At 71.1% G+C, this 452,992-nt stretch carries 415 protein-coding genes and 28 pseudogenes (1 of these 443 cut by a window edge); 271 read left to right on the top strand and 172 right to left on the bottom strand.

Going from position 1 to position 452,992, the window contains the following annotated elements:
* Positions 1-320: 320 nt before the first annotated feature.
* Entirely contained in the window at positions 321-599 is a 279-nt protein-coding gene (locus tag BLV05_RS36265; protein ID WP_152691137.1) for a hypothetical protein, read from the top strand.
* 5 nt (positions 600-604) lie between these two features.
* The gene (locus BLV05_RS29880; protein WP_269149020.1) at positions 605-1,111 is read left to right on the top strand and encodes an NUDIX hydrolase; all 507 of its coding nucleotides are present in this window, start codon (positions 605-607) and stop codon (positions 1,109-1,111) included.
* 1,331 nt (positions 1,112-2,442) lie between these two features.
* On the opposite strand, the gene BLV05_RS37335 is transcribed toward BLV05_RS29880, so the two are convergent.
* On the bottom strand, positions 2,443-2,688 hold the full coding sequence (locus tag BLV05_RS37335) for a hypothetical protein (protein ID WP_197683406.1): 246 nt from the start codon (positions 2,686-2,688) through the stop codon (positions 2,443-2,445).
* 302 nt (positions 2,689-2,990) lie between these two features.
* Between BLV05_RS37335 and BLV05_RS29870 the strand changes: the two genes are divergently transcribed.
* Both BLV05_RS29870 and BLV05_RS29865 read left to right on the top strand, forming a co-directional pair.
* A complete protein-coding gene (locus BLV05_RS29870) occupies positions 2,991-4,901 on the top strand; it encodes a sialidase family protein (RefSeq protein ID WP_172860726.1) in 1,911 nt (636 codons plus the stop codon).
* Positions 4,898-6,724, top strand: coding sequence for a DUF2264 domain-containing protein (locus tag BLV05_RS29865; protein WP_160312764.1), 1,827 nt, complete (start codon positions 4,898-4,900; stop codon positions 6,722-6,724). Before BLV05_RS29870 ends, BLV05_RS29865 begins: the two co-directional genes overlap by 4 nt.
* A 228-nt stretch (positions 6,725-6,952) precedes the next feature.
* Here BLV05_RS29865 and BLV05_RS29860 read toward each other — a convergent pair whose 3' ends face one another.
* Positions 6,953-7,666: a FadR/GntR family transcriptional regulator gene (locus BLV05_RS29860; protein WP_197683405.1), complete on the bottom strand. Its 714-nt coding sequence runs from the start codon at positions 7,664-7,666 to the stop codon at positions 6,953-6,955.
* Positions 7,667-7,811: 145 nt separating this feature from the next.
* Here BLV05_RS29860 and BLV05_RS29855 point away from each other — a divergent pair, with 145 nt between their 5' ends.
* The 9 genes from BLV05_RS29855 (at position 7,812) to BLV05_RS29815 (ending at position 19,226) form a co-directional block, all read left to right on the top strand.
* Positions 7,812-8,381, top strand: a complete 570-nt coding sequence (locus BLV05_RS29855) for a sugar phosphate isomerase/epimerase family protein (protein ID WP_046773069.1) — start codon at positions 7,812-7,814, stop codon at positions 8,379-8,381.
* Positions 8,378-9,439: a Gfo/Idh/MocA family protein gene (locus BLV05_RS29850; protein ID WP_082155873.1), complete on the top strand. Its 1,062-nt coding sequence runs from the start codon at positions 8,378-8,380 to the stop codon at positions 9,437-9,439. The genes BLV05_RS29855 and BLV05_RS29850 overlap by 4 nt, the downstream gene beginning before the upstream one ends.
* Positions 9,440-9,519: 80 nt before the next feature.
* Complete coding sequence (locus BLV05_RS29845; RefSeq protein ID WP_082155872.1) at positions 9,520-11,295, top strand: sialidase family protein; 1,776 nt, start codon at positions 9,520-9,522, stop codon at positions 11,293-11,295.
* Between the two features lie 168 nt (positions 11,296-11,463).
* A complete protein-coding gene (locus BLV05_RS29840) occupies positions 11,464-12,969 on the top strand; it encodes an ABC transporter substrate-binding protein (protein WP_046773066.1) in 1,506 nt (501 codons plus the stop codon).
* Between the two features lie 13 nt (positions 12,970-12,982).
* Positions 12,983-13,999, top strand: coding sequence for a carbohydrate ABC transporter permease (locus tag BLV05_RS29835; protein WP_082155870.1), 1,017 nt, complete (start codon positions 12,983-12,985; stop codon positions 13,997-13,999).
* Positions 13,996-14,898: a carbohydrate ABC transporter permease gene (locus BLV05_RS29830; protein WP_197683404.1), complete on the top strand. Its 903-nt coding sequence runs from the start codon at positions 13,996-13,998 to the stop codon at positions 14,896-14,898. Before BLV05_RS29835 ends, BLV05_RS29830 begins: the two co-directional genes overlap by 4 nt.
* A 186-nt stretch (positions 14,899-15,084) precedes the next feature.
* A complete protein-coding gene (locus BLV05_RS29825; RefSeq protein WP_160312847.1) occupies positions 15,085-16,290 on the top strand; it encodes an alpha-galactosidase in 1,206 nt (401 codons plus the stop codon).
* Entirely contained in the window at positions 16,287-17,810 is a 1,524-nt protein-coding gene (locus BLV05_RS29820) for a sulfatase family protein (RefSeq protein WP_046773071.1), read from the top strand. Before BLV05_RS29825 ends, BLV05_RS29820 begins: the two co-directional genes overlap by 4 nt.
* 513 nt (positions 17,811-18,323) lie before the next feature.
* Positions 18,324-19,226, top strand: coding sequence for a dihydrodipicolinate synthase family protein (locus BLV05_RS29815; protein WP_046773070.1), 903 nt, complete (start codon positions 18,324-18,326; stop codon positions 19,224-19,226).
* A gap of 1 nt (position 19,227) precedes the next feature.
* On the opposite strand, the gene BLV05_RS29810 is transcribed toward BLV05_RS29815, so the two are convergent.
* Positions 19,228-21,054 carry a sialidase family protein gene (locus BLV05_RS29810; protein WP_172860724.1) on the bottom strand — a complete coding sequence of 609 codons (1,827 nt, stop codon included), beginning with the start codon at positions 21,052-21,054 and terminating at the stop codon, positions 19,228-19,230.
* Between the two features lie 711 nt (positions 21,055-21,765).
* Here BLV05_RS29810 and BLV05_RS29805 point away from each other — a divergent pair.
* The gene (locus tag BLV05_RS29805) at positions 21,766-22,533 is read left to right on the top strand and encodes a FadR/GntR family transcriptional regulator (protein ID WP_197683403.1); all 768 of its coding nucleotides are present in this window, start codon (positions 21,766-21,768) and stop codon (positions 22,531-22,533) included.
* 312 nt (positions 22,534-22,845) lie between these two features.
* On the opposite strand, the gene BLV05_RS29800 is transcribed toward BLV05_RS29805, so the two are convergent.
* On the bottom strand, positions 22,846-23,850 hold the full coding sequence (locus BLV05_RS29800; RefSeq protein WP_052763241.1) for an SGNH/GDSL hydrolase family protein: 1,005 nt from the start codon (positions 23,848-23,850) through the stop codon (positions 22,846-22,848).
* Positions 23,847-24,101 (bottom strand): hypothetical protein, encoded by a 255-nt coding sequence (locus BLV05_RS36255; protein ID WP_152691163.1) that lies wholly within the window; start codon positions 24,099-24,101, stop codon positions 23,847-23,849. The genes BLV05_RS29800 and BLV05_RS36255 overlap by 4 nt, the downstream gene beginning before the upstream one ends.
* 415 nt (positions 24,102-24,516) lie before the next feature.
* Between BLV05_RS36255 and BLV05_RS29795 the strand changes: the two genes are divergently transcribed.
* The 12 genes and pseudogenes from BLV05_RS29795 to BLV05_RS36245 all read left to right on the top strand — a co-directional run bounded on the left by BLV05_RS29795 (position 24,517) and on the right by BLV05_RS36245 (position 38,286).
* A complete protein-coding gene (locus BLV05_RS29795) occupies positions 24,517-26,421 on the top strand; it encodes a sialidase family protein (protein WP_172860721.1) in 1,905 nt (634 codons plus the stop codon).
* Positions 26,422-26,543: 122 nt separating this feature from the next.
* Complete coding sequence (locus tag BLV05_RS29790) at positions 26,544-27,530, top strand: ABC transporter permease (protein WP_082155340.1); 987 nt, start codon at positions 26,544-26,546, stop codon at positions 27,528-27,530.
* Complete coding sequence (locus tag BLV05_RS29785; protein ID WP_046769590.1) at positions 27,527-28,477, top strand: carbohydrate ABC transporter permease; 951 nt, start codon at positions 27,527-27,529, stop codon at positions 28,475-28,477. Before BLV05_RS29790 ends, BLV05_RS29785 begins: the two co-directional genes overlap by 4 nt.
* 78 nt (positions 28,478-28,555) lie before the next feature.
* Positions 28,556-30,211 carry an extracellular solute-binding protein gene (locus tag BLV05_RS29780; RefSeq protein WP_046769591.1) on the top strand — a complete coding sequence of 552 codons (1,656 nt, stop codon included), beginning with the start codon at positions 28,556-28,558 and terminating at the stop codon, positions 30,209-30,211.
* A 364-nt stretch (positions 30,212-30,575) separates the two neighbouring features.
* On the top strand, positions 30,576-31,508 hold the full coding sequence (locus tag BLV05_RS29775) for a dihydrodipicolinate synthase family protein (protein ID WP_052762594.1): 933 nt from the start codon (positions 30,576-30,578) through the stop codon (positions 31,506-31,508).
* A 2-nt stretch (positions 31,509-31,510) separates the two neighbouring features.
* The gene (locus tag BLV05_RS37960; RefSeq protein WP_201777992.1) at positions 31,511-31,684 is read left to right on the top strand and encodes a sulfatase-like hydrolase/transferase; all 174 of its coding nucleotides are present in this window, start codon (positions 31,511-31,513) and stop codon (positions 31,682-31,684) included.
* Positions 31,678-32,547 (top strand): annotated as a pseudogene (locus tag BLV05_RS37955) (sulfatase-like hydrolase/transferase). Before BLV05_RS37960 ends, BLV05_RS37955 begins: the two are co-directional and overlap by 7 nt.
* A 366-nt stretch (positions 32,548-32,913) precedes the next feature.
* Complete coding sequence (locus BLV05_RS29765; RefSeq protein ID WP_046769592.1) at positions 32,914-35,034, top strand: sialate O-acetylesterase; 2,121 nt, start codon at positions 32,914-32,916, stop codon at positions 35,032-35,034.
* Positions 35,035-35,448: 414 nt separating this feature from the next.
* Positions 35,449-35,760, top strand: a complete 312-nt coding sequence (locus BLV05_RS29760) for a transposase (protein ID WP_046769593.1) — start codon at positions 35,449-35,451, stop codon at positions 35,758-35,760.
* Between the two features lie 287 nt (positions 35,761-36,047).
* Positions 36,048-36,581, top strand: a pseudogene (locus tag BLV05_RS37950) (IS110 family transposase); the annotation flags it as partial.
* 154 nt (positions 36,582-36,735) lie between these two features.
* Positions 36,736-37,422 carry a GAF and ANTAR domain-containing protein gene (locus tag BLV05_RS29750; protein ID WP_046769595.1) on the top strand — a complete coding sequence of 229 codons (687 nt, stop codon included), beginning with the start codon at positions 36,736-36,738 and terminating at the stop codon, positions 37,420-37,422.
* Between the two features lie 303 nt (positions 37,423-37,725).
* On the top strand, positions 37,726-38,286 hold the full coding sequence (locus BLV05_RS36245; protein ID WP_152690814.1) for a hypothetical protein: 561 nt from the start codon (positions 37,726-37,728) through the stop codon (positions 38,284-38,286).
* Between the two features lie 253 nt (positions 38,287-38,539).
* On the opposite strand, the gene BLV05_RS29745 is transcribed toward BLV05_RS36245, so the two are convergent.
* Together BLV05_RS29745 and BLV05_RS36240 are read right to left on the bottom strand one after the other, a co-directional pair.
* Positions 38,540-39,265, bottom strand: a complete 726-nt coding sequence (locus tag BLV05_RS29745) for a hypothetical protein (RefSeq protein ID WP_152690815.1) — start codon at positions 39,263-39,265, stop codon at positions 38,540-38,542.
* 413 nt (positions 39,266-39,678) lie between these two features.
* Positions 39,679-39,942 carry a hypothetical protein gene (locus BLV05_RS36240; protein WP_152690816.1) on the bottom strand — a complete coding sequence of 88 codons (264 nt, stop codon included), beginning with the start codon at positions 39,940-39,942 and terminating at the stop codon, positions 39,679-39,681.
* A gap of 119 nt (positions 39,943-40,061) precedes the next feature.
* On the opposite strand from BLV05_RS36240, the gene BLV05_RS29740 reads away from it, so the two are divergent.
* Positions 40,062-41,279: an enolase C-terminal domain-like protein gene (locus tag BLV05_RS29740; RefSeq protein ID WP_046769597.1), complete on the top strand. Its 1,218-nt coding sequence runs from the start codon at positions 40,062-40,064 to the stop codon at positions 41,277-41,279.
* A 5-nt stretch (positions 41,280-41,284) separates the two neighbouring features.
* Here the strand turns inward: BLV05_RS29740 and BLV05_RS38910 are convergent.
* From BLV05_RS38910 to BLV05_RS29725, 3 genes and pseudogenes are all read right to left on the bottom strand, one after another.
* Positions 41,285-43,945 (bottom strand): annotated as a pseudogene (locus BLV05_RS38910) (glycosyl hydrolase family 28-related protein); the annotation flags it as partial.
* Positions 43,946-45,269: 1,324 nt separating this feature from the next.
* Positions 45,270-48,409: pseudogene (locus BLV05_RS38905) on the bottom strand (alpha-mannosidase).
* The gene (locus BLV05_RS29725) at positions 48,316-50,406 is read right to left on the bottom strand and encodes a DUF2264 domain-containing protein (protein ID WP_063932570.1); all 2,091 of its coding nucleotides are present in this window, start codon (positions 50,404-50,406) and stop codon (positions 48,316-48,318) included. The pseudogene BLV05_RS38905 and the gene BLV05_RS29725 overlap by 94 nt, the downstream one beginning before the upstream one ends.
* A gap of 123 nt (positions 50,407-50,529) precedes the next feature.
* Between BLV05_RS29725 and BLV05_RS29720 the strand changes: the two genes are divergently transcribed.
* From BLV05_RS29720 to BLV05_RS29700, 5 genes are read left to right on the top strand one after another with little or no spacing between them, the layout of a single operon-like run.
* Entirely contained in the window at positions 50,530-51,918 is a 1,389-nt protein-coding gene (locus tag BLV05_RS29720; protein WP_197683399.1) for an ABC transporter substrate-binding protein, read from the top strand.
* Positions 51,915-52,916, top strand: a complete 1,002-nt coding sequence (locus tag BLV05_RS29715) for a carbohydrate ABC transporter permease (protein ID WP_052762598.1) — start codon at positions 51,915-51,917, stop codon at positions 52,914-52,916. Before BLV05_RS29720 ends, BLV05_RS29715 begins: the two co-directional genes overlap by 4 nt.
* Positions 52,913-53,794: a carbohydrate ABC transporter permease gene (locus BLV05_RS29710; protein ID WP_197683398.1), complete on the top strand. Its 882-nt coding sequence runs from the start codon at positions 52,913-52,915 to the stop codon at positions 53,792-53,794. Before BLV05_RS29715 ends, BLV05_RS29710 begins: the two co-directional genes overlap by 4 nt.
* Positions 53,791-54,714: an NAD-dependent epimerase/dehydratase family protein gene (locus BLV05_RS29705; RefSeq protein WP_082155337.1), complete on the top strand. Its 924-nt coding sequence runs from the start codon at positions 53,791-53,793 to the stop codon at positions 54,712-54,714. Before BLV05_RS29710 ends, BLV05_RS29705 begins: the two co-directional genes overlap by 4 nt.
* On the top strand, positions 54,711-55,907 hold the full coding sequence (locus BLV05_RS29700; protein ID WP_046769598.1) for an ROK family transcriptional regulator: 1,197 nt from the start codon (positions 54,711-54,713) through the stop codon (positions 55,905-55,907). The genes BLV05_RS29705 and BLV05_RS29700 overlap by 4 nt, the downstream gene beginning before the upstream one ends.
* Before the next feature lie 58 nt (positions 55,908-55,965).
* Here BLV05_RS29700 and BLV05_RS29695 read toward each other — a convergent pair whose 3' ends face one another.
* Positions 55,966-56,682, bottom strand: a complete 717-nt coding sequence (locus tag BLV05_RS29695; protein ID WP_197683397.1) for an SMP-30/gluconolactonase/LRE family protein — start codon at positions 56,680-56,682, stop codon at positions 55,966-55,968.
* A gap of 589 nt (positions 56,683-57,271) precedes the next feature.
* Positions 57,272-57,703, bottom strand: a complete 432-nt coding sequence (locus BLV05_RS29690) for a VOC family protein (RefSeq protein ID WP_052762599.1) — start codon at positions 57,701-57,703, stop codon at positions 57,272-57,274.
* 286 nt (positions 57,704-57,989) lie between these two features.
* Here BLV05_RS29690 and BLV05_RS29685 point away from each other — a divergent pair, with 286 nt between their 5' ends.
* Genes BLV05_RS29685 through gvpK form a run of 3 tightly spaced genes read left to right on the top strand, consistent with a single transcriptional unit; the run spans position 57,990 to position 58,943 of the window.
* A complete protein-coding gene (locus tag BLV05_RS29685; RefSeq protein ID WP_046769599.1) occupies positions 57,990-58,646 on the top strand; it encodes a hypothetical protein in 657 nt (218 codons plus the stop codon).
* A gap of 52 nt (positions 58,647-58,698) precedes the next feature.
* A complete protein-coding gene (gene gvpJ / locus BLV05_RS38900) occupies positions 58,699-58,839 on the top strand; it encodes a gas vesicle protein GvpJ (protein WP_152690817.1) in 141 nt (46 codons plus the stop codon).
* Positions 58,836-58,943: a gas vesicle protein GvpK gene (gene gvpK / locus BLV05_RS36230; RefSeq protein WP_152690818.1), complete on the top strand. Its 108-nt coding sequence runs from the start codon at positions 58,836-58,838 to the stop codon at positions 58,941-58,943. Before gvpJ ends, gvpK begins: the two co-directional genes overlap by 4 nt.
* Before the next feature lie 70 nt (positions 58,944-59,013).
* On the opposite strand, the gene BLV05_RS29680 is transcribed toward gvpK, so the two are convergent.
* The gene (locus BLV05_RS29680; protein ID WP_046769600.1) at positions 59,014-59,391 is read right to left on the bottom strand and encodes a VOC family protein; all 378 of its coding nucleotides are present in this window, start codon (positions 59,389-59,391) and stop codon (positions 59,014-59,016) included.
* Between the two features lie 609 nt (positions 59,392-60,000).
* Between BLV05_RS29680 and BLV05_RS29670 the strand changes: the two are divergent.
* Positions 60,001-60,973: pseudogene (locus BLV05_RS29670) on the top strand (TIGR03557 family F420-dependent LLM class oxidoreductase).
* A gap of 57 nt (positions 60,974-61,030) precedes the next feature.
* Positions 61,031-62,820: pseudogene (locus BLV05_RS38895) on the top strand (thiamine pyrophosphate-requiring protein).
* On the opposite strand, the gene BLV05_RS29660 reads toward BLV05_RS38895, so the two are convergent.
* Both BLV05_RS29660 and BLV05_RS29655 read right to left on the bottom strand, forming a co-directional pair.
* The gene (locus BLV05_RS29660; protein ID WP_063932572.1) at positions 62,738-63,844 is read right to left on the bottom strand and encodes a DNA topoisomerase IB; all 1,107 of its coding nucleotides are present in this window, start codon (positions 63,842-63,844) and stop codon (positions 62,738-62,740) included. The pseudogene BLV05_RS38895 and the gene BLV05_RS29660 sit on opposite strands and share 83 nt — an antisense overlap.
* A 169-nt stretch (positions 63,845-64,013) precedes the next feature.
* Positions 64,014-64,616, bottom strand: a complete 603-nt coding sequence (locus BLV05_RS29655; protein WP_046769602.1) for a flavodoxin family protein — start codon at positions 64,614-64,616, stop codon at positions 64,014-64,016.
* A 127-nt stretch (positions 64,617-64,743) separates the two neighbouring features.
* On the opposite strand from BLV05_RS29655, the gene BLV05_RS36225 reads away from it, so the two are divergent.
* Positions 64,744-64,983, top strand: coding sequence for a hypothetical protein (locus BLV05_RS36225; protein ID WP_152690819.1), 240 nt, complete (start codon positions 64,744-64,746; stop codon positions 64,981-64,983).
* Between the two features lie 10 nt (positions 64,984-64,993).
* Here the strand turns inward: BLV05_RS36225 and BLV05_RS29650 are convergent, their stop codons facing one another.
* Positions 64,994-65,617, bottom strand: coding sequence for a TetR/AcrR family transcriptional regulator (locus BLV05_RS29650; protein WP_082155339.1), 624 nt, complete (start codon positions 65,615-65,617; stop codon positions 64,994-64,996).
* Between the two features lie 478 nt (positions 65,618-66,095).
* Between BLV05_RS29650 and BLV05_RS29640 the strand changes: the two genes are divergently transcribed.
* Positions 66,096-66,605, top strand: a complete 510-nt coding sequence (locus BLV05_RS29640) for a hypothetical protein (RefSeq protein ID WP_152690820.1) — start codon at positions 66,096-66,098, stop codon at positions 66,603-66,605.
* A gap of 53 nt (positions 66,606-66,658) precedes the next feature.
* Positions 66,659-66,889: a hypothetical protein gene (locus tag BLV05_RS29635; RefSeq protein WP_152690821.1), complete on the top strand. Its 231-nt coding sequence runs from the start codon at positions 66,659-66,661 to the stop codon at positions 66,887-66,889.
* Between the two features lie 734 nt (positions 66,890-67,623).
* Here BLV05_RS29635 and BLV05_RS29630 read toward each other — a convergent pair.
* Positions 67,624-68,025 carry a hypothetical protein gene (locus BLV05_RS29630; protein ID WP_046769606.1) on the bottom strand — a complete coding sequence of 134 codons (402 nt, stop codon included), beginning with the start codon at positions 68,023-68,025 and terminating at the stop codon, positions 67,624-67,626.
* Positions 68,026-68,151: 126 nt separating this feature from the next.
* Here BLV05_RS29630 and BLV05_RS29625 point away from each other — a divergent pair.
* Both BLV05_RS29625 and BLV05_RS29620 read left to right on the top strand, forming a co-directional pair.
* A pseudogene (locus BLV05_RS29625) lies at positions 68,152-68,817 on the top strand (response regulator transcription factor).
* Positions 68,814-69,974: a HAMP domain-containing sensor histidine kinase gene (locus BLV05_RS29620; RefSeq protein WP_046769607.1), complete on the top strand. Its 1,161-nt coding sequence runs from the start codon at positions 68,814-68,816 to the stop codon at positions 69,972-69,974. Before BLV05_RS29625 ends, BLV05_RS29620 begins: the two are co-directional and overlap by 4 nt.
* A gap of 160 nt (positions 69,975-70,134) precedes the next feature.
* Here BLV05_RS29620 and BLV05_RS29615 read toward each other — a convergent pair whose 3' ends face one another.
* The 6 genes from BLV05_RS29615 to sigK form a co-directional block, all read right to left on the bottom strand.
* Entirely contained in the window at positions 70,135-70,641 is a 507-nt protein-coding gene (locus BLV05_RS29615; protein WP_083421435.1) for a hypothetical protein, read from the bottom strand.
* A 119-nt stretch (positions 70,642-70,760) separates the two neighbouring features.
* Positions 70,761-71,081 carry a hypothetical protein gene (locus BLV05_RS29610; RefSeq protein ID WP_046769609.1) on the bottom strand — a complete coding sequence of 107 codons (321 nt, stop codon included), beginning with the start codon at positions 71,079-71,081 and terminating at the stop codon, positions 70,761-70,763.
* Entirely contained in the window at positions 71,078-72,445 is a 1,368-nt protein-coding gene (locus BLV05_RS29605; protein WP_046769610.1) for a DUF4331 domain-containing protein, read from the bottom strand. The genes BLV05_RS29610 and BLV05_RS29605 overlap by 4 nt, the downstream gene beginning before the upstream one ends.
* A 3-nt stretch (positions 72,446-72,448) precedes the next feature.
* On the bottom strand, positions 72,449-72,745 hold the full coding sequence (locus BLV05_RS29600; protein ID WP_046769611.1) for a twin-arginine translocation signal domain-containing protein: 297 nt from the start codon (positions 72,743-72,745) through the stop codon (positions 72,449-72,451).
* Positions 72,746-72,892: 147 nt separating this feature from the next.
* The gene (locus tag BLV05_RS38890) at positions 72,893-73,243 is read right to left on the bottom strand and encodes an RskA family anti-sigma factor (RefSeq protein ID WP_152690822.1); all 351 of its coding nucleotides are present in this window, start codon (positions 73,241-73,243) and stop codon (positions 72,893-72,895) included.
* Positions 73,240-73,830, bottom strand: a complete 591-nt coding sequence (gene sigK, locus BLV05_RS29595; RefSeq protein ID WP_046769612.1) for an ECF RNA polymerase sigma factor SigK — start codon at positions 73,828-73,830, stop codon at positions 73,240-73,242. The genes BLV05_RS38890 and sigK overlap by 4 nt, the downstream gene beginning before the upstream one ends.
* Before the next feature lie 210 nt (positions 73,831-74,040).
* Between sigK and BLV05_RS29590 the strand changes: the two genes are divergently transcribed.
* On the top strand, positions 74,041-74,727 hold the full coding sequence (locus tag BLV05_RS29590) for a fasciclin domain-containing protein (RefSeq protein WP_083421434.1): 687 nt from the start codon (positions 74,041-74,043) through the stop codon (positions 74,725-74,727).
* 34 nt (positions 74,728-74,761) lie between these two features.
* On the opposite strand, the gene BLV05_RS29585 is transcribed toward BLV05_RS29590, so the two are convergent.
* Genes BLV05_RS29585 through BLV05_RS29560 form a run of 6 tightly spaced genes read right to left on the bottom strand, consistent with a single transcriptional unit; the run spans position 74,762 to position 81,550 of the window.
* Positions 74,762-76,234 carry an SDR family oxidoreductase gene (locus tag BLV05_RS29585; RefSeq protein WP_083421433.1) on the bottom strand — a complete coding sequence of 491 codons (1,473 nt, stop codon included), beginning with the start codon at positions 76,232-76,234 and terminating at the stop codon, positions 74,762-74,764.
* A gap of 28 nt (positions 76,235-76,262) precedes the next feature.
* The gene (locus BLV05_RS29580) at positions 76,263-77,072 is read right to left on the bottom strand and encodes a DUF1295 domain-containing protein (protein ID WP_046769772.1); all 810 of its coding nucleotides are present in this window, start codon (positions 77,070-77,072) and stop codon (positions 76,263-76,265) included.
* Entirely contained in the window at positions 77,072-78,301 is a 1,230-nt protein-coding gene (locus tag BLV05_RS29575; RefSeq protein ID WP_046769773.1) for an SAM-dependent methyltransferase, read from the bottom strand. Before BLV05_RS29575 ends, BLV05_RS29580 begins: the two co-directional genes overlap by 1 nt.
* A complete protein-coding gene (locus tag BLV05_RS29570; protein ID WP_046769774.1) occupies positions 78,298-79,530 on the bottom strand; it encodes a class I SAM-dependent methyltransferase in 1,233 nt (410 codons plus the stop codon). The genes BLV05_RS29575 and BLV05_RS29570 overlap by 4 nt, the downstream gene beginning before the upstream one ends.
* Entirely contained in the window at positions 79,527-80,228 is a 702-nt protein-coding gene (locus BLV05_RS29565) for a DUF1365 domain-containing protein (RefSeq protein ID WP_197683394.1), read from the bottom strand. Before BLV05_RS29565 ends, BLV05_RS29570 begins: the two co-directional genes overlap by 4 nt.
* A 26-nt stretch (positions 80,229-80,254) precedes the next feature.
* Positions 80,255-81,550, bottom strand: coding sequence for an NAD(P)/FAD-dependent oxidoreductase (locus BLV05_RS29560; RefSeq protein ID WP_083421432.1), 1,296 nt, complete (start codon positions 81,548-81,550; stop codon positions 80,255-80,257).
* 185 nt (positions 81,551-81,735) lie between these two features.
* Here BLV05_RS29560 and BLV05_RS29555 point away from each other — a divergent pair, with 185 nt between their 5' ends.
* Together BLV05_RS29555 and BLV05_RS29550 are read left to right on the top strand one after the other, a co-directional pair.
* Positions 81,736-82,512, top strand: a complete 777-nt coding sequence (locus BLV05_RS29555; protein ID WP_063932670.1) for a hypothetical protein — start codon at positions 81,736-81,738, stop codon at positions 82,510-82,512.
* The gene (locus BLV05_RS29550) at positions 82,509-83,276 is read left to right on the top strand and encodes a class F sortase (protein WP_052763231.1); all 768 of its coding nucleotides are present in this window, start codon (positions 82,509-82,511) and stop codon (positions 83,274-83,276) included. The genes BLV05_RS29555 and BLV05_RS29550 overlap by 4 nt, the downstream gene beginning before the upstream one ends.
* Positions 83,277-83,290: 14 nt before the next feature.
* On the opposite strand, the gene BLV05_RS29545 is transcribed toward BLV05_RS29550, so the two are convergent.
* Entirely contained in the window at positions 83,291-83,749 is a 459-nt protein-coding gene (locus tag BLV05_RS29545) for an SRPBCC family protein (protein WP_046773083.1), read from the bottom strand.
* A gap of 389 nt (positions 83,750-84,138) precedes the next feature.
* Here BLV05_RS29545 and BLV05_RS38885 point away from each other — a divergent pair.
* Together BLV05_RS38885 and BLV05_RS37930 are read left to right on the top strand one after the other, a co-directional pair.
* Positions 84,139-84,621: pseudogene (locus BLV05_RS38885) on the top strand (PrsW family glutamic-type intramembrane protease); the annotation flags it as partial.
* 91 nt (positions 84,622-84,712) lie between these two features.
* Positions 84,713-85,096, top strand: a complete 384-nt coding sequence (locus BLV05_RS37930; RefSeq protein WP_052763233.1) for a hypothetical protein — start codon at positions 84,713-84,715, stop codon at positions 85,094-85,096.
* A 6-nt stretch (positions 85,097-85,102) separates the two neighbouring features.
* Here BLV05_RS37930 and BLV05_RS29535 read toward each other — a convergent pair whose 3' ends face one another.
* Together BLV05_RS29535 and BLV05_RS29530 are read right to left on the bottom strand one after the other, a co-directional pair.
* Positions 85,103-85,801 (bottom strand): hypothetical protein, encoded by a 699-nt coding sequence (locus BLV05_RS29535; RefSeq protein WP_052763234.1) that lies wholly within the window; start codon positions 85,799-85,801, stop codon positions 85,103-85,105.
* The gene (locus BLV05_RS29530; RefSeq protein ID WP_046773088.1) at positions 85,794-86,336 is read right to left on the bottom strand and encodes a sigma-70 family RNA polymerase sigma factor; all 543 of its coding nucleotides are present in this window, start codon (positions 86,334-86,336) and stop codon (positions 85,794-85,796) included. Before BLV05_RS29530 ends, BLV05_RS29535 begins: the two co-directional genes overlap by 8 nt.
* Before the next feature lie 427 nt (positions 86,337-86,763).
* Here BLV05_RS29530 and BLV05_RS29525 point away from each other — a divergent pair, with 427 nt between their 5' ends.
* The 6 genes from BLV05_RS29525 (at position 86,764) to BLV05_RS29500 (ending at position 93,424) form a co-directional block, all read left to right on the top strand.
* The gene (locus tag BLV05_RS29525; protein WP_152691159.1) at positions 86,764-87,231 is read left to right on the top strand and encodes a hypothetical protein; all 468 of its coding nucleotides are present in this window, start codon (positions 86,764-86,766) and stop codon (positions 87,229-87,231) included.
* A gap of 741 nt (positions 87,232-87,972) precedes the next feature.
* A complete protein-coding gene (locus BLV05_RS29520) occupies positions 87,973-88,497 on the top strand; it encodes a hypothetical protein (protein ID WP_046773084.1) in 525 nt (174 codons plus the stop codon).
* Positions 88,498-88,991: 494 nt separating this feature from the next.
* Positions 88,992-90,236 carry an MFS transporter gene (locus tag BLV05_RS29515; RefSeq protein WP_046773085.1) on the top strand — a complete coding sequence of 415 codons (1,245 nt, stop codon included), beginning with the start codon at positions 88,992-88,994 and terminating at the stop codon, positions 90,234-90,236.
* A gap of 359 nt (positions 90,237-90,595) precedes the next feature.
* Positions 90,596-91,999, top strand: a complete 1,404-nt coding sequence (locus BLV05_RS29510; protein ID WP_152691160.1) for a GGDEF domain-containing protein — start codon at positions 90,596-90,598, stop codon at positions 91,997-91,999.
* 254 nt (positions 92,000-92,253) lie between these two features.
* Entirely contained in the window at positions 92,254-92,544 is a 291-nt protein-coding gene (locus BLV05_RS29505; RefSeq protein ID WP_083421308.1) for a transposase, read from the top strand.
* A gap of 97 nt (positions 92,545-92,641) precedes the next feature.
* Positions 92,642-93,424, top strand: coding sequence for an IS3 family transposase (locus BLV05_RS29500; RefSeq protein WP_197683393.1), 783 nt, complete (start codon positions 92,642-92,644; stop codon positions 93,422-93,424).
* A gap of 574 nt (positions 93,425-93,998) precedes the next feature.
* On the opposite strand, the gene BLV05_RS29495 is transcribed toward BLV05_RS29500, so the two are convergent.
* Positions 93,999-94,214: a hypothetical protein gene (locus BLV05_RS29495; RefSeq protein WP_152691165.1), complete on the bottom strand. Its 216-nt coding sequence runs from the start codon at positions 94,212-94,214 to the stop codon at positions 93,999-94,001.
* Between the two features lie 713 nt (positions 94,215-94,927).
* On the bottom strand, positions 94,928-95,857 hold the full coding sequence (locus BLV05_RS29485) for a VOC family protein (protein WP_083421430.1): 930 nt from the start codon (positions 95,855-95,857) through the stop codon (positions 94,928-94,930).
* A gap of 134 nt (positions 95,858-95,991) precedes the next feature.
* Between BLV05_RS29485 and BLV05_RS38880 the strand changes: the two are divergent.
* Positions 95,992-96,429 (top strand): annotated as a pseudogene (locus BLV05_RS38880) (peptidoglycan bridge formation glycyltransferase FemA/FemB family protein); the annotation flags it as partial.
* A gap of 113 nt (positions 96,430-96,542) precedes the next feature.
* Here BLV05_RS38880 and BLV05_RS29475 read toward each other — a convergent pair.
* From BLV05_RS29475 to BLV05_RS29465, 3 genes are all read right to left on the bottom strand, one after another.
* Positions 96,543-97,793 carry an RNA polymerase sigma factor gene (locus BLV05_RS29475; RefSeq protein ID WP_046769708.1) on the bottom strand — a complete coding sequence of 417 codons (1,251 nt, stop codon included), beginning with the start codon at positions 97,791-97,793 and terminating at the stop codon, positions 96,543-96,545.
* A 24-nt stretch (positions 97,794-97,817) separates the two neighbouring features.
* Positions 97,818-98,195 carry a YciI family protein gene (locus BLV05_RS29470; protein WP_046769707.1) on the bottom strand — a complete coding sequence of 126 codons (378 nt, stop codon included), beginning with the start codon at positions 98,193-98,195 and terminating at the stop codon, positions 97,818-97,820.
* Positions 98,196-98,558: 363 nt separating this feature from the next.
* On the bottom strand, positions 98,559-99,146 hold the full coding sequence (locus BLV05_RS29465; RefSeq protein WP_046769706.1) for a dihydrofolate reductase family protein: 588 nt from the start codon (positions 99,144-99,146) through the stop codon (positions 98,559-98,561).
* Between the two features lie 615 nt (positions 99,147-99,761).
* Here BLV05_RS29465 and BLV05_RS29460 point away from each other — a divergent pair.
* Positions 99,762-100,451 (top strand): response regulator transcription factor, encoded by a 690-nt coding sequence (locus tag BLV05_RS29460; RefSeq protein WP_046769705.1) that lies wholly within the window; start codon positions 99,762-99,764, stop codon positions 100,449-100,451.
* Between the two features lie 432 nt (positions 100,452-100,883).
* Here BLV05_RS29460 and BLV05_RS29455 read toward each other — a convergent pair whose 3' ends face one another.
* Complete coding sequence (locus BLV05_RS29455) at positions 100,884-101,153, bottom strand: tyrosine-type recombinase/integrase (protein WP_267884885.1); 270 nt, start codon at positions 101,151-101,153, stop codon at positions 100,884-100,886.
* Positions 101,154-101,758: 605 nt separating this feature from the next.
* Between BLV05_RS29455 and BLV05_RS36745 the strand changes: the two genes are divergently transcribed.
* Complete coding sequence (locus BLV05_RS36745; protein WP_046769704.1) at positions 101,759-102,007, top strand: hypothetical protein; 249 nt, start codon at positions 101,759-101,761, stop codon at positions 102,005-102,007.
* 11 nt (positions 102,008-102,018) lie between these two features.
* Complete coding sequence (locus BLV05_RS37925; RefSeq protein WP_046769703.1) at positions 102,019-102,306, top strand: hypothetical protein; 288 nt, start codon at positions 102,019-102,021, stop codon at positions 102,304-102,306.
* 89 nt (positions 102,307-102,395) lie between these two features.
* On the opposite strand, the pseudogene BLV05_RS37920 reads toward BLV05_RS37925, so the two are convergent.
* Positions 102,396-102,602: pseudogene (locus BLV05_RS37920) on the bottom strand (transposase); the annotation flags it as partial.
* Positions 102,603-102,788: 186 nt separating this feature from the next.
* Between BLV05_RS37920 and BLV05_RS38875 the strand changes: the two are divergent.
* The 5 genes and pseudogenes from BLV05_RS38875 to BLV05_RS37305 all read left to right on the top strand — a co-directional run.
* Positions 102,789-102,943: pseudogene (locus BLV05_RS38875) on the top strand (LuxR C-terminal-related transcriptional regulator); the annotation flags it as partial.
* 15 nt (positions 102,944-102,958) lie between these two features.
* A pseudogene (locus BLV05_RS38310) lies at positions 102,959-103,045 on the top strand (dihydrofolate reductase family protein); the annotation flags it as partial.
* A gap of 38 nt (positions 103,046-103,083) precedes the next feature.
* Positions 103,084-103,326, top strand: a complete 243-nt coding sequence (locus tag BLV05_RS36215; RefSeq protein ID WP_052762619.1) for a hypothetical protein — start codon at positions 103,084-103,086, stop codon at positions 103,324-103,326.
* Entirely contained in the window at positions 103,316-103,612 is a 297-nt protein-coding gene (locus tag BLV05_RS38870; RefSeq protein WP_052762618.1) for a hypothetical protein, read from the top strand. Before BLV05_RS36215 ends, BLV05_RS38870 begins: the two co-directional genes overlap by 11 nt.
* Before the next feature lie 150 nt (positions 103,613-103,762).
* Positions 103,763-104,179, top strand: a pseudogene (locus BLV05_RS37305) (class I SAM-dependent methyltransferase); the annotation flags it as partial.
* Positions 104,180-104,396: 217 nt separating this feature from the next.
* On the opposite strand, the gene BLV05_RS29435 reads toward BLV05_RS37305, so the two are convergent.
* The gene (locus BLV05_RS29435) at positions 104,397-105,053 is read right to left on the bottom strand and encodes a class I SAM-dependent methyltransferase (protein ID WP_197683392.1); all 657 of its coding nucleotides are present in this window, start codon (positions 105,051-105,053) and stop codon (positions 104,397-104,399) included.
* Positions 105,054-105,518: 465 nt separating this feature from the next.
* On the opposite strand from BLV05_RS29435, the gene BLV05_RS29430 reads away from it, so the two are divergent.
* Both BLV05_RS29430 and BLV05_RS38865 read left to right on the top strand, forming a co-directional pair.
* Positions 105,519-106,388 carry a DUF4394 domain-containing protein gene (locus BLV05_RS29430; protein ID WP_046769702.1) on the top strand — a complete coding sequence of 290 codons (870 nt, stop codon included), beginning with the start codon at positions 105,519-105,521 and terminating at the stop codon, positions 106,386-106,388.
* Positions 106,389-106,813: 425 nt separating this feature from the next.
* Positions 106,814-107,690: pseudogene (locus tag BLV05_RS38865) on the top strand (MFS transporter); the annotation flags it as partial.
* On the opposite strand, the gene BLV05_RS29420 reads toward BLV05_RS38865, so the two are convergent.
* The 5 genes from BLV05_RS29420 to BLV05_RS29400 are packed head-to-tail and all read right to left on the bottom strand — an operon-like array spanning position 107,584 to position 113,195.
* A complete protein-coding gene (locus BLV05_RS29420) occupies positions 107,584-109,050 on the bottom strand; it encodes a sulfatase-like hydrolase/transferase (protein ID WP_046769701.1) in 1,467 nt (488 codons plus the stop codon). The pseudogene BLV05_RS38865 and the gene BLV05_RS29420 overlap by 107 nt on opposite strands.
* Positions 109,047-109,877, bottom strand: coding sequence for a carbohydrate ABC transporter permease (locus BLV05_RS29415; RefSeq protein ID WP_046769700.1), 831 nt, complete (start codon positions 109,875-109,877; stop codon positions 109,047-109,049). Before BLV05_RS29415 ends, BLV05_RS29420 begins: the two co-directional genes overlap by 4 nt.
* Positions 109,877-110,818: a carbohydrate ABC transporter permease gene (locus BLV05_RS29410; RefSeq protein WP_082155362.1), complete on the bottom strand. Its 942-nt coding sequence runs from the start codon at positions 110,816-110,818 to the stop codon at positions 109,877-109,879. The genes BLV05_RS29415 and BLV05_RS29410 overlap by 1 nt, the downstream gene beginning before the upstream one ends.
* Positions 110,818-112,128 (bottom strand): ABC transporter substrate-binding protein, encoded by a 1,311-nt coding sequence (locus BLV05_RS29405; protein WP_082155361.1) that lies wholly within the window; start codon positions 112,126-112,128, stop codon positions 110,818-110,820. Before BLV05_RS29405 ends, BLV05_RS29410 begins: the two co-directional genes overlap by 1 nt.
* 38 nt (positions 112,129-112,166) lie before the next feature.
* Positions 112,167-113,195, bottom strand: coding sequence for a LacI family DNA-binding transcriptional regulator (locus tag BLV05_RS29400; RefSeq protein ID WP_046769699.1), 1,029 nt, complete (start codon positions 113,193-113,195; stop codon positions 112,167-112,169).
* Positions 113,196-113,326: 131 nt separating this feature from the next.
* Here BLV05_RS29400 and BLV05_RS29395 point away from each other — a divergent pair, with 131 nt between their 5' ends.
* The 7 genes from BLV05_RS29395 (at position 113,327) to BLV05_RS29365 (ending at position 121,746) form a co-directional block, all read left to right on the top strand.
* Complete coding sequence (locus BLV05_RS29395; protein WP_046769698.1) at positions 113,327-114,346, top strand: LacI family DNA-binding transcriptional regulator; 1,020 nt, start codon at positions 113,327-113,329, stop codon at positions 114,344-114,346.
* Between the two features lie 19 nt (positions 114,347-114,365).
* Positions 114,366-116,234 carry a sialidase family protein gene (locus BLV05_RS29390; protein ID WP_152690829.1) on the top strand — a complete coding sequence of 623 codons (1,869 nt, stop codon included), beginning with the start codon at positions 114,366-114,368 and terminating at the stop codon, positions 116,232-116,234.
* Positions 116,235-116,431: 197 nt separating this feature from the next.
* Entirely contained in the window at positions 116,432-117,664 is a 1,233-nt protein-coding gene (locus BLV05_RS29385) for an extracellular solute-binding protein (protein ID WP_046769697.1), read from the top strand.
* 118 nt (positions 117,665-117,782) lie between these two features.
* On the top strand, positions 117,783-118,625 hold the full coding sequence (locus BLV05_RS29380; RefSeq protein WP_046769696.1) for a carbohydrate ABC transporter permease: 843 nt from the start codon (positions 117,783-117,785) through the stop codon (positions 118,623-118,625).
* Positions 118,622-119,491 (top strand): carbohydrate ABC transporter permease, encoded by an 870-nt coding sequence (locus tag BLV05_RS29375; RefSeq protein ID WP_046769695.1) that lies wholly within the window; start codon positions 118,622-118,624, stop codon positions 119,489-119,491. Before BLV05_RS29380 ends, BLV05_RS29375 begins: the two co-directional genes overlap by 4 nt.
* Before the next feature lie 28 nt (positions 119,492-119,519).
* Positions 119,520-120,683, top strand: a complete 1,164-nt coding sequence (locus BLV05_RS29370; RefSeq protein WP_046769694.1) for a Gfo/Idh/MocA family protein — start codon at positions 119,520-119,522, stop codon at positions 120,681-120,683.
* Positions 120,684-120,714: 31 nt separating this feature from the next.
* On the top strand, positions 120,715-121,746 hold the full coding sequence (locus BLV05_RS29365; protein ID WP_172860718.1) for a Gfo/Idh/MocA family protein: 1,032 nt from the start codon (positions 120,715-120,717) through the stop codon (positions 121,744-121,746).
* A 41-nt stretch (positions 121,747-121,787) separates the two neighbouring features.
* On the opposite strand, the gene BLV05_RS29360 is transcribed toward BLV05_RS29365, so the two are convergent.
* Both BLV05_RS29360 and BLV05_RS29355 read right to left on the bottom strand, forming a co-directional pair.
* Complete coding sequence (locus BLV05_RS29360) at positions 121,788-122,459, bottom strand: FadR/GntR family transcriptional regulator (RefSeq protein WP_082155357.1); 672 nt, start codon at positions 122,457-122,459, stop codon at positions 121,788-121,790.
* A gap of 59 nt (positions 122,460-122,518) precedes the next feature.
* Positions 122,519-123,625 (bottom strand): C45 family autoproteolytic acyltransferase/hydolase, encoded by a 1,107-nt coding sequence (locus BLV05_RS29355; RefSeq protein WP_046769692.1) that lies wholly within the window; start codon positions 123,623-123,625, stop codon positions 122,519-122,521.
* 157 nt (positions 123,626-123,782) lie between these two features.
* On the opposite strand from BLV05_RS29355, the gene BLV05_RS29350 reads away from it, so the two are divergent.
* The 13 genes from BLV05_RS29350 (at position 123,783) to BLV05_RS29290 (ending at position 137,063) form a co-directional block, all read left to right on the top strand.
* Positions 123,783-124,532, top strand: coding sequence for an SDR family NAD(P)-dependent oxidoreductase (locus tag BLV05_RS29350; RefSeq protein WP_046769691.1), 750 nt, complete (start codon positions 123,783-123,785; stop codon positions 124,530-124,532).
* Between the two features lie 99 nt (positions 124,533-124,631).
* On the top strand, positions 124,632-125,039 hold the full coding sequence (locus BLV05_RS29345) for a GlcG/HbpS family heme-binding protein (RefSeq protein ID WP_160312759.1): 408 nt from the start codon (positions 124,632-124,634) through the stop codon (positions 125,037-125,039).
* Between the two features lie 99 nt (positions 125,040-125,138).
* Positions 125,139-125,567: a DJ-1/PfpI family protein gene (locus tag BLV05_RS29340; RefSeq protein WP_172860716.1), complete on the top strand. Its 429-nt coding sequence runs from the start codon at positions 125,139-125,141 to the stop codon at positions 125,565-125,567.
* Between the two features lie 27 nt (positions 125,568-125,594).
* Positions 125,595-127,001: an IS1380 family transposase gene (locus BLV05_RS29335; protein WP_172860593.1), complete on the top strand. Its 1,407-nt coding sequence runs from the start codon at positions 125,595-125,597 to the stop codon at positions 126,999-127,001.
* 271 nt (positions 127,002-127,272) lie between these two features.
* The gene (locus BLV05_RS29330; RefSeq protein ID WP_172860593.1) at positions 127,273-128,679 is read left to right on the top strand and encodes an IS1380 family transposase; all 1,407 of its coding nucleotides are present in this window, start codon (positions 127,273-127,275) and stop codon (positions 128,677-128,679) included.
* A gap of 254 nt (positions 128,680-128,933) precedes the next feature.
* Positions 128,934-129,974 (top strand): phosphotriesterase family protein, encoded by a 1,041-nt coding sequence (locus BLV05_RS29325; RefSeq protein WP_046773108.1) that lies wholly within the window; start codon positions 128,934-128,936, stop codon positions 129,972-129,974.
* Between the two features lie 43 nt (positions 129,975-130,017).
* Entirely contained in the window at positions 130,018-130,671 is a 654-nt protein-coding gene (locus tag BLV05_RS29320) for a type 1 glutamine amidotransferase domain-containing protein (protein WP_046773107.1), read from the top strand.
* A 39-nt stretch (positions 130,672-130,710) separates the two neighbouring features.
* Entirely contained in the window at positions 130,711-131,670 is a 960-nt protein-coding gene (locus BLV05_RS29315) for an acetylxylan esterase (RefSeq protein ID WP_197683391.1), read from the top strand.
* Positions 131,667-132,644: an amidohydrolase family protein gene (locus tag BLV05_RS29310; protein ID WP_052763238.1), complete on the top strand. Its 978-nt coding sequence runs from the start codon at positions 131,667-131,669 to the stop codon at positions 132,642-132,644. The genes BLV05_RS29315 and BLV05_RS29310 overlap by 4 nt, the downstream gene beginning before the upstream one ends.
* A 21-nt stretch (positions 132,645-132,665) precedes the next feature.
* Positions 132,666-133,673, top strand: coding sequence for a zinc-dependent alcohol dehydrogenase (locus BLV05_RS29305; RefSeq protein WP_082155881.1), 1,008 nt, complete (start codon positions 132,666-132,668; stop codon positions 133,671-133,673).
* Positions 133,674-133,725: 52 nt separating this feature from the next.
* Entirely contained in the window at positions 133,726-134,568 is an 843-nt protein-coding gene (locus BLV05_RS29300; protein WP_082155880.1) for a class I fructose-bisphosphate aldolase, read from the top strand.
* Positions 134,569-134,580: 12 nt separating this feature from the next.
* A complete protein-coding gene (locus tag BLV05_RS29295) occupies positions 134,581-135,675 on the top strand; it encodes a zinc-dependent alcohol dehydrogenase (protein WP_046773103.1) in 1,095 nt (364 codons plus the stop codon).
* A complete protein-coding gene (locus tag BLV05_RS29290; RefSeq protein ID WP_046773102.1) occupies positions 135,672-137,063 on the top strand; it encodes a xylulokinase in 1,392 nt (463 codons plus the stop codon). Before BLV05_RS29295 ends, BLV05_RS29290 begins: the two co-directional genes overlap by 4 nt.
* 154 nt (positions 137,064-137,217) lie before the next feature.
* Here BLV05_RS29290 and BLV05_RS29285 read toward each other — a convergent pair whose 3' ends face one another.
* From BLV05_RS29285 to BLV05_RS29275, 3 genes are all read right to left on the bottom strand, one after another.
* Positions 137,218-137,592 (bottom strand): DUF190 domain-containing protein, encoded by a 375-nt coding sequence (locus BLV05_RS29285; RefSeq protein ID WP_063932671.1) that lies wholly within the window; start codon positions 137,590-137,592, stop codon positions 137,218-137,220.
* A 261-nt stretch (positions 137,593-137,853) separates the two neighbouring features.
* Positions 137,854-139,221, bottom strand: a complete 1,368-nt coding sequence (gene nhaA / locus BLV05_RS29280; RefSeq protein WP_083421428.1) for a Na+/H+ antiporter NhaA — start codon at positions 139,219-139,221, stop codon at positions 137,854-137,856.
* A 99-nt stretch (positions 139,222-139,320) separates the two neighbouring features.
* Positions 139,321-140,274 (bottom strand): alpha/beta fold hydrolase, encoded by a 954-nt coding sequence (locus BLV05_RS29275; RefSeq protein WP_083421427.1) that lies wholly within the window; start codon positions 140,272-140,274, stop codon positions 139,321-139,323.
* A gap of 65 nt (positions 140,275-140,339) precedes the next feature.
* Between BLV05_RS29275 and BLV05_RS29270 the strand changes: the two genes are divergently transcribed.
* A complete protein-coding gene (locus BLV05_RS29270) occupies positions 140,340-140,777 on the top strand; it encodes an NfeD family protein (RefSeq protein ID WP_083421362.1) in 438 nt (145 codons plus the stop codon).
* Positions 140,778-140,795: 18 nt separating this feature from the next.
* On the top strand, positions 140,796-141,965 hold the full coding sequence (locus BLV05_RS29265; RefSeq protein ID WP_083421426.1) for an SPFH domain-containing protein: 1,170 nt from the start codon (positions 140,796-140,798) through the stop codon (positions 141,963-141,965).
* 268 nt (positions 141,966-142,233) lie between these two features.
* Here the strand turns inward: BLV05_RS29265 and BLV05_RS36210 are convergent, their stop codons facing one another.
* The 5 genes from BLV05_RS36210 to BLV05_RS37915 all read right to left on the bottom strand — a co-directional run bounded on the left by BLV05_RS36210 (position 142,234) and on the right by BLV05_RS37915 (position 147,171).
* Positions 142,234-142,467 (bottom strand): hypothetical protein, encoded by a 234-nt coding sequence (locus BLV05_RS36210; RefSeq protein ID WP_152691171.1) that lies wholly within the window; start codon positions 142,465-142,467, stop codon positions 142,234-142,236.
* A gap of 89 nt (positions 142,468-142,556) precedes the next feature.
* Positions 142,557-144,212: an ABC transporter permease gene (locus BLV05_RS29260; RefSeq protein WP_083421425.1), complete on the bottom strand. Its 1,656-nt coding sequence runs from the start codon at positions 144,210-144,212 to the stop codon at positions 142,557-142,559.
* The gene (locus tag BLV05_RS29255) at positions 144,209-145,123 is read right to left on the bottom strand and encodes an ABC transporter ATP-binding protein (protein ID WP_083421424.1); all 915 of its coding nucleotides are present in this window, start codon (positions 145,121-145,123) and stop codon (positions 144,209-144,211) included. Before BLV05_RS29255 ends, BLV05_RS29260 begins: the two co-directional genes overlap by 4 nt.
* Before the next feature lie 92 nt (positions 145,124-145,215).
* Positions 145,216-145,911: a TetR/AcrR family transcriptional regulator gene (locus tag BLV05_RS29250; protein ID WP_046771986.1), complete on the bottom strand. Its 696-nt coding sequence runs from the start codon at positions 145,909-145,911 to the stop codon at positions 145,216-145,218.
* 948 nt (positions 145,912-146,859) lie between these two features.
* Positions 146,860-147,171: a hypothetical protein gene (locus tag BLV05_RS37915; RefSeq protein WP_231948633.1), complete on the bottom strand. Its 312-nt coding sequence runs from the start codon at positions 147,169-147,171 to the stop codon at positions 146,860-146,862.
* 18 nt (positions 147,172-147,189) lie between these two features.
* On the opposite strand from BLV05_RS37915, the gene BLV05_RS36735 reads away from it, so the two are divergent.
* The gene (locus tag BLV05_RS36735) at positions 147,190-147,900 is read left to right on the top strand and encodes a carcinine hydrolase/isopenicillin-N N-acyltransferase family protein (protein WP_052763023.1); all 711 of its coding nucleotides are present in this window, start codon (positions 147,190-147,192) and stop codon (positions 147,898-147,900) included.
* 149 nt (positions 147,901-148,049) lie between these two features.
* Here the strand turns inward: BLV05_RS36735 and BLV05_RS29230 are convergent, their stop codons facing one another.
* From BLV05_RS29230 to BLV05_RS29215, 4 genes are read right to left on the bottom strand one after another with little or no spacing between them, the layout of a single operon-like run.
* On the bottom strand, positions 148,050-148,802 hold the full coding sequence (locus BLV05_RS29230) for a D-lyxose/D-mannose family sugar isomerase (RefSeq protein WP_052763024.1): 753 nt from the start codon (positions 148,800-148,802) through the stop codon (positions 148,050-148,052).
* A gap of 24 nt (positions 148,803-148,826) precedes the next feature.
* Entirely contained in the window at positions 148,827-149,723 is an 897-nt protein-coding gene (locus BLV05_RS29225) for a carbohydrate ABC transporter permease (RefSeq protein ID WP_082155717.1), read from the bottom strand.
* Positions 149,723-150,688: a carbohydrate ABC transporter permease gene (locus BLV05_RS29220; RefSeq protein WP_197683390.1), complete on the bottom strand. Its 966-nt coding sequence runs from the start codon at positions 150,686-150,688 to the stop codon at positions 149,723-149,725. The genes BLV05_RS29225 and BLV05_RS29220 overlap by 1 nt, the downstream gene beginning before the upstream one ends.
* The gene (locus tag BLV05_RS29215; RefSeq protein ID WP_082155718.1) at positions 150,685-151,989 is read right to left on the bottom strand and encodes an ABC transporter substrate-binding protein; all 1,305 of its coding nucleotides are present in this window, start codon (positions 151,987-151,989) and stop codon (positions 150,685-150,687) included. The genes BLV05_RS29220 and BLV05_RS29215 overlap by 4 nt, the downstream gene beginning before the upstream one ends.
* 419 nt (positions 151,990-152,408) lie before the next feature.
* Here BLV05_RS29215 and BLV05_RS29210 point away from each other — a divergent pair, with 419 nt between their 5' ends.
* From BLV05_RS29210 to BLV05_RS29175, 8 genes are all read left to right on the top strand, one after another.
* Positions 152,409-153,656 (top strand): hypothetical protein, encoded by a 1,248-nt coding sequence (locus BLV05_RS29210; RefSeq protein WP_152691034.1) that lies wholly within the window; start codon positions 152,409-152,411, stop codon positions 153,654-153,656.
* Positions 153,657-153,759: 103 nt separating this feature from the next.
* Positions 153,760-154,701, top strand: coding sequence for a ribokinase (locus BLV05_RS29205; protein ID WP_197683389.1), 942 nt, complete (start codon positions 153,760-153,762; stop codon positions 154,699-154,701).
* 72 nt (positions 154,702-154,773) lie between these two features.
* Positions 154,774-155,838: a LacI family DNA-binding transcriptional regulator gene (locus BLV05_RS29200; protein WP_052763026.1), complete on the top strand. Its 1,065-nt coding sequence runs from the start codon at positions 154,774-154,776 to the stop codon at positions 155,836-155,838.
* 272 nt (positions 155,839-156,110) lie between these two features.
* Positions 156,111-157,472 carry an ADP-ribosylglycohydrolase family protein gene (locus tag BLV05_RS29195; protein WP_063932634.1) on the top strand — a complete coding sequence of 454 codons (1,362 nt, stop codon included), beginning with the start codon at positions 156,111-156,113 and terminating at the stop codon, positions 157,470-157,472.
* A 48-nt stretch (positions 157,473-157,520) separates the two neighbouring features.
* Positions 157,521-158,816, top strand: coding sequence for an ABC transporter substrate-binding protein (locus BLV05_RS29190; protein WP_046771991.1), 1,296 nt, complete (start codon positions 157,521-157,523; stop codon positions 158,814-158,816).
* A 49-nt stretch (positions 158,817-158,865) separates the two neighbouring features.
* Positions 158,866-160,305, top strand: a complete 1,440-nt coding sequence (locus tag BLV05_RS29185) for a DHA2 family efflux MFS transporter permease subunit (RefSeq protein ID WP_046771992.1) — start codon at positions 158,866-158,868, stop codon at positions 160,303-160,305.
* Complete coding sequence (locus BLV05_RS29180) at positions 160,302-161,336, top strand: NAD(P)-dependent oxidoreductase (RefSeq protein ID WP_046771993.1); 1,035 nt, start codon at positions 160,302-160,304, stop codon at positions 161,334-161,336. The genes BLV05_RS29185 and BLV05_RS29180 overlap by 4 nt, the downstream gene beginning before the upstream one ends.
* A complete protein-coding gene (locus tag BLV05_RS29175; RefSeq protein WP_046771994.1) occupies positions 161,333-162,430 on the top strand; it encodes a Gfo/Idh/MocA family protein in 1,098 nt (365 codons plus the stop codon). Before BLV05_RS29180 ends, BLV05_RS29175 begins: the two co-directional genes overlap by 4 nt.
* 49 nt (positions 162,431-162,479) lie before the next feature.
* Here the strand turns inward: BLV05_RS29175 and BLV05_RS29170 are convergent, their stop codons facing one another.
* A complete protein-coding gene (locus BLV05_RS29170) occupies positions 162,480-162,917 on the bottom strand; it encodes a GlcG/HbpS family heme-binding protein (RefSeq protein ID WP_046771995.1) in 438 nt (145 codons plus the stop codon).
* A gap of 108 nt (positions 162,918-163,025) precedes the next feature.
* On the opposite strand from BLV05_RS29170, the gene BLV05_RS29165 reads away from it, so the two are divergent.
* The 7 genes from BLV05_RS29165 (at position 163,026) to BLV05_RS29135 (ending at position 170,462) form a co-directional block, all read left to right on the top strand.
* Positions 163,026-163,784, top strand: coding sequence for a FadR/GntR family transcriptional regulator (locus tag BLV05_RS29165; RefSeq protein WP_052763027.1), 759 nt, complete (start codon positions 163,026-163,028; stop codon positions 163,782-163,784).
* 223 nt (positions 163,785-164,007) lie between these two features.
* The gene (locus tag BLV05_RS29160; protein ID WP_046771996.1) at positions 164,008-165,624 is read left to right on the top strand and encodes an ABC transporter substrate-binding protein; all 1,617 of its coding nucleotides are present in this window, start codon (positions 164,008-164,010) and stop codon (positions 165,622-165,624) included.
* Between the two features lie 24 nt (positions 165,625-165,648).
* Complete coding sequence (locus BLV05_RS29155) at positions 165,649-166,566, top strand: ABC transporter permease (RefSeq protein WP_160312821.1); 918 nt, start codon at positions 165,649-165,651, stop codon at positions 166,564-166,566.
* Positions 166,563-167,465, top strand: a complete 903-nt coding sequence (locus BLV05_RS29150) for an ABC transporter permease (protein ID WP_052763028.1) — start codon at positions 166,563-166,565, stop codon at positions 167,463-167,465. The genes BLV05_RS29155 and BLV05_RS29150 overlap by 4 nt, the downstream gene beginning before the upstream one ends.
* A complete protein-coding gene (locus tag BLV05_RS29145) occupies positions 167,462-168,439 on the top strand; it encodes an ABC transporter ATP-binding protein (protein ID WP_046771998.1) in 978 nt (325 codons plus the stop codon). Before BLV05_RS29150 ends, BLV05_RS29145 begins: the two co-directional genes overlap by 4 nt.
* Positions 168,440-168,447: 8 nt before the next feature.
* A complete protein-coding gene (locus tag BLV05_RS29140; RefSeq protein WP_197683388.1) occupies positions 168,448-169,461 on the top strand; it encodes an ABC transporter ATP-binding protein in 1,014 nt (337 codons plus the stop codon).
* On the top strand, positions 169,458-170,462 hold the full coding sequence (locus tag BLV05_RS29135) for an amidohydrolase family protein (protein ID WP_052763029.1): 1,005 nt from the start codon (positions 169,458-169,460) through the stop codon (positions 170,460-170,462). The genes BLV05_RS29140 and BLV05_RS29135 overlap by 4 nt, the downstream gene beginning before the upstream one ends.
* Here the strand turns inward: BLV05_RS29135 and BLV05_RS29130 are convergent.
* The 6 genes from BLV05_RS29130 to BLV05_RS29105 are packed head-to-tail and all read right to left on the bottom strand — an operon-like array spanning position 170,446 to position 176,100.
* Positions 170,446-171,246 carry an ABC transporter ATP-binding protein gene (locus tag BLV05_RS29130; protein WP_046771999.1) on the bottom strand — a complete coding sequence of 267 codons (801 nt, stop codon included), beginning with the start codon at positions 171,244-171,246 and terminating at the stop codon, positions 170,446-170,448. The genes BLV05_RS29135 and BLV05_RS29130 overlap by 17 nt on opposite strands.
* A 2-nt stretch (positions 171,247-171,248) precedes the next feature.
* Positions 171,249-172,025 (bottom strand): ABC transporter permease, encoded by a 777-nt coding sequence (locus BLV05_RS29125; protein WP_046772000.1) that lies wholly within the window; start codon positions 172,023-172,025, stop codon positions 171,249-171,251.
* Positions 172,022-172,825, bottom strand: a complete 804-nt coding sequence (locus BLV05_RS29120; protein ID WP_052763030.1) for an ABC transporter permease — start codon at positions 172,823-172,825, stop codon at positions 172,022-172,024. Before BLV05_RS29120 ends, BLV05_RS29125 begins: the two co-directional genes overlap by 4 nt.
* Positions 172,826-172,829: 4 nt before the next feature.
* Entirely contained in the window at positions 172,830-173,810 is a 981-nt protein-coding gene (locus tag BLV05_RS29115) for an ABC transporter substrate-binding protein (RefSeq protein WP_160312822.1), read from the bottom strand.
* Between the two features lie 44 nt (positions 173,811-173,854).
* On the bottom strand, positions 173,855-174,913 hold the full coding sequence (locus BLV05_RS29110) for an alpha/beta hydrolase family protein (RefSeq protein WP_052763031.1): 1,059 nt from the start codon (positions 174,911-174,913) through the stop codon (positions 173,855-173,857).
* Positions 174,914-174,936: 23 nt separating this feature from the next.
* Positions 174,937-176,100 carry a CaiB/BaiF CoA transferase family protein gene (locus tag BLV05_RS29105; RefSeq protein ID WP_052763032.1) on the bottom strand — a complete coding sequence of 388 codons (1,164 nt, stop codon included), beginning with the start codon at positions 176,098-176,100 and terminating at the stop codon, positions 174,937-174,939.
* Between the two features lie 151 nt (positions 176,101-176,251).
* Between BLV05_RS29105 and BLV05_RS29100 the strand changes: the two genes are divergently transcribed.
* On the top strand, positions 176,252-177,001 hold the full coding sequence (locus BLV05_RS29100; RefSeq protein ID WP_046772002.1) for a FadR/GntR family transcriptional regulator: 750 nt from the start codon (positions 176,252-176,254) through the stop codon (positions 176,999-177,001).
* 21 nt (positions 177,002-177,022) lie between these two features.
* Here BLV05_RS29100 and BLV05_RS29095 read toward each other — a convergent pair whose 3' ends face one another.
* The 3 genes from BLV05_RS29095 to BLV05_RS29085 are packed head-to-tail and all read right to left on the bottom strand — an operon-like array spanning position 177,023 to position 178,864.
* Positions 177,023-177,421: a VOC family protein gene (locus BLV05_RS29095; RefSeq protein ID WP_052763033.1), complete on the bottom strand. Its 399-nt coding sequence runs from the start codon at positions 177,419-177,421 to the stop codon at positions 177,023-177,025.
* A gap of 8 nt (positions 177,422-177,429) precedes the next feature.
* Complete coding sequence (locus BLV05_RS29090) at positions 177,430-177,957, bottom strand: cupin domain-containing protein (protein WP_152691035.1); 528 nt, start codon at positions 177,955-177,957, stop codon at positions 177,430-177,432.
* A complete protein-coding gene (locus BLV05_RS29085) occupies positions 177,944-178,864 on the bottom strand; it encodes an HpcH/HpaI aldolase/citrate lyase family protein (protein ID WP_046772004.1) in 921 nt (306 codons plus the stop codon). Before BLV05_RS29085 ends, BLV05_RS29090 begins: the two co-directional genes overlap by 14 nt.
* A 230-nt stretch (positions 178,865-179,094) precedes the next feature.
* On the opposite strand from BLV05_RS29085, the gene BLV05_RS29080 reads away from it, so the two are divergent.
* The 9 genes from BLV05_RS29080 (at position 179,095) to BLV05_RS29050 (ending at position 189,099) form a co-directional block, all read left to right on the top strand.
* Positions 179,095-180,174, top strand: a complete 1,080-nt coding sequence (locus BLV05_RS29080; RefSeq protein WP_046772005.1) for a LacI family DNA-binding transcriptional regulator — start codon at positions 179,095-179,097, stop codon at positions 180,172-180,174.
* On the top strand, positions 180,171-181,118 hold the full coding sequence (locus BLV05_RS29075) for a ribokinase (protein WP_046772006.1): 948 nt from the start codon (positions 180,171-180,173) through the stop codon (positions 181,116-181,118). Before BLV05_RS29080 ends, BLV05_RS29075 begins: the two co-directional genes overlap by 4 nt.
* Positions 181,119-181,153: 35 nt before the next feature.
* Positions 181,154-182,128: a sugar ABC transporter substrate-binding protein gene (locus BLV05_RS29070; RefSeq protein WP_046772007.1), complete on the top strand. Its 975-nt coding sequence runs from the start codon at positions 181,154-181,156 to the stop codon at positions 182,126-182,128.
* Positions 182,129-182,133: 5 nt separating this feature from the next.
* Complete coding sequence (locus tag BLV05_RS29065) at positions 182,134-183,678, top strand: sugar ABC transporter ATP-binding protein (protein WP_046772008.1); 1,545 nt, start codon at positions 182,134-182,136, stop codon at positions 183,676-183,678.
* Complete coding sequence (locus BLV05_RS29060) at positions 183,665-184,684, top strand: ABC transporter permease (protein ID WP_046772009.1); 1,020 nt, start codon at positions 183,665-183,667, stop codon at positions 184,682-184,684. Before BLV05_RS29065 ends, BLV05_RS29060 begins: the two co-directional genes overlap by 14 nt.
* Positions 184,685-184,706: 22 nt before the next feature.
* Complete coding sequence (locus BLV05_RS29055; RefSeq protein ID WP_052763035.1) at positions 184,707-186,662, top strand: ADP-ribosylglycohydrolase family protein; 1,956 nt, start codon at positions 184,707-184,709, stop codon at positions 186,660-186,662.
* 36 nt (positions 186,663-186,698) lie between these two features.
* The gene (locus tag BLV05_RS36205) at positions 186,699-186,923 is read left to right on the top strand and encodes a hypothetical protein (protein WP_152691037.1); all 225 of its coding nucleotides are present in this window, start codon (positions 186,699-186,701) and stop codon (positions 186,921-186,923) included.
* A 197-nt stretch (positions 186,924-187,120) separates the two neighbouring features.
* Positions 187,121-187,276: a hypothetical protein gene (locus BLV05_RS38860; RefSeq protein WP_157524342.1), complete on the top strand. Its 156-nt coding sequence runs from the start codon at positions 187,121-187,123 to the stop codon at positions 187,274-187,276.
* Between the two features lie 296 nt (positions 187,277-187,572).
* Entirely contained in the window at positions 187,573-189,099 is a 1,527-nt protein-coding gene (locus BLV05_RS29050; RefSeq protein WP_082155724.1) for an alpha-amylase family glycosyl hydrolase, read from the top strand.
* 48 nt (positions 189,100-189,147) lie between these two features.
* Here the strand turns inward: BLV05_RS29050 and BLV05_RS29045 are convergent, their stop codons facing one another.
* Together BLV05_RS29045 and BLV05_RS29040 are read right to left on the bottom strand one after the other, a co-directional pair.
* A complete protein-coding gene (locus BLV05_RS29045; RefSeq protein WP_046772011.1) occupies positions 189,148-190,176 on the bottom strand; it encodes an ADP-ribosylglycohydrolase family protein in 1,029 nt (342 codons plus the stop codon).
* A complete protein-coding gene (locus BLV05_RS29040) occupies positions 190,173-191,144 on the bottom strand; it encodes an ADP-ribosylglycohydrolase family protein (protein WP_197683387.1) in 972 nt (323 codons plus the stop codon). The genes BLV05_RS29045 and BLV05_RS29040 overlap by 4 nt, the downstream gene beginning before the upstream one ends.
* Before the next feature lie 209 nt (positions 191,145-191,353).
* On the opposite strand from BLV05_RS29040, the gene BLV05_RS29035 reads away from it, so the two are divergent.
* From BLV05_RS29035 to BLV05_RS37295, 9 genes and pseudogenes are all read left to right on the top strand, one after another.
* On the top strand, positions 191,354-192,325 hold the full coding sequence (locus tag BLV05_RS29035; RefSeq protein ID WP_160312824.1) for a LacI family DNA-binding transcriptional regulator: 972 nt from the start codon (positions 191,354-191,356) through the stop codon (positions 192,323-192,325).
* 252 nt (positions 192,326-192,577) lie between these two features.
* A complete protein-coding gene (locus BLV05_RS29030) occupies positions 192,578-193,666 on the top strand; it encodes an ADP-ribosylglycohydrolase family protein (protein ID WP_046772044.1) in 1,089 nt (362 codons plus the stop codon).
* 77 nt (positions 193,667-193,743) lie between these two features.
* Complete coding sequence (locus BLV05_RS29025) at positions 193,744-195,048, top strand: ABC transporter substrate-binding protein (protein WP_152691038.1); 1,305 nt, start codon at positions 193,744-193,746, stop codon at positions 195,046-195,048.
* Positions 195,049-195,052: 4 nt separating this feature from the next.
* Entirely contained in the window at positions 195,053-195,991 is a 939-nt protein-coding gene (locus BLV05_RS29020; protein ID WP_197683385.1) for a carbohydrate ABC transporter permease, read from the top strand.
* Positions 195,988-196,875 carry a carbohydrate ABC transporter permease gene (locus tag BLV05_RS29015; RefSeq protein WP_052763037.1) on the top strand — a complete coding sequence of 296 codons (888 nt, stop codon included), beginning with the start codon at positions 195,988-195,990 and terminating at the stop codon, positions 196,873-196,875. Before BLV05_RS29020 ends, BLV05_RS29015 begins: the two co-directional genes overlap by 4 nt.
* Positions 196,872-197,798: a ribokinase gene (locus tag BLV05_RS29010; RefSeq protein WP_046772014.1), complete on the top strand. Its 927-nt coding sequence runs from the start codon at positions 196,872-196,874 to the stop codon at positions 197,796-197,798. Before BLV05_RS29015 ends, BLV05_RS29010 begins: the two co-directional genes overlap by 4 nt.
* 285 nt (positions 197,799-198,083) lie before the next feature.
* Positions 198,084-198,290: a hypothetical protein gene (locus BLV05_RS29005; RefSeq protein WP_157524340.1), complete on the top strand. Its 207-nt coding sequence runs from the start codon at positions 198,084-198,086 to the stop codon at positions 198,288-198,290.
* Between the two features lie 172 nt (positions 198,291-198,462).
* Positions 198,463-199,020, top strand: a pseudogene (locus tag BLV05_RS38855) (LacI family DNA-binding transcriptional regulator); the annotation flags it as partial.
* 67 nt (positions 199,021-199,087) lie between these two features.
* On the top strand, positions 199,088-199,483 hold the full coding sequence (locus BLV05_RS37295) for a substrate-binding domain-containing protein (RefSeq protein ID WP_197683384.1): 396 nt from the start codon (positions 199,088-199,090) through the stop codon (positions 199,481-199,483).
* Here BLV05_RS37295 and BLV05_RS36195 read toward each other — a convergent pair.
* The gene (locus tag BLV05_RS36195) at positions 199,470-199,625 is read right to left on the bottom strand and encodes a hypothetical protein (RefSeq protein WP_157524338.1); all 156 of its coding nucleotides are present in this window, start codon (positions 199,623-199,625) and stop codon (positions 199,470-199,472) included. The genes BLV05_RS37295 and BLV05_RS36195 overlap by 14 nt on opposite strands.
* A gap of 285 nt (positions 199,626-199,910) precedes the next feature.
* Here BLV05_RS36195 and BLV05_RS28995 point away from each other — a divergent pair, with 285 nt between their 5' ends.
* Positions 199,911-200,123 (top strand): hypothetical protein, encoded by a 213-nt coding sequence (locus tag BLV05_RS28995; protein ID WP_046772016.1) that lies wholly within the window; start codon positions 199,911-199,913, stop codon positions 200,121-200,123.
* Positions 200,124-200,505: 382 nt separating this feature from the next.
* On the opposite strand, the gene BLV05_RS28990 is transcribed toward BLV05_RS28995, so the two are convergent.
* The 6 genes from BLV05_RS28990 to BLV05_RS28970 all read right to left on the bottom strand — a co-directional run bounded on the left by BLV05_RS28990 (position 200,506) and on the right by BLV05_RS28970 (position 202,828).
* The gene (locus BLV05_RS28990; RefSeq protein WP_046772017.1) at positions 200,506-200,820 is read right to left on the bottom strand and encodes a hypothetical protein; all 315 of its coding nucleotides are present in this window, start codon (positions 200,818-200,820) and stop codon (positions 200,506-200,508) included.
* A gap of 253 nt (positions 200,821-201,073) precedes the next feature.
* Positions 201,074-201,529 carry an HNH endonuclease gene (locus BLV05_RS28985; protein ID WP_046772018.1) on the bottom strand — a complete coding sequence of 152 codons (456 nt, stop codon included), beginning with the start codon at positions 201,527-201,529 and terminating at the stop codon, positions 201,074-201,076.
* Positions 201,526-201,918 (bottom strand): hypothetical protein, encoded by a 393-nt coding sequence (locus BLV05_RS28980; protein WP_046772019.1) that lies wholly within the window; start codon positions 201,916-201,918, stop codon positions 201,526-201,528. Before BLV05_RS28980 ends, BLV05_RS28985 begins: the two co-directional genes overlap by 4 nt.
* 141 nt (positions 201,919-202,059) lie before the next feature.
* The gene (locus BLV05_RS28975) at positions 202,060-202,269 is read right to left on the bottom strand and encodes a hypothetical protein (RefSeq protein ID WP_046772020.1); all 210 of its coding nucleotides are present in this window, start codon (positions 202,267-202,269) and stop codon (positions 202,060-202,062) included.
* Entirely contained in the window at positions 202,266-202,436 is a 171-nt protein-coding gene (locus tag BLV05_RS36190) for a hypothetical protein (RefSeq protein WP_157524336.1), read from the bottom strand. Before BLV05_RS36190 ends, BLV05_RS28975 begins: the two co-directional genes overlap by 4 nt.
* Positions 202,437-202,549: 113 nt before the next feature.
* A complete protein-coding gene (locus BLV05_RS28970; RefSeq protein ID WP_152691039.1) occupies positions 202,550-202,828 on the bottom strand; it encodes a hypothetical protein in 279 nt (92 codons plus the stop codon).
* 434 nt (positions 202,829-203,262) lie between these two features.
* On the opposite strand from BLV05_RS28970, the gene BLV05_RS36185 reads away from it, so the two are divergent.
* A complete protein-coding gene (locus tag BLV05_RS36185; RefSeq protein ID WP_157524334.1) occupies positions 203,263-203,409 on the top strand; it encodes a hypothetical protein in 147 nt (48 codons plus the stop codon).
* Between the two features lie 43 nt (positions 203,410-203,452).
* Here the strand turns inward: BLV05_RS36185 and BLV05_RS38850 are convergent.
* A pseudogene (locus BLV05_RS38850) lies at positions 203,453-205,247 on the bottom strand (glycoside hydrolase family 2 protein).
* Between BLV05_RS38850 and BLV05_RS28960 the strand changes: the two are divergent.
* Positions 205,246-206,364, top strand: a complete 1,119-nt coding sequence (locus BLV05_RS28960; protein WP_052763038.1) for an NEW3 domain-containing protein — start codon at positions 205,246-205,248, stop codon at positions 206,362-206,364. The pseudogene BLV05_RS38850 and the gene BLV05_RS28960 overlap by 2 nt on opposite strands.
* Before the next feature lie 62 nt (positions 206,365-206,426).
* Here BLV05_RS28960 and BLV05_RS28955 read toward each other — a convergent pair whose 3' ends face one another.
* Positions 206,427-206,690 carry a sulfatase/phosphatase domain-containing protein gene (locus tag BLV05_RS28955; protein WP_152691040.1) on the bottom strand — a complete coding sequence of 88 codons (264 nt, stop codon included), beginning with the start codon at positions 206,688-206,690 and terminating at the stop codon, positions 206,427-206,429.
* A 316-nt stretch (positions 206,691-207,006) separates the two neighbouring features.
* On the opposite strand from BLV05_RS28955, the gene BLV05_RS28950 reads away from it, so the two are divergent.
* Positions 207,007-207,324 (top strand): hypothetical protein, encoded by a 318-nt coding sequence (locus BLV05_RS28950; protein ID WP_052763040.1) that lies wholly within the window; start codon positions 207,007-207,009, stop codon positions 207,322-207,324.
* Between the two features lie 536 nt (positions 207,325-207,860).
* Here BLV05_RS28950 and BLV05_RS28945 read toward each other — a convergent pair.
* Both BLV05_RS28945 and BLV05_RS28940 read right to left on the bottom strand, forming a co-directional pair.
* Positions 207,861-208,085: a hypothetical protein gene (locus BLV05_RS28945; protein ID WP_046772024.1), complete on the bottom strand. Its 225-nt coding sequence runs from the start codon at positions 208,083-208,085 to the stop codon at positions 207,861-207,863.
* A gap of 89 nt (positions 208,086-208,174) precedes the next feature.
* The gene (locus BLV05_RS28940; protein WP_152691041.1) at positions 208,175-208,465 is read right to left on the bottom strand and encodes a hypothetical protein; all 291 of its coding nucleotides are present in this window, start codon (positions 208,463-208,465) and stop codon (positions 208,175-208,177) included.
* Between the two features lie 579 nt (positions 208,466-209,044).
* On the opposite strand from BLV05_RS28940, the gene BLV05_RS37275 reads away from it, so the two are divergent.
* On the top strand, positions 209,045-209,260 hold the full coding sequence (locus BLV05_RS37275) for a hypothetical protein (protein WP_046772025.1): 216 nt from the start codon (positions 209,045-209,047) through the stop codon (positions 209,258-209,260).
* 208 nt (positions 209,261-209,468) lie between these two features.
* Positions 209,469-209,620: pseudogene (locus BLV05_RS38845) on the top strand (amino acid dehydrogenase); the annotation flags it as partial.
* A gap of 514 nt (positions 209,621-210,134) precedes the next feature.
* Here BLV05_RS38845 and BLV05_RS28925 read toward each other — a convergent pair.
* The 6 genes and pseudogenes from BLV05_RS28925 to BLV05_RS28900 form a co-directional block, all read right to left on the bottom strand.
* Positions 210,135-210,341: a DUF4260 family protein gene (locus tag BLV05_RS28925; RefSeq protein WP_407717054.1), complete on the bottom strand. Its 207-nt coding sequence runs from the start codon at positions 210,339-210,341 to the stop codon at positions 210,135-210,137.
* Positions 210,338-210,601, bottom strand: a complete 264-nt coding sequence (locus BLV05_RS37895) for a hypothetical protein (protein WP_231948901.1) — start codon at positions 210,599-210,601, stop codon at positions 210,338-210,340. Before BLV05_RS37895 ends, BLV05_RS28925 begins: the two co-directional genes overlap by 4 nt.
* A pseudogene (locus tag BLV05_RS37270) lies at positions 210,598-210,969 on the bottom strand (alpha/beta fold hydrolase); the annotation flags it as partial. The pseudogene BLV05_RS37270 and the gene BLV05_RS37895, both read right to left, overlap by 4 nt.
* A gap of 266 nt (positions 210,970-211,235) precedes the next feature.
* Positions 211,236-214,121, bottom strand: coding sequence for an AfsR/SARP family transcriptional regulator (locus tag BLV05_RS28915; RefSeq protein ID WP_083421422.1), 2,886 nt, complete (start codon positions 214,119-214,121; stop codon positions 211,236-211,238).
* 363 nt (positions 214,122-214,484) lie between these two features.
* On the bottom strand, positions 214,485-214,682 hold the full coding sequence (locus BLV05_RS28905) for a transaldolase family protein (protein ID WP_046770715.1): 198 nt from the start codon (positions 214,680-214,682) through the stop codon (positions 214,485-214,487).
* A 92-nt stretch (positions 214,683-214,774) separates the two neighbouring features.
* Positions 214,775-215,443, bottom strand: coding sequence for a helix-turn-helix transcriptional regulator (locus BLV05_RS28900; RefSeq protein ID WP_152690906.1), 669 nt, complete (start codon positions 215,441-215,443; stop codon positions 214,775-214,777).
* Between the two features lie 394 nt (positions 215,444-215,837).
* On the opposite strand from BLV05_RS28900, the gene BLV05_RS28895 reads away from it, so the two are divergent.
* The 4 genes and pseudogenes from BLV05_RS28895 (at position 215,838) to BLV05_RS28880 (ending at position 218,282) form a co-directional block, all read left to right on the top strand.
* Positions 215,838-216,269 carry a hypothetical protein gene (locus tag BLV05_RS28895; protein ID WP_046770716.1) on the top strand — a complete coding sequence of 144 codons (432 nt, stop codon included), beginning with the start codon at positions 215,838-215,840 and terminating at the stop codon, positions 216,267-216,269.
* On the top strand, positions 216,266-216,895 hold the full coding sequence (gene folE / locus BLV05_RS28890) for a GTP cyclohydrolase I FolE (RefSeq protein ID WP_046770717.1): 630 nt from the start codon (positions 216,266-216,268) through the stop codon (positions 216,893-216,895). The genes BLV05_RS28895 and folE overlap by 4 nt, the downstream gene beginning before the upstream one ends.
* Positions 216,896-216,933: 38 nt before the next feature.
* Positions 216,934-217,843 (top strand): annotated as a pseudogene (locus BLV05_RS28885) (NAD(P)/FAD-dependent oxidoreductase).
* A gap of 13 nt (positions 217,844-217,856) precedes the next feature.
* Positions 217,857-218,282, top strand: coding sequence for a DUF1269 domain-containing protein (locus BLV05_RS28880; protein ID WP_052762776.1), 426 nt, complete (start codon positions 217,857-217,859; stop codon positions 218,280-218,282).
* 634 nt (positions 218,283-218,916) lie between these two features.
* Here BLV05_RS28880 and BLV05_RS28875 read toward each other — a convergent pair.
* Positions 218,917-219,573: a GAP family protein gene (locus tag BLV05_RS28875; protein WP_046770718.1), complete on the bottom strand. Its 657-nt coding sequence runs from the start codon at positions 219,571-219,573 to the stop codon at positions 218,917-218,919.
* A 33-nt stretch (positions 219,574-219,606) separates the two neighbouring features.
* Entirely contained in the window at positions 219,607-220,017 is a 411-nt protein-coding gene (locus BLV05_RS28870) for a DUF7144 family membrane protein (RefSeq protein ID WP_046770719.1), read from the bottom strand.
* 371 nt (positions 220,018-220,388) lie between these two features.
* Here BLV05_RS28870 and BLV05_RS28865 point away from each other — a divergent pair, with 371 nt between their 5' ends.
* From BLV05_RS28865 to BLV05_RS28840, 6 genes and pseudogenes are all read left to right on the top strand, one after another.
* Positions 220,389-221,345, top strand: a complete 957-nt coding sequence (locus BLV05_RS28865; RefSeq protein WP_046770720.1) for a formylglycine-generating enzyme family protein — start codon at positions 220,389-220,391, stop codon at positions 221,343-221,345.
* Positions 221,338-222,876 (top strand): arylsulfatase, encoded by a 1,539-nt coding sequence (locus BLV05_RS28860; RefSeq protein WP_046770721.1) that lies wholly within the window; start codon positions 221,338-221,340, stop codon positions 222,874-222,876. Before BLV05_RS28865 ends, BLV05_RS28860 begins: the two co-directional genes overlap by 8 nt.
* Positions 222,877-222,888: 12 nt before the next feature.
* A complete protein-coding gene (locus BLV05_RS28855) occupies positions 222,889-223,815 on the top strand; it encodes an HAD family hydrolase (protein WP_046770722.1) in 927 nt (308 codons plus the stop codon).
* Between the two features lie 18 nt (positions 223,816-223,833).
* Positions 223,834-225,105, top strand: coding sequence for a class I SAM-dependent methyltransferase (locus BLV05_RS28850; protein WP_046770723.1), 1,272 nt, complete (start codon positions 223,834-223,836; stop codon positions 225,103-225,105).
* Positions 225,106-225,140: 35 nt separating this feature from the next.
* Positions 225,141-226,976: a SulP family inorganic anion transporter gene (locus BLV05_RS28845; protein ID WP_197683378.1), complete on the top strand. Its 1,836-nt coding sequence runs from the start codon at positions 225,141-225,143 to the stop codon at positions 226,974-226,976.
* Between the two features lie 8 nt (positions 226,977-226,984).
* Positions 226,985-228,707: pseudogene (locus BLV05_RS28840) on the top strand (SulP family inorganic anion transporter).
* 39 nt (positions 228,708-228,746) lie between these two features.
* On the opposite strand, the gene BLV05_RS28835 reads toward BLV05_RS28840, so the two are convergent.
* Complete coding sequence (locus BLV05_RS28835; protein WP_046770724.1) at positions 228,747-229,871, bottom strand: AI-2E family transporter; 1,125 nt, start codon at positions 229,869-229,871, stop codon at positions 228,747-228,749.
* A 168-nt stretch (positions 229,872-230,039) separates the two neighbouring features.
* On the opposite strand from BLV05_RS28835, the gene BLV05_RS36720 reads away from it, so the two are divergent.
* Positions 230,040-230,204, top strand: coding sequence for a hypothetical protein (locus BLV05_RS36720; RefSeq protein WP_160312779.1), 165 nt, complete (start codon positions 230,040-230,042; stop codon positions 230,202-230,204).
* Positions 230,201-231,007 (top strand): mechanosensitive ion channel family protein, encoded by an 807-nt coding sequence (locus BLV05_RS28830; protein WP_046770725.1) that lies wholly within the window; start codon positions 230,201-230,203, stop codon positions 231,005-231,007. Before BLV05_RS36720 ends, BLV05_RS28830 begins: the two co-directional genes overlap by 4 nt.
* Positions 231,008-231,011: 4 nt before the next feature.
* Here the strand turns inward: BLV05_RS28830 and BLV05_RS28825 are convergent, their stop codons facing one another.
* The gene (locus BLV05_RS28825; RefSeq protein WP_152690907.1) at positions 231,012-233,606 is read right to left on the bottom strand and encodes a LuxR C-terminal-related transcriptional regulator; all 2,595 of its coding nucleotides are present in this window, start codon (positions 233,604-233,606) and stop codon (positions 231,012-231,014) included.
* Between the two features lie 187 nt (positions 233,607-233,793).
* Here BLV05_RS28825 and BLV05_RS28820 point away from each other — a divergent pair, with 187 nt between their 5' ends.
* Positions 233,794-233,994 (top strand): hypothetical protein, encoded by a 201-nt coding sequence (locus BLV05_RS28820; RefSeq protein ID WP_197683376.1) that lies wholly within the window; start codon positions 233,794-233,796, stop codon positions 233,992-233,994.
* 120 nt (positions 233,995-234,114) lie between these two features.
* Positions 234,115-234,606: a DUF1269 domain-containing protein gene (locus BLV05_RS28815; protein ID WP_046770728.1), complete on the top strand. Its 492-nt coding sequence runs from the start codon at positions 234,115-234,117 to the stop codon at positions 234,604-234,606.
* A gap of 76 nt (positions 234,607-234,682) precedes the next feature.
* On the opposite strand, the gene BLV05_RS28810 is transcribed toward BLV05_RS28815, so the two are convergent.
* The 5 genes from BLV05_RS28810 to BLV05_RS28790 form a co-directional block, all read right to left on the bottom strand.
* Complete coding sequence (locus BLV05_RS28810; RefSeq protein WP_197683375.1) at positions 234,683-235,123, bottom strand: DUF6069 family protein; 441 nt, start codon at positions 235,121-235,123, stop codon at positions 234,683-234,685.
* A gap of 165 nt (positions 235,124-235,288) precedes the next feature.
* Positions 235,289-235,936 (bottom strand): hypothetical protein, encoded by a 648-nt coding sequence (locus tag BLV05_RS28805; RefSeq protein WP_052762797.1) that lies wholly within the window; start codon positions 235,934-235,936, stop codon positions 235,289-235,291.
* A gap of 256 nt (positions 235,937-236,192) precedes the next feature.
* Positions 236,193-237,641, bottom strand: coding sequence for an aldehyde dehydrogenase family protein (locus BLV05_RS28800; RefSeq protein ID WP_046770731.1), 1,449 nt, complete (start codon positions 237,639-237,641; stop codon positions 236,193-236,195).
* A 43-nt stretch (positions 237,642-237,684) separates the two neighbouring features.
* Complete coding sequence (locus BLV05_RS28795) at positions 237,685-238,842, bottom strand: acyl-CoA dehydrogenase family protein (protein WP_046770732.1); 1,158 nt, start codon at positions 238,840-238,842, stop codon at positions 237,685-237,687.
* On the bottom strand, positions 238,839-240,161 hold the full coding sequence (locus BLV05_RS28790) for an aminotransferase class III-fold pyridoxal phosphate-dependent enzyme (RefSeq protein ID WP_046770733.1): 1,323 nt from the start codon (positions 240,159-240,161) through the stop codon (positions 238,839-238,841). Before BLV05_RS28790 ends, BLV05_RS28795 begins: the two co-directional genes overlap by 4 nt.
* Positions 240,162-240,247: 86 nt before the next feature.
* Between BLV05_RS28790 and BLV05_RS28785 the strand changes: the two genes are divergently transcribed.
* Complete coding sequence (locus BLV05_RS28785) at positions 240,248-241,465, top strand: PucR family transcriptional regulator (protein WP_052762777.1); 1,218 nt, start codon at positions 240,248-240,250, stop codon at positions 241,463-241,465.
* Between the two features lie 99 nt (positions 241,466-241,564).
* On the opposite strand, the gene BLV05_RS28780 is transcribed toward BLV05_RS28785, so the two are convergent.
* Positions 241,565-242,722: a CaiB/BaiF CoA transferase family protein gene (locus BLV05_RS28780; RefSeq protein WP_046770734.1), complete on the bottom strand. Its 1,158-nt coding sequence runs from the start codon at positions 242,720-242,722 to the stop codon at positions 241,565-241,567.
* Positions 242,719-243,735 (bottom strand): LacI family DNA-binding transcriptional regulator, encoded by a 1,017-nt coding sequence (locus BLV05_RS36180; RefSeq protein ID WP_046770735.1) that lies wholly within the window; start codon positions 243,733-243,735, stop codon positions 242,719-242,721. Before BLV05_RS36180 ends, BLV05_RS28780 begins: the two co-directional genes overlap by 4 nt.
* 170 nt (positions 243,736-243,905) lie before the next feature.
* Between BLV05_RS36180 and BLV05_RS28760 the strand changes: the two genes are divergently transcribed.
* The 10 genes from BLV05_RS28760 to BLV05_RS37255 are packed head-to-tail and all read left to right on the top strand — an operon-like array spanning position 243,906 to position 254,287.
* Positions 243,906-245,846, top strand: coding sequence for a primary-amine oxidase (locus tag BLV05_RS28760; RefSeq protein ID WP_046770811.1), 1,941 nt, complete (start codon positions 243,906-243,908; stop codon positions 245,844-245,846).
* Positions 245,843-247,450 (top strand): ABC transporter substrate-binding protein, encoded by a 1,608-nt coding sequence (locus BLV05_RS28755; protein WP_046770736.1) that lies wholly within the window; start codon positions 245,843-245,845, stop codon positions 247,448-247,450. The genes BLV05_RS28760 and BLV05_RS28755 overlap by 4 nt, the downstream gene beginning before the upstream one ends.
* A gap of 29 nt (positions 247,451-247,479) precedes the next feature.
* Entirely contained in the window at positions 247,480-248,445 is a 966-nt protein-coding gene (locus tag BLV05_RS28750; RefSeq protein ID WP_046770737.1) for an ABC transporter permease, read from the top strand.
* On the top strand, positions 248,442-249,317 hold the full coding sequence (locus BLV05_RS28745; protein ID WP_082155526.1) for an ABC transporter permease: 876 nt from the start codon (positions 248,442-248,444) through the stop codon (positions 249,315-249,317). The genes BLV05_RS28750 and BLV05_RS28745 overlap by 4 nt, the downstream gene beginning before the upstream one ends.
* Entirely contained in the window at positions 249,314-250,288 is a 975-nt protein-coding gene (locus tag BLV05_RS28740; RefSeq protein ID WP_046770738.1) for an ABC transporter ATP-binding protein, read from the top strand. Before BLV05_RS28745 ends, BLV05_RS28740 begins: the two co-directional genes overlap by 4 nt.
* Positions 250,285-251,043, top strand: coding sequence for an ATP-binding cassette domain-containing protein (locus tag BLV05_RS28735; RefSeq protein ID WP_046770739.1), 759 nt, complete (start codon positions 250,285-250,287; stop codon positions 251,041-251,043). Before BLV05_RS28740 ends, BLV05_RS28735 begins: the two co-directional genes overlap by 4 nt.
* Positions 251,040-252,053 (top strand): P1 family peptidase, encoded by a 1,014-nt coding sequence (locus tag BLV05_RS28730; protein ID WP_052762779.1) that lies wholly within the window; start codon positions 251,040-251,042, stop codon positions 252,051-252,053. Before BLV05_RS28735 ends, BLV05_RS28730 begins: the two co-directional genes overlap by 4 nt.
* Positions 252,054-252,063: 10 nt before the next feature.
* Complete coding sequence (locus BLV05_RS28725) at positions 252,064-252,702, top strand: FMN-binding negative transcriptional regulator (protein ID WP_046770740.1); 639 nt, start codon at positions 252,064-252,066, stop codon at positions 252,700-252,702.
* On the top strand, positions 252,699-253,787 hold the full coding sequence (locus BLV05_RS37260) for a C45 family autoproteolytic acyltransferase/hydolase (protein ID WP_083421421.1): 1,089 nt from the start codon (positions 252,699-252,701) through the stop codon (positions 253,785-253,787). The genes BLV05_RS28725 and BLV05_RS37260 overlap by 4 nt, the downstream gene beginning before the upstream one ends.
* A gap of 47 nt (positions 253,788-253,834) precedes the next feature.
* Positions 253,835-254,287, top strand: a complete 453-nt coding sequence (locus BLV05_RS37255; RefSeq protein WP_052762780.1) for an enolase C-terminal domain-like protein — start codon at positions 253,835-253,837, stop codon at positions 254,285-254,287.
* Positions 254,288-254,507: 220 nt separating this feature from the next.
* Here BLV05_RS37255 and BLV05_RS28710 read toward each other — a convergent pair whose 3' ends face one another.
* Complete coding sequence (locus BLV05_RS28710) at positions 254,508-255,461, bottom strand: quinone oxidoreductase family protein (protein ID WP_046770742.1); 954 nt, start codon at positions 255,459-255,461, stop codon at positions 254,508-254,510.
* An 89-nt stretch (positions 255,462-255,550) separates the two neighbouring features.
* On the opposite strand from BLV05_RS28710, the gene BLV05_RS28705 reads away from it, so the two are divergent.
* From BLV05_RS28705 to BLV05_RS28635, 15 genes and pseudogenes are all read left to right on the top strand, one after another.
* On the top strand, positions 255,551-256,384 hold the full coding sequence (locus BLV05_RS28705; protein WP_046770743.1) for a helix-turn-helix transcriptional regulator: 834 nt from the start codon (positions 255,551-255,553) through the stop codon (positions 256,382-256,384).
* A gap of 278 nt (positions 256,385-256,662) precedes the next feature.
* Positions 256,663-256,884: a hypothetical protein gene (locus tag BLV05_RS28695; protein ID WP_152690910.1), complete on the top strand. Its 222-nt coding sequence runs from the start codon at positions 256,663-256,665 to the stop codon at positions 256,882-256,884.
* A gap of 443 nt (positions 256,885-257,327) precedes the next feature.
* Positions 257,328-258,404, top strand: a complete 1,077-nt coding sequence (locus tag BLV05_RS28690; RefSeq protein ID WP_046770745.1) for a CobW family GTP-binding protein — start codon at positions 257,328-257,330, stop codon at positions 258,402-258,404.
* 20 nt (positions 258,405-258,424) lie between these two features.
* Positions 258,425-258,547, top strand: coding sequence for a type B 50S ribosomal protein L36 (gene ykgO / locus BLV05_RS28685; protein WP_046770746.1), 123 nt, complete (start codon positions 258,425-258,427; stop codon positions 258,545-258,547).
* A gap of 64 nt (positions 258,548-258,611) precedes the next feature.
* Positions 258,612-258,701, top strand: a pseudogene (locus BLV05_RS38840) (30S ribosomal protein S18); the annotation flags it as partial.
* A gap of 19 nt (positions 258,702-258,720) precedes the next feature.
* Entirely contained in the window at positions 258,721-258,957 is a 237-nt protein-coding gene (gene rpmB / locus BLV05_RS28675) for a 50S ribosomal protein L28 (RefSeq protein WP_046770747.1), read from the top strand.
* Between the two features lie 6 nt (positions 258,958-258,963).
* Positions 258,964-259,041 (top strand): annotated as a pseudogene (rpmG, locus tag BLV05_RS28670) (50S ribosomal protein L33); the annotation flags it as partial.
* Positions 259,042-259,044: 3 nt separating this feature from the next.
* The gene (gene rpsN, locus BLV05_RS28665; RefSeq protein ID WP_046770748.1) at positions 259,045-259,350 is read left to right on the top strand and encodes a 30S ribosomal protein S14; all 306 of its coding nucleotides are present in this window, start codon (positions 259,045-259,047) and stop codon (positions 259,348-259,350) included.
* A gap of 59 nt (positions 259,351-259,409) precedes the next feature.
* Positions 259,410-259,868, top strand: a pseudogene (locus BLV05_RS38835) (class I SAM-dependent methyltransferase); the annotation flags it as partial.
* Between the two features lie 285 nt (positions 259,869-260,153).
* Positions 260,154-260,399: a type B 50S ribosomal protein L31 gene (locus tag BLV05_RS38830; RefSeq protein ID WP_046770815.1), complete on the top strand. Its 246-nt coding sequence runs from the start codon at positions 260,154-260,156 to the stop codon at positions 260,397-260,399.
* 2 nt (positions 260,400-260,401) lie between these two features.
* A complete protein-coding gene (locus BLV05_RS28655) occupies positions 260,402-261,148 on the top strand; it encodes a class I SAM-dependent methyltransferase (RefSeq protein WP_046770749.1) in 747 nt (248 codons plus the stop codon).
* Positions 261,149-261,163: 15 nt separating this feature from the next.
* Positions 261,164-262,195 carry an ABC transporter substrate-binding protein gene (locus tag BLV05_RS28650; RefSeq protein ID WP_046770750.1) on the top strand — a complete coding sequence of 344 codons (1,032 nt, stop codon included), beginning with the start codon at positions 261,164-261,166 and terminating at the stop codon, positions 262,193-262,195.
* Positions 262,192-262,998 carry a class I SAM-dependent methyltransferase gene (locus BLV05_RS28645; RefSeq protein WP_052762781.1) on the top strand — a complete coding sequence of 269 codons (807 nt, stop codon included), beginning with the start codon at positions 262,192-262,194 and terminating at the stop codon, positions 262,996-262,998. The genes BLV05_RS28650 and BLV05_RS28645 overlap by 4 nt, the downstream gene beginning before the upstream one ends.
* Positions 262,998-264,053 carry a FecCD family ABC transporter permease gene (locus BLV05_RS28640; RefSeq protein WP_082155529.1) on the top strand — a complete coding sequence of 352 codons (1,056 nt, stop codon included), beginning with the start codon at positions 262,998-263,000 and terminating at the stop codon, positions 264,051-264,053. Before BLV05_RS28645 ends, BLV05_RS28640 begins: the two co-directional genes overlap by 1 nt.
* Positions 264,050-264,862: an ABC transporter ATP-binding protein gene (locus tag BLV05_RS28635; protein ID WP_046770751.1), complete on the top strand. Its 813-nt coding sequence runs from the start codon at positions 264,050-264,052 to the stop codon at positions 264,860-264,862. Before BLV05_RS28640 ends, BLV05_RS28635 begins: the two co-directional genes overlap by 4 nt.
* Positions 264,863-265,511: 649 nt before the next feature.
* Here the strand turns inward: BLV05_RS28635 and BLV05_RS28630 are convergent.
* Both BLV05_RS28630 and BLV05_RS28625 read right to left on the bottom strand, forming a co-directional pair.
* Positions 265,512-266,753, bottom strand: a complete 1,242-nt coding sequence (locus BLV05_RS28630; RefSeq protein ID WP_152690911.1) for an allantoate amidohydrolase — start codon at positions 266,751-266,753, stop codon at positions 265,512-265,514.
* Complete coding sequence (locus BLV05_RS28625) at positions 266,750-267,988, bottom strand: pyridoxal-phosphate-dependent aminotransferase family protein (RefSeq protein ID WP_046770752.1); 1,239 nt, start codon at positions 267,986-267,988, stop codon at positions 266,750-266,752. Before BLV05_RS28625 ends, BLV05_RS28630 begins: the two co-directional genes overlap by 4 nt.
* 164 nt (positions 267,989-268,152) lie before the next feature.
* On the opposite strand from BLV05_RS28625, the gene BLV05_RS28620 reads away from it, so the two are divergent.
* Positions 268,153-269,334, top strand: coding sequence for an amidase (locus BLV05_RS28620; protein ID WP_160312780.1), 1,182 nt, complete (start codon positions 268,153-268,155; stop codon positions 269,332-269,334).
* Here the strand turns inward: BLV05_RS28620 and BLV05_RS28615 are convergent.
* Entirely contained in the window at positions 269,285-270,598 is a 1,314-nt protein-coding gene (locus tag BLV05_RS28615) for a sensor histidine kinase (protein ID WP_046770753.1), read from the bottom strand. The genes BLV05_RS28620 and BLV05_RS28615 overlap by 50 nt on opposite strands.
* Complete coding sequence (locus tag BLV05_RS28610) at positions 270,595-271,233, bottom strand: response regulator transcription factor (protein ID WP_046770754.1); 639 nt, start codon at positions 271,231-271,233, stop codon at positions 270,595-270,597. The genes BLV05_RS28615 and BLV05_RS28610 overlap by 4 nt, the downstream gene beginning before the upstream one ends.
* Positions 271,234-271,324: 91 nt before the next feature.
* On the opposite strand from BLV05_RS28610, the gene BLV05_RS28605 reads away from it, so the two are divergent.
* The 6 genes from BLV05_RS28605 to BLV05_RS28580 all read left to right on the top strand — a co-directional run bounded on the left by BLV05_RS28605 (position 271,325) and on the right by BLV05_RS28580 (position 276,832).
* Entirely contained in the window at positions 271,325-272,386 is a 1,062-nt protein-coding gene (locus tag BLV05_RS28605; RefSeq protein WP_046770755.1) for an extracellular solute-binding protein, read from the top strand.
* Between the two features lie 44 nt (positions 272,387-272,430).
* Positions 272,431-273,909, top strand: coding sequence for an ABC transporter permease (locus tag BLV05_RS28600; protein WP_197683374.1), 1,479 nt, complete (start codon positions 272,431-272,433; stop codon positions 273,907-273,909).
* The gene (locus tag BLV05_RS28595) at positions 273,906-274,925 is read left to right on the top strand and encodes an ABC transporter ATP-binding protein (protein ID WP_046770757.1); all 1,020 of its coding nucleotides are present in this window, start codon (positions 273,906-273,908) and stop codon (positions 274,923-274,925) included. The genes BLV05_RS28600 and BLV05_RS28595 overlap by 4 nt, the downstream gene beginning before the upstream one ends.
* 103 nt (positions 274,926-275,028) lie before the next feature.
* A complete protein-coding gene (locus BLV05_RS28590) occupies positions 275,029-275,616 on the top strand; it encodes a GNAT family N-acetyltransferase (RefSeq protein ID WP_046770758.1) in 588 nt (195 codons plus the stop codon).
* A gap of 133 nt (positions 275,617-275,749) precedes the next feature.
* On the top strand, positions 275,750-276,172 hold the full coding sequence (locus tag BLV05_RS28585) for a hypothetical protein (RefSeq protein WP_052762798.1): 423 nt from the start codon (positions 275,750-275,752) through the stop codon (positions 276,170-276,172).
* Between the two features lie 81 nt (positions 276,173-276,253).
* Positions 276,254-276,832, top strand: coding sequence for a dienelactone hydrolase family protein (locus BLV05_RS28580; protein ID WP_046770760.1), 579 nt, complete (start codon positions 276,254-276,256; stop codon positions 276,830-276,832).
* A gap of 292 nt (positions 276,833-277,124) precedes the next feature.
* On the opposite strand, the gene BLV05_RS28575 is transcribed toward BLV05_RS28580, so the two are convergent.
* The 4 genes from BLV05_RS28575 to BLV05_RS28560 form a co-directional block, all read right to left on the bottom strand.
* Entirely contained in the window at positions 277,125-278,072 is a 948-nt protein-coding gene (locus BLV05_RS28575; protein ID WP_063932608.1) for a helix-turn-helix domain-containing protein, read from the bottom strand.
* A 50-nt stretch (positions 278,073-278,122) separates the two neighbouring features.
* Positions 278,123-282,424 carry a S8 family serine peptidase gene (locus tag BLV05_RS28570; protein ID WP_082155533.1) on the bottom strand — a complete coding sequence of 1,434 codons (4,302 nt, stop codon included), beginning with the start codon at positions 282,422-282,424 and terminating at the stop codon, positions 278,123-278,125.
* 52 nt (positions 282,425-282,476) lie between these two features.
* Positions 282,477-286,697, bottom strand: a complete 4,221-nt coding sequence (locus BLV05_RS28565; RefSeq protein ID WP_160312781.1) for a S8 family serine peptidase — start codon at positions 286,695-286,697, stop codon at positions 282,477-282,479.
* 605 nt (positions 286,698-287,302) lie between these two features.
* Complete coding sequence (locus BLV05_RS28560; protein ID WP_046770762.1) at positions 287,303-288,247, bottom strand: type 1 glutamine amidotransferase family protein; 945 nt, start codon at positions 288,245-288,247, stop codon at positions 287,303-287,305.
* Between the two features lie 11 nt (positions 288,248-288,258).
* Between BLV05_RS28560 and BLV05_RS28555 the strand changes: the two are divergent.
* The 4 genes and pseudogenes from BLV05_RS28555 to BLV05_RS28540 form a co-directional block, all read left to right on the top strand.
* Positions 288,259-288,927, top strand: a pseudogene (locus BLV05_RS28555) (carbohydrate ABC transporter permease); the annotation flags it as partial.
* Entirely contained in the window at positions 288,927-289,832 is a 906-nt protein-coding gene (locus BLV05_RS28550) for a carbohydrate ABC transporter permease (protein WP_082155536.1), read from the top strand. The pseudogene BLV05_RS28555 and the gene BLV05_RS28550, both read left to right, overlap by 1 nt.
* A 22-nt stretch (positions 289,833-289,854) precedes the next feature.
* Positions 289,855-292,128, top strand: a complete 2,274-nt coding sequence (gene yicI / locus BLV05_RS28545) for an alpha-xylosidase (protein WP_046770763.1) — start codon at positions 289,855-289,857, stop codon at positions 292,126-292,128.
* 363 nt (positions 292,129-292,491) lie between these two features.
* Positions 292,492-294,636: an alpha/beta hydrolase gene (locus tag BLV05_RS28540; protein WP_197683373.1), complete on the top strand. Its 2,145-nt coding sequence runs from the start codon at positions 292,492-292,494 to the stop codon at positions 294,634-294,636.
* Positions 294,637-294,687: 51 nt separating this feature from the next.
* Here the strand turns inward: BLV05_RS28540 and BLV05_RS28535 are convergent, their stop codons facing one another.
* Positions 294,688-295,722 carry a LacI family DNA-binding transcriptional regulator gene (locus BLV05_RS28535; protein ID WP_152690912.1) on the bottom strand — a complete coding sequence of 345 codons (1,035 nt, stop codon included), beginning with the start codon at positions 295,720-295,722 and terminating at the stop codon, positions 294,688-294,690.
* A gap of 285 nt (positions 295,723-296,007) precedes the next feature.
* Between BLV05_RS28535 and BLV05_RS28530 the strand changes: the two genes are divergently transcribed.
* The 9 genes and pseudogenes from BLV05_RS28530 to BLV05_RS28485 all read left to right on the top strand — a co-directional run bounded on the left by BLV05_RS28530 (position 296,008) and on the right by BLV05_RS28485 (position 305,242).
* Positions 296,008-297,387 (top strand): ABC transporter substrate-binding protein, encoded by a 1,380-nt coding sequence (locus tag BLV05_RS28530; protein WP_046770766.1) that lies wholly within the window; start codon positions 296,008-296,010, stop codon positions 297,385-297,387.
* 80 nt (positions 297,388-297,467) lie between these two features.
* Entirely contained in the window at positions 297,468-298,412 is a 945-nt protein-coding gene (locus tag BLV05_RS28525) for a carbohydrate ABC transporter permease (protein ID WP_052762785.1), read from the top strand.
* Positions 298,409-299,293, top strand: coding sequence for a carbohydrate ABC transporter permease (locus tag BLV05_RS28520; RefSeq protein ID WP_046770767.1), 885 nt, complete (start codon positions 298,409-298,411; stop codon positions 299,291-299,293). Before BLV05_RS28525 ends, BLV05_RS28520 begins: the two co-directional genes overlap by 4 nt.
* A 42-nt stretch (positions 299,294-299,335) precedes the next feature.
* Complete coding sequence (arfA, locus tag BLV05_RS28515) at positions 299,336-300,844, top strand: arabinosylfuranosidase ArfA (RefSeq protein ID WP_046770768.1); 1,509 nt, start codon at positions 299,336-299,338, stop codon at positions 300,842-300,844.
* An 11-nt stretch (positions 300,845-300,855) separates the two neighbouring features.
* Complete coding sequence (locus BLV05_RS28510; protein WP_046770769.1) at positions 300,856-302,232, top strand: glycoside hydrolase family 5 protein; 1,377 nt, start codon at positions 300,856-300,858, stop codon at positions 302,230-302,232.
* A pseudogene (locus BLV05_RS38825) lies at positions 302,226-302,488 on the top strand (dihydroxy-acid dehydratase domain-containing protein); the annotation flags it as partial. The gene BLV05_RS28510 and the pseudogene BLV05_RS38825, both read left to right, overlap by 7 nt.
* A gap of 205 nt (positions 302,489-302,693) precedes the next feature.
* Positions 302,694-304,367 carry an HNH endonuclease signature motif containing protein gene (locus BLV05_RS28495; protein WP_052762786.1) on the top strand — a complete coding sequence of 558 codons (1,674 nt, stop codon included), beginning with the start codon at positions 302,694-302,696 and terminating at the stop codon, positions 304,365-304,367.
* A 168-nt stretch (positions 304,368-304,535) separates the two neighbouring features.
* Complete coding sequence (locus BLV05_RS38820; RefSeq protein ID WP_407929300.1) at positions 304,536-304,817, top strand: type II toxin-antitoxin system Phd/YefM family antitoxin; 282 nt, start codon at positions 304,536-304,538, stop codon at positions 304,815-304,817.
* Complete coding sequence (locus BLV05_RS28485) at positions 304,814-305,242, top strand: type II toxin-antitoxin system VapC family toxin (RefSeq protein ID WP_046770771.1); 429 nt, start codon at positions 304,814-304,816, stop codon at positions 305,240-305,242. The genes BLV05_RS38820 and BLV05_RS28485 overlap by 4 nt, the downstream gene beginning before the upstream one ends.
* Positions 305,243-305,266: 24 nt before the next feature.
* On the opposite strand, the gene BLV05_RS28480 is transcribed toward BLV05_RS28485, so the two are convergent.
* On the bottom strand, positions 305,267-306,046 hold the full coding sequence (locus tag BLV05_RS28480) for a glycoside hydrolase family 68 protein (RefSeq protein ID WP_152690913.1): 780 nt from the start codon (positions 306,044-306,046) through the stop codon (positions 305,267-305,269).
* 19 nt (positions 306,047-306,065) lie between these two features.
* On the opposite strand from BLV05_RS28480, the gene BLV05_RS28475 reads away from it, so the two are divergent.
* Both BLV05_RS28475 and BLV05_RS28470 read left to right on the top strand, forming a co-directional pair.
* Complete coding sequence (locus BLV05_RS28475) at positions 306,066-306,266, top strand: hypothetical protein (protein ID WP_046770772.1); 201 nt, start codon at positions 306,066-306,068, stop codon at positions 306,264-306,266.
* Between the two features lie 46 nt (positions 306,267-306,312).
* Positions 306,313-307,320, top strand: a complete 1,008-nt coding sequence (locus BLV05_RS28470; protein WP_046770773.1) for a LacI family DNA-binding transcriptional regulator — start codon at positions 306,313-306,315, stop codon at positions 307,318-307,320.
* A gap of 10 nt (positions 307,321-307,330) precedes the next feature.
* Here BLV05_RS28470 and BLV05_RS28465 read toward each other — a convergent pair whose 3' ends face one another.
* Positions 307,331-308,224 (bottom strand): TIGR03620 family F420-dependent LLM class oxidoreductase, encoded by an 894-nt coding sequence (locus BLV05_RS28465; RefSeq protein WP_046770774.1) that lies wholly within the window; start codon positions 308,222-308,224, stop codon positions 307,331-307,333.
* Positions 308,225-308,310: 86 nt separating this feature from the next.
* Here BLV05_RS28465 and BLV05_RS28460 point away from each other — a divergent pair, with 86 nt between their 5' ends.
* Complete coding sequence (locus BLV05_RS28460; RefSeq protein WP_046770775.1) at positions 308,311-308,655, top strand: ArsR/SmtB family transcription factor; 345 nt, start codon at positions 308,311-308,313, stop codon at positions 308,653-308,655.
* 9 nt (positions 308,656-308,664) lie between these two features.
* On the opposite strand, the gene BLV05_RS28455 is transcribed toward BLV05_RS28460, so the two are convergent.
* The 5 genes from BLV05_RS28455 to BLV05_RS28435 are packed head-to-tail and all read right to left on the bottom strand — an operon-like array spanning position 308,665 to position 314,073.
* Entirely contained in the window at positions 308,665-309,843 is a 1,179-nt protein-coding gene (locus BLV05_RS28455) for a fumarylacetoacetate hydrolase family protein (RefSeq protein WP_046770776.1), read from the bottom strand.
* Entirely contained in the window at positions 309,840-311,021 is a 1,182-nt protein-coding gene (locus tag BLV05_RS28450) for a mandelate racemase/muconate lactonizing enzyme family protein (RefSeq protein WP_046770777.1), read from the bottom strand. Before BLV05_RS28450 ends, BLV05_RS28455 begins: the two co-directional genes overlap by 4 nt.
* Position 311,022: 1 nt before the next feature.
* Positions 311,023-311,853 (bottom strand): carbohydrate ABC transporter permease, encoded by an 831-nt coding sequence (locus BLV05_RS28445; protein ID WP_046770778.1) that lies wholly within the window; start codon positions 311,851-311,853, stop codon positions 311,023-311,025.
* Positions 311,850-312,791 (bottom strand): carbohydrate ABC transporter permease, encoded by a 942-nt coding sequence (locus tag BLV05_RS28440; RefSeq protein ID WP_046770779.1) that lies wholly within the window; start codon positions 312,789-312,791, stop codon positions 311,850-311,852. Before BLV05_RS28440 ends, BLV05_RS28445 begins: the two co-directional genes overlap by 4 nt.
* A gap of 28 nt (positions 312,792-312,819) precedes the next feature.
* On the bottom strand, positions 312,820-314,073 hold the full coding sequence (locus tag BLV05_RS28435) for an ABC transporter substrate-binding protein (RefSeq protein WP_046770780.1): 1,254 nt from the start codon (positions 314,071-314,073) through the stop codon (positions 312,820-312,822).
* A gap of 139 nt (positions 314,074-314,212) precedes the next feature.
* Between BLV05_RS28435 and BLV05_RS28430 the strand changes: the two genes are divergently transcribed.
* On the top strand, positions 314,213-315,001 hold the full coding sequence (locus tag BLV05_RS28430) for an IclR family transcriptional regulator (protein ID WP_046770827.1): 789 nt from the start codon (positions 314,213-314,215) through the stop codon (positions 314,999-315,001).
* A 75-nt stretch (positions 315,002-315,076) separates the two neighbouring features.
* Here BLV05_RS28430 and BLV05_RS28425 read toward each other — a convergent pair whose 3' ends face one another.
* Both BLV05_RS28425 and BLV05_RS28420 read right to left on the bottom strand, forming a co-directional pair.
* On the bottom strand, positions 315,077-316,474 hold the full coding sequence (locus tag BLV05_RS28425; protein ID WP_160312782.1) for an alpha/beta hydrolase-fold protein: 1,398 nt from the start codon (positions 316,472-316,474) through the stop codon (positions 315,077-315,079).
* A gap of 355 nt (positions 316,475-316,829) precedes the next feature.
* A complete protein-coding gene (locus BLV05_RS28420; RefSeq protein WP_052762790.1) occupies positions 316,830-318,011 on the bottom strand; it encodes a XylR family transcriptional regulator in 1,182 nt (393 codons plus the stop codon).
* An 85-nt stretch (positions 318,012-318,096) separates the two neighbouring features.
* Between BLV05_RS28420 and BLV05_RS28415 the strand changes: the two genes are divergently transcribed.
* The 9 genes from BLV05_RS28415 (at position 318,097) to BLV05_RS28375 (ending at position 330,270) form a co-directional block, all read left to right on the top strand.
* Entirely contained in the window at positions 318,097-319,200 is a 1,104-nt protein-coding gene (locus BLV05_RS28415; protein WP_046770783.1) for a Gfo/Idh/MocA family protein, read from the top strand.
* 117 nt (positions 319,201-319,317) lie between these two features.
* Positions 319,318-320,343, top strand: a complete 1,026-nt coding sequence (locus tag BLV05_RS28410) for a branched-chain amino acid ABC transporter permease (protein ID WP_052762791.1) — start codon at positions 319,318-319,320, stop codon at positions 320,341-320,343.
* On the top strand, positions 320,340-321,365 hold the full coding sequence (locus BLV05_RS28405) for a branched-chain amino acid ABC transporter permease (RefSeq protein ID WP_046770784.1): 1,026 nt from the start codon (positions 320,340-320,342) through the stop codon (positions 321,363-321,365). The genes BLV05_RS28410 and BLV05_RS28405 overlap by 4 nt, the downstream gene beginning before the upstream one ends.
* Positions 321,362-322,831: an ABC transporter substrate-binding protein gene (locus BLV05_RS28400; protein WP_046770785.1), complete on the top strand. Its 1,470-nt coding sequence runs from the start codon at positions 321,362-321,364 to the stop codon at positions 322,829-322,831. Before BLV05_RS28405 ends, BLV05_RS28400 begins: the two co-directional genes overlap by 4 nt.
* A gap of 10 nt (positions 322,832-322,841) precedes the next feature.
* Complete coding sequence (locus BLV05_RS28395) at positions 322,842-323,591, top strand: ABC transporter ATP-binding protein (RefSeq protein ID WP_046770786.1); 750 nt, start codon at positions 322,842-322,844, stop codon at positions 323,589-323,591.
* On the top strand, positions 323,588-324,322 hold the full coding sequence (locus BLV05_RS28390) for an ABC transporter ATP-binding protein (RefSeq protein WP_046770787.1): 735 nt from the start codon (positions 323,588-323,590) through the stop codon (positions 324,320-324,322). Before BLV05_RS28395 ends, BLV05_RS28390 begins: the two co-directional genes overlap by 4 nt.
* Positions 324,319-325,194 carry a sugar phosphate isomerase/epimerase family protein gene (locus BLV05_RS28385; protein ID WP_046770788.1) on the top strand — a complete coding sequence of 292 codons (876 nt, stop codon included), beginning with the start codon at positions 324,319-324,321 and terminating at the stop codon, positions 325,192-325,194. The genes BLV05_RS28390 and BLV05_RS28385 overlap by 4 nt, the downstream gene beginning before the upstream one ends.
* A gap of 116 nt (positions 325,195-325,310) precedes the next feature.
* Complete coding sequence (locus BLV05_RS28380; RefSeq protein WP_052762792.1) at positions 325,311-329,345, top strand: ThuA domain-containing protein; 4,035 nt, start codon at positions 325,311-325,313, stop codon at positions 329,343-329,345.
* A gap of 157 nt (positions 329,346-329,502) precedes the next feature.
* Positions 329,503-330,270, top strand: a complete 768-nt coding sequence (locus tag BLV05_RS28375; RefSeq protein ID WP_052762793.1) for a DedA family protein — start codon at positions 329,503-329,505, stop codon at positions 330,268-330,270.
* 75 nt (positions 330,271-330,345) lie between these two features.
* Here BLV05_RS28375 and BLV05_RS28370 read toward each other — a convergent pair whose 3' ends face one another.
* The 3 genes from BLV05_RS28370 to BLV05_RS28360 all read right to left on the bottom strand — a co-directional run bounded on the left by BLV05_RS28370 (position 330,346) and on the right by BLV05_RS28360 (position 333,376).
* Positions 330,346-331,215: an alpha/beta fold hydrolase gene (locus BLV05_RS28370; protein ID WP_046770789.1), complete on the bottom strand. Its 870-nt coding sequence runs from the start codon at positions 331,213-331,215 to the stop codon at positions 330,346-330,348.
* A 194-nt stretch (positions 331,216-331,409) separates the two neighbouring features.
* Positions 331,410-332,540, bottom strand: a complete 1,131-nt coding sequence (locus BLV05_RS28365) for an NAD(P)/FAD-dependent oxidoreductase (RefSeq protein ID WP_046770790.1) — start codon at positions 332,538-332,540, stop codon at positions 331,410-331,412.
* Positions 332,541-332,569: 29 nt separating this feature from the next.
* The gene (locus BLV05_RS28360) at positions 332,570-333,376 is read right to left on the bottom strand and encodes a UbiA family prenyltransferase (RefSeq protein WP_197683371.1); all 807 of its coding nucleotides are present in this window, start codon (positions 333,374-333,376) and stop codon (positions 332,570-332,572) included.
* Positions 333,377-333,418: 42 nt separating this feature from the next.
* On the opposite strand from BLV05_RS28360, the gene BLV05_RS28355 reads away from it, so the two are divergent.
* From BLV05_RS28355 to BLV05_RS36175, 4 genes are all read left to right on the top strand, one after another.
* Entirely contained in the window at positions 333,419-334,498 is a 1,080-nt protein-coding gene (locus BLV05_RS28355) for a type III polyketide synthase (RefSeq protein ID WP_046770792.1), read from the top strand.
* A 5-nt stretch (positions 334,499-334,503) separates the two neighbouring features.
* Positions 334,504-335,034: an isoprenylcysteine carboxyl methyltransferase family protein gene (locus BLV05_RS28350; protein ID WP_231948630.1), complete on the top strand. Its 531-nt coding sequence runs from the start codon at positions 334,504-334,506 to the stop codon at positions 335,032-335,034.
* Positions 335,031-336,053 carry an NAD(P)/FAD-dependent oxidoreductase gene (locus tag BLV05_RS28345; protein ID WP_046770793.1) on the top strand — a complete coding sequence of 341 codons (1,023 nt, stop codon included), beginning with the start codon at positions 335,031-335,033 and terminating at the stop codon, positions 336,051-336,053. The genes BLV05_RS28350 and BLV05_RS28345 overlap by 4 nt, the downstream gene beginning before the upstream one ends.
* Positions 336,054-336,302: 249 nt before the next feature.
* Positions 336,303-336,512 carry a hypothetical protein gene (locus tag BLV05_RS36175; RefSeq protein WP_152690914.1) on the top strand — a complete coding sequence of 70 codons (210 nt, stop codon included), beginning with the start codon at positions 336,303-336,305 and terminating at the stop codon, positions 336,510-336,512.
* A 64-nt stretch (positions 336,513-336,576) separates the two neighbouring features.
* Here BLV05_RS36175 and BLV05_RS28340 read toward each other — a convergent pair whose 3' ends face one another.
* On the bottom strand, positions 336,577-336,828 hold the full coding sequence (locus BLV05_RS28340) for a VOC family protein (RefSeq protein ID WP_082155543.1): 252 nt from the start codon (positions 336,826-336,828) through the stop codon (positions 336,577-336,579).
* Between the two features lie 162 nt (positions 336,829-336,990).
* On the opposite strand from BLV05_RS28340, the gene BLV05_RS28335 reads away from it, so the two are divergent.
* Complete coding sequence (locus BLV05_RS28335) at positions 336,991-337,677, top strand: GAF and ANTAR domain-containing protein (protein WP_046770794.1); 687 nt, start codon at positions 336,991-336,993, stop codon at positions 337,675-337,677.
* A 201-nt stretch (positions 337,678-337,878) separates the two neighbouring features.
* Here BLV05_RS28335 and BLV05_RS28330 read toward each other — a convergent pair whose 3' ends face one another.
* Entirely contained in the window at positions 337,879-338,103 is a 225-nt protein-coding gene (locus tag BLV05_RS28330; protein WP_046770795.1) for a DUF7218 family protein, read from the bottom strand.
* A 135-nt stretch (positions 338,104-338,238) separates the two neighbouring features.
* On the opposite strand from BLV05_RS28330, the gene BLV05_RS28325 reads away from it, so the two are divergent.
* The 3 genes from BLV05_RS28325 (at position 338,239) to BLV05_RS28315 (ending at position 340,937) form a co-directional block, all read left to right on the top strand.
* The gene (locus BLV05_RS28325) at positions 338,239-338,793 is read left to right on the top strand and encodes a hemerythrin domain-containing protein (RefSeq protein ID WP_046770796.1); all 555 of its coding nucleotides are present in this window, start codon (positions 338,239-338,241) and stop codon (positions 338,791-338,793) included.
* Positions 338,794-338,903: 110 nt separating this feature from the next.
* On the top strand, positions 338,904-339,362 hold the full coding sequence (locus tag BLV05_RS28320) for an SRPBCC family protein (protein WP_046770797.1): 459 nt from the start codon (positions 338,904-338,906) through the stop codon (positions 339,360-339,362).
* Positions 339,363-339,428: 66 nt separating this feature from the next.
* On the top strand, positions 339,429-340,937 hold the full coding sequence (locus tag BLV05_RS28315) for an FAD-dependent oxidoreductase (RefSeq protein WP_046770798.1): 1,509 nt from the start codon (positions 339,429-339,431) through the stop codon (positions 340,935-340,937).
* Here the strand turns inward: BLV05_RS28315 and BLV05_RS28310 are convergent.
* Both BLV05_RS28310 and BLV05_RS28305 read right to left on the bottom strand, forming a co-directional pair.
* Positions 340,934-341,293 (bottom strand): DUF488 domain-containing protein, encoded by a 360-nt coding sequence (locus BLV05_RS28310; protein WP_046770799.1) that lies wholly within the window; start codon positions 341,291-341,293, stop codon positions 340,934-340,936. The genes BLV05_RS28315 and BLV05_RS28310 overlap by 4 nt on opposite strands.
* Before the next feature lie 17 nt (positions 341,294-341,310).
* Positions 341,311-341,940, bottom strand: a complete 630-nt coding sequence (locus tag BLV05_RS28305) for a TetR/AcrR family transcriptional regulator (RefSeq protein WP_046770833.1) — start codon at positions 341,938-341,940, stop codon at positions 341,311-341,313.
* A 150-nt stretch (positions 341,941-342,090) separates the two neighbouring features.
* On the opposite strand from BLV05_RS28305, the pseudogene BLV05_RS38815 reads away from it, so the two are divergent.
* Together BLV05_RS38815 and msrA are read left to right on the top strand one after the other, a co-directional pair.
* Positions 342,091-343,006: pseudogene (locus BLV05_RS38815) on the top strand (NADP-dependent oxidoreductase).
* Positions 343,007-343,131: 125 nt separating this feature from the next.
* Positions 343,132-343,686, top strand: coding sequence for a peptide-methionine (S)-S-oxide reductase MsrA (gene msrA, locus BLV05_RS28295; protein ID WP_046770800.1), 555 nt, complete (start codon positions 343,132-343,134; stop codon positions 343,684-343,686).
* A 43-nt stretch (positions 343,687-343,729) separates the two neighbouring features.
* Here msrA and BLV05_RS28290 read toward each other — a convergent pair whose 3' ends face one another.
* Positions 343,730-344,380, bottom strand: a complete 651-nt coding sequence (locus BLV05_RS28290; protein ID WP_046770801.1) for a winged helix-turn-helix transcriptional regulator — start codon at positions 344,378-344,380, stop codon at positions 343,730-343,732.
* 74 nt (positions 344,381-344,454) lie between these two features.
* On the opposite strand from BLV05_RS28290, the gene BLV05_RS28285 reads away from it, so the two are divergent.
* The 5 genes from BLV05_RS28285 (at position 344,455) to BLV05_RS28265 (ending at position 348,945) form a co-directional block, all read left to right on the top strand.
* Positions 344,455-344,802 (top strand): TfoX/Sxy family protein, encoded by a 348-nt coding sequence (locus tag BLV05_RS28285; RefSeq protein WP_046770802.1) that lies wholly within the window; start codon positions 344,455-344,457, stop codon positions 344,800-344,802.
* A gap of 77 nt (positions 344,803-344,879) precedes the next feature.
* A complete protein-coding gene (locus tag BLV05_RS28280; RefSeq protein WP_152690915.1) occupies positions 344,880-345,416 on the top strand; it encodes a hypothetical protein in 537 nt (178 codons plus the stop codon).
* 128 nt (positions 345,417-345,544) lie between these two features.
* Positions 345,545-346,654, top strand: a complete 1,110-nt coding sequence (locus BLV05_RS28275) for a FecCD family ABC transporter permease (protein WP_046770803.1) — start codon at positions 345,545-345,547, stop codon at positions 346,652-346,654.
* A complete protein-coding gene (locus BLV05_RS28270; RefSeq protein ID WP_046770804.1) occupies positions 346,651-347,694 on the top strand; it encodes an ABC transporter ATP-binding protein in 1,044 nt (347 codons plus the stop codon). Before BLV05_RS28275 ends, BLV05_RS28270 begins: the two co-directional genes overlap by 4 nt.
* A gap of 12 nt (positions 347,695-347,706) precedes the next feature.
* Positions 347,707-348,945, top strand: coding sequence for an ABC transporter substrate-binding protein (locus BLV05_RS28265; protein WP_046770805.1), 1,239 nt, complete (start codon positions 347,707-347,709; stop codon positions 348,943-348,945).
* 6 nt (positions 348,946-348,951) lie between these two features.
* Here BLV05_RS28265 and BLV05_RS28260 read toward each other — a convergent pair whose 3' ends face one another.
* From BLV05_RS28260 to BLV05_RS28250, 3 genes are read right to left on the bottom strand one after another with little or no spacing between them, the layout of a single operon-like run.
* A complete protein-coding gene (locus BLV05_RS28260; protein WP_172860713.1) occupies positions 348,952-351,864 on the bottom strand; it encodes an AfsR/SARP family transcriptional regulator in 2,913 nt (970 codons plus the stop codon).
* A 32-nt stretch (positions 351,865-351,896) separates the two neighbouring features.
* Positions 351,897-352,928, bottom strand: a complete 1,032-nt coding sequence (locus tag BLV05_RS28255; RefSeq protein WP_046769679.1) for a nucleoside hydrolase — start codon at positions 352,926-352,928, stop codon at positions 351,897-351,899.
* 58 nt (positions 352,929-352,986) lie between these two features.
* Positions 352,987-353,892, bottom strand: a complete 906-nt coding sequence (locus BLV05_RS28250) for a LysR family transcriptional regulator (RefSeq protein WP_046769678.1) — start codon at positions 353,890-353,892, stop codon at positions 352,987-352,989.
* An 83-nt stretch (positions 353,893-353,975) separates the two neighbouring features.
* On the opposite strand from BLV05_RS28250, the gene BLV05_RS28245 reads away from it, so the two are divergent.
* Genes BLV05_RS28245 through BLV05_RS28235 form a run of 3 tightly spaced genes read left to right on the top strand, consistent with a single transcriptional unit; the run spans position 353,976 to position 356,343 of the window.
* The gene (locus BLV05_RS28245) at positions 353,976-355,238 is read left to right on the top strand and encodes an MFS transporter (RefSeq protein ID WP_082155352.1); all 1,263 of its coding nucleotides are present in this window, start codon (positions 353,976-353,978) and stop codon (positions 355,236-355,238) included.
* On the top strand, positions 355,235-355,924 hold the full coding sequence (locus BLV05_RS28240) for an alpha/beta fold hydrolase (RefSeq protein ID WP_046769677.1): 690 nt from the start codon (positions 355,235-355,237) through the stop codon (positions 355,922-355,924). The genes BLV05_RS28245 and BLV05_RS28240 overlap by 4 nt, the downstream gene beginning before the upstream one ends.
* A gap of 5 nt (positions 355,925-355,929) precedes the next feature.
* A complete protein-coding gene (locus BLV05_RS28235) occupies positions 355,930-356,343 on the top strand; it encodes a PPOX class F420-dependent oxidoreductase (RefSeq protein WP_046769688.1) in 414 nt (137 codons plus the stop codon).
* On the opposite strand, the gene BLV05_RS28230 is transcribed toward BLV05_RS28235, so the two are convergent.
* Entirely contained in the window at positions 356,318-357,088 is a 771-nt protein-coding gene (locus BLV05_RS28230) for a class I SAM-dependent methyltransferase (RefSeq protein ID WP_083421417.1), read from the bottom strand. The genes BLV05_RS28235 and BLV05_RS28230 overlap by 26 nt on opposite strands.
* Before the next feature lie 73 nt (positions 357,089-357,161).
* Between BLV05_RS28230 and BLV05_RS36170 the strand changes: the two genes are divergently transcribed.
* From BLV05_RS36170 to BLV05_RS28215, 4 genes are read left to right on the top strand one after another with little or no spacing between them, the layout of a single operon-like run.
* Positions 357,162-357,344: a hypothetical protein gene (locus tag BLV05_RS36170; RefSeq protein ID WP_152690826.1), complete on the top strand. Its 183-nt coding sequence runs from the start codon at positions 357,162-357,164 to the stop codon at positions 357,342-357,344.
* 23 nt (positions 357,345-357,367) lie between these two features.
* Positions 357,368-358,045, top strand: a complete 678-nt coding sequence (locus BLV05_RS28225; protein WP_197683368.1) for a response regulator transcription factor — start codon at positions 357,368-357,370, stop codon at positions 358,043-358,045.
* Between the two features lie 14 nt (positions 358,046-358,059).
* Entirely contained in the window at positions 358,060-359,418 is a 1,359-nt protein-coding gene (locus BLV05_RS28220) for a sensor histidine kinase (protein WP_197683367.1), read from the top strand.
* Positions 359,419-359,451: 33 nt separating this feature from the next.
* Entirely contained in the window at positions 359,452-360,852 is a 1,401-nt protein-coding gene (locus BLV05_RS28215; RefSeq protein WP_046769673.1) for a ferredoxin reductase family protein, read from the top strand.
* An 83-nt stretch (positions 360,853-360,935) separates the two neighbouring features.
* Here BLV05_RS28215 and BLV05_RS36715 read toward each other — a convergent pair whose 3' ends face one another.
* The 3 genes from BLV05_RS36715 to BLV05_RS28205 form a co-directional block, all read right to left on the bottom strand.
* Positions 360,936-361,106 carry a hypothetical protein gene (locus tag BLV05_RS36715; RefSeq protein WP_172860711.1) on the bottom strand — a complete coding sequence of 57 codons (171 nt, stop codon included), beginning with the start codon at positions 361,104-361,106 and terminating at the stop codon, positions 360,936-360,938.
* 87 nt (positions 361,107-361,193) lie between these two features.
* Positions 361,194-361,586, bottom strand: a complete 393-nt coding sequence (locus BLV05_RS28210) for a type II toxin-antitoxin system VapC family toxin (RefSeq protein ID WP_046769672.1) — start codon at positions 361,584-361,586, stop codon at positions 361,194-361,196.
* 1 nt (position 361,587) lies between these two features.
* Positions 361,588-361,848: a type II toxin-antitoxin system Phd/YefM family antitoxin gene (locus BLV05_RS28205; RefSeq protein ID WP_046769687.1), complete on the bottom strand. Its 261-nt coding sequence runs from the start codon at positions 361,846-361,848 to the stop codon at positions 361,588-361,590.
* A gap of 83 nt (positions 361,849-361,931) precedes the next feature.
* Here BLV05_RS28205 and BLV05_RS28200 point away from each other — a divergent pair, with 83 nt between their 5' ends.
* Positions 361,932-363,068 (top strand): mandelate racemase/muconate lactonizing enzyme family protein, encoded by a 1,137-nt coding sequence (locus BLV05_RS28200; protein ID WP_046769671.1) that lies wholly within the window; start codon positions 361,932-361,934, stop codon positions 363,066-363,068.
* On the opposite strand, the gene BLV05_RS28195 is transcribed toward BLV05_RS28200, so the two are convergent.
* Positions 363,057-363,953 carry an alpha/beta fold hydrolase gene (locus BLV05_RS28195; protein WP_046769670.1) on the bottom strand — a complete coding sequence of 299 codons (897 nt, stop codon included), beginning with the start codon at positions 363,951-363,953 and terminating at the stop codon, positions 363,057-363,059. The two genes, BLV05_RS28200 and BLV05_RS28195, sit on opposite strands and share 12 nt — an antisense overlap.
* A 157-nt stretch (positions 363,954-364,110) precedes the next feature.
* On the opposite strand from BLV05_RS28195, the gene BLV05_RS37890 reads away from it, so the two are divergent.
* Positions 364,111-365,739, top strand: coding sequence for a helix-turn-helix transcriptional regulator (locus tag BLV05_RS37890; RefSeq protein WP_046769669.1), 1,629 nt, complete (start codon positions 364,111-364,113; stop codon positions 365,737-365,739).
* A gap of 5 nt (positions 365,740-365,744) precedes the next feature.
* On the opposite strand, the gene BLV05_RS28185 is transcribed toward BLV05_RS37890, so the two are convergent.
* Together BLV05_RS28185 and BLV05_RS28180 are read right to left on the bottom strand one after the other, a co-directional pair.
* Positions 365,745-366,893 carry an acyl-CoA dehydrogenase family protein gene (locus BLV05_RS28185; protein WP_052762612.1) on the bottom strand — a complete coding sequence of 383 codons (1,149 nt, stop codon included), beginning with the start codon at positions 366,891-366,893 and terminating at the stop codon, positions 365,745-365,747.
* A 553-nt stretch (positions 366,894-367,446) separates the two neighbouring features.
* Positions 367,447-368,634, bottom strand: coding sequence for a serine hydrolase domain-containing protein (locus BLV05_RS28180; protein WP_046769668.1), 1,188 nt, complete (start codon positions 368,632-368,634; stop codon positions 367,447-367,449).
* Positions 368,635-368,808: 174 nt separating this feature from the next.
* Here BLV05_RS28180 and BLV05_RS28175 point away from each other — a divergent pair, with 174 nt between their 5' ends.
* From BLV05_RS28175 to tcuA, 15 genes are all read left to right on the top strand, one after another.
* On the top strand, positions 368,809-369,621 hold the full coding sequence (locus BLV05_RS28175) for an NAD(P)-dependent oxidoreductase (protein ID WP_046769685.1): 813 nt from the start codon (positions 368,809-368,811) through the stop codon (positions 369,619-369,621).
* A gap of 87 nt (positions 369,622-369,708) precedes the next feature.
* A complete protein-coding gene (locus tag BLV05_RS28170) occupies positions 369,709-370,695 on the top strand; it encodes an ABC transporter permease (RefSeq protein ID WP_046769684.1) in 987 nt (328 codons plus the stop codon).
* On the top strand, positions 370,692-371,591 hold the full coding sequence (locus tag BLV05_RS28165) for an ABC transporter permease (protein WP_082155350.1): 900 nt from the start codon (positions 370,692-370,694) through the stop codon (positions 371,589-371,591). Before BLV05_RS28170 ends, BLV05_RS28165 begins: the two co-directional genes overlap by 4 nt.
* A gap of 24 nt (positions 371,592-371,615) precedes the next feature.
* Complete coding sequence (locus BLV05_RS28160; RefSeq protein ID WP_046769667.1) at positions 371,616-372,593, top strand: ABC transporter ATP-binding protein; 978 nt, start codon at positions 371,616-371,618, stop codon at positions 372,591-372,593.
* Entirely contained in the window at positions 372,590-373,630 is a 1,041-nt protein-coding gene (locus BLV05_RS28155) for an ABC transporter ATP-binding protein (RefSeq protein ID WP_046769666.1), read from the top strand. Before BLV05_RS28160 ends, BLV05_RS28155 begins: the two co-directional genes overlap by 4 nt.
* Complete coding sequence (locus BLV05_RS28150; protein ID WP_046769665.1) at positions 373,627-375,234, top strand: ABC transporter substrate-binding protein; 1,608 nt, start codon at positions 373,627-373,629, stop codon at positions 375,232-375,234. Before BLV05_RS28155 ends, BLV05_RS28150 begins: the two co-directional genes overlap by 4 nt.
* Before the next feature lie 57 nt (positions 375,235-375,291).
* Positions 375,292-375,969: a GntR family transcriptional regulator gene (locus tag BLV05_RS28145; protein WP_083421416.1), complete on the top strand. Its 678-nt coding sequence runs from the start codon at positions 375,292-375,294 to the stop codon at positions 375,967-375,969.
* An 88-nt stretch (positions 375,970-376,057) separates the two neighbouring features.
* A complete protein-coding gene (locus BLV05_RS28140) occupies positions 376,058-377,041 on the top strand; it encodes an LLM class flavin-dependent oxidoreductase (protein ID WP_082155349.1) in 984 nt (327 codons plus the stop codon).
* Positions 377,042-377,080: 39 nt separating this feature from the next.
* Complete coding sequence (locus tag BLV05_RS28135; protein ID WP_046769663.1) at positions 377,081-377,509, top strand: DUF3830 family protein; 429 nt, start codon at positions 377,081-377,083, stop codon at positions 377,507-377,509.
* The gene (locus BLV05_RS28130) at positions 377,506-377,916 is read left to right on the top strand and encodes a DUF3830 family protein (RefSeq protein WP_046769662.1); all 411 of its coding nucleotides are present in this window, start codon (positions 377,506-377,508) and stop codon (positions 377,914-377,916) included. The genes BLV05_RS28135 and BLV05_RS28130 overlap by 4 nt, the downstream gene beginning before the upstream one ends.
* A gap of 2 nt (positions 377,917-377,918) precedes the next feature.
* Positions 377,919-378,341 carry a DUF3830 family protein gene (locus BLV05_RS28125; RefSeq protein WP_046769661.1) on the top strand — a complete coding sequence of 141 codons (423 nt, stop codon included), beginning with the start codon at positions 377,919-377,921 and terminating at the stop codon, positions 378,339-378,341.
* 11 nt (positions 378,342-378,352) lie between these two features.
* Entirely contained in the window at positions 378,353-379,342 is a 990-nt protein-coding gene (locus BLV05_RS28120; protein WP_046769660.1) for a TIGR03557 family F420-dependent LLM class oxidoreductase, read from the top strand.
* A 3-nt stretch (positions 379,343-379,345) separates the two neighbouring features.
* Positions 379,346-380,953, top strand: a complete 1,608-nt coding sequence (locus tag BLV05_RS28115; protein WP_046769659.1) for a thiamine pyrophosphate-binding protein — start codon at positions 379,346-379,348, stop codon at positions 380,951-380,953.
* Between the two features lie 14 nt (positions 380,954-380,967).
* Positions 380,968-382,386, top strand: a complete 1,419-nt coding sequence (locus BLV05_RS28110) for an aldehyde dehydrogenase family protein (RefSeq protein ID WP_046769658.1) — start codon at positions 380,968-380,970, stop codon at positions 382,384-382,386.
* 47 nt (positions 382,387-382,433) lie between these two features.
* Positions 382,434-383,918 carry an FAD-dependent tricarballylate dehydrogenase TcuA gene (gene tcuA, locus BLV05_RS28105; protein WP_197683366.1) on the top strand — a complete coding sequence of 495 codons (1,485 nt, stop codon included), beginning with the start codon at positions 382,434-382,436 and terminating at the stop codon, positions 383,916-383,918.
* Between the two features lie 82 nt (positions 383,919-384,000).
* Here the strand turns inward: tcuA and BLV05_RS28100 are convergent, their stop codons facing one another.
* From BLV05_RS28100 to BLV05_RS28075, 6 genes are all read right to left on the bottom strand, one after another.
* The gene (locus tag BLV05_RS28100; RefSeq protein ID WP_046769657.1) at positions 384,001-384,621 is read right to left on the bottom strand and encodes a TetR/AcrR family transcriptional regulator; all 621 of its coding nucleotides are present in this window, start codon (positions 384,619-384,621) and stop codon (positions 384,001-384,003) included.
* A gap of 75 nt (positions 384,622-384,696) precedes the next feature.
* Positions 384,697-385,089, bottom strand: coding sequence for an ester cyclase (locus BLV05_RS28095; protein ID WP_046769656.1), 393 nt, complete (start codon positions 385,087-385,089; stop codon positions 384,697-384,699).
* Between the two features lie 127 nt (positions 385,090-385,216).
* Positions 385,217-387,052, bottom strand: a complete 1,836-nt coding sequence (locus BLV05_RS28090) for a M91 family zinc metallopeptidase (RefSeq protein ID WP_052762610.1) — start codon at positions 387,050-387,052, stop codon at positions 385,217-385,219.
* Complete coding sequence (locus tag BLV05_RS28085) at positions 387,049-387,717, bottom strand: hypothetical protein (protein WP_046769655.1); 669 nt, start codon at positions 387,715-387,717, stop codon at positions 387,049-387,051. Before BLV05_RS28085 ends, BLV05_RS28090 begins: the two co-directional genes overlap by 4 nt.
* A 44-nt stretch (positions 387,718-387,761) precedes the next feature.
* The gene (locus tag BLV05_RS28080) at positions 387,762-388,055 is read right to left on the bottom strand and encodes a hypothetical protein (RefSeq protein ID WP_152690825.1); all 294 of its coding nucleotides are present in this window, start codon (positions 388,053-388,055) and stop codon (positions 387,762-387,764) included.
* An 82-nt stretch (positions 388,056-388,137) separates the two neighbouring features.
* Entirely contained in the window at positions 388,138-388,863 is a 726-nt protein-coding gene (locus tag BLV05_RS28075) for a FadR/GntR family transcriptional regulator (protein ID WP_197683365.1), read from the bottom strand.
* A gap of 111 nt (positions 388,864-388,974) precedes the next feature.
* On the opposite strand from BLV05_RS28075, the gene BLV05_RS28070 reads away from it, so the two are divergent.
* Genes BLV05_RS28070 through BLV05_RS28040 form a run of 7 tightly spaced genes read left to right on the top strand, consistent with a single transcriptional unit; the run spans position 388,975 to position 398,902 of the window.
* Positions 388,975-391,080: an ABC transporter ATP-binding protein gene (locus BLV05_RS28070; protein ID WP_046771526.1), complete on the top strand. Its 2,106-nt coding sequence runs from the start codon at positions 388,975-388,977 to the stop codon at positions 391,078-391,080.
* Positions 391,077-391,946 (top strand): ABC transporter permease, encoded by an 870-nt coding sequence (locus BLV05_RS28065; RefSeq protein ID WP_152690983.1) that lies wholly within the window; start codon positions 391,077-391,079, stop codon positions 391,944-391,946. Before BLV05_RS28070 ends, BLV05_RS28065 begins: the two co-directional genes overlap by 4 nt.
* Position 391,947: 1 nt before the next feature.
* Positions 391,948-392,895, top strand: coding sequence for an ABC transporter permease (locus tag BLV05_RS28060; protein ID WP_046771527.1), 948 nt, complete (start codon positions 391,948-391,950; stop codon positions 392,893-392,895).
* Between the two features lie 22 nt (positions 392,896-392,917).
* Complete coding sequence (locus BLV05_RS28055) at positions 392,918-394,474, top strand: ABC transporter substrate-binding protein (protein WP_046771528.1); 1,557 nt, start codon at positions 392,918-392,920, stop codon at positions 394,472-394,474.
* A gap of 36 nt (positions 394,475-394,510) precedes the next feature.
* Positions 394,511-395,449, top strand: coding sequence for a dihydrodipicolinate synthase family protein (locus tag BLV05_RS28050; RefSeq protein WP_152690984.1), 939 nt, complete (start codon positions 394,511-394,513; stop codon positions 395,447-395,449).
* Positions 395,446-396,945 carry a sulfatase-like hydrolase/transferase gene (locus BLV05_RS28045; protein ID WP_046771530.1) on the top strand — a complete coding sequence of 500 codons (1,500 nt, stop codon included), beginning with the start codon at positions 395,446-395,448 and terminating at the stop codon, positions 396,943-396,945. Before BLV05_RS28050 ends, BLV05_RS28045 begins: the two co-directional genes overlap by 4 nt.
* 37 nt (positions 396,946-396,982) lie before the next feature.
* Positions 396,983-398,902 (top strand): sialidase family protein, encoded by a 1,920-nt coding sequence (locus tag BLV05_RS28040; RefSeq protein WP_046771531.1) that lies wholly within the window; start codon positions 396,983-396,985, stop codon positions 398,900-398,902.
* A gap of 33 nt (positions 398,903-398,935) precedes the next feature.
* On the opposite strand, the gene BLV05_RS28035 is transcribed toward BLV05_RS28040, so the two are convergent.
* The 9 genes from BLV05_RS28035 to BLV05_RS27995 all read right to left on the bottom strand — a co-directional run bounded on the left by BLV05_RS28035 (position 398,936) and on the right by BLV05_RS27995 (position 408,232).
* Positions 398,936-399,958, bottom strand: coding sequence for a zinc-dependent alcohol dehydrogenase family protein (locus BLV05_RS28035; RefSeq protein ID WP_046771532.1), 1,023 nt, complete (start codon positions 399,956-399,958; stop codon positions 398,936-398,938).
* A 17-nt stretch (positions 399,959-399,975) separates the two neighbouring features.
* Positions 399,976-400,776, bottom strand: a complete 801-nt coding sequence (locus BLV05_RS28030) for a DeoR/GlpR family DNA-binding transcription regulator (RefSeq protein ID WP_046771533.1) — start codon at positions 400,774-400,776, stop codon at positions 399,976-399,978.
* Positions 400,754-402,379: an alpha-amylase family glycosyl hydrolase gene (locus tag BLV05_RS28025; protein ID WP_052762948.1), complete on the bottom strand. Its 1,626-nt coding sequence runs from the start codon at positions 402,377-402,379 to the stop codon at positions 400,754-400,756. Before BLV05_RS28025 ends, BLV05_RS28030 begins: the two co-directional genes overlap by 23 nt.
* On the bottom strand, positions 402,376-402,756 hold the full coding sequence (locus BLV05_RS28020) for an NUDIX hydrolase (protein WP_046771534.1): 381 nt from the start codon (positions 402,754-402,756) through the stop codon (positions 402,376-402,378). Before BLV05_RS28020 ends, BLV05_RS28025 begins: the two co-directional genes overlap by 4 nt.
* A 365-nt stretch (positions 402,757-403,121) precedes the next feature.
* Positions 403,122-403,823, bottom strand: coding sequence for a GTP pyrophosphokinase (locus BLV05_RS28015; protein ID WP_046771582.1), 702 nt, complete (start codon positions 403,821-403,823; stop codon positions 403,122-403,124).
* A gap of 167 nt (positions 403,824-403,990) precedes the next feature.
* Positions 403,991-405,028, bottom strand: a complete 1,038-nt coding sequence (locus BLV05_RS28010; protein WP_046771535.1) for an NAD-dependent epimerase/dehydratase family protein — start codon at positions 405,026-405,028, stop codon at positions 403,991-403,993.
* Positions 405,029-405,039: 11 nt separating this feature from the next.
* Positions 405,040-406,341 (bottom strand): hypothetical protein, encoded by a 1,302-nt coding sequence (locus BLV05_RS28005; protein WP_152690985.1) that lies wholly within the window; start codon positions 406,339-406,341, stop codon positions 405,040-405,042.
* Positions 406,338-407,534 (bottom strand): sensor histidine kinase, encoded by a 1,197-nt coding sequence (locus BLV05_RS28000; protein ID WP_082155649.1) that lies wholly within the window; start codon positions 407,532-407,534, stop codon positions 406,338-406,340. The genes BLV05_RS28005 and BLV05_RS28000 overlap by 4 nt, the downstream gene beginning before the upstream one ends.
* Positions 407,531-408,232 carry a response regulator transcription factor gene (locus BLV05_RS27995; RefSeq protein WP_046771536.1) on the bottom strand — a complete coding sequence of 234 codons (702 nt, stop codon included), beginning with the start codon at positions 408,230-408,232 and terminating at the stop codon, positions 407,531-407,533. The genes BLV05_RS28000 and BLV05_RS27995 overlap by 4 nt, the downstream gene beginning before the upstream one ends.
* A 113-nt stretch (positions 408,233-408,345) precedes the next feature.
* On the opposite strand from BLV05_RS27995, the gene BLV05_RS27990 reads away from it, so the two are divergent.
* Genes BLV05_RS27990 through BLV05_RS27955 form a run of 8 tightly spaced genes read left to right on the top strand, consistent with a single transcriptional unit; the run spans position 408,346 to position 414,022 of the window.
* Entirely contained in the window at positions 408,346-408,981 is a 636-nt protein-coding gene (locus BLV05_RS27990; RefSeq protein ID WP_046771537.1) for a TIGR04282 family arsenosugar biosynthesis glycosyltransferase, read from the top strand.
* Complete coding sequence (locus BLV05_RS27985; RefSeq protein WP_197683363.1) at positions 408,978-410,138, top strand: molybdopterin-dependent oxidoreductase; 1,161 nt, start codon at positions 408,978-408,980, stop codon at positions 410,136-410,138. Before BLV05_RS27990 ends, BLV05_RS27985 begins: the two co-directional genes overlap by 4 nt.
* Positions 410,135-410,575 carry a hypothetical protein gene (locus BLV05_RS27980; protein WP_152690986.1) on the top strand — a complete coding sequence of 147 codons (441 nt, stop codon included), beginning with the start codon at positions 410,135-410,137 and terminating at the stop codon, positions 410,573-410,575. Before BLV05_RS27985 ends, BLV05_RS27980 begins: the two co-directional genes overlap by 4 nt.
* Positions 410,572-411,162, top strand: coding sequence for a methyltransferase domain-containing protein (locus BLV05_RS27975; RefSeq protein ID WP_046771538.1), 591 nt, complete (start codon positions 410,572-410,574; stop codon positions 411,160-411,162). Before BLV05_RS27980 ends, BLV05_RS27975 begins: the two co-directional genes overlap by 4 nt.
* On the top strand, positions 411,162-411,827 hold the full coding sequence (locus BLV05_RS27970) for a glycosyltransferase family 2 protein (protein WP_046771587.1): 666 nt from the start codon (positions 411,162-411,164) through the stop codon (positions 411,825-411,827). The genes BLV05_RS27975 and BLV05_RS27970 overlap by 1 nt, the downstream gene beginning before the upstream one ends.
* Positions 411,824-412,576: an MTAP family purine nucleoside phosphorylase gene (locus tag BLV05_RS27965; protein ID WP_046771539.1), complete on the top strand. Its 753-nt coding sequence runs from the start codon at positions 411,824-411,826 to the stop codon at positions 412,574-412,576. The genes BLV05_RS27970 and BLV05_RS27965 overlap by 4 nt, the downstream gene beginning before the upstream one ends.
* A complete protein-coding gene (locus tag BLV05_RS27960; RefSeq protein WP_046771540.1) occupies positions 412,576-413,172 on the top strand; it encodes a redoxin domain-containing protein in 597 nt (198 codons plus the stop codon). Before BLV05_RS27965 ends, BLV05_RS27960 begins: the two co-directional genes overlap by 1 nt.
* 1 nt (position 413,173) lies before the next feature.
* Positions 413,174-414,022 (top strand): cytochrome c biogenesis CcdA family protein, encoded by an 849-nt coding sequence (locus BLV05_RS27955; protein ID WP_046771541.1) that lies wholly within the window; start codon positions 413,174-413,176, stop codon positions 414,020-414,022.
* Here the strand turns inward: BLV05_RS27955 and BLV05_RS27950 are convergent.
* The gene (locus BLV05_RS27950) at positions 413,964-414,890 is read right to left on the bottom strand and encodes an AraC family transcriptional regulator (protein WP_046771542.1); all 927 of its coding nucleotides are present in this window, start codon (positions 414,888-414,890) and stop codon (positions 413,964-413,966) included. The two genes, BLV05_RS27955 and BLV05_RS27950, sit on opposite strands and share 59 nt — an antisense overlap.
* Positions 414,891-415,014: 124 nt before the next feature.
* Between BLV05_RS27950 and BLV05_RS27945 the strand changes: the two genes are divergently transcribed.
* Both BLV05_RS27945 and BLV05_RS27940 read left to right on the top strand, forming a co-directional pair.
* Positions 415,015-415,773 carry an SDR family NAD(P)-dependent oxidoreductase gene (locus BLV05_RS27945; protein ID WP_046771543.1) on the top strand — a complete coding sequence of 253 codons (759 nt, stop codon included), beginning with the start codon at positions 415,015-415,017 and terminating at the stop codon, positions 415,771-415,773.
* A gap of 126 nt (positions 415,774-415,899) precedes the next feature.
* A complete protein-coding gene (locus BLV05_RS27940) occupies positions 415,900-416,985 on the top strand; it encodes a type IV toxin-antitoxin system AbiEi family antitoxin domain-containing protein (RefSeq protein ID WP_152690987.1) in 1,086 nt (361 codons plus the stop codon).
* 48 nt (positions 416,986-417,033) lie between these two features.
* Here BLV05_RS27940 and BLV05_RS27935 read toward each other — a convergent pair.
* The 7 genes and pseudogenes from BLV05_RS27935 to BLV05_RS27905 all read right to left on the bottom strand — a co-directional run bounded on the left by BLV05_RS27935 (position 417,034) and on the right by BLV05_RS27905 (position 423,981).
* A pseudogene (locus BLV05_RS27935) lies at positions 417,034-419,376 on the bottom strand (arylsulfatase).
* 48 nt (positions 419,377-419,424) lie between these two features.
* The gene (locus tag BLV05_RS37230) at positions 419,425-419,691 is read right to left on the bottom strand and encodes a hypothetical protein (RefSeq protein WP_046771545.1); all 267 of its coding nucleotides are present in this window, start codon (positions 419,689-419,691) and stop codon (positions 419,425-419,427) included.
* The gene (locus BLV05_RS27925) at positions 419,631-420,083 is read right to left on the bottom strand and encodes a GH116 family glycosyl-hydrolase (RefSeq protein WP_046771546.1); all 453 of its coding nucleotides are present in this window, start codon (positions 420,081-420,083) and stop codon (positions 419,631-419,633) included. The genes BLV05_RS37230 and BLV05_RS27925 overlap by 61 nt, the downstream gene beginning before the upstream one ends.
* Before the next feature lie 16 nt (positions 420,084-420,099).
* Complete coding sequence (locus BLV05_RS27920) at positions 420,100-420,804, bottom strand: hypothetical protein (RefSeq protein WP_152690988.1); 705 nt, start codon at positions 420,802-420,804, stop codon at positions 420,100-420,102.
* Positions 420,801-421,697, bottom strand: a complete 897-nt coding sequence (locus BLV05_RS27915) for a carbohydrate ABC transporter permease (RefSeq protein ID WP_046771548.1) — start codon at positions 421,695-421,697, stop codon at positions 420,801-420,803. Before BLV05_RS27915 ends, BLV05_RS27920 begins: the two co-directional genes overlap by 4 nt.
* On the bottom strand, positions 421,694-422,629 hold the full coding sequence (locus BLV05_RS27910; protein ID WP_063932626.1) for a carbohydrate ABC transporter permease: 936 nt from the start codon (positions 422,627-422,629) through the stop codon (positions 421,694-421,696). Before BLV05_RS27910 ends, BLV05_RS27915 begins: the two co-directional genes overlap by 4 nt.
* Positions 422,626-423,981 (bottom strand): ABC transporter substrate-binding protein, encoded by a 1,356-nt coding sequence (locus BLV05_RS27905; RefSeq protein ID WP_197683361.1) that lies wholly within the window; start codon positions 423,979-423,981, stop codon positions 422,626-422,628. The genes BLV05_RS27910 and BLV05_RS27905 overlap by 4 nt, the downstream gene beginning before the upstream one ends.
* Before the next feature lie 296 nt (positions 423,982-424,277).
* Between BLV05_RS27905 and BLV05_RS27900 the strand changes: the two genes are divergently transcribed.
* Together BLV05_RS27900 and BLV05_RS27895 are read left to right on the top strand one after the other, a co-directional pair.
* Positions 424,278-424,718: a pyridoxamine 5'-phosphate oxidase family protein gene (locus tag BLV05_RS27900; protein ID WP_197683360.1), complete on the top strand. Its 441-nt coding sequence runs from the start codon at positions 424,278-424,280 to the stop codon at positions 424,716-424,718.
* Entirely contained in the window at positions 424,715-425,557 is an 843-nt protein-coding gene (locus tag BLV05_RS27895) for an aminoglycoside phosphotransferase/kinase family protein (RefSeq protein WP_152690989.1), read from the top strand. Before BLV05_RS27900 ends, BLV05_RS27895 begins: the two co-directional genes overlap by 4 nt.
* A 73-nt stretch (positions 425,558-425,630) precedes the next feature.
* Here the strand turns inward: BLV05_RS27895 and BLV05_RS27890 are convergent, their stop codons facing one another.
* On the bottom strand, positions 425,631-426,629 hold the full coding sequence (locus BLV05_RS27890) for a YdcF family protein (RefSeq protein WP_046771550.1): 999 nt from the start codon (positions 426,627-426,629) through the stop codon (positions 425,631-425,633).
* 62 nt (positions 426,630-426,691) lie between these two features.
* Here BLV05_RS27890 and BLV05_RS27885 point away from each other — a divergent pair, with 62 nt between their 5' ends.
* On the top strand, positions 426,692-427,252 hold the full coding sequence (locus BLV05_RS27885; RefSeq protein ID WP_046771551.1) for a DinB family protein: 561 nt from the start codon (positions 426,692-426,694) through the stop codon (positions 427,250-427,252).
* A gap of 61 nt (positions 427,253-427,313) precedes the next feature.
* Here the strand turns inward: BLV05_RS27885 and BLV05_RS27880 are convergent, their stop codons facing one another.
* From BLV05_RS27880 to BLV05_RS27865, 4 genes are all read right to left on the bottom strand, one after another.
* Positions 427,314-428,042 carry a response regulator gene (locus BLV05_RS27880; RefSeq protein ID WP_197683359.1) on the bottom strand — a complete coding sequence of 243 codons (729 nt, stop codon included), beginning with the start codon at positions 428,040-428,042 and terminating at the stop codon, positions 427,314-427,316.
* Complete coding sequence (locus BLV05_RS27875) at positions 428,039-429,205, bottom strand: sensor histidine kinase (protein ID WP_197683358.1); 1,167 nt, start codon at positions 429,203-429,205, stop codon at positions 428,039-428,041. The genes BLV05_RS27880 and BLV05_RS27875 overlap by 4 nt, the downstream gene beginning before the upstream one ends.
* A gap of 74 nt (positions 429,206-429,279) precedes the next feature.
* Positions 429,280-431,400, bottom strand: a complete 2,121-nt coding sequence (locus tag BLV05_RS27870) for an MMPL family transporter (RefSeq protein ID WP_082155652.1) — start codon at positions 431,398-431,400, stop codon at positions 429,280-429,282.
* 153 nt (positions 431,401-431,553) lie between these two features.
* Positions 431,554-434,412: a discoidin domain-containing protein gene (locus BLV05_RS27865; RefSeq protein ID WP_046771552.1), complete on the bottom strand. Its 2,859-nt coding sequence runs from the start codon at positions 434,410-434,412 to the stop codon at positions 431,554-431,556.
* 92 nt (positions 434,413-434,504) lie between these two features.
* Between BLV05_RS27865 and BLV05_RS27860 the strand changes: the two genes are divergently transcribed.
* The 6 genes from BLV05_RS27860 (at position 434,505) to BLV05_RS27835 (ending at position 441,750) form a co-directional block, all read left to right on the top strand.
* Positions 434,505-435,917: a GH1 family beta-glucosidase gene (locus tag BLV05_RS27860; RefSeq protein WP_046771553.1), complete on the top strand. Its 1,413-nt coding sequence runs from the start codon at positions 434,505-434,507 to the stop codon at positions 435,915-435,917.
* Complete coding sequence (locus BLV05_RS27855) at positions 435,914-437,155, top strand: extracellular solute-binding protein (RefSeq protein ID WP_046771554.1); 1,242 nt, start codon at positions 435,914-435,916, stop codon at positions 437,153-437,155. The genes BLV05_RS27860 and BLV05_RS27855 overlap by 4 nt, the downstream gene beginning before the upstream one ends.
* Before the next feature lie 130 nt (positions 437,156-437,285).
* Complete coding sequence (locus BLV05_RS27850) at positions 437,286-438,122, top strand: carbohydrate ABC transporter permease (protein WP_046771594.1); 837 nt, start codon at positions 437,286-437,288, stop codon at positions 438,120-438,122.
* Positions 438,109-438,930, top strand: coding sequence for a carbohydrate ABC transporter permease (locus BLV05_RS27845; protein WP_046771555.1), 822 nt, complete (start codon positions 438,109-438,111; stop codon positions 438,928-438,930). The genes BLV05_RS27850 and BLV05_RS27845 overlap by 14 nt, the downstream gene beginning before the upstream one ends.
* 13 nt (positions 438,931-438,943) lie before the next feature.
* Positions 438,944-440,524, top strand: a complete 1,581-nt coding sequence (locus tag BLV05_RS27840) for a glycoside hydrolase family 5 protein (RefSeq protein ID WP_052762952.1) — start codon at positions 438,944-438,946, stop codon at positions 440,522-440,524.
* Positions 440,521-441,750, top strand: coding sequence for an ROK family protein (locus BLV05_RS27835; protein ID WP_046771556.1), 1,230 nt, complete (start codon positions 440,521-440,523; stop codon positions 441,748-441,750). Before BLV05_RS27840 ends, BLV05_RS27835 begins: the two co-directional genes overlap by 4 nt.
* Positions 441,751-442,097: 347 nt before the next feature.
* Here BLV05_RS27835 and BLV05_RS27830 read toward each other — a convergent pair whose 3' ends face one another.
* The 3 genes from BLV05_RS27830 to BLV05_RS27820 all read right to left on the bottom strand — a co-directional run bounded on the left by BLV05_RS27830 (position 442,098) and on the right by BLV05_RS27820 (position 444,394).
* The gene (locus tag BLV05_RS27830) at positions 442,098-442,586 is read right to left on the bottom strand and encodes a MerR family transcriptional regulator (protein WP_046771557.1); all 489 of its coding nucleotides are present in this window, start codon (positions 442,584-442,586) and stop codon (positions 442,098-442,100) included.
* Positions 442,586-443,476, bottom strand: coding sequence for an SDR family oxidoreductase (locus BLV05_RS27825; RefSeq protein WP_046771558.1), 891 nt, complete (start codon positions 443,474-443,476; stop codon positions 442,586-442,588). Before BLV05_RS27825 ends, BLV05_RS27830 begins: the two co-directional genes overlap by 1 nt.
* 72 nt (positions 443,477-443,548) lie before the next feature.
* Positions 443,549-444,394 (bottom strand): universal stress protein, encoded by an 846-nt coding sequence (locus BLV05_RS27820; RefSeq protein ID WP_160312804.1) that lies wholly within the window; start codon positions 444,392-444,394, stop codon positions 443,549-443,551.
* Between the two features lie 326 nt (positions 444,395-444,720).
* Here BLV05_RS27820 and BLV05_RS27815 point away from each other — a divergent pair, with 326 nt between their 5' ends.
* From BLV05_RS27815 to BLV05_RS27800, 4 genes and pseudogenes are all read left to right on the top strand, one after another.
* The gene (locus BLV05_RS27815) at positions 444,721-445,743 is read left to right on the top strand and encodes a 1-aminocyclopropane-1-carboxylate deaminase (RefSeq protein WP_046771596.1); all 1,023 of its coding nucleotides are present in this window, start codon (positions 444,721-444,723) and stop codon (positions 445,741-445,743) included.
* 58 nt (positions 445,744-445,801) lie between these two features.
* Positions 445,802-446,048: pseudogene (locus tag BLV05_RS38810) on the top strand (mycothiol transferase); the annotation flags it as partial.
* A gap of 37 nt (positions 446,049-446,085) precedes the next feature.
* The gene (locus BLV05_RS27805) at positions 446,086-447,786 is read left to right on the top strand and encodes a bifunctional 3'-5' exonuclease/DNA polymerase (protein WP_082155653.1); all 1,701 of its coding nucleotides are present in this window, start codon (positions 446,086-446,088) and stop codon (positions 447,784-447,786) included.
* Positions 447,787-447,860: 74 nt separating this feature from the next.
* Positions 447,861-448,346, top strand: coding sequence for a helix-turn-helix domain-containing protein (locus BLV05_RS27800; protein WP_046771598.1), 486 nt, complete (start codon positions 447,861-447,863; stop codon positions 448,344-448,346).
* A gap of 94 nt (positions 448,347-448,440) precedes the next feature.
* Here the strand turns inward: BLV05_RS27800 and BLV05_RS27795 are convergent, their stop codons facing one another.
* Positions 448,441-449,022, bottom strand: a complete 582-nt coding sequence (locus tag BLV05_RS27795; RefSeq protein ID WP_046771560.1) for a TIGR03086 family metal-binding protein — start codon at positions 449,020-449,022, stop codon at positions 448,441-448,443.
* Positions 449,023-449,073: 51 nt separating this feature from the next.
* Here BLV05_RS27795 and BLV05_RS27790 point away from each other — a divergent pair, with 51 nt between their 5' ends.
* A complete protein-coding gene (locus tag BLV05_RS27790; RefSeq protein WP_046771561.1) occupies positions 449,074-449,556 on the top strand; it encodes a MarR family winged helix-turn-helix transcriptional regulator in 483 nt (160 codons plus the stop codon).
* Here the strand turns inward: BLV05_RS27790 and BLV05_RS27785 are convergent.
* Positions 449,528-450,154 carry a LysE family translocator gene (locus BLV05_RS27785; RefSeq protein ID WP_046771562.1) on the bottom strand — a complete coding sequence of 209 codons (627 nt, stop codon included), beginning with the start codon at positions 450,152-450,154 and terminating at the stop codon, positions 449,528-449,530. The two genes, BLV05_RS27790 and BLV05_RS27785, sit on opposite strands and share 29 nt — an antisense overlap.
* A 74-nt stretch (positions 450,155-450,228) precedes the next feature.
* Between BLV05_RS27785 and BLV05_RS27780 the strand changes: the two genes are divergently transcribed.
* Complete coding sequence (locus BLV05_RS27780) at positions 450,229-451,116, top strand: LysR family transcriptional regulator (protein WP_046771563.1); 888 nt, start codon at positions 450,229-450,231, stop codon at positions 451,114-451,116.
* On the opposite strand, the gene BLV05_RS27775 is transcribed toward BLV05_RS27780, so the two are convergent.
* The 3 genes from BLV05_RS27775 to BLV05_RS27765 form a co-directional block, all read right to left on the bottom strand.
* Positions 451,091-451,882, bottom strand: coding sequence for an ABC transporter permease (locus tag BLV05_RS27775; protein WP_046771564.1), 792 nt, complete (start codon positions 451,880-451,882; stop codon positions 451,091-451,093). The two genes, BLV05_RS27780 and BLV05_RS27775, sit on opposite strands and share 26 nt — an antisense overlap.
* The gene (locus BLV05_RS27770; RefSeq protein ID WP_046771565.1) at positions 451,879-452,832 is read right to left on the bottom strand and encodes an ATP-binding cassette domain-containing protein; all 954 of its coding nucleotides are present in this window, start codon (positions 452,830-452,832) and stop codon (positions 451,879-451,881) included. Before BLV05_RS27770 ends, BLV05_RS27775 begins: the two co-directional genes overlap by 4 nt.
* A gap of 88 nt (positions 452,833-452,920) precedes the next feature.
* Positions 452,921-452,992, bottom strand: partial view of an AraC family transcriptional regulator gene (locus BLV05_RS27765; protein ID WP_052762953.1) — the final stretch only. Its footprint extends 921 nt past the window's final position; the window shows 72 of its 993 coding nt (coding positions 922-993); its start codon lies beyond the right edge, outside the window — the gene reads right to left on this strand; the stop codon is at positions 452,921-452,923.

Genomic DNA, 452,992 nt, shown 5'->3' with positions numbered 1-452,992 from the left:
CCTCGTCTGCCACGTCAGCGATGCGGCGGGGAGCTTCGCTGTGCGCTTCGTGCCGGCCGTCGACGGCGTGTTTGCAGCTAGAGGATCTTGTGGATCGACTGGGAGCGAACGTCGTCACATGTAGCTCGCCCGAGATGCCGGAATGGCATGATGTTCTCTCTGGTCGAGCCCTTGTTCATGCGCGCGATCAATTCGGCGGATCGGCTCCAGCGGCCATCACAAGTAGCGGAGATCGCTGGAGCGTTCGGCTGGAGCTACCGGATAGGGATCGAAGGGCTGAACTCAACATCCTTCTCTACGGACCCGCGGGACGGTTTGAGGTGGTCGAGCACGTCGACCGCCAGATTCTTGTGTACGACCGGGCCGCGGTGGAACGCCTGGACGGACGTGAGATCTCCGTGGTCACCGACCTTACCGCCAGCGTGTACGAGGTCCGCATCCCGCATGCGATGCTGAGCGGTCGGCCAGACCCGGTGCGGACGCCGATCCTGCTGGGGCTACGCGAATGGGAGCGCAACGGACAAGCGCCGCGCGAGCTTGGCTTGCCCCGATGTTCGTCCTACCGAGCGAAGCGTGACCACGCGCGTCGTGCAGAATAGGCGTCGTGATCGCAGACCCAAGAGCCGAGGTTAAGCCGCCCGGTCACGCGGTGGCCGCCCACGTGATGCTGACCAGGGCTGGGCAATTGGTCCTCCTTGCGCGCAGGGCCGGAACCGGCTACGCCGACGGCCTATGGGCCTTGCCCGCCGGCCACGTAGAGGCGGACGAAACACCGCTTGAGTGCGCAAGACGTGAAGCGTATGAGGAACTTGGTGTTCGGGCCGACCCCGACGACCTGGAGTTCGCGTGCTTGATGTTCAGACCGAGCAAGCTGGCGCGGGTCGAAGTGATCTTCCGCCTCGCACAGTGGAGGGGCTCGCCAGTCAACAACGAGCCAGAAAAGTGCAGCGAGATCGCTTGGCATCCGATGGGTCGGCTGCCGAGCGATACGTTGGGCTACACCGGAGTGATCGTGAATCGCGTGTTGAGAGGCATGACGTACGTCGAGTACGGCTGGAATGACGACGAACCGGAAGTGTGCCTGCTGCGCGATCTTAAGGCGAGGAATTAGTTGATCTAAACCAGTGTTCCGTTGACTTGCGGTGGTCCCTATCGCGAGAAGAATCGTTTGATACTTCCAGCGGTGACCACGAGACCGCCGGCGGCTAGTATTCCGGGCACGACGAATGCGCGCTGGAGCCGAGAAATACTGACGGTGCGATTTAACACGTTCACCCCCTTCCCGCATGGCCCTAAATGCATATTCGAGTGGGCGCGAGCAAATGGGAAGGTGATTGTTCTCAAGCAGATCCTGGCGCAGGGCGATACCTAGAAGCGCGCAATATAGCTCGCGACAGTTGAAGCTGGTGGCCATCGTAGGCGGAAATATTGGTTCACTTCCGATGGCGCGAAGTTGCTGTTTGAGATCATGGGATTCGCTCGAGACCGGTTCGGCGCCGACGGTGACCAGCTTGCGCGGGCGGCGATTTGATACTGCGCGACTCTTCCGCCCGACGCTGTGCTCCTGTGCGGCCTACGATCCCCGGCTCAAGTCGAAGTTGCGGCGAGGGCGCTCAGCTGGAGCCTGTCCGAGAAGGATCTTGAGTATCTCAGCTCGAATTTGGTCCGTATACGGCAGCTAGTGGGAGTTAGGACGCTGCCCGGATAGGTCCTCGATCGCTTCCGGCGCGCCAGTCAGTCGCAGTCACCGACGGTCGCCGGAGAGGCCGAGATCGACCACTCGACGATCGTGGGCGTCGGCCATTCGGGATGAGGTGCGGCTCGGCGGCCGCATGGCCGGGCACCTACGCGGAGTAGGCCATCAGCGGGCTATCACACCTCGATTCCCGACGGGGTCACCTTCGAGCGGGCGGCGGCCACCGTCGCCGGCGCCGGCGACGCGACGCGCGGTCTGGCGCTGCTGAACCTCGCGCCCGGCGAGTCGCGTGACGTCACTGGTGTGGCCCGTATCGGCGAAGCCCGAACATGCGACTGGACCTGGTCCAGGTAGCCCCACGAGCCCGGTCGGCGATCGCGCGGTTCGTCCAGCCGCGCGGCCAGGACCACGACCTCGTGCTCGCGCCAGCGGCGTGCCGGTGGACCCCACCCGGAGGCGCTGGCCGACTGATCTCCACCGAAGCCTGCCGCCCGTCGCGTGGCATATCAAGCTCGGGACAGGACGTTCCGTTCCGCAGCCCACGGGGACACTTCGGTGCATGGTTGCAACTCGGTGGCGGACGGCCCGCCGCCTGTGCAGGTGCGGGAGCGGAGGACGGCAGCCAAGTTGCTGACCCGAGGGCGCGGTGCCTCATTCGAGAAGCACCCCTGACACTGCGCCGGCCGGAACCCGCTCGGCGCAGGCGGAGGTCGGCATGCCCTGAGGCGGTCGTTGGGAGGGCGGGGTCACGCTCGGAGCGGTGCGTGGGCGAACTCGTCCACGCCGGCGGCGAAGGGGACCCGGGCCATGAAGCCGAGGACCTCCGCGGCGCAGGCGGGGGAGGCGACGACGTGGCGGACGTCGCCGAGGCGGTACTCGCCGGTGACGACGGGCGTCGGCGCGGTGTGGGCCGACCTTCGGGTGGCCCCGAACTGCCGAGCCAGCTCGGACTCCGGCTTCAGCGCATCGCCTGGGCGGAGCTTGTTGGTCATGGTGGGGCTCCGGATCTCGTTCTGCACGGTCAGGTGCAACGGGACCTGCTGTCCCAATCGTCGGACCGGATGGGTCAATCACGGGCGTTCAGTCACCCTCGCCTCGCCTCCTCTTGACAGCACGTCAGCGTCACTCTACGGTCGAAAACCTGTAGGACATCGGACTGAATCATAGCGTGATCCAGCCAAGGCGCCTCACTCCGATGTTCGATCGGCGCGCATCATCAACGCACCTCCCTGAGTTCGACTCTTGGTGCGGCCATTCCCCGGCCGTCCAGCAGAACCGAGCGGAAGGAACCAACATGTCGAAGACGACACCGCGAAGGCGGCCACTGGTCGCCGCCCTCACCGGCGCCGCCGCACTCGCAATGGTTGCCGCCTCAGCCGGTGGGCCGGCCTCGGCGACGGACGATGAGCATGTTGCCCAGGCGACCCGCACCACAGTGTTCACGCGTGGCGAGGGTGGCTACCACACCTTCCGGATCCCCGCCCTGGTCGAGGCAACCGACGGCACCCTCCTCGCCTTCGCCCAGGCCAAGGTCGACGGTCCCGGCGACTTGGGGGAAAGTGACGTGGTGGTCAAGCGGTCCACTGACGGCGGATCGACCTGGGGAGCGATGCAGGTGCTTGCCGGTGGAGGTTCCGACGACCAGTGGGCCAACGCGGTGCCGGTGGTCGACGCGACGACCGGTCGGATCGTGCTCAGTATGAACTACATCGACGCAGACGCGGACGGCGAGGACGTGGAATGCGGTCGGGCGGCGGCGACCACCTACATCCAACACAGTGATGATCATGGGGCGTCCTGGTCGGATCTGGTGGACATCACGGATATGTTGAACCCCGGAAACTGGCGGAGGGTATCGGCCGGGCCTGGCCACGGTATCCAGCTCACGCAGGGCGAACACGCGGGCCGGCTGGTGATCCCGGGCCGGCACACCTACGTTGAAGCGGGCCAGACCTGTACCGACTCGACGGGAGCCGGCGGTCACGTCCGGTACAGCGATGATGGTGGCTTGTCGTGGCAGATCGGTGCGGTCGATGAGCAAGGTAATCCTGACTTGCGGCCGAACGAGGTGTCGGCGGTCGAGCTGGCCGATGGCCGGTTGTACTTGAATGCCCGCGATCAAGGCGACACGGCCGGCCATCGGGTCGACACCACCAGCAGTGATGGTGGTGAGACGTTCGATGAGCCGTACGACGCGGTCAACGGTGTGGTGACCTCGACGATTCAAGGATCGGTGACGCGATTGCCGGCGACTGCTGCCAACCCCGACCGGGTGATCCTGTCCGTGACGAACCATCCGACGGCTCGGGAGAAGCTCACGTTGTGGTCGAGTTTCGACAGCGGTGAGACGTGGGAACCGAGTTACGAGGTCTACGACGGCCCGTCGGCCTACTCAGACCTAGCAGTACTCGACGAACGCCGCGGGAACCGAGAGGTCGGCGTGTTGTTCGAGGGCGGTGAGCGGTTTTATCCCGGTGACCAGGAGTTGACGTATCACCACGATATCTACTTCACGCGGGTGCCCGAACGATTGCTGGATGTGCCCACGCCCCCACCGGCGGTGACTCCGGACGTCGCAGGTGATCACGATGCCACGATCAGTGGCACACCGGGCATCGTGGCCGGGAGGTTCGGCCGTGGGTTGTCTCTCGCGGGCGATTACGCGGAGCTGCCCCTGACCGACGAGTTGTCGTTCGGCAGTGAACCGTTCACCGCGGCCACGTGGTTCCGTACCGACTACCTTGGCAACAACCAGGCCATCCTCTATGCCCACGACCGGTTCGGGCCGAGGTGGTGGATCCAGGTCGAGCCCAACAGCGGCAACGTCATCCGGGCCCAGATCTCGACCGACAAGGGATCCACCAGGACCCTCACCGCGCTGGGTGATTTCGTGGACAACGAGTGGCATCACGTCGCGCTGGTGCGTGATGTCGACGGCGTCGTCCTGTACGTCGACGGCCAGGTCGCGGCTACCGGCGCGTCCATCGGCACGGGCTCGGTCTCGGCCGGTGCGCGCACCGGGATCAGGGTCGGCGCCCGCGTCGACGGGATCAACGCCCAGTTCGTCGGCGCCATCGACGAGGTCTGGCTGTTCGACACCGCACTCACCGCCGAGCAGGTCGCCGACCTCGCCGCCACCAACTCCGTCCAAGGCGCCACCCCCGTCACGCACCTCCCGATGAAACAGATCACTCGGCAGCCGTGACGACTCGTCCAGAGGGGCTCCGGTCGCGCTCCGACCTTCAAACTGCCGTCCGTACGTGGTGTTCGGCGCTGCTGCCGAAGTTCAGCCCGGGGTCGGCACGGGTGCGCCTCGGTCACACCGGCGCCTCGTTCGACGACGCCGCCGCGGAACTCGAGGGCTTCGCGCGGCCGCTGTGGGCCTTGGCGCCGCTGGCCGCGGGCGGCGGCGCCTTCGACGGCTGGGACCGATATCGCGAAGGCCTGGTGAACGGCACGAACCCCACCCACCCGGAGTACTGGGGCCCGGTCACCGGCACCGACCAGCGCATGGTGGAGATGGCGGCGATCGGGTTCGGCCTGACGATGGTGCCGCACGAGCTGTGGAACCCGTTGTCGGGCGCGGAGCGCGACCGGGTCGCCGACTGGCTGCTCCGCATCAACGACCACCCCGTCGTCCACAACAACTGGCAGTTCTTCCGCGTTCTCGTCAACCTCGGCCTCGCCCGGGTCGGCGCCCGCCACGACACCGCGAAGATGCACGAGGCGCTCGACATCATCGAGACGTTCGCCGTCGACGCCGGGTGGTACCACGACGGCCCCAGCGGCCACGGCGACTGGTACATCCCGTGGGCGATGCACTTCTACGGGCTGATCTACGCCCGGATCGCCGGCGACGACGACCCGGCGCGCGCGGGCCGGTTCCGGGACCGGGCGGTGGCGTTCGCCGCGGACCATGCCCACTGGTTCGCCGCCGACGGCAGCGCGCTTCCCTACGGGCGGAGCCTGACCTATCGATTCGCTCAGAGCGGCTTCTGGGGGGCGCTGGCCTTCGCCGACGTCGAGGCGCTGCCGTGGGGCGTGGTGAAGGGACTGGCACTGCGCAACGTCCGCTGGTGGATGCGCCGGCCGATCTTCGCGCCGGACGGCACCCTGACCCTCGGCTACGGGTACCCGAACCTGCACATGACCGAGCGGTACAACTCGCCGGGCTCGCCGTACTGGGCGCTCAAGGCGGCCATTCCGCTCGCCGCGCCGGCCGGCCACCCGTTCTGGGCCGCCGAGGAGCAACCGCTCCCCGAGTTGGCCGAGGTCCACCCGCTCCCGCCCGCCGGGATGGTCGTCTACCGTTCCCCGGACTCGTCCCACGTCGTGGCGTTGGTGAACGGCCAGACGACCGGATCGCTGAAACACGCCGCGGAGAAGTACGCGAAGTTCGCCTACTCCACCCGGTTCGGTTTCAGTGTGCCGGCGGCCAACCACGAACTCGCTGCGACGGCCGCGGACAGCATGCTGGCCATTTCCGACGACGGCAAGCACTACCGCGTTCGCGAGGACGTCCATGACGCCTCGGTCGCCGGCTCCGTGCTCCGGTCGCGATGGACGCCGTACGAGGACGTCGAGATCGAGACCTGGTTGACCGCGGTCCCGCCCTGGCACCTCCGGGTCCATCACGTCCGGACCGGCCGGCGGTTGTCGACGGCGGAGGGTGGCTTCGCGACGTCTCGTCCGGACGGAACTCCGGCGGAGCTCGATGACGCGGGTCCGAGGCATGCCGTGGTGCGTGGCGCCGCCGGGCCCAGCGGCATCGTCGACCTCACCGGTACTCGTGCCGGTCAGGTGATCAGCGCCGAACCGAACACGAATCTGCTGCTGCCCCGGACCGCGATCCCCACCCTCGTCGCCGATCTCGATCCCGGCGAGCACTGGCTGTCGTGCGCGGTCCTGGCCGACCCGCTCCCCGACCCGTTCGAGATCGCCTGGGCAGCAGGTCCGCCGGAGCTCACGATGATCCCGGGCCTGCCGGACCAGTCGTCGCCGGGTCATCGAGCGACGTCGAAGAGTTGAGAAACAAGCCGACCCAAGCCCTTAAGACAGGGATTTGCACACGATGAGTCGACTCGAAATCTGGACGGCGACGCACGCGCCGTTCGATGCCTAGGGACGGCTCGACGTATCCGTGCTCGTGAAGTGGCCTAAAGGGCTGTCGCAGCTCACGGTGAGTCGGTCGCCATCGCCGAGGACCTGGACTGCTACGGCGACTCGGTCGATCGACGAGACGTGAAGCTGAACGACTCATGGCGGGCTGTCGCTCACTCGTTCCTCGATGCCGACGTAGTGCTGCCGGACGGCGTCGCGGGCTCGTTCGGCGTCGCCGCTGAGCACGGCCTTGACGATGGCGGCGTGCAGGGCGTGGATCCGCCGGGGATCGCGGCCGTGGACCGGGGGAGCGGCGCGGTGGTACGCCTGCCAGAACAGGTCGAACAGCTGCAGCAGCATCTCGTTGCCGAGGTCGGCGAAGAGCAGCCGGTGGAACTCGCGGTCCTGGTCGGCGAAGTTCTCGCCCCGGCCGGCCCGCTCGCCCATGTCGGCCAGGACGACGCGCAGCGCGGCGACCCGCTCCGGCGTGATCGCGTGCATGGCGTCGGCGATCATGCCGGCCTCGAGCGCCTTGCGCAGCGCGACCAGCTCGCTGAGCGCGCGGCGCCCCTGCATCAGGCCGTAGGGGAGGTTGTCGAGCAGCGGGGTGAAGGAGAAGTCCTTGATGTAGACGCCGCTGCCGCGCCGCGTCTCGAGGACGCCGGTGGACTCCAGTGCCTTGACCGCCTCACGCACGGAGTTGCGGCTCACGCCGAACAGCCGGGCCAGCTCGGCCTCGGGCTTGAGCGCGTCGCCGGGGCGCAGGTCCTGCTTGATGATGTAGTGCCGGATCTCCTCCTGCACGGTCTTGTGCAGTGGGGGAAGCGGCTCCAGGCGCCGGAACGCCGGCTCCTGCTCTGTGTCGCTCAAGGTGTGTCCGCCCTCTTGACAGTGTCGTGAGCGACATCCTAAGGTCACCAACCTGTAGGATGTCTAGCAGGCGACCGGCCGCCTCCCCAGGAGGAATGTGATCTGCATGCGCATTGGAATGTGCGAGAAGGATCTACGAGGGCCGTTGCCGGAGACGCTCGCGTGGATTGCCGCGAACGGCTTCGACGGCTTCCAGGTGTGGCAGCGCCGGATCGATGCCGCCGGCTTGAAAGCGTCAGACGTCGCGACCATGGCCCGCGACCTCGGGCTGGAGGTGACCGCCGTGGGCGGCGGGCCGAATCTGGTTGATCCGCGGTCCGCCCAGGAGGCGATCGACGCGTTCCGTGGCTTCCTGAATCTGTCCGTCGAGCTTGGCTGCCGGATCGTCACCGCCGAGTCGAAGGCCAAGCCCGACGACCTGTCCGACGCCGATGCGTGGGCGTCCACCGCCGAGACCGTTGCCGCGATCTGTGCCCATGCCAAGGACATCGTCTTCACCGATGCCGGCGGCAACGCGGGCCAGGCCGGTGTCCGTGATGTCGCGGCTGGCGAGGGCCGTGTGGGGTATCCGGCGTATCTGAGCGCGCTCGCCGCGACAGGCTACGACGGGTACCTGACCGTGGAGATGCACATGGGCGCGGAAACCAGGCGCCGGCAGGCCGTCGAGGCGGCCGACAACCTGCGGACGCTGCTTGCAGCGGCGTCGGTCCGATGACCGTGTACAGCGTCGGGATCATCGGGTGTGGCCAGATCGCCGGAGCTCATGTCGACGGGTTCGCCCTCACCGGCCGGGCCACAGTCCGCGCGGTGTACGACATCGACGCGGAGCGGGCCCGCGGCAAGTCCGAGCAGTGGTGCGCCCAGGTCGCAGAGTCCGCGGAGGCACTCGTGGGGTCGGTCGACATCGTGGTCATCGCAACGCCGGGCTTCGCGCGGCTGGAGTACGTCAAGCTCGCGGTGGACGCTGGCGTGCACATCCTGTGCGAGAAGCCCATGGCGCTGGACCTCGATGACGCCCACGCCATCGAGGCCATGGTGCGCGAGAGCCGAGGTGTCTTCATGATCGCGTTCAACCAGCGCTACGAGCCCGCGCCGGCCACGCTGCAGGAGATCGCGGCCTCGGGGAGACTGGGCGGCATCGTCTCGGCGTGGATCCGCTGGCATGCTCCCGCACCGTCGCAGCGCTGGCGCAACATCGAGGCCAGCGGCCGTTGGCGTTTATCGTTCGACCTGTCAGGCGGCCGGATCAACGAGTTCTCCTCGCATGCCGTCGACTGGTTGTTGTGGGTGCTCCGTGAGCCTGAGTCGGTGTACGGCCGAGCCCTCCACGTCACCGAGGGCTTCGCACTCGACGATGGGCACTACGCCACGTTCAACTGTGAGTCCGGTCCCGGCTTGCTCGATGTCGCCCGCAACGCCGCGGTCAAGCCCGCGCGCAGCTACGGGATCGTCGGGCACGCCGGCAGCGTGCAGCTCGGGGACGACGGAATCTGGCTGACGCTGATCGATGCGGAGCTGATCCAGGTTCCGGTGTCGGCGCCGCCGTCCAAGCACGACCACCTCCTCGATTGCATCGAGAGCGGTGATCGGCCGAAGACCCGACATCCGGGCCGGGCTCGACACGCTGCGAGCTCGTCTTGCGTTCAACCCCTCGGTCCGCAGCGGCGCCGTCGAACTCATTGGTTGACGTCGTGCCATCAATGCATAGGAAGTCCTGCTGAATTCGCTCAACATAGGAGGATGTTGTGCCATCGTTGTCACGACGAGAGCTGATCAGGAGCGCGAGTCTGGTCGGTGCCGCGAGTGCCGTGGGCGCGTCCCTCTCGGTCCCAGGTCGGGCCGAAGCGGTTGGTATGGGCGCCATCCGAAGGTCGGTGGTGTTCGAGCGGCTGCATGACGGCTATCACACGTTCCGGGTGCCGAACGTGATCCCGGCGCCGAACGGCGACGTGCTGTGCATCGTCAACGCCAAGATCGAGGACCCTGGCGACTTCGGCCCCGCGGACCTCGTGCTCAAGCGGTCGGTCGACGGAGGTCGTACCTGGGGACCGTTGCAGGTCATCGCCGCGGAGGACGGCACCAGGATGAGCGGCTCGCCGGTGGTCGACGAGGAGACCGGCCGGATCTTCGTCGTCGCGATGCGTGTCGCCGATCACGTCGAAGGCGAAGACATTCTGAACGGGACGGTGAGCCCGGAGGACGCCCCGCGGCCGTTCCTCACCTACAGCGACGACCATGGCCACACCTGGTCGGACTGGCGGGAGCGGGAGCTCACCGCCGACATCAAGCCCGCACCGATACGGCACTTCGTCATCGGTCCTGGCAGTGGCTTCCAGCTCAAGCACGGGCCGCACCGTGGTCGGCTCGTGATGCCCGGGAATCACTCGTACCTGCCCGCCGACGGCGACACTCCGGCAGTTGTCGGCGTGCACGTCGTCTACAGCGACGATCACGGTCAGACCTGGCAGATCGACGGCGAGATGGGCGCGTACTCCTCGTGGGACATCATCCCGAACGAGACCACCATGGTCGAGCGTTCCGATGGCACGATCTACATCAACACTCGAGACCAACACGGACGTGCACCAGGCAACCGCGCGGCGACCACGAGCAGCGATGGGGGCAACACGTTCGACGGGCCGTTCGAGATCGTCGACGACCTCCTCACGCCGGTCGTGCACTGTTCGCTCGTCGAGGCGACAGCGCGTGGCGACCGATCGGAGCGGCTCGTTTTCGCGGGGCCGCAGCATCCGTCGTCGCGGGAACGGCTCACGCTGCGATCCAGCTTCGACGGCGGGCGGACGTGGCGCCAGGGCACGTTGGTGTACGACGGGCCGGCGGGATACTCCGAGATGGTCAAGGTCGACGACGCCGTTCTCGGCGTCGCGTACGAGGGCGGACCGTGGCTCGGCGACTACACGGGGCAGAGCTATCACCAGCGTATCGATTTCGCCCGCGTGCCCCTGGCCCTGCTGGACCTGCCTCAGCCGCGTCCGGTCACCGCACCCGACCGCTCCGGCAACGGCCTGCACGGCATCGTGAACGGTCAGTTCGAGACGGTCCCCGGTCGATTCGGGCGCGGACTGGCGATCTCCGGCGGGTATGTCGAGCTGCCGGCGGATGAGAAGATCCTGTTCGGTGACGGACCGTTCACCGTCGCCACCTGGTTCCGGACGGCGCACCAGCAGCTGCAACGCATCGCCGATGCGTACGTGCCGGGTACGGCTCCGAAGTGGCAGCTCGAGGTCCTCGGCACCGCGGTACGCGCCAGCGTCTACACCGACACGGCGAACGTGACGGTGTCGGCACCCGGCAACTATCTCGATGACGCCTGGCATCACCTCGTCCTCACTCGCGATTCCGACAACACCGTGACCTTTCACGTGGACGGTGTCGCCCGAGGGTCGGAATCCGGAGTGGCCGGATCGGTTTCCGGCGGCGCCGTCGTCGGGGTCCGGTTCGGTGCCCGGCTCGACGGCGTCAACAACCCGACGGTCGGGTCGCTCGACGAGATCCTCCTGTACGACCGGGCGCTGAACGCGGCCGAGATCACCGACTTGCACGAGGGCAATCGAATCGCGGCCGGAACGCTGGTCCACCTGCCGCTCGACCAGCTGAGCCGCGCCTAGCGCGATACGGCCGGCGGTGAGTGGTCGATGCCCAGCGCCGGCCGTGTCGCACAGCATTGTTCCGCCAACACGCAGCCTCACGCCGCGGCCGGGGGTACCTCGGTTCGCGGCGAGGCACAGGAACGAAGGACGATCATGAGCGCAATGAGGCGTTACTCTCGCCGTACCGTGCTGAAGGGCGCCGGGGCCACTGGGCTGGCGGCACTGATCGGCAGCTGTGTCGACACCAGCAATGTACCCGAATCCGGCCCGCGTGAAATCCGGGAAGGCGAGTTCGACATCCCCGACTGGGCCGAGGCGCCGACCGGTGACGTGTCGCTGCGATGGGTCGACAGTGGCGACGCGAAGGCCCTCTACTGGAACGCGATGCTCGAGGCGTACTCGGAGAAGTTCCCGCGTATCTCCGTGGATTATCAGGGCACCAACTGGAACAGCATCCAGGAGGGAATCACCCTCGGTCTGCGCGGCGGCACTGCACCCGACGTCTTCCAGCTGCCCGGCAACATCACACCTGCGGCTGCTGTGGCACAGGGTTGGCTGCAACCGTTCGACGACGTGATGCCGGACTTCGCAGCGCTCAAGGAGCGTCTCCCGGCGGGCATCCTCGCCGACGGCGTCACCAACTTCGACGGCAAGACGTATTCGCTGCCTATCTACCAGCCGGCGTTCGCGCGGCTGTTGTTCATCAACAGGACCCTCGCCGCCGAATCCGACATCGACGTCGAGCAGGAGTGGACTCTGGACAGCCTCGGAGAGGCCGTCCGGGCGGTCACCACGACCGGTGCCGACGAGTACTACGGGATTCTGGACCACCTCGGGCAGCCCAATGGGATGAACGACGCGTGCGCTCTCCTCGCCCAGCTCTCCGGCATGCACGGTGGGGTGGGCAACGACATCTTCGCCTCATTCAACTGGACGACCGGTGAGTTCAACTACACCGATCCGACCTGGATCGACGTGATCGACTGGTATCTCGGCCTGGTGCGCGACGGGTGCTTCCTGCCCGGCTCGATCAGCTTCGACGCTCCGACCGCGCGGGAACGGTTCCCGCAGGGTCAGGCGGTGTTCTTCATGCAGGGGCCGTGGAACATCAACCTGTGGCGCGCGGACTATCCCGACCTCGACCTCGGCGTCGCCATGCTTCCGATGCTGGACACGGCGAGTCCGGGCGTGATCACGAAAGAGCCGGGCGGGGGAGTGAACTACGGCATTGCAGCAACCAGCGAGCACGCCGACGTGGCCGGGAACATCCTCAACTTCCTGTTCTCCGACGCCGGCCAGGCGCAATGGTACGCGTACTGCGGTTCGAGCGATCCGGCACATTTCCCACCCGAGGAAGCGGCCGACCTGGACCCGGTGCACGCCGAGGTCTACGAGTTCATGGAGCGGTACCACCGGATCGGTCCGTCGCCGGTCGTGCGCAACCAGGATGTGGTCAAGGCGGTCGAGGTCGTGGTTCAGCCGCAGCCCAACCTGCACGACGTCTGCGCCGCCCTGTTCACCGGCGAGGCGACCGACGTCAGGAGTGAGATGCAGGCCCTGCAGGACCGCGCGAACCGATCGCTGGACGAGGCGGTCGCGACCGCGCGCAGCGAAGGAGCGAACGTGAGTCGCGACGACTTCGTCTTCTCCGACTGGGTGCCCAGCGAACCGTACAGCTCGCTGTACGAGTGAGGAGGGCACGCGCATGACGGCCGCCATCGACTTGCCGACCCGATCGGGTCCCCGGAAGCAAGGCCTGGGACGAGCCATCTGGGACGCACGCCACAGCTACGCGCTGATGATCCCCGGGCTCATCCTCATCTCGATGTTCTCGATCTACCCGATGGTGATGTCCTGGTACTACGCGTTCTTCCGCTGGGACGGCTATTCCTCGGACCGGACGTTCATCGGGTTCGGCAACTTCGTCGAGGCGACGGGAGACCCGTTCTTCTGGGACGCCTTCTGGCGATCGTTGCTGTTCGCCGCGGTCGCGACGCCCATCGAACTCGTGCTCTCGCTCGCGCTGGCGCTGCTGCTGAACGATGCGTCGCTGCGGTTCCGGACCTTGTACCGGACGGCGATCTTCATACCGGTCGTGACCACGACGGCGGTGGTGGCCATCGTCATGAGCTTCGTCTTCTCCGCGTTCAACGGCCCGGCCAACCAAGTGCTCTCGACGCTGCGTCTCGTCGAGCAGTCGATCGACTTCCTCGGCGACCCCCAGATCGTCCTGTGGGCCGCCATCGGGATCTTCATCTGGAAGTGGGTCGGTCAGCCCATGATCTACTGGCTGGCCGCACTGCAGACGATCCCCGGCGAGCTCTACGAAGCGGCCAGGGTGGACGGGGCCGGGCTCTGGCAGCAGTTCCGCAACGTCACGGCGCCGCTGCTGACCCCGTTCGCGGTCATGATCGCGCTCATCGTGACCATCGGCAACCTGCAGGTGTTCGCGTTCATCCAGGCCCTGACCGGTGGCGGTCCCAACTACGCGTCGGAGCTGATGGAGGTCTACATCTACCGGATCGCGTTCGGCGGTGAAGGGGCCCAGCGACTGGGCTACGCATCCGCGGCCGGTGTGCTGTTCGGTCTGACCCTGATGATCTTCGGAGTGCTCCAGTTCCTCGCCGTTCGCCGCGCCCGCGGCGAGACCTCCACCGAACGGGATCAGATCGTCGCCGAGACGGACCCGACGCCACGACCGGCTGCGGAGGAACGCCCGTGACCAGCACAGCGACAAGCGCGGACGCGCCGACCGAGAACATCGCGCCGCCACCGCCGCGGCGGCGACGCCGGCGCCGCCCGGGGCGCGTGCGACGGATCGTCACCCACGTCATCATGACGCCGTTGTGCCTCATCTGGATCTACCCGTTCGTGTGGATGATCTCGGCCTCCATCAAGCCGAACAGCCTGATCTTCTCGTCGCTGGCGCTCTTGCCGTCGGAGCCGTTCTTCAGCAACTACGTCGACGCCTGGGTCAACGCCGACATCGGGCGCTACTTCCTCAACAGTGTGATCGTCACGGTGGGCGGGGTGATCATCGTCGTCCTCACGACGTCGACCATGGGGTACGTGCTGGGCCGCTACCCGTTCCCAGGCAAGAAGGTCGTGATCGCCGCGCTGGTAGCGTTGGCGATCCTGCCTCAGGGATACACGATCATCCCGATCTACGACCTCATCCAGCGGCTCAACCTGGACGGCACGCTGTTCGGCATCATCATCGCCGAGAGCGGGCAGGCCCACATCGTGCAGCTGCTGCTCTACGCCGGCTTCTTCCGGCAGTTGCCGAACGCCCTGGAGGAGTCGGCCAAGATCGACGGCGCGAGCTATTTCCGGATCTTCTTCACGATCTTCCTGCCGCTTGCCGCGCCCGCGACGGCAACGGTGATCATCATCCAGTTCATCGCCAGCTGGAATGACTTCCTGCTGCCGTTGGTGCTGACGCTGAGCCAGCCCGACCTGCAGACGCTGGCGGTCGCGGTCTACAGCTTCCAAGGCGAGAACGCGACCGACTACGCGCAGATGACCGCGGCGAGCACCATCAGCCTGCTGCCCGTGATCGTCGTGTTCCTCTTCCTCCAACGGCACTTCGTCGAAGGTCTGGCCGGCGCCGTGAAGCAGTGATCTCGACTGCCAACCTGCCTCCTACGGAAGGGAACACCCACAGACATGTCGAACCCAGTCCCCGAGGGCGAGACGTCCGGTCCATGGCGCAGTAGCTTCGATTGCCCTGGTCCAGTGCTCTTGCCGTGTCACAACCGGTGGGGTCAGGACGTCTACCTGCAGACCGGCGACTTCGACCTCGACCCGATGGCTGTGCCCGCCGACTCGACCGGCGGCTCGCCGGTGCTCCTGGCTGACGGCCTGTTCGTGGGACTGCTCGCGCCGACTGTCGGCAGCCGGTTCCGCCGCCGGGAGGGCAAGCTGACCGTCACCTCGACCTCGCCGGTGTTCGTTCGCGAAGGTGAGCCCTTCGAGTCCTGGTCGGAGTACACCGAGCTGGTGCTCGCCGGGTCGGCGCGGGCCGGACGGACCGCGCCATTCCATGATGCCGTCGAGTACTGCACCTGGGTCGAGCAGAAGGCCGCGGCGGTACAGAACGGCACCACCCCGCAGGCGCAGCTCACGGACGCGTTCATCATGGACTTCCTTGACCGCATCGACGCCATGGACCTGCCACGGGGCAAGGTCACGATCGACGACGGATGGTTCACCTCGGACGGGCCCGGCGGGTTGGGCGACTGGGACGTCGACACAGACCGGATCGCCGACCTCGCTACCGTCGCCCGACGCATTCGTGAACGCGGCCATGTTCCGGGGCTCTGGTTCGCGCCGGGTCGGGCGGCGGTCGCCAGCAGATTCCGCACGGGCCGCCCCGAGGAGTTCTTCCCGATCGTGTCGGCACGGGCCGAGACGATCGGGCGAGCGACGCGAGAACGGTATGCCTGGCCAGGAGCCGACCTGCTCGATCACCTGCGCCGGACGTTCGCCCGCTACAGCGACCAGGGCTTCGCCAAGTACAAGCTCGACCTGCACTATGGGCCCAAGCACATCATGATCGGCCAGTTGCAGCTAGCGTACGCGGCGATCAAGGCGTTGGATCCCACGTACGAGGTGGAGCACCACACGCCCGACATCTTCGCGAGCCGCTGGGCCGATGTGGTGCGCACCAACGACGTGTTGATCAACAACGAGCAGCAGTGGCGCGGCGTCGCGGCCGCGCACTGGTTCATCTCCCGGTGGTCATGCCCGGACACCTTGCTCAATCTCGATCACATCGGCGGGAACGACCCCACGGTCGGGGCGGCGGACTTCTCCGAGCATCTCGACCGCATGCGCTCCTTCGACGGTTACCCGGTGGTCAGCCTGTTGCCGGACCGATTCGGCGCGGAGGTGAGCTCCCAGGTAAGGACGGCGCTGGTCGGCTACGACACCACTCGCGGCCGGACCTGGACCGCGCCCGAGCCAATCAGCTGGCACGAATTCCTGGGCGACCGCGAAAGGACGTGGCGATGAGCGCACCAACGACAGAACCGGGGCAGCGACCGAACATCCTGCTGATCACCACCGACCAGCATCATTACCAGGCCATGGGGACCAGGACGCCGGTCCTGCAGACGCCGCATCTGGACGCCCTCGCGGCGGGGGGCGTGACCGTCGACCGTGCCTACTGCCCGAACCCGACCTGCTCACCCACGCGAGCGTCGATCCTCACCGGCCAGTACCCGTCCACACACGGCTGCTGGGCTCTCGGTACCAAGCTCGACGAAGAGCGGACAACGGTCGGGCAGTTGTTGAGTCGCACCGGATACTCGACGTCGCTGATCGGCAAGGCACACTTCCAACCGTTGGCGAGCCGGCCCGACCAGACTTCACTGGAATGCCCGCCGATACTGCGTGATCTCGACTTCTGGCGCACCTTCACTGGGCCGTTCTATGGATTCGACCACATCGAACTCGCCCGCAACCACGCCGACGAGCGCTGGGCCGGACAGCATTATGCGATCTGGCTGGAGGAGCAGGGCATCGCCGATTGGCCCGCATACTTCCAGAACGAGGACCGCAGCAACAGGCGCACTCACTGCTGGGACCTGCCGGAGGATCTGCACTACACGACGTGGACCGCTGAGCGTTCGATCGCGGCGATCGACCGTGCCGTCGACGCCGCGGAGCCCTTCTTCCTGTGGTCGAGCTTCCAAGACCCACATCCTCCGTACCTCGTCAGCGAGCCATGGGCATCGATGTACGACCCCGCTGACATCACTCCGCCGCCAGCCGCCGCCGGCGAGCTGTCCCGGATGCACCCCTGGTTCTTCGAGACGCAGCGTGACCAGCCCGACTTCTCTCCGTGGGCGGATTCGCCCTACCCCACTCACGGGTTCGGTCGTCAGGTCCGCGACGAGGCCGATCTGCGGCGCGACATCGCCGTCTACTACGGCATGATCTCGTTCGTCGACGCCGCGGTCGGGCGCATCCTCGAACATCTCGAGGCCCGGGGCCTGGCCCACAACACGCTGGTGGTGTTCACCACCGACCACGGGCATTTCCTGGGGCATCACGGGCTCACTGTCAAAGGTCCGTTCCATTACGAGGACCTGCTGAGGATCCCGTTCCTGGCCAGGCTCCCCGGGCACATCCCGGCCGGCACCAGCACGCAGTCCCTGACGTCGTTGATCGACCTGGCGCCGACCTTCCTTGCGCTCGCCGGCATCGATGCACCGGTCGCGATGCAGGGCGTGAATCAACTGGACGCGTGGGCCGGCGGCGGGCCGGCGCGAGACCACGTGCTGGTCGAGGACCGGTTTCAGCCCACAACGGTCCACGTCCGAAGTTACATCGGCGACCGGTACAAGCTGACCGTCTACCGCGGAACCGACCACGTCGAGCTGTTCGACCTCGCTGAAGACCCCAACGAACTGCACAATCTGGCCGGTGACCCGGAAGCCCAGCCTCTGCGTGCGGAGCTGATGCACCGGTTCGTCCAGGCCGACATCGCCCGCGAATCCAGCCAGTACGAACGCATCGCACCCGCGTGATCCTTTCCGTCGCCCGATACCCAGCTGAATGCAGAAGCTCGGGCACGGGCCAGATTGCGGGCACACAGACTCGAGGAGGGTCTATGGCACGGGCGCGAGCGCAGTCGCCGGTGGGCGTCGTCGCAGCAGCCGACGGGTCGGGATCACCGGTGTGCTCACTTTTGGCGACCTCACGGTCGACCTCGGGATGAGGGCCGGTGTGAGGCGCGCGGACCGAGTCAGCTTCGACGTCGGCGGTCGCCAGATCCTGTGGGCGGTGGGAGAGGTCCTGCTCGACGGTGTCGACCTGCTCTCCATGGACCCGAACCAACGAATGGCGACCGGCGGTGGCCGACGATCGGCATCGCGACCAGGCCGTCGCTGTCGGCGCTGAAGGACGGCGTCACCGGCCTCGCGGTCGACCCGCGCGACTTCCTGGTGCTCGACGACCTCCAGGCCTGAGACCACCCGAGAAGTTCCTTGAGAGAGGGCCCCGCCTTGACCACCTTGAACCACTCCGCCGGCAGTTCGGCGATGACCCTGCTGACGGCCGTGTTCACCCCGTTCCGCCCGGACGGCGGCCTGGACCTGGACGTCGTCGGCGACCAGGCCGACGCCCTCGCGGCCTGGGGTACGCGTGGCGTGTACGTGGGCGGCACGGCCGGCGAGGGTGCGTCGATGACGACGGCCGAGCGGATGGCCCTGCTGGAGCGCTGGTGCGAGGTGGCGGCCGGCCGGTTCGACGTCATCGCGCACATCGGGCACACCAGCCTGGCCGAGGCGCGTGACCTGGCCGCGCACGCCCGCGACGCCGGGGTTCAGGCGATCTCGGCCGTGCCGCCGTACTTCCACCGGCCGCCTGACGCGGCGGCGGTGGCGGACTTCTTCGCGCGGGTCACTCAGGCCGCCCCGGACGTCCCGTTCATCTATTACCACATCCCCGGAGTCACCGGTGTGACCGTGCCGGCCAGCGAGGTGCTGACGGCCGCACGGGACCGCATCCCCACCTTCGCCGGCATCAAGTTCGCCCACGACGACCTCGCCGACCTGCAGCGATGTCTGGAGCTGGCGGACGACCGCTACGAGCTGTACGTCGGCAGCGCCCGGCTGCTGCTGGCGACGATGGGCATCGGCGCGCGCGCCGCCATCGGCTCGGCCTACAACTTCGCCGCGCCCGTCTTCCTGCGCATGATCGAGCACGTCGAGCGCGGTGAGCTGCGCGAGGCGCGGGCCTGCCAGTTCCTCGCCCAGTCGGCCATCGATACGGCCGTCGCCTTCGGTGGCGAGCTGGCCGGGTTCAAGGCCGCCGCCAACCTCGTCGGGCCGGACTGCGGGCCGTGCCGGCCGCCGCTGAGGTCGCCGGGCCCGGCGCAGGTCGCCGAGCTGCGCGACCGGCTCGACGCGCTCGGGCTGCTCGCCGTCGCGCCGAGCCGATGAGTCACCGTGGAACGATCTGTTTCATCGGGAGGTGGGTCACGGGGGTGGCGCCTTGGACGGAGTTGGTGGCGGCGAGGTCGGCGACCTGCTCGGCGGTGAGTGCGGTGTCGAACAGCCAGACCTCGTCGATGGCGCCGACGAACTGGGCGTTGATCCCGTCGACGCGGGCGCCGACCCTGATCCCGGTGCGCGCACCGGCAGAGACCGAGCCCGTGCCGATGGACGCGCCGGTAGCCGCGACCTGGCCGTCGACGTAGAGGACGACGCCGTCGACATCACGCACCAGGGCGACGTGATGCCACTCGTTGTCCACGAAATCACCCAGCGCGGTCAGAGTCCTGGTGGATCCCTTGTCGGTCGAGATCTGGGCCCTGATGACGTTGCCGCTGTTGGGCTCGACCTGGATCCACCACCTCGGCCCGAACCGGTCGTGGGCATAGAGGATGGCCTGGTTGTTGCCAAGGTAGTCGGTACGGAACCACGTGGCCGCGGTGAACGGTTCACTGCCGAACGACAACTCGTCGGTCAGGGGCAGCTCCGCGTAATCGCCCGCGAGAGACAACCCACGGCCGAACCTCCCGGCCACGATGCCCGGTGTGCCACTGATCGTGGCATCGTGATCACCTGCGACGTCCGGAGTCACCGCCGGTGGGGGCGTGGGCACATCCAGCAATCGTTCGGGCACCCGCGTGAAGTAGATATCGTGGTGATACGTCAACTCCTGGTCACCGGGATAAAACCGCTCACCGCCCTCGAATGCGACGCCGATCACGCGATTGCCAGGCCGATCACCCAGGAGCACCATCTCGGAGTAGGCCGACGGTCCGTCGTAGACCTCGTAGCTCGGTTCCCACGTCTCACCGCTGTCGAAACTCGACCACAAGGTCAGCTTCTCCCGAGCCGTCGGGTGATTGGGAATGGACAGCACGACCCGATCCGGCCTGGCGTGCATGGCTGGTAACCGGACCAGCGAACCGTGCACCGTCGAGGTCACCACCCCGTTGACCGCGTCGTACGGCTCGTCGAATGTCTCACCACCGTCGCTGCTGGTGGTATCGACTCGGTGCCCGGGCGTAGATCCCTGGTCACGGGCGCTGAAGTACAGCCGTCCGTCCTCCAACTCCACGACCGAGACCTCGTTCGGCCGCAACTCCTCCATGCCTTGCTCATCGACCGCCCCGACCCGCCACGACTCACCACCATCGTCACTGATGAGGGCGTGCCCGCCGGTGTGCAGGTCGTCCTGACCGGGCTCAAAATAGGTGTGCCGACCCGGGAGCACCAGACGGCCCGCGTGTTCGCCCTGCGTGATCTGGATACCGTGCCCAGGGCCGCCGACGACGCTGCGCCAGTGGTCCAGGCGCACCTCGGACGTGATGTCCACCGGATCTGACCAGGACACGCCATGATCGTCGCTGTGCAGAATGACGTCGCGTTGCACGTCCTCTCCTCCGGAACGGGTGGTGTTCAGCACGATCCGACCGGTGGTCAGGTCGACGACCGGTACCGGATTGCCCCACTTCTCGGTCCCGCCGCCGCCGACGATAACCTGGATCGATCCCCACGTGACGCCGCCGTCGGTCGATCGCTTGAGCACCAGGTCGATGTCGCCGGTGTCACGCGGGCTGTTGACCCGGCCTTCGGCGAAGGCGAGCAGCGAGCCGTCCGTGGCCTCGACCAGCGCCGGGATGCGGAACGTGTGATAGCCGCCCTCACCCCGCGTGAACACCGTCGTCCTGTGCGAGGTCGTGGAGGTGCCGGGGTCAGCCGCCGATGGTGGCGCGACCTGCACGGTGGCGACCAAAGCTATCGAGGTGGCTGCGGTCATGGCTAACAGCACATGTCGTCGTCTCGTCGACATGATCCTCCGTCCACTGGATCGGTTGATCGGTCACCCGTGAGTCGCCGAGGCTGCTCCTGTCAGCATCAGCCGCAGCGGCATCCACCGAGCATTGGTCACCAGGATTCCGCCTCGGTGGTCAGCATCTGCCGACCGCGGGCGACCGGCGACGGGCTCTGCAGCTTGTTCGGCTGGTACGCGACGGTGCACTGCGGCTCGCGGCGAACAGCACGTCGATGTCCGCGGCCGCCTCCTGCGGGGCGATCTCCGGCTCAAACCCGACTACTTTAGGCGCGGGTTCGGTGTTGGGAGCAGACTCAGCGTGGCGAACACCGCCATGCTCTTGCCTGAACCGGCTCACTCACCGCACTTAGCCTTTCGCCGCCGAAGACGTCATAGCTCATCCCATCGACCCCGCGTGCCGCGCCTGTCAGCGTCGTGAACTCATGACGAGGTCACGCAGACTCAGCACCCATTACCCAGCGTCGCGATCGGCGGCAACAAGCGTGCTGTCGTTGAGGACGGTCCCATCGCAATCGAGGGTTCCACAGACACCCGCGACCTCCGTATCGCTGTCGTCGACCGACAGATTGCTACAAGATGTCCTACAGTTCGCTACTGTAGAGTCGGCGCTTGCTGGTGTAAAGGGGTCGCAAGATATCCTACAGATCGGCGCCGAAGGGGAGGTCCTGCCAAAAGGTGGCGACTCAGCAGGACGACGACGTAGAGCCGGACTTCCGGCGGCTGGACAGCAGAGTCCCGCTGCACCAGATCGTGCAGCACGAGATCAGGAACTACATCCTCAAGGAAGGGCTACGGCCCGGCGATCCGCTCAAGTCTGAGTCCGAACTCGCCCGGCTCTTCGGGGTCAGCCGCAACTCGGTCCGCGAGGCGGTCAAGGCGCTGGAGTCCACCGGTGTCCTCGAGACGCGGCGTGGCAGCGGCGTCTACATCCGCGACTTCTCCTTCGCACCGCTGCTCGACCACCTCCCGTACGGCCTCATGCAGGGTCACCGGGCCCTGCGCGAGCTGGCCGCGTTGCGCAAGACACTCGAGTCCGCCCTCATCACCGACGCCATGCGGGCCATGACGCCGGAGAGCGTCACGGCCATGCGCGAGACGCTCGAGACGATGCGCGAGCTCGCCGAACGCGGCGAGCACTTCGCCGAGCAGGACCGGCGGTTCCACCAGCTGCTGTTCCGCGATCTCGACAACACCATGCTGCTCCGGCTGTTCGACCTGTTCTGGCAGGCCTTCCACGCGGCGGCCCCGCCGGCACGCGGCCGCACCCCGATGGATGCCTACCAGGGCCACGCTGCGATCCTCGACGCGATCCTCAGCGGCGATCCGGACCAGGCGCGCGACGCGATACAGGATCATTACGTCGGCATCGAAGCCAAACTCACCGTAGACCCGCCGCCAGCGGCACCACGGCCCACCGAGACCACGGATGCCGGCGGAAGCTGATCGTCGCTTCCCAAGTACGCGAACTGCTGCCGCGCAGGCTCGGCGACGTCAAAGACGGTGGTACCCGAACTCAACCGGAGCCGTTGCCAAACCCACCCAGTAACAGCTCGCGCGACATGCACATCTTGCGAATATCCGTCGAATGCCACTTGTCCCTCGTCCTTCTTAGCCCACGTGTGGTGCCTGGCATGACGGTCAACCACTGTGCAATTGCCATGCTGCGACAGAGATCAGCGAAGGACTTCGCCCTGTTGTTTTTGGCCACACGATCGGTCGGTCGCGCGACCTCGGGCGGGCATCAGCGCGCTGAGGTCAGCCGGACGAGAGGTTCGCTTTCAGTACGGTACCGATCCGGGCGGCCATCGTCCGGTAGCCGAGCGGGCCGGGATGCAGCCCGTCGGCCAGCAGGTCCGCCTCCGCAAGCCTGAGGATGGACGTTCCATCGACGAGGTGCAGCTTGCTGTCATCGACGGACATGTCGGCGACGACCTCATGGACGCCCTCTCGCAGGTCGGTCAAGGTGACTCCGGCCGCGTTGGTCGATGCCTCGCGCGCGGGGCTGGCGATGGGCGACATGACGACGATCGGCGTCTCAGAGTGGGCTTCGCGGATGCGGGCGATGAAGTCGGCCACCCTTCCCCGCCAGGTGCGGGCGCTGTAGGTGACGGCTCCATAGACGTTGATTCCGAGGCACAAGGAGATCAGGTCCGCACGCTGGTCGCGGATGGTGTCGGCGACGACGGGATCGAGGTGGCACTGGCCTCCGAACCCGAGGCACAGCAGATCCCACTCCTCTGCCCGGGCGACGAGGGCTGGCCAGGTCTCGGACGGTCCCGATGCGTGGCGGCATTGGGTGATCGAGCTTCCGTAGCAGATCCAGCGGCGCGGCGCCTGCGGCGCCGGCTGTGTGGTGCCTGTCGTATCCCTCAGCTGTACGTCCGCCAGGCGGGTCTGCCCGTGCTGCGGGAGCCACAGCTCGATCGCTGCCCGCCGCCCGGGAAGTGCGAACGTGAGCTGGCTCTTCCCGGCCACCACTTGCGCTCGCTGCACGAGTTCGTCATCGACGAGCAGATCGAGCGGCGACGGATCCTCGGTTCCGATGTCGAGCTCGAGGGTGAGCTCGCGGGCGTCGCTGATCATCGCCGCACGGACGCCGGCCGGCGCCTTCGCCTTCTCGAACAGCTCAGGAGCGTAGGCGCGCCCCTGCAGGCGCGGTGGCAGTCGCCACGGCTGCCGCCAGCGGCCGGCGGGCTCCCAGCTCACCGCGCCGTGCCACAGGTCCGGGTGGTCCATGGGGTCGATATCGATGTCGGTCATGACGTCAGAACCGGGGCGTCGCCGGCCTCGCCGCGCAGCTGAGCGAGGCGGGTCGCGGGGGTTGCATGGGCGGCGTCGGCAGGATCGGGATACACGCGCGGAATTTCCCTGGTCCTCTTGCAGGTCGTAGAGCTCCCACCCCGGCGGGCAGGGTCGATGCAAATGAGCGGCAGGTCGCCTTGTTTGTCGTTCCAGATCGGGCTTGAAGCGTTCTTCGATATCGGCAGAGCAGCCATGGCGTCGCCGATCATGGGTGACTCCAGCGCTGTACGGCGTCGTGGGCCGACCTTCGGGTGGCCCCGAACTGCCGAGCCAGCTCGGACTCCGGCTTCAGCGCATCGCCTGGGCGGAGCTTGTTGGTCATGGTGGGGCTCCGGATCTCGTTCTGCACGGTCAGGTGCAACGGGACCTGCTGTCCCAATCGTCGGACCGGATGGGTCAATCACGGGCGTTCAGTCACCCTCGCCTCGCCTCCTCTTGACAGCACGTCAGCGTCGCTCTACGGTCGAAAACCTGTAGGACATCGGACTGAATCATAGCGTGATCCAGCCAAGGCGCCTCACTCCGATGTTCGATCGGCGCGCATCATCAACGCACCTCCCTGAGTTCGACTCTTGGTGCGGCCATTCCCCGGCCGTCCAGCAGAACCGAGCGGAAGGAACCAACATGTCGAAGACGACACCGCGAAGGCGGCCACTGGTCGCCGCCCTCACCGGCGCCGCCGCACTCGCAATGGTTGCCGCCTCAGCCGGTGGGCCGGCCTCGGCGACGGACGATGAGCATGTTGCCCAGGCGACCCGCACCACAGTGTTCACGCGTGGCGAGGGTGGCTACCACACGTTCCGCATCCCGGCGCTGGTCGAGGCCACGGACGGTTCCCTGCTCGCCTTTACTGAGGGCAAGGCGAATGGGCCTGGCGACTGGGGCGACATGGACGTCGTGCTCAAGCGATCGACCGACGGCGGCGCCACCTGGGGGCCGATCCAGGTGCTCGTGGACGACGGTCCGAACAAGTGGAGCAACACGGTGCCGGTCGTTGATCAGCGGACCGGCCGCATCGTGCTCAACACCCACCGCTTCGACGGTGACGTTGTGGGCGACGATATCGAGTGTGGTAGGTCGTCCGTGGGTTCCTACACGATGTATAGCGACGACAACGGCGCGACCTGGTCGGAACCGGTGGACATCACCGCGCAGGTGAACCCGGGCAATTGGCGGATGATCTCCGCCGGGCCTGGCCACGGTATCCAGATCACGCAGGGCGAACACGCGGGCCGGCTGGTGATCCCGGGCCGGCACAGTTATGTGGAGCCGGGCCAGGAGTGCACCGAGCTTACCGGTGCTGGTGGGCATGCGTTGATCAGTGACGATGGTGGTGAGTCGTGGCGGGTCGGGGCGGTCGATGAGCAAGGCATGGAGGAGTTGCGGCCGAACGAGGTCTCGGTCGTGGAGTTGGAGGACGGACGGCTGTACTTCAGCGCCCGTGACCAGGGATCTACGCCCGGGCACCGAGTCGATACCACCAGCAGCGACGGTGGTGAGACATTCGACGAGTCGTACGACGCGGTCAACGGGGTGGTGACCTCGACGGTGCACGGTTCGCTGGTCCGGTTACCAGCCATGCACGCCAGGCCGGATCGGGTCGTGCTGTCCATTCCCAATCACCCGACGGCTCGGGAGAAGCTGACCTTGTGGTCGAGTTTCGACAGCGGTGAGACGTGGGAACCGAGCTACGAGGTCTACGACGGACCGTCGGCCTACTCCGAGATGGTGCTCCTGGGTGATCGGCCTGGCAATCGCGTGATCGGCGTCGCATTCGAGGGCGGTGAGCGGTTTTATCCCGGTGACCAGGAGTTGACGTATCACCACGATATCTACTTCACGCGGGTGCCCGAACGATTGCTGGATGTGCCCACGCCCCCACCGGCGGTGACTCCGGACGTCGCAGGTGATCACGATGCCACGATCAGTGGCACACCGGGCATCGTGGCCGGGAGGTTCGGCCGTGGGTTGTCTCTCGCGGGCGATTACGCGGAGCTGCCCCTGACCGACGAGTTGTCGTTCGGCAGTGAACCGTTCACCGCGGCCACGTGGTTCCGTACCGACTACCTTGGCAACAACCAGGCCATCCTCTATGCCCACGACCGGTTCGGGCCGAGGTGGTGGATCCAGGTCGAGCCCAACAGCGGCAACGTCATCAGGGCCCAGATCTCGACCGACAAGGGATCCACCAGGACTCTGACCGCGCTGGGTGATTTCGTGGACAACGAGTGGCATCACGTCGCCCTGGTGCGTGATGTCGACGGCGTCGTCCTCTACGTCGACGGCCAGGTCGCGGCTACCGGCGCGTCCATCGGCACGGGCTCGGTCTCTGCCGGTGCGCGCACCGGGATCAGGGTCGGCGCCCGCGTCGACGGGATCAACGCCCAGTTCGTCGGCGCCATCGACGAGGTCTGGCTGTTCGACACCGCACTCACCGCCGAGCAGGTCGCCGACCTCGCCGCCACCAACTCCGTCCAAGGCGCCACCCCCGTGACCCACCTCCCGATGAAACAGATCGTTCGACGGTGACCGCGCCCGGTCGGCCCCGACCAGTGTCGAGGGCCGGCCGGCCACCAGCCAGTGCCGGCGCAGGTCGATCATCGGCACGCCAGGAAGGACCCCCATGCCGGCCCGTCATCTAGGTGGTGACCATGACGTCGCCAGTCGTTGAGCAACGCGCCACCAAGCCCGATCGCGGTCGTGGCGGCAACCGACCCATAGGGCGAAACCGATCGCGGCGACGCCGGGTCCGGCCCGACCTGCTTCTGGTCGGGATCGGGTTGCCGGGCGGGATCGCGTTGATCCTGTTCCAGTACTTCCCGCTGGCCTTCAACGTGATCGCGTTCCAGGACTATCAGCCGTATCTCGGCATCGGCGAGTCGCAGTGGGTCGGGTTCGGAAACTTCTCGTTCCTCTGGGACGGCAACCCGCAGTTCCTGAACGCGCTGAAGAACACCCTCATCCTCACCGTGATCCAGACGGTGTTGGTGTTCCCGATCCCGCTGGCGTTCGCGCTGATGCTGAACTCCCTGGCGGGAGAGCGGCTCAAGCGGCTGTTGCAGTCGATTCTCTATCTGCCGCATTTCATGTCGTGGGTGATCGTGGTCGCGCTGTTCCAGCAGGTTCTGGGCGACGCCGGGATGCTCAACACCTTCCTGATCCAGAACGACATCGACATCGTCCGGATCATCGGTGTGCCCGACCTGTTCACGACCCTGCTCACCAGCCAGATCATCTGGAAGGACGCCGGCTGGGGAACGATCATCTTCCTTGCCGCGCTGTCCCAGATCGACCAGGAGCAGTACGAGGCGGCCGCGGTCGACGGCGCCGGCCCGCTGCGCCGGATGTGGTCGATCACGCTGCCGGCGATCCGCGGGTTGTTCATCCTGCTGTTGATCCTGCGGCTCGGGAACAGCCTGTCGGTCGGCTTCGAGCAGATCATCCTGCAGCAGGGACCGGTCGGCCTCGAGGCCAGTGAGGTGCTCGACACCTGGGTCTACAACAACGGGATCATCGGCGGCAACTGGAGTATGGCGTCGGCCGTCGGCCTGTTCAAGATGCTTGTCGGCATCGTGCTGGTGATCGGCGCGAACAAACTGGCCCACCTCTTCGGCGAGCGGGGGGTCTACGAAAAATGACCGTCACCGATTCCGCCGCTCGTCGCGGTGATCGCGCCGCGGCCCGAGCGCGCACATCCGCAAAGCGGCCGGTGTGGATGGAGAAGCCCAGCAGGCTGGTCCAAGGCATCAAGTTCATCGCCCTGCTGATCTCGGTCGTGCTCGTGATCGTCCCGTTCTGGACGGTCATCGCCACCTCGTTCGCGGACCAGGAGACGATCAACGCCAACGCCGGCGGCATGGTGATGTGGCCGACCGGCTTCACCGTGAGTTCCTACGAAGCACTGCTCAACGGAGGAGTGGTCACCCGGGCATTGGCGATCTCGGTGCTGGTCACCGTTGTCGGCACCCTCTTGTCGCTGGCCGTCACCGCGTGCCTCGCGTTCTGGCTGTCCCGGCCAGGGGCCCTGGGCGCCAAACCGATGCTCCTTCTGGTCCTCGGCTCGGTGCTGTTCTCCCCCGGCCTGATCCCCAACTATCTGGTGGTCAAGGAACTCGGGCTCCTGGACAGCTATTGGTCCTTGATCCTGCCGGTCATGGTCAACGGGTTCAACGTGATCGTCATGCGCGCCTTCTTCCAGAACCTGCCACAGGAACTGTTCGAGTCCGCGGCGATCGACGGCGCGTCCTCGGCCACCGTCCTCGTCAAGATCGTGCTGCCGCTGTCCAAGGCGGTACTCGCGGTGATCGGGTTGTTCTACGCCGTGGCGTATTGGAACGCCTTCTTCAACGCATTGCTCTACATCCAGTCGGCGGACAAGTGGCCGATGGCATTGGTCCTTCGCACGTTCGTGGTGAACCAGACCACCATCGGCGGTGACCAGGTCGGTGCCACCGAGGCGCTACCGCCGCAGCTCTCCCTCCAGATGGCGATCCTCGTCCTCGCCACGGTGCCGATCCTGATCGTCTATCCCTTCCTTCAGAAGCACTTCGCCAAGGGCGTCATGATCGGCGCGGTGAAGGGCTGACTCGACCCCACGTCGACTTCCGTGACCACTGCAACGACGCATCCGGGCTCCGGCCCGGCTGAGAACGGAGACCACGTCATGTCCACACCTGCGTTCGATCGCCGTCGCTTCCTGTACGGCGCCGGCAGCCTGGCGCTGCTGACCGGCGCCGGCGGCCTGCTGTCCGCCTGCAACAACTCGGATGGGGCGCCGAGCGGCAATCAGGCCGATGCGAACCGGAGCCTGGACCTGCCGGCCTACCAGCGCTTCTCCGGCGCCCAGCCGGACCTCCCCGGCACGGACATCGGCGTCGACGACGCGTACCGGACCTACCCGGCGGACCGGCCCAGGTCGGTGGAGAACGTCCCCGGCGACGGCAGCACCGTCTCCGGGATGGCCAACATCTTCTACGCGATTCCGCCGGGCCCGGACCGCAACGCCTTCTGGGCCGGTCTCAACGAGAAGCTCGGGGTGGACCTCGACCTGCGGATGGTGCCGAACGCCGACTATCCGACGGTGTTCCAGACCATGATCGCCGGCAGCGACCTGCCGGACCTCGTCATGATGCGTCCCCCGGCCAACAGGATCCCGAACCTGCCGCAGTTGCTCGACGCCCAGTTCACCGACCTCTCCGCACACCTGTCCGGCGATGCCGCTCTGGACTACCCGAACCTGGCGAACCTTCCCACCGACGCCTGGCGATCGACGGTCTACAACGGCGGCATCTACGGCATCCCCATCCCTCGAGGCCGCACCCACAGCTACCACTTCGTCCGCCAGGACCTGTTCGAGAAGTACGACATCCCCGTCGACCTCAAGGGCTACGACGAGTTCGCCGAGGCGATGAAGGCGCTGACCGACCCCAGCGAGCGCCGATTCGCACTCAGCCGGATCGTTCCGACGATGAAACTCCTCGGCCGGATGAACGGCGAGCCGAACAACTGGCGCGACGAGGCCGGGAAGCTCACCCGCAGCTACGAGACCGAAGAGTTCAAGCAGACCGTCAGCGACATGATCGACCTGTGGGACTCAGGGGTCATCCACCCCGATGCGTTCTCCGACGCACAGCCGTTCAAGCAGCTGTTCAACGCCGGCACGTGTGCCGTGAACCCCTCCGACGGCTACGGCGGCTGGACCCAGTACATCCTCGACAACAAGGCGAACGCGGAGTTCGAGCTCGGCCTCCTGCCGGTCTACACCCGAGACGGTTCTGAACTGGCGCCATGGGCGTACGGCCCCGGGCTCTACTCCTTCGCCGCGATCGCACAGCAGGAGGACGAGGAGCGCCTGACGATGCTCCTCCGGATGCTCGACTGGCTGTCCGCGCCGTTCGGAACCGAGGAGTACACGTTCCGCTTCTACGGCGACGAGGGGCGCGATCACACGCTCGACGGCGACGGCAACCCCGTGCTGACGGCCGAGGGAACGGCGAACACGGTGCTCCCGATCCGCTACCTGGCCGACTCGCCGTCGCCGATCTTCGTGCCCGGTCGCCCGCAGGACGCCGACTACCAGCACGAGTTCCAGACGAGAGTGCTGCCGAACGGTATCGCCGACCCCACCGTGGGCCTGTTCTCGAACACCGACGCCACCCAGAACGCGACGATCGAGAAGACCTTCACCGACGGCGTCAACGAGATCATCCAAGGCCGCAAGCCGATCGGTGACCTGAACTCCCTGGTCAGTGCCTGGCGAAGCGGCGGCGGAGACCAGATCCGCGCTGAGTTCGAGGAGGAGCTGCAACAGGCTGGCTAAGCACAGGGTGGACCGTCGAGATGAGGGCCGGCGTCATCGGCTCTCCGAGCTCCCCGAGTTCGCTGACCGCCACGGTTGACTTGCGGGCCATCCCGGCGCAGGGCGGAACACCACGTTCGGCCCCAACGTGCCGCCTGCGTATGCCGAGGCGCTCGGGGCGGCCGGCTCGGCCATGACGCCCGCGGACCAGGAGGCCGCCTACGCCGCGCTGAACAGCACGCTCGTCAACAGGCGTGGGCCATCGGCATCTCCACCGTGCCGTCCCTGTTCGCGCTGGACAAGCGCATCACCGGGCTGGTCACCGACTCCCGCGACTTCGTGAACCTCACCGACACCAAGGGCTGACCTTGCCGAAAGGAACCACATGACCGGGTTGCGCTACTCCACCGACGGTCCCGACATGGCGCTGCTCACCGCCGTGTTCACCCCGTTCACCGAGACCGGCGAGGTCGCTCTCGACACCGTGCCGAAGCAGGCCGACGCCCTGCTCGGCTGGGGGTCGGCGGCGGCCTACATCGGGGGCACCGCAGGCGAAGGCGCGTCGCTCTCGACGGCGGAACGGATGGCCCTGGCCGAGCGGTGGTGCGAGGTCGCGGACGGACGGCTCGATGTCATCGTCCACGTGGGCCACGCCAGCCTCACCGAGGCCCGCCGGCTGGCGGCGCACGCCGAGTCCGTGGGCGCCCGGGCGATCTCGTCCGTCGCGCCCTACTTCCACCGCCCGGACACGGTGGCAGCGCTGGTCGACGCCTGCGCCGCCATCGCCGACGCCGCGCCGACGCTGCCGTTCACCTACTACCACATCCCCTCGATGACCGGCGTCGACCTGCGGGCCAGCGACGTGCTCGTGGTCGCTCGGGAGAAGATCCCGACGTTCGCCGGCGTCAAGTTCGCCCACAACGACATGGCCGACCTGCAGCGCTGCCTGCACCTCGCCGGCACCGAGCACGAGGTGTTCGTCGGCGTCGCCAAGCTGGTGCTCGCCGCGTGGCAGTGGGGCGCCCGCGCCGCCATCGGGTCGGTGTATAACTTCGCCGGCCCGCTGTTCCGGCGGCTGCTCGACCACGCCGCCCGCGGCGAGCTGGAGCAGGCGCGGGCCGCCCAGCAGCTGGCACATCAGGTCATCGACGCCGCGTCGCGCTACGGCGGGGAGCTGGCCGGCTTCAAGGCACTGGGCGCGCTGACCGGTGTCGACTGCGGCGGATGCCGCACGCCGCTGGTGTCGCCCGGCCCGGAGCAGCTGGCCGTGCTGCGCGCCGAGGTGACCGAGCTCGGCTTCCTCGGCGAGGGCCGCTGACGGTGACGAACGTCCTGATCATCCAAGCCGACCAGTTCCGGGTGGACTGTCTCGGCGTGGCCGGGAACCCGGACGTGCGGACCCCGCACCTGGATCGGCTGGCCGGCGACGGCGTGCACTACCGCGAGGCGTACTCCCCGTCCCCGTCTGCACACCGTCACAGTACTCGCTGCTGACCGGGCCGCATGTCCGTCAGCACGGCGGCTGGACGAACCGTTGCACCCTCGCGCCCGGCATCGACACCTTCCCGCGGGCGCTGCGGCGCTCCGGGTACCGCACGGCCGCCATCGGCAAGATGCACTTCACGCCGACCTACCTCGACGTCGGCTACGACCACCTGGAACTGGCCGAGCAGGACGGCACCGGCCGGTACGACGACGACTACCACCGCGACCGGGCGGCCGCCGGGCTGGCGCCGGTGACCGACCTGATCGACCAGGAGCACGAGTTCCGCGCGACCGCGCCGGCGTCGTACTGGGACACGTACGGCACCGGCCGGTCCAACCTGCCGGAGGAGTGGCACTCCACCAGCTGGATCGGCGAGCGGGCACGGCGGGTGCTCGCCGGCTGGACCGGGGCCGGCGATCAGCTGCTGCATGTGTCGGTCGTCAAACCGCACCACCCGTTCGACCCGCCCGCGGGCTGGGACGACGCCTACGACCCGGCGGCGCTGACCCCGCTGCCCGGCTGGACCGGCACGGTCCCGGCGGCCGACCAGCGGTACCGGCGGGAGTACCTCGACTAGGAGCCACTGGACCTGCCGCGCCTGCGGCAGGTGATGGCGCACTACTACGCCACCATCACGCACTTGGATCACGAGGTCGGGCGCCTGGTCGACCTGCTGCGGCGACGCGGGCTCTACGACGACACCCTCATCGTCTTCAGCGCGGTCAGGATGGTCGCTGAGTCCATGGTCGACAATGGTTTGGGACTTCGATGCGATCAAGTCGATAGCGGCCAAGTCGGGATCGGTCCGCGGAGACTCTGCGCTGGTGCGTCCGTCGGGCCGGTATCGACGTCGGGGAGCGGGCGGGGATGAGCACCGCGGAGTCGGAACAGATCACGACGTTGAAGAGGGAACGCTGAGGAGCGTCGGGCGAACGAGATCTTGTAGTCGGCGTCGGCTTTCTTTCGCGGCGGAGCTCGACCGCGCACGCCGGTGACCGACTACATCAGCGAGCACGTCACGACGGCACCGACCACCAACGGGTGCGCTGATAGCGCCACGAGCCACTACAGGCTGTCGGCTCGGCGTCTCGCGATCTTGACAGCGCTGGCCCCCGACTCTATAGTCCGGAACCACTTGTAGGACATCCTAGATGCTGTCGTGGACGGATGGGCCTGCGATCTGCAGGGGTCCGACGCATCGAGCGGTGTCCGAGGGACCCAACAGAGAGGTACCCGCATGACCAGACGTCGCTCGATCCGTCATCTGCTGGCCATCGGATGCGTGACTCTCGCGCTGAGCGCGGTCCCGCCGCTGACCGGCGACCTGGCCGCGGCCGATCTCGACACGACCACCTGGTCGACGGCGTGCGACGCCGAGGCGTCCGGCTATCAACCGATCCGCGGCCTCGACTTGCCGACAGCGGCGAACTGGCGGGAGACGACACCGCCGTATGCCTTCGACCGGTCGGCAACCGTGGAACACGGGTACGACCGCGTGGGGTACTGCCTGGAGTTGACCACCGACGACGGCACTACGTGGGTGTGGACGTCGATGGAGGCGCTGGGCGGTGCCGACCTCGCGCTTCCGACTCGTCCCGGTGAGGTCCGGCAGCAATACGTCGACGACCTCACGGTTGCCTCGAACGTGTCCGGGGTGACGTCCCTGGACGGAGGGTCCGGCTGGGTGGAGATGTGGCCCAACCAGTACAACCAGTCCGGCGCCAAGCAGGTGCCCGGCGCCTCCGACGACGAATTCGATGCCGACGACACGGTGCAGCCGACGATGGGCTACGGCTCGTTCCAGGTGCATGCGTTCGCCGACGCGCAGGACTCGCGCGGTCCCCGTACCGCCGATTCGGCCACCGCGACCCCGGTGCTGGCCGTCAATGCGTTCGCCGCCGGCGGTTCTCGGATGATGGACGTCGGCATCGGCGCAAGTACCGGCGAGAACCCGGACTGGACGTTCGCGGGCAACGCCGGCGACTACTCCGCCCGGCGACTCACGTTCTTCGCCCGGCCCGCGGTGGCATGGGTGGACTCGTTCCCGACATCACGGCAGGTGATCCCCCGTCCGGGTCAGACCGACGCGACTGTTCCCGTGACGATCAGCGGTGCGGCGCTCGCCCCGGACGTGACGGCTGTCGAACTGCGCACCACCCGGGACGGCCGGCAGTCCACAGAGCGAGCCGACGTGATCGACTCCCGGTTCTCCGTCACCACCACGTTGCCGGTCGCGCTGACCTCGACCGACCTCGACCTGTGGGCCATCGCGGCGGACGGTGCCAGCCGCAGGATCGCCCGCGCCGTCGACGTCGTCGCCGGTGACGTCTATATCGTGCATGGGCAGTCCAACGCGGTGGCGGCGTCGTACGGCGGCTCCGCGGAGGCGGACCGGTCCCGATGGGTGCGAACTTTCGGCACGCCCCACTTCAACCCCGACATATCGCTCGGCACCGACGGCTGGACTTACGGGGCAGGCGACCTGACGTACCGGCCCGGTGCCATCGGCCAGTGGGCGACCCGGATGGGGAACCTGATATCTGCCGACCGTGACGTCCCGCTGGCCATCGTCAACGGCGCACGCGGCGGCCGCCGCATCGACTACTTCGTCCGCAACGACGCCGAGCCCACCGACCCGTCCACGGACTACGGGCGACTTCTCCAGCGCCTGACCCGCGCCGGCCTGACCGGCCCGGACGTCATAGACGCGATGCTGTGGTATCAGGGTGAGACGGACGCGAACGACGCCGCCTCGCATGTCGCCGGGTTCACCGACCTCGTCGGCGACTGGCGCCAGGACCTCGACGCCGACCTGCGGGTGTACGCACACCAGGTGCGATACTCCCCGTGCGGCAGCGCGGAGGAGGTGGCACTGCGCGCCGCACAGCGGCGCCTGCCGGACACCGTTGACAACCTGCGGGTGCTGTCGACGACGGCACTCAACGCCACCAACCAGTGCCACTTCGCGTATGTCGACGGCTATCGCACTCTCGGCGATCACAACGCCGCCACCTTGCTGGTCGACCTCTACGGCCTGGACCTGCCCGGCGCATTCGCACCGGACCCGCGGGTGGCTCACCGCGTGGACGACAACCCGGACGAACTGGTGGTGACCCTGCGGAGGCCGGTCGATCCGCTGACCGTCGAAGATGGCGCCGCCGCCGATTTCCGGGTCACCGGGGCGGTGGTCGAGTCCGTTCGCTGGCAGAACGGCCGCGGCCTGGTGCTCGGCCTGGACCGGCCCGCACCACGTGAGGCCGTCGTCTCGTACCACTCGCACGTCGGCGCCGGTCCGCGCGTCATGACCAGCACCGGCGTCGGTCTGCTCGCCTTCCAGATCCCGGTGCGCCTCCGGTGATGGCGCACCCCTTGAGAGGTTTCTGTACTCCATCGAGGCGGCTCGCCGCTCACCTCGCCGGCTTCGGGCCGGGTCGGGCGTGCGGCCTAGCGGCCGGCCGAACTGGACCGTGCACGAGGCGAGGCGTTCCTCCAGCGGCGTGACCCGTCGGTTCCGTTCTTCGTGACCACGTCGGCACCTCCATCGGTGTCGAACACCTGGACACGGGGCTCCGACGCCGCCTTGTGTGCGGACAACGAATGGGGATTGCCGTGCAGAGCGGTAGCACGCCGAATATTGCTGTCGTGTTGACTGGCCACCAGGCGGCTCGGGTCATGAGTTGTGCGGGGAGTGTCGACGTGGACACGCCTGCCATGGATCGCATGTGAGCCTCCCCTCGTAGCGAGGAGACATCGCCTTTGAGGAGGTTGGGCGATGGGTAGGCAGTATCGGAAGTTCGATGAGGACTTCAGGCAGGGCGCGGTGCGGCTGGTGCTGGAGACCGGGCGGCCGATCGCGCAGGTGGCCAGGGAGCTGGGGGTCAACGAGGGCACGCTGGGCAATTGGTGCTCCAAGCAGCGCCGCGAGCGCGGCGGTGAGGATGTCGCGTTGAGCGAGTCCGAGCGGGCGGAGCTGGAGCGGCTGCGTCGGGAGAACACCGAGTTGCGGATGCAGCGTGATGTCCTAATAGGACGTGTCGAAGAACGGGTCCGGGCTCGCCGGGGACGACGTCTGGTGATGTATTAGCCCATCGAGGTTTTCGCTTGAGACCGGCGCATCTCGGCGTATCCGGCCCGTCTTCGATCATGTGGTGGCCAGGGTCGGTCGTGGTTCGAGCCCGCCCGCGGGGGACGTCGATTGATGTGCTGAGCCTGTGAGCTCTCTGCTGAGAACGCCGACGTCCCCGCTGGTTGCTGGGATCGCGAACGGCTCTATCGGAGGTCAGGCCCTCGAGCCTTGCAATTAGGTCGCCGCGCGGTGCCACCCGGTCCCTCGGACCGGAGCAACAGTCCACGACTGGGTGAGGGGGATACATGGCGGTGTACTGCGGCATCGACTGGGCCGAGGGACACCACGACATCGCGCTCGTCGACAGTGACGGCGCGCTGATCGCCAAGCGACGAATCGACGAGAGCCTCGACGGAATCGCGGAGCTGACCGCGATGCTGGCTGCCGCCGGCGACAGCGCCGAGGATCCGATCCCGGTGGCGATCGAGACACCACGCGGGCTGCTGGTCGCGGTGCTGCGCGCGGCCTGGCCGATCTACCCGACCAACCCGCTGGCGGTCGCCCGATATTGAGAACGCACGTCGCTGTCGGGCAAGAAGAGCGATCACGTCGACGCGATGGCGTTGGCGAACATCCTGCGCACCGACGCGCACCTGCACCGGAGGCTGCCCGACGACACGGCGTTGGCCCGCTCGATCACCGTGCTCGCGCGTGCCTACCAGGACGGCGTGTGGCGCCGCACCAAGCTGGTGCAGGAGCTGCGCGCCCGGCTGCGCGGGTACTACCCCGGCTTCCTGGCAGCGTTCGCCGCCGGGCTGACGTCGAGTACTCCACCGCCGGCTAGGTCGACTGGTACAAGAATCGCCGTGAGTGTGCTTCTATCGGTTGGGTCCTGTGATCCAGGGGCATACTAGCGCTTGGCCGCGGAGGTAGACCGATAGGCGTTTGTCGGCCCGGCCCGCAGAAGCAAAGGTCCTTGAGGTTGGTGGCGAAGTGAGCGGTGGACTCGACTCGGCGGACTTCGCTCGGATCGCTGCCGATCTGCACGAAGCGCCAGATCCTGAGCGCACGCTCGAACTCGTGATCGAGCACGCCTGTCATGCGATCACCTGCGACCGGGCCGGGCTGGTCCTGTCGCACAAGCCAGGGCAGCTGGAGAGCGCGGCGACGACCGACGCGTGGGTGAACAAGATCGACCAGCTGCAGGGCGAGCACGGCGAGGGGCCCGCGCTGTGGGCGATGCAGCATCAGGCCACGGTTCTGGTCGACGTCATCGGCGTCGACCCACGGTGGCCGCAATGGGCCCCAGCCGCGGCAGATCTCGGGCTTCGCTGCGTGGTTTCGGTTCGGCTCTTCAGCGGAGCCCGGACCCTGGGCGCGCTCAACCTCTATGCAACGCAGTCAGGTGCGTTCGACGAGGACGACGTGGCGGTGGCGGAGATATTCGCTCGGCATGCCTCGATAGCGATCGCGACGACCGGGGAAGAAGCCGGGCTGCGATACGCCATCGACGCCCGCCACCTCGTCGGGCTGGCACAAGGCATGCTCATGGAACGACACGGTCTGGATGCCGATCGAGCGTTCGCCGTGCTGCGTCGGCTCTCCCGAGACAACAACATCAAACTTCGCGCCGTCGCATCACAGGTCATCACGACCGGACTTCTGTCCAAAGGATCATGACAGCCAAGTCCATCGACTTCACGTAAGCACGATGCGGCTGCGGCGCTCCAGCTGGTCGGCAGCGTAGGCCCTCCGGGCTTCACCTGCGGGCATGGCGGGCCAGCCGCTGGGTAGGTGCAGGCTAGACGCCACCGCGAAGGAGGCCGTCCATCGTGAACGATGTCGTACACGACCAGCCGCTCGGCCCTTGGAGATGGTCCACCATGGCTCGGCCACCAGGTGCGCGCCGCCGAGCCTCCGATTCGATGGGTGCACGCACGAGCGGTCGCGTCATCGCGACCGCGCGAGGGGTAGGTGGCAGCGGTGGCAGAGCCCGATCCGATGCTGCTGGGCGCACCCGGCGCGCAACTCACCGTCCGGCAGGACGCGCTGGATGGCGGCGCCACACGGGTCGGCTGGAAGCTGGGCTTGGGCGATCGCGAGCCTATCGGCGGCGGTCCGGTCGTCGGGTATCTGACCTCGCAGACTGTGCTGTCATGCGGATCTCGGTGTTCCGTGACGGCTCACGCTGTGCCCCGTGCCGACGTCGAGGTGGCGGTCCGCTTCAGGCGGGCGGTCGACCCAGACGGTGGAGCGGACGAGGTGCGAGCGGCAGTCGGCGGCTTCACGGTCGCTCTGGAGCTGTGTGACCTCGGCGGCAGCGACGACCCAGCCGCCATCGTGGCCGCGAACCTATTCCACCGCGCCGTGTTGTTCGGGCCCTGGACCCCGGGGTTCCCCCGGCCTGCGGCGCGCGCCTGTGCGATCGTCGATGGCGCGGTACTCGCCAAGGCTGTGTTCGCCGGGACCTCGATGGTCTGTTGCTGCGCGCGGCACGGCTGCTGGCCACCCTCGGCGAAGGGTTCGGAACCGGAGACACCGTGATCACGGGATCGATCGTCCAGGTGGCGGTGCACAACGGCCAGCGGGTGAGCGCCCACGTCGACGGGTCCGGCTCGGTTCACGTCGACCTCGCCTGACTCTGTGGGTGATGTCGCGGCCTTGATGGTGCTGAGCGTTGCCGATGATGGTGGGTGACTCCTCCTTCGGCGGCTCAGGCCGCGCGGATCGCTCGACGCCACCTCGGCCACGACGGCCCTGCTCGGTTCCGCACGATCCTGATCGGCTCGCGCCGCCATCAAGGGGCCAACGCGCGCGTCCACGGAGCGGTGCGTTCGGGGTTGGCGGCGTTGGCTGCAAACGCCCAGGTGCACGCCAGGCCGGTCGAGGTGTAGCCATGTCGGCTTGTGCCGATACTCGCGGTCAACGCGACAGCAGCTTCGGCCACGTGAGGTGAGCTGCGGTTCGCCCGGTTGGTGTCGGGGTCGCGAGTCTGCCGCGCCGGTTGGTCGCGAAGGCGTTGACGACTGTGGCCACGCTGGTCCATCCGAAAGGAGGCACTGCTCTCGGCGGCCACATGCTCGATGCCGCTCGGCCGGTCGTTCTGCGCACGACGATGTGCAACAGCGGCGAACCCTGCGGCGACGGGAAGAACGAACGGCGTGTACCGGAAGCGGTCTGACTGCGCGGCGATGGACCAGGCAGCGTTCGCACCGTAGGCGCCGGTGAGCCACCAGCCGGTCCGGCGGTTGACCGGTGCGGTCGGGTTGAGGGCACGCTGGAGGGCGTTGGCGGCGGTGGAGACGAAGATCGGCGCCCAGATCGCGAAAGCGTAGTCCGGTGGGGTGATCTCGGTGTCGTGTTGGTCAGCACCTTCCTCGGTGTCGGCGACCAGCGGACCGAGCGTGGGGACAAGGACCATCGATGCCGCCGAAGCTGCGACGGCGACGACCCGGACATGGTCGCGCGGTGACGCGCGGGACGCGTCGTCCGCCGTGGCTGTGCGACGAGTGGGACGGATCACGCCAATGCTCCTTCCAGCCCGGTCCCGATCTCTCTACCCCCCGCACGTTCACGCACGCACCTCGTTCGGATCGAGGTGGTAGCGCGGTAGTGGCGCAGGTCCTGGAGTCCGACGACAGCCCTGCGCCGTTTCCTGCGCAGCCGGGGGTGTCTGCCCCGACCACGGCAACGCGCTCAACTCGAGCGGCGGCACGAGGTGGTGCCAGGAGCCGGGATGCGGGCGGTCGCGGGATGCGACCCGGCGGGGCCTGCCGTGCACCCGAGCCGGCCACCTTCGACGTAGGCGACGCCGTTGGTAGCAGGCCGATGTGCGGTGGCCACGCGGTGGACGTCCGGAAGCGTCTCGACGGCGCGAAGGTCACGCCGTTGCCATCGACGAGGGACATGGACTGGAGGTCACGCCATGAGCGCCGATCACGTCCCGAAGGCCACCATGAAGGTCGATGTGAGAAGACCGCACGGTCGCGGCAGGACGAGGCCGCCGCGCTGGCCTTCCTCGGCCGGCACCTGCTGGCGGCAACGACGCCGGCGCAAGGCGACGTCGCGCTCGTTGCTGCGCACTGGCGGCCGCAGGCCCGGAACCGCTACACGGCAAGGACGAGGGGCGACGGCCACGAGCGCCACCACGGCAAGGTCGAGCGCGGTCGCGAACCGGGCCGGCGCAGCGGTGGAAGGCACGGTCCAAGCCTGGTCCGCGGCGGTCGCCGGCACAGCGATGCCCGCTCCACTCTCGGGGTGGGGACAGCCCTACCCCCGGCTAGGCTGACGCCGTCCCGTCCGACGGAGGAAGTGGTGTCATGACGACCATCACGGCCGTGCGTTGCGTCCGGACCCGTGCGGACGGCTCGTGGACGGTCGTCAGGGTTGAGACCGACGAGCCGGGCCTCTACGGCGTGGGCTCGGCCAGCGACCTCTACAACCCGGGCGCGGTCGCCGCGGTCGTCGAGGAGCTGTACGCCCCGCAGCTGGCCGGGCGCGACCCGGCCGACATCACCGACATCTGGCACACGCTGCAGGCCAGCGGCTACTGGCGCAACGGCTCGATCACCGCCACGGCGCTCGGCGCCATCGACGTCGCGCTGTGGGACATCAAGGGCAAGGTCGCCGGCCTGCCGGTCTACCAGCTGCTCGGCGGCGCCGCCCGGTCGGCCGTGCCGTGCTACGCCCACGCGTCCGGCGACGACGTCGACGCGCTGATCGACGACGTAGCGCGGTACGTCGAGGACGGCTGGACGGTGATCCGCTGCCAGACCGGCGGGTACGGCGGCGGCGGGTTCGTCGACGGCGGCCGCGTGGCGCTTCCTCGCAACGCCTGGACCCAGCGGCCGTTCGATGAGGACGCCTACCTGCGGTCGACGCCGGCGATGTTCGAGCGGCTGCGCGACCGCTTCGGCCCGGAGCTCAAGTTCAACCACGACGTCCACGAGCACCTGTCGCCCAACGCTGCCGTCGAGCTATCCCGCCGGCTCGATCCGTACCGGCTGTACTACCTGGAGGACGCGCTGCCGCCCGAGCAGAGCGCCTGGTACCGGACGCTGCGCCAGCACAGCACGACGCCGCAGGCCATCGGCGAGCTGTTCACCCATCCCGACGACTGGCGGTACCTGATCACGGAGCGGCTGGTCGACTTCGTCCGTGCCCGGGTGTCGAAGGTGGGCGGCATCACTGGCGCGCTGCGCATCGCCGCGCTGGCCGAGGCGTTCGGCGTGCGGACGGCGTGGCAGGAGGGCGGCGACAATGATCCGCTGAACTTCGCCGCGGCCCTGCACCTGGACCGCGCGCTGCCGAACTTCGGCATCCAGGAGGAGAACACCTTCGCGCCGGCCGAGCTGGAGGCGTTCCCCGGCGCGCCGGTCGTGGAACACGGGTACGTGTACCTGTCCGACGCGCCGGGGCTGGGCGTCGACGTCGACGAAGCCCGCGCCGCCGCTCTGCTCGGCGGCGGTGGTACGGCCGGCTATCACCGGCCGTACCACATCGATCGCCTGGCCGACGGCACCGTCGTCCGGCCTTGACCGGCTCAGCCGGTGGGCGCGAACACCGCGACGACCTCGTGCGCCCCGCTGACCTCGAGCTCGAGCACCGGCTCGTCCCCGGCGGCCATGCCGTTCACGGTCCAGTGGTCGAGGACGTGCCCCGCTGCGGGCGTCGCCGTCGCCGTCACGACGGCGCCCCGCTCGTAGTGGCCGGGGATCGTCTGGTTGCCGGTCAGCGTGACGGTGCCTGCGGGTGACGCGGACGCCGTCACCGGGAACTCCTCGATGTTGATCACCATGATGTTGTGCGCGACCACCGGCGCCTGCACCGTCGTCACGCCGTTGTAGCGCAGCACGTTCGTCACCACGACGTCGCCCGGCTCGACGCCGTCGCCGGCCGCGACGCTGTAGCCGCCGGTGCCCAGGTTGTCGGTGCCGACGTTGAACGCGTTGACCTCGCCGGACGAGACGACCAGGCCGTCGTGCACGCCGTAGGCGAACGCGTTCAGGACGGTCAGGCCGGTCGCGCCGTCGACGGTGATGAGCTGCGTCTGCGGCCGCATCACGGCGTCGATCACGTCCGGGAAGATGTCCACCTGCCAGTCCGGCAGGAAGAACCCGACCCGCTCGGGCGCATTGCCGTTGACCAGCACGCCCTCGATGCGTCCGCCGTCGCTGGCGCCCACGCTGATGCCGTGGTGCAGCCACGCTCCGGTCACCTTCTGCACGTAGAAGCCGTCGTTGCGCTCGGTGGCGAGGTCGATTGCGTTCCAGGCGTTGGCCATGCCGACGTCGATGACGTACGTGCCGGTGCCGGCGCCGCGGATCGCGTAGGGGTACGGGACCAGCCCGCCCTCGGCGTTCGGGTTGTTCTCCGGGTGGAAGATCCGCAGCCCGCGCACGCCCGCGCCGTCGCCGTCGAGGGTGACGAAGGCCGGTGCGGTCTCCGGCTCGGCGGTGTCGCGGCCGGCGTAGGTCATCAGGATCGTGCCGCGGCTCAGCCCGCCCTGCTCGCGGTTGGGCACCGCGGACGCGCCGCGCAGCTCCACCCCGGCGGGCACCCGCAGCCGCCCGTCGACCCGGTACCACCCGGCCGGCACGTAGACGACGCCGCCGCCGTCGGCGCCGGCCTGGTCGAGGGCCCGCTGGATGGCGACGGTGGCGTCCTCGGCCGGCTGGTAGCCGTTGCCGCCGCGCGCTCCGAACGGCCCGGCGGTGACGTCGTACAGCACCGCGCGCTGCGGCTTGGGCGGCGTCGCCGGCTCGTACTCCGGGGTGTCGCCGGAGAGCCGGTGGACGATCCCTTCGGCCGGTCCGGACAGCTCGGTGTCGGTGACCTTGACGAAGCCCTGCGACCGATTGACGACGGCGGCCTCGGAGCCCTCCAGCGTGCTGCCGGCCAGCACCAGCCCCCAGCGCGAGTCGAACTCCTCGACCTGCAGCGCCACGTCGGTCCGGCGGATCTGCACGTCGAGGAAGCTGCCCGCGAAGGACACCCGCTGGCCGGGGACGACGTGGATGCCGGTGGCGTAGTCGGCCAGCTCGATGCCGGTGAACTCGTCCCACTCCAGGTCGCCGAGGATCAGCCCGGTGCCGTTGGCCCGGGTCCACGCGTCGAGAACCGTCCGCTCCGGCGGCTGGTACTGCGCCGGCGCCGACGCCCAGTAGCCGTTGTCGAACCGGATGTCCTCCCACGTGCCGACGTCGGCGCCGTTGTAGGCGCGCACGCCCTCGAACAGGACGGTGCCGCGTACGTCGCGCACCGTCGACGACTCGTGCACCTGCCCGTTCGCGGGCGCCTCGCCGCGGTCACTGGGCATCGTCGAGACGCCGATGCCACGGTAGGAGTTGAGCATCGTCACCTCGGCGATCGTGCTCATCATGTAGTTCTCCTCGCCGCGCCAGGCCCGGCCGGGGAGCTCGAACGTGTAGTTGTACGGCACCGGGTCGGCCGCGTCCTGGGCCGGGTAGTACGTGGTCAGCCCGCGCACGCCGGCGCTGCCACCGACGCGGAACAGCACCGGGCCGTCGTCGCCCGGCGGCAGCTCGGCGCTGATCACGGTGCCGTAGTCCGCGCCCGCCGTGTCGGGGTCGCGGCGGTCGCCGCGCAGCGTGCAGAACGCGGGCACCTCGACGGTGCCGGTGACGCGGTACGTCCCGGCGCCCAGCCAGACGGTGCCACCGCCGGCGTCGTAGCAGTCCCAGAGCGCCTCCTGGATCGCCGCCGTCGAGTCGGCCGCGCCGGACGGGTCGGCGCCGTAGGCCGCGGCGTCGAGGTCGGCGACCACGACGTCGTCGGTCGGGTACACCGTCTCGACGAGGTGCGGGTCGGTGCGGATCTCCGGCACGTCCCGCAGCTCCAGCTCGCGCACCGCCACGGTCGTCGCACCCGGCAGCGGCGTGTCGAAGCGGACCCGGACGGACCGCAGCAGCTGCTCCTCGAACCGCGTCCAGGTGACGGTCTCGCGGCCGCTCAGACCGGCGCCGCCGCGGCCCAGCTCATGGAAGTCGCGGCCGTTCACCGAGCCCTCGACGGTGTACGCGGCGGCTCGCAGCGCGCCGAACCGCAGCCCGATCTCGTCCAGGTGCCGCGGCCGGCGCAGATCCACCCGCAGCCACTCGTCCGGGCCGGCGGCCGCGCTGGTCCAGACCGTGCCGGTGTCGTCGTCGACGACTTCGGCGGGGGAGCCGGCGGACGTGCCGCTGGCGGTGGCGGTCGCGCCGACGGCGACGTTCGTGTCGACGGCCGCGGCGAGGAACGCCTGGTGTGCGGAGTGCAGGTCGATCAGCGCCGGCTTGACCTCGGCCTCGGTGACGTCCGGCCGGTCGGCGACGGCTCGCGCGGCGGCCACCGCGGCGGACAGCTCGGCCTTCGAGCCCGGCGGGTACTCGCCGTCGCGGTCGCCCTCGCGCGCGGCGCCCAGCGCCAACTCGACGTCGTCGATGAATGCAAGCAGCCCGGAGGCGGCGTCCAGGACGTCCGGCACGACGGTGACGCGGACCTCGGCGACCCGCAGCGGCACGGGCGACCCGCCGTCGTGGACGCGGAAGTCCGAGCCGTTGGACCGGTTGGTGAGGATCGCGTCGGTGAGCGCGTAGGTGTGCGTGCGCCAGGTGCCGGTGTCGCCGTACTGCACGTTCGCGGCCGACTTGAACCGGTGCGGGATGTCTGGGCCGGGCGAGTCGTAGTGCAGCCCGAGCGCGCCGTTGCCCTGGTCGAAGTAGTCGATGCCGACGAGGACGGTGTCCGTCGTGTCGTGGACGAGGCTGTCGTCGACGTTCATGTAGAAGTACAGGATCCCCGGCGCGGGCGCCGCCCGGTTCGTCGACCAGTACGACCGGCCGGCCACGGTGCCGGTCAGCAGGCCGGTACCGGCGTCGCCGGCCCGCGGGGCGATGCCTGCCGTGGCCGGGACGTCGCCGAGGCCGACCGAGGCCAGCGGCGTGGCGATCCGGACCGACGCGACGGTGACATCGCGGGCGGCGCCGCCGGTCTCGGCAGTGAGCCGAAGCTCGCCGGCCAGGTCCGCGGTGCTGACGTCGAACGCGGCCTGTGCCCAGCCGCCCGCGCCGGAGTACGGGCGCCGGACCGCCTCGCCGCCGTCCGGCGTCAGGACCAGGTCGCCGGACCCCGTGTCGTGGTAGGCGACCGAGACCGTGGCGATGCTGTCGCCGAGCGAGGCGACGTAGTCGTCGTCCAGGTCGAAGGCCAGGTAGCCGGTGCCCGCGGCGACGTCGGTGCCCCAGAAGCCACGGCCGTCCAGCTCACCGGTCCGAAGGCCGGCCGGGTCGTCGCCGGCCCGCGGCGCCAGGCCGAGTGTCGCCGGCTCCGGGCCCAGGTCGGCGCCGACGCCGAGCGGGTACATGAGGTCGCCGATCCCGTCGCCGGGCGCGGCGGATGCCACGATGGACGCTAACGGGGCGGGCAGGGCGGCGGCCGTGACGGCCAGCGCGGCGGCGGCGGTGAGCAGCCGTCTGCGTAAGTGAGCGGGTGCGGGCAAGGTCGACCTCCGTTGGTCGGCCGGCTCCTCAGGAGCCGGCGGGGTGGTGCGGTCCAGGCGCGGGCCGCAGTCGGATGGTGCGGATCTGGAACGGGCGCAGCCGCAGCTCGACCGCGCCGCCGGTGTGCTCGAGGCCGGCCGACGGGCGCTCGAGCAGGTCGCAGTCGTCGGCGGCGGCAGAGGGAAGGTGGTCGTGAGCGTCGCCGTGGCGGCGCCGCCCAGCGGCTCGTACAGGCGCACGACGACGTCGCCGCTGCGGTCGTCGGCCAGCTTCACCGCCTCGATCAGCGCCGGCGACGTGACGGCGACCAGCGGCTCGCCCGCGGGCCGGGCCGTCGTCGTGCGCAACGGCAGGTTCAGCGCGTAGCCGCCGGCGACGGCCCGCTCCAGGCCGGCGCCGGCCTCGAGCGCGTAGGTGAACTCCTGGCGGCCGCGGTCGGCGCCGGCGTCCGGACTGTGCGGTGCGCGCAGCAACGTGAGCCGGACCGTGGTGGTGGTCCCGCCGCCGGGCCGGGTCCGGCGACTGGTGTCGTAGCCGTAGGTCGAGTCGTTGAGCAGCGCCACGCCCCACCCGTGCTCGCCCACGTGCACCCACCGGTGCATCCACTTCTCGTAGCGGGCCGCGTCCCAGCTGGTGTTGACGTGCGTGGGCCGGCGCACGTGACCGAACTGGATCTCCGCGGCCTCGTCGTCGGCGTGCACGTCCAGCGGCCAGGCCGCCTTGAGCACGGCGTCGCGCTCCTGCCAGTCGACGGCCGTGCGGACGGTCAGCCGCCGCGAGCCGGCCGCGACCTCGAGATCCTGGACGAACCGCGACTCGCCGAAGGCGCGCTCGACCCTGACGACCGCCAGCAGCGGCCCGTCCTCGAGCAGCTCGACACGGCCGGCAGCGGTGAGGTCGGTGACGGTGGCGCGGTAGTGCCGGTCGAGGTTCCACGCGCTCCAGAGGGTGGGGTCATCGGGATGCAGCTGGAGCAGGTTGCCGGCCTCGCCCGCCGCGATCGCCTCGCGATGGGCGGCGTGGTCGTAGACCGAACGGACCAGCCCGTCGCCGTCGATCCGCACCTGCACCAGCCGGTTGTCCACCACGACGGTGTCACCGTCGCGCCATGCCCGCACCGGCGCCGGGATCCGTTCGGCCGGCCCGCCGGCGCCCAGCGCGGGCGCCACCACGACGCAGGCCACCTCGCCGGTCGACAGCCGCTGCACGCCGCGGCCGGTGGAGGGGACGTCCGCCGGCAGCCGCACCACCTCGGTGCGCGGGAACGGCGCGGCGTTCAGCACGCCGGGACCCGCCGTGCGCCGGGCGTCCGGGACGACGGGGAGGGCCGCGGCCGCCGTCGCGACGATGTCGTCGAGCTCGGCGAGGACAGCGCGGTGGTCGCGCTCGGCCTCGCGGTGGACCCACGCGATGGCCGAGCCGGGCAGGATGTCGTGGAACTGGAGCAGCAGGACGGTCTTCCAGATCCGGTCCAGCGCATCGTACGGGTAGGGCGCGTCGCCGCGCACCGCCGCCGTCGCCGCCCACAGCTCGGCCTCACGCAGCAGCGACTCGGCCCGGCGGTTGCCGCGCTTCGTCCGGGCCTGGCTGGTGTAGGTGCCGCGGTGGGTCTCCAGGTACAGCTCGCCGCGCCACACCGGCGGGTCGGGGTACTCCTCGGCGGCGGCCTGGAAGAACGCCGCCGGGCTCTCCACAGTCACCCGCGGCGACCCCTCGAGGTCGGCCAGCCGGCGGGCCCGCTCCAGCATGTCCCGGGTGGGCCCGCCGCCGCCGTCGCCGTAGCCGAACGGGACCAGCGAGCGGGTGGCGACGCCCTTCTCGGCGAAGTTCTCGGCGGCGTGCGCCAGTTCGGCGGCGGTCATCATGCCCGTGTAGGTGTCGACCGGCGGGAAGTGGGTCAGGATCGTCGTGCCGTCGATGCCCTCCCACGAGAACGTGTGGTGCGGCAGCCGGTTCGTCTCGTTCCAGGACAGCTTCTGGGTGAGGAACCAGCGCGCGCCGGCCAGCCGGGCCAGCTGGGGGAAGGCGGCGGTGTAGCCGAAGGAGTCCGGCAGCCAGACGCCGTCGGCCTCCACACCCAGCCGGTCCGCGAAGTACCGGCGCCCGTGCACCAGCTGGCGAGCCAGCGCCTCGCCGCCGGGCAGGTTGGCGTCCGACTCCACCCACATGCCGCCGACCGGCGCCCAGGTGCCGCGGTCCACCGCCGCCCGAATCCGCTCGAACACCTCCGGCCGGTCCCGCTCCACCCAGGCGTACTGCTGGGCCGACGAGCAGGCGAACACCAGCTCGGGGTACTCCTCGGCCAGCGCCAGCTGGTTCGTGAACGTCCGCACGCACTTGCGCACCGTCTCGCGGACCGGCCACAGCCAGGCGGAGTCGATGTGGGCGTGCCCGACCGCGCTGACGCGGTGCGCCGAGGCGTGCGCCGGGCGGGACAGGACGTCGGCCAGCTCGGCGCGGGCGGTCTTCGCGCTGCCCGCCACGTCGCGCGGGTCGACGGCGTCCACGGCGCGGCCGAGCGCGTGCAGGATCTCGTGCCGGCGCGACGAGCTCTCCGGCAGCTCGCGCATCAGCTGGTCGAGCGTCTCGGCGTCGTGCAGCAGCTGCCAGACGTCGTCCTCGCGCACGGCTAGCCGCGCCTCGGCGAGGCGGTAGAGCGGCTCGTCGCCGGCGGTCGCCGGGTCGCCGTAGTGGACGCCGATCCCGGCGCTGGCCACGATCGGCGGGTTCGCCGCCAGCTCGACGTACAGGTCGACGTCCTCGCCGCCGGCCGTGGCGGCGGCCAGCAGCACGGCGCGATGGTACGGGTGCAGGCCCTGGACCGCCCGGCCCGTGCGGTCGTGCACCAGTCCCTCGGCCTGCCCGCCGGGGCCGCGGGTGAGGTCGAAGCCGAGGTCGAACACCGCTTCCACCCGCCGGCCGGCCCAGTCCGGCGGGATCCGCTCGGTGACGTGCAGCCAGGACGTCAACCACGGCGTGCCCCACACCTGACCGGCCGCGAACGGCAGGTACTCGGCCCGCAGCGCGTCCTGCACCGGGACCGGCTCGCCCGGCACCGGCCAGATCGCCAGCGTCAGCGCGACGGAGTCGCCGTAGACGGCGGGCCGGAGATACCGGTCGAGGACGTGCGCGATCCGGCGTTCGGTGTGGCGGCGGTCGTCGTGCACGCTGGGTCCTCCCCGGGACTCGGTGGGTCGAGCTGGACGGTGTCCGTCGCCCCGCCGGGCCATCGGACGGTGACGGTGGCCGGCCCGGCGGGCGCCGGCCACGCGATGGCGGCCCCGGGGACGATGTCCGCGGTCAGCCCGGTGCTCGCGAGCCGGACGACCGCCGCGCAGAAGGCCGGGAGCGACCGCAGCGGCAGGCTCGTCAGAATCGGCACCGCTGACGATGTGCCGATGGGGTTGCTGCCGGTGCGGCGGAGCACCTCGGCGACCGGCAGGCCGCCGAGCTCACCGATGGACGACCACAGGCCGCCGGCGCCGCGCGCCTCGGCCCGGGGCAGCCGGCCTGGGACCGTGTACACCGTCGCCGGGTCGGGCAGCGCCCAGCCGCCGATCCGCACCCGCCACGGGCCCGCCGCCGCGACGTCCGGCGGAGTCGGCGCCGGGTCGACCCGCACCAGCCGGACCTCGACGTCGCCGCGCAGCACCGACGCGGTCGTCAGCACCGGGCCGAGCCGGTAGGTGGTGTCGGGACCGCGGAACGGGTCGGGCGACTCGTCCTCGGGCCAGTGCGCCCGGTGCCGCGACACGGCCACGTGTCCGGCGACCAGCAGCCGGGTGAGCGGGCGCCGGTGCGCGGCGCGACCGGCGGCGTCGAGCAGCGTCACGCACGAGTCGGCGGGGCCGCCGCTCGGGTCGTCCGGCATCTCCGGTGCTACGTGCGTCGAGTACGCGACGCGCGCGTAGGCCGGGTCGTCGGTCGCACACCGGGCCGGGTCGACGTGGTCGCTGCCGTGGTTGACCACGCGCACCACGCCGTCGGACCGCGTGCCGGCGACCAGCCAGCCGGGTCCGGCCAGGGTGCGGCCGAAGTCGGCGGTCTCGACCGGGAGCGGCTGCTCCGGCGCGGTCCAGACCAGGTCCGACGGGTCCAGCAGCAGACCGGCGAAGCCCTTGCTCGCCCAGTACGGCGACGCCGGCCCGGAGTAGACCTGCAGGAGGTTGGGAAAGCGGTGGTGCCAGCCGGGGGTCAGCAGGCCGTGCTCGTCGACGGCTCCGTGGTCGAGGAAGTGCCGCAGCATCGCATTCGCGACCCGGCGGGTCTGACCCGGCGGCAGCGGCGTGGCGGCGAACAGCGCGCCGGTCCAGAACGGCGCCAGCGCCGCGATCCGGTAGGTCAGCGAGCGGCCCTGCACCAGCGGCGAGCCGTTCGCGCCGACCAGGTGCCTGGCGTCGTCCAGGAACCGGGTCAGGCGGGTCCGGTAGCGATCCAGCAGCCCGTCCGGTGCGGCGGCGCCGAGCACGCGGCAGAACCACAGCGGGTAGAGGTGCATCGCCCAGGCGTTGTAGTGGTCGAAGTTGCGGTGCGCCCCGCCGCTGAGCCCGTCGGAGTACCAGCCGTCGCCGGCGTACCACTGCTCGGTCTGCTCGACCGTCCGGTCCAGGTCGGCCTGCTGCCACGGCCCGCCCACGGTGCGGTTGAACGCCTCGGTGACGGCCTGGAACCAGACCCAGTTGTTGCCCGGCATGGGCTGCCCGACCATGCCCGCCAGCCACCCGGACAGCCGGTGCTGGACGCTGGGCGCCAGCCGGTCCCAGAGCCACGGCCGGGTCTCGTGCAGCGCGATCGCGACGGACGCGGCCTCGACCTTGGCCTGGTTGCACTCAGCGAACTCCGGCCAGCGCTCCGGGCCGGACGGGTCGAGCCCGGCGGTCAGCCCCTCGGCGTACCAGGCGGCGAGGTCGTGCGGATCGTTGCCGCCGGCGCCGCGCAGCCGGAACGCGGCCAGCAGGAACGTGCGGGCGAACCCCTCCAGGCCGTCGCTCCATCGCCCGCTGATGCTGGGGGAGCCGGGGAGGTGCACCAGGCCGTGCCGGGCGCTGGCGAACGGGCGGACGGCTAGCAGCAGCTGGTCCGCCGTCCGCTCCCAGTCGGCGCGGGTCAGAGGCGGTCCGGAGGTGGGCGGACGGGGCGAGGGCGGCGCGGCTGGAGCAGTCATCCGGTACCTCCTCGTGCCGGGTGAGTCCTGCCCGAAATGTGTGATTGACACCGTACATCAATTTGATTTACATTCAACCGTCATCGGCACGCAATGTGGCGGGCCATGACGAAAGGCGTGAGCGTGAACCGACACCGACGTCGCCCGACACGTCCGTCCATTGCCCTGGCGACCGGGTTGTCCGTCGCCGCGCTGCTCGGCGCCTGCGGTGGTTCCGACGACACCGGCGGCGAGTCCGAGGGCGGCGACTCCCTCACCATGTGGACGTTCAAGCAATCCCATGTCGAAGCGCTGGAGAACGCCGCCACGGCGTTCGAGGAAGAGACCGGCGTCTCCGTCTCCATCCAGGCCATCACGCCTGACGACGTGTTCCAGCAGCGGGTGCAGGCCTCTGCCTCGACCGGCGACCTCCCCGACGTCATGGAGGTGCACGCGAAGGGCGAGGACTTCATCTTCGGCGCCGCCGGCATCGTCGACGACCTGACCGACGACATCACCGACGAATGGGCCGGCCAGTACAGCGAGTCGATCAGCGAGGACGGCACCGTCACCGCCGACTACTACGAGCTGTCGCAGCAGGAGGGCTCGAACTACGCCGGCGTCGAGGAGGGGCAGCGCTTCAGCGTCCCGTTCACCGTCGGCACGTTCGGCATCGTCTACGCGAACGCCGAGCGGCTGGCCGCCGCGGGCATCACCGAGGCGCCCGCCACCTGGGAGCAGTTCATCGCCGACCTCGAGACCGTCCAGGCGGCCGACCCGGAGTCCGGCACGATCGGGCTGGGCTTCAAGGAGCCGTCGACCGGTCTCAACTGGATCATGCAGCCGATGGCGTACCACCTGTTCGGGCGCGACGACTTCGAGGCGCTGTACTCCGACGACCGCAACGTCAACTGGGCCTCGGCGAACGGCCTGCGGGCACTGGAGGTCTACGACCAGCTGACGCCGTACTGGCAGCCCGGCGTCCAGACGCTGGGCATCGACGAGGCGGACATCGCCTTCGCGAACGGCGAGTCGACCTACCTCGTCGGCGGGACGTTCACCCTGGCCTTCCTCTCGCAGAACGGCTACGACACCGAGAACCTCATCACCTTCCCGGTGCCCCCGCCGGAGGGCTCGGTGCACCCGCAGGCGCAGCTGGCGCCGCTGACGCTCACCGGGCTGTCGATCTCGTCCAGCAGCGAGAACCCCGAGGCCGCGCGGGAGTGGGTGCAGTTCCTCAGCCAGCCTGACGTCGCGACGCAGTTCGCCCAGGACGCCCTGGACCTGCCGCCCGTCGACATGGGCGACGACCCGTCGAGCTCGGTCGGCCCGGTGCTCGGCGCCATGATCGAGTCGTTCGGCACCGGCGACGACGCGTTCAACCCGGGCGACACGACCTACCAGCCGGGCGGATTCCAGCTCTCCGACTTCGGCGCGGTCCTGGTCAACCTCTCGCCGCTGGGCGAGACCGACGCACCGACAACGGCCGACGAGATGGCCACACTCCTGGATGCCTACTGGTCCGGGTCATGACCACCGTCGTCAACGACCTCTCCGCGGCCGCCGCCGGCCGCGGAGAGGCCGGCGGCGGCGAGGCCGGCGGCCGGCGCCGGTCCTGGCCGCCCTGGCGCGGGCACGGCCTGAGCGAGTCGCTGCTCGGCTACGCGTTCATCGGGCCCGCGCTCGGGCTGTTCGCGGTCATGGGCGCCTACACGATCGCCCGTGGTTTCGCGCTGAGCTTCGCCGAGTGGAACGGCTTCACCCCGAACTGGGTGTGGGTCGGCATCGACAACTACCTCGACCTGCTGTGGCGCGACCCGGCCTACGCGCCGGCCGTCCAGGAGGCAGCGAGGAACACGCTGTGGGTGCTGATCGCGGTGCCGCTGCTCACCATCGCGGTCAGCTTCCCGCTCGCGGTGCTGCTCAACTCCGTGCGCCGGTTCCGGGCGGTGCTGCGCTCGGTCTACTTCCTGCCGCACGTGACGGCCGGCATCGCCATCTACTTCGCCTGGCAGTACATCCTGGAGCCGGACGGCGCGATCAACCTCGTCCTGGGCTCGGTCGGGCTGGGCAGCCTGGAGCAGCCGCAGGGCTTCCTCGGCAACCCCGACACCGCGCTGCCGACGCTGATCATCGTGACGGTGTGGACGACGGCGCCGGTGGCGATGCTGCTGTACCTGACGGGCCTGCAGGCGATCGACTCGTCGGTCACCGAGGCGGCGCAGATCGACGGCGCCGGCTGGTGGCGGACGAATCTCAGCGTGGTCTGGCCGCTGCTCAACGGCATGACGCTGGTCGTGCTGCTGCTGCAGGTCCGGCACGCGCTGCAGAGCTTCGAGGTCTTCCTCATCATGACCAACGGCGGCCCGGGGGAGGCGACGAACGTGCTCGGGCTGGAGACGTACCGGCTGGCGTTCCAGTCCGACATGCGCGCGACGCTGGGCATGTCCAGTGCGCTGGGCTGGATGCTGTTCGTCGTCGCGCTGATCGTCGCGCTGGTCAACCAGCGGCTGCTGCGGAGCCGGACGTGACCGCCGTCGCGGCTGTCGCCGCGACCCGTCCGCGGCGTGCCCGCCGCCCGTTCCGGCCGCGCGTCGTCGTGCCGCGCGTCGTCATGGGCGTGCTGCTCGCCGGCTACGCGTTGGTCAGCCTGTACCCGTTCCTCTGGATGGTGTCCGCCGCGTTCAAGACGCGCGAGGAGATGATCGCGGGCACCGGCCTGATCCCGGACAACCCGACGTTCGCGACGCTGGCCGACACGTGGAGCCAGATCAACTTCGTCGACTACTTCCTCAACAGCGTGCGGGTCACCGCCGTCACCACCGTGCTGGTGGTGATCATCTACTCGCTGGCCGCCTACGGGTTCGCTGTGCTGCGCTTCCCCGGCCGCGACCTGCTGTACAAGCTGTTCCTCGCGCTGCTGTTCGTGCCCAGCGTGGTGACGCTGCTGCCGATCGTGCTGCTGGAGAGGAACCTCGGCATCCTCGGCACCCACCTCGGGCTGATCCTGCCGTTCGTCAACGGGACGGCGCCGCTGGCGGTGCTACTGCTGACGAACGCGTTCAGCACCGTCCCGCAGGAGTTGCGCGACGCCGCGCGGGTGGACGGCGCCGGCGACCTGCGGATCTTCCGGACCGTCTATCTGCCGATCGCGCGGCCGGCGCTGATCACGATCGCGCTGCTGACCGCGATCCCGACCTGGAACGAGTACCTGTTGAGCCGAGTCTCGCTGAACGACCCAAGCCGCTACACGCTGCCGATCGGGCTGCAGGCGCTGCAGTCGGAGACGGTCGTCCAGTACAACGTCCTGATGGCGGGCGCGCTGATCGTCGTCATCCCGATCGTCCTGCTGTTCCTCAGCGCGCAGCGGTACTTCGTCAACGGGCTCGTCGGGGCGGTCAAGGGATGACGGTCGTACAGCCTGGGGCGACGGTCCTGGTGACCGGCGCCGCGGGCGGCATCGGCCGGGCCGTGGTGGAGACGTTGACGGCGGCCGGCCTGCGGGTGGTCGGGGCGGACCGGGTCCCGGCCGAGCCGGTGGACGGGCTCGAGGTCCGGGTCGGCGACGTGCTGGACCGGGACTTCGTGCTGGACTGCCTGCGGCCCGGTCCCGGGCCGGCCGTCGTCGACGCCGTCGTGCACCTCGCAGCGATCCCGTCGCCCGGCCAGTACCCCGACGACGTCACGTTCGGGCAGAACGTCACCTCGTCGTTCCTCGTGCTGGACGAGGCCGGGCGGGCCGGGGTGGGCCGCATCGTGGTGGCGTCGAGCGCCTCCGCCCTCGGGTTCGCCTGGGCCGACCGCGACCTGCGCCCGGACCACGTCCCGGTGACCGAGGACCACGAGGTGGTGGTGGTCGACGCCTACGGCCTGTCCAAGGTCGTCACCGAGGAGGTCGCCGCCTACGTCACCCGGCGATGGGGCGCGGCGACGATCTGCCTGCGGTTCCCTTTCGTCGGCGCCGGGCGGAGGCTGGCTGATCGCGTGCGCGAGCTGCGCGCCGACCTCGCCGGCGCCCGGCGCGACCTCTGGGGGTGGGTGCACACGCTCGACGCGGCCGACGCCGTGCTGGCCTCGCTGACCAGCCCGGTCAAGGGGCATCATGTGGTGAACATCGCCGCCGGCGAGACGCTGTCGGAGACCCCGACCGCCGAGCTGGTGGCGGCGTACCTGCCCGATACCGAGGTCCGTGCGCAGCTCGCCGGGCACGCGTCGTTGTTCGACACGAGCCGCGGGCGCCGCGTCCTCGGGTTCACGGCCCGGCGCGGATGGGGAGCGCCGGGACCGGGCAACGGGCGGCGGGCCGCAACAGAGGGGGACACGGGGTGAGCGTTCACAGTGCGCCGGCGAGGCGGGGGACCAACCTGCCGCGCGTCGGAGACTTCAACGAGTCGGTCGTCCTCGAGGCGATCCGGCGGTCCGCGAACGGCATGAGCCGGGTCGAGCTGGCCCGGGCGACCGGGCTGTCCGCGCAGACGGTGTCGAACATCTGCCGCCGGCTGCTCGACCGCGGCCTCGTCGAAGAGACGGGCAAGCAGAGCACCGGCGCCGGCAAACCGCGCACGATCCTGACCATCAACCCGGTGTCCAGGTTCGCCATCGGCGTGCACCTGGACCCGGCGGTCGTCACGTACGTCGTGCTCGACCTCGAGGGCCGCGTCGTCGAAGGGCTGCGGCGCCCGACGCCCGAGGTCGTCGACCCGGACCAGACCATGGCCGAGATCGGTGAGTCGGTCGGGACGCTGGTCGAGCGGGCCGGCGTCGAGCAGGACCGCATCCTCGGGCTCGGCATCGCCGCGCCCGGCCCGATCGACGCGGCCGCCGGGCTGGTCGTCGACCCGCCGCAGCTGGCCGGCTGGGTGCGGGTGCCGCTGCGCGACCACCTGGCCGACGCGACCGGGCTGCCGGTGATACTGGACAAGGACGTGACCGCCGCGGCCATCGCCGAGCGGTGGGCCGGCGCGGCCGCGAACACCGGGAACTTCCTCTTCTTCTACCTGGGCACCGGCTCGGGCATGGGGATCGTGGTGGAGAACTCGATCGTCCGGGGCGCGTCGGCGAACGCCGGTGAGGTCGGCGGCCTCGACGCGAACTGCACGACGCGCGCGCTGGTCGAGGAGGCCGTCGCGACCGGCGTCCTGGACGCGAGCCACACCACCACCAGTCCGCACGCGTCGGAGCAGAGCCTGCAGGTCCTCACCGGCCTGGCCGAGCAGGGGCACGTCGGCGCGACGGCGATCCTGGACGGCTGGGCGGGCCGGGTCGCCCGCGGTGTCGCCGCCGCGGCCACGCTGCTCGACTCCGATCTGGTGGTCTTCGGCGGGCCAATCTGGCCGCAGCTGTCGTCGTGGTTTCTGCCGATCGCGACCGACGTCATCAACCGGTCGCCGTTCGTGGAGAAGATGCATCCGACGACCGTCACCGAGACCGCGCTGGGCGCGGACGTCGGCGCGATCGGCGCCGCCTGCCTGGTGCTCGACCGGACGCTGTCACCCCAGCCCGAATCGCTGATGTTCAGCTGAGTGGGCGAAGGCGGCGACTCGTCCCACTCTCGGACTTGGCCGGTTCCGGGGCGGCGCTCTACTCGGGCACCTCGGTGACGTAAATGCGTGCGCTGCGGCGCGCGAGGACTGATTCGAGCTGGTCGATGCCGTCGAACTCGTTGCACAGGAGGAACAGGTGGCGGCCCTCCGGCCCGCCAAGCGCGCACGAGAAGCAGGGAAGTTCGGTCTCGACCCGATGGGTGATCTCACCGCCATCGAGCACCCGGACCGCTGCTCCCGCGGGACCGGTCCCGGTGTGCGCGTGGGTGTCAGCGGTCTGGCACCAGATGCCGCCGTCGGCGTCAACGCAGATGCCGTCCGGTCCCAGCCCCTCCGCCCACGTGCGACGGCCTGACAACGAGCCATCCGCCCCGATGTCGAAGGCCGACAACCGGCCGGCAAAGGACTCCGCGACGACCAGCGTCGAGCCATCGGGAGTGACCACCATCCCGTTGGGGAACTCGATATCGCCGGCGACGTCGCGAGCGGTGCCATCGGGTCCGACCAGGCGAATCCACCCAGGCTCGGGTGCGCCGCCGCCGAGGAAATCGAAGTCGGCGCCGTTGACATAGACGTGGCCGGCTGGGGTGACCACGAGCTCGTTACCGCCCTGCGGGCTGTGTCGCACAGCTGAGCCGTCCAGCTCCACCCGAGTCATTTCCTCGCCAGAGACCAGCAGCCGGCCGTCGGGCAGCCAGGCGATCGACCAGCCCATCCCGTCGCGGCCCGGCCCGGCCCGGCCCGACGACCTCATGCCGGCCCTCCAGATCGACCGCGATCACTTCGCCGCTGCCCCAGTGGGCGAACCACAGCCGGCCCTGGTGCCAACGGCCGGACTCGACCATGGTCAGCCCGTCGGTGAGCAGGCGCGGAGACGCGAGCAAACCGGGCATAGGTGCCTCCTGATCCAGTTGGACTGGACGGCCTAGTCTTCGGGTGCGCGTCAGCGTACATGCGGACCGCTCCAGCTGGCTGCGTAGATCGGAACGGCCGATGGCTCCTCGACCCGGACGTCGAGCGGGCCGGCCGAGGCGGGGCCGGATCTCGACGACCTGGCCGGAGATCACACGTCGAGGGCTGAGGCCGTTTCTGAACCCGAGGTGGCGGAGGGCGTCCCCATCGCCGACGGGGCGGCTCATGCGGAGCGCTGCACGGCCTCGGCAGCGGCCTGAGCCGGGGGAGCGTGCCCCGTGGATACCACGGCGGTTGCCTGCCGGAAAGCAGGGCGTGCAGCACCGCGGCGCGAGCGAGCGGACGCCGGGGTTGGCCGAACCCTTCGCGACGCGGGTGCGCCTGGCGCCATCCGGCCGCAGTTCGTACCGCCACCGGCGTCGGGTTCGGGACTATGCGGGGCGGGGCGCGAAGATGCGGAAGGTGTTGCCCTCCAGGTCTCGGAACTCCACCCAGCGAACGCCGTCCTGTTCGTTGTCGCTGATGCGCCGGCCGCCGAGAGCCTCGACCCGGTCGGCTTGCTCGCGCCAGTTCGGCTCACCGCCGAGGTCGAGCATAAGCCGGTTGTCCCCGGTCGGGAGGTCGCCGGCGGGTTGGTGGAACATCCAGGTCGGGCCGTCGTCCTCGAAGCCGATGGTCGCGAAGGCGGTGGTCGCGCCATCGTCGACCGATCGGCCGAGTAGCCGAGCCCAGAAGCCGGCCAAGGCGGCGGCATCGGCACAGTCGAAGGAATACATCCCGATCTTCAGCTGATCCTGGCTGGTCATCTCGTGCTCCATTCGTGTGGTGTCACCAAGGCTGACCTCGGTCAGGCCGAAACTCATCGAGCGCGCAGAAGCTCGATCCCGAGCACCCCGTCGTGTCGAATCTTCGCTGATCAGCCCCTCGGGTCGTCTGCATGGCGGACCGGCCAGAGGGGTAGGTGCTGGCTAGACGCCACCGCGAAGGAGGCCGACCAAGGTGAACGATGTCGTACACGACAAGCCGCTAGGCCCTCGGAGACGGCCCACCACGGCTCGGCCACCACATGCGCGCCGTGGAGCCCCCGATGCGAAGCTGGTCGCACGAGCGGTCGCGTCTCCTCGACCGGGCCAGGGGTAGGGGGCGGCGGTGGCCGAGTCCAATCCGAAGCTGCTTCGGGCGCTCGAAGCGCAACTCGCCGTGCGTCAGGCCGCGCTGGATAGCGGTGCTATGCGGATCGGCTGGAAGCTCGGCTTAGGCGATCGCGAGCGTATCGGCGGCGGCCCTGTCGTCGGGTATCTCACCTCCCTAACCGTGTTGCCGAGCGGATCACGATGTTCCGTGGCGGCCTATGCCGTGCCCCGCGCCGACGTCGAGATTGCGGTCCGCTTCAAGCGGGCGGTTGACCCAGACGGTGGGCTGGACGAGGTCCGAGCGGCAGCGGGCAGCTTCACGGTCGCGTTGGAGCTGTGTGACCTCGGCGGCAGCGACGACCCAGCCGCCATCCTGGCCGCGAACCTATTCCACCGCGCCGTGTTGTTCGGGCCCTGGACCCCGGGGTTCCCGCGGCGAGCGGCGCATGCCGGCGCGACCATCGATGGCGCGGTACTCGCCCAGGGCCGTGCTCGGCGGGACCTCGATCATCTGTTGCTGTGCGCGGCTCGGCTGCTTGCCGATCTCGGCGAAGGCTTCAGAACCGGTGACGTCGTGATCATGGGATCGATCGTCGAGGTGGCGGTGCACAACGGCCAACAGGTGAGTGCCCGCATCGACGGGTGCGGCTCGGTTCACGTCGACCTCGCCTGACTGCATGTGGTGTCCCGCAGCCTGACAGCGCTGTCCTGGTCGCCGTAGCCGGATGACCGCTGGCCGTCGTCGAGTCGCTCGACGACGTCCTGCCCTGTCCGGCGACATCACCATCTCGCTGGCCGGCGTCGACCTGGTCGAGCTCCGTCTGCACGCGTTGATCCGGTCGATCCGAGCGGAGGAGAGACGGTGAACGAGCCGGTGCATGTCCTGCCGAGCCGGATCGATGCCGACGCGGACTCCGTCGAGCGCGACCTGTTCAAGCTCGTCCTCACCGTCGTCGAGCTGATCAGGTAGCTGATGGAGCGCGACCTCGACATCGGCCTCGGGCCCCTGGGCACCCTCCTGGGCGACTGAGCGAGCCCGGTTAGGACGACCGGCGGCGGTGCAGGACGCAGAACTCGTTGCCCTCCGGGTCGGCCAGGACGGTGAACCCCTCACGTCCGGTCTGGCCGACGTCGGCGCGGGTGGCGCCGAGCCCGAGCAGCCGCTCGACCTCCGCGTCGGCTGTCCCTGTCGCCGCGACGAGGTCCGGGTGGTTGCGGTTCTTCCCGTGCTTGGGCCCGGCGCTGGGTTGCAGCCAGACGGTGAGCCTGCCCGCCGGTGCGTCCTCGGGAGGCCACAGGTGGACGCCGTCGCCGTTGTCGTCGGGCAGGATCCGATAGCCCAGCGCCGCGGCCCAGAATCGTGTCATCAGGCCCACGTCCCGGACGTCCAGCGTCCACTGCGAGAACGTGCTCGTCATCGAGCCTCCCAGTCGCCATTTCCAGATCGGTCGTACCCGGCATCGGAACGCTCCATGCCGGGTGCATGTGGCGACGTGGGCCGGGGTATGGGCCCGGCCAGTTCGCGAGAGTGCAACCGAAAGGGGTGGCAGCGATGACTGACAGCCGTGACGTGGTCGACCTGATCGAGAAGGACCACCGGGAGATCGAGCGGCTCTTCGAGCTGCTGCGCACCGACCCGGGGCGGCGGGACCTGGCGGTGACGGAGGTGACGGCGCTGCTGGTGGCGCACAGCCGGGCCGAGGAGGCCGAGGTGTACCCCGTCGCGCGGGACGAGGCCGGTGAGAGGCGTTCCTCGCCGCGCGGGCCGAACATCTCGGCGACCGGCCCGGCGACGCCACCCGCGACGAACTGGCCCAGCAGGCGCGCAACCCCGGCGTCCACGGCACCTCGTCGATGTCGAAGGCCGAGCTGCGCGACGAGGTCACGCGAGACTAGGCCGGACAACAACGGAAGATCGACACCATCAACGAGAAGGTGGGTGCCGGTCCGGCCGGACCCGCGCAGGGGACGACGCTGCGATCGACCCCGAACCACGGAGCTGACCTGCACACAGGAGAGGGGCTGTGATCATGACGTTCGGGTACTTCCTCGCTAGTGAGGACTGGGAGCCGCGGGAACTGATCCGGCAGGCCGCGCGGGCACAGAAGGCTGGATTCGAGGCGTTGTGGATTTCCGACCACTTCCACCCGTGGACCGATCAGCAGGGTCAGAGTTCGTTCGTCGGCGGTGATCGGTGCGCTGTCGCGCGAGACCGACCTGCCGATCACGACGGCCGTCACCTGCCCGACGGTCCGTATCCATCCGGCCGTCGTCGCGCAGGCGGCCGCGACGGTCTCGGTGCTGCACGACGGACGCTTCGTCCTCGGCGTTGGCAGCGGTGAGGCCCTCAACGAACAGGTCACGGGCTCGCCCTGGCCGCTGGCCGCGACCCGGCTGGCCATGCTGGAAGAGGCCGTCGAGGTCATGCGCGAGCTGTGGACCGGTGAGGTCGTCACCCGGGCCGGTGAGCATTACCGCGTCGAGCACGCGCGTCTCTACACCAGGCCGGAAACGCCGCCGCCGGTCTACGTGTCGGCCTTCGCGCCGGCGGCCGCGCCTTTGGCGGGACGGATCGGCGACGGACTGATCTCGACGATCCCCGACGCCGGCCTCATCGCGGCGTTCGAGCGGGCAGGAGGAGCCGGCAAGCCGACCCAGGGTGGAGTGAAGGTCTGCGACGGCACCGACGCCGCGGAGGCGGCACGTACGGCGCATCGATTCTGGCCCAACGAGGGGCTTCCCGGCGAACTCGCCCAGGTCCTGCGCACGCCTGAACACCTGATGCAGGCATCGAGCCTGGTGACCGCCGACCAGATCGCCGCCTCGCACGCGTGCGGGCCGGATCCCGACCGGCACGTTCAGGCGATCAGCGAGTACCTCGACGCCGGGTACCGCGACGTCTTCGTCAACCAGATCGGCCCCGATCAGGACGCCTTCTTCGACTTCTACGGCGCCGAGGTGCTCCCGCGGCTGAGAGCCGAGGGCGACTCCAGCTCGTGACCTCCAGCCGTTCGGGTATGGGCCTGGACGGAAGCCAACACCGAGTGAGGAGACATCATGGCCGAGACGGTGGCGGCCCGGTTGCTGGGACGGTTGCGCGAATGGGGGGTCGAGCAGGTCTTCGGCTACCCGGGCGACGGCATCAACGGGATCATCGCGGCGTTCGAGGCGGCGGACGACGAGCCGAGGTTCGTCCAGTCGCGGCACGAGGAGATGGCGGCGTTCGAAGCCGTCGGGTACGCGAAGTTCAGCGGCCGGCCTGGCGTGTGCGTCGCGACCTCCGGACCCGGAGCGATCCACCTGCTCAACGGCCTCTACGACGCCAAGCTCGACCACGTGCCGGTGGTCGCGATCGTCGGGCAGACGGGCCGTGCGGCGATGGGCGGGTACTACCAGCAGGAGGTCGACCTGCAGGCGTTGTTCAAAGATGTTGCCGGCGAGTATCTGATCGAGGTGAACGTCCCCGAGCAGCTGCCGAACGCCGTCGACCGCGCGTTCCGGACGGCGCTGACCCGCCGGGTGCCGACGGCGATCATCGTGCCGGCCGACGTGCAGGAGCTGAACTACCACCCGCCCGCTCATGCGTTCCGGCAGGTGCCGTCCGGCCCGCCGGACACGCCGTCGTCGGTCGTCGTCCCGTCCGAGGAGCAGCTCCAGGCCGCGGCCGAGGTCGTCAACGCGGGGAGAAGGTCGCGATCCTGATCGGGCAGGGCGCCCGCGGCGCGGCCGGCGAGGTGATGGAGGTCGCCGAGGCGACCGGCGCCGGTGTGGCGAAGGCGCTGCTGGGGAAGGACGTGCTCTCCGACGACCTGCCGTACGTCACCGGGTCGATCGGGCTGCTCGGTACCCGGGCCAGCTACGAGCTGATGCGCGACTGCGACACCCTGCTGATCGTCGGATCCAGCTTCCCGTACAGCCAGTTCCTGCCCGAGTTCGGACAGGCGCGGGCGGTCCAGATCGATCTCGACGGGCGCATGGCCGGCCTGCGCTACCCGACCGAGGTCAACCTCGTCGGCGACGCCGGCCCGACGCTGCGGGCGCTGATCCCGCTACTGCGGCCGCGGACCGACCGCTCCTGGCGGTCGCGGGTCGAGGCGAGCGTCGTGGACTGGTGGGAGACCGTCGAGCGGCAGGCGATGGTCGACGCGAAGCCCGTCAATCCCATGCGGATCGTGCACGAGCTGTCGCTGCGGATCCCCGACGACGCGATCGTCACCGCCGACTCCGGGTCGTCGACGAACTGGTACGCGCGTCTGCTGCGGATGCGTGGTCGTATGCGCGGGTCGTTGTCGGGCACGCTGGCGACGATGGGGGCCGGGGTGCCGTACGCGATCGGCGCGAAGTTCGCCCACCCGGACCGCCCGGTCGTCGCGCTCGTCGGCGACGGCGCGATGCAGATGAACGGGCTGGCCGAGCTGCTGACGATCACCCGCTACCAGGATCGCTGGGCCGACCGGCGGCTCGTCGTCTGCGTGTTCCACAACAACGACCTCAACCAGGTGACATGGGAGCTGCGGGCGCTGGGTGGCGCGCCGAAGTTCGAGGAGTCGCAGACGCTGCCCGACGTCGACTACGCGGCGGCGGCGCGCGGGTTCGGCCTCGAGGGGATCGAGGTCGACGCGCCGGATCAGCTCGGCGACGCGTGGGACCGGGCGCTGACGGCCGACGGACCCGTCCTCCTGGACGTCCGGTGCGACCCCGAGGTGCCGCCGATCCCGCCGCACGCGACCTTCGACCAGCTCAAGGAGACCACCGAAGCACTGCTCAAGGGTGACCCGAACGCGTGGCGGGTTCTGGTCCAGGGCGTGAAGGCCAAGGCGCAGGAGTTCGTCCCCGGCCGGGGTTAGCCGAGTCGTCGAGGAGGCCGAGGACGGCGCGCTCGACCCGGTCGCGGTCCTGTTCGCCGACCAGCACGTCGTCGGTGCCGAGCCGCTCCAGCGTCGGCCGGATGGTGACGCCCTGCTCGAAGGCCTCGATCACCGCGGGGTCGACGTAGGCGGACCGGGCGACCGCCGGGGTGTTGCCGAGGTACTCGGCGACCTCCTTGATCGCGCGCGTCTCGGCGCTGCGGCGGGCGGTCCGGCTGAGCGCCGCGGGGTCGTCCTCGGTCGCGGTCGCCAGTGCGACCGCGGCGAGCACGGTGCCGTGCCAGGTGCGGAAGTCCTTCGCGCTGTTGTCGTCGCCGCAGACCTCGTGCAGGTAGTCGTTGATCTCGGCCGAGCGGACCTCGTGCCAGGCTCGCCCTTCGTAGTACGCGAGCAGCGTCTGGTCCGGCTCGCGGCGGCGCATCAGTGCGCGCACAACGTCCACGACCTGGTCGTCGGCGACGGCCTGGACCCGCTCCTGGCCGGACTTCGCCGGGTACTCGAACACGACGCTGCCGCCGGCGATGCCGGCGTGTGAGCGCAGGACGGTGGCCAGGCCGTGCGAGCCGTTCTCCTGCGCGTAGGCCTCGCCGCCGATGCGGAAGAACCCGATGTCGAGCAGCCGGGCAGCCGCGGCGAGGACCCGGCGGCGGTTGAGGCCGCGGGTAGCGAGGTCGTCGGCGATGCGGGCGCGCGCCTTCGGCAGCGTCCGGCCGAAGTCCCGGACGCGTTCGAACTTCTGCCGGTCCCGCTGCTCGCGCCAGGCGTCGTGGTACAGGTACTGCCGCCGTCCGGCGACGTCGGTGCCGACGGCCTGGAGGTGGCCGTGCGGCCACGGGCAGATGCGGACGTCCGCCCAGGCCGGCGGGATGACCAGGCCCCTGATGCGGGCCAGGGCCTCCTCGTCGCGCAGCACCGCGCCGTCGACGCCGACGTAGCCGAAGCCGCGGCCCCGGCGGCGCCGCAGGATCGCCGGACCGGCCGGATCCCAGCGTCGCAGCCGCATCCACCCACCCCTTCCGTGCGGAGGAGTCCGTACCCGGTCCGCGCCGGCTTCACGCGTCGTAACCGGGCGCCGGGCCCCCGGGTTACGGGCCGAGAGACCGACGAACCGAGACCCGAAGCTCATCGCCGACGTCGAGGCGTTACGTCAGCGACGCCGAGACTCGCGGGCGTCAGGACGGCGCCGGCAGCGGTGACTCGGCCAGTGCCCGGGCGACGGCGACCAGGTTGGCCGCCATCGTCCGGCCGGTCGAGTGCGCCCACTCGTGGCCCTTGGTGTCGTCGAGGTAGTCCGGTCCGGGTCCGGGGCCGAGGTGCCAGTACGTCCACGCCTGTGCCGGGATGGTGAACCCGATGTCGACCATGCCGCCGGCCAGCTCGGCGATGACGTGGTGGGCGCCGTCCTCGTTGCCGGTGACGACGACGCCGGCGACCCGGCCGTACGCGACCGGCCGCCCGGTGTCGTCGGTCTCGGAGATCATCGCGTCCAGCCGCTCCAGCGCCCGCTGCGCCAGCGACGACGGCCGGCCCACCCACGTCGGGCTCGCGATGACGAGGATCTCGGCGGCCAAGATCGCGTCATGCACACGAGGCCAGTCATCGCCGTCGCCCATGTCGGTCTCGACGCCGGGCGGCAGGTTCAGGTCGGCGAGCCGGAACGTGGCGACGTCGACATCGTCGTCGCGCAGGTAGCTCGCGACGACGTCGGCCAGCGCGCCGGTGTTCGACGGCTGCGGCGACGGCTTGAGCGTGCAGTTCAGCACGACGGCCTTCACGAGGACCTCATGACTCCGGCAGTACCCGCGATCGCGGTTCCGCATTCACCACCGCTCGGCAGGCATCGCCGACTGCCCGCTGACCGCCGGCCCGGGTGGTGGCCGGGACAAACGGGCCGGGCTGACGGTGACGCTGATCGAGGCTGGCGACCGGCTGGCGGCCGGTGTCACTGGGCGCACGACGGCGAAGGTGAGCAGTCAGCGCGGCGCGATCTACGCGTCGCTGACCCGCAGGTTCGACCCGGACACCGCTGTGTCGCGACCTACCTTCTGCGATCGATTCCCGGCGTCCAGCGACAACGGCGTCCACAACCATCTACCCCGCTACTCGCCGGACTGCCCGGCTCCGTGGACACCGTTCAGGTGATCAAGATGCGTCACCGGAAGTTGTCGATGAGCGTTCGGGCCATGTCCTGGGCGCGCCTGGCGGCCTCGGGTTCGCCGTCGGCGGCGGCGAGAATGGCGCCCTTCATCAGGATGTGCCACGACCGAGCGAAGTCGTCCGGGTCACGCAGGCCGGCCTCGACCGCCCGGCTGCGGATCATGGCCCTGATGTTCTCCAGGTAGTGCAGGCTCGCCTGGCCAACGACGTTGTCCGCATCGACCTGGAGGAGGACCCGGATGAACGTGCATCCCTCGAAGTCATCGCGAGCGAACCATTCGCCGAAGACGTCGAAGATCGCCAGCAGGCGCTCCTCGGCGTTCGAGCCTCGCCGTTCGGACTCGGCTTCGACGTAGCCGGTCGTCCACTCCTGCTCGCGTCGTTCGAGTACGGCGAGGACGAGATCGGACTTGGAACGGAAGTGCCGGTAGAACGTCACTTTGGCCACAGGCGCCCGGGCGATGACCTCGTCGACGCCTACCCCACGGACCCCGTGCCGACTGAACAGGGCGTATGCCGTGTCCAACACTCGCTCACGGGCGTTGGACCTGGAAGCGGCGGCATGCGGAGCTCGGGCCAATGATCGTTTCCGGCTGGACGGCGGTGTCTGTTTCAGCATCGTAGCGGATGATCTGCCTGGTTGTTGGCGACCGGCAGCAGAACTCTGCTATGGGCAATGGAACGGAGTCGAGCCCCGGCGAGTACTCGCCGGGGCTCGACTGTTGACCGCCGGGGGTTGTGGCCGTTCTGGCGGTGACTGCGGACGTGCTCGCCGAGCTGGGCGCGGCACAAGAAACCTTGACAGTGACTCGAATAGTCCTCTACACCGGGAACGGGTAGAGGATCCTGGGGATGATGACGATGGGGACGGAACAGCCGGGCCGGGAGATCATCGACCACCAGATCAGCCAACATGGCTGGCGCTACAAGCGCGGCAGGTGCCACCCGCGGGTCTACCCGCCCAACCGATCCCAGCCGCCGATCGTGCCCGCGTCGACGCCCAGCGACACGCGGGCGCTCAAGAACTTCATCGCTCTCGTCTGCCTAGCCGGTGGCGAGTGGCCACCAGGGAGGCGAGCATGATGACCGGGTACTGCGTGACCGTCGACGTCCTGCTCGACGGTCACTCCCCGCTTGACCCCGCGATCATCGGCGAAACCACCGCCGATCGGCTGGGCGCCATGACCGCCGCGCTGGCGCGCCTGCACGCTGAGGTCAGCGGCGACGAACGTGGCTGGTCGGCGACCGTTACCTTTGACGCCTACACGCTGCACGGCGCCCGCGACCGGGCGGTCAGCGAGATTCTGGCGGCCGCCGACCGGTTCAGGCTGCCAACGGCGCCGGTCGTGCGGGTCGAGGCAGTGCGTAAGGATGTCCGCGACGCCGAGCTGGAGCGGCCGACCCTACCGGACCTGGTGTCCGGGCCCGAGGCCGCCGAGATCCTGGGCGTCAGCCGGCAGCGCGTGCACCAGCTGGCCCACGAGCACCCCGATTTCCCGGAGCCGGCCTATCAGCTCGGCGTCGGCTCCCTGTGGCTTCGCGCCGGCGTCGCGGCGTTCGGCGAGCGGTGGGAGCGCCGCGCCGGGCGGCCGGCGAAGACAGCTTGACCCTCTGCCCGGGCCGTAAGCTGGGCGTTCGGCAAATGCGGAGGATTGTCATGATGCATGTCACCGGTACCATTGCACGAATCAGCAGCGAGCTCCCGGACGGCGAGCCGGGCCATACCGTGACGCTGCGGTTCAAGCCGGCGTCGCACCTGCCGGAGATCGAGGAGACGTACTTGGTTGACGAGCCGTTTCCCGGCGAGGTCGGCCAGGTCGCCGTCGTCGAGATCCACCAGCGGCGCGTCGTGAGGGTGAAGGGCGTCGTCGAGATGCCGGCACAGGACTGACCTCCAGAGGTGCGCGGCTTACGGGTTCACCACGCGGTCCTCGCCGTGGCCGCCGGCGAACGTCCACGGCGCGAAGGATCGGTACGTGCCGGCCCTGCGCAGCAGCAGTGCCTCGTCCCACAGCGCCGGGGGTCTGGCGGAAGCCGCACCCGCAGTGCGTCGCGATCCACTCCCTGACACGGCCGGCCGTGTCAGGGAGTCTGAGTGTGGGTATCCGAAGCCGCCCCACCCAGCGCCCGGGTGGGGCGACCGCGGCGGGGTATTCGGGACTCTTCATTCCCCGCGTCGCCCGATCTTGCCGCACCTGCCGCCGGTTGTCGAGGTCTCGTACGGGCCACCACCGGACTCCACCTGGATCCGGCAGCAGCCACGCAAGTCGCCCCGGACTGGCGATCGCGTCGCTGGATTGATGCTCGGCTACATCGGCACCGCGACCCTGAAGTTCAGGCGCCTGATCCATCTGTCGGATTGGAGGTCGAGTGCCGCGCCCGAAGGCAGGCCACACTGGAGCAGACGCTACGCACCTGGCGGTGCCTCGGCGGGTTCACCCGGAACAGGTACCGAGACATGCTGCCGTCTGCCGTGTCCGGCAGCAGGTCACGGTCCGGCTCCCGCACTTGCGCCCACGGCTGGCGTGCCGTCTGGCTTGAGTCACGACGTGATCGTGCTTACCCCAAGGTCACTCGACGTCCCGTCAGATGAGCATGCCGACACCGTCCCGACGGGGCGTTCCGTCAAGGCGCTGCCAACTCCAGGGCCGGCGGTGCCACGGGCGCTTGCGGTGCCTCCGGAGGCGAGAACGACGAGAGCGATGGCAGCTCCGGCGCGGGCAGCTCGAACGTGCCGGGCAGAGTGATGCTCGCCGGCAGCAACCCCTTGCACTCCTCGAGGGCAGCTAGGTACTCGGGCGAGAACGGGTCCACCCAGGTGCCGTCCAGCAGAACCGTTCCGTATTCGGTCAAGTGCGCGTCGGGGAAGTTGTCCAGTCCTTGCTCGCGCATGCAGGCGCTGAACTGCTCCGCGGCGTCGGACCCGAAAGACTCGCCACAGGTCGATCCGAACGCCGTCGCCGTCACCACCCCGGCCGGTAGAATCGCGGCCACGGCGGCCGCCCCGATGATCGAGGTCCATCTCATGTCTCCTCCAAGCGGTCGTGTTGCGCTGACGACACCAGCCTCGCGAAAGGCCGGTTGCAGGAGCGGAACAGCCGATGTCACCTCCCTGTAACTCTCGTCCGGGCAGGCTGGACGCCGGAGCCGCTGATGCGTGTACTGATCGTTGAAGACCACCGAGAGCTCGCCGAGACCGTCGGGATCGGGCTGCGGCGCGAAGGTATGGCCGTAGATCTCGCCTTCGACGGCGACGACGCGCTGTACCACGCGTCCGTGCACGGCTACGACGTCGTGGTCCTCGACCGCGACCTGCCGGGCGTCTCCGGCGACGACGTGTGCCGGTCGCTGGTGGACCGCGGATAGCCCGGCCGGATCCTGATGCTGACCGCGGCCGGCTCGGTAGCCGACCGTGTGGCGGGGTTCGAGCACGGCGCCGACGATTACCTGCCCAAGCCGTTCGCATTCGACGAGCTGGTGGTGCGGATCCGGGCGCTGGCCCGGCGTCCGGCGACGGCGATCCCGCCCACGCTGGTGCACGGCGGGCTGCGCATCGATCCGGCCCGGCGCGCGGCGTCGCGGGACGGGCAGCGGCTGGACCTCACCCCGAAGGAGCTGGCGGTCCTGGAGATCCTGCTCGTCGCCGGCGGCGCCGTCGTCTCGGCAGAGCAGCTGCTGGAGCGGGCCTGGGACGAGGCCGCCAACCCGTTCACGCAGACGGTGAAGGTGACGGTCAGCCGGCTTCGGCGCAAACTCGGTGACCCGCCGCTGATCGAGACCGTGCCGCAGGCCGGCTACCGGATCGCGGCGCCGACATGACCGCCGTCGAAACCCGGCGGCGCCCGGCCTGGCGGCGGCCGACCGTCCGGCTGCGGCTGACCCTGCTCTACAGCGGCTTGTTCCTGGTGACCGGGGCGGTGCTGATTGGGCTGGTCTACGTTTTGGTCGCCCACGGCCCGCTGCTCGGTTCGCCGCCGGAGCCGGAGGCGCCCACCGGCGACCTCGCCGTCGGCCCGCCGGAGCTCGCCGGGGACCTACGCGAGCAGGCGGAGCGACAGCGCGCCGAGGACGTCCGCCGGCTGCTCACCGCGTCGCTGATCGCCCTGACGGTGCTGGCCGGGATCTCGTTCGGGCTGGGCTGGATAGTCGCCGGCCGGGTGCTGCGCCCACTGGGTGAGATGTCCGCTCGGGTGCGTCGCATTTCCGCCGACGCGCTGGACCAGCGGCTGGCCGCCACCGGTCCGGACGACGAGCTGACCGAGCTGGCCGGGACGTTCGACGACCTGCTCGCCCGACTGGAGTCGGCCTTCGCCGCCCAGCGCCGGTTCGTCGCCCACGCCTCGCACGAGCTGCGCACCCCACTCACGCTGCAGCGCGCCGTCGTCGACGTGACCCTGGGCGAAGCCGACGCCACGGCCGAGGCGCTGCGGGCCGCGCTAGCCCGGGTGCGTGCGGCCGGGCAACGGCAGGAGCGGATCATCGAGGCGCTGCTGACGCTCGCCCGCAGCCAGCCTGGGCTGCTGGACCGGCAGCCGGTCGACTTGGCCGAGTCGGTCGCCGTGGTCGTGGCCGAGCTGACGGCCGACGCGGCGGCCCGCGGGGTGGAGATCGACGTCACGCTGGACCCGGCTCCGGCCGCGGGCGACCCCGGACTGCTCGAACGGCTGATCCGCAACCTGCTGGACAACGCCGTTCGGCACAACCAGCCCGGCGGCCGGGTGTGCGTGTCGACAGCGGCCGGGCCGGACGGGGCGACGCTGAGGGTGGTCAACAGCGGACCGGTGATCCCGGCCGAAGCGGTCGTGTCGCTCTACGAGCCGTTCCAGCGGCTGGGCGGCCGTCGTGGCGCCGACGACGGCCTCGGGCTGGGTCTGTCGATCGCAGCTGCTGTGGTCGACGCGCACGGCGGCACGCTGACGACAGTGGCCCGTCCGGAGGGCGGCCTGGACCTCACCGTGCGGCTGCTGACTCTGTAGCCGCTCAGGGCGGTGTCTACGTCGCCTACCAGCGCACACATAGACCATCGACCCGTAGTGGCCGAGCGGCGCGAGATCGAAGTGAAATCAGGGGCGGGTCCCGGCGATCATGGAAACCGGGACCCGCCCCTTCGTCCGCCGGACGCGGACGGTCGGTGGGTCAGAGGTGCAGGTCCAGCAGGATGCTCAGTCCGCCGTCGATGTCGAGGTCGACATCGAGCGAGGAGTCCGAGCCATCGGTCTCGAGGTCCAGCTCGACGTCGACGTCGATGTCGGCACCGAGGCTGACGAACAGGAAGAGGTCGAGCAGGTCGTCCAGTTCCAGCTCGAGCACGACGATGAGGTAGGCCTCGATGTCGGCTTCCAGGTCGCCCTCGAGCTCGGCCTCCAGGTCGTCCTCGATGTCGACGTCGATGTCGCCGTCCAGTTCGATGTCGATGAGGATGTCGCCGTCGATCTCGACGTCGACCAGGGCTTCGAGGTCGACGCCGCCCTCGGCGAGGCGGTCCTCGACGACGGTGGTCAGTCCGGCTTCGAGTTCGGCCTCGATGTCCGCCCTGGAGTCGGTCGCCGGGGCGGCGCTGGCCATCGCGGGCGCGCCGAGGAGCAGCGCTCCCGCCGCGCCGGCTGCGACGACGCCGGTGCCGAGCTTGTGAAGGTTCCGCATGGACTTCTCCCATCGATATGGACTACCTATCGGTCCTGGCCAGATGAGGTTCGCTCCGGCCAAGTGCTGTGCGGGTCCCGTTGCGCTGGGTCCCCGCTCGTTCTTCTCGCGCGGCCGCGTCAGACCGCGATGTCGGACCACCGCGCCACGGTGACGCGGCCGCCGTCGATGTCCACAGCAGCGGTCGGTCGCCCGTCGGATTGCCAGAGGACGTAACTGCCGGCGCGCAGGGCCGGGTAGACCGCGGCGGTCACGTGGCGGTCGCCGATCGCGCGCTGGTGGACGGCGACGTGCGTGCCGTCGCGTTCGTGGCCGACCCGGGTGATCTCGATCTCGGCGCCGGTCAGGCCGGGTCCGGTGTAGAGGACGAGGGCCCCGACGTCGCCGCCGACGTCGAGCACGACGGGACCCTCGCCGGCGTGGTGGTGGTCGTGGCTCATGCGGCCGGGACGGCGAACCCGTCGTGCGGGGTGCGCAGGTAGGGGAACGAGTCCTCGTTGCCGGGCGGGGTGGTGCCGTCGGTGATGGCCGCGGCGGCGCCGTCGGGGGTGAACTCCGAGTCGATCAGCGGGTACGTCACCCCGGCGATCGCGCGCAGCTCGATCGTGACGACGTCGTCGAAGACCCGGCGTCCGTTCGGGAAGCCGGCGAGGTCGCCGCCCACCACGCCGAGCGGGTTCGGGTCCGCGGACGGCGTGATCGCGGTGTTCAGCCGGAGCATGTCCGAAGGGGTGGCGCCGGTGAAGTTCTGGAAGCCCGGCACGACACCCTCCGGCAGCCCGGTGAGCAGGATCGCCTCGAGATCGGCGCGGTCGGCGGACTCGTTGAGCTCGGCCAGCCGCGGGAACACGCCCGGGTAGAGGACGGGCAGCAGCTTGGCGACCTCGGGACGCCGGACATACGAGACGTAGTCCTCGTCGTCCTCGGGCTCAGCGGCGTTCCACTCGTCCTTGCGCGCCATTGGGACGATGACCTCGTTGAACAACGGGTTGCCCAGGCGGGAGACCTGCACGAAACTGCCCGCGCCGCGGTAGGAGCCCTCGTCCTTGTCGAAGATCCGGGCGCGCTGCCGGCTCGCCGTGGTCCACACGCCGATGACCGCGGCCGCGTCCTCGGCGTTGCGCGGACGCTTGCCGCCGCGGGTGAGGTCGGTGATCGGCACCTGGATCGCGATGGTGTGGACGTTCGAGTGGGTCAGGGTGTTGACGCCGTCGGCGTCGGCCATCGGGATGAGATGGGCCGACTGGAACGGCCGCAGCGTGGCGAGGTCGAAGATCGAGCCGAGGTCGACGAAGAACCCGTCGGCGCGCTGCCCGGCGAACACCTTGCCGCCGCCCGGAAGGTCGTGGACGGCGGCGTCGGCCAGGCTCGGGTAGTCCGGCGTCGAGCGGGGGCCGATGTTGCACGGCGGGCAGGGCAGATCCTCGGCCAGGACGTCGCCGCGCCGGTCGCCCTCGGATCGGGTCACGGTGTAGAACTGGCGCCGGTTGAACTCCGGCGCGTCCAGCGACGCGATCGGGCCGGTGTTGTAGAGGAAGGTCTCCTCGTTCGCGACTTCGGTGCGGAAGCGGAACGCGTAGGTGACGTCGGCCTCGGCGCGGCCGCCGTTGGAGATGTGGATCTCGTACCGGACGTCGTCACCGAACTCGTAGAAGTTCGGCCCGGCGGCCGGGGTCTGCGCCGGCAGGTAGTTGGCGATCAGCGTGACCGTGTCGGGCCGGTCCGGGCTGACGAACGCGTAGAGGTCGGTGGAGTCGGCCACCGGGTCTTTGGAGATCTCGGGTGCTTCGCGATGCGACGACACGGGTCACCCCACCTGCTCACGGGCGGCGCGCGCCAGGGCTCGAGCCAGGACGCGGTCCTGGATGACGCTCTCGCGGTCGTCGACCATGAGCGTGACCTCGTCGTGGGCGGGGTCGCTGACGTACGCGACGACCTTGGTGTCGGCCGGGGCCAGGTCGTCATCCCTCGTGGTGGGCGCCGCGGCCTTGGCCGGTTCGGAGTGGGCGGCGGCCGGACCGGCCGCGAGGATGGCACCGGCGCCGACGGCGACAGTGCTCGCGCCGGCTGCCACCAGGAAGCGCCGGCGAGACTGCTCGGACATCAACGTTCCTCTCTGACGAATTGATCGCTGTGCCGACTCAGTCGTCGGCACAGTCGAGAGTGACCTCTCGCATGACGATTCGGAGACCGGTGGGTCGCGGATTGGTCGAGGAGAGAGATCGGCGTGAATTGAGCACTCGGTCGACCGTCATTTGCGTCGATAGGGGACAAGCGATCGCCATCGACGTGTGGATTGGACGACCGGACCACTCTGGGCCACGGTCCATCGCGGGCGCCTGATCGACTCAGGCGCGGGCAGCGGCGGCAGCCGTCGGACCTCGGCTATCTCACGAAGCAGCCGGGACTTGAGCCTCCGTGGCGGTGCGATCGCCACCGTCGCGCCGAGCCGAACCGCGGCCTCACGCAACTCGATCACCTCGGACCGGCACGACGTGCAGACGCCCAGGTGATCTTCGAACGGCGCCACCTCGTCCGGCGGGACAGCGTGCAGCGCGTAGGCGGCGGCCAGGGTGTGGAGGTTGGGCGTGCGCCGCCTCATCGTCCCTCCATGCAGGCGCGTAACCGCAACAGCCCGTCGCGCAGCCGGGTCTTGACCGTTCCCAGCGGGGTGTCGAGCATGCGGGCCACGTCGCGGTAGGTGTAGCCGTGGTAGAAGGCCAGCCGCACACATTCGCGCTGAACAGGGGTCAGCCGGCCGAGGCAGAGCTGGAGCTGCTCCAGCTCATGATGTGCCTCGGTCGTCTCGACGACGTCGTCGTAGGCGCGCCGTGAGTCCAGCTCGGCGTCGCGCAGATCACGTCGGGTGGCCGACTGTTCCTGTCGGACCCGGTCCACGGCCCGCCGGTGCGCGATGGTCAGCACCCAGCTGAATGCGCTGCCTCGGTCCGTGCGGTACCGGTTCGATGATCTCCAGATCTCGAGCATGACGTCATGGGTGACCTCTTCGGCGTGCGCGTGATTGCGGAGGACCTTGTGCGCGACTCCGTAGATCGCCGGCGCGGTGCGTTCGTAGAGCTCTTCGAACGCCTCCTCGTCGCCCGCTGCCGATCTCCTCAACAGTCCGCCCAAGCCGTCGTCCGTCCGCCGTGGGGTGCCACGCGCCGGCGTCGAGCGGAACTCCGTCATGGATGTGGGCCACCTTCGGCTGTCGTCTTCGAGTGGTCGATCTCCTTGTCGACGGTCGTTCGGAGCGCGGCGTTCGGCGGATTGGTTTTTGCCTCTTTCGAAGAAATTCCCGCACACACCAATCCGCGGCGATGCCGGCTTCGAAAGGCGCATGAGAGAAACCCAGCAAAGAAACTGGGGAACCCCGGACGTCAGTGGAAAGGACGCACCATGAAGCTTCTGACCAGGAAGACCCCGGTGATCATGGCCGCGATGGCGGCATTGACGCTGACCCTCGCGGCCTGCGGTGACGACGACGGAGACGACTCGACGGCGAGCGGCAACGGCGACAGCACCTCCGCACCCGAGGAGGAGACCACCGAACCGGCCGACGAGCCGGCCGACGAGATGACGGAGGAGCCGATGGCCGGCCCGGTCGGTCCGGGCTGCGCCGACTACGCCTCCCAGGTCCCCGACGGCGAGGGCTCGGTCGAGGGCATGTCCGACGACCCGGTCGCCGTGGCCGCGTCGAACAACCCGATCCTCACGACGCTGGTCTCCGCGGTGTCCGGCCAGCTGAACCCGCAGGTCAACCTGGTCGACACGCTCAACGGCGCCGAGTTCACCGTCTTCGCGCCGGTGGACGACGCGTTCGCCGCGGTCGACCAGGGCACGCTGGACACCCTCGCCACCGACGCGGACCTGCTGACGACGGTGCTGACGTACCACGTGGTGCCCGGCCAGCTGTCGCCCGACCAGGTGGTCGGCGAGCAGGCCACGGTCCAGGGTGCACCGGTCACCGTCGCCGGCACGGCGGACGCGCTGACGGTCAACGGCGCCAACGTCATCTGCGGCGGCGTCACGACGGCCAACGCGACCGTCTATCTGATCGACGGCGTGCTCATGCCGCCGATGTGATCCATGCGGGGAAGCGTCGGGGCGTTCCGGTCGCTCACCGGAACGCCCCGGCTTCGCCCTGTCGCGATGCGGTGCGGACGATGTTGCGGGCCATGCCGCCGAAGATCAGCCCGTGGAACGGCCAGAGCGCCCACCAGTACAGCTGGCCGGCCAGTCCGCGTGGGACGAACACGGCGCGCTGGCGGTAGACGGCGCCGTTGCCGTCCGGCGTCAGCGACATCTCCAGCCAGGCCTGGCCCGGCACCTTCATCTCCGCGCGCAGGCGCAGCAGCCGGCCGCGCTCGATCGCCTCGACCCGCCACCAGTCCAGCGCCTCGCCGAGGTGCAGCCGGGCCGGGTCGCGGCGGCCGCGGCGCAGTCCCACCCCGCCGGCCAGCCGGTCGGCCCAGCCGCGCACGGCCCAGGCCAGCGGGAACGAGTACCAGCCGTTCTGGCCGCCGATGCCCTCGATGACCCGCCACAGCCGCTCCGGCGGGACGTCGCAGCGCACCGAGCGCTGGTCGGTGCGGACCGTGCCGCCGGACCACGACGGGTCGCTGGGCAGCGGGTCGGACGGCGCGCCCGGCGCCGTCGCCGTCGACCAGTGGCTCTCGACGTCGGCCTCGCGGATGCGGGCCAGCGCCAGCTCGACCGCTCGCGCGTACGGCGTCGGGTCGGCCGGTTCCGTCAACAGCGAGCGCAGGTCGTCCTCGCGGCAGACGGCCTCGTGCTCGAGCGACTCGATCAGCGGCATCGCGATGGACCGCGGCACCGGCGTCACCAGGTTCACCCACTGCCCGGACAGCCACGGCGTCAGCAGCGGCACCGGTACGATCACCCGCCGCGGCAGGCCGGCGGCCCTGGCGTAGCCGCGCATCATGTCCGCGTAGGTCAGCACCTGCGGCCCGCCGATGTCGAAGGTCCGGTTCGGCTCGCCCGGCAGCTCCGTCGCGGCGACCAGGTACGCGAGCACGTCGCGGATCGCGATCGGCTGCGTCCGCGTGTGCACCCAGCGCGGCGTCACGCTGACCGGCAGCCGTTCGGTCAGGTAGCGCAGCATCTCGAAGCTGGCCGAGCCGGACCCGATGATGACGCCGGCCTGCAGCACCACGGCCGGGACAGGCGCGTCGAGGAAGATGCGGCCGACCTCGGTGCGCGAGGCCAGGTGGTCCGACAGGCCGGCGGTCTCCGGCGGGTGCAGCCCGCCCAGGTAGACCAGCCGGCGCGCCCCGGCCTGCGCGGCGGCCGCCGCGAACCGCCCCGCCGCCCGTCGATCCGTCGACGCGAACCCGCGCGACGTCAGCGAGTGGACGAGATAGTGGGCGACGTCGACGTCCGCCAGGGCGGGATCGAGGCCGGCCCAGTCCAGCACGTCGCCGCGCACCACCTCGACGTCGCCGGCCCAGGGCTGGTCGCGGAGCTTGCCGGGATCGCGGGCGAGGCAGCGGACGGTGTGCCCGGCGGCGACCAGCCGCGGGACCAGGCGGCTGCCGACATAGCCGGTCGCGCCGGCGACGAGAACCTTCATGTCCGGGACTCGTACCCCATCCGCGCGCTCACCGGCCCCTGTGACGTGGCGGCAGGGGGACGAAGCCGCTGGTCCGCTCGACGTACTCGGCGTAGCCGGGCCGGTCGGCCATGCGCTGCTCCGTCATCGGCTTGCCGGTGCCGCGGGCCAGGAAGAACGTCATGAGCAGCGGCGACAGCACGGTGGCCGCGCCCGGCCGGGTGACGCACGCGCACAGGTAGAGGCCCCACCACACGCTGGCGTCGCCGAAGTAGTTCGGGTGCCGGGTGTAGCGCCACAGCCCGCGGTCCATGATCCGCCCGCGGTTGACCGGGTCGGCCTTGAACCGGGCCAGCTGCGCGTCGCCGACGGCCTCGAAGACCAGCCCGACCGCCCACACCAGCACTCCCAGCGCCACCAGCCACCACGCCGGCTCGATCGTCACGTACTGCGCGACCTGCACCGGCAGCGAGACGAACCAGAGGATGACGGCCTGCGGCAGGCAGACCCAGAGGGCGGCCACCCGGGTCCGTCCGCCGGCGTGCCGGGCGAACAGGTCCTCGTAGCGCGGGTCCTCGCCCTTCCCGTGGTTGCGCCGGTGCAGGTGGACGGCGAGGCGGACGCCCCACATGACGGTGAGGACGGTGACCAGCGCCCGCAGCACGCCGTCGCCGTCGCCGGCCGACGCCAGCCAGGTCACGACGGCGACCAGCGCGAACCCGGCACCCCAGACGGTGTCGATGACGACGACGGCGCCGCCGCGGGCCACCCACAGCACGACGCCGGCCATCAGCACGACGACGGCCACGGCGGTCAGCCCGAGGTTGACCCCGAGGCCGGCCCACGCGACGCCGCCCATCAGTGCCGCACCGCCAGCACCTGGTCGACACCCATGCGGCCCTCCTCGAACGCGGCCGCCCCACCGGCGAGGTAGAGCCGCCACACCCGCGCGGTCCGCTCGCCGGCCAGCGCCACGACCTCGGCCCAGTGCTCCTCCAACCGGCCGGCCCAGAACCGGACGGTGCGCACGTAGTGCTCGCGCAGCGCCTCGACGTGCCGTAGCTCGAACCCGGCGGCCGCGATCATGCGCAGCGTGTCGGGCAGCGGGCGCATGTGCATGTCCGGGGCGATGTAGGCCTCGATGAACGCGCCGCCGCCGGCCGCGTGCGGGCCTCGGGACATCTGCTGCAGCAGCAGCCGGCCGCCGGGCCGGACGGTCCGGTGCAGCACCGCGGCGTACTCCGGGTAGTTCCGCCGGCCGACGTGCTCACCCATCTCGATCGACGCGACGGCGTCGGCTGCGGTGTCGTCGATCTCGCGGTAGTCGCGCAGCCGGACCGTCGCCCGCTCACCCAACCCGGCCCGCTCGATGCGCTCCTGGACGTACGACGCCTGCTCGCGCGAGATGGTGTAGCCGGTGACCCGGACGCCGTACTCGCGGGCTGCGTGCACCACCAGCGAGCCCCAGCCGCAGCCGATGTCGACCAGGTGGTCGCCGGGGCGCAGCTCGAGCTTGCGGCAGACGAGGTCGAGCTTGGCCCGCGACGCCGCCGCGCCGTCGCCGTCGGGCACCTCCGGCGACCAGTAGCCGCACGAGTACGCCATGGTCTCGTCCAGCAGCAGTTCGTAGAAGTCGTTGCCGAGGTCGTAGTGGTGGCTGATCGCCGCGCGGTCGCGCCGCCGGGTGTGCCGGCGTCCGCGCAGCCGGGCCTCCTCGGGCGGGGGCGGCGGCGCGCCGGCCAGCCGCCACTCGCGAGCGGCACGCCAGGCCGCGCGGACGGCGCCCGGTCGCGGCCGGGCGCTCAGACCGGCGAACGCGGCCCGCGCGTGCGAGAACGCCGCGCCGAGGTCGCCCTCGACGTCGAGCTCGCCGGCGACGTAGGCGCGGGCCAGCCCCAGCTCACCGGGCCGCCACAGCATCCGGCGCAGCGCCATGGGCGACCGGATCACCACGACCGGTGCGTCGGCCGGGCCGGCCAGGCTGCCGTCCCAGGCCCGGACACGGACCTGCGGCTCGGCCCCCAGGACGGCGGCCAGCAGGCCGTTCAGCTGGTCGGCGGTGGTCGGCTGCTCCGCAGTGGTCGTCATCGGACTCCTCCCGCGCTGAGGGTGTACTGCTCGACGTCGAGGCGGCCGGTGTGGAAGCCGGCTTCGCAGTAGGCGAGGTAGAACTCCCACATCCGCTGGAACACCGGGTCGAAGCCGAGCGCGGCGACGGCGTCGGCGGCGGCCTGGAACCGTTCGCGCCACTGTCGCAGGGTCTCGGCGTAGTGGGCGCCGAAGGATCGCCGGTGCAGGACCGTCAGCCCGCCGTCGCGCAGCGCGTGCGCCCGGATCGCGACGTCGGACGGGATGAGCCCGCCGGGGAAGACGTACTTGTGCATCCAGGTCCAGGAGTGCCGGGTCGCGAGCAGGTGCTCGTGCGGCATGGTGATCGCCTGCAGCCCGACCCGCCCGCCGGGCAGCAGCGCTCGTCCCAGCGCGGCGAAGTAGTCCGGCCAGTGCCGTTCCCCGACCGCTTCGATCATCTCGACGCTGGCGACGGCGTCGTAGCGGCCCCGGACGTCGCGGTAGTCGCGTACCTGCACGTCCACCAGGTCCGCGACGCCGGCGGCGTGGGCGCGGGAGCGGGCCAGCCGGGCCTGCTCCTCCGACAGCGTGACGCTCGTGACGTGAGCCCCGCGTTCGGTGGCGGCGCGGACCGCCAGCGCGCCCCAGCCGGTGCCGATCTCCAGCACCCGCGCGCCGGGCCGGACGGCGGCCGCGTCGAGCACGGCGTCGATCTTGCGCAGCTGGGCCCGTTCGAGGTCGTCGCCGGGGGCGAACAGCGCCGACGAGTACGTCATGGTGGGGTCGAGGAACAGCGCGAACAGGTCGTTGGAGAGGTCGTAGTGGCGGCTGACGTTGCGCCGGGCACCGGCGCGGTCGGCGACCTCCGCCGCCGGTGCCGACGACTGGACCAGGCGGCGCAGCTTCTGCAACGGCGGCGGCACCAGGCTGGTCAGCCGGGAGGCGAACGCGGTCAGCACGGCGGTGAGGTCCGACGCGGTCCAGGCGCCGCTCATGTAGCCCTCGCCGAAGCCGATCAGCCCGTCGCGGCCGATGCGGGCGAAGAACTCGCGCGCCCGGCGGACCTCGAGCACGAGCGCGCCGGGTCCGGCGCCGAGCGGCCCGTCCGGCGTCATCACGCGGACCCCGGCCACCCGCGCGGCATACCCGACCGCCGTCCGGGCCGCCCGCAACCGGGCCGCACCGGCCGCGGGGGAGGTCGCGACGTCGGGCCAACGGCCGGCGTCGATGCCGGTGAGCACGCTCATGTCTGATGCCCCTTCGGCCGCGGGACCACCGGTACCCGGCACAGCCAGAGCCGGATGCCCTGCCAGCGAATCAGCGCGCTCACCCGCAGCGGCGCCCACGGGAAGCGCAGCAGCAGCCGGAGCAGCGCCGGGACGGTGGCGGCACGGCGGCGTCCGATCAGCGACGCGGCGAACGCCGGCTCGCTCGCACCGCCGGGGCCGGGGCGCGACAGCGTGACCGACAGCCGCAGCCGGCGGTCCGGGCGGGGGACGGTCATGGCATATCCGCCGTCGACGGGGAAGAACGGCGACACGTACAGCTCCTTCGCGGTCGTCGCCCGGTCGTGTTCGTCGGGCCGCAGGACGTAGGCGTGCCGGCCTCCGTAGGTGTTGTGCACCTCGGTGACGACGCAGCGCGGCGCGCCGTCCGCGTCCAGGCACCAGAACACCGTGATCGGGTTGAACACGTAGCCGAGCACGGCGGCGTTGGTGAGCATGAGCACGCGGCCGCCGTCCAGAGACGTACCCTTCTCGGCCAGCCACGACTCCAGCCCGGCCCGGATCGTCGGCGCAGAGCCGGCGAAGTGGTCGCGGGCGCGGAACGCCGCGAGCGCCCGCAGCGCACGCGGCAGCCGCGGCAGGTCGTCGAGGTCGACCAGCCACAGGAAGGTGCGGTACCGGAACGTGCGGCGCACCCGCTCGTAGCGCGTGTGCGTCACGGTCGCCGCATACAGCGCCGGCGCCGTCACCAGCGGGCCCCCAGGTGCGCCGCGGCGAGGGCGCCCGACGCGCAGCCGTCCTCGTGGAAGCCCCACCCCTGCCAGGCGCCGGCGTACACCGTCCGGCCGGTGGCCAGCTCCGGCAGCCGCTGCTGCGCCGCCACGGTCTCGACGGTGTGGATCGGGTGCTCGTAGACCATTCGGGCCACGACGGCGTCCGGGGCGACCTGCTGTGTGGCCCCCAGCGTGACGACGTACTCCCGCCCACCCGCCGCCACGCCCAGCCGGTGCAGCCGGTTCAGGTGGTACGAGATCGCGACCGGCGCCGGGACCGGCCGACCGCCGGCGCGGCACGCGGGCACTCGATGGTTCCACGACGCCCACGCCCGCCGCTCCTTCGGCAGCAGTGTCGCGTCGGTGTGCAGGACGGCCTCGTTGACCGAGAAGCCGAACGCCCCCAGCACGTCCCGCTCGGCCGGCGTCGGGTCCTCGAGCAGCCGCAGCGCCTGGTCCGCGTGGGTCGCCACCACCCCGTGGTCGAACCGGTGCACCGTGTCCGACTCCTCGCGCACCAGCACGCCGTCGCCGGTGCGTCGCAGGCCGCGCACCGGGGTCGACGTCCGCACCGAGGTGAGGTTCTTGGCGGCACGCTCCACGTACGTGCGCGACCCTCCGCTGACCGTCCGCCAGCGCGGCGATCCGCCGACCGCGAGCATGCCGTGGTTGTCGAGGAACCGGAACATGAAGCGGGCCGGGTAGGCCAGCGCGTCGGCCCGGCCGGCCGACCAGACCGCCGACACCAGCGGCACCATGAAGTGGTCGGTGAAGTACGCCGTGTGCCCGTGCCGGGCGAGGAACGCCCCGAGCGTCTCCTCTCCGTCCAGCCCGGATGAAGACGCCAGCAGCGCCCGGGCCTGCCGGTGGAACGCCGTGATCTCGCCGAGCATCCGGATGAACCGCGGCCGGGCCACGGACCGGCGCTGCGCGAACACGCCGTTCGGACCCAGCGCGCCGGCGTACTCCAGTCCGCAGGACGCGCAGCTCACGCTCATCGACATGTCGGTCTCGGTGGTCGCGATCCCGAGCTCGCCGAACAGCCGCAACAGCAGTGGATAAGTGCGCTCGTTGTGCACGAGGAACCCGCTGTCGACCGCGAGCGGCGCGCCGGCGCCGTCGACGTCGTGCGTGTGCGCGTGCCCGCCGAGCCGGTCGTCCGCCTCGAACAGGTGCACGTCGTAGCGGCGCTGCAGCAGGTAGGCGGCGGTGAGGCCGGCGACGCCGGACCCGATCACGGCCACGGACGGTCGCGAGGGCTGCTCCATGCGACGGGTTCGGAGCCGGTGCCGGACCGGATTGGTGCCTGTATCGACCCATCCGGAACCGGCGGGGCTCCGAATGGTTACTCAAGCCCCCTGTGGGGATTCCCATGAATCTGGAGGACGCAGCTATGCGACGCACTCGTGCGTTCCTTGCCGTTCCGGCTGTCGCTGCTTTGTCGCTCGGTGTCTTGGCGCCTGTCTCGGCGCATGAGGGGCACTCAGGCAGCACCGGCGATACCAGCGAGGGCGAGGCCGGTGACTACAGCATCACGCTGGGCTCGCTCAACGACAGCGGCGCCGGCGGCTCAGCGGTCATCACCCTGGCCGACAACGGTGACCTGACGGTGAACATCGAGGCCACCGGCCTGGTGCCGAACCAGCCACACGCCCAGCACATCCACGGTGCCACCGACCTTCAACAGGACTTCACCTGTCCCACGGGCGACGCGGACGCCGACGGCGACGGCATCGTCAGCACCGCCGAAGGCCTGCCGTCCTACGGCGACATCTTCATCTCCCTGACGACCGAGGGCGACTCGTCGCCTGACTCGGGGCTGGCCGTGGACCGGATGCCGGTCGCCGACGCGGACGGCAACGTGGCCTACAACCGGACGTTCAGCTCCGGCGAGCTGCCGGACGGCACCGCGGCCGCGGTGCGGAACCTGCACGTCGTCCAGCACGGCATCGACGTCAACGGCAACGGCGAGTACGACGCCGAGGCCGGCCCGAGCGAGCTGGACCCCGCGCTGCCGCAGGAGGCCACCGCGCCCGCGTCGTGCGGCATCATCGAGGGCTCCAACATCGGCGACATCCCCGACGGCGGTGTCGACACCGGCGCCGGCGCCATCGCGTCGCACTCGGACAACGGCACGGCTGTCCTGGCCGTCTCCGGCGCGGTGCTGCTGGGCCTGGCCGGCGTCGCCGGCGCCGGCCTGCTCCGACGCCGCCGGGCCGTCGCCCGGTGACGATCACGTCCGCGACCACGGCCCGCTCCGGCAGCACGCCCGCCGGAGCGGGCCGGTCGGCGCGTCCGGCACTGCTGTCCGCGGCCGCGTTGCTCGCCGTGGTCCTGGCCGGCTGCGCCGACGACGGTTCCGGCTCGGCCGCGGCGACGGCGCCGTCGCCGGTCCAGCCGCCGCCCAGCACGCCGTCGCCGGTCCAGCCGCCGCCCAGCACGGCGCCGCCGGCCAGCACGGCGCCGCCAGCCACGGCGCCGCCGGCCACAGAGTCGCCGGCACCGGCCGAGACACCGTCGGAACCGGCGGTTCCACCCGCACTCCCGGCGAGCCGGCCCGCCGTCGTCGAGATCGAGTCGCTCGGGGTGCGCCAGGAGGTGATCGATCTCGGTCTCACCGGCGACGGCAGCATGGAGGTTCCGCAGGGTCCGGACCCGATCGGCTGGTACGACGAGAGCCCGACGCCGGGGGAGTCCGGGCCGTCGGTCTTGGCCGGCCACCTGACTTGGAACGGCACCGACGGCGTGTTCCGTCACCTCGACGAGCTCGCCGAGGGCGACGAGGTCGTGGTGACCCGCGAGGACGGCACGGTAGCGCGGTTCGCTGTCACCGGCGTCGAGCAGTACGCCAAGGACGCGTTCCCGAGCGCGCGGGTCTACGCCAACACGCCCGGTCCCGAGCTGCGCCTCATCACCTGCGCCGGCGACCTGGAGCCTGAGTCCGGCGACTACAGCGACAACGTCGTCGTCTACGCGCGGCTCCTGCCCGGCTGAGGCGACGGGACGGCTCAGCCAGAACGGTGCTCGGCCTCGGCGGCGGCCTTGAGCCGGGGCAGCGTGGCCTGGATGCCCCGGCGGTTGCGTGCCGGGAAGCGCAGGACGTGCAGGATCGCGGTGGCCAGCGGGCCGACGCGGGAGTAGTCGAACGACTCGACGACGCGGGTGCGCCCGGCGCCCTCCGGCCGCAGCTCGTAGCGCCACCGGTGCCCGGCGAAGTGCCGCCACGCGATCAGCCGGTCCTCGTCGTACTCGACCACCCGGTTGGTGATCACATAGCGCACGCCGAATAGGCGCATGCCCACCGAGAACGACGTACCCAGGGTCAGCCGCGCCGGGGCGGAGACGATGGACTGGACCGACCCGGACCCGTCGATACGGTGATGCTGGCGCGGGTCGGCGAGGATCGCGAAGATCACCGCCGCCGGCGCTGCCACCACGATCGACTCGCTGACGGCTCGGGTCGTCAAAGGTGCTCGTCTCCTCGGTGCGGCTCCAGGACACCCATGGTTCGTACCCGAAGCGGGCGCGGATGGGTCGGGACACATCGGCATGTGCCGCCCTGCGGTCACCGTCGGGCTGTTCGCCTTGCCTCTCGAACGCGGTTGCTGACCGCAGCTCGCGAGCTTCCGGCCTCGGCCGTTCAGCGCACGACGGGCTAGGGCGCCGGGTTCCGGTTCTGGCAGCCGCACAACGCCTGCTGGTGGGTGTATGTGGCGCTGGTGGTCAGCGGCAGCTGGCACGTCTGGCACCTGACGGTGGGAACGACGTCGGCGTATGAGGACGCCTACGTCGCGGCGCTGCTCAGCTCGGCCGCCTTCGCCGCGGTGTTCCTGCTGTTCCTGCGCTGGGTCGACCGGTGGGAGCGCACGCCAGCGAGCCTCGCGGTCGCAGCGTTCGTCTTCGGCGGGTTCGCCGCCACGTTCGCCATCGCGCTGCCGGCCAACGCGGCGATGATGTCGCTCACGCGAAGCTCTTCGGGCAGGGCTGGGCGGCGGACTGGAAGGCCGGGCTCACCGCGCCGTTCGTCGAGGAGACCGCCAAGGGCATCGGTTTCCTGCTGCTCCTCGGACTCGCCCCCGTGGTCATCCGGACGGTGTCTGACGGCCTCATCGTGGGCGCCTACGTGGGCTTGGGCTTCCAGGTGCTGGAGGACGTGCTGTACGGCAGCAACGCCGCGGCCGAGCACTTCGGTGCCGACCAGGTCGACAGCGTCCTCGGCACCTTCGCCCTGCGGGCTGGCACCGGTGTGGTCTCCCATGCCCTGTTCACGGCGCTGTTCTCGGCCGGGCTGATCTACCTCATCGGGACCGTGGCCCAGCGGCGGCGGCCCGGCCACGGGATCGCGCTCGTGCTCGCCGCGGTGGTGCTGCACGGCGTGTGGGACTCCGCCCTGGCGATTGGCGGCAGGAAGCGCCGTTACCTTCCTGGTCATGGCCGTGACAGTGGTCGCGGGCATCGTGGCGATCATCGTCGCGGTCCGGTGGGCCGGAGGGCCGGAGCGCGCATTCATGACGGCGATCTTGCGTCCCGAGGTTATCGGTTGCACCCTCACCGAGGCCGAGCTCGACGCCGTCACCGGATACCGCCGGAACCGCCGCGCCACCGTGAAGGCCCGTCCGCCTGGCACCAGCCGCCGCCGCGAGAGGCACCTGATCCGCGCAGCCCGCGACCTCGGGCACGACCTCGCGGTGGCGGACGGCGAGACGTCGCCGGCGGTCGAGCACTCCCGCGCTGAGATCGCCTGCCTCCACGGCCGAGTCGCCGATCGGTACCATCCGGCTGACCCCTGCCAGCGGGCGCCGCCGCGTACCTGATCGGCGTCAGGCCGTGGCGGGCGGGAGCTCCGACGCCATGACAGTGTCGCCATCGGCGTCGCGGATCTCGATGGAGGCCGCGTCCTGGCGGAGGACCGCCGCGTTCATGGCACACGTCACGGGAACGGTCGAGCCGATGAACTCGCCCGACGGGAACTCGTCGCCGTTGACGGCGATGACCACGACGGTGTACGTCTCGCCGGCTGGCAGTCCGTCGACGTCGAGCAGCGTCTCGGTGCCCCAGGTGTGTGCGACCACCGACGCGTCGACGTCGATCCCGGACGGCTCGCCGTCGAAGGCGATCGTCTCGGTGGCTCCGAGCGTTCCGGGCGGGCCGGTCGGAGCGTCGTCGTCGAGCAGGGTACCGATGACGGCGTTGCCGGCTGCGCCGAGGGCGATCAGCGCGACGGCAGCCACGGCCAGGAGCGGGCGCGACCAGCGGCGTGGCGGACCGGCGGCCGGGAGCTCGGCCGTCGCGGCGATCCGCTCGCGCAGCGCCGGTGCCGGCGGCTCGTCCAGGATCGGCCCGGCTCCGGCGAGTGCAACTAGCTCGGGCGCGAAGTCGTCGTACTCGACGCCGGGGTGCTCGTGCAGCAGCCGGGTCAGCTCGTGCTGCTCGATGGTGGTGAGCTCGCGGTGCGCGCCGAGGTCGAGCAGTTCGCGGGCGCGCTCGCGTCCGCCGGCGGGGGACCGGTCGTCAGGCATGGCTCTCGCCCACCTCCTTCAGGGCCGTCCGCAGGGACCGCAGCCCGTAGTACATCCTCGTGCGCAGCGTCGCCACCGGCACCTGCGTGACCCGCGACAACTCCTCGTAGGACAGGCCGTTCAGCTGGACCTCGACGATCACCTGCCGATGCTCGTCGGACAGCCGGGTCAAGGACTCGGCGACGAGGAGCCGGTCGAGGCTGGCCCGGACGTCGTCAGCTGGATCGGCCCGGTCCTCGGTCCGGGTGGTGTCGACCGGGCGCGGCCAGCGTTGGCGGGCCCGCAGCGTGTCGATCACGAGGTTCCGCGCGATCGCGAACAGCCAGGTCCGGACAGAGGCGCGGTCCGGCCGATAGGTCGTTCGGGCCCGCCAGGCACGTACGAGGGTGTCCTGGACGCACTCCTCGGCCTGCGCGCGGTCGCCGAGCGCGTGGAGTGCGAACGCGTACAGCTCCCGGCCGTGCTCGTCGTAGGCGCTGACGACGTCGAACGGCCCCTCCTGCTGGCGGCGCAGGTCGATCACGCTCCTCGTCATGAGTGCCCGGGTCCGGCTCGCCTGGTCGGCGGCTGCGAATGTCACGTGAGGGTATACGCATACGAGCGTCCGGGTATTCATCCTCATCTGCTTCCCTGTCGAGTGGGACGGCGCCGACGGCCACGAGCGGATGACCGCTGTGGTCCAGGACGGCGTCGGTCAGGGCGGCGAGGCTGGGCGTGACGGAGCCGTCCTCGACGCGAGGCCGCACTGTCTGACGTCTGTGAGCGCCTCGCGCAGCTCCGACGACTGGCCCAACCGCGGCGGGCATGGTCCTCGCCGCAGGGATCGAGCTGCTCGCAATCCGGTGGCTCTTCTCGATGTGCACGGGTTGCGAGCACGGAGGTGGTCGGGCACCGTGGTGTACGTCGCCGGTCGATGTCTGATCCGAAGTTTGCCGGTTCCCGGCAGCGAGGGGAGGAGCGCGGTGCGTGTCGCCGTGACTGGTCATCGATCCCTTGACGAGGTGACTGCGAGCCTGATCAGCCACGCCATTCGCAAGCACCTCGCCACGATCGACAGACTCGTAGGGATATCCTGCCTGACCGAGGGTGCTGATCGGCTCTTCGCTCGCGCCGTCCTCGACGTCGGCGGTCGGCTAGTGATCGTTGTTCCATCGGCGCGGCACCGCGACCTTCTACCGGTGAGTAGTCTGTACGACTACGATGCGCTGCTCAACCGCGCCTTTGATGTGGTTCGCCTTCGATTCGACGAGTCCGATCCGGAGGCGCTTCTGGCGGCCAGCAGGCACATGCTCGAGCGTGCTGACGAATTGGTCGCCGTCTGGAATGGCCGACCTGCGTGCAGGCTCGGTGGGCCTGCCGATGTCGTACGCGAAGCTCTCCGGCTCAGGGTCACCGTGAAGGTGATTTGGCCGGCTAGCGCTCCATCGTGAGCACCCATGGCCTCCTGACTAGGAGGACGGGAGAGACGTCGCGTTCGCGTCGTCTCGCGAGCCGCACCAAGCGCCGCGTCGGGCGGCGACGTGACGCATGAGGGTTTCTCATGTCGGTGGACGCGGGGTGGGGCCGAGGCCCGATCGTCGGCGGCCATGGTGCGGGCTCGTGCGCCGAGGTTGCTGTGCCGATGGGCTTGCGGTCGGGCCGACGAACCGGTGGACGGGTGGGCCTGGATCTGCGCAGCCTCGAGGCGCAGGTCGAATGCACAGAGGCATCGCTTCGACACCACCGTGGCAGCCAGTGCGCCATTCCGTCTGGTGTCCACCACACGTGACGGTTCACGACTTGGTGTGGGCGAGCTCGTGTCCCGCGCCCGGTCCGCGCCCGGAACGGCCGCCAGGCCGCACGCCTGGCGCCAGGCCGAAGCGGGAGCGCGGGCCGCGAAGCGGCCCGCCTTGACGGAGTACAGAAAATTCTCACCACGCTTGTCGTCACACACCTGTCGTCACACACCTCAAAGCACACCCTCAAGGCACATGTCCTCCGTCGACAGATGCGCGCCACGACGTCCGCGAGGTGATCTGCGACAGGGCGACCGTGGATCGCGGCAGATCCGGTTGTCGCTCGGTTGGCCCCGCAGGGCCGACCCACACATAAGCGCCATCGTCTATTGCCTCGTTGGCGATTGAGCACTAGATTGACGACATCGCTTAACGCTTCTATGGGAGGGGAACCCGATGTCCCGAGTCACTGTGTACCGGTACCGCGACAACCAGTCGGCTGTGGCGGAGGGGTGGTTCTCCCCTGATCGCGCCGAGGCCATCGTCGAGGCCAACCCCATGACCGCCCAGCGCTACGCAGATCTGCAACGTCAGGGCGGATCCGCGCGAGGAGTCATTGAAACGCTTTACCGGACCGAGGGCGGCCAATGGGTGCACAAGGTGGCCTGGCAGACCGACGAGCGCGGACGATGGGTCGGTGAGCGCGACGCCTCGCCGCTCGCCCCCCCGCGGTATCGCTTCCTGATTGACGAGGAGGCGCTGGACTGGCTCAACAGCAACGGTCACAGCGATCGAGCCGAGCAGTTCTTCGGTGACCTGCCGGCCGAACAGGGACCTGGCCGTCCAGAGATCGGTGGTCGGGTACAGGTGCGGCTGGGCGACCTGTTACCCAGCGTCGACGTGTTCGCTGAGAAGCAGGGCTGCTCCCGGGCCGAAGCCGTGCGCCGCTTGGTCGCAACCGGACTCGGTCAGCACCAGTAATCCGTCGGAGGCAGACACGCCACCTGCTGGGCATGCTGGCGCTCGCCGAGAGGATGAGTGTCGGGGACGCTCGCCGAGCCCTCGCCTCATGTACGAGCCGTTCATGTGAAGGTGCCCACGGGCACGCTAGTTCCTATCTGTCACGAGATGAACCTAGCGCACTCTCATCTGTGGACCCGTGCGTTGCTCCTCACGTGGCCGGCAGGCTTCTGGCCTGGAGGTGTCGCTGGCAGGCCTGCTGCCCGATGCGGCGCCTCCGAGCGATGCACAGCCGGGTCAAGCTGATCTACTGGCCGGGCTGCGATCTGACAGAGCGAATGATCCGCAAGGCCTACGAGCGCGACCAACCCTGACCGAACTGCGGGCTGCCGGCTGGCGTCATCCAGCAGATGCTGGCGGCTCGTCGACGCGCGGGAGCACCGTAGGAGTGACCTGCCGCGACACCCACCCCCTCACTGCGCGCAATGTCTGTGGTCGGGCACACTCGTGCCACGATGTCCGACTCGCCGGCCTCTTTCGCCCAGGTGCTTGCCGTGCCGCAGTTTCGCCGGCTGTGGGTGGCACACGTGCTCTCAGTGGTCGGAGATCAGCTGGCCCGCGTGGCGTTAACGGTGCTGGTCTATGAGCGCACGAACTCTGCCGGACTCACCGCGTTGACGTACGCCCTGACCTATCTGCCCGACTTCGTCGGCGGCGCCGCGCTGGCCGGTCTGGCGGATCGGTTTCCGCGGCGTACCGTCATGGTGTCCACCGATCTGGCCCGGGCCGCGCTGGTGGCTGTCATGGCGGTCCCGGGAATGCCGCTGCTGGCGCAGGCGACGCTGCTGTTCGCGGTACAGGCCGCGGCGAGCCCGTTCGCCAGCGCCCGACAGTCGGTACTCGCGGACATGCTGCCCGGGGACCAGCTCACCGCAGGCCTCGCACTGGTGTCGATGACCTCGCAGGCGTCCTTCGCCATCGGGTTCGGCGCCGGCGCCGCTCTGGTGGCCGAGTTCGGCACGAGCGCGGCCCTGCTCGTCGATGTCGTCACGTTCGTGGTGTCGGCTGCGATCATCCGGCTGGGCATCCAGCTGTACAGGCCGGCGGCGGTGGCTGGGACGCGGGGTGCCGAGGCGGGGCCACCGGTTCCCGGGTACTGGGCGACGGTGCGTGCGGGGTGGGCTGTGGTCGCCGGCGACGCACGCCTGCGCACACTGTTGGCGGTCGCCTGCTGCAGCGGCTTCTACGCTGTTCCCGAGGGTTTGGCGGTGCCATTCGGTGACCAGCTCGGCGGCGGCACGGCCTCGGTGGGTTGGCTGCTGGCGGCCAACCCGGTCGGGACCGTGCTCGGCATGATCGCCCTGCGATTTCTCGGCCCGCAGCGGCGTCTCGCGCTGCTTGGGCCAATGGCCATCGGCAGCAGCCTGATCCTGCTGCCGACCGGATGGGCGCCAGGCCTCGCCGTGACGGTGGTGCTGTGGACGTTGAGCGGAGTGCTCTCAGCACACGACATCGTCGCCCAGTCCACCTACGTTCGCCTGGCGCCGGCGGAGAGCCGCGGGCAGGCGATCGGCGTCGCCGTCGCCGGGCTGCGGGCAGCACAAGGCCTGGCGATCGTCGCCGCAGGACTGCTGGCGCAATTCGCCAACGCAGCAGCAATCGTCGGCGCCGCCGCAGCGGCAGGCACCGTGGTGACCGCCGTGGCGGTCCACCGGTGGCGGCGTGCGGTCTCGGCCAGCCCGGAGCCACTCACGCCGTAGTTGCCGACTCAATCGGCAGGAACGCACCTCGGGTGCATCAGTCCCAGGAGTTGCCGCGCACCGTGCTCACCTCCCCCGGCATCGTCGTTGTGGACCAACATCGTCATTCACCCGTCAGTCCCAGCTGTTTCCGCGCACGCTGCTCACCTCCTCGGCATCGTCGTCCTGGATCACTATCGCGACTCATCCGTCAGTCCCAGCTGTTACCGCGCATGGCGAAGCCCTCCCCTCGACATCGAGACTGGGCAGGCGTCGGCTCGGTCCGTAGTGGACCTGGCGAGCAACTCGGTGTTCGCACCTTCGCCCCCAACCGTGGTAGCAAGCCGTAACCGGCCGACTGCGCCACCCTTGTCTATTTTGTGCCCTACGTGTTGGTTACACTGTGCCGCACGTCCTCACATTGGGTTGGCGGAGCCCCACCGGGCGGAGGAACCTTGCACCGATGGCGATCTTGGCTCCAGGGCTGGGCGCTGTGGCGCACGCCCCGGCCGAGCCGGATCCTCATTCTGGCCGTCAATGCAATGGCGGTCGCGGTCGGCTGCGTGACGGTAATCCTCGTCCCGGTCTCGATCGGGCAGGACGACCTGATCCGCTTCGGAGTGCTCGCCGGATGTGCCTGGGCGGCCACCGAGCTCACCCGGCACGTCGAGCAACGCCGCGCGGTCGCGCATGCGCCCGCTGTCGCCCACATCGATTCCGCCGCCGTGTGGGTCATGGCCACCACCATCGTGCTCCCGCCGGTACTGGCCCTGGCCATGGTGATTCTGACGAACGTGCTGCTCTGGGATCGCGTCAAGCGTCGACGGACTCCTCCGTACCGGGCCGTCTACACGACTGCGACCATCCTGCTCGGCACCAGCCTCGCCATCATGATCCTCTCCACCGGCCTGGGCACCTACCCTGGCCTGCCCGCCACGGCCGTGGAGTTCGGCGTCATCGCCCTGGCCGCCACCCTCGCCTGGGCCGTCAACTTCGGCCTCATCGTGGCCGCGATCGCCACCCACAACCCCACCACCTCTGCCCGTGACCTGTTCTCCGACCTCTCCGGCCAGATACTCGAAGCCGGCGCGGCCGCGCTCGGCGTGCTCGTCGCCATCACCATCATGACCACACCCGTGGCGATGCCGGCTGTCCTGGTCGTCATCGCGGCACTGCACCGCGCCAGCCTCGTCACCGGCCTGGAGAAGGCCGCTAGCATCGACGCGAAGACCGGCCTGGCCACCGCCGCCCGCTGGCACCACCACGCCGAGCAGCTGCTGGTCCGCGCACAAGACGCCGGTACCGGCATCGGCCTGCTCATGGTCGACCTCGACCACTTCAAGAAGATCAACGACACCCACGGCCACCTGTTCGGCGACCAGGTACTACGGGCCGTCGCCGACGAGCTGCGCGGCGAGGTGCGCGAACTCGACGCCTGCGGCCGGTGGGGCGGCGAAGAGTTCACTGTGGTCGTCGCCGACATCGACAGCGACCAGAGCCTGCAGCGCATCGCCGAACGGATCCGGCTCCGCATCCAGGCCATCATCCTGGACGCCCCATCCACCGAAACCGCGGACCCGGTGACCATCACGGCCTCCATCGGCGGCGTCCACCACATTCCGGACACCTCCACCACCGTCGATGACCTCGTCGCCGCCGCCGATGCGGCACTCTACGAGGCGAAGAGAGAACGAAACGTCAGCCGGGTGTACCCCACCACGCCGCCACCGCAGCAACAACCCACCGCTCAGGCGCGGGAACGAACCGACACACCACCGCAATGAAATGCAGGTTGCGGCCCGGCAGCCTTCCTCGACCCTCCCCATCCGACCAAGGTCCAACGTCTGGACGCACCTCGGTGCCAACGTGCACCGCCACCGCCACGCTCCACAACGACGACGGTGGCCACAATCCGAGGTCAGCTGGGACACCATCTCGATGGAGAACTGTCGCCAATCGAGGAGCCGCCCCGACCGGTCCGGTGGCGTGTGGTGAGGTTCCCCCCGAAGTGTGGAGGCATCGGCTATAAGGAGTGGCGATGCCTGAGACGAGACGAAAGTTCGATCCGGAGTTCCGTGAGGGAGCTGTTCGGATCGTTCGGGAGACGAACAAGCCGATCGCGCAGGTCGCTCGTGACCTGGGGATCGGGTCGGAGACGCTGCGTAACTGGGTGAAGAAGGACCGGGTCGAGCGCGGCGAGGCCGATGGCCTGACCAGCGACGATCGGGCCGAGCTGGCCCGGTTGCGCAGCGAGGTCGCGGAGTTGCGGATGGAGCGTGACGTGCTCAAGCGATCCGTGGTCCTGTGGGTGAAGGAGGCGACGCGGTGAGCCTGGCTGCGTTCATCGCCGACCAGAGGACCAGCCACCAGGTACCGCACGCGGTGACGTGCCGGGCGTTGGAGGTGTCGCAGTCGTGGTTCTACAAGTGGCACGACCGGCCACCCACACACCCAGGCAGCAGCGCCGCGACGAGCTCGACGCCGCCGTGAAGAAGGCGTTCACCGAGTCGCGTGAATTGCACGGATCGCCGCGTATTCACGCCGATCTGCGTGAGGCCGGCTGGACGGTGGGTGAGAAGACGGTCGCCGATTCGATGAAACGACAGAGCCTGGTCGCGCGGGCGAAGAAACGGCGGAAGAACACCACCCGCCCGGATAAGCGGGCGATCCCGTTCGCTGATCTGGTGAATCGTGACTTCACCGCCGAAGCACCGAACTGTCGGTGGGTCGGCGACATGACCGAGATACCCACCGACGAGGGCAAGTTGTATCTGTCCACGGCGATCGACCTGTTCTCCCGGCGGCTGCTCGGCTACGCCACCAGCCCGCACCCGGATGCCGTCCTGGCAGCTGACACCATCAAGATGGCCGTCGCTGCCCGTGGCGGGGTCGTGGCCGGGGTGGTCTTCCACACCGACCGCGGGTCCACCTACACCGCGCACGACTTCACCGAACTCTGCCGTGATCTGAAGATCACCCAGTCGATGGGAAGGGTCGGGTCGTGTTTCGACAACGCCGCCGCGGAATCGTTCTTCTCCACCCTGGAACACGAGGTATTGTCGCGGCACCACTTTACGACCCGCGACGAAGCGAAACGCGTCATTATCGACTGGGTCGTAGATTTCTATAATTGTCGTCGGCGTCACAGTTCGTGCGGCATGAAATCACCCATCGACTACGAGAACTCCGCTATGCTGGAAGCAGCGTAAAGGGAAACCCTCCACGATTTGGGGGAAGCTCATGGCTCATGAGCGATCCTGCGCGGCGCATGCACTCGATCCCAACGGCTCCCCGGGAGCCCCACATGATGGCCAGTACGGGTGCCCTTGACGGCCTGATCAGACACCTGGAACCATCGTTTGGCCCTCTCCGGAGTCCCACCTGGCGCCGATTGGGCATGTAGGCGGCCCCGTCCCAACCCCTGCGAGGCGAGGTCGTCCGTTGGCGTCGCGCAAGCTTGACGGCATCGGCCGCGCGGGCGCCACACCATCCCGACCTGAGCGATCACCTGCAGCTGACCGACCCGCGACGATCGTCAGAGCATCGGTCACCAGCGGCTCGTGGGTTGACTAGCGGGAACAGCCGTGGTGGGTGCGTCGGTGACCGGGGGCAGAGGTGGGACAACATGCGGGATCCGGAGCCTGTTGGCCAACGTCGCGCTGGACGTCCTCATCATCGCGCAGTCCGTGCTGGCGCTTAGCGGCAGGCCCGCGCACGCCGATCCGGCCAGGCGGATCAGGGTGATGGCGGACCCGCAGACGGACCACCCACCGAGACCGGAGGTTACGGCTCGGCGTCGGCGCGATTCTTCTCGTTGAGCCGTGCCTCCACTTGGTCGAGCTGATCCCAGCTCATCCCAGCAGCGTTGGCGAAGGTGCGACCGGTGATCACCTCGAACTCGACATCGTCCAGCCCGGCGAACCTCCAGCGCACGATGAGATCTTGTGCCCGCTTGTGTCCGATAGCCACAACCTCTCCTCGCTCTTGGTGATGATCCATCCTGCCTCCGCTGCGGAGCCGCCCGCCCACCGGGTCCGCCTCCGCCAGCCGGCCGCGATCCGAGCTCGCGGTTCGCATCCGGCGGGCCGACCGCGTCGCGGCCCGAACTGTCGATGACGGCACGACATCAGCTTGCCAGCCGCATGCGCCCGGCCGACCGGTGTAGCGTCAGCCCGGTCGGGGTGGCACTTCCCCGTTGCGCCGCCCCGGCGCTACCCGCGTCACCGCGCGCCGCGGCGCCCGAATGCAGGTGTAGACGGCGCACTGATCTCTGTGTTGTCCGGTGAGCGCTGTCTCGACCATCGCTTGAACGCGCTGCAACGCCCCGACGTCGACTCCAGGGACGCCTTCACCGGCCGTCACCCGAGGTGGCAGGCTGCTGCCATGGCCACTTCCGGTGACGGCGAGGCGCTGGACTTGCTCGTCGCCGGTCCGGGCCGACCGGGCTGGCGCTGGCCGCCACCTGGAGCGGTATGGCGCGCGGTTCCGGGTCGTCGACCGCGCACTCGACCAGGTGCACGAGTCGCGGGCTGGCCATTCAGCCGCGGACGCTGGAGGTCCTGGCGCCGCTCGGCGTGATCGATCAGTTCGTCGCGCAGGGGAACCGCCTACCTCTACGCGCACTGGCCGGCATCGACTTCGTCGGCGTCACCTCCCCGCAGACATTCTGGCCAGGCGATCCCGCGAGGTGACGGCCGGCCTGGACTGTTCGGTCAGGGGTAGGAGGATTCCTTGGTCTTCGGCAGGAACTTGCTGGCGCTGAATGTCGCGCCCTGCGGATCGCCGATGACGGTGACGCGGATGGTGTAGGTGTCGGTGGACCAGGGCGCGTCGAACGGCGGGACGATTACCCGTCCGCCGAGTTCGGCGGCCTTCGCGGCCGTGGCGTCGGCGTCGGCGGTCGCGAAGGTCACGCTCCAGTGTGGCGGCAGATCGGGCTGGTCGCCGGCGATCGGAATGATGCTCCCGACGACGTCTTCGAACCCCTCCGGGGCTCCTGCCTCCGCCATGTTCCGGCGCAACCCCGGATGGTGCTCGCGCTCGAGCCAGTCGCCGTATCCGGGCAGGGTCCACCCCTCGGCCCCGCCGCCGATACCGGCCGTCCGCCACCCGAAGACCGATCCGTAGAATGATCGCGCCCCTTCGACGTCACGGGTGTTGAGGTTGTTGAAGACCACTGCGCCTGGGTCGTTGACCAGCCGCGCGCCGTTGTGCTCCCGCGCCTCCCAGACGGAGAACGCCGCGCCCTCGGGATCGGTGAGGACGGCCGTCCGGCACGCGCTGCGCAGGTCGAAGGGCTCAGCCACGACGCCCCCGCCGGCACCGCGGACCTTGGCCGCGGCCTCGTCGGCGCTGTCGACCCAGAAGTAGGTGCTCCACATCGCCGTCGGCGGCGCTCCCTGGGGTATCGAACGGATGGCCGCGACGTCGCCGCTGCGCAGCTCGCCCGACGTGTCGAAGATCGACGAGCCTGGCGCCCTGCCCCGCGCGATGCAGTACCTGTCCTCCGACGTCGGCGGCAGCACGTCCTCGAAGTCCCATCCGAACAGCGCGCTGTAGAACTCGAGCGCCGCCTCAGGTTCGGGCTCACTCAGCTCCACCCAGCAGGGGACGCCGGGAATGTATCCGTCGCGCTGGGGCATCGGTGTACTCCCTTCGAGGCGTTGACCGCTCCGTGCACCCTATCCGCGCGGTCCGTCCTCGACAGCGGCGGCGAACTGAACGGAGCAGCGCGCGGGCGATGGCGGCGCACTGACGCTCGCCACCGGAGCGCTTCATGCCGCGGTGCCGCACGGCGGTCTGTACCGAGCATCTGGCGTTCGTACGCACCCAGCGGTCGGTCTGCTTCCTGCAGACTCCGGCCTGGAGCCGGGTCAAGACGGAGTGGCGCAGCGAGTCCCTCGGCTGGTACGACGGCCGGCAGCTGGTCGGCGCCGGGCTCGTCCTGCACCGCGCGGTGCCTCGGCTCGAGCGCTTCATGCTGGCCTGTCTGCCCCTGGGTCCGATCATCGACTGGGCCGGCCAGGTCGGCGCGTGGCTCGGCCCGCCGGTGCGGACGAACACCTGGAGCGCCGCCCAGGTCAAGGACCGCATCGCCGACGCCGGCAGCAAGCGGCTCGCCGACCTGCCCACCCGGCAGGCCGACCCGGTCGGCGCCGGCGTGACCAGCCGGCTCAGCGACGCCGGTTGGCTGCCGCAGAGCCCGGAGGACGGGCAGAACTGGTCACCGTCCGGCCCCAGCCGTCGACCCAGGCAGGAGCCCGAGACTCGCGGGCGTGCTCAAGCTTATTATCGACGGCGCTGCCCATCCACGAGGGGATGGATGGATCACATGGGGGTCTGGTCGATGGCCTGTCGCGTGGCAGGTCGGCCGGCTGTGATGTTCTCGTCGCGTCTACTGGCCAGGAACTCGAGCTCGGGTTCGGTTGGCGCCAGCTCCGCAGCGCGGGCGTACGCCTCGGCTGCCTCCGCGGTCCGTCCGAGGCGCTCCAGCATCGCCGCCCGAGACGCGTGCAGCAGGTGATAGCCGTCGAGGTCGTCCGCTACCCCGTCCAGCAAGACGAGCGCGGTCGCGGGCCCCTCGGTCTCGGCTACGGCAATGGCGCGGTTCAGCACCACGACCGGTGTCGGCATGATCGCCACCAACCGGTCGTAGAGCCGGACGATCGCTGGCCAGTCAGTGACGTCGAACGTGACGGCCGCACAGTGGACCCCGTGGATCGCGGCCTGGAGCTGGAACGGTCCCATCCGACCCCGTCGGATGCAGGCCAGCACCAGCCGGTGTCCGTCTGCGATGAGCGTTCGGTCCCACAGTGATCGGTCCTGGTCGTGCAGGAGAACGATGCCGCTGCCACTGCGCGCCGGGACCCGGGACTCGCACAGCAGCATCAGCGCGAGCAGACCGAGCGCCTCGGGCTCGTCCGGCATCAACGCCACGAGTACTCGCGTCAAACGGATCGCCTCGCGACGGAGGTCAGCGCGCGCTTCCCGGTCATCGGCCCCCGCGTTGTAGATCAGGTACAGGACCGACAGCACCGCGCGTAGCCTCGCGGGGAGTTCCGCATCACTGGGCACACGGTAAGGAATGTTCGCCGCCTTGATCTTGTACTTGGCACGCACCAGCCGTTTGGCCATGGTCGCCTCGCTCACCACGAACGCGCGAGCCACCTCACTAGGGGACAGCCCACCGATCAGACGCAGCGTGAGCGCCACCTGGTGCTCCACTCTGATCGCGGGGTGGCAACACGTGAAGATGAGCCGGAGCTGGTCATCACGTCTCAGACCGAGGTCCTCTCCTGGATGTGCAGCGAGCTCGCTCGCCGCTGCGGCGGCCAGCTGCCGGTACAGCTCCCGGCCGCGCTCGTTGCGTCGTACGACATCGGTCGCGCGGTTGCGGGCGATCGTCACGATCCATCCCGCCGGGTTGTCGGGGATGCCGTCCCTCGGCCACCTGTCCAAAGCGGCGACGAACGCGTCCTGGACCGCGTCTTCGGCAAGCGAGATGTCACCGAAGACGCGGACCAGTGTTGCCACCGCACGACCATGAGCCTCACGGAATGCGCGCTCGACCTCGTTCATCCATCAGGTCCGAACCGGGGGCTGCTACGCCGGTTGGACGCGACCGGTGGCCCGGAACGGTCGGACCTCGATTGCGTGGTTGGTCGCGTCCAGGACCTTGCCCGCCCACTCCAGGGCATGGTCCAGGCTGTCGGCGTTGATGATGTAGAAGCCGCCGATGTGCTCCTTGGCCTCAGTGAAGGGGCCGTCGGTCATGACCTTGTCCAGGCCGGTGCCGACGCTCACAACGGTAGCTGCGTCCGGCCCGTGCAGTGCGCCACCGAACACGAAGGCACCCGCAGCCTCCATCTCCTCCTCCAGCGCGACGACCCGAGCCATGAACGACCGCATCTCCTCCGGCGTCGCCGGGGCTCCTTCGACCCTGCCCTCCACCTCGTACACCGACAACAGGTACTGGTTCATCCGAACTCCCAACCACGTTGACGCAGGCGCGTCCCTCTCCGACCTACTGACGAACGGGGGTACGCCGATCAGGACACCCCAGACCGAAGATTGCCAGGAATCTCGCTCGCACGCGCCTCTGGCGGAGCGGCGCCAGGCCTCACTTCTGGCGGCACGCTGTCGCCGCATAGTCGATTCGGCGGCAGCCGCTCAAACCTGAGAGGTGTTCTCCTCGACCGGCGCGGACGCGGCATTCACCTCGATCACCGGCGGCGATGCGCGGCAGAAGGGGTCTGCGGGTGACGATCGCCGGGATACAGGTCGCACATGCCTGCAACGTCGGCTACACCCCGGTCATGTGGCCCGAACTCGTCGGCATTGGGCTCAGGCGGTGGCGGGGATGTTGTGGGCCGGGCGGTACTTCATGAGGACGACTCCCGAAGGGAAGGGCTTGGCCGAGAGCAGCTCCAGGCGGGCAGGAGACTGATCCTGGTCGAGCAGGGCCTTACCGTGGCCGAGGAGTACCGGATGCACAAGGAGCTGGAACTCGTCGATGAGTCGATGGCCGGCCAGGGCGCGGATCACCGCGAGGCTGCCGTAGATGACGATGTCACCGCCAGTTCCGCGTTTGAGCTCGGTGATCTCGTCGGGATCGATGCGCTCGAATCTGCGGGTGTTCTTCCAGGGCGCGGTATTCCCCGAGGCGGAGATCACAATCTTGTCCATGGCGTCGATGCGGCGGGCGTAGGCCCGCACCTCATCCGGTTCGGCGGGATCGTCGGCGGCCCGCGGCCAGTAGCCGGCGAAGTCGCCGTGGGTGATCCGGCCCAGCAGCAGGCTGTCGGAGCTCTCCACCAACTCCTGCTCGTACCTGAGCAGCTGGTCGTCGATCAGTAGCCAGTCCATCTCGTCCTGCGGACCGGCGACATAGCCGTCGAGGGTGGTCCACATGGATACGACGATCTTGCCCATGGTTCGTCCTCAGTCGTGGGTGCGTTTGCTCTTTGTGACCTGCCGGTCTGCGGCCCCAGTGGCACTCCAGGCGCCTTCGGGAACCAGGGGAGCGCCGGTGTCGGCTAGTGGTCGGTGCCCATGGCCGCGCGGACGGGTTGGGGGATCATGCTCGGGGACCGCTCATGGGGCGCGGTCTCGTTGGTGTGCCGGTGGCCTTGACCAGCTGATCCTCGGCGACCTGACGAACTTCCACCGGCGGATCAGCTTGCTGCGCGTTCTTCTCCCCGGCTTGGCGCCGAGCTTCGCCCGACTCACCTCTTTGCCCGTCAGGCCCTTCTCGCCCACGACGCCATCGTCACACCGACCGACCCAGAGCGGCGCACCGAGGGCCGACGCTGGCGACGGTGCCCGGCATGCCGCCCGAGTCGAGTGCTCGCGCGGGATTCGGGTTTGCCCTCGAGAGTTGTGGTGGCGGCCGGGCGTGGGTAAGAGCACTCTCATGATGTAGCAGGAATAGGTCGTGGCGGAAAGGGAAATTTCGCACCGGGCGTTGACCCGGCCGCGATTCGCCCATGTTCGCCAGCTTGAGAGCTCAAGCGGATTACTGAATCAGTAATAGTTGACGGGGAAGCGATGACCAGGATTCTGATCGTCGAGGATGAAGACCAGATCGCGGCGTTCATCGAGAAGGGGCTGCGGACGGCAGGCATCGCGTCGACCGTGGTCGCGGATGGCAGGACGGCGCTGGACTACGCCATGTCCGGTGAGTTCGATCTGATGATCCTTGACCTGGGGTTGCCCGTCATGGACGGCTTGGCCGTGCTGCGGGAGTTGCGGGCCACGCGGATCGATCTTCCGGTGATTGTGTTGACGGCCCGTGACGGCGTCGACGACACGGTCGCGAGCCTGGAGGGCGGCGCGGACGACTACATGCCCAAGCCGTTCCGTTTCGATGAGCTGCTCGCTCGGATCAGGCTCCGGCTTCCGGACACGCAAGAGTCCACGACCATGGTCCTCGCCGAGGGCGGCCTGGCGCTGGATCTGCACACCCGGCGGATGACGGTCGACGGGCGGACGATGCAGCTGCCAGGCCGCGAGTTCCTGCTGCTCGAGACGCTGCTGCGGCATCCCGGACAGGTGCTCAGCCGTGCGCAGATCCTCAGGCAGGTGTGGGGAATCGACTTCGACCCCGGATCCAACATCGTCGATGTCTACATCAGGTACCTGCGCCGCAAGCTGGGCGAGAAGCGCATCGAGTCGGTGCGTGGCGTGGGCTACCGGTTGGTCCTCCAGCCGGACGACGACCCGTCGGCGGGCCGTTAGGCACGTAAGGCCGGCGAGGCACCGACCGCCGCAGGCTGCGCAGTGGATCCGGCAGGATCAGATGACCCCGGGCGCTCAGGGGCCCGGCGACCACGGCTTCGAGGAATGCGGTTGGCGTGGCGAGCAGCCCCAGAACGGTGCCGTCGCCACCGGTGTCCGGAGTCTCCCCGGGTTGTCGATCCACGCGCCGTACGATCCTGAACGGGGTGCTCGTGGTGCGCTGTCCGAGCGGGTTGCCGGCCAGGATCGTGCGCAGCAGCTCCGCTGGTAACGCGTGCGGTGAGACCGCGCGAATGGTGCCGCCGAAGTCGTTCAGGTCGACCACAGCGACCCCGACGCCGAACTCCGCGGGTTCAGGGTTCGATCCCCTGGGGGCCCACCCCACAGCAGGTCAGCGGCTCGACCCAGCGCGACCAGCAGCAGAGGCCATGCTTACCCATGGTCTTCCACCACCGTCGTCTGTAGCGCGTCATCGAGCAGGCCCGCGGCTGTCGGGTTCAGAACGCGCCGCGCCATGTAGACATCTTGCGTCATCGACGGTCGCGAGTGCCCGAGCTGATCCGCCACCTGACGAGCGGACTGGCCAGCATCGTCGAGAACGGTCGCCGTCGTCTTGCGGAACGCGTGCGACGTGATCCACGCCAAAGCCCCGTCGCCGCGCACCTGACGGAGCACCTTCCGGACGTTCGACGGATCACGCAGTCCACCGCGAGTCCGCCTGTTTCGGAGCGAGCAAGCTGTCCGGACCCGATGGCATGCTGCACCACATGTCGATCCCGAGAACCGCCGCAGTCGTAGTCGACGCGGGCAAAGTACTCATCATCAAGCGCTACCTCCGGCACGATCACGCCGACGCCTGTGTGATGTGTGAGGCCAGCAACTCACCCGGCCCAGACTGCAGAGGTCACCACTACGCTGTCATCCCCGGCGGCCACGTCGAACCAGGCGAATCACCCGGCACAGGGGATCGAGGCCGACGAGCACTGGGAAGACCTCGGAATCGTGTGGCTCATAGACGAACCCGCCGGCCAGGTGGCAGTCCGGCGGTTCTGTTCGCGCTGCCAGCCGCAGGGTGCGGTCGCGGCTCTAGCGTGTCGCGTGTGCGGCGACGGCCCGATGCTGGCGGGCGCGTGGGCCGTAGCGGCCTTGGCCGGCCAGCTCCCGGACGCGCTCGACGATCTCCTGACCGCCAGAGGGTGGCGTCCAGCGCGCGACGGTGACGGCTGGGTGTGCTGTTGTTGAGGGGAATGCGGCGCGAAAGGACGGGATAATGCCTTGACCGAGCTGGCGAACGAAGGGACCAAGCGATGACTGCGAAGACCTACCGCGACCACGGTGCCGCCGGGCCGCAGGCTGATCAGGCGGTGTGGGACGACGCCACCGACCAAGCCCGGATCACCCAGACGTTGCACGCCCTCGACTGGCCGACCAAGGTCAAGGCCACACTGGCCGGATTCATCAAGGGGCCGGCGGACACCGTCCCCACCGCGACCGCGACCGCGACCGCGACCGAGGCCGACCCGTCCTCCCGCGTGCTCGCTCAGGCGATGGCATGAGCGGTGGTTCCATGAACGGCCCGGCCCCCGACCAGGCCTGGGCCGAGATGGCGAAACGCCTGGCCCGGGTCTGGGCGGTCGTCACCATCATCCTGTTCGTGACCGCGGCCGTCGTGACCTTCGCCTGGTGGGACGCGCAGGTCAACGACCTCGCCGGTGGCCCCCGTGGTTCCTTCAGCTCGGGTGCCATGTTTCCCTGGTACGTCGTTGTACCTACCGTGCTGGCCGGACTGTGGACCATGGGCAGAGCCGTCGCCTCGGGCCGGCTGTACGCGCGCTTCAAACGCCAGTCGGGCTGAGACCCTCGGCCGTCCCCGGCCCGTCGAGATGCGCTGAAGATCACGCCGTCAGCCTGTGGGCAACGCACGGCCCAGGCCGTGTCCTGTGAATCGCGGAGCCAGAGGACGATGGCTGCGAGGGTGACCTCGGCTCGGTAGTAGGCGGCTCGTTTGGCGTATCGGGTGGCCAGGGCACGGAACTGCTTGAGGCGGTTGAAGCTCCGCTCGACGACGTTACGGCACTTGTAGGCCTGCGGGTCGAACGCTGGCGGTCGTCCGCCGCGGCGGCCTTTGCGGAGCCGGTGGGCGGCGTGGTCCTTTCTCCGGTCGACGACGTCCATCGGGGCCGCTGGGACGAGGCCGGCGAACTCGCGGCGGAGGGCCTCGCGGTGATCGAGCAGCGAGCGGAACGGTTCTTCGGGTGGTACTTCCGCTATCACCAGGCCTTGCCGGCCGGCCTCGGCAGCGGTGACTTTCGAGATCGCCCGCGTCGCCGCCTCGGGCTTGGCCGCTTGACGAACAAGGAAGTCGCCGCTCGGCTGTTCCTGTCACCCCGTACGGTCAGCGGCCATCGCTACCGCATCTTCCCAAGCTCGGCATCACCACCCGCGCCGCACTCCGCGACGCGCTGGCCGCACTACCGGATCCACCGAACTGAAGGAACGACCGACGCATGGCGAAACTCATCTACTCGATGGTCACCTCGCTCGACGGCTACGCCGAGGCGGCCGTGGGCGACCTCGGCACCGGAGCCGACGACCCGGCGAGGAAGCTGCCCTCCGCGAGCTCGAAGAGGAGATGACACTCACCGCCGAGATCGATCGACTGCTCTGGACCAGCACGCACAACCGGCGCCCCGCCCACTACTTCCTCATGACCAATGTCGCCGGAACAGCCCAACTGTCCGGCGACGAGGCGGCAGCTCACAGCAAGAACAACAGCTTCGAACTGGTCTGGACAGCCCTTCCCGACCTTGACACCTTCGGCATCTACCCGGCCGACATCCAACCGAACCTGTCCCAACTCATCGGTGGCGAATAGCTCGGATTACCAGCTGTGCCTCGGCGCCCTGGTCACCGGGGGCATCGTCGACTACAGCACGGAGGGCCGCGGGTACGCGCTACCGGCTGAGCACGCGCTGTGCCTGACCGGCGGAGGATCGTCCGACCTGTCGCCGATGAGCCGCATGGTCACCCACCTCGGCACCCACGTGGACCAGTTGTCGGAGATCTTCCGGAACGAGGCGGGATCCCGTACGAGGAGTGCCGCCCGGACTTCACCTCGGTCATGGACGGCATGTCCCGCGGGCTGTTCGACGATCAGTTGATCACCGGCATCGTCGAGCCGGCCGGCCTGGCACCACGGCACCGGGCACAGCACAAACCCTGCTCGCCCGCGCCTACCCGCGGTCGACGTTCGTGCGCTACGACCTGGCCGCCGACGCCGTCAAGACGGGCCGCACCGAGCCGCGGACTGGTCGTTGCGCAACAGCTCCTTCGTCTGCCTCGATCTGGTCGAGCTCCCGGCCGAGCCGTTGCTCGATGCGGTGTTCGCGTTCGACGTGATCCACGACCAGGCCGATCCAGCGACGGTGTTGCGGCGGGCGCACGACTCGCTACGACCAGACGGCGTCTTCGTGATGATGGACGCCAAGGCGGCCAGCAACCTGGAGGACAACGTCGGCAACCCGTTCGCGCCCCTGCTGAACTCCATCAGCACGCTGCACTGCATGACGGTCTCGCTGGCCCAGGGCGGTGCCGGGCTGGGCACGGTCTGGGCGAGCAGACCGCGCGCCGCATGCTCGCAGACGCCGGATTCACCCGCCGTCGAGATCCGCGACGTTCCCGACGCCCCGCTCGACTCGGTCTACCCGGCCCATCGCGCAGCGGTCTGAGCCGCCGCAGACATCCTGACGTCGAAGGGGGTGGGCGTCGCGGTGACGCCGGAGGCGACGGTCCCGCCGGCGTTCCTCGTTCTCACGTTCGAGCTGTTCGAAGGCCACGGTGTGAGCCGAGGTCGGCTGATCGGAGCCCTTCGGCGGAGGACGTACTGGGCGAAGATGCCGTCGTCGGTGTAGGTGGCGTCCTCGATGGTGAAGCCGGCCCGCAGCATCATCGGCTCCAGCAGCCAGGTGAAGGTCGAGTGCTCATCGCGGACGTGTTCCTCCAGGTCCGCCCGGTTCCACCGGTCCGCGTCGCCGGTACCGGCATCGGCACTGGCGTCGGCACTGGCGCACCAGGCCTCCAGCCGCTCACCGGCGTCGGCGGGTCGAAGCTGTAGACGACGTCCCACAGGCGGAGCACACCGCCGGGACGCAGCATGGAGGCGAGCCGAGACAGCGCGATCGCCTTCCAGAAGTCCGGCAGGTGGTGCAGCGCGTACCGCGAATAGACGAGGTCCGCCGGCGGGCCGTCGTGCTCGTAGGTGAGGAACCCGGCCTGCACGACCAGGACGTTCGACAGCCGGGCGTGAGCGAGGTTGGACCGGAGCGCGGCCAGCATCGCCGGTGACACGTCCACGGCGATCACGCGGGTGCAGGCGGGAGCCACGGCGAGGGTGAACTGGCCGGTTCCCGGACCGAACTCGACGACGACGGAGTCGCGGGTCAGGCCGAGCCGCTGGCACAGCCGGACCTCGTCGGAAGCGCGGGCGTTCTCCTTGACGTCGTAGCGGGCGACGTGGTCGCGGTCGAGGTTCTCGCGACCCGCGTTCGCGACCTCGTCCAGCAGCCACCCGGGCCGCCGCCCGGCGTCACCGTCAGCCGTCATGACATCCATTCTGCATGCAAGCGCGGATGCCACCGGTCGGTAGCGAAGGTGTGGTGCGCCGGCGGGATCGCCGGGGTCCGATCCCGTCATCGTTGTCTGGCATCGTCGGGCTGCTCTGGCCGATGACCGTGTTTGCGAGCGAGGGCGAACGGCGAAGCCAAGCCCGCACGCGCGCGACCCGCAGGAACACGTCCTGCTCCAGATCACCGGCGGCGCCCTCGTCACCGAGCCGCCGCAGCGCGAACCGATCCGGTTCCACTCTGTGCGCGCCGTAGGAAGGACCATGCAGTCCTCGTCGCGCAGGTCGAAACCGCCTGTTCGTGCTCGGTTCAGATCGCTCACTTCTTGTCCTGCCGGGGGGCACGTAGCGGCCGCGTCCCGTGTTCATCGATCGCGCGATGAACGTAGGCGTGTTCCCGGACGTAACACCAGACGTCGCACCCGAGAGAGCGGAAGGAACTCGTGATGAGAAGAATCGGAATGGTGGTCGCCGCCGTGCTGGCTGCCGGTGTGCTGGCCGCGCCGACGGCCTCGGCGGCGCCGGCGTCCGCATCGACGCACCAGGACCGCAGTGACCTGCTGGTACTCGGCTCGGACGGTGTGCTGAGCCGGCACAACGGAAACGTGCCGCTGCTCGTCGAGCATCGGGTGCGGATCACCGGTCTCGCGCACAAGGACCGGTTGGTCGGCATGGACGTACGGCCGGCCAACGGCGCGGTGTACGTCATCGGCGCGTCCGGTCAGCTGTACACGGTGGACGCCAGGTCGGGGAGGGCCACGAAGGTCGGCGCGCCGATCGAGCTTGCCGGGAGGGCTGTCGGCCTGGACTTCAACCCGACGGTCGACCGGATCCGACTCGTCACGGACACCGGCCAGAACCTGAGGCTCCACCCTGACACGGGCGCGGTGGCGGCGGTGGACGGCACGCTGGCCTACGCCACGGGCGGAGGCAAGCCCGAGGTCGCCGCGTCCGGCTACACGAACAGCGTCGCAGGGGCCACCTCGACCGCGCTGTACGGCGTGGACTCCCGCACGGACAGGCTTGTGTTGCAGGGCAGCGTCCCCGGCGCGACGCCGGTCGTGTCGCCGAACACCGGACAGCTCTTCCCGGTCGGCCGCCTCGGCCTGAACGTGGTGGCGACCAACGGGTTCGACATCGACGGCGCCGCCCCGACCGGCGAGTACCAGCCGAACGACTACCGCGCCGTGGCCGCCGTGCGGACCGACGGACTTCTCGGTCTGTCGCTGCTGGTCGACGTCGACCTGCGCACCGGTCGCGCGAAGGTGCTGGCGCCGCTGCTCACCTCGCCAGTCGGCGTCGCCTTCATCGGCTGACCGGGCCCGGTGGGGTGATTCCGCACGGCGGCTCACCCCACCCGGTCAGCTCGCAAAGTCGCGGTGGGTTTCCAGTGCCTCATCGGCATGGACCCCGGCCTCAGCTTCCGCCCGTCCACCGGCTGGGCGCGGACGAAGAATGAACACGAAATTCGTCTACGCCCTCGCTCGTCGGCTCGATGGCAGCACCGAGCCCAACGGGTTCCTGAGTGGAATTCGATCCGGCCACCGGAAGACCAGCTGTCGCTGACGTGACGCCACCTATCGCGACGGCACGGCCGCGCTGGCTGTCAGGCAGTAGCGCGTCCTCGAAGCTCGCGCCGTTTGGTCGGGCTATCGCGATCCCCACCTGTGGGCTGATGAGTTGTCGTCAACGATCTCGTTGTCGAGTTGCCCAACACCGTCGATGTGAACCGGCCCGGGTGGCCCAGGTGGCCCGGGTCGCCGGCCGGGGCAGCCACGCCGCGACGCGCTGGTTCGCGCTCGGCGGCAACCTCGGTTTCGTCGCCGCTCGGTGGCCGGTCGCGGCCGTCGTCGGCGCCGCGGCCTGTGCGCTGGCGCTGCGGAGGATCGGACCCGTGACGACGGTGGTGGCGCGCCCCAGCCGGGCCGGCCGGCCCGGCCGGCCCGGCGCGCGGGACGACTGGCCGTCCTTCACCAGACTGGCCGGCGCCATCGTGTGCCGCTCGATCGTCTTCGCCGGCTTGAGCGCGTTCCTCCCGCTCTACGTGCGCGACCGGGTCGGCGGCGAGGCGGTCGCCGGCACCGTCGCTCTGTTCGTCCTGTACCTCGTCGGTGCCGCCGGCACGGTGGCCGGCGGATGGCTGGCTACGCGGTTCGGGCGGCTGCGCGTGGTGCGGTGGGCGTACGCGTCGACCGTCCTCGCGGTGGCCGGTGTCGTGCTCGTTCCGGGTCCGCTCGTCTACGTGTTCGTCGCGCTGAGGTCGCTCGGTCTGCACGTGCCCTTCTCGCTGCACGTCACACTGGGCCAGGACTACCTGCCGAGGCAGGTGGGCATGGCCCGGGGGCGTCACGCTGGGCCTGGCGGTCAGCGTCGGCGCCGCGGTCAGCCCGCTGATCGGGCTCGTGGCCGACGTGTCCTCGTTGCGGCTCGCGCAGGCGCCGCTGGTGGTGCTGCCGGCCGTCGCTCTGCTCCTGCTGCGCATCCTGGCCGAACCGGAGCCGCCCTACGACCTCACCGGGGCTGGTGGCCCAGCCGGGTCGGACGTATCGAATCGCCGCGGACGGCGGGGTCGACCCGTCGCTGCCCGGTGGCCGCGACGGGCGGGGCCGGCTCGATGACCGGTTTGGCCTCGCCGGCCTCGACCATGCGGCCGCTCAGTCGTTGCCGCAGTTCGTCCGCCACTTCGCGATGCGTCTCCACACCGGCCAGATTGACCAGCTCGTACGGGTCGTGCACCAGGTCGTAGAGAGCGGTCTCGACGTAGCGATCGGCGGAGGCGTCGTGCCACGGGTCGGCTTCCGGTGCGGCGACGTAGTACTTCCACCGCGAGGTGCGCAGGACGCGGCCCAGCTCTGACTCGCTCACCTGCACGAACACGTCGTCGGGCCAGGAGGCGCCGGGGGTGCGGAGCAGCGGCAGGATCGAGCGGCCCTGCATCCGTGCCGGGACGGGCAGGCCGGCGGCGTCGAGCAGCGTCGGGGCCAGGTCGACGCCGCTGACCGGCCGCGACACCCGGCCACCGCCGTCGAACCCGGGCCCGCGGATCGCCAGCGGGACCCGGATCGAGGCGTCGTGGCAGGACCGTTTGTACTCGCCGTTGCGGGTCTTGAAGTGGCACCCATGGTCGGAGGTGAACGCGACGATGGTGTCGTCGAGCACATCCAGGCTGCGCAGCGCCTCGAGCAGGCGGCCCAGGCCCTCGTCGACCCGGCGCACCTGCCCCCAGTAGCCGCCGATGTGCTGGTGTACGGCGCTGCCCGGCCCGGACAACGCCGCCAGGTCCGGCGGCAGCCAGCGGCCCTGGTAGCGCTCGGCGTAGCCCTCCGGCGCCGGGTAGGAGTCCACCTCGTTCTGGTGGTGCGGCTCGATCAGCGACACGAACAGGAAGAACGGCGCGGGGCCGGTACCCGCGTCGCGCCGTGCGAAGGTCGCGTCGCCGGCGAACCGGATCGCCGCGTCGATCAGCGCGTCGGAGCGGTAGCCGGGCAGCAGCACCGGCTCGCCGTCGTCGTCGTACACGACGGTCCGGTAGTCGTCGGAGCTGAACTCCAGCAGGTTCGCGCCGAGCCACTGGTCGTAGCCGCCGCGCTGTCCGGACGGGACGGGGTCGGCGTCGGCGAGGTGCCACTTGCCGATGTAGCCGGTGCGGTAACCGGCCGCGCCGAAGTGGTGCGCCAGCGTCGGCTCGCCGTCAGGCAGCGGCAGCGCGTTGCGGAACACCCCGGTGGCGGTGCCGTACCGGCCGGTATGGATGGCCGACCGGGCCGGCGCGCACACCGGGTTGGCGGTGAACGCCTGCTCGACGTGGGTGCCCTGGGCGGCCATCCGGTCGAACACCGGGGTCAGGTCCAGCGGGTTCCCGTGCACGCCGGTGGAGTCCCACCGCTGCTGGTCGGTCAGGACGACGATGACGTTCGGGCGCCCGGGACGGTGTCCGGCATGTGCTGGTGCTCTCCTTCGATCCGGCGACGTGGTCATTTCAGGCCGCTGAGCGTGATGCCGCGGACGAAGTAGCGCTGGCTGAACAGGAACAGCAGCACCGTCGGCACGAACAGGATGACCGACCCGGCCGCCGTCAGGTGCCAGAGCGTGAAGTACTCCTGGTTGAACAGCGTGAGCCCGACCGGGATGGTGCGCATCTCCTCGGTCGAGGTGGCGACCAGGGGCCAGAGGAACTCGTTCCACTGGAACACGAACGTGAACAGGCCCAGCACCGCCAGCGCCGGCTTGACCTGGGGCAGGATCACGCGGGCGTAGATGCGCAGCTCCGAGGCGCCGTCGATGCGGGCGGCGTGGATGAGGTCGTCAGGGATCGGCTGGATGAACTGGCGCATCAGGAAGATGCCGAACGCGTCCATGAGGAAGGGCACGATCAGCGCCTGGTAGCTGTTCAGCCAGCCCAGGTTCGACATCATCACGTACAGCGGGATCATCCGCACGAACAGCGGGATCATCAGTGTCGCCAGCAGCGCCACGAAGAGCGTGTTGCGCAGCGGAAACCGGAACTTGGCGAACACGTAGCCGATCAGCGGGTCGAAGACCAGGTGCGCGACGGTGATGCCGCCTGCCACGATGAGGCTGTTGAGGATGAAGTGGCCGAACGGCGCGCTCTCGAACAGCTCGACGTAGTTGCCGAACTGGAGCGATGCCGGCCACAGGACGGGGTCGGCGGCCAGCGTCTCGGCCTCCGTCTGCAGCGACAGCGACGCCATGTAGAGCATCGGCACGACCATCACCGCACCGACCACGCCGAGCACGGTGTAGGCGGCCCAGCGGGCCGGTCGCGAGGGAGCGGACGCCGCCATCAGTACTGCACCTCCCCACGCCGCCCGGCCCGCAGCTGGACCACGGTGAACAGCACGATGACGAGGAACAGCAGGAACGACAGCGCCGAGGCGTAGCCGAAGTCCCGCGAGGTGAACGCCACCTCGAAGACGTGGAAGATGTACAGGTCGGTCCGCCCCGCCGGGCCGCCGCCGGTGATGATGTACGCCTGCCCGAACGCCTGCAGGCCGCCGATCACCGACATCACCGACACGAACAGCGTCGTGGGCGCCAGCAGCGGCAGCGTGATGCGCCAGAACCGCTGCCACGACGACGCGCCGTCGACGGTGGCGGCCTCCTGGTACTCCTCCGGAATGCCCTGCAGTCCCGCCAGGAAGAGCACCATCGTGTACCCGACGTTCATCCACAGCGTGACGCCGACGATCGTGGCCAGCGGATGGGTGTTCAGCCAGGTCTGGGTGGGCAGCCCCAGGTCGGTGAGCACCCGGTTCAGCACCCCCAGCTGCGGGTCGAGGATGTTGCGCCACAGCAGGCCGACGATCGCCACCGACGTCAGGTACGGCACCAGCACGATCGCGCGGAACACCACCCGCCCGCGCAGCTGCTGGTTCAGCAGCAGCGCCAGCCCGAGCCCGATGACGATGGCCCCGATCGTGGTCGCGGCACCGAAGATCACCGTGACGGTGAACGCGTTGTGCACCGCCTGGTCGTCGAAGGCGCGGCGATAGTTGTCGAGGCCGGCGAAGACGTCGGCCCGCGGCCCGGTGTTGAACGAGTTCGCGATCACGTTGGCGATGGGCAGGTAGAACATCAGCCCGAAGAACGCGAAGGCCGGCAGCAGGAACAGGTACGCCGTGATCACGTACCGCCGGTTCAGCGAGCGCCGGAACGGCGACCGGCGCCGCCGCCCGCCCCCGGACGCGCCGGGCGGCGACGGCGCCGTCGTCGTCGCCGTGGCCATCAGGACTCCAGCACCTTCGCCGCCTCGGTGAGGAAGGCGTCGACCGCAGTCGCGGCCTCGCTGTCGTTCATCACGACGTCCTGGTAGAGCGTCTTGAACAGCTCGGTGACCTCGCCGCTCCGGCCGGTCAGCCGCAGCTCCTCGGAGGTGTCCACGGCGTACTCGAAGCCGCCGGCGAACGCCGCCAGCTGCTCGTCGCCCCGCACCATCGGGTCCTCGGCCCAGGACAGCCGCGGCATCAGCATCCGGGCCTCCTCGGTGGCCGCCTTCTCGACCTCGAGCGCGGTGATGCGCTTGACGAAGTCCCAGGCCAGGTCCGGGTTCTTCGCCTTCGCGGGGATGAAGACGCTGGTGCCGGCCTGCAGCGTCGCCTGCACGTCGTTCGACAGCGCCGGTGCGATGCCCAGATCCAGGTCGGGGCTGGTCTGCGCGATGGGCGCGAGGTCCCACGGCCCGGTCAGGATCATCGCGGCGCGGCCGGCCGACAGCAGCTTCTGCGGCCCGGAATAGTCGGTGCCGGGCGTCGGCACCGGTGCGACCTGGTGCCGGTGCACCAGGTCGGCCTGGAACTGCAGCGCCTCGACCGCCTTGTCGCGCGGGACGAGCAGGTCGCCGCTGTCCGGGTCGTAGTAGCGCACGCCGTTCTGCAGCAGCCACGGCCAGGAGTACGCCGGGTCCTGGTTGAGCGCCACCCCGTGCACGCCGTCGCCGGTCAGCAAGGTCGCGGCGTCGAGGAAGTCGTCCCAGGTAGCCGGCACGGGAACGCCGGCGGCGTCGAGCATGGCGCGGTTGTAGAGCAGCATGTTGCAAGTCAGGTGCAGCTGGATGCCGTAGACGTCGCCCTCGTGCGAGTTGCGCGGGATCGTCAGCGGCTGCCAGTCGTCGGGGAAGCCCATCTCCTCGCCGTCGGCGTCGACGAACTCCTGCAGCGACAGCGCGTCGCCGGAGATCGCGAACTCCTGCAACCAGCCGCCAGGCTCCTCGACGACGTCCGGCGGGTTGCCGGAGGCCAGGTCCGACAGCAGCCTGGTGCGCAGGTCGTCCCACTGGTACTTCTGCAGGCTGACGCTGACGCCGTGCTCCTCCTCGAACTCCGCGATGACCTGCTCGTAGGCGGCGTAGGTGTGCCCGGCGTTCCAGTAGACGGTGAGGTCTCCGCCCCCACCGCCGGATGCGCCTGACCCGCCGGTCGACGTGTCGTCCTCGGGCGCGCCGGCGCAGCCGCTGAGCCACGGCGCGGCCACACCGGCCAGGGCGCCGGCTCCGGTCCAGCGCAGCAGTTGACGTCGGGTGGGCTGGGGTGTCGCCATTGACGTTGCTCCTCTCGGGGCTGCGGTCCTTCGTGAACTCAGGTGGAACCGCGGGGATGGAAGGTCCACGGATCGCTGATCTCGCGTCCCTCGGCCGGGACGCCGGCAGCGATGCGCTCGAAGATCAGGCGGGCGACCTCGGTGAAGTCGTCGGCGGCGGACGGTCCCACGGTGCTCAGCGCCGGTCGCGTGATGAGGCTCTCCGGGAGGTTGCCGGCACCGACGACGGCGACTTCGCCCGGTACGTCGAGCTGGGCATCGCGCGCCGCCCAGATGGCGCTGATCGCGCCCCGGCCGGACGCGGCGAAGATCGCGTCCGGCCGGTCCGGCCGCGCGAGCAGGGCTTCGACGCTGCAGTAGGCCGCGACCCGGTCGTTCGCGCCGGGCACGATGATGCTGTCGTCCCGTTCGGCGCCGTGCCGCTCCAGCGCGTCGAGGTAGGCGGCGAATCGTTCGGACGGGCTGCCGGCGGCGGTCTCCAGCTCATGGCGGTGACCCAGGAACGCCACCCGCCGGCGGCCGGTGCCGAAGAGGTGGTCGAGCGCCGCGGCGCACGCCGCGGCCTCCGGCGCCCGGATCACGTCGAACCCGTTCGGTGCGGCGGTGTTGCTCATGACGACGAGCGGGAGCCCGCTGCGGGCCAGACCGGTCAGGTCCGGCTCGGTCAGGTCGGCGATGTCCGGCGCGATGACCGCGCCGTCGGCGATGCGCTGCTGTAGCAGCTCCATCGCCTTCTCCGCGCGTGCTCGCGAGTCGACGACGATGGTGATCACGCCGTAGCCGGCGTCGTCGGCGCGGGTGTGGATGTCGCGGGCGAGCTGGTCGTAGGCCGGCACGCCGATGGACCCGACGACGAGGCATACCTGCTCGGTGCGCCGGCGGCGCAGGCTGCGCGCCGACCGGTTCGGCGCATACGAGAGCCGCCGGGCCGCGGCGAGCACCTTGTCGCGCGTGTCGTCCGGGATCCGGCGGTCGGTGCGGCCGTTCATGACGTACGACACGGTGGCCACCGAGACACCGGCGAGTGCGGCGACGTCACGGGACGTCGGCTGCTTCCGTCGCGACATGGTTATACGTTTAAGCATCGAAGGCCGTTTGGTCAAGAGGGTGGGCCGGAGGAAGTTTCGCTGGTCTTGACGGTCCGCCGGCCGGGCTCTAGGGTCCAAGGCCATGCGGTCGGTTAATCGAGTAACCACGGATGGCTGAGACCCGTCGCCCGCCCACGGCCGCCGACGTCGCCCGCCTGGCGGGCGTCTCGAGGGCGACGGTGTCGTATGTGCTCAGCGGCCGCAGGTCCGGCGGCAGCCGGGTCCGCGACGAGACCCGCCAGCGCATCCTCGAGGCCGTCCGGGCGCTCGACTACGTGCCCGACCAGTCGGCACGGGCGCTGCGGCGGCGCAGCACCGAACGGGTCTGCCTGGTGCTGCCGCGGCTCGGTGTCCCGTACTTCGACGTGCTGGCCAAGGAGTTGCAGGAGGCCGTGGCGGGGCACGGGTACACGCTCGTCATCACCGTGAGCGACGTCGTCGACGCGCGGTCGGCCGTCGTGGCGCAACTGCGCCGCCGGCTGGCCGACGGCGTCGTCATCGTGGCCGGCGCCAGGGCGGCCAACGAGGCCCTGGCCGGGCTGGTCGACCTCGGCATCGCGGTCGTGCTGGTGGCGGACGAGGCCGCCCGCGACGGCATCGACGTCGTCCGCGGCGACGTCACCGAGGCCTGTCGCGGCGGGGTCGAGTACCTCGTGTCGCGGGGCCACCGGCGCATCGCGTTCGTCGGCGAGTTCCCGCCGCACGCGGCACGGCACAGCCGCTTCGACGGCTACCGGGCCGCGTTGGAGGCCGGCGGCCTGCCGCTGGACCGGCGGCTCGTGGTCGCGGGGGCGTCGTCGCGCGCCGAGGCCTACCGCAGTGCCACGCGGGTGCTCGAGTCGCCGGACCGGCCCTCGGCGGTGTTCGCGGCCACCGACATCGCCGCGGTCAGCGCCATCTGGGCCGCCCGTGACCTCGGGCTGCGGGTGCCCGACGACGTCGCCGTCATCGGCGTCGGCAACATCGACGAGGACCTCGTCATGAACCCCCCTCTGACCAGTGTCGGCCCGTCGTCCGTCGGGTCGGCCGAGATTGCCGAACTGCTCATCGGCCGGATGGCGGGCGAGGCGCCGGCCGCCGGCCGGACGCGCCTGCAGCCCTGGGAGCTGATCCGCCGCGGCTCGGCCTGAACCTCGTGAGGAGACCATCGTGGACGGGATACGACGATGTGATCTGCTGAAGGCCGCCGGGGTCGTGGGTGGGGCCTCGGTGCTCACCCTCGGCGGCCGGCCGGCGGCGGCGACAAGTCGCCGGGCCGAGGAGACCACCGTGTTCGAACGCGGTGAGACCGACGACTTCCACACCTTCCGCATCCCCGTGCTGGTGCGCGCCGCCGACGGGTCGATGCTGGCGTTCGCGCAGGGACGCGTCGACAACGCCGAGGACTTCGGGCACATCCAGCTCGTCCTCGAGCGGTCGGCCGACGGCGGGCGCACCTGGGGCGCCTTGCGCGTGGTGGCCGCCGACCCGCCGCACCGCATCGCCAACCAGTCCGTCGTGCTCGACCGGTCGACGGGGCGGCTGCACCTGTTCTTCGTCCGCACCGGCGGCGACGTCACCGACCAGGACATCGTCGACGGCACCGTCGGCCCCGAGGACGTGCCCCGTCCGTTCGTCATCCACAGCGACGACAACGGCGTCACCTGGTCGCCGTGGCGGGAGCTCACCGACGACGTGAAGCTGCCGCAGATGCGCCACTACGTGGGCGGGCCGACGCACGGCATCCAGCTGGCCCACGGAACGCACGCCGGCCGCCTGCTCGTGCCGGGCAACCACAACATCCTGCCCGCCACCGCGGACCGGCCGGCCGTCGTCGGCATCCACACTGTCTACAGCGACGACCACGGCGAGACCTGGCGGCTCGGCGGTGCGCTCGGCGCGTACGACGACGGCATCGTCGTCCCCAACGAGACCGCGGTGGTCGAGCTCGGCGACGGCACCGTCTACTTCAACACCCGCGACCACCAGGGCACCGCACCCGGCAACCGCGCGGCCGCGACCAGCAGCGATGGCGGTCAGACGCTGGACGGGCCGTTCGAGATCGTGCCGGATCTCGAGACCCCGATCGTCTCGGGATCGCTGGTCCGGCAGAACCGCCGCACCGACCGCGGCGAGCGGATCGTCTTCGCCGCGCCCTGGCACCCGTCGTCGCGTGACCGGCTCACCCTGTGGTCGAGCCTGGACGCCGGCGCCACCTGGGCGATCAGCCAGGTCGTCCACGACGGACCGGCGGGCTACTCCGACCTCGCCACGGTCGACGACGACACGCTCGGCGTCCTGTACGAGAATGGCCCGCGACTGTCCGACGAGACGCCGCTCACCTACCACCAGCGCATCAGTCTCGCCCGGGTGCCGATGGCCACCATCGACCGTCCCGTCCCGCGGCCGGGCCACCACGCCCGACGAGGCCGGCGCCGGGAACCACGCCGTCGTCAGCGGCAGCCCGCGCCGGGCACGCGGCGTCTTCGGCCAAGCGCTGGAGCTGGCCGGCGACTACGTCGAGCTGCCCTACGACCCGTCGATCGACGTGGCGGACCGGCCGTTCACCGCCGCCCTGTGGTTCCGCACCGCCGAGCCCCGTCAGCAGCGCATCCTGCCGGCCGGCTCGCCATCTTCGTCGGCACCCTGGCGGCCTTCGCGCGCGTCCAGCCGCTGCTCGCTCCACGCGGCACCCCACGCCACGTCGGCGGGCCCGGCGGGGCGCGGCCACCAAAGTGGTCGTCAACCTACTCTCGGCGTAGCCATCACGGCGCTCGGCGAGGCCGCTCCGGCTGTCTGTGGAGCTGGCGCGAGTACCTCCGTTGTGGCGCCGCCGACGCTCAGCCCGCGAGCACGATGACGAGAGCACATACGACCTACCTGGTCGACGAGGACGGCCTGCGGGTGCCCGGCTCGACGGTCAGGCCAGGTGAGGGTCGGTCTGACCCGAGGACCGGCAGTGCCCTGACCGGACCGATTGAATCCACCGGTTCGAAGTATTTACGTCGACACCCTTGCCAAGCCATTCCGCGCTTGTGAAGATGACAACCTGTCCGGCAGCCAGGTAACAGGTCTGGCAGGCGAGCGCCGGGTATCGGACGCGGTGCGTGCGAAGCCGCGTAGCAGTCGGCGCCTTGGGTGCTCAGGCGCAAGGACCTTGGGTCAGATCTGGCAACGGGAGGAAGACGATGGGTCGATCGAGGCAACGCGTTGCGTGCCTGGCCGTCGGTGCCACCGTGGCATTGGCCGGTTGCGGTGCGGACGACGACGCTGGAACACAGGAACGGGAGCTCAGCGTATGGTTCAACGATCCGGGCACCGAGTTGCAGGGTGAGATCAACGATGTGATGTCGAGCTTCGAGGATGCCAACCCGGGCATGAGCGTCAACCTGAGGTTCGTCGGCGGCGCTGACACTCACCAGCAGTATGTCACCGCGGTCGCCGGGGGTGAGCCCCCATGCGTGGCTCAGCTGGGCAACACCTGGACGCCGGAATTCGCTCAGATGGGTGCCCTGGCGGAGGTGGACCTCAGCGAAGACGAGGCGCGAGAGCAGTTCGTCGGCTCCATGGTGGACAGCGCGACGCTTGACGGCGCGGTCTACGGCTATCCGTACAACGTGGCCAACCGCGCGTTCGTCTACCGCACGGACCTGCTGGATGCCAGCGGCCTCGAGGTTCCGGAGACCTGGGAGGACGTGAAGGCGGCCGCGATCACGCTGTCCGAGGACAACGCGGATGAAGGCATCGCCGGGTTCGGCGTCATCGGCGGCGAGATCTGGTACTACCTCCCGCTGGTGTGGAACTGGGGCGGCGAGATCGCGGTCCAGGACGGCGATTCCTGGGAAGCGACGATGGACAGCCCGGAGGCCAAGGAGGCATTCGAGTTCTACGGGAGCCTGCTCCGGGACGACAACGTCGCGCCGGCCGAGTCGGCCAGTTGGGTGGGCGCGGACGCGGTCCAGAGCCTGAGCCTCGGCAAGATCGCCATGGGTGTCTTCGCCAGTTTCCAGGTCAAATCTGTCATCGCCCAGGCGCCTGAGCTCGAGGAGCACTTGGCCGTGGCTGAGCTTCCCATGGGACCTGGCGGCAACAACGACACGTTCGCCGGTGGAAGCAACCTGGTGATCTTCGAGGACTGCGAGTACAAGGAGGAGGCCACCGAGCTCCTGCACCACATGGTGGAGCCGGAGAACGTCGTGGGGTACACGTCGAGCATCGGCATGCTGCCGGCCTCTCTGGAGGGCATGGAGGCGGAACAGACGACGGGTTCCTTCTCGACCGAATTGCTCAGCCCGTTCGTCGATCAGGCCAGGCACACGCGTTACGTGCCGGCGGATCCGGCATGGGGCGAGATCGAGGGCAGCGGAGCCATCATCAACGCGATGCAGGCCATCATGGGCGGCCAGCTCGATGCGGACACCGCGATGGACGATCTCAACGCCGAGATGAACTCGATCTTCGACGAGTGACGGTGGACGGCCCGGCATCGTGGCGGCGAGTCAGCGGAGCGACATGACATTTCTGGCATCACGGACGTCTCGGCGTCGTTCCGGCCACCGGAATTTGAAGATCGTTCCATGGCTGCTCATGGCACCCGCAGCCATCGGCATCTTGGGAGTGATCGGGTACCCGCTGGTCCAGACCGTCTGGATATCGCTGCATGAGGGCAGAGGACTGCGAACGGGCGCCTGGGTCGGCTTCGACAACTACGTCGAGATGTTCACTGACCCAGGCGCGCAAGCGGCCTTCCTTCGTACGATCATGCTCACGGCCGTGACGGTCGTCGGGTCGATGGTGGGCGCCTTGATCATCGCGCTCGTCCTGAACTCGAACCTGCCCGGCATGAAGCTCTTGACGATCCTGGTGATCTTGCCTTGGGCGATGCCCAGGGTCTCAGCTGCCATCCTGTGGAAGTGGGCTTTCGACAGCCAGTACGGCGTGGTCAACTGGGTGCTCAGCAAGCTCGGACTCGACATGTTCGACGGGTTCGGCTGGTTCAGCTCCGGGCCGACCGCCCTGATCGTGGTGTCGATCGCCATTATCTGGGCGAAGATCCCGTTCCTCGCCATCGCGTTGCTGGCCGCTCTCAAGGCTGTGCCCGAGGACGTCAACGAGGCTGCGAAGCTCGACGGCGCGTCGCCGTTCCAGATCCTGACCCGAATCAAGATCCCGATCATGCGGCCGGTGATCATGGTCTTGTTCGTCTTGGCCACCATCCAGGCGTTCCAGGCGTTCGACCACATCTTCGTCATGACGGTTCCCCCGGGCGGGCCCAACCACTCGACTGAGATCTTGTCGCTGCTGACCTACCTCGAGGCATTCGCCTTCCTGGACGGCGGGATGGGCTCGGCGCTGGCCATGCTCTCGTTCTCGGTACTGGCCGTGGTCACTTTCCTCTATGTGCGAATGCAGCGAGAGGAGACCGTATGACCGCGACGTCGCCGTTGACCCACCTGCCCTACCGGGCGAGAGTCGCGCGCCGGGGTCGTCGGGTGCTGCTCGGTGCCTTCGCCATCCTCATCGGGCTGTTCAGTGTCTTCCCGTTCTATTGGATGATCCTGACCTCGCTCAAGCCGGAGACCGAGATCTTCACGGTCACCCCGCAATTCTGGACATCGAACCCGACTCTGGAGCGCTATGAGACGTTGTTGAGGGGCGCGATCGGTGAGCAGTTTCTGAACTCGTTCATCATCGCCATCGGTGCGACGTTCCTGGCCACCTTCTGCGGGATGTTGGCGGCCTATGCGCTGTCACGATTCCACGTTCCGGCCAAGACGACCATCACCGTCGCGCTCCTTGTGGTTCAGCTACTGCCGGCGATCGTGGTGGTGATCCCGCTGTACGCGGTGTATCGCGAGATCGGCCTGCTCAACACGTACTCGGGGGTGATCATCGCGCATACGGCGCTCGCCCTGGCGCTCGCCGTCTGGTTGATCCGGGGGTTTCTCGCCGGAATTCCCATCTCCCTGGACGAGGCGGCGATGGTGGACGGCGCCAATCGAGCGCAGATCCTTTACCACATCATCGTGCCCTTGGCGCTACCGGGGATCGCCGTCAGCGCGATCTACGCGTTCATCACCTCGTGGAACGAACTCCTGCTCGCCATGACCTTCCTGCAGGACGAGTCGATGAAGACCTTGCCGGGAGCCCTCCAGCAGTTCTCCAGCCAATACGGCACGGACTGGGGCGGGATCATGACCGCCAGTACGATTTTCGCGATCCCGGTGATGATCTTTTTCATCATCGTGCGCAGGTATATCGCTTCCGGCGCCACCGTCGGTGCGATCAAGGGATAGCAATTTCGCCGAAAGGAAGACACTGAGCATGGAGCCGATGAAGTTTGCTGTGCTGGGAGCCGGAAACATCGCGGTTCAGCCCAACGGCGTGCTGCCCAATCTCCATCACATCGCCGACAAGGCAGTGGTGACGGCCGTGGCGGATCCGGTCCAGCGGAAGGCCGAGGAAGCTGCGGAGCGCTTCGGCATTCCCAAGGTGTTCACGTCGCTCGACGACATGCTCGACGATGGCGAATTCGACGCCGTGGTGAATCTGACCCCCATTCCGGTCCACGGCGAGACGTCGTTGAAGATCTTGGAGGCGGGCAAGCACCTGACGACGGAGAAGCCGGTGGGCGTCACCATCGAGGAGGTCGACGCGCTCGAGGAGGCGGCCGCGGCGAGGAACCTCACGGTGGTCTGTGCGCCGCCGAACATGCTCTATCCGACCAGGCGGGAAGCTCGCCGGCTGCTGGCGGCCAACACCGTGGGCCAGCTGTGCTTCGTGCGGCACCGCAGCTCCGGGCCTGGCCCGGGCAGTATCGCCTGGCCGAGCGATCCGAGCTGGTTCTACGAGAAGGGCTCCGGCCCGATGTTCGACATCGGCGTGTACAGCATGCACGAGATGATCGGCATCCTGAACCGCCCGGTGCAGCGCGTGTTCGGTTTCTTCGGCATCACCGAGGCCACGCGTACCGTCCCGGCCGGGCCCTATCGCGGACTCACGTTTCCCGTGACGGCCAACGACAACAACCTGGTGCTCCTCGACTTCGGTGACTCGCTCTTCGGTGTCATCGACGGCACCTACAACGTGTGGGCCGCCAAGTCGCCTCGGATGGAGGTGTTCGGCCGCGAGGGGACCCTCAACATGTGGCACAACCTGAACGTGACCGGCGGCAAGCAGCTCGAGGTCTTCAGGGTCGATCACGCTCACGGCGTCCGTGGCTGGTGGGACGTGGAGATCGGTGACCTCGCCTTCGCGCAGCGCCACGTCGACAACCTGAAGCGTGCACTGATCGTCGAGCACCTGGTCGACGTGGTCCGAGGCGACCGGCCGAACGAGCTCACGCTGGACCAGGCCCGGCATGCACTGGAGATCATGCTCAAGGCCGAGGAGGCCGGCCGGACCGGTCAGGCGATCGAGCTCACCACCACGTTCGAACCGGCGAAGTTCGATCCCAGCATCAAGGAAGAAGCGCTCGTCCATGGCTGATCCCGCGGGCTCCGCGCCGATTCGGTTCGGTGTGGTGGGCCTGATCAGTGACCATGTGTGGCCGCTGATCGAGGCACTCCGCGACGTCGACGGGGTGCAGCTGGTGGCAGTCGCGGAGCCGCGCTCTCAGTTGCGAACGCGGCTGGCGGCCACCATCCCCGGTGTCGCCGAGTACGAGTCGCACTCCGACCTCTTCGACTCCGCCGACGTCGAGGCGATCTTGGTGTGTGTCGACAACGCCGCCAAGACCGAGGTGGTGCCCGCCGCGCTGGAGCGCGGGATCGCCGTCTATCAGGACAAGCCGCTCGCGGCGACCGGGACGCAGGCGGCCACCATCGCCGACGCGGTGCGGACGACCGGCGGAACAGTGATGTGCGCGTTCCACACCGCGTTCGATCCGCTGTACGACGAGGTCGGTGACCTGATCAGAGGCGGCCTGATCGGTCGCGTGCGGTTCGCCCGCGGCCTGGCGGGGCACGCGGGGTTCCAGGCCATGGGAGTGTCGGCCGAGTTCGCGGACTGGCTGACCGACGTGAAGCGTGGTGGTGGCGGGTCCTTCGTCGACCAGGCCGGTTACCTCCTGACGACGCTGACCGACTATCTCGGCCCGGCCGCCCGGGTCGTCGGTTTCGGCGCGAGGGACGACGACGACCTGCCCGAGGGGATCGAGGACGGCACCGCTGCCCTGGTGGAGTTCGAGAGCGGTGCGCTGGGCTCTGTCGACACCCGGTGGGGTCAGGTCGGGCCGCTTCCGCTGAAGTACTCCTTCCACGGCACCGCCGGCACGCTGACCTGTTACCACGACCGATACCAGGTGGTGACCAGTGAACGGACCGTACTGGCCGGCTGGTCGTCAGTCCCCGCGCCGGCCGGATTGTCCGGCTGGCGGCGCGATGTGGAGCCTCGGACGAGCTACGCCGCGGAAGCGGAACACTTTGTGGCACACCTCCGGTCGGGACGTGGCTTGAAGAGGGCCGTGTCGGCGGCATCCGCCCTTCACGTCCAGCAGATCATCGACGCCTACTATGCGTCGTTGAGCAGTGGGGCCGTGGCCGGGGTGTGAGTACCCCCGCAGGGCTGGACCTGCGAGCGGCACCGGAACGCTCAGCTCTCGCGATGGCCGAGGCCCTCCTCGACGGCGTCGAGGTGCGCCTCCATGGCGCGGGCGGCGGCCATCCCGTCTCCGGCGGCGATGGCCGCGTAGATGGCCATGTGCTCCTTGTGCGCCTGGCCGGGCCGGCCCTTGATGGTGGTGAGGCGCAAGGCCTGCTCCTGGAGCACGGCGCGTAGATCAGCGATCAGCCGTTGGAAGAGCGGGTTGTTGGTGGCCCCCGCGATGCTGATGTGGAAGTCGGCGTCGACCTGCACCCGCTTGGCGGCGTCGGTTGTCGCGCCGAATCGCTGCACCAGTTCTTCGAGTGTCTGAAGGTCGCCTTCCGTCCGCCGCTCTGCCGCGAGACGGGCCGACGGAACCTCCAGCGCCCTGCGCACCTCGCTGAGCTGGGACGGGAGATAGCGTCCGATCAGCAGCTTGGAGCTGAGCTGCCTCGACGCGACGAACGTGCCCTTGCCCGCATAGGACTTGGTCAGGCCGAGCGCATTCAGGCTGTGCAGCGCCTCGCGGATCACGGAGCGACTGACGGAAAACGACTGGGCCAGCTCCGCCTCGGAGGGGAGCCGGTCGTTCAGGGCGTACTCGCCACTCTCGATCAGATCGATGAGCTGGCTCCTCACAACCTCTGAGGCACGCCGTTGCTCCACAGGTCTGATCGTCACAATGGCAAGCTACCCGTCAGGTCGTCTGACAGCAAGTAGCCTCGGTCGACTGGCGCGGCTCACCGTGCGAGCCCGTAGCTCCTCCAGTCGGCCTCGCACGGATTCCCGGCCGCCACGTGCATCGTCCGTTCGGTCACGTCGAGAATCGCGCCGGCAACGGTGCAGGTCCGCTCGGGTTCCGGCAGGTCCATGTTGGGGTGCTGGCAGACGCTGTTCGGTTCGAAGCTGTGATCGGTCAGCGCGGACTTGACCGTGTCGAGTGAGTGCGATCCTGCCGTTCGCAGACTGCGGTCGATGGAGCGCAGTCGATCGAGGGTGTGACGCTTCCTCTCGACGTAGACATCGCGCGCGGTCAGCTCCGCCTTGAGGAAGTGATTGGCATGGGTGATGACGCCGGCAGAAGGACCGAGTCGCTCGACGCCTCCGGCTACGGGCGTGGTCTCGAGGTCTTGGCAGAACCCGGAGTCGTCGACGATCAGATAGTTGGCCGAGTTCGCCCGGGACGCCTCGATGATCCGCTTGGCCGCGTCATCCCCTGAGTCGCTGTCGAGCACCGAGCGCAGGAGGACGTGGTAGGGGACGGCAGGTCTCCCTTCCGCATGGCTGCTGATCAAGGTGTTGGTGCAGATGCCGACGCCGCTCTGATTGAGGCCGACCTTGGCGAGCAGACCCGCCTCGACAAGCGTGATGAAGTCGGGGCCGTCCTCACGGCGTACCTCCAGGACGACCGACGTCTGGCGAGCATGCAGGAGCCAGTCCCAGTTCTGTCCGGCGATCAGCCGCTTGCTCGCGGTGACCTCGGGAGTCAGGCAGAACGACGTGCACTCTGTGGGGATGTTCGCGGGATCCCCGCTCGTGAACATGATCTCGCTGCGGGTGTTCAGAGCGAGGATGTCCGCGACCTCGACCCCGGCGCCGTCGGCGATCCCGACGATCTCCTGTGCTGTCGCGGGGGAGAACTCCTCGATGATCGGCATGAAGACCGTCGCCCTGCTCTGGACCTGGTTCCAATCCCATCCTTGATAGTGCCGGAAGACCGCGGCGTATCCCTGGATCGAGCCGTGGATCTGGCGCTGGGCCAGGCGCCCATAAGAGCGCCCCCGCTCGAGCGGGGGCCCGGATGCCTGGAGCCTGGGGAAGGTCGAGGGCGCGGGGTTCATGGACATGCAGTGCTGACCCTTCGCGTGAGGTCTCAGGTGGCCAGGCTGCCCGACAAGTGTCGAGCATGGGTTGCGCTGGCGGGCCAATCTAAGCATGATGTCAGGCAGCGGGACAACTGGACAGCTTCGGTACGAAACACCGCCGTTCGACACGAGGAGGGGCATGCCAACGGCTCTCATCGCGGGAGGCGCCACCGGAATCGGGCGTGCCACCGCGCGACGCCTGCTCGAGCAGGGCTGGGACGTCCACATCGCCGATGTGGCGGTGGAGCTGGCGGAAGAGGGCATGGCGGAGGTCAGCGCCCCTGGAGCCCGATCGGTCGCCTATTGCGACCTCGCGACCGCGGACGGCCCGGGCCGGGCCGTGGCGGAAGCCCTGCTATTGACCGGCCGCCTGGACGCTGTGGTGGTCTGCGCCGGCATGCTGGTGGAGCGCGAGCTCGCCGACTTCACCATCCAGGATTGGGACGCGACCATGGCGCTGAACGCGCGCGCGCCGTTCCTGCTCACTCAGGCCGCGGCGCCGCACCTGGCCGAGTCCGGGGCGGGGCGGGTGGTGCTGACCGGCTCGACGGCGGCCTTTCGGGGTGGCGGCGGCTCGTTCGCCTACGCCGCGTCGAAGGGGGCACTCGTCGCCCTGGTCAGGTCGCTGGCCGTGGCGTTGGGGCCAGAGGGCGTGTGCGTCAACTGTGTATGCCCGGGGTGGATCGACACGCCATTCAACGATCCATACTGGTCGCGTGTCGGCGGTGAGCGCGCCTCCGCCGAGCGAGACCTGGTGGCGCGCATTCCCCTGGGCGTACTCGGGCAGCCTGGCGACGTGGCCGGGTTGATCTGCTTCCTCGCGTCCGCGGACGCGGGATACATCACCGGACAGTCATTCGTCGTGGACGGTGGCCTGCTTGCGTCATGAACCCACAGGACGGGCCAGGACGAGACGCCGGCGCGGCGGCTCTCCGGAGCGTTCACCCGTACGAGCATCCCGACAGAGGCGACGATGACCTTGCAGATCGTGAGTATCGACCTGGACCTGGCGCGCCGAGTGCTCGAGGGCGCTGAGCGCGAGGCCGCGCGGCGCTCAGTCGCTCTTGCGGTCACCGTCACCGATCCGGCCGGGGCGATCGTGGCGGCGGGCCGGATGGACGGCGCGAACGATGTCGCGTTCCAGTTGGCTCACGACAAGGCGTTCACGGCCGCGGCGTTCGGAGCGCCGTCACACGCCTGGGCGGAGGCAACGGCGCCAGGTGGCGCGGACTGGGGCATGGCCGGCAGCGCGAGAGGGCGGATCCTGGTTCTCCCCGGCGGGGTGCCGCTCCGGCTGGGCGGAGCACTCATCGGCGCGCTGGGCGTGAGTGGCGCCGCGCCCGTGGTCGATCTCGCATGTGCCGAGGCGGGTGCCCGTGTGCTCGAGGACAACTGAGTGCGGGGGCTTGCCTCGCTGATGGTGCCGAGTGATTATCAGGCAAGCGGACAGGATGCCAGGCGCGGGACAGCTGCGACTGCTACGAGGAGTCAGCCCATGTCGTTGGAAGGTCGGAAGATCGCGGTGCTCGCCGCGGGCGGATACCAGGAGCTCGAGCTCTGGTACCCGGTACTACGGGCGCGGGAGGACGGCGCGAGTGTCTACGTTCTCAGCTCGGACCCAGCCGGCGTCACGAGCAACCTCGGCTATCCGCTGATTCCAGACGCAGCGGGCGCGGACGCCGCCGATGTGGACGCCGTCGTTCTCGCCGGCACGGTCACCGGGGTACCTGCCTACTCCGACGAGCAGCGTGCTTTCGTCCGCGCGGCCCATCAGGGCACAGCGCGCATCTATTCGGTGGGCACGGCGACGACGGCGGTCGCCTCGATCTTAGCCTCGATCCGTGGACTGGCTGGCTGGTCGTTCGGTGTGGTGACGAAGAAAGTGCCTTCTGTGCAGGGAGGATCTGGATTGTCTAGGTCCTGATCGCCACTGCTGCGGAAGGCACTCTCGGTGCGACTATCTCACGTCTGGTCGAAGGCGATGCCGAGGTTCGATGACGAGAATCTCGTGTCGTGCGCGGGGCTGGTGCCGGTGATGGCCTTGGCCGAGCAGGCTGGCCTGTCCGAGCTGATCTCGTCCAAGGTCGCGGTCGGCTCGGTGAGGGTGAAGTCGGCCGGCGTGAACCCGGCGGGCAAGATCACCTCGATCGTGGCGGGGATGGCTGCCGGCGCGGACTGCATCGACGATCTGGACGTGGTCCGTTCCGGCGGGATGGGCCGGTTGTTCGGCGGCGTGTATGCGCCGGCCACGCTGGGGCAGTTCCTGCGGGAGTTCACCCATGGCCATGCCCTGCAGTTGGCCTCGGTCGCGCGGGCGCATCTGGTCGGCCTCGTCACGACGACGGGGCTGTTGCCCGGGATCGGGACTCGGGCGTTCGTCGACATCGATTCGCTGCTGCGCCCGGTCTACGGGCACGCCAAGCAGGGCGCCAGCTTCGGGCACACCAAGATCGCCGGGCGGCAGGTGCTCCGCAAGGGCCTGTCGCCGCTGGCCACCAGCATCAGTACCGAGCACGGTGCGCCGGTGGTGGCCGGGATCCGGCTACGGGCCGGGCGGGCCGGTTCCGGGAAGGGCGCGGCGACGATGGTCGCCGAGGCGATCCGGACCGCCCGCGCCGCCGGCGCGGCGGGTGAGATCCTGGTCCGCGGTGATTCGGCCTACGGCAACAGCGTCGTCGTCGGCGCCTGCGTGAGGGCGGGGGCCCGGTTCTCCGTGGCGCTGACCAAGAACCGTGCGGTGAGCAGGGCGATCGCGACCATCCCCGCCGACGCGTGGACACCGGTGCACTACCCCGGCGCGGTCGTCGACCCGGACACCGGGCAGTTGATCTCCGACGCCCACGTCGCCGAAGTACCGTTCACCGCGTTCGGCTCCAAGGCCAAGAAGCACCAGGTCACCGCCCGGCTGATCGTGCGCCGGGTCCGCGACCGCGCCAAGACCGATGAACTGTTCCCGGTCTGGCGGCACCACCCGTTCTTCACCGACAACACCGAACCGACCGCCGACGCGGACATCACCCACCGCGCGCACGCGATCATCGAGACCGTGTTCGCCGACCTCATCGACGGGCCGCTGGCCCACCTGCCGTCTGGCCGGTTCGCCGCGAACGCCGCCTGGGCGACCTGCGCCGCGATGACCCACAACCTGCTCCGCGCCGCCGGCACCCTGACCAGTCCGCGGCATGCCGTCGCGCGCGGCGCGACACTGCGCCGACAGATCGTCACCGTGCCCGCCCGGCTGGCCCGCCCGCAACGCCGCCGCGTGTTGCACCTGCCCACGCACTGGCCCTGGGCCCAGCAGTGGACCCGCCTCTGGAACCACGTGCTCGCCACCGGGCCACCCGCCGCGGCGGCCTGACCGTCGACCACCGCCCGCACCGGGCCCCGACCGGACACCGACACGTGGAAGAGCTGGGCAGACCAGCCGACCAGCCCTGCCCACGACCCCGATCAAGATCAACAGTCAGGAGCGAAGATCACCCGATAGCCCTTCCACGGATCGAGGCTTAGCCTCGATCCGTGGACTGGCTGGCTGGTCGTTCGGTGTGGTGACGAAGAAAGTGCCTTCTGTGCAGGGAGGATCTGGATTGTCTAGGTCCTGATCGCCACTGCTGCGGAAGGCACTCTCGGTGCGACTATCTCACGTCTGGTCGAAGGCGATGCCGAGGTTCGATGACGAGAATCTCGTGTCGTGCGCGGGGCTGGTGCCGGTGATGGCCTTGGCCGAGCAGGCTGGCCTGTCCGAGCTGATCTCGTCCAAGGTCGCGGTCGGCTCGGTGAGGGTGAAGTCGGCCGGCGTGAACCCGGCGGGCAAGATCACCTCGATCGTGGCGGGGATGGCTGCCGGCGCGGACTGCATCGACGATCTGGACGTGGTCCGTTCCGGCGGGATGGGCCGGTTGTTCGGCGGCGTGTATGCGCCGGCCACGCTGGGGCAGTTCCTGCGGGAGTTCACCCATGGCCATGCCCTGCAGTTGGCCTCGGTCGCGCGGGCGCATCTGGTCGGCCTCGTCACGACGACGGGGCTGTTGCCCGGGATCGGGACTCGGGCGTTCGTCGACATCGATTCGCTGCTGCGCCCGGTCTACGGGCACGCCAAGCAGGGCGCCAGCTTCGGGCACACCAAGATCGCCGGGCGGCAGGTGCTCCGCAAGGGCCTGTCGCCGCTGGCCACCAGCATCAGTACCGAGCACGGTGCGCCGGTGGTGGCCGGGATCCGGCTACGGGCCGGGCGGGCCGGTTCCGGGAAGGGCGCGGCGACGATGGTCGCCGAGGCGATCCGGACCGCCCGCGCCGCCGGCGCGGCGGGTGAGATCCTGGTCCGCGGTGATTCGGCCTACGGCAACAGCGTCGTCGTCGGCGCCTGCGTGAGGGCGGGGGCCCGGTTCTCCGTGGCGCTGACCAAGAACCGTGCGGTGAGCAGGGCGATCGCGACCATCCCCGCCGACGCGTGGACACCGGTGCACTACCCCGGCGCGGTCGTCGACCCGGACACCGGGCAGTTGATCTCCGACGCCCACGTCGCCGAAGTACCGTTCACCGCGTTCGGCTCCAAGGCCAAGAAGCACCAGGTCACCGCCCGGCTGATCGTGCGCCGGGTCCGCGACCGCGCCAAGACCGATGAACTGTTCCCGGTCTGGCGGCACCACCCGTTCTTCACCGACAACACCGAACCGACCGCCGACGCGGACATCACCCACCGCGCGCACGCGATCATCGAGACCGTGTTCGCCGACCTCATCGACGGGCCGCTGGCCCACCTGCCGTCTGGCCGGTTCGCCGCGAACGCCGCCTGGGCGACCTGCGCCGCGATGACCCACAACCTGCTCCGCGCCGCCGGCACCCTGACCAGTCCGCGGCATGCCGTCGCGCGCGGCGCGACACTGCGCCGACAGATCGTCACCGTGCCCGCCCGGCTGGCCCGCCCGCAACGCCGCCGCGTGTTGCACCTGCCCACGCACTGGCCCTGGGCCCAGCAGTGGACCCGCCTCTGGAACCACGTGCTCGCCACCGGGCCACCCGCCGCGGCGGCCTGACCGTCGACCACCGCCCGCACCGGGCCCCGACCGGACACCGACACGTGGAAGAGCTGGGCAGACCAGCCGACCAGCCCTGCCCACGACCCCGATCAAGATCAACAGTCAGGAGCGAAGATCACCCGATAGCCCTTCCACGGATCGAGGCTTAGGCCCGGACGCCGAGCCCGAGGCGTCCTTCGGCACTGCCGATGATCTGCCCGACCTGATGAGAAGACTGACCGAAGATCTAGTGCTCGACAAGGAGAGATGACGTGAGCGTTCTACGCACGGTCCTCGGCGACGTCCCGGCCGAGAACTCGGGACTCATGCTGTCGCATGAACACCTCCTGTACGGCTACCCGGGCGCCGAACTGGACCCGCGCGCGGCCCTGGACTACGACGCCGCGCTGGACTTCGTCTCCGGACAGGTCGCCAAGGGCAAGGAGAACTACGGGTACGGGACCATCGTCGACATGACGCCACCCGAGGTCGGCCGCTATCCGCAGTTCATGGCTGACGTGTCCAAGCGGACCGGGATGAACGTCATCGCCATTACGGGCTTCTTCCCCGAGCGGATGGGCATTCCCTACTACTGGCGTCGGCAGACCCGGGAGGAGCTGACCGAGTTCTTCGTCGGCGACCTCACCGACGGGATGGTCTTCGCCTGGCACAAAACCCCGTACCGGGCCGGTGCCATCAAGATCGCCACCGGCCAGGAGAGCGTCACGCCGATGCCGAGCCCCGTCGGGCCCAACGGCCGGCACATCCATGAGATCGAGGACCGGGTCATCCGGGCCGCGGCCCATGCGGCCACACAGGTCGGTTGCGCCATCAACACCCACATCGACCCGATGGACTTCGAGGTCACGAATCCGCTCCGCGAGCAGTTGGAGATCCTGCTGGAGGAGGGCATGGATCCGGGCAAGGTGATTCTCGGACACGCTTTCGTGCCGCCGCAGCTCGACGCGATGCGTGAGGTGCTCAAGATGGGCGCCAACGTCCAGCTCGACCACGTGGGCATCCCGTGGCGGGTCGGCAGCGCCGAGGAACTGGACGAAGCGATGGCCAACGCCCTGGTCGTCCTGCTCGAGGAGGGCTACGGCGACCGCATCGTCATGTCGTTCGACCGGTGGTTCATGAATCCCCGCGCGGGGGTCACTGAGGACGATCCGCAGCTTCTGAACGAGAAGGTGGACCTGAGCTACATGTTCACCAGCTGGGTGCCGCGGCTGAAAGGCAAGGGCGTCACCGACGAGCACCTGCAGAAGATCATGGTGGACAACCCGCGCCGCATCTTCTCGATCGACGTCTGATCTCACCTGACATCCACACGGCCCTGACGAGGGAGTTGCGCGAATGAAGGCGTCCGATGCACGGGTCGCGGTTCTGGTGGAGAACCAGTATCAGGAGCTCGAGCTCTGGTATCCGGTTCTCCGGCTTCGTGAGGCAGGTGCCACGCCGGTCATCGTGGGCCCGGCGACGAATGAGGTGTACGCGAGCAAACTCGGGTACCCGGCGGTGGCGAACGTGGCTATCGGTGATGTGACGCCGGAGCACTTCGACGCCGTCGTGATTCCGGGTGGGTTCTCGCCGGAGTATCTGCGCCGCAACCCGGCCATGGTCGAGTTCGTGAAGAAGAGCGTCGCCGATGAGAAGCCGGTGGCCGCGATCTGCCATGCCGGCTGGCTGCTGGCCACCGCCGAGGTCGTTGCCGGCAAGCGCGCGACGTCGGTCGCGACCATCCGCGACGATGTCCGGCACGCCGGCGCGACGTGGGTCGACGAACCGGTCGTGCTCGACGGGAAGCTGCTGACCGCGCAGCTGCCGAACGATCTACCGGCCTTCATGGCCGGCGTCCTGGAGTTTCTCGACCAGGCCGAGCCGGCCGATCGCCCGGATCTGCCGGCGACCCAGCCGAGTCCTGCTCACTACACGCGGCCCGCGGTCCTGCGGAGCAGGGCAGCGGGGCCTGGCTCGGCGAACTACCGGGCTTACGCCGAACTCGCGTGAGACGGCCGTCACGGCGAGCGCCGACCAGAGGGGATGCGCGTGCAGGTCGACCTACCCATCGAGGAGCTCGAGAAGTTCCACTACCAGGAGCCGGAGCCGGCCGACTTCGACGAGTTCTGGCAGTCGACCATCGCCGCGGAGACGGCCCGTCCACTGGACGTCGCCTTCACACCGGTGGTCACCGAGCTCCAGACCATCGATGTGTTCGACGTCGAGTTCACCGGCTACGGCGGTGCGCGGATCAAGGGCTGGCTGCTGCTGCCGGCGCGCCGCAGCGGCCGGGTTCCCGCCGTCGTCGAGTTCCTGGGTTACGGCGGCGGACGAGGACTGCCGGTCGAGTCGCTGGCGTACGCGTCGGCCGGGTTCGCCCATGCCATCCTCGACACGCGGGGCCAGGGGAGCACCTGGCGGGCCGGCCACACCCCGGATCCGGTGGGCAGCACCCCGGCCATTCCCGGCCACATGACGCGCGGGCTGTTGTCCAGGGACGACTACTACTACCGCCGGCTGTACGTCGACGCGTACCGGTTCGTCGACGTCGTGCGCTCATCGGCCGAGGTCGACACGGATCGGCTCGTCGCCAGCGGTCGCAGCCAGGGCGGCGCATTGTCTCTGGTGGTGGCGGGCTTGCGATCCGACGTGACGATGATCGTTCCGCACGTGCCGTTCCTGTGCGCGTTCCGGCGGGCGCTGCGGATGACGGCGGAGAGCCCGTACGGCGAGGTGTCCCGGTGGCTGGCGATCCACCGCGACCAGGCTCCGGCGGCGTTCGCGACGCTGGCCTACTTCGACGGGGTCTCGTTCGCGCGCCGCGCGACCTGCCCGGCGGCGTTCTCGGTGGGGTTGCGCGATGTCGTGTCGCCACCGTCCACCGTCTTCGCCGCCCACAACGCATACGGCGGCCCCAAGGAGATGGTCGTGTGGGAGTTCAACGGGCATGAGAGCGGCGGCCCGGAGGACGTGCTGCGCACCATCCGCGCCGTGCGGGGGCTGCCGTGACGCGTGGCGGGCTGGTCGACTTCCACCAGCACGTCGTGTCGCCGAGCTACGTGCGACGCCTCGAAGCCGTCGGCATCCAGGCACAGCCCGGGATCGGGTTCCCTGAGTGGAGCGCGGAGTCGTCGCTCGCGGCCATGGACGAGCTCGGCATCGAGGTGAGCGTGCTGTCCACCGCGTCGCCCGGCTTCTATTTCGGCGATCAGGAGTTCGCCACGGCACTCTGCCGGGACACCAACGACGAGCTTCACGACGTGGTTCAGTCGTCGCAGGGCCGGTTCCTGGCTCTGGCCGCCGTTCCGCTGCCGTCGGCCGACAGCGCCATCGCGGAGATCGAGCGCCTGCTGGACGTGGACGGCTTCGCGGGGGTCAGCCTGCTGTCGAACTACGGCGGCAGCTACCTGGGCGACCCGGACTTCGACGCCGTGCTGGCAGTGCTGAGCGGCATCGGCGCGTTGGTCCACGTGCATCCGACGCTTCCACCGTGGTGGGCGCGCGACGCCGTCGCCCTGCGGCCGTCGTTGCTGGAGTACGTGTTCGACACCAGCCGATCGCTGATGAACCTCATGCTCACTGGGGCGCATGACCGGTTTCCCGGCATCCGCTGGGTGTTCTCGCACTGCGGCGGTGTGCTGCCCTATGTCAGCCGGAGGCTGGAGATCGCCGAGCCGCTGCCGGAGCTCGAGCAGGTCCGGGCCGCGGGCGTGCAGGCAACCTTGAGCAGGTTCGGGTACGACTGCGCGCTGTCGGCCGGCCCGGCGGGTCTGGGCTCGCTCCTCACCGTGGTTCCGCCGTCGCACGTCGTCTTCGGATCCGACTTCCCGTTCGTCGATCGGCAGACGATCCGGGCGGAGATGGCCCGACTGGACGCCTTCGCCCAGGTGGGCGGCCTGGACGGGCTGAGCGCCAACGGCCGGCGGTGGCTCGGCCTCCACGAGGGAAGGGCCATGACAATTCGCGGATCCGCGAATACGTAGTCGCTCTAGGGAGTAACGGTTGTGAAAGCAGCATTCTTGTACGGCGCCGGCGATCTGCGTGTCCAGCAGGTGGCGGATCCGGTCCCCGGGCCGGGCGAGGCGACGATAGAGATCCATGCATCGGGCGTGTGCCCGAGCGACATCCGGGGATACACCGGCGCCAAGTCGTACGCGTCACCCTGGACGCCAGGGCACGAGATCGCCGGCACCGTCACGCAGCTCGGCCCGCAGGTGGAGGGCACGTGGCGGGTCGGCGACCGGGTGGTCGTCGACTGGCGCGGCGTGTGCGGCACCTGCCGGCAGTGCCGCCGTGGCGCGGCCAACTTCTGCGAGTCCGTGGTCAAGCATCCGATCGCCGGATTCGCCGAGTTCACCAAGATGCCGGTCGGTCAGCTGCGGCTGATCCCGGACCCGGTATCGTTCGAGGCCGCGAGCTTCTGCGAGCCGCTCGCCTGTGTGCTCAACGCTCACCGGTCGGTGCCGATGCCGCTCGCGGCCGACGTCCTCGTGATCGGAGCCGGGCCGATCGGGCTGCTGCACACACAGGTGGCGGCGCGCAGGGGCGCCCGGGTCATCGTGACGGACCGGATCGCCTCGCGGCTGGAGGTGGCGCGCTCGGTCGGCGCGCACGATGTGGTGCTCGCCGGCGACGACGGAGGCGCCGGCGAGGTGCGCGCGCTCACCGACGGGTACGGCCCGGACGCGGTGGTCGTGACCGTCGGCCACCCCGCGGCGATCAGGTCCGCGCTCGCGATGGCGGCCAAGAACGCCACGGTGAACCTGTTCGCCGGAACCCACCCCAAGGGCACGGTGGAGCTCGATCCCGACATCCCGCACTACGAGCAGGTGTCGATCAACGGCAGCCACGACTTCAGCCCGCACGACTTCAGCACCGCACTGCGGCTGCTCCAGTTCGGGATGGTCCAGACCGACCCGCTGGTCAGCCACCGCTTCGGTCTGGACGGCATCGCGGAGGCCTTCGAGACGACGAGGTCGCAGGCCGGCCTGAAGTCGCTCATCACGGCGTGATCGGACCGGGCGTGCCCAGTCCGGCGCGGACTACAGGAGGGACGTGAAAAGGATGACCACGACAGTAGATCCCACGGCATCCGAGTCGGACCGGGCCGATGGTCCGTACTGCTTTCCCGATCAGCTGCCGGCCTGGCCGTTGCGCCGGATGCATCACGTCTTCGGCAGCGACGGCAAGGCGGTCGTCGCGGCCATGGACGCTGGACTGAAGTACGGAGTGAGGCCCGGTCTCGGCGATGCTCGCGCCTCCGTCCGGCGCATCGTGGACGGCGGGGTCGACGCGATCCTGGCGGGCATCGGCTTCGCCCGCGCCGTGGTGGGCGACCTGGGCGGCCGTGGGCTGATCCTGGCGTTGGACAGCGAGATTCCGTCGGCTGGATACGGCGTGGAACAGGCGCTGCGGTTCGGTGCGGACGCACTGGAACTGAAGGTGTTCCCGGGCAATCCGGAGGTCACCAAGCTCGGTGAGCTGCGAGAGCTCGCCGCCGTGGCGGATCGGTGGGGGATGCCGCTCATGGCCGAGCCGATTCCGGTGGGCTTCGCGAACGTCGAGGCGCACACCGTGGAGAACGTCTCCAATGGGGCGCGGATATCGGCCGAGGCCGGCGCCGACTTCGTCAAAGCGCAGTTCGTCGGCGATGTCGAGCAGTTCCATTCGGTCGTCGCGTCCTGCCCGGTGCCGCTGCTCGCGCTCGGCGGCCCCATGAAGCCGACGCCGCGCGACGCCCTTCAGCTCGCCGCCGATGCGGTCGAGGCGGGAGCCCGCGGTGTCGTCTACGGACGTAACATCGTGGAGGCCGAACGGCCCGACCGGATGGTCGCCGCGCTGGTGGAGATCGTCCACGGCGGTGCTTCGGTCGACGTTGCGGCCAAGCTGCTGAACGCCCCGCTCTAGGCAGGAGTCTTCATGGATCTGCTGGTCGGGGAGGTCATGCGGGCCGCCGTGTTCCGGGGTGGCCGGAACATCCGGGTGGAGAACGTTCCGGTGCCGCGGCCGGGTACGGGTGACGTCCTGGTGAAGGTCGCGTACGCCGGCATCTGCGGCAGCGACCTGCTCTCCTACCGAGGTCTGGGTCCCTGGCAGCACAGCGCCGAGCGTCCCGATCGCGACGGCCACGAGCTCAGCGGCTGGGTGGCGGCGGCGGGGCCAGAGGTCGACGACATCGCGGTCGGGGATCGGGTGGCGGTCGAGCCGGTCCATCTCGTCAGCTGCGGTGGCTGCACCTTCTGCGCGTCCGGCCGCACCTATCTGTGCGCCGAGCGCGGGCTGCAGGGCGGAGTGCACCAGCACAGCCGTGGTTTCGCCGAGTATGACCTGGTACCCCGCGACCACGCCTACCCGCTGCCGGACCAGGTCAGTCTCGAGGACGCGTCGATCCTGGACTGCTACGCATGCGGAGTGCACGCGCTGCACGTCAGCGACCTGCCGGCCAAGAGCCCGGTGCTGATCCTCGGCGCCGGTGCCATCGGCCTGACGCTCGGACAGGTGGCCAGGGCGGCCGGGCACCGGGTCACGGTCTTCGGCCGATCGAATGCCTCGCTGCACCGTGCGTTACGCGCGGGTGCAGCGGACACGGTGTACGACACGGCCGATCCGGTGGAATGGCAGCGGGCGCTGGCCGAGCATGCTGGTGGGTTCGGCGTCGTGTTCGATGCGGCCGGCAACGCCGACGGTTCGCTGCGGGACGCGATGGCGTTCGCGGCGCCGGGCGGCCGCGTGGTGGTGGTCGGCGTCTACGCGCAAGCACCGGCGTTCGACCCGCACGTGGCCTACCAACGCGAGCTCACGGTGCAGTGGTCGAACAGCTACGGCTCGTGTGTCGACGGCGTCCCGGACTACCGGCGTGCGCTGGACCTGCTGGCCGCCGGCCTGGTCCGGGCCACCGAGCTGATCACCCATCGGCTGCCGCTCGAGCGCATCGGCGATGGCTTCAGCATCATGCTCGATCGCTCGGTGGAGTCGATCAAGGTGCTGGTCGAGCCGGGCGACGAGACCGCATGAGCAACGACGTCGGCCCACTGGCCCTGGTCGTCGATCAGGGAACGACGTCGATCAAGGTCACCCTCGTCGACCGCCTCGGTCAGGTGGTGTCGCAGGCTTCGGCGACGACCGAGATCGAACGCGGACACGGGACGGTGACGGCCCGACCGCACCGCTGGTGGCTGACGCTCACCGAGCTCGTCCGGCGGCTGGGTGGGGACGTCGACCTCACGGCGGTATCGTCCGTGGCGGTCGGTGGCTTCATGCACACCCTGGTGCCCGTGGCGGACCGCGGGCAGGAGGACGTTCTCGTGCTCCTGCCCGGTGACGTTCGCAGCGTGGAGCGTGAGGGTGGGCTCGCCGGCGTCCCGTCGGCAGGCGGGCGAGCCGCGTTGGCGCGACTCGCGGCGTGGGGCGAGGGAGGCGGCCGGGTCCGTGGTGTGCTCACGGTGAAGGACTACCTTCGGTACCAGCTCACGGGGGTGCTCGCCACCGACGCCTACGATGCCGGCGGGTGCGGACTGGTGGACGTCGCCACCGGGCGTGTCGTGCCGGCGGCGGCCGCCCTCGTGTCCGAACTCGGCGGGGAGATTCCGGCGATCCTCGACCCGGCGGCGCGGGCGGGCAGCGTGACACCGCAGGCGGCCGCGGCAACCGGCCTGGGCGTCGGCACGCCCGTCGTGACGGGCAGCGGCGACTGGCTGGTCACGTGTCTCGGTGCGCAGGCGGCGATGCCGGAGCGCATGTGTCTCTACCTGGGATCGTCGGCCGCGTACGGCGGATTCGACGGGCCGGTAGCACTCGCCGACGCCGAGCCGCCGCGCTGTTTGTCGGTGGCGGTCGGAAGCGGCAGCATGCTCGCTTGGGCCGGGAGGAGCTTCGCCGACGCTTGGCTCGACGACGGTGACGCCTTCCGGTCACTGCTCGACTCGGCGGCGATGAGCGAGCCCGGCGCCGCCGGCGTGCGCTTCGTGCCGCACGGGTCGGCGAGCTCGGGTTCGCGCGAGGTGGGCCTGGGTCGCGGTGAGCTACGTGGCCTGAGTCTCGACGTCGGGATCCACGACATCGCCCGGGCCGTCCTCGAGGGCGTCGCGCTGTGGATTCGGCGTGGCGTCGAGCCCGTGCTTCGCACCCATCCTTCGCAGGAGATCGTGGCGTGCGGAGGCGGCGCCCGAGACCGCCGATGGCCCGAGCTGCTCGCAGACGTGCTAGGCCACCGGGTCACCGTCGCCGCCGAGTTCGACACAGCGGCCCTGGGGCTGGCCCGGCTGGCGTTCCAGGGCACCGGCCAGGACGTGGCCTGGCCGACACCCAGGGTGCAGGCATCGGTTGTGCCGAAGCCCGCAGACGCGGCGATCTACCAGCGGATATTCGACGCCGAACGTGCGGGCGCGACCAACTCACCGTGATTCGAGTTCGGCGCGCTCCTTGTAGGCCGTACGGGCGGTGAGGATGTCCTGTACTGGCTTCAGCGCGTGACCTTGCTCTTGTGTTCCCTTCAGATGACCGGTGCGGCACACCAGCAGATCAACGCCGTCGTACCCGACACGCCTGGCTGGTCGGCTACGCCCAGGTGAGGCGTTCGTGCATGATCGCTTGCTCGGCTGGGTTGCGGGTGAGTCGCAGGGCGCGTTCGTCGGCCGCCCGGGCCTCAGCGGGCCGGCCGAGGTCGCGCAGCAGTTCGGCCCGGGTCGCGTGGAAGAGGTGGTAGCCGTCGAGGCGGTCGCCGAGCCCATCCAGCTCACGCAGCGCCGCCGCGGGCCTGGCCGTGTAGCGCAGTGCAATGGCCCGGTGCAGCCGGGTGACCGGCGAGGGCGCGAGGTGCAGGAGCATCGCGTGGGCGCGATGCACGATCTCGGTGTAGAGCGGCTTGTGGTGCCACTGGTCGCTTTCACCAACGATGATCGACAGTCGCAGTGAGCGTCCCTGCTCCTTCACGGATCCTCCCGAACACGGTTCCGGCGCCGTACACAGCGTAGGAGCCATCAGTCTCACGAGGAGGCGGCTCGAGCCGACAGGGCTCCGGCGGGATCCATCACCGATCTTCAGTACAGCGCGGTCGGGCGTGCGGGGTCAAGGGCCGCGGCTGGCGGCCGTCGCGCCGCCCTCGACCGGGCCTTTGGACAAGCCCGGGCGCCACGGCACACGCCACGTTGTAGTCGTCGATCTCCCGCCGGGCATGTCAGCAGGGGTGGGCCGTCAGCTGCCGGCGTTCTCGTCGGACGCTGGGCTCCCGCGAGGGTCAGCGTCGTCGCGGGTCTCGTCGTGTTCGTAGACATCGGGGACGCCGTCGCGGTCAGTGTCGGTCGTCTCGGCGAGCTGGATGAGCCGGTGCGCCCGGTTGCGGATCCGCAGCACAACGGTGGCAAGGAGGGCGGCGGTCACGGAACCGGTCAGGACGGCCAGTTTCACATGACCGTCGCGTTCGCTGCCGAGGCCGAAGGCGAGTTCTCCGATGAGCAGCGACACGGTGAAGCCGATGCCGGCCAGCATTGCCAGCCCGAACACGTCGGTCCAGGTGAGGCTGGGATCGAGCCGGGCCTGTGTGAACCTGCTGACCAGCCAGGTCGCGGTCATGATGCCGACCGGTTTGCCGAGGACGAGCCCGGCCATGATGCCCAGAGCCACCGGGTCGGTGAGGGATGTCGCAAGCCCGCCGCCCTGGTCGTTGATGGCGACACCGGCGGACATGAAAGCGAAGATCGGCACGGCGACGCCGGCGGAGAGTGGCCGGAACCGGTGCTCGAAGTGTTCGGCCAAGCCCGGGCCGGCTTCGGGGCCGCCGGCCCGCTGGCTGCGCAGCACCGGCACGGCGAAGCCGAGCATGACACCCGCGACGGTGGCGTGGACACCGGAGGCGTGCACCAGTGTCCAGGTGGCGGCGGCGAGCGGCAGCAGCAGCCACCAGGAGCGCACCCGCTTCTGGACCAGCAAAGCGAAGACCGCCAGCGGCAGGAGCGCGCCGAGCAGGGGCGCGATGGATAGGCTGCTGGTGTAGAAGACGGCGATGATGATGATCGCGACGAGGTCGTCGACCACGGCGAGGGTGAGCAGGAACGTCCGCAGCGCCGTGGGCAGGCTGCGTCCCACGACGGCGAGGACGGCCAGGGCGAAGGCGATGTCCGTGGCGGTCGGGATCGCCCATCCCTCGAGTGCGCCGCCGTCCTGCAGGTTGATGAGCGTGAAGATGATGGCGGGGATCGCGACGCCGCCGAGGGCCGCGGCGATCGGCACCGCGGCGCGCTGAGGGGATCGTAGGTCGCCGGCGACGAACTCTCGCTTGAGTTCCAGTCCGGCGACGAAGAAGAAGATCGCGAGCATGCCGTCCGACGCCCAGGCGGCCATGGTCAGGTCCAGATGCAGTGCTTCCGGCCCGAACCGGTAATCGCGGATCGACTCGTACAGATCGGATGGGGGCGAGTTCGCCCATACCAGGGCGAGGACGGCACCGGCCAGGAGCAGCGCGCCGCCGATGGTCTCCTTGCGCAGGATGTCCGCGATGCGGTGTGCCTCGACCCACGAGCCCCGCCCGAAGAGGAGGGGTGTGCGGCGAGGCTGTTGAGTCATAGGGGTGCTCCTCAGGGATCGGGGCATCGACTGCCGACCAGACTTCCCGGCGCACCATGTCCATCCTACGGATCCGGGCTGTTCGGTCTGCGCACGTGGTCAGCCCAGCGGCTGGTCGGCGACCTCGGCTACCAGCGACACCACGTCGTCGAGGTGGCTCGGGGTCGTCAGGTGGCCCATGCCGGGGAGGACCCGCAGGTCGAGATTCATGGTCCGCGCCAGTGCCGGTCCCAGCCGCTGGGGCGGGAGAAACCGGTCGTGCTCGCCGACGGCGACAATGCAGGGCCGGTTGGTGCGGCGGGTGAGCAATTCGGGCGGAAGGGGAGGCGGGGCCAGGGTGGTGTGGCAATGGGTGGCCACGAGGGTCATCCATGCCACTTCGGTCTCGGGCGGCTCCTCGCCGGGGGCGACGAACGATCGGAGCACGCGGCGAGCGTGGTCGGCTGTGGGACGCACCAGCCAGCGCGCCGAGGCCAGTGCCAGCGTCGGGTCCACGGTGAGACGAGTCACACCGGCCGGGGAGATCAGTGCGCGAACCGCGATCCGGGGTGAGTCGGCCGCCAGGGCGACCGCTGCGCCCAGGGAGTTGCCCACGAGCACGACACGGTTCAGATCGGCGGCCGTCAGGACCTCGTCGAGGACTCGGCCGTACCAGGCCATGCGGCCGGACCGCGGCCGGTGCGGGTCGCTGAGTCCGGGTTGGCCGGGCAGATCGACCACGGTGGTCGCCCACCGATCCGACAACGCCCGCAGCCACGGCAGGGTCACCGCGGCGTTGAAGTTCGTGCCGGGCACTACGACGACCTGAGGGGTCCGGTGCCCGGCCGACACGAGCGACACGCGACCGACGCTGGTGCCCACGCTCGCGGTAGTGAGCGGGAAGTCTGCGCGCGCCAGGGTGTCCGAGCACCACTGCTGCACCGCGAACTGGCCGCGCGGGCTCTTGTACACGGTGGGCACAGGGCCAGTGTGCCCGACGGCGCAGGCCCCGGTCAGCCTCCCGACCGGCCAGAGTGTCCAGGGCACGTCCATCACGATCCGGCCGCCGTCCACCTGGGACTGGGGTCCGGCGAGTTAGGTTGGTGGTAACCGTCCTGGATGTCCGGGAGGTCGGTTCCATGTCGTGGATCGTGTGGCTGCTGGTGGCTGCGATGCTGGGCGCGGCGGAGTTCTTCACGCTGACGTTCGCTCTCGGCATGCTCGCCGGCGCGGCGCTGGTCGCGGCCGTCGTCGCGGGGCTTGGCGGTGCGTGGCTGCTGCAGATCGCGGCGTTCGCGCTCGCCGGCGCCGCCGGGTTGCTGGTCGTCCGGCCGATCGCTCGCCAGCACATGAGTCACCCACCGCTGACCAGCGAGGGCAGCGATGCGCTGGTCGGGAAGCGGGCCGTGGTGATCGAGGACGTCACGACCGACCGCGGGCTGATCAAACTCGCCGGTGAGACCTGGTCGGCCCGCGTCCTGGACGGTGACCAGGTGATCCCGGCCGGTTCGGTGGTCGACGTGATGGAGATCGAGGGCGCGACGGCCATCGTCTATCCGCGGGAACTGCTGCCCTGACACGACGACGGAGGACACATGGAACTGCTGGTGCTCATCATCGTCCTCGCTGCCGTGGTGGCGTTCGGGGTCGCCTCGACGGTGCGGGTGGTGCCTCAGGCGCGCCGCTACAACGTCGAGCGATTCGGCCGCTACCGCACGACCCTGCAACCCGGGCTGAACTTCATCATCCCGATGGTCGACCGCATCAACACCAAGCTCGACGTGCGCGAGCACGTGTTCACGTCGCAGCCGCAGCCGGTGATCACTCAGGACAACCTGGTGGTGAACATCGACACGGTGCTCTACTACCAGATCACCGACCCCCGCGCGGCGGCCTACGAGGTGGCCAACTACCTGCAGGCCATCGACCAGCTGACCGTCACCACGCTGCGCAACGTCATCGGCAGCATGGACCTGGAGAGCACGCTCACCTCCCGTGAGGTGATCAACGCCCAGCTGCGGACGGTGCTCGACGACGCGACGGGGAAGTGGGGCATCCGGGTGAACCGGGTCGAGATCAAGGCGATCGATCCGCCGTCCACCATCAAGGAGGCCATGGAGAAGCAGATGCGGGCCGAGCGCGACAAGCGCGCCGTCATCCTGCACGCCGAGGGGGAGCGGCAGTCGAAGATCCTCACCGCCGAGGGCACCCGGCAGCAGGAGATCCTGGAGGCGCAGGGCAACCAGCAGGCGATGATCCTGCGTGCCGACGGCGAGGCGCGCGCCATCGAGCGGGTCTTCCAGGCGGTGCACCAGAACGACGCCGACCCGAAGGTGCTGGCCTACAAGTACCTCGAGACGCTGCCGCACCTCGCCGGCGGCGAGAACAACACGTTCTGGGTCATCCCCGGCGAGTTCACCGAGGCGATCCGCACGGTCACCAGCGCCTTCGGCGACCACTCCGGCTCGGGCGCCGCTCAGGCGTCCGGCAGCGAGGACGGCGACGGCCGGGCGCAGGCCGAGCTCGACCACGACGAGCACCGGGAGCTGACGGCAGGGGGCGTGCCCTCCGGTGATGCCGCCGCCGCGGCGCATCAGGTCGCCCAGCAGGCCGCGGCCGCCGTCGAGGACGCCAAGGCCGAGGCCGCGGCGGCCGAGAGCGGTGTCGGTGCAGGCCGTATCGGCGTTCGCGCAGCTAGGGTGGCCGGCCGCCCACATGGGGATGAGCCGGCCGTCTCCGCCCCGGATGAACGCTCAGATGGCTGAGGCGAGGTTCGAGGTCGGGATGCTCGTCAGACCGGTGGGGTGCTGGCAACAGAGATGGTTGATGAGGACCCTACCCGCCCTGATCCTCGTGCCGTTGTCGGTCAGGTCCTCATAGCCCTGGACCGCAACGGTGACGTTCATGTGCAATTTCCGCGGACGGGCGTTGGAGTATTCCGGCCTGACGAGCTTGAGATCGTCGACGACCCGTCGCGGGATGAGGCACAGACTGCGACGTGCTGGGATCCACCGCGTGGCGCGTGTGCTCTGGTCAGAGGGTGCGCGGGGCAGGGTTCGAGCCGGTGGCATCTCCGCTGGTCGCCGGACGATGCTGACTTTCCATGATCGTTGTGCCGCCATTGTCGTGGGCGGCCTCGTTCCGCACGGTGAGTAGCGTCACCATGCTCGCCATCAGGATGAGCAGCAGGATGGCGATCACCTTCGGTGGTGAACCGGGCTGGATCAGCCACCGACGCAGCGGAGCCAACACGTGGCGTTCAGGCATTGGTGCCCCCTGGCCGTCTGTTCGGCCACACCGTAGGTATCCGGTGTGGCCGAACACAACCACTTGTCATGACCGCCATCCGGCGGCCGTCAGTTGACCGGGATGTCGCGGCGGCGCAGGCCGGCCAGCCCGGCCCAGGTGAACGCTGCGGCGACGGCCAGCAGCACGAGTACCGGAACCGGTTCGAAGTCGCCGGCGGGGAGCTCGGGGACATGCCCGAACGGTGACAGGTCCCTGGTCCAGTCGGGGAACTGCAGGATCTGCCCCATGTAGACGACCGCGATTCCGTGGGCGGGGACGAGCCAGGCCAGCGGGCTCAGTCGTGGTGCCAGGCCGACGACCGCCATGGCGAGGCCGGCGGCGACCCAGATCGCTGGGAGCTGCACGAGGCCGGCGGCGAGCATGTCGCCGAGCCAGGCGGTGTCGTCGGTGGCGATTGCGGTGGAGACGCCGAAGCCGAGCCCGACCAGGACCATGATGGCGGTACTGCCGCCGAAGGCCATGGTGAGGTGGCTGGCGGCCCAGCGGTGGCGGGACACCGCGGTGGCGAGCAGTGGTTCGGCGCGCCCGGCGGTCTCCTCCGATCGCAGGCGGAGCACGGCGAGGACGGCCTGGATGGAGGCGAGCATGCCGGTGAGGCTCAGCACGGTGACGAGCCAGGACTCGATGAGGGTCGCGCCGGCGATGTCGCGGATCATGTCGTCGAGTGACGAGATCTGGTCGAACATGTCCTGGATGCTGTCGACCAACGATCCGTAGGTGACGGCGAGGACGAGCAGCCCGATGGACCACGCGATGAGGCTGGCGCGTTGCAGCCTGAACGCGAGCCCGAGCGGGCCGCTCAACGCTGGTGAGGCGGTGGGGGAGCCGAGCCGGGCCGGACGCAGACCGGCGCCGACGTCGCGGTGCACGCTCAATGTGTAGGCGACGGTGGCCAGCAGGACGGTCAGGGCGACCATGAGCAGCAGCGGCCACCACCGCTGGTCGGCGGCGAAGGACCGGGTGGCCTGGCCCCAGAACAGCGGCGACACCCACGACAGGCCGCTCGCGGCGACGTCGCCGACCGCCCGGATCGCGTAGGTCACGCCGAGCACCGCCAGCGCCATCCCGGACGCGCCGCGGGCGTACTCGGTGATCTGGCTGGTGACCGCGGCGACCGCGGTGAACACCAGACCGGCGGCGACCAGGCCGACACCGAACAACAGGGAACCCTCACCGGAGACGCCGTCGGCGCCGGAGCCGCTCAGCCCGGCGGCGATGAGCAGTCCGGTCACGGCGTTCGCGCCGCCGACGACGATGAACGCCGCGGTCAGCTGGGCGTGTCGGCCCAGGACGTTCGAGCGGACCAGTTCGGCGCGGCCGGTCTCTTCCTCGGCCCGGGTGTGCCGGACGAACAGCAGGATGCTCATCAGTCCCAGCAGGATCGCCATGAACACATACATCTGGTGACCGGTCATCACGCCGTAGGTGTAGTCGTCGCGGCTGTAGATGCGGCCCACCATGGCGGTGACCGCCGGCAGGCTGGACAGGTCCGCCGCCGTCGCGCGGTCCGCGGCGGTCGGGTAGGTCTGCTCGAAGCTGCCCACCGTGCCGACCCCGAAGAGTGTCAGCGCGGCGATCCATACTGGCAGGCGGACGCGGTCGCGGCGCAGCATGAACCGGGTCAGCGTCCAGGTGCCGGCCAGTGTGCTCCGCGATCTCGACGATGACCTGGCCTGCGTGGGCAGCGTGGTGGCGGTGCTCATCGCGCACCCCCGGCCCCGTTGCCGGCGAGCTCGTCGCCGTAGTGGCGCAGCATGAGCTCCTCGAGCGTGGGCGGGCGGCTGGTGATGCTGCGCACGCCCAGGTCACCGAGCCGGCGGATCACCGTATCGAGGTGCTCGCTGTCGACGTCGAAGCGTGCCCGGCCGTTCTCGTCGTGGAAGTCGTGCACCCCGGGCAGCTCCGCCAGCGTGTCCGCCGGTCGCAGCGTGTCGGCCTCGATGGTGGTTCGGGTCAGGTGCCGCATCTGCGCGAGGGTGCCGGTCTGGACGACCTCGCCGCGGCGGATGATGCTGATGGTGTCGCACAGCTTCTCGACCTGGGCGAGGATGTGGCTGGACAGCAGCACGGTGCGCCCGTCGTTCTTGGCCTGGGCGATGAGCTGCTGGAACACCGTCTCCATGAGCGGGTCCAGGCCCGCGGTGGGTTCGTCGAGGATGAGAAGGTCCATGTCGGAGGCGAGCGCGGCGATGATGGCGACCTTCTGCCGGTTGCCCTTGGAGTAGGTGCGGGCCTTCTTGGAGGGGTCCAGGTCGAAGCGTTCGATCAGGTCGCGGCGGCGGTCGGGGTCCAGGCCGCCGCGCAGCCGGGCCATCAGGTCGATGGCCTCGCCGCCGGTGAGGTTGGGCCACAGCTCGACGTCACCGGGGACGTAGGCGAGCCGGTGGTGCAGGTCGACGGCGTCGTTCCATGGGTCGCCGCCGAGGACGACGGCGCGGCCGGCGTCGGCGCGCAGCAGCCCGAGCAGGATCCGGATGGTGGTGGACTTGCCGGCGCCGTTCGGGCCGAGGAAACCGTGGACCTCGCCGGTCTCGACACTCAGGTCGAGTCCGTCGAGGGCCGTGACCGGTCCGAAGGTCTTGCGCAGTTGCTGGATCTGGATGGCAGGAGTCATCGTGTACCTCGATGCGTGGAGCCCAGGCCGATGACCTGGGAAAGATGTCATGACGGATGGAGGGCCCCGAAGCTCGGGGCGTGCGTCGGTCGCTAGCTCGCGGCCGCGGCCGCGGCCGCGTCGCCCGCCGACGGCGGATCCGGCACGTACATGAGGTAGTCGTCCAGCATGGAACGGTCGACGAACAAGCCCTGGCTGAACAACTCCAACGCCGGCGGCGTGATCTCCTCGGAGTAGCGGCGGAACGCCGCCCGGAAGTCGTCCGGATGATCGTCGAGATGCATCGAGGACCACAGCAGCAGACCACCGATGTTCTGATAGGCGAGGAAGCGGGTCCGCGCCTCCGGATCGCGGCTGGGGAGTATCACCCCCGCCGCGACGCCCGCGGCCAGATACTCCTGGGCGTCGGCCAGCATCTGCTCGACCAGCTCCGACGCCAGCGCACCGCCGGCCTGCAGGCTGCGCAGGAGGTAGCGGGCCAGCGGCGCGAACTGCTCCACCTCGGCCAGCTGCGCGAACAGCATCGCGGCCGTGCCCGTGGTCACCGCCTTGGTCTTCTCGGCGCGGATGACCGCCAGGGCGTGCTCGTCACACGAACGCCGCAAAGCGTCCTTCGAGCCAAAATGGTGCACGACCAGTCCCGCTGTCACGCCGGCGTCCGCGGCTATGGCCCGCAACCCCACCCCGAACCCGTCGCGGCCGAACCGCGCGATCGCGGCAGCACGAATCCGCTCGGCCGTCTCCACACCGGCCGGCCGGGCCTCGCGCTTCACGCTCGCGTCGCGCATGATCCTGATTAAACAGGTGTTCAATCACAGGTACAAGCCTTCCTGCATCGCCCAGATGCGTGGGGACGTTCTGGCGGCGAGGTGGCGCAACCGGGATGCAAGGCGGCCGCGAGGGCGCGAACGCCGGTCAGCACCCCGGCCCTCTCGGTCACTGACCCGACACCGGCGGTGCCGGCACGTAGCGGTGAGGAGGGTCAGCGAGGTGCCGAGGCCGTCCCAACGCCGGCTGCGCAGGAACTGGGCCCTTGCTGACGCGTCGACGCTGAGCTCGAGCCGCTCCAACTCGCCGGCCAGCGCCGTCCGCACCTGGTCCTGATCATCAGCGGGTCATGTCCACGCCGTCGTGCCAGTACGGAGCTCGCGGCCGTACATCTGCGCTTTAGGAGTCCGAAGGCGTCGCGCGGTCGCGGTATACGGCCGCGATTCGCTCGTACCCGCGGTCCAGCTCGTCCCAGGCCATCCCTGAGGCCGAATCAAAGGTGTGACCGGTGGTCTGTTCGAACTCGCTTTCGTCCAGCCCCGCGTACCGCCACCGCACAATCAGCTCACGTGCCCGCTTGCGTCCGACGAACGCCACCAGCTCGACCCTCCTCGCCCGGCGAGCATACCCACTAGGTAGCCCGGCCGCACAGAACCGGTGCCCCGGCCACGGGGGACGAACGCGCGGAATCAGCCGAATCAAGGAATCACGCAGCCGGGAGGGATCCGGCCAGCCATAACTGAATGCCCACCCTGATGGCCCGCACCGCCCTTTGCCAGCGGACCAGGTCGCATATCAGCCACAGTGCAGGCAGCGCCGCGACCGCGAAGCATCAGCCACGGCTACAACCGCTTCCAGTGGGACGTGATGATCGTCTGCGTGGTCCTCATCGTGCTGCTGGTCCCGATTGCTCCAGATCGTGCGCGACCTGGCCTCCCGCGCGCTGGACCACCGCTGAACCCGTTCCGTCACCCACAGAGAAGGATCACCATGCGGAAGACCCTCAGCGCCGCCGCCCTTGCTGTCGTCGCCACGCTGGCCCTGACCGCGTGCGGGCCCGACGACGGCGGCGACCCCACCGACACGGCCGACGGCGGAGTCACCACTCTCAGCATCGGCGCGAGCATCACCCCGCATGCGGAGATCCTGCAGTTCGTCACGACGAGGACCACATCCTGCCGAACGAGAACCTCGCCGACGGCTCGCTGGACGTCAACTACTTCCAGCACCAGCCGTCCTTCGACGGCCAGGTCGCCGCCCGCGGCTACGAGTTCAGCCACTTCAACATCCTCCACCACGTGAGCGACGGCTCGCGTTCCGGCGTTCCCGTCCACGTCGTGGCCCGGCGGATCCTCGACGAGGCGACGACCCTGGACGAGGCCGTCGCCGTCGCGCGCATGGCTCCCGTCGCCGCCTCGTCGGTGCTCACGGTCGTCGCCGCGCAGGCCGGGTCGCCGCGGGCGGCGAGCATCGAGCTCACCCCCGCGGGCGACGCCGTCGTCGAGGCGACGCCTGGCCGGGTGCTCGCGCACACCAACCATTTCCTCGATCCCGGCCTCGCCGCGGGCCAGGTGCTCCCGCCGGCCAGCACCACCGCCGAGCGGCTGGCCTGCCTGACCGAGCACGCGCCGCTCGTGGCGCTGCCCGATCCGCTGGAACGCGCCCTGGCGCTGGGCGCGCTGCCCGACGCGCCGATCACCATGCGGCCGCGGGCGGACGCACCACCGCACCAGCGGTGGTCCTCGAAGGCGACGCTCGCCCTCGACGTCGTGGACCCGCGATCGAGTTCCACTCTGGTGGCCCTGCCGACGTCACTGGAGCCGGCTGGCGTCGGGTGTCCGTCGCCGGCCGCACAGGGTAGGCGCGCAGACACAGTGCCGATGTACGTCTCCTCGACGACCGTATGGGCTCTGCTGCTGAGCCGATCCAGGACGACGAGGGCCGGCTCGATCGCGACACGCGCTTCGCCGGCAAGGCTGGCAGGTATTCGTCGACCAGGTTGGTTGTAGCAGAACCCGCAGGGGCGTCGATACAACAGATCCCCGTGCCGGCGTTCGCCGCTGGAGTCCTGGCGGCGCCTCGACTCAGCTCCGGCTCACTGGTCGGTCTCGAAGCGGCGCGTCCGTGATCACCCACATACGCGCCCAATTGTCGGCGCTCATCGAGTGCTCGGCCGGCCTCGTCGGCGCATGGAGGCGTTGCGTGGCGACGTGGCCCCAGGTGAGGTGATCGGAGCGCCCGCGAGGAGCTCCGCGTACTCGCTGACCAGCAGGTATCGCGCCGGTGCGTCCTCGTCGACGGACGGGTAGCGCGGCGACGGGTCGAGGAAGAGGTTGTCGTCGACGTCGTCGTTCACCGCCGACACCTCGCCGGCGAGCACGGCGCCGCCGTCGGCCCAGAACCGGTGGTAGACGCCGGCCGGCACCTGCACGCTCTGCCCGGGCTCGACGCGCAGCGACTCGCCGGCCCGGACCGCCCGTTCGAGCCCGTCGACCAGCGTGATGATGTCGCCGTCGCCGGTCTCCGGGCGCAGCTCGACGACCAGGGCCGCGCCGCCGCGGTTGATGATGTCCTCGGCCTTGCGCCGGTGCAGGTGCATCGGGGTTTCCTGGCCGTTCTGCGCGACCAGGAGTTTCTCCGCGTAGGTCTGCCCGGAGCCGGAGTCGCGCTCGGCCAGTGTCCCGTTGCGCAGTGTGCACAGGATCAGTCCGACGCGGTCGAAGTCGCCGCGGCCGAAGTCGGTGACGTCCCAGCCCAGGCCGCGTTCCAGCGCCGGCCGGGCGGCCGGCGTCGGCGCGGCGGCCAGCCAGTCGGCCCGGGACCAGGCGGCGAAACCGGGCAACGGCATCGCGGCCGCAGCGGCCAGTTCACGGGCACCGTCGATGACAGCGTCGATGCGGGATCGTTTCACGTCATTCCCTCCACGACCGAAAGATCAGGTCTTCGATCCCGACAGAGCGATCCCCTCGACGATCTGGCGCTGGGCGATCATGAACACCAGCAGCATGGGCACCGCGGCTATGGTGACGCCTGCCATCAGGGCGCCCCAGTCCGACGTCAATGCACCCTTGAACTGGTTGACCACCAGCGGGAGGGTGAAGTTCTCCGACGAGTTGAGGAAGATCAGCGGGTAGAAGAACGAGTTCCACTGCGCGAGGAAAATGAAGATCCCGAGGGCGACCATGGGCGTTCGCAGCAGTGGCAGCACGATGGTCGCGAAGACGCGGATGCGGCCGGCCCCGTCGATCGCGGCGGCCTCTTCCAGCTCGACCGGGATGCTCTTGACGTACTGCCGCAGCAGGAAGACGCCGAAGGCGTTGAACAGGCCAGCGGGCAGGATGAGCGACCACAGCGTGTCCAGCAGTCCGAGTTCACCCATGATGACGTACAACGGGATGATGGTGAGCTGCTGCGGCACCATCATCGTGCCGAGGAACGCCGTGAACAGAACACCGCGGCCGCGGAATCGGATCCGGGCGAACGCGTACGCGGCCATCGCGCACGTGAGCAGCGACAGGACGGTCACTGCCACCGCGACGACGACGCTGTTGGTGAAGGCGCGGACGAAGTCGACCTGCGCGAACGCCGTGTCGTAGTTGCGGGTGGTCCAGTTCTGCGGGAGCAGCGACGGCGGGACCTGGAAGATCTCCTCAAGTGGCTTGAACGAGGCGAGCAGCATCCAGACGAACGGCACCGCCATCAGGGCCGAGAGGACGATGAGGACCGCGTGCAGCGGCACGTTGGACCAGCGGAAGGCGTGCCGGCCCTTGACGAGCGGTTCCGGCCCGCGGGATCGGGTGTCGCGGACGACTGCGTGAGGCGTTGTGGTCATCATTCGGCGTAGTACACCCATCGACGTTGAGCCAGCAGCTGCAGGCCAGTGAGCAGGAGAAGGCAGACGAACAGGTTGACGGCCAAGGCGGAGGCGCGGCCGAACGAGTTCTGCTGGAAGGCGATCTGCACGATCTCGTACACGATGGTGCGCGCCGGCGAGGCGGCATTGGTGTCGAACATGACGTAGACGATGTCGAACACCTGGAAGGAGGCGATGATCGACGTGATCGACAGGAACAGGATCGTGGGCGACAACATCGGGATGGTCACCCGCCAGAATTTCTGCCATTCGTTGGCGCCGTCGATCGACGCCGCCTCGATCAGCGACCGGGGCACGTTGGACAATCCGGCCACGAAGATGACGACCTGATAGCCGAGGCCCTGCCAGACGCCGACGATCACCAGCGCGGGAATGACGGTGCGCGGGTCCTGCAGCCAGTTGGGCGCCGTGATGCCGATGGAGCTCAGGAAGCTGTTGACCGGCGAGATCTGCGGATTGAACAGGTAGAGCCAGATCGCCGCCACCGCCACCGACGACGTCACCTGGGGTGCGAAGAAGAGCAGCCGGTAGAAACCGGTGACCCGGCCGGCCCGCTGCAGGAGGTAGGCCACGGCCAGCCCGGAGAGGAGCAGGCCGGGGACCTGCAGCACCGTCAGCCACAGAGTGTTGCGCGCCGACGCGCGCAGCTGCGGGTCGGTGAACACGAACCGATAGTTGTCCAGCCCGGCGATCGAGAGCTCGTTGAACCCGTCCCAGTTGGTGAAGGACAGGTAGAACGCGAACACCATCGGCCCGAGGACGAAGACGGCCAGACCGACCAGTTGCGGCGCCAGGAAGCCGAAGGCCCACCAGGTGTCTCTGCGCCGAGTCCGCCTGGCGACAGCACTGTGGGTCGGCGCCGGCGAGGCGGGAACGCCGCCAGGTGGCGCCGCCACGTCCAGCGCTCCGCGTGGCTCGTTCACGCGTCACCGTTGATCACGGCGGCGGTCTGCTCCGCGAACGTCTTGTAGTCCGTCTTGTCGCGGATCAGCTTGTCGATGGTGTCCGGGAGTGCGGCGCTTCCCTCCGGGTTCCGTGACAGGTAGAGCGGGTGGTAGGCATTGGCGGCGATGTCGGTGTACCAGTGCCCGTGGGCCGGCACCTCGGCCTCGGCGACAGCGGCGACCAGGGACTCGTCGTCGATCGTGGGCACGACGACGCCCTGTTCCACTCGGTACTTCTGGCCGCGGACACCGCAGAAATCTGCGACGAGCTCACTCGCCGCTTCGATGTTCGGGGACTCCGCGTTGACGCAGATCGCACCGACCAGGATGCCGACCGGAGCGAAGTCCCCTCCGGACTTCGACGGGAAGGGCGCGATGTCGTAGCTGAAGCTCTGCACCTGTTGGAGGTTGGAGGCGATCCACCGGCCGTACTGGCACGTCGCGAGCTGTCCGCTGTAGAACAACGCGTCGACGGCCTGACCCTCGGGAAGGGTCCCCGCATAGATGAGGTTCCCGTTGGCCAGCTGGTCGAAGAGCCAGCTGAGCGCGGCGAGAGCGTCGGGATCGGTGTCCCAGACGCAGCGGCCGCTCTCGTCGAACGCCTGCCCGCCCAGAGCGGTGACCCAGCTCGTCCAGTACCACCACTGGGTCTCGATGGCCATCGGCGTCTTCTGCGTGCTCTTCAGCTTCGTGAGGATCTCGGTGGCCGACTCCATGGTCCAGTCGCCCGACTCCTGCAGCTGAGCCGGATTGGTGTCGACCCCGGCCTGATCGAGCAGGTCCTGGTTGAACCAGAACGAGACCGGGTTCGAGTCCTGCGGGACGCCGTAGAAGTCGCCGCTGCCGTCCTGGCAGAACGCCGACAGCGCCGGATAGAACCGGTCGAGCGGGATCGTGGACGTGTTGTCCCGCCACCAGGAACTGAAGTTGGTCGCGAGACCGGACTCGATCGCCTGGCCCATGATCGAGTCGTCGGCCAGGAAGACGTCCGGCGCCCGGCCGCCGATCAGCTGGGTGCGCATCTTCGTGACGTAGTCGCCTGTGACGTCCGTCAGGTCGACGTCGATGCCGGTGCTGTCGGTAAACTGTTCGAGGAACGTGTTGTACGCCGCGGTGTTCGCCGCGCCGACGAACGTGCCGAAGCTCACGCTCTGCGATCCGGTCGACTGTCCGCCGCCCCGGCCGCAGCCGGTCAGGCCGGCCAGAGACAACCCGGCCATACCCAGTGCGCCAGTGACGATGAACCCGCGGCGGGAGATCCCCGCTCCATGGTCCGGCATGTCACACCTACCTCGTTGTGGTGGTTGCTTGGCTGTCGATGTACTGCCCGACCATCAGGGCCGTCCCGCGGTTCGGTGGCCGTGCGTCAGGTTCGGGAGGACCAGCGCCCGCGGTGCCACCGCGCGGTGCTCGTCCCCGGACCCGGCCTGCGGACCGAGCCATGCACGACATTGCTGGGAATCCCGCGCCAGGAGCGCTCGGCGCCCTTCCCGGACGATGGCGAGGAGGTGCGCATCGTGTGCCCCCTCCTTCGTCATCGAGCTGCGGATGTCCTCACGCGCCGGTCGATCGATGGCGCCCGAGAGTTGCCATTCGCGTCGCTTCACGAGATGCTGGCGACAGTTCAACACGGGTTGCGCAAGCTGTCAACACATATTGCACGGCCGGTCCTAGCCACCTAGCGGAATGACGAGGAGCCATGACGAGATCTGCGCGGTCCGATCCGATCAGGGGCGTGGCGGTCGGCGAACCGTTCGTGTACAGCGACAACTCCGGCGACAACTGGATCGCGGCGCTCGGCGACGACGGCACCCTCTACCTGCCGTCGAACGACTCAGGCGGCTTCAGGCTCTGGCAGCGGGTCGCCGAGGCGCTGGGTCTGCCGGGGGAGGAGGGGGAGCGGCTGAAGCAGGCCGACGACGCCGTCTACGACCCCGACGAGACGCTCAAGGGCTACCTGCGCGAAGCCGAGGCGCTCGGTGTCGCCGGCTCGACAGTGGTCTTCAACACGCTCACCGGCGACGACCCATACACGCTGGCCGGCACGACGATCACGACCATGCCGGAGTTCTACGCACTCGACCAGCAGACCATTCGCGATGCGCAGTACTTCAAGGCCAACGGGCGGCTGCCGGCGCAGCAGCTCAACGATCGGCTCACCTGGAAGTCGAGCGGCTGCACCTACGCCGACGGCCGGCTGTACTGGGCACTCACCCGCAACGGTTATGGCGAGATGGCGGGCGACCCGCACCACCGCGAGACGCAACAGAACACCAGCATCATCGTCTCAGCCGACGGAGGTCACACCTGGTCGCCGAACGCCGAACAGGCGCTTGCGCACCCGATGTTCCCGGGCACGTCCTTCGCCTCGCCCTACTTCATCGACTACGGCGAGGGCACCGAGCGACCGCACGGAGCCGACCGATACGTCTACGCCGTCTCGAACAACGGGTTCTGGGACAACGGCGACTACCTGGTTTTGGGCCGCGTCGCCCGGGACAGGCTGGCCCGGCTCGACGGCTCCGACTGGGAGTTCCTGGAAGGTGACGACGGCAGTGTCGACACGAGCTGGGGTCACGACCCCGCTCGTGCACGGCACATCCTCGAACGCCGCGGCCGGCTCGGCCGGTCGGGCGTCAGTTACCTTCCCCACCGCGGTCGCTACGTGACTATCCGCTGGCACTACCCGGCCGGGAGCGGCAAGGTGGACTGGCCCGAGTCGACGGGTGTGACCGACGAGACGGTCTGGGACTTCTGGGAGGCGCCGACGCCATGGGGTCCCTGGGTGCAGGTGGGTGCGCACGCGTTCTTCCCGGCCGGCTACTACGTCCCGGCGATCCTGCCGCGCTGGCAGTCCGCAGGCCGGGTGTACGTGCTCACGGCGGGCGACTTCAGGAAGCCGGCCGAGCACTACAAGCTGACCGTCGTGCCGGTCGACCTCCGATAGGACCCTGCTCGCTTCCTCCGATGTCAACCCGTATTGCACAGGTGTCAACTCGCGTTGAGAGTATGATCTCTCCGCGAACGAGTTCAGAACCAAGGGAGTCCCTGTGGCGAGCAGTGTGATCGTCGTCGGTTCGGCGAACCAGGACTACGTCATGTCCATCGACGCCCTTCCAGCGCCCGGCGAGACCCGTCTCGCCGAGTCGTTCCAGAAGTTCCCGGGCGGGAAGGGCGCCAACCAGGCCGTGGCATGCGCCCGCCTCGGCGTGCCGGTCAGCCTCGTCGGCGCCGTCGGCGACGACGCCGACGGCGCCCTCATCATCCGTGACCTGCGCTCGGAGGGAATAGACACCAGCGAGATCGAGATCACGACGAGCGAGCGGACCGGCATGGCGATCGTCTCGGTGCTGCCCGGGGGTGAGAACACGGTCACGGTCGTGCCGGGTGCGAACTTCACGCTGGCGCCGGCGCGCATCACGCGGGCGGTCCAGCGCCTGGCCGCCGACGAGAGCATCGTCGTCGTGCAGGCCGAGATCCCGGTCGAGTGCATCGAGGCGACCGTGCTTGCCGCGTCGGCCGTGGGCGCGCGGCCCGTTCTCAACCTCGCACCGTTCGTCGAGCTCGACGCCGAGACCATCGGCCGTGCCGACCCGCTCGTCGTCAACGAGGTCGAGGCGGCGTTCCTGACCGGCTACGTCATCGACGGGCCGGCGCTGGCCCAGCGGGCGGCCGAGGACATCGCGCGGCGCGCGCGGTCGGCGGTCATCACGTTGGGCGCAGCGGGCGCCAGTTGGGCGTCCGCCGAAGCCAGCGGTGTGGTCCCGGCGCTCCCGGTGGCGAACGTCGTCGACACGACCGGGGCCGGCGACGCCTTCATCGGCGCTGTCGCGGCGATGTTCACCGAGGGCAGCAGCCTCGAGAACGCAGTCCGCGTCGGCGTCGAGGTCGGAGCGCTGGCCGTCACCCGGGTCGGCGCACAGGCCTCGTACCCGCTGCGCGAGGAGGTCCGTCAACTTGCGGCGACCACTCCTCGAGCGTCTGCGGGCTAATCTGCGGGGAGCGTGGTGGAGTTGTCGCGGCCCCGGTCGCCAGGGAGGGACCCGCAGCATGACGGGCGGAGCATGAAGATCACCCGGTTGGACGTCGCCCGCATGGCCGGCGTGTCGCCATCGGTCGTCAGCTATGTCACCAACGGAGGCCCGCGGCCCGTCTCGGCCTCCGCGCGGGCCCGGGTCGAAGCCGCCATCGATGCGCTCGGGTATCGTCCCAACGCCCTGGCCAACGCCTTCCGCGACGGCCGCAGCTCGTCCGTCGGGCTGCTCATTCCCGGCCCGCTGAACCCGTTCTACGCCGAGATGGCGCAGGTCATCGAGACCGAGCTGGTCCGGCACGGCTATCTGCTCTCGATGGCCATCAGCACGTTCAACGCCGGGCGCGACGAAGTGCAGCTGCGCTCGTTCGACGATCGCCGCATGGCGGGTGTCATCGTCGCGTCGGGTGCCGTCCCGTCATCGCTCGACCTGCAGGAATGGAGCATCCCGCGGGTCGTGCTCGACGACGTGCCGGGTCTGGACACCCCGTCGGTCTTCACCGACGACTTTTACGACGCCGGCCGCGCCGTCGACCATCTTCAGATGCACGGCCACGAGGTGATCGGCTGCATCGCCGGCCCCGCGGTCTGGCGCGACTGCGCCCTCCGCGTCGACGCGTGGCGGGCGCGGCAGGAGATGGCCGGGCTGCCGGCGGACCGCGAGCTGGTCGCCTACTCCGACGTGAGCGAGCAGGGCGGATCGATGGCGCTGCGGATCCTCCTGTCCGACGAGTCCTACCGCAGCTCACGCCGGCGGCAGAAGCCCACGGCGGTCTTCGTCAACAGCGACGTCCAGGCTCTCGGGGCGTTGCGTGCCTGCCACGAGCTCGGCATCCGGATACCGGATGACCTCGCGATCGTCTCCTTCGACGGAGTGCGGTACGGACTCTTCAGCAACCCCCGCCTGACGACCATGCGCCGGCCGCTCCAGGAGATCGTCCGGACCGCGGTGAGTCTCCTTCTCGGCGACGCCCGTGACGACTCGGACGGGCAGCCGGCCGCCCCGATCCGCGTGGCGCTGCGCGGCAACATGTTGATCGGGGAGAGCTGCGGGTGCGTGCCGGCCATCTCCTGGCACGGCGGGATGATGAGCTGACGTCCCACCCGGAAGCCCGCTCGGGCTTCTGACGCGGCGATCATGCGGCCGGGTGCCTGGGACCTCTCCCGGCGGCTGGCGGTTGCGCCGGCATCTGCCGTCCCGCCGGCACGGTACAAAGCGCGCCGTCGCCTTTCCGTCGGAGGCCGCGATCGGCGTGCAACGCGTGTTGACTTTCCAACAACGCGTGTTGATACTTCCTTCCAAGGGTTCGCTGCGCGGTCCGCGCGCCCCTCATACGGCTCCGTTCTCGAGAGAAGGCAGGCGACCTGATGCACGGTGCGCTCAACCCCCGTCATCTGCTCCGTGCGGAGCTCGCGCAGCGCGAGGAGAGCGGCTACGACGTCGGCGACATCGCGCAGCGGGTGGCCCGCGGCGGCGGGGTCGACGCGTTCGGCCGAGACGAGGCCGAGGCGCTGCTCGACGAGCTCGAGCGGGCAGGCCGCCGCGCCGGCTGGGCCTACGACGAGCCCGAGGAGCTCGCGGAGATCATCGAGGCGGCGCGCTGGCCGGTCGCCGGGACGGCCGTCGAGCTGGGGGACGAGTGGCGCGCCACTCTGACGCGTGCATGGACCGGGCGCATCGCCGGCAACATGCTGGGCAAGCCGGTCGAGGGCTGGCCGCGCGACGACATCCGGCGGCTGCTCGACGCGTACGCGGCCTGGCCGCTGCTCGACTACTTCCCGGCCCCGCTGCCCGAGCACGACGACCAGCGCGAGTACAACGCGTGCTGGGTCGAGACGACCCGGGGACAGATCGACGGATCGGCCCGCGACGACGACGTCGACTACACCATCCTCAACCTGCATGTCCTGAGCACCCTGGGTGCGGGCTTCGGCACCGAGGACGTCGCGGCCGCCTGGCTGTCGATGATGCCGTTCCTGCAGACCTATACGGCCGAGCGGGCGGCGCTGCGCAACCTTGTGCGGGGTCACGAGCCGCGCCGGGCGGCGCTGTGGCGCAACCCCTACCGCGAGTTCGTCGGCGCCGCCATCCGTGCCGACGTGTTCGGCTACGTGAATCCGGGCGACCCGGGTCGAGCGGCCGAGTTGGCGTATCGCGACGCGGTGCTGTCGCACACGGCGAACGGCGTGTATGGAGAGATGTGGTGCGCCGCGCTCGTCGCCGCAGCGTTCGCGGCGGGGTCGGCCGAGGAGACCCTGGACCGGGCGCTGCAGGTGGTGCCGGAGCGATCGCGGCTGTACGAGACGGTCGGCCGGGTCCGCGACTGGTGGGCGGCGGGCCTCGGCTGGGACGAGACCCTCGACCGGATCCGAGCCGAGACCGGCGATCTGAGCTGGGTGCACATGCTGCCGAACGCCGCCGTGCTCACCGCCGGCCTGCTGTACGGCGACGGTGACTTCGACCGGACTATCGGGCTGACGGTGTCCGCCGGCCTGGACACCGACTCCAACGGTGCCACGGCCGGCTCGATCGCGGGCATTCTCGCGGCGTCGATCGACGAGCGCTGGAGCGCTCCCCTCGATGACCGAGTCAGCAGCGCCGTCTTCGGCTATGCCGAGTCGTCCATCGGGACGCTCGCCGAGCTGACCGCCGACGTGGCCGAGGCCGTCCGCCGTGGCTCGCTCGAGGCGGTCCGGCCCGGCACCGCCGGCCCGCGGGACCTGTGGTGAACGGGTGCGGCACCGATGAGACCAGGATCGATCTTCGAGGAGGAAGACATGTCTGAGCTGATGGCCCGACCGAGCCTGGTCTCACGCCGGACCGTGCTGGCCGGTGCGCTCGGCGCGGCTGGAGTGTTGCTCGCGGGGTGCGGCGCCGGCGGTACCCGGTCCGGGTCGGCGGGGACCATCTCGTGGGCCAGCTGGGGCAACCCGGGCGAGGTGGAGCGGCTGGAGCAGTTCAACGAGCACTACTCTGACGAGACCGGCGTGCAGCTGGACTACCAGTTGGTCACCGGCGACTACGTGCAGAAGGTCCGCACCCAGCTGGTCGGCGGGCAGGCGCCGGACGCGTTCTGGGCCGACGACTCCATCATGGGCCAGGCGATCCAGTCCGAGCTCACGGTGAACCTCAGCGAGCTGGCCGGTGACTCCGGCGTTGCGTTCGCCTTCGACGACTACTACCCGGCCCTCGCGAGCTTCTGCCAGGCGCCGGACGGCTCGTTCTACGGCGTTCCCATCGACGCCAACCCCATGGCGTTCTGGTTCAACAAGGACCTCCTGGCCGAGGCCGGCATCACCACCGACCCGGCGCAGTTGCAGGAGGCCGGGAGCTGGGACCGCGCCGCGCTCACCACCATGCTCGGGCAGCTCAAGGACGCCGGCATCACTGGCCTGATCTACGAGGCGACCTGGTGGTCGATCTTCAGCTGGATCAGCACTTTCGGCGGCGCGACGTTCGACGACACCGGCCGGGCCGTCTTCCACGAGGATCCCACCGCGCTCGACGCACTGGAGTGGCTCTTCGACCAGACGAAGGAGGGCACCGCGGTCTTCGCGGGCAGCCTCCCGGAGGGCCAGGGCGTCGATGCCCTGTTCTACTCCGGCCAGCTCGCCACCATCCAGTACGGCCGGTGGATCCTGCCGAACCTCGAGCAGCTGTCGTTCGGGTACGACATCGCGCCGCTGCCCTCGGTCACCGGCGCGGATGTCTCCAGCGTGGCGGTCCTGGTGGGCGCCATGTGCGTCAACACCGATGCGGGCGACGTCGACGCCGCTGCGCGGTTCGTGGCGGCGTTCACCGACCAGGACGGCGCCCGCTTCCGCCTGTCCGACGGCGGCAACGCCGTCCCTGCGCTCAGCGGGATCAGCGAGGTCGTGACGGAGGGCGGCCTGCCCGAGCACGGCAGCTGGTTCAACGACATCGCGGCCAACGCCTTCCACCCCACGTTCCTGCGGGACTACCCGGACCGCAACGTCGGCCTGCCCCAGACGATGGACGCGCTGTTGCGCGACGGCGTGGACGCCAAGACGTTCGCCGAGCAGACCGCGGCGATGGTCAACGGTGAGCAGTGATGCCGTCCGGCGGTGTCACCGCACCTGACCGGACGGCCTAGGCCGGGCGATGCGTCCAGGGATCATCGCCACCCTCCTCGTGTCGACCGTGATCGTGGTGCTCAACGAGACCATCATGGTGGTGGCGCTGCCGCACGTCATGGTCGATCTCGCGATCAGCGCCAGCGCTGGTCAGTGGCTGACGACGGCCTACATGCTGACCATGGCCGTGTTGATTCCGACGAGCGGCTTCGTGCTCCAGCGGTGGTCTGCTCAGGCCGTCTTCGGCGGCGCGCTGGGGGTGTTCACGCTCGGCACCCTGCTGGCCGCCGTCGCGCCGGGCTTCCCGTTACTGCTCGTGGCACGGGTCGTCCAGGCGGCCGGCGCGTCGATGATGGGTCCGCTGCTGATGTCGACGGTGCTCAGGACGGCAACGCCCGGGCAGCGCGGCCGGCAGCTCGGCACCGTGGCGATCGTCATGGCGGTGGCGCCGGCGCTCGGCCCCGTCGTGTCGGGCCTGCTGCTCCAGTTCGTGTCGTGGCGCTCGATGTTCCTGCTCGTACTGCCGGTCACCGTCGCGGCCCTCGTCCTCGGCCTGATCCGGCTGGCCGGGGCCGATCAGGCACAACACCGGCGTCTGGACGTCGTCTCGGTGGCCCTCTCGATCCCCGGGTTCGGCTGCCTCGTCCTCGGACTGAACAGGCTGGCGGAGTCCGGCGAGAGCGGGGTACCGGCCCAGGGCCTGCTGGCGCTCGGGATCGGCGTCGTCTGCCTGGCCGGGTTCTTCGCCAGGCAGGTCCGGCTGCAGGACTCCCGGAACCCGCTCCTGGATCTGCGGGTGCTCGGGTACGCCAGCTACCGGTGGAGCATCGGCGTGCTCCTGCTCGCCATGATGGTGAACTTCGGCGTCGTACTGCTGACCCCCCTGTTCCTGCAGAACGTGCGTGGCCTCGACCCCATGACGACCGGCCTGGTGATGCTCGGTGGCGGCGTGCTGTCGGGCGTGGTCGGACGGGTCTCCGGCAGGCTCTGCGACCGCTACGGGCCGAGGTGGCTGATGACCCCTGGTGCGGCGATCCTCACGCTCGCCACGTTCACCTTCGGGTTGTCGATCTCACAGGGCCCGGTGTGGCTGCTCGCCGTCCAGTACGCGCTGATCGTGGGCCTGGGCATGGGCCTGATCGCCACCCCCGCCCTCACCAACGGCACGAATCCGCTGGAGCCGCAGCTCTATCCGCACGGCATCGCGTTCGTCTCGACCTTTCAGCAGGTCGCCGGCGCGGCGGGGAACGCGTTCCTGGTCACCGTCATGACGGTCTACGCCGGCTCCGCCGCCGGCGCGCACCAGGGCGACGCGGCGGGCATCCGGGCCAGCATGTGGGTGGCGGCGGGCATCGCCTTGATCGCCCTCGTGCTGTCGCTCTTCGTGAGACGCGGAGCCGCCGCCGGCCAGCCGCTCGTCAGCCACCCGCTTCATCACATCGTCACAGAGGAGAACTCACCATCATGACCGACGTCATCGTCGTCGACGAGCCGTTCGAGCGGCACTGGTCCTTCACCGCTGAGCATGCGATGAGGCGGTGGGGCGCCGGCCGGACGCGGCTCCTGCGGCTCGCGCCGGGCGACGACCGCCCGCTTGCGATGCTAGACCTGCCGTCGAGCACGACGCGGCTGCTCGTGCTGGCCTTCGGCCGCGACCTCGCGCTCGACGACGGCGCGCTTGCCCGCTGGCCCGGCCTGAGCGAGGCCGGGTTCGCCGAGCCGCCGCCGGACGAGACGCTCCAGCGGCTGCGGGCCCGCGGGATCGCCGTCTACCAGCAGCGCAACGAGGGCTTCTGGGCGCAGTCGGTGGCGGAGTTCGCGCTCGGCCTCACGATCGCCGGGCTGCGCCGGATCCCGCAGACCTACCAGGCCATGCAGACCTCACCGGATCCCTGGAGCTACATTCCGCCCGAGGGCGGCGGACGCCCGTTCACGCGGGCGGCGCAGTTCGGCGACGACCCGGCCTTCGTCTCGGGCACCGTGTCCGGCAAGCGGGTCCGCGTGGTCGGCATGGGGAACATCGGCACCCGATACGCAGCGTTCTGCTCCATGCTCGGCGCCGACGTCGCCAGCTGGAGCCGGTCTGCGCCCGACCCGGTGTTCCACCGCTCGGGCACGCGTCGCGAGCCGCGGCTCGAGGAACTCGTCGCCGACGCGGATATCTTCGCGCCGATGGTGCCGCACCTGCCGGCCACCGAGGGACTGATCACCGCCGGCCTGCTCGACGCCCTCCCCGTAGGCTGCCTGGTCGTGTGCGTCACCCGGATGCAGATCCTCGACGCGGACGCACTGCGCCGCCGCGTCCTCGCCGACGAACTGGCGCTGGCCGCCGACGTGTTCGACATCGAACCGCTTCCGGCCGGCGATCCGCTGCTCGGACGGCACAATGTCGTCCACACGCCGCACAACGCCGGACGAACGATCGACGCCAACAACGCCTACGCCGACGACCTGCTCGACCAGTTCCGGCGCGTTCCGACGACTGAGCTGACGGCATGAGCGGCGACCTCACCGTCGCCGTCGTCGGCCTGAACTTCGGGGCGCTGTGGGCGCCGCTCTACCAGCTCCACCCGGACGTCGGCAGAGTCGTGCTCTGCGACCCGTCATCGGAGGCCCTCGACCGCGTCGGCGCCGCGACCGGGATCACTGATCGGAAGGCGGATCTCGCCGACGTCCTGGCCGACGAGCGGGTGGACGCCGTCCACCTGCTCACGCCCTTGCACCTGCACGCCGAGCAAGCGTTGGCGACACTGCGCGCGGGCAAGCACTGTGCCGTCGCGGTAACCCCCGCCCTGGACCTGACCGGGCTCGAGGAGCTGGTCCGGGCGCAGCAGGAAACCGGCCTCAACTACATGATGATGGAGACCGGCGCTTACAGCGATGCCGTCATCCACCTGCGTGACCTGATCACCAGCGGCACCTTCGGCGAGGTCACCTTCGCCCGCGGCGAGCACCACCAGGACATGGAAGGCTGGCCCGGCTACTGGGTCGGGCTGCCACCGATGTGGTACTCGATCCACGCACTCGCCCCACTGCTGGCGATCCTCGGCGCCCGGCCCGTGTCGGTGCGCGCCCTCGGCTCCGGCCGGCTACCGGACGATCGGGCGGCGACCTGGGGTAATCCATATCCACTCGAGATCGCGCTCTACGCACTGGCCGGCAGCCCCGTGAGCATCGAGGTCACCCGTTCGATGTTCCAGACGACGCGCAGCCCGGTGGAGTCGTTCTCGATCTGGGGCGAAAAGCACGGCCTGGACTGGGGGAGGACGACGGACGAGACCCCGCTGTTCTACTCGTGGGGAACACCTGGTCCTGGCGGCCGCGGCCGGACGGTGATCGCCGAGCCGTTCACGCCGCCGGACCTGTCACACACCGTCCCTGCCCGGCTCCGGCCTGTCCTGCGCCACCCGCACAACTACCAGGGCGCCTCACCTCGGCTGGTACACGAGTTCGTCCAAAGCATCATCGACGGCCGTCGGCCGGCGTTGGACGCGGTGGTCGCAGCGCAGTGGACGGCGGCCGGCTTCGCAGCCCACGAGTCGGCGATGAACGCTGGCGCTGTCGTCGAGATCCCCGCCTTCGACGTCAGCTGATCCCACCAGGCCCAAGGCACCGAACGGCGAGTTCGACGCACACGCGGCGTCACGAGCCGGCGCCGGTGTCGGCGCTCAAGCCCGCGGCGACAATACCGGCGACCGCGCAGGCCTCGTCGGCGTCGGGGAGGTGGCCGCTGACCCCGACGGCGCCGACGAGCCGGCCGGCGTCGTCGGAGCGGATCAGGACGCCGCCGGGTACCGGCACCAGTGCGCCGCCGGCCAGGACGGTGACCGCGTTGATGAACTCCGGATGGGCGGCGGCGCGGGCCTGGAGCGTGCGGCTGCCCGTGCCCATGCCGAGCGCGCCCATGGCCTTGCCGCGCGCGATCGCCTCGCGGTAGAGGCTGGAGCCGTCCTCCCGGACGAACGTCACCAGGTGCCCGCCGGCGTCGAGGACGGCGACGGTCATCGGCGGCAGGTCGAGCGAGCGGGCGTGATCGAGCGCCTCAGCGACGATCGTGCGGGCGGCGGCGAGCCCCAGCATGCGGGCCTCCTCGGCAGGTCGACGTGAAATGGCACAACACCCCTGTAGACTTGGTGACCAAGCTACCAGCGACAGCCGGGCACGGCACCTCGACCGAAAGGCGCGACCGTGAGCACCGAGACCTTCCCCCGGGCCGGGTTCCAGCGTGAACGACTGAGCGTCGCCGACGAGGTGCTGCGCGACCTCCGGTCGAAGATCCTCTCCGGCGAGGTCACGAAGGGCTCGAAGCTCCCCTCCGAGCGCGAGCTGGCCGCCTTCTACGACGTCAGTGGCCCGACCGTGCGCGAGGTGATCCGTGCGCTCAAGGCGATGAGCCTGGTCGAGGTGCGGCACGGCTCGGGCACCTATGTCTTCGCCGACTCCGCGACGCTGCTGTCCGAGGCGTTCTCGGCGGTGGTCCAGCTCGACGAGATCGACCTCGCCAGCGTGCTGAGCCTCACCGACGTCGTGTACGAGCAGGCCGTCGGGCTGGCTGTCGACGCGGCCAGCGACGCCGAGGTGGGCGAGCTGCGACGGCGCGCGGAGCGGTTCGCCCAGCCGATCGCCGGCGCCGACGAGTTCGAGGTCGCGCTGGAGGGCTTCCTGACACACCTGGTCGACATCTCGCACAGCCGGCTGCTCCAGGCGATGTCCCGGTTCCTGGTCCAGGCACACCTCACGCTGGCTAGAAGTGCGGCACTGACCAGCCCGCCGATGTGGGACCGCATCGCCGGCCGGCTGATCCCCGAGCGGCTGGCCATCGTCGAGGCTCTGGAGCAGCGCGACCGCGCCGCGGCCGCCGGCGCGGTGAAGGCGTACACGTCACACGGCCGCAACCTGGTCGGCGAGCACGCGAACTGGCCCGCTCCCGTCGCCCAGCCGGGCTGACGCGCCGCCCGAAGCGGCAAAGAGAAAGTCTCCTGGTCTCTTGCGCACCAAGTCACCTTGGTTTAACTTGGGCGTGATGTGACCCACACCACGCACGGCGACGACGCGCGGATCCCGCGGAGTCGCACCCGCACGGTCCGCGCCCACCGGCGGCGACCTACGCCCTGCGCGCACCGCGACGGCGATCCCTACAGGAGTCTCGGATCCTCTGAGAGGACACCTCATGAAGCTCTTCCACACCGTCACGGGGCGCCGGCTGCGGGTGGCGGGCGCCGGTGCGCTGGTCCTGGCCGCGACGGCGTGCGGCGGCGCGGCCAGTGGCGACACCGGCAGCGGTGACACCCTCACCGTCGCGGTCCCGACGCTGGGGACGATGGACTTCGCGCCCGCCACGTCGGAGGGCGACAACGAGAAGTTCCTGATGATGCTGGGCGACAACCTCGTCGGGGCCGACCCCGGCACCGGCGAGATCGTGCCCGAGCTCGCGGAGTCGTGGACGCTGTCGCCCGACGGCCTGGTGTGGACGTTCACGCTGCGGCCGGACGTGCAGTTCCACGACGGCTGGGGGACGGTGACCGCCGACGACGTGATGTTCTCCTGGGGCGAGTGGATCTCGGAGGAGTCGCTGCACCCGAACGCCGACCAGTACCGCCGCGCGGTGGGCGGCACCATCGCCGGCTTCCGGGTGATCGACGACCTGACCTTCGAGCTGCACGCCCAGGAGCCGGTGACCGAGCTGCTGCGCCTGGTGTGCTCCTGCAACCCGGGCATGACGGTCTTCCCGCGCGAGTACTACGAGCAGGAGGGCGAGGCCGCCGACGACCACCCGATCGGCACCGGGCCGTGGCAGTTCGTCAGCGCCTCGCCGGGCGACGAGCTGGTCTTCGAGCGGTTCGACGAGTACTGGGGCACCGTGCCCGAGGCGCAGCGGCTGGTGATGAAGGAGGTGCCGGACGACTCCGCGCGGCTGCTGCAGGTGCAGTCCGGCGCCGTCCAGATGGCGCAGCTGTCGGGCTCGCTCGTCGGCGAGGCCGAGGCGGCGGGCGTCGCGATCATGACGATCCCCGACATCGCCAACGCCTGGGTCGAGCTCGGCGGCTCCTACTGGGGCGAGCCGGAGCTGGACGCCGGCAGCCCGTGGATCCAGGCCGACGAGCCGGAGAAGGGCCTGGCCATTCGCGAGGCGCTGAGCCTGGCCATCGATCGGGAGCTGATCCTCGAGGAGGTGCTGTCCGGGTACGGGCAGCTGACGACGGCGCCGCTGTTCCAGTTCCCCGGCAACCCCGGCCTCGCCGACGAGTCGCTGGGCTACCCCGAGTACGACCCGGACCTGGCCCGGCGGAAGCTCGCCGAGGGCGGCTACCCGGACGGCTTCGAGGTCACCATGCCGATCTACAGCGTCGACATCGACACCGCCGCGATGACCGAGGCGATCGCCGGCATGTGGGAGGAGATCGGCATCAACGTCACCCGCAAGCCGACCGAGGAGGGCCTGCAGCGCGACCTGGAGATGGAGTACGCGACGCAGGGCCTGGCCTACGTCCGCCTGACCGGGCCCAACCCGGAGATGGTCCGCTACGTCAAGGGCCTCGGGCCGTTCGCCATCATCACCCACCCGCTGATCACCGAGGCGTACGAGGCGATCACCGCCGAGCCGGACGAGGCCGCCAGGTCGGCCGTCTACCGCGGCGTCAGCGCGGCGCTGCGGGAGAACGAGATCGCGCTGACGCTGATGACCGGCGACATGCTGTTCGCGGCGAGCGACGACATCGAGTCGTGGACGCCGATGCCCAGCATCAACGCGATCAACCGGCTCGAGACCGTCACGTTCGCGGATTGACGGGAGCGCGACATGGTCGTCCGCATGATCGTGGCGCGCGTGGGTCAGGCGGTGCTCAGCCTGCTGTGCGTGGCGCTGCTGATCTTCGTCCTGGTGCGCCTCACCGGGGACCCGGTCAACTTCCTGCTGACCAGTGAGGCGTCCCAGGACGACATCGACCGGGTACGCGCGGAGCTCGGCCTCGACCGGCCGGTGTGGGTCCAGTTCCTGACGTTCCTGGAGAACCTCGCCCAGGGCAACCTCGGCGTGTCGCACCGGCTGGACGCCTCGGTCACGGAGGTCGTCGGGCTGCGGCTGCCGGCGACGCTGTCGGTCGCCGGGCTCGGGCTGCTGCTCGTGCTGGTCATCGGCGTGCCGCTGGGCGTGTACTCGGCCGTGCACCGCGGCGGGCGGCTCGACGCCGTCGCCCGGGGTATCGCCGCGCTGGGCCAGGCGACGCCGGCGTTCTGGCTCGCGCTGATGCTCATCCTGGTCTTCTCGGTGAACCTGGGCGTACTGCCTCCCGGCGGTCAGGACGGGCCGCGGTCGCTGATCCTGCCGGCCGTCGCGGTCGCGTTCGAGCCGCTGGCCCGGCTGATCCGGCTGCTGCGGTCCAGCATGATCGAGGAGCTGCAGTCCCCGCACATCCGGTTCCTGCACATCAAGGGCCTGCCCGAGCGCAAGGTCCTGTGGGTGCACGCGCTGCGCAACGCCGGCCTGACGTCGCTCACCTACCTGGGCATCCTCAGCGTCAGCCTGATCATGGGCTCGGTGCTGGTGGAGACGGTGTTCAGCCTGCCGGGGGTGGGCCGCCTGCTGGTCGAGAGCATCTACTACCGCGACTTCAACGTCGTCCAAGGGATCGTCATGCTGATGTCGGCGGGATACATCGTGGTCAACCTGCTGATCGACCTCGCGCAATTGGTGCTCGACCCGAAGCTGCGGACGGCGGTGCCGGCGTGACCACCAGCATCGTCGCGGCGGAGCCGCTGGCCCCGGCGAACCGGCCCGGCGACCGGAGGGAACGCCGGCGGCTGGTGCCGGCCGTCCCGCTGGCCGTCCTCGGCGTCCTCGTCCTGCTGGGGCTGCTGGCGCCGTGGCTGACGTCGTACAGCCCGCTCGACGGCGACCTCAACGCGCGGCTGGTCCCGCCCGCCTGGCTCGACGGCGGGTCGGCGGCGCACCTGCTGGGCACTGACACCGCCGGCCGCGACGTCCTCACCCGGCTGCTCTACGGCATCCGGACGTCGCTGCTGGTCGTGGTGCTGGCGCTGGCCGTCGCGGTCGTCGTCGGCACCACGGTCGGCGTGGTGTCCGGATTCTTCGGCGGCTGGGTGGACGGCGTGCTGATGCGGCTGGTCGACGTGGCGCTGTCGGTCCCGCCGATCCTGCTGGCGCTGTCCGTCGCGGTGGCGGTGGGCGCGTCGTTCCGCAGCATGATCCTGATCCTCGGGTTCTTGGTGTGGCCCGGGATCGCCCGGCTGATCCGGGCCGAGACGCTGAGTCTGCGGCGCGGCGAGTTCGTCCGCTACGCCCGGGCCGTCGGCCTGTCGCGGCGCTGGGCCATGGGCCGGCACATCCTGCCGAACATCCTCCCGACGCTGCTGGTCGCGACGACGCTGGAGGTCGCGACGGTCATCATGACGGAGGCCGCGCTCGGCTTCCTGGGCGCCGGGGTGCCGCCGCCGCAGCCGTCGTGGGGCGTGATGATCGAGGAGGGCAGCGCGCTGATCGCGACCGGCTGGTGGATCGCGCTGTTCCCCGGCCTCGCCATCGTCGCGACGGTGATCTGCACGAACGCGCTCGGCGACTGGCTGCGCGATCACCTCGATCCGCGGACGCGGGGGAGCCGGGCCCGATGAGCCACCCACTGATCGAGGTCGACGCACTCACCGTCACCGTCCCGGGGCGCGCCCGCGGGAGCCGCGCCGTCATCCTCGACGACGTCTCGCTCACCCTCGACGGCGGCGGCACGCTCGGGCTGGTCGGCGAGTCGGGCTCGGGGAAGTCCATGACGGCGCTGGCGATCATGGGGCTGCTGCCGCCGGGCGCCCGGGTCGAGACCGGCGCGATCCGGCTGGACGGCGACGACCTGGTGGGCAGGTCGAAGCGCGAGCTGCAGCGGCTGCGCGGCCGGACGCTGTCGATGGTGCTCCAGGACCCGATGACGGCGCTCGACCCGGCCTTCACGATCGGCGCGCAGCTCCGCGAGCCACTGCGCCAGCACCGCGGCCTGCGGGGCCCGGCACTGGGGCGGGCGGCCGTCGCGGCGCTGGAGTCCGTGCACGTGCCCAGCGCGGCCGAGCGGGTCCGCGCCTATCCGCACCAGTTCAGCGGTGGCATGCGGCAACGGGTGACCAGCGCCATCGCGCTGGCCGGCGAGCCGCGGCTGCTGATCGCGGACGAGCCGACGACGGCGCTGGACGTCACCACGCAGGCCCGCTACCTGGCGCTGCTGCGCGAGCTGCGGGAGCGCACCGGCTTCGCGCTGCTGTTCGTGTCGCACGACTTGATGGTGGTCCGCGCCGTGTGTGAACAGGTCCTGGTGATGTACGCGGGCCAGGTCGTCGAGTCCGGCGAGACGGCGTCGGTGTTCACCGACCCGCGGCACCCGTACACCCGGGCGCTGGTCCGGGAGATCCCCGCGCCGGGCTCCGCCGAGTGGCTGGTCCCGATCGAGGGCCAGGCGCCCGACCCGCTCGACCACGTCGAGGGCTGCCGGTTCGCCGCGCGCTGCCCGCTGGCCGAGGCCGCGTGCCGCGAGTCCGTCCCGCCGCTCACGCCGCGCGCGGGCGGCGGGACGGTGCGCTGCTTCCGCGCGGACGCCGAGGGGTGATGGCCGACATGAGCCAGTCCAGCGCCGTCGAGGCGGCGACGTCCGCGCCGACCGGGCCGCCCGCCCTGGAGGTGCGCGGCGTGACCGTGCGATACGGCGGCAGCGACCGGCCGTGGCGCCACGCCGCCGGCGTCCTGGCGCTGGACGACGTCAGCCTCACCGTGCCGCGGCACGCGTCGCTGGGGATCGTCGGCACGACCGGGTCGGGGAAGTCCACGCTGGCCAAGGCCGTCATGGGCATGGTCCGCCCGACAGCCGGCACGGTGCTCGTCGACGGCCGCGACGTGCACGCCCGGGCCGCCGCCGACGCCGCGCTGGTGCGGCGCCGGCAGCTGGTGCTGCAGGACCCGCACTCGTCGCTGGACCCGCGGATGAGGATCGGCGACATCATCGCCGAGCCGCTGCGGGCCGGTGCGCGGGTCTCCCGCGACCGGCGGCGCGAGCGCGTCGCCGAGCTGCTCGAGCTGGTCGGGCTGCCGCCGGGGAAGGCGTCGATGTATCCGCACCAGTTCAGCGGCGGCCAGTTGCAACGTGTCGCCGTCGCCCGCGCGCTCGCGCCGGAGCCGAGCCTGATCGTGCTGGACGAACCGACCTCGGCGCTCGACGTCTCGGTCCGGGCACAGGTGCTCAACCTGCTGCGCCGGCTCCAGGACGCGGTGCGGGTCTCGTACGTCGTCATCTCGCACGACCTGCTGACTGCCTCGTACCTGGCCGAGCGGATCGCGGTGTTCCACGAGGGCCGGGTGGTGGAGATCGGCACGCCGGAGGAGGTCTACACGGCGCCGGTGCACCCCTACACGGCCGAGCTGCTGGCCTGCGTGCCGACGGCGGACGGGCGGTTCGTCCAGGCGCCGCGGCCGGGGCCGCCGGTGCACGCGATCCCGGCGGCGCCGTTCGTCTGCGCCTTCGCGCCGGATTGTCCCGATCATCCGTCGACGGCGCCCAGCGACGATCCCGGAGGGCTGCGCCTCCGTCCGTCCGGCCGCCAGGTCGCCTGCTTCGCCGCCGGCGGCCCGGAGTGAGCGGCGGCCCCGGGGCGCCGGAGATCGTCGACCTGCACGCCCACCTGCTGCCGGAGGAGTGGCTGACGACGGTCTCCCGCGATCCGGACGCCTACGGACTGGCCGCCGTCGGGGGCGACGACGGCGCCTGGATGCTCGTCCGGCCCGACACGGGCGAGGAGTTTGCGCTGCCGCGTTCGTTCTGGTCGGTGCCGGACCGGCTGGCCTGGATGCGTGAGCGCGGCATCGCCAGGCAGCTGGCCGCGCCGCCGACGTTCGCGCTGTTCTACGATCTGCCCCGGCCGCAGGCGTGCGCGGTGGCCCGCCTGTTCAACGAGACCGTGGCGGCGGTGGCGAAGGCCGCCGGCGACGCGTTCATCCCCGCCGCGACGGTGCCGCTGGGCTGGCCGGACGCCGCCGTCGCCGAGCTGGAACACGCCGTCGAGGTGCTGGGCCTGCCGATTGTCTACGTCGGCAGCAAGGTGCGCGACGCCGACCTGGACGACCCCGAGCTGCGGCCGTTCCTCCGCCGCGCGGCCGAGCTGGGCGTCGCAGTGCAGATCCACCCGGCGCAGCATCTCGCCGACCCGCGGCTGCGCCGGTACTTCTTCGAGAACCTCATCGGCAACCCGATGGAGACCGCCGTCGCCGCCGGCAAGCTGATCGCGGCCGGCGTGCTCGACGAGCTGCCGGACCTGCGGATCGCGTTGGTGCACGGAGGCGGCGTGCTGCCTTACCTCGCCGGCCGCCTGGACCACGGCTACCGCCACGTGCCGCTGGCCCGGCACAGCCGGGACCGGCCGAGCAGCTACCTCGGCCGGTTCCTCTACGACACGATCACGCACGACCCGCGGGCGCTGGAGTACCTGGTCCGCACCGTGGGCCCGGAGCGACTGGTGGCCGGCACCGACGCTCCGTACGCGATGGGCGACGACGACCCGCTCGGGACCCTCGCGGCGGCCGGGCTGGACCCGCGGCGGCTGGCCGCCACCGCGGACCGGTTCGTCACGGCGCCGGCGTGAGCCGCGTTGCGGCGCTGTGGATCTGGGCGTGCACCCGGGCCCGCAGCTGCGCGAACTCAGGCAGCGCCCGGGTGCGCAGCTGATCGCGCCCCGGCCCGAACGGCACCCGGATCGTGTCGACGACGACCGCGGGGGAGCCTCCGAGCACGACGACGGTGTCCGCCAGGTAGATCGCCTCGTCGATGTCGTGCGTGATCAGGATGACCGCCTGGCCGCTCTCGTCGCGCACGCGGAGCGTCAGGTCCTCCAGCTCGGCGCGGGTCTGGGCGTCGACCGAGGCGAACGGCTCGTCCATCAGCAGCACCGGCGGGCCGAAGGCGAGCGCTCGTGCGATGGCGACGCGCTGCTGCATACCGCCGGACAGCTGCCACGTCCGGCTATCGGCATGCTGGTCCAGGTTCACCTCCGCGAGCGCGGCGCGCACCCGCTCGTCGCGCTCGGCGCGAGACGTGCGGCCGAGCAGCGGGAGCGCGACATTGTCGGCGACCGTCATCCACGGCATCAGCGAGCGGCTGTAGTCCTGGAAGACCAGCCCGACGGAGCGGCTGGGGCCGGTCAGCCGCGCGCCGTCGATGAACACGTCGCCGTGCGTCGCGAGCTGCAGGCCGGCGATGCACCGCAGGATGGTGGTCTTGCCCACCCCGGACGGCCCGACGATGCAGACGAACTCGCCCTTCCCGGCGGTGAAGGAGATCCGGCCGAGGACGCGCCGGCGGTCCCTCCCGACGACGTACTCGTGGCCGACGTCGCGGACGTCGACGAGGCGCGGGTCTTCGACGGCCATGGTCACGCTCCTCGCTGGCGGGTCGTGGTGGCGGGGTAGCCGCGGAGCAGAGCCCGCTCCGCGGCACGGAACAGCACGCTCAGGACGTAGCCGGTGACACCGAGCACCACCATGCCGCTCCACATGTCGACGACCGCCCAGGTGCGCTGCGAGGTCAGCACGAAGTGCCCGATGCCGTGGGCGGAGCCCTGCATCTCGCTGACGACGATGAGCGCGATGGAGACGTACAGGGACACCCTGGCGCCGGCGATGATCTGCGGCAGCGCCACGCCGAGCCGGACCCGGAACAGCCGGTTCGCCGCCGAGATCCCGTACGCCGCCTCGAGGTCGCGGATGCTCGGGTCGATGCCCCGCACCGCGGCGACGGTGTTGATGAGCACCGGCCACACCGCGCCGAACGCGATGACGGCGATGCGCATGCCCTCGTCCAGCCCGAGCACGAGGATCGCGATCGGCAGGAACGCGACCGCCGGCATCGCCCGGGCGAACTCCAGGATCGGCTCCAGCGCGTCGCACAGCCGCGGCGCGCTGCCGATGAGCAGGCCGGCGAGCGTGCCCACGGCCACGGCTAGCAGGAAGCCGAGCAGCATGTTGCGCAGGCTGGGCAGCAGGTCGGTCAGCGTGTGCTCGAAGATCCACAGCTCGCGCACGGCGGACAGGATGTCGGGGAGCGGCGGGAAGTACAGGCTGTCGCTGCCGGACGAGACCAGCCACCACAGCGTGACCAGCCCGGCCGGCAGCCAGGCGTAGGTGACGACGCGGCGCAGGGTGCGGGTCATGCCGGCCGCCCCCGCACGGACGGGTGCCAGCCGATCAGCGCGCGCTCGGCGTAGCGCATGGCCAGGTTCAGGGCCACGCCGAGGAGCGCGGTCGCGATCGCCAGCGCCATGACGTCGTCGACCCGGCCGGCCTGCTGAGCGCTGATCAGCTCGCCGCCCAGGCCGGCGGCGCCGCCGACGTACTCCGAGGCGATCGACAGCAGCAGCGCGATCGTCAGCGCGACCCGGACGCCGACCAGGATGCCGGGCAGGCTGCCCGGCAGGTACACCCGCCACCAGCGGACCCGCCGCGGCACGTCGAAGCCGTCCAGGACGTCGCGCTGCAGCGGGTCGACGTCGCGGACCGCGTCGGTGGTCCGGTTGAGCAGCGGCCAGCAGGCCCCGTAACCGATCAGCAGCAGCTTCATCGGCAGCGTCGGCCCGAACAGCAGCAGGCCGAGCGGCAGGAAGCAGACCGCGGGGATCGCGCTCAGGAAGTCGAGCAGGATCCGGCTGCTCGCGAACGCGAACCGGCTCACCCCGATCAGCAGGCCCAGCGGGATCGCGATCGCGCTGGCGATCGCCAGCCCCAGGAGCGTGCTCCACAGCGTCTGCGCGAGCGCGCCCCACAGCACGGTCCCGGTCGCCAGCTCCGCCAGCGCCGCGATCGTGTCCCACGGCGTGGCGATGCCCGCGACCAGGGCGCTCGCCGCGGCCCAGGCCGCCAGCAGGGCCGCGACGGCGAGCAACCGCCGCGCCAGCCCGGCCGGCCGGAGCTCGCCGCCGCGGCGCCGCGCTCCGCCGATCACCAGAGCGCTCATCGGGTCAGCCGGTCAACTCGACGATGAGCGAGTCGAAGTCGGGCTGCTCGTCGAGCATGTCGTACTCGAGCGCAAGCTCGGCGAGCCGGTCGAGGCTGGCGAAGTCGGTGACGCTGTCGGTGAAGGTCGGGAAGCGCATGACCTCGATCACCTCCAGCTCCACGGTCATGTAGGTCGCGGCGACGCGACGGGCCAGTTCGCGGTCCTCGTTCACCGCGTGCCCGGCCGCCTCGACCGCCTCGGAGAACGCGGCGAGGACGTCGGCGTTCTCGGCGGCCTGCTGCTGCGTCGCCACCCACAGTGTCCCGGACACGCCCTGCGTGCCGACCGCCTGGGCCGCGAGCGGGTACAGCCCGCGCTGCTCGGCCTGGGTCGCGTACGGCTCGGTGATGAGCGCGGCCGCGACGTCGCCGCCCTCGATCGCGTCGGCCATCGTCGCCGGCGTCAGCTCGACGTACTCGACGGCGCTGGAGTCGCCGCCCAATGTGTCGATCGTCGACTTGGACGACAGCTCGTGGTAGCCGGCCAGCGCGCTGACCGCGAACCGCTGGCCGGCGAGGTCCTGCGCCGTCACGGACTCGTCCTTCACGAAGATGATCGCCGGGTCCAGGGCGACGTCACTCGGCTGGATCGTCGCGATGCCGAAGACGGCCAGCGGCAGCCCGTTGGCGGCCGCTGTGATGGTGCCGAACCCGTCGCCGAGGGTCACGTCGATCTGGTCGTTCATCAGCATCGGGATGGCCTCGGCGCCGGAGAGGACCGGCACGAACTCGACCTCGATGTCGCGCTCGGCGAACGCGCCGATGTCCTCGGCGACGTAGGCGGACAGCGCGTTGGCGGTGGTGGGGACGCCGACCCGGAGCTGGACGGTCTCGCCCGTGGCCGCCGTCTCGGTGGCCGGGTCGTCGTCGCCGCAGCCGGTGAGCAGCGCGAGGCCGATGGCCGCGGCGCCGAGCACGGCGAGAGTGCGGGAGTGGAGTTGCACCGGTACCTCCTTGTACGCGGGTGGTGGGACGTGCGGGGACGCCGCTAGGCGGCGTCTGTGAGCCAGCCGACGATCGTGGGGACGGTCGCCGGCGTGAAGCCCATGTGGCCGGCCTCGAACAGCCGGATCGACTTCGGGCGGCCATGGCGGGCGAGGAGGTCCATGTCCTCTGGCGAGATGGTGCGGTCGTGGACGCCGTTCACCAGGAGCATCGGCGCGCTGGGGCCGTCGATCAGCCCGGTGTCGCGCAGCGACAGCGCGGGCAGCGCCGCACCGAACTCCTCCTCGGTCGAGCACCCCATGACGGTGGCCAGGGCGCGGGTGAAGGCGGCGGGATACTCGCCGCGGTCCACCCACCCCTCGAGCCAGCCGTTCTGGAAGCTGTGGTGTGCCGGTCCGCCGTGGTCGATGGCCGCGTGCAGTCGCTGCGGGTGGGTGTGCGCGGCCCTGGCGGCCCAGTAGCCGCCCAGGCTGGTGCCGAGGACGGACCGGAACCCGGTGAGGTCCGGCCGGGTGTCGGCCCAGGCGAGCACCGCGTCCCACATGACGTCGGCGGCGGGCGTCATCGGGACGGGGGACTGGCCGGTCCCCGGCGCGTCGAGCGCCAGTACGGCGAACCCGGCCGCGCGGTACGGGGCGGTGACGACGGTGACCAGCTCCTCCTTCCAGACGTCCAGCCCGCCGACGGCGATCAGCAGCGGGAACGGGCCGGCGCCGGCGGGCCGGGCGAGCACGGCGGGGAGGGTGCCGAGCTCGGTCGCGAGCTCGGCGAACTCGACGTCGTCGCGGCCCTCGTGCGCCCGGTGGAAGTACTCGACGGAGGCCGCGTACGCCTCGCGCTTGACCTCGGTGTCGACACATGGGTAGCGGGCGATGTGCGCGTAGTCGTAGGCCATCGCCCAGTCCTCGCCTCCGGCCCGTTCGTCCGCGAGCGCGAGGAACGCCGTGGCCCATTCGTCGGAGGCCGGCGCCGCGACGCGGTCGAGCGCGGCGACGCTCTCCTTCGCGTCGGAGCCGCCGAAGAACGGGTTCAGGCCTAGCAGTGCGCGCCGGCGCAGGATGGCCAGCGCGTGGTCGTCGGGGCGTTCGAGGATTCTGGTCACGGGGCTCCCTTCGCCGGCGGCGGTCAGGCCGCGCCGAGGCCGAGCTCGGCCCGGATCGCGTCAGCGTGCTCCGCCAGCCGGGGCGCCGGCCGTCCGAGCATCGGCTGGTCGTCGATGCGCGCGGGCGAGGCGACGATCGTCCGCGGCGAGCCCTCGCCGGGCCGCTGCACCACGGCGTCGAGCTGGATGACCTGCGGGTCCACCAGCGCCTTCGCGATGTCATTGAGGGGAGCGGCCGGCACGTCGTGCGCGTCCAGCCGGCGCAGCCAGTCCGCCCGGGGCCGCCGGGCGAAGGTGGCCCGCAGCTCGTCGCGCAGCTCGGCGTAGTGGTCCTTGCGGTCCGCCCAGGTGGCGAAGCGCGGGTCGTCGGCCAGCTCCGAGCGCTCGACGGCGGCGAGCAGGCCCTTCCAGAACTTCTCCGGTGAGGACAGGTGGACAGTGAGGCGCAGCCCGTCGCTGGCCTCGACCATGTAGGACTGCGAGAACGACGGACGCGAGCCGGAGTGCGGCACGATCCCGCTCGCGAGGTAGTCCTGCACGTCGGCGGCGAGGAACGCGAGCATCGACCCGAGCATCGTCACGTCGACGACGCCGCCCTCGCCGGTCCGCTCGCGCCGGACCAGGGCGGCGAGGATCGCGTGCGAGGCGAAGATCCCGGTGACCGTGTCGCCGAAGTTCGGTCCCACCGGCGTGGGCCGGTCCGGGTCGACGATGAGGCTGTCCAGGCCGCTCAGCGACTGGACCACTTGGTTGTAGCTGGGCCGTTCCGCGTACGGCCCGGACTCGCCGAAGCCGCTGATGCGGCAGTAGACCAGCCGCGGGTTCAGCTGCCGCGCCTGCTCGGCCCCGACGCCCAGCCGGTCGGCGACCCCCGGCCGGTAGTTGTGGATCAGGACGTCGGCCGTGGCGATCAGCGCCCGCGCGACGTCGCGGTCGCCCTCGTCGCGCAGGTCGAGCGCGATGGACCGCTTGCTTTTGTTGTACGCCTGGAAGTAGGGGCTGTAGGCGTCGCCGCTCCAGCCGCGCATCGGGTCGCCCCGCGGCGGCTCGATCTTGATCACGTCGGCGCCCATGTCGCCCAGGAGCGCCGCGGCGTACGGGCCGGTGACGAACGTGCCGAGCTCGACGACGCGGACGCCGGTCAACGGCAGTGCGACTGGCTGGTTCGCCGCGGTCGGCATGGGCATCTGCGCCCGCCCTCCCTCGTCCGTTCGTCCGATGCTAGGAACGGTAGCGTCAAGACTCAAAGTGAGCAAGAGACTTTGAGACTTAGATAGTATGTCGTCCGGGCGGTGATGATCGGTATAGTCGAGGTCCGCCCCGGAGGGAGCACCTGAGATGGCCACGACACCGTCGACCGTCTTCGGCTCCGACGGCTTCCGGCGCGCGCGCTCCGGCGCCGCGGACCAGGTGGCCGACGACCTGCGCGCCAAGATCTACTCCGGCGAGCTCGAGAAGGGCGCCCGGCTGCCGTCCGAACGCGAGCTGGCCAAGTACTACGGCGTCAGCGCGCCGACGGTCAGCGAGGCGATCCGCGCGCTGAGCGCGACCAAGCTGCTGCAGGCGCGGCACGGTTCCGGCACGTATGTCACGGCGGAGTCGTCCGAGCTGGTCGACCAGGCGTTCCAGGCGGTCGTCGAGCTGGAGAGCGTCGACCTCGAGAGCGTCCTCGACGTGTCCGACCTCGTGTACGAGAAGGCGGTCGGCCTCGGTGTGACACGCGCGTCGGACGACGAGGTCCAGGAGCTGCGCGACGCCACCGCGGGGTTCGACGAGCGGGCGCACTCGGCCGACGAGTACGCCGCCGTCCTCGCGCGCTACCTGACCGTGCTCGTCCAGATCTCGCACAACAGCCTGCTCGTGGCGATGTCGCGGTTCCTCATCCGCAAGCACATCGCGCTCGCGCGGGAGTCGGCGGTCATCAGCAGCCAGACGTGGGCGCAGGTCGCGCTCAGCCTCAACGGCGAGCGGGCGGCCGTCGTCGACGCCGTCGCCCGGCGCGACCAGGCCGCCGCCGACGCCGCGATCCGGACCTTCCTCCTGCGCGGGCGCGAGGTCATCCGGGCGAACCGGGGCGCGGCCGGCTGACGGCGCCGGCGCCTGACGCCGTCAGCCGGGGAACGGGGCGTAGACGCGGACGCGCCCGCCGTCGGGGGTGGTGACGCTCGCCGCGCAGCCGCTCAGGCGGCGCGAGATCGCCGTCCGGTCCAGGCCGGCGGCGTCCCAGTGGGTGGCGAGGTCCTCCAGGTCCTGATAGGAGGCCAGCTGGAAGGACACCGCCTCGGCGCCGAGCCAGGTGCCGTCCGCGGCCAGCAGCAGCTGGACCGGCACCGCCACGCCGGGCACCGTCAGGACCACCGCCACGAGCGCGCCGGACGCGTCGACGTGGTCCAGGTCCGGGTCGCGCCGGGCGCCGAACGCGGTGCCGAAGAACTCCAGGGCGGCGTCGAGCGACCGGACCGCGAACGTCACGTGATGCAGGCCGCGGAACCGCGGCACCTGGGTCATCGGGGGGCTCAGAACGTCGCCGAGATCATCACGACCGCCAGCAGGCACGGCCGGTCGGAGCGGTTGCTCCAGGCGTGGTTGCCGCCCCGCAGGACGACGGTGTCGCCCGGCGTCATCCTGACCTCGTCGCGATCGGTGACGAGGTGGATCTCGCCCGAGACGCAGGTGGTGAAGTCCAGCGTGCGGGTGCGGTGCATGCTGGGGTGCCGGGTCAGCTCCTGGACCGTCGGCAGCACGGGCTGCCCCACTTGCTCGTGCAGCCGCGCCATGGCGGCGCGGTGGCGCTCCGGGTCGGCGTCGTCCGGCGGGATCTCGAGGGCCCGGAACAGGAAGCCGTCCGGTGCCGGCTCGCGGGCCACCCAGTCCGCCGACAGGTCGACGTCGAGGGCGTTGTCCGGCGGGAACCGGTCGGCCGCCCACAGCGTGGACCGCCAGTAGAACCCGTCCTCCACCTGCTCGTTGGTGAGGTGGTCGCTCAGCACGCCCGACCGCCCCTCGTCGTCGATGCCCACGACGTAGCGCTTAATCCTCGGCATGCTTCTCCTCAGGTCCGTCGTCGATGTCGTCGGCGTCGTCGGCGCGGGCGATGACCCGGTAGGCGCTGCGCACGTTGGCGAGGTCGAGCATCTTCCCGTCGTGCTCGATCACCCCGACGCCCTGCTCCGCCGCCCGCCGGTACGCGGCGACGACGCTCGTCGCGGCCGCCAGCTCGTCCGGCGAGGGGACGAACGCGGCGCGGATGGCGGGCACCTGGCGGGGGTGGATGGCGACCTTCCCGTCGAAGCCGAGGACCCGGGAGTTCCGGCACTCGGCCCGCAGCAGCTCGTCGTCGGCCAGCGCCGCGCACGGCCCGTCGATCGCGACGACGTCGCCGGCGGCGCGCAGCTCGGAGACGAACCGGGACTTCGCGTAGTGCAGCGCGCGGCCGTCCGGCGTCCAGACGCCGCCGAGGTCGGTGATCAGGTCGCCCTGCTCGGCGCTGGCCAGGCCCATGGCGGTGACGCGGGTGGAGGCGCGGGCGATGTCGTAGACGGACCGCAGCGCCGCGTTGCTCTCGACGACCGGCGCCAGCGCGATGCGGCCCGCCGGCAGGCCGGCGGCGCGCTCGGCCGCGGCGATCCGCTCGTCGACGGCGCGCACCTCCGCCGCGGACTCGGCCTTGGGCAGCATGACGACGTCCAGCCACGGCCCGACGACCGCATCGAGGTCGGCTTCGTGCCGCTCATCGCCGGCCGCGTTGATGCGGACGATCCTGGTCACGCCGCGTCGCGCCTGAGCGAGGGCCTGGGGGACGGCCGCACGGGCGTCGTCGAGGTGGCTCGCGTGAACCGCGTCCTCGAGGTCGACGATGACGCCGTCGGCGCCCGCCGCGAACGCCTTCGCGACGCGGTCCGGACGATCGCCCGGCGCGAAGAGCAACGACCGCCACCGATGTCGAGCCACGGCTGTCCTCCTTGGGTCGCCCGCTCCGTCACCCGGTGCCGGACTCGCTGACCTGCGCCGACCGGTCCGCCAGCGTGCAGCGAGCCTAGCGCATCGGTCACTTGGTACACAAGAGACCAAGAGACTTGCCGAATTGGTCTTACGGATCGCGACAGGGGTCTTGCGGACGGCGGGGATCGACTTGTAGCCTCCGTCACACATTCCACATCAACACGAGTTGAAGGGTGAGCATGCCGGTAACCCGACGTGACGTGGCGAAGCTGGCCGGGACCTCCCCAGCGGTGGTGAGCTACGTCCTCAACGGCGGCCCGAGGGGCGTGGCGCCGGAGACCCGCGAGCGGGTGCTGGCCGCGATCGAGGAGCTGGGCTACCGGCCGAACCGCATCGCGGCGTCGCTGCGGCGGAACCGGACGATGACCATCGGGCTGGTGGTGCCGGACAACACGAACCCGTATTTCGCCGAGCTCGCCCACGCGGTCGAGGACGCGGCGTTCGATGCCGGGTACACGCTGTTGTTGGGCAACGCCGGCAGTGACGTGAAGCGTGAGACGTCGTATGTGAGGACGTTCCTGGACAGCCGGGTCGATGGGCTGGTGCTGATCCCGTCGGGTGAGGTGGTGGCGTCGGCGGGGGAACTGGCCGAGTCGGGCACTCCGTGGGTGGTGTTGGACCGTCTGGTCGATCATGTCGACGGGGTGGCCGGGCAGTTGGTGTCGGACAACCGTCACGGTGGGCGGCTGGCGACGGAGCATCTGCTGTGGCATGGGCGTACCCGGATCGGCTGTATCACCGGGCCGGGTCATGTGGCCAACTTCAACGAGCGGGTGCTGGGTTGGCGTGACGCGTTGGGTGGCAATGGCCGCGACGCCACGGCCGCGGCGCTGCGGGAGACCGAGATCAGCCGGTTCGCCGCCCGCGATGCCGCCCGTGACCTGCTGCAGGCAACGCCGGGTATCGACGGCGTGTTCGCCGTCACCGACGAGCAGGCACTGGGCGTGCTGCGCGCGCTGATGGAGCTGGGCCTGCGCTGCCCGGACGACGTCGCCCTGGTGTCCTTCGACGGCATCGACGCCTCGTCTCTCACCACGCCCGGCCTGTCCACCGTGGGCCAGTCGATCCGCGAACTGGCCACATCCGGCGTCTCCGTGCTGCTTGACGCGATCGAGCGCGACGACGACGCGCCGGCGGAGCGCGCGGCGGACCCGGCACGGCCGCTGGTCTTCCCCGTCCACCTCACCCCGCGCGGCTCCTGCGGCTGCCCGGACGTGTTCGAGTCGGCCACCCGCCGCGACACCGGGGGCCGCCGATGAGCCAGGTGACCGTCGCCGTCGTCGGCAGTGTCAGCACCGACCTGGTGGTCGGGGCCGACCGGTTCCCCGACGTCGGCGAGACCGTGCTCGGGTCCGACGTCGTCTTCCGCTCCGGCGGCAAGGGCGGCAACCAGGCCGTCGCCGCCCACCGCCTCGGCGCCCGGGTCGGGCTGTTCGCCGCTCTCGGCGCCGACCAGTTCGGCTCGCGGCTCCGCGCCGGCCTCATCGACGCCGGCCTGGACACGTCGTACCTGCAGACCACCGCCGACCGGCCCAGCGGCATCGCGATGATCGTCGTCGGCCCGCAGGGCCAGAACACGATCACCGTGGCGGCCGGCGCCAACCGGGCACTCTCGCCCGACGGCCTGGACGGCCTGCGCGAGTTCCTCACTCAAGCGCACGGCCTGATCCTGCAGCTGGAGATCCCGGCCGAGACCACGCTGGCCGCCGCGGCCGCCGCCGTCGCGCTGGGCGTCCCGGTGACCCTCAACGCATCCCCGCTGCCCGAGCGCGAGGACGACAGCCTCGCCCGGCTGCTCGAACTGAGCGACGTCCTCGTCGTCAACGAGACCGAGGCCCGGATTCTCGGCGCGAGCGGGGACACCTGGCCCGGCCGCGCCCGCAGCCTCCTCGCCCGCGGCCCACGGGTCGTCGTCGTCACCCTCGGGGAGGACGGCGCGCTCGCCGTCAGCCACGACGACGTCGTCGTCCAGCCCGCATTCGCCGTCGACACCGTGGACACCACCGGCGCCGGCGACGCGTTCGGCGGCGCGCTCTGCGTGGAACTGGCCAGCGGCGAGTCCCTCACCAACGCGCTGCGCACCGCGTGCGCCGCCGGCGCGCTGGCCACCACCAAGCTCGGCGCCCAGGAAGCCGCGCCCACGCGACGCGAGGTCGAGGCGCTGATCGGAACGGGAGGTCGCCGCGGGCTCTCTCCGCACTAGAAGCAACTCGTGTTGACCGATGCAAAGGAGTATCGATGAGGATCAATCGGCGAGCCTTCGGCCTCGCGGCGGCTGCTGCCGCGACCGCGCTCGTCCTGGCCGCCTGCGGCCAGGAGTCGACCGGCACCACGGACACCGCGGACTCCGCCGCGGACGACGGCGAGACGCCGGTCATCGGCCTCGTTATGAAGAGCCTGGGCAATCCGTACTTCCAGGCCATGCAGACCGGCGCCGAAGCCTACGACACCGAGAGCGAGGACTTCGAGCTCCGTGCCGTCGGCATCCAGTCCGAGACCGACATCGCCGGGCAGGTCGAGGCGGTCAACAACCTGGTCGCGCAGGGGGTCGACGCGATCGTGATCGCGCCGGCCGACTCGATCGCGCTGGTCGCGCCGCTGATCGAGGCCGACGCCCAGGGCATCTCCATCGTGAACATCGACGTCAAGCTGGACGACGACGCGCTCGAGCAGGCCGGACTGGACATCCCGTTCGTCGGGCCGGACAACGTCGAGGGCGCCCGGCAGGTCGGCATGGTGCTGGCCGAGGACCTCGGCGAGGGCGCCAAGGTGGCGATCCTCGAGGGCATCCAGGGCGCCGCCAACGCCGAGCAGCGCAAGGAGGGCTTCGAGGCGGCGGTCGCCGAGGGCGGCCTGGACCTGGTGGCGTCGAACACGGCGAACTGGGAGACCGAGCAGGCCAACACCGTCTTCACCAACATCCTCGGCGCGAACCCCGACATCCAGGGCGTTATGGCGGCGAACGACTCGATGGCGCTCGGCGCGCTGGCGGCGCTGGAGGCGTCCGGCCAGCTCGGCGAGATCAAGGTCGTCGGCTTCGACAACGTCCCGGAGGTCGAGCCCTACCTCGCCGACGGTTCGATGCTCGCCACCCTCGACCAGTTCGGCTCCGACCAGGCCGTCTACGGCATCGACGTCGCGCTGGACCTGCTGGCCGGCGAACAGGCCGAGGACTGGGTGAAGACGGACATCGAACTCATCACGGGAGAGTGAGACCGATGCACGGCGCGGCGACGCCCGGCCCGCGACTGCGGGTCGAGGGCGCGACCAAGCGTTACCCGGGCGTCGTCGCCCTGGACGGGGTGGAGCTGGAAGTGCAGGCCGGCGAAGTGCACGCCCTGGTGGGCGAGAACGGCGCCGGCAAGTCGACGCTGGTCCGGATCCTCGGCGGCGTGCACCCCGCGGACGACGGCTCGCTGCTCCTGGACGGCGAGCCGTACGCACCGCAGTCGCCGCAGGACGCCCTGTCCGCTGGCATCCGGGTGGTGCACCAGGAACTGGCCACCCTGCCGAACCTCACCGTGGCCGAGAACCTGTTCCTCGACCAAATGCCCCGGCGGGCCGGCGTCGTCCGCTACGGCGAGCTGAACGCGGCAGCACGCCGGGTGCTCGAGACGGTGGCGCTCGACGTCGCACCGCAGACGCGGATGGAACGGCTGAGCCTGGCGCAGAAGCAACTCGTGGAGATCGCCCGGGCGCTGGCCACCGAGGCACGCCTGGTGATCTTCGACGAGCCGACCGCGACGCTGACCATCCCGGAGAAGCGGCGGCTGCTGTCGATCATCCGCGACCTGCGCGCGGGCGGCGTGGCCGTCATCTACATCTCGCACCACCTCGACGAGGTGTTCGAGGTGTGCGACCGCGCGACGGTGCTGCGCAACGGGCGCAGCGTCGGGACGCGGCGGATCGACGAGCTGAGCACCGAGCTGCTGGTGCGGATGATGGTCGGCAAGGAGTTGGCCGACGACCATCCGTTCCCGGACGATGTCGCACCCGGCCCGATCGTGCTGGAGGTCGACGGGCTCACCGCCCCCGCCGTCGCCCACGACGTCAGCTTCACCGTCCGCGAGGGCGAGATCGTGGGGCTGGCCGGGCTGGTCGGCGCCGGCCGGACGGAGGCGGTGCGGACCATCTTCGGGGCCGACCGCGCCCGCGCCGGCACGGTCAGGGTGCGTGGCCGAGTCGTGCCGGCCCGCCACCCGCGCGGGGCCGTCCGCGCCGGGATCAGCCTCGCGCCGGAGGACCGGAAGGAACAGGGGCTGGTCCTCGAGATGGGCTGCGACGTGAACATCAGCCTCGCGTCGCTGCCGAAGGTCAGTCGCTACGGCCTGCTGCGGCGGCGGGACGAGCGCCGCGAGACGGCCGAGGCGGCCCGCCGGATGAACGTCAAGGTCGGCGACATCGGCACCCCGGCCGGCACGCTGTCGGGCGGCAACCAGCAGAAGGTCGTGCTCGGCCGGTGGCTGTACCGGGAGTCCGACGTGCTGATCGTCGACGAGCCCACCCGCGGGATCGACGTCGGCGCCCGGCACGAGATCTACCGGCTGCTCGCCGACCTCGCGCGAGCCGGCAAGGCCATCGTCATCGTCTCCTCCGATCTCAACGAGCTCATGGGGATGAGCCACCGGATCCTCGTCTTCTCGCGCGGCCGGATCGCCGCCGACGTCGACCGCGTGGACTTCGACCAGGAGCGGATCCTGGCCGCCGCCTACAGCGCGTACCTCACCGAGAAAGCCGAGAAGGAAGCCCATGTCGTCGACTGAGATCGCACCGCCGCGCACCACCACACGTCCGGCCCGGCTGCTCAGCTGGACCCTCGGGGACACCGGCATCGGGCTGGCGCTGATCGCCCTCGTGCTGATCTTCATCGCGACGGCGGAGAACTTCGCCACCTCGCAGAACGTGTCGAACATCCTCACGCAGATCACCCTCAACACGATCCTCGCGACCGGGATGACCTTCGTGATCCTGGTGGCCGGCATCGACCTCTCGGTCGGCTCGGTGCTGGCGCTCAGCGCGATGGTCGGCGGCGTCGTGATCACCAGCGGCATCGCGGACCCGCTGGCCATCCTGCTGGCCCTGCTCGCCGCCGTCGGCGTCGGCATGGCCTGCGGGTTCGTCAACGGGTTCGTCTCGGTGCGGTGGGCGGTGCCGAGCTTCATCGTCACGCTCGGCATGCTGAACATCGCCCGCGGCGCCGCCCTGCAGACGACCGACGCGGCCTCCGTGTTCGGCTTCCCGGACTCGTTCAACTCCTTCGGCACCGCCACGCTGCTCGGCCTACCGGCCGTGTTCGTGGTGGCGCTGGTCTTCGTCGTCCTCGGGCACTTCGTGTTGACCCGCACGGTGTTCGGACGGCTGCTGTTCGCGATCGGCAACAACGAGGAGTCGGTGCGCCTGGCCGGGCACCGCACCTCGTACTACAAGGTCGCCGCGTTCTCCATCTGCGGCGCCATGGCAGGGCTGGCGGCCGTCATCTACATGACCCGCCTGCACACGTCGAGTCCGATCATCGGCCAGGGCTACGAGCTCAACGCGATCGCGGCCGTGGTGATCGGCGGTACCAGCCTCTTCGGCGGCAAGGGCTCGATGATCGGCACGTTCCTCGGCGCCTGTCTGCTGGGCGTGCTCACCAACGGCTTGCTGCTGCTCGGCGTCGGCGACTTCGCCCGGCAGATGGTCACCGGAGCGGTGATCGTCCTGGCCGTGATCATCGACTACTACCGCCAGAAGGTCTCGGCGAAGCTCACCCTCAGTTCCCTCGATTAGGCAAAGGGAAAGGACTTCAACGATGAAAGATCTGACCCGCAACGTCGCGCTGAGCCTCGCAGCGCTCAGCCTGGTGGCGACGGCCGCCGCGGTGAACGTCACCGCGCAGGCGGCCGGCGCGCAGTCGAACAAGGGGTCGTCGACCCAGCGGATCGTCATCGACAAGGACGAGTACGCGGATCGCCTGGCCGCCATGTGGGAGGCGGAGTGCCTGGCGAACTGGACCGGCCTCACCACCGAGGGGATCAGGCCCAACGGCAGCAACTTGTACGGCACCCAGGACCCGTTCTTCACCGACGCGGACTGGGGCGCCATCGGCGCCGGCCGGCAGGGCGCGGACATCGACTGGGCCAACCCGGACCCGTGCGGTGCTGACGACGACACCGACATCGAGTACTCGTACATGAACGAGATGGTCAACGAGGCCGGCTCGGTCAAGCTCACGCCGGAGCAGGTCGCGCACATGTGGAACACGAACGTCGACTCGTTCGTGTGGTTCTCCAACAGCGCGGCGGACCTGCTCTCGCAGGACGGGGTGCTGCCGCCGTCGACGACGCTGAGCGCGGCGAACCAGCACCGCAACATCATCGACGCGCAGCTGACCACCGAGTTCTTCGGCGCACTGGCACCGGGCCGGCCCGACGTCGCGCTGGACATCGCCCAGCTGCCGATCCGCGCGTCGGCCGGCGGGTTCGCCACCCACGCGGCGCAGTTCAACGTCCTGCTCTACTCGCTAGCACCGCTGGTCGACCAGCGCAAGGACTCGGCCGAGCAGGTGCGCTGGCTGATCGACGAGGCGAGCAAGTACCTGCCGCGCGACTCGCGCGCCACCGAGATCATCGACTGGGTCGTGGCCACCTACGACGCGAACCCGGACGAGCCGTGGGAGTCGCTGCGGGACAAGATCTACGAGCGCTACCAGGTGAACTCGGTCGCGAACGGGTTCAAGTACATCATCAAGTACGAGGCCGCGATCAACTTCGCCGCCGAGGTGGCCCAGTTCCTGTACGGCGAGGGCGACCTGACCCGCACGATCCAGATCGGCACGCTGATGGGCTGGGACTCCGACAACCCGCCGGCCTCGCTCGCCGGCCTCATCGGCCTCATGCGCGGCTCCGAGTACGTGGCCGCCGAGCTGGCCGAGGAGGGCATCGCGCCGACCGAGCGGTTCAACGCCTACCGCACCCGCGACAACCTGCCCGACTACCTGCCCGACGACCCCGCGGCCACCGACACGTTCACGATGATGGGCGAGCGCGCCCTGACGCTGATCGACGAGAGCGTCGAGGCCGCCGGCGGCCGCGCCACCGCGAGCCAGTGGACGATCCCGCTGAAGTCGGCGCCGAAGGACGACTCCTACGAGGAGCTGGCCAAGGTCAACCCCGACGTCGACACCTACCTGCGCAGCGCCAACAACCAGGTGCGCCGCGATGGCGGCAAGGTCACCGTCAGCAGCAACCTGACCGGCAACACGGCCCTGTACACGCAGGACACCAGCGGCTACCCGGCCGGCCGGATGTGGCCGACCACCTTCCACGGCACCAACATCTCCGTCGTCGCGGACGGGTTCGACCACGACACGCGCGGCCTGGAGGAGTGGAACCGCAGCTCGTTCTTCGCCGGCACCGCCGGCAGCAGCAAGCCGCAGGTCACCGTCACCTACAACCGTACCGTCGAGGCCGAGAGCATCCGCCTGATCGGCGGCGGCGTCGACACGTCCGGCGGCTGGATCATCGGCGCGACGGTCGAGGTGCTGAACTCGCGGAACAAGTGGTCGACGGTGCCCGTCCGGGCCAGCGAGGCGTTCGACCCGGCCCAGCCGTTCCAGCAGGTCGACCTGGACTTCGGGGACGACCTGGACATCCGTGGCTTCCGCGTCACGTTCACGACCAGCGACGGCCACCTCAGCCTCACCGAGGTGGACGCGATGGGCGAGAGCAATCTCTCGTTCGACGGCTTCGAGGACGACCGCCGGTAGCCCCGGGGCGCTCCGGCCACGGTTGCCCAGACAGCCGTGGCCGGAGCACGCTGGACCTGGCGCCGGCCGCGGGCGCCCGAGCCGCTGGAGCGGCTGATCCACTCACCGTCAGGTGGCGAACACCATGACGTTCGGGGCGGGCAGTGCGATCGACTGGTCGGTCGGCTCCAGCCGGGCGTCGTGCGGTGCGATGGCGAACTGGACAACGGTGTGCGCGAGGTGACGCTGACCGACATCGCGACCGGCATCGGCAAGCACTAGTCCACGATGCCGCGCTACTTCGAGACGCGCGAGGAGTTCTTCCTGCGCCTGGCCATGCTGAGCCGGGCCGATTGGTCTGCCGCAGCGGCGGCCGAACTCGACACGCTGCCGGCCGGGTCGGCAGCCGGGTCGCCACTCCAGCGGTCACCGGCCTCGCCCCGTCACGGGCCGGCATTGTCATCTCGACGGCAACCGCGATGGCCGGAGCGCTCTGGCAGACGGCGGCTCCCGGCACCGCACTGCGTCAGTTCTACAAGACCGATCCGGAACTGGCCCACGCCATCGTGGACGTCGGCCCCCGCTTGGCCAACATCCTTTGCGGCCTCATCCGCGGCTACGCCGCCGGTGCGTGAGCCGCGCCATCCGGTCGTCGTGATCGCGTGCGGTCGGCGCCGCAAGTCGTTTTGCGTGTCGATCGTGAGTCCCATCACGCCAGGGCGTCTGTGCAACGCCGCTGCATGTAGAGGGACCAATGCTGATTCGTGCCCTAACAGCGGCGTCATCCCTTGACAACCTGAGCTGATGGGCGGAAGGCTATCCGCCACTCGATGCCAAACGTTTTGCAAACCTTTGGGCGGGAGGTCACGTGGCGCCGGGGCCCCGGCGCCGTCCCAGGCAGGTCGTCTTCAGGGCTGAGGTGAGGAGAACAATGAGGTCATCCAGATTCGGGAAGGGACTCGGCAGTGCGTTCGGCTTGGTCCTCTCCGCCGCCGTCCTGGCGAGCACGTTGACATCCGCCGCTGGCGAGACACAGGTCGTCGCGGCGAAGCAGCACGCGGCGAAGGTCTCCGACCGGCCGGTCGACAACAGCAGCTTCCAGAACCTCAACGGGTTCATGTGGTTCTACAACACGTACTTCGACTACAAGTTCTCCGACATCGAGGACGACCTGCGCGACCTGAAGTCCCGGGGGATCCGGGTGCTGGGGTTCTTCGCGCCGTACAACGGGGGCAAGCACTGGTGCGACGGGTGCGCGCCGTACGACTTCTACTCGGTGCCGCCGCAGAACGGCACGATGGAGGACTGGGAGAGCCTGGTCGACGCCGCGCACAAGCTGGACATGAAGGTGGTGGCGTACTTCGCCAACATCTACATGGACGAGGACGGGCTGTTCTTCCGCACCGCCGAGCAGCAGTACGCGGCCGGTGACCGCACCTCTCGCGAGGTGGCGTCGTTCCGATGGACGGACGATCCGACGGATCCGCTGCCGAGGTTGCAGAACGGGCCGCCGTCGTTCAGCAAGTGGGAGTTCAGCGAGGAGGCCGGCGCGTACTACTGGAAGCTGTGGTTCGGGCCGGGCTTCGACTTCGACCTGCCGGGTGCCCGAGCGGAGCTGGAACGGATCGAGAAGTTCTGGCTGGACACCGGCCTGGACGGCTTCATGTGGGACGTCGGCCGGGTGGACGAGGCGATGCGGTACTTCGCGGTCGAGCTGCCGAAGACGTACACGTCCAACGACAAGTGGCTGACGTACGAGCGCGGCGGTTCGGCCAGCGCCGACGCGTTCGCCGAGTTCGGGCTGAACGCGTGGTTCAACGGCGCTGACACCGACACGGTGAACGACTACACCCGCATCGTCGACGGGACCACGGACGCGGACGGCCTCGAGGCGGGCCTGGCCAACACCGACCGCGCGCGGGAGCTCGGCGCCACCACGCACACGTGGAGCATCTGGGGCGACGAGGAGTTCACGAACCTCATCCCGCACCAGTACCCCACCTACCCGAACGACGAGGTCATGCGGGTGCAGGAGGCCGCGTTGCTGGCCGGCGCCGGCATCCACTACGGCGCCGGCATGTACGACCAGTACACCCGCTGGTCGTCGAAGCTGCGGTCGAACTGGGAGCGGGTGCTGCGCACCGTCAACGCGAACAAGGCGCTGCTGCCGTCCGCCGACCGGGTCCGGGTGCCCGCCGGGTCCGACCCGAAGGCTTACGCGATGCGGCGGACCAGTGAGGACGGCCGGCAGACCGCGCTGCTGATCTACAACTTCAACAGCACGGCGACGAACGTGACGGTCGACCTGACCGGCACCGGCATCCAGACCCGGCAGACGCCGAAGGACCTGTACAACGGCGGCCGCGCCACGGCGATCAACGGGACGAGCTACACCGTGCGGCTCCCCGCCTACGGCTTCACGATGCTGGAGGTATCGGCGACCGCGCCGCGCACCTGACGGCAACAGCTCCGGCCGCGGCGGTCACCCGCCGCGGCCGCAGCGCGTTCAGGGCGCGACGAGCGCGTCGGCGACGGCGGTGAGGGAGCGGCCGGCCAGGTGCGGCAGGCAGTGGCCGCGCAGTTCGTCGACCTTCTCGCGCCACCGCGACGGCAGCGCCGCCTCGCCGTGCAGCGCGCCCGACAGGGCGCCGACCATGGCCGGCATGCTGTCGCTCTGCTTGGCCACCATCCCGGCCAGCGGGATCGCCGTCGCCGGGTCGCCGCCGGTCGCGAGCACGATCGCGTAGGCCGAGGCGAGCGTCTCCGGGGCGACGGTGCCGAAGCTGTAGGAGGCGTTGGCGATCTCGTCGGCGAGGTCGGCGACGAGGTCCAGCGGCGTCGCCGCCGCCTCGGCCAGCCCCAGCGCCCGGGCGACCTGCCGGCCCAGCCAGCTGTCCGCGGGGATCCGTGCGATCCCCGCGTCCACGACCGCCGCCGTGGACGCCCCGCTGACGGCCGCCGCGACGCTGGCCGCCATCGCGCCCGCCGCCCACACGCCGTCCTCGGCGTGGGTGATCTCCGCTAGCCGGGTCGCGACGAGGACAGCGCGCTCCGGGTCGTCCGCGTGCCGGATCCCGGCGGGGACGGCCCGGGCGACGGCGCCGTCGTCGAAATGGGCCGGGTTGTCGTTCCCGGTGGCCGGCGGCGTCAGCCCGGCCTCGGCGTTGACGATCGATGCGCGCTCGGCGATGCCCGACCACACCTCGGCGGCGTGATCGACGACGTGCCGCCGCCACCCCTCGAAGAGGTCGGCGGCATCGTCGAGCAGGATCAGCGCCGCGGCCGCGGCGAACTCGGCGTCGTCGGTGCCGGACAGCCGCAGCGGCTCCGGCCGGCCGAGCGTGAACGGCAGCATGAACCGCAGCACCCGCTGCTGGTCCAGTTCGGCGCTGAACCGCCAGAGGACGTCGCGCCGCCCGCCCAGCCGGGTGGTCCGGTGGAACAGCGCGGGCAACCCGGCGGCGTCGCCGATGGCCAGCCCGAGCAGGGCGCCGCGGGCCCGGTCGCGACGCGACGGGGTGGAGGGGACGGTCATCGGGCGGCTTCCTTCCGGCGCAGGGCCTCGTGCAGGTCGTGGGCGAGCTCGGCCAGGTCGGTCCCGGCGACCGCGGCGATGCAGTGGCCGCGCACGACGTTGATCCGCCGCCGCCACGGCTCGGGGACGGCGTCGGCGCCGTGCAGCGCCCCGGCCAGGGCCCCGGCCATCGCGGCGATCGTGTCGGCGTCGCGCCCGGCGTTGGCGCCGCCGAGGACGGCGGGCACGTACTCCCCGCGGGCGGCGGTGAAGACGCCCAGCGCGAGCGCGGTCGCCTCCGGCGCGACGTCGGCCCAAGGGTAGTGGAACAGCGAGATCCGCTCGTACAGCTCGTCGACGGCTGCGGCCAGGTCGGTGTGCGTGTGGCCGATGTCGACGGCCCGCCGCAGCGTCCGCGCCGCCCAGGAGTCCGCCGGCACCGCGGCCAGCGCCGCCTCGACGACGTCCTCCCACGCGTCGGCGACGACGGCGACGGCGACGCCGGCCGCGACCGCCTGCGCGCAGTGGATGCCGTCGCGGGCGTGCGACACCTGCGCGTCGATCGCCGCCAGCCGGGCCGCCTCGGCCGGGTCGCCGGCGCAGTAGACGCCGACGGGCGCGATCCGCATCGCGGCGCCGTCGCTCCACAGCTCGTGGTTGTCGCTGCCGGTGGCCGGCGGGACGAGGCCCGCGCGCAGGTTGTTGATCGCCGTCATCTCGCTGAACCCGCCGCCGTGGAAGCCGCCGACCTGGTTGACCAGGTCGTCGGTCCAGGCGGCGCCGACGTCGGCGGGGGTGAGGCGGTCGCCGTGCGCCAGCAGCAGCCGGGCGGTCAGCACCGCGTACTCGGTGTCGTCGGTGCCGGCCGGGTCGTCGCTGACGAAGTCGCCGACCCACCCGTACCGCGCGACGATCTCGGCCCGGGCCAGGCCTTCGGTCGGCGCGCCGAGCGCGTCGCCGACGGCCTGGCCGATGAGAGCGCCGTACACACGCTCGAATGTGGGAACCACAGGCAGCCTCTCTGCAAGACGTTTTGCGGTTCACTGTGGATGACGGCTCCGCAGTCCGTCAAGGGGCGAGGGATTCGTCCAGCGAAGGCCCTTGACAACGCGGTGGTGTCGGCGGGAGGCTGACCGGCACAGCATTGCCAATCGTTTTGCGGAGGTGGCCAGTGGTCCGGCCGGTCAACATGACGGAGGTGGCGTCCCGCGCGGGCGTCTCGGTCACCACGGTCTCACACGTGCTGTCCGGGCGGCGGCCGGTCGCGGAGGCCACCCGGGCCACCGTCCTGGCGGTCATCGAGCAGCTCGGCTACCGGCCGAACACGCTGGCCCAGGGGCTGCGCACCCGCCGAACGATGACGGTCGGCCTTGTCGTCCCCGACCTCACCAACCCCTTCTACCCAGCGGTGCTGCAGGGGATGGCCGACGTGCTGCTGCCGGCCGGCTATCACACGGTCGTCTGCAACACCGGCGGCAGCCGCGACGAGGAGCTGTCGTTCCTCACCGATCTGACGACACGCCAGGTCGACGGCATCGTCATCGCCGCGTTCGGGCTGAACCGCAAGGACCTGCTGGCGCACCGCGAGGTGCCGCTGGTGCGCCTCGGCGGCGGCCGGTTCGACGCCGACCTCGGCGACCTGGTGCGAAGCGACGACGAGGGCGGGATCGCGCAGGCGGTCCGGCACCTGATCGAGCGCGGGCACCGCCGCGTCGCCTACATCGGCGGCGCCGCGCACGCCGGCCCGAGCGACCAGCGCGAGGCGGGCTACCGGCGCGCGCTGGCCGAGGACGGCCGCCCCGTCGAGGACGACCTCGTCGTGCAGACGGCGTACACGCGCGACGCCGGGCGGGCGGCGGCCGAGCGGCTGCTCGGCCGCGACGACCCGCCGGACGCGATCGCCTGCGCGAACGACCTGATCGCGATCGGCGTCCTGGACGCGGCCCGGGCGCGGGGACTGACCGTCCCGGACGACCTGGCCGTCACCGGCTACGACGACATCGAGGCGGCGTCGCTGGTGACCCCGGGCCTGACCACCGTGGTGAACCCGGCGGCCGAGATCGGCCGGGCCTGCGCGGAGTCGCTGCTGCCCCGGCTGACGGCCGACGAGCCCGGCCCGCCGCGCGAGATCGTCATCGCCACCACGCTCACCCGCCGCGAATCCGCCTGACAGGAGACACCTGTGCTCAACCCCCACGACCCGGTCGAACTGCTGCACTGGGAACTGCTCCAGCGGCAGGAAGGCGGCTACAACGTCGGCGACCTGGCCGCCGCCGGCGCGACGGTGGCCAGGCCTGCCGAGGCCCGCGCGCTGCTGGACGCCTTGTCGGCGACCACCCGCAACGGGCGCTGGGCCTACGACGAGCCGGACGAGCTGGCCGCCATCGTAGCGACCCTGCCGGCGGCGCCGGCCGTCGCGCCGATCGGTGACGACGAGCTGGCCGACCGCGTCCTGGGCGGCTGGCTCGGCCGGTGCGCCGGCTGCGTGCTCGGCAAGCCGGTCGAGAACGGCGACCACTGGACGTCGGAGCACCTGCGCCGCTACCTGACGCTCGCGGACGCCTACCCGCTGAACGACTTCGTCCCCGTGCTCGACCCGATGCCCGACGGCTTCGAACTCCGCGAGAACTGGCCGTTCACGACCCGTGGCCGGGTCGTCGAGAGCGCACGCGACGACGACCTCGACTACACGATGCTCGGCCTGCACATCCTCGAGGAGTACGGCTTCGGCTTCACCAGCGCCGACGTCGCCGCCGAGTGGCTCGACCGGCTCCCGTACACCCAGACCTACACGGCCGAGCGGGTCACGTATCGCAACCTGGTACTCGGCCTGGACCCGGCCGCGGCGGGAACGGCCGACAACCCGTACCGGGAATGGATCGGCGCCCAGATCCGCGCCGACATCTACGGCTACGTCAACCCGGGCGATCCCCGGGCGGCCGCGGAGCTGGCCTACCGCGACGCGACCCTGTCGCACACCGCCAACGGCGTATACGGCGCGATGTGGTCGGCGGCCCTGGTCGCCGCCGCGTTCGCCGGTCACGCACGGCAGGCGGTCGAGACGTCCCTGACCTGCATTCCGCCCGGCAGCCGGCTGGCCGAGGCAATCCGGTTCGTGCTCGACCAGCACTCCGGCCGTGCCAGCTGGGACGACGCCCGAGCCGCGATCGAGAGCCGGTACGGCCACTACTCGTGGGTCCACACCATCAACAACGCGGCCGTCGTGGCGGCAGGGCTGCTCTGGGGTGACGGCGACTTCACCGCCACCATCGGCCTCACCGTCCAAGGAGGCTGGGACACCGACTCCAACGGTGCGACCGCAGGCAGCGTCGCGGGAGTCATCTGCGGCGCGCAAGGCCTTCCGTCGCACTGGGTGGAGCCGCTGAACGACACCGCGCGCAGCGCGATCCGCGGTTTCGACCGCTCCAGTCTCTCCGACCTCGCCGACCGGACCGTCCGGCTCGCTCGCACCACCCGACCCGGCACCGGTCCCGGCAACACCGACACCTGATTCGGAGGTTTCCCGTGTCTGCACATCTCTCCCGCCGGCGGTTTCTGCAGGTGACCGGCGGCTCCGCCCTCGGAGCCATGTTCGTGAGCTCCTGCGGTTCCGGCTCCGGCACCGCAGGTGACGACCAGATCGAGTTCTGGGGGGCGTTCCCGACCGAGGACGTCGAACGCTACTTCCAGCAGAGCTTCGTCGACGCCTACAACGAGACCACGTCCGGCGCGACGGTCGAGATGTCGGTCAAGCAGATCGAGACGATCGACCGGTTGACGCAGACCGCGGTGGCATCGGGGAGCGGCCCCGACATCATCGCCACCTTCGGTCCCGCGCAGGCCGTCGCGTACGTCGGCAACGGCAACCTGTTGTCCATGGACGAGTACGCGGACTCCTTCGGCTGGTCGCAGTCACTGCAGCCCTGGGCGCTGGACGCGGGCCGGGTCGAGGGCGCGCTCTACTCGGTGCCGGCCAACCACGAGACGATGGCGGTCTTCTACAACCCGGCCACGTTCAGTGCGAACGGCTGGACACCGCCGACCACCAGGGCCGAGTTCGAGGCGATCTGCCAGGACGCGGCCGACAAGGGGATCATGCCGGTCGGCGCCGGCAACGCCGAGTGGAAGCCCGCCACGGAGTGGCACGTCACCTGGATGTTGAACACGTTCGCCGGGCCACAGGCGGTGTACGAGGTGTTCACCGGCGAGCGGCCGTGGACCGACGCGGTCGTCGTCGACGCGGTCACCCTGCTGAAGGGCTGGTTCGACGACGGCTGGTTCGGCGGCAGCACGGACCGCTACTTCACCAACAACTTCACCGACCTCTACGCGATGCTCGCCGCCGGCGAGGTGGCGATGATCGTCAGCGGGTCGTGGACGTTCTCGGAGATCGGACCGTACTTCGGCGAGGCGGCCGGCAACGACGCGGAGTGGGACTGGGCGCCGCTGCCGTCGACGAACACCGGGGTCCCGGCCGGGGTGCTGCCGCTCTCGGTGGGTGGCGCCTACTCCATCAACAAGGACTGCGCGGACCCGGACGCCGCGGCCGACTACCTCAACTTCCTCGTCACCAACCCGCAGCGTCAACTCGAAGCACTCGCCGCGACGGGCCTGCCACCCGCCCCGGTCGTCGCGGCCGAGAGCGACTTCCCGGCCGACATCGACGAGCGGATGAAGCGGCTGTACCTGCTGCTGAGCGAGAGCGGGTACGTCGGCTACACGACGTGGACGTTCCTGCCGGCGAAGACCGACACCTACGTCTACGAGGAGATGGACAAGGTGCTGGTCGGCCAGGTCAGCCCGGAGGACTTCTGCGCCGGCCTCGACGCGGTGTTCCAAGAGGAGCTGGCGACGGGCCAGACGCCGCCGGTGCCGGCTCCGACGGGAACGTGACGCCATGGCCGCCACCCATGCCGCCCGGCCGCAGCCGTACCGGTCTCCTGCGGCCGGCCCCCGCCGGCGGGCCCGGGTTCGCCGGGCCGCGGTGGGTCTGGGGTTCATGGCGCCGCTGCTCCTGGTGAACCTCCTCGTGATCGCGGTGCCCGGCGCGTTGTCGGTCTGGTACTCCTTCACCAACTGGACCGGGCTCGGGTCGGCCGACTTCGTCGGGCTGGACAACTACCGGCGGCTGTTCGCCGACCCGGAGTTCCACGCCGCCCTGGAGCACAACGTGCTCTGGACGGCGTTCTTCCTGACGGTGCCGATGGCGATGGGGCTGTTCGGGGCGTTCCTGCTGTCCCGGATCCGCCGCTTCCAGATCCTGTTCCGGGTCGCGTACTTCATCCCGTACGTCGTCGCGACGGTGGTGTCGGGGGCGATCTGGCAGTCCCTGCTCAACCCGGACCAGGGACTCGGCAGCGGGCTCGCCAAACTCGGGATTCCCTGGCTCGACGGCGTCAACTTCCTCGGCGACCAGGATCTCGCCTTGGGTGCCGTCGCCTTCGTCAACAACTGGCAGTGGTGGGGCTTCCTTGTGGTGATCTTCCTCGCCTCCATGCAGTCGGTGAACCCCGCGCTCTACGAGGCGGCCCGGCTCGACGGCGCCAACGCGTGGCGCGAGTTCTGGCACGTCACCCTGCCGGGGATCAGGCCGACGCTGATGTTCCTGGCGCTGATGACCGTCATCTGGTCGTTCCTGATCTTCGACTACATCTACATCCTGACGCAGGGCGGCCCCGCCGGCTCGACCGACGTGCTCGGCACCCTGCTCTACCGCAACGCGTTCGCCAATTTCGAGGCGGGGTACGCCGCGTCCGTCGGCATCGTCATGGCGCTCGTCAGCCTGACCGCCGTCTCCGGCTTCCTGCTCCTGCGGCGCCGGGGGTGGGAGATATGAGCGTTCTGGTCCAGCGAGCGCAACCCGCGGCGCCCGCCGCCGCGCCACCGCCGGCGAGGAAGCGACTGACGCCCGGCCGGTACGCGGTCTACGTCGTCCTGCTGCTCCTCGCGATCTTCGCCATCGGCCCCATGCTCATCTTCGGGTTCAACGCCCTGAAGACCCAGTCGGAGCTGGCCGGCGATCCGCTCGGACTGCCCGCGAATCCGCAGTGGGGCAACTTCGTCGACGCTTGGCAGCAGGCGAACATGGGGGTCGGACTGCGCAACAGCGTGCTGATCGTGGCCGCGACCGCGCTCGGCGTCTGCGTCATCGCCGGGTGCGCCGCCTACGCCCTGGGCCGGCTGCGCGTGCCCGGCAGCAACTTCTTCATCATCTATCTGCTGGTCACCTCGGCGCTGCCGATCCAGCTGTTCCTCGTGCCGCTGTTCTTCATGTGGACCAACCTCGGCCTGTACGACAACCTGTTCGGCCTGGTCATCATCTACTGGGCGATCTACAGTCCGTTCGCCACGCTGCTCATCCGCTCGTTCATGGTCGGCGTGCCGCGCGAGTACGAGGAGGCCGCCCGGCTCGACGGGGCGGGCAGCATCCGAGTGCTCACCAAGGTGATCATGCCCCTGGCCTGGCCGGGCTTCCTGACGGCCGCGCTGGTCGCCGGACTGTCCGCCTACAACGAGTTCCTGCTCGCGGTGACCTTCATCCAGAGCAGCGACAAGATGCCGGTGTCGACGTCGTTCTTCTCGTTCCAGGCCGGTTACACGCGCGACTACACCCTCGTCAGCGCCGGCGGCATGATCATGGTGATCCCGGTGCTGGTCCTGTTCTTGCTGCTCCAGCGCCGATTCATCGACGGCTACTCGTCATCCGGGATGACCGGATGACGGGCGAGAGCCGGCCGTCGGCGCCGGTGGTGATCGTCGTCGGTTCCGTCAACGTCGACCTCGTCGTCTCCGTCGACCGTCTGCCCACGCCGGGGGAGACGGTGATCGGCGGCCGGTTCGCCCGGCACGCCGGCGGCAAGGGCAGCAATCAGGCTGCGACCGCCGCACGGCTCGGCGCGCGCACCTACTTGGTCGGGCTGGTGGGCGACGACGAGTTCGGGCGGAGCGCCCGCGCCGATCTGGCCCGCGCCGGCGTCGACACGAGCGGACTAGGCACGTCGAGCGGCCCGACCGGCGTCGCCTCGATCCTCGTCGACGCCACCGCCGAGAACAGCATCGCCGTCGCCAGTGGCGCGAACGGCGACCTGACGCCGTCGCACGTCGTGCAGGCACTCCGGCGGATCGACGAGCCGCACGCGGTCCTCGTCACCGGGTTCGAGATCCCCGAGGCCGCGGTGCTCGCGGCCGCCCGGATCGCGCGGGAGCGCGGCTGGCCGGTCGTCGTCAACCCGGCGCCGGCCCGGACCGTCTCGGCGGACCTGCTGGCCATGATCGACCTGCTCACCCCCAACGAACACGAGCTGCGCGCGCTCGCAGGCGACGCCGGCGAGCTGCTCGGGATCGGCGTCGGAGCCGTCGCCGTCACCCGCGGGAAGTCCGGCGCCACCGTCCATATCGGCGAACGGACTTGGCACCAACCCGCCTTCCCAGTCGACGCCGTCGACACCACCGGCGCCGGCGACGCGTTCACCGGCGCGGCGGCTGTCGGCCTCGCCCAGGGGCTGCAACTCCCTGAGGCGATCCGCCGGGCCGCTGTCGTCGGAGCCCTGGCCACCCGCGCGCCGGGCGCTCGGGCGGCGCTCCCCACGCACGATGAGGTGGACGCCGCGCTCGCGGATCCGGCCGCGATCTCCATTCCCTGACGCGGGCGCGCAGGCAGCAGAGCCGGCTTGTACGAGAACGCACGTCCGATTCGTACGAGTGACAGGAGCCGCTCATGAGCACACGCGTTGGCGCGCGACTCCGTCTGACCTTGGTCGCCGCTCTCGTGGCGGCAGCGACCGCCGCTGTCGGCACGTCGCCGGGGGCGGCGACGGCCGCGCCGTCCAGCTCGCCGGCCTCCGGCCATGGTTCCCCGGACCGCGTCCCTCATCAGTGGTGGCAGAAGTTACAGGGCAACCGTCAGTTTTACCCGGGCTGTGAAGGGGGTGACGTTTCCGGAGATCACCGCGCAACTCGACACGCTGTACCGCCAGGGCTTCCGCGTGGTGGAGATCCTCGCTCCCTACGACGGCCAAGACTCGCTCGACCACGGTGTCGACGGATTCACCATCGACGCCGCCAGCGTCAGCCGCGACATGGGCATGACGCCGGAGATCGAGCGCCACCTGATCGTCGATGTATTCATCCGATGAATCTCGTCTCTTCGGGCGCCACGATCGAGCGCCGGCCGACGCGATGCGGCAACCGAGCCAGTCCAGTGTGCGGGTGGATGCGTCCGAGTCGCCCGGGGTGAAGGACGGTGGAAATGCGTCTGGCGGGCTCCTTGCCATTGGTAATGTTCGGTGAGGAACGGAGGCGCGTGGCATGGCGGTGAGCATGCATGACGTGGCGCGTCATGCCGGGGTGTCGCAGCGGACGGTGTCCAACGTCGTCAACGGCTACGCGCATGTGGCACCGGCGACCCGCAAGCGGGTTCAGGCGAGCATCGCGGCGCTCAACAATCGGCCGAACCCGATCGCGCAGCGGCTGCGTCGCGGCCGCACGTCCACCGTCACGCTGGCGGTGCCGAGCTTGCACGAGCGGTACTTCGCCGACCTCGCGGCCGCGGTGGTGGCTGAGGCCCGCCGCCGCAGGCTGAAGGTGCTGGTCGAGACCACGGAGGGCGACCGCGACGTCGAGTTGGGCATCCTGCGCGGGGGAGAGCTGCTCACTGACGGCGTCATCATCAGCGCGGTGGCGCTGACGGCGAAGGACGTGACGATCCGCCACCCCGACTACCCGCTCGTGCTGGTAGGCGACCGTGAGTTGCACAGCCAGATCGATCACGTCGGCGCCGACAACCGCGAAGCGGCGCGCGAGGCCGTTGCGCACCTGCTGGCCGGCGGGCGGTGCCGCATAGCGCTGCTGGGTACCGGGTACGGGCCGCCTCGGACGGCCGAGCTGCGGCGGCAGGGCTACGCCGACGCGCACGCGGCGTACGGGGGTGTCGGTGGACGAGGGGCTGTTCATCGACTCAAGCTGGGCGCGCCTCGAGGGCGAGGCGGCCGTCGCACGCCACCTGGACACCGGCCGGTCGCGCTTCGACGGTCTGTTCGCCATGAACGACTCCTCGGCGCTGGGCGCCATGCGCGCCGTCCTCCGGTTCGGGCTGCGCATTCCCGACGACATCGCCGTCGTCGGGTTCGACGACATCGACGAGGCCCGCACGTCGGTGCCGTCGCTCACCTCGGTCGGGCCGGCCAACGCCGACATCGCTCGCTCCTCGCTCGACCTCCTCGAGGTGCAGGCCGACGCGGCCGAGGGCCGGCCCGCTGAGCAGCGCCGGGTGCCGTTCCGGCTGCACGTCCGTGAGAGCTCCGCGCCGGTCACGGTCACCACTGGCTGAGCCGCACCGTCACCGGCTCGGACCCCCGCAGCTCAGGTTCCAGCGGTTTGGCCGCGCGCTCCGGCAGCAGCCGCTCCAGCAGGTCGGTCGCACGGCCGCGGCCATCTCGAAGCCGGCCGTCAGGTGGGTGTGCGCGCGCCACGGGCCACGTAGAGCCACGCGACGACGTTCGCCGGAACCGTTCTCGGCCAGCTTGATCTTCTCGATCACCACACGTTGACCGGAAAACGCCGCGCCCTGCCGCCGCGCGAGGCGGGGAGCCGGACAACCCGAGGCTTCGCGAGCACGCCCGCGAGGCCGCCGTCGAAGCCGGGCGGCAGTTCGAGCGCGACGCGCCGAAGGAGATCCACGACCGCGTCGCGCCGCTCTACGCCGATAGCTGCGACGCCTACACCCTGGTCGGCCGCGTCAAGGAGATGATCACCCGATGAACATCGAAACCGCACGTCGCACCGCGTCGTCGCCCGACGCGTACCGGCGCTTCGCCGGCCAGGCCGGCCTGAGCTTCGCCGAGTTCACCGGCGACGTCGAGCAGGGCGGCCTCAACGCCGCCGTGCGCCGCCGCGCGTGCCGAGCGGCGCAACCGCTCCCCTCGTGCTCGTCAGCTGCCATCCTGGCCAGGAGACTTCCCGCCGCGTAACCGGCGTTCACGCGGCGGGAACCGCGCGAGTCTTGATCCCGTCTGCTCGCGCGGCTCGGCCCCGGCAACCCCCTTGACTCCGGGCTGCCGGGGCCGAGCATCACGTCAGAACTCCCGCCCCGGCGACGACCCAGGGGCGGGGTCCGTGCGTGTGGCGAATGGCTGCGTACCGCGCACGGCATGCACGGCCCCGGCAACCGCTGACGATCCGGTTGCGGGGGCCGACTTATGCGGCGCCGCGACGGCTCGCCCGGTGCCGACGTCCGGCTGACGCCAACGGGGCCGCCCACGAGCCGCCCAGCGGCTCCCACGGCCGAGAACGAGACCGAGCACCCGGCACCGACGGGGGAAGCGGCGAACCGGGTGCTCGGCGTCTAGGGGGTCACAGCCCGCCGACGAACAACTCCCCCAAGTGGTCGAACGACGGGGTGACCTGACACACCAGGTCGGCGGGATCGGTGACGGCGAAGCCCTCCATCCAACTGACCGACTCGCCGGGCAGCACCGGAGTCAGCGGCGCCCCTTCAAGGCCCTCGTCGAAAACGGCGCTCGCCTCCGCGCCGCCAGACGACACGGTGACGAAGGTTGTACTTGGATCGAACGGCTGGCCAGTCCCGTTCGTGATGGTGACGGTGAACCGCACATACGCAGGCGCCTCTTCGAAGGCGGCGAACTCGGTCGGGACGAACTCTTCCAACCCACCGAGAGTGACGTTCAGGTCGTCGTCGTAGGTGAAGCCGGGACCATCGAACGTGTTGTACTCGGGCTCGGGCTCTGGTTCCGGCGGGCAGGGGGTGTCTCGGCAACGCTGGGCGTCGGCTCAGCGGCCGTCTGCGGCGGCGTGGTGGCCTGTTCCCCGCCGATCTGCTCCGAGCATCCCGCCACGGTGAAAGCCGCCAGAACGGCGACAAGGGTTACGCCCATCTTGATCATCTTCCTTCGGCATGGGCCTACACGTGGAACTCGATACCGAGCCAGGCCAGGAGCCAGGACGTGTCGGTCGACACGAACTCGACCCGGTTGCGCTCCTTGAACAGAACGAGCGCTTCGTCACGGTGACGCACGGCCTCGGCCCGCGACCAGTCGTTGACCCTCATCAGATGACGCATCGCGGCGTCCGGGTCGCCGCGATGGACCGTGCGGCCGAGATGCTTGACGGCGTGGCACGGCGAACACAACGCCTGCAAGCCGTCCAGGCGCCGCACGTTGCCGTCGTAGGACCAGATTTCATCGCACTCCAGGTCGCTCTCAGATCCGCAGGCCCGGCACCGGAATTCGTCGCGCTTGAACGTCCACCCTCGGCATTCCTGCCACTGGTCGGCGGGCATCTGTTCCGCCAGGCTCGACCGCCAGAACTGCCGGGGCACGAGATCGACCGTGAGCCGGGGCGTCTGATAGGCCGTCATTTCTTGTCGATCGCTTCAAGAGCGGCCATGACCTGTCGACTTACCAGCACCACCGGCCGGAATGTGACCCGGAAATACGCCTCCACCCTGTGCCATTTCTCGACGTTGGCGCTGTTGTTCAACGCCGCCTCGACCTCGGCGCGTGTGAATGTCGGTGCCACGCTCTGAGCCTGGACCGTCGGCGTCATCCGTTCGGCCGTCGCGGCGACGCCCGCCATCGCGCCCATGACCCACATCGCGGTCTCCTTCGTGTCCGGCCGTAGCACGGTGCCGTTGCCGAGCACGAGCACCCACATGCCGAGCAGGCGCCGCTCGTAGCTCATGATCACGCCGAGCTGTTGTAGGTCGTCGAGCATCTGCCGCATCGTCTCGACGTCAACCTTCGCCATCGTCGGTCTCCGTTCTGGCCTGCCGTTCGAGGTCGGCGAACGTGAGCCCGTTTCGAGCGAATGCCGCGCGGATGATCCGTGCCGCTCGGGCCAGCGAATCAGGGTCTTCGGTGGCGCGCCGGGGCCTTTGTTGGCCGGTCGTCATGCGTCTCGCCACCCGAGCGCCGCCGCGACCTCGCCGGGCAGCTCGCGCACCTGTTCGCCGACCTCGACGTGAACGCCCTCGCCCTTTTGCACGATCTCGCCGACGACGCATTCATGCGCCGTGCCGCCGACCAGGACGGCCAGCGCGACGAACGAATCGGCGTTGAATTCGTCGAGCCGATCGATCAAGTCGCCGACGGTTATCACGGGCGGCCTCCCTGAATGTGCGCGAAGGCGAACACGATGAACGCGAAAATCGCGATGGCGACGGGGATCGGCGAGCCCATCGAGATTCCGCCGATGAGGAACACGACGCCGATGACGAGGCTGACCCATTTCACCTGGTCGGCGCGGTCCGATTTGCTGTTGATCACCTGAATTACCTCCCTAGTCGATCGGATTCAATGCGAATCCCCTCGACGCCCCTCGACTGGTCCCGGTGACGAACATCGCGATCATTCCCCGTCTCGTCGCGGCGAACACGCCGTCACCGTGCCAGCCCGAGCAGCTTGCCGAGCGTGTTGAGATCGGCCGACGTCGGCCGCAGCGTCACCGCGTGGCCGTCGTCGGCGACCACGACCTCGACATGCCGGTCAGCGGTCGACCAGCCGACGTGCATCACGGTGACCGTGACGTCGTGCTCACGCGTGCCGCGCACCGTCGTCGAGCCGACATAGCGCCGGTGCTGCCCGCGGTGGCTGGAACGTTCGTCGCACCACCTGATGCCGCATTCGTCGTCGGCAGACCACGCGAGCGCCGCCGTCATCGGCGAACCCACCGTGCACCGCGCGGCGCCGTTCCCGGCGTTATGCCAGTCGTCGACGCGCTCGAAGTCGAGCGCCGCCAACGCGACGTCACGAGCCGTCAGACCGGAGCCGTAGGCCAGCGGACAGGTCGCGACGACAACGAATGGGACGCAGAGATCCGTCTACATCCGCGAGGATGACGTCGAGCTGTGGCAGCGCGCCGAGCGCTACGCGAAGGCGCGCCGGTTGCCGATGAGCGCGCTCATCATGACGGCGCTGGAAGGCTACCTAGCCGAGCACGACGACGAGGGCTAGCGTTCGCCTATGACTGAAGCGAATGAGGTCCGCGCCGAGGCTCCCGAAGCGACGACTGAGCCGACCGCTGATGCACTCCATCTGACCTTGGTGGCGCAGTGGATACTCGGCGACGACGACGCATGAGACGGTCCCCAGCATGGCCAAACAGAAGGTGATCCCCGGCGTGTGCCGCATCTGCGCAGCGCAGGTCGCTGACCTGTCCCGGCACAAGCGCTGGCACGACATCATCGACGAGCGTCTAGGTGACGGGAAGACGTCGATCGACCTGCTCGCCGACGCATGACGCGGCCAGCGGCGATGGTCCGGACCGGCCTCCTGTGGAACCTTCAGCGGCGCTCGTAGGCGGCGGGCCGCTGCTGGACGGCGCGGATCCTGGCGACGTCGAACTTGGGGGTCCGGTCGAACAGGTAGATGCCGTTCTCTTCCTGGAAGGTGTCGGTGAGCTGGGTGTAGCAGTACCCGAACATCAGGTGGTCGTCGAGCAGGACGTCGGTCAGTCCCGCGAAGCGGGCATGCCACTCCTCCTCGGAGGCCACCCGCTGGCCGTATCCCCAGGACTCGGCCCGCTCGGGGTCGTCCTGCGCGGCGCCCTTCGCCGCCAGGTCCGCGTTCCACCAGATGCCGCCGTACTCTGACACGAAGTAGGGCTGGCCGGCCTAGGCGACGGAGATCGGCCGTCCGTCGGCGGTGTTGGTGAACGGCGCGCCCTCGGCCAGGCCGGCCTGCTGACGGCGGAACCGCTGCGGGTCCTGCTCGTAGTCGTGCGAGTCGTAGACGTCCGCGCCGGGCACCCGGTGGGAGTAGCCGGACGCGTCGAGCACCGGCCGTGTCGGGTCGGCGAGCTTGGTCGCCAGGTACATGCCGTGCGTGACGTCGTCGAGTTGGGTGATGTGGTCGGTGATGACCTGGTGCGTCTCGTTCAGCGGGCACCAGCCGACGATCGACGGATGGTTGCGGTCGCGCTCGAGCACCTCCAGCCACTGGGTGAGGAACGACGCGGTCGGCTGCTGGTGGTCGCCGTCCGGGCCGAGGCCGGACACGCCCCAGTCGCCGAACTCGCCCCAGACCAGGTAGCCGAGCCGGTCGGCATGGTAGTAGAACCGCTCCTCGAAGACCTTCTGGTGCAGCCGGGCGCCGTTGAAGCCGGCGGCGAGCGCTAGTTCGATGTCGCGGACGAGGGCGGCGTCGCTGGGGGAGGTCATCAGCGTGTCCGGCCAGTAGGCTTGGTCGAGGACGAGCCGCTGGAAGATCCGGCGGCCGTTGAGCAGGAGGTCGCCGGCCCGACACCGACACCGACCGCAGGCCGGCGTACGACTCCACCCGGTCCACGACGCCGTCCGGGCCGGTGATCTCCACGACGAGGTCGTAGAGGTGCGGGTCCTGCGGGCTCCACGCGCGCACCCGGTCCTCGGGGATCGCGAGGACGAGAAGCGGCGCGAGGTCCGTCGCCGGCACGTCGGCCGCCGCCACCGCACCGTCGCCGTCGGACAGCACCGCCCGGACCCGGTGGCCGGCGGGTGACCCGGTGAGGCGGGCGACGACCGCGAACGTCGCGTCGGCGAGGTTCGGCGTGACGTGCAGGTTCACGATCCGGTCGCGTGGCGCCGCCTCCAGCCAGACGGTCTGCCAGATGCCGGTCGTCCGGGTGTAGTGGCAGTCGGTGTTGTGGTACTTGAGCGCCTGCTTGCCGCGAGCCTGCGGTTCCCGCGGGGTGTCGCGTGCGCGGACGACGATCGTGACCTCCTGGCCCGGCGTGGCCACGCCGCGCAGATCGGCCGTGAACGAGCTGAAGCCACCTCGGTGCCGGGCGACCTCGACGCCGTTCACCCAGACCGTGGCGTCGTGGTCGACGGCGCCGAAGCGCAGCAGCACGTCGTGGCCGGCCCAGTCCCCGGGGAGTTGGACGGTGCGCCGGTACCAGACGGCGTGCAGGAGGTCGACGTCGCCGACGCCCGACGCCGCCGACTCCGGCGCGAACGGCACCAGGATGCGGGAGCCGAGGTCCCGGTCGAGCAGGCCACGGTCGAGCCCGGAGTCGCCCGGGTCGATCTCGAACTGCCACTCGCCGTTGAGGTTCAGCCAGAGGGGCCGGCAGGCGGGCGAGCCGGTCGGCGTCGGCATGGACGAGAACAAGACCGTGGAGCTCTCCGACGGCCGGGTCATGCTCAACTCCCGCGACTCGCACGGGTCCGGCTACCGCAAGGTGGCCATCTCCACTGACGGCGGCGTCACCTACGGCGAGGTGAGCATCGACCGGGAACTGCCCGACCCCGCGAACAACGCCTCGATCGTCCGCGCCTTCCCCAACGCGCCCGCGGGCTCGGCCCGGGCGAAGGTGCTGCTGTTCTCCAACGCCGCCTCCACGTCGGCCCGCAACATCGGGACGGTGCGGATGAGCTGCGACGACGGCGAGACGTGGCCGGTGGCACGGGTGTTCCGGACCGGCAGCATGAGTTACTCCACGCTCGCCACCCTGCCGAACGGCAACGTCGGCCTGCTCTACGAGCCCGGCTCCGGCATCCGCCTCGCCGAGTTCAACCTGGCGTGGCTCGAGGGTCTGTGCCTCGGCGTGGCGGCGCCGGACGCCACCGTCGAGAAGGGGACCACCGCGACCGTGGACATCGCGGTCGAGGCCCAGGGCTTCACCGCCACCCGGATCACCGGTGCCGAACTGGCCGTGCCGGCCGGCTGGGCCGCCGAGGTAAGCGGCGCCCTGCCGGTGACGCTCGTCCCCGGCCGCACTGCCACGCTCACGGCGAACGTGACCGTCCCGGCGGAGGCCGCTGGCGGTACCTACCCAGTGCCGGTGACGAACAGCGACCGCGCCGGCCGGACGGGCCGTGGCACCATCACGATCACCGTCCCGAAGGGTCCGGATGACGTCGACGGGCGCATCACCGTCTCCGGCGGGGAACTGCAGAACCCGCAGACCGACGGCTACCAGGTCGGCGACGTGCTTCGGTTCCACTACCAGGTCACCAACCTCAGCGACGCCACGACCACCGTCCTGCCGACCGGTAACCTGCGCAACCTCGACCCGGCCGTCGACGCCGTCAACTGCCGGTTCCGCAATCTCGCGGCACGAGCGTCCTACACGTGCACGTTCGCCAACCATGTCCTGACCCGGGCCGACCTGGACGCCGGGCACTTCACTCCGGTGACCCGGTGGACCTCGACGTCAGGGGCCTCCGTCAGCGTGGTCGACCACACCGGCGAGCGGGTGGACCTCACCGGCTGACCTCCGCGGGCCGGGGCGTCGCGGGCGGTTGTGCTGCGCGCGACGCCCTCAGTCCCGGGTCGTCAGTCGACGTGCTGTTCGACGGCGGTTTCTGGACGGACGCGGTCACCGTCGGGTATGTCGCCCATGAACGCCAGCCACTGGGAGAACCGGTCGCCGCGGCGGACGAGCTCGGCGTAGAGCAGCCGGCGCAGGGTGCGTGCGACGGCGGCGTAACCGGGCACCGCGATGACGTTGTGCAGCTCGTGTGCGTCGGTGCGCAGGTCGTAGAGCTCGTCGGTGCCTTCGGGGTTGGCGACGATCTTGTAGCGTTCGGTGCGCAGCATGCGCTGGGCGTAGGGGAAGTGGTGCCTGTGCAACTCGCAGAGCACCTGATGCGGCCAGTCCGGCACCTGCTCGCCGCGGCGAGCAGGACGAGGCTGCGTCCGCGGCAGTGCTCGGTGGACGCGCCGGCGAGGTCGAGCATGGTGGCGGTGAAGTCCAGCAGCGTGCAGAACTCGTCGCGTCGCGTCGCGTCGCGTCGCGTCGCGTCGCGCCGCGCCGGCTCCGCCGGACGATGCCCGGGATCCGGTAGATGTCCAGGTACATCGCCGGCCCTTGTCGTTGAGCCGTTGGGCGCCGGTGAACTCGCCGTGGTCGGCGGTGAACATGTTCGAGGTTCGCGCCAGACTGTCCGATGGACTGGAAGACGCTGGCGCCGCCCAGGCCACCGGGCCGGCCGGCGAAGCCGGCAGCTGGGTCAGGGCCAATGCCCAGTGGCTGCGGGTCGCCGTCGGCGTGCTGGGATCCATCGTCCTGCTCTGGGGCAACGAGGTCACGGTGCAGCGGCTGCTCTGGTCGCTTTTGCTCACGGTGGCGCTCCTGGGCGCCATCCAGGTGTTGATCGGGGCCGGTGGCGGAGGGACTCGTTCGGGCCCGGGCCTGCAACCACCGGTGATGCACGGGAGGCTGCCGCGGTGACGGTCCCTCATGACCGGAGCGTTCTTCTGAGGGCTCGTGGCGGGCTTGTCGTTCACAACGCCGGTGGCTCGGTACTTGGTCGCGACTCGATGGGCATACTCGTCCGGTAGACCTCGGTTCGCTCGGCACCCCGATCGAGAGCTGGCCGTCGCGATCTGAGCCTCTCGGGTTGTCGCCGGCTCAACGTCTTGCGGCCTGACGGTGTACGCCCGGCCTGGTCTTGTAGGAGCTCGTTGAGCGCAGTCACCGGTGAAGTCGGGTGCATCGCGTAGCGTGCGGCCAGCGCAGCGTTCCACTCGCTGGTCAGAAGGTCCAAGAGGTCGTCGCGCATGGTGGCGGTGATGTGGGAGTAGACCCCGCCGATTCCTTCGAGCTGATGTCCGAGACGTTCGTGGGACAGGATCTCAGGTACGCGGTGCTCCACCATCAGCGTCTTGTGGCTGTGGCGCAGCCCGTGTGGCGTGAGGTCTGGTTGGATCGGCAGCCAGCATGCGGTGGCGCGGGCGGCGTTGCCGCGACCGCGTTGAACCGCGCCTTCACTCCAGCCTACGCAGCCGGACGTGGACCTGCCCTGGGTTCTCCGGTGAGCGGAAGCCTTCCAGCGCCCACGTCACGTCGGTCGTGGCCGACAGCTCGTCGGTCGATAGGGTCACGGTGCCGCCGTGCCGCTGGACCAGCGCGACCAGGATCGCCCGCTCGACGACCGGCGTGATGACCAGCCACGGCCGGTGCTCCGCGTCCGAGCCGTCCGTCGTGGTCACGTCGTCAGGTTCATGGTGTGGGACGGGTGTGTCAAATCGATCTCCGCGGGCGGCGCGAGGGCTCTTGGCTAGTTTGGGCGCAGCCGCCGTCATGAGAGTGTGGCGTCGATGCCGAGGGTGTCGCGCAGCCAGGTCAGGTCGGTCCCGGCCCAGCTGACCTGGTTGCGCTGGTCGAACACGGCGAACGCGGCGGAGATGTGCACGTGGACCTCCCGGCGTGACCAGCCGTTGACCCGCATCAGGTGCTTCACCGCGGCGTCGGCGTCACCGCGGTGAAGGGTGCGGCCGAAATGCTTGACCGCGTGGCAGGGGTAACACAGGGCGCGCAACCCGGTCAGGACCCGCATGGGGCCCTCGACCCACTCCTCGAACGACCACACCTCATCGCACTGTAACCCGGTGACGCTCCCGCACACCGTGCACCGCTCGTCGGCCTGGTCGAACGCCCACGCCCGGCAGTCCGCCCACTGCACCGGGGGTAGCGCGCGCGCCAAGCTGGACCGCCAGAATCGGCGCGGCACAAGGTCGATCGTGAGCTTCGGTTCTTCAATCGTTCGTCCCGGTTCCACGTCCACTCCCCGGAGTCGTCGGCTGCCTTTCTCCGCGCTGTAAAGAGGGGCTCGCCCGCACCGGGGAGCTGTGGAACCCGTCCGCGGGGCAAGCGTATCGGGGGTCCCATGGTGCCGCTGCCCGCTATGCGGCAACCCCTTGAATCCGGGCCGCGGGCCGGATAGCTCGGGGACGTCCCCGGCCAGATGCTGATCGACATCTCTTCGGTTACGAAGCTTGCCCTCGCCGGATGAACGGAAACTCTGTCGGCGGGGTGAGCACGGCCCCCTTGGACCACCCGGCACCGCCGCGCCGCGGGATGAAGGCGTGCCTGTGGTCTGACCCGGAGGCGCTCGCCGGTTGATCCCCCGGCGAGCCCGCTCCCGGTCGGGTGGCGCCAGGCCCTGTCGGTGCCGCCGTACGTGTCGCGGGCGAGCGGGGCGCTGCTGATCGTCGCCGGCGCCTACGTCGCCTACGAGCTGCGGGTGCTCGCGGGCGGCGACCCGGCCGATCCCGTCGTCGACGCCGCACTGACCGTTCAGCGAAACCTCAGTGGCGGGGTGAGCGAGTTCGGGCCGGGGTGGATCACGGCCGCCGTTGTGGTCCTCGTGAGCGCCGGATGCTGACTCGCGTGGCCCGCCGCCGCGCTGGCCGATGACCTGCGCTGATGTCGCGCCGCGCGGTCGTCGGCACGGGTCTGATTGGCTCCCCGACGTACACGGGCGCGAGCCATGGAGCATGGGCCCAAGCACCTACGCCGTTCCACCTGCCGGTTTCGAACAGCTCCAACGTAAGGACGTCGGCACTTGACGTTCGGTCCAAGCAGATCACGCTGTCGGCCCGATCCGCTCGCGACGGGGCTTCGCCGCGGGCGGTCACGGCATGTGGGGCCTCACGCTCGGCCCGGTCACGGGCTGACTGAGGGCCGACATTGTCGCGACGAGCAGCGGCCTGCCGTTCTCGCCCCGTTCAACTCACTAGGCTGACAGAGATGGCCGGTTCTCGACCGGGAGCAGATCCGTCCTGTCGACGACGGCGGTGACCTGCTTCGACGAGGATTCCCCTCCTCGAAGAGAATGTCGACGCCGATCGCCGCGAGGGGCGGTCGCGGCAGGTCGAACTCGCGCGAGGCCTGCTCCACGCTGGCGAGGAAGTCGTCGTACATGATGCGCTCCCAGTTCGCGATGTACCAGGTGAACCGGACGACGTCGTGGAACGTCGCCCCCTGCCGCGGCCAGTCCCTTCGCGACGTTGCGGTAGATCTTGGCGACCTGACCGGCGAGGGTGTCCGCGACCAGCTGGCCGGGTCTCGTCCCAGGAGACCTGGCCCGCCAGGTAGACCTGGGTGTTTCCGGTCGCGATCGCCACATGGTGGTCGAGGGGGATCGTGACATGGCCTTCGGGTTTGAGCAGTCGTACGGTCATGGTGGTCTCGCCTTTCACTTGTGCGTTGCGGCTTCGAAGGGTTCGGGTCGCGCGTAGTCGTAGGTCGGGCGGCGATCAGGACTCACACGACGCCGATCGTCCCCGGCCTTTGTCGCGGTCCTTCCAGATCCAGCCCATGTGGGTGTGCGCGAATGCGTCCGGCAGTTTCAGTCCGTAGCCGAGCATCCGATCGACTCCGACGTGCAGGGCACACGCGAAGGCGACGAGAGTGAGCCACTTCGACAGCGTCGGCGAGGACGTGCTGGTCGCCAGCGCGATCACGCCAAGAACTGCGGGCCAGGCGTGGGTGTGGATGGCGTTGTACCAGACCGCTCCGGCGGTGGGGAAGCCGCCGAGTTGCGACAAACGAACACGAGGAAGGCGGCCAAAGGGAACCACCACAGGCTGGGGGCGATGACGATCGTCCCCGTCATTGCGAACACGACGATTAGGCCGTTTTCGATCTGCTCGATCGTCCGGGGCTTCACGCCACCGCCTCTCATCGAACTGCCGCCGTCATTGCTCGGGGCCGTCTCGGTCATGTGGAGCCTCCTTTCGTGCTGGATGCGTGGCGCCCGAGCCGAGCGCTGCTGTACGTGCATCGCTGGCCGACGGCTGTGCCGGTTAGTCGTGAATCGAGGCGAGGAAGGGTGCGTAGTGCGGTGTTGACCTCGTCGGCGTGTGTCCAGAGCAGCCCGTGCGGGGCGCCTTCGATCTCCACGTAGTGCGCCTCGGGCAGGGCCTGACGGAAGCGGCGGGCCGTGGCGTCGATGGGAAGGATGTTGTCGGCCGTGCCGTGCAGGATCAGCGCCGGCTTGCCGCTCGCGCGGACCGCCTCGACATCGGCGCGGAAGTCCTCAATCCAGGAGGAGACGACCGCATAGGCCGCCACGGGAGCGCTGGAGATCGCCGCTGCGGCCGGCCGTCGCGACCGGCCTCGGCGATCCGTCACGTTTTCCGGCAGCACCGCGACCATGGCCGCGAGAAGCGGCCTCGCGGACATGCTCCGCTCTCTGCACGTCCAGTGCCCGACTCGGCCAGCTCGCCCGCCGACGGCACCGCCTCGCCGGATGGGATCAGCACCAGACCGTCGGCCCGGTTGTCCAGGAACGTCTTCGATCCCCGCCGTCCGCAAGACCCCTTGTCGCGATGTGTCCGGGGCGCGGCCCGCCGGGTTCATGGCTGCGGTGTGGTGGCGAACTGTGCGAGCAGTGCGTCGGCCCAGGGGGTGCCGTCGAGTCCGGCCTGGTCGGCGAGGCGGGCCGCTTCCGCGGCGCAGGCGTCGGCGCTGTGGAGGTCGCCGCGGGCGTGGTGGGCGTGGGCGAGCTCGATCAGCGCCTCGCAGGTCGCCTGGACGTCGGGCAGGCCGAGCAGGAGCTGAAGCGCTGCGGCGGCGGTGTCCTGGCTGTCTTGCCCGGCCAGCCGGCGAGCCCGGGCGAGCAGGACGGTCGATTGCCCGGTCAGCTGGTCGGAGCGCATCTCCCGGGCCGCCGCGATCGCCTTCTGGGCCGCGAGGATCGCGTCGGCCGGCCGGTCGCCGCCGAGCTGGAGGTAGGTTTCGGCCGTCCGGAGCATGTGCGCGTCGAGGGAGCCGGGTTCGGGCAGGTGCACCGCCCGCGCCACCGCCAGCGCGTCCCGTGCCTCGTCGAGATCGCCTTGCCGGGCGAGGACTTGGGCGAAGGTGAGCTGGCAGCGGATCCGCAGGGCGACCGGCTGCGCCTCGACGGCCGCGACGCAGCGGCGGGCGACCTGGACCGCCGTGGCGTAGTCGCCCATCCGCTCGTGCAGGACGGCGAGGTTGTTCAGCATGGCCCCCTCGCCGAACCGGTCGCCGAGCTGCCGCCAGAGCGCGATCGCCCGCTGGGCAGCCGCCTGTGCCTCCATGAACTGGCCACGCTGGGATTGCACGGTGGCGAGGTTCTGCCACGACGCGGCGACGAAGTGTGCGGCGGCCGGCGGCAGCGGCGTGCCGGTGACGGCACGGAGCAGTTCCTCGACGCTATTGCGTGTGCCGCAGCACTCGATGAGGACGGCGTCGAGGGTGGGCGTCAACGCGGCCGCCTCGACCGCCTGGTCCTCGTCCGGAGAGGTCAGGGCGTCGCGGGCCAGCGTGAGGATCAGCGGCAACCGGGGGTGCAGCCAGGCGTGCACGTCGCCGCGCTCGGTGAAGACGACGCCGTCGGCCTCGGCGGTGATGGCGGCGACGATCGGCTGGTGTGGGCGGTCGCCGGGGCGGAGCCGATCGCGGGCGTTGGTGATCGAGGCGATCGCTTGGCGCAGCATCCGCCGCCGGGCGGCGTGGTCGGCTGGGCCGGGCTGGTCGCGGAGGTAGCTGCCGATGAGGTCGTGCCAGCTGTAGCAGCCGGGTACGGCTGGTTCGAGTAGGCGGATGTCGCTGAGGTGTTCGAGCAGGTCGCGGGCGTCGGGGCGGCCGATCTCCCACAGCGCGGCGGCGGTTTCGACGTCGACGAGGTTGACGGGGAGGGTGGCGAGGGTGTGGAAGCGGGTGGCGTCGGTGGGGTCGAGGGTGCTGGTGGTGGCGTCGAGGACGGCTTGGACGGAGTGGCCGTCCAGGCGCAGTTCGGCCAGCCGGCCGGGTCCGGTGAGCCGGTCACGCAGGTGCGCGAGCGGCCAGGCCGGGCGGGTGGCGAGGCGTCCGCCGATGATGTGCAGCGCCAGCGGGGAGCCGGCGCAGGCGTGGATGATGGCGGCGGTGGCGTCGGGTTCGGCGGCCAGTCGGGCGGCGCCTGCCAGGGTGGCGAGTAGTTCGTGTGATTCGGCGGTGGTGATGGTGTCGAGGTCGAGGGTGAGGTTGGCCGGGACGGCGATGCGGCGGCGGCTGGTGACCAGCACGGCGCAGTCGCCGGCGCCGGGCAGTAGGTCGGTGATCTGGTCGGCGGAGTGGGCGTCGTCGAGGACGATCAGCAGCCGCCGTCTGGCGCAGAGGGAGCGGAACAGGGCGGCGCGGTCGGCCAGTGAGGCGGGGATGTCCGCGCTCGTGGTGCCGAGGTCGCGCAGGAAGGTGCCGAGCAGGTCGCGGGCCGGCACGCCGGTGCCGCTGTTGCTGCCGGCGGTGTAGAGCTGCCCGTCGGGGAAGCGGGCGCGGGCGCGGTGGGCGGCCTCGATCACGGTGGTGGTCTTGCCGACGCCGGCGGGTCCGGACACGACGGCGACGCGGACCCGGTCGGCGGGGCGGTCCAGCAGCGCCGCCAGCTCGGCCAGTTCGCGGCGGCGGCCGACGAACGCGGGCGACCCGGCCGGGAGCTGCGCGGGCGGCTCGGCCGTGGCCGCCGGGGGAGCGGCCGGTGCCGCTGGTTCGAGGAGGTGGGGGTCGGTGGCGAGCATCCGCTGGTGCAGCTGGGTGGCGTCGGCGCCGGGGTCGATGCCCAGGCCGTCGCGCAGCACACCGACCAGGTCGGTGAACGTGGACAGTGCCTCGCCTTGGCGGCCGGTGCGGTACAGCGCCAGCATCAGGTGGCACCAGGTGCGTTCGCGCCACGGATGCTCCGCGGTGAGGCGGCGCAGCGACGCGATGAACGCCTCGTCGAGGTCGCCCAGGCGCAGCCGCAGTTCGTTGCGTCGTTCGGCGACGTTGAGGATCTCGTCGAGCAGCGCCGGCCGTTCGACCTCGGCGAGCTGGTCCACGCCCAGCCCGGACAGCGGGGCCCCGGTCCACAAATCGAGAGCCTGGCTCAACGCGTCGAGTTCCTCGCGTGGCGAGTCGGTGTCGGTGTCGACGAGGCGGCGGAACCGGTACAGGTCGACCCGGTCCGGGTCCAGTTGCAGCCGCAACCCGTCCCCATGGGCGACGACCGCGTCGCGCCCGATCACCTCCCGCAGCCGGGAGGCGTAGGTCTGGATCGCCCGGCGCGGGCTGGCCGGCAACTCGTCGGGCGACCACAACAACTCCGCGATCACGCCGTAGGACACCGGCACGTTCAACCGCAACGCGAGCGCGGCCAGCACCGCGGCCGGGCGGCGGGCCAACGCGACGCGCTCCGTGCCCTGGAGCACCTCGACCGGGCCGCCCAGCAGACGGACGAAAACCTCCGACTCGGGCACAGCACCGAGACTACCGGCGACCGCGCGTCATCAGGCCGTCCCGGCCGATCCGCTGGGAGCGGTGCATGATGACGACCGAGACCGCGGCACCGCCGCCGCGCGGTGGGCAGGCGACGTCGTCGGAGGCGTCTCCCGCACCGGCGTCGGCGTCGGGCGCCGCCGTTGGCCGGGCCGACGGTCATCGCCGGTCACGTCGAGCTGCGGCTCATCACCTGCCACGGCGACTACACCACGGCTACACCGACCGCACCGTCGCCGAGTACCTGCTGGCCGAGATGATGGATCGGCAGCCGGACGAGGTGCGGTGGCTGCTTCTGCGCACCTCGCTGGTGGACCGCGTGAACGGCGAGCTGGCCGACCTGGTCACCGTGAGGAGAACTGGTCGTCGTAGTCGGGCGTGGCCTCGATGGCCTTGGCGAAGATCGTCGGGTTGGCGATGACTCCGCGGATCCCCTCGGCGACCATGCGAGACAGGGTGCCGTCGTGCAGGTAGCGGCGGGTCAAGTTGTCCAGCCAGGGACTTTGGCCGAACTCGGCGTACAGGCGTTGGAGCTTGCTCATCAGGTGTTCCTTCCGGCCGGAGCCGACGCGGACCCTGAAAGCTGTCGGGCGGCGTAAGTGCGTTCAGAACCGTAGCTCCGTGTGGGCGTGGGTCATGGTTGGCGTCGCAGAGCCCGGACGCAGCATCGCCCGGTCCCGGGGTCGAGAACCAGGGTGTGCCGTTTGTCGTTCGAGCCCTCCGCGGCGCCACTGAGCAACTCGAGGTTCAGGTGGCAGACGGTGTCGGTGTGTTGCCGTGCCAGTCGATGAAATGGGCAGTTGCCGAGCGTGATCGCGCCGTCAGCGTCGGGCCGGGGTTCGTATCCGTGGTCCTCGAGCACCTGCTCCAGCGATCTGGCGTCGGAGCCCAGGGCACGTCCGGTTTCACGCGCCACCCGCAGCAGTGTCTCCGCTGCCGGGCCACCGGTGCGGGTCGACTCCTCGATCGCTGTCAGAAGGAGCTGAGCGGCGAAGTCGTAGCGACGTTCGGGGACCGTGACCGCGACCTCCTCAGCCGTTCGGGTGTACAGCTTGGAGGGTCGTCCCGAGCCTGGCCCCGTCCGGCCGTTGAGGCGCTTGAACTGGACCGTCAGCAGGCCCTCATCGACCAGCCGGTCGAGGTGGAATACGGCCGTCTGGCGCGTTAGGCCCAGCGCCTGGGCGGCCTCGTTGCGACTGACCGGTGCGTCACGGCGGGACACGTAGTCGAACAGTTCCCGACGGGTCGGATCGTCGAGCGCGCCGATGGCTGCCACCCGATCCGTCAACGGCCGCCGCTCCATGCACACATTGTAAAGCATGAAAGTCTTGATGAAAGAAACTCCGGTGAGACTGCCGACGACCGGCAAGGGAGTTCGATCTGAATCGGCCGGCGGCGCCCGCTGCGGAGGGGTGGGTGTGCGGGGCAGTCTTGGAGTTGTCGGACGCGGCCGACCGGCAAGCGATCGCCGGCCCCCCGTGATCCAGTGTCGGCTCCCTGTGGTTGGGAACACGGTCTCTTTCGTCTGGCGGTCAAGCCAAAGAGGGCCTGGTCGGCCGGGCTGCTGCGGTGGATCATCGAGCGCCCACAACCCCCCACCGTGGCCACCCAGATTTTCTAAAGTAGAAGAAACTTGACGAAAGACTTCAGGCAGAGTCTAATGCAGGAAAGAATCGTTTTTAGAAACGGAGTCCACCATGGCCATCATCCGTCGGTCCGGGAGCCTCGAGGCCCGTGGCGACCCGGCAGCTGCACCGTCGCGTCAAGCGTTCCTGCTCTTGCGCACGGTCTTCACCGTGGCGCCGATCGTGTTCGGACTGGACAAGTTCGCGAACGTGCTGGTCGATTGGCCCGGCTATCTGGCTCCGCTGATCAACGACATCGTCCCCGGCACGGCCCAGCAGGCGATGTACGCCGTCGGCGGGGTGGAGATCCTCGCCGGAGTCGCCGTCGCGCTGCTTCCGCGCTATGGCGGCTTGCTGGTCGCCGCTTGGCTGGCCGGCATCATCGTCAACCTGCTGCTGATCCCCGACTACTACGACATCGCTCTGCGCGACTTCGGCCTGCTCGTCGGGGCGTTGGCGCTGTCCAGGCTCGCGGTTGCACACGACGGCCGGAGGTCCAGATGACGGCCGCAGCGGCACGCCTGGCCCCGGCGGGCGTCGGGACGCACCGGCTTCGAATCGTGGGCGCGCGGAGCGAACCGGACCGGCCAGCTCTCGTGGCGGCGGTCGCCGATCTGCTCGTCGCGTTGGGCCGTGACCCGACCGACGCGCATCTGGCCGAGACGCCGTCTCGAGTGGCCGACGCCTACGCTGAACTGCTCACCCCGCGCGCGTTCGACCTGACGACGTTCCCCAACGACGAGGGGTACGACGAGCTGGTCATGGCTCGTGACATCCCCATCCACTCACTCTGTCAGCACCACCTGCTGCCCTTTCACGGGGTCGCACATGTGGGATACCTCCCCGGCCAGCGGATCCTGGGCCTGTCCAAGCTGGCCAGAGTGGTGGAGCTGTTCGCCCGAGACCTGCAGGTCCAGGAGCGGCTCACCCAACAGATCGCCAACTGGCTACAGGACAACCTTGCACCCAAGGGCGTCGGCGTCGTGATCGAAGCCGAGCACCTGTGCATGTCCCTTCGCGGTGTCCGCGCTGCGGGAGCCCGCACGGTCACCTCTGCGCTGCACGGGGCGCTGCGAGACGACGACCGCTCCCGGCAGGAGTTCTTCGCCCTCGCGGTCGGCGCCCGCTGAAAACCTCGTTCGACCATCACCGACCCAGGAGTTGCAACATGGCACAGCAGACGTTCCTCATCGTCGGCGGAGGCCTCGCCGGGGCCAAGGCCGCTCAGACGCTGCGCGAGGAGGGCTTCACGGGTCGGATCAAGATCGTGGCCGCCGAACTCGAGCGTCCCTACGAAAGACCACCGCTGTCCAAGGGCTACCTCACCGGCGCCGCCGAACGGGACACCATCTACGTCCATGAACCAGGCTGGTACGACGAGCACGACGTCGAGCTGCGTCTCGGCAGCCGAGCGGTGGACCTCGACACTGCCGGCCACCAGTTGACACTCGACAATGGCGAAACACCTCGGGTACAGCAAGCTGCTGCTCGCCACCGGCTCCTCGCCCCGCCGGCTACCTGCCACTGACCTGCAAGGGCTCTATTACCTGCGCGATGTCGGCGAAGCCGACGAGCTACGCGCCGCGCTGGCCACCGCGGGCCGCCGGGTGGTGGTCGTCGGTGCCGGATGGATCGGGATGGAGACTGCTGCCGCAGCACGCGGCTACGGCAACGCGGTCACCGTGGTCGACCCGCAGCCGACGCCGTTACCCGCCGCACTGGGTGATGAACTCGGCCAGATGTTCGCCGACCTGCACCAGGAGCACGGCGTCGACCTGCGACTCCTGTCCGGGGTACGCGAGTTCACCAGCGCCGCCGGCCACGTCACAGGTCTGATCACCGAAGGGGGTGAGACACTCTCCGCTGACGTCGTGGTGGTCGGTGTAGGTGCCCAACCCAACGTTCAGCTCGGCGAGAGCGCCAGGCTCACGATCGACAACGGGATCGTCGTCGACCAGGCCCTGCGCACATCCAGGCCGCCCACTACGCTGCACGAAGCCGTCTCCTCCCGACCGGGTAGAGACACGATCCGAAGTGTCCGGACATCCCGGGGCGGTTCAGGCCGGAGCAGCCTTTGAAGCCTTTCGCGCGATGGACCGCGAGGGGTCGATCGGGTTGATCGACGCCGCGGTCGTCGTGCGGCGCGCCGACAACAAGGTCACGTTCGAAGAGACCTCGGACCCCAGCGGCAGGAAGTGGGCCAAGCGCGGCGCCGTGGCAGGCGGCCTGGTCGGCCTGATCTTCCCGCCCAGCCTGCTCGCCTCAGCCGCCGTCGGCGCCGCAGGCGGCGGCATCTGGGGCCGCATCAGGGACAAGGGCATCAAGGACGACGACCTCCACGCCATCGGCGACAGCCTCGAACCAGGAGCGTCCGCGATCATCGCCGTCGCCGAGGACCGCATGGTCGACCGTCTGATGAGGAGCCTGGAGGGGTACCGGAACGTCGCCCGCCACGCGGTTAGCGCGGAGGCCGCCGCATCCATCGTCGCCTCCGACGCTGAGGGCGAGCCCGTGTAGGACCCCGGTTCAGCCGGCGACCGTGACGACCGAGAAGAAGACCGTCGAGCCCCGCAACGTGGCGGTGGGCCAGCACGGATTCGGTCTTCCGCGGGGCTACGAGGTGGATGCTCTCACCTGCCGAGACGGCTGGTGAGGCGCCTGTGTCGGCTGCTGGCGTTGACTCATCAGGTGTGCCGCCTTGTGCGTGCTTGGACGGCTTGACCTGGCGTTGCTGGAGGACCGAGCCGGCGACGGCGAGTGCTATCCAGAGCGCGCCATTGACGATCGCCTCGACGCTCGTCTCTGGGTCGTGCACCTATGGGTCAAGACGAGGGGCGACGTGAGCGAGGCCGCTCAATACAAGTCCCGCAGCGCCGATGGCGCACAACCAGACGAGTACCCGACGAGAACAGCGCGGAGCGCGGGTGCGGGTCTCCAGCCGAGCGCGAACCCGCATGCTGGGACCGCGACGTGGACCGACGTCATGCCGAGGAAGCACAGCACGAGTCCGGCGGCCACCACATCCAATCATCGGGATACGTCCGATTCGTTGGCGTGTGGTTCCGGGCACACCCGCTGGAAGGCTGCAACCGCGTCCAGCCAGGCCGGCCACGCGAGCCACGACGCAGCCGTGCCGGAGTCCGTCCCTTGCTCACAATCCGATCAGACCCTTCATGGTGAAGGTGGTCCCGAAGACCAGCAGGACGGTGATGTTGATGGCGCGGTCGTGTGCGCTGATCGCGGTCTTGACCCGGTCGAGCCGCCCCGGCGCGCTCCGCGGTGCCAGCCATCGCCACAGGATCGGGATGAGCATGCCGGAGATGGCGGCCAGGACGAGGAGGCCCGCACCGAGTACGTGTCCGGTGTCGGAGGCGGCGACAACGGCGAGGCCGGCCACCAGGATGGGGATGTTGGGGTTGATGATCGCCAGGGCCAGCCCGGCGCCGAACGCGAACGGCGGGGTGGCCTCGTCCAATCTCGCGGCGAAGCTCTTCTTCGCTCGGCGTGCCCGGGGTCGGTTCGCTCGGCGGGCGATCAATGTGAGTGCGAGCAGGAGCAGCACCATGCCGACGACGCACTCGACGGTCGCCTTCGCCCGGGCTGACAGCAGAGGCTCGGAACGAGCCGCTGCGACGGTCACGACGATCGCAGCGATGATCCCGTAGGCGAGCAGGAAACCGGCTGTGAAGGCCATGGCATTGGCGAACGGCCGCGCCGTGCTGAGAAGGAGGATCGCCCCGGCGATCGCGGCCGGTGTGACGAGCAGCCCAAGCATCGACGGGATGAGGTCTACGACGAGGTCTCCCATGCCCGGCCACCGTCCGTCTCGTCCGTGTGGGTCTCAGACCGCGGCGGCCTCCTCGCCGTGGACGACGAGCGCGTAGATGACGAGGGCATCGAGCGCGATCACGATCAGAGCCCAGATCGGGTAGACGGGCAGGATCGTGAGCTGGGCCAGGACGCTGATCGCGGCGACGATGACACCGAGGATCCGGCCCCAAAGCGTGCCCCCGAGCACGCCGACGCCGGCGACGACCAGCAGGCCGCCCATGATGAGGTGAGCCCAGCCCCAGGTGTCGAGGTTGAACACGACCAGCTCGTCTCCGATGGTGACCGAGAAGCCGTCGTCGAACAGGGCGATGAGTCCCTGGAATGCCTGGAATATCCCGAGCGTGACGAGCATGATCCCACCGAACCAGACCCACCCCACCCAGCCGGTGACGGTCTGCTGACCTGCCGGTTGTGTTGCCATGGCTCCTCCTCGTGGTGATGCGTTCTCGCTGCTGCCACGCGCACCGAGGGTGTCGACATGCCGATCCTGATCGTTTGGCGCTGCTCATGCCCTCACCCCAACAGGGTGAAGACCCGCGCGGTAGCCGAGACGGAGGTTCCCGTGTGGCCGACACGTTCCCCCGCAGACCGGCCACTCGCAGTTTCACCCCGATGGGGTGAGCCGACAGGACCGACCGCTCGCGCACGGTCGTACTGGAGACGCAGGTGTTGCGCCTGGCTTTACCCGGGTGACCTGTTCGAGCTCAGACAGGGGATTCGAGAGTCATGACGACGGTGCGGCCGGACAACGACGTAGCACCTCGAGCGACCGTGCGGGGACAACGTGACGGAATGCGATGGATCGCGGGCGGCCGCTTCCGCATGGGCTCAGAGGACTTCTTTCCGGAGGAGCGACCCGTTCATGAGGTCTCGGTCGACGGCTTCTGGATTGACGCCCATCCGGTCACCAACGCGGAGTTCAGCCGCTTCGCGCATGCCACGCACTACGTCACGGTGGCGGAGCGCCCGCTGGACCCCGACCAGTATCAGGGGGCCGATCCGGCTCTGCTGGCACCTGGATCGTTGGTCTTCCACAAGGCCACCGGTCCGGTGGACCTGCGTGACTATCGCAACTGGTGGGAGTGGGTTCCGGGCGCTCAGTGGAGCCATCCCGGCGGACCAGGCACCGGCGTGCGCAAGCGGCCCGATCATCCGGTGGTCCACGTGGCCTACGAGGACGCGGTGGCGTACGCGAGCTGGGCGGGCAAGGAGCTGCCGACCGAGGCCGAGTGGGAGTTCGCCGCCCGTGGCGGGCTGGACGGTGCCGCCTTCGCCTGGGGCGACGATCATGTCCCGGACGGCAAGGCAATGGCGAACACCTGGCAGGGAGAGTTCCCCTGGCAGAATCTGCGCCTCGATGGGTACGAAGGCACCTCACCCGTCGGCAGCTTCCCTCCCAACGGATACGGCCTGGTCGACATGACGGGCAACGTATGGGAGTGGACCTGCGACTGGTACGCGCCCCGGCACCCGAAGGCGTCGACCAGTTCGTGTTGCGCTCCGGCTGATCCACTGATCAACCCGCGGGTGACGTCGCCGAACCGCAGCTACGACCGGGGCCGGCCGGGTGAGCACATCCCGCGCCGCGTGATCAAAGGGGGTTCCCATTTGTGCGCCCCCAACTACTGCCTGCGCTACCGGCCGGCGGCGCGGCAGCCGCAGATGATCGATTCGTCCATGGCGCATCTGGGCTTTCGTTGCGTCGTTCGTCGATCCGATCCGCCACGGGAAGGACAGACACATGGCTGACAAGCCCAACATCCTCGTCATCTGGGGCGACGACATCGGGATCACCAATCTGAGCTGCTACAGCCACGGATTGATGGGATACCAGACGCCGAACATCGACCGGCTCGCCCGGGAAGGGCTGATGTTCACCGACTCCTACGGTGAGCAGAGTTGCACCGCCGGGCGGTCATCGTTCATCACCGGTCAGTCGGTGTATCGCACCGGGCTGAGCAAGGTCGGGTTCCCCGGCGCCGATGTCGGCCTCCAGGCAGAGGACCCGACCATCGCGGAGCTGCTCAAGCCGCTCGGCTACGCCACCGCGCAGTTCGGCAAGAACCACCTCGGCGACCTCAACCCGTACCTCCCGACCGCCCACGGTTTCGACGAGTTCTACGGCAACCTCTACCACCTCAACGCAGAGGAAGAGCCGGAGCGGCCGAACTACCCCACCGAGGAGGAGGCACCCAGATGGCGCGACATGATGCTGCCGCGCGGCGTGATCCACTCCTGGGCGACCGACACCGACGACCCGACCGAGGAGCCCCGCTGGGGGCGGGTCGGCAAGCAGCGGATCGAGGACACCGGCCCGCTCACCAAGAAGCGCATGGAGACCATCGACGACGACATCGCCACGCGCGCCAAGGAGTGGATCAGGAGCCAGAACGACGCCGACACGCCGTGGTTCTGCTGGGTCAACTTCACTCACATGCACCTGTTCACGCACCCCAAACCGGAGAGCGTCGGCCAGGCGGGGCGCTGGCAGTCGGAGTACCACGACACGATGATCGACCACGACCGGAACGTCGGCGAGATCCTGGACCTCATCGACGAACTGGGCATCGCCGAGAACACGATCGTCGTCTACAGCACCGACAACGGCCCGCACATGAACAGCTGGCCCGATGGGGGGATGACGCCGTTCCGCAGCGAGAAGAACACCAACTGGGAGGGCGCGTTCCGGATCCCGGAGCTGGTCCGCTGGCCGGGGAAGGTCGCGGCGGGCGTGGTCTCGAACGAGATCATCCAGCACCACGACTGGCTGCCGACGTTCCTCGCGGCAGCGGGAGAGCCCGACATCGTCGACAAACTCAAGCAGGGCCACCAGGCCGGCGACACGTCGTTCCGGGTACACATCGACGGGTACAACCTGCTGCCCTACCTGACCGGAGAGGCGGACAAGAGCCCGCGACGAGGGCTGATCTACTTCTCCGACGACACCGACGTGCTCGGCGTTCGCGTCGACAACTGGAAGTTCGCGTTCATGGAGCAGCGCCGCGCGGGGACGGTGGCGATCTGGGCCGAGCCGTTCACGGAACTGCGCTTCCCCAAGATCTACAACCTGCGGACCGACCCGTTCGAGCGGGCCGACATCACGTCGAACACGTACTGGAACTGGGTGATCGAGAACGTCTATCTCTTCACGGTGGGCAACATGCTGACCACCGCGTTCCTGGAAACCTTCAAGGAGTTCCCGCCACGCCAGGAGGCGGCTTCCTTCACCGTCGACCGCGCCGTCGAGAAGCTGCACGCCTGGCTCGCCGGCCGGGACTGAACCGAGTGCCTCGTGAACGCTGACCTCGCTTCGTGGCGTGACGGTGCGGCCCGCTCGGCGATCGTCGACTTCGTCCGGCGAGTGACGACCGATGGAAGTGACGACTACGTCGACCCCGTCGATCGGGTCGCCGTGGCGGACAATGACGGCACCCTGTGGACGGAGAAGCCGATGCAGATCGAGATCGGCTTCATCCTCCAACGGCTGGCGGCGATGGCCGAACAGGACCCGGACCTGCGAGCGAAGCAGCCGTGGAAGGCCGCATCCGCGGAGGACTACGCGTGGCTGGGCGGTGCCATCACCAAGCACTACGGCGGCGACGACTCCGATCTGAAGGTGCTGATGGGCGGGTTCGTCCGGGCGTTCGCCGGGATGTCCGCGGAGGACTATCTGGCGGCTTCGGGGGAGTACCTGCGCAACGGATCGCACCCCACGCTGGGCCGGGGATTTCGTCAGTGCGCGTTCGGGCCGATGGTCGAGCTGCTGCGCTACCTGGAGGCGCATGGCTTCACGCTGTATGTCGCCTCGGGCGGCGACCGGGACTTCATCCGGGCGATCAGCGACGAGGCGTACGGGATCCCGTCCGAACGGGTGATCGGCAGCTCCAATGCCCTCGCCTATCAGGAGGACGAGCACGGTGCTTCGGTCGTGTACCAGGCGCAGCCCGACGTGTTCGACGACGGGCCGGTCAAGGCGGTACGGATCTGGAGCCGGATCGGTCGTCGGCCCATCCTGTCGGTCGGGAACGCCAACGGTGACATCCCGATGCTGGAGTTCACCGGCGGGCCCTCTCTGCCCGCCCTGCGGCTGGTGGTCCTGCACGACGACGAGGAGCGCGAGTTCGCCTACACCGACGGCGCCGACGAACTCCTCGATCGGGCGAGCGACAAGGGATGGACGGTGATCAGCGTCCGGAACGACTGGACGACCGTGTTCTGACCGACGAGAGGACGGCACATGCTCGCGCCTGCTTCCGGCGACCCCGATGTCGTCCGGTCGTTCTACGACGCTCACCCGTACCCTCCGCCGGTCCCGAGCCTCGACCTCGACCGCGAGCTGGGCGCCGACGAACGATGGCGGCTCGCCGACCACCACCTGTTGTGGCCGGCGAGCCGGGTTCGCGAACACGAGGAGATCCTGGTCGCCGGGTGCGGCACCTCACAGGGGGCCAGGTATGCGGCCCGGCACCCACACGCACGCGTGACGGCCATCGACGTCAGCTCGGTCAGCCTGGAACACGAGCGACGGCTCCGCGACCAGTACGATCTCAGCAACCTCGAACTCCAAGAGTTGCCGATCGAGCGCGTCGGAAAACTCGGTCGCGGCTTCGACCGAGTCGTCTGCACCGGCGTGCTGCACCACTTGGCCGACCCCGATGCCGGGCTGTCCGCCCTGCGCGACGTCATGAAACCCGGCGCGGCGGCCCATCTGATGGTGTACGCGCCGTACGGCCGGGCCGGCGTCCACATGCTGCAGGAGTACTGTCGCCGGCTCGATGTCGGCACCACCGTGGCCCAGATCCGTGATCTCGCCGCCATGCTCGATGTCCTGCCCCAGAACCATCCGCTGACCTTCCTCCTCCGCACCTCGCCGGACTTCCAGAATCCGGACGCACTGGCCGACGCCCTGCTGAATCCGCGCGAGCGGGCCTACACGGTTCCCGAGCTGCTGGCGTACCTCGAACGCTGCGGTCTGCGGTTCGGACGCTGGTATCGGCAGGCGCCCTATCTCCCGCAGTGCGGTGCGATCGCGCGGTCGCCGCATGCCAGAGCGCTGGCTCGGCTGCCCGGACCGGAGGGCTACGCCGCGGTCGAGTTGCTGCGCGGCACGATGGTGCGTCACAGTCTCATCGCCTACCGCGACGACCTCGCGCCGGCTCCGTGCGCGCAGCCCTTCGAACGTGCCGACTGGTCCGCGGCCGTGCCGTTGCGGCTGCCGCACACGTTGTGCCTCCAGGAACGCCTGCCGCCGGACGCCGCCGCCGTCATGCTCAACCGGGCCCATCAGTACTCCGATCTCGCGCTGCCGATCGGGTCGGCTCAGAAACGGATGTTCGACGCGATCGATGGTCGTCGCACGATCACCGAGGTCGCGCTCGAGTCCGACGCCGACCTCGGGACCACTCGCACACGCGACCGGGTGAGAGCGTTCCTCGAGCGCCTCTGGTCCTATGACCAGGTGGTCTTCGACCTCACGGGGGCCGGGGCGACGCCGACGACCCGCACCTGACCGATCTGTCGAGCGGACGCCTTCACCCCAGCAGGGTGAAGACCAGGACCGTCGTCGCGAACGAGGGTGCGGGCATGGCCGGGCTGCGGGACACAGTGTCGAGGGCCGTCACGTCGACCGGCGCATGGCTTCGGTCGGTACGTCCGGACCGGCGGCACCTACGTGCGGACACGGTGGCGGCGGTGCCGAGCGCGGTGGGCAGCGTCCCCGACGGCATGGCGTCGGCGGCCCTGATCGGCGTCAACCCGGTCATCGGCCTCTACGCGAGCATCATCGGGCCGATCGCCGGTGGGCTGACCACCAGCACCCGGATGATGGTGGTCGCGACCACCACGGCCGCTGCGCTGGCGGCGGCGTCAGCGCTGGAGGGCGTCGATGCCACTGACCGGCCGGCCGCACTGTTCCTCCTGACGATCATCGCCGGCGTGCTGATGATCGCGGCCGGGCTGCTGCGGCTGGGGCGATATGCCCGGTTCGTCTCGCACTCGGTCATGACGGGCTTCCTCACCGGCGTCGCGGCGAGCATCATCCTCGGCCAGCTGTCCGAGCTGACCGGGGCCGAGGTGTCCGGGGCGACGAACGTGGCCAAGGCCATCGACCTGATCACGCACCCGGGCCGGATCGATGTCGCCTCGCTGGGCATCGGTCTGTCGGTGCTGGGCATCCTGTTCGGCCTGATGGCCACCCGATGGGCCACGATGAGCCCGTTCGTCGCGCTCGTCGTGCCGACCGTCGTCGTCGTGGCATTCGGGCTGGACAGTGTGGCCCAGGTGCGCGACACCGGGGAGATCCCGCGGGAGATCCCCCTTCCCGCCCTGCCGGAGCTCGGGCTGCTGTCGCTCGACGTGGTCGTGGGCGCCGCGGCGGTGGCCGTGATTGTGCTCGTGCAGGGAGCCGGCGTGAGCGAGGCCGCGCCGAACCCGGACGGGACGCCATCGCGGGCCAACCAGGACTTCATCGCCCAGGGGGTGGCGAACGTCGCGGTGGGGTTCTTCCGCGGTCAGCCGGTCGGCGGCTCGGTCAGCGGCACCGCGCTGAACGTCGCCATGGGCGCGCGGACGCGGTGGGCGGCGATCCTGTCCGGCGCGTTGCTGCTGCCGATCGTGGCGATCTTCGCGGGACTCGTCGGGCTAGTGCCGATGCCGGTCCTGGCCGGGGTCCTGATCTTCGCGGCCGTCGGCTCGATCAAGCCCGAGGTCATCGCGGCGATCTGGCGCACTGGTGGGACATCGCAGATCGCGCTGGTCACGACGTTCGTCGCGACCCTGTTTCTGCCGGTGGCGGCCGCCGTGGGCATCGGGGTGGCGTTGTCCCTGCTGCTGCAGCTGAACCAGGAGGCCATGGACCTCAGAGTCGTCGAACTCGTGGCACAACCGGATGGACGGTTCCTCGAGCGGCCGGCGCCGAGCCGCCTGACCAGCGGCAGAGCCACCGTTCTCGACGTGTACGGCAGCCTGCTCTACGCGGGCTCCCGGACGCTGCAGGTCCGGCTGCCTGATCCGGCCGGGTCCGCGGGGGCCGCCGTCGTCATCCGGCTGCACGGCCGCACGACGCTCGGGGCGACGTTCTACCGGGTGGCCAGGGACTACGCGCGCAAGCTGGCCGCTGCCGACGGCCGTCTGTATCTGTCCGGGCTGGACGCAGACCTGCTCGACCAGCTCCGCCGCGCCGGAGGCCTGGATCTGGCCGGTCCGGTGCGCGCCGTCGCAGCGACCGACGTCATCGGCGAGTCCACCCGCCAGGCCCTGCACGACGCGGACGCCTGGCTGGTTCGCCATCGGGCGGAGGCCGACTCACCCGGATCGGGTGGTGATGGCTCCGGCCGCCCATCGAATGATGAAGGCACCGGACAACCACCGGTCGACGGGTAGGGGGTCGGATGCCGACGTGGCTGCTGGGCACGGTGCGCGGCTACCGGCGTGACATGACCCGCGGCGATGTCGTCGCCGGGCTGACCGTGTGCGCCGTGCTGATCCCGGAGTCCCTCGCCCACGCATCGATCGCCGGGGTGTCTGTCCCCGGTGGTGGGCTTGTACGCCGCGATCCCGGCCCTGCTGCTGTATCCGGTCTTCGGCAGTTCGCGCCACCTCGTGGTCGGTCCGATGTCCGCCACGGCTGCCCTGTCGGCGGGTGTGGCCGGCGGCATCGTCAGCGCGACCGGTGACGACTTCACCGCTTACACCGCCGGACTGGCGATCGCCGTCGGCGTCATGGCGGTGGTGGCCGGGCTGCTCCGACTTGGCTTCCTGGCGAACTTCATCTCCGAGCCCGTGCTCAAGGGCTTCATCGTCGGCATGGCCCTGGTGATCATCGTCGGGCAGCTGCCGAAGGTCTTCGGCATCGACGGCGGTGAGGGCAACTTCTTCGAGCGGCTGTGGGCGGTCGTGACGTCGATGGGGGACGCCCACGGGTGGACGATACTGGTCGCCGCCGTGTGCCTCGCCGTCGTGCTGGTTATGAAGGTGGTGGCGCCGCGCGTGCCCGGTTCGCTGGTCGCGGTGGTTCTCGGCATCCTCCTCGTCACGATCCTCGACCTCGACGCGAAGGGCGTCGCGACGGTCGGTGAGATCGACGCGGGACTGCCCAGCTTCGCGGCGCCCGATGTCGCCGCGGCCGATCTCTCCCTGCTGATCTCCGGGGGAGCGGGCGTGATGCTCGTGGGCTTCGCCGGAGGGCTCGGTGCCGCAAAGACGTACGCGCAGCGCAACGGGTACCGCATCGATCCGAACCGGGAGCTGCTGGGACTGGGCTCGGCGAACCTCGGCGCCGGGTTCTTCTCCGGGATGGTCGTGAACGGCAGCCTGTCCAAGACGGCCGTCAACGGTGGCGCCGGCGCCCGCTCCCAGGTCTCCGGTGACGTGGTCGCCGGGCTGACCGTCCTGACGCTGCTGTTCCTGACCCCGCTGTTCGCGAATCTGCCCGAGCCCGCGCTGGCTGCCGTGGTCATCGCGGCGGTGATCGAGCTCGTGGACTTCGGTGCGTTGCGGCGGCTGTACAGGGTCAGTACGACGCGGCTCGCGGCGATCTATGGACACGCCGCCCGGGCAGACTTCATCGCCGCCGTCGGGGCGATGCTGGGTGTCCTGATCTTCGACACCTTGCCCGGCCTGGTGATCGGCGTGGTCCTGTCGGTCCTCCTCTTGCTGTACCGGATCTCGAAGCCGCACGTGGCCGTGCTCGGTGAGGTGCCGGGGGGTGCCGACCAGTGGGCCGACGTCGACCGCCACCCGGAGAACCGGCCGGTGCCTGGCGTGGTCGTCGTGCGGGTCGAGAGCCCCATGATCTTCGCCAACGCCGACACCGTGCAGGAGCGGCTGCGCGAACTCGCCGAGTTCGACGGCGTCCGGGCCCTGGTCCTCGACGCCGCGGCGGTGCCGGCCATCGATGTCACGGCGGCACAGATGATGCGCGACCTGGCCGAGGCTCTCCGGGGGCGGGGCGTGGCGTTCGTCGCGGTCGGCAACCTTGGACAGGTGCGCGACGTGCTGCGCGAGTCCGGCGCGGCGGAAGTCCTCACCACGGTCTATCCGACCATCGACGCCGCCGTCGCGGCGGTCACTCGACGCCCGGAAACACCCGATCACGCCGCACCGGACAGGTGAGGCGACGCCGCCAGGACCGGTGGACCGGTGGTGCCGTGATCAGGAGCGGGCATCGGCGGAGTCGTCGTCGGCCGCCGCGTGCACCTCCGACGGCGCCGGACCCCGCGCCGCGAGACTGTGCCGGAACGCGTATCGGAAGATCACTGTGACGGTCGCGGCGACCGGCAGCGCCAGGATCGCCCCGATGAAGCCGGCGAGGGTTCCGCCGACGAGCACGGCGAGGAACACCGTCATCGGTGAGAGCGACACCGCTGAGGCGAAGACGCGCGGGGCGATGACGAAGTTCTCGAACTGCTGGTAGGCGATGAAGAACACGGCGACCGCGACGGCGGTGCCGATGCTGACGGTCAGCGCGACGGCGGTCGCCACCACGGCGGCCATGGTGGCGCCCACCTGCGGGACGGCGTCGAGGACGGCGACGACCATGGCCAGCAGCGCCGCGTACGGCATCCCGACGATGAGAAAGAAGATCGCCGACGCGACACCGGCGCAGGCGCAGATGCCCAACTGGCCGGTCACGTAGCCGCCGACCCGCCGGAACACCTCGGTGACCACGTCGACCCGATCCGGGTTGCCGGCGGCCCGACGCGCGAAGGACCGGATGCGCGGCAACGCCAACATGACGTAGACGGTGATGGCGGCGACGGTGAACCCGGTGAACACGGCTCCCGCGACGCTGGCAAGGAACCCGACCACGGTACCAAGCGAATCGGCGGCGAAGGCGACGACGTCGTCGATCGCCCCACGCAGTTGCTGCTCGACCTCGGGACTGGCCAGGTAGTCGGCGAGCGCCGAGCCGCCGAAGCGCCGGGACAGGCGGTCGAGCAGTTCCGGGAGGTCGGCGACGAACTCGCCGGCCTGTGCGATCGCGGGCCGCAGCGCCACCGTGACGAACACGACCAGCCCGAGCAGTAGCGCCACGACGACGACCAGGACGGCGGCCCCGCGCCGGCGCACGCGACGCTGCACCGCTCCCACGAGAGGGTCGAGGCCGGCGGCGAGGAGGAAGCCCACGATGACCATGACGATCACACCGCGGATCACCCATGTCGCGGCGGCGAGAGCGACGACCGCGATGACGACGGCCGCGGCCCGCGCCACGTAGCTCAGCGGCGGTGGCCCAGGGCCGGTGCCCGTGGTGTCGCACTCCTCCGGTGTGGTCATCGCGCTCCTGGGCAGGTCGGCCGGCCTCCGCTGACAGGATCCGTGGCCGCGTGGTGGGCAGCCCTCACCCGGCCGGGGTGAATGTCGTCGGACTTCACCTGGGCTGGGTGAGGGCGCCGTGGGCGGATCGGCCGACCCTGGCGTTGCGGGCCGGATCGAGGAGGCACCATGGTGAGGTTCGGGCACGACCGCAAGCGCAGGCGTCGAGGCAGGCGATCGCGTACCGCGCGTGTCGGCGCCGGCGTCGCGGCCGGACTGGTGGCCGGTGCCGCCGCCGTCACCGTCGTGTGGCGGCGTGCGCATCCTCCCGCCGAGGACGAGCCCGGCGGATGAGGGATTTCTTCTCCGGGCTGTCGCTCACGGGCTGGGACGCGGTCCTGGCCCTGGTCTTCGTCGTCGGCGCCTGGTTCGTCGCGCGATACGCCCGTCGGGGCGCCGACCGGGTCCTGGCCCAGGTCAACGTGCCCGATGACTGGCGCGACCTCGGCGCCAGTGTCACGGGCTACGTCGTCATCTTCCTCGGGGTCGGGGTCGCACTCGGCTTTCTCGGTGCGTCGATCCAGCCGGTCCTGGCCGTCGTCATTCTGGTGGCCGCCGTCGCGTTCCTCGCCCTGCGCGGCATCGCGGACAACGTCGCCGCGGGCGTGATCATCCAGACCCGCCGCCCGGTGCGCCTCGACGACCTGATCGAGGCGCTCGACTTCACCGGGCGGGTCCGGGAGCTCAACAGCCGATCGGTGATCATCGAGACATCGGACGGCCGCACGGTGCACCTGCCGAACCGGAAGCTGCTGGACAACCCGCTGGTCAACCACACGGCGGCCGGCCGGCACGCGTCCGCGATCCAGGTACGGATCGGTGGCCCTCATCGCGCGGATGCGGCCGAGCGGGTCGCCGAGGCGCTGTCGCGGCTGCCGAGCGTGCTCGCCGAGCCGGCTCCGACGGTCCTGGTCTCGGCCGTCGAGGCGGACCGCACGACGATGACGGCCACGTGCTGGCACGATCCGCACGTGGGGGCGACCGTGACGTCCGCCGCGGTGGTGGCGATCAGCGAGCGGCTGGCCGATCTCGGCATGCCGGTGTCGGTCGTCGCGCCGCCTGCTCCGCCGGCACTCGTCTCACCCGCGGAGGTCTGAGGGATCAGACCAGGCCGAGTTCGCGGGCCTGGGTGACTGCCTCGCGCCGTGAGGTGACACCGAGCTTGCGATAGACGGACTTCAGGTGCGACTTCACCGTGTTGATGCTCACGACGTGCGCGTCCGCGATCTCGCGCAGCGACAGCATCGACGGCAGGTCGCGCAGCACCTCCGCCTCCCGATCCGTGAGCACCAGCCCGGTTCCATCGAGACGATGAGGCCGGTCCTCCGCGAACCCCAGGAGGTCGGTAACGAACGTCTCGTGCCGGCCGAACCGGCCCCGGTTGCGCAGGAGGAGCCCGCGTGCCGACGGCGTCGCGTCCAGCAGACCGCGCATGAGGCGGCCGGGCTCGGCCAGTCGCAACGCCTCGAGCAGCGCGTCGTGAGCACGGGCCGGCTCGCCGGCCTCGTCGGCGAGGTGTGCGGCGACCGTCCAGGCGATCGCGCTCGTCCATGGCGTCATGCAGGTGAGCTCGTCGTCGAGGACCGGTTCGAGATCCTGCCGTGCCGCGGCCTCATGTCCCTGGTAGAGGTGCCTCATCGCCCTGAGCACGTGGACGTCCGGTGCGTCGGGGATGATCTCCTCGGCCCGGCGGACGATGGCGCCGGCCAGTTCCATCTCGTGCGATCGGAGGCTGACCATCAGCTCGAAGCAGGCGTTGAGGGCCACCGTCGGCGGGGGGAGCAGCGGCCACAGCTCGTTGAACGCGTGCAGGTGGCCGGCGGCGGTGAGATCGAGTCCCGTGTCGGGTACCGCGACGGTGAGGTCGTAGATGCATCGGGCCGCGGCGGCACTGAGCGGATCGGCGTCGGAATCGGCGACATCGGCCGCCGCACGCGCATACTCGGCCGCCATCGCCTCGTCACAGCGCTGCCACTCGGCGGCGGCCAGGTCCCCGTAGAACTGTGCCAGCCGTGGATGCCGATCCCAGCCGCGTCGACTCGCCAGGTCGATCGCCTCGTGGGCGTACCCGCGGACGGCGACGAAATCACACCCGAAGGCGCTGACGGCGCAGAGGGCACTGAGAGTCTGGAACAGCAGGAAGTCCAGCCCATGGCTGCGGGCGATCTGTGCCGTGGCGCGAGCGGTCCGGTCGGCCGCTTCCAGGTCGCCGGTCATGGCCAGCGCCATCGCCGCCAGCGACCGGCCGAGTATCGCCAGGTCCGGTTCGTCACCTGGCACGAGATCCAGCGACCCTAGCGCGTCGGCCACGGCGTCACGGTCCGCCGGCCGGGTCCGTGCCGAGGACAGGGTGGCGATCGCCCGGAACGCGAGACGCCGGGCGGCGTCCTCGTCCGCTGCGTCCACGACAGCAAGGTCCAGGTCGGCGGCGGCCTGGTTGTTGTCGAGGATGGCCGTCAGAGCGGCGGCGCCCGCGATCGATGGCTGGGTCTGGAGCCAGGCCGGCAGCTCGCGCAGGATGTCGCGCATCGCCTGCGGCCCGTCGGTCATGACGAGGCGCACACAGGGCGTCGCGATCAGCGACTCGACCCGGGCCCAGTCGGTGGCGGCGACGGCATGGTGGATCGCGCGGCGCACGTCGCCGGCCCGTTCGAACCAGTCTGTCGCGACTGCCTGGTGGCGCCGGTGCCGGGCCTCGTCGCGACGCCGCGACTCCGCCCGCAGGTAGCTCCTCAGGAGCGGGTGTAGTTCGTACCAGTCCGGATCGTTGTGGACGGGCTGCACCAGCGCGTTGGTCTCGACCAGCTCCTGGATCAGCGCGCCGGCGCTGGGCCGCCCGGCCAGGAGCCGGGCGAGGTCGAGGTTGACCCGGTCGGCGGCAGACACGTCGAGCAGGACCTCCATGTGGTCCGGAGGAAGGCGGGACAGCACCTCCGAGACGAGATAGTCGCCCACCGTCCGGTCCGTGCCGGCGAAGTTCCGGACGAAGGTCGGCCGGTCGGACTCGTGGGCCAGGGCGAGCGCGGCCAGACGCAGGCCCGCCGCCCAGCCGTCGGTCCGCCGCAGCAGCGTGTCAAGGTCGCCGTCGGACAGGACCACCTCCTCGAGCGCCAGGAGTTCGCGGGCCTCGTCCCGATCGAAGACCAGGTCGGCGAGCCGGTACTCCTTGGCCACGCCTTCGAGCAGCAAGGTCGACAGCAGGCCATGCGGGGTATAGCGGGCGCCGATGGCGACGCGCATGGCCGGTTGAGCTGCTGACAGGACCCGGCTGAGTTGCTGGAGGGCTCGCCTGTCCGACCATTCCTGGGCATCGTCGACCAGGATCCAGATCGACGACGGCACATCCTGGAACGGCTCCGTCGTCCTCGGGGGGACGCCGGCCGCGGAAGCGTGTACCACCTGGCTCAACGCCCTCCGGATCGCCGGATCCTCGGTCGGCGGAGCATCTGACCGGATCGCGGTCACCAGACTAGGCCAGAGGTCACCGGCCGCGTCGGCGTGAGCGCTGGGCAAGGCCAGCACCACGTCCCCGCACTCGCGCCGCAAGCCGAGCCACTGCTCGAGGGTCGTCGTCTTGCCTGCGCCGGGTGGCGCCGACAGCGTGATGATGTTCGCCCCCGCCTCCACGTCGGTCGCGATGCGTCCGAGCAGCCGGCGTCGTTGGACTCGCGTCGATAGCGTGTCGGTCGCTGTCACAGTGCCGTCACCCCCACCAGGTCTGGCCCGCCCTATATGACATCGAACCGCGCCGTTGCAACAGGAACCACCAAATTCGCGAAATTGGTCGGCCAGCCGGAGCAGGTTCACCCGTTGCGGGTGAGGGGAACAGCCGTGGATGACGGCGACCCTGACGATACCGGCGGTGCACGGAAGGTGGGGGGTCATGCGATACGAGTTCCTGGTCGCGGGCACCGTCTCCGAGACCGTCGAGGCCGCGTTCCCCGAGCTGACGGCCACCAGGGCGCGGACCGGCGGCACGTCGTTGCACGGCCCCGTCGAGGACGACGCGCGGGTACGCGAACTGCTGGAGCGCTTCGAGGACCTCGGCATCACGGTCGTCGAGATGCGCCAGCTGCCGGACTGACCGAGGTTCCCGCCGGGAACTTGTCCGGTGCGGCTCTCACCCCGTTGGGGTGGGGTCGGGGCCGGCTCGGTCCACGCACGATGTGGACGAGATGACGATCCGACGACAAGGAGCCCGCCCATGGCCACGTTCACCGTCTGGACGTTCGACGATCCCACTGCGGCCGACCGTTCCGTCGACCTTCTCGAATCGCTCCAGAAACAGGAACTCATCCGAGTCCACGATGCCGCGACCGTCTCGTGGGAGCCGGGGAAGAAGAAGCCCAAGACCCGTCAGCTGAGGAGCATGACCGGCGCCGGCGCGCTGGGCGGTTCGTTCTGGGGGTTCCTGTTCGGCTTGCTCTTCTTCGTCCCGTTGCTCGGGGCGGCCATCGGCGCGGCCACCGGCGCCCTCGCCGGGTCCATGACCGATGTGGGCATCGACGACAGCTTCATCAAGCAGGTGCGCGAGCAGGTGACGCCTGGGACCTCGGCGCTGTTCGCGCTGACCGGAGACGCCGTGCAGGACAAGGTCCTCCAGGCGTTCGAGGAGTCGGGACTGCACCCCGAGCTGATCCACACGAACCTCTCGAACGAGCAGGAGGCGTCGCTGCGCGAGGCGTTCGGCGAGTGAGCCGATCCTCTGCGCTGGGGGTGCGCGACGGCCGATCCGCCGAGGGGCGGATCGGCCGGCCGTTCGTCGTGCGGACCTACGGGCGCTGCTGGGTGTCGCCGCGTCGTCGCGCGGCTCGCATGGCGCTACGCGCGACGGATGTCACCAACGTCCCGATCGCGATGCCGAGCACGACGTTGATGACACTGGTCGCGACCTTCGCCGAGAGCTGAGCGTCCGGCACGAACGGAGCGACGCCGGCGATGACGGTCGCCAGCCCGATCACCCAGCTGAAGAACCGCAACGGCTGAGGGGTGCTCACGATCAAGGCATGCACGAGGGCAGTCGCGAGCAACGCGACGCACGCCGCCGCCGCCGCGTACCACCAGGTGTTCGCGTCTCCCCACGCGCCGTCACCCTCCGGCGCCAGCACGGGCACGTCGAAGACGCCGCGTGCGATCACGATGCCGGCAACTGCGATCAGGGCGGCGACGAGCGCGGTCGCGCCACCACCGGACCAAAGCCGGGCCGCGTCCACTGGCCGCCGAGGCGGTGTTGTCGCGTCGGTCATGACTGGTGCCTCCTGATCGGATCGAATCGGCTACTCGCCACACGTTCCTGGCAGACCGATGCGGCCGAACCACCCGGCCGGGGTGATAAGGGCCTGTCGACGCCGCACGTGCGGGGGAACTGGGCGCGCGCCTCAGATGATCTTCGGGAAGGCGATCAGGAAGCCGATGCCAACCAGCAGCAAGGTCATCGCGCCACCGAGTACTACCCAGGTCAGGGTCCGCGAACGCAGTCGCTGCGACACCGCGGTGAAGAACAGCACGAGCGCGAAGAGCACGGTCAGCAGCGTGTAGTCGTCACCACGCTGATTGTTGTCCAACGCCTTCGCGAACAGTGTGTCGGCGCGAGCGTCAGCCTCGACTGCCTCCGCCTCGCCCGGTGGTTGGTACTCCGGAAGCGCGAACGGGCCCTTGGGCGCGTCCGGGTTCTCCAGCGGCGACATCGCCGTCCAGGCGTCGAAGGCGACGGCAAAATGATCGGTGAACCGGGTCTCGACGAACTCGCGCAAGACGTCGTCACCGTCGGCGACCGCCTGGACGTATACCCCGAAGATGTCGAGGTCGAAGTTGCGTGCCGCATCGGCCTCCGCCGCGAAGCGCGAGGCCTCGATCCGCGCGGCCGACGCCTGAGAGAAGGCGATGGACATCTCGCCGCCCCACTTGCTCGCCTCGAAACCGCTCCACGCGGTGAGCACCGCCGTGACGGAGAGCACCACGACGGCCACCAGTTCACGGACGTCCGCGCGGCCCCCGCCGCTCGCGTCGTCATCGGCCTCCGGCATCGGCATCCCCATGGTCAGGCCCGCAGGGTGGCAAGAATCCGGAACAGGTCCAATTGCGGATCGTTCTCCATCGGGCCTCCTCCGGCGTCGGTGGGCGCGCCGCGCCCGGCTGCTCGCGATGTCGCCAACAACCTTGCGCCACGTCCTTGCGGCCTGAATCACCCCGACGGGGTGAGTCGACGGCATACGCCGCGACCGGTGAGTCAGGCGATGCGGCATCGACGTGCCGCATCCCGGTCGATCGGATCCTCGGGGCTCAAGCTCCGCGCAGGTAGACGGTGGTCGTCTCCGTGACGAAGTCGCGGGCCGTGCCGCCCTGTTCGCGGGGTCCGAGGCCGCTGCCCTTCATGCCGCCGAACGGCACGTGCAGGTCCGCTCCGGCCGATTCGGAGTTCACGTGCAGGACGCCGACGTGCAGATCGTCGATCGCGGCCAGGGCCTGGTCCAGGTCGCGGGTGAACAGCGCGGCCGACAGTCCGTAGTCGCTGTCGTTGGCGAGTCGCATCGCGTGTGCGGTGTCGTCCGCGCGGCGTACACCGACGACAGGGCCGAACAGCTCGCGTGACCACAGTTCGTGGCGCTCGTCGGGCAGCTCGAACACGGCCGGCGGGACGAAGTGGCCCGCGGCGAGGTCGCCCTCGGTGTACGGCGCGGGGACGTACACGCCGGCCAGGCCGTCCGACCTCGCCCGGCCGATCGCCTCGGTCACCCGCTGCTTGGCCTGTGCGTGGACCAGTGGTCCCATGTCGACACCGTCGGCCAGGGCATCGCCGACCCGGACCGCGGCCGCGCGCTCGGCGAACCGGGCGAGGAACTCGTCGGCGATCGTCGTGTCGACGATCACCCGTGACGTGGCGGTGCACTTCTGTCCAGTCGCCCGGAACGCGCCGCGAGCGACCTGCTCGACGGCCAGCTCGAGGTCGGCGTCGGGCAGGACGACGGCGGCGTTCTTGCCGCCCATCTCGCCGGCGAACGGGACGCCGCGTGCCGCCAGCCGGGCCGCGACCGAACGACCGACGGCGGTCGACCCGGTGAAGGTGAGGGCGTCGATGCCGGCGTGGTCCACGAGGGCCGGCCCGACGTCGGGCTCGCCGATGACGAGGTTGAGCACCCCCGCAGGCAGTCCGGCCTCCTGCAGGGCCTGCGCGAACCGCATGGCCAGCACCGGCACCGAGATCGACGGCTTCCACACCAGCGTGTTCCCGTAGACCAGGGCGGGCGCGAGCTTCCACGCGGGGATCGCGATCGGGAAGTTGAACGGGGTGATGGCGCCGATCACGCCCACGGGGCGGCGCACGACGAGGATCCGTTCCCCCGGCCGCGGCGACGCGAACACCTCGCCCTGCTCCCGGGTGGCCTCGCCGGCGAAGTAGCGCAGGATGTCCGCCGCGTGGGCCACCTCGCCGACACCCTCGGGCCGGGTCTTCCCTTCCTCGCGGGACAGCTCGGCGCCCCATTCGGCGGCGTGCTCGTCGATGATCGCGGCCGCTCGGGTCAGCACGCCGGCGCGCTCGGGCATCGGCAGGCGCGCCCATGACGCGACGGCGCCGCGCGCCGCGGACACGGCCGCGTCCACGTCCTCGACGATGGCGGCGCGCCCGGTGGCTAGGAGGTCGTCGGGACGGCTGGGGTTCTCGTCGCGGATCTCGGCACCGGATCCGGTGCTGCGGCGGCCGTCGATGAGGTTCTCGATGGTGACGGTCATGGCGGTCCTTCCGACGTGGTCGCGATGGACGGGTGGACGCGGCTCAGCGGAACGCCGCGATGCCGGTGAGGTGGCGGCCGAGGACGAGGGTGTGGATCTCGTCGGTCCCCTCGTAGGTCCGCACCGACTCGAGGTTGTTCGCGTGCCGCAGCGGCGAGTGCTCCGCGGCGACGCCGTTGCCGCCGAGCACGGTTCGCGCCTCCCGCGCGATCTCGATCGCGGTACGCGTGTTGGCGAGCTTGCCGAGGGAGATCTGCTGCGGCTCCAGCCGGCCGGCCTCCTTCAGGCGGCCGAGGCGCAACGCGAGGAGCTGGCCCTGGGTCAGCCCGATCGCCATCCGCGCCAGCTTCTCCTGAGTGAGCTGGAAGGAGGCGATGGGACGGCCGAACTGCAGGCGCTCGCGCGAGTAGCGCAGCGCAGAGAGGTAGCTGTCCCGCGCGGCGCCGAGCACCCCCCAGGCGATGCCGTAGCGGGCATCGTTCAGGCAGGCGAACGGGCCTCGAAGGCCGGCCGCGCCGGGGAGCCGGGCCGCGGCCGGGACGCGGACGTCGGCGAGTTCGAGGTCGCACTGGATCGACGCGCGCAGCGACAGTTTCGGCGTGATCGGCGTCGCGGTGAACCCGGGCGCGTCCGTCGGCACGATGAAGCCGCGGACGCCGTCCTCGGTCTGCGCCCAGATGATCGCGAGGTGGGCGATCGAGGCCAGCCCGATCCAGCGTTTGGCGCCGTTGATGACCCAGTCGTCCCCGTCGCGGCGAGCGAACGTGGTCATGCCGGCGGGGTCGGATCCGGCGTTCGGTTCGGTGAGGCCGAAGCAGCCGATGATCGTCCCGGCCGCCATGCCCGGCAGGTACTGCCGCTTCTGCTCCTCCGAGCCGTGGGTGTGGATCGCCGACATCGCCAGCGATCCCTGCACCGAGACGAAGGTGCGCAGGCCGGAGTCGCCGGCTTCCAGCTCGACGGCGGCCAGGCCGTACTCGACGGCCGAGCGGCCGGGGCACCCGTAGCCGTCGTACACCATGCCGAGCAGCCCGAGCCGGGCCAGCTCCGGGATGATCTCGGTCGGGAAGTACGCCTTCTCGTACCACTCCGGGATCGACGGGCGGAGCTGGTCGACGAGCCCGCGCACCTCGTCGCGTACCCGGAGCTCGGCGTCGCTGAGCTGGTCGTCGAGATCGAGCAGGTCCGCCGGGCAGGTCATGCCGCGGCCTCGGTGGTCGCGGCGCGGATCGCGGCCACGAGGACGTCGACGCCGGCGGCGACGAGTTCGGGGGCGGCGACCAGCGGCGGCAGCAGCCGGATGACGTTGCCGTGCGTGCCGGTCGTGAGCGTGAGCACCCCGCCGCGATGACAGGCCTGGGACACGGCGGCGGCCAGGCCGGGCAGCGGCGTCAGGCTGCTGGGCTCGGCGAACTCGATCGCCAGCATGGCCCCGCGGCCGCGCACGTCGGCGACCGCGGGGATCTCGTCGGCCACCGGGCGCAGCCGGTCCAGGACGACGCGTTCGATCGCGGCGACGTTGCGCAGCGTCGCGGGGTCGTCGAGGATCTCGAACACCGCGAGGGCGGCCTCGCAGGCGAGTGGGTTGCCCGCGTAGGTGCCGCCCAGACCGCCGACGTGCACGGCGTTCATGATCTCGGCGCGTCCGGTCACGGCACTGATCGGCAGGCCGGCGCCGAGCGCCTTCGCGGTCAGCGTGAGGTCCCCGGCGATGCCTTCGTGCTCGCTGGCGAAGAGCCGGCCGGTCCGGCCGAGACCGGTCTGGATCTCGTCGACGACGAACACGATCCCGTGCCGGCGGGCGAGCTCGGCGAGGCCGCGGAGGAACCCGGCGGGCGGCACGTTGAAGCCGCCCTCTCCCTGGATGGGCTCGACGACCAGGGCCGCGAACGTCTCGGCGCCGTGCGCGTCGATGACGCGCTCCACCTCGGCGAGGGCCGCGGCCGCGTCGAGCCCGCTGCGCAGCGCGTTGGCGTTGGTGGCGCGCACGACCTCGCCGGGGAAGGGCCCGAACGCGGTCTTGTACGGGTGCTCCTTCGCCGTCATCGCCATGGTGAGCAGGGAACGGCCGTGGTACGCCTCGTCGAGGACGAGCACGCGCGGCCGGCCGGTGTGGCTGCGGGCGATCTTGACCGCGTTCTCGACCGCCTCGGCGCCGGTGGAGAACAGCGCGGTCCGCTTGTCGAAGTCGCCGGGGACGTGCGCGTTGAGCCACTGGCCGACCCGGACGAACGACTCGAACTCGGTCACCATGAAGCAGGTGTGGGTGAACCGCGCGACCTGGCGGGAGACGCGGGCGACGACGCGCGGGTGGCTCGCGCCGACGCTGGTCACCGCGATCCCGCTGGCGAGGTCGATGAACCGGTTGCCGTCGACGTCGACGATCTCGCCACCCGAGGCGGAGTCGACGAACACGGGCAGGACGGTGCCGAAGCCGTCCGCGATGGCCTCGGTGCGTTGCGCGTGCAACTCGCGGGAACGCGGGCCGGGCACCTCGGTGACGAGCAGTGGAGCGGTCATGGCGGCACGGTAGCGCCCGGCTCCCGCTCCCGGGAGGACGGAACATCCAGTGTGGACGCAGAACTGGATGGTCTGCACAATCAAGTATGGTCTCGCTCGCGCGACTCGTCGCCGATTCCGGTTCCGATCTGCTGCCGGTCGGCCGCCTGCCGGTGCCCTCGCCGGAGGTGTCCGGCGTCCACATCTCCGAGCTCGCCGACCCCGTGCCCTACCTCGACGGTGGTGAGCTGCTGCTCACCACCGGGTTGCCGTTCACCCTGCGCGGCGTCGCCTACGACGCCTACGTCGTCCGGCTGGCCGGGGCCGGCGTGAGCGGTCTGGTGCTCGGTCTCGGCGAGGGGATCGACGAGGTGCCCGACGGGTTGAGCGCCGCGTGCGAACACGCGCGCCTCGCTCTGCTGGTGGTCCCCGACGGCGTGCCGTTCCAGCGGCTGACGCGGACCTACTGGCGGCAGGCGACGGGGGAGGACCGGGCCAGCCTGACCCGGTCGATGAGCGCGCAGGCGCGGCTGATCCGCGCGCTCGTGGAGCCGGACGCGGGGGAGCGGACGGTGCGCATCCTCGCCCAGGCGCTCGGCGGCTGGGCGGCCTACGTGCCGTACGACGACTCGGGCCGGGCGGTCGTGTGGCCGTCCTCGCGAGCGCCGCTGCTGCCGGAGGTGCGTCGCGAGGTCCGGCGGCTGTTCGCCGGGTCGCGGCTGGGCGCGGCCACGTTCCCGGTGCACCAGCACGACGTGGTGGCGTATCCGGTCGGCCTCGCCGACACGCAGCCGGGGGCGCTCGCGGTCGGCGCGGGGCGCACCCTGGCCGCGGCGGATCGGCTGCTGGTGACGACCGCGCAGGCGGTGCTGACGAGCGTTCATGCCGGCGTCTCGCGACCGGATCCCGGGTCCGGGCCCGACGACCAGGCGTTCGACGACGTCCGGATCGACCTCGTCGCGCGACGGCTGCGCGGCCGGGACGACGGGCGGCCGCGTCCAGCGGTGACGACGGCGTCCGTTCGGGTGCCTGACGTGGCCGGCGTCGCCCTGCACCTCGCGCGCGAGGTGATCCGCGGCGCGCGGCCGGGCGAGAGCGAGGTGACCGGCTGGGTCGCGGCCTTGGAGCAGGCGCGGCCGCCGCTGGCGGAGACGGTGCGCGAGTACCTGCGGGCGCGGGGCAGCTGGGAGGAGGCGTCGCGGGCCCTGGGGGTGCATCGGAACACCGTGCGTGCCCGGATCGCCGCGGCCGAGCAGCTCATCGGGGTGGGGCTGCGCGACCCCGACATCGCGGCGCAGCTGTGGCTGGCCCTGCGCGACCGTTGACGCCACCCGTCCACCGCCGGGCCGCCACCCGAGTTGATCTTGGAGTTGTGCGGGTATCAATCGGACAAAAGCCGCCGCAATGGCCGAACAACTCCAAGATCAACTCGGTGGGGTGTCGAGCCAGGCGCGCAGTGCGCTGCCGTGCTCGTCGAGCCGGGGTGGTGCCTGCCGGCGCGGAGCGAAGGCGGGCGCCCAGGTCACCGGAGGCCGGATCTGGCGCCCGTGCGACTCGCCGGCCGCGTCGTACACCTCGATGGTCGGGTCGAGGCCGGCCGCCTCGGCGACGGCGATGCCCCCGGCGATGTCGTTCACCTGCCCGGCCGGCACGCCGACGCGGGTCAGTTCGGTCTGCCAGTGCGCCGCCGGTCGCGTCCGCAGCGCCGCCTCCAGCGCCGAGCGCAGGGCCGGGCGATGGGCGACCCGATCGGGGTTGGTCGCGAACCGTGCGTCGGCGGCGAGCTCGGGCCGGCCCAGCGCCGCGACCAGCCGCGCGAACTGCCCGTCGTTGCCGCACGCGATCGCCAGCGGGCCGTCGGAGCAGGCGAGCAGCTCGTACGGCGCGATCGACGGGTGCACGTTCCCGAGCCGGGACGGCGAGGCCCCAGCGCCCAGGTGTGCGGCCGCCTGGTTGGCCAGCGCCCCCTGCAGGCTCGACAGCAGCGAGACCTCCAGCCGGGCGCCGGAACCGGTGACCTCGCGCCGGCGGAGCGCGGCCAGGATGCCGATCACCGTGTCCTTGCCGGTGAGCACGTCGACCAGGGCGACGCCGGCCTTCGTCGGGACGCCGCCCGGTTCCCCGGTGACGTGCATGAGCCCGCCCACGGCCTGCACGATGAAGTCGTACCCGGGGAGATCGGCGCCGGCGCCGGACCCGAAGCCGCTCACCGACGCGTAGACGACGCGGGGATTCGGCGCGGACACGTCCGCGTAGCCCAGGCCGAGGCGGTCCATGGTGCCCGGCAGGAAGTTCTCCACGACCACGTCGGCGCGTCCGGCCAGGCGCCGGGCACGGGCCAGGTCGGCCGGATCCTTGAGGTCGAGGGCGAGCGACTCCTTGTTGCGGTTCACGCTCTCGAAGTACGTCGCGGCGTGGGCGCTGAACGGTGGTCCCCAGGCGCGGGTGTCGTCGCCGGTGCCCGGTCGTTCCACCTTGATCACCCGCGCTCCGAGGTCGGCGAGCGTCATCGTCGCCAGCGGGCCCGCGAGCACGCGGGAGAAGTCGGCGACGAGCACGCCGTCGAGGGGTGCGGTCGTCACGGCGCCATGGGGTGCAGCCGCTGCGAGGTGGACGCACGCGGGATGATCTCGACGTCGTGCTCGCGCTCGGTGCCCGGCGTCGCGGAGCCGTCCAGCAGGTCGATGAGCAGCTCGGCGGCGGTGACGCCGGCGGCGTGGGGCCGCAGGTCGATCGCGGTGACGGGCGGATCGACGAACTGCAGCGCGGCGTAGTCGACGCAGGACGCGACGGCGAGGTCCGAGCCGGCGCGGCGACCGGAGCGCCGCAGGACCGACAGCACCTCCACGGCGCCGCCGTCCGGCCCGACGATGATCGCGTCGACGTCGGGCACGTCGGCGAGCAGGCGCTCGGTCGCGGCCCGCACGTGGTGCGACGGCGCCTCGAACGACGTGTGCCGCACGACCGGCTCGAGCCCGCGCTCGGCGCAGCCGCCGCGGAAGCCGCGGCCCAGCGACGCCGACCAGTCGGTGTCGTCCTCGGCGACGATGAGGGCCGGGCGCCGGAAGCCAGTGCCGTCCAGGTCGTCGAGGAGACGGCGCAGCGCGGCCTCGTGGTCGGAGAACACGACCCCGTCGGGCGGCGGGCCGGCCAGGACGTGCTCACCGGTGACGACCGGGCTCGCGGCGGCGATGAGCGCGTCGACGACGGGGTCGCCGCGCCGGGGGTCGGCGATGACGACGCCGTCCGCGCGCAGCTCGCGCGGGCGCTGGTGCCCGTGCGGCCGGGTGACCACCGTGACGTCGAGGTCGGAGTGGGCGGCCCGGCTGATCACGCCGAAGGCGAAGGCCGTGTAGTACGCCGAGCGGGCCGAGACCTCCGGCAGCACGACCGCGATCGTGCCGGTCGCGGACAGGCGCAGCTGGCGGGCTGCCGCGTTGGGCCGATAGCCCAGCTCCTCGGCGGCGGCCAGCACCGCTTGGCGGGTCTGTGCGGACACACGGCCGGTGCCGGTCAGCGCGTCGGATGCCGTGGTCTTCCCGACCCCGGCCCGGCGCGCGACGTCGACGAGTCTCACCCGGCCGGATTCGCGCACGTCGGCGATTCTTACACACCGCGCCACGACATCCCGGCGCTGGACAGGGTATTGCCGGAACGATCCGACTCCCCTAGGGTGGCCCGCACGCCGGAACGTTCCGGCGCAGGATTCGGAGCGGGAGATCTGCTGTGGCCTGTACCTGTTCGACGTCGACCGCGGCCGGCACCGTGGGTGACGAGCGGCATCCCCTCTCGTCACTCAGCCGGCGAGAGATCGAGCGCGCGGGGCGGATCCTGCGCGCGGCCGGCGTCCTCGGCGATACGCAGCGGCTCGCCCTGCTCACCCTCGACGAGCCGGACAAGCGCGCGCTGGCCGCGGGGGATCCGCCCCGGCGGGCGATCGCGCACGTCCTCGACGGAGCCGCCGCGGTGGAGGTCGTCGTCGACCTCGGCGACGAGATCGTGGTCGCCACCACGCCGATCGATCCGCTGGTCACCGGCCAGGTGCCGCTGCTGAGCGAGGAGCACGACCTCATCCGCGAGCTGATCCGCGACGACGAGCGCTGGGCCAAGGCGCTGTCGGTGCGCGGCATCGACGACCCCGGGACGGTCGTGCTGGCCGGGCTCAGCGCCGGGCGGTACGAGATCCCCGGCGAGGACGGTCGCCGGCTGGCCCGCGTGCTCGGCCACCATCAGCCGCACCCGGGCGCGATGCCCTGGGCGCACCCGGTGGACGGCCTCGTCGCCTACGTCGACCTGGCCGCGCGCGAGGTGGTCGAGGTCATCGACGCCTACCGGGTGCCGGTGCCGGCCGAGCCGGGTGACTACCACGTGCCCGGCACGTTCGGGCCGGACCGGACGACGCAGCGGCCGATCGAGATCAGCCAGCCCGAGGGCCCGAGCTTCGCCTTCGACGGCGACGCCCTGAGCTGGGAGAAGTGGTCGCTGCGGCTCGGCTTCGACATGCGCGAGGGGCTGATCCTGCACCAGATCGGGTTCGACGACGGCGGCCGGATCCGGCCGATCGTCCACCGCGCCTCGATCGCCGAGATGCTCGTGCCCTACGGCGACCCCGGCCCGGTCCGGTTCTGGCAGAACTACTTCGACACCGGCGAGTACCTCCTCGGGCGGCTGGCGAACTCGCTGGAGCTGGGGTGCGACTGCCTCGGCGAGATCGCCTACCTGGACGTCGCGATCCCCGACAGCGCCGGCGGCGTGCGGACGATCAAGAACGCCGTCTGCGTCCACGAGGAGGACGCCGGCGTGCTCTGGAAGCACACCGAGCAGTTCACCGGGACCACCGACGTGCGGCGGCAGCGGCGGCTCGTGCTGTCGTTCTTCACGACCGTCGGCAACTACGACTACGGCTTCTACTGGTACCTCTATCTCGACGGCCGGATCGAGTTCGAGGCGAAGGCGACCGGCATCGTGTTCACCGCCGCGTTCGACGAGCGCACCGCGAGGTACGCCTCGGAACTCGCGCCGGGCCTGGCGGCCCCGTACCACCAGCACCTGTTCTGCGCCCGCCTCGACATGGCCGTCGACGGCCCGGACAACGCGGTCGACGAGGTCGACGTCGTGCGCATCGCGGCCGGGGCGGACAACCCGTACGGCAACGCGATCGGCCGGCGGGTCACTCGGCTGCGCACCGAGCGCGAGGGGCGCCGCCGCGCCGACGCCTCGGCGGACCGGACCTGGCGGGTGTCCAACCCCGGTGTCCTCAACCGGATGGGCGCTCCCGTCTCCTACGTCCTGCACCCCGAGGGCAAGCCGGTGCTGCTCGCCGCCGACGAGTCGGTGATCGCCCGGCGCGCCGCGTTCGCCGGCGACCATCTGTGGGTCACCGCCTTCGACCCCGCGGAGCGCTACCCGGCGGGCACTCTCGTGAACCAGAGCGCTCCCGGGCAGGGACTGCCCGTCTACATCGCCGGCGACGCGTCGATCGACGGAGGCGACATCGTCGTGTGGCACACGTTCGGCCTCACCCATTTCCCACGGCTCGAGGACTGGCCGATCATGCCGGTGGACACGACCGGGTTCACGCTCGTGCCCTCCGGCTTCTTCGACCGCAACCCCACCCTCGACGTGCCGCCGAGCTCACCGGTGAGCGGCTGCGACTGCGATCACGTCCACCACCATGCTGGTCACGGACCCGAGGAGCCCCGATGAGAAAGCGCGCTCTGGCCGGAACGGCCGCGCTCGCCCTGCTTGCCACCGCCTCCTGTACGACCGCCGCCTCCGACGGTGGAGCGGCGTCGTCCGAGGAGGCAGCACCCGGATTCCTCGCCGTGGCCGACCCTGAGTCCGGCGCCGGCGGCGAGCTGGTCGTCCAGGTCGACTACGACACCGCCGAGGCGAGCGGCCTCGATCCCCAGGGCGCCGCGGCCGCGCGTGCCTGGATGATCGAGGGCCTGGTCTACGAGACGTTGACGACCATCGACGAGAACCTCGCCGTGCGGCCGGGCCTGGCGACGTCCTGGGAGCAGCCGAGCGAGACGGAGTACGTCTTCACCCTCGACCCCGAGGCGACGTTCTCCAACGGCCGCGCCATGACCCCCGATGACGTCGTCGGCAGCCTGCGGCGGCTGATCGACAACCCGGCGGTGTGGACGGGCCAGCTCGGGCCGGTCACCGCCGTCGAGGCCACCGGCGCGGACCAGGTCACCGTGACGCTGGCCGAACCCTACGAGCCGTTCCTCGCCGCGCTGGCGAACACGCCCGCGGCGGTGTTGCCGATGGCCGAGATCGAGGCGGGCGAGATCGACCCGGCCGCCGAGATGCTCGGCACCGGGCCGCTGGTCGCCGCCGACCACCGTCAGGACGAGTACTGGGTGTTCGTGCCGAACGAGCACCATCCGGCCGCCGCCGACCTCGGGTTCTCCAGTCTGCGCCTGGAGATCGTCGCCGACGAGGCGACCCGGGTGGCGGGGCTGCGTGACGGCAGCGCCGACGTCGCGCTGCTCAACGCGGTCGACTCGGCGGACCTGCTCACCGACGATGCCGACGTCGAGGTCGTCCATCAGCAGAACACCGACTTCCACTACCTGATCGTCAACTCGCTGTCCGGCGACCCGGCGCTGCAGGACGAGGACGTGCGCTTCGCCATCAACGCCGCGATCGACCGCGACGGCATCAACGACCTCGTCATGGCCGGCGTCTCCGCCGCCACCGGCGTCACCCCGGTGCCGCTTCCCGACGCCTGCGCGGTCGACGATCTGCCGTCCAGCAGCGCCTCCATCGAGGACGCCAGGGCCGTGATCGACGAACACGGCGGGCTCGAGCTGGACCTGCTCATCTACGACTCCGAGGCCGTGCTCGCCGACATCGCCCAGGTGATCCAGCAGAACCTGGCCGAGATCGGCGTCACCGTGGAGATCGCGACCTACGACTACGCCACGTACTCCAGCCGCGTCTACGCCGCCCCGGCCGACTTCGACCTCGCGCTCAGCTGGTTCTCCGGATACGCCGATCCGGCGATGGTCACCGGCTGGTGGAATCCGCGGCTGGCCGGCTTCTCGGCCGGGTACAACCACGGCTCCGAGGAGCTCGACGCGCTGATCGCGGCCGGCGCGTCGACCCCCGCGGGCAGCCAGCGGGCCGGCGTCTTCGCCGATCTGTGCGTGCAGGCCGACACCGAGTCCGAGACGATTCCGCTGGTCCTGCGTCCGACGATCATCGGCTACCGCGGCGACACCGTCAGCCCGACGTTGTACAGCAACGAGGGCTACGGCGACTTCCTGCGGATGCTCACCGAGTTCCACGCCGCCGAGTAGCGCCGCGCCGACGCCAGGGAGCCGGGACCATGCAGACCGCGCTGTGGACGCTGCGACGCGTCGGTGTTTCGGTGCTGACGCTGCTCGGGGTGTCGATCCTCATCTTCGCCTCGGTGCGGCTGATGCCCGGTGACTACGCCGACCTCGCCCTGGGGCCGCTGGCCAGCGACGCCCAGCGCCAGGAGGCGCTCGCCGAGGCCGGCCTCGAACAACCGGTCGTGGCGCAGTTCGGCCAGTGGCTCCTGGGCGTCGTGACCGGCGATCTCGGGCACTCGTACGTGTCGGACGTCTCGGTGGGTGAGGAGCTGGCCCGGCGGCTGCCGGTGACGGCGACCATCGCCGTCGCGGCCATCGTCCTGACCGTGCTCCTGGGCCTGCCGCTCGGGCTGGCGACCGCGCTGCGGTCCACCCGGCGCGGCGGGGGCGCCGGCGGGCGGCTGCTCAGCGCGTTCGGCATCAGCGTGCCCGAGTTCGTCCTGGGCGGGCTCGTGGTGTTCCTCGTGTCGAGCACGGCGATCGGCCTGTCCGTCGGCGGCTACCGGCCGCCCGGCGAGGACCTCGCGGCGTTCGCGCGGTCCCTGCTGTTGCCGACGCTGGTCCTCGCGGTGGCGTGCAGCGCGGTGACGGCCCGCAACACCCGCGACGCCGTCCTGAACGTCCTGGTGGAGCCGCACATCGCGGCGTCCGTCGCGCGTGGTGAGTCCCCGGGCTTCATCGTGCGCCACCACATCGTGCGCAACGCCATGCCGCCGGTGCTCACCCTGCTCGCGACCATCGTGGCCACGCTGCTGGGCGGCACCGTCATCGTGGAGACGATCTTCAACGTGCCGGGCATCGGCGCCTATCTCGTCACCGCGCTCGGCCGCCGGGACTACCTCGTCGTCCAGGCCGTGGTCCTGCTCGCCGCGATCGTGTTCATCGTCGCCAACCTCGTCGTGGACCTGGTCGCGACGGCGCTCGATCCGCGGCTGCGGGCCGCGAGGATCGCCGCATGAGCGCCGCCACGACGACCGCCCCGGCCGGGCCGGCGTCGCGCACCGGACGCCGGAGGCGTCGCGACCTCGTGCTCTGGATCTCGTGCGTCGTCCTCGCCGCCCTCGTGCTCGCGGCCGTCGCCGCGTGGCTGACCGGTTTCGCCGGGTCGGCCACGCAGACCGCCGGCGGCCGGCTCGAGGTTCCGTCGGCCGCGTTCCCCCTGGGCACCGACAACCTCGGCCGGTCCGTTCTGCCGCGGCTGCTGGAGGGCATCGCCACCACGCTGGCGCTGTCGCTCGTCGCGGTCGCCTGCTCCGCGGTCGTGAGCACCGTCGCCGGCATGCTGGCCGGATCGTTCGCCGGAGCGGTGAGCGAGACGGTCATGCGCATCGTCGACGTGCTGTACGCGTTCCCCGCGCTGGTGCTCGCGATCCTGGTGTCCGCGCTCGTCGGGCCCGGACACCTCGCGGCGATCGCCAGCATCACCCTGATCACGATTCCGCTGATGACGCGGATGGTGCGCATGGCCACGATGCGGGTCGTGTCCCGCGACTACGTCGTCTCCGCCCGGATCAGCGGGGTCCGCACCGGTCGCATCTTCGTGCGGCACCTGCTGCCCAACATCGCCGGCACGATCGCCGTCCAGGCCAGCTACGCGCTGTCCGTCGCGATCCTCGTGGAGGGCGGCCTGAGCTTCCTCGGCTACGGCGTGCAGGTGCCGGACGCGTCACTCGGCCTCCTCGTGCAGGAGGGGATGCTCTACCTGACGCGGGCGCCGTGGCTGCTGCTCGCGCCCGGGGCGACGCTCGTCGTCTCGATCCTGTGCGTCAACCTGATCGGCGACAGCCTGCGCGATCGGTTCGAGCCACGAGAGACCAGGAGCCTGACGTGAGCGCCCTCGAGATCGACGACGTGGCCGTCGAGTTCGCCACGGAGTCCGGCCCGGTGCGCGCGCTGGACGGCGCCAGCCTGACGGTGCGGCCGGGCAGCTCGGTGGCGATCGTTGGCGAGTCCGGCTCCGGGAAGTCGACGCTGGCCTCGCTGATCGGCCGCCTGCAGCCAGGCAACGCGCGCATCGTGCGCGGCAGCGTGCACGTCGACGGCCGCGACGTCGCGCAGTTGGACACGCGCGCCCTGCGAGAGCTGCGACGCACCATGCTGGGCAGTGTGCCGCAGGACCCGATCGAGTCGCTGGACCCGACCCTGCGCATCGGGCGGCAGCTGCAGCTGGTGCTGCGCCTGGCCGGGAAGGACTCGGGCGTGCCGGCGCGTCGCGCGCTGCTCGAGGGCGTCCGCATCGACGACCCGGACCGGGTGCTCCGGCTCCATCCGCACGAGGTGTCCGGCGGCATGGCCCAGCGCATCGCCATCGCCATCGCGATGTGCCGGTCGCCGCGGATCCTCGTCGCGGACGAACCCACCGCCGCGCTGGACGCGCAGGTCCGCGAGGACGTCATCCGGCTCATGTTCGAGCAGGCGCGGGCCACCGGGACCACCATCGTGTGGTTGAGCCACGACCTGCCGACCGTGGCCCGCTGGTGCGACGAGGTCGCCGTGATGTACGCCGGGCGGATCGTCGAGCACGGCCCGGCCGCCGAGGTGCTCGGCTCGCCGGTCCACCCGTACACCCGCGCGCTGGCCGCGGCCGACCCGACCCGCGTCCGCCAGGGGGAACGGCTGGCGTCGATCGGCGGCGGCCCGCCCGTCCTGCACGCCGAGGCCGACGGGTGCGCGTTCGCGCCGCGGTGCGCGTTCGCCGACGACGCCTGCTCGGCCGGCCGGCCAGGCCCGTCCACGCTCCGCGGGCGGGTGCATCTGTGCCGGCGGGCGGAGGCCCTCGAGCGGTTGGAGGTGAGCTCGTGACGCCGATCGTCGAGCTGGACGACGTCACCGTCGTCTTCCGGTCCGGCCGGGGCGCCCGCAGGCGTGAGGTCGCCGCGATGCGCAACGTGTCGCTGCAGGTCGCGCCGGGGGAGACGCTCGGCCTGGTGGGTGAGTCGGGGTCCGGGAAGTCGACGACCAGCGCCGTCGTGCTCGGGTTGCAGCCGGTCACCGAAGGGCGCGTCCGCTTCGACGGCGCACCGCTCGACCGCAGGTTGCGCTCGCGCGCCGGGCGCGTGCAGGCCGTCCAGCAGCACCCGCAGTGGGCGCTCGACCCGCGCATGCGGGTGATCGACTCGGTGCTCGAACCGCTCCAGGTGATCGCGCGCGGGCGGCCGGAGAACCAGCGGCGCGCCCTGGCGATGCTGTCCGACGTCGGGCTGCCCGAGTCGTTCGCCACCCGCCGGCCGCACGAGCTGTCCGGCGGGCAGCGCCAGCGCGTCGCCATCGCCCGGGCGCTGGTGACGAACCCGTCGTTCATCGTGTTCGACGAGGCGGTCAGCGCGCTGGACGTGTCGGTCCAGGCGCAGATCCTCAACCTCATCCTCGACCTGCAGGCCGAGCACGGCTTCGCGTCGTTGTTCATCTCGCACGACCTCGCCGCGGTCCGCTACGTCTCGCACCGTGTCGCCGTGATGCGCCACGGCAGCATCGTCGAGGTCGCCGAGACGTCGGTGTTCTACCAGAGCCCGTCCCATCCCTATTCCCAGATGCTGTTCCAGGAGCTGCACTCGTGACCGATCCTCGCCTCGCCCCGCACGTCCCCTCGTCGCCGGGGATCACCAACGCCGACGTCGACCTGAAGCCGGTCCACGGCGCGGGGAGGGAGCGGCTCGCGTTCGACTTCCCGGGCGTCTCGGTCGGGTCCGCCGAGTACGCGGAGGGGCCGACGGGTGCGACCGTCATCGCGGTCGAGGCGGGCGCGCGGACGGCGGTCGACGCGCGGGGCGGCGCGGTCGGGCAGATCGGGTCGTACGCGTTCAACCATGCGATCTGCCTCGCGGGCGGCTCGGTGTACGGCCTGGCCGCGGCGACCGGCGTCTCGCACGCGTTGCTGGAGCGGACGGGCGGGCGGGCGTCGTTCGCCGACCTGAAGACCGTGTCCGGCGCGATCGTCTACGACCTCGCGGTGCGGGACAACGCGATCTACCCCGACGCCGCCCTCGGCCGGGCGGCGCTGGAGGCGGCCGGCGCGAGCGTCGAGATCGGCCGGGCCGGCGCGGGCGTCTCGGCCACCTGCGGGAAGATCGAGTACGACCGGTCCGAGTTCGCCGGGCAGGGCGCGGCGTTCCGGCAGGTCGGCGACGTCAAGATCCTCGCCGTCACGGTGGTCAACCCCGTGGGCGTCATCGTGGACCGCGACGGCACCATCGTCCGCGGCAACTACGACGCGGCGCTCGGCCGGCGCGAGCACCCGAACGTGCACTACGAGGCCGCACTGGCCGAGCACGTCGCCCCGGCCACCGCGGCGGGGAACACCACGGTGACCGCCGTCGTGACGAACGTCGCGCTGACCGACGCCGAGCTGAACCAGTTCGCCACGCAGGTGCACAGCTCGATGCATCGCGCGATCCAGCCGTTCCACACCGCCGTCGACGGCGACACGCTGTTCGCGCTGACCACCGACGAGGTGAGCCTGCCCGTCTCGCCCGAGACACGGCACGGACGGCTCTCGCTCAACGCCACGGCCGTGGGGTCTCTGGCGGGCGAGGTGCTCTGGGACGCCGTCCTGTCCGCGGCCCGGTGAGGAGGGCCTGATGCACGAGTTCCCGAAGTACCGGGCGCCGTCGGGCGGCGACGTCGTCGAGCTGGTCCGGCGGCATCCGTTCGCCCTCGTTGTGTCGGCGCGCGCCGGCGACGCACCCGTCGCGACGCACACGCCGGTGGTCATCCCGGCGTCCGCGACGCCGTCGGACACGCTGGTCGGGAAGACCCTGCTGGGGCACGTCGCGAGGGCGAACCCGCAGTGGCGGCTCCTCGCCGGCGGCGACCCGGTGCTGCTCGTCTTCAGCGGGCCGCACGGCTACGTGTCGCCCACCACGTACGAGTACACCCCGGCGGTCCCGACCTGGGACTACGCCGCCGTGCACCTCACGGCGCGGGTCGAGGTGCTCCAGGACCGCGCGGACTGCCTGCACGTCGTCACCGAGACCGTCCGCGCGGCCGAGGACCTCATGCCGAGCCGCTGGGACATGACCCCGTCGCTGGACGTGTTCGAGAAGATCGTCGGCGGCGTGGTCGGGTTCCGGTTCGAGGTCACCGACGAGCGGGCGGTGTTCAAGGTGAGCCAGGACCAGCCCGACGACGTCCGGCAGCGGGTGGCCCGCGACGCGCGCGAGCGCGGCGACGCCCACGGGGACCTGGCGGCGCTGGTCGACAGCGGCGGCGCCTTGTGACCATCCAGGTGTGGTCCACGGACGAGACCGACGCCGGTGCGCGCGGGGCCGCCTTCGGCGCGGCGTTCGCGGCGGGGATCCGCGCGGCTCTGGGCGAGTACGACACGGTTCTCCGGGCGGCCGCGATCGACCTCGCCTCGAGCCGGGACGTCGTGGAGGACTGCCTCGCCCGGACCACGGAGCATGCGCCGGACGTCGCCGCCGAGGTGACCGGGATCGCCCGCGGCGCCGGGCTGGAGCCGTGGCGGGTCATGCTGCTCAGTGCGCGCACCGAGGTGTTCGCCCTGATGAAGCTCACCGGGTCGGAGTGCTCGACCGGCGTCTTCCTCCCCGCCGACGGGTCGGCGCCGCGCTCGATCCAGACCTGGGACTGGCTCGACGTCATGTCCGCGGCCACCGTGGTGCGGCGCTACCCGTCTGCCGAGGGGCGACAGGTGGTGACCTTCGCCGAGGTGGGACAGGTCGCGAAGATCGGCGTGAACTCGGCCGGCCTCGGGCTGCACTTCAACATCCTCCACCACGTGAGCGACGGCTCGCGTTCCGGCGTTCCCGTCCACGTCGTGGCCCGGCGGATCCTCGACGAGGCGACGACCCTGGACGAGGCCGTCGCCGTCGCGGGCATGGCGCCCGTCGCCGCCTCGTCGGTGCTCACGGTCGTCGCCGCGCAGGCCGGGTCGCCGCGGGCGGCGAGCATCGAGCTCACCCCCGCGGGCGTCGCCGTCGTCGAGGCGACGCCTGGCCGGGTGCTCGCGCACACCAACCATTTCCTCGATCCCGGACTCGCCGCGGGCCAGGTGATCCCGCCGGCCAGCACCACCGCCGAGCGGCTGGCCTGCCTGACCGAGCACGCGCCGCTCGTGGCGCTGCCCGATCCGCTGGAACGCGCCCTGGCGCTGGGCGCGCTCCCCGACGCGCCGATCACCATGCGGCCGCGGGCGGACGCACCACCGGACCAGCGGTGGTCCTCGAAGGCGACGCTCGCCCTCGACGTCGTGGACCCCGCGATCGAGTTCCACCCGGGTGGCCCGGCCGACGTCACTCGCGCCGGCTGGCGCCGGGTACCCGTCGCCAGCCGCACAGTGTAGGCGCGCCGAGAGCGCCGCCCGCACGCTGCGTCCTGGAAGCTTGTGAGGTGATCACCGGGGTGCCGCTTGCCGCTGGTGAGCAGTTGACCACGAAGTGGGAGTTCCGCCCGTTGATCGAGAACGACCTCATCGACCACGCCCGCATCGACCTGGCCAACACGGGCATCAGCGAGGGCCGCAAGATCGCCGCGATGGCCGAGGCGCACTACATCAGCGTGGCCGCGCACAACCCGCTCGGCCCGGTCTGCACTGCCGCCTCGGCCCACGTCAACCTCAGCCTGCCCAACGTCAGTGTGCAGGAGCAGAGTCGGCGGCACGGCTGGGACGACGCGCTCGTGCTGGCCGCACCGCGCATCGAGGCCGGTTCGGTGGTGCCGGCCGAGCTGCCGGGACTGGGGGTCGAGATCGACCTGGCGGCCGCCCGCACGGCGGCGTCGTCCTTGCGGTTCGCGCCGACGCCGCGGTTCGGCCGTGCGGACGGCTCGGTGATCAACTGGTGATGTCTCGTCAGCTCGGAGCGGTGACCGGGACTCCGTTGCTCTGCGCGGCCTCCGCCAGGCGCTCGTCGTAGGTCACGATCGTCTCGAGGTCGTCACCGAGCTCGAGGCGGTTCCGTCAGGTGTCGAGCGGCGATTCGGAGGGTGCCCGGCCGTCCACGGCTCTGGGCGGGTCGCTACGGCTGTTCCCGGCAGATACGTGGCCAAGTTTCGTAGCTCGGGCTCATGCCACCTGGAGGACGAACTTGCCGGTGCTCGCGCCAGATCCGATCCGGCGGTGTGCCTCGCCGGCGTCGGTCAGTGGCAGCACGGCGGCCAGGGCGACCTGAACGTCGCCGGACGTGACGGCACCGACGGCGTCGCGAAGGGCCGCGCCGACCGTGTCCGGATGCGTGTCGGACAGCCGCCCCAGGCTGTACCCGAGCACGCTCCGGCTCGTGGCGAACAGGTCGTTGGTGCCGACCGCGACGTCCGGCGCGCCGGAGGCGTTGCCCAGCAGGACCAGCCGCCCACCGGCACCCGTCGCGTCGAGACTGGCCCGCCGCGTTGGTCCGCCGATGGAGTCGACGACGACGTCGAAACCGGTCTCGGTGAGATCGTCGCGAACGACCACGTCGTGGAAGCCGTGCTTCATCGCCTCGGGCACCTTGTCGATCCGTCCGACTGTGCCGACGACACGACGGGCACCGCGCAGCCGCGCGACCTGACCCAGTTGACCGCCGACGCCACCGGCCGCGGCATGCACGAGCACCGACTCGCCGCCGGCCAGATGGGCGACCGTCCCCAGCGCCATCACCGCCGTCGTGGTGTTGACCGGGATGCCGGCGGCCACGTCGAGCGAGAAGCCCTCGGGCACCGGCGCGACGAGGCGGGCATCGACCACGACGAGCTCCGCGTACCCACCGCCGGCCACGGTCGTGAGCGCTACGACCGGCTGGCCGACACGCAGCCCTGTGGCGCCGTTGCCGAGCTCGCGGATGTGGCCGGCCACCTCGATCCCGGGGATGAACGGCAGCGGGACCTGCGCCAGGCCCTGCCGGAACATGATGTCGGCGAAGGTGACACCGGCGTAGGCCACGTCGACGGCGACCTCGCCGGGACCAGGGCGGGGAACGGGGACATCGGCAGCGGTCAGCACCTCAGGACCACCGAAGTCTGGAATCGTGACGGCTCTCATGGCAGCGAGCCTCGTCCCGGGATGCCCCGCGAACCAGATCACGTTGGTACTAGTACGGCAAGGGCCACCCAAACGCCCCGAGGAGACGCATGACGCCTGCCCGAGAACTCGCCGAGTTCCTTCGTACGCGACGAGCCAGGCTGAAGCCCGCAGAGCTCGGCCTCCCCGTGACGGCGCGCAGACGCGTCGACGGGCTGCGCCGCGACGAAGTGGCGCAGCTGGCCGGCGTGAGCGTCGAGTACTACATCCGTCTCGAGCAAGGACGCGGCGGCCATCCGTCGGACGCCATCCTGGACTCTGTCGCGTCCGCCCTCCGCCTCGGCTCCGCCGAGCGCGACCACCTCTTCCACCTCGCGCGGCCGCGCCGGACGAGGTCCCAGGCGGCGCCGGCCCAGGTGCGGCCGGCGATCGCCGAGCTGGTGGCGGCCATGCCTCAGCCGGTGGTCATCGTCGACCGGCGGCTGGACGTCCTGGGCCGGAACCCGCTGGCCGAGGCCGTCTTCGGCGGCGTCCACGAACAGACGCCGTACGCGGCGAACTGTGCCGCCAACACGTTCCTCGAACCCACGATGCGGCACTTCTTCGCCGAGTGGGAGCAGGTGGCGCAGGATGTGGTCGCGCTCCTACGCCGGCTGACCGGGCAGTTCCCGGACGACGTCGAGGTGACGGCGCTGATCGACGCACTCCTGGCCCACAGTGCTGACTTTCGTCGCATGTGGGCGGCGCACGACATCCGGCAGAAGCTCCACGGGCAGAAGCGGCTACGGCACCCTCTCGCCGGCGAGTTCACCCTGCACTACGAGATCCTCACGTTGCCGGACGACCCGGGGATCTCGCTGACCGTCTACACCGTGGGCCAGGACGATCTGGCACAGGCAGCCCTGGAGCTGCTCGCCGAACGCGACGGCATGCCAGCGGTGTGAGCCGGTCCCGCGCCGTCAGGGCAGGGGACCGGCGATGGTGCCGTCGCCCACCAGTTCCTGCCGTGAGGAACGACAACCGCGCGGACAGCACCAGCGCGGTGGCCTCCGCCACGTCCTCGGTCGGCGCACGTGTGCGACGGCAGTTTCCGTAGGGGCCAGGCCCGGGCGGCCGTCGACCAGCCGCCCGCCACAATGCCGCATGGTGCCGCAGTTCAGGTGGTGCGCGCGGGTACCGCGCACGGTGGTCAAGGCGCTGTCGGGCGCTGATACTGGTGAGCATGGGGAAGTCGCGGGTCACGATCGAGCTCGCGCCGTGGGTGCTGGCGGCGCTGGAGCAGGACGCTCGTGACGCGGGACTGTCGTTGGACGAGTACGTGGAGCGTGAGCTCGGCGTCGCGTACTTCCGGACACGGTTGGCCCAGGCGGAGCCAGTGGAGTTCGCGCCGGCCGAGGAACAGCTGATTCGGCGGGCGCTGGACTGGCAGCACCGGCACCCGTGAGTCGAGTGTCGGAGGGATGAGGTCATGACACCAGCTGATGCGCCAGTGCCGTGGGCAGAGATCGATGCTGCGTACGTGCGGCTCCGGGCAGACCCGGAGCAGTGGAGTGACTACCTCGCCGAGCTGGCGGCTTGGGAGGTCGGCGGCCGTCCTGACCCCGCCGCGGCGGGGGAGTAGCCGGAGTACCAGCCCACTCGGTGAGGCCCGGCGACGGCGCGGCTGTGGTGGCGGGATGGCCGATGCCAGCCAACGCCTCCGAGTGAAGAAGGCCCGGCCCTGCGGCTGGCCAGGGCCAGGCATGCGACCGTGACGGCCGATCTGCGCAGGTTTTGGGTCATGCCGGACACTATAGAGAACGATTCTTAAACCTATTAAGTGATGGATCGGGCTCGCTGCTAGGGTGTGGACCTAATGAGTTTGGTTCTCGTTAGAAAGAGTTCCGTATGCGTCCAACTCCTGTGGTCCTGGTGACCGGCATCTCGCCGGACGCGATGGCGTCGGCGACGGTCGCGCTGCAGTGGGACCTGCCCGGCGCCGTCGTCGTCCACCACAGCATCGACGTCGAGCGGGGCCGGCTGCTTCGCACCGTCAGTGACGTGACCGGCGTGCTGGAGAGAGCGGAGATCGACCTCGAGCACGCCTGTGTCAGCTGCGCCATCCGCGAGGACGTCGCGCCGACGCTGGCTCGGCTTGCCGACGCTGGCCGGTGGGGCGCGATCGTGGCGCATCTGCCGGTCGGTGCCGAGGGTCAGCAGGTCTGCCGGGTCGTCGCCGAGGACCCGGCGATGCGGCACGTGCGCATCGCCGGCGTGCTGTGCGCCGTCGACGGTGAGCGGCTGGTGGACGACCTGCTCGGGGACGCCCTGCTGAGCGAGCGAGGTGTGCATACGTCTGAGGACGACCGGCGCGGGGTGGCCGAGGTGGGCGCGGCGCAGGTGGAGTACGCCGACGCCGTCACCGTGGTCGGCAGGGCTGACGACTCGGAGCTGGAGCTGGTCCGAGCCCTGGCCCGGCCGGGCGCGACGGTGTTGGGCGACGGCGACCCGCTGGAGTTGACGCGGCTGCTGGCCGGCATCCACGTGCACGCGGCGGCCGAGTCCTGGGCGGCGCAGGTGCGGAACGGGCCGCTGCCCGAGCTTGCCGGCGAGCACGTGTGGCGGCTGGACCTGATGTCGGAGCGGCCCTTCCACCCCGACCGGCTGCACGAGGACATCGAGGCGATCGGCGGCGGCCCGCGGCGCTCGCGTGGCTGCTTCTGGCTGCCGACGCGGGCGGCGGTCGCGTGCGCGTGGGACGGCGCGGGCGGCCTGCTGAGCATCGGTGTCGCCGAGCCGTGGGCACGGCGACGCCCGTTCACACGGATCGTCGTGACCGGTATGGACGACGGCCGCGACGAGGTGGCGGCGGCGTTCGAGCGCTGCTTGCTCAGCTCGGCCGAGGTGCGCCACCGCGGCAAGTATTGGGAGGCCGCGGGCGACGGCTTCGAGGCGTGGCTCGGCGACATCCACAGCTCGCTCTGACGACGAACGGAAGGCAGGAGATGAAGGTTCGCAACTCGCTCAAGTCGCTGAAGGCCAAACCCGGCTCGCAGGTGGTGCGCCGCTGTGGTCGCGTCTTCGTGATCAACAAGCAGAACCCGCGCTTCAAGGCCCGCCAGGGCTGACGGTGACTTCGGCTTCCAGGAAGCGACCGATGCCCGGCCGGCGCAAGCGCACGAACCCGCTGCCGGGTTGACGCCTGAACAGCAGCGCGCGGTAGCCCGCGCGATCAGGAACGCCCGCGAGATGGCCCTGCTGCCGTACCCGTCGGGACGCTGACCACGGAAGGGAACTCTGCATGTCCGCACGCTGCCAGGTGACCGGAGCCCAGCCGGGCTTCGGGCACTCGATCTCACACTCGCATCGCCGCACCAAGCGCCGGTTCGAGCCGAACATCCAGCGCAAGCTCTACTGGGTGCCGTCGCTGGGCCGCAACGTCACGCTCACGGTGAGCGCCCGCGGCATCAAGACCATCGACAAGCGCGGCATCGACGCCGTCGTCGCGCAGCTGCTTGCCCGCGGGGAGAAGCTGTAGATGGCCCGCAACGACCCTGACCGCATGGTGCACAAGTACGACCCGGTCGTGCGCCGGCACGTCGACTTCCGTGAGGAGCGCTGAGCCGTGGCGAAGAAGAGCAAGCTCGTCAAGAATGCGCGGCTGCAGGAGATCGTCGCCCGGTATGCCGAGCGCCGGGCCGAGCTCAAGCGCGTCATCGCCGATCCCGTCGGCACGGACGACGAGCGCGCCGCGGCCAGGCGGGCGCTGGCCCGGCAGCCGCGCGACGCGAGCGCCACCCGGCTGCGCAACCGCGACCAGGTCGACGGGCGGCCCCGCGCGGTCTACCGGAAGTTCGGACTCTCGCGCATCCGGCTGCGCGAGCTGGCCCATCGCGGCCAGCTGCCCGGTGTCACCAAGTTCAGCTGGTAGCCGTCGTGTCCACCACTGAGACGGGGTACGAGCAGCTCGCCGAGTTCCACGACCTGTTCATGACCGAGCCGTGGGAGCGGCTGCGCCCGCACGTGCGGGCGGCGTTCGCCGACCTCGGCGCGGAAGCGGTTGTCGTGGAGTTCGGTGCGGGTACCGGCATCGGCACGCGCGTCATCGCCGCCGAGACGGCCGCACGCATCGTGGCGCTGGAGCCGGCCCTGGTGATGCGCTCGATCCTGACCGCACGGGTGGCCGACGACGCCGACCTGGCCCGGCGGATCACCGTCGTCGCCGGCTCCGCGCCGGCCGGCCTCGGCCTGCTCCCTGACCGCGTCGACGGGTTCGTCTGCGCGCACATGCTCGGCCACCTCGGCCAGGACGACCGGCGCGGCCTGTTCGGCTGGCTCGGTACCCACCTGTCCGAGGACGGGGTCGGCGTCGTCACGACCCAGCGCCCGCCCGACACACCCCACGACGGCGAGCCCGGCGGCGAGATCGTCGAGATCCGCAGACTCGGCGACTACGAGTACCGCGCCCACCACCTCACGGCGGCCGGAGCGCAGGAGTACTCCAGCCGCTACGAGGTCTGGCAGGACGACACCCTGATCCGGTCCCACTCGTTCGCCGGTGACTGGCGGTTGGTCACCATCCAGGACGTCACCGCCGACTTGCCGACCGGCCTCGTCCTCGAGCCCGTTGACAGCGCCGTCGCCCTGATTCGGAACGCCGACAGGTGGCGGCGATCCGTCGGCGCCTGGCGCCAGCGCAGCAAGGCGTCCCAGAGTCGAACCATGAGGGAGACCATGAAGAAGGACATCCATCCCGACTACCGCCCGGTGGTGTTCCGCGACGGCGGCGCCGGTATGGCGTTCCTGACCCGGTCGACGGCGACGTCGGAGAAGACGATCGTGTGGGAGGACGGGCAGACGTATCCGGTCGTGGATGTGGAAATCTCCTCGGCGAGCCACCCGTTCTACACCGGGCGGGCGAAGATCTTGGACACCGCCGGCCAGGTGGAGAAGTTCCGCCGCCGGTTCGGCTCGCGTTAGCCATGAGCCCGGGTCTCGGTGCCGACGAGTACCAGCGCTCGGCCGAGTACGTGGACATCCTGCTGGCCGAGCCGTGGCGGGTCTTCGGTCCGCTGGTTGCGGCCGGCCTCCAGGGAGTCAATCCAGCGGCAGGCCCGGTGGTCGACCTCGGCGCCGGGACCGGGCGCGGGGTGCTGGCGGTGGCGGCCGCGTTGCCGGAGGCGGAGGTCCTCGCGGTCGAACCGTCGCCGGCGATGCGGGCCGTGCTGATGGCGCGCGTGGGGTCCGACGACGATCTGCGCCGCCGGGTGAGCGTCGTCGCCGGCGATCTGGCGTCTGTGCGTTCGGCGGAGCGGTTCGGTGCCGTGCTGGCGATGAACATGATCGGCCATCTGGACCGGGCCGCCCGGAAGGCGTTCTGGGCGACCCTGGCGGGGCGGCTCGCGTCGGGAGCGCCGGCGTTGGTGAACCTGCAGCCGCCGGCCGAGGCCGTCGAGGTCGCCGAGACGCCGGGATCCGAGGTGACGGTGGGCCGCTACACGTATCGGGGTTCCGGCCGGGCGATCCCGACGGCCGCGGACCAGGTGACCTGGCACATGACCTACCGGACCTTCGAGGACGGCGTCATGGTGGCCGAGGAGCGAGTCTCGTATGCGTGGTGGGTGCTCTCCGAAGACGGTCTGCGCGCCGAGGTCGCGGCGGCGGGCCTCCACGCCGTGCCACTCGGCTCCCCTGAGATGGGGCTCCACCGGGTGGAGACGGTCGTGTAGTCTGCGGCTGTGCGAATGAGAACAATTATCGTATTCACTGGCATTCTCGGCCTAGCGGCCCTGGGCGGGTGCTCGTCGTCGACGCCGGCGGCGGAGGCGGGTTCGGCCGCCGAGGCTCCAGGTGCGGGCTCTACCTCGTACCCGCTCACCTACGAGAACTGCGACTTCGAGTCCACGGTCGAGCAGGCGCCGACGCGGGCGGTGTCGCTGAACCAGTCGGCGACGGAGATCCTGATCCGGCTCGGGTTGTCCGGCCGCGTCGTCGGGACGGCCTACGAGACCGACCCGGTCCCGGCTGATATCCAGGCCGAGTACGAGGCCATCCCGCTGCTCACCGACGGGCTGCTGAAGCACGAGACGCTGCTGGAGGCGCAGCCGGACTTCGTCTACTCGTCGTTCGCCTCGTTCCTCACCGCCGAGAACGCCGGCGAGCGGGCCGAGCTGCAGGAGCTGGGCGTCCCGACCTACCTGACGGAGTTCGACTGCACCTACCACGAGGCGGTCGAGGGTGGCGCGACGTTCGAGATGCTGCAGGAGGAGATCGAGGCGATCGCCGAGATCTTCGACGTATCGGCGGCTGGGGAGGCGCTGGTGGCGCAGCAGCGGTCAGTGATCGACGACGGCCTGGCGACGGCCGAGGCGATCACCGGCTCGCCGCGGCTGGTGTGGTTCTATTCGACGGCCGCCGATGCATCGACGCCGTCGGTGGCGGGACCGGGTGGGTTGCCGCAGACGGTGACGGAGTTGCTGGGCGCGCAGAACGTGTTCGCCGACGCGTCGACGAAGTGGCCGGAGGTCAGCTGGGACGAGGTGGCGGCGCGCAACCCGGACGTCATCGTGCTGGCCGACTTGACCCGCGGGTACCCGGGCGACACCGCACAGGAAAAGATCGACTTCCTGAAGAGCGACCCGCTGACCTCCACCATGGACGCCGTCCGCAACGACCGGTTCATCGTCGTCCCCGGCCAGTACATGGACCCGTCCGTCCACAGCGTCGAGGCGATACCGGCGGTGGCCGAGGGCCTGGTCGAGCTGGGGTTCGCGTGAACGCTCGACACGTAGCGACCGGCATCGACGAGCTGGTGCGGGCCTGGGACGAGCAGCAGGCCGCCTACGTCAACCGTCGGGAGCAGCGGTTCGACATCCTGCTGGACGTGGTGGTGCGCCACTGCGCCACGGCCGTCGACCAGGGCGACGACGGGGCCGGTCTGACGATTCTGGACCTCGGGTGCGGCCCCGGCAGCCTCTCCGGGCGCCTGCTCGAGCGCCTGCCGTCGGCGCGGGTGATCGGGATCGACTACGACCCGGTGCTGCTGGCGATCGCCGACGCGTGGGTCGGCGCGCGACATGGCGACCGGTTCGCGCCGGTCGACGCCGACCTCGCAGCACCGGGCTGGGAGCGCAGGCTCCCGTCGACGGCGAGCAACGCGCGGGTCGTGGTCTCCTCGACGGCGCTGCACTGGCTGCAGCCGGCACAGCTCGTCGCGCTCTACGGGACGTTGGGCAGCCTGCTGCCGCCCGACGCGATCTTCCTGAACGCCGACCATCTCCGCTACGACCCGCGGACCCAGCCGTGCCTCACCGCGGCCGCCGCGGCCGACGACGCTCGGACGCAGCGCGATGCGCACGAATGCGGCGTGTCGACTTGGGACGCATGGTGGGCCGATGCCGTCGCCGTGCCCGAGTTCGGCCGCCACCTCGCCGAACGCGAGCGACGGTTCGCCGACCGCCCGCCCACTCCGGACGCGCCGCTCGAGCTGCACCTGCAGGCTCTGGCGATGGCCGGGTTCGCCGAGACCGGCACCGTCTGGCGGCACTACGACGACGTCGTCGTCTTCGCCCGGCGGTGATGCTGCGAAGGGTCGCCCGCGGCCCGGGCCGGCCGCTGCGGCCGCTGCTCGTCGTCGTGGCCTGCGCCGGGATGCTCGGCGTCTCGATCGTCACTGCGGCCTTCGTCGGCACGGCGCAGATCGGCCCGGCCGACGTGCTCGGGATCATCGTGCGCCACGCGGGACTGGGCGCACTCGCGCCTGCGCCGCCGGTTCCGCCGCTGATCGACTCGCTGATCTGGGAGTCGCGGCTGCCGCGAGTCCTGCTGGCGGCGACGGTGGGTGCCGGCCTGTCCGTCTCCGGCGCCGTCCTGCAGTCGGTGACGCGCAACCCGCTCGCCGAGCCCTACCTGCTGGGTGTTTCCTCCGGCGCCTCCACCGGGGCGGTCGCGGTGATGGTCCTCGGCGTCGGCGCCGGCGCGGTGACGCTCTCGACCGGCGCGTTCGCCGGTGCGCTGACCGCGTTCGGGATCGTCCTGCTGCTCATCGGCGGCGGACGGGTGGCCGATCCGGCGCGGGTGGTGCTCACCGGCGTGCTCGTGTCGCAGTTCTTCTCCGCCATCACGTCGCTCGTCCTCATGCTCGACGGCGACGCGGACGCCACCCGCGGCTTCACCTACTGGTTGCTCGGATCGCTCAGCGGCGCCCGGTGGGAGCCGCTGCTCGCCGCGGCGGCGGTGATCGTCCCCGGAACGCTGGTCTGCCTGCTCTATGCGGCAGCCTTGGACGCGTTCACGTTCGGCTGGGACGCGGCCGCGTCCCTGGGCGTCGACGTCGCCCGTGCCCGGGCCGCGCTGATGATCCTCGCGGCGCTCATCACGGCCGCGGCGGTGGCGGCATCGGGCGCCATCGGCTTCGTCGGCCTGCTCGTCCCGCACGTCGTGCGGCTGCTGACCGGACCCGGGCACCGGCTGCTGCTGCCGCTCTCGGCGCTGGCCGGCGCGACCTTCCTCGTCTGGGTCGACACCTTCGCGCGCTCGGCCTTCACCCCGCACGAGGTCCCCGTCGGCGTCATCACAGCACTGCTGGGAGCGCCGGCGTTCGCGCTCATGCTCCGGAAGACAGGTGGACCATGACGGTGCTCGCGGCGAACGGCCTCGCCTGGTCGGCCGGAGGCGTGAGAATCCTCGACGGCGTCGACGTCGCGGCGCACCGGGGCGAGGTCCTGGGCGTCCTCGGCCCCAACGGCGCCGGCAAGACCTCGCTGCTGCGCCTGCTCGCCGGGCTGCGGCGACCGGATCGCGGCACCGTCACACTCGACGGACAACCCATGCACGTCTTGCCCCGGCGGGCGATCGCTCAGCGGCTGGCCATCGTCGAACAGGCACCAGAGGCGCATACCGATCTCACCGTGTCCGATGCGGTGGCACTTGGCCGCACCCCACACCGCCGCCGGTTCGCCCCGCTCCGTGCCGCCGACCACGCGGCCATCGACCGCGCTCTCGACCTCACCGGCATGAGCCCCTATAGGACGCGGTCGTGGCGCACGCTGTCCGGTGGCGAGCAGCAGCGCACGCAGCTCGCCCGGGCGCTCGCCCAGGAACCCGCGGTCATCGTGCTCGACGAGCCCACGAACCATCTCGACATCCGCTATCAACTCGACGTCCTCGCGCTGCTGCGCCGGCTCGAGATGACGGTGGTCACCGCATTGCACGACCTCAACCTCGCCGCGCGCTTCTGCGACCGCCTCGCGGTGCTCGACGGTGGCAGGGTCGCGGCAGCGGGCGACCCGGACGCCGTTCTCACCAGGGCGCTCATCCGCGACGTCTACGGGGTCGACGCCGTGGTGGAGACCTCGCCGCACACGGGCATGCCCGCGGTGACCTACCTGGGTGCGCCGGCCCGCGCCGAGGGGCGCGTCCGCCCGTTGCCACCCAGCGTGTAACCAGCTGGAATGGGTCGCCGACGACGTGGTGGCCGCCGGCGGCGCGGCAAGCGTGTGGCTGGCCCGCTGCCAGTCGGCATGGGCCGACCTGGACATCCGGGTCACAGCTCCAGTCTGGCTAGAACGTGGGGTCGAATGCGTCCCGACCCGCCGACGTCACTCACCCTGACCCAGAAAGCGATCGGCATCTGAGCCGCTTCCAGCGCGATTCACCTCACGGGCGCAGCTCCAAGATCGTGTGCGGTCTGTGTGCCGATCTTGCTCGCCAGGCCGCGTCAGCCAGGGCCAGGCGTGGCGGAACCAGGGCTTTTGAACTGCAGCGACTCGATCCGACCCAGGTGTGCGAGGTGTGGGTTCGTCGTGCACACCGAAGAGGTGACTGGTTCGATCCAACCGCTGAGTGGACCGACGCCCGCTGTCGCCGGCCACCTCCGGCTGTCGACGACCCTCGTCGGCTACTCCGTGGCGAGTACGTGTCCAAGTCGCCCGGCGTGATCAAGGAACGGATGCGTTGGTGCAGGTCAGCGCCTACGACCGCTGAGTGAGCACGCCGCCCTCTCAAGGCTGTAGCGCGGGTTCGAATCCCGTCGGGGTTACCAGTGAAGCGCGGCGTCGATCTTGAGCAGCACCTCGAGGAGGTTGGCGGCGGTCACGGTGCCGTCACCACCGGGTCCTGGTGGGCCGCCACGGCCAGCACGGCCGCGGCGAGGGCCTCGATGCCGCGATCGACGTTGGTCGCGCGGACCTGTTCGTCCGGGTGGTGGCTGATGCCGTCGTGGCAGCGCACGAAGACCATCGCGATGTCGGTCACGAGCCCGATCGCCATGCCGTCGTGGCCGGCCGGGCTCCACAGTCCCATCGGCTCGTCTCCGGTCGCGGCGATCCCGGCGATCACGGCGTCGGTGAGCCAGCCGGCACACGGCATGGCCGAGGCGGTGTGGGTCTCGACCACCTCCAGCCGCAGGCCGCGTGCCACGCAGATCCCGTTCATCTCGGCGTGCAGCCGTTCCCACATCGCGTCGCGCTCGGCGTCGGTCCCGGCCCGCAGGTCCAGCGTCAGGTCCGCCCGGCCGGCGATGACGTTCACTGCGCCTGGCGAGACCTCGATGTTCCCGACGGTCGCGATGCAGTCCGAGGCTCGCCCCAGGCGCTCGACCGTCGTGACGATCTCGCTGGCGCCGGCCAGCGCGTCCTTGCGCCGGTCGTATGGTGTGCCGCCGGCATGCCGCGCTTCGCCGAGCACGCTCAGCGCGAAGCGGCGAGCGCCCGCGATGGCGGTGACATAGCCGAGCGAGGCGTCGGCGGCCTCCAGGGACGGCCCCTGCTCGATGTGTGCCTCCAGGTATCCCACCAGCTCGGACGGGTGGCGGGCCGCCTCGGCGACGCGCGCGGGCGCCAGCCCGAAGCGCTCGAACGCCTCGGCGAGGCTCACGCCGTCGTCGTCGGTCTGATCCCACCACTCGGGGCGCCAGCGGCCGGCCACCGGGTAGCTGCCGAGCAGCGCGGTGTCGAAACGCGTGCCCTCCTCGCCGCCGAAGGCCACGACCTCCAGGGCGAACGGCAGCCCTGCCGCGAGCGGCGCCAGGCGGTCGACGGCCTCCAGCGCCATGACGACGCCCAGCATGCCGTCGTAGCTGCCGGCGTCCGGCACGGTGTCGAGGTGAGAGCCCAGCAGCAGCGCCGGCAGTCCCGGCTCGCGGCCCTCCAGACGGCCGTACTGGTTGCCGGCGGCGTCCACCCAGGTGCGCATCCCGGACCGGCGCATCCAGCCGGCCACCAGCGCGCTGGCCTGCGCGTGCTCGGGTGTCAGGTGCGACCGCTCGAGCCGGTCCGGCGCGGCGGAGAAGGCGTCGAGCTCGGCGCAGCGCGCCAGCGCCCGGGCGGCGCTCACGACAGGCTCCCGGCGAAGGCGTCGTCGTAGACCTCGCGGGCGGCCCCGAATCCTCCGCCGGCGACGACCGCGACGCCGGCGACGCGGAGCACGGCCTCCAACGCGACCAGCGTGGTGAGCACGGCATCGGTGCGGGCGTTGTAGCCCATCGTCCCGATCCGCCAGACGACGCCGTGCAGGGGACCGAAGGAGGTGCCGATCTCGATGCCGAAGTCCGCCAGCATGGCACGGCGCACCGACTCGCCGTCGACGCCGTCGGGGATGCGGACGGCCACGACGTTGTTCATCCGGTGCTCGGCGTCGCCGAAGGTCTCCAGGCCCAGGCCGCCCACGCCCGCCAGCATCGCGGCGCCGTGCAGGCGGTGCCGGCCGATCGCCGCGTCGATGCCCTCGGCGACGACGAGACGGGCGCACTCGCGGGCGCCGTAGAGCATCGTCGTCGCCTCGGTGTGGTGGTTGAGGCCTCGCTTCCCCCAGTAGTCCATGATCATCGCCAGGTCGAAGTAGGCGGAGGCGATCCGCCGTCCCCTGGGGACGTCCTGGTCCGTCCGCAGCCCGAGCTCGACGTGACGACGTCCCTCGACCCGCCGGACCGCCGACCCGCTCAGGCTGATCGGCGCGCTTCCCGGCGGTCCGCCGAGGCACTTCTGCAGTCCCGCACTCGCCACGTCCACGCCCCAGTCGTCCATCTCGAAGGGGTTGCCGCCGAGCGAGGCCGTGACATCGGCGTAGAACAACGCGCCGTGGCGCGCGCAGATCTCACCGAGCGGCTGCAGCGGCTGGCACATGGTCGTGGACGTGTCGCCGTGCGCGACGGCCACCACGACGGGCTGGACACGGGCGACGACCTCCTCGATCCGCTCGGGCGGCACGATCTCGCCCCACGGCGCCTGCACCTGGTGGACCTCGGCGCCGACCCGCTCGGCGATCTCGACCAGCAGTTGCCCGAACCGGCCGAAGACCGGGACCACGACGCGGTCGCCGGGCTCGCACAGCGACACCAGCGCCGCCTCGATGGCCGCACGCGCCGTGCCGTCCACGAGGAAGGTCTGCTCGTTGCCGGTACGGAACACCGCGCGGAACAACTCCATCGTCTCGCCCATGTAAGCGGTCATCGCCGGGTCGAACTGACCGACCAGCTGCGCGGACATCGCCCGCAGCACCCGCGGGTCGGCGGAGATCGGTCCCGGCCCCATGAGCAGCCGAGCCGGCGGGGCGATCTGGTCGTAGGGCATCGGTTCCTTCCTCGTCGATGCGCACCGTCACGCCCCCTCAAAGTCCCGCCGTCGCATGACATCGCGCGGAACAGATGTTTCTGCAGCGTAAAAGCAGGAAACCTGTGTATCGGCGGGCGATGGCTGCGGCGGAGAGGACACGAGAGATGGATGGGCGGCCGAACGTGAATGACCCGGACCTGCTGCGACGGGCGGCCGAGCTCGGCGCCTTCGTGGTGGGGCCGGCGGTGCTCGCGGAAGGCGCGTCCGACGGGCCACTGGCCGGCGTCACGCTCGCCGTCAAGGACGTGATCGACGTCGCCGGCACGAAGACGTGTGCCGGCAACCCGGATCTCGGCGCCGCCCGCGAGGTGGCGGATCGTAGCGCCCGCGCGGTCGAGGCGCTGACCGGCGCCGGTGCCACGGTGATCGGCAAGACCGTCACCGACGAGCTGGCCTACTCGCTCGCGGGGACCAACGTCCACTACGGCACGCCGATCAACGTCGCCGCTCCGGGGCGGACTCCGGGAGGCTCGTCGTCCGGGTCGGCCGCAGCCGTCGCCGCCGGCCTGGCCGACCTCGCCCTGGGCACCGACACCGGGGGCTCCATCCGAGTCCCCGCCAGCTACTGCGGGATTCTCGGCTGGCGTCCGACGCACGGCCGGGTCGACCCGGCCGGGATCACGCATCTCGCCCGCTCCTTCGACACCGTCGGGCTCCTCGCCCGGGACGCTCGGGTGCTGACGGCGGCGGCACGGGCCCTGGCCGGGGACGATCCCTCATCGACGCCCGAGGTCACCGCCGCGGCCGTCGTGCCCGAGCTGATGCAGCTCGTCGAGGATCCCGTCCGGGAAGCGGTACTCCGCGGGGTGCCGGCTCCCGTCGAGCCGCTCGGGGTCGACCTGGAGGAGTGCGCATGGGCCTTTCGAACGCTGCAAGGACGTGAGGCCTGGCTCGAACACGGTGAGTGGATCCTCCGGGCCCGCCCGGTCCTGGGGCCCGCCGTCCGGGCCCGGTTCGAGGCGGCCGCCCGGGTGAGCGACGCCGACGTCGAGCGTGCGCAGGACATCAGGCTGGCGGCGGTCCAGCGCATCGCCGCGGCGACCAGGGACGGGCGCGTCCTGGTAGGCCCATCGGCCGCGGGTGCCGCTCCGCCGATCCATGCCGACCCGAGCCGACAAGACTCGACCCGGCAGACGAACCTCGCGCTCCATTGTCTCGCCGGACTCACCGGCGCACCCGTCGTCTCGCTGCCGCTGGCGCGCGTGGAGGACCTGCCGCTGGGGGTCGCGTTCCTGGCCGCTCCGGGGAGTGACCTCACCCTGTTGCGCTGGGCGGCCACGCTGCTCCCCGGACGGGAAGCCTGACGACGGCGCGTGTGCCGGCCGGGGACGACTCGAGGGCGAGGCTGCCGCCGTCGTCGACAAGTGCCTGCTCGACCATGGCCAGCCCGATGTGGCCGGCGGCGCGGGCCTGGGCCGGATCGAAGCCGGCGCCGTCGTCGGTGACCGTGGCGGTGAGGTCGGCGTCATCGGCGCGTACCCGGACGCCGAGATGGGTGGCGCCGCTGTGCCGGACGGCGTTGCGCAGCAGTTCGCGGACGGCCCGGAAGAGCAGGGTCGCGGTGTCGTCGTCGAGCGTGAGCCCCGGTGGGGCGTCGGTGCTGATCGGCAGCTGCTCGGAGCCGAGCTCCGCGGCGAGCCGGTGCATCAGCGCCGCGGCATCGGCCGGCAGCGGGCCGGCAGGGGTGAGTTCGGTGAGCATCGAGCGCAGGTGGCGGACGTTGGCGGCGATCAGCCCGCGGACTCGCTGCAAGGTCGGGCGGGCCGGCTCGTCCGCGGTCACGGTGTCGAGGAGCAGGCCGGCGCCGGCGAGGTCCTGGATGACCCCGTCGTGCAGCCGGCGGGCGAGGTCGCGGCGCTCCTGATCGGACGCGGCCAGGCCGTAGCGCAGCAGCTCCTGCCGGCGCTCGGCGTCGCGGTGCATGCGGCGGGCGAGCGCGACGGTCAGCGGCAGCGTGACCGCGGCGAGCAGGAGCAGCGCGCCGAGGACGAGGGGGACCAGCGAGCCGGCGACCTGGCGGACGGTTCCGCCGATGTCGACCGGCACGTAGAGCTCCAGCCGCATCGGCCGGTCCAGCGCGTCCTCGAACCCGATGAACACCTCGACCAGCTCGTCGGCGCGGCTGGTCTCGAAGCGGTGCTCGTCGTCGAGCGGCACGCGATACGTGACGGCCTCGCCCGCGTCCAGCCGCCGGGCCAGCTCGTGGTCGACGGGCCGGGTCTCGCCCTCGATGCGGCGCTCGTCGGACACGACGATGGTGGCGACCTCGCCGTCGAGCCGCCAGATCTTCACCCGGTCGACGAGCCCGGAGTCCAGGTACGGGTCGAGCGTGCGCATCACCCGGCGGCGGTGTTCGTCGTCGGCCGGCGCGTACTCGTAGCGGGCCAGCGCGACGATGACGGTCTCGGCGATCTCCGTCGACACCTGTTCGGCGCTCCGGTGCGCCTCGTCGTTGGCGTAGCGCCAGATGCCGAGCATCGTGACGCCGGAGACAAGCACCAGCGCGACCGCGGTCAGCGCGGCATGCCGCGCCAACGCCCGGCCGAGCCCGCGCGGGCGGTCGCTCATACCTGCTCGAGGTCGACCAGTCCGCGCCGGGCGGCGGTGACGACGGCCTCCAGCTGAGTGCGGGCCTGCAGTTTGGCCAGCACGGCCTTGATGTGGTCGCGGACGGTGTGGATGGACAGGCCGCACGTGCGGGCGATGTGCCGGGCGTCGTGGCCCTGCGCGAGCAGCCGGAGCACCTCGTGCTCGCGGGGCGTCAGCCCGCCGTGGCCGGGCGGCTCGGCGAGCGCGGCGACGACCGGCCGCTCGGGGGTGGCGTCGCGCACCGCGGCGACGATCTCGGCCAGCGGGCTCTCTTTCGCGAGGAATGCCGCCGCGCCGGCGGCGAGGGCGTCGGCGGCCAGGTCGGCCCGGGGGTACGCCGTCAGCATGACCACGCGGGCGGCCGGTCTCGTCTCGAGCAGCGGGCCGACGAGCCGCAGCCCGCTCTCGCCGGGCAGGTGGTGGTCGACGATCGCGACGTCGAACGGGGTGCGCTCGGCCAGTCGCAGCGCGTCGGTGACGCCGTGCGCGACCCCGGCGCAGCGGGTGCCGGGGCCGGCGTCGAGGGCGAGGCCGAGCGCCTCGGCGAAGACGGCGTGGTCGTCCACCACCAGCACGGAGAGGCAGTCGGGCGGCGCCGCGAGCTCGGGAGTCACCCCCGAATCTTAGGGATCCACCCCGCCGATCAGCAAGGTTAGCCTGACCTTACCGGCGGTCGCCGGCTCCCCACACACCTCGAGGAACCCCATGCGCTCTCTCCGTCCGGGCCTGCTCGCCGCGACCCTTGGTGGGCTGTTGCTCCTGTCCGCCTGCGGCGACGACAGCGAGCCGGCCGCCCAGCCGGGCGACGACGCCACCGAGGAGCCGGCCGGTGACGACGCGGCGGGCTCGGTCGTGGTCTACTCCGGCCGCGACGAGGAGCTCGTCGGCCCGCTCATCGAGCAGTTCGAGGAGGCGTCGGGGATCACCGTCGAGGTGCGCTACGCCGGCACCACGGAACTGGCCGCCCAGCTGCTGGAGGAGGGCGAGCGCACCCCAGCCGATGTGTTCCTCTCCCAGGACGCGGGCGCGCTCGGCGCGCTGGCCTCGGCCGGACGGCTGGCCACACTGCCCGACGAGGTGACGTCCGCCGTCGCCCCGGAGTACAGCTCGCGCGACGGGTCCTGGGTGGCGCTGACCGGCCGGGCCCGCGTCATCGCCTACGACAGCCAGACCTACACCGCCGACCAGGTTCCCGGTGATGTGCTGGCGCTGACGGATCCGCAGTGGCGCGGGCAGGTCGCCATCGCGCCGACCAACGCGTCGTTCCAGTCGTTCGTCACGGCGCTGCGGGTGACCGAGGGCGAGGACGTCGCGCGCGCCTGGCTCGAGGGGTTGATCGCCAACGAGGCGCAGATCCACCCGGGCAACGGCCAGATCCTGGAGGCCGTCAACGCCGGGACGGCCGGGCTCGGCCTGATCAACCACTACTACTGGGCCGGCTACGAGAGCGACCCGGCGGCGCTGCGGGTCCAGCTGAAGTTCGGCGATCCGGGCAGCGTGAGCGCCCTGGTCAACACGTCCGGGGTGGGCATCGTCAGCGAGGCGGCCGAGTCCGAGGCGGCGCATGAGTTCGTCGACTTCCTGCTGAGCGAGCAGGCACAGACCTACTTCGCCGAGGAGACCGCCGAGTACCCGCTGATCGACGGCATCGATGGTCCCGCGGGCGTGCCGGCCCTGGCCGACCTCGGCGCCCCTGACCTCGACCTCTCCGAGCTGGAGTCGCTGGAGGACACCGTCGCGCTGCTGACCGAGGTGGGACTGCTCTGAGCCGGCGCCGTCCGTCCGTTCCGCTGCTGGCGGCCGCCACCCTCGTGGCGGCCGCCGCCGCGATCCCACTGGGCTACCTGGTCGTCCGCGTCGCCGAGGCCGGCGCCGACCGCGCCTGGCAGGCGCTGTGGCGGGAGCGGACCTGGGACCTGGCGGTCAACTCCGCCGTCCTGGTCGGGCTGGTCTCGGCCGGTTGCCTGGTGCTCGGGGTGGCGCTGGCCTGGCTGCTGACCCGGGCCGAGCTGCCGGTGCCGCGGCTGTGGTGGGTGCTCGCGTCGCTGCCGCTGGCGATGCCGTCGTACGTGACGGCGTTCGCGTGGCTGGCCACCTGGCCCGGCCTGCACGGGCTGTGGCCGCTGACAGCCGTCATGGTGCTGTCGTGCCTGCCGTACGTGACGCTGCCCGCGATGGCGGCGTTCCGGCTGGCCGACCACGGGCCGGCCGACGCGGCCCGGACCCTCGGCCGGGGCGCCGCGGGCACCTTCCTGACGGTCACGCTGCCGCAGGTGCTGCCGGCGGCCCTGGCCGGAACGCTGCTGGCGGCGCTCTACACGCTGTCGGACTTCGGCGCCCCGTCGCTGTTCCGCTACGAGGCCTACACCTACGCGATCCACGCCGCCTACCAGGGCACCTTCGACCGCACCCTGGCCGCGGTGATGGCGCTGGTGCTGGCGGCGCTGGCGCTGATCGTGGTCGTCGCCGAGCGGGCCGTCCGTCGCCGGGCCGGCCGGGGCGGGGTGGCCGCGGTCCGGACGGCGGCGCCGGCGCCGCCGCTGCACCTCGGGCGGGCGGGAACCGCGGTCGCGCTGCTCGGCCTGGCCGCGCTGGCGGCGATCTCACTGGTGTTCCCGCTGACGGCGCTGGCCCGACGGCTCGTGCGCGCCGCGCGGGTGGAGGTCGACTGGGCCGAGCTGGGCGAGAGCGCCTTCGCCACCGTCGCCCTCAGCGGCGCAGGCGCGCTGCTCACCGTCGCGCTGGCGATGCCGATCGCCTACCTGGCTGCCCGGCACCGCGGCCGGTCGGTGGCGGCGCTGGAAGGGGTCTCCTACCTCGGCCACGCGCTGCCCGGGATCGTGGTCGGGTTGTCGCTGGTCTTCTTCTCCCTGCGAGTGGTCCCCGGCCTCTACCAGAGCGCCGCCGTGCTGTGCTTCGCCTACGCGGTGCTGTTCCTGCCCAAGGCGATCGGGGCGACCCGCGCCGCCGTCGAGCGCACGCCGCCCGCCGCCGAGGAGGTGGCCCGCACGCTGGGCCGCTCCGCGCTGAGCACCTGGTCGGCGGTCACGATGCGGCACGCCGCGCCCGGCGTCGCCGCGGCCGCGCTGCTGGTGGCGGTCACGGCGATGAAGGAACTGCCGGCGACGCTGCTGCTGCGGCCCACCGGCGTCGACACGCTGGCCACCGAGCTGTGGCAGCGGACCGCCGCCGGGGCATACGGTGCGGCGACCCCGGCGGCGCTGGCCCTGGTGCTGGTGGCGGCCGTGCCGGCGTGGCTGCTGGCCGGCCGGTTGGGGGCGCGGCCATGACGCTGGAGCTGGACCGGCTGGTGGCCGGGTACCGCAACGGGCCGGTGCTGCACGACGTGTCGCTGACCGTCGCCGATCGAGAGCTGCTCACCGTCCTCGGCACCAGCGGCAGCGGCAAGACCACGCTGCTGCGCACCGTCGCCGGACTGCACCGCCCGGACTCGGGCCGGATCACCCTGAACGGCCGCGACGTCACCCGCGAGCGGCCGGAACGGCGGCGCATCGGGCTCGTGCCCCAGGAGGGCGCGCTGTTCGGCCACCTCACCGTCGCGCAGAATGTCGGGTTCGGGCTGCGCGGCACCTCGTGGCCGGTCCGGTCGCGGCCCGGCAGAGTCCGGGAGCTGCTGGAGCTGACCGGGCTCGAGGACCTGCCCGACCGCATGCCGCACGAGCTGTCCGGCGGGCAGCGCCAGCGCGTGGCGCTCGCCCGCGCGCTGGCGCCCGAGCCCGAGGTGGTGCTGCTCGACGAGCCGTTCGCCGCCCTCGACTCCTCCCTCCGGGCCGGGTTACGCGCCCAGGTGCGCGCGGCCTTGCGCGAGAGCGGCGCCACTGCCGTCCTCATCACGCACGACCAGGACGAGGCCCTGTCGATCAGCGACCGGGTGGCGGTGCTGTCCGAGGGCCGGGTCGTCCAGGCCGGCACACCACGCGAGCTCTATCGACGGCCGCGCACGCTCTGGCTGGCCGGCTTCGTCGGCGACGCACTGATCCTGCCCGGACGAACGGACGGGCGCAGCATCGTGACCGTTCTCGGCCGGCTCGAGCACGACCCGGCGGCGGCGGGCGACGCGACCGCCGTCGTGCGGCCGGAGCAGCTGACCATCGGCGCGGCCGCCGCGGCCGGTGTGACCGCCACCGTCGAAGCCGTCGAGTACTTCGGCCACGACCAGCTGATCCACCTGCGGCTCGCCGACGGCACGCCCGCCCTGGCACGCACCACCGGTGACGCCGTCGCGACGGTGGGCGCGCGAGTCGGCGTCCGGGTGACCGGGCCGGTGCACGTCATCGACGACTGAACCGACCACACCCGTGCGGCGAGAACGCCGCCGACCGCGCCGGCCGCCCGCGGTGGCCGTCGTCGAGCCCCACCTGCGGTGAAGCCGGTGGTACGTTCACGGCATGGGCAGCGGCGAGCATCGCGTGGTGGTCGGAGGTTCGTCGATCCAGACCCCTCGACTCCTGCTGCGTCCGTGGTCGCCGGCCGACGCCGAGGCCGCTCTGGCGATATTCGGGTCGGATGAGGTCGCGAAGTGGCTCGCTCCGGCCATGTCACGCGTGCCGGACCACGCGGCGATGCGAGCACGGATCGAAGGCTGGCTCGCCGAGGCCGCCGACCTCGAGCCGCCGCAGGGTCGATGGGCGGTCGGACTACGGGACAGTGACGCCGTCGTCGGCGCCGTGACGCTCCTGGCGATGCCGCCGCATGGTGTCGATCTCGAGATCGGGTGGCAGCTGGCCCCAGCCGCCTGGGGCCGCGGTCTGGCCGCGGAGGCCGGGCACGCCGTGGCTCATCACGCCTTCGCCTCAGGTGTGGACGAGTTGTTCGCTGTGGTCCGTCCGCGCAACAAGCGTGGCGTCGCGACCGCGCGGCGGGTCGGCATGGAGTGGGTCGGCGAGACCGACAAGTACTACGACCTGCATCTTCAGGTCTACCGCCTGCGGAAGGGCGAACTCGACGTGCCTGGTCCGACGTCGCCCGCAGGCTGAGGGTGGTGAGTGTCCGCCTGCCGTATCCACGATGCGCGAGCGAGAAACTGGCCGAGATCGAGGCGAGGAGACATCTACGGTGCGAGTCGCTGTCTGTGGCCATCGTCGATTGGACGGGCCGACCGCGGACGGGGTGGACCAGGCGCTTCGAGAGCACCTCGCCACAGTCGACCGGCTCGTCGGCATCTCCTGCTTGACCGACGGCGCCGAGCAGATCTTCGCCAATGCCGTTCTCGAAGCCGGCGGTCAGCTCCTCGTGGTGGTTCCTGCGGACGGGCATCGCGAGAACCTGCCCCCATCCGCCAGGCAGGATTACGACGCCCTTGTGCGGCGGGCATTCGACGTGGTGAGCCTTCGGTTCGGTGAGCCCACCGCCGAGGCATATCGTGCTGCCGCACGCCACATGCTCGAACGGGCCGATCAACTCGTCGCGGTCTGGGACAGGCGGTCCGCGGATACGGCAGGCGGACCCGTCGACGTCATTCGTGAAGCGATCCGGCGCAGGATCCCGGTGAAGGTCATCTGGCCATCCCGGCCCGCAGTGCCCTCACGATGAGATTCGGCATCACGGATGCGACGGTGTCGTGGTTGGATCGTGTCACCGGGGGTCCGGAGCCCGGCGGACGGGAGGTCGATCATGGCCGAAGTGTTGCTGTTCCACCACGCTCAGGGCCTCACCCCAGGGATCGCCGGCTTCGCCGCGGACCTGCGAGCCGCCGGGCACACCGTGCACACGCCTGACCTCTTCGACGGCCGGACCTTCGGGACGATCGAGGAGGGGATGGCTCATGCCGAGGCGATCGGGTTTCCCGACGCGGTCATCGAGCGCGGCGTAGCGGCGGCCGAGGAACTGCCCACCGACCTGGTGTATGCGGGTTTCTCCCTCGGGGTGCTGCCGGCGCAGCTGCTGGCGCAGACCCGCGCCGGGGCACGGGGTGCGCTGCTGTTCTACTCCTGTGTGCCGGTGTCGGCGTTCGGTCCGCGGTGGCCCGACGGCGTGCGGGTGCAGGTGCACGGCATGGACGCCGACCCGATCTTCGTCGGCGAGGGTGACGTCGACGCCGCCCGGGCGCTCGTCGAGGAAGCCGACGACGCCGAGCTGTTCCTGTATCCGGGTGACCAGCACTACTTCGCCGACAGCTCGCTCGCGTCCTACGACGCGGAGGCGACCGCCCTGCTGACCCGGCGGGTGCTGGACTTCCTCGACCACGGGTGACCATCGCCTTGATCATCGGCGTTCCGTGACCATCTCCGGATCGACGCCGAGACCGATGCCGACCTGTTCTGGGCGCTGCGAGGGGCGGCGGCGACTTCGCGATCCAGGCCGCCTACCTGGGCGATGCGAGCGCGGGGCGCGGTGACTGCCCGGTGTGGGGCACCTAGCCATGATCGAGGACCCGGGCCTCGTGCTCGAGCACCTCCTCCCGCACCTTCGCGCCGCGGACGCCGCGCCCGCCTCCGTGTAGCGCCGGCCTCCATCAGTGGTGAGGCCATGGTGACGCCAGGTGTCAGAGCCAGCCTCGGCGCTCGGATTCGCGTCCGGCCTGGAAGCGGCTGGTGGCGCCGAGGCGGTCCATGATGCCTGAGATCCGACGCCGGGCGGTACGGATGCTGACGCCCAGCTGGCGCGCCACTGCCGCGTCCTTGACGCCCATGGCCAGCAGCGTGAGCAGATCGGCGTCCTCAGGCGGGATGGGCGCGGTGTCGTGTGGCCGGTCGAGGACCGGAGCGGACGACCACAGCGTTTCGAAGAGTGCGAGAAGCGCGTCCAGCAGTCCGGACTCGTGCACCAGTGCGACCGACTCGGACACTTCCTCCCGGGTCAGTGGCACGACCGCGGTGTGCTGGTCGAAGATCGTCAGCTTGAGCGGAACCTTGGGCAGCACGCGGGCCTGCTCGCCGTGTGCCGCGAGGGTGCGGACGTTGGCCAGCCGCAGCGGGTCCTGCAAGGCCGTGGAGTCATAGACGACCCGGATGGTCACGCCGCGTTCGAGGAACGGCAGTTCGCCTTCGACCTCGCCCGACGGGTCGTAGGCGTAGGGCGGGCGGTCGAAGATGAGGAACTCGTTCGCCGTCGCGGCGAGCGCGGCCGTTCTGTGCCGGATCTCCTCGCTCCCGACGATGACCTCCACGGCCTGGTGGTGGGCGTCGCCGAACGCGGCGAGCCGGTGCTCGGCGGCCAGGGCGGGCAGATGGGTGGTGACGTCCTCCAGCTGTTCGTGCCGCTGGCGCAGGAGCACCGGGATGGCGATCTCGGGGTCGGCCGCGGTGGGCGGCTGGCCAGGTGCGCCCGGCTGGAGGAGGCCCAGGGCTCGCAGGTGCTGGATCGCCTTCTCGACGCGGTGCCGGCTGAGCTCGAGCGTGCGTGCGAGCTCGGCGATCGAACCCGGCCGGCGCCGTAGCACGCTGCGGTAGACGCTCTCGTCGACGTCGGACAGACCGAGACCATGCAGCACCGTCGCAGCGTAGCGGCGTCCTATGACGCCGTGGTGACGCTCCCCGGCGGCTACCTGGCCGAACACTGCCCGCCGCCCCGGCCTCCCGCCTCGTTGGGATCACCGAGGTCGATGGGAGCGGGTGTGTTGTCCGTGCACGTCAGCGGTCCGTGCACGTCATTGCCTGAGACGGCCGCGGGCAGGAGAGGGGCGTTGTCGTCGACGGTGAGCGGTCCGGTGCGGCTGCTCACGATCGACAGAGCCTGTGTGACGCCGGTCGCCGTGACCGGCCCGGAAACAGACGCGTCCGTCAGGGCGAGGACCGCGGGACCGGCGGCCGTGACCGGTCCGGTGATCGACGCTCTCGTGGCGAGGAGACCGGCGCCGGCCTCGACGGTGACGCCGCCGGTGACCCGGGCGCCGTCGCCGAGGCAGGTGGTCCCGGAGGATACGGTCAGGAGGCCACGGTGTTGGCCGGTCAGCGTGCGGTCGCAGGCGACAGCCAGGAGCTCTGAGCTCGCGGCGCCGACCCGCAGCTCATGCGTGCCCGCTGCGATCTCGGGCAGGTCCCACCCGACGGTGGTGCTCTCGCCGGGGCCGAGTGCGACGTCGGTGGTCACGGCGACGACGCCGTCGAGCACCAGGGTGGCTGCGTACGAGCCGGTGCCCACGCCCACGTTGGTGACCTCGGCGACGGTGTGCAGGGGATCGCCGGCCGCGACGACCGGCGGGACGGCGCGCACGTCGTGGCTGACGAACACGGGCGTGCGGGCGTTGCCGGCCGCGTCGTAGGCGAGGGTCGCGAAGTCCGACGGCGCGACGAGCGGGTCGTCGCCGATGCCCAGGTCGCTGCCTCCGGTGACGAACACGCGCTCGCCGTCCGGGCTGACCGTGACCGCGGCCGCGTCGTCGTCATCGCCGGCGGGTCCGTCGTAGCGCGCGGCCCAGCGTTGCGTGCCGTCGGCCGGCTCGTAGGCGACGGTGGCGAAGTCGTCCCCGCTGCCGTCGCCGGCGCTCGTCCCGGTGACGACCACCTGCGAGCCGTCGCGGCTCACGGCAACGGCTGCGGCGGCGTCGGCGCCCTCGGCGTCGCCCGAGTACCTGGCGACCCAGGACGTCGCTCCGGTGGCGGCGGCGTACCGGACGGTCGCGTAGTCGGCGGTGGCGCCGGTCGAGCCCGCGGAGCTCTGTCCGGTGACGTACACACCGCTGCCGTCGGGGCTCACGGCGAGCGCGGTCGCTCTGTCGAGCGAGCCGCCCGGCCCGTCGTAGGCCGCGGTCCAGAGCCTCGCGCCGTCGCTCGTGTCGTAGGCGACGGTCGCGTAGTCGGGCAGGCCCCGGTCCCCGGCCGTGGTGCCGGTGACGAAGAGCCGGTCGCCGTCCGGGCTCACGGCGAGGGCGCCGGCATCGTCGCTTCCACCGGCCGGCCCGTCGTAGCGTGCCGCCCAGAGTTGCTCGCCGGTGCGCACGGCGTAGGCGACGGTCGCGTGGTCCCAGCCCGAGCCGGCGCCGGGGCTGTGACCGGTGACGAAGACGGCGTCGCCACGTGGGCTCACCGCCAGGTCGTTCGCCGAGTCGAAGCCGACGGCCGGGCCGTCATAGAGCGCGACCCAGCGCTGGAACCCCGATACGGCGTCGTACGCCACCGTCCCGTAGTCGGTGTGCGAGGTGGTGCCGGTGCGCAGTTGCACCTGACCGGTGACGAGCACGGTTCCGCCGTCCGGGCTCACCTCCACCGCCCGGGCGTTGTCGAAGTTGTCGCCGGGTCCGTTGTAGCGGGCGAGCCACAGCTCGTCGCCCGTGGACGCGTCGTACGCGAGCGTCGCGTAGTCGCCGCCGGACGGTCCCACGCCCTGGCCCACGCTCAGACCGGTGACGTACACGCGGGCGCCGTCCGGGCTCAGCGCGATGTCGTTGACGCCGTCCTGGCCGCGCGCCGGGCCGTCGTAGCGGGCCTGCCACAGTGTGCGGCCGGTCGCGGTGTCGTAGGCGACGGTCAGGTAGTCGACCTGGCTGCCCTCGCCGGAGCTCGTGCCCGCGACGTACAGCCGGCGGCCGTCGGGGCTGACCACTGTGGCGCTTGCGCTGTCCTGCCCGGCGGCCACCGGGCCGTGCTCGCGGGCGACCCACAGCCCGGGGCACTCGCCACCGCAGGCCAGGGTGAAGTCCACGGTGCTCGCGCTCCCGGCCGTGGTGGTCACGTCGACGGGCGCGGGTTCGACGAACAGCTCGGGTTTCGCGACCACCCGGTGCGTCCCGCGCGGGACGTCCTTGATCGTGTAGCGGCCGTCGGAGTCCGTGACGGCGGAGCGCGGACCGTCGGCGAGCTCGACGGTGACGCCGGGAACGCCGGTTCCGCTCGCGGCGTACGAGACGACGCCGGTGATGGTGCTCGTGGGCAGTGGCGACAGGGCAAGGTCCCGTGAGGTGACCTGGCCGTCCGTGACGCTCGCACCGGCGCCGGCGAGATCGGCGTAGCCGAACCTGCGGGCGGTGAGCGTGTAGGTGCCGGGGGAGAGATACAGCCGGTAGCTGCCGTCGCCGGCGGTCGTGGTGCTGACGCCGGTGTCGCCGGCGGTGCCCTGTGCGGTGACGGCGGTGTGCGACGCCGGCTTGCCGGTCACGGCGTCGATCACGCGTCCGGCCACGCCGCTCAGTGCGATGTCGGCGGACCGGACCGTGTCAGTCACCGTGAGGGCGTCGACGGTGGCGACGAGCCGGCCCTCCCAGGCTGCTTCGAGCGAATACGTTCCCGGAGGGAGGCGCAGGTCGAAGCGGCCGTCCGTCGTCGTTCGCTGGGAGACCCCGAGGCCGGGCACGCTGACGACGACGTCTGGGACCGGCGCCAGGCTCGCGGCGTCGACGACGGTGCCGGCCACGCCGGTGTGGAGCGCGACGTGGGCCACGGCCCGGCGGGCGTCGACCCGGCCCTGGCCGTACCGGGTGTTGGGCCGCGCGAGGCCGTAGCGGTCGTCGAAGGACGATGTGTCACGTAGTGCGTCGGTGATCTGCCCGACGGTCAGGGTCGGATCGGCGGACAGCATCAGCGCGGCCACGCCGGCCACATGCGGGGCCGCCATGGACGTGCCGTTGTTGCGCGCGTAGACGATGCCGCCGAAGGCGTTGGAACTGGACGAGTAGACGTCGACGCCGGGCGCGGACACGTCGGGCACGACCCAGGACTGCGGCCAGTCGGCCGGCGGCTGCTGGAACTCCGCCGTCGTCACGGTGGCGCCGCTGGAGAACGCGGCCACGTCGTCGGCGACGTCCGTGGCGCCGACGGTGAGCGCCTCCGGGATGTCACCGGGGCCGCCGTGGCAGCCCTCGCCGCAGTTGCCGGCGGCGGCGACCGGCAGTACCCCGGCGGCGACCATGTTCCTGAGTGGCTGGACCATGGCGTCGATGACGCCGCCGGTGGAGGGGCTGAACGACATGTTGACCACGCGCGCGGGCTCGCCGGCCGGGTTGCCGGCGTGGTCATAGGGATCCACTGCCCATTGCATGCCGGCGATGATCTGCGGCGTGGTGCCCGAGCCACTGGGCAGCACGCGGCCGCTCATGAGCCGAGCGCCCGGCGCGACGCCGATGTGAGTGCCGCTCGCGTCGCCGCCCAGCACCGTCCCGGAGACGTGGGTGCCGTGCCCGTTGGTGTCGGCCGGGAGAGTGTGCCGGGGGACGCCGTTCGTGTCCCATTCCATCCAGCCGCCGGGGAAGTACGGGTCGCCGGGAACGTCGGTCGCGAGGCGCGTGGACAGGTCAGGGTGCCTGGCGTTGACACCGGTGTCGAGGACGGCGACGCGCACGCCGGACCCGGTGACGCCGAACTCGTCCCAGACGTCGTCGGCGCCGATGTGGCCGAGACCCCAGGTGACGTCCTCGGCGTCGGCAGGCGCCTGGTCCGGCTCCGGCTCCGGGACGGTCATCTCCTGGACGGCCAGGACGCGGGCGACCGCGGGCTCGTTGCTGAGCGCGGCGAGCACGTCGGCGGTGGACCGGATGAGGATGAGGTTGCCGATCCAGAAGGTGTTCAGGACCTCGGCGCCGCGGTCCTCGATCTCATCGATGACGGCGGGCTGGCTCGTCGCGGCGACCTCCTTGAGCGCGGCGACCACCGCATCGTGGTCGTTCTCGATCACGGCGAGGTCGGGGGCGGCGCGCAGCGAGAGCAGGTAGTCGAGCTCCTCACCCGGCGCGGCATCGGCGACCTCCGCGCGCAGCGCGGGATCGACCACGGCCGCGCGCAGCGTCGGCGCCTGGCCGCTCGCGGTCGCCGCCGGGACGAGCCCCGGTGCGAGCACCACGAGTGCGCCGAGGAGGCCGGCCCCCGCCCGCACTCGGGTGGATCGGCGGGCACGGCGTGGACGACTGCGCATGGCTGACCTCACTGGTGAGTGGACGGACCTGCCCGGGCGTCATCGCCTGTGGTCAGTTCGGAAGCGTGATGCGGTGCACACTGCCGCCCAATGTCCCGGCGTAGAGGTGCTGCCGGCCGTGGTCCAGGGCCAGGCTGGTCACGTTCGAGTTGGCCAGGCCGGCGCTCATCGACGCCCACGAGGTGCCGTCGTCGTCGCTGCTGAGCACGCCGCGGCCCGACTCCAGGACACCGAACTCGTCGTAGAACGAGCCCGCCGACGCGAACACCCGCCCGCCGGGGCCGGGCTCGTACAGCAGGTCGGTGATCCACATGTCCAGACCGGGCGTGACCGCCGGCACGAGGGTCGCACCGCCGTCGGTGCTGGTGTACAGAGTGCGGCCGCCGACGGTCAGGTGCCCGGGCTCGTCCGGGTCGGCGGCGATGGCCGTCACCGGGAGGTCGGCCAGCTGCTCGAACGTCACGCCGCCGTCGTCGGATCGGTACAGGCCCTCGTGATCGCCGGCCCAGATGCGGTCCGGGTCGGCCGGGTCGCCGGCCAGCGATTGGAACACCCGGCCCTGGTCCAGCTTGCGCCAGGTTTCGCCGCCGTCCTCGCTGACCACAAGACCGGCACCGGTCAGGCTGGAGTAGCCCGCATAGATGCGATCCGGGTCGGCTGGATGCACCAGAAGTGAGTGGGGGAACTCCGACGGCTGGGAGACACGCTCCCACGTGGCCCCGCCGTCGGAGCTGCGCTGGATGCTGAACGTCAGCACCGGGTCCTTGCTGACCTTGTAGACGACTGACGGGTCCGTCGACGACACCGCCACGTGCTCTGCCGCCACGCCGACGAGGCCCTCGCCACCGGACTCCCACTCCAGGTCGGCCGGGCGGATCGAGCTGCGGCCGGTCAGCGGCGTGCGGAAGGTGTCGCGGTAGGTCCCGGCCACCAACACCGGCCCGGTCCGGTCCTGCGCGATCGCCAGGTCGTACACCTGCGTGGCCGGGATGCCGACCCGCTCGAACTCCCCCGGCGCGCCGGCTCGGTAGATTCCGGCGCCCGACGACGCCACGTACAGGTCGCCCGTGGAACCGGGCCAGCTGCCGATGTCGAACTCGACCGACGGCGGCATGGGGTCGCCCCACTGCGCCCAGACGGCGCCGCGGTCGCGACCCACCCAGGTACCCCTGCCACTGATGCCATAGAGCGTGTCGCCGACCAGGTCCAGCGCCTGGAAGCTGCTGCCGGTGGACTGCAACACCAGCTGGAACGTGGCACCGCCGTCGTGCGAGGCGTAGATCCAGGCGCTCGGGTAGGCGGTGACGAAGATGCTCTCGGTGTCGCCGGTGACGCGGCCGGCCCAGCCCAGCACGCCCGGCCGGTACAGGACCTTCGCCCCCGACGGCGCCGGTCCGAGAGCGTCACGGATGACGACCAGGCCGCTGTTCGTGGCGGCGTACACGTCCGGGCCGATCCAGTCCAGGTCGCGGGGGTTCGCTCCGACGCTGGGCAGCTCGGCCCAGGTGGCGCCGTCGTCGCGGGTGATGCGCACCATGCCGCCGCCGCTGACGACCAGGGCTCGGCCGGTGGCGTCCAGCGCCAGCTCGTCGATGTGGGTGTCCCAGCCGGGCAGCACCCGCCACGACCTGCCGCCGTCGGTGGTGTGCACGATCCTGCCCTCGTAACTCGGGTCGGACCCGCCGCCGTTCATCGCGACGTACATGGCACCGCTGCCGCGCGGGTCGACCTCGACGTCCGCGGCTGTGCCGCCCGACATCGGCATGGTGCGCAGCTCGCGCCAGCTGCGCATCCGGTCCTCGGTGACGAAGATGCTCGGTGAGCCGGTCGGGACGACGGCGGTGCGCAGCCGGTCGCGGCTGGAGCCGAACGCCAGCCAGCCCGCCTCGGCGTTCGGCCCGACCTGCTGCCAGGTGGAGGCGCCGGTGTGGCCCTTGACCGGTGCGGCGACCTCGAACGCCGCGGCGCCGGTGAGGCCGGCCGCTGCGTACTCGGCGATCGCCGTACCGGTGACGGTGGTGTCGCACCGGCCGGCGTCGGCGACCGTCATGGTGGCGCGCCAGGAGTCGGTGCCATAGGGCGCCAGCTCCGGCCGCTGCGGCTCCAGCCCGGGGCAGGCGACCTCCAGCACAGGCGGGCCGGCGAGCGGAGCCGGGCTGTTCACATACAGGGAGGTCTGCGCGCCCACCGGCACCGGGTCGGGGGTGACGTGGACGGTCAGGTGCCGCGCCGAGAGCAGGAACGGCACGCGGGCGTGGCCGTCGATCTCCACCCAGCCGGTGACGTCGGTGTCGGCGGTGATCTGGTCGGTGGTCAGCCGGACGGTGACGGTGGCCGTGTCGCCGGGCGCGAGGGTGAGTTCCGCGGGTTCGACGGTGACGGTGCCGGCCCCGTCCGCGACGTTCGCGGTCAGGCCGAGCGGCCTGGTTTCCCCGCCGAGGTTCTCGAGGGTCAGCTGGGCCGTCTCGGTGACCTGCTGCTGCGCAGCCGCGCCCAGGTCGGCCAGCCCGAACGACAGCGTCGTGGGAGTCGCCAGGACATCGGCGTCGACAGCACGGGAGACGTCCAGGCGACCGGCGCCCTGCGCGAGCGGGCCGTCGTCACCGAGCAGCGGCCGGGCCGTGCCGGCCAGCGCGGCGCCGACCTGCGCCGGTGTCCAGTCCGGGTGCCGCTGGTGCAGCAGCGCGGCCGCGCCGGCCACGTGCGGGGCGGCCATGCTGGTGCCGCTCGAACGGCCGTACTGCCGGCCGGGCAGCGTGGACAGGATCTCGACCCCCGGCGCGACGAGGTCCGGCTTGGCGGTGAAGCGGGCTGTCGGCCCGCGGGAGCTGAAGTCGGCCAGCAGGTCGGTCCCCTCGCTGCCGGTGATCTCCACCTCGACCTGCGCGTTCAGATGCGACTGCAGCGCAGCGGCGCTGGCACCGGGGATGCGCAGCGCCACCAGCGATGCGACCCTGCCGTCGTCGGCCATCCCGGTGGTGAACTCGTCACGGGGCGCAGCGTCGGTGACCGCGCCGCTGGGCAGCGGGTCTGCCGTGGCCGGTTGCGGGCGCCAGAAGTCGGGGGTGTAGATGAGCGCCGCGGCCGCGCCACGTGCCTCGGCCTCGGCGGCCAGCCCGAACGCGTCGCCGTCGTCGATCACCAGGACCGCCTTGCCGGTGACGTCGACGCCCTCGTAGTCCTCCGACCGGCCCGCGCCGACGTCCACCACGGCTGTCCGCAGCGGTGCGGCGGGCGGGGGCGCCGAAGCTTCCGCACGCACGGCCCGCAGGTCCTGCTCGTCCGGTCCGACCATTCGGGCTCGCGGGACCCAAACCCCGCTGGTGCTGGCGCCGACGGCCAGGGCACCGTCGGCGGCGCCCGGTGACTGCACCGAGTGCGCGCCCGGCCCGGCGTTTCCGGCCGAGACGGTCACGACGACGCCGGCCTCGACGGCGCTGCGGACGGCCATCGAGAGCGGGTCGGTGCCGTCACCGGGGCCGCTGAGACTGAGGTTGACGACGTCGGCACGATGCGGGTTGTCCGGCGCGACGGCCGCATCCAAGCCGGCGATGATGTCCGACAGCTGGCCGTTGCCGCCACTGTTCATCACCTTGTACGCGGTCAGCGTCGCACCCGGCGCCACCCCCTGGACGGCGCCGTCGGCGGCCACGATGCCTGCGACATGGGTGCCATGGCCGTTGTCGTCCATCGGGTCGGCGTCGTCGTTCACCAGGTCGTAGCCGGCCACGACCTTGTGGTCAGGCCCGAACCCGCCACCCAGGTCCGGATGCGAGTAGTCGATGCCGCTGTCCAGGATCGCGACCGTGGTGCCGGTTCCCGTGACAGCGCGGCCGTCAGGCCCGGTCGTGTCCCACACCCGCGGTGCGCCGACCAACGGCACGCTGTCCTCGAGCGCCAGTGCGTAGGACGTGTCCGGGTGCACGGCGCGGACGCCGTCCAGGCCGGCCAACGCCTGGACCTGGTCCGCCGGCACATCCACCACGAGGCCGCTGTATGCCGCGGTGAGCCGGTGCACGACGGTGACGTCCAGACCGGTGTCGCCGGCCTGGCCGAGCAGGGCGTCCTGGGTCCGCCGCAGCGTGACGCCGCGCTCGCGAGCGCGATCCCAGGACGCGTCAGCCCGGACCGCGGCGAGAGCGGGCGGAGCCGTCAGCTCCACGATCACCCTGGCGCTGCCGGTGATCTGCTCAGGTGCCGCGGTGATCGGAACCGCCAGCGCCGCGACCAGCACAACAGCCGCTGCCAGGCTCGTTCGGGTACGCCGACTCATGAGTGCTCCCGCGGTGGTGAACATCGATCGCCCATGACAGGCTGGGGCGGCGCCCAAGAGACTATGGCGTGCAACGACCAGTGGCGTGACTGGAGCATGTCAATGACACGAAGTGGTCATCGTGGACCGGCTGCTGCCCGAGTGCACGTCAGAGCATGTGGGCCCGCCGGCACGCGCGGACGTCAGAAGGGTCCGGCGAGTCGCGTGACGTCGCCGGTGTGGCTGTCGCGTCGAAGCTACGGGCGGTCGTCCGGGCGCCTTCACCCGGCGGTCGCGCGCGCAGCGGAGGTGCTGGAGCGATCCCGGGAGCGCCCCTGGACCCTCGCCGAGCTGGCAGACATCGCCGCGGTCGAGCTATCTCCGACACGTTGAGGAGTCGGGCCTGGCCAAGCACGGGGCCTGTGGGCGCGGGAAGATCGCCGAGCCGGCGCCGTTGGCGGCGGGCCCGGATCCCGTCGGGGCTACCAACGAAGCGCCCCTCACCTGCAGAAACGCAGCTGAGGGGCGCTTTCGTCTGTCCGGCCGTCGCCGGAGTGAGCCACGTCGAAACGCACGGGTGGCAGAGGTCTGGCGGGACCGGCTCGATCAGCAGTGCAGCGTCTCGTTCACGTCGACTGCTCGAGCGCCACCTCGATCTGCTCGAAGAGCGGCAGGTGGAATCTCGACAGGGAGAGAAGCGTACGGTCGTCGGACAGGTGGTGCTCGACCTCCGAACCATCGGTGGTGCGCCGTGCTCCGACGATGCGGTAGCCGGCCGGCGCCGCCACGTCCACGTCGACGAGGGCGACGATGTCCTGCTGATGATCACCGTCGTAGTTCAGCAGGCTGAGCACCATACGCGAACGGTCGAGCTGGTCGAAGAGGGTGATCCACACCTGTGCCGGCGCCGGGCTCTGGATCCGGGGCCGGCCGTCGATCAGCGACCGGACGAGGCCGGTGAACAGGCGCCTGGTGGAGGAGAAGGACGACGTCTCCAGCGGGGCGGCGGAGAAGACGGCCAGGCCGTCGCCGAACCGGTGGCGAACCAAGGCTGCTCTCTCCGTGTCCGTCCAGGGAGGCGAGGAGTGAATGCTGGCGAACTGGTGGTCTTCCGCAGACCCGGCGTGGGGATAGGCGTAGGGGAGCGAGAACGTTGCCAGCGTCTCGGTGTCCTCGGCGAGGTCGGCCAGGAACGGCACGTCCAGCGCTCGCGGTGGCTCCCTGAGCGACTCGCGCGTCCCCCAGCTGACGTGGGTTTCGGGACCGATCGCGTCGCTGACCTCGTCCGCGGCCGGCCGGTAGTAGACGATCCCCGCCTCATAGCGTCCGCCGGCGTGGGCGCCGAAGACGTCGGCGAGCGCGAAGTCGTCGGACCGGTGTCCGGTGGTGTCCGCCAAGGACGTCGTGCCGCTGGCGTAGATGCGTCCGCCGGCGGCGACGAACGCTCGGATGGCCTCGACCTCCTCCGGCGCCAGGCGCGTGACGTCGGGCAGGACCAGCACCTGGTGCCGCGCCAGTTCATGCAGCGTCGATGGCGTGACGACGCCGAAGGAGATGTGCTCGGCCTGCAATGCCGAGCACGCTCGCGCCGACCGTGATCGGGCTCGCCCTGGCCGCGGTCCTGTTCGACGTCATCGGCAAGCGGTTCGGCGCTCGCAGCGCCAGCGCGCTGCGAGCGATGTACTACCTGCCGCAGATCATCCCGGTGGCCGTCGCGGGCATCGTCTGGGGCTGGATCCTGCGCCCGGACAACGGGGCGCTGAACGGGCTGCTCGAGGCGATCGGCCTGGACGGCCTGGCGCAGAACTGGCTAGGGGATCCCGATACCGCGATGCCGACCGTCATGGCGATCATGGTCTGGGTCCAGATCGGGTATCCGGTCGTCATCTTCATGGCGGCACTGCAGCGGGTCGACCCGGAGCTGTACGAGGCCGCCGAGATCGACGGCGCGGGCTGGTTCCGGCGGTTCCGGGCCATCACCCTGCCGCAGATCCGGCCCGAGACGTTCGTCGTCACGCTCACCTGCACCATCGCGGCACTCAAGGTGTTCGGCCCGATCTTCGTCCTGACGAGGGGCGGGCCGGGCGACGCCACGAACGTGCCGTCGCACTTCGCCTATCAGAACTTCTTCGAGAAGGCGCGGGTCGGCTACGGCGCCGCCATCGCGACCGTGCTGACGCTGATCATCATCGTGCTCAGCATCGTGTTCATCCGCGCCCAGGCGGCGAGCGAGCGAAAGGACCGCGGGTGATGGCCACGCTGCAGTCGATGCCGACGGCGGCCGGGCCGGCCGCGGAGGAGTCCCCGGCGCCGGGCCGCCGGCGCGACCGTCACCATCGCGGCGCGGTGCGCTGGATCGTGCTGGCGCTGCTCGTCGCGGGCGCGGCGGTGATGCTGTTCCCGTTCGCCGTCATCGTCCTCAACGCGTTCAAGTCGCCGGGGGAGTACTCCACGTCCGGGCCGCTGAGCCTGCCCACCGAGCTCTACACCACCGGCATGGTGGACTTCTGGAACCGGGTGAACTTCGGCCAGAAGCTGTGGAACTCGTTCTTCATCGCCGGCTCGGTCGCCGTCCTCGGCGTGCTCATCTCGCTGTTCAACGCCTATGCGCTGGGCATCGGGCGGGTGAAGGGCCGGCTGTCGATCGTCGTGCTGTTCCTGATGGCGAACATGCTGCCGCAGGAGACGCTGATCTACCCGCTGTACTACATCTCGAAGGAGATCGGCCTCTACGACACCCAGCTCGCCGTGATCATCATCTTCACGGTCATCCAGAGCGCCTTCGGGACCTACCTGCTGGCCTCGGTGTTCGGCACCTTCCCGAAGGAGGTGCTCGAGGCCGCCGCGCTCGACGGGGCGAGCAAGTGGCAGACGCTGTGGCGGGTCGTCTTCCCGATCAGCCGCCCGACGCTGTCGGTGCTGCTCATCTTCTTCTTCATCTGGACGTGGAACGAGTTCTTCATCCCGCTCATCTTCCTGATCTCCAACGACAACCAGACGGTGCCCGTCGCGCTCGGCGTCCTGGAGGGCGACCGGCTCATGGACGCGACCACGACCAGCGCCGCCGCGTTGCTCGGCGTGGTCCCGGCGATCGTCTTCTTCCTCATCTTCCAGCGCACGCTCGCCCGGGGCATCACCGCCGGCGCGGTCAAGTGAGAGACCCGAAAGGAACCGCAGCGTGAAGTTCACCGACGGCTACTGGGGCATCCGGCCCGGCGTCACCGCCCTGCACCCGGCCGAAGCGTACGACGTCGAGGCGACGGAGAGCAGCGTCACGGTCTACGCGCCCACCCAGCGCATCCGCCGTCGTGGCGACGTGCTCAACCGGCCGCTGGCGACCGTCAGGCTCTCGTCGCCGATGCCCGACGTCGTCGCCGTCCGGATCGTCCACCACGCCGGCGGGTTGCAGCGGCCGCCGGCGTTCGAACTGCCCGGCGCCACCGCCGCGCCGGTGACGACCCGCGCCGGCGACGACGTCGCCGAGCTGACCTCGGGCGGGCTGACCGCGCGGGTGGTCCGCGGCGAGGACTGGCGGCTCGACTTCGTGGCCGGCGAGCGGGTGCTCACGTCGTCGAGCACGAAGGGCATGGGCTTCATGACCACGCCCGACGGCATCCACCACGTGGCCCAGCGGCTGGACCTGGCTCCCGGCGACGTCGTGTACGGCCTGGGGGAGCGGTTCGGCCCGCTGGTGAAGAACGGCCAGACCGTCGACATCTGGAACAACGACGGCGGCACCGCCAGCGAGCAGGCCTACAAGAACGTCCCCTTCTACCTGACCAACGCCGGCTACGGGGTCTTCGTCAACCACCCCGGCCTGGTGTCGTTCGAGCTGGCGTCGGAGCTGGTGTCGCGGACCCAGTTCAGCGTCGCCGGTCAGGAGCTGGAGTACCTGGTCATCCACGGCCCGACGCCGAAGGAGATCCTGCGCCGCTACACCGCGCTCACCGGCCGGCCGGCCCGGGTCCCGGCGTGGTCGTACGGCCTGTGGCTGTCCACGTCGTTCACCACCGACTACGACGAGGCCACCGTGACGTCGTTCGTCGACGGCATGGCCGAGCGCGACCTCCCGCTGAGCGTGTTCCACTTCGACACGTTCTGGATGCGGGAGTTCAACTGGTGCGACTTCGAGTGGGACCCGCGGACGTTCCCCGACCCGGAGGGGATGCTGGCCCGGCTCAAGGCCCGTGGGCTGCGCATCTGCGTGTGGATCAACCCGTACATCGCGCAGCGTTCGCCGCTGTTCGCGCAGGGCGCCGAGAAGGGCTACCTCGTGCGGCGGCCCGACGGGTCGGTCTGGCAGTGGGACCGCTGGCAGGCCGGCATGGGCCTGGTCGACTTCACCAATCCGGAAGCCCGCGCCTGGTACGCCTCGCACCTGCGCCGGCTCATGGACATGGGCGTCGACGCCTTCAAGTCCGACTTCGGCGAGCGGGTGCCCACTGACGTGGTGTGGGACGACGGCGCCGACCCGGAGCGCATGCACAACTACTACACGCTGCTGTACAACCAGACCGTCTTCGACGCGCTCGCGGAGCGCCACGGCGACGGCGGCGCGGTGGTGTTCGCCCGCTCGGCCACCACCGGCGGCCAGCGCTTCCCGGTCCACTGGGGCGGCGACAACGACTCCACCTTCGCCTCGATGGCCGAGAGCCTGCGCGGCGGGCTGTCCCTCGCGATGTCGGGGTTCGGGTACTGGAGCCACGACATCGGCGGCTTCGAGAACCTCCCGGACCCGGCGGTGTTCAAGCGGTGGATCCCGTTCGGGCTGCTGTCGTCGCACAGCCGGCTGCACGGCTCCACCTCGTACCGCGTCCCGTGGGCCTTCGACGACGAGGCGGTCGACGTGCTGCGCCGCTTCACCAAGCTGAAGCTGCGGCTGATGCCGTACCTGTCGGCGATGGCCCGCGAGGCCTACGAGGACGGCGTCCCGATGCTGCGCCCGATGGCGCTGGAGTTCCCGAACGACCCGGCGACGACCTACCTCGACCGCCAGTACCTGCTCGGCGATCGCCTGCTGGTGGCGCCGGTCATGAGCGCGGACGGCTCGGTCTCGTACTACGTGCCGGCCGGGACGTGGACGTCACTGCTGGACGGCGCCCAGGTCACCGGGCCGCGGTGGGTGAGCGAGACGCACGGCTTCGACAGCGTGCCGGCGCTGGTGCGCCCGGACACCGTCCTGCCGCTCGGCGCCGTCGACGACCGCCCCGACTACGACTACGCCGACGGCGTCACGCTGCGCCTCTACGAGCTGGCCGACGGCCACGACTCGACCCTGGTCGTGCCCGCGGCGGAGGGCGAGGCGCGGGCCACCTACCGCGTGCGACGCGAAGGACCGCGCATCGAGGTCAGCTCCGACCGCGACGACGTCGCCTGGCGGGTCGAGCTGGCCGGCACCCGCACCGTCGTGCACGCCGAGCCCGGGACGTCGCGCGTCACTCTGAGCCTCTGACCCGGCGAGCGACGCAGCCTCTCGTCGCCGCCGTGTCAAGGTCAGTTGCGCATGCCGGACACATGCGTTGCGCATGATGCAATCAATCACAACGTTATAAACGCCACGCCAGAACTATTGACACCCTCCGATCGGCGCCGCCAGCATGGGCGTCGGGCGAGTTTGCCGACGTTGTAAATGAGCGAGGGGCCCCGGACGTCGCCAGCAGCCCGCCCGCACAGCCGAGGGTGATCGGCTCTCTCTCGGTGGTCGCATCCGTCGTCTCCTGCGCCGCGCCGGACGTCGGCGGACTCAGGACAGAGAGGATCAATGGTGATGGCATCTCGCCAGAGACGAACGCGCCGTATCGGGATCGGGCGGCGCTTGGCGGCGCTCCTCGTCGGCACCGCGATGGCCGTGGCCGCCTTGGTGGCCGCGCCACCCGCGGCGACGGCGGCAACGCCGTGGGTCACCGTGGACGAGAACGGCTTCGTCACGTTCACGATCTCCGCTGACGAGGCACAGAGCACGTTCGGCGACGTGACGCAGATCGTCGCCGAGGGCAACTTCGGCCCGTCGGCCAACTGGGCACAGTGGGGCCTCACCCGCCGCGGAGCCAACTGGACGTCGGTGATGGGGCCGCTCGAACCCGGCCTGTACTACTACCAGTTCACCGCCGACGACACGAACGTCGTGAAGGACCCGACGAACCCCACGAGCGTCGCGTCGGAGCCGGAGTGGAGCACGTTCTTCGTTCCCGGCGACTCCGCGAGCCTCCTGGCGGACGTGCCCGAGGGGGACGGCGGCTCGGTCGAGACGATGACCTACCGCAGCACCGTCACCCGCGGGGAGCGCTCCGCCCTCGTGTGGACGCCGCCGGGCTACGACGCCGACCGGCGCGAGCCGTATCCGGTGCTGTATCTGCAGCACGGCAGCGGACAGGGCTACCGCGACTGGGTCGAGGTGGGACGCGCCACGCAGATCTTCGACAACCTCACGCTGCGCGGCGAGATGGAGCCGATGGTCGTCGTGATGGGCGACGGCAACGTGCCGGACTTCCAGAAGGAGCTGCTGCGCAACATCATGCGCGAGGCCCGGCACGACTACAACATCTCGCACAGCCCCTCGCAGCAGGCGCTCGCCGGACTCTCGATGGGCGGGTACCAGACGCTGTCCACCCTGTTCGAGCGCCCCGGCGAGTTCGCCTACATCGGCTCGTTCGCGGGATTCGTGTTCGGCAGTGCCAGCGACGTGGACGCCGAGAAGATCAACGAGGGCACGGAGCTGCTGCGGCTCTACACCGGCAACGTCACCGACCTGGCCTACAACTACAACTACCGCCTCATGCAGCAGTTCGACGAGGCCGGCGTCGAGTACCAGTTCGACGGCGTCAACCCCGACCGCGGCCACAACTGGAACGCCTGGCAGGAGAACCTGATCGACTTCATGCCGCGACTGTTCCGCGACGCGCCGGACGACGGCCCGAGCCCCGGGCACCTGCCGCTCGAGGCCGAGTTCCAGCAGCCGCCGGCCGGCACCACCCCGACGCCGTGGATCACCGAGGACGGGTTCGTCACGTTCGAGACGACGACGGAGTTCAAGGACGCGCAGAACGTCACCGTGTGGGGCAACTGGGCGCCCGGTGGCAGCTGGATCCGCGTGGAGATGTCCCGGGTCGGCGACCGGTGGCGCGCCACCGTCGGCCCGCTGAAGCCCGGCTTCCACTACTACCGGCTCATCGTCGATCGCGTGCCCACGAAGGACGCGTCGAACCCGACCCACGTCACCACGGAACCGGCGTGGAGCACGTTCTTCATTCCGGGGGAGTCGGCGCGGCTGCTCGCCGACGTGCCCGAGGGTCAGGGTGGCACCGTCGAGACGATGACGTACCAGAGCACCGTCGCCGGGGCCGAGCGGAAGGCGTACGTCTGGACGCCGCCGGGGTACGACCCGGACCGGGCCGAGCCGTACCCGGTCTTCTACCTGCAGCACGGTGGCGGCCAGAACTACACGGACTGGATCGAGATGGGCCGCGCCAAGCAGATCCTCGACAACCACTTCCTCGACGGGAACCTCGAGCCGATGGTGGTGGTGATGGGCAACGGCAACTCCTCGAACTTCACCAGGGAGCTGCGGGAGAACATCGTCCCGGTGTCGCTGGAGCGGTACAACATCTCCGACGACCCGTCCCAGCGGGCGCTGGCCGGCCTGTCGATGGGCGGCGGGCAGACGTACACCGTGCTCAAGGCCTTCCCGGGTGAGTTCGCCTACATCGGCGCCTTCTCGGCCGGGTTCGGCAGCGCCACCGGGGTCGACGCCCAGGCGATCAACGACGGCACGACGCTGCTGAAGATCTACGTGGGCGACCCCACGGACTTCGTGTACCCGTCGTTCATCAGCTCGCTGACCGTCATGGATCAACTGGGGATCGACTACGAGTACGACGGGCCCACCCCGGGGCCGCACGGCTGGGACGCGTGGCAGAAGAACCTCATCGACTTCGCGCCGCTGCTGTTCCGGCAGGAGTGACGTGAGTCGTCGCGGGCGCCGGCCCTCCGCAGCAGGTGCCGGCGCCCGCGGTCAGCTCGACCCGCCGGACCCGGTGGACTCGCGGGCGACGATGCGGAACTTGGACTTGACCAGGAGGGGCGGCAGCGGCTCGCCGTCCTTCTCGTTGATGCGCTCGACCAGGAGCTCGACCGCCGTCTCGGCGATCTCCTGCCGGCCGGGGTCGACGCTGGACAACGACGGAACGGAGAACCGCGCTTCGTCGATGTCGTCGAAACCGATGACGGCGACGTCGTCGGGGACCCGCACGCCGGCGTCGCCGAGGGCGCGCAACGCACCGAGCGCCAGGGTGTCGTTGAGCGCGAACAAGCCGTCGAACGGAACGCCGGACGCGATGAGGTCTCGCATGGCTTCCGCGCCGTTCTCGCGGTGCCACGGCGCCACGGCCCGGATGAGCTGCGGATCGACGGGGATCCCGGCCGCCTCGAGGGCGCCCTTGTAGCCGCGCACCCGCAGGTCGGCCGACCGTATCTCCTCGCGCCGGTCAGGGTGTGCGCCGATGAGCGCGATGCGCCGCCGGCCGATCCCGATCAGATGTTCGGTGGCCGCCTGGGCGGAGCTCACGTTGTGCATCGTCACGTGGTCCGTGGGGCCGCCGAAGATCCGCTCGCCGAGCAACACGAAGGGAAACCTGGGTTGGATGAGGTGACGGTCGTCCTGACCGAGACGTTGGGGACTGAACAGCAGGCCGTCGGTGAGGCGGAGCCGGCCGGCGCCGGTGACGGCGGCGATCTCACGCTCGCGGTCGCCGCTGGTCTGCTCGACGAGAACGCCGAGGTCGTGTTTCTCGGCCGCGCGGATGATCGCGTCGGCCAGTTCGGCGAAGTAGTTCTGCCGCAGTTCGGGCACCGCCAGCCCGATGACACCCGTGCGGCCGGACCGCAGACCGCGCGCCGACAGGTTCGGCCGGTAGCCGAGCTCCTCGATGGCGGAGAGGACTCGCATGCGCGTCGACGGCCGGACGTGGGGGAAGTCGTTGATCACGTTGGAGACGGTCTTGATGGAGACTCCGGCCACCCGCGCGACATCGTGCATCGTCGGGATCACGTAGTGCCTCCTCGTTCCGGCGTCGCGGCCGCGACGCCTCTGCATTGTAGGGCCCGACCTGCGCTCCGACCGGGCAGGCGAGTGCCGGCCACGTCGGTCTTGACAGGGCCGAAGCCCGTTGCCATAGTCGGCTTTATCGCTAAACATACAACGTTATAAATGCTCTTCGCGGCCAACCGCCCGATGTAGGCGAGGTGCTGGGAGCATCCGGCTCCGGAGCTGGTTCGAGCCGCACGGCGACGCGCCGACAACGACGTCCTACGCATCCCGAAGGGAACTCACGCAATGAAGCGCAAGCAATTCCTCGCAGCGGTGGCGACGCTGGTCCTCGCCGGCTCGCTCGCCGCCTGTTCGTCCGATGACGACGGAACCAGTAGCAGCAGCAGTGACGGGGGCGGTGGCGGTGGCGGGTCCGACGCCAACTGCACGAACACCATTCCCAAGACCGACCTGCCGGTCGTGACGCTGTGGGCCTGGTACCCGAACACCGAGCTGGTCGTCGACAACTTCAACGAGGGCAACGACGAGGTCCAGGTGTGCTGGACCAACGTCGGCGAGGGCGGCGACGAGTACGAGAAGTTCCAGACCGCCATCGCCGCCGGCACCGGCGCGCCCGACGTCATCATGATCGAGGCCGACCGCATCCCGACCTTCCAGGTGCAGGAGGCGCTGGTCGACATCAGCGACTTCGGCTTCGAGGACGTCCGCGACGACTACAGCGAGGGCGCCTGGCAGGACGTCTCGGTCGGCGACGCGGTCTACGGCGTCCCGGTCGACGGCGGCCCGATGGGCATGATCTACCGCAAGGACATCTTCGACCAGTACGGCATCACGCCGCCCACCACCTGGGCCGAGTACGAGCAGGCCGCGCAGACGGTGCGCGACGCCGGCGGGCCGCTGTTCGGTGACCTCGGCGCCAACGTGCCGGCGGTGATGATGGCGCTGCAGATCCAGAACGGCGCGGACCCGTTCGCCTACGACACCGACAACCCGGAGAACATCGGGATCGCGCTGAACGACGATGCGTCGAAGGAGGTGCTCGACTACTGGGGCGGCCTCGTCGAGAAGGGTCTGGTCGGCACCCAGGACCAGTTCACCCCCGAGTACATCGCCGGAGTGATCAACGGCGACTACGCCACCTACATCTCGGCGGCCTGGGCGCCGGGCTACCTCACCGGTGCCGGCGTGGGTGCGGGCGCCGACTCCGGCCAGTTCGCGGTCGCGCCGCTGCCGCAGTGGGACCCCGCCAACCCGGTGCAGGTGAACTGGGGCGGATCGGCGTTCTCGGTGACCAGTCAGGCATCGGACCCGGAACTGGCGGCGCAGGTCGCCTTTGGCATCTACGCCGACGAGGCGTCGCTCACCGACGGCTGGACCAACCAGGTCATCTTCCCGCTGAACCTCAACGCGCTCGAGGATCCCGCCTTCGCCGACCTCGCGGTGGAGTTCTTCGGCGGTCAGCAGGCGAACAAGGAGGTCTACGTCCCGGCGGCGAACGCCTACGAGGGCTTCACCTACAGCCCGCTGCAGCAGTACTACTACGACGCGATGACCGAGCAGCTCGGAGCGCTCAACCAGGGCTCGACCACGGGCTCCGAAGCCGCGGACCAGCTGCAGGACGACGTCGTGGGCTACGCCGAGGAACAGGGGTTCACGGTCCAGTGACCTGACGGGTGGGGCCGGCTCGTCCCCGGCGCCGGCCCCGCCCACCGCCCTCGCCGTCCACAGATTTCCGGAGCTCGAGAATGACCCTGCAGATCACCGAGACCGCGCCACAGCGCACCGAGAAGGCCAGACGCAAGAAGCGCAAGATCCCCCTGCGCGAGCAGCTCATCGGGTGGCTCTTCATCGGGCCGTTCGGTGTGGTCTTCCTCGCGTTCCTCGTCGCGCCGCTCGGCTACGCGCTCTATCTCAGCCTGTTCCGCAAGGCGATGATCGGCGGGACGAGCTTCGTCTTCCTGGACAACTACGCGAAGGCGTTCACCGATCCGAGCTTCCTCGACGGTGCGTGGTTCGTCGTCCGGTTCTCGCTCGTCCTCATCCCGGTGCAGATGCTGATCTCGCTCGCGATGGCGCTCATCCTCGACATCGTCACGTCGAGGTTCGCGCGGTTCTCACGGCTGATGATCTTCCTGCCCTATGCGATTCCCGCGGTCATCGGCGCCCTCATGTGGGGGTTCCTGTACAGCAAGAACTTCGGCCCGCTCGGGGACGTCTTCGGCCTGTTCGGCGCCTCGGCTCCGGACTTCCTCAGCAACGACCTGATCTTCTACGGCCTGCTCAACATCGTCACCTGGCAGTGGGCCGGCTACTACATGATCATCTTGTACGCCGCGCTCCAGGGCATCGACCCGACCCTGTACGAGGCCGCGCGGATTGACGGTGCCAGTACCTGGCAGATCACGCTGCGGATCAAGATCCCGCTGATCACGCCGGCGCTGCTGCTCATCCTGGTGTTCGCGCTGATCGGAACGCTGCAGTTCTTCAACGAGCCGAAGATTCTCCGTGACCTCGCCGCCGGCGCGATCGGGCCGGACTTCACGCCCAACATGTACGCGTACCAGCAGGCGTTCGGCCTGGCGAACTTCAACTACGGATCGGCCATCTCGTTCGCGCTCGGAGGCGTCGTCTTCGTCTGCGTCTACATCTTCCTGTTCGCGACGCGCAAGCGGGGGAGCTTCCTGTCATGACAGTGCACATCGACAGCGCCGCGCGTCGCCGACGGCGGCAGCGCTACCTGCCACTCCAGGTCCTCCTCGGCTTCCTGCTCGTCTACTTCCTGGTGCCGTTCTGGTGGGTGATCGTCAACAGCTCGAAGGACGCCGCCGGGCTCTTCGGCGGCGGCAACTCGCTGTGGTTCGCCGACGACGTCGACTTCATCGGGAATCTCCGGGAGCTGTTCACGTACAGCGGGGGCATCTACGCGCGCTGGCTGTTCAACTCCGCGCTCTACGCCTTCGTCGGCGGCATCGGCGCCACCGTGCTGGCCGTGCTGGCCGGCTACGGGTTCGCGAAGTACCGCTTCGCCGGCCGGCGTTTCAGCTTCGCCGTCCTGCTGGGCGCGGTGATGGTTCCGGCCACCGCGCTGGTCATCCCGACGTTCATCATGTTCTCCCGGCTGGGCCTGACGAACACGATCTGGGCGGTGATCCTGCCTTCGCTGCTCAACCCGTTCGGGGTCTACCTGATGCACGTCTATGCGCGCGACGCCGTCCCCGACGAGCTGCTCGACGCCGCTCGCGTCGACGGCGCGGGTGAGCTGCGGTCGTTCCTCCAGGTCGCGCTTCCGCTGATGCGGCCCGCGATGGTCACGGTCCTGCTGCTCTCGATCGTGGCGACCTGGAACAACTACTTCCTGCCACTGGCGATGCTGTCGGACAACGACCTGTACCCCGTGATCGTCGGCATCGGTCAGTGGCAGGGGATCGCCTCGGCCAACAACTCCGGCGGCACGTCGCTCTGGAGCATCATCATCATGGGGTCTCTCGTCTCGGTCATCCCGCTGATCATCGCCTTCGTCACGCTGCAGCGTCACTGGCGCGGAGGCCTGGCCATCGGCAGCTTGAAGTAGGCCGCGCACGTTGTCGCCCGACCGTCGACCGATAAGAGGATCATGACCCGCGCTCATCTGACCATCGACCCCTATTTCACCGTCGGCACCGTCAACCGCCGCCTCTTCGGCTCCTTCGTCGAGCACCTCGGCCGATGCGTCTACGACGGCATCTACGAACCGGGCCATCCGACCGCCGACGACCACGGCTACCGCGAGGACGTCATCGCGCTGGTCCGGGAGCTCGGCGTCACCGCCATCCGCTATCCCGGGGGCAACTTCGTGTCGGGCTACCGCTGGGAGGACGGCATCGGGCCGCGTGAGCAGCGGCCGCGCCGGCTGGACCTGGCCTGGCACTCCACCGAGACGAACGAGGTCGGACTGGACGAGTTCGCCGCCTGGCTGCGCAAGGTGGGCAGCGAGCTCATGTACGCGGTGAACCTCGGCACCCGCGGCATCCACGAGGCGCTGGACGTTCTCGAGTACGCCAACGTCCCGTCGGGCACGCGGCTGTCGGACCTGCGCATCGCGAACGGCACGCCGGCTCCGCACGACATCAGGATGTGGTGCCTGGGCAACGAGATGGACGGGCCGTGGCAGCTGGGCCACGGCGCCGCCGAGGAGTACGCGAGCCTCGCCGCCAAGACCGCCCGGGCGATGCGGCAGGTCGATCCCGGCCTCGAGCTCGTCGTCTGCGGCAGCGCCAGCGCGCAGATGGCGACGTTCGGCAGCTGGGAACGGACGGTGCTCGAAGCGACCTACGACGAGGTCGACTACATCTCCTGCCACGCCTACTACGAGCCGAAGGACGGCGACTACGCCAGCTTCCTCGCCTCGGCGGTGAACATGGACCGCTTCATCGAGTCGGTCGCCGCGACGGCCGACCACGTCAAGGCCGAGCGCCGCAGCTCGAAGACCATGTACATCTCCTTCGACGAGTGGAACGTCTGGTACCAGTCGCGCTACCGCGCTGAGCGCCACACCGGCATCGGTGACTGGCCGATCGCGCCCCGGCTGCTGGAGAACACCTACTCGGTGATGGACGCGGTCGTCTTCGGCAACCTGCTCATCTCGCTGATCCGGCACGCCGACCGCGTCACGTCGGCCAGCCTCGCCCAGCTGGTCAACGTCATCGCGCCGATCATGACCGAGCCCGGTGGTCCGGCGTGGCGGCAGACCACGTTCTTCCCGTTCGCCCTCACCTCACGGCTGGCCCGCGGCGAGGCGCTCGAGGTCAAGCTGGACAGCCCGGCATACACGTCGGCGCTGCACGGCGACGTCACGGTCGTCGACGCGGTGGCTACGCACGACGCCGGCAGCGGCGCGACCGCGGTGTTCCTCGTCAACCGCGACGAGGAGTCGGAGGCGGAGATCGAGATCGACGTCCGCATGCTCGGCGACATCCGGGTCCGCGACGTGTGGACGGTGAGCGACAAGGACCCGCACGCCGCCAACACGCTGGAACAGCCGGACCGCGTGCGCCCGGCGGCGAACCCGACCGCCGCCCTGAGCGACGGAACTGTGACGGTCTCGCTGCCGCCGGTCTCCTGGACCGCTCTCACCCTCGGATGAACGGAGTCCCCATGCTCAAGATCGACGGAAGCCGGATCGTCGCCGGCGACCAGCCGGTGGTGCTGCGAGGCGTCGGCCTCGGTGGCTGGATGAACATGGAGAACTTCATCACCGGCTATCCCGGGACGGAGTCGCAGCAGCGCAGGGCGCTGCGCCGGGTTCTCGGCGACGAGGGCTACACGAGGTTCTTCGACCGCTTCCTCGCCGCCTTCTTCACCGACGACGACGCCGCACTGCTCGCGGGACTGGGCCTGAACTCGGTGCGCATCCCGTTCAACTACCGGCACTTCGAGGACGACGCGGCGCCGTTCGAGCTCAAGCCCGAGGGCTTCGCCCTGCTCGATCGCGTGGTCGACGCCTGCGCGCGGCACGGCATCTACACGATCCTGGACCTGCACGCGGTCCCGGGCGCCCAGAACCAGCACTGGCACAGCGACAACCCCACCCAGTGGGCGCACTTCTGGAGCCAGCGGCATTTCCAGGACCGGGTCGTGCACCTCTGGGAGCGGCTCGCCGAGCACTACAAGGGCAACGCCTGGGTGGCGGGTTACAACCCGGTCAACGAACCGGGCGACGCCGAGGGCACGACCATCGGGCCGTTCTACCGCCGGCTCGAGGCGGCGATCCGGGCCGTCGATCCCGACCACATCCTCTTCCTCGACGGCAACCGCTACTCGACCCAGTTCGACCAGCTCGGCGACCCGTTGCCCAACTGCGTGTACACCGCCCACGACTACGCCAAGCCGGGGTTCGTCGACGGCGGCCCCTACCCGGGGACCAGCAGGGGTGAGTACGTCGACCGCGACCGGGTCGAGGAGACCTTCCTCGCCCGCACCGAGTACATGCGCCGGACCGGTACCCCCATCTGGGTCGGCGAGTTCGGGCCCGTCTACACCGGCGACCCGGCGCGGGACGAGCAGCGCTACCGGCTGCTCGAGGACCAGCTGGAGATCTATCGCCGCCACGAGGCGAGCTGGGCGCTGTGGACCTACAAGGACATCGGCCTGCAGGGCCTGGTGACCGTCGATCCCGCCTCGCCCTACGCGCAGCGGGTGGCGCCGGTCATGGAGAAGAAGGCGCGCCTCGGCGTCGACTCCTGGGGGTCGACGGACGCGGGGATCCGCGAGGTCATGCAGCCGATCGAGGACCTGTTCGAGCGCGAGTTCCCGGACTTCCAGCCCTACCCGTGGGGAGCGGCGCGGTGGATCCACGGGCACGTCCGCCACGTCATGCTCGCCGAGGCCATGGTGGGTGACTTCGCGACGGCGTTCGAGGGGGTCGGCCCGGACGAGGCCGAACGGCTCGCGGACTCCTTTGCGCTCGGGCAGTGCGAGGTGCGCAAGACGCTCGCCGAGGTCCTCCGCCAGGCGTCGGCGGCGGGGAGCTGATCCGGGCCAACCCGCTGGACGGCGTGGTGCTGCTGTCCGGCTGCGACACGACGACGCCGGGTCTGCTGATGGGCGCGGCCAGCGTGGACCTGCCGGCGGTCATGGTACCGGCGGGCCGATGCTCAACGGCAAGTTCCGCGGCCAGGACGTCGGCTTCGGCCGGCGCATCGTCGCGATGGTCGACGAGGACCTGTGGCCGAGCGCGATCATGACCCGCGCGGCGTTCGCGAACGCGATCCGGGCCAACGCGAAACTGCTGCGCGCCGACGACCCCGCCCTCGACGTCGCGGACCGCGCGCTCACCCTGGACGTCGACGACGACGAGCTGGAGCGGCGGCGCGCGGCGTGGAAGCCGCCGGAGCCTGCCCACGCCACGGGCTACGGCTGGCTCTACACCCAGCACGTCGTGCAGGCCGATCGTGAGGCCGACGTTGTCGGTGGGTCTGGCTAGGATAGTTCACATGTTCGACTTGACCGATCGTGCAGCGTCTGGCCACCCGCTGGTCGTGGCGCTGGACGCGGTCGAGTCGGCGATCTCCAGCGCCGGGGATGCGCCCATGTGGGGTTTGCGGTCCGATGAGCTGGCCCGGCTGGTGGTGGCGCATGAGGCGCTCACCGCGCGGCTGGCTGGTCTGGGTCTGGGGTTGGTTCGCGAGGCCGACCGGCGCGGGGCCGGCTCGGCCGTGGGGGCGCCGTCGACGGCGGACTGGCTGCGTGATCGGCTGCGGCTGGACCACGGTGTGGCGAAGGGACGGGTCGAGCTGGCCGCGGTGCTGGATGTGGACGCGGGGTTGTTCGAGGCTGCCCGCACCGTCCATCAGGCCGCGGGTGGTGGCGCGGCGGTTGGTGACCACCGCGTCGGCTATCCCGATCCCGCGGGCGACAGGGCCACCGGACCCGAAGCCGGCGCAGTCGATGCCGTGGCTCGGACGGGCCTCGGTGTCCCGGTGGCGGCGTTGCGCGAGTTGTCGCGGGCGGCTCGGCGCCTGCTGCCGTGCACGGCGTGGGCCCTGCGCGAGGGCCGCGTCTGTGTCGAGCACGCGCAGGTCATCCGGCGCGCGCTGAAGCGGCTGCCGGCCGGCATCGACGCGATGGTGTGGGCCGAGTGCGAGGCGTTCCTCGCCATACACGCCACCCGCCACGACCCGCGCAGCCTGGCCCGGCTCGGCTCTCATCTGGCCACGGCGGTCACCGGAGCACACGACCTGGCCGGTCAGGACGAGCGCGTGACGGCAGCGTCCCGCGCGGGCGAAGTCGTCGATGCCGCCCGCGGCGACGGCGGGCTGGACGGCGATCGTGGCGAGGAGCGGGCCGAGGCCACGACGATGTTCGGGTTCGCCGACAACGGCGACGGCACCGTGCGGGCCTACGGCTGCTTCTCCGCCGAAGCGGCCGACCTGATCACCACCGCGCTGGCGGCGCTGGCCGCTCCGGCTCCCGCGGCCGACGGCACCGCGGATCCGCGTGGACACGCCACCCGGATGGGCGACGCACTGGTCGAGCTGTGCCGGCGGGCCATGGACGCCGGCGACCTGCTCCCGGGCGCACGGGGAGCCCGGCCACACCTCACCATCACGGCGTCACTGGGAACCCTGCGCAAGCAGCCCGGCTGCCCGAAAGCGGTGTCCATGTGGGGCACCCCGATCACGCCCGAAGCGCTGCGCCGGCTGGCCTGCGACGCCGGCGTCTCCCGGGTGCTCACCGACCCCGCAGGCGTGCCGCTCGACGTGGGCCGGCAGCACCGAACCGTGACCCCCGGGCAATGGGTCGCGCTCGTGGCTCGCGACCAGGGGTGCGCGTTCCCCGGCTGCGCCCGCCCGGCCGCCTGGACCCAGGCGCACCACATCACCCACTGGGCCGACGGCGGAACCACCGACCTGGACAATCTGGTGCTGCTCTGCGGGCACCACCACCGCAGCGTCCACCACCGCGGCTGGACCGTGCGCATGGGCACCAACGGCCACCCCACCTTCATACCGCCACCGTGGATCGACCCCGCTCGACAGCCACGACGCAACATCTACCATCGCGTGCTCGACGCCGTCGGTACTGATCCACTGCGCCTCGACGCCGTAGCCGGGTCGCGCCGCGCCGGCCCACCCAAGGATCCACCCGAGCAGGTCCGAGCGGCGTGAGCCACCCGGCCAGAAATGCCGACTCCGCAGCTCGACCGCCTCGCGGCAGGCCTCGAGCCGTTCACCGCGGGCGCGTCGCCGGCTCGCGGTCGCTGTGTGCCCGCGCGGCGTGGAAGCCGCCGGAGTCCGCCCCACGCTGACGTCCGGTGGCTATAATCAGTACAGTAAATGTGGACACCTGGAGGAGGTCGTGCCATGGACGTTGGTATCCGCGAGTTGCGTGACGGCCTGAGCCGGCATCTGGCTGAGGTCCGTTCGGGCCGTGTAGTCACGGTCACTGATCATGGCCGTCCGATCGCTCGGATCGTTCCGGTGGGCCGGTTGACGAGGTTGGAGCAGCTGCGGGCTGAGGGTCGGGTGCAACCGGCGCGGAGGCGTAAGCGGCCGGCGCCCGAACCTGTGGCGTCGACGGGCACGGTGAGCGATCTGGTTGGTGACCAACGTCGGTGATCGGCTACCTGGACACGTCCGCGTTCGTGCCGCTGTTGGTTCGAGAGTCGGCGAGCGACTCGTGCCGGCGATTCTGGGACGACTCCGATGTGGTGGTCTCGAGTCGGCTGCTCTACGTCGAGACGGCCGCGGCGTTGGCTCAGGCGTGCCGGATGGGCCGCCTGACCGAAGATGAGCTCAACGCGAGCCTCCGGTTGTTGGACGAGCTGTGGCTCGACATCGATGTGGTGGAGGTCGATGACATCGTCGTGGAGCGAGCCGCGGTGCTGGCCCGCCGACTCGAGCTGCGTGGGTACGACGCGGTGCATTGCGCCTCAGCCGAGAGGCTCAACGAGGACGACCTCGTAGCGGCCACTGGTGATCAGAAGCTGATCGATGCCTGGGGGAAGCTCGGCGTGGCGACGTTCAACACCAACAACCCCTGACTCGTCGCCCGTCGACGACCGCGGTCATGCGAGGTCGCCCGCGCCGTGGGCCACGGGGGAGCGCGGCGCCGTGCTCGCGCCGTCGATGGCGAGGCGCAGCACCGGGGCGAAGGTACCGCCGAATCGGGATCGCGCCTCGTCGGCGGGTGCAGACCGCGGATCGTCACCGTCGGCTGCGAGGTAGTCGACGAAGCTGTGGACGTCGAGGGTGGGGAGCACCAGCCAGGCGTAGGCCTGGTCGGGCTGCTCCGGCGGGTTCTGGATGACCAGCCCGGATCCGTTGAGCGGTTCGTAGGGGCCGCCCAAGGCGGGCGCGACGAAACCGTACAGGCCGGTGGGCGCGGCGCCGGCCGGGTGGAACGACCGCCGGCTGGTGCAGATGAACAGGTAGTAGTGCGACCGGTGGACGACGACGTGCGGTCGCTCGATCTCGTGGTTCACGCCGTCGGCGACCAGGGGAGAACCGAGCTCCCAGCCGCCGGCTGTTGCCCGGGCCAGCGCGATCGCGCCCATGAATCGGTAGCCCCAGGGAACCGACGCGGCGACGAGGAGGTACTCGCGGCCGTCGGCGGGGTCGCGGAAGCGGTAGGGGTCGCGGAAGCGGTAGGGGTCGCGGAAGGCGCGGATGCGTCCCGGCCCGCCCTCGGTCTCGTCCGCCGGCAGGTAGTGCGGCCCGTGTGCGCCGAGTAGCTCGCGGTGCTCGGCGCTGGTGTCGAAGCGGGGGCCGCTCGCGGCCTCGACGAATGCCGACCAGGCCGCCCGGATCGCGGCCCACCCGACGCCCATCTGGATTACCCACGGCACCAACGACCACCTGCTCCCGGTGGCGTTCGCCCGCGACTCCGCCGTCCTGCTGCGCGACGCCTACGTGACCGCCGGCGTCGACCCCGCCGAGGCCGCGGACCTGATCCGCCACACCGAGTACGGGAACGACGCCTTCTCCGAGCCGGACTACCACGCCGCCTACGGACCCACCTACGAGGACGCGTCGATCCTGCAGTGGCTGCTCGCGCAGGAGGGATGACGATGTGCTCGGGGCGGTATCGCGGGATGATGGGTCGGTGGTGCGGATGATCGATGTGGCCAACGCCGCCGGCGTGTCGGCGATGACGGTGTCGAACGTGATCAACGGCCGGCCCGGGGTGAGCGCGCAGACCCGGCTGCGCGTGCTGGCGACGATCTCGAAGCTGGGCTACCAGGTGAACCTCGCCGCGCGCCACCTGCGTGCGGGCCGCACCGGTGCCGTCGGGCTGATCGTCCCGGACATCGACCGGCCGTACTACGCGCAACTGGCCAGCCGCCTCGCCAAGGGCGTCGAGGAGCGTGGCCTGCACCTCGTCGTCGAGCGGACCGGCGGCGACGCCGAGCGCGAGCTCGAGGCCATCTCGTTCGGCCGGCTGCGCATGTACGACGGCGTCGTCATCAGCCCGCTCCGCGTCGAGGCCGCCGACCTGGACCAGCTGCGGTTCGAGACACCGGTCGTGTTCATCGGCGAGCGGCCGGTTCCGGAGACCTTCGACCACGTCATGATGGACAACGTCGGCGGTGCTCGGCAGGCCACCCGGCACCTGCTCACGACCGGCTCGCGACGCATCGCCATCGTCGGCGGGCGGCACGACGACCACGTCGACGACATGCCGTCGCTGCGGACCAGGGGCTACCGTCAGGCGCACGTCGAGCTCGGCGCCGACGTCGACGAGGACCTGGTGATCGAGGTCGAGTCCTTCGACCCGGCGTCCGGGTTCCAGGCCGTGAAACGGCTGCACGAGTCCGGCATCGCCTTCGACGGCGTCTTCGCGCTCACCGACGCCGCCGCGACGGGCGTGCTGAGGGCACTGGCCGACCTCCGGCTCGAGGTGCCGCGCGATGTCCAGGTGATCGGTTTCGACAACGGCAAGGAGACGGAGTTCCTGGTACCCCGGCTGTCATCGGTGGAACCGGGCAACGACGCGATGGCCGACCGGGTCCTGGAGCTGCTGGACCACCGGGTCGCCGCGGCCGGGGACGGCGGAGACGCACCGGACCCGATGACCACCATCGTCACCGCACGGCTGGCGCTGCGCGAGTCGACTCGCTGATCCCGGTTGATCAGGCGTTGACGCCCTGCGGCACGAGGGCGTCGGCGAACCGCCGCCAGTGCGGCATCGCGGAGTGGCCCGGCTCGATGCCGATCACCTGGATGCCGACGTGGTCGGCGCCGGCCTCGACGTGGCGGTGCAGCTTCTCGACGATGGTGTCCACGTCGCCCCAGAACACGAGATCGTCGACGAGCCGGTCGCTGCCGCCGTGGGCGAGGTCCTCGTCGGAGTAGCCGAGCCGGCGGAACTTGGCGAGGTTGAACTCGCCGTTGAGGTAGGTGTCCAGGTGTCGGCGGGCGATGGCTCGGGCCGTCGCCGGATCGGACTCGCACAGCACCGCATGCTCGACGCCGAGGAACGCGTCCGGTCCGAGGAGTTCCCGCGCCTGCGCCGTGTGGTCCACCGTGACCTTGTAGCTGTGGGCGCCGGCCGTGCGGTCGCGGGCCAGCTGGAGCATCTTGGGGCCATAGGCGGCCAGGATCCGGCGGACCGGGGAGCTCGGTGCGGGGTTGGGGGACTGGGCGGCGTCCAGCTCGTCCAGGTAGGAGGTCATGGCCGCGATGGGCGTGACTCCCGGCCGCCGGTGGCCGCCGAAGCCCAGGCCGAGCACGTGCCGGCCGGCGTAGGCGTCGGCGAGAAGCAGACTCGCGCCGTGCGCCCACCTGGCCTCGCGCGCCCAGATCTGTGCGATGCCGTTGACGACGTGGAGCCGCTCGGTGCAGGAGAGCAGGAAGCCGGCGTGCGAGAACGCCTCCCGTCCGAGCAGTTCCGGAATCCAGACGGTCGGCCATCCCCGGTCTTCCAGCTCTTGGATCGAGTCGCGGATCTGTGCCGCCGGCTGGTCCTCGAAGTCGAAGGTCCAGATGCCGTAGGGGCCGAGATCCAGCCCGTCGATCCTGCCCATCGCGTTCCCATCGCCGACGTCACTCTGATGAATCGAAGTATCGCAGTATCTCGATGTGACTGCAACCAGTGGGATATGCTCCTGCCATGGTGGACGCCGCGGTCGCACCGGAGCCGAGTCTGGACCCGGAGCTGGTCAGGGCGTTGCGGGCGCTGTCGAACCCGGTCCGGCTGCAACTGCTGTCCTGGTTGCGCGAGCCCGAGCGCCACTTCGTGCTGGACGGCGCCATCGCCGATCCAGCCGAGGTGGGGGTGTGCGTGACCCACATCCAGGCCACGGTGGGCCTGGCTCAGTCGACGGTGTCGGCCTACATGGCCGAGCTGCAGCGAGCGGGCTTGGTCACGGCGACGCGGGTGGGCAAGTGGACTCACTACAAGCGCGATGAAGAGCGAATCGCCCAGCTGGTCGCCACCCTCGGCCGCACGCTCTAGCCGGATGCGTCACAGCAGTCCTCTCCTCGCGAGATTGCCCATGAGCGCGCGGACGCCGAAGTCCCACGGCTCGCACTCCTCGGCGTGCCGGACCCGGTTGACCAGGGTGCCCAGCGCCGGTGAGCCGATCCGGACGACGTCGCCCAGCTTGTGGGTGAACCCCTCGCCAGGACGGTCGCGGTCCTGGATGGGGGCGAACATGGTGCCGAGCATGAGCACCGCACCGTCGGGATAGTGGTGGTGCGGGCCGATCAGCTGGCCCACCAGAGCTTCCGGATCGCGCGAGATCCGCGACATCTCCGAGACCGCGTCGAGGCGGAACCCGTCGTCGCCGGAGATGTGCAGCCCCACCTCCAGCCCGCGCACGTCGTCCAGGCCGAAGCGGTCGTCGAAGAGCCGGATGAACGGTCCCAGCGCGCACGAGGCGTTGTTGTCCTTCGCCATCGGCAGCAGGAGCGCGGACCTGCCTTCGACGTCGCGCAGGTTCACGTCGTTGCCGAGGGTCGCTCCGACGATCCGGCCGCTGGACTGGACGACCAGCGCCACCTCCGGCTCAGGGTTGTTCCAGGTCGACGTTGCGAGCACCCCGACGGGCACGGCCGTTCCCACGGCGGACAGGATCTGGCCCTTGGTGAAGATCTCCGCATCGGGACCGATGCCGACCTCGAGATACTGGCTCCACGCGCCCTCGGCGACGAGCAGGTCCTTGAGCCGTCCTGCCTCCTCGGAGCCGGGCGACAGGTCGTGGAAGTCCGCGCCCACGCCGGCGAGCATCCGGCGGCGGAGGTCCGCCGCGAGCGTCAGGTCTCCTCGGGCCCGCTCCTCGATGACCCGCTCGATCATCGACACGGCGAACGTCACGCCCGCGGCCTTCAGCACCTGGAGGTCGACGGGAGCGAGCAGCCGGGGCCGTGCGTCGTCACGGAGGGCGGCGCCGGTGTTGCCGAGCACCTCGTCGACGGTTCCGACCCGCCGCCCGTCGAGTCCGGCGGCCACCGTAGCGGGCTCCGGCAACTCGCAGAGGTCACGCACCGTGGGGAAGCGCGAGCTGATGTCGACGACCTCGCCGTCGCGGACGACCACGGGCGACGGCCCGGCGGCGGCGGGATCCCAGATCCGGCCGATCAGGACGCTGTCCGCGGCATCGTCCGGCAGTGCCTCGGCGGCCGTTCCGAACCACGGCGTCATTCGTCGGCTCCCAGGTTGAAGAAGGAACGCTCGTCGTGGGGACGGATGTCGTAGACGGCGTCGTCGAACAGGCGCATGGGGTGCGGGGTGAACGGATGGCGGGCGATCTCCTCGAGGTCGAGCTCGATGCCCAGCCCGACGCCGAGTGGGACGAGCACGTCGCCCTCCTCGGTCAGGGTGAGACGTTCGTCGGTGACGTCCGGACGCCACGGCACGTCGGTCGCCATGATCTCCAGGTACCGGAAGTTGGGCAGGGTGGCGCCCAGTTGCAGGGTCGCGGCCGTGCTCAGTGGCCCGCTCGGGTTGTGCGGCGCGAAGCCCACGTAGCTGGTGGCCGCGAGCGTGGAGATGAAGGCCAGTTCGGCCAGCCCGCCCGCGTGCGTGACGTCGGGCTGGACGAAGTCGACCGCCTGACGTGCGAGGGCGGGGACGAAGCCCTGCCGGCCGAACCAGCGCTCGCCCGCCGCGATCGGCACCGGCGACGCCCGGCGCACGTCGACGAGGGCGTCGAGGTTGTCCGGCGGGCACGGTTCCTCGAACCAGACCGGATCGAACCGCGCGATCTCCCGCGCGACCAGGATGGCGTGGCGGACGTCGAAGCGGCCGTGCCCCTCGATGAACAGCTCGACGTCCGGGCCGACGGCCGAGCGGACGGCGTCGATCTGCGCCAGCACCCGGTCCAGCTGCCGTGAGCCGATGACGAGGTCGTAGTTCTCGAACGGATCCCACTTGAGCCCCCGGAACCCGGTGGCGACCGTCCGGGTGGCCGCCGCCGCGTAGTCCTCGGGTGTGCTCGCGCGCGAGAACCAGCCGTTGGCGTAGGCGCGCACCCGGTCGCGCGTGGCGCCGCCGAACAGGCGGGACACCGGCACGCCGAGCTCACGGGCCGAGATGTCCCAGAGCGCCATCTCCAGCGAGCTCAGCGCCGTCATGACGACCGGGCCGCCGCGCCAGTACCAGTCGCGGGCCAGCTCGTAGAGCGTGCCGGAGATGCGGGTGGGATCGAGGCCGGTCACGGCCTCGGCCAGTTCGGCGATCGCGCCCTGGACGGCGCGCTCCTTGCCTTCGAGGGTGGCCTCGCCGAGCCCGGCGACGCCCTCGTCGGTGCACACGCGGACGAGGACGAGGTTGGTGCGGTAGAAGTCGACGACGAAGGTGTCGACCGAGGTGATCTTCATGTCATCCCTTGACTGCGCCGGCGGTCATACCGGCGACGACGTACTTCTGCGCGAACAGGTAGAACGCGACGGCGGGCAGGGTGAACATGAAGGCCACGGCCATGACGGTCTGCACCGGGGTGCCGACCTCCCCGATGAAGTTCGCGATGCCCACCGAGGCCGGCTGCGTCTCCGGCGCGTAGATGAACGTCACCGCGAACACGTACTCGTTCCAGGCGTGGAAGAACGCGATGACCGCCGCGGCCGCGATCGACGGCCCGATCAGGGGCACGTTGATGCGCAGCAGCATGGTGAGCGGCCGGGCGCCGTCGACCCGTCCGGCCTCCTCGAGCTCGCGTGGGATGCCGTCGATCGCCCCCTTGAGGATGAGCGCGACGATCGGCAGCACGAACGCCGAGTTGGCCAGGATCAGCCCGGTGAGGGAGTCGAGCAGGTCGAAGCGGTTGAACAGCGAGAACAACGGCACGACCATGAGCGCTTCGGGGAGCATCTGGGTGAGCAGCAGGACGACCGCCGTCAGGGTCTTGCCGCGGAACGAGAACCGCGAGAGCGCATAGCCCAGCGGGATGCCCAGGCCGATCGACAGCGCGGTCGTGCCGAGCGCGATCACCAGGCTGTTGCGCAGCCAGCCCAGCGCCTCGCCGTCGGCCAGCGCGTCGGCGAAGACCCCGAACTCGGAGAAGTCCGGAAGCAGCCGGGCGTCGGCGGCGAACAGGTCGGCGTTGCTCGACAGCGCGGTGACGAACATCCAGTACAGGGGGAAGACCGCGATCCCCATGACCATGAGGACGGCGACGATGCGCAGCGTCAGGCCGATCCGGAGCCGGCTCATCGCAGGCCCTCCTTCTCGGCGGCGCGGGTGACGAGCCTGCTGCCCGCGATGACGATGAGGGAGATGACGACGCCGACCATGCCGATCGCCGCCGCCGTGCCGAGCTGCTTGGAGTCGAACGCCTGCGCGTAGAGGTCGATGACGAGCGTCTCGGTGGAGCCCACCGGCCCGCCCTTGGTCATCAGCCAGATGAGTTCGAAGCGCCGGATCGACCAGATCGTCATCAGCAGCGCGAGCAGCCCCACCGTCGGCTTGATCACCTGCCAGGTGACGGCCCGGAACGTCCACCAGCGGCCGGCGCCGTCCATCGTGGCCGCCTCGGTGAGGTCGCGCGGGACCGCCTGCAGCGCGGACAACAGCACCACCGAGGTGAGCGGGAAGAGCTGCCAGACGGTCGTCACGAGGATCGCCGGCAGGGCGTAGGTCGAGCTGTCCAGGATCGCGCCGCCCGGAACGCCCAGCCCGACGGCATTGAGGAACCGGTTCACGATGCCGTACTGGGGGTTGAGCATCCAGGTCGCGATGAGGGCGACCGCGATGCCGGGCGCGGCCCAGGGCACGGTCACGAGCGCACGCACCACGCCCCGGCCGCGGAAGCTCCGGTTGAGCAGCAGAGCGACCAGCAGCCCGGCGCCCACGGAGCCGACGACGCAGGCGACGACGTAGACCAACGTGGTGCGCAGGGTGCGGCGGAAGTCCTCGTCGGCGAAGATGTGGGCGTAGTTCTCCAGACCCACCCACGTGCTGTTCGTGGGGTTGAGCAGCGAGGTCCGGGTGAAGCTCAGGAAGATCTCCTGCGCGAGCGGAACCCCCTGGAAGAGGACGATGAAGATGGCGGCGGGAGCGAGGAACAGGTAGGGCGTCCACCGGCTGCCGAGAGGGCTGCCCCGTCGCCGGGTCGCGGCGCGGGGCGCCCTCGTCTGCTCGAGCACGGTCATCGAGTGGTGTCCTTCGTGGTGTCGGCGTTCATCCGACCAGGTCGGTCGCCTGCTCCTGGGCGGTGTCCAGGGCCGTCTCCAGGTCGACGTCGCCCTGCAGCGCGGCGATGACGTTCTGGACGACGATCTTGCGGATGTCGGGCGTCTGTGCCTCGAAGCCGAGGACGACCTGCGGGAGACTGGACTCGGTGAGCTCGTCGAAGGCCGGGAGGAACGGCATGGCCTGCAGCGACTCCGGGCTGCGCTCGGTCGCCGTCGCGACGCTGCTCGCGCCGAGGATCTCCTGGAGCGCCACCTGGTTCTCGGCCTCGAGCGCCCACTGGATGAACGTGGCCGCCTCCTCCTTCGCCCCGCTGGCCTCGTTGATCACGATGGGCGCGAGGATCGCGCCCTGGCTGCGGACCGGGAAGGGGATGGGCGCGACGCTGAAGTTCAGGCCTGGGCTCTCGGCCAGCAGGTGGGTGGCGTAGCCGCCGTTGTTGAGCTCCATCGCGACCTTGCCCTCGGCGAACATGCGGCGGAAGGTCGCCGCGTCGGCGCCGCGGGGGATGACGTTCGCGTCGTACAGGTCCTTGTAGGCCTGCAGGCCCTCGAGGTTCTCGGGGGCGTTGATCGTGAGGTTCTCACCGTCGGACCACGCGCCGCCGAAGCCGTAGACGTAGTTGAAGATGTCCTGCCAGACGCCGGCCTCCTCGGCCTCCGTCTGGCGGAAGGCCAGCCCGAAGACGTCGCCGGCCGTCAACGACTGGGCGGTGGCGAAGAAGTCGTCGTACGTCGTCGGCGGCTCCGGGATCAGGTCGGCGTTGTAGAACATCGCGTAGTTGGACGCCTCGAAGATGACGCCGTGACGCACGTCGTCGTGGACCATGAACCGATCGGGCTCTTCGAGCAGGTCGTACTCGCCGACGTCGATCAGGTCGTCCAGCGGCGCGATCAGGCCGGCGTCCGAGGCCGCCTCGAACTCGGGCATGTCGAAGCGGACGAGGTCGGGTCCTTCGCCGCCACCCATCTGCGTCAGCACCGTCTGGCCGAAGGTCGGGTAGGGGACGGACGCGGCCTCGACGCGAATGCCGTCCTGGCTCGCGTTGAACACGTCGAGCCACTCCTGCAGCTGTGGCCCGCGGCCGGGGTCGCCGAAGGTCGAGGCGGCGAAGGTGAGCGTCGTGACGCCGCCGTCCGAGCCGGAGCTCGAGTCGGAGTCGGAGCCGCAGCCGGTCGTGACGGCAAGACCGACGGCGGCGGCCGCGGCGACCATGGCGCGGCGAACGCGAGTTGTCCTCATCGGGTGCTCCTCAAGGAGTCGTGGCTCTCTGGTTGAACGTTAAAGGTCTGCAACGATCGTAGGAACATCTGCAACGCTGTCAAATCACGGTTGCGCATCGCTACGCATCCGTTGCGTATAGTGCAATCCGGAGGTGGTCGTGGCTCAGACGATCCAACGTGCGATCGAGCTCATCAGGAGGTCGGCGGAACACCCGCTGAGCCTCACCGAGGCATCGGAGGTGCTCGGCGTCCACAAGTCGACGGCGCTCCGGATGCTCCAGACGCTCGAGGCGGCACGGTTCGTCCGGAAGACCGGCGTCGGGACGTACGTGTTCGGAAGCGGACTCATCGAGCTGTCCGAGCTCGCTCTCGGCTCGATGGATCTTCGTCAGTTCGCCTCGGCGCACCTGCGCCGGCTCCAGCGGGAGACCGGTCACACGGTGCACCTCGCGCAGCTGACCGGCGACGAGATCATCTACATCGACAAGGTCGACAGCCCGGCCTTCGACGCCGTGAAGCTGCCCTCGAGGGTCGGCCGCGCGGTGTCGATCTATGCCAGCGCCGTCGGCAAGGTGATCCTGGCCCATCTGCCTCGAGAAGAGCGCGATCGCCTGCTCTCGCACGTCACGTTCGAGCGGTACACCGACACCACCTTCGCCGACCGCGGGTCGCTCGAGCTCGAGCTCATCGCGGTACGCGAGCGGGGCTGGGCGGCGGACAACGGCGAACACGACGCCTACGTGATGTGCGTGGCCGCACCGATCAGGGACACCCGGGGGCGGGTCGTGGCCGCCGTCTCGATCACGGCGATCGAGGTCATCGCGACCCTGCCGCAGCTGGAGGCGCGGCTCCCGCTGCTGCTCGACACCGCGGCCGCGATCTCCGCGGAGCTCGGCCACAGCTCCGGCGCCGCTACCGAGACGGCGGCGGAGCCGGCGGCCGGCTGAGCACGCCTGGCGCCCCTGCCTGGGGCGGCGGCACCTCGGCTTCGAGGAGCGCCGCCCCAGACCGGGTGGAGGAGGTCAGCCGGCGTCGGCCGGTGCGCTGCGTGACTCGTCGAACAGGTCGTCGCCGCGGTAGTGCGCGACCACCGGCTCGTCGAGCAGTGCACGGTCGACCGGCTTGTGGAACCGCGCGACGCCGTCGCGGACCCGGGCGGAGCCGAGGTACTCGTCGCCCGCGTAGAAATCCACCTTTCCCGACGGCGAGGCGACGCTGGTCGTCACGGGATCGACCGTGGCGACGGCGGTGAGGCGCACATGGCGCCCGACCGGCTCGGTGGTGGCCTCGAGTTTCGTCGTGGTGCTGCGGAACGCGAGCTCGCGCAGGTAGTGGTTCAGCAGCGGCCGCCAGACGTGCCAGGTGTGCACGCCCGGGAGGTTGAACTCGTCGAGGTCGACGCCGGCCGCCCTCAGCGCGGCGGCGTTGCGCTGCGAGTTCTCGGCGATGTTGCCCAGGCGGTCCTGCAGGCCGGTGCCGATCATGATGCCTCCGGCCACGTCCTTCATGCGGTCGATCTGCTGCTGGCCGGCCTGCGGTCCGCCCGCGCTCCAGGCGGCGTGGTAGCCGAACAGTTCCGTGTGGTCGTACATCAGCGTGTAGGCGCGGCTCCCGCCGGCGGAGAACCCGCCGAAGGCGCGGTCCTCGGCCCGGGTGGAGACGTTGTAGTTCTGCTCCACGAACGGGAAGACGTTGTTCCTGAGCTCGTCGACGTAGCCCTGGTTCCCGCCGGGAAGGCCGTTGAAGTCGGTCGACACGATGACCATCGGCTGGACCGCGCCGTCCTGGATCGCGTTCTCCAGGATGTGGTGGGCCACGCCCTGCATCGTCCAGGCGGTCGAGTGGTCGCCGCCGCCGTGACTCAGGTACAGGGTCGGGTACGGCGTCGCCCGATCCGGGTCGTAGCCGTGCGGCAGGTACACGACGATGTCGTGGACGCCGGCCGGGTTGGTGGACAGCGGCGACGGGTAGCGTCGCGTCTCCAGGGTGCCGGCCTTGTTGGCCCGGGGCGGGGCCTGGTAGCCGGTGTCGTACGTCGGGAACTTCCTGCTCTCCGGGACGTAGATCGTGCTGCGTACCGCGCCCGGCGCGCCCGGGTACTGAGGCTGGATCTGCCACGGGTTCGCCGGGTCGTCATGCAGTGTGCAGCCGGTGGCCAGCGGGTTGGTGCAGTCGTGGGTGAAGGCGTAGCGGAAGCTGCCGGCGGGCAGCGGCACCGTGATCGACCAGACGCCGTCGTCGCCGCGCTCCATCGGCAGGATCTGCCACGGTGTGGCCGCGATGTCGCCCGGCATCCACTCCGACGGGTGCCGCCCGTCGCCGCAGTCCTGACAGGTCACGCTCTCGGGGCGCGAGTAGAACCAGTCGCCGTAGATGTGGACCGACTCGACGCCTTCGGGCGCCTCGTACCTGAAGGTCACGGAGTATCCGGACGGTGGCTGATCGGTCCGGACGACCTCCGGTCCGAGCCGCTGCGGGGGCGCGGCCGTCGCGGGCGGCGCGAACGCTCCGGCGGCCATCGCCGCGGCGACCGTGAGGCTCGCCAGCAGTGATCTCGTCAACCGTCGGCCAGGTGGGGATGCCGGCGAACGGTGGGGGCGTGCGAGGCGCATGTATCTCTCCCTCCATTGGGCGAGTCGATCAGGCCGGGGGGACGGCTGATCGATTACATCGTTGGAACCATTGCGGAGAGTGCCGCACGCTGTCAAGGGTCGATTGCGTATACTGAGAATGACGTTGCGCTGTATGCAACCCACCGACGCCGGCGGCTTGGCGTCAGGGCTGCTGCCGGAACGACTGGCGTGCGACCGAGCCGTTCACGGTTCGGCGGTACTGCCCGGGTGACGTGCCGGTGTACTTCTTGAACGCGACGCTCATGTACTCGGAGTGGCTGAAGTCCAGCCGTTCGGCGATCTGCTGGAGCGTCCAGTCCGTCGAGGAGAGCAGCTCGGCCACGTGCCCCATCCGGACCCTGATGATCTCGCCGTGCACCGTCCGGCCGAGGGTGGCCGCGAACCGGAGGTCGAGGGCGCGTCGCGACAGTCCGACATGGCGCAGGACGGTGCTGACGGCGATGTTCTGGTCGGACCGGGAGCGGATGAACCGCAGGGCCGCGGAGACCAGCGGGTCGTCGACGGCGAGGATGTCGGAGGACTGGCGGGCGACGATGCGGGTGGGTTCGATCAGCCGCAGCCCCGGCTCGAGGGTCTGGCCCTGCATCATCAGGTCGAGCAGGTGCGCCGCCATGTACCCGGTCGCCGTCGTGTTGGGCTCGATGCTCGACAGCGGCGGCGTGGTGAGGTTGCCGATCAGCTCGTCGTTGTCGACCCCGATGACGGCGACGGCGTCGGGTACCGCCAGTCCGGCGATCTTGCAGGCCTCCAGGACCTCCTGACCCGCGATGTCGTAGCAGGCGAGAACGCCGACCGGCTTCGGCAGCTCCGCGAGCCAGGCCGCGATGCGCTCACGGTCGGCGGCGCGCATGCCTGACGACGTCATCCGGAACTGGTGCGGCGTCGCGCCCCGCCGGCGGACGTGGCCGGCGAACCACTCGCTCCGCTTCACCGACCAGGCGAACTGCTCGTCGCCGCAGAAGGCGAAGTTCCGCAGGCCCCGCTCGGCGAAGTGGCCGACGGCCCAGCGTGCGATGGTGCCGTCGTCGGTCTCGACGCCGGGAAGCTCGGGGACCAGCCGGGCCGCGCTGAGGTCGACCGTCGGGAGGTCCAGCCTCCGGATGAAGCGAGCGGTGCCCTCGTTCTCGATACGGGCCAGGACGCCGTCGCCGTGCCAGCCTTCGAGCCAGGAGAAGTCGGTCTCGTGCCGGCTGTGCTCGGCGAGGTAGAGCGACCAGTGCGGGTGTTCCTCGACGTATTTCTTCACGCCGACGAGCAGCCCGCGCGCGTAGGCGTTCGAGGTTTCGACCAGTAGCGCGACGTGCCGCGTCCTCATGACGACCATGTAAAAAATCTAAGCTCTGCTGCTGGATTGCGCATGGTTCGTCCCGTGGTGTCCTCCGTAGCCTTCACGGCACAGGAGGTCAACGATGACGCAGAGAGTGCGAGTGGCCATCGCCGGACTGGGGTTCGGGTCGGAGTTCGTGCCGATCTACCAAGCCCATCCGGACGCCGAACTCGTGGCTGTGTGCCAACGAACCGAGACCGCGCTGAACGAGACGGCCGACCGCTTCGACGTCGCGGGCCGCTACACGGATTTCGCCGAGCTGCTCCGGAACCCGGACATCGACGCGGTGCACATCAACACCCCGATCCCTGACCACGCCGGCCAGACCGTCGCCGCACTTCGGGCCGGCAAGCATGTCGCCTGCACCGTGCCGATGGCCACGACGCTCGACGAGTGCCGGTCGATCGTCTCGGCCGTGCGGGAGTCCGGCAAGAACTACATGATGATGGAGACCATCGTCTACTCCCGCGAGTTCCTGCACGTCAAGGACCTCGCCGAGAACGGCACGCTGGGCCGCCTCCAGTTCCTGCGCGGGGCGCACCACCAGGAGATGGCCGGCTGGCCCGGGTACTGGGAGGGTCTTCCTCCCATGCACTACGCCACCCATGCGGTGAGTCCGGTGCTGTCGTTGGCCGGTGCGCTGGCGGAGAGCGTCGTGTGTCTCGGGTCGGGACGGATCTCGCCCGAACTCGCCGCGAAGTACGGGTCGCCGTTCGCGGTCGAGAGCGCGCTCATCACCTTGCGGGACTCGCCCGTCGGGGCCGAGATCGCCCGGTCCTTGTTCCGGACGGCCCGCGAGTACGTCGAGAGTTTCACCGTGTTCGGAGAACTGGCGACCTTCGAGTGGGAGCAGACGCAGGGCTCGGGGCACGTCCTGCACGTCGGTGAGATTCCCAAGCCCGTCGAGATCCCGGACTTCGCCCACCGGCTGCCGGCCGAGATCGCGCCCTTCACCACCCGCGGTGTCTACGACGACGAGAACGAGCACCTCTCGTTCGTCCAGGGCAGCGGTCACGGCGGATCCCACCCGCACCTGGCACACGAGTTCGTCCGCAGCATCGTCGAGGAGCGGGCGCCCGCCGTCGACGAGGTCACGGCCGCGAACTGGACGTCCGTCGGCATCTGCGCCCACGAGTCGGCCATGAACGGCGGCGCCCGGGTGGCGATCCCCGACTACGCGCACTGACACTCCGCCGCCACCGCACAGGTCGTCCGACACCACGCGCCGATCGGCGCTCAACCGTGGGAGGTACCGATGACGCCTGCCCTGATCGATGCGGAGCGGAGCTCGCCGAGGCGCCGGTTGACTGAACTGCGCCGGCCTCCGGTCTGGGCCGCCGCCGTCGTCGTGGTGGCCGTCGCCGCCTGGGTGCTGTTCCTCGCGGACGGCTCGCCGGCCGGCGCTGCAGTGGACGACCCGGGCAAGTTCCTCGTGACCGTCCTCGACGCGGTGACCTTCGCCGGACTGCTCTTCGTCGCGGCGTCCGGGTTCACGCTGATCTTCGGGCTCATGCGCACGGTGAACATGGCGCACGGATCGTTGTTCCTGCTGTCCGCCTACGTCGCCATCCGCGTGCAGGAGGCCATGGTCGGCCAATCCCGCAACATCGACCCGGCCGACGTGGGCCTGCTCGACTGGCTGGTCCCGCTGCTGGCCGGGGCGGGCGTCGCGGCCGTGCTCGGTCTGCTGATCCAGCAGGTGTTCCTGCAGTGGAACGAGGGCCAGGAGATGCGTCAGACGCTGCTGACGCTCGCCATCACCGTCGTGCTCGCCGACCAGATGCTGCGTGAGTTCGGCGGGCTGGCGCAGCGGGTGGTCTGGCCGGGCGCGGTGACGCACTTCTTCTCCGTCATGGGGGAGCGCTACGCCCTCACCAGGCTCTTCATGCTCGGCATCGCCGTGCTGGTCGGCCTGCTGCTGTGGCTGTGGCTGACCCGGACGAGCGTGGGCCTCGTCATCAGGGCGGGCGTGGACGACCGGCAGATGGTGCGCGGGCTGGGCATCAACATCCGCCGGGTGTTCGCGCTCACGTTCCTCGTCGGCTCGTTCCTGGCCGGGGTCGGCGGCGTGCTCGGCGCGTCGTTCGCCGGGGCCGCGCCCGGCACTGACGGCAGCTGGCTGCTGAACGCGCTCGTGGTCGTGATCATCGGCGGCCTCGGCTCACTCAAGGGCGCCGCGGCCGGTTCGCTGCTGTACGGCACGGTGGTCGCCTTCTCGCCCGCGTACCTGCCGAGCCAGTACTCCTACTACGCGATCATCATGACGTTCGGCCTCCTGGCGCTCGTGCTGGCCGTGCGTCCCTACGGGCTGTTCGGGAGGCCGGCATGAGCCTGCGCGAACGCCTGACCGCGAAGACGCTCGCCCTTGCGGGCCTGGTCCTCGTCCTGGTGCTGCTGCCAAGCCTCGCCACGGCGTTCTTCGTCAACTTCGTCATGACCCAGACGCTGATCCTGGGCCTGGCCGCGGCGACCATCGTGTTCCTGTCGAGGTACGGCGGCATGACCTCGCTGGCGCAGCTGCTGATGTTCGGGATCGCCGGCTTCATGTTCGGCAACGCGGCACTCGACGGCGGCGCCCGCGGAATGAACCTCGGCTGGCACCCATGGGCCGCCGTGGCCTTCGCGATCGTCGTCACGGCGCTGGCGGCGTTCGCGCTGGGCGCGATCGCGAGCCGGACCACGGGCATCTACTTCCTGATGCTCACCCTGGTCTACGGGGTCATCGGCTACTTCGTGTTCGCCCAGATCGTCGAGATCTCCGGCCCCGGCGGCATCACCAGCATCCAGCGGCCGGACCTGCTGGGACCGCCGGTCCGACTGTACTACGCGGGCCTGCTGCTCTCGGTGCTCGCCTACGCCGGTTTCCGGTCGGCCCGCCGGACGGCGTTCGGGCTGGCGCTCCAGGGCGTCCGCGACGACCCGGTCCGGATGGCGTCCCTGGGGTTCAACGTGCCGCTGCACCGTGCCCTGGCCTTCACCCTCGCCGGGTTCGTGGCCGGGCTGGCCGGACTGGTGAACGTGTGGTGGAACGGCCAGATCGATCCCTCGTCGATCTCCATCGGGCCGACGCTGATCCTGCTGATCATCGCCGTCATCGGCGGTATCTCGTCACTGGAGGGCGCGTGGCTCGGCGCCTTCGTCTACGTCCTGGTCTTCACCTACCTGCGCGACCTGCCGCTCGTCGACCGCATCGGCATCACCGAGGCCCGGTTCAACACCGTCATCGGCGTCATCGTCCTGGCGATCATGGTCCTCTCACCCGAGGGCCTGACCGGGATCGTCCAGCGGCTGCGCGGCGGATCGCCATCCATCCGCACGACCCAGAAGGAACTCGGAGGAACACGATCATGAGCAGACGACGAACGGCGCTGGCCGTCTCCCTGACGGCGGGCCTGGCGCTGGTGGCCGCGGGTTGCGGCGGGGGAGACGACGACTCGGCCGGCCTGCCCGCCGATCAGGAGAACACCGCCGGCGACGGAACGGGCTCGCCGTCCGGTGACGGGATCCGCCTGGGCATCCTCGGCCAGTGCGAGGGGCCGTTCGGCGGCTTCCACGAGGACGTGGTCGCCGGCACCACCCTGGCGCTCGCGCAGTTCGCCGGCGCGACTCCCAACTCCACGACCAGCGCGCTGGAGGGATTCAGCGGTGCGGAGGTCGCGGGCACGCCGATCGAGCTGGTCGGCATCGGCTGCGGCGACGACACCGCCGACCGCATCGTCCAGGAGGTGCGCCGGCTGGTCGAGCAGCTCGGCGCCAACGTGATCATCGGGCCGCTCTCCGGCGACGAGGGCATCGCCATCGCCGAGTACGCCAAGGCGAACCCCGAGCTCACCGTCCTCGCCGGCATCTCCGGGTCGCAGGAGCAGACGCTGCAGGTCCAGGCGCCGAACTACTTCCGCTTCTACGGCGACGGCGCGATCTGGAGCGCCGGCCTCGGCGACCTGCTGCACAACCAGGAGGGCTGGGACTCGGTGGCGGTCATCGCCGACGACTACAGCTTCGGCCATACCTCGGCCGCCGGTTTCGTGGCCGACTTCTGCGCCGCCGGCGGTGAGGTCACGCACCGGGTGTTCCCGCCGCTGGGCACCACGGACTACTCGTCCTACATCGCGCAGCTGCCCAACCCGGACGAGGTCGACGGCTACTTCTGGGCCGTCGGCGGCACCGGGACGCAGGCCGCGCTCGAGGCCTTCGTCAACGGCAAGGGCGATCTCACCGGTGACCAGCACGCCGGGAACCTGTTCTTCAACCCCGCCCTCGCCCAGGCACTCGGCACCGGCATCGCCGGGGCGTACGTGGGCGGCTTCGCCACGCTGCCGGCCGACGTCCAGACCCCGGAGATCGAGGAGTACCTGGCCGCCGCAGACGAGACCTGGGAGACCATTCCGGGCTCGCTGAGCGGCAACGAGCCCGCGCCGCCGTCCGTCGCCGCCGCGTTCGGCTTCTTCTACGGCTACTACACGGCCGGGGTGGCGCTGGTCGAGTCGCTGGAGGCGGTCGGTGGCGACGTCTCCGACCTCGACGCCTTCCACGAGGCGATCTCCGGCCTCACCCTCGACCTGCCGTACGGCGACATCAGCCTGGACGAGAACCGCAGCGGCATCGTCGACGTCGGCCTGTCGCGCCTGGTGCTCGACGACTCGGGCGAGGTCGTCCAGGAGACCGTCGCGATCGTCCCCGGCGTCGACCAGACCTTCGGCGGCACGTTCAGCCCCGACACCCCCTCGCCGGGCCGGGACTTCCCGGCCTGCGAGGAGCGGGACCTGCCGTGGGAGGGCAACGCCATCCCGGTCGTCGACGGCGTCCCGCAGAGCTAGGGGGACCGTCATGGCGCCCGTCGTCCAGGTCCGCGCGGTCACGGTGGCGTTCGGAGGCCTGCGCGCCCTGCGCGGTGTCGATCTCGACGTCGCACAGGGCGAGCGGCTGGCCGTCATCGGACCGAACGGAGCCGGCAAGACCACCTTGTTCAACGTCATCGCCGGTGACATCGCGCCGACCACCGGCGCGGTCTTCATCCAGGGCCGCGACTGCACCCGCCGGCCGTCGCGGTCGCGTCCCGGCCTCGGCCTGGCGCGGACGTACCAGAAGGCGCGCGCCTTCGCCGGCCTCACCGTGCGCGAGAACGTCTACCTCGCGCTCGCCGGTCACCGCGGCCGGCACCGGGCGCTCTGGCGGTCCGCGACCGACCGCGCGATGCGCGCCGAGGCCGCGGACGTGGCGGCGCAGGTCTGGCTGTCGGAGCAGGTCGACACGGTGGCCGGCGAGCTCGCGCACGGACAGCGACGGCAGCTCGAACTGGCGATGGCCATCGCCACCCGGCCGGAGGTGATGCTGCTCGACGAACCGGCCTCCGGCCTGTCCCGCGGCGAGCGAGAACGTCTCGTCGAGCTGCTCGAGTCCTTCGACGACCGGCTGACACTGCTGCTCATCGAGCACGACATGGACGTCGCGTTCCGGATCGCGCAGCGCGTCGTCGTGATGGCCGACGGCGAGCAGGTCATGGCCGGAACACCCGAGCAGGTGCGTGCGGACCCGCACGTCCATCAGATCTATCTCGGCACGGAGGCGGCGGCATGACACCGGACGAGGCGTTGCTCGAGGTCCGCGACCTGCGCTCCGGCTACGGGGCGTCAGTGGTGCTCGACGGGCTGAGCTTCAGCGTGGGCGTCGAGGCGGTCGCGATCGTGGGCCGCAACGGAATGGGCAAGACCACGCTCTGCGACACGCTGGTCGGCTTCGTCGCCCCGTCCGGCGGCGAGGTCCGGCTGTCCGGTCGCAGGCTGGACGGCCTCGCTCCCGAGACGATCGCCATCGCCGGCATCGGCTACGTCCCGCAGGGCCGCCGGCTCTTCCCGTCCCTCACCGTCGACGAGCACCTGGTCATGCTGGCCCGGCGAGCCCGAGGCAGGCGATGGACCCCCGACGCGGTCTACGACCTGTTCCCGCGGCTGGCCGAACGCCGGCGGCACGGGGGAGCGGACCTGTCCGGCGGCGAACAGCAGATGCTCGCCGTCGGCCGGGCGCTGCTCCTGAACGCACCGCTCATCGTCATGGACGAGCCGTCCGAAGGGCTGGCGCCGACGATCGTCGACGTCCTCGTCGACGCCGTCCATCAGCTGGTGGCCGAGGGCGTCGCCGTCCTCGTCGTCGAGCAGAACCTGCGGGCGGCCGTGCGGATGGCCGGCCGTCAGCTCGTCATGGTCTCGGGCCGCATCGAGGCGGAGTTCACCGGCGCGGAGCTGCTGGACCGGCCCGACCTGCAGCACCGCTACCTCGGCGTCGGCGCCACGATAGGAGAGCACGCATGACGAACGTCAGGGCGCTGGGCGCCAACACCTGGATCTGGACCTCGCCACTGACCGACCAGCGGCTGGCCGAGCTGGCGCCGCGGATCCGCGCATGGGGCTTCGACGTGATCGAGCTCCCGGTCGAGACCGTCAACGACTGGAATCCCGGCCGCGCGGCGACGCTGCTCGACTCGCTCGGCCTGTCGGCCACCGTCGTCGTCGGGATGGGGCCGGGGCGCGAGCTGGTGGCCACCGACCGGGAGACGATCGCGGCCACGCGCGACTTCCTGCGCCACGTGGTCGACGCCGCTGCGGCCGTCTCGTCGCCGGTCGTCGCCGGCCCGATCTACTCGTCGGTCGGGCGGACCTGGCGCATCGGCGACGCGGAACGGCGCGGCTGCTACGCGCAGCTGCGCGACAGCCTCGGGCCCGTGGTCGGGCACGCCATGGACGCCGGGGTCACCGTCGCCGTCGAGCCCCTCAACCGGTTCGAGACCAGCTTGATCAACACCGTCGACCAGGCGCTGGAGGCCCTCGACGGCCTCCCTGCCGCCGGGTGCGGCGTGGGGCTGGACGTGTTCCACATGAACATCGAGGAACGCAGCATCACCGAGGCCATCCGGCGGGCCACCGGGCGGATCGCGCACGTGCAGGTGTGCGCCAACGACCGTGGCGCGCCGGGCGCGGATCACCTGAACTGGCCCGGCATCGTCGCCGCCCTGGACGCGGCCGGCTACCGGGGCCCGCTCGTGATCGAGTCCTTCACCGGCGACAACGCGACGATCGCGACCGCGGCGTCGATCTGGCGGCCGCTGGCGAAGACGCAGGACGCCATCGCCGTCGACGGGCTCGCCTTCCTCACCGGTGTGGTGCGGGGAGGAGGTGTGGCGTAAGCGATCTGCGCACGTTCGGCTGCTGTCCCTCGGACGATCTTCGGTCCCATCCGCAACGAAGCGACGGTGAGAGATCCATGCGACGACAACTTTATCGTTACATCCCATTCGCGCTGGTGGCGGCCTTCTTGGCCTCCCTGCTCCCAGGCATCGCCATCAGCTCCGCCCACATCCCCGAGGACGAGTACGAGGTCCTGTTCTTCCACAAGACGACCGGCTTCCGGCACGACTCCATCCCGGCCGCCCTCGCCGCCGTCGAGGAGCTGGGCGCCGAGCACGGCTTCACGGTGACCGAGACGCAGGACGCGTCGGTCTTCACCGATGAAGGCCTGGGCGAGTTCGCGGCCGTCGTCTTCTTCACCGACGGCGAGAACACCCTCGACGCGAGCCAGCGTCAGGCGTTCGAACGCTACATCCACAATGGCGGGGGCTTCGCCGGCCTGCACTCGACGTCGAACATGGACAAGACCAACTGGCCCTGGTGGTCGGACCTGATGGGCGGCGCGTTCTTCCGGAACCACCCCTCCGGCGCCGACCAGTTCCAGGACGCCACGGTCCGGATCGAGGACGCCACGCACCCGTCGACCGCCGGCCTGCCGGCCGAGTGGGTCCGCGAGGACGAGTGGTACAACTTCACCGCGAACCCGCGGGAGAAGGTCCACGTCCTGGCCACGCTGGACGAGTCGACCTACAACCCGGGATCCGGCGCCATGGGCGAGGACCACCCGATCGCCTGGTGCGCCAACTTCGACGGCGGGCGCACCTGGTACACCGCGCTGGGCCACAGCTCGGAGCACTACGACGAGCCGCTGATGCGTGAGCATCTCCTGGGCGGCATCGAGTGGGCCGCGGGCGTCGCCGAGGGCGACTGCGGCGAGCCCCGCGACGGCATCCCCACCGAAGCGTCGTTCGAGAAGATCGCCCTGGACGACAACACCGCCAATCCCATGGAACTCGCCGTCGCACCCGACGGCCGGGTGTTCTATGTCGAGCTCGGCGGCGCGGTGAAGATCTACGAGCCCGAGACCGGCGCCGTGAACGTCGCCGCGCAGATCCCGGTGCACCGCGGCAACGAGAACGGGTTGCTCGGCATCGCCCTGGACCCCGACTTCGAGACCAACCAGTGGCTGTACCTCTTCTACAGCGCCCCCTCACCCGAGGTGCAGCACGTCTCCCGGTTCACCGTCGACGGCAATGAGCTCGACCTGGCATCGGAATCGGTGCTGCTGGAGATCCCGCATCAGCGTGAGGTGTGCTGCCACTCCGCCGGTTCGATGACCTTCGGCCCGGACGGCAACCTCTTCATCTCCACCGGCGACGACACCGCCCACTTCGCCTCGCAGGGCTACGCCCCCATCGACGGGCGCATCTACGACAACCAGGTGAGCGAGGACGCGAAGCGTTCCTACGACGCCCGGCGGACCTCGGGCAACACCAACGACCTGCGCGGCAAGATCATCCGGATCACCCCCGAGGACGACGGCACCTACTCGATCCCGGAAGGAAACCTGTTCCCGCCCGAGACCTCCGATCCGGACCTCACCCGGCCGGAGATCTACACGATGGGCCATCGCAACCCGTTCCGCATCGCCGTCGACGACGAGACCGGCTGGATCTACGCCGGCGAGGTCGGGCCCGACGCGGGCGGCGACAACCCCAACCGGGGCCCGCGCGGATACGACGAGTGGAACCAGATCCGCGAGGCCGGCAACTACGGCTGGCCGTACTGCATCGGGAACAACCAGGCCTATCGGGAGTGGGACTTCGCGACCAGCACCCCGGGTGAGTTCTTCGACTGCGCGAACGGCCCGGCCAACGACTCGCCGTTCAACACGGGCCTCGACGTCGTACCGCCGGCCAAGGACGCCTTCATCTGGTACCCGTACGGCGAGTCGCCACAGTTCCCCGAGATCCCCACCGGCGGCGGCCGGACGGCCTATGCCGGTGACGTCTACCACTACGAGGAGGACCTGCTGGGGGACGGGCAGTTCCCGGAGTACTTCGACGACGCCGTCTTCGTCATGGAGTGGTCGCGCAAGTGGATCGGCGCCCTCCGTCTGGACGAGAACGGCGCCTACGAGAGCTTCGAGCGGTTCATGCCGAGCACGCTCTTCCGCAGCCCGCACGACATGGAGTTCGGGCCGGACGGCGCGATGTACCTCATCGAGTGGGGCATGGACTTCAACTACGCCGGGGGCAACGTCAACCCCGACTCGGGGCTGTACAAGATCAACTACACCGAAGGCGCCCGCACCCCGATCGCCGAGGCCAGTGACGACAAGGACTCCGGGCCCACCCCGCTGGAGGTCACCTTCTCGAGCGAGGGCAGCAACGACCCGGACGGCGACGAGCTGACGTTCGCGTGGGACTTCGGCGACGGCACGACGTCCGACGAGGCGAACCCCACGCACACCTTCACCGAGCCCGGCGAGTACACGGTGCGGCTGACCGCCACCGACCCGTCCGGGCGATCCGGCAACTCGAACCTGACCGTCACCGCCGGCAACACCAGGCCCGAGGTGACCATCGAGTTGCCGGCGCACGGCCAGGTCTTCGACTGGGGTGACGAGATCCCGTACCGCGTCACCGTCGACGATGCCGAGGACGGGTCCGGCACGGCGATCGACTGTGAGCGGGTCACCGTCCAGCAGGGCCTGTACCACGACGAGGGCGGCAACGCGCACGTCCATCCGGGTCAGCCGCAGACCGGCTGCGAGGGCGTCATCGCCACGCAGCACGACGCGGAGCACGGCGATGCCGCGGACATCTCCCTCACCGTGACGGCCAGCTACACCGACGACGGCGGCGAGACCGGCTCGCCGGCGCTGACGGGCGGCGTCACGCATCTCCTGCAGCAGCGGCGCAAGGAGACCGAGCACTTCACCGCGGCCGAAGGCATCGAGGTCGACGACGCGGGCGACGAGGAGACCGGCGGTGGCGAGGCCATCAGCGGCCAGGACGGCGCCTGGGCCTCGTACGAGCCGTACAACCTCGCGGGCGTCGGCGAGCTGACGCTGCGCGTCGCGACCCCCGACGACACCACGGTGGAGGTGCGGCGCGACGGTCCCGACGGCGAACTGCTGGGCACCGCCGCTATCGAGGGCAACGCCGAGATCGGCCGGACCGCCGGCCCGGAGGGCTTCCACAGCGCCGTCCGGCTCGGTGGCTCGAGCCCGCTGGAGTACGTGGACCTGCCCGATGGCGTCGTCAGCGGGATCGAGGACTTCACCATCTCCGCCTGGGTGAACTGGTCCGGGGGCCAGACCTGGGCACGGGTCTTCGATTTCGGTTCGGGTACCGGCAACTACATGTTCCTGACGCCGAGCGCCGGTGGGACGAACAACCTGAGGTACGCGATCACGACGGGTTCCGGTGAGCAGATGATCAACGGCTCGCAGCCGTTGCCCACCGGCGGCTGGCACCACGTCGCGGTCACGCTGTCCGGCACGACGGGCACGCTGTATCTCGACGGGGCTCCGATCGGGACGAACACCAACATGACGCTGAGCCCGTCGGACCTCGGAGAGACGCCGCAGAACTGGATCGGCGAGTCGCAGTGGTCTGGCGACCCGCTGCTCAACGGCGATGTCGACGACTTCAACATCTTCGGCCGCGCTCTCACACCGAGCGAGATCCAGTCGCTCGGGGCGGCTCCGGGCGGAGGCGACGGCGGCGACGTCGCCTGGTACCGGTTCGACGAGGAGGGCGGCACCACCGCGACGGACTCGTCCGGGCAGGGCAACGACGCGACCGTCGTCATCGCCGACGACGCCGCGACGTGGCAGAACGTGACCATCGACCTGAGCGCGACCGAAGGCACGTTCCCGCTGCACCTCGTGTTCCCCGCGGGCCCGGTGCGGGTGAACTGGATGGAGCTCGCCGCAGGAGACGGGGGCACCTGCCCCGATCCGGACGACCGGGCGACGGTCGTGATCGGCGACGTCGACAGCGGCGTCACGAACCACGGCGTCGACGGCGGCTGCACGGTCAACGACCTGATCCGCGACGAGGAGCCGTGGGCGATCCGCGGCGAGTTCATCCGGCACGTTCGTGAGGTGACGGACCAGCTCGTCGCCGACGGCGTACTCACCACCCGCGAGGGGGTGGCCGTCAACCTCGCCGCCGGCCGGAGCGACGTCGGCAAGGGCTGAGCCGGCTCGCTCGTGAACAGGGTGGCCCGGGGGGACTCTCCTCGCCCCGGGCCACCCGCCCACGGCTCCGGGTGCACATTCCGGCCCTGCGGAGTGCACGACGGACTCATGACAAGCGCACACGTCGATTGATCGGCAGGTCGCTCAGTCTTGGATCATGAGCATCGTCGACCGTACGTCCGGCAGCCTGGCCGCTGCCGGTGGCCTGCCACGAGCGACCAGCCCTTGGCGCCGGTTCGTGCCGTGGCAGGGCCGCGCCACCCGCCTTGACCTGGCCCTGATGGGCGCGATCCTCGCGGTGGTGGCGCTCGGGGTGGTGTTGCGGCCGCTGAAGCCGTTCCTGCTCGCCTCGCATCCGGTCATGCTGGCGTTCCTCACCGGCGACCTCACGGCGACCGGCGCTGCCGCCGCGTTCGCCCGGATCGGCGAGGCTCCGCTCTGGCTGGTCGTCGTCGCCGGAGCCGTGGGGATGGTGAAGCTCGACTGGCTGACCTGGTGGACCGGGCGGCAGTGGGGCCCGGGCATCGTCAGGATGTTCACGACCAGCGAGCGTGCCTTGGGGTTCGCCGGTCGCGCCGCCGAGCTGCGGCCCTGGACCCTGCGCGCCGCGGTCGTCCTCGCCGTCCTGCCCGGTGTCCCCAGTGCGGTCGTGTACGCCGTGGCGGGCCTGGCCGGGATGCGCCTGGTGACCTTCCTGATCCTCGACCTCGCAGGCGCGGTGGCGATGACCGGCCTGGTCGCGGGTCTCGGGTACGGGCTCGGTCACCAGGCGGTCGGCGTCGTCCTGCTCATCGATCGGTACGCCTCGGTCGTGAGCCTCACGATGATCGCCGTCGCCGCGCTGATCCCGGTGCTCAAGCGGCTGATCAGACGCCGACGCGGTCCGCTGCGCGACGTCCTCAGTGATCTTCGCGCTGAGGGTTGATCTGCTCCTGACAGTGGCTGCGGCGACGACGCGGGGTTCAAGCTCCGCTGACCGGGCGGGGACGTGAGCGGTTTGTCAAACGGCGCGCGGCCGAAGGAAGTCGATGAGGGCAGCGGCGAGTGCCTCGGGGTTGTCCTCGGCCATGTGGTGGCCGGAGTCGATGGCGTGTCCGCGCAGATCCGGCGCCCAGGCCGACCAGATCCTCAACGGGTCGCCGTAGAGGTACTCCATGTCATCTCGGCTGGACCACAGCGCCAGGGTCGGGCACGCGATGCGCTGGCTCGAGTCGCGTGCGGCGGACTCGTGTTCGCGATCGATGCCCAGTCCGGCGCGGTAGTCCTCCAGCATGGCCTGCACCGTGGCCGGGTTCTCGATGGCGGCACGGTACTCAGCGAAGTTCTCTTCGCCCATCCGCGCCGGGTCGCCGCCGTACCAGGCCAGCGGGTCGGTGTTGATCACCCGCTCGGGGATGTCGGGTTGGGCGTAGAAGAACCAGTGGAACCAGGCTTGGGCGAAGCGGGCGTCGCAGCGGTCGAGCGCCTCGCTCAACGGCACGCCATCGAGGACGACGAGCCGGTTCACGCTCGCGGGGTGGTCGAGTGCGAGCCGCAACGCCACGTAGCAGCCCCGGTCGTGCCCGACGGCGGCGAAGTGGTCATGACCCAGCATCCGCATCAGTGCGACCAGGTCCTGCGCGACCGCCCGCTTGGACTGTTGCGCATGGTCCGGCCGGAGTTGCGGCTTGGAGGAGGCGCCGTAGCCGCGCATGTCGGGGCAGACGACCGTCAGGCCGGCCGCTACGAGAAGCGGCGCGACCCGGTGCCAGGTGGACCCGGTTCGTGGATGCCCGTGGACGAGCAGCACCGGCGGGCCGGTGCCGGCATGCCGGACGCGAAGCACCACTGGGCCGAGCTCGACCCGCTCGTCTGCGAATCCGTCGAACACGACATCACGGCGCCGGCAGCGGTGACTCGGCCAGCGCGCCGGTGTTCGACGGCTGCGGCGACAGCTTGAGCGTGCAGTTCAGCACGACGGCCTTCACGACGACCTCATGACTCCGGCAGTACCCGCGATCGCGGTTCCGCATTCACCACCGCTCGGTGACCCACCGGCGCCCGCGCGCTTCCGGCCTCGGCCGTTCAGCGCACGACGAGCGCCCGGGCGAGGCCGGTCACCACTCGCCGGGTCAGCCGTCCTTGGCCCAGGCCGAGCTCGACGAGCTCGTCGAACACGCCCTGGTCCCGGTTCGCCGCCGCGATTCCGGCGGTCAGTACTGCCGGCACCGCGGAGAGGCGAGCCGCCGTGGCAGTGTGCCGCAGGTGGCGGCCGAGGAGGGCGCGTACGGCGCTCCGGTGCCGCGCGCCCGCGGTATCGGGGCGCCCGGCCGTGATGGCAGCCGCGGCGGCCCGCCCGGCCAGGGCGCCCGTCGCAACGGCGTAGTGGAGGCCTTCGCCGGTCATGGGGTTGATCAGGCCGGCGGCGTCGCCGGCCAGCAGGAGGTGGCCGTCGGGCTGGGACCAGCGCCAGGACGACAGGGGCAGGTGGTGGCCGCGCCAGTCCGTTCCGTCGTCCGCGCCGGGCAGCAGTTCGCCCAGGCGCCGCAGCAGCGCGGCCCGCGTGAGTCCGGCGGTGCCGAAGGCGCCGTAGCCGACGTTGGCCAGCCCGTCGCCGCGGTCGAAGCACCAGGCGTAGGCCTGCGGGTGTTCATGGTCGAAGGCGATGACCTGCCGGCCCGACCACCGTGGTGGCGTCGCGACGTAGCCGCGCAGCGCGATGGCCCGGCGCCGGACGGCGGGGACGCCCGCGGCCTGGCGGACGGCGGAGTAGGCGCCGTCCGCGCCGATCACCACGAGTCCCGTGAGATCGTCGTCGACGATCACGCCGCGGCGGAGAGGCTGGACGGTGCGCACCCGGCGCCGCTCGAACCGCGCCCCGGCGGCGACGGCGGCCGCTTGCAGCCGGTGGTCGAGGACCGTCCGTGGAACGACCCGGACGGGCCGCCGCATCGGGCGCGATACGCGACGGCTGCCGTGTGAGAGCTCCAGCCGCTGCACCGGTGCCCAGTCGTCCAGCAGACCCGGCACTCCGAGTGCGGCCAGCATGTCCGTCACGTCCGGTGCGACGCCGTCGCCGCACGCCTTGTCGCGTGGGAAGGCGGCCCGGTCGAGCAGCAGCACCCGCAGCTCAGGGGCAGCCGTCAGCGCGCCGAGCGCCGCCGCTGCTCCGGCCGGGCCGGCTCCCACGATGACGAGGTCCCAGGGGTCATCCATGCGAACTCACTACCCACAGATGCCCATACTCAGCTGCGCAGCACCAGCAGCACGACGTCGACAAGGGCGATGGCCATTGCGGCGCGGAACGGTGTCGCACCGCGGCCGCGCAGTGCCGACACGACGAGGCCCCCGACGACGACCAGCCCGGCCCAGGCCCACGCCGGTGGCCGGCCCGGCCCCAGCGCCACGAGCACCGACGCGACGGCGAGCACGACCACCGCGGCCACTCGGGCGCGCCCGGGACCGAGCCGGTGCGGCAGCCCTCGCACACCGGTAGCGGCGTCGTCGTCGAGATCCGGCAGCACGTTGACCAGGTGAGCGCCTACCCCGAGCAGGGCGCCGGCCGCGATCATCCAGCCGGGCGGCCACTCCGGCGGGTCGAGGGCGAGGCTCACCACCGCGGGCAGCAGCCCGAACGCGACCGCGTACGGCAGCCACGAGAACACCGTCCGCTTCAGCGTCAGGTTGTAGCCGACCCCGCAACCGACGAGGACCAGGTGCAGCACCCCCGCGGCCGAGCCCAGGGCCAGCGACAGGGCCACGCAGGTGACGGCCGCGACGGTCAGCGCGACGCGCACTGTCCGGGCCGAGACACGGCCGGTGGCCAGCGGCTTGTCCGTGCGGCCCACGGCGCGGTCCCGGCCGGCGTCGACCAGGTCGTTGGACCAGCCGATGGTGAGCTGACCTGTGAACACGGCGGCCACGACGAGGGCCGATGTCGCGGCGTCGTGGCCGAGTCGCAGGGCCAGCAGCCCGCTCAGCGCGGTGACCGCCGCCGTCGGCTCCGGGTGGCATGCCCGTACCAGGCCCGCCGCCGACATTCTTCCTGCCACCGTCCGTAGTTTAGGGGCGGCGGAATTGCCTATAACTTGACTATGACCAGCATTCTGTCCGTTCGTGGCGCCTTGCCCGACCACAAGTACGCGCAGGCGGACCTCACTGCCGAGTTCGCCGGCCTGATCGCCCCGGCCGGCCGGTACAACCACGCGCTGCTGGAACGCTTCCACGCCAACGCCGGCGTGAGCACCCGGCACCTCGCGCTGCCGAAGGAGCGCTACGCCGCCTTGCACGACTTCGGCGCCACCAATGACGCGTTCATCGAGGCCGCCGTCGAACTGGGCGCGCGGGCGGTCACCGACGCGCTCGACGCCGCCGGGCTGGCGCCGGGTGACGTCGACCAGATCATCTCGACCACCATCACCGGCATCGCGGTCCCATCGCTGGACGCCCGCATCGCCGGCCGGATCGGGCTGCGCCCCGACGTGAAGAGGGTGCCGATCATCGGCCTCGGCTGCGTGGCCGGCGCCGCGGGGATCGCCCGGATGCACGACTACCTGCTCGGTCACCCCGGCGATGTCGCGGTACTGCTGTCGGTCGAGCTGTGCTCGCTGACGGTGCAGCGGGCTGACGCGTCGATCGCCAACCTCATCGCCAGTGGCCTGTTCGGCGATGGTGCCGCCGCCGTCGTCATGGTCGGAGCGGAGCGGGCCGCCGGGCTCGATCCGCCGGCCGGGCGGGTCGCGCCCGCCGTCCTGGACAGCCGGAGCCGGCTCTACGAGGACACCGAGCGGGCGATGGGCTGGGACGTTGGGGCGACCGGCCTGCGCATCGTGCTCAGCGCCGACGTGCCCGCGCTGGTGCGCAGCCAGGTCGGCGACGACGTCGACCGGTTCCTGTCCGGCCACGAGCTGCGCCGCGAGGACATCAACTGGTGGGTGTGCCATCCGGGCGGGCCGAAGGTGCTGGAGGCCATGCAAGACGCGCTCGGTGTCGACCGCGATGCTCTGTCGCTGACGTGGGACTCGCTGGACCGCATCGGCAACCTCTCGTCGGCATCGGTGCTGCACGTCCTCGCCGACACCCTCGAGCTGCGACCACCACGGCCGGGGTCGTACGGGATCCTGTTGGCCATGGGCCCGGGCTTCTGCCTCGAACTCGTCCTGCTGCGAGCGTGATGGCCGTGTCCGAGATCCTGTTCACCGTGCTGGTGGGGCTGGTCGGTCTTGAACGCCTGGCCGAGCTGGTCGTGTCGAAGCGGAACGCGGCCTGGAGCTTCGCCCGTGGCGGCGTCGAGTACGGCCGCGGGCACTACCCGGTCATGGTCGTCCTGCACACGGCCCTGCTGGCCGGCGCCGTCGCGGAGGTGTGGATCCGCCGCCCGGAGTTCGTGCCCGCGCTCGGCTGGACGATGCTGGCGCTCGTCGTGGTGGCCCAGGGCCTGCGCTGGTGGTGCATCGCTACGCTCGGGCGGCAATGGAACACACGTGTCATCGTCGTGCGCGGCCTTGTTCTCGTGCACGACGGGCCATACCGGTGGCTGCGCCACCCCAACTACGTCGCTGTGGTGGTCGAGGGGTTCGCACTGCCGCTGGTGCACTCGGCCTGGATCACCGCGGTCGTGTTCACCGCGCTCAACGCCGTCCTCCTCGCTGTCCGCCTCTCTGTGGAGAACGCCGCTCTGGCGGAGCTGGCCCCGAGGCCGGCGTCATGATCGACGTCATCGTGGCCGGCGGCGGTCCGGCCGGGTTGACGGCGGCGCTGCTCGCGGCGCGCAGCGGCCTCGAGGTCGTCCTGTTCGAGCCGCGGTCAGGGCCGATCGACAAGGCGTGCGGCGAGGGGCTCATGCCAGGCGCCGTCGCCGCACTCGCCGCCCTTGACGTGCACCCGGAAGGACAGCCGCTGCGCGGGATCCGCTACCTGTCCGGCTCTCGGTCCGTCGTCGCGGACTTCCGCGCCGGCCCAGGCCGCGGTGTCCGTCGGACCACGCTGCACGCCGCGCTGCGCGAGGCCCTCGACGACACCTGCGTCACTGTGGTGCCGGCCGCGGTCGGCACCGTCACCCAACACGCCGACGGCGTCGACGTGGACGGCATCCGCGCCCGTTACCTCCTGGCGGCCGACGGTCTGCACTCACCGATCCGCCGCCGGCTCGGGCTGGACCGCCCGGTCGCCACCGCGCACCGGTTCGGGCTGCGTCGGCACGTCCGGCTGGCACCCTGGACCGACTACGTCGAGGTGCACTGGGCCCGGGCAGCCGAGGCCTACGTGACGCCGGTCGGGCCCGATCTCGTCGGCATCGCTGTGCTCACCCGCGACCGCGCGCCGTTCGACCAGCACCTCGCCGCGTTCCCAGCGTTGGAGCACCGCATCGACGGCAGCCCGCTGATGGCGGTGCGCGGTGCCGGTCCGCTCCGGCAGCGGTCGCGCCACCGGGTTGCCGGGCGGACGCTCCTGATCGGCGACGCCGCCGGCTACGTCGACGCCCTCACCGGTGAGGGCGTGGCGCTGGGCATGGCTCAGGCCCACGCCGCCGTGGCGGCGATCCTCGCCGGCACGCCTGCCCGCTACGAGACGGCGTGGCGACGGCTCACCTGGCGCTACGAGGTGATGACCCGCGCACTGGTCGGCGCGACCTCGACCACCGTCGGACGGCGAGCCCTCCTCCCGCTCGCGGCTGCCTTGCCACGCGTGTTCGGCGCCGCCGTCAACGTCCTCGCCCGGCCCGCCTGAACGGCGCCAGGCGATCACCGTCGAGGCGGCGAACCGCCGCGGCCCGACGGTCGCCATCCATGTCACCACCACCCGCATGTGGCTCGCCCGAGCCACAGGACCGCCGCCCGCCGAACGGTCGGCCCCGGCCGCACCCATCTTGACGACCGAGGCCTGAGGGTGGCCGTCCACCTAGGATCGCCGGTCCGCCCCTGATGAGAGAGTTCCCCGTCCGGAGACGGGTATTCGCTCGCGGGGTACGGGTCACTCATGCTGGCTGTCGCTGTGCTCTGTCTCGCCGAGTTGGTCAATGTGCTCGGCGTGACAGTGGCGGTGCCGGCGCTGCCGGCGATCGAGCGCGATCTGGACACCTCCGGCGAGTTGGCGGTGGCCGGCACGGACGGCCACCGGTACGGCTGGCTGCTGTCCGCAGCGATCGCCGTGGCCGGGTTCGCGGCCCTGCGCCGCGGCCGGACCTGATCCGTGTCAGAGTGCATCCCCTCGATGAGGTCCCGCCGCTGAACGTCCGCATCCGCGGGCAGGACTACAGGAACAGGCAGAACGGGTGGCCGTCCGGGTCGACGAGCACGCGGATGTGCTGCTGCGGCTGGACGTCCGCCACGGTCGCACCGCACGACACCGCCCACTCCACCGCCGCGGCCAGGTCGTCGACGTGGATGTCGAGGTGTTGCGACGCGGTCTGGTGGCCGGCGACGGCCGGCCACTCCGGGCGGGCGAAGTGCCGCTCGAACTCTCCGACGGTCACCGACGTCACGCGTAGTTCCGGCTTCTCCACGACTGCCTCCCGGTGTCGAGGTCAGACCCGTACCCAGTGTGCTCTGGCGGTTGGATCCCGTGATCGTGGGGCATACTTGCGCTCAGGCCGCTGGGGCTGGAATCGAACCGTGCTGGGTCGGGTGGACCCGCAGCGGCGAGACCCTCGAGGTGGGGTGGCACGGTGAGCGGTGGACTCGACTCGGCGGACTTCTCTCGGATCGCTGCCGATCTGCACGAGGCGCCGGATTCCGAGCGCACGCTCGAACTCGTGGTCGAGTACGCCTGTCATGCGGTCGCCTGCGACCGAGCCGGGCTGGTCCTGTCCCACAGGCCAGGGCGGCTGGAGAGCGCTGCGACGACCGACGCGTGGGCGAGCAATGTCGACCAGCTGCAGGGCGAGTACAACGAGGGGCCCGCGCTGTGGGCGATGCAGCACCGGGCCACGGTTCTGGTCGATGACATCGATGCCGACCCACGGTGGCCGCGGTGGGGCCCCGCCGCGGCAGAGCTCGGGCTGCGCAGTCTGGTCTCGGTTCGGCTCTTCAGCGGTGACCGGACCCTGGGCGCGCTCAACCTCTACGCAGCGCGGGCGCATGCGTTCGATGAGGACGACGTGGCGGTGGCGGAGATATTTGCTCGGCATGCCTCGATCGCCGTCTCGACGGCCGGCGAGGAAGCCGGCCTGCGATACGCCATCGACGCCCGCCACCTCATCGGGCTGGCCCAGGGCATGCTCATGGAACGACACGGTCTGGATGCCGATCAAGCCTTCGCCATGCTGCGTCGACTGTCCCGCGACAACAACATCAAACTTCGCGACGTCGCGTCACACGTCATCACGACAGGACTTCCGCCCAAGGAACCGTGACGGCCGGGTCATCACCATCTCGCTGGCCGGCGGCGACCTGGTCGAGGTCCGTCTGCACGCCTTGATCCGGTCGATCCGAGCGGGAGGAGAAACGGTGAACGAGCCGGTGCACGTCCCCCTGGGCACCCTCCTGGGCGACTGAGCGAGCCCGGTCAGGACGACCGGCGGCGGTGCAGGACGCAGAACTCGTTGCCCTCCGGCTCAGCTCTTGCGCTGGGCCGCCTTGCCGCCCTTCCGGCCGGCCTTCTTCTTCTGCGCGGTGGTGCCGCCCTGCGAGCTGTCGCCGCCGGAGCCGCTCTTCTTCCCGCCGCGCTTCGACGCGCCGGGCGAGTTGGCGATGCGCGCGGCCCGTTCCTTCGACATGCCCTTGTCCTTCAGGGCTTCGTACTGCTTCTCGTTCTCGACGTTCGCCGACTTGCTGGGCATGGCACCTCCCGTGCTCGTTCCTCGATGACCTCCGTACCCGGCATCGGAACGCTCCATGCCAGGTGCATGTGGCGACGTGGGCCGGGGTATGGGCCCGGCCAGTTCGCGAGAGTGCAACCGAAAGGGGTGGCAGCGATGACTGACAGCCGTGACGTGGTCGACCTGATCGAGAAGGACCACCGGGAGATCGAGCGGCTCTTCGAGCTGCTGCGCACCGACCCGGGGCGGCGGGACCTGGCGGTGACGGAGGTGACGGCGCTGCTGGTGGCGCACAGCCGGGCCGAGGAGGCCGAGGTGTACCCCGTCGCGCGGGACGAGGCCGGTGAGACCGACGAGGTGGCGCACAGCCAGGAGGAGCACGCGGAGGCCGAGGCGATCCTCGAGCGGCTCGCCGGGATGGACGCGGACGACCCCGGGTACGAGTCGGTGCTGCGGGAGCTCGTCGACTCCGTCGGCCACCACGTCGAGGAGGAGGAGAACACCGTCCTGCCGGGCATGCGGCAGCGGCTCAGTGCGGAGCGGCGGGCCGAGCTGGGGGAGGCGTTCCTCGCCGCGCGGGCCGAACATCTCGGCGACCGGCCCGGCGACGCCACCCGCGACGAACTGGCCCAGCAGGCGCGCAACCTCGGCGTCGACGGCACCTCGTCGATGTCGAAGGCCGAGCTGCGCGACGAGGTCACGCCGGACTAGGCCGGACGCCGACGTACCCGGTCCGGGCCGCTTCACGCGTCGTTACCGGGCGCCGGGCCCGGGTACGGGGCGAGAGACCGACGAACCGACGAACCCCATGAGGAGCAGCGATGAGTACCGCCACCAAGTCTGTCGACGTGCACGTGCCGATCACGACCGCGTACAACCAGTGGACACAGTTCGAGGAGTTCCCGAAGTTCATGGACGACGTCGAGACGGTCCGCCAGCTCGACGACCGGCACCTGCACTGGACGGTGAAGATCGCCGGCGTGGAGCGCGAGTTCGACGCCGAGATCACCGAGCAGCACCCCGACGAGCGGATCGCCTGGCGCTCGACCACCGGCGTCGACCAAGCCGGCGTCGTCACGTTCCACAAGCTCGACCCCGAGACCACGCGGGTGACGCTGCAGCTGGACATGGAGCCCGAGGGCATGGCGGAGACGGCCGCCGCGAAGACCGGCCTGGTCTCGATGGCCGCCGCGCGCGACATGGCGAACTTCAAGGAGTTCATCGAGGCCCGTGGCCTGTCGTCCGGTGCCTGGCGCGGCGACGTCCCCCGCGAGGGATAGTCCGCGTCAGGACGCGCTGATCGCCGGCCCGAGTGGAGGCCGGGGCACCGGGGTACGTGTGCACCCATGTCGTACTGGTTGGACAGCACCGGGGACCCGCCGCTCGCGCCGTCGCCGCCGGTGGACGCGGACGTGGTCGTGCTGGGCGCCGGGATCGCCGGCATCACGACGGCGTACCTGCTGAAGCAGGCCGGGCTGACGGTGACGCTGATCGAGGCCGGCGACCGGCTGGCGGCCGGCGTCACCGGGCACACGACGGCGAAGGTCACCAGTCAGCACGGCTCGATCTACGCGTCGCTGACCCGCAGGTTCGGCCCGGACACCGCGCGTGCCTACGGCGCCGGACAGCAGCTGGCGGCGGACTGGATCGAGACCGAGGCGGCCGCTCTTGGCGCCGAGATCGACTGGTCGCGGCGCGACTCGTACGCGTTCGCCGAACAGCTCGCGTCGGTGGAAGGGCTGCGTCGCGAGGCCGACGCCGCGGCGGCCGCCGGGCTGCCGGCGACCTTCACCACGCAGACGGGCCTGCCGTTCGGCGTGGCCGGCGCGGTGCGGTTCACCGGCCAGGCGCAGTTCCACCCGCGGCGGTGGCTGCTGGAGCTGGCGACCCGCATCCCCGGTGACGGCGGCACCGTCGTCACCGGCACCCGGGCGCTCGGGCTGACCGAGGGCGACCCATGCGTCGTCGAGACCACTGACGGCTCGGTCCGCGCCCGGCACGTCGTGGTCGCCACGCACTACCCGATCTTCGACCGCGGCCTCTACTTCGCCCGGCTGGAGCCGCGCCGCGACCTCGTCGTCGCCGGCTATGCCGAGCCCGGCACCGCCCCGGAGAGCATGTACATCAGCACCGAGGACCGGCACTCAGTCCGCACCGCCCCGGCTGGCGACGGCCGCACGCTGCTGATCGTCGGCGGCGAGCCGCACCGCGTCGGCGCCCGGACCAGCGTCGCACGCCACTACGACGCGCTGGCGGCGTGGGCGCGCGAGCGGCTCGGACTCGCGGAGCCGGCCTACCGCTGGCTCGCCCACGACCTCACCACCGTCGACTCGCTGCCCTACGTCGGCCGGTTCCACCCGCGCGCCCGGAACGTGTGGGTGGCCACCGGCTTCGGGCATTGGGGGATGACCAACGGCACGCTGGCGGCGCTGCTGCTGCGCGACCTGATCACCGACGCGGAGAACCCGCTGGCCGGGATCGTCGACCCGCAGCGGGTGACCGTCCGGCAGTCGGCGGCGGAGTTCGTCAGGGCCAACGCGTATGTCGCGGCCCGGTTCCTCGGCGACCGGGCCGGTGCGCTGGCCGGCCGGGGCGGCGTCGACTCCCTCCGGCCGGGCAACGGCCGGGTCGTACGGGACGGCGTCCGTGCGATCGCCGCCTACCGCGACGACGACGGCACGCTTCGCTGCCTGTCGGCCCGCTGCACCCACCTGGGCTGCCTGGTCGTGTTCAACGACGCCGAGAAGACGTGGGACTGCCCCTGCCACGCGTCCCGGTTCGGCACCGACGGCCGGGTGCTGGCCGGGCCCGCCGTCCGGCCGCTGCCCGCCGTCCCGTCGCCGGCCGCGACCTAGGTCCCGGCGGACCTCTCGCGAAGATAGTCGGCCAGTACCGCGGCCTGGTTGAGGCGGCGATCACGGGCGCCGTACAGCAGGGTCACCGTGGCGTGCGGACGCATGGTCGCGAGAAGCTCCCCGACCGCCGGGTTCTCGTCGAGTTCTGCCCTGTAACGAGCGGTGAACTCGGCGAACCGGTCCGCGCGATGCGCGAACCAGTCACGCAGCGCCGAACTCGGGGCCACGTCTCGTGCCCACAGACCGAGATCGGCCCGCTCCTTCGACATCCCCCGCGGCCACAACCGGTCGACCAGGACCCGGAACCCGTCGGTCGGCTCCGGGTCGTCGTAGACGCGCTTGGTCCTGATCTCCATCCACCATCCCCTGGCGGTCAGTTCACGACGAACATCCTGACATGGTCGAGCGCCATGTCGAGCGCGATCTCCATGGGCTCGACATCATGAGCGGCCTGGGCCAGCAGGTAGCCCCCTTGCAGCGCTGCCATCAGCCCGGTCGCGAGCCTGCGAGGGTCGGCGTCAGCCGCGAGTATCCGGGCGTCCTGCATGCGACGCAGGCCGGCTTCGATGAGTTTCTCCCACTCGGCGAAGGTCTGCGCCAGGGCCACGCGGGCGACCTCGTCCTGGTCGGAGACCTCTCCGGCCATCGAGCCGAGGACGCAGCCGTACGCGCCCTTCTGCAGAGCGTTGCGCTGGACGAGCGCGTCCCTCCACCGCACCAGGCCGTTGAACGATCTGATCCGCTCCAGCGCGGCCTGCTCGCGCTGCAGGACCTGTTCCGCGCGGAGCAGGACCACGGCGCGGACCAGCTGCTCCTTGTCGGCGAAGTGGTTGTAGAGCTGGGACTTGCTCGTGCCACTCGCGGCGCGGACCTCGTCCAGAGTGGTCGAATTGACGCCCTTCACGTACATGAGCTCGGCCGCGGCGTCGATGATGCGCCGCCTCGTCGCCGCGCCGCGGGGGGTCAGCCGCGACTCCTGTGCGGCACTTTCCGACCTGGTCACGAAGGCAACGCTACTGGCGTGGATGATCGGCGCCGGTCGGTCCGCCGATCGGACCGCGAGCTCCAGTGGACACATCCGCCCCGGAGAGTGGACTATATAGTCCAGAAAGCGTTCGGCTGTGCAGCGAGGACCGGAACGAGGAGATGGCGCATGAAGGCGATCGTGGTGACGGACGAGGCCGCGGGAACGGCCGGGATGACGCTGGTGGAGCGGCCGGAGCCGGAAGCGGCGGGGAACGACGTCCTCGTCCGGGTTCATGCGTCGGGATTCACCCCCGGCGAGCTGACCTGGCCCGGCACCTGGACCGATCGCCTCGGTCGTGACCGGACGCCGTCGATTCCCGGGCACGAGGTGGCCGGCGTGGTCAGCGCGCTCGGCTACGGCACTCGAGGGTTGACGGTCGGGCAGCGGGTGTTCGGGCTGACGGACTGGACTCGCGACGGCACGCTGGCGGAGTACGTGGCCATCGAGGCGCGCAACCTCGCGCCGCTGCCGGGTGACGTCGACTTCACGGTGGGTGCGAGCCTGCCGATCTCGGGTCTGACGGCGTGGCAGGGGCTGTTCGCACGGCCGCTTCCAGGTCGGGCAGAGCCTCCTCGTACACGGCGCGGCCGGTGGCGTCGGCTCGATGGTGACGCAGCTCGCCCGCGAGGCCGGCGCCTACGTCATCGGCACCGGACGTGACGCGGACCGTCAGGCCGCGCTCGACTTCGGCGCGCAGGAGTTCGTCGACCTCGACAACGACTCGCTGGACGACGTCGGCGGCGTCGATGTGGTCTTCGACGTCATCGGCGGCGACGTCCAGAAGCGGTCCGCACGCCTGGTCCGAGCCGGGGGCCTGCTGGTGACCATCGCCGGTCCGCCCGAGGCACGGCCGGCCGACGGCCTGGCGGTCGACTTCGTCGTCGAGGCCGATCGCGCCCAACTGGGTGAGCTCGCCCAGCGGGTCCGGGACGGGCGGCTGCGGACGAACATCGGCACCGTGGCGACCCTCGACGACGCCGTCGCCACCTTCAACCCCACCGAGCGGGTCAAGGGGAAGACGATCATCCGCGTTCGTCCGTGACGACATCTCGACGCGGCCCGGGACCAAAACACGCACCGGGAGTGTTCTTCTGAGTGGCGGCGCAGCCAGCGACGCCTGAAGAGGAGGATCGTGCTACACGACGACAGCACGGAGGAGGACGCCTCATGACCAGTGGGATCAACCACACCGGGCAGATCACGCGCACCCCGGGCACCGAGACGGCTGTTCTTGCCGGTGGGTGCTTCTGGGGCATGGAGGACCTCATCCGCCGCCAGCCCGGTGTGCTGGACACACGCGTGGGTTACACCGGCGGCGAGAACGACCACGCGACGTACCGCAACCATCCCGGCCACGCCGAGGCGGTGGAGATCGTCTTCGATCCCACGAAGACGACCTATCGCGACATCCTGGCGTTCTTCTTCCAGATCCACGACCCGTCGACGCTCGACCGTCAGGGCAACGACATCGGGACGAGTTACCGGTCGGCCGTCTTCCCGCTCACCCCTGAGCAGGAGCAGGTCGCCCGCGACACCATCGCCGACGTCGACGCTTCGGGTCTGTGGCCCGGCAAGGCGGTCACGACCGTCGAGCCCGCCGGTCCGTTCTGGGAGGCCGAGCCCGAGCACCAGGACTACCTGGAGAGGTATCCCAACGGGTACACCTGCCACTTCCCGCGCCCCGGCTGGGTGCTGCCCAGGCGCGCCGCCGCCACCGGCTGACCGCAGGGGTGGCCGGTCCGGCCGCACGTCGACTCCGCCCGGCTCAGGTGAGCCGGGCGGAGTCAGTTGCGACGGGGAGGAGCCGCTGCACTGCGCTGCGGCTTCCGGTGACCACGACCCCGGCGTCGGCGGCGTACCGCAGGGCGATCGCGCCCTGGATCAAGCCGACCAGGGCGTGTCCCGGGCCGGTGACGACGGCGTCCGGGAGCTTCTCGAACTCGCACGGTCGCACGTCGGTCGTCCCGCTGCCGGCGATGACATCGAACCCATCGGCGAGGTCACCGAACCGGACGGTCACCGGCGGGCTGTCCGGCTGGGAGTCTCGCAACAGGTGAGCCGCGGGCATGCTGAGCCAGTGCATCTGGAAGTCGGCGTCCGCCGGAGCGTAGGGCACCGTCGGCGCGCCCCACTTCAGCAGCTCTCGCACGACGCCCTCGAGGGCACGTCCACGCTCGGTCAGCCGGTACACGCCGCCGGCGCCCGTCGCCGTGTCGTGCAGCACGACGCCGTGCCTTTCGAGGTCGCGCAGGCGCCCGGTCAGCAGGTTCGGTGCGATGCGTGGCAGCCCGCTCTGCAACTCGGTGAACCGGGCGCGCCGCCGGATGAGCAGTTCGCGGACGATCAAGAGGGTCCAGCGGTCCCCGACGACATCAAGGGCCCGGGCGACCGCGCACAACTGACCGTAGGACTTCACACGCCACCCGCTTGATAAAATCTAGTGCTTACTAGAAATTCGATAGTACACCGCCACGATCTGGAGACCTGATCATGACCGCCAGCCGCCCATCGAAGCACGCGGCACGCGACGACCTCGCCGAGCGCCTTCGCGCCGTCATGTCCGGCCGCGACGTGCGTGAGGTCGCGATGTTCGGGGGAGTCGCGTTCATGGTCGACGGCCGGATGGCGGTCTCCGCCGGACGCGACGGCGACCTGCTGGTCCGCGTCGACCCGGCGCGATACCCGGAGCTCCTCACGATCCCCGGGGCCCACGAGTCGTTCATGGGCGAACGGTCCATGGCCCCGGGATGGCTCGCCGTCGATCGCTCCCACCTCGACGGCGACGACAAGCTCAGCTTCTGGGTCGACGTCGGCCTCGGCCCTCACGACCTCGACTAGCCTCGAGCGACACCTCACCCGTGAGGTCGTCGATCGGTCCCGATGCGGGCAGATCGGGCTTCGGTAGCATGTCGCGCGTGCCGCCTCCCGGACGTGGTCTGCCGCGCTTCGTGCGCGGCGGGGTGCTGGCCGGGTTCTGCCTGCTGTTGTCGTTGACGGCGCATGTGGCCGGGGGTGGCGCACCTCATCTGTCGCCGGGTCTGCTGGTCGCCGGGGCGCTGCTCGCTGTGGTGTGCGTGGCGGCGGCGGACCGGCAGCGCGGTCTCGGCGGCATCGTCGCGGTGCTGGGGACGTCACAGGTGCTGTTCCATCTGCTCAGCGCTGGAGGCGAGCACGGCGGCACGGTGACCGCGACGGTCACGCCGGGCGCCTCGATGATGCTCACCCACGCCGTCGCCGCCGCGATCGTCGGCGTGCTCCTGGCACACGGCGAGCGGCTGGTCTGGTCGCTCGTCGCGCTCTGCGGCGTGCTCAGGGCGAGCCGGCTGGTACGGCTGCTGGTCACCCCGCCAGGCGCTCCGCCGGTTCCGGCCCTCGAGCGCGCCAATCTCCCGCAAGGGGTCTTCCCGCGGTCCGGGCCGGCCTGGCGCGGTCCTCCCGTCCTGTCGATCTGAGCGATCCGCCGGCGCGATCCCTCGCGCCGGCGTCCCGGTGTGCGCCGCCGAGCCGCCGGGCGTTCCCGCGGTGTGGCCCGTCACGCGAGGTCCACGCCGTCAGGTCGACGTGGAGAGGACTCCATGCCATGACGGTTCCCGTGCGGTCCCGAGCACCGGCCGCCCCGCCGGCCGGGCCGGTCCGCCGTTCCACTCGCCGTTCCCCTCGTACGGCCGCCGTGCTGGCGGCGCTGGTCGTGCTGCTCGTCCTGGGTGTGCTCCTGCTGCTGGGGCAGGGTTCCGTGCGCATCCCTCTCGGCGACGTCGCCTCGGTGCTCGCCGGCGGTGAGGCCAGCCGCGACGTGTACGAGACGGTGATCCTCGACGCCCGGGCGCCGAAGGCGATCGCCGCGGTGCTGGCCGGGGCCGCGCTGGCGGTGGGCGGCGCGCAGATGCAGACGCTGTTCCGCAACCCGCTGGCCGACCCGTTCGTCCTCGGGGTCAGCTCCGGGGCTGAGCTGGGCGCCGCGATCGTCATCCTCGGCTCGACCGGCACCGGCTGGCTCTTCCAGCTCGGCGTCCTGAGCCAGCTCGGCGTGACCGGAGCGGCCGTCGTCGGGTCGGGCCTGGTGCTCGTCCTCGCGCTCGCGGTGGCGCAACGGGTCGCCAGTCCCGTGACGGTCCTGATCGTGGGCATCATGTTCGGCTACCTGGCCGGCGCCATCGTCGACGTCCTCGTCTACTACACGGAGCCGGAGCGGCTGCAGAGCCTGGCCGGGTTCACCCGTGGCACGGTGCGCGACGTCTCGTGGGACGACCTCGCCGTGCTGGCGCCGGTCTGCGGCGCGGGGGTGCTGCTGTCGCTCGCGTTGGCGCGGCCGCTCAACGTGCTGCTGCTCGGTGAGCGGTACGCGGCGACGATGGGCATCCCCGTCCGTGCGGTCCAGCGGACCTCGCTGGTCGCCGTCGCCGTCCTGGCCGGGGTGACGACGGCCTACTGCGGCGTCATCGGCTTCATCGGGCTCGCTGCTCCGCACCTGGTCAGAGCGCTGCTGCGGACGTCGAACCACCTGGTGGTGCTGCCGGCGTCGGCGCTGATGGGCGCGGTGCTCGTGCTGGCCGCCGAGTACGTCGCCGGTGGGAACGGGCTCACCGACACCGCGCTGCCGCTGAACTCGGTGACGGCGTTCATCGGCGCGCCGGTGGTGCTCTGGGTGCTGCTGCGGCGCCGGCGCGACTCGGCGCAGGTGCCGGCATGACGGGCGACGTGGTCCTCGAGGCCGTGGGCCTGGTCGCCGGGTATCGCTCCGGCCGGCGGCGCTCGACGCCGGTGGTCGCGGCGGTGACGGCGGGCCTGCGCCGTGGGCGGCTGGTCTGCCTGCTCGGCCCCAACGGCGCCGGCAAGTCGACGCTGCTGCGCACCCTCGTCGGCAGCCAGCCGGCGCTGGGCGGCTCCGTCCGGCTGGACGGCACCGAGCTGGCCGCGCTGTCGGCGCGCGAACGGGCCCAGCGGCTCGCCGTCGTGCTGACCGACCGGGTCGATGTGGGGCTGCTCACGGCGCGCGACCTGGTGGCGATCGGACGGACGCCGCGGACGGGCTGGCTGCGGTCGCTGCGCCGGGACGACCTCGAGGTGGTCGAGTGGGCGCTGGGCGCCGCGGGCGCCGCCGACCTCGCCCACCGCCACGTCGACGAACTGTCCGACGGCGAGCGGCAGCGGGTCATGGTCGCCCGTGCACTCGCGCAGGAGCCGGCCGTCCTGGTCCTCGACGAGCCGACGGCGTTCCTCGACCTGACCCGGCGGGTCGAGCTCATGGTGCTGCTGCGCCGGCTGGCCGACGAGACCGGCCTGGCGGTGCTCATGTCCATGCACGACCTCGAGCTGGCGATGCGCACCGCCGACGAGATCTGGCTGGTCCATCCGGGCGGCCGGTTCCAGGCCGGCGCCCCGGAGGACCTCGGCGCCGACGGCAGCATCGCCTCCGCCTACGCCGGCGACGACATCCGGTTCGACCACGCGGCCGGGACGTTCGTGACCGACGAACAACGCGGCGGCCTGCCCGTCCGCGTCGACGGTGACGACGTCGCGGTGCTCTGGGCCTGCCGGGCCGCCGCCCGGGCCGGCCTCACCGTGACCCCGTCGGCGCCGCACCGGGTCGCCGTCGAGAGCGGCCCGTCCGTCGGCTGGACGCTGACCGGCCCCGGCGGCGCGACCAGCACCGGCTCGGGCTTCGCCGCCCTGGTCGACCGCCTGAAGGACCTCGACCGCCCGCTCATCCCCCCAGACATCGAGAAGTAGGAGACCCACGCGATGATCTCGCTACGACGAGTCGCCGTCCTGTCCCTGGCCGCCGTCCTCCCCGTCGTCGCCGGCTGTACCGGGGACGACGACCGCGCGTCCGACGACGCCCGGGCCGGGTCCGGCGGTTGCGTCACCGAGTACGACGAGGACCAGGACTACTTCCCGGTCAAGACCAGCGCCGAACAGTCCGAGCACTGGAGCATCGAGTACTTCGGCTCGTACAAGGTCATCACCGTCACCGACGGCGAGAACGCCGGCGGCGACGACCTGCGCTACGTGCTGTACCAGTGCGGCACCCCGCAGCCGGAGGCCGACGGCGACCTCGCCGACGCCCTGTTCGTCGAGGTCCCCGTCGACAACGCCTCGGTGACCTCCTTCAACGCCCTCGCGATGGTCGACCGGCTGGGCCGGAACACGTCGATCACCGGACTCAGCGGGCAGCTCCTCGGCAACGGCGAACAGGACGTCTGGTACGCGGGCGTCATCGAGCAGGCCGGCGACCCGCTCCCGATCGGCGAGTACACCGACCTCGACCGCGAGGCGCTGCTCGTCCTCGAGAACGACGTCATCTTCATGTCCGGCTTCGGCGTGGGCTTCGACGACATCACCAACGTCCGCGCCGCGGGCCTGCCCGGCGTCAGCGTCTCCAACCGGCTCGAGCCGCACGCGCTGGCCTCCGCCGAGTGGATCAAGATGATCGGCGCGTTCTACAACGCCGAAGTGGCGGCCAACATGGAGTTCGAGGTCATCCGCGGCCGCTTCAACGAGGTCGTCAAGCGGGTGACGCTCGCCGGCGCGGCGGCGGGCCGGCAGGTCGGCTACGTCTGCGTCGGGGAGGAGTTCTGCGGCGACTTCTTCTACGCGCACGGCGCCGACACCGTCAACGGCCGGCTCCTGACCGCGTTGGGCGCGGAGAACCCGTTCGCCGAGGGCAACACCGAACCCAACGGCAAGCCCTACGACTACGAGGCGGCCCTCGGCGCCGGCGCGGACGCCGACCTCTTCATCAACTACGCGCCGGTGAGCGAACACCTCGCGACGACGGCCGCTGACGAGCGCTACCAGAGCCTCGCTCCGATCGCCGCCGGGAACGTCATCGCCGTCGCGGACGAGAACTTCCAGGAGTGCCGCGCCAAGGGCTACCTCGACGTCGACATCCTGATCAGGGACTACGCCATCGGCCTGGCGCCCGGCCTGTTCCCCGGCGAGCACGGCACCTGCTTCGTCAGAGCCGGCGGCGCTTCTTGAACTCGATCACTCCGTGCGGGATTCCCCCACCTCGTTGCCGGTCAGGCGCTGCTCGAGGCACCCGAGCAGGCCGTCGGCCCAGTGGGTGCGGCCGAGTCCGGCCTGGTCGGCGAGGCGGGTCGCTTCCGCGACGCAGGCGTCGGCGCTGTCGAGGTCACCGCGGGCGCGGTGCGCGTGGGCGAGCTCGATCAGCGCCTCGCAGGTCGCCTGGACGTCGGGCAGGCCGAGCAGGACCTGAAGTGCTGCGGCGGCGGTGTCCTGGCTGTCCTGGCCGGCCAGTCGGCGGGCTCTGGCGAGCAGGACGGTCGACTTCCCGATCCGCCGGTCGGAGCCCATCTCGCGGGCCGCGGCGACCGCCTTCTGGGCGGCGTGGATCGCGTCGGCCGGTCGGTCGCTTCCGAGCCGGATGTAGGTCTCGGCCATCCGGAGCGTGTGTGCGTCGAGGGAGCCGGGTTCGGGCACGTGCAGCTCGCGCGCCGCCGCCAGCGCGTCCCTCGCCTCGTCGAGATCGCCTTGCCGGGCGAGGACTTGGGCGAAGGTGAGCTGGCAGCGGAGCCGCAGGGCGACCGGCTGCGCCTCGACGGCCGCGATGCAGCGGCGGGCGACCTGGACCGCCGTGGCGTAGTCGCCCATCCGTTCGTGCAGGACGGCGAGGTTGTTCAGCATGCCCGCCTCGCCGAACTGGTCGCCCTGCTGCCGCCAGAGTGCGATCGCCCGCTCGGCAGCCGCGCGTGCCTCCGTGAACTGGCCACGACTGGCTAGCATGGTAGCGAGGTTCTGCCACGACGCGGCGACGAAGCGGTCGGCGGCCGGCGGCAGGGGCATGACGGTGACGGCACGGAGGAGCTCCTCGACGTTGTCGTGCCTGCCGCAGCACTCGGTGAGGAGGACGTCGAGGTTGGGTGCCAGCGAGGCCGCCTCGACTGCCTGGTTCTCGTCCGGAGAGGTCAGCGCGTCGCGGGCGAGTCCGGTGAGCAGCGTCAACCGGGGGTGCACCCAGGCGTGCACGTCGCCGCGCTCGGCGAAGACGACGCCGTCGGCCTCGGCGGTGATGGCGGCGACGATCGGCTGGTGTGGGCGGTCGCCGGGGCGGAGCCGGCCGCGGGCGTTGGTGATCGAGGCGATCGCTTGGCGCAGCATCCGCCGCAGGCCGGCGTGGTCGCCGTGCCCCGGGCGGTCGCGCAGGTAGTTCCCGATGAGGCCGTGCCACCGGTAGCACCCGGGCACGCCCGGTTCGAGTAGGCGGACGTCGCTGAGGTGTTCGAGCAGGTCGCGGGCGTCGGGGCGGCCGATCTCCCACAGCGCGGCGGCGGTTTCGACGTCGACGAGGTCGGCCGGGAGGGTGCCGAGGGTGTGGAAGCGGGTGGCGTCGGTGGGGTCGAGGGTGCTGGTGGTGGCGTCGAGGACGGCTTGGACGGAGTGGCCGTCCAGGCGCAGTTCGGCCAGCCGGCCGGGTCCGGTGAGCCGGTCACGCAGGTGCGCGAGCGGCCAGGCCGGGCGGGTGGCGAGGCGGCCGCCGATGATGTGCAGCGCCAGCGGGGAGCCGGCGCAGGCGTGGATGATGGCGGCGGTGGCGTCGGGTTCGGCGGCCAGTCGGGCGGCGCCGGCCAGGGTGGCGAGTAGTTCGTGTGATTCGGCGGTGGTGATGGTGTCGAGGTCGAGGGTGAGGTTGGCCGGGACGGCGATGCGGCGGCGGGTGGTCACCAGGACCGCGCAGTCGCCGGCGCCGGGCAGCAGGTCGGTGATCTGGTCGGCGGAGTGGGCGTCGTCGATGACGACCAGCAGCCGCCGCCTGGCGCAGAGCGAGCGGAACAGGGCGGCGCGGTCGGCCAGCGAGGCGGGGATGTCCGCGCTCGTGGTGCCGAGGTCGCGCAGGAACGTGCCGAGCAGGTCGCGGGCCGGCACGCCGGTGCCGCCGTTGCTGCCCGCGAGGTAGAGCTGCCCGTCGGGGAAGCGGGCGCGGGCCCGGTGGGCGGCCTCGATCACGGTGGTGGTCTTGCCGACGCCGGCGGGTCCGGACACGACGGCGACGCGGACCCGGTCGGCGGGGCGGTCCAGCAGCGCCGCCAGCTCGGCCAGTTCGCGGCGGCGGCCGACGAACGCGGGCGACCCGGCCGGGAGCTGCGCGGGCGGCTCGGCCGTGGCCGCCGGGGGAGCGGCCGGTGCCGCTGGTTCGAGGAGGTGGGGGTCGGTGGCGAGCATCCGCTGGTGCAGCTGGGTGGCCTCGGCGCCGGGGTCGATGCCCAGGCCGTCGCGCAGCACACCGACCAGGTCGGTGAACGTGGACAGTGCCTCGCCTTGGCGGCCGGTGCGATACAGCGCCAGCATCAGGTGGCACCAGGTGCGTTCGCGCCACGGATGCTCCGCGGTGAGGCGGCGCAGCGACGCGATGAACGCCTCGTCGAGGTCGCCCAGGCGCAGCCGCAGCTCGTTGCGCCGTTCGGCGACGTTGAGGATCTCGTCGAGCAGCGCCGGCCGTTCGACCTCGGCGAGCTGGTCCACCCCCAGCCCGGACAGCGGGGCCCCGGTCCACAAATCGAGAGCCTGGCTCAACGCGTCGAGTTCCTCGCGTGGCGAGTCGGTGTCGGTGTCGACGAGGCGGCGGAACCGGTACAGGTCGACCCGGTCCGGGTCCAGCTGCAGCCGCAACCCGTCCCCATGGGCGACGACCGCGTCGCGCCCGATCACCTCCCGCAGCCGGGAGGCGTAGGTCTGGATCGCCCGGCGCGGGCTGGCCGGCAACTCGTCGGGCGACCACAACAACTCCGCGATCACGCCGTAGGACACCGGCACGTTCAACCGCAACGCGAGCGCGGCCAGCACCGCGGCCGGACGGCGGGCCAACGCGACGCGCTCCGTGCCCTGGAGCACCTCGACCGGGCCGCCCAGCAGACGGACGAAAACCTCCGACTCGGGCACAGCCCCGAGACTACCGGCGGCCCCCTGGCAGGTCAGAGGTTGCCGTTGAGCGTGTTCAGGAAGCGTTGCTCGAAGTCCACGGCGTTCGCCGCGGTCGCGAACACGACCGGCCGGCCGGTGCGCGAGAGCACGGTGCGCCCCGCCTGCGGGCCGGTGGTGACGACGTCGAGGCGCCCCGTCTCGAAGGAGACGATCCCGCGGTGGATGACGCTCATCGCGGTCAGCGGGTCCCACCAGGACATGATTCCGAGCTCGATCAGCGGCGTGACCTCGGGGTGGCTGACCAGCCCGAACACGATCTCGGCTGCGGTCGTCCGGCCTTCGGCGCCCAGCACCTGGACGAACTGCGGCGTGATCGGCACGTCGTTGGTGGCGTCGAGCGGGACCAGCCGGGCCAGGCTGCGCAGCGCCGCCCGGGAGGCGGGTGGGTCGATCCAGTAGTTGAACTCCTGGCTCCCGTCGAACTCAGGAGGCGTGCCACAGCACAGGTTGCCGGTCACCCGTACAGCCCCGCCCATCGACGTGACGCGGTCCGGTCCCAGCCGGGCCGCGGCGACGTTGGACAGCGGGCCGGTGGCGATCACATGGGCCGACGGCTCCCGGGCCACGATCTGGCGGATCAGCTCGGACGCGCGGATCCGGGACGGCGCCTCGCTCGCGGTGCAGCCGGCGAGGACGTCCTCGAAGACCCGGTCGAAGGTCTGGCGCAGTTCGTCGGGGAAGGCGTTGGGCGCCGTGTCCGATCCGTCGGCCACCCGGACGTCGTCCAGCCCGAGCCGCTGCACCAGGCAGCGGGCGTGCCGGATCGCCCGTCCGGGCAGGCCGTTGCCGTTGTTCGTCACGGTGACGGCCTGGAGGTCGATGCGGCCGAGCCGGTCCTCCTGGGCGAGGTAGGCCAGCGTCGCCGCGTCGTCGAAGTCCATGTCCGAGTCGAAGATCACGACCGGTGGACGGTGGTCGGTCGCGGCCGCGGTGTCCGCGTGGCCGGCGACCGGGGCTGAGGTCAGCGCGGCCGCCAGGACCAGCGCTGAGGCGAGACGGGTGAGGGTGCGGCTCGTGGCCACGGCGGGGTCCTCTCGTCGACGTGGTGCGATTGTGTCCGGCCCCGTCTTCACCCCGGCTTCATGACGGCTTCACCGCCGCGTCGGCCAGCTCGGTGGCGGCTTCGACGGCGATGTCGACGGCGCGGGCGGCGAGTGGTGATCGGGTGCGTCCGGCCGGCCAGTGCAGGTACAGCTCGCGGGCGGGTGACGGCCGCAGCGGGTGGATGGCGAGCCGGTCGTCGGACCAGGCGTCGGCCGAGTGAAGGGCGAGCCACGGCAGCACGGCCGAGCCGATGCCCGCCCGCACCATCGACAGGATGGTGTCGTGGCCGGCGGTCCGGAACACGATCCGTGGCCGTGCGCCGTTGCCGGCGAGCGTCCGCTCCAGCCATCGCTGGTGGTAGGTGGGAGGCCAGGCGACCATCGGAGCGTCGTCGAGCAGCTTCACCGGCGCCGGGCCGTCGGGAAAGTCGCCTGGGCGGGCGATCAGGAGGTACTGCTCGTCGAGCAGCTTGACGTGCTGGACGTCGCCGTCGATGCGGCCGTCGTGGAACAGCAGGTCGAGGTCGCCGAGCTGCGGATGCTCCGGTTCCACCTCGGAGAGCCTGATGTCGCAGTCGGGGTGCTCGCTGCGCAGCCGGCGGATGACGGCCGGCAGGATCAGGTTGGACACGCTCTGGAAGGTGCCGATGTCGATGCGGCCGTTGCCCGCCCTGAAGCGTTCGACGGCGTCGGTCAGCGCCGCCGCCCTCGTGAGCAGCTCGTGGCCGTGGGCCAGCACCACCTCGCCCAGGGGAGTGATCCGGACCGGCCTCGGGCCGCCGGGCCGGTCGAAGACGGCGCCGCCGAGGGCCCGCTCGAGCGCGGCGATCTGCTGGCTCACCGACGACTGGGTGTAGCCGAGCCGGGCCGCCGCTCGGCCGAAGGTTCCTTCCTCGGCGATGGCGGCCATGGTCCTCAGGTGCCGCAGCTCGACGTCAGCCACACGCCATAGCATAGCCAACGGCGATCGACTCGATCGGAAACCATCGCTTTTCACGATGCGCCTGCGCGCCTAGCGTCGTCGGCATGACCACCTACGACGTACCGACCCTGGCGGCGCCGCCGGCCGGACGCCGGCCGTCCCGCCGGCCGTCCCGCCGGCCGTCCCGCCGGCGTCTGGACCTGCCGGACCTGGTCTGGGCACTGGCGGCGACTCAGCTCGTGAGCCGGGCCGGCGGCCTCGTGCGCTCGTTCCTCGTGCTCTACCTGACGCAGGAGCAGGACCTCTCGCCCGCGACCGCGGGTGCCGTGGTCGCGGCGGTGGGGGTCGGCGACATCGGGTCCCAGCTCCTCGGCGGCTGGCTGGGCGACCGTATCGGCCGGCGCCACACCATGCTGGTGGGGTTCCTGGGGACCGCCGTCGCGCTCATCGCCCTCGGCTCGGCGGACACCATGCCGGCGATCTGGGCGGCGGCCGTCGGCGTCGGACTGACGACGGAGCTGTTCCGCCCGGCCGGGTCCGCGGCGGTGGCCGACCTCCCGCCGCGGCAGCGGGTCCGGGCTTTCGGACTGCTCTTCTGGGCGGCCAACCTCGGCTTCTCGGTCGCCACGGTCACGGCCGGGACGCTGGCCCAGAGCGGCTACGACCTGCTGTTCTGGATCAACGCCACCACCTCGGTCGTCGCGGCGCTGATCGTCTGGCGCCGCGTGCCGGAGACTCGTCGGCCGACGTCGACGCAGAACCGGCGCGCGCTGCTGCCGGTGCTCCTCCGCGACCGGCCGATGCTCGCCATGATGGGGATCAACGTCGCCTACTTCACCCTGTTCCTCCAGACGTTCGCGACGCTGCCGCTCGTCATGTCGGCCGACGGCCACGGCCCGGCGACGTACGGGGCGGTGCTGGCGCTGAACGGCATCGCCATCGTCGTCCTGCAGCCGCTCGCGGTACGGCTGCTCGCCGGCCGGGACCAGAGCACGGTGCTGGCCGTCTCGATGGTGCTGGTGGGCCTCGGCGGCGGCCTCGGCGCCGTCGTCTCCAGTGGCGCCGGCTACGCCGGATCGGTCGTCGTCTGGACCCTCGGCCAGATCGGCGTCGCCGTCATGTTCGGCGCCACCTTCGCCGGCCTCGCACCGGCGGACCTGCGCGGCAGGTACATGGGCGTCGCCTCCACCACGTGGAGCATCGGCGCCGTGTTCGGGCCGCTGGCCGGCACCCTCCTTCTCGACCATGCCGGACGCACCACGCTCGGCGCGGCGTGCGTGATCACCGGGATCGCGCTCTTCGCCGGCCAGCAGGCGCTCGGTCCGACGCTGCGCTCTCATATCTCGACGAAAGGGAACCCGACATGAGCACCTTCGCACTGATCCACGGCGCCGGAGACGGCGGCTGGTACTGGCACCTGGTCGCCGCCGAGCTCCGTCGCCGCGGCCATGACGTGGTCGCCCCCGACCTCCCGGCCGGCGACGAGTCGGCGACCCTCACCAACTACGCCGATGCGGTCGTCGAGGCATCCGGCGGCCGGGCGGGCGTCGTCGTCGTGGGCCAGTCGTACGGAGCCTTCACCGCACCTCTGGTCGCCGAGCGGCTCGCCGCCGACGCGTTGATCCTGGTCGCCGGCATGATCCCGGCCCCGGGCGAGTCACCGGACGCCTGGTGGTCCGCCACCGGATACAGCGGCGCGGTACGCGAGCAGGCCGCGCGGGACGGCGGCCTGACCGGCGACCCGGACCCGTACGTCAGCTTCTACCACGACGTGCCGCGTGAGCTGGCCACGGAGGCGATGAGCAGGGAGCGGGCGCACCCGTCGCAGGCCTCGATGGCCGCTCCGTGGCCGCTGGAGACGTGGCCGGACGTGCCGACCAGGTTCGTGCTGTGCCGTGACGATCGCTTCTTCCCGCCGGACTTCTTCCGGCGGCTGGTGGCCGACCGCCTCGGCATCGTGCCCGACGAGATCGCCGGCGGCCACTGCGTGGCCCTCAGCCGGCCCGAAGAGCTGGCCGACCTCCTCGAAGGCCGGAAGGAGACACACCCATGACCACCATGACCGACGACGAGTGGCGGTCCTTCGTCGCAGCGGGAACGAGGCTGGCCCACGTCGCCCTCACCCGCCCCGACGGACGACCCCACGTCACCCCCGTCTGCTTCGTCCTCGACGGCGACGAGCTCGCCTTCGCGCTCTCGCCCGGGAGCGTCAAAGGCAGGAGCCTGGCTCGAGACGGACGCGTCGCGCTCTGCATCAGCGACGAGAACCAGCCCTACGGCTTCGTGACCATCGAAGGAGAGGCGCGAATCTCCGCCGAACCCGACCAGATCAGACACGTCGCCGCAGGCATCGCCGGCCGCTACTACCCGGGCCAGCCCGCGGACGCGGTGGCCGATTCCTTCGTCCACGAAGGTTTCACCGCGGTCCGGATCACCATCACCCACGTCATCGCCCGCTCCGGTCTCGGCTGATCGGAGCCCTTCGGCGGAGGACGTACTGGGCGAAGATGCCGTCGTCGGTGTAGGTGGCGTCCTCGATGGTGAAGCCGGCCCGCAGCATCATCGGCTCCAGCAGCCAGGTGAAGGTCGAGTGCTCATCGCGGACGTGTTCCTCCAGGTCCGCCCGGTTCCACCGGTCCGCGTCGCCGGTACCGGCGACGGCATCGACGTCGGCACTGGCGCACCAGGCCTCCAGCCGCTCACCGGCGTCGGCCGGGTCGAAGCTGTAGACGACGTCCCACAGGCGGAGCACACCGCCGGGCCGCAGCATGGAGGCGAGCCGAGACAGCGCGATCGCCTTCCAGAAGTCCGGCAGGTGGTGCAGCGCGTACCGCGAATAGACGAGGTCCGCCGGCGGGCCGTCGTGCTCGTAGGTGAGGAACCCGGCCTGCACGACCAGGACGTTCGACAGCCGGGCGTGAGCGAGGTTGGACCGGAGCGCGGCGAGCATCGCCGGTGACACGTCCACGGCGATCACGCGGGCACAGACGGGAGCCACGGCGAGGGTGAACTGGCCGGTTCCCGGACCGAACTCGACGACGACGGAGTCGCGGGTCAGGCCGAGCCGCCGGCACAGCCGGACCTCGTCGGAAGCGCGGGCGTCCTCCTTGACGTCGTAGCGGGCGACGTGGTCGCGGTCGAGGTTCTCGCGACCCGCGTTCGCGACCTCGTCCAGCAGCCACCCGGGCCGCCGCCCGACTCCACCGTCAGCCGTCATGACGTTCATTCTGCCTGCGAGCGAGCGGGCCGGTTCTTATAGCGTTCACAGAAAGGCGACCCAGACTCCAGAGATGACCGAATCGAGATCGAGGACGGCCCACAACCTCGGCTGGTTGTTCGCGACCGCGGTGGTGGCCGTGTTCGCCGTCGGGTTCCAGCTCAACCTTCCGCCGGGTGAGCAGAAGGACGGTGCGCCGCCCGCGGCCGCGGAGGAGCAGACCGAGCAGACCGGGACGCCCGGCGAGAGCGGGTGAGGGTCGGCCGGCCGGAGCTCGCCGTGACCCTGCCCGAGGTGCTGGTCGTCGACGACGACCACGGCGTGCGCGGGGCGCTGCGGCACGGTCTGGCGCTGGAGGACTTCCGGGTCCGCGAGGTGGAGACCGGCGAGGCCGGGCTGGCCGCCGTGGCCGAGCGGATGCCGGACGTGATCCTGCTCGATGTCGCGCTGCCGGGCGTGAACGGCGTCGAGGTCGTGGCCCGGCTGCGTCGCGACGGCCGGACGCTGCCGGTCTGCATGCTGTCGGCGCGCGACGAGGTCGACGACCGCGTCGCCGGGCTGGCCGCGGGGGCCGACGACTATGTCGTCAAACCGTTCTCGATCGGCGAGCTGGCGGCCCGGCTGCACGCGCTGGTCCGGCTGCACCGCGTCAGGTTCGACCGGCCCCTGGCGGTGGGCGAGCTGACGGTCGACTTCGACACCCGCACGGTCCGCCGCCGCGGGCGCGACCTCGACGTGACGATGCGCGAGTTCGACTTGCTGCTGGCGTTCGCGCGGCATCCGGGGCAGATCCTCAGCCGTGACCAGCTGCTCCAGCAGGTGTGGGGCTACACGTGGGACGTCGACAGCAATGTCGTCGACGTGTTCGTCGGCTATCTGCGCAAGAAGCTGGAGGCGACGGGGGAGCCGCGGCTGCTGCACACCGTCCGAGGCGTCGGGTTCGTGTTGCGGCCGTGAGGACGCCGCGCAGCTTGCGTGCGCAGCTCAGCATCAGCGCGGCCGTGCTGGTGCTGGTGATCGTCGCGCTGGCCGGCGTGCTGGTCGCGCTGCGGATGGACGCCCGCGACCGCGCCGAAGTCGATCGGCAGCTCGCCGACCGGCTCGACCGGGTCGAGGTCGACGTGACGAAGCTGCTCGCCGGTGACGAGCACGACGAGCCACCTGCGCCGGACGGCACCGACGGCTACGGGGGACTGCTGGCCGGCAGCGACTCGCTCACCCGGGTGCTCGACGGCGCCGAGGTGCTGGTGCAGCGCGGCCAGCTCCCGGCCGCGCCGGTGCCGGCGCCGGCGCCGGCGGCGGACGGCTACTCGACCGTCGAGATCGACGGCGCGCCATGGCGCTCGCTCGTGACCACGACGGCCGACGGCGAGCTGCGGCTGCAGGTCCTGCAGAGCCTCGCGCCGGTCGAGGACCGGCGCACCGCCAACACCTGGCTGGTCGCCGGGGTGACGGTCGCGGCGACGGCGCTCGCGGCGGCCGGCGGCTGGCTGGTCGCGCGGCTCGTGCTGCACCCGCTGGACCGGCTGCGGCGCGGGCTGCAGACCGTCAGAGCCGACCGCGACGTCAGCCACCGGCTCCCGACGGTGGTCCGCCCGCAGGAGGTCTCCGAGCTCTCCGCCACTCTCAACGACATGCTGGAACGGCTGCAGCGCGGCATGTTCGCCACCCGCCGGTTCACCGCCGACGCCGGCCACGAGCTGCGCACCCCGCTGGCGAGTCTGGGCAGCTACCTCGAGACGCTGCGGCGCTACCCGTCGGTCCCGCCGGAGCAGCGCCGGCAGCTGCTCGAGGCGGCCGCCGCCGAGCACCGTCGCGTCGTCTCGCTCCTCGACGGCCTGCAGACGCTTGCCCGCGGCGACGCCGCGATCCCTGGCGGCGAGCCGGTCGACCTCGCCGACCTGGCCGCCGACGCCGTGAGCCGAGCCGCCCGCCGGCATCCCGGCGGCACCGTCCGGCTGCGTGCAGACGCACCCGCCGACGCCACCGTCATCGGCTGGCCGGACGGGCTGCGGCTCGCTCTGGACAATCTGATCGACAACGCCGCCAAGCACGGCCGCCCCGGCGGCACCGTCGTGGTCTCGGTGAGCGTGGACGGCGACCGGCTCGCGCTCGCCGTCGAGGACGACGGCCCCGGCCTCCCCGCGGAGCACCGCGACGCCGTCCGGCAGCGGTTCGCCCGCGGCCCGCACCCCCGCGTCGACGGCTCCGGCCTCGGCCTGGCGCTGGTCGAGCAGCAGGCCGGCTTGTCCGGCGGCGCCCTGCTGCTGGGGGACGGCCCGGCCGGTGGTCTGGCCGCGACGCTGCTGCTGCCCCGAGCGGGCTCTTAAGGGCGTCACAAGAACGCCGCTCACGCTGGAGGCATGGCAGAGACCGTCCTCTTCCCGCCGCCCGTCCGGCGGCGCCGGCTCCGGCCGCGAAAGCCGCCGGCGGTGCGCTGGGCCGACCTCCTGGTGCTGCTCGTGGTCGCCAGTCTCGTCGTCCCGTGCTGGATGTGGGTGCGCAACGGCGGGGTCGTCCAGCTCGCCTACCCGCAGTACCTGGCCAGCTCGATCGGGCTGATCACCGGCCTGGTGTCGTCGGACCTCATGGTCGTCCAGGTGCTGCTGATGGCCCGGATCCCATGGGTCGAGCGGGCCTGGGGCCACGACGTGCTCACCCACCGGCACCGGACCGTCGGCTATTGGTCGTTCTGGCTGATGATGGCGCACGTCCTCGCGTTCGCGATCGAGCGGACCCAGCGGACGACCGACCCGCTCGGTGCGCTGTGGGCGGTGTTCGTCACCGACCCGTGGATGCTGTGGGCCAGCATCGGCACGATCATGCTGATCGCCGTCGTCGTGACGTCGATCCGGCTGGCCCGCGTGCGGCTTCGCTACGAGTCGTGGCACCTCATCCACCTGTACGCCTACCTCGGCATGACGTTCGGGCTGCCGCACCAGATCCTCGACGGCACGCACTTCCACGGCTTCTGGACGCAGGTGTACTGGTGGGGGATCTACGGCGTGGCGCTGGCAGCGGTCCTGGTCTGGCGGGTGGGGCTGCCGGCCTGGCGGTCGGCCTATCACGGGTTGCGGGTCACAGGCGTTCGGGCCGAGACGCCGGGCGTCTACACCGTCACGATGGCCGGCCGGCGGCTGGACCTGCTGCGCGCGCGGTCCGGCCAGTTCTTCGTCTGGCGGTTCCGCGACGGGCCCGGCTGGACCCGCGGCAACCCGTACACCATCTCCGACGCGCCCCGCCCGGAGCGGCTGCGCGTCACGATCCAGGCCGTCGGCGACGGCAGCGCCCGTGTGGCGGCCCTGGAACCGGGCACCCGCGCGCTGATCGAGGGCCCGTATGGCACGATGACCGCCGAACGCCGCCGCAACCCGCGGATGCTGCTCATCGCCGCCGGTGTCGGCATCACCCCCATGCGCGGCCTGCTGGAGGACACGCCGTTCGAACCCGGCGAGGCGACGCTGCTCTTCCGCTACTCCGCCGAGCAGCACGCCATCTTCCGCGCCGAGTTGGACGACCTCGCCGCCCGGCGCGGCGTCCGGCTGCTCCACCTGCCGGGTCCCCGCCGTACGTCCGGGTCGTGGCTGCCGGACGGGCTCGGCGACGGCACCGACGCCGAGCTGCTGCGCCGGCTCGTCCCCGACCTCACCGTCAGCGACATCTACGTCTGCGGCCCGCCCGGCTGGATCCGCGCCGTCCGCAAGTCGGCCGTCGCCGCCGGCGCACGGCAGCACCAGATCCACTCCGAAGACTTCGCCTGGTAACCCGAAACCCGAGAGGACCCTTCATGCGCAAAGATCGTCATATCCGCCGTCGTCCTGCTGGCCGCCGTCATCCTGGTCGGCGCCTACCAACTCAGCGTCTCCGGCTCTTCCGGCGCCGGCGGTGAGGGCGAGGGGGATCCCGCTCCCGTCACCTGTCCGACGCCGTCGGCGTCGCCCTCGCCGTCCGCCACCACCTCGCCGGACGAGTGCGCCACCGGCGACCGGCCGGCCGGCGAGACCAACGACCAGACCACCGGCAAGCCCGGCGAGGCGCCCAAGGAGTGACCAGGCCGGCCGGCGCTCAGTGGGCATCGGGATCTGAGGCCGATGAGGATGTCTCGTCAGCTCGGAGCGGTGACCGTGACTCCGTTGCTCTGCGCGGCCTCCGCCAGGCGCTCGTCGTAGGTCACGATCGTCTCGAGGTCGTCACCGAGCTCGAGGGCGGCGGCGAGATGGACGGCGTCGAGCGTGCGCAGCAGCCTCGGGTCGAGCCGTCCTGCTTCCTCGAACGTGGAGGTGGCGAGCTGGATCAGCGTGATCGAGTCGAGCACGGCCCGGGCTTGGACGACGCGATCGGGCGCCGCGCGCCGGACGGCACGCATCAGTTCGGTGCGGGCGAGGTCGCACGACACTGGTGTGCGGTCGGTCTCCTGGAGCCAGGCTCGCAGCGCTGTCGTCTCGGTCTCGGCGACGACGAGCTTCACCAGCGCCGAGGTGTCGAGGTAGTGGGCCACGTCAGAGTCGCTCAGCCCTCATGGCCGCGAGCTCGTCGGACAGGCTCGGGCCGCCTGTGGGCGCGGGAAGATCGCCGAGCCGGCGCCGTGGGGGACGGGCCCGGCCGGCGACGAGCAGTCGTTGCAGCGGTGAGGACGGGATGGCTGAGAGCTGGGCGACGGGGCGCCCGCGATCGGTGATCTGGATGGTCTCACCGGCGGCGGCGTTGGCAACCACCGCGGAAGCGTTCTGCTTCAGCGCTCGGATCCCGACCTCAGTCATGTTCTTCATTGTAGCTCATTCGGCTGGATCCCGTCGGCGTTGATTGCGGTCATATTGCAGATCTCTCATCTATATTGTGTGGCATGCGCATCACCGAGGTCGAGACCTTCGCGTTGAAGGTCCCCATCGACGACACCTCGGCGGACACCGGTTACGGCGTCCGCGGCCCGCGGAACACGTTGTACTCGCCGCGCCGGGAGACGCTGCTGGTCCGCGTGACCGCGGAGGACGGCACCACCGGGTGGGGCGAAGGTCTCGCGCCCGTGGCGCCCGAGGTGGTCGCCGGCCTCGTCGACGTCCTGCTCGGGCCGGTCCTGATCGGGATGGACGCGACCAGGCCGCGTCCCACCCGGTCGCTGCTCGCCGACCTGATGCGAGTGCGCGGCCATCTCGTCGGTCATCAGGCCGACGCGCTGGCCGCGGTCGACACCGCGCTGTGGGACCTCGCCGGACGCATCGCCGGCTGCAGCGTCGCGCAGCTGCTCGGGGGCGCGTTCCGGACCGAGGTGCCGGCGTACGTCTCCGGCGTCGAGGGCGCCACCGACGACGAGCGGGCGGACCAGGCGCGGGAGTGGGTCACGCGTGGGGCACAGGCGGTGAAGCTGCATCTCGGCGGCGGTGTCGAGACCGACCTGGCCACCGTCGACGCCGTCATGGCGGCGGCGCCGTCGCTGCGGGTCGCCGTCGACGCCCACTGGGCGTACTCGGTGACGGACGCGCTGCGCCTCGCGCGCGGGCTGGAAGAGCGCGGCGGCTGGTTCCTGGAGGCGCCGCTCGCGCCCGAGGACCTGGGCGCCCACGCGTTCCTCGTCGATCACGTCGCTCTTCCGATCGCGATCGGTGAGCCGTTGCGCAATCGCTACGAGTTCGCGCAGTGGCTGGACGCGCCGGCGTTGCGCATTGCCCAGCCCGACTGCGGCCGAACCGGCATCAGCGAGACGATGGTGATCGCCGACCTCTGCGCCACCAGGAACGTTCCGCTCGCCCCGCATCACTCCGTCGGACTCGGCGTCGCCGTGGCCACCGGGCTGCAGGTCGCGGCCGCGGTCGAGCAGTTCGCCGTGTTCGAGTACCAGGTGGCGACCATGCAGGTCGCGTCGTCCATCCTGATCGACCCGATCCGGTTCGATCCGAGCGGGTTCACGCTGCCGGACGGACCCGGCCTGGGCGTCGAGGTGGACGTCGACGCCGTCCGCCGGCTGGCGAGCTCAAGCCGGTAGCGCGGGTTCGAGCCCCGGCCGCAGGCCGATGATCGTGCCGAGCACGTCGAGGAAGGCGTCCGGCCGGTCCAGCGGCGGGTCGTCGCCGGCGTGGTCGATGACGTGGAGCGGCCAGCCGTAGCGGCGGGCGGCGGCCTCGGCGGCGGCGACCGGTGTGGCCAGGTCGTGCCGGCCCCAGACGAGCGTGACCGGCACCTGGATCGCGGCGAGCACGGACTCCGGGATCGGGGTGTCGAACAGGGCGGACAGCGAGCCCGTCGCCGCCTGGAAGCGGGGCGTGCGGGCGAGCTCGACGGCGTACTCGGCGTAGCGGGTCCAGCGCCGGCCGAGGCGGTGCCGGGTCCGGTCGAGATCGAAGGCGCAGAAGTCCATCAGCCGGTCGAGCGTGGCCAGGTTGGGCGTCTCCAGGAAGCGGCTTGCGGCCAGCTCGAACCGGGCATCGGGCTCGAACGGCACCAGGCCGGTGGTGTCGACGAGCACCAGGCCGGCTAGTCGCCGCGGGTGGCCGGCGGCGTACCGGGCCGCGATCGAGCCGCCGGTGACCCGGCCGACCAGGACGGGCGGCTCCGAGCAGGTCGCCGCGATCAGGTCGTCGAGCCACCGATCCATCCAGCCGGGGTCGACGGCGGCGTACCGCATCGCGGACGCGCCGTGGCCGGGCAGGTCCGGCGCGATCACGTGCACGGCCCGGGCGAGCTCGCCGAGCACCGGCAGCCAGGTGCCGGCCAGCTCACCCGCTCCGTGCAGCAGGATGACGGGACGCCCGTCACCGCCGTCGAGCACGGCGGCCGGCGTGCCCGCGAGGGTCTGGCGCCGGTCGCTGACGCCGATCTCGGCCAGCAGCCGCTCGCGCGCCGGCGCCAGCGGGTCGGGTGCCGCGTCCATGAGCCCCTCCGTCCTTCGGGTCTTCGGCGGAACGCTAGGAGAACCCCCGCGCCGATGACGTCGGGCATCCGACCCAGGAACGCGAAATGGGCAGTTCTGCGTACGGCGGGCGGATCGGGGTTCGTGGCACAGTGGGTGCGCAGAAGGACCAGGAGACGTGAACGAAGCCAGAGACCTGTCCGAACGCGGCCGCGCCGCCTTCGCCGCACGCGTGTGGGACGAGGCGTTCGCGCTCCTGTCGGCGGCCGACCGGGCCGGTCACCTGGAACCGTCCGACCTGGACCGGCTGGCGACGGCCGCCTATCTGGTGGGTCGCGACGACGAGTCCCAGGACATCGCGGCGCGATCGTTCCGCGGCTGGCTGCGCAGCGGCGACTCCGCCCGAGCGGTGCGGCGGGCGTTCTGGCTCGGCCTGCACCTCCTGCTGGACGGCGACGAGACCCGCGGCCAGGCCTGGCTGGCCCGCGCCGCCGAACTGCTCCCCGCGGACGGCGGCGAACCCGAGCGCGGGTACCTGCTGACGCCGGAAGCGCTGCACCGTCTCGACGAGGGCGACGCCGCGGCCTCGCACGCCATCTCCGCCGAGGTGCTCGCGATCGGCGAACGTCACGACGATCTCGACCTGGTCGCGCTGGGCCGGCTGGGCGTCGGGCAGGCGCTCGTCGAGCTGGGCGAGGTCGGCCGCGGCGTGGCGGCGCTCGACGAGGTGATGGTCGCCGTCACGACCGACGACGTCTCGCCGCAGCTGGCCGGCATCGTCTACTGCGCGGTGATCGAGACCTGCCAGCGGGTGCTCGACGTGCGGCGCGCCCGGGAGTGGACGGCCGCCCTGACCCGCTGGTGCGACGCCCAGCCGGGCCTGGTGCCGTACCGCGGTCAGTGTCTGGTCCACCGGGCCGAGATCATGCGGCTGCACGGCGAGTGGTCCGGGGCGCTGGACGAAGCGCGCTCCGCCTGCGGCTTCCTGGACGGGTCGGCGGCGGCCGGGGCGGCGTACTACCAGCTGGCGGAGTTGCGCCGGCTCCGTGGCGAGTTCGCCGACGCGGAGGACGGCTACCGGGCGGCGAGCCGCTGGGTGGCCGATCCGCAACCCGGCATCGCGCTGCTCCGGCTGGCGCAGGGCCGGGTGGACGCCGCCGCCGCTGCGAGCCGTCGTGCCCTCGAGGCCGCCCATGGCCGCGCCGACCGGTCCCGGCTGCTCGGCGCGCACGCTCAGATCATGCTGGCGTGCGGCGACGTCGGTGCCGCCCGCGCCGCCGCCGACGAGCTCCGGGTCATCGACGAGGTGTTCGCGGCGCCGCTGCTGCACGCTCAGGCCGAGCAGGCCGACGGGGCGTGCCTCCTGGCCGAGGGCGACGCCGCCACCGCGCTGGGCGTCCTGCGGCGGGCCTGGGCGGTGTGGCAGGACCTCGATGCGCCGTACGAGGCCGCCCTGGTGCGGGTGCTGATCGCTCAGGCGCACCGGCTGCTCGGCGAACCCGAACCCGCCGAGATGGAGCTCGAGACCGCCGCCTGGATGTTCGACCAGCTCGGCGCCGGGCCCGACGCGCGCCGGGCTCGTGCGCTGTCCGAGCGTGCCGCCGCCCGAGGCGCCGGCGGCCTGACCCGTCGTGAGGTCGAGGTGCTGCGCCTCGTCGCGACCGGCATGACCAACCGCGCCGTCGCCACCGAGCTCTTCCTCAGCGAGCGAACCGTCGCCCGGCACGTCAGCAACATCTTCACCAAGCTGGACGTATCGTCGCGCAGCGCGGCGACCGCCTACGCCTACCAGCACGGACTCGTCTGAGCGGATCAGAGGAAGGGGACGTCGAGCGGCTGGCCCGCCATCGCGGCGCCGACGTTGGTGAGGGTGTCGGGCTTGAGCAGGAAGTGCTGGGCGATGACCTGCACGTCACGCAGGCGGCGTTGCACCGGGCTGTCGGTGTAGACGGCGCTCCCGCCGGCCAGGCGGAACGCCACCGTGGCCGTCTCGGCCGCCGTCGCCGTCGCCCAGGCGGCCGCTCCGCGCGAGCGGGCCACCAGTCCGTCGGGGAACGCCGCGGACGCCTCGGCGGTGGCCCACAGTTCCGCGGCGCAGTCCCACACCAGGCACCTGGCGGCACGCAGGGCGGCGTCGGCCTGCGCGAGCTGGTGTTGGAAGTGCCGGTTGGCGGCCAGCGTCCGGCTGTCGAAGAGCGGGACCTTGTCCGTCGCCAGGGCGAGGACGTCGTCCAGGGCGCCCCGGGCGGCGCCCAGCGCGACGGCGGCGAACCCCAGGGCGTACAGGGACGGCAGCGGGATCCGGCTGATCGGGACGTCGACGGCTGGCCGGGCGCCGAACGTCGGGAAGGTGCGATCGGCGACCACGACGACGCCGTCGGCGCGGAAGTGGTGGCTGGCCGTCCCGCGCATCCCGGCGGCGTGCCAGGTGTCCTCGATGTCGACCTGGTCGGGGGAGAACAGGACGGTGCGCAGCTCGGCGGGGTTGTCGGCCGCGCGGGTGACGCCGTAGATCCAGTCGGCGTAGACGCACCCGCTGGCGAAGGCCCACCGCCCGTCGATCCGGTAGCCCCCGGTGGTCTCGGTGGCGGTGCCGCCGGGGCTGAGCGTCCCGGCGATGATCCGGCCGGGACGATCGAACAGCTCGTCGAAGGTGGCTCGCGGGAGCCCGGTCAGGTCGAGCCAGGCGCCGGCGCCGATGGCCACGCACCACGCCGTCGAGGCGTCGGCCTGGGCAACCGCGTCGTACACGTCCAGCGCCGAGGCGAGCGATGCGCCGAGACCACCGTGCGTCGGCGGGAGCAGGACACGGAAGCAGCCGGCCTCGCGCAGTTCGTCGAGCAGGCCGGCGGGGAGCCGGCGAGCGGCCTCCGTCTCACCGGCCCGGGCGGCGATCTCGGGCGCGAGCGCTCGCACCCGCTCGAGCACGCCCTGAACGTCCGTCTCGGTCTGGTCGGTCATGGCTCGACGCTAGGGAGCGCGCCCGCACGGTCGCATCGGGCGAAATGACCATTCGGCTAGGCAGCCTCCGCACGCGTAGGCGCGGCGAGCCCCACAGCGACGATGGATCACTGCGCCGGCTGGGTGGCAGCACTGTTGTTTGCACGACAGCAACGCCACCCACCGCTGGGCGGCATGGGCGGGTTTGTGCTGCTCTGGCGACAACAACACCGCCATGATCATGATTCTCACGTGGACGATCACCGATGTCGGCACCCCAGAGACGTTCACCGCCGCCCGGACCCTCATGATCATCCAGGTTTCGGGGCGTCATCACAGCCTGTTGCGCTTTCGGCGGTCGACGCGCTGGAGCCGGACATCTTCCTGCCCGCGTCACGCGCCGACGGCCCGGTGCCGCCCTTGGCAAGGCTGGTCGTCGTGTCGGCGCCCGATATGCCCGGCCTGGTGCGGCGACCAGGCTAGCCAAGGCGGTCGGGCGTCGCGGCGAGAACGGCGGCCGCCGAAGATTTCTTCGGCAACGCCCGCACCGCCCGCCCTTCCGCAACAGGCTCCATCACACCCTGGAACCTGGATGATCATGAGATACGACGCGGCGCAGGGTGTCGACGATGTGGGTGGCGCGGTCGTCGTCCTCGCCGGCTTCGAGCTGGTTGGTGAGGAAGGCGAACCCGATGCCGGTGGTGGGGTCGGCGAAGGAGACCTGGCCGCCGGCGCCGTCGTGTCCGAACCCGGCGGGGGTGAGGTAGCGCCGCGCGGACGAGTCGAGCTGGAAGCCCATGCCCCACCGCGGCCACGGTGGCAGCACGTCGAGCACGGGCGGGTCGTCGGTCTGGACCTCGACCGCGCGCGTCACCGTCGCGTCGTCGAGCAGGCGCACGCCGTCCGTGGTGGTGACGGTCGCGGACCAGATCGTCGCGAGCGCGCGGGCGGTGGCGACGACGCCCGCGCCGGGGTTCTCCGCCGCCTGGACGCGGTGGTCGTTGAAGCCGTCGGCGAGGTCGGGCGGGAAGGCGCCGCCCAGCGTCAGCCCGAGGTGCGGCCAGTCCGGCACCCCTGGGGCGCGGTCGCGTGCTCGCTCGGCCACCAGGCGGGTGAGCGACGGGCCGACGTGCAGGTGTGCGACGCGGTCGCGTTCCTGCGGGGGCAGGCCGAGCCAGGTGTCGGCGCACAGCGGAGCGGTGACCGTCTCGGCGAGGAACTGACCAGGGGATCGCCCGGTGACCCGGCGGATGATCTCGCCGACGAGCCAGCCGTGGGTGAGGGCGTGGTAGGCGTGGCCGGTGCCCGGTTCCCACAGCGGCTCCTGCTCGGCCAGGGCGGTCGTCATCGTCGCCCAGTCGGTCAGGTCGGCGCGGGTGAAGGCGCGTCTGGGCGCCGAGAGACCGGCGCGGTGCGCCAGGACGTGGCGGACGAGCACGCCGGACTTGCCCGCCTGCGCGAACTCGGGCCAGTAGGCGGCGACCGGTGCGTCGTAGTCGAGGCGGCCGTCCTGGACCAGCCGGGCCGCGAGGATCGACATCAGCCCCTTGGTGCAGGAGAAGACGACCGACGTGGTGTCCTGCCGCCACGGCCGTCCGGCGCGGTGGTCGGCGGCGCCGCCCCACAGGTCCACCACCACCTCGCCGTGCTGCCGGACGGCGAGGGCGGCGCCCATGCGGGGCTTGCCCTCGAAGGCGGCGGCGAACGCGTGGCGCAGGTCCTCGAAGCCCGCGGCGGTGTGCCCGTCGACGGACGAGGTCATGCGAGGTCGCGGGCGCAGTGCGCGCGCAAGGTGGTGAGCACCAGCCAAGCCTAGGCCCGTTCTGGAGCCCTCGGCCGAGCCGTCCGGCTGAGCCGGAGCAAGGATGGGCCTTTCCTGGTGTACGCCGGTATGCGATGGTGTCCGACCACGTGCCGCAAGCAGGAGAGGGCTTCGATGGAACTCGCGCATGACGTCGTCCGGCTGGGGTTCGTCGGAATGGGCGAGGCCGCCGGAGCGATCGCCGCCGGCCTGCCCGCGTCCGCCGTCGCGCTGTGCGCGTTCGACGCGCGGGCCGACGACCAGGCCGTGCGGGAGCGGGCCGCCGCCGGCGGCGTCACCCTGGTCGCAACACCGGCGGAGCTGGCCGAACGCTGCGACGTCATCATCGCGCTCACCAGCGGCTCGTCCGCCGTGGCGGTGGCGGAGGGGCTCGCCGGGGAGCTGCGGCCCGAGCACGTCTACGCCGACTGGAACTCCGCGAGCCCGCACACCAAGCGGCGGGTGGCGGCGGTGGTCGAACCCACCGGCGCCCGGTTCGCCGACGGGGCCGTCATGGCGGCGGTGCCCGCACACGGCCATCGGGTACCGGTGCTGCTCAGCGGCGACGGGGCCGGCGAGCTGCACGGCCACGGCGAGCGGCTGGGCATGAACCTGCGCGTCGTCGGCCCCCAGCCGGGACAGGCGGCGGCGATCAAGATGCTGCGCAGCCTGATCGTCAAGGGCCTGGAGTCGCTGGTGGTCGAGTGTGCCGCGGCCGCCGAGTACTACGGGGTCGAGGACGAGGTGCTGCGCTCGCTCGACGGCACACCGGACACGTCGGACTGGCGGGCGCTGTCGGCCTACCTGCAGGCCAGGGTGCGTGCGCACGGACAGCGCCGGGCCGGCGAGCTCGACGAGGTGGCGCGGACGCTGGCCGACGCCGGGGTGGAGCCGTGGCTGGCCGAGGCGGCGGCGCGGCGCATGCGGTGGGCCGCCGAGACCTCTTGACGCTCCGAACGCGGCGTCGTACGCTGCCGCATACTTCGGTATGCAATGGTCTACGAAGGCCCACCGCCAGGCGAGAGCGAGGTGTTCATGCTCCGCTTCACCGCACGCCGGCTCCTGCACGCGATCCCGCTGCTCTTCGGCGTCGTGACGCTGATGTTCTTCCTGCTCCAGCTCGCGCCCGGAGACCCCATCCAGGCGCTCATCGGCGACTACCCGGCCACGCCGGAGTACATCGCTCAGGTCACCGAGGCGTACGGGCTCGACCAGCCGCTGCTGGTGCGCTACTGGGAGTACCTGCAACAGATCTTCACGCTGAACCTCGGTGAGTCGCTGGCCGGCCGGGTCCCGGTGGCCGACCTCATCGCCGACCGGCTCGGCAACACGCTCATCCTGACCGTCACCGCGATGACGTTCGCCGCGATCGTCGGCGTGGCCGTGGGCGTCTGGGCCGGGGTGTCCCGCTCGCGGTGGCTCGACCACCTGGTCACCGGCGTGGCCGTCGGCTCGCTCTCGATCCCGATGTTCTGGCTCGGCCAGATGCTGGTGCTGATCTTCGCGATCAAGTGGTCGGTGCTGCCGTCCCAGGGCATGTACTCCACCCGCTCGACCGCCGAGGGTCTCGACCGGCTGCCCGACCTGCTCTCGCACCTGCTGCTGCCGGCGCTGGTGCTGGCGATGCGCGAGATCGGCGTCGTGGCGCGCATCGTCCGGACGAGCGTGCACGACACCCTGACGCTGCCGTACGTGGAGACCGCGCGGGCCAAGGGCTTCAGCCGGGCGACGATCATCCGCCGCCACGTGGTGCGCAACTCGCTGCTCCCCGCGGTCACCGTCATCGGCTACAACTTCGGCTTCGTGCTGGCCGGGTCGGTGCTGGTCGAGACGGTGTTCGGCTGGCCGGGCATGGGCCAGCTGCTCTACGAGTCGATCCGCAACCGCGACAACGCGGTGACCATCGGCGTCGTCCTGCTCATCGCCGTCGCCGTGGTGCTGGTGAACCTGCTCACCGACCTCGTCTACGGCCTCGTCGACCCGCGGATCCGGGTCGGCGCCGGCACGGGAGGCCGCGCATGAGCGTCGAAGCAGACGTCGTCACGGGCGCCCGGCGGTGGAGGCCGAACCGGCGGCGGCCGGCCGCCCCCGGAGGCCGGCAGGTCGTGCGCCGCTTCCTCGGCCATCCGCCGGCGGTGGTCGGGCTGGGCATCCTGATCGTCGTCGCGCTGGTCGCCATCGCCGCCGACTGGATCGCGCCGTACGACCCGCAGGCGGTCTCGCAGGAGCTGCTGGCGCCGCCCAGCGGCGAGCACCTGCTGGGCACCGACACCGTCGGCCGCGACATCCTCTCGCAGATCATCCACGGCGGCCGCGTCTCGCTGATCGTCGCGCTGGTCACCGGGCTCGGCACGCTGCTGATCGGCGCGCTGGTGGGCGCGGTCGCCGGCTTCTACGGCGGCCGGGTCGACGCCGTGCTGATGCGGATCGCCGAGGTCTTCCAGGTCATCCCGAGCTTCGCGCTGGCACTGATCATCGTCGCGGTGCTCGGCGCCAACCTCGCCTACATCTGCGCCGCCCTTGTGATGGCGCTGTGGCCCCAGATGGCCAGGCTGGTGCGCGGTGAGGTCCTGCGGATCATGACGACGGACATGGTCGCCGCCGCCCGCACGGTGGGCCACTCCAACCGGCGGATCATCGTCTCCGACGTCCTGCCCAACGCCATGCCGCCGCTGATCGTGCAGGCGACCATCGACGTGGGCAGCGCGATCCTGCTCCAGGCCGGCCTCGCGTTCCTCGGCCTGGGCGACCCGACCAACCTCAGCTGGGGCGACATCCTCCAGCAGGCCCAGCGCGACCTGTCCGCGTGGTGGATGAGCGTGCCGGCCGGCGTCGTGATCTTCCTCGTCGTCCTCGCCGCGAACTTCGTCGGCGACGGACTCAACCGCGCGCTGCGGCCGACGAGCAGCCACCTCTGACACCCCGACGACCAGGAGCAGGCGATGAGCACAGGACTCGCGGTTCGCGACTTCTCGGTCGCGCTGAAGACCCCTGCCGGGGTGATCAGGCCGGTCGACGAGGTGAGCATCGAGGTGCGGCCGGCCCAGCGCGTCGCGCTGGTCGGCGAGAGCGGCTGCGGCAAGTCGATGACGCTACGCGGCATCCTGCGGTTCATCCCGCCGTCGGTGCTCGACGGCGTCAGCGGCGAGGCCAGCTACGACGGGGTGAACCTCGCCGGGCTGGACGACCGGAAGCTGCGCGACTACCGCGGCCGCCGCATCGCGATGGTGTTCCAGGACGCGCTCGCCCGGCTCAACCCGACGATGACCGTCGGCCGGCAGGTCGAGGAGGTGCTCGCGATCCGGGACCGGCGCGAGCGCGAGACGCAGGTGACGGCGCTGTTCCGCTCCGTCGGGCTGGACAGCTCGCCCGCGTTCCGCCGCCGCTACCCGCACGAGCTCAGCGGCGGCATGCGCCAGCGCGTGCTCATCGCGATCGCGCTGGCCGGCGACCCCGAGCTGCTGGTGGCCGACGAGCCGACGACGGCGCTCGACGTCACGGTGCAGGCGCAGATCCTCGACACCATCACCGACGTGGTCCGCGCCCGCGGCATGGCGCTGCTGGTGGTGACGCACGACCTCGGCGTGGTCTCCGAGACCTGCGAGTACGTGTACGTGATGTACGCCGGGCAGATCGTGGAGTCGGGCCCGGTCGACGCCGTCTTCGACGCGCCCGCCCACCCCTACACCCAGGGCCTGCTGGCCTGCGTCCTCGACGTCGACGATCCGGTCGAGCAGCGGGTGCGCACCATCCCTGGGGTCGTCCCGCCGCCGGGGAGCGTCACGGCCGGCTGCCGGTTCCGGTCGCGCTGCCCGGCCGCCCACGACCGCTGCGCCACCGACCCGCCGGTCGTGCCGATCGGCCCGGACCGGACCGCCCGCTGCTGGCTGCCGGCCGACACCGCGGGGGAGGCACAGTGACCGGCGAACCCGTGCTCAGCCTGACCGGCGTGAGCAAGAGCTACGGCGTCCGCCGCGGCATCCTGTCCCGCGGGCCCAGCCAGGCGCTCGCCGTCGACGGCGTCGACCTGCAGCTGCACCGGGCCCGGATGCTCGGGCTGGTGGGCGAGAGCGGGTGCGGCAAGAGCACCACCGCACGGGTGGCGCTGGGCCTGCTGCGACCCGACGCCGGGACGGTCGCGCTGCACGGCCGGCCCATCGACCAGCTGAGCCGGCGCGACTACCGGCGCGACTTCCGGCCCAAGGTGCAGGCGGTCTTCCAGGACCCCGGCTCGGCGCTCAACCCGCGCAAGAGCGTCTTCGAGACGCTGCGCAGCGCGATGGCGCTCTACGGCCGCACGACCCGCGACTCCGCCCAGGACGACGTGGCCGGGCTGCTGGACCAGGTGGGGCTGCAGCCGGGGCGGCAGTTCCTGGCCCGGCGCCCGCACGAGCTCAGCGGCGGCCAGCTGCAGCGGGTCGGCATCGCCCGGGCGCTGGCGGTCGAGCCCGACGTGATCATCGCCGACGAGCCGGTCTCCGCGCTGGACGTGTCCATCCGCGGCCAGATCCTCAACCTGCTCGCCGACATCCGCGCCGAGCGCGGCATCAGCGTCCTGCTGATCACGCACGACCTGTCTGTGGTCGCGTCGACCGCCCAGGACGTCGCGGTCATGTACCTCGGCCGCATCGTCGAGCAGGGGCCGACCGAACGGATCTTCCGGTCGCCCCGGCACCCGTACACCCAGGCCCTGCTGGCCGCGACCCCGCGGATCCGGCGGGGCGGCGGATCCGCGCCGTCCCGGCGCACGCTCGCCGGCGACCCGCCGTCAGCGCTCGCCCCGCCGAGCGGCTGCCGGTTCCACCCGCGCTGCCCCTTCGCCATGGAGGTCTGCGCGACCGTCGACCCCCCGTTGCTGCCGGTCCCGGACCACGGGCTGGCCGCGTGTCATCTGCTGTCCGAGCCCTCGGCTCATGACCGCCGCACCGTCGGTGCGGCAGAAAGCGACAGATCATGACCATCACGTTCGCGCGGCGGGCCGGCATCGTGCCGGCCATCGCGGCCGCGGCGCTGCTGCTGGCCTCCTGCGGCGGCTCCGACACCGACTCCGCCGGTGGCGGCAGCGGCGGCGAGGAGACCACGTTCGTCACCGGGCTGGCCAGCCAGCCGGAGATGCTGGTGCGCAGCTTCACCTCCGACGCCCTCACCGCCACCGTCGGCCTGGCCGTCGGGGAGGGCCTCGTGCGCACCACGAAGGACAAGGACGTCGTGCCGGCGCTGGCGGAGTCGTGGGACATCTCCGCCGACGGCCTGACGTACACGTTCCACCTGCGCCAGGGCGTCACCTGGCACGACGGCGAGCCGTTCACGTCGGCCGACGTCCTGTTCAGCTTCCAGGAGGTGCTGCCGCTGTCGCCGACCGGCGCCGTGCTGACCAGCACCATCGCCTCCGTCGCGGCGCCGGACGACGCGACCGTCGTCGTCACGCTGCAGCAGCCGCTGGCGCCGCTGCTGCTGGCGCTCGGGCCGCAGGACTTCAGCATCCAGCCCGAGCACATCTACGCGGGCACCGACCTGCTGACGAACCCGAACAACCGCGCTCCGGTGGGCACCGGGCCCTACGTCTTCGACGGCTGGAGCGGCGACACCATCACGCTGACGGCCAACCAGGACTACTGGGACGGCGCGCCGGCCATCGACCGGCTGATCTACAAGGTGATCCCGGACAGCAACTCGCGCGCCAACGCGCTCGTCAACGGCGAGATCGACTACATCAACAAGTTCGACGTCGACGACACCATCGTCAAGGCCCTGGAGGGCAACGACGAGATCACCCTGCAGAACGGCCGGGTCTCGGCGACGTTCATGACGATGTGGCTCAACCAGAGCCAGGAGCCGCTGCAGGACCCGGAGGTGCGCAAGGCGCTGTTGATGGCGCTGGACCGCGACCTGATGTCGAGGTCGGCCGACCCGGAGTTCACCGAGCCTGCGGCCGGGTCGTTCCCGACGGGGCTCTGGGCCACCGACGCCGACGTCGACTACCTCGACACCTACGGCTACGACCCCGACGCGGCTGCCGCGCTGCTCGACGACGCGGGGTACCCGCAGCAGGGCGACGGGCCCCGGTTCAGCGTCCAGCTCCGCTACGTGCCCACCCAGCCGTACACCCAGGCGCTGGCCGCGATCATCGCCGACAACTGGCGGGCCATCGGAGTCGAGACCGAGCCGCTCCAGGACGAGGCGACGGTGAACAGCGACGCGGTCTTCGTGCAGCAGGACTTCGGCGCGAACCTGCTCTCGCTCGACACGCGCCCGGACCCGGAGTTCGGCATCGGGCGGGTCTACAAGTGCAACCCGAGCAAGCTGGCGTTCAACAACCCGACCGGCTACTGCAACGAGGAGCTGGACGCGCTGTTCGCCGAGGCCGCGCGCACCCAGGAGCAGGCGCAGCGGGCCGAGATCTACGGCCAGGCGCAGGAGCTCATCGCCGAAGAACTGCCGGCACTCACCCTCCTGCAGGCCGACCAGCCCGACGCGATCCGGTCGAGCTTCGGCGGCATCGACGAGTTCCTGTCCGGCGCGCTCTCGGGCGACCTCACCTGGAGTGCGCTGGAACCGTGACGAACAGGCAAGATCGGCTAGTCTCGAATGCTCATCCTGTGAGAAAGGCAGCACCCGATGGCCACGGCGCCTAGCGACGAACAGCGACGTTTCCCGCCGCCGGACCGCCGGCCGAACCCCTACGAGAAGATCCGGCAGGCGATCCTCTCCGGCGAGCTGGAACCGGGGCAGGCGCTCGTCGAGGCCACGCTCGCCGAGTGGTGCCAGGTCAGCCGCACCCCGGTGCGCGAGGCGCTGACCCGCCTCGAGCAGGACGGCCTGATCCGCCGCGGCGACCGCGGCCTGGTGGTGCGCGAGAGCAGCCCCGAGGAGATCCTCGACATCTACGAGACGCGCATCGTGCTGGAGGCGACGGCGGCCCGGTTCGCCGCCGACCGCCGCAACCAGAACGACCTGCTGCTGCTGCGCCGGATGATCCCGCGCATGGCCAAGCTCGCCGACGCCGACCCCACCACGATGGCGGCCATCAACGCCGAGTTCCACCGGCTGGTGTGGCGGGCCAGCCACAACGGCTCGCTCATCGACCTGCTCGGCCGGCTGAGCATGCACCTGGGCCGCTATCCGGCGACGACGCTGGCCTACCCGGGCCGGTGGGAGACGTCCAACCGCGAGCACGAGCAGCTGGTCGACGCCATCGAGGCACGCAACGGCGAGCTCGCCGCCGACCTCGCCGGGCAGCACTTCACCGCCGCCCGGGACATCCGGCTGAAGCTCTGGGAGACCGACCCGGCCTAGAGCCGCACAGCGCGCGCGGGAAGCCTGGACGGCGTTGTGCGCGACGGTATACATTGGGATGCAATCGTAGACACGGAGGTTCTCGCGCATGCGTTTCGGAGCAGCCATACCGAACTGCCGCGAAGGGAAGGTCTATCCGCCCGGGTTCACCACCCCCCAGGTGCTCACCGACATCGCGGTGACGGCCGAGGCGAGCGGGTTCGACTCGCTCTGGGCCAACGACCTGCAGTCCACCTTCGACGAGGCGTTGTCGGGGCAGGCCCGCGCGACGCCGAACTTCTTCGAGGCCCAGACGACGCTGGCCTTCCTGGCCGCCCGCACCGAGCGGATCCGGTTCGTCACGTCGGCCGTCACGGTGCCGCTGCGCGACCCGATCCTGCTGGCCAAGCAGGTGGCGACGCTCGACGTGCTGTCCGGCGGACGGTACGCGCTCGGCCTCGGGCTGGGCGGCAAGCGCACCGAGCTGGACCGCCTGCGCGGCCGCTTCAGCAGCGAGATCAACCGCGGCCGCTGGCTGGAGGAGTCGCTGGAGCTGCTGGAGAAGCTGCTCACCGAGCAGGTGGTCGACCACGACGGCGAGTACTTCAGCGTCCAGGGCGCCGAGGTCTTCCCCAAGCCGGTGCAGCGTCCGTTCCCGCTGTACATGACCGGCGCCGGCGACGAGATGCTGCGCCGCACCGCCCGGTGGGGCGCCGGCTGGATCCACATGCACATCACGCCGGAGCAGCTGACCGAGCGCGTCCAGGCCCTGCACGCGGCCTGCGCGCAGGTCGACCGCGACCCGGCCGAGATCGAGGTCAGCCTGCAGTTCGACGTGCTCGTCGCGCCGACACGCGCACAGGCGCAGGAGCGGTGGGAGAACTCGCTGGCCCACGGTCTGGGAGCGGCCCGCGGCCGCTCGGCCGAGACGTCCTACATCGTCGGGTCGCCGGCCGACGTCGCGGCCCGGCTGCGGGAGTACGAGGCGGCCGGCATGCGCCACGTCGGGCTCATCCCGAGCGGGAACACCCCGGACCAGGTGCTCGAGCAGCTCCAGCTGCTCGGGAAGGAGGTCATCGCGCAGTTCGCCTAGCGCCGCCGCCACACACGCATCGAGACGGATGGGATGGGAATGAAGAGGATCGAAGTCCGGGTTGGCGACGCCACGGCGCGCTACGCCCTGCTCGAGGACGCGCCGAAGACGGCCGACGCCTTCTGGGAGTCGCTGCCGATCGAGGGCACCATCACGCACGCGCGGTGGGCCGGGTCGGCGGTCTGGGTGAAGACGCCGAACCAGCCGATCGCCGCCCTCGACGACATCGAACTGCCGGTGACGTCGATCTACCCGGGCACGATCGTGGTGCGGCCGAACCCGCGCGGCGTCGCCGAGCTGTTCCTGTCGTACGGCGTGGCCGAGTCGCGCGGCCCGGTGGGCCGCACGTACGCCACGCCGGTGGCCGAGCTGGACGGCGACGGCGCCGAGCTGCTGGCCGCCTTCCGCGCCACCTGGCGCGACGGTTCCACCGAGGTGTCGATCAGCCGGGCGGAGGACGCGTCGTGACGACCTTGCGGATCACCATCGACGGCGTCACCGCCGTCGCCGAGCTCAAGGACGCCGCCGCGCCCAACGGCGTGGCCGCGGTCCTCGCCGCCCTGCCGTTGCAGACCCGGGTCGTGCACGCGAGCCGCAGCGGCAACTGCGCCGTCGTGCACGACGGCGCGCTGCGCGACGAGGCGGCCGGCATCGAGGGCCAGGTCTCCATGTACTACCCGGGCATGGTCGCCTACGACCCCGTCCGCGGCTACCTGGTGCTCGCCTACGGCCAGGGCCAGGCGCGCAGCACCACCGGTACCCACTGGGTGACGTATCTGGGCGACGTGGTCGACAACGCGGCCGAGCTGGCGGCGAAGCTCCAGGACACCCGCGACCGCGGAGCGCTGGACGTGCTGATCGAGCAGGGGGAGTGACGATGACGCAGAAGCGGATCCGGCTGGAGTCCGGCGGCGTGGCCGCGGAGGCGCTGCTGCTGGAGGAGAACGCGCCGAAGGCGACAGCGGCGCTCTGGGAGATGCTCGCCGAGCCGATCGAGCGCAAGCTCATCTCGGCCAAGTGGTCCGGTGACGTCGGCGTGCTGCACCCGGGCGAGGGCCCGCTGCGCGACGTCGCGGAGCTGGAGAATCCGGTGACGTCCATCTACCCGGGTGCGGTCGTGATGCGCCCGCGCGGCAGCGAGATCCTCATCGGCTACGGCGTCGGCGAGTACCGCTGGGCGGTCGGCGTCGACTACACCACCCGGCTGGCCAAGATCGTCACGAACCGGACGGAGTTCCTGTCCGTCGTCGCCCGCACCGCCGACCAGGGCCCGTCGACGATCACCGTCGGCCGGGTCTGAGGGGGCTGACGATGGTCAAGTTCGCCTGGTTGTGCAGTCACGAGTCGTACCAGCCGGAGGACCTCGTCGAGCAGGCCGTCCTGGCCGAGCAGGCCGGGTTCGACACCGTCCTGGGGTCCGACCACTTCCACCCGTGGGTCGACGACACGTCCGCGGCCGGCTTCGTGTGGAGCTGGCTGGGCACCGTGGCCGCCCGCACCGAGCGGGTCGAGCTGGGCACGTCCGTCACCTGCCCGCTGTTCCACTACCACCCCGGCCTGGTCGCCCAGGCCTCGGCCACCGTCCAGCGGCTGTCCGGCGGCCGCCTGCTGCTGGGCGTCGGCAGCGGCGAGGCGATCAACGAGACGCCGCTGGGCTGGGAGTTCCCCGGCTACGGCGAGCGGATGGGTCGCATGCGCGAGGCGCTGGAGATCATCCGGCGGCTGCACGACGGCGAGAAGCTGGACTTCGCCGGCGAGTACTACACGACCACCACCGCCAAGCTCTACAGCCCGCCGACGTCGAAGGTGCCGACGCTGCTCGCGGCCGGTGGGCCGAAGTCGGCCGCGTTCGCCGGCGCCCACGCCGACGGCCTCATCACCAGCGTCAAGAACCCGCAGGACACCATCGCCAAGGTCATCGAGCCGTTCCGGGCGGCGGCCGCCGAGCGCGGCAACGACAACCCGCGCATCCTGGCCACCCGGTGGACCGTGCTGGCCGGCGACGAGGAGGAGGCCTGGCGCGCGCTCGGCCCGATGCGCGGGCTTCGCGCCCCCGGCCGGCTGGAGGCGGCCGACCCGGCCGTGCTGCGCGAGCGGGCCGACGCGATGGACCGCGCCGAGGTGCTCGGCAGTTACACGCTCGTGCCCGACGCCGACGCGCTGGTGGAGGCGTACCGGCCGCTGGTCGAGCAGATCGACGCCGAGTGGGTCTCGATCCAGGTGGCCAGCAACGACCCGGTGGCCACCATCAAGCTCATCGGCGAGAACGTGCTGCCGCGGCTGCGCGAGCTGGCGAGCTGACCGATGGCTGACGAGGCGGCGACCACCGCGGACGTGATGGCGGCCTACCTGGCCGAGGTGGGCACCGAGGCGATCTTCGCCTACCCGGGCGATCCGATCATCGAGTTCATGGAGCGCTCGCGGGTGCGCGGCATCGACGTCGTGCTGGCCCGCCGCGAGGGCACGGCGGCGTTCATGGCCGAGGCGTACGGCATGGTCAGCGGCCGGCCCGGGGTCTGCCTGTCGACGTTGGGCCCGGGGTCCACGGCGCTGGTCAACGGCGTCGCGGCGGCCACGCTGGACCGCGTGCCGATGCTGGCGATCTCGGGGCAGATCGAGTCGGCCCGCGAGCCGTTCTTCACCCACCAGGTGGTCGACCACCAGGCGCTGTTCCGTCCGGTCACCAAGTGGGCCGGGCGCATGGACGCCGGCGCCGTCGCCACCGTCATGCGCAAGGCGCTGCGCACCGCGACCGCCGAACGGCCCGGCGCCGTGCACCTGACTGTCGGGTCCGACACGTTCAAGGCCACGGCGCGCGACGCCGAGGTGTCGGTGCCGCCGCTCGGACCGGCGCGCGGGGGTGTCGGGGTCAACGGCCCCGACCCGGAGCGGCTGCTCGCGGCCGCGCGCCGACCGGTGCTGCTGGCCGGCATCGGCGCGGCGCGGTGCGAGGCCACGGAACAGCTGGTCCGGCTGGCCGAGACCGCGGGCCTGCCGGTGATCGTGGGGCCGATGGCCAAGGGCGTCATCCCCGAGGACTCGCCGATGTTCGCCGGTGTGCTCGACATGGCCTGCAACCAGGTGGTCTGGGACTTCCTGGGCTCCGCCGACCTCATCGTGGCGGCCGGATTCGACCCGGTCGAGCTGATCAAGCCGTGGCGGCTCACCACCCCGGTGCTGCACGTCGACACCACGCCGAACACCGACCAGATCTACGCCGCCGGCACCGAGGTGGTCGGCGACATCGCGGCCGCGCTGGGCTGGCTGGCCGACGGCTGGACCGGCGAGCCGCGGTGGAGCGAGCGGGAGATCAAGGAGCACCGCGCCAGGCTGCGCGACGCCTACTACGACGGTCGGGTGGCCGGCCGGCTCAACCCGACCGACGTGGTGGACGTGGTGGCCGGCCGCTTGGCGGCGACGGCGGTCGTCACGTCCGACGTCGGGTCGCACAAGCTGCTGGTCGGCCAGGGTTGGCCGGCCACCCGGCCGCGCAGCGTGCTGATGACCAACGGCCTGTCGGCGATGGGCTTCGGCGTGCCGGCGGCCATCGCGGCGAAGCTACTGCACCCGGACCGGCCGGTGGCCGCGCTGGTCGGCGACGGCGGCTTCGCCATGGTCGCGACGGAGATGCGGCTGGCGGCGGCGCTCGGCCTGCCGATCGTCGTGGTCGTGTTCGTCGACGGCAGCCTCAACCGGATCGAGCTCAAGCAGATGGCGATCGACTATCCCAGCGTCGCGACCCGCATCGAGGACATCGACCTCGTCCAGCTGGCCGGGGCGATGGGCTGCGACGGCGTCCGGGTGGAGTCGCGGGCCGAGCTGGACCGCGCCATCGAGGGCGCCGACGGCCTGACCCGCCCGCTGGTCGTCGAGGCCCGCATCGACCCGGCCCAGTACGTGTCGCAGTTCTGACCCGAAGGAGAAGCATGAAGCAGCTGCGCCCGTTCGTCGCCGGCGACTGGGCCGACGGCGAGCAGAGCGCCGTCGCGCGCGACACCTACACGCGCGAGCCGGTGGCCGAGGTCCAGTCGCCCGGCCGCGCGCAGGTCGCGGAGGCCACCCGGGCCGTCGCCGCCGCGCAGGCCGGCCAGTCGCTCTCGCCGTACGACCGCTACCGGATCCTCGCCCGCGCCAGTGAGCTGGTGCTCGAGCGGGCCGGCGCGCTGGCCGAGTCGATCGTCACCGACACCGGCTTCACCACCGCCGACGCCCGGCGGGAGGTCGAGCGGACGGCGCAGACGCTGCTGCTGTCCGGCGAGGAGGCCAAGCGGCTGCGCGGCGAGGTGGTGCCGATCGACGCCGACCCGAGCGGGCCTGCCCGGGTCGCGTTCACGGTGCGCCGCCCGGTCGGCGTGGTCTGCGCGATCACCCCGTTCAACTCGCCGCTCAACACCGTCGCGCACAAGATCGCGCCGGCGCTGGCGGCCGGGAACGGCGTGGTGCTGAAGCCGGCCGACCAGACGCCGCTCACCGCGGACCTGCTGCTGCGCGTGCTGCTCGACGCCGGCCTGCCGCCGGGCCTGATCAGCGTCCTGTACGGCGGTGGCCGCACCGTGGGGCAGTGGCTGCTCGAGGACGAGGTGCCGGCCTACTACGCGTTCACCGGCAGCACCACCGTGGGCGAGCAGATCCAGCGCACCATCGGCGTGCGCCGGGCCCAGCTCGAGCTGGGCAGCCTGGCCAGCACCATCGTCTGCGAGGACGCCGACCTCGACCGGGCAGTGCGGCTGTGCGTCAACGCGGCGTTCCGCAAGGCCGGCCAGGTGTGCACGTCGGTGCAGCGCCTCTACGTCCACGAGGCCGTCGTGGACGACGTCACCGCGGCGCTGCGGTCGGCGCTGGACGGCCGGGCGATCGGCGACCCGCGCGACCCCGCGACGTTCATCGGCCCGCTCATCGACGAGCAGGCGGCAGAGCGGGTCGAGAGCTGGGTGTCGGCCGCGGCGGACGGTGGCGCCGAGGTCGTCACCGGCGGTGCGCGCACCGGTGCCGTCGTCCAGCCGACCGTGCTCACCGGCGTCGCGCCGGACATGAACGTCATGTGCCGCGAGATCTTCGGCCCGGTCGTGTCCATCCGCCCGTACACCGACGTCGACGCGGCGATCGACGAGGCCAACGACACGCCGTACGGCCTCGCGGCCGGGCTGTTCACGTCCGACATCGGGCGGGCGCTGCACGTCGCCGGGCGGCTGCGCGTGGGCACCGTGCACGTCAACGAGACCTCCAGCGCGCGCGTCGACCTCATGCCCTTCGGCGGCGTCAAGGCCAGCGGGTTCGGCCACGAGGGGCCCGCCTACGCGATCCGCGACATGACCGAGGAGACGTTGCTGACGCTCGGTCCGTGACGCCGCGTCCGCGCGTCAGCCTGCCCACCGGAGAAGCGGAGACCACCTTGAACCGACTGGGAACCACCCAGCCGTATGCCGACGTCGTCGTCGTGGGCGGCGGCAACGCCGGCTTCTGCGCCGCTCTCGCCGCCGCCGAGCGCGGCCGCTCGGTCGTCCTGCTGGAGAAGGGCGACCGCGAGCACGCCGGGGGCAACAGCTTCTACACGGCGGGTGCGACCCGCATCGTGCACGACGGACTGCCCGACCTGCTCGACATCGTCGAGCCCGACGACCGGCACGGCGTCACCGAGGTGCCGCCCTACTCCGCCGACGACTACGTCGCCGACCTCGCCAAGGTGACCGGCGGGCGCAACGACCCCGACCTCACCCGGGTGCTGGTGGCGCAGAGCAGCCGCGTGGTGCGGTGGCTGCACGGTCACGGGATGCGCTACCGGCTGATGTACGAGCGTCAGGCCTACGAGCGCGACGACGGCACGTACCTGTTCTGGGGCGGGCTGCACGTCGGCAACGTCGACGGCGGGCAGGGCCTCATGGCCGACCACACCCGGGCGGCCGCCGCCCTCGGCGTCGACGTCCGCTACGGCCACGCCGTCCACCGGCTGCTGGTCGACGGCGGCGCCGTCACCGGCGTCGGGTACGTGACGAGCGACGGCGGCCGCGGCGAGCTGGCGGCGTCGTCGGTGGTGCTGGCAGCGGGCGGGTTCGAGGCCGACCCGCGGCTGCGCGAACGCTACCTCGGCCGCGGCTGGGCCAACGCCCGGGTCCGCGGCACGCCGAACAACACCGGCGAGGTGCTGGTCGAGGCGCTGCGGATCGGCGCCGGGCGGGCCGGCGACTGGTCCACCTGCCACGCCGTCGCGTGGGACGCCGGACACCCGAACAACGAGAGCAACCGCGAGCTGACCAACCGGCTGACCCGGCAGAGCTACCCGCTCGGCATCGTCGTCAACGTCGACGGCGAGCGCTTCGTCGACGAGGGCGAGGACTTCCGCAACTACACCTACGCCAAGTACGGCAGCCAGATCCTCGAGCAGCCCGGCTCGGTCGCCTTCCAGCTGTTCGACGCCGAGCTGCGGCCGCTGCTGCGGGCCGAGGAATACGACATGCCCGGCATCACCGTCGTCGTGGCCGACACGATCGAGGAGCTGGCCCGCCGGGCCGGCATCGACGAGCCCGGGCTGCGCAAGACGGTCGCCGAGTACAACGCCGCCATCGACACCACGGCGCGCTTCGACCCGACGGTCAAGGACGGCCGCAGCGCCGGCGTCCGCCCGCCGAAGAGCAACTGGGCCGCTCCGCTGCGCACGCCGCCGTTCTACGCCTACCCCGTGACCTGCGGCATCACTTTCACCTTCGGCGGCCTGCGGGCCGACACCCACGGCCGCGTCCTCACCGGCGACGGCACGCCGATGCCCGGCCTGCTGGTCGCGGGGGAGATGCTCGGCGGGCTGTTCAGCGGCAACTACCCGGGCGGCACCGGCCTCGCCGCCGGCGCCGTCTTCGGCCACCGCGCCGGCTCGGTCGCCTGACCCCCTCCCGCCCCTTCCCCCTCGCCGTTGATCATGGAAAAAGTCGGGTTCCGGTGCACTGAGAACCCGACTTTCGCCATGATCAACTGCTGCTGGAGGAGGGCTGCCAGTTGCGCAGCGCGATGTCGACGACGTCCTCGAGGTCGTCGTGACTGGCACCGCTGGCCGCCTGGACGGCGATGCCGTTGCCCACCGTCATGATGTAGCGCGCGAGTTGCCCCGGGTCGGCGTCGAGCGGCAGGTCGCCCTCGTCGACGGCGCGCTGGAAGCGCTGCTCGAGGTGCTGGCAGGCCTCGTTGCGCCAGGCGACGAGCACGTCGTGCGCGGGCCGGCCGCCGTCGCTGTCGGGCAGCGCGCCCTGCACCGTCAGGCATCCGTGCGGGCGGTCGGGACGGGTGGTGGTGTCGACCGCACCGCGGAGGAACGCCTCGGCCACCGCTCGCGCGGTCGGCTCGTCCAGCGCGCGGGTGGCATAGGCGGCCGGCCCCTCGCTGTAGCGCTGCAGTGCCAGGCGGAACAGCTGCTCCTTGTTGCCGAAGGCCGCGTACATGCTCGGCTTGGTGATGCCCATGGCGCTGGTGAGATCGCCGAGGCTGGACCCCTCGTAGCCCTTCTCCCAGAACACCCGCAGCGCCCGCTCGAGCGCCTCGTCGACGTCGAATCCTCTGGGCCGGCCGATGAGCGCACCCCGAGAGCCAGCCATGTCAGGATGCTACTCCTCGGTACCGATCGGGACCGGTCGGTACCGAGGAGCAGGGCTTGGGCCGGGACCCGGACGTCAGGACTCCAACTGCCGCTGCACCGCCTGGGCGTCGATCAGATAGTTCATCTCGTAGAAGCGCCCGTCGCGGACCTTGTGGAAGCTGTACTCCGCGAACTCCAAGGTGGCACCGGTCGGTGCCACGCCGAGCCACTCCTTCGTGTGCGTGCCCTTGTTGAACAGGCGGGCCGCCACGCGGTCACCGTCGATGGCGACGTCCTGGACCCGCCAGGCGAAGTCCGGCACCGCGTCACCGTGCGCCTGCAGCTCCGCGATGATGTCGTCGCGGGTGACCGCCTTCCCGTTCTCGATGAGCTCGTCGTGAACGAACTCGGTCATGCGGTGGAACTCGTGAGCGTTGAGCGCCTCGATGTAGCGCTCGAAGACCTCGCGCACCTCGGACTCGGACATGGTGGTCTCTCCCTCTCACCCCGGTCGGGGTGTGTAGTCGGATACAGAGGGGAGAACTCGACCGCGTGGACATCTATTCCAGTCGGTACAGAAGTCGTCGATCACACCAGGCACACGCCTGCAGCGCTCAGTACTGGTTGCGGTTGGGCAGGCCGAGTTCGTCGCGGAAGGCGTTCTCGGTGTAGTCGAAGTCGTAGTCGGGGTCGATCACCTCGGGGGTGTTGGGGTCGTCGTCGTGGTCGAAGGGGAGGCCGACGTTCTGCCGCTCGATCAGCGGGGTGCCGTCGGAGTACTCCTCGTCGTCGTCGAACTCGTCGCTCGAGCCGCTGCGGTACTGGTTGATGTGGCCCAGCTCGTGGAAGAAGAACACCGACGGCGGGGTGATGTCGTAGTCCTCGGTGTAGCCCATGTCGTAGCCGGGCGAGGTGTGGTTGACGTCGAGCTCGACGCGGTACTCGTCGCCGTCGTAGGAGGCGCTGTTGTTGCCGCCGGGGTGCTCGGCGATGGTGACCTTGTCCTTGCCGTACCCGAGGAAGCCGGAGTCGTCGTAGTGCTCGCCCTGGCGCTCGAGCATCTTCTGGCCGGTCGGGCTGGACGCCATCATGTGCAGGTCGGCGAGCACGCGGTCCTTGAACTCCTGCGAGCCACCCACCTCGATCTCCAGCCAGCGCAGGTACTCCTCCTCGGACGGGATCTCGACGACGACGACGTTCTCGTCGCCGGGCGCGCTGTCGCCCGCCTCGGCGTAGACGGTGTCGAGGCCGAGCTCGCCGTCGACGGTGTCGTCGCCGCCGCCGGCGTAGACGGTGTCGTTGCCGGTGCCGCCGAAGATGCGGTCGTCGCCGTAGCCGCCGGAGATGGTGTCGTGGTGGTCGCCGCCGAAGACGCGGTCGTCGCCGGACGCGCCCTCGAGGTAGTCGCGGCCGTCGCCGCCGATGACGACGTCGTCGCCGTCCATGCCGTAGACGACGTCGTCGCCGAGCCGGCCGGCCAGGACGTCGTCGCCCGTGCTGCCGTCGACGTAGTCGTCGTCGCGGCCGCCGCTGATGAAGTCGTCGCCGGCGCCGGTCTCGATGGTGTCGATGCCGTCGCCGCCGAACGCCTCGACGTCGCCGTCGGAGCCCTGGGCCATGACGGTGTCGTCGCCGGCGCTGGTGGCGAAGCGCACATGCACCTCCGTGCCGCGTGGCACGAGGATCTCGTCGTCGCCGTGGCCGGTGTTGATGACGACCTCCTCGCCGGCGGCGATGCGCTGGGTCGTGAGGTTGCCGGCGGCGTCGGTGATGTTCACGATCGTCTCGCCGGTGTTGGGGTCGACGGTGACCACGACCTTGTCGTTGCCGTCGCCGGTGCTGATGACGGTGGTGCCGTCGAGCGAGGTGGTCTGGATGTCGTAGGACGTCGCGGTCGGGATTGTCCAGCCGGGGTCGGTGCCGTCGGCGGCGTCGCTCCACGCCTCGGCCAGCGCGTAGAGGTCGCGGCCCAGTTCGAGCAGGGTCGCGTCGCGGGTGCGCACCAGGGCGATGGCGTCGTCGACGATGCCCTGCGCGGTGTCGAACTCGGTGTTGACGTGGCTGAGGTCGTCGTCCTCCTTCCACGGGGTGAAGCTGACCATGCCGTCGGCGCGCACCGCGGACTTCGTGCCGGCCGCCGCCCGGGCGAAGCTGGCGTCGAGATCGTCCTGGGCGTCGTGCACGTCGGTCTTGAGCTGGCCGAGGAGGTCGGCGATGCCTCCGTAGGCGTCGGACGCGTCGCCGAGCACGGTCGCGACCTTCGTGGCGTGCGCGAAGTAGCTGTCGGCCATCGAGCACTCCCAGTTGAGGCGGAGCTCGGCCTCGCGGTTGCGCTGGTTCGTCGCCTCGCTGCCGAAGTCGTTCGCGAGGGTCTGCCAGGCCTGCCGTGCGGTGTCGAGGTACCCGGTGTCGGCCTGCAGGTCCCAGACGTCGGGGAGTGTGACGGTCATCGGTCGCCTCCGAGTGCGCCGGGCGGGAGATCGGCGGCCGTCGAGCAGACGAGCCGGCGATCGGGGGTGTGGTCGGCCATGGTCGGTTCGCCGGGCTCGCCGGGGTCGGGCGCGACCTGGACGCAGAACGACCACGACGTGGCGTCGGCCGGCAGGGCGTCCGGGCCCGGCACCTCGAACGTGCCGGCGTCGGGCGCGATGCGCCGCAGCGGGGTCAGCGCGAACGCGCGGCCGGTGAGGGACTCGCCGGGCTCCAGCCGCACGGCGGGCGCCCGGTACGCCGTGCCGGTGTCGCCGGTGGTCGCGAAGACCTCTTTGGTGACGAGGATCGCGCCGGCGTCGTCGGCGTAGACCCAGCTGGACTCGGCGGTGTCGGGCAGCGGGACGTCGACGGACGGCGTGATGTCGGCCGGCCGTCGCTCCACCACGAGGACCGCGACGTCGGCGTTGTTGGTGACGGTGTAGTCGGCGACCAGGCCGGACGTGCCCGGCGGGTACTCCGGCCCGGTGGGCGCGCCGGTTCCGAGCCGCGCGTCGAGGGCGACGTCGAGCTCGGCCGGCGCCGTCGGCGTGCCGTCGCCGCCGTCGCCCGGATCGTCGTCGCCGCCGCACCCGGCCAGGACGCTCACGGCGACCACCGCCGTGACCGCTCCCCCCAGCCGCATCGCCGGTCCTCTCGTCGTCGCATGGCCGCTGTCCCTTCGACGCGTCACGGCTTCCTGCGGTTCAGGACCTCGTCGATGTCGCGAGAGGCGCGCTGGATGTTGTCGCCGTCGGACTCGAGGACGGCGCAGAGGTTCTCGACCAGCCGGGCGGAGGAGTACACGGCCGTCTGGTAGCTCTCGTGGATCATCACCCCGACCGTCGCCTGGCCGAGGGACGCGCGGTCGAACGTGCCCTGCTCGCCCACGGCGGCGCCGGACTCGGTGAGGTCGCGCGACGACGTGAGCATGCGGTTGCCGACGTCGTTGAGGGTTTCTGGATTGGCTTTGACTGTGCTCATGACATGGTCTCCCGAGTCCCCGTCCGTCTCGTGTAACCGTGCCCTGCGACGATCTTAACCGGTCACGCAGAATCGGGGTATTTCACTCCTGGTCGACGGGCCGGTCGTCGCTCACTCGTTCCTCGATGCCGACGTAGTGCTGCCGGACGGCGTCGCGGGCTCGTTCGGCGTCGCCGCTGAGCACGGCCTTGACGATGGCGGCGTGCAGGGCGTGGATCCGCCGGGGATCGCGGCCGTGGACCGGGGGAGCGGCGCGGTGGTACGCCTGCCAGAACAGGTCGAACAGCTGCAGCAGCATCTCGTTGCCGAGGTCGGCGAAGAGCAGCCGGTGGAACTCGCGGTCCTGGTCGGCGAAGTTCTCGCCCCGGCCGGCCCGCTCGCCCATGTCGGCCAGGACGACGCGCAGCGCGGCGACCCGCTCCGGCGTGATCGCGTGCATGGCGTCGGCGATCATGCCGGCCTCGAGCGCCTTGCGCAGCGCGACCAGCTCGCTGAGCGCGCGGCGCCCCTGCATCAGGCCGTAGGGGAGGTTGTCGAGCAGCGGGGTGAAGGAGAAGTCCTTGATGTAGACGCCGCTGCCGCGCCGCGTCTCGAGGACGCCGGTGGACTCCAGTGCCTTGACCGCCTCGCGCACGGAGTTGCGGCTCACGCCGAACAGCCGGGCCAGCTCGGCCTCGGGCTTGAGCGCGTCGCCGGGGCGCAGGTCCTGCTTGATGATGTAGTGCCGGATCTCCTCCTGCACGGTCTTGTGCAGTGGGGGAAGCGGCTCCAGGCGCCGGAACGCCGGCTCCTGCTCTGTGTCGCTCAAGGTGTGTCCGCCCTCTTGACAGTGTCGTGAGCGACATCCTACGGTCACCAACCTGTAGGATGTCTAGCAGGGTGCCGGACGGTGTTCGGTGCCCTGGCCCGAGGAGGGTCGATGGCACCAGCGCGGGCGCGGGCCCCTGTCGGCGCAGCTCAGCAGTCCACGGCCGGAGCTCGGCCGGCGCTGAGCATTCGTGACCTGACGGTCGAGTTCGGCACCTCCGCCGGTGTGGTCCGCGCGGCCGACCGGGTGAGCTACGACGTAGGCGCCGGCGAGACGCTGGGCGTGGTGGGCGAGACCGGCTCGGGCAAGAGCGTCACCGTCCTGGCGGCGCTGGGGCTGCTGACGGCGCGGAACCTGCGGCGGGTGTCGGGCGAGGTGCTGCTCGACGGCATCGACCTGCTGGCGCTGAGCGACGCCGAGCGGCGGCGCGTGCTCGGCCGCGACGTGGCGATGATCTTCCAGGACCCCATCTCGGCGCTCGACCCGGTCCAGCGCGTGGGCGACCAGATCGCCGAGACGCTGCTCGTGCACGATCGCGCGCTGTCCGCGAAGGCGGCCCGGTCGCGGGTGGTCGAGCTGCTGACCATGGTCGGCGTCCCGGACCCGGAGCGCCGGCTCGCGCAGTACCCGCACCAGTTCTCCGGCGGCATGTGCCAGCGGGCGATGATCGCGATGGCCATCGCGAACCGGCCGAAGGTGCTCATCGCCGACGAGCCCACGACGGCCCTGGACGTGAGCGTCCAGGCGCAGATCCTCGACGTCCTGCGGGTGGCGGCGGACGAGACCGGCGCCGCGACCGTGCTGATCACCCACGATCTCGGCGTCGTCGCCGAGACCGCCGACCGGCTCTGCGTCATGTACGGCGGGCGGGTGGTGGAGACCGGCGCGGTCGGCGACGTGTTCGCCGCGCCGCGGCACCCGTACACGGGCGCGCTGCTGGCGTCGCTGCCGCGACTGGACGCACCGGTCGAGCGGCTGGCGCCGATCCCCGGCCGGCCGCCGGACCTGACGCTGCTGCCCGCGGGCTGCGCGTTCGAGCCGCGCTGCCCGGTCGGCCGCGGTCGCGCCGAGTGCGTCACGACCCGGCCGGAGCCGAGCGCCGCGGGCGGCGGGTTCAGCGCGTGCCACTTCCCGGACGAGGCGGCCGCCGTGCCGGCGCCGGTCGTGAGCACGGCCCAGGCCGCCCGGGCGGACACCGAGCCCGGCGGCGAGGTCGTCCTGGAGCTGCTCGACGTGCAGAAGCGGTTCCCGGTCCGGTCCGGCGTCTTCGCCCGCGCCTCGGCCTGGGTGCACGCGGTCGACGGCGTCTCGCTGGAGATCCGCCGCGGGCGCACGCTCGGCCTGGTCGGCGAGTCCGGCTGCGGCAAGTCGACGCTGGCCTCGCTGCTGCTGCGGCTGCAGGACCCGACCGCCGGTGAGATCCAGGTCGTCGGCCGCGACCTCGTCCGGGCCGGACGAGCCGAGCTGCGGCAGCTGCGCCGGCAGGTGCAGATGGTGTACCAGGACCCGGTCGCGTCGCTGAACCCCCGGCTCACCGTCGGCGACAACGTCGCCGAGCCGCTGCGGCTGGCCGGTGGCATGCCCCGGCGCGAGCGGCAGGCCCGGGTGCTCGACCTGTTCGGTCAGGTGGGCCTGCGGCCGGAGCACACCGGCCGGTACCCGTCGGAGTTCTCCGGCGGGCAGCGCCAGCGGGTGGCCATCGCCCGGGCGCTGGCGCTGCAGCCGCGGCTGCTCGTGCTGGACGAGCCGGTGTCGGCGCTGGACGTGTCCGTGCAGGCCCAGGTGCTCAACCTGCTCGCCGACCTGCAGCGCGAGTCGGGCATGGCCTACCTGTTCGTCAGCCACGACCTGTCCGTCGTGCGGCAGGTGGCCGACGAGGTCGCCGTCATGTACCTGGGCAAGATCGTCGAGAGCGGCGCCGCCGACCGGATCTACCGCCGTCCGCGGCACCCGTACACCCGTGCCCTGCTGGCGTCGGTGCCCGTCGCCGACCCGGCCGGCCGCGAGACGCGCTCGCGGGCCCCGCTCGGCGGCGACCCGCCGAGCCCGGCCGACCCGCCGTCGGGGTGCCGGTTCCGCACGCGCTGCCCGATGGCCGAGGCCCGCTGCGCGGCGGAGGAGCCCGTCCTGCGCGAGGTCGACGGCGGACTCACCGCCTGCCACTTCGCCGAGCGGACCGACGCGGTGCTCCGTCCCGACGGGACGGTGCGGCCGTGAGCGCGGCGGTGCGCCGCTTCGCCCGGTCGCGGTCCGCCGTCGTGGGCGCCGCCGGGTTGCTGCTGCTGGTGACGATGGCCGTGCTCGCGCCGCTGGTCGCCCCGTTCGACCCGAACGAGCAAGGCGCGCAGAACCTGCTCGGACCGTCGGGCACGCACCTGCTCGGCACCGACGAGCTGGGCCGCGACATCGCCTCCCGGGTGATCTACGGCGCCCGCGCGTCGCTCGTGGTGGGCGCCGGCGCCGCGGCGTTCGGCGCGATCGTCGGGGTGCCGCTCGGACTGGTCGCGGGGTATCTGGGGCGCTGGGTCGACGCGACGGCGATGCGCCTGGTCGACCTGATGCTGGCCGTGCCGGGGATCCTGCTCGCGCTCGTCATCATCGCGGTGCTCGGCCCGGGCCGGCTGAACCTGGTGCTGGCCATCGGCATCGGCTCCGTGCCCGAGTTCGCCCGGCTGACCAGGGCGGCGACCCTGGCACTGCGGGAACGTGACTTCGTCCGGGCGTCACGGGGCATGGGCGCACCGGCCGCCGACACGATGTTCCGGACCGTGCTGCCCAACATCCTCGGGCCGATCGTCGTGCAGCTGGTCGTCACCGCGTCGCTGGCCGTCGTCGTCGAGGCCGGCCTCAGCCTGCTGGGCCTGGGGACGCCGCCGCCCGCGCCGTCGTGGGGCGGCATGCTCCAGGACGCGCGGTCGTACCTCTACCAGAGCCCCTGGTACGGCGTCTTCCCCGGACTGTGCCTCGCGTTCACCGTCTTCTGCCTCGACCGCGTCGGACGCGGCCTCCAACAGGTCGCGGGCACCGCCGACGCCGGCGACGCCACCGGCCCGGCCGGCGGCGCACGGGAAGGGACGCTCTGAGATGTACGCCTACCTCGTGCGCCGGCTGGCCCAGTTCGCCGTCGTCCTCGTCCTGGGCTCGATCGCGGTCTGGGCCTTCGTGTTCGCGCTGCCGGGCGACCCGGCGACCGTGCTGGCCGGCCCGGACGCGTCGGAAGCCGAGCAGGCCGCGATCCGCGACCGGCTCGGCCTGGACCGCTCGATCGTCGCGCAGTACGGCATCTGGCTGGGGCACGCCCTGACCGGCGACCTCGGCACGTCGTTCTACTCGGCCGACTCCGTGACGGCGACGCTGGCCGACTACGTGCCGGCGACGGCGCAGCTGGCGGTGCTGGCGATGGTCCTGACGCTGCTGATCGCGGTTCCGGTCGGCACCGTCGTGGCGCTTCGGCCCGGCTCCGCCGTCGGGCGGATCCTGTCCGGCTACCTCACCGTCGGGCTGGCGGTGCCGGCGTTCTGGCTGGGCCTGCTCCTCATCATCGTGTTCGCCGTCCACCTGCAACTGCTGCCGGCCGCCGGCGACTACGTGCCGTTCTGGCAGGACCCGGCCGAGGCGCTGCGCGTCACGATCCTGCCCGCCGCGGCCATCGCCGTGCACGCGTCCAGCGTCACCGCACGCTTCCTGGCCAGTTCCCTCGGCGAGGTGATGGGACGCGACTTCATCCGCACCGCGCGCGCCAAGGGCGTCCCCGAGCGCGACGTCGTCCGCCGGCACGCCCTGCGCAACGCCGCCCTGCCCACGGTGACCGTGGTCGGCATCCAGCTCGGCGGCTTCCTCGGCGGCACCGTCGTGATCGAGGCCGTCTTCAACTATCCCGGCCTCGGCCGGCTGCTCTACACGTCCATCGGCGACCGCGACTACGCCGTCGTGCAAGGCGGCGTGCTGTTCGTCGTGGCCACGTTCCTCTGCCTCAACCTGCTGGTCGACCTGCTCTACGCCTACCTCGACCCGCGCATCCGCCTGTCCTGACCTCTCAGACAAGGAGAACCCCATGGCACACCCGGCGCCACACCTGAGCCGCCGCACGCTGCTTCGCTCCATGGGCGTCGCCGGCGCCGGCACCCTCATCGGCATCCCGCTGCTGAGCGCCTGCGGCGGCGGCGACGACCCCTCGCCGTCGTCCGGCGGAGGCGGCGGCGGCCAGGGCGGGCGGCTGACGCTCGGCACGACGCAGATCATGCAGTTCGACCCCTACCTGACCAACTCGGCGCTGCACATCCACGCGTTCTACAGCTACCTGATCGACTACGCGGACGGGTACGAGCCGGTGCCCGCCGCCGCGGAGACGTGGGAGTTCGCCGCCGACCAGACGTCGGTCACCATCACTTTGCGCGAGACGACGTTCCACGACGGCGCGCCGGTCACCGCGGCCGACGTCGTCGCCGGCGTCGAGCGGGCCAAGAACCCGGAGGCGGCCTTCACGCTGGCCGAGCCGTCCGCGTTCATCGCGTCCGCGACCGCGGTCGACGAGCGGACCGTTCGCGTCGACTTCGCCGGCCCGACGCCCGAGGCGCTGGTGATCGACTGGATGTTCGCCTTCCCGCTGGTCCCGGCGGCGAGCAACGACGCGGTGACGCTGGAGACCGAGCCGGCCGGGTCCGGCCCGTTCCTGCTCGAGTCGTTCCAGCGCGACCGCAGCCTCGTCCTGGCGCGCAACTCCGCCTACTGGTCCGAGGGGAAGCCGCACCTCGACGAGGTCGAGTACCGCTTCTTCGACGACGAGGAGGCGCTGGTCACCGCGCTGGAGTCGGGCGACGTCGACGGCGCGGTGTACCTGGCGCTGCGCCACGCGGAGCGGCTCGAAGGACGCTTCAGCCTGGTGGAGGGCGGCGGCCGGATGGACCTGTTCTTCATGAACGCGGCCATGCCGCCGTTCGACGACAAGGCGCTGCGGCAGGCCGTGGCCCGGGCGATCGACCGCGAACGGATCATCGAGCAGGTCCGGTTCGGCCTCGGCGAGCCCATCTACACCGCGTTCATGCCGCCCTCGCCCGCCTTCGACCCGGCCTACCTCGACTCGCACGGCTTCGACCTCGACGCGGCCGCGGCGATGCTCGACGCCGCCGGCGGCGCCCGCCAGGCGGTCGCGGGCGTGGGCGACGAGCCCGGCGCCATCGAGATCCTGCAGATCATCCAGGCCGACCTGGACAAGATCGGGTTCGAGCTGACCATCGAGCCGATGGAGCAGACCACGTTCCTCGACGAGCTGTTCGCCGGCCGCCTGCAGTGCTGCGTCGCGGCCCAGCCGAACAACCTGCAGAGCCCGTCGCTCATCTCCCGCGGCCGGCAGATGCTGCCGAGCACGGACAACGTCATGCTCGGGGCGGCCGTGCCCGACGCCTACGTCCAGGCGGTCGCGGGCGCCCGCACCGCCGTCACCGAGCCGGACCAGCAGGCGGCCTTCGCCGCGCTCAACGAGGTGCTGGTCGACGAGGCGTGGGCGATCGGCATCGCGACCAGGCCGTCGCTGTCGGCGCTGAAGGACGGCGTCACCGGCCTCGCGGTCGACCCGCGCGACTTCCTGGTGCTCGACGACCTCCAGGCCTGAGACCACCCGAGAAGTTCCTTGAGAGAGGGCCCCGCCTTGACCACCTTGAACCACTCCGCCGGCAGCTCGGCGATGACCCTGCTGACGGCCGTCTTCACCCCGTTCCGCCCGGACGGCGGCCTGGACCTGGACGTCGTCGGCGACCAGGCCGACGCCCTCGCGGCCTGGGGTACACACGGCGTGTACGTGGGCGGCACGGCCGGCGAGGGTGCGTCGATGACGACGGCCGAGCGGATGGCCCTGCTGGAGCGCTGGTGCGAGGTCGCGGCCGGCCGGTTCGACGTCATCGCGCACATCGGGCACACCAGCCTGGCCGAGGCGCGCGACCTGGCCGCGCACGCCCGCGACGCCGGGGTTCAGGCGATCTCGGCCGTGCCGCCGTACTTCCACCGGCCGCCCGACGCGGCGGCGGTGGCGGACTTCTTCGCGCGGGTCACTCAGGCCGCCCCGGACGTCCCGTTCATCTACTACCACATCCCCGGAGTCACCGGTGTGACCGTGCCGGCCAGCGAGGTGCTGACGGCCGCACGGGACCGCATCCCCACCTTCGCCGGCATCAAGTTCGCCCACGACGACCTCGCCGACCTGCAGCGATGTCTGGAGCTGGCCGACGACCGCTACGAGCTGTACGTCGGCAGCGCCCGGCTGCTGCTGGCGACGATCGGCATCGGCGCCCGCGCCGCCATCGGCTCGGCCTACAACTTCGCCGCGCCCGTCTTCCTGCGCATGATCGAGCACGTCGAGCGCGGCGAGCTGCGCGAGGCGCGGGCCTGCCAGTTCCTCGCCCAGTCGGCCATCGACACGGCCGTCGCCTTCGGTGGCGAGCTGGCCGGGTTCAAGGCCGCCGCCAACCTCGTCGGGCCGGACTGCGGGCCGTGCCGGCCGCCGCTGAGGTCGCCGGGCCCGGCGCAGGTCGCCGAGCTGCGCGACCGGCTCGACGCGCTCGGGCTGCTCGCCGTCGCGCCGAGCCGATGACCGTCCGCCCGAACGTCCTGGTCATCCAGGCCGACCAGTTCCGCTGGGACTGCATGGGCGCGGCCGGCCACCCCGACGTCGAGACGCCTGCCCTGGACGCGCTGGCGGGCGACGGGGTGCTGCACACCGAGGCGTTCTGCGCGCTGCCGGTGTGCACGCCGTCGCGGTACTCGCTGCTGTCCGGCCAGGCCGTCCACCAGCACGGCGGCTGGACCAACCGCAGCACGCTGGCGCCGGGCATCGACACCTTCCCGCGCGCGCTGCGGCGGGCCGGCTACCGGACGGCGGCGGTGGGGAAGATGCACTTCACCCCCACCTACCTCGACGTCGGCTACGACCGCCTCGTGCTGGCCGAGCAGCACGGCCCCGGCCGCTACGACGACGACTACCACCGCGACCTGCGCGCGGCCGGGCTGGCGCCGGTGGTGGACCTGCTCGACCAGGAGGAGTCGCTGCGCGCGTCGGCTGGGCCGGCGTACTGGACGACGTACGGCACCGGCCGCTCGGACCTGCCGGAGGAGTGGCACTCGACCACCTGGATCGGCGAGCGGGCCCGGCGCGAGCTGGACGCCTGGACCGGCGGCGGCGGGCAGCTGCTGCACGTGTCGTTCGTCAAGCCGCACCACCCGTTCGACCCGCCCGCGCCGTGGGACGAGCGCTACGACCCCGCCGCGCTGACCGTCCTGCCCGGCTGGGCCGAGGCGATACCCGAGCAGGACCGGCCGTACGCGAACGAGTACTTCGGCTACGACGGATTGACGGAGGCGGCGCTGCGCACGGCGATGGCGCACTACTACGCCACCATCACCCAGCTCGACCACCACGTCGGGCTCCTGCTCGACGGGCTGCGCGAGCGCGGGCTGTACGACGACACGCTGGTCGTGTTCACCTCCGACCACGGCGAGTACCTCGGCTTCCACCACCTGCTGCTGAAGAACGGGCCGATGTACGACCCGCTGGTGAAGGTGCCGCTGGTGGTGAAGTACCCCGGCACCCGCGCCGCGCGCCGCGACACGTCGCTGGTCTCGCTGATCGACGTGGCCCCGACGGTGCTCGCCGCGGCCGGTGTGGCGCCGTCCGAGCCGCTGCCGGGACGGGACCTGGCCGACCCGGCGTCGTCGCGCCGGTGCGTGTTCGCGGAGAACCGGCGCGGCCCGGCGGCGTTCATGGCGCGCACGGCGACCCACAAGCTGCTCGCGTACGACGACGGCGCGCTCGACGCGTTCTACGACCTGGCCGCCGACCCCTACGAACTGGACAACCGCATCGCCGACCCGGCCTGCACGCGGCTTGCCGGCGAGCTGCGCGGCGCGCTGGCGGACTGGGTCATGTACGACACGCCCACGCCGGTCCACCTCGACGAGCACGCACCGGCCGTCGACGCGGCCAACGTCCCGTCCCCGGACCCGGCCCGGCGGGCCGAGCACCGCGACTGGTTCGCGGCCCGGGCCGCCGAGGCGGCGGCACACCCCGACTTCGCGCCGTGGCGCGGCTGAGCCACGGCGCGATCCCACCCCCAGAGGAAGGAGCACGATGTCGACGACGACACGTCGCAGAACCCGGCTGCTCGCGGTGACCGGCCTGGCCGGTCTCGCCCTGGCGGCCGCGCCCGGCCCGGCCTCGTCGCCCGCGGTCGCCGAGCCGGCGCCGGAGCGCGCGGTCGACCAGACCACGGTCTTCGACCGGGGCCAGGACGGCTACCACACCTTCCGCATCCCCGCCGTCGTCCAGGCCGCCGACGGGACGCTGCTTGCCTTCGCCGAAGGGCGCATCAACAGCCCGGGCGACGACGGTGACATCGACCTCGTCCTCAAACGATCCGCCGACGGCGGTGTGACCTGGGGACCGCTGCAGGTGGTCGTCGACGGCGGCGGGAACAAGTTCGGCAACCCCGTCCCGATCCTCGACGAGCGGACCGGGCGCGTCGTCCTGAACGTCACCCGGACCGGTGGCGACGTCTCGGGCGACGACATCCGCTGCGGCCGGGCCGACGCCGAGCAGACCCGCCGCTCGTTCGTCCTGTACAGCGACGACCACGGCGCCAGCTGGTCCGCTCCGGTGGAGATCACGGCCGACGTCAAGCCGGCCGACTGGCGGCACTTCGTCGGCGGGCCGGGGCACGGGATCCAGATCACCCAGGGCGAGCACGCCGGCCGGCTCGTCATCCCGGGCAACCACTCGGCCGCGCCGCCGCCCGGTTCCGGCCTGTCGTGCACGGACGACCGGCTGTTCGGCGCGCACTCGCTGTACAGCGACGACGGCGGGACCACCTGGCACCTCGGCGGCGTCGACACCACACCGGAGGGGGTGGTGAACCCGAACGAGAACACCGTCGTGGAACTGAGCGACGGCAGCCTGTACTTCAACGCCCGCGACCAGAACGGCACCAGCGTCGGCGCCCGAGCCTCCACCACCAGCGCTGACGGCGGGGCGAGCTTCGACGCGCCGTACCAGGAGATCCCGGACCTCGTCGCGCCGGTCGTCCAGGGTTCGATCCTCGCCCTGTCGCGCGAGGCCGACCGGCGCGAGCGGCTGGTGTTCGCCGCGCCGGGGCATCCGACGTCGCGCGAGAACCTGACACTGTGGTCGAGCTTCGACGATGCCGGCAGCTGGGTCCGCGGGCCGGTCGTCTACGAGGGGCCGGCCGGCTACTCCGACATCGTGCAGATCGACGGCCACGGGCGCGCGCGGATGCTCGGCGTGCTCTATGAGAACGGCGACCGGCTGCACGAGGGCCCGGAGCTCACCTATCACCAGCGGATCAGCTTCGCCCGGGTGATCGTGCCGACGCTGGACGCCCCGGCGCCGCCCCCGCCGACGACGCCCGACGTCTCCGGCAACGGGCTCGACGCCGTGGTCAGCGGCACGCCACGTCGGGTCGGCGGCGTCGTCGGCTCGGGCCTGGACCTGGCCGGCGACTACGTCGAGACCCCGGCCGACCCCGCCCTCGAGTTCGGCGCCGGCCCGTTCACGGCCGCGGCCTGGTTCCGTACCGGCAGCTCCGTGGTGCAGACGATCGTGTGGGCGCACTCCAACCGGGACGTCGACCCGAAGTGGTGGGTCAGGCTGGAGCCGGACCTCGGCCGGATCAGGGCCCACGTCAACACGGGTGAGAGGAACACGTTCGTGTCCGCACCGGGCGACTTCGCCGACGGCCGATGGCACCACGTGGCCCTCACCCGCGATGACGACGCCGTGACGCTCTACGTCGACGGCGAGCCGCTGGGGTCGTCCGCGCCGGTCGCCGGGTCGGTGTCGGCCGGCGCGCTCACCGGCATCCGCATCGGCTCCCGCGTCGACGGCATCAACAACCCGCTGGACGGCGCCGTCGACGACGTGTGGATGTTCGACCAGGCACTCGGCGCCGCCGAGATCGCCGCGCTGGCCGACGGCCACGCGCCGGCCGGCGCCGAACCCGTCCTGCATCTCCCTCTGGACCGGGTCACCCGCTGATCGACGGCGGCAGCGGCTCTACAGGGACGATGGTCACGGGCGCAGCAGCACTTTGACGGCGCTGCGCTCGTCCATCGCCCGGTAGGCCTCGGCGGCCTGGTCGAGCGGGACGGCGCGGTCGAAGACCTTGCCGGGGTCGATCGCCCGGGTCCAGATGAGGTCGATCAGCTCGGGGAGGAAGCGGCGCACCGGGGCCGGCCCGCCGTGCAGGTGGACGCCGGAGAAGAACAGCTCCGTGCCGTTCAGCGAGACGTCGTGGGCGACGCCGACGTACCCGACGTGGCCGCCGGGGCGGGTGGCGCGGATCGCCTGCGTCATCGACTCCTGGGTGCCGACCGCCTCGACGACGGAGTGGGCGCCGTAGCCGCCGGTGAGCTCCTTGATGCGGGCCACGCCCTCGTCGCCGCGCTCGACGACGATGTCGGTGGCGCCGAAGTCCAGCGCCAGCTTCTGCCGGTCGGCGTGCCGGCTCATCGCGATGACCCGCTCGGCGCCGAGCCGGCGGGCGGCCAGGACCGCCAGCAGTCCGACGGCGCCGTCGCCGACGACCGCGACGGTCTTCCCGGGCCCGGCCTCGGCGGCGACGGCGGCGAACCAGCCGGTGCCCAGCACGTCGGAGGCGGCCAGCAGCGACGGAACCAGGTCCGCGTCCGGCGGTCCCGGCGTCGCGACCAGCGTGCCGTCGGCCAGCGGCACCCGCAGCAGCTCGGACTGGGCGCCGCCCGCCGCGATGGGCTTCCGGTTGACGCAGTGGGTCTGGTAGCCGGCGCGGCAGATCTCGCAGGTGTTGTCGGAGGCGAAGAACGAGCCGACGACGAAGTCGCCGACGTGGATGTCGCGCACCTCGTCGCCGACCTGCTCGACGACGCCGACGTACTCGTGGCCCATCGGCCTCGGCCCCTTCAGCCGCTCGATCCCGCGGTACGGCCACAGGTCCGACCCGCAGACGCAGGCCGCGGCGACCCGGATGACCGCGTCGGACGGCTCGACGATGCGCGGGACGTCCCGCTCCTCGACCCGGACGTCACCGGGGGCGTACATCACCACTCCGCGCATGGTGCGGCTCTCCTTGCTCAGTCGGGGGACGGCACCCCTCCAGGAGACCACGCGGATCCGTCCGGTGCGTCCACGATCGGCACGTCGAGGGCGTGGAGGCGCTGGACGATCGGATGGTCCGCCGGCGCGTCGGTGACCAGACCGGCGATGTCGGCGAGGGGGAGGACGGTGAACTGGGACGCGGTGCCGATCTTCTCCGAGCTGGCGAGGACGTAGGTGTCGGCGGCGTGCCGGGCGAGCGTGCGCTTCATCGCGGCCTCGTCGGAGTCGCCGGTGGTGAGGCCCGCGTCGGGGTGGACGCCGGTGACGCCGAGCAGGAAGACGTCGGCGTGGATGCCGTTCACCGCCTCGACGGCCGCGGCGCCGCAGGTGACCATGGAGTGCTTGAACAGCCGCCCGCCGATGACGATGACGTCGACCTGCGGGTGGTCGCCCAGCGCGGCGGCGACGACAGGGCTGTGCGTGATGACCGTGGCGCGCAGGCCCGCGGGCAGCGCCCGGGCGACGGCGAGCGCGGTGGTGCCGCCGTCGAGGATCGCTGTACTGCCCGGGCGGATCAGGGCGGCCGCGGCGGCCGCGACCCGGTGCTTGCCGCTCACCTCGATGCCCGTGCGGACGGTGTGGTCGGCGATCGCGGGCGAGACGGGCAGGGCGCCGCCGTAGACGCGCTGGCACAGCCCGGCGGAGGCCAACTCGCGCAGGTCGCGCCGGATGCTGTCCTCGGAGATGCCGAGTTCGGTCGCGACATCCTTCGCGACGACCTTCCCGTCCTGCTCGAGGCGCGCGAGCAGGAAGTCACGTCGTTCGGCGGCGAGCATGCGCGATCCTCCTCGTTTCCTCCCAGTCTTGCACGGCGGTGCCGAGCACCTTCGCCTCCTTCGGCTGGAGGGTCCGCGGGTCGTGATTGCCGGCGGACGACACCAGGGTCACCCGGTGCTCGCCGGCCGGCGCCGGAGTCGGCACGACATCGTCGGAGAAGTTGGCGACCACCGTCACGCGATGGTGGCCGGCCGACCGGGTGAAGGCCAGGACCCGCGGGTCGGGCACGGGTAGCGGTGCATAGTCGCCGTGTGCGACGGCCGGGTCGTCGGCGCGGAGCCGGAGGAGCGCGCGGACCAGGCTCAGCATGCTGGCCGGGTCGTCGCGTTGCCGCGCCACGGTCCACTCGCCGCCGGTCCGGGACACGGGCAGCCATGGCGTGGCGGCGCCGAAGCCGGCGTGCTCGGTGAGGTCCCACTGCATGGGGGTCCGGGCCGACTCGCGGCTTCGTTCCGGGAACGCGACTGCCTGCGGGTCGCTCACGAGGGCGGGCGGGATGTGCCCGTTGGGCAGGCCCAGTTCGTCGCCGTAGTACAGCAGCGCCGTGCCCGGCAGCGTCAGCATCAGCACCTGGGCCAGCCGGGCCGTGCGCTGTCCGAGGCGGGACGCGACCCGTTCGAAGTCGTGGTTGCCGAGGAACCAGTTGGGCTCCGCGCCGGGGGGCAACGACCGCAGATAGCCGGTGACGGTGGCGTGGAAGGTCCGCGGCGACCAGGGCGCCAGGTCGGCGAGGCCGAAGTTGAGCGGAAGGTGCGCCTCGTCGAGGGCAGCTCCGTAGTAGGCCACCGCCCGTTCGGCCGGCAGCACCACCTCGCCGATCATGACCCGGTCGGGGAACTCGTCGACGACGCCTCGGATGAACCGTGCATGATCATGAGCTTCCGGCTGGTCCTCGGAGTAGCGCCGGACCTGACGGTGCCAGTACGGCTCGCCCGGCCGCCAGCGGTCGTTCGGCGGGTTGTCGCGCCGTGCGCGATCCTTCGCCAGGATCCACAGCACGTCGACCCTGACGCCGTCGACGCCGCGGGCGAGCCAGAACCGCAGCGCGTCGGCCATGGCCTGCCTGACCTCGCCGTTGTCCCAGTTGAGATCGGGTTGGGTCCGGTGGAAGGTGTGCAGGTAGTACTGGCTCGTCGCGGGATCGAGCTCCCAGGCGCTCCCACCGAAGTAACTCTCCCAGTTGTTCGGCGGCCCGCCGTCCGGCCGCGGATCGGCCCAGACGTACCAGTCCCGGCGCCGAGCGGTCCTGGCTGCTTTCGACTCGACGAACCAGGCGTGGCGGTCGGACGAGTGGTTGGGGACGAAGTCGACGATCACCCTGATGCCGTGCGCGTGGAGCGCGGAGACCAGCGCGTCGAAGTCCGCGAGACCCCCGAACAACGGGTCGACGCCGGTGTAGTCGCTGACGTCGTAGCCGAAGTCGACCATCGGCGAGGGGTAGAACGGGGACAGCCAGACCGCGTCGACACCGAGCCAGCTCAGATAGTCCACCTTGGCGAGGATCCCGGGCAGGTCGCCGACACCGTCGCCGTCGGAATCGGCAAAACTACGCGGGTAGATCTGGTAGATCGTCGCGCCGCGCCACCACGGCGTGGCCGTCATCCCTCCCGTCCTCCGGCGCCAGGCGTCCAGCCGGGGACGTCCTCGAGCCGGTACCAGACGGGGAGGCCGCGGTCGCGGGCGATCGCGACGTCCTGGTCGGCGCCGGTGGAGTCGCCGGGGAGGCGCAGCACGCCGTCGCAGTGCCGCAGGAGACGTTCGGCCGTCGGGTACATGACCTGCGCGGCGAGCGGATCTGTGACCCCCGTCGCGCCGGCCGAGCGCAGCACCGGGAGGGCCACCCACTCGCCGATCATCGGCACGTGGCCCGCGCGGAAGATCGGCCACGCGGCCTCCTCCAGCCGCGCCAGGTTGGCCGCCATCAGGTCCGGGTCGTCGCCCGTGCCCGAGCGGTAGGGGCCGGCGATGAGGATGAGCATCGGAGACGTCATGCCCGCACCATAACGTGCAGAATCAGGAAAGAACAAGAAGAAGCATTGAGCCGCCTGCCGAGTTGATCATGGAGAAGGTCGGCTCTGGAGAGCCTGTTGCTTTTTGAAAGATGAGAACGATGTTCATCCACGGGGCAACTTGGCCGCTGCAAAGGCGCTGGTCAGCGAGGTGGGCTTTCGCCATTTGATCAAGGGCCCTCCACTTGGGCCTATTTTCAGCCCGTTTTCGCGTTGTTCCCCCCACCTCGCCTGGACGGAGCCTCATTCAGCAACAGGCTCTGGAGCGCGGATAACCCCGACTTTCTCCATGATCAACGCGACGGTGCGGGTGTGCTGTCGTCGGCGGCGTCGGGCTAGCGGCCGCGGGCGGCGGCGCGCTGCTGGATCAGCTGCGCCACCACGCGCTCGGACAGCTCGAGGCCGCCGGGCGACGGTTCGGGCGGCGGCTGCTGCCGGTCGTCGCCGTGGACTTCGCGGTGCAGGCGCTCCATGTCCTCGTCCAGCTTGGCCGCCGTCGTCGCGGCGTCGCTGAGGCTCACGAGGAGCGCGTCGGGGACCTGGCGGTCGTACTTGTAGTAGATCTTGTGTTCCAGGCTGGCCCAGAAGTCCATCGCGATGGTGCGGAACTGCACCTCGACCGGCACCGGCGTCGGCCCGTTGGACAGGAACACCGGCACCTCGACGATCGCGTGCAGGCTGCGGTAGCCGTTCGGCTTGGGGTCGCGGATGTAGTCCTTCACCGCCACGACGTCGATGTCCTGCTGGCCGGTCAGGAGGTCGAAAACGCGGTAGGCGTCGGAGACGAACGAGCACGTCACACGCACTCCGGCGACGTCGGTGATCTGCTCGCGGATGCGCTCGAAGGTCGGCTCGCAGCCCTTGCGCCGCACCTTCTCCAGCACGCTCTCCGGCGTCTTCAGCCGCGCCGAGACGTGCTCGATCGGGTTGTAGACGTGGACGGTGCGGAACTCCTCCTGCAGGATGCGCACCTTCGTGGTGATCTCGTCCATGCCGAACTTGTACGACAGCATGAACCGCGAGAACTCGTCGCGCATCTGCCGGAACTCGGACAGGAACTCGGGGACCTCATCTGACGCCGCGACCTCGAGATCGTCGTCGGCACTGACCTGCGCGCGTTCGTCCATCGCCTTCGATCGTATGCGAGGCCGGCGCCGGCGCGGCGCCGGCGACTGACCCCGGCCGTAGCCCCGGATGAGCGGGCTCAGGTCCGCAGCGGCGCCTGGGCGAACTCGTCCACGCCGGCGGCGAAGGGGACCCGGGCCGCGAAGCCGAGGACCTCCGCGGCGCGGGCGGGGGAGGCGACGACGTGGCGGACGTCGCCGAGGCGGTACTCACCGGTGACGACGGGCGACGGCGCGGCCGGGCCGAACGCCGCGCACAGGGCGGTGGCCAGGTCGAGGATGGTGTGCGGCTCGCCGCTGGCGACGTTCAGCGCCCCGCTCCACGCCGACTCGAGCGCCAGGACATTGGCCCGGGCGACGTCGCGGACCTGGACGAAGTCGCGGCGCTGGCCGCCGTCCTCGAAGACGCGGGGAGCGGCGCCGCGAGCCAGCGCGCTGCGGAAGATGCTGGCCACGCCGGCGTAGGGCGTGTCGCGCGGCATCCGCGGCCCGTACACGTTGTGGTAGCGCAGCGCGCAGACGGCGGCGCCGGTCTCGCGCCCGTACGCGAACGCGAGGTGCTCGGTGTGCAGCTTCGTCGCGGCGTAGACGTTGCGCGGGTCGGGCGGCGCGTCCTCGTCGACCTGCGCCCAGGACAGCGGCGCGCCGCAGCGCGGGCAGGGCGGCTCGAACCGGCCGGCGTCGAGGTCGGCGGCCGGCCGCGGGCCGGGCGCGACGGCGCCGTGCCGGGCGCAGCGATACCGGCCCTCGCCGTAGACGACCATCGAGGACGCGACGACGAGGCGGCCGGCGAAGCTCCGCCGCCACAGCGCTCGCAGCAGCACGGCGGTGCCGAGGTCGTTGTCGGACACGTACTCGGCGACGTCGCCGAGGTCGACGCCGAGCCCGACCCGGGCGGCCTGGTGGCAGACGGCGTCGACGTCGCTGACGGCGTGCGCGACGGCGTCGGCGTCGCGCAGGTCGGCGACCCGCAGGTCGACGCCGCCAGGCAGATGGGCCGGCGGCTCGGCGTGGGCGACCAGCGAGTCGAGGACGACGACGTCCGCGCCGTCGTCCACCAGCTGCTCCACGACGTGCCCGCCGATGAACCCGGCACCGCCGGTGACCAGCACCTTCACGACATCTCCTCTCACCAGGGCGACCGCAGCGCCGCCTGCAGGACGACCGCGACGGCGACCTGCAGGGCCAGCCACCCCCGCGGGCCGCCGCGCGATGCGGCCAGGGCGCCGCCGGCCAGCAGCACCAGCGGCATGAACGGCTGCCAGATCCGCTCGGTCTCGGCCGAGGACAGCCCGGACAGGTCCGCGAGCAGCACGACCGCCAGACCCGAGCCGACCACCAGCCAGGCCCGCGGGTCGCGCAGCCGGGCCAGCCCGGCCGCCGTCGCCGGCCCGACGGCGACGGCGAAGACCGCCAGGTTGGCCAGCAGGAAGTACTCGTACGGACGCTCCGCGCCGACGCCGGCGTAGTACTGGACCCGGGTCGCGGCCAGGCCGTCGAGCCACCAGAACCCCCAGAGCAGCGGCAGCGTCACGACGACGGCGCCCGCCGCGGCCGCGACGGACAGCAGGACCGGCCGGCGCCGCCACAGCGCGACGGCCGCGATCGGCATGGCCAGCAGCGCCAGACCGTAGCTGAACAGCAGCGACAGCCCGAATACCGCGCCACCGGCAGCGGCCGAGGACCAGCGGCGGGCCACGACCACGACGGCGACACCGGCCAGCGCCAGCCCGCCGAAGATCACGTCGGCGTTGGTGTGCCAGACGGCGGCCGGCGCCAGCACGACGAACGGCGCGGCGGCCCGGGCGAACCGCTCGGAGACGACGTCCCGGGCGATGACCAGCACCGCCACCGCGGCCGCGGCGACCCCGGCCATCGCCAGAGTCGTCTCCCAGCCGGCGCCGGACAGCCCGAGCCGGGCCGACGCCCACAGCGTCAGCACCAGCCCCGGCGGGTGCGCCTGCAGGTGGACGGGGACGGCGTCCTGGTGCTCGACGTACGTGCGCAGGAACGCCGCCGGCCCGCCGCGGTCGTCGACCAGCCCGGTGTGCGCGCCGTACGCCTGGCCGATGTCGGCGAACCCGTGCGAGCCGTCGGCGGCAGCCAGCGCGAGGCTCCAGCCGATCGCCGTCACCGCTGCCGCGCCGAGCACCCGCCGCCAGGGCCACCGCGTCGCGAGCGACGGCAGCAGCAGCACGGCCGCCGCGCCCACCGCCACCGGCGCGGCCAGCCGCCAGACCGGAGCGAGGTCCCAGCGGCCGTAGAACGGGATCGCGCCCACGTGCAGGTCGGCGGCCGGCAGCGTCCGACCCCAGATCCAGGCGACGACCAGCAGCAGGACCCAGCCGGCCAGCGCGATGGGGACCGCTCCCGCCCACTCACCGGGAGCCGGGCGGTACAAAGGGGCGAGCGGGACGGCCGGGACCCTCACGCCGGGAGCCGGATGGTGAACCGGCAGCCGCGCTCGTGGTTGGCGACCTCGACGGAACCGGCGTGCGCCTCGACCAGGCCGCGGGCGATCGCCAGCCCGAGCCCGCCGCCGCCGGCGTCCCGCCCGCGTGCGGTGTCGCCGCGGAAGGCGACGTCGAACACCCGGTCGAGGTCCGGTTCCGGGATGCCGCCGCACTCGTCGATGACCTGCAGGACGGCGCCGTCGTCGTCGCGGCCGGAGCGGACGACGACGCGGCCGCCGGCCGGCGTGTGCCGGATGGCGTTGTCGAGCAGGTTGTTCAGGGCGCGGGAGAACTCGCGGGCGGACACCTCCGCGGCGGGCAGGTCGGCGAGCTCCTCGACCAGCCGCACGCCCTTGACCGAGGCGTGCGACGCCGCACCGGCCAGCGACTCGGCGACGGCGTCGCCGATCGAGACCAGCTCCGGCCCGAGCCGCACGGCGCCGCTGTTGATGCGCGACAGCTCGAACAGGTCGTCCACCAGGGCGGTGAGCCGTTCGGCGTCGCCGCGGATCTGCCGGTGGTAGCGCTGGACCGTGGCGGTGTCGTCGGCCACCTCGTCGTCGAGCGCCTCAGCCATCGCGCGGATCGTCGCCAGCGGGCTGCGCAGGTCGTGCGACACCCAGGCGATCAGCTCGCGCCGCGACGCCTCCAGCGCGCGCTCGCGCCGCCGCGACTCGTCCAGCCGAGCGGAGACGTCGGCCAGCTCGGTGGCGAGCGTGGCCAGCTCGCCCGGGCCGGTGACCCGCGCCGGCCCGTCGCCGCCGTCCACCATGGTTCGGGCCAGGTGACCGACCTGCAAGGTGGCGGTGCCGATGTCGTCGCCGAGCTGCAGCGCCGCGCCGACCGCCATCGACGTCGCGACCGCCACGACGATGAACAGCGCCACGAGGTCGTGCGTCGAGATGAACATCGCCAGCGCCGCGGCCACGACGCCGGCCACCGTCATCAGCAGCGACGACACGGCGACGACCAGCACCTGGACGCGTACCGGGCGGCCGCGGAACCGGCGCAGCACGGTGGCTCCGGCGACGAACGCCGCCCCGGCCCCGAGCGCCGTGACCGCGACGAGGATCGCGGTGTCGCGGGTCGGGATGCCGGCGGAGGCGGCGATGACCCCGGCGACGACCAGGCCGGTCGCGAGGATCGAGACGGTGGCGGCCTGCCGGGTCATGGCTCGAACCGGTAGCCGACGCCGCGGACGGTGAGCAGGTGACGCGGCGCCGAGGCGTCGGCCTCGATCTTCTCCCGCAGCCGCCGCAGGTGCACCGTCACGGTGGAGGTGTCGCCGAAGCGCCAGCCCCACACGGCTTCGAGCAGTTCCTCGCGGCGGTAGGCCCGGCCCGGATTGGTGATGAAGTGCACGAGCAGATCGAACTCCTTGGTCGTGAGCGCCACCAGCTCGCCCTCGCGGCGCACCTGGTGGGCGACGAGGTCGACGTCGCAGCCGGCGCCGGACAGCCGCGGCGCCGCCGATGACGCCGTGACGTTGCCCGCCGCGGCCCGCCGCAACACGGCCTTGACCCGTGCGGACAGCTCGCGCGGCGAGAACGGCTTGGTGACGTAGTCGTCGGCGCCCAGTTCGAGGCCGGCGATGCGGTCGTTCTCCTCGCCGAGCGCGGTCAGCATGACGACCGGGATCGGCGCGACCCGGCGCAGCCGGCGGCAGACCTCGAGACCGTCGAGCCCGGGCAGCATGAGGTCGAGCACGATGAGGTCGGGCAGGGTCTCGAGCGCCTTCGCCAGGCCGGTGGTGCCGTCGGCGGCGTAGTCGACCTCGAAGCCGTCGCGGCGCAGGTACCGGCCGACCACCTCGGACAGCGCCGGGTCGTCGTCCACCACCAGCACGCGCTGGCCCGGTCCGGGATCCATGGGTCCACCTTGCCACCGCCGGTGACCGCTTCGCCCCAGGTCGGGCGGGTACAGCGGCAGAGTTTCGCGCTTTGTAAGAATCATGACAGCCGGTCGAACCTACGGTCGTCACCGTGACACCCACCCATGTGCTCGTGGTCGCGAAGGAGCCGGTTCCCGGCCGCGTCAAGACCCGGCTCTGCCCGCCGCTGGACCCGGCCGAGGCGGCCCGCGTCGCCGAGGCCGCGCTCGCGGACACGCTCGACGCCGTCGCCCGGTGCGGCGCGGACCGGCGCATCCTCGCCCTCGACGGCCGGCCCGGTCCCTGGCTGCCGCCGGGCTTCGAGGTGGTGCCACAGGTGCGTGGGCCGCTCGGCGTCCGGCTGGCCGCGGCCTGGCGGTACGCCGGCGGCCCGGGTGTGCAGCTCGGCATGGACACCCCGCAGGTGACGCCGTCGCTGCTGGACGAGGCGCTGGGACTGCTGTCGGACGGCCGCGCGCTGCTGGGGCCGGCCGAGGATGGCGGCTGGTGGGCGCTGGGCCTGGCCCGCTGGCGGCGCGGCGTGTTCGACGGCGTGCCGATGAGCACGGCGCACACCGGCGCCTGGCAGGCCGAGCGGCTGCGGTCGCTGGGGCTGACGGTGACGCCGCTGCCGGTGCTGCGCGACCTCGACACGGCGGCCGACGCGGTCGCGGTGGCGCAGGCGGCGCCGGAGTCGCGGACGGCGGCCGTGGTGCGCTCGCTGCTGGCCGGTGCGGAGCGCCGGTGAACCCGCTGCGCACAGTGGCGGCGGCGCGCGACGAGGCGCTGCGGCGGCCGGTGCACGACGCGCGGACCGCCGCGATCCTGGGCATCGCGCTCGGCTGCTGCTTCCTGGTCTGCTTCCTGACCGGGCTCTACTCGCACCTGCAGCAGCACCCGGTGGGCTGGCTGCCGATCCCGCCGCGCCCGGCCTCGCTGTATCGGGTGACGCAGGGCCTGCACGTCGCGACCGGCTTCGCCACCGTGCCGCTGCTGCTGGCGAAGCTGTGGTCGGTGTACCCGCGGCTGTTCCGCTGGCCGCCGGTGAGCAACGCCGCTCACGCCGTCGAGCGGCTCATGCTGGTGCCGCTGGTCTGCGGTGCGGTGTTCCAGCTGTTCTCCGGGGTGGCGAACGTGTCGCGCTGGTACCCGTGGGGGTTCTACTTCCCGGCCGCGCACTACTGGGTCGCGTGGATCACGATCGGCGCGCTGGTCGCGCACGTGGGTGCGAAGGCGTCGGTGGCCCGGGCGGCACTGTCCCGGCCCGGCGACCCCGTTGCGGCGGCCGCGCCTTGCGCGCTCGGGCGGCGCGGCTTCCTCGGCGCGGTGGCGGCCGCCGCCGGTGTCGTCACGGTGACCACCGCGGGGCAGACGCTGACGCCGTTGCGCCCATTGACGCTGTTCGCGCAGCGCCGGCCGGACATCGGCGTGCAGGGCCTGCCGGTCAACCGCAGCGCCGTCCAGGCCGGTGTCGTCGAGGCCGCGGGTGACCCGGGGTTCCGGCTGCGCGTCACCGGTGCGGTGGCCGGTCCGGTCGAGCTCACCGCGGGGGAGCTCGACCGGCTGGCCCGCCGCGAGGCGGAGCTGCCGATCGCCTGCGTCGAGGGCTGGAGCGCGTCGGCCCGTTGGCGCGGCGTGCCGGTGACCGACCTGCTGGCCGCCGCCGGCGCCGACGTCGACGACGGCGTCACCGTGCGGGTCGAGTCGCTGCAGGCCGGCGGCCGGTACCGGGCCTCGGAGCTGAACCACCTGCAGGTCCGCGACCTCGACACGATGCTGGCGGTCGCTCTGAACGGCGAACGGCTCGACCTCGACCACGGCTACCCGTGCCGGCTGATCGCGCCGAACCGGGCCGGCGTGCTGCAGACGAAGTGGGTGCACGAGCTGGTGGTGATCCGCGCATGATGACCTCGCAGCCGCCGCCGGAGCGGACGCCGTCGGGGCCCTTCTTCTGGAGCGGCGTGGTCGGCGGCGCCGGGATCGTGGGCTACGGACTGGCCGGGTTGTGGGCCGACCGCGCCGACACCCACCCCGTCGAGCTGGCCGTCTGGCTGGCCGGCTCCGGGGTGCTGCACGACGCGCTGCTCGCGCCGGCGCTGGTCGTCGCGGCGCTGGCGACGCGATGGCTGCCGGACGCCGCGCGGCTGCCGGTGCGGCTCGGGCTGGCGCTGTCGGCGCTGCTGACGGTGGTGTTCTGGCCGGTGGTGCGCGGCTGGGGCCGGTCGCCGTCGGTGCCGAGCGCGCTGCCGCTGGACTACGGCCGCAACCTGATCGTCGTCCTGGCGCTGATCTGGCTGGTCGTCGGCGTGGCGGTCGTGGTGCGGGCGAGGCGGGGGCGATGACGGTCCTGATGCGCGGCCGGGACGGCTGGAGCCAGCCGCTCGCGCTGGCCGACTGGACGGCGGCCGCCACCCCGGCGGAGCGCGCGCTGCTGGCGTCGTTGCGCGGCCCGGTGCTCGACTTGGGCTGCGGTCCGGGCCGGCTGGTCGTGGCGCTGGCCGAGCTGGGCGTGCCCGCGCTCGGCGTCGACGCGTCCACGCACGCCGTCGACCAGGCCCGGGCCCGGGGCGCCACGGCGCTGCGCTACTCGGTGTTCGACCCGCTGCCGGGGGAGGGCCGGTGGCAGAGCGTGCTGCTGCTCGACGGCAACGTCGGCATCGGCGGAGCGCCGGTGGAGCTGCTGCGCCGGGTGGCCCGGCTGCTGGCCGGCGACGGCCGGGTGGTGGTCGAGACCGGGCCGCCCGGCGCCGGCTCCTGGTGGGGCGAGGCGCGGCTGGAGCGCGACGACGAGATCAGCGGCTGGTTCCCGTGGGCGCGGGTGGCGGCCGACGACATCGCCCGGCTGGCCGCCGCGGCTGGGCTGCGACCGGCCGGCTGGCACGTCGCGGCCGGGCGCTGGTTTGCCCGGCTGAGCCGGGTGGTCGCATGATCGACGTCGTCCTGCCGGTGCTGGACGAGGCCGCCGCGATCCCGTGGGTGCTCGGCCGGATGCCCGCCGGCTACCGCCCGATCGTCGTCGACAACGGGTCCTCCGACGGCTCGGCGGCGGTGGCCGCGGCCTGCGGCGGCGTCGTCGTCCTGGAGCGCCGGCGCGGGTTCGGCGCCGCCTGCTTCGCGGGACTGACGGCGGCGGCGTCGGACGTCGTGTGCTTCATGGACTGCGACGCCACCCTCGACCCGGGTGACCTGCCGCTGGTGGCGGATCCGGTTGTCGCGGGGGCGGCGGACCTCGTGCTGGGTGCCCGGCGCGGGCACGCGATGCCGCCGCACGCGCGCGTGGCCAACCGCTACCTGGCCGGCCGGGTGGCCGCCTACACGGGCGCGCGGGTGAGCGACATCGGGCCGATGCGGGCGGCCCGGCGCGAGGCGCTGCTCGGCCTCGGGCTCGCCGACCGGCGGTCCGGGTGGCCGCTGGAGATGGTGCTGCGGGCCGGACGGTCCGGCTGGCGGATCGCCGAACGGCCGGTGCCGTACCACCCGCGCACCGGCAGGAGCAAGGTCACCGGCACCGTCGGCGGGACGGTGCGTGCGGTGCTGGACATGCGACGGCGGCTGGCCGAGACCCGCCGCCTGATCCGTGCGGAGGAGAGATGACACCAGAGATCGGGATCTTCGGCGGATCCGGGTTCTACACGTTCCTGACCGGCGCCGAGACGGTGGACGTGGAGACCGCGTGGGGGTCGGCGCCGGTGACCGTGGCCGACGTCGACGGCGTGGGCGTCGCGTTCCTGCCCCGGCACGGACCGCGGCACGAACTGCCGCCGCACCGGGTGAACTACCGCGCCAACGTCGACGCGATGCGGCGGCTCGGCGTGCACACGCTGGTCGCGCCGTTCGCGGCCGGGTCGCTGCGCCCGGAGCTGCGGCCCGGCGACTTCGTCGTCGTCGACCAGCTGGTCGACCGCACGTGGGGCCGCGCCGACACCTTCCACGACCGCTTCGACGACGGACCTCAACACGTCTCGCTGGCCGACCCGTACACCCCGCGAGTCCGGCGCGCGCTGCTGGACGCCGGTGCCGCCGCCGGGGCGACGATGCACGACGGCGGCACCGTCGTGGTGGTCAACGGGCCGCGCTTCTCCACCCGCGCCGAGTCCGCCTGGCACCGTCAGGCCGGCTGGCACGTCGTCAACATGACGCAGTACCCGGAGGCGGCGCTGGCCCGCGAGGCCGGGCTGGACTTCGGCGGCATCGCGCTCGTCACGGACTACGACGCCGGACTCGACGGCGAGCCGGACCTGCCGCCGGTGCGCCAGGAAGCGGTCCTCGAGGTGGTCCGCGCCAACGTCGACCGCGTCCGCACACTGCTGTTCGCCGCGGTCGCCGACCTGGCGAGGCGCTGATGCGGCGCCCCGTGGTGCTCGGCGTGATCGCCGTCCTGCTCACCGCCTGCGGCGAGGCCGACGAGGGCGGGACCGCGGCACCCACGCCGACGCCGTCCGTGACGGCGACACCCACACCGACACCCACACCGACGCCGACGCCGACGCCGACGCCGACGCCGAGCGCGACGCCGTCGGCCGAGGTCCCGGAGGAGCTGGCCTTCACGGCGCCGACCCTCGACGGCAGCACGTTCGACGGCGCCAGCCTGGTCGGCCGGCCCGCCGTGCTGTGGTTCTGGGCGCCGTGGTGCCCGGTGTGCCGGCGGGAGGCGCCGCTGATCGCCGACCTCGCCGCCCGGTTCGACGGGCAGGTGGCGTTCGTCGGGGTGGCCGGGCTGTCCGGCGACCTCGGCGCCATGGAGGAGTTCGTCGCCGACGGCGGCGTCGAGGGCATCGTGCACCTCGACGACCGCGACGGCGAGGTCTACAGCCGGTTCGAGGTCACGCAGCAGTACGACTTCGGCTTCGTGTCCGCCGACGGGACCGTCGAGGTGATCCGCGGGCCGCTGGAGGAAGACGAGATCGTGGCCGAGGTCGAGCGGCTGGTCTCGGACTGACATGGGCGAGGTGCCGATCGAGTTCGCCCTGCTGCTCGGGTCGGTGGCGGCGCTGAACCCGTGCGGCTTCGCCCTGCTGCCCACCTACCTCACCCTGCTCGTCGCCCAGGGCGGGCCGCCCGGCCCGGCGGCGGCGCTGCGTCGCGCGGGCGTCATGACCGCGGCGATGACGGCCGGCTTCATCGCCGTCTTCGGCACGTTCGGGCTGGTCGTGGTGCCGGCGGCACTGTCCGTGGAGCGGTTCCTGCCGTGGGCCACCATCGTGATCGGGGTCGCGCTGGTCGCCCTCGGCTGGTGGCTGGTCAGCGGCCGGGAGCTGCCGGTGCGGGCGCCGAGGCTGGCGGGCGGGGCGCCGTCGTCGTCGGTGTGGTCGATGGCCGGGTACGGCGTCGCGTACGCGGTGGCCAGCCTGTCCTGCACCGTCGCGCCGTTCCTCGCGATGGCCACGGCCACCTTCAGGTCGTCCGGCGTCGCCGGCGGGCTGGCCGCGTTCGTCGCGTACGGCGTCGGCATGGGGCTGGTCGTCGGCCTGCTGGCCGCCGCGGTCGCGCTGGGCAGCGACGCGGTGGTGCGCCGGGCCCGCCGGCTGCTGCCGTACGTGTCGCGGGTGAGCGGGGCGCTGCTGATCGTCGCCGGCGCCTACGTCGCCTACTACGGCGCCTACGAGCTGCGGGTGCTCGCTGGCGGCGACCCGGCCGACTCCGTCGTCGACGCGGCTCTGGAGATCCAGGGCACGGTCAGCGGCTGGGTGGCCGAGGCCGGCCCGGGCCGGCTCGCGCCGGCGGCGGCCGTCATCGTGGGCGCCGGCCTGCTGGCGAGCGCGCTGCGTCGTCGCCACGTCCGGCGTTGAGGCGCAGTGCGTCGTGCAGGGGCGCGGCGCCGAACCGGCGCTTGTAGTCGCGGCTGAACTGCGACGGGCTCTCGTACCCGACGGCGTGGGCGATGCCGGCGACGTCGCGGTGGTCGGCGAGCAGCCGCACGCGGGCCTCCTGGAGGCGCAGCTGCTTCTGGAACTGGATCGGGCTCAGCGCCGTGACCGCCTGGAAGCTGCGGTGGAAGGCGGACGGGCTCATCCGCGTCATCCGCGCGAGCTCGTCGACGCGGACCGGCTCGGCGTAGCGTTCGCGCAGCCAGCGCACGGCGTGGGCGATGCGGCTGAGCCGGCTGTCGGCCAGGCCGAGCTGGCTGACGGCCGCGCCGCGCGGGCCGCGCAGGACCAGCCAGGTGAGCTCGCGCTCGACCAGCGGGGCAAGCACCGGGAGGTCGCGCGGCCGGTCGAGCAGGCGGACCATCCGGGTGATCGCGTCGACGAGGTCGCCGGGCGCGTCGTCGACCATGATGCCCGGCGGCGCGGCGCCGACTTGCGCCCGCGGCAGTCCGGCCGCCGCGGGGTGCAGGAGGAGGTCGGCGATCAGCGCCGGCTTCAACGTCAGCGCGAACCCGAGTGCGGGCGTCTCGCGGCTCGCGTCGATGAAGTGGCCCGACGCCGGCAGTTCGACCGACGTCACGAGCGACTGCCCGGCCCCGTAGACGTGCACCTGGTCGCCGACGGCCAGCCGTTTCGCGCCCTGGGCGAGCAACACGACCATCGTGCCCGTCATCGAGAACTCGGGCGGCCCGGAGCGGGTGGCCGCCGAGATGACGGCGCTGTCGCCGATCCGCACGTCGGCCGCGCGCGCGTGCCGTCCGATCAGTTCGCGCAGCTCGTCCAGCTCCATACCCGACAGACAACCAGGTCGGGCAGGATCGGGCAAGAGGTCGCCACGAATGCTCTACCGTCCGGGTGCCTGTCGCGACTTGAATTGACTCGTCAGAACGGATCTGCCGAGAGGAACGAACACCATGAGCGTCGCAGTCGTCATCGGGGGAAGCGCGGGAATCGGGCAAGCCGCAGCGGTGGCCGCCGCACACCGCGGGTTCGGCGTCGTCGTCACCTACCGCCGCCATCCGGAGGGCGCGGACGAGACGATCCGCGCGGTCAAGGAGCTCGGCGGCACCGCGGTGGCGCTGCCGCTCGACGTGGGCGACGCCGCCTCGTTCGGCGCGTTCGCCGAGCGGCTGCGCGAGACGATCGCCGCGACCTGGCCGGGCGGCCGCGTCGAGGCGCTGGTGAACAATGCCGGGATCGGTGAGATGGCGTTGCTCGGCGACATCACCGACGAGCAGTACGAGCGGCTGCACCGGGTGCTGCTGAAGGGGCCGCTGTTCCTCACGCAGGCGCTGCTGCCACTGCTCGCCGACGGCGCCGCGATCGTCAACACCACCAGCACGTCGACCAACCCCGCCGGGGTCACGCCCGGCTACTCCGTCTACGCGGCGATGAAGGGCGGCCTCGTCGTGCTGACCCGCTACCTCGCGAAGGAGTTGGCCGGCCGCGGGATCCGGGTCAACTCGGTCTCGCCCGGCCCGACCCGCACCCGCCTCGGCGACGACGCGTTCGACCGCTTCCCCGAGCTGATCGCCCCGCAGGCCGCCCGCACCGCCCTCGGCCGCATCGGCGCGCCCGACGACATCGGCGCCGTCATCGCCTTCCTCCTCTCCGACGACGCCCGCTGGATCACCGGCCAGGACATCGAGGCCTCCGGCGGCTACGACCTGTGAACGTCGCGAGCCCGATGGGTGAGCGTCTACTGTCGCCATGGCCACAGCAGACGCTCACCCATCGGGTTATCCACAGGTGGCGAATACCCGCTTTCCTCCATGGCTTCCATCGCGCAGGATCGCGTCGTGCCACATGAGCGCGCCCTCGCCCTCGCCCGGGTTCAGGATGGGCTCCTCACCCGCCAGCAGGCGCTCGCCGCCGGCATGAGTGCCGAAGCAGTGCGGCATGCCATCCGGCCCGGCGGCCCGTGGCAGCGCGTCCTGCCGGGCGTCTACGCGACGTTCAGCGGGCCTCTCAGCCCGCTGCACCGGCTGCGTGCGGCCGTCCTCCACGCGGGTGAGGGCGCCCTGGTCACCGGTCCGTGGGCCTGTGACCTGGCGGGGCTGCGGTACGGCCCGCCGGTCGACGACAACGTCGACCTGCTCGTGGACTGGGCTCGCGGCCAGCGTGGGCACGGATTCGTCCGCACCATCCGGACTCGCCGCATGCCGAAGGGCCAGCGTTGGCTCGACGACGAGCGGCTGTCCGCACTTCAGCGCTGCGGACCACCGCTGGACGAGGTGCTCGACCCGCTCGCGCCGACCGCGTCGCCTGGCGTTGTGCCAGTCGTCCCGGTCGCGCGCGCCGTCGCGGACACGGTGGTCCGCTGGGCACGGCTGCCGGCGGACTGGCGGCCGAATTGCTCACGCACCGGCGGCTGCCGCGCTTGCTGGGACGAACCAGGCCATCACCGGGCACGCGCGTTACGCAACACCCGCGCCCTCATGTGCGAGGCCGTTCAACGACGCCGCGCCACCCTCACGGACCTGCGCATCGAGGTCGGCGCCGCACCGCGGCGCGGTGGCGCTCTCGCCCGGCTCGCCATGTACGACATCGAGGCGGGCTGCCGCTCCGCACCCGAGTGCGAACTCCGTGACCTCGTCCGCACCAGCCAGTTCCTCCCGGAACCCCGCTGGAACCAGGTGCTCCCCGGCCAGCGCGGCATCCATCCCGACGCCTGCTGGGAACGAGCCTGTTTGGTCGTCGAGGTCGACTCGCGCAGCTTCCACGGTTTCGGCGACGCGCCGGCCCGCACCGAGGAGCGCCGGGCCCGCTACGCCGCCCTCGGCTGGCGCGTCCTCCCGGTCTCTCCCGCCCGGCTCCGAACCGAACCCGGCGCCGTCCTGCGCGAGATCGAGGCCGCCTACCTCTCCGGCCACCGAGATGGGTGAGCGGCTGCTGTTGTCATGGCCACAGCAGACGCTCACCCATCATCGGGCTCACTCGCGGGCCATCATGGCCACGGCCTCCTTCTCGAGGTCGACGAACGGCTCGCCGGAGACGTCGACGATGGCGGCAATGATGGTGCCGCCGGTGAAGGCGTACGGGCTGGCGCCGGGGTAGTCCTCGGTGACCGGCGACGCCGGGTCCTGTCCGACGTTGAGGCCCTCGCCGACGAGGGAGAAGTTGCCCGGCTGGGTGACGATCGTGCCCTCGCCGACCAACCGGTCGTCGATGTACAGGCTCAGCGTGCCGGTGGTCGGCAGCGCGTCGCCGGCCTTGACGAAGGCGGCCGACAGCACGACGTCGCCCGTGGGCACGGCAGCGTCGCCGACGATCGTCTGAACGTTGCTGCCGACGAAGTTGTAGACGTAGCGCAGCCGGCCGTCCTTGACGTACAGGGCGTGGCCGCCGAACCGGGCGCCGTGCGAGAACAGCACGCCCTGGGCGTCAGCCGTGTCGATGTGCGTCTCGACGGCGATGGTGAAGTCGCGGTTGCGGACGTTCACCGCCGCGGTCTCGGGCACCTCGGCGGTCCCCGGGTAGTAGACGTACCGCCCGCGCGGCGGCGCCACCTGGGGCCGGGTCGGGTCGGACAGCACCTCGGCCGCCGTCAGGTCGACCAGCGGCAGGCCGTGGTACATCCCGGCGAGGTGGAACCAGTGGCTGATCATCTCCTGCAGCTTGACCGGGTGCTCCGCGGCGAGGTCGTGGCTCTCGGTCGGGTCGGCGTCGGTGTGGTACAGCTCCCAGCGGTCCTGGTCGAAGTGGCTCCAGCCGGCGATCGTCGGGTGGACGGTGACCGCCTTCCAGCCCTTGTGCCACACCGCCCGCGACCCGAGCATCGAGAAGAACGCCGACTCCTTGGGCGTCGGCACGTCGTCGCTCTCGAAGGTCGACCGGAAGCTCACGCCCTCCAGCGGCAGCTGCGGGTACCCCTTGACGGTGTCCGGCAGCTCGACGTCCAGCAGGTCGTACATGGTCGGGACGATGTCGGTGGCGTGCAGGAACTGGTGGCGCAGCTCGCCCCGGGCCGCGATGCCGGCCGGCCACGACACCAGCAGCGGGTCGGCCACGCCGCCCTCGAAGTTGTACCGCTTCCACATCTTGAACGGTGTGTTGAACGCCCACGCCCAGCCCACCGGGTAGTGGTTGTAGGTGGACGGCGAGCCGAGCTCGTCGATGGCGCGCAGGTTCTCCTCGAGGTCGTCGGGGATGTTGTTGAAGAACTTGTTCTCGTTGACCGAGCCGTTCGGCCCGCCCTCGCCGCTGGCGCCGTTGTCGGACACCAGCACGATGATGGTGTTGTCGAACTGGCCGGACCGGTCCAGGTAGTCCAGCAGCCGGCCGATCTCGTGGTCGGTGTGCGACAGGAACCCGGCGTACACCTCGGCCATGCGGCAGAACAGCCGCCTCTCCTCCTCCGACAGCGAGTCCCACGGCCGGACGACGTCCAGGGCCGGCCACGGCTTGCCGTCCGGGGAGGTCTCCTCCGCGTTCGGGTTGGACGGGGACAGCTCGGCGCCCGCGGGGAAGATCCCCAGCTCCTTCTGCCGGGCGAACACCCGCTCGCGGTACGCCTCGTAGCCCTCGTCGAACCGGCCCCGGTACCGGTCAATCCACTCCTTCGCGACCTGGTGCGGCGCGTGCGTGGCGCCGGGGCAGAAGTACATGAAGAACGGCTTGCCCGGCGTGATCATCTTCGCGTCGCGGATGAACTCGATCGCCCGGTCGGTCAGGTCGGTCGTCAGGTGGTAGCCGTCCTCGGGCAGCGACGGCTGCTACACCGGGTGGTTGTCGTAGACGAGGTCCGGGTACCACTGGTTGGTCTCGCCGCCGAGGAAGCCGTAGTAGCGCTCGAACCCGCGCCCGATCGGCCAGTTCCGCTTCGTCGAGGCCAGGTTCATCTCGTCAGCCGGGCACAGGTGCCACTTGCCGAGCATGTAGGTGTTCCACCCGCGCTCGCCCAGCACCTCGGCGATCGTCGCGCACTCGAACGGGATGTGGCCGTTGCCGTTGGGGAAGCCGACGGTCGCCTCGGCGATGCAGGCCATCCCGTTGGTCGTGTGGTTGCGCCCGGTCAGCAGCGACGAGCGGGTCGGCGAGCACAGCGCCGTGGTGTGCCAGTTCGTGTACGTGAGGCCGCGCTCGGCCAGCCGCCGGATGTTCGGCGTCTCGATCAGCCCGCCCCACGGCTCCATGGCGGCGAACCCGACGTCGTCGAGCACGATGTACAAGACGTTGGGCGCGCCGTCCGGCGCCACCGGCTGGAGGTACGGCGCCCAGTCCGGCCTCGAGTCCCGCACGTCCACGTCGATGACGCCCTCGAACCTGTTGCCCATGAGCCGGCTCCCCTCCCGATCGATGTCTCCATCGTTCGGGGCGCCGGCCTAGGGGAGCGTCACCCGTTCGGGGTGACTGTCGGCAGCCGCGACGACGTCGCCGTCAGGCCCGATGAGCTCCCAGCGGCGCACCGGCGCCTCCCCATGCAGGACGTCGAGCGTCACCGTCGCGCCCGACCGCGACACCTGGCCCCAGGCCGTGCCCAGCGTGACCGGCCAGCTGGTTCCGTCGTCCGGGAGCCCGCCGGCCCGGCTCAGGCCGCGGCGGCGCAGGAAGGCCAGGAACTCCTCCGGCCGCCGCCACTGCGCGAGCACGGCCGCACCGGGATCGTCGACGGCGAGCACCAGCTGCCCGGCTCCGGGGTGTGCGGGGGCCAGCGTGTGGTTCTCCATGACGACGTGGGTCCAGCCCTCGCCGCCTGCCACCCGGGCACGACGTCGTCGGTGACCAGCGGCGTCGGCGCGTGCGGCCCCGGAGCCGGCCGCGCCTGCAGGACGCGGAGCTCGTCCAGCGGCGGCTCCCACTGGGTCGCCCGGAGCGCGAGGAACGAGCCGGGCAGGTCGCCGCGGTGGTTGCCGAGGTTGTGCAGCTGCCACTGACGCAGCCCGCCGTCGGCGCCGAGCGCCACCGTGCCGGTGCCGATGCCGCCGAGCGGCATGGCGACGTGCCGTCCGTCCTCGTGCGCGATCGAGCGGGGTTCCGGCATGGAGGTCCTTTCGGTTTCAGCGATCGGTACGCCGGGCCGGCGTGACGCCGAGCCCGCCGAGCGCCGTCCACGCGGCGCTGACCAGCACCACCGCGGCGACGCCCGGGACGACGAGCAGCAGTACCTGGAGCCGAAGCGCCAGCCAGGCCAGCAGCGCCGCGGCCACCCACCCGCCCAGCACCGGTACCGGACGGCGGGCGGCGGCGATGAACGCGACGACCCAGACGTTGCGCCACGGCGCGCCGGGCCGGTCGAGGATCAGCGCGACGGCGGCGGGTGCCAGCAGGACGGCGTGGGCGGCGACGACCGACCCGGCCAGCGCCGGCACCAGGGCCGCCGCCGACCCCGTCCGCCCGTACACCTCGAAGGCCACCAGCGTCAGCGCGACGGCGGCCGTGGCGGTCCAGACCACGGCGACGGCCCGGAGCCACCCGGGGGTCCACAGATCACAGGCCCGCAGGTCGCCGTCGACCACCAGCCGCTGGGCGACGACCGTCAGCCCGACGAGCGCCGGGGCACCCACCAGGCCGGCGATCGCCGTCATGACCAGCAGGTGACCGCCGCTCAGCCGGCTCGCCGCCACGACGACGGCGAACACCGGCAGCGACCCGGCCAGCACCCACGGCGCCCTGGCCCACAGCGCCCGGGCGCCGCGGGGCAGCCAGTCCTCCTCCGCGGCGGCCCCGGCCGGACCGGGGAGCGCGATCGTCCGCATCGTCATCCCCGCAACCCCGCGGTCGCCACCGACGCGACGAAGTTGCGCTGGAAGGCGAGGAACAGGACGAGGACCGGCGCCACCACCATCGCGATCGCGGCGAACACGACCGCGGCCGGCGCGCCGCCCTGGCCGCTCTGCAGCGTCACCAGCCCCAGCGGCAGCGTCATCTTCTCCGGGCTGGAGATGAAGATCAGCGGGCCGAAGTAGTTGTTCCACGACGCCTGGAAGCCGAGGATCGCCAGCGCCGACAGCGCCGGGCCGGACAGCGGCACCAGCATCCGGAACAGGATCCACAGGTGGCCGGCGCCGTCGATGCGGGCCGCCTCGTCCAGCTCGCGCGGGATCGAGTTGAAGTACTGCCGCAGGAAGAAGATCGCGAACACGTTGATCAGCGCCGGCAGCCACAGCGACGTCAGCGTGTCCACCAGGTTGAGGTTACGCATCAGCACGAACACCGGGATGATCGTCAGCTGCGCCGGCACCATCAGCGCGCTCAGCATCGCCACCAGGATCTGGTCGCGCCCGGTGAACGACAGCCGCGAGAACGCGTACGCGGCCAGGACGGCGACCAGCAGCGACCCGCCGACGCTGATGACGGCCACGATCAGGCTGTTCAGCGCCATCCGCCCGAACGGTATGAGCTCGAGTGCGTAAGAGTAGTTCTCGGTCGAGAACGGCGACGGCAGCCAGTTCGGCGGCAGCGTGAACGCCTCGCCCGGCTCGGTCGCGCTGGCGGCGAACAGCCAGACCAGCGGCGCGGCCATGAGCAGCCCGATGACCAGCACCAGGACGTCGAAGGCGATCGCGCCCGGACGACGCCGCCGGCGCCCGCGCTCGCGCGGCCGTTCGCGGGGCCGGAGGAGGTCGTTCGCGTCCACGTCGACGCGCAGGCTCATCGCTCGTACACCCACTTCCGCGCGACCAGGAACTGCAGGCCGGTCACCGCCATGATCACGACGAACACGAGGATCGCGATGGCCGACGCGTAGCCGATCTGGAAGGCCTGGAATCCGGTCTGGTACAGGTACATGACGATCGTCATCGTGGCGTCGTCCGGCCCGCCGCCGGTGATGATCTGGATCGGGTCGAAGATCTGGAACGCGCCGATGAACGTGATGATCACCGCGAAGAACAGCACCGGCGACATCATCGGGACGGTCACGTGCCAGAAGACCTGCCACCGGTTCGCGCCGTCCGTCCGGGCCGCCTCGACCAGCTCCGACGGCACCGTCTGCAGGCCGGCGAGCATGATCACGAAGGTGAAGCCGATGGTGTACCAGAAGTCGATCCCGATGATCGCCGGCAGCGACCACGTGGGGTCGACGAACCAGTTCGGCGCGTCGATGCCGATCTTGTCGAGGTAGTACGCCACCAGCCCGAACGTCGGGTCGAGCACGTACTTCCACAGCAGCGCGACCGCCGCCCACGACAGCAGGTACGGGAAGAACACCGCGCTGCGGGTGAAGTACGAGACGAACCGGTTCATCGGCCGGTTCACCGCCAGCGCCAGCAGCAGCGCGCCGAACACGTGCGTCACCACGGAGGCCAGTGCGAACAGGAACGTGTTCAGCAGCGCCTTCGGCAGCAGCGGGTCGGAGAACAGCCGCCGGAAGTTCTCCAGGCCGACGTACTCGCGCGGCGTCAGCAGGTCCCACGAGTGGACGCTCAGGAAGATCGCGAACGCGAGCGGGCCCGCGATGAAGACGAGGAACAGCACCAGCGCCGGGCTCAGGAACGCCCACCCCGCCAGCGTCTCTCGGCGCCGGGCGCGGCGCCGCGGTGGACCGTCCGTGCCGATGCCGACCGGGGTGGCGACGCCGGCCGTCATAGCAGTCCGGCCAGTTCCTCGTTCGCCTGCGCCAGGGCCGCCTCGGGCGACTCGTTCCCGCTGAGCGCCTTGTCCCAGGCGTTGATCATCGCCGTCTGCACCTCGGCGCCCCGGTCCGGCGACGGGACCGGGGTGGCGTAGGAGATGGCCTCCGAGAGCGCCGTCGTCCCCTCGGGCGCGTCGTCGGTGAAGGCGGGGCTGTTCGCGACGGACAGCCGGGCCGGGACGATGGTGCCGCCGATCGAGGCGTAGTACTCGCTGGCCTCCTTCGACATCATGAACTTGATGAACGCCCAGGCGGCGTTCTTCTTCTCCGACGCCTTGGTGATCGGCCACGCGTCCCAGCCGACCGGCGAGCCGGGCCCGGTCTTCTGCGGCATCGGCACGATCGCCATCTTGTCGACCAGCTCCAGCCGGCGCATGTCGATGACCGGCCAGCGGCCGCCCGCGATCGCGGCCAGGGTGCCCTTCGAGAGCGCCTCGCCCGCGTCGAAGGCGCCGCCGGGCTCGGGCGCGTACCCGTTGGCGATGAGGTCGCGGCAGAACTGCAGCGACTCGATCGACTGCGGTGTGTCGAACGTCGGCGTCGCCCACTCCTCGTCCAGCGGCGACCCGCCGTTCGTCAGCATCCACGGCATGATCGCGGTGAACGGGTCGGACCCGATCGGCAGGATGAAGACGCCGGCCGCCTTCAGCTGCTCGGCCGCGACGAGGAAGTCGTCCCACGTCCAGCCGGCCGTGGGGGGCGCCGCGCCGGCCGCCGCCCAGGTCTCGGTGTTGTACCAGAAGCAGACCGTGTTGTACCCGCCCGGGATGTAGTACGTCTGCCCGTCGTGCGACGCGTACTTCGTGTTCCACTCGACGAGGTTCGGGTCGATGTCGGCGAAGTAGTCGTCGACGATGTCCTGGTCGCGCTCCATGTACGGCTCGAGCGGCTCCAGCAGGTCCTTCGACGCGAAGATCCGCTGCCCCTCGGTGGCGATCTGGATGATGTCGGGCACCTGCCCGCCGGCGATGCGCGTCGCCACCGTGTTGGAGAAGTCGCCCCAAGTGTCCGCCGCGATGCCCTGGGCGCGCAGCTTGATGTCCGGCTCCACCTTGTTGAACTCGGCGAACAGCTTGTTGAACGCCTCCTGCTGGTTGGCGTCGCCGCGGTACACGAACGTCAGGGTGTCACCGCCGCCTCCGCCCCCGCCGCCTCCGTCGCTGGTCGAGCCGGGGCTCTCGCAGCCGGCCACCGAGCCGAGCACCGGCACGGTCGCCGCGGCACCCATGAGCTGCAGCAGCCGCCGCCGCGACAGCGCGCTGGTCTCCGTACCGGTGCTGGTCAGGTGTTCGCGGGTGAAGCGCATCGGATCCTCCTTGATCGACGACGGCGATGAGGCGGGTGCCCGGGATCCGTGCGTGCGGCCGGAGCGGGGCCAACACGTCGGAAATCGATTTCCGCGGAACGATATAGCCGCCCGCGACTGCCGTCAATAGGAGGCACGTTCGCCCACCTCGTGACCCACTCCCATGATCATCAACCTTTTGCGTCACTTGAGCAGCACGAAAGGTTGATGATCATGGGACGGAGGAGGCAATCGATTTCTGGCTTGCGCGACGGCCCCGGTGGCGGCGTTGCCCGGCGGCGGCGGATCATGGTCGCGTGGACGCCACGAGCGATGCCGATTCCGCCGGGCTGGAGAAGCTGGACCGGAGCACGTGTTACACGCTGCTGGCGGGCGCGCCGATCGGCCGCATCGTGTTCACTGAGGGCGCGCTGCCGGCGATCCAGCCGGTGAACTTCGTCCTCGACGGCGACGACGTCATCATCCGGACCGGCATGGACTCGAAGCTGGCCGCCGCCACCCGCTCGGCCGTCGTGGCGTTCGAGGCGGACCAGTACGACGCGGACACGCTGGCCGGCTGGTCGGTGGTCCTGGTCGGCCGCGCCGAGGCCGTCACGAACGACGCCGAGCGGCGGCGGCTGGCCGGACTCGGGCTCACGCCGTGGGCGCCGGGCGCCCGGCCGCACTACGTGCGCATCCGCCCGAGATCGTCCGCGGCCGCCGGCTACCGCCCCAGCGCGCCGCCGACTGATCGATGACGGTGGACGAGCTGCCGGACTGGGCACCGGCGTGGTGCCGGGACCGGCTGGGCTCCGAGCCGGCCGGGGTGCTGTTCGCGCGGCACTCGATCTCGGCCGTGTTCGGCCTGCGCCTGGCCGGCGGCGCGGAGGTCGTGCTGAAGGCGCGCCCCGACGACGGGCGGGCCGACGCGTGCGTCGAGGCGCAGCGGCGGCTGGCCGAGCGCGGGTTGCCGTGCCCCCGGCCGATCACGCCGGTGCCGCGCGTCGGGACGCTGGCCGTGCACGCCGAGGAGTACCGGCCCGGCGGCGCCGTGCTGGGCGGCGACTCACCGGAGGTGGCCACGCTGTATGCCGGCGTGTTCGCCGAGCTGATGTCCGGGCTCGCCGGCGTGGACGTCGCGCCGCCGCTGCCGAGCCCGCGGTGGGCGCGGTGGGACCACGCCGGTCCCGGCCTGTGGCCGGCCATCGACTTCCTCGACGAGCGCGACCGGAGCGCCGTCCCCGCCCACGTCGTCGACACGGCACAGCGGGCGCGGCGGCGGCGGCTGCTCGCCGCCGGCCTGCCGTGCGTGCTGGGGCACGCCGACTTCGAGGCGCAGAACCTGCGCTGGCACGGCCACGACGTGTGGATGGTGCACGACTGGGACAGCCTGGCCTGGCAGCCGGAGGCGGCGCTGGCCGGCGCCGCGAGCGGGGCGTTCGCCAGCGCCGGCCCGCCCACGCTGGCGCCGGTCGACAGCTCGGCGGCGTTCCTGGCCACCTACCAGGACCGCCGCGGGCGCGCGTTCACCGCCGCGGAACGGGAGGTCGCCTGGGCGGCCAGCCTGACGTCACGCCCCCGCCCCCGCCCCCGTTGATCATGGAGAAGGTCGGCTTCGGAGGCGCTCGGAGGCCGACCTTCTCCATGATCAACTGGGTGGTCGCGGGATGTCAGCCGAGGAGGTAGAGGACGGGCGGGCCGGCGACGATCAGGGCGAGGATCGTGCCGTGGAGGACCTTGTGGTCGGCCAGCAGCGCGACGAACTCGCGCAGGAAGGCGTTGGGCACGTAGTAGCGCGCCGTCTTGGCCCCGGCGACCTGCGCTGGCAGCCGGAGCTGACGGGACTGGATGGCGGCGCGCAGTGCGTGGTAGCTGCTGGTGACGACGAGCAGCCGGCCGCCGGCGCCGCGCTCGGCCAGTAGCCGGTGGCTGAGGACCAGGTTCTCGCGGGTGGACGTGGACCGGTCCTCCTCGACCAGCACGTCGTCCGGCATGCCGTGCTCGCGCAGGTAGCCGCCCATCGCGCGGGCCTCGGTGACCGGCTCGTCCGGTCCCTGCCCGCCGGACGTGACGACGAGCGGCGTGTGGCCGGCGGACAGCTCGCGCCGGTAGAGTTGGACGGCCTTGTCGAGGCGGCTGGCCAGCAGCGGCGGGACGGTGCCGCGGGAGACGCTGGCGCCGAGGACGATGATCGCGGTGTGCCCGGGCGCCGGCGTCAACCGTGAGTACACCAGCGCGTACAGCGTGACCAGCGTGAACACGAACCCGATGTAGCCGGCCACGCCGAGCAACGAGAGCAGCAGCGCCGGGAGCACGCCGGGATCGTCCTCGCGGGCGGCGATCAGGAACCCCGCCGGGACGATCACGATCACGGCGACGATGGCGAGGCCGGCCAGCAGCGACAGCGCGTTGCCGAGCCGGAACCGCTCGCGGCGCAGCACTCTGACGCCGTTGACGATGAGCAGGACGGCCAGCCCGGCGACGAGCAGCGGCGAGAGAGCGATGAGGACGATCAGCACGTCCGGGGCCAGCTCGTCGAGCAGCCCGAGCAGCACCAGGCCCGCGCCGCACAGCAGCAGGAGCCCGTTGCTCAGCCGCCGCGGCTCACGATGGAACCGCCAGGCGAAGACGGCGAGCAGGGCACCGCCGAGGACGAGCTGCGGCGTCATGCGCGCACAGTAACCGGGAAATTCGGTTGCCCGCCGCGTGGACGCGCAGGATCGTACGTGGCATGAGCGATGCGCCCGACAGGTGGACCCAGGCGACCGTCTACGCGGACATGTGGGTCGACCCCGCCGACGACCCGCGCAACACCGACGGCGTCAGCCCCGACGGCGAGCTGGCCACGCTGCAGGACTACACGACGTCCTATCGGCTGACGCTGCGGATGAAGTGCGAGGGTCTCGACGCCGAGCAGCTGGCGCTCCGCTCGGTCCCGCCGTCGACGATGTCGCTGCTCGGGCTGGTCCGCCACCTGGCCGAGGTCGAGCGCGACTGGCGCAACTGGATCCGCCCCGACGACCCCGCGCCGAAGCTGTACGGCCCGCGCGACTCCGACTTCGACGGCGCCGTCGGCGACCAGGCGGTGGCCGACGCCGCGTTCGCCGATCTCGCCCGCGAGCAGGCGGCCACCGACGCGGCGCTGACGGAGCACCCCGACCTCGGCGCCCGGGTCGGCCGCGACGGCATCGCCGTCCGCGAGCTGTGGGTGCACCGCATCGAGGAGTACGCCCGCCACTGCGGCCACGCCGACCTGCTGCGCGAGTGCGTCGACGGCCGGGTGGGCCAATAACCGGCGCCCGCTCCATGATCATGTTCCCTGGCGGCGTGTCAGCGACCGCCAGGGAACATGATCATGGCGGAGGGGCGGAGGGGACGGTGACCAGGCCGGTCTCGTAGGCGGTGACGACGAGCTGGGCGCGGTCGCGGGCGCCCAGCTTGAAGAACAGCCGCGACACGTGCGTCTTCGCGGTCAGCGGCGAGAGCACCAGGTGCTCGGCGATCTCGTGGTTGGACAGCCCGCGCCCGACGAGGGCCAGGATCTCGCGCTCGCGCGGGGTGAGGTCGCCCAGCCGGGTGTCGTCCGGCGCCGCCGGGACGGCTCGGGCCTCGCGGGCGGCGACGGGCGCGGCGGCGACGTAGGCCTCGATCAGCCGCTTCGTGACCCGGGGCGCGAGCAGCGCCTGGCCGTCGTGCACGAGGCGGACGGCCTCGACCAGCGCCTCGGGCTCGACGTCCTTGAGCAGGAACCCGGCCGCGCCGGCGCGCAGCGCCCCGAACACGTACTCGTCCAGCTCGAACGTCGTCAGCACGATCACCTTGACCGTCGCGAGCCGCGGGTCGGCGGTGATGCGCCGGGTGGCCTCGAGGCCGTCGACGTGCGGCATGCGGACGTCCATCAGCACGACGTCGGGGACGGTCTCGACGGCCAGGCGGACGGCCGCGCCGCCCTCGACCGCCTCGCCGACGACCTCGATGTCGGGCTCGGCGCCGAGCAGCGCCCGGAACCCGGCCCGCACGAGCGTCTGGTCGTCGACCAGGAGCACCCGGATCGCGGCGGTCTCGGCGGTCGCCGCGGTCACGGGGCGCCCACCGGCAGCGACGCCGCGACCCGCCAGCCGCCGCCGTCGCGCGGGCCGGCCTCGAACGACCCGCCGACCGCCACCGCCCGTTCGCGCATGCCCCGCAGGCCGCTGCCGGAGCCGGCGTGGCCGTTCGGTGCCGGGCCGCGGCCGCGGTCGTTCTCGACCTCGATGACGATCGTGTCGTCGTGGTGGGCGACCTTGACCCGCGCCGTCGTCGGCCCGACGTGGCGCAGCACGTTGGTCAGCGCCTCCTGGACGATGCGGTAGCCGGTGGCGTCGATGGCGGCGGGCAGCGCGCCGATGGCGGGGTCGAGGTCGACGTCGAGGTCGACGCCGGCCGAGCCGAGGCCCTCGCGCAGGTCCTCGATGCCGGCGATGCCCTGCGTGGGCCCGACCGGCGCCGTCACGGCGTCGGCGCCCTCCTCGCGGAGCAGGCCGAGGATCGAGCGCAGGTCGTCCAGCGACGCGCCGCTGACCCGCTTGATCTCGCGCAGCGTCGACCGCGCCTGCTCGGGGTCGCGGTCGAGCAGGTGGGCGCCGACGCCGGCCTGCACGTTGATGGCGACCATCGCGTGCGCGACGACGTCGTGGACGTCGCGGGCGATGCGCAGCCGCTCTTCGCCGACGCGGCGCAGCGCCTCCTCCTCACGGGTCCGCTCGGCCGACTCGGCCCGGTCGACCAGCGCGGCCGTGTAGGCGCGCCGGTCGTGGGCGGCCACGCCGAGCGCGAGCGGGATGACGACGTAGCCGAGGTTCATCGCGGTGTCCCAGCTGAAGTACGCGTGCGGGCTGTAGATGCGCAGGATCACCACGACCAGCGGCAGCGCCGTCGCGGCGGCGGCGATGGCGGCCCGCCGGCCGCGGACCGCGGTGAGGGTGTAGGCGCAGATCGCCGCCGGGCCGGCGACCGCGACGTAGACGTGGGCGAAGGAGAGGACGGCGAAGATCAGCGCCATGGCCAGCACGAGCGCGATCGCCGGCGCCCGGCGGCGCAGCAGCACCGGCAGCGAGGCCGCGACGATGGCGGCCACGGCGGCGACGGTGAGGTCCGCGTCGGGCGTCCGGACGACGTCGGCGCACATGAGCGCGGCGCACACGACGAACCCGGCCACGTCGACGACGCGGTCGCGGACGGCTCCGGCGGGCAGCAGGGTCACCACACCCTCACGGTAAACGGCCGGCGCCCGGCTCGTCGTCCTCCAGGGGGAGTACGTCGAGCCGGGCGCTCGGCCCGTCAGGCGCTCTCGGAGACGCCGACCCGGTCGTGGACCCGGCGCAGCCACATCGGCGCCCACCAGTTCCACTTGCCCAGCAGGCCCATCAGCGCCGGGACGAGCAGCGAGCGGACGACGAACGCGTCGACGAGGACGCCGATCGCGGTCGCGATGCCGATCTGCTGGATGAAGGAGATCTCGCTGGTGCTGAACGCGCCGATCGCGACCGCCAGCAGGAGCGCCGCCGCGGTGACGACGCTGCCGGTGCGGCCGAGCCCGACGGCGACCGCCTCGCGCTCCGGCTGGCCCTCCTCGCGCGCCTCCTTGATCCGTCCCAGCAGGAAGACGCCGTAGTCGGTGGAGAGGGCGAATACGAGCGCGGCGGCGATGAGGAAGTTGGCCGGCTCGACGCCGCCGTTGGGCGTGTAGCCGAGCAGGTCGGCGAACCGGCCGTCCTGGTAGATCCAGGTGATGGCGCCGAGCGAGACGCCGACGGTGAGCGCGTTCATCACGACCGCCTTCACCGGCAGCACGACCGACCCGGTCATCAGCCACAGCACCAGCATCGTCAGCAGCACCAGCAGCCCGACGGCCAGCGGGAGGCTGTCGGCGATCGCGTCCTGCTGGTCGATGAAGTCGGCGGCCGGCCCGCCGACGAGCGCGTCGGTGCCGCTGTCCTCGGCCAGCTCGCGGACCTCGGCGACGACGGAGCGGGCGTCCGCGCCGGCCGGGTCGCCGTCGACCTCGAGGTCGACCTGCCAGGTGCCGTCGCCGAGCTCGACGGCCTCGGCCGGTGCCGTGACGCCGGGCAGCGACGAGGCCTCGCTGGCGAACCCGGCGACGTCGCCGTCCGCGCCGTCGCCGGCCGCGATCGCGACGGTGACGGGGGTGGTGCCGGTGCTGTCGTAGTCGCTGTCGATCGCGTCGGTCACGACCCGGGCGCTCTGCCCCGGCGGCACGATGGTGCCGTCGACCGGCGTCCACTCGCTGCGCAGCGCCGGGGCGGCGAGGACCAGCATGATGGCGGCGGTGACCGCGGCGATCGCGCCGGGACGGCGCATGACGGCGTGCGAGATGCGGTACCAGCGGCCCTCGGCCGCGTCGTTCCTGCGGCGGCGGGCCAGCTTGGCGCCCCACAGGCCGAAGACGATCGGGCTGACCACCAGCGCCGCGGCGGCCGCGACGACGGCGACGACGGCGCCGGACACACCCATCGAGCGGAGGAAGCCCATCGGGAACACCACCAGCGTCGCCAGCGCGACGGCGACCGTCGCCGCCGAGAACACCACCGTGCGGCCGGCCGTGCGCATCGTCGTGACCACCGCGCCGAACGTCGCCCCCTGCCGGTCCAGCTCCTCGCGGTAGCGCGTCAGCAGGAACAGCGTGTAGTCGATCGCGAGGCCCAGGCCGAGCCCGATGATGAGGTTGAGCGCGAAGACGCTGATGCCGTAGAGCTCGTTGATCCCGGTCAGCGCCAGGAACGTGCCGAGCACGGTGGTGATGCCGACCACCAGCGGCAGCACCGCCGCCCGCCCGCCGAACACCAGCAGCGACAGCAGCACCAGCACGGGGAACGCGAGGAGCTCCGCGCGGCCGAGGTCCTGCTCGATCTGCTGGCCCAGCTGCAGGCTCGCGACGGCGCCGCCGCCCACCTCGACGCCGTCGTCCTCGGCGAACGCGTCGACCGCGGCCTGCGCCGTCTCCTCCTCGTTCGCCGACGCCTCCAACGTCCCGATGACCAGCGCCGACGACCCGTCCAGCGCCGTCCCGGCGGCGTCGGCGCGGGCGATGCCCTCGACGCCGGCCAGCGTCCCGGCGGCCGCGTCGACGGCGTCGTCACCGGTGCCCGGCGGCGTCTCCACCAGCAGGACGACGCCCGGCGACGGTTCGAGCCCGGTCGCGGCCTCGATCCGCTCGACCGCCCGCACGGAGTCGGCGTCGGGCGGCGCGAACCCGCCCTCGGTCTCGAGCGCGCCGGCGACCGGGCCGCCGAACGCGCCGGCCACGGCGACGAAGAGGAACAGGCCCACCAGCGCGCGGCGCGGGTGGGCGTAGAGGGCCCGGAGTAGCCGCCGCAGCGGCCCCGACTCCCGGGCGTCGGGCGGGGTGACGTGAGAGCCGGTCGGCTGCGTGAGGTTCATTGCACAGACCCTCGCCGCAACGGCCACCCCGCCGCGTCCGGCCGGGGGAGTAACCCCGCGGCCGCCGCGGCCCGGCCTACTCCCGGGGGTGTACACCGCCCGCGGCAGCCGGTGCCGTGCCCGGCCGGGTGGCGGCCGGGCACGACGCTGCGGCTACGGGGCCGCCGTGTAGGCGGTCAGCTCGCCGATGGACCACCACTCGGGCGCCGAACCGGTCTGGACGACGCGGAGGTACCGGGCGGTGACGGTGTCGAAGGTGATCGGCCGCTTCCAGCCGAAGCCCGGCCCGGAGGCCACCGTCGTCCATGTCGAGCCGTTCGTGGACACCTGCAGCTGGAAGCCGCGCGGGTAGTCCCAGCGCTCCCAGTCCCGGGTCTGGATGGTCACCTGCCCGATAGTCCGCGGCGTGCCCATGTCGACCTGGAACCACTGGCCGTTCACCTGCGACGTGCCGGACGCCCAGCGGGTGCCGGTGTTGCCGTCGATGGCGGCGCCGGCCGACCCGCCGGGCTCGGTGGCCGACGCGGTCGCCGTCCAGCCGGTGCGGCTCACCGCCACCGGCGCGAAGGTGCCGAGGCCGCCGGCGTAGTGCGACACCGTCTCGATGAACCGGTCGTTCGGCGTGAAGTTCGCCGTGCCGAACCGGGCCAGCCGGGTCTGGAACGACGTCGCGTCGTCGCTGTTGATGACCGGGACCTGGTGGAGGTTGGTGTTGTAGAAGCCCCAGTACCCGCCGCCCCCGGACTGCGAGCCGCGCACCTTGTACGTCCAGTTCGTCCACGAGACGTCCAGAGCGTTGAGCCCGGCCATGAACTCCGCCCACACGTCGTCGAAGTAGTAGAACGAGTACTCGCCGTACAGCACCGGGATCCCCGGGTCGGTCAGCCGGTTCGCGACGTCGGCGAGCTGTGTGGTGACGACCGAGCGCTGCGCGTTCCAGTCCTGGCCATTGGGCATGTCGTACGGGTGCAGCTCGTAGACGACGTTGGTCCAGCCGAAGTCGGCCGGGTCGGCGATCGCGTTCCAGCCGAAGAACGCGGCGAGGTGGATGGTGTGGTCGGGGTCGATGGCGCGCACGGCGTCGTAGAGGCGGTCGTAGACGGCGCTCTTCTGCGCGACGTCGGCGGCGTCCTCGCCGTAGTCGATCAGCGGCTCGTTGATGAGGTCGTAGCCGGCGACCACCGGGTTGCCCTCGTAGCGGGTGGCGATGGCCTCCCAGATGTCGACCACCCAGTCCTGGTACGTCGCGCTGCCCCAGTAGCCGTTCGGGTTCGGCCCGACGCGCCCGCAGCTGCCCCACGGGCAGCCGCCGCCGGGGACGGTGTGCAGGTCGAGCAGGACGTAGATGCCGCGCTCGCCGGCCTCCTGGATCAGCCAGTCGATCTTGTCCCACGGGTCGGCCTTCCAGGTGCCGTCCAGGTTCAGCAGCTCGCTCCACCCGATCGGCAGCCGGACGGTGTTCAGGCCGATGGCGGCGATGTTGTCGAGGTCGGCCTCGGTCAGCCAGGTGTCGCGGTGGGTGTCGACGATCTGCTGGGCGGTGGTGGCGCCGAACCGGTCGTCCAGCGCCAGCCGCAGCGAGTAGTCGTCGTTGTTCAGCGCGACGTCCAGCTCGCCGATCGACCACCACGACCCCGAGCTGCCGGTCTGGGTGACGCGCAGGTACCGGGCGGCGGTCGCGGCGAAGTTGACGGTGGTGGCCTTGAAGGTGCCGGTGCCGGTGGCGACGGTCGACCACGAGGTGCCGTTGTCGGAGACGGCGACGGTGTAGGCGCGCGGGTAGTCGGTCTCGGACGAGGAGTTCTTCTGCGTGTCCAGCACGACGTTGTTGAGCGTGACCCGGGCGCCGAAGTCGACCTGCACGTACTGGCCGGGAGCCTGCGCCGCGCCGGAGGTCCAGCGGGTCGCCGGGTCACCGTCGGTGAGCGCCGACGTGGTGCCCGCGGGGGAGCTGGTCACCGTCCAGCCGGCCCGGTCGAACTTGCCGGTCGAGGTGACGGCGACCTCCGAGATCGACCACCAGCCGGCCTTCGTCCCGGTCTGCGTGATCCGTAAGTAGCGCATCCAGGTGGCGGTCCAGAGGTCGGCGGTGACCATCCGGTTCGTCCCGGCGCCGCTGGCCACCTTGGTCCAGTTGACGCCGTCGCTGGAGCCGGAGATCTCGTACGTCGCCGGGAAGTCGTTGGCGTACGCGGCGCCGGAGTCGACCAGCACCTTCGTCACCTCGAGCACGCGGCCGAAGTCGACGGTGTAGGTCTGGCCGGCCACCTGGTTCGTCCCGGTCGTCCACGCAGTCGTGACGTTGCCGTCGAGGCCCGCGCCCGGCGTGGTGAAGCCGGCCGTCGAGCTCGCCGTCGCCGTCGCGCCGCCGTTGTTCAGGACCGGGTCGGAGAACAGGTTCAGCTCCGCGACCGACCACCACGACGACCTCGCGCCGGTCTGGGCCACGCGGACGTAGCGGGCGACCTGCGGCGCGAACCGGGTGGTGGTGATCTCGGACGTGACGGTCGGCGGCGGCGTGCCCGCGGCGGCGGCGACGCTCGACCACGTCGTGCCGTTCGTCGATACGAGCACCTCGTACGACGCCGGCCAGTCGGCCGCCGACGGCCCGGCGTCGACCAGGATGCGGTTGAACAGCGTCGGCGCGCCGAGGTCGAGCTGCACCCACTCGCCGCCGGCCTGCGCGGCGCCGCTGGTCCAGCGGGTGGTGAGGCTGCCGTCGAGCACGTTCGACGGCGTGCCGGTGGAGGCCGTGGCGGTCCAGCCGCCGCGGTCGAGCGCGAACTCCCCGAGGGGTGACATCCAGTCCTCGAACGTGAGCCAGCCGCCGAGGTTGGTGCCCCGGAGGTTGACGACGTCGCCGGTGCCGTGGTCGGTCCGCAGCACGGCGCCGTCGGCGGCGAAGAAGTCGCTCGGGCCGATCGGATCAGCGTGCGCCGGGGCCGCCGCGAGGGGAACGAGAGCGGCCGTGGTGAGTGCTGCGATGGTCAGGACATGGGCTGGTCGTCGCACCGTTGGTCTCCTTTGACGTCGACGAAGGGCGTTGTGGTCCTGAAGCGTGGCGGTTATAGTACGACAAAAAATAAGACTCAGGAAGATGCGTGATGATCTCTCTCAGCACTGCTCAACGGGCCCGTCTGGCGGCCGAGCCGTCGGCGGCCGACCCGGGCGCGTTCCCGGCGGACTTCCGCTGGGGGCTGGCGACGGCGGCGTACCAGATCGAGGGCGCCACCGCCGAGGGCGGCCGCGGCCCGAGCATCTGGGACACCTTCGCGCACACGCCCGGCCGGGTCCGGCACGGCGACACCGGCGACGTCGCGTGCGACCACTACCACCGCTGGCGCGCCGACCTCGACCTGCTGGCCGCCCTCGGCGTGACGGACTACCGGCTGTCGGTCTCGTGGTCGCGGCTGCAGCGCACTGGCCACGGCGACCTCGACCCGGAGGCCGTCGGGTTCTACCGCGACGTGCTCGGCGGGCTGCGCGACCGCGGCATCCGCCCGCTGGTGACGCTGTACCACTGGGACCTGCCGCAGCCGCTCGAGGACGCCGGCGGCTGGCCGGCCCGGGCGACGGCCGAGCGGTTCGCCGACTACGCCGGCCGCGTCGTCGGCGCGCTCGGCGACCTCGCGGCGGACTGGGTCACGCTCAACGAGCCGTGGTGCAGCGCCTTCCTCGGCTACGGCGAGGGCGCGCACGCGCCGGGCCGGACGGACGAGCGGGCAGCCGTCGCCGCCGCGCACCACCTCAACCTCGCGCACGGGCTCGCCGTCCGGCGCATCCGCGAGGTGCGGCCCGAGGCGCGGGCCGGCATCACCAACCTGATCACCGACGTCGTGCCCGGCGACGACACACCGGCGGACCGGGCGGCGGCGGATCGGCTCGACGCCGCCGGCAACCGGGTCTTCCTCGACCCCGTCTACCTGGGCGAGTACTCGCCCGCGGTGCGCGCGGCGTTCGCCGGCCTCGGGCTCGACGACCTCGTCCGGCCCGGCGACCTCGGCGTCATCGCGACGCCGACCGACTTCGCCGGCGTCAACCACTACCAGCGGATCGTCGCCCGGCACGACGAGTCGGCGGGCCGGTTGCGGGTCGCCCAGCGACCGGCCGACCCCGCGACGACGTCGTTCGGCTGGTCCGTCCTGCCCGGCTCCCTGACCGCCGTGCTGACCCGCGTCGCCAAGGAGTTCACCGCGCTGCCGCTGCACGTCACCGAGAACGGCGCCTCGTACGACGACTACGTCGACCCCAACGGTGACGTGGCCGACGTCGAGCGGGTCGCCTACCTGCGCGGCTACATCGGCGCGGTGGCGGCGGCGCTGCGTTCCGGCGTCGACGTGCGCGGCTACTACGCCTGGTCCTTCCTCGACAACTTCGAGTGGGCCGAGGGCTACGGCAAGCGCTTCGGCCTGGTGTTCGTCGACTACCGGACCCAGGACCGCATCCCCAAGCTGAGTGCCCACTGGTACCGGCGCCTCATCTCCACAACCCGTCCAGAGACACAGGAGTCTCGATGAAACGAAGCACAGCCCTGCTCCTCGCCGCGGGACTGACGGCCGGCCTGGCCGCCTGCTCGGGCGACGACGGCGACGACAACGCGGCCGCCTCCGACGGCCCGCTCACGGTCTGGATCATGGGTGACTCCGGCACGAACTTCGAGCAGCTGGTGGCGCCGTTCACCGACGACACCGGCATCGACGTCGAGGTCGTGGCGATCCCCTGGGACGGCGTCGACCAGCGCCTGACGACGGCGGTGGCCTCCGGCGACGGTCCCGACGTGCTGCAGGTCGGCCTGTCGAAGCTGCGCACGTTCGCCGACGCGGGCGCGTTGCTGCCGCTGGACGACGCGCTCGAGGACCGGCCGGCGCTCGACCCCGGCAACTTCGCCGAGGGCGTCGCGGGCGAGGCCACCGCCGTCGGCGGCGAGATCGTCAGCGTCCCGTGGATCAGCGACACCCGGGTGCTGTTCTACCGCTCCGACATCCTGGCCGAGAACGGCATCGACCAGCCGCCGGCCACGTGGGACCAGCTGCGCGACGACGCCGCGACGCTGGCCGGCCGCGGCGACGGCCAGTACGGCTACTACGTCCCGCAGTGGGACAGCCCGCTGCCGGTCATCATGACGTGGGACCAGGGCGGCGACATCGTCGGCGACGACGGCGCGGTCAGCTTCGACACGCCGGAATTCGCCGCGGCCGTCGACCTCTACACCGGGCTGTACGAGGACGGCAGCGTGCCGACCAACGCCGACTTCGACCAGACCCAGGGCTTCATCTCCGGCGTCACCCCGATGCTGATCAGCGGGCCGTACCTGGCCAAGGCGATCTCCGACGCCGCGCCCGAGCTGGACGGCGCCTGGGACGTCACCACCGTGCCCGAGGCCGAGAGCGGGACGTCGCTGTTCGCCGGCTCGAACCTGGCGCTCTGGCACGACACCCCGAACGAGGACGCCGCGCTGGACCTGCTGGAGTTCCTCTCCGCGCCGGAGACGCAGCTGAGCTGGTACGAGATCAACGGCGAGCTGCCGACCGTGACCGCGGCGCTCGAGGACGACGCGCTCACGGCCGACCCGCAGGCCCAGGTGTACGTCGACCAGCTGGCCGACGCGCGGGTGCTGCCGATGGTGCCGAACTGGGACGGCGGCGTGGGCGCGGACCTGCTCACCGCCCTCAACGAGATCGTGCTCAACGGCGCCGACCGCGACTCGGCCCTCGCCGACCTCTACACGAAGACCGGCAGTGTCTCGATCGACTGACCTCGTCGTGGGGACGCCGGCCGCGCGCGCCGCATCAGGCCCGGTGCGGCCGGCGTCCCCCGCACGACCACGCTCCCGGCTGGCCCGGGCCGGGAGCGGCCTCACGCCGTACCTGTTCGTGACGCCGGCGATGGTGCTGCTCCTGACGTTCGGCGTGCTGCCGATCGCCGTCGCCGCCGTGGTCAGCCTCACCGACATGGACATCTCCGGGCTGGCCGACTGGGGCAACGTCGGGTTCGTCGGGCTGGACAACTACGGGCAGCTGTTCGACGACCCGGACTTCCGGAACGCGCTGGTCAACACCGGCATCTTCGTGGTGCTGGGTGTCCCCGCGATCGTCGTGCTGTCGCTGGCCGTCGCGCTGATGCTGGCCCGCGGTGACGGGCGGTTCGTGCGCGCGCTGCGGGCGTTCTACTTCGTGCCCGCGGTGACCGGCATCGTCGCGATCTCGCTGGTGTGGGGGTATCTCTACAACACCCAGTTCGGGCTGTTCAACTGGCTGCTCTCGCTGGTGGGCGTCGAGCCGGTGCAGTGGCTGTCGGACCCGGAGCTGGCCAAGTTCTCCGTCGCGCTGGTCGCCGTCTGGCGCGGCACCGGGCTCAACATCATCATCTTCCTCGCCGCGCTGCAGGGCATCCCGCGCGTCTACCACGAGGCGGCCGCGATCGACGGCGCCGGCGAGTGGCGGACGATCCGGTCGATCACCATCCCGCTGTTGCGGTTCGCGATCTTCTTCGTGACGGTGACGACGACGATCGCCTGGCTGCAGTTCTTCGACGAGCCGTTCGTGCTGACCGACGGCGGCCCGCTCGGCGCCACGACGTCGGCGTCGATCTTCCTCTATCAGGAGGGGTTCCAGCAGAACCGGTTCGGCTATGCGAGCGCGGGGTCACTGGTGCTGTTCGTCCTCATCGCCGCCGTCACCGTCGTGCAGCTGCGGCTGAGGAGGTCCGATGCGGAGAACTGATCGGCGGACGGGGGTCACGGTCGCGGTGGTGCTCGCCGCGGGCGCCGTCCTCACCGCGTTCCCGCTGTTCTGGATGCTCAGCGGCTCGTTCAAGCCGCAGCGCGAGGCGATCGACTTCCCGCCGTCGCTGCTGCCGCGCGACCCGACGTTCGACTCCTACACCCAGCTGTTCACCGAGCTGGAGTTCGGCCGCTACCTCGTCAACACCATCGTCGTGGTGCTGATCGGCGGCGTCGGCGTGCTGCTCATGGCGATGGCCGGCTACGCGTTCGCGAAGTTCCGGTTCCGCGGCCAGCGGTGGCTGTTCTTCCTGGTGCTGGCGACGCTGATGATCCCGGTGCAGGTGACGATGATCCCGACGTTCCTCGTCATCAACGGCCTGGAGCTGACCAACACCCTCGTCGGCATCGCGCTGCCGACGCTGGTGAGCGGGTTCGGCATCTTCCTGTTCCGCCAGTTCATGACCACGATCCCGGGGGAGCTGCTGGAGGCGGCGCGGCTCGACGGCGCGGGCGAGCTCCGCACGTTCTGGTCCGTCGTGCTGCCGATGTCCAAGCCGATCCTGGCCGTGCAGGCCGTCCTCGCCTTCATCGCCGGCTGGAACAGCTTCCTCTGGCCGCTGATCATCGCGACCGACCAGGACTCCTACACGCTCTCGGTCGGTCTGGCGCTGCTCAACCAGCAGCTCTCCGTCGACCCGGGGCTGCAGATGGCGGCGGCCTCGCTGATGGTCGTCCCCGTCCTGGTCGTCTTCGTGTTCTGCCAGCGCTACATCGTCCAGGGCTTCGCCCTGTCCGGCCTCAAGTAAGGGAGACCACCACGTGACCATCGGCCACGCCACCACCCGTACCGTTCCGGCCCGCCCGGCCGACTTCTCCGGCGTCGTGCGGGCGCGCGACGCCGCACTCGTCGACGGGACCGGACGGGAGCTGCTGCTGCGCGGCGTCGGGCTGGGCAACTGGCTGCTGCCCGAGGGGTACATGTGGGGGTTCGGGCCCGGCGCCGAGTCGCCGCGCGAGATCGAGGCGCTGGTCGAGCGGCTGGCCGGACCGTCGGCCGCCGCCGACTTCTGGGGCCGGTTCCGCGACGTGTTCGTCGCCGAGGCCGACATCGCCCGCATCGCCGCCAGCGGGTTCGACCACGTCCGGCTGCCGATCAACGCGCGGGTGCTCCAAACCGCGGACGGCGAGCCGATCGAGGCCGGGTACGAGCTGATCGACCGGCTGCTGCGGTGGTGCCGGGCGCACCGGCTGTGGGTGCTGCTGGACCTGCACGGGGCACCTGGCGGGCAGACCGGCACCAACATCGACGACTCGCCGCGCGGCCTGCCCGAGCTGTTCATGGACGACCGGTACCGGCGCAACACGCTGCGGCTCTGGCGCGACCTCGCGTCGCGGTACGCCGGCGACACGACGGTGCTCGGCTACGACCTGCTGAACGAGCCGCTGCCGAACGAGTGGCAGCACACCTACCGCGACGACCTCGTCCGGCTGTACCGCGACCTCACCGCCGAGATCCGCGCCGTCGACGCCGACCACCTCATCGTCTACGAGGGCTCGCACTGGGCGACGAACTGGGAGATCTTCACCGAGGTGTGGGACGAGAACTCGCTGCTGCAGTTCCACAAGTACTGGTCCGCGCCCGACCGTCCCAGCATCGCCGCGTTCCTCGAGACGCGCGACCGGCTCGGCCTGCCGATCTACATGGGCGAGGGCGGCGAGAACACGGCCGACTGGCTCTACACCGCGCACCGGCTCTACGAGGCGCACGGCATCGGCTGGAACTTCTGGCCGTGGAAGAAGCTCGCCACGCCGACGTCGCCGGCCTCGGTGCGGCCGCCGGACGGCTGGGACCGGGTCGTGGCGAGCGTGTCGACGGCCGCGCCGCTGCTCGGGCGGGCGGCGGCGGGCGCCGTGCTCGACCAGCTGATCGAGGCGATGCGGCTGGAGAACTGCGACTGGCGGCCGGAGATCGTCGCGGCGCTCACCGGCGAGTCGCCGGCGTCGATCCCGGCGTGGGGGTTCGGCTTCCGCGGCCCCGGCGCGTCGTACCGCGCCGGCGGGCGGTCGCTCGACGGCCTGCGCGCCGACGACACCGTGACGCTGCGCTTCGACGTCCCCGCCGACGATCCGGGCAACCCGTTCCGGCACCCCGGCGGCCGGACCCGCACCGACGGCGACGGCATCGTCGTCGACCTCGAGCCGGGGGAATGGGTGGAGTACGAGCTCGGCGAGACGACCGACCTTCGCGGGGTCCGGGTCGTCGGGCCGGACGGCCGGGCCGCGCCGGTCGTGTGCGAGCCGACGGCGCGTGGCGTGCGAGTGGTCGCGACGGCGCGGGCGACGCTGGCCCGCGTCGTGCTCGGCGACGCCGACGGCTCCAGTACGGTGGACGCGCCATGACCGGTTCCGACAGTGCCCGCCGCCGCGCGTCCTCGGCGCCCGAGTCGGCGACGGTGGTGTCGCTGCGCCGCACCAACCGGGCGCACGTGCTGCGGCAGATCGTGCTGGCCGGTCAGACCACCCGCGCGACCATCGCCCGCGACACCGGCCTGTCGCTGGCGTCGGCGACGCACCTGGTGTCCGAGCTGATCGCCGAGGGCCTGGTGATCGAGGCCGGCTCGAAGGCGTCGCGCGGCGGGCGGCCGATCACCTTGATCGAGCCGCGCCCCGACGGCGCGTACTTCATCGGCGCCGACGTCGGCGAGCGCGGCGTCGCCGTCGAGCTGTTCGACCTCACCATGACCCGCGTCGACCGGGAGTTCCGCGGCGGCCGCGAGCCGGAGGCACCCGAGGACATCGCACACGACCTCGACGACGCCATCGAGGCGCTGCGCGAGCGCAACCCGCGGGCCTGGCGGCACCTCGTCGGCGCCGGCCTGGGGCTGCCCGGCATCGTCGAGACCGAGGCCGACGGACGGCAGGTGCTCTACGCGCAGAGCCTCGCCTGGCCGCCGGTGGGCATCGCCGACCTCGTCTCGCACGACCTGCCGGTGCACGCCGAGAACGGCGCCAAGACCCAGGCCAAGGCCGAGCAGTGGTTCGGCGCCGCCCGCGGCGTCGACTACGCCGTCGTCGTGCTGCTCGGGCGCGGCGTCGGCCTCGGGATCATCGCCGGCGGGTCGCTGCAGTACGGCTCCACCAGCAGCGCCGCCGAGTGGGGCCACCTCAAGATCGAGCGCAACGGCCGCCGCTGCCGGTGCGGCGCCCGCGGCTGCGTCGAGGCCTACGTCGGCGCCGACGCGATCCTGTCCGCCTGGGCCGCGGCCGGTGGCCGGTTCGAGGGCACCGGCTGGCACGCGCTGGGGGCGCTCCTGGACGCGGCCGAGGCCGGCGACCGCGCGGCCTCCGGCGTCGTCGACGACCTCGTCGACACCCTCGGCGTGGCGTTGGGCGGCCTGGTCAACCTCGCCAACCCCCAGCGCGTCGTCGTCGGCGGCTGGGTCGGGCTTCGGCTGATGGAGTCGCTGGCCGGCCGCATCGACGACGCCGTCCGCGCCAACGCCCTGGCCCGGCCCGGCAGCCAGTACGAGCTGCTGCCCGCCACCTTCGGCGGCGACACCGTCGCCGTCGGTGCGGCGATCATGCCCCTGGAGACGATCATCCACGCCCCCCGCGTCGCTGATTAGCTCGTTGGCGGGGTTTGCCGAGTCGGCCGTCCCCCTGCTGCCCATGGCCTAAAGAACTGGCAGCTATCAGGGGGACGGGGAAGAACCGGGCACAGCCCGGACTGTTCGCTCCGTTCGCCCGATTTGCACCGTTGGCTTCCTGGGTCTGACGCGCGTCCTGGGTGTGAGTCGCGCTGAACCGGCAAAACGGGCCCGGAATCGCGCCTCACACCCAGGACGCGCTCCACACCCAGGTTGGTGAGCGCCGGGGTCCTGGCACCCGCCCACCGACCTCGGCCCGAGTTGATCATGGAGAACGTCGGCTTCCGAGCGCCTCCGGGCCCGACTATCGCCATGATCAACTCGGGTCAGTTGTCGTCGCAGGCGTCGTCGCCGGTGTGGCCGCCGTAGGTGGCGATCTTGTACTCGGTGGCGGCGAGCGACAGGGTCAGCTCACGGATCTGGCGGCGGATGGTGTCGCGGTGCTCGAGCAGCATGTCGAGCCGCTCGGGCACCGTCTCGTCGCCGGCCTCGACCAGCGCGACGTAGTGCTGGAGGTCGCGCATGGCCATGCCGGACAGCCGCATGCGGGTGAGGAACACCAGCCGGCGCACCGCCTCGGCGCTGTAGAGGCGGTAGCCGCTGGCGTCGCGGCCGACGTCGACCAGACCGGCCCGCTCGTAGTACCGCAGCGTGTGCGGCGAGACGTCCAGCAGTTCGGACGCCTCGGCGATGGTCAGGGGCGCCTGGACGTCGCCGTCGGTGCCGGCCAGCCGGTGGATCACCTCGATCGGCAGCGGCCCGTCGAGGTCGGACAGGGCGGCCAGCGCCCGGCCCATGAGGTCCTGGACGGCCATCAGGCCGACCCCGCCCAGGAGGCGACGGCCGGGCGCGAGGACGGCGGCGCGTCGGGGAAGTCGGTCGAGCGCGCGGTGTCGGCCCAGCGGCGCAGCGCGTCGAGGTTCGCGGTGTAGGAGCCGCCGATCCGCTCGACGGCCTCGGCGCCGAGCGGGAGTCGCAGCGGGGGCGCCTCGTCGCGGTGCACCAGGTCGACGATGACGTCGGCGGCGCGCGCGGGGTCGCCCTCCTGGACGCCGTCGGCGCGCCTCATGTCGGCGCGGACCGCGGCCAGCGCGTCGCGGTAGACCGGGCCGGCGTCGACCACCCCCAGCACGTCGGGGGCGTTGAAGCCGGTGCGGAACCGGCTCGGCTCGACGATCATGACGCGGACGCCGAACGGCGCGACCTCGCCGGCCAGCGCCTCGGACCAGCCCTCGAGGGCGAACTTGCCGGCGGAGTAGCCGCCGACGCCGGGGAAGGACATCCGGCCGCCCTGGCTGCTCAGCTGCACGATCGTGCCGCCGCCCTGCTGGCGCATGATGGGCAGCGTAGCGCGCACCAACGCGGCCGGGACGAAGAAGTGCAGGTCCATCGCCTCGCGCAGGTCCGCCTCGGCGACCTCCTCCGCGGCGCCGACGATGCCCCGTCCGGCGTTGTTGACCAGCGCGTCGACGCGGCCGAACCGGTCCACCGCCGCCCGCACGAGCGGCAGCGCCAGCTCGCTGTCGCGCGCGTCGAACTGCCAGGTGGCGAACGTGCCGGCGTAGCGCTCCGCCAGGTCGGCGAGCGCCTCGGGCTGACGCACGGCCGCCATGATGGCGTCGCCGTTGCGCAGCGCCCGCTCCGCGATGGCGCGGCCGAATCCGCGGGACGCGCCGGTGATGATCCAGGTGAAGGTGTCGTTCATGGTCTCGACGCTAGGGGTCTGAGCGCGCTCGAAGGCAAACCCCTGCTCCACCCGGCGCCCTCCGTCCGCGGGTCAGCCGTGGACGACGGCGACGGGGCGGCCGGCCTGATGCAGGACGCCCCGGCTGGTGGAGCCGAGCAGCATGCTGCGCACGTCGCCGCGGCCGCGAGAGCCGACGACCACGAGCGACGCGTCGACGGCGGCCTCGACGATGACGTCCGTCGGGAAGCCCGGCTCGGCGAGGGTCGTGGCCTCGGCGGCGGCGCCGGGGGCGCCGGTGGCGGCGCGGGCGCGGTCCAGCGCGGCGTTCAGCAGGTCCTCGGTCTCCTGACGCTCCGGCGCCGTCGTGTGGCCGTGCATCCGGAAGGCGCCGACCGCCACGACCCGCGCGGAGCGCAGGCCGGCCTCCGTCAGCGCGAACCGCAGCGCCGCCTCGCTGTGGGCGGAGCCGTCGACGCCGACCACGATGGAGCCGTCGCCGGCGCCCTCGTGCGGCGGGACGACGACGACCGGGCAGGTCGCGTGCGCCGCGACCCGGCCGCTGACCGAGCCCAGGACCAGCGAGCCGATGGTGCCGAGGCCACGGGTGCCGGCGACGACCAGGCCGGCGTCCTTCGAGGCGTCGAGCAGGGCCTCGGCCGGCGGGCGCAGGACGAGGGAGGTGTCGACGTCGAGGCCGGGCGCGGTCTCCTTCGCCCGCTGCCGCGCCGCGTCGAGGACCTCCGTCGCGAAGGAGCGCAGTTCGTCGGACGGCGGCAGGACCGCGGCGCCGCCGAACGGCACGGCCGCGATCGGCATCCACAGCCCGAACACGGCCTGCAGCGGGGCGCCGCGCAGCCGCGCCTCCTCGGCCGCCCAGTCCAGTGCCACGCCGCTGTCGGGCGACCCGTCGACGCCGACGACGATCGTCTTGCTCATCTCGGTTGCCATGCTCCAGTGTCGCCCTCGGCGCCGCTCGCCGCCTAGGGTGTGTCTCCCAAGTCCATGGCCTACTGCGCGACGCCCAGGCGGCGCCTCGCTGCGTTCTCGTCAGTCGCCATAGGCACCGCTATGTCTCCTTCCTCGGCCTTGCGAGGCATCCACCTGGACGCCGCTCGCTACGGCCGAGACTTGGGAGACACACCCTAGAGACCGACGACCGCGCCGCTCGGGGCGTTCGTCACGCCGTCCGGCTCTTGCCCGATGCCGCTCCGTGGTGTGCAATATATTGCATTCTCGACCGTGAGCCGCGAGGAGTGGTGACCATGGCGCTGTCCGACTTCCCGCGGCACCCGCTGACGTTCGGGCCGAGCCCGGTGCACCCGCTGCCGCGACTGACGGCGCACCTCGGCGGCGCGGCGGCGTGGGCCAAGCGCGACGACTGCAACTCCGGCCTCGCCTACGGCGGCAACAAGACCCGCAAGCTGGAGTACATCGTCCCCGACGCGCTCGCCCAGGGCGCCGACACGCTGGTGTCGATCGGCGGCTACCAGTCCAACCACACCCGCCAGGTGGCCGCCGTCGCCGCGTCGCTCGGCCTGAAGGCGGTGCTGGTCCAGGAGCACTGGGTCGACTGGCCCGACCCGCTGAACGACCGGGTCGGCAACATCCTGCTGAGCCGCGTCATGGGCGCCGAGGTCCGGCTCGACCCGGCCGGCTTCGGCATCGGGTTCAAGGAGTCGTGGACGCGGGCGATCGAGGACGTGACGGCGCGCGGCGGGCGGCCGTACCCGATCCCGGCCGGCGCGTCCGACCACCGGCTCGGCGGGCTCGGCTTCGCGAACTGGGCGTACGAGGTCGAGGCGCAGGAGCGCGAGCTGGGCGTCTTCTTCGACACGATCGTGGTCTGCGCGGTCACCGGCTCCACGCAGGCCGGGATGATCGCCGGGTTCGCGGCGCTGGAGGAGGCAGGCGGCCGGCCGCGCCGGGTCATCGGCATCGACGCCAGCGCGACGCTCGACGAGACCCGCGGCCAGGTCGCGCGCATCGCCCGGGCCACCGCCGAGCTGATCGGCGTCGGCCGCCCGCTGCGCGACGACGAGATCACCGTCCTGCCCGGCTGGGCCGGCGACCGGTACGGCGTCCCGGTCGACTCCACGCTGGACGCGATCAGGCTCACCGGCCGGCTCGAGGGCGTGATCCTCGACCCCGTCTACGAGGGCAAGTCGATGGCCGGGCTGATCGACCTCGTCACCGGCGGCGAGATCACGCGCGACGCGACCGTCCTGTACGCGCACCTCGGCGGCCAGCCGGCGCTGAACGCGTACAGCGGGCTGTTCACGCACTGATCCCCGCCGCGGCCGCGTACCGGCGGGCCAGCGTCGCGAACGCCGTGCGGAGCTCCTGCTGCTGCCCGGCGAGACGCTGGCCGGCGTCGTCGAACGGTACGAGCACGTCGCCGAGACGGAGCGGATCGTCGCCGCCGTCGCCGACCTGTCCGCCGCGCATCCGCTGCCGGAGGGCGCCGTGGAACCTGCCGGGCGCGGAGCGCAGCGTGCGCGGGGTACTGCTGCACCTGGTCGCCGAGACCGCCCAGCACGCCGGGCACGCGGACATCCTCCGCGAGTCGCTGGACGGTCAGACGTCGAGCTGACGCGGCGGTTGTCGGTGGCGGGCGGCAGGATGAGGGCGTGCAGCCTGTCATCGTCCCGGAGCCCGACGGTTCCGTGCGCGTCGACGGCCGGCGGGTCGCGCTGGGCGAGCTGCCCTCCGTCGTGGTCGCCGCCGGTGCGTCGGCGCGGTGGACCTGGGACGACACCAACCGCTGGTACCCGGGGCTGCTGGCCGCCGGTGTGCGGGTCGAGCGGGCGTACGACCTGCGGCTGGGGCACCGCATCCTGCGTGGCTCGGCGCTGGCGTCGTGGCCGGAGCCGGGCGACGCGCCGCCCGGGCCGTGGGACACGCTGCCGCCCGCGCCGCTGACGTCGACGCCTGACCAGCCGGCGATGCTGTTCGCCGCCCCCGGCGTGGACGACTCCGCGCCCGGGCCTGACCCCGTCGCCGAGCTGGCGGTGCAGGACGCGGTGGTCGCCGCGTCGTTGGCGGCGGCCGGGCGGCTGCGGCTGCTGCTGGCGGCGGAGTCGGCGGGCGCGCTGGCGGCCGTCGAGATGTACCACGCCGGGCTGCCGTGGCTGGCCGACGTCCACGACGCGGTGCTGACCGAGACTCTGGGGCCCCGCCCGCGCCTGGGCGAGCGGCCGGCCCGGCTGGAGGAGCTGGCGCACCTCATTCGCGCGGCGCTGGACGCGCCGGCCAGCCTCAACCCCGACTCGCCGCGCGACCTGCTCCGGGCCATCGAGCGGGCCGGCGTCGGGGCGCGCAGCCTGCGCAAGTGGGAGCTGGAGCAGCTGGATCATCCGGTCGTCGAGCCGCTGCTGGAGTACAAGTCGCTCTACCGGCTGCTCACCGCCAATGGCTGGGCCTGGCTCGAGGCGTGGGTGCGCGACGGCCGGTTCCGCAGCGAGTACGTCGTCGGCGGCGTCGTCACCGGCCGGTGGGCGTCCAGCGGCGGGGGAGCGCTGCAGCTGCCCAAGAGCGTTCGCCGGGCCGTCGTCGCCGACCCCGGCTGGTCGTTTGTCATCGCCGACGCCGCGCAGCTCGAGCCCCGCGTGCTGGCCGCCATGGCCGGCGACGAGGTCATGGCGGCGGCCGGGCGCGGGCCCGACGGGCGGGGCGCGGACATGTACGCGGGCATCGTCGCGTCCGGCGCCGTGCCGACCCGCGAGCTGGCGAAGGTGGGCATGCTCGGCGCCATGTACGGCGGCACGACCGGGTCCAGCGGGCAGGTGCTGCCGCGGCTGGCGAAGGCCTTTCCTCGTTCCCTGGCCTTCGTCGACGACGCCGCCCGGGCCGGCGAGCGCGGCGAGGTGGTGACGACGCACCTCGGCCGGTCGTCGCCGCTGCCCGGCGCGACGTGGCACGAGACGCAGGCCGGCGCCTACCAGGACGACGCCGGCGATGATGACGTCGCGAAGGCCCGGTCGTATGCGCGGTCGTGGGGCCGGTTCACCCGCAACTTCGTCGTGCAGGGCACCGCGGCGGAGTGGGCGCTGTGCTGGCTGGCCTCCATCCGGCGGCGGCTCTGGGCCCTCGGGCCGTCGCCGTCCGTGTCCGACGACGGGCCCGTGCCGGCCCCGTTCGCCGCCCGTCCGCACCTCGTCTTCTTCGTCCACGACGAGATCGTCGTCCACACCCCCGCCGACCTCGCCGACGCCGTCGCCGCCGAGGTCCAGGCGGCCGCGGCCGAGGCCGGACGCCTGCTGTTCGGCGACTTTCCCGTCCAGTTCCCCCTCAGCGTCGCCATCGCCCCGTCCTACGCCGACGCCAAGTAACGGCCGGCGGTTGGTATAGCAGAAGGTGCTATAATCGACGCGTGTCCAGCCGGGGTGACGTGCTGCGTGAGGTGATGCTCGAGACGAGCACCACCCAGTCCGAGCTGTCCAGGTTCAGCGGGGTGCGGCAGCCGAGCATCAGCCAGTTCCTCTCCGGCAAGGTCGATCTCAGCGACGAGCAACTGGACCGGCTGCTGTCGTGCATGGGCTACCGGCTCGAGGTCGTCCGCCGGCCGGTCGTGCCGGACCTCACGCGCTCCGAGCGGCGGTCGTGGCGGCTGCATCGTCAGCTCTCGACGCAGCTGACGGGCGACGTCCTGGAGCGGTGGCGGCCGACGATCCGGCGCAACCTCGAGCGGTTGCGGGGGAGCGTGCGTGGGCAACCGCACGTGCGCAACCTCGACCGATGGGACTCCCTCGTCCAGCGTGGTGACCTGCCCGGCATCCATCGTGTCCTCACAGGCCTGGATCGGGGCTCCATCGAGATGCGCGAGGTGTCGCCGATGGGTGGGCTGCTCTCGCAGGAGGAGCGCTCCGAGGTGCTCGGGCTGGCGAGCTGATGCGCGCCGGCAGCCGAGCGTGTCATCGACTGGCTCGCGCCTTGGACGTGAACCGGGCGGCCGGACGTGTCCCGGCGCACGATGTTGACCGAGGTCAGGGCGTCCAGGCGGGGGAGCGGCCGAGGTAGGCGACCAGCTGGTCCAGCCGCGACCCGCCCTCCCACGGCACCTCCGGGCCGAACGCCGCGCCCGGCGCGAGCCGCAGGGGACCGGCCGGGACGATGGCGGCCACGGTGTGCGCGGCGTCCAGGACCTCGTCGTCGACGTGGAGCTCGGCGCCGAGGGTCTTCGCGACGTCCCAGGCGTGGACGACGTAGTCGACGTGGTGGAAGCTGATCGCCTGCTCGGCGGGGAACGGCTCGGGGCGGAACTCCGGCAGCGGGAACGGCCGGTCCGCCACGCCGTCGGCGGCGAACGCGTCGATGACGTGGCCGGCGGAGTCGAGGTAGGCGTGGACGGGGTCGTCGCCGAGGGAGAGCAGCTTCCACTTCTCCGGGTCGGCGTCGCCGCGCGATGCCGCCGCGAAGCCGTAGTGCTGGGTCGTCATGTGCGCGAGCAGGCCGTACAGCGTCCAGCCGCGGCACGGCGTGGGCTTGGAGAGGTCGGCGGCGGTCGCCTTCGCGGCCAGGTCGGCGCTGGCCCGGACCGCGCGGGCGTCGAGCTCAATAATCTGCATACGCCTATCGTATGCCTAAGCCTATGATTGCGCCATTGGTATTTTCTTCCCATGGAGCCCGACGAACGCCGCGACCTCGCCGCGATGCTGTACCCGCTGGTGCGGGCGCTCATCGAGGTCGAAATGCCGGTGCTCGCCACTCAGGACGTCTCGATGTGGGGCTACTCCGTGCTCGCCGCGCTCGACCGAACGCCCATCCGGACGCAGGCCGCGCTGGCCGAGGCGATCGGCGCCGACAAGACCCGCATCATCGGGACGCTCGACGCGCTGCAGGAGGCCGGGCTGATCTCCCGGACGCCCGACCCCGACGACCGCCGGGCCCGGCTGCTCGCCATCACCGACGAGGGCCGGCGCGTGCGGCGGTCGGTCACGGCGGACATCCGGGCCCGCGAGGAGCGGCTGCTGGCCACGCTGCCGGCCGCCGATCGCCGTGGCTTCCTCCGGGCACTGACGGCGCTGTCGGCGCTGCCGCCCGGGGAGTTGGAGGAGATCGCGGCCGGCCCGGTCAGTGGTTCGCCGCGGTCGCCAGCCTGATCGCGACGCCGGCCAGCAGCACGCCGGTCACCTGCTCGATCCGCGCCTTCACCGCCGGCCGTCGCAGCCACCGGCCCAGCCGGTCGACGGCGAGGATGTAGAGGCCGAACCAGGCGAGGTAGAGCAGGGCGAAGACGGCCGAGAACAGCAGCGCCTCGGCCCGCGCCGACCCGGCTCCGCCGGACAGGAACTGCGGCAGGAACGTGACGAAGAACAGCGCGACCTTGGGGTTGAGCGCGTTCGACAGGAAGCCCTGACGCAGGTGCGCCCAGCGCCGCGGCGCCGCCGCCAGGAGCTCGTCGGCCGTCTCGGGCGAGCGCCGCGACCGGGCCGCCGAGCGCAGCAGCTGCACCGCCAGCCAGAGCAGGTACGCCGTGCCGGCGATCTTGAGGACGGTGAACGCGGTGGCCGAGGCGAGCAGCAGCGCCGACAGCCCGACCGCGGCGGCGGCCGCGTGCACCGTCAGGCCGAGCACGCCGCCGACCATCGTCAGCAGCCCGCCGGAGCGGCCGCCGACCAACGCGTTGCGGGTGATGAGGGCCTGGTCCGGGCCCGGCATCATGATCAGCACCAGTGCGGCGAGCGCGAAAGTCGTCATGAAGACAGCGTGGCCCTGGCCAACGCATAGGTCCAATGTCGATTTTCACGGTGACTCATGCATAGACTCTATGGATGGTCAGCCTGGTGCAGTTGCGCGTCCTCGACTCGGTCCGCCGGCTCGGCTCGGTCACCGCGGCGGCACGCGAGCTGCACTACACGCAGCCGTCGCTCAGCCACCACCTCGCCCGGCTCGAGGCCGAGACGGGCGCTCAGCTGCTGCAGCGGGTCGGCCGCGGCGTCCGCCTCACCGAGGCCGGCCGGCTGCTGGCCGACCGTGCGGCCGAGATCATCGGCCGGGTCGACTCCGCCACGACGGAGCTGTCGACGCTGGTCGGGCTGGGGGCGGGACGGGTCCGGCTGGCCGGCTTCGGCTCGGTGCTGAGCGCGCTGATCCCGCGCGCCGCCGCGGTCCTGGCCGAGCGGCACCCGGGCCTGGAGCTGGGGCTGACCGACGCCCATCCCGAGGACGCGCTGCGGCTGCTGCGGGCCGGGCACGTCGACGTCGCGGTGATCTTCCGCTACGACGAGACCGCGCCCGAGGAGGACGGCGTCCGCCTGCGGCACCTGCTCGACGACCCGCTCCACCTGCTCTCGACCGGCGGTGGCGGCACGCTGGCCGACCACCGCGACGCGACCTGGATCGGCGGCTGCGAGCGCTGCCGCACGCACCTCGTCGAGCTGTGCGAGCGGGCCGGCTTCACCCCGCGCCTGACGTCGGCGACCGACGACATGGTGGTCATGCAGAGCCTGGTCGCCGCCGGCCTGGGCGTCACGACGATCCCCGGGCTGGCGCTGAGCGCCCACCGCGACCCTGCGGTCACCGTCACCCGGCTCGACGTCCCGCCGCGGCGGATCTTCGCGGCCACCTACGGCGACCCGCCCGACCCGCCCGCGACGGCCGCCCTGCTGGCCGCGCTCGATGAGGCTGCCGCGCTCACCGTCCGTACAACCGGGCCGTGAGCGGGGCGAACACGGCGGTGACGGCGGCCGCCTCGGCCAGGGCGAGCGCGACCTCGGCGCCGGCCGGCCGGCCGTAGAGCAGCGCCCGCACGGCGTCGACCAGGTGCGAGATCGGGTTGACGTTCACAAACGAGGCGACCGCGCCGGGCAGCGTCGACGGGTCGACGAACACGTTGCTGACGAACACCAGCAGGAAGATCGCCATCATCCCGATGCCCTGCACCGCGCCGGCGCTGCGCACGGCCAGCCCGAGTGTCGTGAACAGCCAGGACAGCGCGAACGCGAACACGACGACGAGCAGCGCGGCGGCCAGCACGCCGAGCACGCCGCCGTCCGCGTCGAACCCGAGCAGCAGCCCGGTGACGACGATGATCGCGGCGGTCGCGGCGTACCGCACCGAGTCGGCCAGCACGGCGCCGACCAGCGGCGCCGCCCGCCAGCCGGGCAGCGAGCGGAACCGGTCGACGACGCCGGAGGTGCGGTCGGCCTGCAGCGTGACGCCGGACTGGACGGCGGTGAGCAGCACGCCCATCACCAGGATGCCGGGCAGCAGGAACTGCAGGTAGTCGCCGGTCGTGCCGGAGATCGCGCCGCCGAACACGTAGGTGAACATGACCAGCAGCAGGATCGGCCCGATGGTGACGTCAACCAGCTGCTCCGGCACCCGCCGCAGCTTGAGCAGGCCGCGCCGGGTGTACGCGGCGGTGGTGGCGACGGCTCCGGCGCGTGGCGGGCGCGGGCCGCCGGTGAGCGACTCGATGGTCATGACGACACCTCCTGGCGCGCGGTGCTGGCGGTGAGGGCGAGGAACACCTCGTCGAGGCTGGGCCGGTCGAGCGAGAAGCCGGTCATCGGCGCGTGCCGGCGGGTCAGCTCGGCGAGGATCGCCGTCGCCCGCTCCGGGTCGTCGACCGGCGCGGTGAGCGCGCCACTGCCGGGCTCGTGGGCGACCTCCAGGTCGAACGCCGAGCGCAGCGTGTCCGCCGCGGCCGCCGCGGTGGTGCCGTCGTCGAACCGGACGTGCAGCCGGGCCGCGCCGACGGACGCCTTCAGCTCGCCCGGCGTGCCCTCGGCGACCACCCGGCCGTTGTCGACGACGGCGACCCGGCCGGCCAGCGCGTCGGCCTCCTCGAGGTACTGCGTCGTCAGCAGGATCGTGGTGCCCTGCGCGGCCAGCGCCCGGACGATGCGCCACACGTCGGCGCGGCTGCGCGGGTCGAGGCCGGTGGTCGGCTCGTCCAGGACCAGCAGGTCGGGCGTGACGACGATGCTGGCGGCGATGTCGAGGCGCCGGCGCATGCCGCCGGAGTACTGCTTGACCGGCCGGCTCGCCGCGTCGGCGAGGTCGAACGCGGCCAGCAGCTGCGCCGCGCGCTCGCGCGCCGACCGGCCGGAGCGGCCGAGCAGCCGGCCGATCAGCGTCAGGTTCTCGGCCCCGGTGAGGTCCTGGTCGACCGACGCGTACTGCCCGGTCAGCGACAGCCGCGACCGGACGGCGTCGGCCTCGCGCCGCACGTCGTGGCCGAGCACGCAGGCCTCGCCGTCGTCGGCGACGAGCAGCGTGGCGAGTACCCGGACCGCGGTCGTCTTGCCGGCGCCGTTCGGGCCCAGCAGGCCGTAGACCACGCCGCGCTCGACCGTCAGGTCCAGCCCGTCCAGCGCACGGACCTCGCCGAACCGTTTGCGCAGCCCGGCCGTCTCGATGGCGAGAGTCATGGCGCCTCCTCGATCGATAACCACCCTCACAGTGAAGGAGCTTCACTATATCGTGTCGACGAGGCGCGGCGCGCAGTGGGCTCTGAGCTCAGGTGCGCAGCGTCCGGCTCGGCGGCTGGCCGTACCGCTGCCGGTAGTCGGCGGCGAACCGGCTCGGCTT

Origin of the sequence: Jiangella alkaliphila (assembly GCF_900105925.1) — a bacterium.
In the GTDB taxonomy this organism is placed as follows: domain Bacteria; phylum Actinomycetota; class Actinomycetes; order Jiangellales; family Jiangellaceae; genus Jiangella; species Jiangella alkaliphila.
Note: the sequence above shows the minus strand (reverse complement) of the source record. Positions and strands in the feature narration are given on the sequence as shown.

Excerpts from the sequence above, each read along its gene's own strand:
- BLV05_RS29570 (WP_046769774.1), bottom strand. The coding sequence starts at position 79,530 with ATGAGCGTGCTCACCGGCATCGACGCCGGCCGTTGGCCCGACGTCGCG.
- BLV05_RS36720 (WP_160312779.1), top strand. The coding sequence starts at position 230,040 with ATGGTGAGGTTCGGGCACGACCGCAAGCGCAGGCGTCGAGGCAGGCGA.
- BLV05_RS28080 (WP_152690825.1), bottom strand. The coding sequence starts at position 388,055 with ATGAGCACAGTCAAAGCCAATCCAGAAACCCTCAACGACGTCGGCAAC.
- BLV05_RS28395 (WP_046770786.1), top strand. The coding sequence starts at position 322,842 with ATGGCGCCCGTCGTCCAGGTCCGCGCGGTCACGGTGGCGTTCGGAGGC.
- BLV05_RS29530 (WP_046773088.1), bottom strand. The coding sequence starts at position 86,336 with ATGACGAGGAGCGTGATCGACCTGCGCCGCCAGCAGGAGGGGCCGTTC.
- BLV05_RS27775 (WP_046771564.1), bottom strand. The coding sequence starts at position 451,882 with ATGACCATCGAGTCGCTCACCGGCGGCCCGCGCCCGCCACGCGCCGGA.
- BLV05_RS28520 (WP_046770767.1), top strand. The coding sequence starts at position 298,409 with ATGACAGTGCACATCGACAGCGCCGCGCGTCGCCGACGGCGGCAGCGC.
- BLV05_RS28270 (WP_046770804.1), top strand. The coding sequence starts at position 346,651 with ATGACGGGCGACGTGGTCCTCGAGGCCGTGGGCCTGGTCGCCGGGTAT.
- BLV05_RS29215 (WP_082155718.1), bottom strand. The coding sequence starts at position 151,989 with ATGCCGGACCATGGAGCGGGGATCTCCCGCCGCGGGTTCATCGTCACT.
- BLV05_RS36745 (WP_046769704.1), top strand. The coding sequence starts at position 101,759 with ATGACTGCGAAGACCTACCGCGACCACGGTGCCGCCGGGCCGCAGGCT.
- BLV05_RS28235 (WP_046769688.1), top strand. The coding sequence starts at position 355,930 with ATGACCGACGACGAGTGGCGGTCCTTCGTCGCAGCGGGAACGAGGCTG.
- BLV05_RS28045 (WP_046771530.1), top strand. The coding sequence starts at position 395,446 with ATGACCGTCCGCCCGAACGTCCTGGTCATCCAGGCCGACCAGTTCCGC.
- BLV05_RS28800 (WP_046770731.1), bottom strand. The coding sequence starts at position 237,641 with ATGACCGTCACCATCGAGAACCTCATCGACGGCCGCCGCAGCACCGGA.
- BLV05_RS29160 (WP_046771996.1), top strand. The coding sequence starts at position 164,008 with ATGAAGCTCTTCCACACCGTCACGGGGCGCCGGCTGCGGGTGGCGGGC.
- BLV05_RS28640 (WP_082155529.1), top strand. The coding sequence starts at position 262,998 with ATGCTGCGAAGGGTCGCCCGCGGCCCGGGCCGGCCGCTGCGGCCGCTG.
- BLV05_RS29520 (WP_046773084.1), top strand. The coding sequence starts at position 87,973 with ATGTCCCGAGTCACTGTGTACCGGTACCGCGACAACCAGTCGGCTGTG.
- BLV05_RS28655 (WP_046770749.1), top strand. The coding sequence starts at position 260,402 with ATGAGCCCGGGTCTCGGTGCCGACGAGTACCAGCGCTCGGCCGAGTAC.
- BLV05_RS28860 (WP_046770721.1), top strand. The coding sequence starts at position 221,338 with ATGGCTGACAAGCCCAACATCCTCGTCATCTGGGGCGACGACATCGGG.
- BLV05_RS28835 (WP_046770724.1), bottom strand. The coding sequence starts at position 229,871 with ATGACCACACCGGAGGAGTGCGACACCACGGGCACCGGCCCTGGGCCA.
- BLV05_RS28955 (WP_152691040.1), bottom strand. The coding sequence starts at position 206,690 with ATGCTGCGCACCGAACGCTACAAGATCGTCGCCAACCCCGAAGGCACC.
- BLV05_RS29760 (WP_046769593.1), top strand. The coding sequence starts at position 35,449 with ATGGGTAGGCAGTATCGGAAGTTCGATGAGGACTTCAGGCAGGGCGCG.
- BLV05_RS29435 (WP_197683392.1), bottom strand. The coding sequence starts at position 105,053 with ATGACGGCTGACGGTGACGCCGGGCGGCGGCCCGGGTGGCTGCTGGAC.
- BLV05_RS29420 (WP_046769701.1), bottom strand. The coding sequence starts at position 109,050 with ATGACCACGTCGCCGGATCGAAGGAGAGCACCAGCACATGCCGGACAC.
- BLV05_RS28905 (WP_046770715.1), bottom strand. The coding sequence starts at position 214,682 with ATGAGCAAGCTCCAACGCCTGTACGCCGAGTTCGGCCAAAGTCCCTGG.
- BLV05_RS28745 (WP_082155526.1), top strand. The coding sequence starts at position 248,442 with ATGAGCGCCGCCACGACGACCGCCCCGGCCGGGCCGGCGTCGCGCACC.
- BLV05_RS29190 (WP_046771991.1), top strand. The coding sequence starts at position 157,521 with ATGTCTGAGCTGATGGCCCGACCGAGCCTGGTCTCACGCCGGACCGTG.
- BLV05_RS29470 (WP_046769707.1), bottom strand. The coding sequence starts at position 98,195 with ATGAACCAGTACCTGTTGTCGGTGTACGAGGTGGAGGGCAGGGTCGAA.
- BLV05_RS28285 (WP_046770802.1), top strand. The coding sequence starts at position 344,455 with ATGACCGCCAGCCGCCCATCGAAGCACGCGGCACGCGACGACCTCGCC.
- BLV05_RS29680 (WP_046769600.1), bottom strand. The coding sequence starts at position 59,391 with ATGACGAGCACGTTCTCGCAGTGGACGCTGGACGTCCGGGACGTGGGC.
- BLV05_RS29650 (WP_082155339.1), bottom strand. The coding sequence starts at position 65,617 with ATGCTGAAACAGACACCGCCGTCCAGCCGGAAACGATCATTGGCCCGA.
- BLV05_RS27955 (WP_046771541.1), top strand. The coding sequence starts at position 413,174 with ATGGGCGAGGTGCCGATCGAGTTCGCCCTGCTGCTCGGGTCGGTGGCG.
- BLV05_RS29140 (WP_197683388.1), top strand. The coding sequence starts at position 168,448 with ATGAGCCAGTCCAGCGCCGTCGAGGCGGCGACGTCCGCGCCGACCGGG.
- BLV05_RS28365 (WP_046770790.1), bottom strand. The coding sequence starts at position 332,540 with ATGGATGACCCCTGGGACCTCGTCATCGTGGGAGCCGGCCCGGCCGGA.
- BLV05_RS29465 (WP_046769706.1), bottom strand. The coding sequence starts at position 99,146 with ATGGGCAAGATCGTCGTATCCATGTGGACCACCCTCGACGGCTATGTC.
- BLV05_RS29580 (WP_046769772.1), bottom strand. The coding sequence starts at position 77,072 with ATGGGCGGCGTCGCGTGGGCCGGCCTCGGGGTCAACCTCGGGCTGACC.
- BLV05_RS29185 (WP_046771992.1), top strand. The coding sequence starts at position 158,866 with ATGCGTCCAGGGATCATCGCCACCCTCCTCGTGTCGACCGTGATCGTG.
- BLV05_RS27890 (WP_046771550.1), bottom strand. The coding sequence starts at position 426,629 with ATGACGCCGCAGCTCGTCCTCGGCGGTGCCCTGCTCGCCGTCTTCGCC.
- BLV05_RS29725 (WP_063932570.1), bottom strand. The coding sequence starts at position 50,406 with ATGACTGCTCCAGCCGCGCCGCCCTCGCCCCGTCCGCCCACCTCCGGA.
- BLV05_RS27780 (WP_046771563.1), top strand. The coding sequence starts at position 450,229 with ATGGTCAGCCTGGTGCAGTTGCGCGTCCTCGACTCGGTCCGCCGGCTC.
- BLV05_RS29835 (WP_082155870.1), top strand. The coding sequence starts at position 12,983 with ATGACGGCCGCCATCGACTTGCCGACCCGATCGGGTCCCCGGAAGCAA.
- BLV05_RS38860 (WP_157524342.1), top strand. The coding sequence starts at position 187,121 with ATGGCCGGAGCGCTCTGGCAGACGGCGGCTCCCGGCACCGCACTGCGT.
- BLV05_RS29460 (WP_046769705.1), top strand. The coding sequence starts at position 99,762 with ATGACCAGGATTCTGATCGTCGAGGATGAAGACCAGATCGCGGCGTTC.
- BLV05_RS28090 (WP_052762610.1), bottom strand. The coding sequence starts at position 387,052 with ATGACCGTCACACTCCCCGACGTCTGGGACCTGCAGGCCGACACCGGG.
- BLV05_RS27945 (WP_046771543.1), top strand. The coding sequence starts at position 415,015 with ATGAGCGTCGCAGTCGTCATCGGGGGAAGCGCGGGAATCGGGCAAGCC.
- BLV05_RS38890 (WP_152690822.1), bottom strand. The coding sequence starts at position 73,243 with ATGAGGCGGCGCACGCCCAACCTCCACACCCTGGCCGCCGCCTACGCG.
- BLV05_RS28795 (WP_046770732.1), bottom strand. The coding sequence starts at position 238,842 with ATGACCTGCCCGGCGGACCTGCTCGATCTCGACGACCAGCTCAGCGAC.
- BLV05_RS29795 (WP_172860721.1), top strand. The coding sequence starts at position 24,517 with ATGTCGAAGACGACACCGCGAAGGCGGCCACTGGTCGCCGCCCTCACC.
- BLV05_RS29715 (WP_052762598.1), top strand. The coding sequence starts at position 51,915 with ATGACCACCGTCGTCAACGACCTCTCCGCGGCCGCCGCCGGCCGCGGA.
- BLV05_RS28240 (WP_046769677.1), top strand. The coding sequence starts at position 355,235 with ATGAGCACCTTCGCACTGATCCACGGCGCCGGAGACGGCGGCTGGTAC.
- BLV05_RS29635 (WP_152690821.1), top strand. The coding sequence starts at position 66,659 with ATGCATGTCACCGGTACCATTGCACGAATCAGCAGCGAGCTCCCGGAC.
- BLV05_RS27830 (WP_046771557.1), bottom strand. The coding sequence starts at position 442,586 with ATGGCCGTCCAGGACCTCATGGGCCGGGCGCTGGCCGCCCTGTCCGAC.
- BLV05_RS27915 (WP_046771548.1), bottom strand. The coding sequence starts at position 421,697 with ATGAGCCTGCGCGTCGACGTGGACGCGAACGACCTCCTCCGGCCCCGC.
- BLV05_RS28040 (WP_046771531.1), top strand. The coding sequence starts at position 396,983 with ATGTCGACGACGACACGTCGCAGAACCCGGCTGCTCGCGGTGACCGGC.
- sigK (WP_046769612.1), bottom strand. The coding sequence starts at position 73,830 with ATGACGGAGTTCCGCTCGACGCCGGCGCGTGGCACCCCACGGCGGACG.
- BLV05_RS28115 (WP_046769659.1), top strand. The coding sequence starts at position 379,346 with ATGGCTGACGAGGCGGCGACCACCGCGGACGTGATGGCGGCCTACCTG.
- BLV05_RS27855 (WP_046771554.1), top strand. The coding sequence starts at position 435,914 with ATGAAACGAAGCACAGCCCTGCTCCTCGCCGCGGGACTGACGGCCGGC.
- BLV05_RS28200 (WP_046769671.1), top strand. The coding sequence starts at position 361,932 with ATGCGCATCACCGAGGTCGAGACCTTCGCGTTGAAGGTCCCCATCGAC.
- BLV05_RS36185 (WP_157524334.1), top strand. The coding sequence starts at position 203,263 with ATGGCCAAACAGAAGGTGATCCCCGGCGTGTGCCGCATCTGCGCAGCG.
- BLV05_RS29410 (WP_082155362.1), bottom strand. The coding sequence starts at position 110,818 with ATGGCCACGGCGACGACGACGGCGCCGTCGCCGCCCGGCGCGTCCGGG.
- BLV05_RS28995 (WP_046772016.1), top strand. The coding sequence starts at position 199,911 with ATGAACATCGAAACCGCACGTCGCACCGCGTCGTCGCCCGACGCGTAC.
- BLV05_RS28175 (WP_046769685.1), top strand. The coding sequence starts at position 368,809 with ATGGAACTCGCGCATGACGTCGTCCGGCTGGGGTTCGTCGGAATGGGC.
- BLV05_RS28030 (WP_046771533.1), bottom strand. The coding sequence starts at position 400,776 with ATGCTCGCCGCCGAACGACGTGACTTCCTGCTCGCGCGCCTCGAGCAG.
- BLV05_RS36255 (WP_152691163.1), bottom strand. The coding sequence starts at position 24,101 with ATGATCGGCGACGCCATGGCTGCTCTGCCGATATCGAAGAACGCTTCA.
- BLV05_RS28140 (WP_082155349.1), top strand. The coding sequence starts at position 376,058 with ATGCGTTTCGGAGCAGCCATACCGAACTGCCGCGAAGGGAAGGTCTAT.
- BLV05_RS29020 (WP_197683385.1), top strand. The coding sequence starts at position 195,053 with ATGGCCGCCACCCATGCCGCCCGGCCGCAGCCGTACCGGTCTCCTGCG.
- BLV05_RS28690 (WP_046770745.1), top strand. The coding sequence starts at position 257,328 with ATGCGTCCAACTCCTGTGGTCCTGGTGACCGGCATCTCGCCGGACGCG.
- BLV05_RS29055 (WP_052763035.1), top strand. The coding sequence starts at position 184,707 with ATGAAAGATCTGACCCGCAACGTCGCGCTGAGCCTCGCAGCGCTCAGC.
- BLV05_RS28320 (WP_046770797.1), top strand. The coding sequence starts at position 338,904 with ATGAGTACCGCCACCAAGTCTGTCGACGTGCACGTGCCGATCACGACC.
- BLV05_RS27790 (WP_046771561.1), top strand. The coding sequence starts at position 449,074 with ATGGAGCCCGACGAACGCCGCGACCTCGCCGCGATGCTGTACCCGCTG.
- BLV05_RS29010 (WP_046772014.1), top strand. The coding sequence starts at position 196,872 with ATGACGGGCGAGAGCCGGCCGTCGGCGCCGGTGGTGATCGTCGTCGGT.
- BLV05_RS28880 (WP_052762776.1), top strand. The coding sequence starts at position 217,857 with ATGGACCGCGAGGGGTCGATCGGGTTGATCGACGCCGCGGTCGTCGTG.
- BLV05_RS29740 (WP_046769597.1), top strand. The coding sequence starts at position 40,062 with ATGACGACCATCACGGCCGTGCGTTGCGTCCGGACCCGTGCGGACGGC.
- BLV05_RS28215 (WP_046769673.1), top strand. The coding sequence starts at position 359,452 with ATGGCAGAGACCGTCCTCTTCCCGCCGCCCGTCCGGCGGCGCCGGCTC.
- BLV05_RS37895 (WP_231948901.1), bottom strand. The coding sequence starts at position 210,601 with ATGACCGAGACGGCCCCGAGCAATGACGGCGGCAGTTCGATGAGAGGC.
- BLV05_RS27910 (WP_063932626.1), bottom strand. The coding sequence starts at position 422,629 with ATGACGGCCGGCGTCGCCACCCCGGTCGGCATCGGCACGGACGGTCCA.
- BLV05_RS28405 (WP_046770784.1), top strand. The coding sequence starts at position 320,340 with ATGAGCCTGCGCGAACGCCTGACCGCGAAGACGCTCGCCCTTGCGGGC.
- BLV05_RS37925 (WP_046769703.1), top strand. The coding sequence starts at position 102,019 with ATGAACGGCCCGGCCCCCGACCAGGCCTGGGCCGAGATGGCGAAACGC.
- BLV05_RS29585 (WP_083421433.1), bottom strand. The coding sequence starts at position 76,234 with ATGAAGGTTCTCGTCGCCGGCGCGACCGGCTATGTCGGCAGCCGCCTG.
- BLV05_RS29535 (WP_052763234.1), bottom strand. The coding sequence starts at position 85,801 with ATGCCTGACGACCGGTCCCCCGCCGGCGGACGCGAGCGCGCCCGCGAA.
- rpmB (WP_046770747.1), top strand. The coding sequence starts at position 258,721 with ATGTCCGCACGCTGCCAGGTGACCGGAGCCCAGCCGGGCTTCGGGCAC.
- BLV05_RS27980 (WP_152690986.1), top strand. The coding sequence starts at position 410,135 with ATGATGACCTCGCAGCCGCCGCCGGAGCGGACGCCGTCGGGGCCCTTC.
- BLV05_RS28150 (WP_046769665.1), top strand. The coding sequence starts at position 373,627 with ATGACCATCACGTTCGCGCGGCGGGCCGGCATCGTGCCGGCCATCGCG.
- BLV05_RS29405 (WP_082155361.1), bottom strand. The coding sequence starts at position 112,128 with ATGGCGACACCCCAGCCCACCCGACGTCAACTGCTGCGCTGGACCGGA.
- BLV05_RS29300 (WP_082155880.1), top strand. The coding sequence starts at position 133,726 with ATGACCACGACAGTAGATCCCACGGCATCCGAGTCGGACCGGGCCGAT.
- ykgO (WP_046770746.1), top strand. The coding sequence starts at position 258,425 with ATGAAGGTTCGCAACTCGCTCAAGTCGCTGAAGGCCAAACCCGGCTCG.
- BLV05_RS28315 (WP_046770798.1), top strand. The coding sequence starts at position 339,429 with ATGTCGTACTGGTTGGACAGCACCGGGGACCCGCCGCTCGCGCCGTCG.
- BLV05_RS29705 (WP_082155337.1), top strand. The coding sequence starts at position 53,791 with ATGACGGTCGTACAGCCTGGGGCGACGGTCCTGGTGACCGGCGCCGCG.
- BLV05_RS29430 (WP_046769702.1), top strand. The coding sequence starts at position 105,519 with ATGAGAAGAATCGGAATGGTGGTCGCCGCCGTGCTGGCTGCCGGTGTG.
- BLV05_RS29475 (WP_046769708.1), bottom strand. The coding sequence starts at position 97,793 with ATGAACGAGGTCGAGCGCGCATTCCGTGAGGCTCATGGTCGTGCGGTG.
- BLV05_RS29295 (WP_046773103.1), top strand. The coding sequence starts at position 134,581 with ATGGATCTGCTGGTCGGGGAGGTCATGCGGGCCGCCGTGTTCCGGGGT.
- BLV05_RS37335 (WP_197683406.1), bottom strand. The coding sequence starts at position 2,688 with ATGACCAACAAGCTCCGCCCAGGCGATGCGCTGAAGCCGGAGTCCGAG.
- BLV05_RS27835 (WP_046771556.1), top strand. The coding sequence starts at position 440,521 with ATGACCGGTTCCGACAGTGCCCGCCGCCGCGCGTCCTCGGCGCCCGAG.
- BLV05_RS28275 (WP_046770803.1), top strand. The coding sequence starts at position 345,545 with ATGACGGTTCCCGTGCGGTCCCGAGCACCGGCCGCCCCGCCGGCCGGG.
- BLV05_RS28530 (WP_046770766.1), top strand. The coding sequence starts at position 296,008 with ATGAAGCGCAAGCAATTCCTCGCAGCGGTGGCGACGCTGGTCCTCGCC.
- BLV05_RS28060 (WP_046771527.1), top strand. The coding sequence starts at position 391,948 with ATGTACGCCTACCTCGTGCGCCGGCTGGCCCAGTTCGCCGTCGTCCTC.
- BLV05_RS29100 (WP_046772002.1), top strand. The coding sequence starts at position 176,252 with ATGGCCACGACACCGTCGACCGTCTTCGGCTCCGACGGCTTCCGGCGC.
- BLV05_RS29620 (WP_046769607.1), top strand. The coding sequence starts at position 68,814 with ATGACCGCCGTCGAAACCCGGCGGCGCCCGGCCTGGCGGCGGCCGACC.
- BLV05_RS28900 (WP_152690906.1), bottom strand. The coding sequence starts at position 215,443 with ATGGAGCGGCGGCCGTTGACGGATCGGGTGGCAGCCATCGGCGCGCTC.
- BLV05_RS27920 (WP_152690988.1), bottom strand. The coding sequence starts at position 420,804 with ATGACGATGCGGACGATCGCGCTCCCCGGTCCGGCCGGGGCCGCCGCG.
- BLV05_RS29610 (WP_046769609.1), bottom strand. The coding sequence starts at position 71,081 with ATGAGCCACGACCACCACCACGCCGGCGAGGGTCCCGTCGTGCTCGAC.
- BLV05_RS29045 (WP_046772011.1), bottom strand. The coding sequence starts at position 190,176 with ATGACCGTCCCCTCCACCCCGTCGCGTCGCGACCGGGCCCGCGGCGCC.
- BLV05_RS36170 (WP_152690826.1), top strand. The coding sequence starts at position 357,162 with ATGACCGAATCGAGATCGAGGACGGCCCACAACCTCGGCTGGTTGTTC.
- BLV05_RS28095 (WP_046769656.1), bottom strand. The coding sequence starts at position 385,089 with ATGTCCGAGTCCGAGGTGCGCGAGGTCTTCGAGCGCTACATCGAGGCG.
- BLV05_RS29080 (WP_046772005.1), top strand. The coding sequence starts at position 179,095 with ATGCCGGTAACCCGACGTGACGTGGCGAAGCTGGCCGGGACCTCCCCA.
- BLV05_RS28325 (WP_046770796.1), top strand. The coding sequence starts at position 338,239 with ATGACTGACAGCCGTGACGTGGTCGACCTGATCGAGAAGGACCACCGG.
- BLV05_RS27785 (WP_046771562.1), bottom strand. The coding sequence starts at position 450,154 with ATGACGACTTTCGCGCTCGCCGCACTGGTGCTGATCATGATGCCGGGC.
- BLV05_RS28390 (WP_046770787.1), top strand. The coding sequence starts at position 323,588 with ATGACACCGGACGAGGCGTTGCTCGAGGTCCGCGACCTGCGCTCCGGC.
- BLV05_RS29210 (WP_152691034.1), top strand. The coding sequence starts at position 152,409 with ATGACGAGATCTGCGCGGTCCGATCCGATCAGGGGCGTGGCGGTCGGC.
- BLV05_RS29375 (WP_046769695.1), top strand. The coding sequence starts at position 118,622 with ATGACCGCGACGTCGCCGTTGACCCACCTGCCCTACCGGGCGAGAGTC.
- BLV05_RS27925 (WP_046771546.1), bottom strand. The coding sequence starts at position 420,083 with ATGCCGGAACCCCGCTCGATCGCGCACGAGGACGGACGGCACGTCGCC.
- BLV05_RS29810 (WP_172860724.1), bottom strand. The coding sequence starts at position 21,054 with ATGACCGCAGCCACCTCGATAGCTTTGGTCGCCACCGTGCAGGTCGCG.
- BLV05_RS28495 (WP_052762786.1), top strand. The coding sequence starts at position 302,694 with ATGTTCGACTTGACCGATCGTGCAGCGTCTGGCCACCCGCTGGTCGTG.
- BLV05_RS28035 (WP_046771532.1), bottom strand. The coding sequence starts at position 399,958 with ATGCGCGGAGTGGTGATGTACGCCCCCGGTGACGTCCGGGTCGAGGAG.
- BLV05_RS28355 (WP_046770792.1), top strand. The coding sequence starts at position 333,419 with ATGACCAGCATTCTGTCCGTTCGTGGCGCCTTGCCCGACCACAAGTAC.
- BLV05_RS29690 (WP_052762599.1), bottom strand. The coding sequence starts at position 57,703 with ATGAGTTTCGGCCTGACCGAGGTCAGCCTTGGTGACACCACACGAATG.
- BLV05_RS28755 (WP_046770736.1), top strand. The coding sequence starts at position 245,843 with ATGAGAAAGCGCGCTCTGGCCGGAACGGCCGCGCTCGCCCTGCTTGCC.
- BLV05_RS28205 (WP_046769687.1), bottom strand. The coding sequence starts at position 361,848 with ATGACTGAGGTCGGGATCCGAGCGCTGAAGCAGAACGCTTCCGCGGTG.
- BLV05_RS37930 (WP_052763233.1), top strand. The coding sequence starts at position 84,713 with ATGGCCGTGACAGTGGTCGCGGGCATCGTGGCGATCATCGTCGCGGTC.
- BLV05_RS28705 (WP_046770743.1), top strand. The coding sequence starts at position 255,551 with ATGACGCCTGCCCGAGAACTCGCCGAGTTCCTTCGTACGCGACGAGCC.
- BLV05_RS28725 (WP_046770740.1), top strand. The coding sequence starts at position 252,064 with ATGCACGAGTTCCCGAAGTACCGGGCGCCGTCGGGCGGCGACGTCGTC.
- BLV05_RS29290 (WP_046773102.1), top strand. The coding sequence starts at position 135,672 with ATGAGCAACGACGTCGGCCCACTGGCCCTGGTCGTCGATCAGGGAACG.
- BLV05_RS28015 (WP_046771582.1), bottom strand. The coding sequence starts at position 403,823 with ATGCGCGACGAGTTCTCGCGGTTCATGCTGTCGTACAAGTTCGGCATG.
- BLV05_RS28565 (WP_160312781.1), bottom strand. The coding sequence starts at position 286,697 with ATGAGTCGGCGTACCCGAACGAGCCTGGCAGCGGCTGTTGTGCTGGTC.
- BLV05_RS27800 (WP_046771598.1), top strand. The coding sequence starts at position 447,861 with ATGCTCGAGACGAGCACCACCCAGTCCGAGCTGTCCAGGTTCAGCGGG.
- msrA (WP_046770800.1), top strand. The coding sequence starts at position 343,132 with ATGACCAGTGGGATCAACCACACCGGGCAGATCACGCGCACCCCGGGC.
- BLV05_RS28455 (WP_046770776.1), bottom strand. The coding sequence starts at position 309,843 with ATGACGCCGTGGTTCGGAACGGCCGCCGAGGCACTGCCGGACGATGCC.
- BLV05_RS28110 (WP_046769658.1), top strand. The coding sequence starts at position 380,968 with ATGAAGCAGCTGCGCCCGTTCGTCGCCGGCGACTGGGCCGACGGCGAG.
- BLV05_RS29630 (WP_046769606.1), bottom strand. The coding sequence starts at position 68,025 with ATGAGATGGACCTCGATCATCGGGGCGGCCGCCGTGGCCGCGATTCTA.
- BLV05_RS28435 (WP_046770780.1), bottom strand. The coding sequence starts at position 314,073 with ATGAGGACAACTCGCGTTCGCCGCGCCATGGTCGCCGCGGCCGCCGCC.
- BLV05_RS28895 (WP_046770716.1), top strand. The coding sequence starts at position 215,838 with ATGGCCATCATCCGTCGGTCCGGGAGCCTCGAGGCCCGTGGCGACCCG.
- BLV05_RS29125 (WP_046772000.1), bottom strand. The coding sequence starts at position 172,025 with ATGACCCGCACCCTGCGCCGCGTCGTCACCTACGCCTGGCTGCCGGCC.
- BLV05_RS28165 (WP_082155350.1), top strand. The coding sequence starts at position 370,692 with ATGAGCGTCGAAGCAGACGTCGTCACGGGCGCCCGGCGGTGGAGGCCG.
- BLV05_RS27820 (WP_160312804.1), bottom strand. The coding sequence starts at position 444,394 with ATGAGCAAGACGATCGTCGTCGGCGTCGACGGGTCGCCCGACAGCGGC.
- BLV05_RS28850 (WP_046770723.1), top strand. The coding sequence starts at position 223,834 with ATGCTCGCGCCTGCTTCCGGCGACCCCGATGTCGTCCGGTCGTTCTAC.
- BLV05_RS27825 (WP_046771558.1), bottom strand. The coding sequence starts at position 443,476 with ATGAACGACACCTTCACCTGGATCATCACCGGCGCGTCCCGCGGATTC.
- BLV05_RS29400 (WP_046769699.1), bottom strand. The coding sequence starts at position 113,195 with ATGTCGCGACGGAAGCAGCCGACGTCCCGTGACGTCGCCGCACTCGCC.
- BLV05_RS29015 (WP_052763037.1), top strand. The coding sequence starts at position 195,988 with ATGAGCGTTCTGGTCCAGCGAGCGCAACCCGCGGCGCCCGCCGCCGCG.
- BLV05_RS28790 (WP_046770733.1), bottom strand. The coding sequence starts at position 240,161 with ATGACCGCTCCACTGCTCGTCACCGAGGTGCCCGGCCCGCGTTCCCGC.
- BLV05_RS28980 (WP_046772019.1), bottom strand. The coding sequence starts at position 201,918 with ATGGCGAAGGTTGACGTCGAGACGATGCGGCAGATGCTCGACGACCTA.
- BLV05_RS38830 (WP_046770815.1), top strand. The coding sequence starts at position 260,154 with ATGAAGAAGGACATCCATCCCGACTACCGCCCGGTGGTGTTCCGCGAC.
- BLV05_RS29765 (WP_046769592.1), top strand. The coding sequence starts at position 32,914 with ATGACCAGACGTCGCTCGATCCGTCATCTGCTGGCCATCGGATGCGTG.
- arfA (WP_046770768.1), top strand. The coding sequence starts at position 299,336 with ATGACCCGCGCTCATCTGACCATCGACCCCTATTTCACCGTCGGCACC.
- BLV05_RS28605 (WP_046770755.1), top strand. The coding sequence starts at position 271,325 with ATGCGCTCTCTCCGTCCGGGCCTGCTCGCCGCGACCCTTGGTGGGCTG.
- BLV05_RS29260 (WP_083421425.1), bottom strand. The coding sequence starts at position 144,212 with ATGAGCACCGCCACCACGCTGCCCACGCAGGCCAGGTCATCGTCGAGA.
- BLV05_RS28345 (WP_046770793.1), top strand. The coding sequence starts at position 335,031 with ATGATCGACGTCATCGTGGCCGGCGGCGGTCCGGCCGGGTTGACGGCG.
- BLV05_RS29130 (WP_046771999.1), bottom strand. The coding sequence starts at position 171,246 with ATGGCCGTCGAAGACCCGCGCCTCGTCGACGTCCGCGACGTCGGCCAC.
- BLV05_RS29075 (WP_046772006.1), top strand. The coding sequence starts at position 180,171 with ATGAGCCAGGTGACCGTCGCCGTCGTCGGCAGTGTCAGCACCGACCTG.
- BLV05_RS29050 (WP_082155724.1), top strand. The coding sequence starts at position 187,573 with ATGAGGTCATCCAGATTCGGGAAGGGACTCGGCAGTGCGTTCGGCTTG.
- BLV05_RS29615 (WP_083421435.1), bottom strand. The coding sequence starts at position 70,641 with ATGCGGAACCTTCACAAGCTCGGCACCGGCGTCGTCGCAGCCGGCGCG.
- BLV05_RS29065 (WP_046772008.1), top strand. The coding sequence starts at position 182,134 with ATGCACGGCGCGGCGACGCCCGGCCCGCGACTGCGGGTCGAGGGCGCG.
- BLV05_RS28375 (WP_052762793.1), top strand. The coding sequence starts at position 329,503 with ATGAGCATCGTCGACCGTACGTCCGGCAGCCTGGCCGCTGCCGGTGGC.
- BLV05_RS28400 (WP_046770785.1), top strand. The coding sequence starts at position 321,362 with ATGAGCAGACGACGAACGGCGCTGGCCGTCTCCCTGACGGCGGGCCTG.
- BLV05_RS27995 (WP_046771536.1), bottom strand. The coding sequence starts at position 408,232 with ATGGATCCCGGACCGGGCCAGCGCGTGCTGGTGGTGGACGACGACCCG.
- BLV05_RS29355 (WP_046769692.1), bottom strand. The coding sequence starts at position 123,625 with ATGTCCATGAACCCCGCGCCCTCGACCTTCCCCAGGCTCCAGGCATCC.
- BLV05_RS28020 (WP_046771534.1), bottom strand. The coding sequence starts at position 402,756 with ATGCTCATCCTCATCGCCGGCCCCTACCGCTCGGGCACGGGCGACGAC.
- BLV05_RS28615 (WP_046770753.1), bottom strand. The coding sequence starts at position 270,598 with ATGAGCGACCGCCCGCGCGGGCTCGGCCGGGCGTTGGCGCGGCATGCC.
- BLV05_RS28450 (WP_046770777.1), bottom strand. The coding sequence starts at position 311,021 with ATGAAGATCACCTCGGTCGACACCTTCGTCGTCGACTTCTACCGCACC.
- BLV05_RS29270 (WP_083421362.1), top strand. The coding sequence starts at position 140,340 with ATGTCGTGGATCGTGTGGCTGCTGGTGGCTGCGATGCTGGGCGCGGCG.
- BLV05_RS28510 (WP_046770769.1), top strand. The coding sequence starts at position 300,856 with ATGCTCAAGATCGACGGAAGCCGGATCGTCGCCGGCGACCAGCCGGTG.
- BLV05_RS29025 (WP_152691038.1), top strand. The coding sequence starts at position 193,744 with ATGTTCGTGAGCTCCTGCGGTTCCGGCTCCGGCACCGCAGGTGACGAC.
- BLV05_RS28100 (WP_046769657.1), bottom strand. The coding sequence starts at position 384,621 with ATGGCTGGCTCTCGGGGTGCGCTCATCGGCCGGCCCAGAGGATTCGAC.
- BLV05_RS28550 (WP_082155536.1), top strand. The coding sequence starts at position 288,927 with ATGGCCACGCTGCAGTCGATGCCGACGGCGGCCGGGCCGGCCGCGGAG.
- BLV05_RS29600 (WP_046769611.1), bottom strand. The coding sequence starts at position 72,745 with ATGTCCGAGCAGTCTCGCCGGCGCTTCCTGGTGGCAGCCGGCGCGAGC.
- BLV05_RS28230 (WP_083421417.1), bottom strand. The coding sequence starts at position 357,088 with ATGACGGCTGACGGTGGAGTCGGGCGGCGGCCCGGGTGGCTGCTGGAC.
- BLV05_RS28970 (WP_152691039.1), bottom strand. The coding sequence starts at position 202,828 with ATGACGGCGGCGCTCGCGTGGTCTGCCGACGACGAATGCGGCATCAGG.
- BLV05_RS28185 (WP_052762612.1), bottom strand. The coding sequence starts at position 366,893 with ATGACCGACCAGACCGAGACGGACGTTCAGGGCGTGCTCGAGCGGGTG.
- BLV05_RS28415 (WP_046770783.1), top strand. The coding sequence starts at position 318,097 with ATGACGCAGAGAGTGCGAGTGGCCATCGCCGGACTGGGGTTCGGGTCG.
- BLV05_RS29320 (WP_046773107.1), top strand. The coding sequence starts at position 130,018 with ATGAAGGCGTCCGATGCACGGGTCGCGGTTCTGGTGGAGAACCAGTAT.
- BLV05_RS29340 (WP_172860716.1), top strand. The coding sequence starts at position 125,139 with ATGTCGTTGGAAGGTCGGAAGATCGCGGTGCTCGCCGCGGGCGGATAC.
- BLV05_RS27960 (WP_046771540.1), top strand. The coding sequence starts at position 412,576 with ATGCGGCGCCCCGTGGTGCTCGGCGTGATCGCCGTCCTGCTCACCGCC.
- BLV05_RS27895 (WP_152690989.1), top strand. The coding sequence starts at position 424,715 with ATGACGGTGGACGAGCTGCCGGACTGGGCACCGGCGTGGTGCCGGGAC.
- BLV05_RS27845 (WP_046771555.1), top strand. The coding sequence starts at position 438,109 with ATGCGGAGAACTGATCGGCGGACGGGGGTCACGGTCGCGGTGGTGCTC.
- BLV05_RS29225 (WP_082155717.1), bottom strand. The coding sequence starts at position 149,723 with ATGACCACAACGCCTCACGCAGTCGTCCGCGACACCCGATCCCGCGGG.
- BLV05_RS28820 (WP_197683376.1), top strand. The coding sequence starts at position 233,794 with ATGCGATACGAGTTCCTGGTCGCGGGCACCGTCTCCGAGACCGTCGAG.
- BLV05_RS29060 (WP_046772009.1), top strand. The coding sequence starts at position 183,665 with ATGTCGTCGACTGAGATCGCACCGCCGCGCACCACCACACGTCCGGCC.
- BLV05_RS36215 (WP_052762619.1), top strand. The coding sequence starts at position 103,084 with ATGACACTCACCGCCGAGATCGATCGACTGCTCTGGACCAGCACGCAC.
- BLV05_RS28570 (WP_082155533.1), bottom strand. The coding sequence starts at position 282,424 with ATGCGCAGTCGTCCACGCCGTGCCCGCCGATCCACCCGAGTGCGGGCG.
- BLV05_RS28310 (WP_046770799.1), bottom strand. The coding sequence starts at position 341,293 with ATGGAGATCAGGACCAAGCGCGTCTACGACGACCCGGAGCCGACCGAC.
- BLV05_RS36210 (WP_152691171.1), bottom strand. The coding sequence starts at position 142,467 with ATGCCTGAACGCCACGTGTTGGCTCCGCTGCGTCGGTGGCTGATCCAG.
- BLV05_RS28625 (WP_046770752.1), bottom strand. The coding sequence starts at position 267,988 with ATGCCCTACGACCAGATCGCCCCGCCGGCTCGGCTGCTCATGGGGCCG.
- BLV05_RS29780 (WP_046769591.1), top strand. The coding sequence starts at position 28,556 with ATGTCCACACCTGCGTTCGATCGCCGTCGCTTCCTGTACGGCGCCGGC.
- BLV05_RS27770 (WP_046771565.1), bottom strand. The coding sequence starts at position 452,832 with ATGACTCTCGCCATCGAGACGGCCGGGCTGCGCAAACGGTTCGGCGAG.
- BLV05_RS28985 (WP_046772018.1), bottom strand. The coding sequence starts at position 201,529 with ATGACGGCCTATCAGACGCCCCGGCTCACGGTCGATCTCGTGCCCCGG.
- BLV05_RS28870 (WP_046770719.1), bottom strand. The coding sequence starts at position 220,017 with ATGGCAACACAACCGGCAGGTCAGCAGACCGTCACCGGCTGGGTGGGG.
- BLV05_RS28960 (WP_052763038.1), top strand. The coding sequence starts at position 205,246 with ATGGACGAGAACAAGACCGTGGAGCTCTCCGACGGCCGGGTCATGCTC.
- BLV05_RS27870 (WP_082155652.1), bottom strand. The coding sequence starts at position 431,400 with ATGAACCTCACGCAGCCGACCGGCTCTCACGTCACCCCGCCCGACGCC.
- BLV05_RS28830 (WP_046770725.1), top strand. The coding sequence starts at position 230,201 with ATGAGGGATTTCTTCTCCGGGCTGTCGCTCACGGGCTGGGACGCGGTC.
- BLV05_RS28440 (WP_046770779.1), bottom strand. The coding sequence starts at position 312,791 with ATGACCGTGCTCGAGCAGACGAGGGCGCCCCGCGCCGCGACCCGGCGA.
- BLV05_RS29515 (WP_046773085.1), top strand. The coding sequence starts at position 88,992 with ATGTCCGACTCGCCGGCCTCTTTCGCCCAGGTGCTTGCCGTGCCGCAG.
- BLV05_RS28245 (WP_082155352.1), top strand. The coding sequence starts at position 353,976 with ATGACCACCTACGACGTACCGACCCTGGCGGCGCCGCCGGCCGGACGC.
- BLV05_RS28025 (WP_052762948.1), bottom strand. The coding sequence starts at position 402,379 with ATGACGGCCACGCCGTGGTGGCGCGGCGCGACGATCTACCAGATCTAC.
- BLV05_RS28815 (WP_046770728.1), top strand. The coding sequence starts at position 234,115 with ATGGCCACGTTCACCGTCTGGACGTTCGACGATCCCACTGCGGCCGAC.
- BLV05_RS28805 (WP_052762797.1), bottom strand. The coding sequence starts at position 235,936 with ATGCCGGAGGCCGATGACGACGCGAGCGGCGGGGGCCGCGCGGACGTC.
- BLV05_RS38820 (WP_407929300.1), top strand. The coding sequence starts at position 304,536 with ATGTGGACACCTGGAGGAGGTCGTGCCATGGACGTTGGTATCCGCGAG.
- BLV05_RS29350 (WP_046769691.1), top strand. The coding sequence starts at position 123,783 with ATGCCAACGGCTCTCATCGCGGGAGGCGCCACCGGAATCGGGCGTGCC.
- BLV05_RS27965 (WP_046771539.1), top strand. The coding sequence starts at position 411,824 with ATGACACCAGAGATCGGGATCTTCGGCGGATCCGGGTTCTACACGTTC.
- BLV05_RS29180 (WP_046771993.1), top strand. The coding sequence starts at position 160,302 with ATGACCGACGTCATCGTCGTCGACGAGCCGTTCGAGCGGCACTGGTCC.
- BLV05_RS29850 (WP_082155873.1), top strand. The coding sequence starts at position 8,378 with ATGACCGTGTACAGCGTCGGGATCATCGGGTGTGGCCAGATCGCCGGA.
- BLV05_RS27905 (WP_197683361.1), bottom strand. The coding sequence starts at position 423,981 with ATGCGCTTCACCCGCGAACACCTGACCAGCACCGGTACGGAGACCAGC.
- BLV05_RS27950 (WP_046771542.1), bottom strand. The coding sequence starts at position 414,890 with ATGGAGCTGGACGAGCTGCGCGAACTGATCGGACGGCACGCGCGCGCG.
- BLV05_RS28460 (WP_046770775.1), top strand. The coding sequence starts at position 308,311 with ATGGTGGACGCCGCGGTCGCACCGGAGCCGAGTCTGGACCCGGAGCTG.
- BLV05_RS28465 (WP_046770774.1), bottom strand. The coding sequence starts at position 308,224 with ATGGGCAGGATCGACGGGCTGGATCTCGGCCCCTACGGCATCTGGACC.
- folE (WP_046770717.1), top strand. The coding sequence starts at position 216,266 with ATGACGGCCGCAGCGGCACGCCTGGCCCCGGCGGGCGTCGGGACGCAC.
- BLV05_RS29775 (WP_052762594.1), top strand. The coding sequence starts at position 30,576 with ATGACCGGGTTGCGCTACTCCACCGACGGTCCCGACATGGCGCTGCTC.
- BLV05_RS28420 (WP_052762790.1), bottom strand. The coding sequence starts at position 318,011 with ATGGTCGTCATGAGGACGCGGCACGTCGCGCTACTGGTCGAAACCTCG.
- BLV05_RS28160 (WP_046769667.1), top strand. The coding sequence starts at position 371,616 with ATGAGCACAGGACTCGCGGTTCGCGACTTCTCGGTCGCGCTGAAGACC.
- BLV05_RS29170 (WP_046771995.1), bottom strand. The coding sequence starts at position 162,917 with ATGCTGGGGCTCGCCGCCGCCCGCACGATCGTCGCTGAGGCGCTCGAT.
- BLV05_RS29095 (WP_052763033.1), bottom strand. The coding sequence starts at position 177,421 with ATGACCCAGGTGCCGCGGTTCCGCGGCCTGCATCACGTGACGTTCGCG.
- BLV05_RS29255 (WP_083421424.1), bottom strand. The coding sequence starts at position 145,123 with ATGACTCCTGCCATCCAGATCCAGCAACTGCGCAAGACCTTCGGACCG.
- BLV05_RS29575 (WP_046769773.1), bottom strand. The coding sequence starts at position 78,301 with ATGACGACCACTGCGGAGCAGCCGACCACCGCCGACCAGCTGAACGGC.
- BLV05_RS27815 (WP_046771596.1), top strand. The coding sequence starts at position 444,721 with ATGGCGCTGTCCGACTTCCCGCGGCACCCGCTGACGTTCGGGCCGAGC.
- BLV05_RS27850 (WP_046771594.1), top strand. The coding sequence starts at position 437,286 with ATGGTGCTGCTCCTGACGTTCGGCGTGCTGCCGATCGCCGTCGCCGCC.
- BLV05_RS27795 (WP_046771560.1), bottom strand. The coding sequence starts at position 449,022 with ATGCAGATTATTGAGCTCGACGCCCGCGCGGTCCGGGCCAGCGCCGAC.
- BLV05_RS29070 (WP_046772007.1), top strand. The coding sequence starts at position 181,154 with ATGAGGATCAATCGGCGAGCCTTCGGCCTCGCGGCGGCTGCTGCCGCG.
- BLV05_RS28470 (WP_046770773.1), top strand. The coding sequence starts at position 306,313 with ATGATCGATGTGGCCAACGCCGCCGGCGTGTCGGCGATGACGGTGTCG.
- BLV05_RS29155 (WP_160312821.1), top strand. The coding sequence starts at position 165,649 with ATGATCGTGGCGCGCGTGGGTCAGGCGGTGCTCAGCCTGCTGTGCGTG.
- BLV05_RS29175 (WP_046771994.1), top strand. The coding sequence starts at position 161,333 with ATGAGCGGCGACCTCACCGTCGCCGTCGTCGGCCTGAACTTCGGGGCG.
- BLV05_RS28695 (WP_152690910.1), top strand. The coding sequence starts at position 256,663 with ATGGGGAAGTCGCGGGTCACGATCGAGCTCGCGCCGTGGGTGCTGGCG.
- BLV05_RS29560 (WP_083421432.1), bottom strand. The coding sequence starts at position 81,550 with ATGGAGCAGCCCTCGCGACCGTCCGTGGCCGTGATCGGGTCCGGCGTC.
- BLV05_RS29870 (WP_172860726.1), top strand. The coding sequence starts at position 2,991 with ATGTCGAAGACGACACCGCGAAGGCGGCCACTGGTCGCCGCCCTCACC.
- BLV05_RS29370 (WP_046769694.1), top strand. The coding sequence starts at position 119,520 with ATGGAGCCGATGAAGTTTGCTGTGCTGGGAGCCGGAAACATCGCGGTT.
- BLV05_RS29395 (WP_046769698.1), top strand. The coding sequence starts at position 113,327 with ATGGCTGAGACCCGTCGCCCGCCCACGGCCGCCGACGTCGCCCGCCTG.
- nhaA (WP_083421428.1), bottom strand. The coding sequence starts at position 139,221 with ATGACTCAACAGCCTCGCCGCACACCCCTCCTCTTCGGGCGGGGCTCG.
- BLV05_RS29790 (WP_082155340.1), top strand. The coding sequence starts at position 26,544 with ATGACGTCGCCAGTCGTTGAGCAACGCGCCACCAAGCCCGATCGCGGT.
- BLV05_RS29825 (WP_160312847.1), top strand. The coding sequence starts at position 15,085 with ATGGCTGTGCCCGCCGACTCGACCGGCGGCTCGCCGGTGCTCCTGGCT.
- BLV05_RS29815 (WP_046773070.1), top strand. The coding sequence starts at position 18,324 with ATGACCCTGCTGACGGCCGTGTTCACCCCGTTCCGCCCGGACGGCGGC.
- BLV05_RS28000 (WP_082155649.1), bottom strand. The coding sequence starts at position 407,534 with ATGACCCGGCAGGCCGCCACCGTCTCGATCCTCGCGACCGGCCTGGTC.
- BLV05_RS28595 (WP_046770757.1), top strand. The coding sequence starts at position 273,906 with ATGACGCTGGAGCTGGACCGGCTGGTGGCCGGGTACCGCAACGGGCCG.
- BLV05_RS28650 (WP_046770750.1), top strand. The coding sequence starts at position 261,164 with ATGAGAACAATTATCGTATTCACTGGCATTCTCGGCCTAGCGGCCCTG.
- BLV05_RS27975 (WP_046771538.1), top strand. The coding sequence starts at position 410,572 with ATGACGGTCCTGATGCGCGGCCGGGACGGCTGGAGCCAGCCGCTCGCG.
- BLV05_RS28385 (WP_046770788.1), top strand. The coding sequence starts at position 324,319 with ATGACGAACGTCAGGGCGCTGGGCGCCAACACCTGGATCTGGACCTCG.
- BLV05_RS29250 (WP_046771986.1), bottom strand. The coding sequence starts at position 145,911 with ATGCGCGACGCGAGCGTGAAGCGCGAGGCCCGGCCGGCCGGTGTGGAG.
- BLV05_RS29120 (WP_052763030.1), bottom strand. The coding sequence starts at position 172,825 with ATGAGCGCTCTGGTGATCGGCGGAGCGCGGCGCCGCGGCGGCGAGCTC.
- BLV05_RS27860 (WP_046771553.1), top strand. The coding sequence starts at position 434,505 with ATGATCTCTCTCAGCACTGCTCAACGGGCCCGTCTGGCGGCCGAGCCG.
- BLV05_RS28590 (WP_046770758.1), top strand. The coding sequence starts at position 275,029 with ATGGGCAGCGGCGAGCATCGCGTGGTGGTCGGAGGTTCGTCGATCCAG.
- BLV05_RS29145 (WP_046771998.1), top strand. The coding sequence starts at position 167,462 with ATGAGCCACCCACTGATCGAGGTCGACGCACTCACCGTCACCGTCCCG.
- BLV05_RS28195 (WP_046769670.1), bottom strand. The coding sequence starts at position 363,953 with ATGGACGCGGCACCCGACCCGCTGGCGCCGGCGCGCGAGCGGCTGCTG.
- BLV05_RS28580 (WP_046770760.1), top strand. The coding sequence starts at position 276,254 with ATGGCCGAAGTGTTGCTGTTCCACCACGCTCAGGGCCTCACCCCAGGG.
- BLV05_RS28135 (WP_046769663.1), top strand. The coding sequence starts at position 377,081 with ATGAAGAGGATCGAAGTCCGGGTTGGCGACGCCACGGCGCGCTACGCC.
- BLV05_RS29495 (WP_152691165.1), bottom strand. The coding sequence starts at position 94,214 with ATGGATCATCACCAAGAGCGAGGAGAGGTTGTGGCTATCGGACACAAG.
- BLV05_RS29505 (WP_083421308.1), top strand. The coding sequence starts at position 92,254 with ATGCCTGAGACGAGACGAAAGTTCGATCCGGAGTTCCGTGAGGGAGCT.
- BLV05_RS29090 (WP_152691035.1), bottom strand. The coding sequence starts at position 177,957 with ATGCCGAGGATTAAGCGCTACGTCGTGGGCATCGACGACGAGGGGCGG.
- BLV05_RS29820 (WP_046773071.1), top strand. The coding sequence starts at position 16,287 with ATGAGCGCACCAACGACAGAACCGGGGCAGCGACCGAACATCCTGCTG.
- gvpJ (WP_152690817.1), top strand. The coding sequence starts at position 58,699 with ATGACCGCTGGCCGTCGTCGAGTCGCTCGACGACGTCCTGCCCTGTCC.
- BLV05_RS28875 (WP_046770718.1), bottom strand. The coding sequence starts at position 219,573 with ATGGGAGACCTCGTCGTAGACCTCATCCCGTCGATGCTTGGGCTGCTC.
- BLV05_RS28170 (WP_046769684.1), top strand. The coding sequence starts at position 369,709 with ATGCTCCGCTTCACCGCACGCCGGCTCCTGCACGCGATCCCGCTGCTC.
- BLV05_RS29380 (WP_046769696.1), top strand. The coding sequence starts at position 117,783 with ATGGCACCCGCAGCCATCGGCATCTTGGGAGTGATCGGGTACCCGCTG.
- BLV05_RS28865 (WP_046770720.1), top strand. The coding sequence starts at position 220,389 with ATGCGATGGATCGCGGGCGGCCGCTTCCGCATGGGCTCAGAGGACTTC.
- BLV05_RS28085 (WP_046769655.1), bottom strand. The coding sequence starts at position 387,717 with ATGCGGCTGGGGGGAGCGGTCACGGCGGTGGTCGCCGTGAGCGTCCTG.
- BLV05_RS28125 (WP_046769661.1), top strand. The coding sequence starts at position 377,919 with ATGACGCAGAAGCGGATCCGGCTGGAGTCCGGCGGCGTGGCCGCGGAG.
- BLV05_RS36175 (WP_152690914.1), top strand. The coding sequence starts at position 336,303 with ATGCTGGCTGTCGCTGTGCTCTGTCTCGCCGAGTTGGTCAATGTGCTC.
- BLV05_RS29200 (WP_052763026.1), top strand. The coding sequence starts at position 154,774 with ATGAAGATCACCCGGTTGGACGTCGCCCGCATGGCCGGCGTGTCGCCA.
- BLV05_RS29590 (WP_083421434.1), top strand. The coding sequence starts at position 74,041 with ATGAAGCTTCTGACCAGGAAGACCCCGGTGATCATGGCCGCGATGGCG.
- BLV05_RS28180 (WP_046769668.1), bottom strand. The coding sequence starts at position 368,634 with ATGACCTCGTCCGTCGACGGGCACACCGCCGCGGGCTTCGAGGACCTG.
- BLV05_RS28525 (WP_052762785.1), top strand. The coding sequence starts at position 297,468 with ATGACCCTGCAGATCACCGAGACCGCGCCACAGCGCACCGAGAAGGCC.
- BLV05_RS28145 (WP_083421416.1), top strand. The coding sequence starts at position 375,292 with ATGGCCACGGCGCCTAGCGACGAACAGCGACGTTTCCCGCCGCCGGAC.
- BLV05_RS28120 (WP_046769660.1), top strand. The coding sequence starts at position 378,353 with ATGGTCAAGTTCGCCTGGTTGTGCAGTCACGAGTCGTACCAGCCGGAG.
- BLV05_RS29695 (WP_197683397.1), bottom strand. The coding sequence starts at position 56,682 with ATGAGGTCGTCGGGCCGGGCCGGGCCGGGCCGCGACGGGATGGGCTGG.
- BLV05_RS28750 (WP_046770737.1), top strand. The coding sequence starts at position 247,480 with ATGCAGACCGCGCTGTGGACGCTGCGACGCGTCGGTGTTTCGGTGCTG.
- BLV05_RS29785 (WP_046769590.1), top strand. The coding sequence starts at position 27,527 with ATGACCGTCACCGATTCCGCCGCTCGTCGCGGTGATCGCGCCGCGGCC.
- BLV05_RS28265 (WP_046770805.1), top strand. The coding sequence starts at position 347,707 with ATGATCTCGCTACGACGAGTCGCCGTCCTGTCCCTGGCCGCCGTCCTC.
- BLV05_RS28055 (WP_046771528.1), top strand. The coding sequence starts at position 392,918 with ATGGCACACCCGGCGCCACACCTGAGCCGCCGCACGCTGCTTCGCTCC.
- BLV05_RS28635 (WP_046770751.1), top strand. The coding sequence starts at position 264,050 with ATGACGGTGCTCGCGGCGAACGGCCTCGCCTGGTCGGCCGGAGGCGTG.
- BLV05_RS28445 (WP_046770778.1), bottom strand. The coding sequence starts at position 311,853 with ATGAGCCGGCTCCGGATCGGCCTGACGCTGCGCATCGTCGCCGTCCTC.
- BLV05_RS29660 (WP_063932572.1), bottom strand. The coding sequence starts at position 63,844 with ATGCGGCTGCGACGCTGGGATCCGGCCGGTCCGGCGATCCTGCGGCGC.
- BLV05_RS27885 (WP_046771551.1), top strand. The coding sequence starts at position 426,692 with ATGAGCGATGCGCCCGACAGGTGGACCCAGGCGACCGTCTACGCGGAC.
- BLV05_RS28785 (WP_052762777.1), top strand. The coding sequence starts at position 240,248 with ATGGTCTCGCTCGCGCGACTCGTCGCCGATTCCGGTTCCGATCTGCTG.
- BLV05_RS28330 (WP_046770795.1), bottom strand. The coding sequence starts at position 338,103 with ATGCCCAGCAAGTCGGCGAACGTCGAGAACGAGAAGCAGTACGAAGCC.
- BLV05_RS29265 (WP_083421426.1), top strand. The coding sequence starts at position 140,796 with ATGGAACTGCTGGTGCTCATCATCGTCCTCGCTGCCGTGGTGGCGTTC.
- BLV05_RS29845 (WP_082155872.1), top strand. The coding sequence starts at position 9,520 with ATGGGCGCCATCCGAAGGTCGGTGGTGTTCGAGCGGCTGCATGACGGC.
- BLV05_RS29485 (WP_083421430.1), bottom strand. The coding sequence starts at position 95,857 with ATGCCCCAGCGCGACGGATACATTCCCGGCGTCCCCTGCTGGGTGGAG.
- BLV05_RS29415 (WP_046769700.1), bottom strand. The coding sequence starts at position 109,877 with ATGGCGGCGTCCGCTCCCTCGCGACCGGCCCGCTGGGCCGCCTACACC.
- BLV05_RS28070 (WP_046771526.1), top strand. The coding sequence starts at position 388,975 with ATGGCACCAGCGCGGGCGCGGGCCCCTGTCGGCGCAGCTCAGCAGTCC.
- BLV05_RS29800 (WP_052763241.1), bottom strand. The coding sequence starts at position 23,850 with ATGACCGACATCGATATCGACCCCATGGACCACCCGGACCTGTGGCAC.
- BLV05_RS29195 (WP_063932634.1), top strand. The coding sequence starts at position 156,111 with ATGCACGGTGCGCTCAACCCCCGTCATCTGCTCCGTGCGGAGCTCGCG.
- BLV05_RS28710 (WP_046770742.1), bottom strand. The coding sequence starts at position 255,461 with ATGAGAGCCGTCACGATTCCAGACTTCGGTGGTCCTGAGGTGCTGACC.
- BLV05_RS29105 (WP_052763032.1), bottom strand. The coding sequence starts at position 176,100 with ATGCCCATGCCGACCGCGGCGAACCAGCCAGTCGCACTGCCGTTGACC.